The sequence below is a fragment of the Variovorax sp. CAN15 genome (genome assembly GCF_030462475.1).
Taxonomy (GTDB): domain Bacteria; phylum Pseudomonadota; class Gammaproteobacteria; order Burkholderiales; family Burkholderiaceae_C; genus Variovorax.
The window spans coordinates 57,672-401,761 of the sequence record NZ_JASMRZ010000001.1 but is presented as its reverse complement, the minus strand read 5'-3'; the positions used below and the strand labels follow the sequence as shown (position 1 = coordinate 401,761).

The window sequence follows — 344,090 nt, the reverse complement described above, 5'->3', positions numbered from 1 at the left end:
GGCTACAAGTTCAAGGCCGGCCCGCTGGACATGGACGTCGGCGCCCTCACCTACATCTACCCGGGCAACTCGTCGGGCAACACGACGGAGCTGTACGGCAGCGCGGGCTACACCGACGAGACCATCGGCTCGTTCACGCTGAAATACTCGCACACGGTGTCGAAGGACTACTTCGGCTACGCCGGCAACAAGGCCGGCTCGGGCCTGAAGGGCACGAACACGGGCTATCTGAACCTGTCGTACAGCAAGGAGATCGTGCCCAAGGTCACGCTGAAGGCGGCCATCGGCTACACGAACATGTCCAGCGACATCCGCAGCCTGGGCTACAAGAGCTACGTCGACTACAACGTCGGCGCGAGCTACGACTTCGGCAACGGCCTGTCGCTGACCGGCTCGATCCAGGGCGCCAACAAGAAGAACTCGTACCTCGCCGTGAGCAACCCGGGCGTGGACTACGGCTTCGGCACCTTCGGCACGACCTACTACTCGCCGAACAAGGCGCGCTTCATCCTCATGCTGACGAAGACGCTGTAAGCCATACAACAACGAGGTGCGGCCCAAGCTGCCGCGCCACTTCATTTCCATCCGAAGGAGAAAACTCATGAAGCTGGTCACAGCCATCATCAAACCGTTCAAGCTGGACGAAGTGCGCGAAGCGCTCTCGGCCATCGGCGTGCAGGGGATCACCGTCACCGAGGTGAAGGGTTTCGGCCGCCAGAAGGGCCACACGGAGCTCTACCGCGGTGCTGAATACGTGGTCGATTTCCTGCCCAAGGTCAAGATCGAAGCGGCCGTCTCCGACGACCTCGTCGATCGCGTGATCGAGGCGGTGGAGGGCGCGGCGCGCACCGGCAAGATCGGCGACGGCAAGATCTTCGTCTACAACCTCGAACAGGTCGTTCGCATCCGCACCGGCGAAACGGGCCGCGAAGCCCTCTGATCGAGTCCTGGCCCGAAAGAACAACGATTATGAAAAAACTGCTTGTCTCTCTTGCGCTCGGCTTGAGCGTGCTGGCTGCCGGTACCACCGGCTTCGCGCAGACTCCCGCCGCGGCCACGGCCGAGGCTCCGGCCGCGTCGGCACCCGCTGCCGCCGCGCCCGCCCCGGCTGCCGCGCCCGCCGCTGCCGCAGCCCCTGCCGCCGCCGATGCAGCTCCGGCTGCGCCCGCCGCGGCACCCGCTCCGAAGATCGATTCCGGCGACACCGCCTGGATGCTGACTTCGACCCTTCTCGTGATCCTGATGACCATCCCCGGCCTCGCGCTGTTCTATGGCGGCCTGGGCCGCTCGAAGAACATGCTGTCGGTGCTGATGCAGGTCTTCGTGATCTTCTCGCTGATCAGCATCCTGTGGGCCATCTACGGCTACAGCCTGGCCTTCTCGGGTGACGGCAACTTCTTCGGAGGATTCGACAAGATCTTCATGAAGGGCATCACGCAGGAGACCTTCGGCGCGCTGACCACCATTCCCGAATACGTGTTCGTCGCCTTCCAGGGCACCTTCGCGGCCATCACCGTGGCGCTGATCGTCGGCGCCTTCGCCGAACGCGCCAAGTTCTCGGCCGTGCTGCTGTTCTCGGTGCTGTGGTTCACCTTCAGCTACGTGCCGATCGCCCACATCGTGTGGGGCGGCGGCCTGCTGGGCAAGGACGGCGCGCTGGACTTCGCCGGCGGCACCGTGGTGCACATCAACGCCGGTGTGGCCGGCCTGGTCGGCGCCTACATGGTCGGCAAGCGCGTCGGCTACGGCAAGGAAGCGTTCACGCCTCACTCGCTCACGCTCACCATGGTCGGCGCTTCGCTGCTGTGGGTCGGCTGGTTCGGCTTCAACGCCGGCTCGGCTGGTGCAGCCAACGCCGTCGCCGGCCTGGCCTTCATCAACACGGTGCTCGCCACCGCCGCTGCGGCGCTGTCGTGGATCCTGGGCGAGAGCCTGCACAAGGGCAAGGCCTCGATGCTGGGTGCAGCATCCGGTGCCGTTGCCGGCCTGGTGGCCGTGACGCCCGCCGCCGGTTTCGTCGGCCCGATGGGTTCGATCGTTCTGGGCCTGCTGGCCGGCCTGGTCTGCCTGTGGGGTGTGGGCGGCCTCAAGCGCATGCTCGGCGCAGACGACGCGTTCGACGTGTTCGGCGTGCACGGCGTGGGCGGTATCCTGGGTGCCATCCTGACCGGCGTGTTCGCTGCCAAGGGCCTCGGCGGCACCGGCGGCGCGACGCCCGACACCTTCGCGATGGGCGCACAGGTCTGGATCCAGATCAAGAGCGTGCTGCTCACCGTCGTGTGGTCCGGCGTGGTTGCCTTCATCGCCTACAAGATCGCCGACCTGACCCTCGGCCTGCGTGTGTCGGAAGAAGAAGAGCGCGAAGGCCTCGACATCTCGTCGCACGGCGAAACCGCATACAACCGTTGATCTGCTTTGGCGGGCCTGCCTTCGGGCAGCCCCGCCACTGAATGAATGACCACCACCACTCACTAGAAGAAGAATTCTCCGTAACGAGTTTTTCAAGCGAGGTCTCCTTTGGATGTTCAGCCCGCCAGCGCTCACGCGCCAGCGGGCATTTTTTTGTCTGTGCCCTAGGGTGAGTCGACATTCAAACGGGGCCGCGAAGGACGAATGCCGGGTGCAGTGCAAGGCGCGGTGAGCGCCGCGTAGCTCTGCTACGCAAGCGAGGCGCAACGCCGCAATGCGCCCGGCATTCGTCCTTCCCTCCGGGTTGGCCCGCCTTGCACCCGCCTGCTTTGTCGGCCGGCTTGACCAGAGATGACTCTGGCCGGCGCCGCCCTTCGCGCATCCGGGTGCAAGGCGGGCCAACGCGGCCCCGTTTGAATGTCGACTCACCCTAGTGGGCGGGAGCACAATCGCGCCACCATGTGGACCTCCATCGAAGACAGCCTCTGCGAGCTCGGCGAATCGCCGTTCTGGCACCCCGAAGAACGATCGCTCTACTGGCTCGACATTCCCGGCCGTGCTGTGCTGCGCACGCGTGGCGAGATCGGTTCCCCGGGCGCGAAGGTCGAGCGCTGGCCCCTGCCCACCGAGCCTGGCTGCATGGCGCCCGCGCGCAGCGGCGGCCTCGTGATCGCGCTGCGCGACGGCATCTACCGCGCGCGCGAATGGGGCGGTGATCTTGTCGTGATGGCGCGGGTGGAGCACGACGTGCGCACCATGCGCTTCAACGACGGCAAGTGCGACCCGCTGGGCCGCTTCTGGGGCGGTTCGCTCAACGAGGCCAAGGACCGCGCCAACGCCGCGCTCTACTGCTTCGATGCGCGTCCTGGCACCGGCGTCTCGCCCACGCTCTCGCAGATGGCCAACGAGTCCACCACCGCCAACGGCCTGGCCTTCTCGCCCGATGCGCGCACCCTCTACTGGGCCGACACCGCCGCGCACGTGGTCTGCGCCTGGGACTGGGACGCCAAGGCCAACTCGCTCTCGCACGCCCGCGTGTTCCACCAGTTCGACGCCAAGCCCGAGGGCTGGACCGTCGATGCGCCGCAGGGCTACCGGGGCCGCCCCGACGGCGCCACCGTCGACGCGCAGGGCCACTACTGGGTGGCCATGTTCGAAGGCGCGCAGTTGCTGCGCTTCGCGCCCACGGGCGAGATCGTGGCCTCGGTGCCCGTGCCCGTGCAGTGCCCGACCATGCCCTGCTTCGGCGGCGACGACCTGAAGACGCTGTTCGTCACCAGCGGCCGCAAGGGCCGGCCCGCAGCCGAGATCGCGCAGCGGCCGGCATCGGGCACGGTGATCTCGATGCGCGTCGACACGCCCGGCCTTCCGGTCAACTTCTTCGAAGACTGAGCAGGAACGGAGCACCGGGCGCTACCTACGCATGGCCCTGCAGCACATCCCGCCGATCCAGTGCCTCCTGACCTTCGAGGCGGTCGCGCGCCTGCGCCATGCCGGCCGCGCGGCCGACGAGCTGTGCGTCACGCCCAGCGCGGTGAGCCACCGCATCCGGCAACTCGAATCGCACGTCGGCTTCAAGCTGTTCGGCCGTGGCGACTTCAGCCTCACGGCCGACGGCGCCGCCTATCTCGCGAACGTGCGCACGGGGCTCGCTGCCCTGCAGGCCACGCCGCTGGGCGGCAGTGCGGCGCAGCGTGCGACGCGCCTGCGTATCGCGGTCACGCCCACCTTCAGCCGGCAGTTCCTCATGCCGAGGCTGGAGCTCTTCCGCAACATCTACCCCGACATCGAGCTGGTGCTGCAGGTGTCGATCCCGCTGCTGGACGTGACGGCCGAGCAGGCCGACCTCGAAGTGCGCTACGGTCCCGGCGGGTATGCCGACTGCGAGCACCGGCTGCTGATCGGCGAGCAGGTGGTGCCCGCCTGCAGCCCGAGCTACCTCAACGAGTTCGGCCCCTTCACTGGTTTCCGCAGTGCAGCCGAGATTGCCGCCGCGCGGCTCATCCGAAGCCCGCTCGAGCCCTGGGGCACCTGGTTCGCGAGCTGCGGCATCGACCAGCCCGAGCCCGCCATCGGCTCGCAGTTCAATGACCTCGGGCTCATGTACGACGCGGCCGCCAGCGGGTTCGGCGTGGCGCTGGTGCGGCAGAAGCTGGGCGCGGAGTGGTTCGAATCGGGGCGGCTGGTGGCGCTGTCCGATCAGGCCGTGACTTCGCCGCACCGGCACTACATCTGCTGGCAGCCCGGCACGCTGGAGCGCTGGGAGTGCGCGGCCTTCGCCGACTGGCTGGAACAGAGCCTGCGCTGAACCGGACCGCGCTTTCGCGCGAAGTTCTTTCAAGCATCCGGCAAAAAACCATCAACCCCGGGCGGACGGAATGTCCGTAGAGTGCGGTAAACACGAGACATCCCGCGAGCAGCAAAGAAAGAGAAGAGGTCGCCGCATGAATGCGCCGCTCACCCCCACGCAACACGATTCGCTACAGAAAACGCAGCGCCAGGCGCAGATCGTGCGCGCGCTGCAGGCGCACCTGCCGGCTCACGCGCTGATCTGGCACGACGAAGACACCACCCCCTACGAGTGCGACGGCCTCACCGCCTACCGCGCCCGCCCGCTGGTGGTGGCCCTGCCCGAGACCGAGGCGCAGGTGGCCGCCGTGCTCAAGGCCTGCCACCAGCTCGGTGTGCCGGTGGTGGCGCGCGGCGCGGGCACCGGGCTCTCGGGCGGCGCCATGCCGCACACCATGGGCGTGACGCTGTCGCTCGCCCGGTTCAACCGCATCCTGAAGATCGACCCGGTGAGCCGCACAGCTATCGTGCAGTGCGGCGTGCGCAATCTGGCCATCAGCGAGGCGGCCGCGCCCTTCAACCTCTACTACGCGCCCGACCCGTCGAGCCAGATCGCCTGCACCATCGGCGGCAACGTCGCCGAGAACTCGGGCGGGGTGCACTGCCTCAAGTACGGCCTCACGCTGCACAACGTGCTGCGGGTGCGCGGCTTCACCGCCGAAGGCGAGCCCATCGAATTCGGCGGCGAGGCGCTCGATGCGCCGGGGCTCGACCTGCTCGCGCTGGTCATCGGCAGCGAGGGCATGCTGGCCGTGACCACCGAGGTCACGGTCAAGCTGGTGCCCAAGCCGCAGCTCGCGCGCTGCATCATGGCCAGCTTCGACGACGTGCGCAAAGCCGGCGACGCGGTGGCAGCGGTGATCGCGGCCGGCATCATCCCGGCCGGGCTGGAGATGATGGACAAGCCCATGACGGCMGCGGTCGAAGACTTCGTGCGCGCGGGCTACGACCTCGACGCCGCCGCCATCCTGCTGTGCGAGTCCGACGGCACGCCCGAGGAGGTGGAAGAAGAAATCGGCCGCATGACCGACGTGCTGCGCGGATGCGGCGCCACAGCCATCGCGTGCAGCAGCAGCGAGGAAGAGCGCATGAAGTTCTGGAGCGGGCGCAAGAACGCCTTCCCCGCCTCGGGCCGCATCAGCCCCGACTACATGTGCCTGGACTCCACCATCCCGCGCAAGCGCCTGGCCGACATCCTGCTGGCCATCCAGGAGATGGAGAAGAAATACAACCTGCGCTGCTGCAACGTCTTCCACGCGGGCGACGGCAACCTGCATCCGCTGGTGCTGTTCGACGCCAACGACCCCGACGAGCTGCACCGCTGCGAGCTCTTCGGCGCCGACATCCTGGAGACCAGCGTCGCGATGGGCGGAACCGTCTCCGGCGAGCACGGCGTGGGCGTGGAGAAGCTCAACAGCATGTGCGTGCAGTTCACCGCCGCCGAGAACGAACAGATGTTCGGCGTGAAGCGCGCCTTCGACCCCGAGGGCATGCTGAACCCCGGCAAGGTGATCCCGACGCTGCAGCGCTGCGCCGAGTACGGCAAGCAGGTGGTGCGCGGCGGCAGGCTGCCGCATCCGGATCTGCCGAGGTTCTGATGACGATGGACAACGCACTTCACCAAGTCGTCGAGCGCGTCCGCGCCGCCGCCTCCGACGCCACGCCGCTGCGCATCCGCGGCGGCGGCACCAAGGATTTCTATGGCGAGACACCGCAGGGCGAGCTGCTCGACATGCGCCCGCTCGCCGGCATCACGAGCTACGAGCCGAGCGAGCTGGTCGTCACCGTGCGCGCGGGTACGCCGCTGGCCGAGCTCGAAGCGGCACTCGCCGAGAAGGGCCAATGCCTGCCCTTCGAGCCGCCGAGCTTCGCAAGCGGCGGCACGGTGGGCGGCATGGTCGCGGCGGGGCTCAGCGGACCCGCGCGCGCCAGCGTGGGTTCGGTGCGCGACTACGTGCTCGGCGCCACGCTGGTCAACGGACGCGGCGAGGTGCTGACTTTCGGCGGGCAGGTGATGAAGAACGTCGCGGGCTATGACGTCTCGCGCGTGCTGGCGGGTTCGCTCGGAACGCTGGGCGTTATCGCGGAGGTCAGCCTCAAGGTGCTTCCCGTGCCGCCCGCCGAGGCCACGCTCGAATTCGCGTGCAGCCAGGCCGATGCGCTGCGGCTGCTCAACGAATGGGGCGGCCGGCCGCTGCCGCTGAACGCGAGCTGCTGGTTCGAATACGCCGGAGCGGGCGCGCTCTACCTGCGGCTGCGCGGTGCGGTCGCCGCCGTGGAAGCCGCGTGCGAGCACCTCGGCGGCGAGCGCAAGGACAACGCGCGCGCCGCGGCCGACTGGCAATCGCTGCGCGACCAGCAGCTGCCCTGGTTCGCCACCGGCGAGGGGCCCGACGCGCTCTGGCGCGTGTCGGTGCCGCAGACCGCGCCCGTGCTGTCGATCGACGGCGCGGCGCCGCTGATCGAATGGCACGGCGGCCAGCGCTGGTACAAGGCGCCGCCCTCTCAGGCTTCGCGCATCCGCGAGATCGCTCGGGCGGCCGGCGGTCACGCCACGCTGTTCCGGCTGCCGGGTTCGGGCATGCACGAAGGGCTGCCGCGCTTCGACGCGCTGAGCGCGCCGGTCGAACGCATCCAGCGCGCGCTGATGCGCGAGTTCGATCCGCACGGCATCTTCAACCGCGGCCGGCTGCTGCCTGCCCACTGAGAACAAGAACAGAAGACATGCAAACCGAACTCGCCCCCGAATTCAAAGGCACCGACGAAGGCCGCGAGGCCGAAGCCATCCTGCGCAAGTGCGTGCACTGCGGCTTCTGCACCGCCACCTGCCCGACCTACCAGCTGCTGGGCGACGAGCTCGACGGCCCGCGCGGACGCATCTACCTCATCAAGCAGGTGCTCGAAGGCAAGGAGCCCACGCGCAGCACGCAGCTGCACCTGGACCGCTGCCTCACCTGTCGCAACTGCGAGAGCACCTGCCCGAGCGGCGTGCAGTACGGCCACCTGGTCGACATCGGCCGCAGGATCGTCGACGTAAAAGTGCCGCGCCCCACGATGGAATCGGCACGGCGCTGGGTGCTGAAGGAAGGCCTGCCGTCGCCGCTCTTCGGCCCGGCGATGAAGCTGGGCCAGTCGGTGCGCGGTCTGCTGCCCGAGGCGCTGAAGGCCAAGGTGCCCGCGAAGCAGGAAGCCGGCGCATGGCCCATCGCCACGCATGCGCGCAAGGTGCTGATGCTCGCGGGCTGCGTGCAGCCGTCGATGATGCCCAACATCAACAGCGCCACCGCGCGCGTGCTCGACGCGGCCGGCATTCAGGCCGTCATCGCCCCCGAAGCCGCCTGCTGCGGCGCGGTGAAGTTCCACCTGAACGACCAGGAGGGCGGCAAGGCGCAGATGCGCGCCAACATCGACGCGTGGTGGCCCCTCGTGGAGCGCAACGAGGTCGAGGCCATCGTCATGAACGCCTCGGGCTGCGGCGTCACCGTGCGCGAGTACGGCCACATCCTGCAGCACGACGCGGCCTACGCGCTGAAGGCCGCGCGCATCAGCGAGCTCACGCGCGACCTGAGCGAGCTGCTGCCCGACCTCGTACCCTCGCTCAAGGCCCGCGTGAAGGCGCCCGAGGGCGTGGTGGCCTACCACCCGCCGTGCACGCTGCAGCATGGCCAGAAGCTGCGCGGCGGCGTCGAGACGCACCTGCGCGCGCTGGGCTTCGACATGCGCGTGGCGATGAACGAATCGCACCTGTGCTGTGGCTCGGCCGGCACTTATTCGGTGCTGCAGCCCGAGCTGGCCTACCCGCTGCGCGACCGCAAGCTGGGGCACCTGAAGCAGCTGCAGCCGGCGGTCATCGCCTCGGCCAACATCGGCTGCATCACCCACCTGCAAAGCGGTAGCGGCGACACGCCGGTGCGGCATTGGGTCGAGCTGCTGGACGCCGCGCTGCGGCAAAAGGCCTGAACGCAGGCGCCATCGGACAAGCAGGAGGGGGTTGGTCCGACTCGCGCCAAGCCGGTTCGGGGCGCATCATGGCCGCATCCAATCTGCAAGGAGCCAGTGCCATGCCCCGTGTTCTCGCACATTCAACTTCTTCCATTTCCGCCTCGCTGCGGCTCGCGCTGCTGGCCTGCGCCTGCGCGGCCGGCGCCACGGCCGCACAGGCACAAGGTGCCATGCCGCCCTGGCAGGGCGCAGGTCCGGCGCGCTATGTGTGCGGCGGCATAGGCTCAGACGAATCGACGGCCATGCGCGCCGCGATGAAGGAGCACCCGCTCGCGCTGCTGTTCGCGCGCGCCGACGGCGCCTACATGGCGAACGTCGACGTGACGATCAAGGGCGGCGACGCCGGCAATGCCGCCGCGCTGGCGTTCCGCGCGAGCGGTCCGGTCTGCCTGGTCGACGTGCCGAACGGACGCTATGTGATCGACGTTGCAGCACCCGGCGGCGCCACCAGGAGCCAGACGGTGACGGTGGGCGGCGGGCCGAAGACGGCCGACTTCAGGTTCTGAGCGGGCCGGAGAGAGAGCTGGCGCTCAGGCGGCCGCCAGTGCCGCCTCCACGTCGCGTTCGAGCGAAGCGGGCGTGTCCAGCGGCGCGTAGCGCTTGAGCACCGTGCCGTCGCGCCCGATGAGGAACTTCGTGAAGTTCCACTTGATGGCCGTGCTGCCAAGCAGGCCCGGTTTTTCCTTCGTGAGCCACTGGTAGAGCGGCGCCGCGTTGCTGCCGTTCACGTCGATCTTCTCCATCATCGGAAAGCTCACGCCGTAGTTCTTCGTGCAGAAGGCGCCGATCTCCTCGTTGGTGCCAGGGTCCTGCGCGCCGAACTGGTTCGAGGGAAAGCCCAGCACCGCGAGGCCCTGGCCGGCGTACTTCTCGTGCAGCGCCTCCAGCCCCGCGAACTGCGGCGTGAAGCCGCATTTGCTGGCGGTGTTGACGATCAGCAGCACCTTGCCCCTGAAGGTGGAGAGCTTCACCGGCTTGCCGTCGATCAGGTTGGCTTCGAAGTCGTAGACGCTGGTCATGCTGTGTCCTCATCAAGAAGGAGAAGAAGAGGCGCGATCATCGCCCCGCGCGGGCGTTCGCGCAAACGCCGCCCAGACGGCGCCCAGCACGATCAGCGCGCCGCCGATGAGGATGCGCGGGTCCATCCGGGCCGCGCCCAGCGCCACCGACGACACGCTTGCGAACAGCACTTCCGACAGCATGATCACCGAGGTCGCGGAGGCCGTGAGCCGCGCCGCGCCGTACTGCAGGCACACGTTGGCGAAGACGAAGGCCGTGCCCAGCAGCGCGGCCCAGCCGAGCCAGCCCGGCGAGGCACGCAGCGGCGAATCGAACACGCCCAGCGCGGTGCCGATCAGCGCCGCGACGCCGGCCACGAAGGTGCAGCCGCAGAACATCGCCAGCGCACGCGATTCGCCCGGCGCCTCGCGCAGGTGGCGCAGCGCGATGTTGGTGACTGCGAAGCCGAAGCCCGCGGCCACGCCCAGCCAGTCGGGCAAGCTTGAAGGTACGGGCCAGTCGGTGCCGGGCGCCTTCAGCACCACCGCCACGCCGGTGAGCGCGAGCGCGACCCGCGCCAGCGCGCCGCCGGTGGGCCGCTCGCCGAGCAGCAGCCAGGCCAGCAGCACGCTCCACAGCGGCATCAGGTAGAAAAGCAGCACCACGCGCACCACGTCGCCTTGCGTCACGGCCCAGTTGAAGCCCACGTTGGTGAAGCCGGCCGCCAGGCCCAGCGCCGCCAGCATCGGAAAGGCCGCGAAGCCCTTCCACGCATGCCGGCGCAGCAGGCCCATCACGACGGCGATGGCCAGGTAGATGAGGCAGGTGGTCCACAGCGGATGCAGCCCGTGGCCCGCGATCTGGCGGAAGGGGAACCAGGAGACGCCCCAGACGAAGGCGTTCAGTAGCAGGGCGAGTGCTGGCATTGGGACAAGAGTTCTTCAAGGGACACCGAGGAACCGGCTTTGCCGGGCCTGCGGTGCCGCCCCCGGCGAGGGGTGGCGTAGCGACACGAAGTGCGCGAAGCCTGGGGGAGTCAGTGGTGCTTGTCGCTGCGGGCGATTGCGAGCAGGTGCTCGACTTCTTCGGGATATTTCTTGACGTTGTTCTCGTGCCAGCGCTTGATGAGCCACATGCAGCCGGCCACCACGAGGCCGAACGCGCTGATGGCGCCGTAGGCCGAGAGTCCGAGGCCCGTGCACACGCTGTAGAAGCCGCCCAGCAGAAGAATGCAGGCCTGTTCGTTGAAGTTCTGCACCGCGATGGAGCGGCCCGCGCCCATCAGGTTGTGGCCCCGGTGCTGCAGCAGCGCGTTCATCGGCACCACCAGGAAGCCGCCCAGGCCGCCCAGCAGGATCAGGAAGGGCACCGCCAGCCACACGTTGCCGATGAAGTTCATGCAGATCACCATCAGCCCCATCGCGATGCCCATGGGGATCACGCGCGTTGCCATGTCCAGCCGCATGCGCATCGAGGCGACGATCGCACCCACCGCCGTGCCGATGGTCACGACGCCCGTCAGCGCCGAGGCCTGCGTGGTGTTGTAGCCCAGCGCCAGCGAGGCCCAGGCCAGCACGATGTACTTGAGGTTGCCGCCCGCGCCCCAGAAAAGGGTGGTGGTGGCCAGCGAGATCTGGCCAAGGCGGTCACGCCACAGGCGGGAGTTGCAGTGCCAGAAGTCGGGCAGCAGCGCCGCGACGTTGCGCATCAGGCCGTGCTCGGGGTTGCTGCGCAGCGGGCGCATCTCGACGCCGGTGTGCGGGATGCGCGTGTTGAACCAGGCCGCCAGCATGTAGACGAAGATCAGCACCGTGAGCGCGGCCTCGGCCGGCGTGTCGATGCCGGTGTCGATGAGCGGAAGGTCGAAGGCCAGCAGCTTGCTGGAGACCGCATGCCCCACCAGAGCCCCACCGAGCACGATGCCCAGCAGGATCGATGCGATGGTCAGCCCCTCGATCCAGCCGTTGGCCTTGACCAACTGCGACGCCGGCAGCAACTCAGTGAGGATGCCGTACTTGGCCGGCGAGTAGGCCGCCGCGCCCAGCCCCACGATCGAATACGACAGCAGGGGGTGCGAGCCGAAGAGCATCATCAGGCAGCCCAGCACCTTGATGGCATTGCTGATGAACATCACCTTGCCCTTGGGCAGGGCGTCGGCAAAGGCACCTACCAGGGGCGCGAGCACCACATAGAAGACGGCGAAGATCGGCACCAGCGCCGCGCGCTGCCATTCGGGCGCGCCCGAACTCCGCATGAGATCGACAGCAACAACGAAAAGCGCTTGGTCGGCCAGCGACGAAAAGAACTGGGCCGACATGATCGTGTAGAAACCGCGCTTCATCGATGGGCTGGCTGGCCAGAGACGTGGATGCGGTCTGCTGGCGGTAGTGAAAAAGTGTCGCGTAGAGGGCGAATGGGCGGTTATAGCACGGGGGTGCGACGCGCAATCCCGCATCCCCACCGTGTTCGACCCCATTCCCGAAGATGCTAAAACGTGGCCTGCATTGTCCTTGTGCCCCCACCGAGTTCTCCCTGGAAGCCCTTCATGCCGCGCCCGATCCTTGCCACCGTCCACACCGAAGCCCTGCGCCACAACCTCGAGCGTGCACGCCGCTCGGCCCTCGAAGCCCGCGTCTGGGCCGTCGTCAAGGCCAATGCCTATGGCCATGGCATCGAGCGGGTCTACGAGGGCCTGCGGGGTGCCGACGGCTTCGCGATGCTCGACCTGGCCGAGGCCGAGCGCGTGCGCGCCCTCGGCTGGCGCGGCCCGGTGCTGCTGCTGGAGGGCGTGTTCGAGGCCCGTGACCTGGAGCTGTGCTCGCGCCTCGACATCTGGCACACCGTGCACTGCGACGAGCAGATCGACATGCTCGCCGCCCACAAGACGCTCAAGCCGCAGCGCGTGTTCCTCAAGATGAACTCGGGCATGAACCGCCTGGGCTTCACGCCCGAGCGCTTCGGCGCCGCCTGGACCCGCCTCAACGCGCTCACCCAGGTCGACGAGATCTCCCTCATGACCCACTTCAGCGATGCCGACGGCAAGCGCGGCATCGACCACCAGCTGGAAGCCTTCGAGCGCGTCACCCGCGACCTGCCGGGCGAGCGCTCCATCGCCAACAGCGCGGCCACGCTGCGCCACGCCGACCGCACGCGCGGCGACTGGGTGCGTCCCGGCGTCATGCTCTATGGCGGCGCGCCCGACTACCCCGAGCACGACGCGGCCCACTGGCAGCTGCAGCCCACCATGACGCTGTCGAGCAGGCTGCTGTCGGTGCAGACCCTGAAGGCCGGCGACACCGTCGGCTACGGCTCCAACTTCACGGCCGAGGGGCCGATCACCATCGGCGTGGCGGCGGTCGGCTATGCCGACGGCTATCCGCGCCACTGCGGCACCGGCACACCGGTGCTGGTGAACGGCGTGCGCACCCGCATGGTCGGGCGCGTGAGCATGGACATGATCACCGTCGATCTCACCAACGTGCCCGACGCGAAGTTCGGCAGCGAGGTCACGCTGTGGGGCAAATCGGAGAAGACCGGCGCCGTGCTGCCCATCGACGAGGTCGCGCGGGCCGGCGGCACCATCGGCTACGAGCTGATGTGCGCGGTGGCGCAGCGCGTGCCATTCGCCGACATGGCGGACGCCGCCTGAACCGCTTGGGCCGCTTGAACAGCCCGAAGCCGTGAAGATCCTTTCCAACTGGCGCTTCGTGCGCCTTTGGGAAACGCAGGTCGAGCGCGAGCTGCACCGCAAATACAGCCTGCGCACGCACGGCATCCTGATCGGCAGCTTCACGCTCTTGCTCATGTGGGGCGTGTCGGCGCTGCAGATGCACCTGCTGCACGTCGATTCGCTCGCGGTGCGCTATTTCCTCACGCTGGGCGTGGGGTACCTGGGCTATCTGCTGGTGCTGCGCTGGTGGGCGAAGCGGCTGGTCGAGAAACGCGGGCTCGACCTCGACGTCGACGCACCGGACGTCGAGTTCGGCGGCGGACGAGGTGGCGGCTCGCATGGCCACACGAGCCTCGGCGAGGCCCCAGGCGACGGCGGCGGCGGCAGCGGCAGCGGCAGCGGCCTATCCGACATCGCCAGCGGCGCGCTCGACGTGGCCGGCGGCGCCGACGAGGGCGCGGTCGTCGTCATTCCGGTGATCGCCATCTTCCTGGTCTGCGCCGCCATCCTGTTCGGCGCGGGGTCGCTGGTGCTGCTGTACTTCAGCTGGGACGCGCTGCTGGCCGTGGCCATCGAGATCGCCTTCTCCTACGTGTCCGCCCGCGCCGCGGTGCGCGTGGCGCGCGAGGGCTGGCTCATGGCCGCCGTGCGGCTCACCTGGAAGCCGCTGCTGGGCGCGGTGATCTGCGCGGTGGCGCTGGGCGCGCTGCTCGATCACTTCATGCCGCAGGTCAATTCCTTGCCCGAGGCGGTGCGTGCCCTGATGAAGAAGCAGCACTGAGCGCTGCGTGCTGGGTCCGGAGCCGGAGACAATCCGCGCCGGGAGGAATTTCCGTTCACATGATCTCGAAGAAACAACAAAGGCGCGCAGCCTTGCGCGCATGCGGCATCGCGCTGGCGGTTGCCGGCTTCTCGGCACACGCCGAACCCGACGCGCCGGCATCGGCGATGCAACAACCCACGGAGGCCACCGCCGATGCGGCTGCCGTACCTGCAGCATCCGTCGCGGCGGCCGTGCCGGCGCAACCGCAGACACGCCTGCGCTTCAGGCTGGGCACGTACAAGCCCGGCATCGAACGGCTTCGCGTGGTTCGCCGTGAGAACACGATGAACAACATCGCGGGGCAGGTCGCCCTGAACATTGCACTTTCGGTCATCGCCGGCGGCGTGAGCGTTGGCGCGCAGGGTTTTTCGAAGGACGATCTCGGCGGCACCACGCTCGAGGCGCTCAAGGACGACCCGCTGGGCGCCAACCCCGCCATGAACGAGCTGAAGGATGCGCTCGGCAAGGTCGCCACCGACATCTACCGCAAGCGCGCCGAGGCCGCGTACGCGACGGCGCTGACCGACGGCTCCACGCCCGAGGAGATCGAGGATGCGCGCAAGGTGCAGGCGGAGGCCGACACGCCGCTGCTCCCGGGCCCCTGGCATCTGGTCTACGAGAACCTGACGGGTTCGGACGAGCTGTTCCGCCTGAAGTTCGGCGCCGAGCTCGGCCGCGCGGGCTTCATGCGCCCGCCGGCCGCGTGCTTCTATCAGTCGGAGCCGGTGGTCTGGGAGCAATGGCAGGCCGACAACTGGCAGCGGCTGCGCGAGGAGCGCGCGAAGGCCGTCGCGCGCTGCACCGAGACGCTGTCGGCCACGCCCGAAAAGTTCTGGTGAGCAGACCCTAGGCCGCGCGGAACGCCTGCGCAGCCGCCGGCTGCCGGTTCAACTGCCCCATCGCCAGCAGCTCGTCGTCGGCGCAGAGGATGGCGAAGGCCCGGTGCTTCTCCCCGAAGCTCATGACGGGGCCTGCGTGATGCAGCGCACGGTGGTTGAAGGCCACCACGTCGCCCGGGTCGACCTCGTAGCCCACGATGTCGAAAGCGCCGCGGTTGGATTCGATGTCGGGCAGCTCGGGCGCCAGTGCTTCGTCGGCCGTGGGGCCGATCCAGCCGCCGTGCCGGTAGCCGGTCTTCCACAGGTGGGAGCCGCGCACCACTTCCGGCGCGGTCTCGCGCGGCATGTGGTCCACGGGCATCCACAGGTGGACGATGCGGTGGCTGTCGGCCAGGCCACAGGACATGTCCTGGTGCCAGGGTGTCGCGGTCGCGGCGCTCACGTCCTTGTCGAAGAGCAGCTGGTCGCAGATCCAGCGCAGCCGCCGGGTCACGGTCAGCTGGCCGGCGATCTCGCTGGCGCCCGATTCGGACACCACGCGCTGCAGCAGGCCGTCGCGGCCCTGCTCGATGCCGTCGCGCGCCAGCTCTATCCAATCGGGCGAGACGATCCCGCGCAGGCACACGACGCCATCCCGCAGGAACCGGAGGCGCTCGTCGAAGCTCACGCCGCGAAGCAGTGGGTTGCTCATAAGGATCTCCTCGTCCGGCGCCGGCCCTGCGGGCTTCAGGCGCGTTGCTCCCCGTTTTCCCCGCTAGCCCCATTTGCCCCATTTACCCGCATCAGGAAGAACAGCCAGCCGACCATCAGCGCGGCCATGCAGGCGAAGCCCCAGGTCATGGCGTGGATGGTCTGGATGTAGGAGACGGGCCGTCCGGCCGCGAGCATCGCGATGGCGAACACCACCGCGCCGACCACCGAGCACAGCAGCAGGGCGCCGGGCTTCGAGGCGGCCCTGAAGCCGGTGCGCAGGCACATGGTGAGGCCGAAGATCGCGGGCGCGTAGAAGAAGGGCGAGAAGTCCATGCCCCTGTAGTTCGCGCCGAAGGCCAGCACCACGAGGTGCGGCCCCAGCAGGCCCAGCGCCACGCCCACGGCCTCGGCGACCGCGAAGCCGAGCAGCACGAAGCCGGTGAAGTCGCGCAACGACTTCCTCCTGCGCGCTGCGTCCGCCGACTTCCAGCTGGCCGCCAGCTGCGGCAGCAGGTAGTAGCCCAGCGCCGACAGCACGTACTGCATCGGCAGCAGGAAGGTGATGTAGATCTTGAGCAGGCCGCCCTGCTCGGCATCGGCCGAGGAGCCCAGCAGCAGGATGGCGCCGCCGGTCATGATCCAGCTCATGAACTGCGAGAGGCTGGCCTTCCAGCCGTAGGCCATCGATTCGCGCGTCGTCAGGCCCTGATCGTCCTTCGCGGCCGGCAGCGGGAGAACCGTGTGGCGCGTGTTCGCGAGCACCAGATAGAGAAACGGAAGCTGCAGCACGGAAACCAGCAGCAGCGCTTCCTTCCAGCTCGCGGGCCGCCCGGCATTCAGCACGACGACGTAGCCCACCGCGATCAGCGCGCCCGAGACGCAGAGCACGCCATAACGCCGCCCCGCGAGCAGCAGGCTGCGCGAGATCCAGAAGATCTCGTAGCCCACGATCAGCGCCACGCCCACCCACTGCAGCTGCCCCGGGAACGCGACGATCTGCCACGCCAGGAAGCCCAGCAGCGAGAACAGCACCACCAGCGCCCACGTCAGCCATGCGGTGGAGCGGTCGGTGTAGTAACGCCGGATGAGCAGGGGCTCGTGCACCATGGCCATGTGCAGGATGTACTGGAAGCTGATCACCGCAAGGAACGCGGAGGCCACGCCGAAGTCGGTGGGCGAGAGCAGGCGGGCCAGCGCGAAGCTGAGCAGCAACTGGCTCGCGCTGTAGATGCACTGGTCGGCAACGGCATAGATGGGACCGCCGAGGCGTTTCCTGAGTCCTGACAGTCGCTGCTTCATCCACCTATCCCGAGATGGAAAGCAGGACCGGACTGGAGGTCGCCTTCACGGTGAAGCCCTCGCCCGAACGGCTGCCGCAGCTGCCTTCGCGCATCTGCGGGAAGAAGTCGACGCGCGTGCACTTCGCGCCGGCGCCCGCGGGCACCGACACGCTCTGCTCCGCGCCCTGCGTCCAGACCACGTGCAGCGTCGATTCGCCGCGGCGCAGCACCAGCTGGCTCGCGCCGCGCGCGTCGTCGTAGGAAACCTTCCGCGAGTGCCTAGCGATCTTCAGGAACTCGGTGAGCGCCGAGTAGGCCTCCTTCTTCTCGCCGGCCTTCGACTTGATGCCGAAGTTGTCTTCCTTCGAGAAGTACGACTGGCCGCGGTCGCGCCACGAATAAAGGTTGAGCAGCTTGATGCCGGCCGCCGCGTTGATCAGGTACTCCCTGAAGATCAGCGAGGCCTGCGCGCCCTGGTTGCGCACGGGCATGTACGAGGCATAGCCCCATTCGGAGGCGACGATGCCCGTCTTGTTCAGCTGGCGCTTGTCGAGCTGCGCGCGCAGCTTCTGGTAGTCGGCCAGCGCCGTCTCGGGCACGGAGCGGTAGGGGTGGATGGAGATGTCCGTCAGGCAGTCGCTGCGCGCGGCCGAGACGAAGGCGTCTTCCAGCTCCGAGGGCACCTTGCCTCCACCCCCGCCGCCTCCCCCGCCGACGAAGGGCAGCTTCGCGAAGCCGAAGCCGACGATGATGTCCGGCCGGATCTGCCGCTGCGCGAGCCTCTCGCACAGCGCCGAGGTGGCCGCGCCGAAGTCGCGCACCAGCGCGGGCTGCAGGAAGGTCTTGTTGTCGGGCTCGTTCCACACTTCCCAGACGGCGACGTCGGCCGAGTGCGCCTTGATGAAGTCGGCCGCGAAGTCGGCGAAGCGGTCCTCCTTGCTGCTGCTCCTGTCGCCGCCGCGCATGTCTGCGGGCTCGTGGCCCCAGATCTCCTTGCCGCCGAACAGCGTGACGATGGCGTTGAGCCTGGCCTTGCGCACGCGCTGGATCAGCTTCGGATAGTCGGTGAGCGCCGGGTTCACGCTCCTGATCGGCGGCCGCACGCCGAAGCGCACGAACTCGAAGCCGGCGGCGCGGATCTCGTGCAGGTCGTCGTCGGTGATGGTCGCGGGGTCGATCTGCACGCTCAGCGAAACCGGGTATTCGGAACTCAGGGTGCCGATGCCTCGCGCCTGGGCCGGGCCGATCGACGCGGCCGCGAAGAGCAGGGCGCCCAGCAGGCTGGTGATGGTCTTCCTCATGGCAGTACCGACTCCTTGTACAGATCGACGATGGCGGTGTTCATGCGTTGCGAAGTGAACTTCTCCTCGAAGATCCTTCGCCCGGTCTGCCCCATCTGGCGCAGGGTCTCGATAGGCATGCGGTCGATCTCGCGCAGCATCTGGTCGATGTGCTCCAGCGCGAAGAGCCGGCCGCTGCGGTCGTTCTCGACGATGTCGACCAGGCCGCCGACGGCCGATGCGAACACCGCCTTGCTCCTGGCCATGGCCTCGACCGCGACCAGCCCGAAGCCTTCCCAGCGCGAGGGAACGACGATGGCGTCGCAGGACTGGTAGACCGCGTCGAGCGCGTCCTTCTCGAGCCAGCCCTTGAACTCGACGCGCTCGGGCTGCGCGAGCTGCAGGTCCTTGCGCACCGCGTCGCCGACCACTATCAGCCTGAAGTCGGGCCGCACGCGGGCGTAGGCGTCGAGCAGCAGGTCGATGCCCTTCTGGCGGTCGAGCCGGCCGACGAACAGGATGGTCCGCGGCGCGGGCTTGCCGGCGTCCGCGGGCGGCGGCGGCTCGGGCGCGGGGGCTGGCGCCGGGTTCACGGAATCGATGCCGTTGGGAATGCAGGTGCAGCGCCTGATGCCCGACTCGGCCGCGATCCGCACCTCGTGGCGGCTGATGCAGATGATGGCGTCGCTGCGCGAGGACAGCAGCCGCTCGATCCAGCGGTAAGCCGACTTCTTGTAGCTCGACGCCGCCTGGTCGAAGGCCCAGCCGTGCGAGCAGTAGACGATCTTCACCTCGCGCGGTATCTGGCCCAGCAGCGCCATCGAGCGCACGATGCCGCCGGCGATCGAGCTGTGCAGGTGCAGCACCGAGGGCCGCTCCGACTCGATGATCTTCTTCACCCGCTTCGCATAGCCCACCAGCGAGAGCGGGCTGCGCGCGGTGGGCACCACGTGCGCGCTCTCGGGGTTCAGCCAGTCGACCTGCCCCGGCAGGATGAACTTCACCTGGCTGATCTCCGGCGAGTTGCGCTGGAAGTTCGAGACGATCCGGAGATAGGTCTCCAGCCCGCCCTTGAGCGTTTCCGCGACGTGCAGGACTTTCATGGCTTCTTCGCTCCTCGCTGCTCAGATCATTGCGTGGGTGCCGGCGATGACTTCGGCCTGAAGCTCGTCCAGCCGGCGCGGGTCGTTGCGTTCCCGAAGCAGGTTCAGGACGGAGGCCTTCAGCTCGTCATGGCGCGGCGAGAGGCCGAACAGGAACTCGGTGCGGTTCGTGAGCCGGAAGAAGGACTCGACCTTCTTGTCCCAGTTCATGCCGATGGACGGGATGCTCAGGCTGTAGGCCACGATGTTCGCGTGCAGCCGGTGCGCCGCGATGCAGGAGCAGGCGCTGATCAGCGTGACCAGGTCGTCGGGGCGCTTCGGAACGGCGAAGGAGAAGTCGTCGGCCGCCGCGGTGCGCTCGGAGATCTCGGCGAGCACCCGGTTGTCCTCCGCCGCGCCGTTCGTGAAGTACAGCACCCGCGCGCCCTCGGCCCGCAATGCCTGCGCGAGCCCGGAGAAGAATTCGGCCGAACCGCCGGCGCGCTTGCCCCCGTATTCGGAGTTCATCACCAGCGCGTCGAGGCTGCTGACGCAGATGCCCACGTCCCACTTCTTCTCGGGCGAAAGCTCTTCCGAGAAGGCGCTCGCGCAGACCAGCGCCGGATCGGGCACCACGCTGATGCGGCTGCGCGGAATGCGGAAGTACGCGTGCAGGTTGTTGGCCGAATCCGCGTCGCGCGTGGCGTAGTAGACCGGCGCGGCGTTCTGGAAGAACTTGCCGACCAGCAGCTTGCCCCAGAACGACCACTTGGCGGTGACGCCCACCGAAACCACCGCCACCCTCTTGCCGCGCAGCAGCCTGCCCAGGAAGAAGAGTTTCGAGGGGAAGTTCAGCGCCACGTCGCAGAAGAGCTGACCGCCGCCGATCAGCACCAGGTCGGCATCGGCCACCGCCGCCTGCCACTGCCGGCGCCAGCTCAGCAGGTAGTTCTTCAGGCAGTAGGCGAAGACGATGGCGCTTCGCAGCAGCGAAGGCAGCTTCCGGAAGACGCCGAAGGCGCCGCCGCCACGCAGGTTGGATTCGTCGAAGCCAGCGCGCCCGGCGATGTCGAGGAACTCGACCTTCGCATCCGGGTATTTCATGGCCGCGATGTGGGCCAGCGAGGCCGCGATGACGCCGTCGCCCAGGTTGTCGCTGAACGGCACCGCGCAGATCAGGATCTTTTTCATCTTTGAATCAGCCTTTTATTTCCCGCGACCTTGATGGCGATCAGATAAAGCATCACGGAGGTCAGATGCCGGGTGAAACTGCCGAGGTCCGGTTCGAAAATCAATTGAACGAGGATGTGCGCGACGAAAAGGCTGCCGAAGAAACGGGGCTCGAATTGCGTCGGATCGCGCTTCGACCATCGCCGCGCCTTGTAGAGAATGAGCAGCATTGCCGCGATCATCAATTGCATGAACGCGTCGCTCGGTGTCTGGAAATAGAGCACGGGCGTGATCAGCACCGTTGCCGCGTACACGTAATTCACCAGAAAACCGGGGCCGGTGGCGGGCGAGGCGATATTGGTGAAGGCCGTGCGATTGTCGCTGCCGATCTGCTCCGCATAGGCATTGGACGTGTCGCGGGGCGATTGCAGCGTCTGCAGGATATTCGAGGGCGCCGCCATGATTGCGCCAGCGGCCAGAATTGCGGCCAGGAAATGGTATTTGAGCGGCCGCCGCCAGAGATAATGGACGGCGAAGAACGCGCCGACGATCAGCAAATAATAATTCCGGACGAAAACGCCATAGATTGCGTAAAGCCCGAGAAATGCGCCGACGGTGAGGAATTTCGATGTGCGGAAATAGATCGTCGTCACCGTGATGCACATGGTCATGATGAGCACCACCGTCTCCTTCGACGGCGCGAACATGTTCAACATGATGCAGGGCGCGATCAGCAGCAGTCTGGAGAAGAAATCGCCGGCCCGGCGGATATTGCGCGTCGCGAAGAAAAGAAAGATCGCGCTGCTGATGCAGGTGAATACGTCGAGATTGTCCGAGCCGATGATGCTGAAAAGCGCGGCCGTGACGGCGAACGAATTGTCCATTTCGTCCGTGCCGCCGTAATTCAGGATCTCGAGGATCTTCGCCGAGTCCACGCTCCATTTCTCGGGAAGCATTTCCCGGAAATACGCATAGATGATCACGTACACGAACACGATCAGCACTCCGGCAATGGAGTACTGGTTGAAGCGGCGCGTGCCTCTTCTTCCTGTTGTTGCCATGGGGGCCCGTGCGGGCGCGGCCGGAGCTGGAATGGCGTGGCTCATCCGCATGATGTGGATTCCAATCCGATCATTTCCAAAGCGAAGAAAGGTCCGTCCGGCCCTGCGGCGTGGACGATGTGAAAGGCGTACCCCGGCCAATGCGGCCGGAGCCGATCACCCGGGACCGGCGGAATTCACCGCGACCCGTGACCGGCGGCAACCACCCAGATGGTTCTGAAGAAGATGTCCACGTCCTTCCCGACGGAAAGGGTTTCGACATACCTCACGTCGAGCGCGACGCGTGCGTTGTAGGTCAGCTGGTTGCGCCCGCTGACCTGCCAGAGGCCGGTGATGCCGGGTCGCACCGCGCAGTAGTGCGACCAGCTGTGGCCGTAGAGCTCCTTCTGCTCCAGCATGCAGGGGCGGGGGCCGATCAGGCTCATGTCGCCCATCAGCACGTTCCAGAATTGCGGCAATTCGTCGAGGCTGGTCTTGCGGATGAATTTGCCGAAACGGGTGATGCGGGGGTCGTGGTCCAGTTTCTGGTATTCGTCCCACTGCCGGCGTGCCTCGGGGTTGTTCTTCAGGTGCTCTTCCAGCACCTGGGCCGAATTGGCGATCATCGAACGGAATTTGTAGAAGCGGAATACGCGTCCGTTCTTTCCGTAGCGCGGCTGGTAGTAAAGCACCGGCGCGCCCGAACTCGCGAAGACGCAGAGGCCGAGCAGCACGAAAAGCCAGCCGAAGGCGATGAAGAAGAAAAGCGCGGCACTGATGTCCACCGATCTTTTTGCGGCCTTCAGCAATGGCGAATGGTCGATTCCGGATTGCGAGCCGCCACGGGACATATCGCCGCCTGCGTCGGAAATATCCCAGCCTTGCGATACGAGCGATTCTTCGGGGTGGAGATTTCCCATCGGGGTTTTCCATCCGGATTTGAAGCGCGACAAGATTTCCCGTCGAAATGCTTTCATTTTTGACGCACCTTTCCTCATGCGGGCAAATGCCCGCAGATCCTCGGTTATGGCCTTGTGTTTTTGGCCGACACTACCCGCACAAATGCCTCTTTAGTGTCTGCGGTGCAGAAACTATTGCGCGGCCAAATGACTTGATGAAGGCAATACCAATGAATTAAATATCATTTGTAGTGCCTTTTCATTCTGAATGCTATCTGAGTATCTAATGAGTATTTAAATCGATGCGGGAAGTTGAAAGCTCACCGCATGATTTTGAATTTAACTCCAATTCAGACGGTCTAAGTTGAATCCCTGTTGGTATTGTATGTGTATTGCAACTGCTTGTAAGCGCCGTATTTGTAACCCCCGCTTCCGGCGTGGCGGCGGGTTAAATCAATAGCATTCAGAATTACGCCATTTACGCTTCTGCCCGCATGGGCGAGCCTTCTGACGGTTTCGTTCAATTCGCCGAGCTGGGTTTTCCCGGCGCGCGCCACCAGCAGCAGGGTGCTTGCGAGCGGCGCCACCGAGGCGGTGTCGGCGGCCACCAGCACCGGGGCGGTGTCGATGACCACCAGGTCGTACAGCGGCGAGAGCTTTTCCAGCACCTGCACGAAGGACTCGCTGGTGAGCAGCTCCGCCGGGTTCGGCGGCAGCACCCCCGTGGTGATGATGTCCAGGTTGGGCAGCACCGCAGGGCGGATGGCCTGCTCGAGGCTCAGCGTGCCGGCGATCAGCTCCGACAGCCCCGCGGATCGCGGGATCGAGAAGAACTGGCTGACCCGGCCCTTGCGCAGGTCGGCGTCGACCAGCAGCACCCGCTTTCCGGTCGCCGCGCTGATCGCCGCGAAGTTCACCGAGACGAAGGTCTTGCCCACGCCCGGCGTCGCGCCGGAGATGAGCAGGCGGTTGTTGGTCGCCTCCAGCATCGCGAACTGCAGCGCGGTGCGCAGGCTGCGCAGGCTTTCCACCGCCGGGTCTTCGGGCTGCAGGTGCGCGAGCACGTGCTTGCCGACCGCCTTGTTCTCGATGTTCCTGTCGATGGTGCGTTGCGCGGCGCTCAGCGGAACGCTGCTGTAGACGTTGAGGCCGGTGTGGCTCTCGATCTCGCCCGGATTGCGGATGCCGCCGAAGAAGGAACTCCGCGCGATCGCGGCGCCGAAGCCGGCCGCCAGCCCGAGGACCGCCGCCAGCACGATGACCAGCGGTTTCTTGGGCCACACCGGCTCTTCCGGAACGATGGCCTCGTCGAGCAGGCGCACATTGCCCACCTTGCCCTCCTTGGCCAGCCGCATCTGCAGCGAGCTGTTGAGCAGCGACACGTAGAGATCGGTGTTGACCTTGATGTCGCGCTGCATGCGCACCGTGTTCTGCTGCAGCTCGGGCATCTTGCGGATGCGCGCGTCGACGGTGGCCAGCGCGCTCTTCCACGCGGCGACCTGCGCATCGAGCGTCTGCACGCTCGGGTGCTCGTTCGTGAAGCGCGAGGTGAGCTCGCGCCGCTTCTGCTCGGCCTCCAGCAGCTTGGACTGCAGGTCGACCGTCTGGGCCAGCGCGTTCCTTGCCTCGTCGTCGAGGCTGACGGTGCCGTTCTGGTTGCGGTAGCGGTTGTAGATGTCTTCGGACTGCTCGAGCTGCTTCTTGAACTGGGGCAGTGCGCCGTCGAGGAAGCCCAGCGTCTTCTCGGCCTCGGCCGCCTTGCGCTCCATGTTCTGGCGCACGTAGAGCCGGCCGACCTCGTTGAGCAGCTGCGTCAGCTTCTCGGCATCCGGGCTCTTCCAGCTCACGTCGAGCACGCCCGACTGCTTGCCCTTCTCGACGACCTTGAGCGCGTCCTGCAGCGCCAGCAGCGTGAGCTGCGTGGAGGAACGCACCAGCACGAACTGCGCGCCCGGCCTGGCCTCGATGCTGGTGACCATCAGGCTCAGGCTGCCGTTGGGCATGCCCGGCACCTTGGCCTCCATCAGCGTGCCGATGCGGCCCTTCATCGGCGTGTCGATGTCGGGGTTGCTCAGCTCGTACTGGCCATCGGTGCCCAGCGTCAGCGTGAACTTCTTGTCCTCGAAATCGGAGGGCACGTCGAACCGGGGCACGAGGATCTTCTCGGTGCCCGTCACGTAGCCCGACAGGCCCATGAAGCCGGGATCGGACAGCCCGGTGGCGCGGCGCGCGAGCCAGGTGCCCACGAAGGGCGCGTAGCGCGGCCGCGCGCTGATGTAGAGCCTGGTGTTCTCCACCGCCTTGCCGAGGATGGCGCGCGAGCGGAGTATCTCGATCTCGCCCGCGGCCGGCGTCTTCACGCTCAGCAGCGAGGAGGCCGCGTCGCCGAGGAAGCTGCCGGCGGAATTGCCCGAGTCCTCCACCTGCACCGCGAGGTTGGCCTCGTAGACCGGCTTGCCGAGAAGGGCGTACGCCGTACCCAGCAGCACGGCCGCCACCGTGATGGCCGCGACCAGCCAGCGGTTGTCGATCAGGATGTCAAGGTACTCGGCCAGGTTGATGCCATCGCCATCCTCTTCCATGGCTTGCAGCGGCAGCGCGGCTTGCTGGGTTGCGTTCATGTCGGTTGCTGCTCGGGTTTCGTGATTTTCAGAATGCGCTCGATCCACGCGCGCGCGCCGGCATCGATCAGCGCCAGGGCGTGTTCGAACGCAGCCTCGTCTTTTCCGTAGGGGTCGGGCACGTCCTGCCCCTCGAACTCGGCGATGCGGAACACCTTGCCGCGCACGAAGGGATAGGTCGACTCGAGATGGCGGCGCTGCTCGCGGTCCATCACCAGGATCAGGTCGGCCTGCCGGCACAGCAGCTGGCTCACCTGCTGCGCGACGTGGCCCGAGATGTCGATGCCGCGCAGCTGCATGAGCCTGCGCGCGGTGGCGTCCGCCGGCCGGCCGACGAGCGCGCCGGTGCCCGCGGAGAACACGCGCAACTGCGGCAGTCCCGCTGCGAGCAGGCCTTGCGCCATCGGGCTTCGGCAGATGTTGCCGATGCAGACTGTCAGCACGGCTCTCATCGGTGGTTCATGTAGACACGGTCGCCGATGTCGAGCACCTGCGCCGCGGGAAGGATCAGGCTGGCCACGCGGTTCCAGCTGGCCAGCGGCACCGAGTCGATGTAGACCACGTCGCGCGGCTGCAGCGGAAAGCGGTCGGCCAGCGCGAGCGCGGCGGGGTTCTTCGCGTTCAGGTGGAAGACCGAGGGCGTGCTCTTCGCGTCATCGCTCTCGCCGTTGCGGTTGTTCCGCACGACGTAGATCTGCCCCGTGTTCGCCGTGCCCAGGTTCGCGCTGCCGGCCTCGCCCAGCGCCTCGTTGAGGCTGAGCCTGCCGTTGTGCATGTTCAGCGCCGAGGGCTTGAGTACCTCGCCCATCACGAACACCTTGCTCTCGTCGCGGTTGCGCACCTGCACCACGTCGCCGTTGTGAAGCGGGATGCGGCTCGCGCCCACGCCGATGTCCTGCAGCTTCGGCAGGTCGATGAGCGTGGTCCTGTCGCCGCGCGTGAGCGTGATGAAAGAGCGGTCGCCCGCGGCCGTGATCCCGCCCGCGCGGTTGAGCGCCTCGGCCAGCGTCATCGGCACGTCGGTGAAGATCTGCAGCCCCGGCGAATTCACCTCGCCTTCCACGAAGGCGCGGCGGCTTCTGAAGGACTGGATGCGTACCGTCACCTGCGGGTCCTTGATGTACCTGGCGATCTGCCTGGCGATCAGGTCGGAAGCCTCGATCTCGGTAAGGCCCTGCATCTTCACCCGCCCGATGTAGGGAAAGCTGATCTGCCCGGTGGCGTCGACGATGAAGCCGGGCGCCACGCTGATGCCGGTGGGGTCCACCTGCTGCGAGATCACCGCGCCGGCGTGCGGCAGCAGCTCCGGATGGTCGTAGACGATGACGCCCACCACGTCGCCCGGCCCGATGGTGTAAGGCGGCGCTTCGCCGAACAGTGCCTTCACGTCCGGCGGCACCGCCGTCGGACGCGCGTCGGACATGGCCCTGATGAGGCTGGGCGAGATCGGCACCAGCCCGCCCTCGGCCGGCATGCCGTCGGCGGACAGGGCAGGCGGCGGACTCTGGTCGGGCTCGTAGGCCGCCACCGAGCCGAAGCCCGGCGCGCAGCCCTGAAGCGCCAACGCCCCGGCGAGGGCGGCACTCCAACCCGTCAGGTACAGGTAGCGTGACAAATGGAACTCCATTGCGAACTTGGTAATTTCAAAAACTGCGATTGCATATGCAAACCCCGAGCCCGATTTCCGGCCGATTGCGCCGGTTAATTCCTTTTATTGACAGAAGGCTTATTCCGGGCAGTCGACGCTTTATCGGCAGGCCCGCGGAAAAGAAATTGTCGCTGCCTTCGCGAGCCCACTTTTTGGTGGAGTAGACGAAATAGTCGTGTCTTTTCGTGCCTCGACCACGTCCGCCACAGGGGTATGGTCCGGCACGTGCCCGAAGGGGCACTCTTCATTGGGAAAACAGGGGTGGAGTGCTCATTTCGCAGGCTTTGCCGCGAAACAAAAAATGCAACTTATTAATTACGTCAACCAGATGGGAGATTGTGGTTTCCGGTCCACAAAGTCAGGTTCCATAGGGTTTTTGATATTGCATCTAATTTTGTTAAAAAATGTGTCCTGGTAGGAGCCGGCTGACAAGCCGTGGGCTGGGAGCGTCAGTCCGCCTTCAGGAGGCATCGGACGGCGACCGCAAGGCATCGCTGTCGCGAGTGGCGCCAGAGCGGCCTCGCGGTAGGTTTTTCTGATTAATCCGGGATTTGAACGCCCCGTGCCGGGGCCAGAAGCACCAAGCGCGTGCAATGGTGTTCCAGAAAGCCAAGGAATGATTTCAGGCTAATTGGCCCGGTATTCCGTGCGGGTTTGTGATTTTGCGGCACGAAGCACCCGCTTGTAGTGCCTTTTTATTTATTCAATTCCGTCGCCCGGAATATGTTGCATATTTCGAGCATTGAAACAGCCTGCGATTTGCCGCGAAGCCGGAACAAGGCAGAAAAAAGAATTCAGCAGCGGCCAGGAACGGCTGATCGAGGCGCGAATCCGGGGAAAAATACTGTGCCGGATGCCGGCGAATTGAATGCGAATGTTTCTGTGCCGTGGGGCACGGCGGGCCCGTTGCAGGCCCGCGGCTGGCTTATTGCTCGCGGTCGTCGCCCGGGTGGCCGAGCTGTTTCTTGGCGGAGCGCACGCCCCGCACCACCAGGTAGAGAGCGCCGCCGGCAACCACCACGAAGCCGGCCACCGCGAGGCCGCCCATGCCGAAGGCCCACCACCAGAACAGGCCGCTGATGGGCAGCAGCACCAGCGCCACCAGCAGCTCGATGAAGATCAAACGCATCCGTCTCCCCTTGTTCTCGGACATGCAGGCAGCCTTGGTGGTGTGTAATAAATCGCTACGTGCATTTTTGAGTGGCGAGAGGATAGCCCAAGAAGAAAAGCGGGGGTACAGGGTTTGCGGCCCCGCAAACCCCACCCCCGATGTCTTCTTCAGTCTGCGGGCCGAACCTGTGCGCGGCCTGACCGGCCGGCGGCCGCGCCGTCAGGTCGGCTCAGTAGAGCCCGAGCTGCCGCGTCCGCAGCCGCGCCAGGCCCAGCAGCGCATCGGTGAAGGGCGTGGCCACCGCCGTCAGCTCGCCCAGCTCGCGCACCACCGTCACCAGCGCGTCGAGTTCCACCGAGCGCCCGGCCTCCACGTCCTGCAGCATGGAAGTCTTGAAAGCACCCAGCTTCTTGGTGATCTCGTGCCGGTCTTCCGGGCTCTGCGTGATCTCGATGCCGATGCGCCGGCCGATCTCCCTGGCCTCCAGCATCACCGCCGAGATGAAGCCGCGCACGTAGTCGTCGCCCATGATCAGGTCGGTGGTGCAGCCGGTGAGCGCGCTGATCGGGTTCACCGTCATGTTGCCCCACAGCTTGAACCACACGTCCTTCTGGATCTGCGGCGACAGCGTGGTGTCGATGCCGGCGCTCTTGAGCAGCGCCAGCAGCTTCTGCACGCGCGGCGTGGCCTCGCCCGAGGGCTCGCCGATGATCAGCCCGTTGCCGAAGTGGTGCCGCACCACGCCCGGCCCGTCGAGCGAGCAGCTCGCGTGCACCACGCAGCCGATCACGTTGCGCGACGGAATCGCGCGCGCGATGGCGCCATCGGGGTCCACCGCGGCGAGGCGGTGGCCGGTGATCTCGCCGCCGAAGCCGCCTTCCAGGAACCACCATGGCACGCCGTTCATCGCCACCAGCACGATGGTGTCGGCGCCGATCAGCGGCCCGATGCGCTCGGCCACGCCGGCCAGCGCGGGCGCCTTCACCGCGATGACCACCAGGTCCTGCACGCCTAGCGCCTCGGGGTCGGCCACCGCGTTGACCGGCACGCGCGTGCGCACCTCTGCGCCCGTGCTGCCTCGCATCAGCGACAGCCCGTCGCGCTGCAGTGCTTCCAGCGTGGCGCCGCGCGCCACCACATTCAGTCGCTCGCCCGCCTGAGCGAGGCCGACGCCTATCCATCCGCCGATCGCGCCGGCGCCGTAGATGCAGATCTTCATGGGTTCGGTCGCTTCGCTTCAGTTGCGGTAGGAGGGATCGATGCGGTCCACCTGCCGCACCAGCGCGTTGAACACGTCCTGCCCCGCGCCATGCTCGGGGCTGAACTGCAGCGCGTCGCGCGTGCAGCGCCGGGCGATCTCCTCGCTCACAGGAATGGCCTGGCCCATGGAGAAGGTCGCCATCTGGATCTCGCAGGCGCGCTGCAGCGTCCACAGGATCGCGAAGGTCTGCGGCAGCGTCTGTCCCCAGGCCAGCAGGCCGTGGTTGCGCAGGATCACCGCGTTGCGCTCGCCGATGCTCTTGAGCAGGCGTGGGCCCTCGTCGGCATGGATCGTGATGCCCTCGAAGTCGTGGTACGCCACCATGCCGTGCAGCTGCGCCGTATAGAAATTGGTCTGCTGCAGGCCGCCCTGCAGGCAGGCCACGGCCACGCCGGCCGTGGTGTGCGTGTGCATCACGCAGTGCGCGCCTTCCAGCCCGTCGTGGATGGCCGCATGCACCGTGAAGCCGGCCGGGTTCACCGGATAGCTCGAACCGTCGAGCACCTTGCCCTGCAGGTCGATCTTCACCAGGTTGCTGGCCGTGACCTCGCTGTAGTGCAGGCCGAAGGGATTGATGAGGAACTGCTTCTCGCCGCCCGTCACGCTGTCGGGCAGCCGTACCGTGATGTGGTTGTAGATCATCTCCGTCCAGCCCAGCATCGCGAACACGCGGTAGCAGGCCGCGAGCTGTTCGCGCGCGGCGCGCTCGTCGGGATGGATCGAGGGATGGACCAGCGCCGAAGCGGCCGGAGTGGCGAGTGTGTTCATGGCAGTTCCTTCATGTGTTTCAACCTTCCGCTGTGAAGCCGACTTCTTTCACGATCGGCGCCCACTTGGCGGTGTCCTTCTTCAGCAGTTCCGTCAGCTCGGCCGGCGTGGAAGACATCGCTTCCAGCCCGAAGGTGCCGAGGCCGTCGATCACGTCCTTCTGCGCGAGCGCGTTCTTCATCGCGGTGTTCAGCTTCGCCACCACCTCGGGCGATGCCTTGGCCGGCAGGAAGAAGGCGAACCACTCGCTGTGCGCCATGTCCTTCAGGCCCTGTTCGCCGAAGGTGGGCACCTCGGGCACGAAGCGGCTGCGCTTGGCGCCCGACACGCCCAGGATGCGCACCTTGCCCGTGGGCAGGTGCTGCGTGATGTCGCCGATGGGGCCCGACACCGCCGAGATGTTGCCGCCCAGCAGGTCGAGCATGGCCGGCTGCGTGCCCCGGTAGGCCGCGTGCTTGAGCTCGACGCCGCCCTTCTTGCCCAGCAGCGCACCGATGAAGTGCGGCGTGGAGCCCGCGGCCGGCGAACCGTAGTTGGCGCCGGCCGGGTTCGCCTTGGCCCATGCCAGGAACTCGGGCACGGTCTTCACGCTGGCCGGCACCGCCGGGCCCACCGCGAAGCCGAAGTCGAAGATGCAGGCCAGGCTCACCGGCGTGAGGTCGGTCATCGGGTCGTACGGCAGCTTCTTGTAGATGTGCGGGTAGATCGTGAGGATCGAGGTCGGCGTCTGCAGGATGGTGCCGCCGTCGGCCGGGCGGCCCTTCACGTAGCCCACGGCGATCTGGCCGCCCGCGCCGGTGCGGTTGTCGACGACCACGGTCTTGGCGTAGTCGCCGCCGAGCTTGGTCGCCAGGCGCCGGCAGGTGGTGTCGGAGGTGCCGCCAGCGGCGAATCCGGTGACGATGGTGGCGGTCTCGAGGTTGGTCGTCGACTGCGCGAAGACGTTCTGCCCGATGCTGGCCAGCAAGGCGGATGCGCTGGTGGTCTGCAGGATATGGCGGCGCGTGAAGCTCATGGTGTCTCTCTCCGGACGGTGGTTATGGAGGGGTCGATCAAGACTCGTCGCGCAGCCAGGTGACCGCGCCCGAGTGGGTCACGGCGCCCTGGTGGGCAGGGCGCACGGTGAGCGCGTATTTTTCCAGCAGGCCGCCGCGCGCGACCCCCGCGTTTACCTCACGTCCGGCAAGCCGCGACGCGATTTCCTCGGCCGTGAGATCGACCGTGATGGCGCGCGCTTCCGCCCGCGCGTCGATGGAAACCATGTCGCCGTCGCGCAGCGCCGCGATCGGGCCGCCGTCCGCCGCCTCGGGGCCGGCGTAGCCGATGCACAGGCCGCGCGTCGCGCCCGAGAAGCGCCCGTCGGTCAGCAGCGCCACCTTGTCGCCCATGCCCTGGCCGTAGAGCAGGGCGGTGATGCCCAGCATCTCGCGCATGCCGGGGCTGCCCTTGGGGCCTTCGTTGCGGATCACGAGCACGTCGCCCGCCTCGTAGCGGCGGTTCTGCACGGCGGTCTGCGCTTCTTCCTCGGAGTTGAAGACGCGCGCCGGGCCCCGGAACACCAGGCCCTTGAGCCCCGCCGTCTTGAGCAGCGCGCCGTCCGGGCAGAGGTTGCCCTTGAGCACCGCCAGCCCGCCATCGCGCGTGATCGGGTTGCCGGCCTCGCGCACCACGCGGCCGTCCGGCGCCAGGGCGCCGGCCAGTTCCTCGGCCATCGTGCGGCCGGTGAAGGTGAGCACGTCGCCGTGCAGGAAGCCCTGCTCCAGCAGCGTGCGCAGGATGACGCCCGCGCCGCCGATGTAGAACACGTCGCGCGCCAGGTACTTGCCGCCCGGGCGCAGGTCGGCGATGAGCGGTGTGCGGGCGAAGATCTCGGCCACGTCGTCCAGATGGAACCTGATGCCCGCCTCGTGCGCGATGGCCGGCAGGTGCAGCGCCGCATTCGTCGAGCCGCCCGTGGCCGAGACCACGGCGCAGGCGTTTTCCAGCGCCTTGCGCGTGACGATGTCGCGCGGCAACGGGCCGTCGCCCAATACCGCCTTCATCAGCGTCTTCGCGGCGCGGCGCATCAGCGGCGCCCGCTCGCTGAACACGGCAGGCACCATGCTGGAGCCGATCGGCGCCAGGCCCAGCGCTTCGGACACCATGCCCATGGTGTTGGCCGTGAACTGCCCGGCGCACGCACCGGCCGTGGGCAGGCAGGCACGGCTCATGGCGTCGAGCTCGTCGTGCGTGGCGGTGCCGGCCAGCACCTTGCCGATGGTCTCGTAGGTGTCGACCACGTTGAGGTCCTGCCCGTCGGGCCCCGGCATCTGGCCCGGCAGCGCCGAGCCGCCGTGCACGAACACGCTGGGCACGTTGCAGCGGACCATGCCCATCATCAGCCCCGGCAGGTTCTTGTCGCAGGCGCCGATGGCGAAGATGCCGTCCCACTGGTGGCCGCGCGTGGAGGCTTCCACGCTGTCGGCGATGAGTTCGCGCGAGATCAGCGAGAAGCGCATGCCCGAGTGCGCCATCGTCAGCCCGTCGCTGATCGACACCACCGGGCACTCGTGCGGCGTGCCGCCGCCGGCGTAGATGCCGGTCTTGGCGTGCTGCGCCTGCTCGCGCAGGTTGAGGTTGCACGGGCTCATCTCGCCGCCCGTGTGGAACACGCCGACGTGCGGGCGCGCGATGTCCTCGTCGTCCTGGCCCAGCGCATGCAGGAAGCTGCGCGTGGTCGCGCGGATCGTGCCCTCGCGGATGGTGGCGGAGCGAAAGCGCTTGGTCGGGTCGGTGGGCGTGGTCATTCGGCTGGCGTGGGCTGGCTGGGTTGTCGTCGGGGGGTCGTCAGAACATGCCGTTCTTGTTGGCGGCGGTATCGGGCACGGGCTGCACCACGTCCCAATGCTCGACGATCTTTCCGTTCTCCAGCTTGAAGATGTCGACGATGGCGCTGCCGCGCGTGCCCGGCTCGCGCACCGCGTTCACATGCAGGATCACGTAGTCGCCGTCGACGAAGCTGCGCTTGATGTCGCTGTGCGATTTGGGAAACTTCTCGCGCAGGAAGGCGATGAACTTGCGGAAACCCTCGGGGCCGTCGGCCGCCGTCGGGTTGTGCTGCACGTAGCGGTTGCCCACGTACTGCAGGGCTGCGTCGGCGTCTTTCTGGTTCAGGCCCTTCTCGTAGAAGGCCAGCACCGTCTGTCGGTTGGCTTCCTGCTGCGCACTGCTGGCGCCCGGCTTGCCGCCGCCCATGGGCGCGCAGGCGGCGAGAAGGAGGGTGGCTGACGCTGCAAGTGCGGCGAGGGTCGTGCGATGCATCCGGAGTGCTCCCTTGTGAAAAAACCTGAAGAAGATCAGTAGCCGTTCGGCGAGGCCGCGCCGGGCGCCGCCTTGTACTTGGCCAGCAGCTGCTTCGCCGCCGCCGCCAGCACGATGGTGTCCACCCCCACCGCCACGAACAGCGCACCGGCCGCGAGCCACTTGCGCGCCTGCTCCTCGGTGGTCGAGAGGATGCCCGGCGCCTTGCCGGCCTTCAGGATGCGCGCGATGGCATCGGCGATCACCGCTTGCACCTCGGGGTGGTTGGGCTGGCCCACGAAGCCCATCGATGCCGACAGGTCGGCCGGCCCGATGAACACGCCGTCCACGCCCGGCGTGGCCGCGATGGCGTCGAGGTTCTTCATCGCTTCCACCGTCTCGGCCTGCACCAGCAGGCAGGTCTGCGCGTTGGCCTCGTGCAGGTAGTTCGGGTAGGCCTGCCAGCGCGAGGCACGCGCGAGCGCGCTGCCCATGCCGCGGATGCCCTCGGGCGGATAGCGCATGCCCTGCACCAGCCGCGCGGCCTGCTCGGCGGTGTCGACCATGGGCACCAGCAGCGTCTGCGCGCCGATGTCCAGGTGCTGCTTGATCAGCGTGGTGTCGCCCACCGGAATGCGCACGACCGGATGCGAGCGCTCGGCTTCGGCCTGCGCCGACCATGCGCTGGAGATGCCCTGCAGCTGCGCGAGCACTGAGCGCACGTCGTTGGGCGCGTGCTCGCCGTCGACCAGCAGCCAGTCGTAGCCGGTGCCGGCCAGGATCTCGGCCGCGTAGCCGTCGGCCAGCCCGACCCACAGGCCGATCTGGGGCTTGCCGGCCGCAAGGGCCTGCTTGAAGGTGTTGATGGGTGTGTGCATTGCGTCTTTCTTTCAGGCAAGGCGAAACGAGATGGAGCCGAGAGGTCCGTAGTCGGCGTGGAAGGTGTCGCCGGGCACGGCCGTCGTCGGCCGCGTGAACGAGCCGCCCAGCACCACTTCGCCGGCCTCCAGGCATTCGTCCCAGGGCGCGAGCTTGTTGGCGAGCCAGGCCACGCCGTTGGCGGGGTGATTGAGCACGGCGGCGGCCACGCCCGATTCCTCGATCACGCCGTTCTTGAAGAGCAGCGCGCTCACCCAGCGCAGGTCCACCGCGTCCGGCTTCACCGGCCGGCCGCCCATCACGATGCCGGCGTTGGCCGCGTTGTCGGAGATGGTGTCGAACACCTTGCGCGGCGCCTTGGTGTGGCGGTCGAACTGCTCGATGCGCGCGTCGATGATTTCGATGGCGGGCACCACGTAGTCGGTGGCGGCCAGCACGTCGAACATCGTCACGTTCGGGCCCTGCAGCTTCCTGCCCAGCACGAAGGCCAGTTCCACCTCGATGCGCGGCGCGATGAAGCGCTTGAACGGGATGTCGCCGCCCTGCTCGAAGAACATGTCGTCCAGCAGCGTGCCGTAGTCGGGCTCGTCGATCTGGCTGGACTGCTGCATCGCGCGCGAGGTCAGGCCGATCTTGTGGCCCTTGACGGTACGGCCCTCGGCGATCTTGGTCTTCACCCACTCGCGCGAGATGGCGTAGCCGTCTTCAATCGTCATCTCGGGAAAGCGCTTGGAGAAGTGCTCGACCTGCACGCGCGACTTCTCGCTTTCGTGCAGTTCGGCGGCCAGTTGGGCGATGGTGGCTGGGGACAGCATGGGCGGAGGTCGTCTCAGGTCTTGTTGAACAGTGGGTGAAGGTTGCTGTGCTTGCCGTCGTACACCTGCCCCGGGCTTTCGTCGATCTGCAGCGTGATGCCGATGTGCCGCTTGTCGAAGATGGGCGCGAAATGCGCGCGCACATCAGCCAGAAGCTCGTCGCCGGCCTTCTTCTTCACCGCCTCGGAACGCCCCGCGGCCATGCGGATGTTGAGGTACACGAAGGCGTAGTCGGCCTTGCCGTCGGCCACCGCGTAGTGCGCGGCGGGGTAGGCCAGCACGCGCGTGCCGCCGATGGGAAACACCGGCTTGTCGGCCTCGTCGCGCTGCTTCAGCATGGTGTCGGCCAGCGTGCGGCACAGCGCCGACATGTCGGTCTCGGCCTCGATGTTGGGCGTGTACAGGATCACCAGGTGTGGCATGTCGTGGCTCCGTTCTTCTTCATGCCACCGACATCACGGCGGCCGTGCAGGTCACCGCGAAGATCGGGATGGCCTTCATGTGGAAGATCTCGCCCTTGCCGCGCGCGGCGGCGGCCACGCTCAGGAAGGTGCGGATCTCGAAGCCGCCCTGGCCTGCCTCGCGGTAGGTGGCCTCGTCGTTGTAGTCGTCCTGCGAGAGCAGTGCGTCGCGGTCGTTGGCGCACCAGCGGCGCATGAACTCGGCGTCCCACTCGGCGTTGACCTTGCCCGAGTCGGGCGTGGCCGGCCAGTGCGAGATGCCGCCCGTGCCCACCAGCGCGATGCGCTCGGGCACCTTGTCGCAGGCGCGGCGCAGCGCTTCGCCGAAAGCCCATGCTCGGTGCAGCGGCGTGAGCGGCGGGCCCTGGCAGTTGATGTTCACGGGGATGACCTTGGTGTCGAACTCCGGCGTGAGGAAATTGAGCGGCACCATGATGCCGTGGTCGAACTTCCACTCCTCCGCGTAGGCCACGTCCACCGTTTGCATCACCTCGCGGATCAGCCGCTGCGATAGCGCGGCGTCGCCGGGAATGCGGTGCTTCTCGATGCCCAGCCACTTCGGGTCTTCGATCGGACCCTCGTAGCTGTCGGCCATGCCGATCGCATAGGCCGGCATGTTGTTCATGAAGAAGTTCGCGAAGTGCTCGGCGGCGATCACGATCACCGCGTCGGGCTTCGTCGCGCGCATCGCCTCGCCGAATCGGTGGAACTGCGCGTGGAACTCGTCCTTCACGGCAGGGTCGGCGAGGTGCGCGCGGCCGGTGATGCCGGGGGCGTGGCTGCACACGCCTGCGAATACGAGACTCATCTCGATGCCCGCCCGGCCGCCCGAAGGGCATCGAGCGCCCCCTCGGGGGGCAGCGAACCACACAAGGTGGGGAGCGTGGGGGTCTTCATATTCCCGCCACTTTCTCGTCGGTTCCGGTTGTCATTGCGTAGATGCCCGCGCGCACGGGGCCGTACTTGCGCACGCCCTCGCGCATGGCTTCGAGGTAGTCGGCCCACGGAATGCCCAGCAGCGGCGCGAAGTGCATCAGCAGCTGCCCGTTGCAGCCGAGCACGTAGAGCTTGCCGATGTCGCCGGTGTCGATGGCCTCGCGTTCCTCCTCGGTGAAATCGTAGGCGCCCAGCAGCGCCGCGCGCGCCTCGCCGCCTTCGGCATAGCGGCGCTGCACCTCGGGCTCGCGGTTGAGCGCGAAGAGGAATTTCTGCATCGCATAGAGGCTCATGGTTCAGCCCTCGATCTGGATGTTGGCCTTGCGGATCACCTCGCCGTACTTCGCGATTTCGCTCTGGATGAAGGCCGCGAAGCGCTCCGGCGTGCCCGACAGCGACGCGATGCCTCCCTTCTGGAAGGCCTCGGTCACCGCGGGGCCCGCGAGCGCGCGGTTCACCTCGGCGTTCATGCGCGCAACGATGGCGTCGGGCGTGCCGGCGGGCGCCAGCAGGCCGTTCCACGAATTGGACTCGATGGGCACGCCCTGTTCGGCCAGTGTGGGTATGGCGGGCGCGTACTGCGAGCGCTGCGCGGTCGCCATGCCCAGCGCCAGCAGCTTGCCGTTCTGGATGTGGCCGCGGAACTCGGGCCAGTTGCCGAACATCATCGTCACCTGGCCGCCGAGCAGGTCGGTGAGCGCAGGGCCCTGGCCCTTGTAGGGCACGTGCACGATGTCCAGGCCCATCTGCAGCTTGAGCATCTCGCCGGAGAGATGCGCCGAGGTGCCGTTGCCGAAGGAGGCGAAGCTCAGCGTGCCGGGCTTGGCCTTGGCCGCGTTGCGCAGGTCGGCCAGCGTCTTCAGGCCGCTGTTGGGGTGGGTGGCGAGCACGTGCTCCGACATGCCCATGAGCGCGACCGGGCGCAGGTCTTTCTGCGTGTCGTAGGGAAGCTTGCGGATCAGCGTCTGGTTGGCCGTGAAGCTGTTGGCCACGCAGACGAAGGTGTAGCCGTCGGGCGCTGCCTTGGCAGCGGCATCGACGCCGATCACCGTGCCCGCGCCGGGCTTGTTGTCGACGATCACCGGCTGGCCCAGCGTCTTCGACAGCTCCGTGCCGACGAGGCGCGCGACGAAGTCGGTGGTGCCGCCTGGCGTGAAGGGCACGATCACGCGGATCGGCTTGTTGGGCCATGCCGCCTGCGCACGCGCCAGGGAGGGCAGGGCTGCGATTGCCGCGGCGCCTTGCAGCAACGCGCGACGCTGCATGCTCATGCCACGCCCCAACACGACTTTGGGACCGTGGCTCACGCCACGCCCCAGTGCGGAATGTGGTGCGAGCCCAGCGACACCGCCACGTTCTTCGGCTCGCAGAACACCTCGTAGCTCCAGGTGCCGCCTTCGCGGCCCGTGCCCGAGGCCTTGGTGCCGCCGAAGGGCTGGCGCAGGTCGCGCACGTTCTGGCTGTTGACGAAGCACATGCCGGCTTCCACGGCCGCGGCCACGCGGTGCGCCTTGCCGATGTTCTCGGTCCACACGTAGCTGCTCAGGCCGTACTGGATGTCGTTGGCCAGGCGAATGGCATCTGCCTCGTCCTTGAACGGAATCAGGCAGGCGACGGGGCCGAAGATCTCGTCCTGCGCAATCTTCATGCGGTTGCCCACGTCGGCGAACACGGTGGGCACCACGTAGTTGCCCTTCTTCACGCGATCGGGCAGGTTGGCCGGGCCTTCGAGGCCGCCGCACAGCAAAGTGGCGCCTTCCTTCGGGCCCAGCTCGATGTAGCTGCGCACCTTGGCCAGGTGGGCCTGCGAGATCATCGGGCCGACGATGGTCTTCTCGTCCAGCGGGTCGCCGACGGTGATGCGCTTCGCGCGCTCGGCGAATTTCGCGGCGAAGTCGGCGTAGATCGACTGCTGCACCAGGATGCGCGAGCCGGCCGTGCAGCGCTCGCCGTTGTTGCTGAAGATCATGAACACGGCCGCGTCGAGCGCGCGGTCGAGGTCGGCGTCCTCGAAGATCACGAAGGGGCTCTTGCCGCCGAGCTCCATGCTGAACTTCTTCAGGCCCGCGCTCTTCACGATGCGGTTGCCGGTGGCGGTGGAGCCGGTGAACGAGATGGCGCGCACGTCGGGGTGGCTCACCAGCGGCTCGCCGGCCTCCTTGCCGTAGCCGTGCACCAGGTTCAGCACGCCGGGCGGAATGCCGGCCTCCAGCGCCAGTTCCCCGAGGCGCGCGGCCGTCAGCGGCGAGAGCTCGCTCATCTTCAGCACGGCGGTGTTGCCGAAGGCCAGGCAGGGCGCGACCTTCCAGGTGGCCGTCATGAAGGGCACGTTCCACGGGCTGATGAGCGCGCACACGCCCACCGGGTGGAACAGCGTGTAGTTCAGGTGCGTGGGCGTGGGGTAGGTGTGGCCGTCCACGCGCGTGCACATCTCGGCGAAGTAGTAGAAGTTGTCGGCCGCGCGCGGCACCAGCTGCTTGCCGGTCTGCGCGATCACCTGGCCGCAGTCGTTGGTCTCGGTCTGCGCGATCTCGGGCACGTTCTTCGCGATCAGGTCGCCGAGCTTGCGGATCAGCTTCGCGCGCTCCGGCGCGGGCATGCCGGCCCATTTGGGGAAGGCTTCCTTGGCGGCGGCCACGGCCGAAGTCGCCTCGGCCTCGCCGCCCGAGGCGACTTCGGCCAGCACTTCCTGCGTGGCGGGGTTGACGGTCTCGAAGTAGTCGGTGCCGGCAACGCTCTTGCCGTTGATCAGGTGATCGACTCTCATGCTTTTCCTTGGATTGTCTCGATGGTGTTCATGAGCGCGCCGATGCGCTCGATCTCGGTGACGACGACGTCGCCCGGCTTGCAATCGACCACGCCGTCGGGCGTGCCGGTGAGGATCAGGTCGCCTGGCGAGAGCGTCATGAAGCGGCTGAAGTACTCGATGAGGAACGGCGCGTCGAAGATCATGTCGCGCGTGTTGCCCTCCTGCGTGACGGTGCCGTTCACCGTGGTGCGCAGCGCGAGCGCCATCGGGTCGTCGATGTCGGCGGCGTCCACGAACCACGGGCCCAGCGGCGTGCAGGTGTCGCGGTTCTTCACGCGCAGGTTGGGGCGGTACCAGTTCTCCAGGTAGTCGCGGATGGCGTAGTCGTTGGCCACCGTGTAGCCGCCGATGAAGTCGTAGGCGTCGTCGCGCTTCACGTTCTTCGCGGTCCTGCCGACCACGATGGCGAGCTCGCATTCGTAGTGCATGAACTGCACGCCGGCCGGGCGAAGCGTGTGCTGCCGGTGGCCGATGAGCGCGCTCTGGCCCTTGACGAACACCAGCGGCTCCTCGGGCGCCTTGAACTCGAGCTCCTTGGCGTGGTCGGCGTAGTTGAGGCCCAGCGCGAGGATGGTGCGCGGGCGCGTGACGGGGGCGAGCGGCGGCAGCCACACGAGCTGCTCCTGCGGCACGACGCGGCCGTCGTCCAGCCGCACCGCAGCGTCGGGACGGCCGTCGAACTCGTGGCTGGTGCCGGTGTGCTCGCGGCCTTCGAAGATGACGCGTGCGTGCTTCATGCCGTGGCTTCCTTCACCAGCGTGTTGCTCAGGGTCTCGAAACCCGGCGCGGAGATGTCGATGCGGTCGCCCGCGCGTGCCAGCGGACGGCCGGGGCCGCAGCCGAGCATCAGCACGTCGCCGTGCGCGAGCGTCATGAATTCGCCGACGTCGGCGAGCAGCTGCTGTGCCGGGCGCACGAGCTGCGAGAAGTCGAGCGACTGCCTGAGCTCGCCGTTGATGCGCACCTCGGCGCGGAAGTTCGCGGGGTCGGCCACTTCCTGAGCGTCGCGCAGCACGGGGCCGATGCCGAGGAAGCCGTCTACGCACTTGAACTTGACCGGCGGCCGGAAGAAGCTCGCGTGCGGGATCGACAGGTCGTTCATCAGCACGAAGCCTTCGACGTCGCCTTCGGCGCCGATCACCATGCCGATGCTCGCGCCGACTTCGATCTCCGGCACGTCGGCCGGCACCGTGATGGCGCTGCCATGCGGGCTCCAGGTGTTGGCCGTCTTCACGTAGAGAACAGGCGCCTTGGGCGGTGCTTTGTAGGGCGGCTGCGTCATCTGCGGCGCGAGCGCTTCGGCTTCGGCGCGGAAGTTCAGCAGGGTGCCGTACACCGTGCCCGTGGGCAGGAAATGGGGAGTGCTGCTCATGGCGAAGGTTGCTCCAGTGCGATGAGTTCGTCGAGCAGCCCGTAGAGCTGCGCGAGCCTGGCCTTGCCGAGGGACTTTTCCATCCAGTCGTAGTGGGCCTCGATGCTGCTGCCCAGCCGCTTCACCAGCTTCATGCCGTGCGGCGTGGCCTCGACCACGGTGCGGCGCTGGTCGGCCGGATCGCGCGCGCGGGTGATGAGGTTGTCGCGCTCCATGCGCGCGAGCACGCCGGTGAGGCTGGGCCCGAGGATGAAGGCCTCGCGCGCCACGCGGCCGGTGTCGACCGCGCCGTGCTCGCCCAGCACGCGCAGCACGCGCCATTGCTGGTCGGACAGCGCGTGCTCGCGCAGGCTGGGCCGGGTGTGGGCCATCACGGCTTCGCGTGCCTGCAGCAGAAGGCGCGGCAGGTTGCGATGAGTGAATGTGGTGCTCAAGGCTTGTCTCTTCCGAAATTACTTAACATGTTAAATGAATCGTCGCGGCTTTCCTAGCCGATTGCTCGATCGATCCGCAAACCTAGGGTATGCACGGATGAGCCGTGCGGCGGGCTTCAGCGCGCGGCGGGTGCTTCGCGGCGGCGCCGGTCGGCCTTGGGCAGGTCGGCCGCGGCCACCATTGCCTCGCCGCGCGCGTGCAGGCGCTGCAGCATGTCGTCGAGCAGCGCGGCCTCGGCGGTGTCCAGCGCGCCGAGCAGTTCGGTGTTGATCGCGCAGACCAGCGGATACAACTCCGCGTGGAGCTTCGTGCCCCGCGCGGTCAGGCGCAGGAGCACATGGCGCCTGTCGCCCGCGGGCTGCTCGCGCGAGACCAAGCCCTTCTCGACCAGCGAACTCACTGCGCGCGACGTGCGCGCCCGGTCGAGCTGCGCATGCTCGGCCAGCTGCGACGAGCCCAGCGCGCCGTGCCCCGCGAGCGTGGCGATGAGCCGCCATTCGCGCCGCGTGATGCCGAAGCGCCCCTCGCACAGCCGGATCACCATGCTGCCCGCGACCGACAGCAGCCGGCTGGTGCGGTAGAGCAGCAGGTCGTCGAGCGTGCGCGGCGGTGCGTGCAGAGGCATAGGGGTTTGCCCGGGCGATGATTGATTAGATGAACCAATTGTCGACGCTCTAAAGTGGCCGCGACCTGCCGTGCGCTGCGCAGGCGGGAAAGAACGGAGACAAAAGACAGATGACTACAGATTCCCGGCCCCTGCATCCATCGAGCCGACGCCGCGTACTGGCCGCGCTCGGCGGCATGGCCCTCGCGCCGCTCGCCGCCACGGTACAGGCTCAACAGCAGGCGATCGCGCGCGGCACACCCATCCGCGTGCTGATCGGCGTGCCCGCCGGCGGCACGCAGGACGTGCTCACGCGCGCCATCGCGCAGGAAGTGCGCGAGTCGCTCGGCCCGCTCATCGTGGACAACCGTTCCGGCGCCGCCGGGCGCATCGCGGTCGACGTGGTGAAGACCGCCGCGCCCGACGGCCACACGCTGCTGCTGGGCACCGCGAGCATGATGACCATGTTCCCCAGCGCCTACAGGAACCTGACCTACGACCCGGTGAAGGACTTCCAGCCCCTCATCAACGCGGCCCGCTTCGAACTCGCGCTGGTGGTGCACAAGGACGTGCCGGCCAACACGGTCGCCGAATTCATCGCCTGGGCCAGGAAGCAGCCCGGCGGCGTGAGCTTCGCGTCGTACGGCGCGGGCACGCCCTCGCACTTTCTCGGCGAGATGCTCAACCGCTCCGCGGGGCTGTCGATGGTGCACGTGCCCTACCGCGGCTCCACGCCGGCGCGCCAGGACGTGATGGGCGGCATCGTCCCCGCCTACTTCGATACCGTCGGTGGCGCGCTGCAGCTGCTGCCCACCGGCCGGGTGAAGGTGATCGCCACCAGCGGCGAGAAGCGCTCGCCGCTGATGCCCAGCCTGCCCACCTTCGTCGAGAGCGGCCTGAAGGATGTGGTGGCGACCGCCTGGTTCGCCTACTACGCGCCGCTGAAGACGCCCAAGCCGGTGCTCGACCAGCTGCGCGCCGAGTTCACGCGCGCGGTGAACTCGCGCGAGGTGCGCCAGCAGCTGCTGCAGAACGGCATGTACCCGGTCGGCGACGGCCCCGAGGCGCTGCTGAAGACCATGCGCGAGGACACCGCGCGATGGGCGGCGATCATGAAGGCGGTGAACTTCCAGGCCAACGACTGACGAGGTGTCGCGCCCGGCCACCTAAACTCGAAGGATGGCCAAGGACAAAACACTTTTCGTCTGCAGCGAATGCGGCGGCACCAGCCCGAAGTGGCTGGGCAAATGCCCCAGCTGCGGCGCATGGAACACGCTCGTCGAGCAGGTCGCGGGCGCGGGCAGCAGGCCCGCCAACAACCGCTTCGGCACCCAGTTCGCGTCGCTCGCGGGGGCATCGGAGCTCGCGACGCTTTCCGAGATCGAGGCGACCGATGTCGCGCGCACGCCCACCGGCATCGACGAGCTCGACCGCGTGCTGGGCGGCGGCATCGTCTCGGGCGGCGTCACGCTGATCGGCGGCGACCCGGGCATCGGCAAGTCGACGCTGCTGCTGCAGGCGGTCGATGCGCTGCAGCACGCAGGGCAGAACGCGCTCTACGTCACCGGCGAGGAAAGCGGCTCGCAGGTGGCGCTGCGCTCCAGGCGGCTGGGCCTGGACCACTCGCAGGTGCAGGTGCTGGCCGAGATCCAGCTCGAGAAGATCATTGCCACGCTCGACGCCACGCGCCCGGCCATCGCGGTGATCGACTCGATCCAGACCGTGTATTCCGACCAGCTCACCTCTGCCCCGGGCTCCGTGGCGCAGGTGCGCGAGTGCGCGGCGCACCTCACGCGCTTCGCCAAGACCAGCGGCACGGCGGTGGTGCTGGTGGGCCACGTCACGAAGGAGGGCGCGCTCGCGGGCCCTCGCGTGCTGGAGCACATGGTCGACACGGTGCTGTACTTCGAGGGCGACACGCATTCGAGCTTCCGCCTCGTGCGCGCCATCAAGAACCGCTTCGGCGCGGTCAACGAGATCGGCGTGTTCGCCATGACCGAGCGCGGCCTCAAGGGCGTGACCAACCCGAGTGCCATCTTCCTGAGCCAGCATGCCGAGCCCGTGCCCGGCAGCGTGGTGCTCGTCACGCTGGAAGGCACGCGGCCGATGCTGGTGGAAATCCAGGCGCTGGTCGACAACGGCGGCCCGAGCCCGCGCCGCCTCTCGGTGGGCCTGGACCGCGACCGCCTCGCGATGCTGCTGGCTGTGCTGCACCGCCATGCCGGCGTGGCCTGCATGGACCAGGACGTGTTCGTGAACGCGGTGGGCGGCGTTCGCATCAGCGAGCCCGCGGCCGACCTGGCCGTGATGCTGTCCATTACCTCCAGCCTGCGCGGCAAGCCGTTGCCCAAGGGCTTCATCGCTTTCGGCGAAGTGGGCCTGGCCGGCGAGGTGCGTCCCGCGCCGCGCGGGCAGGAGCGCCTGCGCGAGGCCGCCAAGCTGGGTTTCAGCGTGGCGGTGGTGCCCAAGGCGAACGCGCCGCGAAAGGGCGCGAAGGAAATCGAAGGGCTGACGATCCACGCGGTGGACCGCATCGAGGAGGCGATGGAGGTGGTCCGCCGCCTCGACTGAAGCTGGGGGAAAAAATGACCCGGCGCGCGCGGTGGCGCGCCGGGCCTACCCTCCCTATCCCCCGATGTGCATCGTGAACGCCGGTCCGCTGTTGAGCACGCATTGGCCGCTGCCCAGCGTGGCCGAGTTCATCGAATACTGGCAACTCAGGTTGCCGCCGCGGCTGCCGGTGGCGTTCGCCACACCGTTGGCGCGCGAGCCGGCGACCCGGGTTGCCTCTCCCTGAAACTGTTCGCCGCCGATCTGTGCGTTGAAGTGGCCGCGGCCGTTCATGTCGTTGGTCACCGTGCCGGAGACGACGCCGTAGCGCGAGGCCTCGGCGTTCGACGGGTACAGCCGCGCGTTGAAGGTCTGTGCGACCGGGCCCGGCGGGACGGCGTAGGCCTGCGAAGGCGGCGCCGAAGGAGCGGGTTGCCCGAGCGGCACGACGTAGCAGCCGCTGAGCGCGGCGGCCGTGAGCGTGGCGGCGAGGGTGAGACGAACGAATGTGACGGAGCGCGGAATGGTCATACGCTTTTCGGTGGCCCGGGCAGATGCCCGTGCGGCGAAATGTGCCCGCCGATGCGCCGGTACGGATCGCTTTTGAAGCCGAGTACCGTTTTTCGCCCCTTGCGGTAGTCGGGGTGGCTACTTCGGAGGGCGCGCACGGGCGGCGACAATGCGCGCCATGAATTTCAAGAACTTTCTGCTGCCTCTGGGCGCCATCGTCGTCATGGCGCTGGCCTGGCGCGCGGCCGGATGGGGCGGTGTCGCCCTGGCCGGCGGCGCGATCGTGATGTTCCTGCTGCTGCACTTCAACCGCGCCATGCAGGTGCTCAAGCGCGCGGCCGAGCGGCCGGTGGGCTACGTGGCCAGCGCGGTGATGCTCAACGCCAAGCTCAAGCCCGGCGTGACGCTGATGCACGTGATCGCGATGACCCGCGCCCTCGGCGAACTGCGCTCGCCCAAGGACGAGCAGCCCGAGCACTACCGCTGGACCGACGGCGGCAGCTCGTACGTCGATGCCGTGTTCAACGGCGGCAAGCTGCAGAGCTGGACCCTCACCCGCCCCGAAACGCCGGCTGACGACGAGGCCAACAACACGGCAGCCTAGACCGTGCTCCCCTTGCGCCGGGGCTGCCGCCACGGCGGATTGGCCTTCGCCTGGTGGCGCGCCTCCTTCGCGAATTCGGCGCATGCGTGCGTCATCAGGTCGGCCGAGCGGTAGACCAGGAACACGTCGAAGTCCGGCAGCTCGTCGGTGATCGGCAATTTCTCCAGCAGATGGGGCTGCAGCCGCAGCGGCCCCGCCCCGTGGAACACGAAGTCCGACCACATGCTGATCAGGTCGGTCTGCGTGGCCAGCTGCAGGCCCAGCAGGTTCGAGGCGCTCTGCACCATGCGCCTGGGTATCTCCAGCCCGTGCATGTTCATCATGCTCACCAGCGGGCTGCCCGCGTCGTCGATCGGGTCGAGCACCAGCCAGTCGGCGTCCACCAGCGGCTGCAGCCTGCGCACGCGCCGCAGCGGATGGCCGGCGCGCACCGACAGGTGCATGGCCACCGAGAAGAGCGGCTCCCACTGGAAGGCGTTGGTGCCCGGACCGTTGCAGGTGGAGACCAGGCCCAGGTCGAGCCGGCCCTCGCGCAATCCCTCGAAGATCTGCTGCGGCCGCAGCTCGAAGCCGCGCAGCGCCACGTTGGGAAAGCGCCTGCGGAACGATGCCATCGCATCGGGCAGCGGCCCGCTCGAGGCCACGGCGGTGAAGCCGATGTTGAGCTGCGCCTCGTCGTGCCCGCGTATCGCCTCGATGTCCTCCAGCGCGTGCCGCAACTCCTGCTCGACCACGCTCGCGCGCTTGACCAGCGCCGTGCCGTAGGCCGTGAGGCTCACGCCGCGCGTCGAGCGGGACATCAGCGTCACGCCGAGTTCGCGCTCCAGTTCCGAGATGGTCTTCGACAGCGCAGGCTGGGTGGTGTGAAGGCTGCGCGAGGCCTCGTGGATGCTGCCGTGCTGCGCCACGGCCAGCAGTACGCGCAACTGTTGCAGCTTCATCGTGGTGCGCCGCTCCCGGAAAGAGGCCTTTTGGGGGTTGTCCCGATGGTCTCCGGCGACTGTTTATGACGGGGATGCCGTTTGGTTATCAGCATGAAAATTTGTGATTCTTCGCCGCAGCGCTTTGCCTGAATACTCCGCCGCGAACGGGCCCGCAGTCGATGCACGCCCTCTCGCAACCTGTACGTGGAGTGACATTAGATGAGCGAAGCCGCATTGCCCGCAAGCCCGATCCTGGGTTCTTCTTCAACTGGCGCCACGGCACAAGGCAAGGGAAAGCAGAGCCAGTTCCGCCTGATCGCCGCCTGCTCGCTGGGCAACGCGCTGGAGATGTACGACTTCACCGTCTACAGCTTCTTCGCGCTGCTGATCGGCAAGCTGTTCTTCCCCTCCGACAGCCCCTACGGCTCGCTGCTGCTGGCGGTGGCCACCTTCGGCATCGGCTTCGTGATGCGCCCGCTGGGCGGCGTGATCATCGGCAACTACGCCGACCGCAGGGGCCGCAAGGCGGCGATGACGCTGACCATCGGCCTCATGGTGCTGGGCACGCTGTGCATCGCCTTCGCGCCCTCTTATGCGTCGGCCGGCGTCTTCGGCTCGCTGATGATCGTGCTGGGCCGGTTACTGCAGGGCTTCTCGCTCGGCGGCGAGGTGGGTGCCGCCACGTCGATGCTGATGGAGGCGGGCGGCGTGAAGGGCCGGGGCTTCCGCGTGAGCTGGCAGCTCGCGAGCCAGGGCGTTTCGGCGCTGCTGGGCGCGCTCACCGGCGCCGCGCTGTATGCCGTGCTGCCGCAGGCATCGCTGGAGAGCTGGGGCTGGCGCCTGCCGTTCCTGCTCGGGCTGCTGATCGCGCCGGTGGGGCTCTACATCCGCGCGCACCTGGAAGAGACGCACGTCGCCGAGAGCCACGAGTCCAGCCCCATCGGCCGGCTGCTGCGCGAGCACGGCGGGCTGGTGCTCAAGGGCATCCTGGCCACCACCGCCGGCACGGCCACGATGTACCTCGTGGTGTTCTTCATGCCCACCTACATGATCCGCGTGCTGCACATGCCGCCGTCGCTGTCGCTGCTGTCGGGCTGCGTCACGGGCATCACGCTGTTCGTGGTGTCGCTGGTGGCGGGGCGGCTGGCCGACAGGCTGCCCGATCGCAAGCCGCTGGTGGTCGGCTCGCTGCTCTTCAGCGTGATCGCGGTGTACCCGGTGTTCTGGCTCATCGGCCAATACCCGAGCGTGCCGCTGGTGCTGGCACTCTCGGCCCTGCTCACCGCGAGCGTGAACATCGGCACCACGCCCATGTTCCTGATGTTGCTGGAGATGCTGCCGGCCGGCGTGCGCGCCAGCGGCATCTCGGTGATCTACAGCGTGGGCGTGACGGTGTTCGGCGGCTCGTCGCAGTTCATCGTGACATGGCTGCTCGCGAAGACCGGCAACCCGATGTCGCCCGCTTTCTACATGATGGTCTGCGGCGTGCTGAGCCTTGGCGCGCTGCTGAGCCTGCGCGAGCGCAAGGCGGCATGAACTCCACGACGATCACAAGCAGGAAGCTCCCCGAATGACCCGCCAACTCAGCCCCCAGACCACGAAGCTCCTGTCGCGCCTGCTGCCTCAGGCCGACGTCGACACCCAGGCCTTCGTCGACATCCGCAGGCAGATCCACGCCAACCCCGAGCTCGGCTTCGAGGTCAACGCCACCAGCGAACTCGTCGCGAACCTGCTGCGCAGCTGGGGCTACGAGGTGCACACCGGCATTGGCCGTACCGGCATCGTGGCGCAGCTCAGGCTGGGCAGCGGCACGCGCCGCCTGGGCATTCGCGCCGACATGGACGCGCTGCCCATCACCGAGGCCACCGGCCTGCCGTATGCGAGCCGCAATGCGGGGCGCATGCACGCCTGCGGGCACGACGGCCACACGGCCATCCTGCTGGCGGCCGCCAAGGCGCTGGCGAAGGCGCGCGACTTCGACGGCACGCTGAATCTGATCTTCCAGCCCGATGAAGAAAACCTCTGCGGCGCGCGCGCGATGATCGAGGACGGCCTGTTCGAGCGTTTCCCCTGCGATGCGGTGTACGCGCTGCACAACGCGCCGGGCGTGCCGGTGGGCACCATGCTGGCGGTCGAGGGGCCGCTCACGCTGTCCTCCGACGTGGCCGACGTGACCATCAAGGGCGTGGGCGGGCACGGCGCCATGCCGCATCGCGCACGAGACCCGGTCGCGGCGGCGGCGGCCGTGGTGACGGCCCTGCAGACGGTGGTGGCGCGCAACGTGGCGCCGGACGACACGGCGGTGGTGTCGGTGGGCTTCATCCGCGGCGGCGCCACGCACAACGTGATTCCGCAGTCGGTGTCGCTGGGCCTGAACGTGCGCGCGGCACGGCCCGAGACGCGCGCGCTGGTCGAGCAGCGCATCCGCGAGATCGTGAGCCTCACCGCGCAGGCGCACGGCGTGGAGGCCGAGGTCGATTACCGCGCGCTGGTGCCGCCGGTGGTCAACACAGCGGCCGAGACGCAGCTCGCGGCACGGGTGTGCGCCGAGCTGGTGGGCGAGGAGAACGTCGTCACGCAGGCGCCCAAGGGTTTTGCCGGCAGCGAGGACTTCGCCTGGATGCTCTCCGAGCTGCCGGGCTGCTATCTGCTGCTCGGTAACGGGGAGGGCGAGTTCGGCGGCTGCATGGTGCACAACCCCGGCTACGACTTCAACGACGAAGTGCTGCCGTTGGGGGCCGCTTGCTGGGTCCGGTTGGCCCAGACCTACTTGGTCGCCTGAGCCGCCACGGCCTCAGAACGGCGCGTCTTCTTCCTCGGGTGCGTCGGCAGACACCGTCGTCGTGGGCGCGGTTGCAGCGGCAGGCTTCGGCGCTTCGTCCGGCGCTGCCGCCGAGAAGGCAGCTTCGCCACCCAGCGCATCGAGCAGCGCCGGCACCAACTGTCCCAGTTCGCCCGTGGCGATGGCCACGTCGGCGTCGAAGTTGTCTTCCTTCTTGCCGCCCGCCGCGCCATCGCCCGTGCCTTCGAGGAAGGCGATCTTGCGGATCAGCAGGCCGTGCGTGAGCTCGAAGGAGACGCGGTCGTCCCAGGTCAGCGCGAGGCGGGTGGGACGCTTGCCGTCGGTGATGTGCTGCTTCACCTCGTCGATGTCCAGCGGGTGCTTGGCGTAGCGCACCACGGCCTTGGAGTCGTCGCTGGCCTTGAGCTCGCACTCGCGGTCGATGGTGAAGCCGGCCGGCGGCTCCTGCGTGAGCAGCCAGTTGGCCATGGCGGCCGCGGGCTCGATCTGGGTGTTGATGAGCGCCACCGCGAAGCCGTCGAGCGACTTCACGAGGCTGGTGACCACTTCGTCGGCGCGCGAGGCGTTGCCGGTGTTGATCACCAGGCGGTTCTCGGCCTTGTCGATCCACACCGTCACGCGCGCGCTGCGGGTGAAGGCCATGGGCAGCAGCTCCAGGGTGATGTCTTCCTTGAGCTCCTTCTTTTCCTTCTTGCCGGGCTTGCGGCCGGTGGTGGCCTCGATGTGGGCGCAGCGCTCGTCGACCTTGCGGCGAACCACCGAGCCGGGCACCTGCTTGCTCTCGATCATGTATTCGACCAGCCACTGGCCGTCGATGGACTCCACCAGCGGGCCGTTGGCTTCGCCGCGGGGCTCGATCCAGCCGGCGGACTTTTCCTGCGAGGGGCCGCAGGGCTCGAAGCGCTGCTTGCCGAGCCCTTCTTCCGCCTCGGCCAGTGTCTGGGACCAGGCAGGTTCGATGCGATAGACGATGACGTTCTTGAATACGGACACGGAAACCCTTTTCCAACGGTTTGGACAGCCGGCCATTGTCGGGCACCCCGTTCCGGGCGCGGCCGTAAAATCGCAAGCTTTTGCGACTTCCCTTCCTGTCGCACCCCCACACCGATCCCAAAGGAATCAGGAAATGAGCTCGATCCCCCCCTCGCTGGACGACCGTGACGGCAAGATCTGGATGGACGGCGAACTCGTGGACTGGCGCGACGCCAAGATCCACGTGCTGAGCCACACGCTGCACTACGGCTGCGGCGCCTTCGAGGGCGTGCGCGCCTACAAGACGGCCGATGGCAGCACCGCGATCTTCCGCCTGGCCGAGCACACCGAGCGCCTGTTCAACAGCGCCAAGATCCTGCGCATGAAGATCCCTTTCACGCAGGAACAGCTCAACGAGGCCCAGAAGCAGGTGGTGCGCGAGAACAAGCTCGAGAGCTGCTACCTGCGCCCGCTGATCTGGATCGGCTCCGAGAAGCTGGGTGTGAGCCCCAAGGGCAACAAGGTGCACGCCATGGTCGCGGCCTGGTCCTGGGGCGCCTACCTGGGCGAAGAGGGCATGAAGCGCGGCATCCGCGTGAAGACTTCGAGCTACACCCGCCACCACGTCAACATCACGATGACGCAGGCCAAGACGGTGAGCAACTACACCAACTCGATCCTGGCCAACATGGAAGCGCTTGACGACGGCTACGACGAGGCGCTGCTGCTCGACGCGAGCGGCTTCGTGTCCGAAGGCGCGGGCGAGAACATCTTCGTGGTCAAGGGCGGCGTGGTCTACACGCCCGACCTGTCGGCCGGCGCGCTCAACGGCATCACCCGCAACACCATCCTGCACGTTTGCAAGGACCTGGGCCTGGAGCTGGTGCAAAAGCGCATCACGCGCGACGAGGTCTACATTGCCGACGAGGCCTTCTTCACCGGCACCGCCGCTGAAGTGACGCCCATCCGCGAACTCGACCGCGTCGAGATCGGCAACCGCGGCGACGGCGGCGCCCGTGGCCCGATCACCGAGAAGATTCAGTCTGCCTTCTTCGACATCGTGAACGGCAAGAACCCCAAGTACGCCCACTGGCTCACGAAAGTCTGAAAGAAACCATGTCCACCAATGCAGTCGTCGAACTCCTGGCCAAGGAGCTCAATCATCAGGGCGGCGTGTTCTGCCCCAGCCCCAAGGCCGACATGAAGCTCTGGAACAGCCACCCGAAGGTCTACCTCGACGTGGCGCGCACCGGCGAAGCCAAGTGCCCGTATTGCGGCACGGTGTACCGGCTGAAGGCCGGCGAGGCGGTGTCGGCGCGGCACTGAGCCGCCGGCAGCTGAACCGTCCGGCCCCGGCCGTCCGATGCCTCTTCAGGCTGCCGGGCGGGCGGGGCCTTTTTCCAGGCTCTCCAGGCCCTTGAGGCGCGAAGGCAGCATCCCGCGCCACGGATCCGGATCGTTCTTCTCCTGCGCGAGCCGCAGGTAGACCATCGAGATGAACAGCAGCGCAAGGCCGATCTGCGCGTCGCGCATGGCCGAATTCACGCTCGAGGCGATCAGCGCGATCAGCGTCGCGGCCAGTGCATAGCGCCCGGCGATGTCGGGCCGCCTCCATGCCTGCCAGACGGCGGCGACCATGATGACGAGCAGGCTCAGCAAGGCCGGCAGGCCGCCCTGGGCGCCGACCCACAGGAAGTCGTTGTGCGGCATGTTCGAGTCGGCCAGCAGCGCCGGGCCGCGCTTGTGCCACTGGTCGGTCCAGCCGCCGATGCCCCAGCCGGTGAACGGGCGGTCGGCGATCATGAGGCCGGTGTCGCGGTACATGTAGTAGCGGATGGCCCAGCTGCCCTTGAAGACCGCGCCGGCCTGCGCCTCCTCGATTTCCTGCACGCCCACCTCCACCTTGTGCTGCAGCTGCGGCAGCTGGTAGAGCCCCGCGCCGAGCACCACGGTGCCCAGCACCAGCGCGCCCACCAGCATCTTCAGGTGGTTGCGCCACTGGTGGATGCACACCACCGGAATCACCAGCAGCAGCGCGAGCACCGAGGTGCGCGAGGTCAGCGGCAGCGCCACCACCAGGCCCAGCCCGAGCATCAGCACGAAGGCGGGGATGGAGCGCAGCGGCCTGTGCACGGCGATCTGCGCGATGCCCCACACGGCGGCGGTGGAAGCCACCACGCTGAACAGCAGTGCGTTGCTGATCGACTTGTTGCCCACCTCCATCACCACCGCGCGCAGCGGCGACCAGATGGGAAAGCCGCCGACCGCGTAGAAGACGATGACCAGCACGATGTTCAGCGCCGCGACCAGCAGGAAGCCGCGCAGCGCCCAGACGGCTTCCTCGCGCGTGAGCGCCATCGCCATCAGCATCGTGAGGCCGATGCGGATGCCGTGGAACAGGTTGGAGCCGGTCTCGGGATAGTGCTGCCCGATGGCCAGCACGATGAAGGTCCACGCGAAGTAGGCCATCACCGGCCACCACAGCGGGTTGGCGCGCAGCCGCGCATAGCGCTCGCCCAGGCCGCCGGCCACCAGCATGGTGAGCAGCAGCAGGATGGCCGAAAGATAGGTGACGCCGACCGGCATGAACACCACCAGCCCCCAGAACATGGCCGCGGGCCGAACGATGTGCGATCTCTGCATAGGGGCGGGATTTTAGGTTGGCGCCCCGGGAGCCAACCTGACCACGGCCCCGCGCGGGCGAGGGTGGTCCTGTGCGTGCAGCTCAGTGGCTGCGCGCAGCCGCCGGCAGGCGGATCACGAAGCTCGCGCCGCCGCCTGGGCGGTCTTCGCAGCGCACGGTGCCGCCGTGCCGCTCGGCGATCGACTTCACCAGCGCCAGCCCCAGGCCCACGCCGCCGTTGCGCTCGCTCGCGCCCGGCAGGCGGTAGAAGGGCTCGAAGATGCGCTCGCGCAGCGCGGGCGGCACACCTGGGCCGCGATCATTCACGCGCACGGTGGCAAAGCCGTTGGCGCTGCCGAGTTCCACCGCGATTTCGCCAGCGCCGTAGCGGCGCGCGTTCTCCAGCAGGTTGCGGATCGCGCGGCGCAGCAGGCGCGACACGCCGGGCACCGTGAGGCTGGCGTTGTCGGTGCCTTCGGCCAGGTCGAGTTCGGCGTTGACCTGCGAGCATTCCTCGGCCGCCAGGCCGGTCAGGTCGACCGGCTCGATGGTGCCCATGTCGGCCTCGCTGGCATCGAGCCGGCTGGCCAGCAGGATCTCGTCGATGAGCTGGTCGAGCTCGCCGATGTTGCGTGAGATCTCCTCGCGCGCCGACTGGCTCGGGCGCTCGCCCATCAGCTCCAGGCCCATGCGGATGCGGGTGAGCGGCGAGCGCAGCTCGTGCGAGGCGTTGGCCAGCAGCGACTTGTGCGAACGCACCAGCTGTTCGATGCGCTCGGCCGACGCGTTGAATCGTTTGGATAGATCAGCCACTTCGTCCTGCCCTTCTTCTGTGACGCGCGCCGAGAGGTCGCCCTCGCCCCACCGCTGCACCCCGCGCTGCAGCGATTCCAGCCGCTGCGTGATGCGCCGCACGATCGGGTACACACCCAGCGCCACCGCCACGCCCACCAGCGCGATCATCCAGCCCAGCCCGAAGGGCGTGCGCCACGGCGCGAAGCCGCCGGTGCCGGTGGGCCGCTCGCGCGGCGCGACCCGCAGCGTGATGGACTTGCCGTCGCTGAGCGTCACGTCGAATTCCAGGCCCTGGCCCGGCACGCGCAGCGCGGTGCCCGCGCCGATCGCCTTGTCCTGCGCGTCCAGCACCACCACGTTGCGCGGCACCGGCGCCAGCCGCTCGCGCTCGGCCTCGGCGGCTTCGCGCACGATCCAGTTGGCCATCAGCGTGAGGATGACGACCCCGCCCACCACCGCGAGCCAGATGCGGACGTAGAGGTGGCGCGAATAGAGGCTGCGCAGCATCGGCGGTCAGCCTAGTCTTGCTGCTTGGCGAAGACGTAGCCCACGCCGCGCACGGTGAGGATGCGCTTCGGATTCTTCGCGTCGACCTCGATGGCGGCGCGGATGCGGCCCATGTGCACGTCGATGGAGCGGTCGAAGGCCTCGAGTTCGCGGCCGCGCACGGCTTCCATGATCTGGTCGCGCGTGAGCACGCGGCCCGCGCGCTCGGCCATCGCCGTCAGCAGGTCGAACTGGTAGGAGGTGAGGTCGGCCACCGCGCCGCCCACCGACACGGTGCGCGCGTTGCGGTCGATCTCCAGCGTGCCGAAGCGCATCACCGTGGAGGCCTCGGCCTCGGTGGCGTTCTCGGAGCGGCGGCGCAGCACGGCGCGGATGCGCGCCAGCAGTTCGCGCGGCTCGAAGGGCTTGGGCAGGTAGTCGTCGGCGCCGATCTCCAGGCCGATGATGCGGTCCATCGGGTCGCCCTTGGCCGTCAGCATCAGCACCGACACCTTCGACAGCGGACCGGGCAGCGCACGGATGCGGCGGCAGACTTCGAGCCCGTCGGTGTCCGGCAGCATCAGGTCGAGGATCACCAGGTCGGGCGCGTGCTGCTGCAGCTGCTCGAGCCCGGCGGCGCCGTCGCCGGCATGGTTGAACGCGAAGCCCGACTGCGTCAGGTATTCGCCCACCATCTGCGCCAGGCGGGCGTCGTCTTCGATCATCAGGAGTTGGGGGGTGCTCATGCGCTTCATGGTCGTCCACCGGGAGCAATAGGGCTTGAACGCTCCGTAAAGTTGGGTAAACCTCGGCAACCCCTGTCAACCGGCCGTGCTGCGAAAAGCATAGCGCCGGTTGCAGTGGCCGTGGGCCTCAGCCCCGCGCAGGCGACCGCAACTGCAGCCGCAGCGACAGGGACGCGGAAAGCGGCAGGTCGACCGGCTTGCCCGCGCCGTCGCCGCTGCCGTCATCGAGATGTGCCAGCGATTCGAAGAGGCCCAGCGACAGGGCCATGGGATTGATCTCGGCCAGCGACTTCGCCGCTTCCGAGCGCGGCGGCGTGGCCGCCGGCGCCTTGCCGTCCTCGCTGGCCAGCGACCAGTCGAGCACCGCCACGGTGCGCTCGCTGGGCTCGCTGGCGATCACCAGCGCCACCGCGAGCAGGCCGCGGCTGTCGGTGACCGAGGTCACGGCGCCCACCGACGGCGCGTCGTAGCCCACCAGCAGCACCGGCTCCTGGTCGCAGGCGGACTGCACCGCCGCCTCCAGCAGGCCCGAGGCGAAGCTGTGCTCGTAGGCAGACACGGCGTTGCTGGCCGCCATGCAGCCCGTGCCGATGGTCCAGTAGCCCACCGCCGCGTTGTGCACCGAGTTGTGGAACTTGGTGGGCGAGAGCATCTTCGGGTCGCTCGCGAGCGTGGTGCACATGTAGTCGTTGATCGACAGGTCGCCATGCGCCGAGGTGAACACGCAGGGCACGTCCGCCGCGTTGCGGCCCGAGCCCGCGAGGGCGGCTGCCGCCACTTCGAGCGCCAGCGCCACGGTGTCGGGCGCGCGGCGCCGCTCCGCCGGTGCCAGCACCTGCGGCGAGGGGCGCTTCACGGGCGGATCGGCCAGCGCGCCTTCGCCGCGGAAGGCCGCGCGCGCGGTGTCCCAGCCGGGCAGCGTGGGAGTCCAGAAGGCCGGGCCTTCGATGTAGAGGGTGGGGGGCTTGGATGCGGCCTTGTTCATGTCGTTCGTGCCGCCTTGCCGAAAACCAGCGAGCAATTGTTGCCGCCGAAGCCGAAGGAATTGCTCAGCGCGTAGCGCACTTCGCCGCGCGCGGGCTCCAGCCGGATCTGCGGGCCGAAGCCTTCGTCCAGCGTGTGCGTGTTGACCGTGCCCGGCATCAGGCCGCGCTCGATGGCCAGCAGGCTGATGACGGCCTCGACGATGCCCGCGGCGCCCAGCGTGTGGCCCATGAAGCCCTTGGTCGAGCTGGCGTGCGTGCGCGCCGGGAAGCGGCGCGCCACCAGCGCGCCCTCGACCTCGTCGTTCTTCTGGCTCGCGGTGCCGTGCATGTTGATGTAGTCGATGGCCTCGGGTGCGAGGCCGGCGCGTGCCAGCGCCTCGTCGAGCGCGCGCTCGGCGCCCAGGCCCTCCGGGTGGGGTGTCGACATGTGGTGCGCGTCGCTCGCCTCGCCGTAGCCCAGCAGGTGCAGCGGCGCGGCATCGGCGCCGGTCTGCACGCGTTCGACCAGCGCAAAGCCCGCGGCCTCCCCGAGGCTGATGCCCTTGCGCGCGGCGTCGAAGGGCCGGCATGGCTCGGTGGACACCAGTTCGAGCGAGTTGAAGCCGAACAGCACGCTGCCGCACAGCGTGTCGGCCCCGCCGACCACGGCCGCGTCGGCCAGGCCCAGCCGGATCAGCCGCTCGGCCGAGGCGAACACCTTGGCGCTGGACGAACAGGCGGTCGAGATGGTCTCGCTGGGGCCGGTGATGCCCAGCAGCTGCTGCGTGAACATGGCCAGCGAATGCGGCGTGTGCACCGCCGCGCGGCGCTGGTAGGGCGGGAACATGCCCTGCTCGTCGAGCTGGGTGTAGGCCAGCTCGGTCTCGCCGATGCTGGCGGTGGAGGTGCCCAGCACGAGCGCGACGCGCGATGCGCCGTACTTCTCGCGCGCCGCGGCCACGGCCTCGATGAAGCCGTCGGCCTGCAGGCCCATCCAGGCCAGCCGGTTGTTGCGGCAGTCCCATTGCGCGAACGATTCGGGGAGCCGGGCCTCCTCGACCCCGTCGACGCGGCCGATCCAGGTGGGCAGCGGCGCGTCGCCGAAGTCGTTGGCGCGCAGCCCGCTGCGCGACTGCGCGAGCGCGTCGGCCAGCGCTTCCTTGCCGACACCGACGGCGCAGGTGGCCGTGTAGGCGCTTATCTGAAGGGGAGGGATTCTGGACGGCACGATCTTGTAGGGGTGTTGGGCTGTCGGTCGGCGCGCGACGGGAAGGAGCGGATATTTGAAAGAAACGAATGTATACCGGTGCAGCCTAACAGCAGCGCGGGCGGCGCAGCGTCGGCCGTTTCCTATACGGCGGGGGCGCTATCGGCGCTCCTGGGGGCTCGCGGTCGCCGTCAGCCGCGAGGCCAGCGCCACCAGAACCAGCACCGGTGCACCCAGCAGGGCGGTGCCGACGAAGAAGCTGCTGTAGCCGTAGGCGTCCACGAAGACGCCCGAGTAGCCGGCCAGGAACTTCGGCAGCAGCAGCATCAGCGAGCTGAACAGGGCGTACTGCGTGGCCGAGTAGCTGATGTTGGTGAGGCTCGACAGGTAGGCGATGAAGGCCGCCGAGGCGATGCCGCCGGCGAGGTTGTCGGCGGAAACCACCGCGATCAGCGCCGTCAGGTCGTGCCCGCGCGTGGCCAGCCAGGCGAAGAGCAGGTTGCTGGCGGCGCTGAGCACGGCGCCCAGCATCAGCACGCGCATCACGCCCAGGCGCATGGACAGCACGCCGCCGACGAACGCGCCCGCCAGCGTCATGATCACGCCGTAGATCTTGCTGACCGAGGCCACCTCGTCCTTGGTGAAACCCATGTCCACGTAGAACGGGTTGGCCATGATGCCCATCACCACGTCGCTGATGCGGTAGATGGCGATGAGCGAAAGGATCAGCACGGCCTGCCATTTGTAGCGGCGGATGAAATCGGCGAAAGGCTCGACCAGCACGTTGCGCAGCCATTCGGCGGCGGTCCGGGCCTTGGGCATGGCGCCCGGCGCCGGCTCGGGCGACAGCAGCACCGTGACCACGCCCACAGCCATCGACGCCGCCATCACCAGATAAGCCGTCTTCCACGCCCCGTTCTGGTAGGCCGCCGCGCCCGTGGCCGCCGCGGCGGGCGCCACCTCGGCCCAGGCCGCGACCCACAGCACGCCGGCACCGGCCCAGATCATCGCGAGGCGGTAGCCCGTCTGGTAGGCGGCTGCCAGCGCGGCCTGCTTGCGCGCTTCTGCCGATTCGATGCGGAAGGCGTCGAGCGCGATGTCCTGCGTGGCCGAGCCGAAGGCCACCAGCAGGGCGCACCAGACCAGAGGCGGGAGTCCGTCGCGCGGGTCGTTGACCGCCATGCCCGCCAGCCCGGCGATGACCATGCACTGCGCCAGCAGCAGCCAGCCGCGCCGGCGCCCCAGCAGGGTGGTGAGCGGCGGCAGCGGCAGCCGGTCGACCAGCGGCGCCCAGACCCACTTGAAGCCGTAGGCCAGCCCGACCCAGCTCAGGTAGCCGATGGTGGTGCGGTCGATGCCCGCCTCGCGCTGCCGGAAGCTCAGCGTGCCGAGCACCAGCAGCAGCGGCAGCCCCGCCGAGAAGCCCAGCGCCAGCATGCGCAGGGTGGCGGGTTCGAGGTAGACCTTCAGCGCGTCGCGCCAGGGCGGTGAGGGGGGCGTGGGGTTTTCTGCGGGCGAGGCGGACATGTGCCCCGGATTGTCCATGAGCGACGGCCCGGGTTCCCGGGCTTGTTGTCTTCATTTGTTCCTATCATCCCGCTCCTATGTGCACACGATGCGATCACCCCCTTCTTCCCGCCGTTCCCGCTCCTTCCGTCGCTTCCGCGTGGAATCCGCGACGTGCCTTCCTGCTGGCGGCGGCCGGCGCGGTGCTTGCGAAGCCGGCCCTGGCGCAGGTCGACGTGGGCAAGGCCTCGGTCGCCCGGAACATCGTGCCGGTCGAGCAGATCGAGTCGGCCGGCGTGCAGCAGTACGGCCAGTTGCTCGAGCAGGCACGCGCCAAGGGCGCGCTCGCGGGCGAGAACAACCCGCAGCTGCAGCGGCTGCGGGCCATTGCCAAGCGGCTCATCCCGTTCGCCATGCCGTGGAACTCGCGCGCACGCGACTGGAAGTGGGAAGTCAACCTGATCGGCAGCAAGCAGATCAACGCCTTCTGCATGCCCGGCGGCAAGATCGCCTTCTTCACCGGCATCCTTGACCAGCTGAAGCTCACCGATGACGAAGTCGCGATGGTGATGGGCCACGAGATGGCCCATGCGCTGCGCGAGCACGCACGCGCCCGCATGGCCAAGAGCGCGGGCACGGGTGCGGCGCTCTCCATCGGTGCGCAGCTGCTCGGTTGGGGGCAGGTAGGCGACCTGGCGGCGCGTGCCGGCACACAGCTCATCACGCTCAAGTTCAGCCGCGGCGACGAGACAGAGGCCGATCTCGTGGGGCTCGAACTCGCGGCGCGCGCCGGCTATGACCCGAAGGCGTCTGTGTCGCTGTGGCAGAAGATGGCCACGGCGTCGAAGAGCCAGGGCGGCCTGAGCTTCCTTTCGACGCACCCGAGCGGGCCGGACCGCATCTCGAAGCTGGAAGCGAACCTGCCGAAGGTAGAGAAGCTCTACCGCGACGCAAGGAAGAGCTGACTTGCATGACTCCCTCTCCCCCTGGGGAGAGGGCGGGGGTGAGGGTGACGGCCTCTAGACAGAAGCCGCGCTTCATCTTCCGCACCTGCCCTCACCCCAACCCTCTCCCCGAGGGGAGAGGGAGCCAGCCCGGGAGGGATCCATAGCCCGAGGGAGAGGGCCAATCCCGACACGATTCCGATCCGCGCGCCCGGCGCTCGCGCTGGCATGCCGCTTGCATCTCAACTTGTACACATGTTTGGATGCCTGAAGATGGTGCATGAAGAAAACCCGAAAAGCGGAACGCCCGAAGCTGCCTGGATCGCCAGGTTCGCAGCGCCGCTGGCGCATGCGCAGGCCGGCGAAGCGCTGGGTTTCGCCCTGCCGATCGCGGGGCTGCGCTTCGCGGTCAAGGACAACATCGACGTTGCCGGCGTGCCCACCACCGCCGCCTGCCCGGCCTTCGAGCGCCTGCCCGATGTGCATGCGACCGTGGTGCAGCGCCTGCTCGAAGCCGGTGCATTGCTGGCCGGCAAGACCAATCTCGACCAGTTCGCCTGCGGCCTGAACGGCACCCGCTCTCCTTACGGCGAGGTGCCCAACTCGTTCGACGCGCGCTATGTATCTGGCGGCTCCAGCTCGGGCTCGGCCTACGTGGTGGCAACGGGCGAGGCCGACTTCGCCTTGGGCACCGACACCGCCGGCTCCGGCCGCGTGCCGGCCGGGCTCAACAACATCGTCGGTCTGAAGCCCTCGCGCGGCCTGCTGAGCGCCTTCGGCGTGGTGCCCGCCGCGCAGAGCGCCGACTGCGTTTCCATCTTCGCGCGCACCGTCGCCACCGCGGTCGACGTGCTGCTCGCAGCAGCTGGCCACGATGCGCGCGACCCGTATTCCCGAAACATCGACCTGCGCCGCGAGCAGTTGCCCGAGCGCTTCCGCTTCGGTGTGCCCGACAGGCTGAGCTTCTTCGGCGACGCCGCCGCAGAGCAGGCATTCGGCGACGCGGTCGCCCGGCTGCTCGCCATGGGCGGCACACCCGTCACCATCGCCTACGCACCGCTCGCGGAAGCGGCCGCCATGCTCTACGAAAGCGCACTCGTCGCCGAGCGCTACGCCGCCGTGCGCGAGTTCTTCGATGCGCATGCCGACGAAGTGATCGAGCCCGTGCGCGGCATCCTCGCCAGCGGCCAGGGCTACAGCGCCGCCGACCTGTTCGACGCACAGACGAAGCTGCGCGCCATCGCGCAKAAGGTCGAACCGATGTGGCGCGACATCGACCTGCTGCTCGTGCCCACCGCGCCCACGCACTACACGCGTGAGCAGATGCGCGCCGACCCCGTGGTGCTCAACCGCAACCTCGGCGCGTACACCAACTTCGTCAACCTGCTCGACTACGCCGCGCTCTCGGTGCCCAGCAGCCTGCGCGTGGACGGCCTGCCCTTCGGCATCACGCTGATCGGCCCCTGCGGCAGCGACCTCGCGCTGGCCGAACTGGGCCAGCGCTTTCACCACGCCACCGGGCTCGCGCAAGGCGCGACCGGCCAGCCGCTGCCGCCGCCGCGCGCCATACCGGGCCTCGCGGCGCCGGCCGCCGGCACGCTGCCCATCGCCGTCGTCGGCGCGCACCTCTCGGGCATGCCGCTCAACAGCCAGCTGACCGAGCGCGGCGCCACGTTGATGCACGCCACCACCACCTCGCCCGCCTACAGGCTGCACGCATTGCCCGGCACCGTGCCGCCCAAGCCCGGCCTGCGGCGCGTGGCCGAAAGCGAGGAGGGCGCCGCCATCGCGCTCGAAGTGTGGGCCGTGCCGTTGGCCCAGGTCGGCAGCTTTCTCGCGCTGGTCCCGCCACCGCTGGGCCTGGGCAGCGTCGAGCTGGCCGACGGCAGCTGGGTGAAGGGCTTCATCTGCGAAGGCCACGCACTGGCCGGCGCGCCGGACGTGAGCCGATACGGCGGCTGGCGCGCCTACGTCGCGAGCCGCGCCACCCCCACTTCCAACTGAACTGATCAGGAGTCCCGATCGATGAGCAACCCAGATAAGAAATCTTCCGCGTCGCGCCGGCAGCTGTTGCAGACAGCTGCCGCCGGCATCGCCGTGCTGGCCGCGCCTGCCATCGTGCGGGCGCAGGGCGCGGCAAAGCTGCGCATCGGCTTCTGGCCCGTGGCCGCGGGCCTGCCGTTCTTCGCGGCGGTCGACAAGGGCTACTTCAAGGAGGCCGGCCTCGACGTCGAGCCGCTGAAGTTCGCCGGCGCGCAGCAGGTGATGGAAGGCATGCTCGCCGGCCGGTGCGACGGCAGCGCCAACGGCACGGGCTCCGCCAACCTCGCCATCGGCGAGATCGCGCAGCCGGGCCTCTTCAAGATCTTCTGCACCAACCCGAGCAACGCGAAGTACGTGCTCGACGAATTCATCGTCGCCAAGGACAGCCCCGTCAAGTCGATGGCCGAACTGGCCGGCAAGAAGGTCGCTTCGGGCCCCGGCATCCAGAACGTCACGCTGTGCAAGACCATGCTCGAGCGTGCCGGCGCCAAGGGCGCGACCGTGAGCGAACTGCCCATCGGCCAGCACGTGGCCGCGCTGGTCGCGGGCCAGGTCGACGCCTGCTACACGCTGGAGCCCACCGGCACCGTGGGCCGCATGAACGGCACCACGCGCGTCGTCGAAGCCGGCGTGGTGGCCAGGTACATCCTCGGCGACCCGATGGCGCCGTGGCATGGCGGCGCGGCCAGCCTCACCAGCGAGTTCATCAGGAAGAACCCCGAGGTCGCGAAGAAGTACATCGCCGCCTACGCACGCGGCGTGGAGCTGGTGCGCACCAAGCCAGACGAGGCACGCCAGTTCATGAAGGGCTACACCGCCATCGAAGGCAAGCTCACGGCCGAAGTGCCGCTCGCGTCGTACATGCTCTACAACGAGTTCAAGCCCAGCGACGTCGCGTACTTCCAGAAGTTCTACGACCTGTTCACCGAGAAAGGCATCTTCGAGAAGAAGGTCGCGGTGGACGCTTTGCTCTACAAGGCCTGACATGAGGCTCGCCCCCAGCCTTCGCGCACTTCGTGTCGCTTCGTCAACCCCCTACCGGGGGCAACACCTGAGGCCCGGCAAAGCAGGTTCCTCGGTGTTCCTGAAAAAGCAATCCTGAAGGAGTTCCCAATGGGTGAAGCCAACGTCACCACGGCCGCGCCGTGGACCCCGCCGGCCAGTGCCGCTACTGCGGCGCCCAGGCCGCCGCTGCGCGACCGCATGCTGCCCTTCATAGGCCCGGTGGTGCTGTTCATCGTGTGGGACCTGGTGGTGCGGCTGGGTTTCATCAAGCCGATATTGCTGCCCACGCCCGCCGACACCATCGCCGCGCTCATCACCGGCCTGGCCGGCGGTCCGCTGCTCACAGACTTCGCCATGACCGTGTGGCGCACCGTGCAGGCCTTCGTCATCGCGGCGGCCATCGGCGTTCCGCTGGGCGTGCTGCTGGGCAGCAACGAGAAGGCGTACCGCAGCGTGGAGTTCCTGATCGACTTCTTCCGCTCCACGCCGTCGTCCGCGCTCATCCCGCTGTTCCTGCTGATCTTCGGCGTGAGCGACGTCAACAAGGTGGCCATCGCGGCCTTCGGCGCGCTGCTCATCGTGGTGTTCAACAGCGCCTACGGCGTGATGAACGCACGCAAGCAGCGCGTGATGGCGGCGCGCGTCATGGGCGCCTCGCGCTGGCAGATCTTCAAGGACGTGCTGGTGTGGGAAAGCCTGCAGCCCAGCTTCGTCGGCCTGCGCTCGGCGGTGTCGATGGCGCTGGTGATCGTCATCGTGGCCGAGATGTTCATCGGCTCCGACACGGGGCTCGGCCACCGCATCATCGACGCGCAGCAGGTGCTCAACGTGAAGAGCATGTACGCGGCGATTCTTGCGGCCGGTGCGCTGGGCTATGCGCTCAACATCCTCTTTCTCATCGCCGAACGCCGCATCGTGCACTGGAGCGGAAGGTAATGGACCACCCCCAGGCTTGCTCGCTGCGCGCAGCTGCCAACCCCCTGCGAGGGGGCGCTGCCTGCGGCCCGGCAAAGCCGGTTCCGTGGCAGCTCACGCAAAGACCCCAACAGGAGCGCCTCCATGCGAGCTTCAACTGACATCGTCGTCAACGGCCCGGTGTACGCCGACGTTCCGAAGCCGGCCTTCAGGCCCGGCCCGGCCGGCACGCACATCACCATCCGCGGCCTCACCAAGTATTTCGCGGGCTGGCCGCTGTACGAGAACTTCGACCTCGACATTCCCAAGCACGCGATCGTCTCGGTGTTCGGACCGAATGGCTGCGGCAAGTCCACGCTCATCAACATGATCGCGGGGCTCATTCCCATCGATTCGGGCGAGATCCTGTTCGACGGCAAGCGGCGCTCTGACACCAAGATCGGCTACGTGTTCCAGAACTACCGCGAAGCGATGTTCCCGTGGATGCGCACCATCGACAACATCGCCTACCCGCTGAAGCTCGAAGGGCGCAGCAAGGCCGAGGTCGACCGGCGCATGGAAGAACTGGTGGCCTCCTTCGACGTGAAGTTCGACCTGAAGCGCTTTCCGTACGAGCTCTCGGGCGGCCAGCAGCAGACCGCTTCGATCATGCGTGCGCTCGCGCCCGACCCCGAGGTGCTGTTCCTCGACGAACCTTTCTCCGCGCTCGACTTCGAGATGACGCTCTTCATCCGCGAGAAGCTGCAGGAGGTGTTCATGCAGACCGGCACCACCATGCTGCTGGTGTCGCACGACCTCGAAGAGGCGGTGTACCTCGCCGACGAGGTGCTGCTGTTGACCAAGCGGCCCACCAAGGTCGCTGAGATCCTGCGCTATGGCGATGCCCGCCCCCGAACGGTGGAGACGCTCAGTACCGAGAGCTTTGTCGCCATGAAGAAGCTCAGCCTGGACATCTTCCAGCGCGAAGTGCGCCGGTAAGACGTCGATTGAAAGAAGCGCCGCCATGCCCATGACGCCCGCACAGATCGAGAACTATGTCGACGCCGCCGCCGCGGCGCTCGGCCTGCCGCTGTCGCCCGCCCATCGCCCCGGCGTGCTGCGCTACTTCGCGCTCGCCGCCGATTTCGCCGCGCTGGTCGAGGCGGTGCCGCTATCGATGTCGGCCGAATCCGCCGTGCACTTCGCGCCGGTCGAGACCGAGGAGAAGCAGGCATGACCGCCGCCGAACTGCTGATGCGGGACGCGTGCGCCATGGCCGATGCGGTGAGCGCAGGCACCGTCAGCGCCGCCGCGCTGGTGCAAGCCAGCCTGGCGCGCGTGGACGCGACCGACGACCGGGTCAACGCTTTCACTTCGGTGCTGGCCGAGCGCGCGCTGCGCCGCGCCGCGCAGGTCGATGCATCGCTCGCCTCGGCGAACGGCGCGCGCACCCGTGAGCTGCCGCTGCTGGGCGTGCCCTTCGCGGTGAAGAACCTGTTCGACATCGCCGGCCTGCCGACGCTCGCCGGTTCCAAGATCGAGCACCAGACCGCGCCCGCACGCGCCGACGCCGCGCTGGTGCGCCGGCTGGAGCGCGCAGGCGCCGTGCTGGTCGGCGCGCTCAACATGGACGAGTACGCCTACGGCTTCACCACCGAGAACAGCCATGAAGGCCCCACGCGCAACCCGCACGACCTCACACGCATCGCGGGCGGTTCGTCGGGCGGCTCGGGTGCGGCCGTCGCGGCCGGGCAGGTGCCGCTCACGCTGGGCTCCGACACCAACGGCTCGATCCGCGTGCCGGCCTCGTTGTGCGGCGTGTTCGGCCTGAAACCTACATTCGGGCGGCTGCCGCGCACCGGTAGCTTCCCTTTCGTGTCCAGTCTGGACCACCTCGGGCCGTTCGCCCGCTCGGTGCGCGACCTGGCGCGGATGTACGACGCGATGCAGGGGCCCGAAGAAGCGGGCGCGCCGCGCGACCCCGGCTGCGCGCAACGCGCCGTCGAGCCGGTGTCGCCCTCGCTGGACCACGGCACACGCAGCTTGCGTGTCGGTGTGCTTGGCGGCTACTTTCGCGAGCGCGCGGGCGCCGAGGCATCGGCCGCCGTCGACCGCGTGGCCGAGGCGCTGGGCGCCATCGTCTCGCCAGGCAGCGTCGAGCTGCCGATGGTCGAGGCGGGGCGCGCCGCCGCGTTCCTCATCACCAACGCCGAAGGCGCGGCGCTGCACCTGCCCGACCTGCGCCGCCGCGCGCACGACTTCGAGCCGCTCTCGCGCGACCGCTTCCTCGCGGGCGCGCTGCTGCCGGCTGCCTGGGTGTCGCGCGCGCAGCGCGTACGGCGTGCCTATGCCGAAGCGGTGGCAAGGATGTTCGGCCGCTACGACATCCTGCTGGCGCCGGCCACGCCCAGCGCCGCCACCCCCATCGGCGCGGAGACCTTCGAGGTCAACGGCCACCCGCTGCCGGTGCGCCCGAACATGGGCCTGCTGACCCAGCCCTTCTCTTGCATCGGCCTGCCGGTGTGCTCGGTGCCGGTGTGGGGCGCGCATGCGAGCTTGCCGATCGGCGTGCAGGTGATCGGCGCGCCCTGGCGCGAAGACCTCGTGCTGCGCGTGGCCGCGGCGCTCGAAGCGGCCGGCGTGGCGCACGCGCCCGTCGCCGCTCTCAACCCGGAGAAGACCCGCGCATGAACGCGACTGACATCAACCTGCCCGACGTGCTGGCCGAAGTGAAGGCGGTCTTTGCGCGCTATGAAGAGGCGCTGGTCAACAACAAGGTCGAGGTACTCGACGAACTGTTCTGGAACAGCCCGACCACGCTGCGCTACGGCGCCACCGAGAACCTCTACGGCTACGACGAGATCCGTGCCTTTCGTGCCTCGCGCCCTTCGCAGGGGCTGGCGCGCGAGTTGCTGGTCACTGTGATCACCACCTACGGCCGCGACTTCGCCACCGCCAACTGTGAATTCCGCCGCGAGGGCGCCGGGCGCACCGGCCGCCAGAGCCAGACCTGGATGCGCACGCCCGAGGGCTGGCGCGTGGTTTCCGCGCACGTCAGCCTGCTGGGCTGAGGCCACGATTTTTTCCGCACCCACCCTCACTTTTTTCCAAGATCGGAGCACGTGATGACCAGCCAATTCAATCGCCGCGATTCCCTCAAGACCCTGGCCGCGCTGGGCGCTGCCGGATCGCTCGGAAGCTGGAGCGCCCTTGCCAGCGCGCAGGCCAAGCCCAAGCCGCTCACCATCGGCGTGATCTACGTCGGCGCGCGCGACGACTACGGCTACAACCAGGCACACGCCATGGCCGCCGCCGAGATCAAGAAGCTGCCCGGCATCAAGGTGGTGGAAGAAGAAAACGTGCCCGAGACCGCCGCCGTGCAGAAGACCATGGCCGGCATGATCTCGCAGGACGGCGCCGGGCTGCTGTTTCCCACGTCGTTCGGCTACTTCGATCCGCACATCCTCGCGGTGGCCCCCAAGTACCCCGACGTGCGCTTCTCGCACTGCGGCGGCCTCTGGACCGAAGGCAAGCACCCGAAGAACGTCGGCAGCTTCTTCGGCTACATCGACGAGTGCCAGTACCTCAACGGCGTGATCGCCGCGCACATGACGAAGAGCAACAAGATCGCCTTCGTCGCGGCCAAGCCCATTCCGCAGGTGCTGCGCAACATCAACGCCTTCACGCTGGGCGCGCGCTCCGTCAAGCCGAACATCACCTGCAGCGTGATCTTCACGGGCGACTGGTCGATGGCGGTGAAGGAGGCCGAAGCCACCAACAGCCTGGCCGACCAGGGCTGCGACGTGTTCACCATGCACGTGGACGGCCCCAAGGTGGTGGTCGAGACGGCGGCCAAGCGCGGCAAGATGGTCTGCGGCTACCACGCGAGCCAGGCCAAGCTGGCGCCCAATGCGTACCTCACCGGCGCCGAGTGGAACTGGCTCACCGCGTACAAGACCATCATCGACGCCGCCCAGGCCGGCAAGCCGCATCCCAACTTCCTGCGCGGCGGCCTGAAGGAGGGCTACGTGAAGATGTCCGCCTACGGCCCCATGGTGCCGGACGCCGCGAAGAAACAGGCCGACGAGATCAAGGCCAAGATGATCGCGGGCAGCTTCGACATCTTCAAGGACGGCATCAAGGACAACAAGGGTGCGGTCGTGGTGCCGGCGGGCAAGGTCCTGAAGCAGACCGACCTGGAGCTCGAGAAGATGAACTACCTCGTCGAAGGCGTGGTCGGCAGCATCGGATGACATCCCCCAGGCTTCGCGCACTTCGTGTCGCTTCGCTCATCTCCTTTGCAAGGGGGCGCCGTCAGCGGCCCGGCGAAGGCGGTTCCGCGACGGCCCTGATCTGAAAGCAGACTTCATCATGCGCAGTGTCCTCAAGGAGTTCTCCCTGCCGGTGTTCGCCATCGCGGCGGCGCTGCTGGTGTTCGGCCTGCTGGTGGCCTTCGCGGGCGTCGATCCGGTGGAGGTCTGGGCCACGCTGTTCAAGGGCGCGTTCGGCGACTGGTTCTCATGGCAGAACACGCTGCAGCGCGCCGCGCCGCTGATGCTCACCGCGCTGTGCGTGGCGCTGCCCGCGCGCGCGGGGCTCATCATCATCGGCGGCGAGGGCGCGCTGGTGCTGGGCGGGCTGGCCTGCGCGGCACTGGCGCATGCGGTGCCGCTGCCCGGCAACCTCATCGGCACGGCGGTCGTCTGCATCGCCGGTGCACTCGCCGGCGCCGTGTGGATCATGCTCGCGGGCTGGCTGCGCCAGTACCGCGGCATCAACGAGACCATCAGCAGCCTGCTGCTGGCCTACATCGCCATCGGCATCTTCAAGCACCTGGTCGAAGGGCCGCTGCGCGATCCGGCCAGTCTCAACAAACCCTCGACCTACGCGCTGGGCGACGGGCTGCTGATCGGCGGCATCGGCGGCTCCGATGTGCATTGGGGGCTGGCGATCGGCATCGTGGCCTGCCTGGGACTCGGCTGGTGGTTGCGCGCCACGGTCTCGGGGTTCTCGGTGCGCGTGGTGGGCGGCAATCCTCGCACCGCGCAGCTGGTCGGGTTGCCGGCCACGCGGCTCATTCTTTCGGCCTGCGGCTTGGGTGGCGCGTGCGCGGGACTCGCGGGCGCCATCGAAGTGGCGGCGGTGCACACCAATGCCAACGCCTCGTTGATCGCGGGGTACGGCTACGCGGGCATCCTCGTGTCCTTCATTGCACGGCACAACCCGGTGGCCATCGTGCCGGTGGCGATTTTGTTCGGCGGCTTCGGCGCGGCGGGCAGCCTGCTGCAGCGGCGGCTGGGCCTGCCCGATGCATCGGTGCTGGTGCTGCAGGGCATCGCCTTCGTGCTGATCCTCGCGAGCGAGGGGCTGCGCACGGTCAACTGGAAGAAGTTCGGCGACCGGATGCTGCCCGAAGCAAGGAGCTACACATGACGGCCGACCAGTGGATCGCGCTGGTCGCCGGCATCGTCGGCGGCGCATTGCGCGTGGGCGCCCCGTTCCTCTTCGTGAGCCTGGGCGAGTGCCTCACCGAGAAATCGGGCCGCATCAATCTCGGCCTCGAAGGCGTGCTGGTGCTGTCGGCCATGGCGGCCTTCGGCGGCGCCTATCTCACCGACTCCGCATGGCTCGGCGTGCTGATCGGCGCGATGGCCGGTGCGGCGCTCGCGCTGCTGCATGGCCTGCTGTGCTCGCTCGATCGCGTGAACGACGTGGCCACCGGCATCGCGCTGATGCTGCTCGGTACGGGGCTCGCGTTCTATCTGGGCAAGCCGCTCATCCAGCCGCAGGCGCCGCAGATCCCGGCTATTCCGCTGGGCTTCTGGAGCGACAACACGGTGGTGCGCTCGGCGCTGCAGCTCAACGCGCTGGTGCCTATCGGCGTGGCGCTCGCGGTGCTGCTGTGGTGGGGCTTCGCGCGCACGCGTGCCGGACTGCTGGTGCGCATGGCGGGCGATTCGGCACAGGCCACGCGCGCGCTGGGCTACTCGGTCTCGGGCCTGCGCATCGCGGCCACCACGGCGGGCGGCTTCATCGCGGGGCTGGGCGGCGCGTCGCTCACGCTTTTCTATCCGGGCAGCTGGAACGAAGGCATCTCCAGCGGCCAGGGCCTGATCGCGGTGGCGCTCGTGATCTTCGCGCGCTGGAGCCCGCTGCGCTGCGTGGGCGCGGCGCTGCTCTTCGGCGGCGCGGGCGCCATCGGGCCCGCGCTGCAATCCATCGGCATCGGCTGGGGCTATCACCTCTTCAACACCGTGCCGTATGTGCTCACGCTGGTGATTCTGGTGTTCACCTGCAAGCCGGGCAGCGCGGCCGCCGGAAGCCCCGGCGAACTCTCTTCCACAAGGAGCTGAACTTCATGAGCGGTCTAGGAGGCCTCAACAAATCGGCGCACGGCGTCGTCGTCGGCCTGGTGCAATTGCAGCTGCCGAGCGTGAAGACGCCGGCCGACCTCGCCGCGCAAACGCAGCGCATCTGCGAGATGGTGGGCAAGGCCCGCCGCAACCAGTCGACCATGGACCTCGTGGTGTTCCCGGAGTACGCGCTGCACGGGCTCTCGATGGACACCAGTCCCGAGATCATGTGCACGCTCGACGGCCCCGAGGTGGCGGCCTTCAAACAGGCCTGCATCGAACACCGCATCTGGGGCTGCTTCTCCATCATGGAAGCCAACCCCGGCGGCAACCCCTACAACAGCGGCCTGATCATCGACGACCACGGCGAGATCAGGCTCTACTACCGCAAGCTGCACCCTTGGGTGCCGGTCGAACCATGGGAGCCCGGCAACCTCGGCATTCCGGTGTGCGACGGACCCAACGGCAGCAGGCTGTCGCTCATCATCTGCCACGACGGCATGTTCCCCGAGATGGCGCGCGAGGCCGCATACAAGGGCGCGGACATCATCCTGCGCACGGCCGGCTACACCGCGCCGATCCGCCACGCGTGGAAGATCACCAACCAGGCCAATGCCTTCTGCAACCTCGCCTACACCGCGAGTGTGTGCCTGTGCGGCAGCGACGGCAGCTTCGACTCGATGGGCGAGGGCATGTTCTGCAACTTCGACGGCACGGTGCTGGCCGAGGGCGGCGGCCGCGTGGACGAGATCATCACCGCCGAACTGCGCCCCGACCTCGTGCGCGAGGCCCGCACCGGCTGGGGCGTGGAGAACAACATCTACCAGCTCTATCACCGCGGTTACGTCGCGGTGAAAGGCGGCGCACAGGACTGCCCCTACACCTACATGCACGACATGGCCGCCGGCACCTACAGGCTGCCGTGGAGCGCCGAGGTGAAGGTGACCGACGGCACGAGCTGCGGCTTCGCGCCGCCGCAGCGCAACTACGCGGGATGACGACCATGACCACCACCATCGCCAACACCACCGAGCGCCACGTGGCCGCCGAGCCCTATGCCTGGCCCTACAACGGCGCGCTGCGGCCGGACAACACCGCGCTCATCGTCATCGACATGCAGACCGACTTCTGCGGCAAGGGCGGTTACGTCGACGTGATGGGCTACGACCTGTCGCTGGTGCAGGCACCGATCAAGCCGATCGCGCGAACGCTGGCGGCGCTGCGGCCGCTGGGCTATCACATCATCCACACGCGCGAGGGCCACCGGCCCGACCTCGGCGACCTGCCGGCCAACAAGCGCTGGCGCTCGCGGCAGATCGGCGCGAACGGCGTGGGCATCGGCGACGACGGGCCGTGCGGGCGCATCCTGGTGCGCGGCGAGCCCGGCTGGGAAATCATTCCCGAGCTGGCGCCGCTGCCGGGCGAGGTGGTCATCGACAAGCCAGGCAAGGGCTCGTTCTACGCGACCGACCTGGAGCTGATCCTGCGCACGCGCGGCATCGAGAACATCATCCTCGCGGGCATCACCACCGACGTGTGCGTGCACACCACGATGCGCGACGCCAACGACCGCGGCTTCGAGTGCCTGCTGCTGTCGGACTGCACCGCGGCCACGGACTACGGCAACCACCTCGCGGCGCTGAAGATGATCACGATGCAGGGCGGCGTCTTCGGCGCGCACGCCACCTCGCAGGCGCTGCTGGCCGCGCTGGACTGACCGCGATGGGCGCCGCGTCTTCTTCCTCCCGTGCCATCGGAGGCCTGCCGGCGGGCAGCGGCGCGCTCGCGCTGGACACGTATCAACTCACCAAGCGCTTTGGCGACTTCACCGCGATGGACCGCGTGACGATGCGCGTCGAGCCCGGCACGGTGCATGCGCTGCTGGGCGAGAACGGTGCGGGCAAGAGCACGCTGGTGAAGTGCGTGGCGGGCTTCCAGCGCGCGGAGGAGGGCAGCATCCTCATCGACGGGCGCGAGCAGGACATCGCCAACCCCATCGTGGCGCGCGCGCTGGGCATCGGCATGGTCTACCAGCACTTCACGCTGGCGCCGGGCATGACGGTGGCCGAGAACCTGCTGCTGGCGGGCGGAAAGACGCCGGCGGTGATCGACTGGAAGAGCAAGCGCGCGGAGCTGGAGGCCTTCCTGGCGACCACGCCGTTCAGCCTCGACCTCGACGTGCGGCCTTCGGAGCTCGCGGCGGGCGAGAAGCAGAAGCTGGAGCTGCTCAAGCAGCTCTACCTGAAGCCGCGCCTGCTGATCCTCGACGAGCCGACCTCGGTGCTCACGCCGCAGGAGGCCGACGAGGTGCTGGGCCATGTGCGCGAGTTCGCGCGCAGCGGGCTGTGCACAGTGCTGATCATCACGCACAAGTTCCGCGAGGTGATGGCGTATGCGGACAACGTGACAGTGCTCAGGCGCGGCAAGGCGGTGCACCATTGCCGCGTGGCAGACACCACTCCGGCGCAGCTGGCGCAGGCCATGATGGGGGGCGAGCAGGCTGTTTCGCCGCAGCAGTCCGCCGTGACCAGGAAGCTTGTACCGGCTGGTGCACCTGTTGCATTGAAGGTCGAAGGGCTGAAGGCGCAGGGCGATCGCGGAACGCTGGCGCTGCACGAGCTGAGCCTGTCGGTGCGCGCCGGGGAGATCCTCGGCGTGGCCGGTGTCTCGGGCAACGGGCAGCGCGAACTGGTCGAAGCGCTGGTGGGGCAACGGCCGCGACTTGCAGGCAAGGTCGCGGTGATGGGGCAGCCCTACGCCGCGCGCCGCGCCGAGAACCGCGAGCTCAAGGTGCGCAGCCTGCCGGAGGAGCCGCTGCGCAACGCATGCGTCGGCGATCTCAGCGTCGCGGAGAACATGGCGCTGCGCGACTTCGACCAGCCGCCGCTGTCGCGTGCCGGCGTGCTGAGCTTTCCCTACTGGCGCAGCAGGGCGCGCGAGTGGATCGCCGAATACGGCGTGAAGACGCGGGGCGAGGGCGCGCCGATCCGCAGCCTCTCGGGCGGCAACGTGCAGCGCGCGGTGCTGGCGCGTGAGCTGGCGGGCGACATCAATGTGCTGATCGCGGCGAACCCGGTGTTCGGGCTGGACTTCGCGGCCGTCGCCGAGATCCATTCGCGCATCGTGCAGGTGCGTGAGAAGGGCGGGGCGGTGCTGCTCATCAGCGAGGACCTCGACGAGCTGCTGGAGCTGGCGGACCGCATCGTGGTGATGAGCGAAGGGCGGATCGTGTTCGAGACTTCGGCCGCCGGGGCCGAGCGACATGTGATTGGGGCGCACATGGGTGGTKGGCACCATGAGGTTGCGGCATGAGTGCGCTGCATGTTTCTTGGGCTCCGCCCGGCGGGCGGCACGGCGCGGTCGCCCCCACTGCGCCGGCCGCTTCGCGGCTTCCCTGCGGTGCTCGCGTTTCGCGGGGTCCCGCAGAACTCGCTTCGCTCAGACAGCTGCGAGCACTGATCCGCGAAACGCTGCGCTCCTTGGCAGCGCAGAGGGGGCGCCCACGCCGCACCGCCCGCCGGGCTCGGTGGTGGGGTGACTGCCGTCTTGGCCCGGGACATTCTTGAGAACCAGCATGCGCATAGAAGAAGCGAATCCCTTTCCGTACGAATTCGACGTGGTGAAGACCGCGCTGGTCCTCATCGATATGCAGCGCGACTTCATCGAGCCTGGTGGCTTCGGCGAGACGCTGGGCAACGATGTGTCCTTGCTCGAAGCCATCGTGCCCGCGACGAAGGCGGTGCTGCAGGCTTGGCGGCAGGCTGGCGGGCTCGTCGTGCACACGCGCGAGGCGCACAAGGCCGATCTTTCAGATTGCCCGCCGGCCAAGCGCAATCGCGGCAACCCCACGCTGCGCATCGGCGACGAAGGGCCGATGGGGCGCATCCTCGTGGCCGGCGAGCCCGGCAACCAGATCATCGATGCGCTCGCGCCCATCGACGGCGAGATCGTGATCGACAAGCCGGGCAAGGGCGCCTTCTACGCAACCGGCCTGCACGAGCTGCTGCAGGCGCGCGGCATCACCCACCTGCTGTTCGGCGGCGTCACCACTGAGGTCTGCGTGCAGACCAGCATGCGCGAAGCCAACGACCGAGGCTACGACTGCCTGCTGCTGGAGGACTGCACCGAAAGCTACTTTCCCGCGTTCAAGGCGGCCACGGTCGACATGGTGCGCGCGCAGGGCGGCATCGTCGGCTGGACGGCGCCGGGCGCGGCGCTGCTGGCGGCGCTGATGAATGGCCGCCCTTCTTGACGCATCGGCCTGCGACTACCATTCCAACGTGTCTACTGCCCGCACCCACTCTGAAACTTCTGTTGCCGCTCCCGATGCGGCCGTCTTCCGCACACGGGCCGACGAGGTCTACGCGCAGCTCAAGCGCGACGTGGCCGATTTCATCCTCGTGCCAGGCGACCGCTTCACCGAGAGCGAGATCAGCGACCGGCTCGGCGTATCGCGCACGCCGGTGCGGCAGGCGCTGTTCAGGCTGCAGCAGGAAGGATTCGTCGAAGTGCTGTTCCGCAGCGGCTGGCGCGTGCTGCCCTTCGACTTCGAACAGTTCGAGCAGCTCTACGACCTGCGCATGGTGCTGGAGACCACCGCCGTGCACCGCCTTTGCGAGACCGACCGCCACATCGACCGCCGCCTGCTCGAGACGCTGGCCGACATCTGGCTGGTGCCCGCGGCGCAGCGCAGCATCGACATGGCCCAGGTCGCGCAGTGGGACGAAGCCTTCCACTGCTCGCTGGTGGCGGCTGCCGGCAATGCCGAGATGGCCCGCGTGCACGGCGACGTGACCGACCGGATCCGCATCATCCGCCGCCTCGACTTCACCAAGCAGCCGCGCATCGACGCCACCTACGACGAGCACGCCAAGATCTTGAAGGCCGTGCGCGCGAACCGCGGCGACCAGGCCGCGATGCTGCTGCGGGCGCACATCGAGACCAGCCAGGCGGAGGTGCGCAAGATCACGCTGCACCAGGTGCACTTGGCGCGGCACGCGGGGAAGACGGCGCCGCGCTGAAGGAGTTGCGCCTTCCCCCGCTGGGGGAAGGCTGGGATGGGGGCACGCGGCCGTCGTCAAGGCAGCGAAGCGTGCATGAGCCGATTGCCCCCACCCCGACCCTCCCCCAGAGGGGGAGGGAGAAAGACAGACCAGGCTCAGTCGGCGGTGATGTTGCCGCGCTTCACCACGCCAGCCCACCGGTCCGCATCCTTCTTCAGCAGCGCGCCGAACTCCGCCGGCGTCGAGCTCGCCGGCACCATGCCCTGAGACTCGAAGGACTTCGCCACCTCGGGCTGCTTCAGCACCGCCGCGATCTCCTTGTTGAGCCGCGCCACCACCTCGGGCGGCGTGCCCTTGGGCGCGAGCACGCCGTACCACATGTCGACGTTGTCGGCGGTCACGCCGGCCTCTGCGAGCGTGGGCACTTCGGGCAGCTGAGGCAGGCGCTTGTTGCTGCCGGTCGCAATGGCCTTGAGCTTGCCGGCCTGGATGTGCTGCAGCGCCACGTGCACCGGGAGGAACATGTAGTCGATGCGCCCGCCGAGCAGGTCCGTCACCGCGCCGGCCGTGCCCTTGTAGGGCACATGCAGCATCTCGGTGCCCGTGCCCTGCATGAAGAGCGCCATCGACAGGTGGTGCGGCGTACCCACGCCCGGCGTGGCGTAGGTCAGCTTGCCGGGCGCCGCCTTGGCAGCGCTCACCATCTGCTGCACCGACGAGGCCTTCTGCACGTTCGGATTGGTCACCAGCAGCAGCGTGCCCCACGAGGTGAGCGACACCGGCGCGAAGTCGGCCACCGGGTCGTAGCTCAGCGAGCGGTAGAGGCTGCGGTTCATCACCAGCGTGTTGACCTGCACCAGCAGCGTGTAGCCGTCGGGCTTGGCACGTGCCACGCGCTCGCTGCCGATGTTGCCGCTGGCGCCCGCCACGTTCTCCACGACCACCGGCTGGCCCAGTCTGGCGGGCAGGCGTGCCGAGAGCTGGCGGGCGATCAGGTCGATGCCGGTGCCGGGGGTGTAGGGCACCACCAGCGTGATCGGCTGGTCGGGCCAGGCGAATGCGGTGGTGGCGGTGCCGGCGGCCATCAGCAGGGCGGCGAAGGTTTTCTTGATCAGCGAGCGCATGGGTTTTCAGTCTCCGGGTTCTTCTGTGGGTAGCCTGTTCAGTTCAAAGGAAGGAAGCGCGCGCCTTCAGGGCCGCGGGGTCGTAGCCGGCCACGCGCTTGTAGTTGTCCGAGATTGCCTGCAGTTCGGCGACCGGCACGACGTCGTCGACGCGCTCGAAGCGCTTGCCGCCCGAGCGCTCGAACACCTCGCGCAGGATGGCGTCGGGCGGGTTGCTGCGGTTGGTCAGCACCACGTCGGTGGTGTCCTTGACGCGCACGCGGTCGTAGTCGTCGAGCGCAGCGGTGCCGACGCCCTGCTTCTTCAGCGCGCCTGCGAGAAAGCGCGCGTCGATGATCGCCTGGCCCGCGCCGTTGGAGCCTCGCGGAACCATCGGGTGCGCGGCGTCGCCCAGCAGCGTGAGGCGGCCGTGCGTCCAGCGCGGCAGCGGGTCCTGGTCGACCATCGGGTACTCGAGGATGGTGTCGGAGGCGAGGATCAGCGCCGGCACGTCGAGCCAGTCGAAATGCCAGTCGGCAAAGGCCGGCAGGAAGTCTTCGAGGCGGCCCGCGCGGCTCCAGTCGCGCATGGCGGGTTGGGGCGCGTGGATCTCGGCCACCCAGTTCACGAGCTGGTTGCCCTCGGTGTCGATGTTGTCGCGGATCGGGTAGATCACCATCTTGCCGACCGACAGCCAGCCCGCGCGCACCATGCTGCCGCCCGAGAGAAAAGGCTTCCAGCGCGCGGTGCCGCGCCACATGTTCACGCCCGAGTAGCGCGGTGCGCCTTCGCCCGGATAGAGCTGCTTGCGCAGCGCCGAGTGGATGCCGTCGCAGCCCACCGCGACGGCGCCGCGCACCGGCGGCGCGCCGTCGGCGAAATGCACCGTGACGCCTTCCGCGTCCTGTTCCACGTGCGTGCAGCGGCGGCCGCACACCACGCTGTCGGGGCCCAGGCGCTTCAGCGTCTCTTCGTACAGCACGGTCTGCAGGTCGCCGCGGTGGATGGAGAACTGAGGCCAGTCGTAGCCCGCATGCTGGCCCGCCGCCTCGCGGAAGACCAGCTGGCCGTGCTCGGTGAAGAACACGGCTTCCTTCGTGCGCACGCCCACCTTGTCGAGGGCCTCCAGCAGGCCGAGCTCGGTGAGCTCGCGCACCGCGTGCGGCAGCAGGTTGATGCCCACGCCCAGCGGCTTGAGTTCGGGCACGGCTTCGTACACGCGGCAGGGAATGCCGGCCTGGTGCAGGCTCAGCGCGAGGGTCAGGCCGCCGATGCCGGCGCCCAGGATGATGACTTCGTTGCTCATGGTGGTCGTTCGTCTTGTTCCGGGCCGCATTAGGAACGCGGAACCATCATTTGTGAAATTTAGATGTGATATGGATTTATCATGAATCCATATGAATCTATCGACCCGTCAGCTGCGCGCCTTCCTGCAGGTGGCGCGCGTCGGCAACTTCACGCGCGCGGCCGAGCAGGCGCACATCACGCAGGCCGGGCTCAGCATCCTGATCCGCGAAATGGAAAAGCAGCTGGGCTGCCGCCTCTTCGACCGCACCACGCGCGTGGTGAGCCTCACGCCCGCGGGCCGGCGCCTGCTGCCGGTGGTCGAGCGCATGGTGACCGACCTCGACGACGTCGCGGCCGAGCTGGGCGCCGAGGGCGACGCGGCCCGCCAGACGCTGCGCATCGCGGCCACGCCGCTGGTGTCGTCGAACCTGCTGCCGCAGGTGTTCGCCAGCTTCCGCCTGGCCCATCCGCAGGTGAGCCTGCGCCTGTTCGACGCCGACCTGCGCGACGTGGAGGCGATGGTGGCGGCCGGCGAGGCCGACGTGGGCCTGGGCTTCTTCTTCAAGGCCGCGCCGGGTCTGGCGCGAGAGCCAGTAGGGCGCTTTCACCTGATGCGCGTGGAGGCTGGAGAGCCGCAGGCCGTAGGCACCGCTCCCTGGTCGGCACTGCGCGGCGCCGAACTCGTCGGCCTGCCGCCCGGCAATCCGATCCAGAAAGTCATCGACCAGCACCTCGCCGCCATCGGCCGCGCCGAAGCGCAGCGCACCGTCTTCAACTTCTTCGGCACGCTGATCTCGATGGTGGAAGCCGGCTTCGGCACGGCCGTGATGCCCACCTTCGCGCTCGCCGCCTGCCGCCGGCATCGCGTGCGCACCGACGTGCTGATCAAGCCGAAGGTGGGGCTGGACTTCTACCGCATCACCAAGCGCGGGGCGTACGAGACGGAGGCGATGCAGGCCTTCGTCGCGACGCTGGAGAAGGCGCTGCCGGAGTTGTCGCGCTGAGGAGCGCGGGCCGGCCTACAGCTTGAAGTCGTAGTCCACCGTGATCGGCGCATGGTCCGAAAACTTCACGGTTTTGTAGATTTGCTCGCTCCGCGCCAGCGCCGCGAACTTCGGCGTGGCCAGGTGATAGTCCAGCCGCCACCCCACGTTGTTCGCATAGGCCTGGCCGCGGTTGCTCCACCAGGTGTAGGCCTCGGCGGTGGTGTCGGGCTTGAGCATGCGATAGACGTCCACCAGGCCCGCGCCCTCGGCGCCGGCGTCGAGCAGCTTCGTCATCCAGGCGCGTTCCTCGGGCAGGAAGCCGCTGTTTTTCTGGTTGCCGCGCCAGTTCTTCAGGTCGATCTCCTTGTGGGCGATGTTGATGTCGCCGCACAGCACGAACTCGCGCTCCTTCTTCAGTGCCACGAGGTGCGGGAAGAAGCCCTTGAGGAAGCGGAACTTGGCTTCCTGGCGCTCCTCGCCCGAACTGCCGCTCGGAAAGTAGCAGCTGATGACGGAGAACTTGCGCTTGGGCGTGTCGAAGCGCAGTTCGAGGTACCGGCCCTCGGCATCGAACTCGGCGTCGCCCCAGCCCACCACCACCTGGCTCGGAGCGTGCTTGGTGTAGACGGCGGTGCCGGCGTAGCCTTTCTTCTCGGCGAAGTGGAAATGGCCCTTGAGGCCGGCCATTTCCTCGAACCGGCCCTCGATGTCGCTGGCCTGGACGCGGATCTCTTGCATGCAAATACAATCCGGCGCAAGTTCGGCCACCCAGTCGGCCACGCCTTTGGTAGCGGCCGAACGCAGGCCATTGAGATTGAGACTGGTCAGTTTGAACACAAGGAATTTCCGATGGCTGTAGATGGTGAGAAAAGCAGCGCGGTTGCACAGGACTTCGTCCAGTTCGCCCTGGATGCCGGCGTGCTGCGCTTTGGTGAATTCAAGACCAAAGCCGGTCGAATGAGTCCTTACTTCTTCAATTCTGGGCTCTTCGATGACGGCGGCAAGATCGCCCGGCTCGCGGGATTCTATGCAGACCGGCTGATCGAGAGCGGCCTCGAGTTCGACATGATCTTCGGCCCCGCCTACAAGGGCATTCCGCTGGGCGCCACGGTGGCCGCCGAGCTGGCCCGCCGGGGCCGCAACTATCCCTTTGCCTACAACCGCAAGGAAGCCAAGGCACACGGCGAAGGCGGCAACCTCGTGGGCGCGCCGCTCAAGGGCCGCGTGCTGATCGTCGATGACGTGATGTCCGCCGGCACCGCGGTGCGCGAGTCGATCGCCGCCATCGAGGCCGCGGGCGCCACGCCGCATGCCGTGGCCATCGCGCTCGACCGGCAGGAAAAAGCCACCGAGAACGGCGTGGACGTGGACCACAGCGCCGTGCAGTACGTGCGCAACCAGCTCGGCCTGTCGGTGATCGCCATCGCCACGCTGGACGACCTGCTGAGCTACCTCTCGGGCGGTGCCGCCGCCGACCTCGGCGCGCACCGCGAACGCGTGCTGGCCTACCGCGCACGCTACGGCGCCAGCTGAAGAAACAAGGCCGCCGAATGCACCACGCACGCGACGATCACGACAGACCGTTCCGCCTGCTGGCGGCGGCACCCCTTTTCATCGTGGCGCTCTCGTTCTGCGGCGCCCTGCAAGCGCAACCGCAGAAAGTGGAAGGCGCCTCCGCCGGCATCTATACCTGCACCGATGCCCGGGGCCGAACGCTGACGGCCGACCGGCCGATCGCCGAGTGCAGCGACCGCGAGCAGCGTGAACTGAACCCGAGCGGCTCGGTGCGCCGCAAGCTCGAGCCGACCTACACCGCGCGCGAGCAGCAGGAGCGCGAGGACCGCGCCCGCGAGGCCGCCATCGTGGCCGCGCGCCAGACCGACGAGCGGCGCCGCGAGCGCGCGCTGCTGGTGCGCTACCCGAACCTCGCCACGCATGACCGCGAGCGCAGCGAAGCGCTGGCCCAGATCGATGCCGTGACCCAGGCCGCGAAGAAGCGCATTGCGGAACTGGGCGAAGACCGAAAGAAGATCGACGAGGAGCTGGAGTTCTACAAGCAGGACGTCAGCAAGGCGCCAGGCGCGATACGCCGCAAGCTCGACGACAACACGCAGAGTGTGGCGGTGCAGAACCGTTTCATTTCGGAGCAGGAAGAAGAGAAGAAGCGGGTGAATGCGCGCTTTGACGAAGAGCGCGCGCGCCTGAAGGCGCTCTGGTCGCCGCAGAACGGCGGAAACCCAAAGTAACCCCCCAGGCTGCGCGGCACTTCGTGCCGCTTCGTCAACCCCCTGCCGGGGGCAACATCGGTGGCCCGGCAAAGCCGGTTCCACGGTGTTCTCCGAAGGGGTGAGGGAGGGCCCCGGTCAGGCTAGCTTGGCCTTCAGCAGCTCGGTGACTTGCGCCGGATTGGCCTTGCCGCCGCTGGCCTTCATGACCTGACCCACGAGGGCGTTGAGCGCCTTTTCCTTGCCGCCGCGATATTCCTCGACGTTCTTCGCATTCTTCGCGATCACCTCGTCGAGGATCTTGTCGAGCGCGCCGGTGTCGTTCATCGGCTTCAGGTCTTTCGCCTCGATGATCGCGTCGACATCGCTGCCTTCGCCGGTCCACAGGGCTTCGAACACCTGGCGTGCGGCGTTGTTGGGCAGCGTGCCGTCCACGATGCGCTTCACGAGCTGTGCCAGCTGCTGCGCCTTCACCGGCGCGGCCTCGATGCCGATCTCGGCGGCGTTCAGGCGGCGCGCCATCTCGCCGGTGATCCAGTTGCTCGCGAGCTTGGGCGTGGCGCCCGCGTTCACGGCTTCGTCGAAGTAGCCGGCGAGCGCGGCGCTCTGAGTGAGCTGCGCGGCGTCGTATTCCGACAGGCCGTGGTCGCGCACGTAGCGCTCGGCCATCGCGCGCGGCAGCTCGGGCATTGCGGCCTTCACGCGCTCGATCCAGTCGCTGGCGATGACCAGCGGCGGCAGGTCGGGGTCGGGAAAGTAGCGGTAGTCGGCCGAGTCTTCCTTGGCGCGCATGGCGCGCGTTTCGCCGGTGCCTTCATTGAACAGCACGGTCGCCTGCTCGATCTTTCGGCCGTCCTCGATCTCGTCGATCTGCCAGCGGATCTCGTAGTCGATCGCCTGCTGCATGTGTTTGAAGCTGTTCAGGTTCTTGATCTCGCGGCGCGTGCCGAGCTTCTCGCCGGGGCGGCGCACCGACACGTTGGCGTCGCAGCGGAAGCTGCCTTCCTGCATGTTGCCGTCGCAGATGCTGATCCAGGTGACGATCTTGTGCAGCTCCTTCGCGTAGGCCACGGCCTCGGCGGTGGAGCGCATGTCGGGTTCGGTCACGATCTCCAGCAGCGGCGTGCCGGCGCGGTTCAGGTCGATGCCGCTCTGGCCGACGAAATCTTCATGCAGCGACTTGCCCGCGTCTTCCTCGAGGTGGGCGCGCACCAGGCGCACCGTCTTCTGCTCTTCGCCCACGAAGAACGACACCGCGCCGCCCTGCACCACGGGAATCTCGAACTGGCTGATCTGGTAGCCCTTGGGCAGGTCGGGATAGAAGTAGTTCTTGCGCGCGAACACGCTGCGCGGCGCGATGTGCGAGCCCAGCGCCAGGCCGAGCTTGATGGCGCGCTCGACCGCGCCCTTGTTCATCACGGGCAGCGTGCCGGGCAGCGCGAGGTCGACCGCGCAGGCCTGCGTGTTGGGCTCTGCGCCGAAGGCGGTGGAGGCGCGGCTGAAGATCTTGCTCGCGGTGGAGAGCTGTGCGTGCGTCTCGAAGCCGATGATGACTTCATAGCCGCGCACCAGCGGGCCGGTCGGGCGGCCCTGTTGTTGTGCTTCGAAGGTGTTCACTGTCTCGCTCATTTCAGAAGCCCTCCGGCGTGCGCGAATGCCAGTCGGTGGCCTGCTGGAAGCGGTGCGCTGCGTTCAGCAGCTTCGCCTCGCCGAAGTAGTTGCCGATCAGCTGCAGGCCCACGGGCATGCCGCCGTCGAAGCCTGCGGGCACGCTCATGCCGGGCAGGCCGGCCAGCGATGCGGGCAGCGTGAAGATGTCGGCGAGGTAGTCGGCCACGGGGTCGTCGCCGTGCTCGCCGATCTTCCAGGCGATGGTGGGCGCGGCGGGGCCGACGATCACGTCGCACTGCTTGAAGGCCTGCTGGAAGTCGTCGGCGATCATGCGGCGCACCTTCTGCGCCCGGAGGTAATAGGCGTCGTAGTAGCCCTCCGAAAGGACATAGGTGCCGATCATGATGCGGCGCTTGACCTCGTCGCCGAAGCCTTCGGCGCGGGTGCGTTCGTACATCTGGGTCAGCGCGCTTCTTTCTCGTTCGTCGTTCGGATCGTAGGAGGCCTTCGTGCGGTGGCCGAACTTCACGCCGTCGAAGCGGCTCAGGTTGCTCGAGGCCTCGGCTGCGGCAATGATGTAGTACACGGGGATCGATAGTTCGGTGCGCGGCAGCGTCACCTCGACGCGCTTGGCGCCGAGCTTCTCGTACTGAGCGAGCGCGGCATCAATGGCCGCGCGCACGCCGGGCGCCACGCCTTCGCCGAAGAACTCCTTCGGCACGCCGATGCGCAGGCCTTCGAGCGAGTCGTTCAGCGAGCGGCCGAAGTTCTCGGCGGGCTTGTCGAGCGAGGTGGAGTCGCGGTCGAGGTCGGGGCCGCAGAAGGCCGACAGCAGCAGTGCGCAGTCTTCGGCCGAGCGGGCCATCGGGCCGGCCTGGTCGAGGCTCGATGCGAAGGCCACCATGCCGTAGCGCGAGGCGCGGCCGTAGGTGGGCTTGATGCCGGTGATGCCGCAGAACGAGGCGGGCTGGCGGATCGAGCCGCCGGTGTCGGTGCCGGTGGCCGCGGGCGCGAGGCGTGCCGCCACGGCGGCCGCGCTGGCGCCGGACGAGCCGCCCGGAATGCGTTCGAGGTTCCACGGGTTGCGCACCGGCACGGCCTTGTCGTGGCCCACGGCGGGTACCGCGACGTTCTCGTTGGCCGAGCCCATGGCGAACTCGTCGCAGCTCAGCTTGCCCAGCGTGACCGCGCCGGCCTCGGCCAGGCGGCGAACCACGGTGGCGTCGAAGGGCGAGCGGTAGCCTGCGAGCATCTTCGAGCCGGCGGTGGTGGCGAAGTCGGTGGTGACGAAGATGTCCTTGTGCGCAATGGGCACGCCGGCCAGCGCGGGGGCGTCGCCCTTGGCGATCAGCGCGTCGGCGGCGCGGGCCTGGGCCAGCGTGGCTTCCTCGTTCACGTCGACGAAGGTGCCCAGCGACTCATGCGCTTTCATGCGGCCCAGGAAGGCCTGCGAGGCCTCGACGGCCGAAACCTTGCGCTCGGCCAGCGCCTTCGCCAGCTCGACAACGCTCAATTGGTGCAATTCACCGCTGCTGCTCATCATTCGATTACCTTGGGCACGAGAAACAGGCCGGCTTCGACGGCCGGGGCGCTCTTCTGGTTGGCTTCGCGGTTATTGGGTTCGCTCACCACGTCGTCGCGCAGCCGCAGCGTGATGTCTTCGAGGGCGGCCACCGGATGGGCCAGCGGCTCGACGCCGGCGGTGTCGACGGAACGCATACGTTCGACTAAGTCGAAAAAGCCGTTGATCTGGCTGAGCATGCGCTCGCTTTCATCGGGAGCCAGCTGGAGCCTCGCCAGCGAGGCGATGCGCTCAATATCGGAAGCGGAGAGTGACATAGGTCGGAACGGCCCAAAAAAGCGGGTGTATTCGCACGCCGGAGCCGGTGCTAATACGGGAATCAGAGGGGATTCGGGTATTATCCCGCCTTTGCCGCAACCCCCGCGAACGCGCCGGCTTTTGCGCCAAAAACGATCAATTCACCCCGTCAAACGACCCAAAAAATAGAGCGACGACCTGCCGACGCGCAGGCCGTGCTCAGAGGATTCCGCACATGTTTGGAGCTTTCCGTCGGTACTTTTCCACCGACCTTGCGATCGACCTCGGCACCGCCAACACCCTGATATTCGCCCGCAACAAGGGCATCGTGCTCGACGAGCCCTCGGTCGTCGCCATCCGCCACGAAGGCGGCCCGCATGGCAAGAAGGTGATCCAGGCCGTCGGCCGCGAAGCCAAGGCCATGCTGGGCAAGGTGCCCGGCAACATCGAGGCGATCCGCCCGATGAAGGACGGCGTGATCGCCGACTTCGTGATCACCGAGCAGATGATCAAGCAGTTCATCAAGATGGTGCACCCGCGCACGCTGCTCACGCCGAGCCCGCGCATCATCATCTGCGTGCCCTGCGGCTCCACCCAGGTCGAGCGCCGCGCCATCAAGGACGCGGCCGAAGCTGCGGGCGCCACCTCCGTCTACCTCATCGAGGAACCCATGGCCGCGGCCATCGGCGCCGGCCTGCCGGTCAGCGAAGCCTCTGGCTCGATGGTGGTGGACATCGGCGGCGGCACCACCGAAGTGGGCGTCATCAGCCTGGGCGGCATGGTCTACAAGGGCTCCGTGCGCGTGGGCGGCGACCGCTTCGACGAAGCCATCATCAACTACATCCGCCGCAACTACGGCATGCTGATCGGCGAGCCGACGGCCGAAGTCATCAAGAAGAACATCGGTTCGGCCTTCCCGGGCTCCGAAGTCAAGGAAATGGAAGTCAAGGGCCGCAACCTGTCCGAAGGCGTGCCGCGCAGCTTCACCATCAGCAGCAACGAAGTGCTGGAAGCCCTGACCGATCCGCTCAACAACATCGTCTCGGCCGTGAAGAACGCGCTGGAGCAGACGCCGCCCGAGCTGGGCGCCGACATTGCCGAGCGCGGCATGATGCTGACCGGTGGCGGCGCGCTGCTGCGCGATCTCGACCGCCTGCTGGCCGAGGAAACCGGCCTGCCGGTGCTGGTCGCCGAAGATCCGCTGACCTGCGTGGTGCGAGGCTGCGGCATCGCTCTCGAGCGCATGGACCGCCTGGGCAGCATCTTCACGAGCGAATAACCGAGGTACACCCCCAGGCTTCGCGCACTTCGTGTCGCTGCGCCAACCCTCTTGCAGGGGGCAATACCAGCGGCCCGGCAAAGCCGGTTCCGCGGTATTCGTGGCAATGGATCGTGTGTTAATTTCCTGCGTTGCAAGTCGCGCAAGGCGCGGTGAAAACTAGGCCGAATTCATGCCCCTGGGCACGCTCGATCGCACAGCGCCACCCCTGTTCAACCAGGGCCAGTCGGCACTCAGCAAGCTGATCTTCTTCGGCGCGCTCGCCCTGTTCCTCATGGTGGCCGACGCGCGCTTCCACATCGTGCAGCCGATCCGCGCGGCCATCGGGGCCGTGCTCTATCCGGTGCAGTGGGTGGCGCTGAAGCCGGTGCAGGCGGTGCTGGGCGGCGGTCGCTATTTCGAAGACCTGCAGACCGCCCAGCGCAACGAAGACGACGCCCGCAAGGCACTGATGATGCAGGCCGAGCGCGCCGCCCAGGCCGACACGCTGGCCCAGGACAACGCCCGCCTGCGCGAGCTGCTCGAGCTGCGCCAGACCACCGCAACGCCGGGCCGCGCGGCCGAGGTGCTCTACGACGCGGCCGATCCCTACACCCGCAAGATCGTCATCGACCAGGGCATGGCCCAGGGCGTGCAGCCCGGCTCGCCGGTGATCGACGCGCGCGGCGTGCTCGGGCAGGTCACGCAGGTGCTGCCCTTCACGAGCGAGGTCACGCTGGTGATCGACCGCGACCTTTCCATTCCCGTGCAGAACACCCGCACCGGCGTGCGCAGCGTGGCCTTCGGCGACGCCTCGGCCCACGGCGGCGGTCTGGAGCTGCGCTTCATGGCCGCCAACGCCGACCTGCAGGAGGGCGATCTGCTCTCCACCAGCGGCGTCGACGGCATCTACCCCGCCGGCCTGCCGGTGGCGAAGATCGATCGCATCGAGCGGCGCGCCGACTCCGCCTTCGCCCGCATCTACTGCGTGCCGCTGGCCCACGTGACGGCCGCGCGCTACGTGCTGGTGCTCGAACCCACCGGCACGCCCGCCGCGCCGCCACCGGCGCAGCCCGCCGTCACACAGCGCAAGCGCCCCGAGGGCAAGCCGGGCGCGGGCAAGAACGAGAAGAAGCCGGGAGCGCGCCCATGATCAAGCGTCCAGGCCAGCAGCAGCTGCTGCTGCCCGTCAGCCCGGTCTTCATGTGGAGCAGCCTCGTGGTGGCGCTGCTCGTCAACATGATTCCCATCGGCCGCGCGGTCTGGATGCCCGACCTGCTCGCGCTCGTGATCGTGTTCTGGGGCGTGCACCAGCCCGCGCGTGTGGGCATCGGCGCGGCCTTCGTGTTCGGCCTTTGCATGGACGTGCACCAGTCGTCGATGCTGGGCCAGCATGCGCTGTCCTACACCACGCTGGGCTTCTTCGCGATCACCATCCACCGGCGCCTGCTCTGGTATCCGGTGGCGTCGCAGGCGCTGCAGGTGCTGCCGCTCTTCGCGCTGTCGCAGCTGATCGAGGTGGTCACGCGGATGATCGGCGGCGGCGTGTTCCCGGGCTGGACGGTGCTGGCCTCGCCGGCCATCGAGGCCGCCCTCTGGCCATTGGCCACCGCGCTGCTGCTGGCCCCCCAGCGCCGAACGCCGGAACCGGACGAGAACAGGCCGCTATGAGCTCTCCCCCAGGCTCCGCGCACTTCGTGTCGCTTCGCCAACCCCCTCGCCGGGGGCAACACCAGCGGCCGGGCAAAGCCCGTTCCGCGGTGTCCCCCAGTCAATCCGTCCTGCTTTCGTGCGGCATTCGGCTCCCATTTGCCATCGCACCTGCGCGCGCCTAAGCTCCCATCGCCATGACCGAAATCCGCAACGTCGCCGCCGACCTCGCGCGCTTCAAGCGCCGCGTGATCGTCATCGGGCTGGCGGTGCTCTTCGCGTTCGGGCTGCTGTGCGCGCGGCTGGTCTACCTGCAGGTCACGCGCCACGAAGACCTGGCCGAGCAGGCCGAGAGCAACCGCACGGCGGTGGTGCCGGTGGTGCCCAACCGGGGGCTCATTCTCGATCGCAACGGCATCGTGCTGGCCTCCAACTACTCGGCCTACACGCTGGAGATCACGCCCTCCAAGGTCAACGACGTCGAGGAAACCATCGACAGCCTCACGCAGGTGCTCGAGGTCTCGCCGCGCGACCGCCGCCGCTTCAAGCGCCTGCGAGAGGACTCGCGCAGCTTCGACTCCATCCCGATCCGCACCCGCCTGAGCGACGAGGAAGTCGCCCGTTTCGCCGCCCAGCGCTACCGCTTCCCCGGCGTGGAAATCAAGGCGCGCCTCTTCCGCAATTACCCGCAGGGCGAGCTGGCCTCGCACGTGCTCGGCTACATCGGCCGCATCAACCAGCGCGAGAAGACCGCGATGGAAGACTGGGACGAGGAAGACCAGGCCAACTACAAGGGCACGGACTACATCGGCAAGCTGGGCATCGAGCAGAGCTACGAGAAGACGCTGCACGGCCAGACCGGCGTGGAGCAGATGGAAACCTCCGCCGGCGGCCGTGCCGTGCGTCGACTGGCCAGCCACCCTGCCACGCCAGGCAACACGGTGATGCTGTCGCTCGACATCAAGCTGCAGAAGCTGGTGGAGGACATGTACGGCKACCGTCGCGGCGCGCTGGTGGCCATCGACCCCAAGACCGGCGAGATCCTCGCCTTCGTGAGCAAGCCCACCTTCGACCCGAACCTCTTCGTCGAAGGCATCGACAACGAAAGCTGGGCGGCGCTCACCGAATCCATCGACAAGCCGCTGCTGAACCGCGCGCTGCGCGGCACCTACCCGCCGGGCTCCACCTACAAGCCCTTCATGGCGCTGGCGGCGCTGCAGACCGGCAAGCGCGGCCCCAGCGTGGTGGTGAACGACCCCGGCTACTTCAACTTCGGCGGCCACCGCTTCGGCAGCCCCGAGGGCAACCTGGGCGGCGTCGACATGCGCCGCTCGATCCAGCTGTCGAGCAACATCTACTACTACTCGCTGGCCAACGAGATGGGCGTGGACATGATCCATGACTTCATGAAGCCGCTGGGCTTCGGCCAGATCACCGGCATCGACCTGGGCGGCGAGGTGCGCGGCGTGCTGCCGAGCACCGAGTGGAAGCGCAACACCTACAAGCGGCCCGAGCAGAAGAAGTGGTATGCGGGCGAGACCATCTCGCTGGGCATCGGCCAGGGCTACAACAACTTCACCATGCTGCAGCTGGCGCAGGCCACGGCCATCGTGGCCGACGGCGGCCTCAAGCACAAGCCGCACCTCGTGCTGGCCACGCGCAACACGGTGAGCGGGCAGGTGGTGCCGCTGCCGCAGCCGCCGCCGGAAAACCTAGGCTTCTCGGCCGCCAACATCGCGGTGATCCGCGAGGGCCTGACCAGCGTGGTCACGAGCGGCACGGCGCGCGGCGTGTTCGCGGGCGCGGCCTACCAGGCGGCCGGCAAGACCGGCACGGCGCAGGCGGTGACGCAGGCGCAGAACACCAAGTACAACGCGCGCGCGCTCGAAGAGCACCAGCGCGACCACGCCCTCTTCATGGCGTTCGCGCCTGTGAACGACCCGAAGATCGCCGTCGCGGTGATCGTGGAAAACGCCGGCTGGGGCGCGGGTGCCGCGGCGCCCATCGCGCGCCGGGTGTTCGACTACTGGCTGGCGAACCAGTACCCGAGCGAGGCGGACATGGCCGCCATCAAGATCGGCAAGGCGACCGCGCCGATCGGCAAGCCGCGCGTGGCGAGCGAGGTGGCCTGGCCGGCCGCTGCCACGCCCGCTACCGCGCCCTGACCCGGTATTGCCCCCTCTCCCCCTGGGGAGAGGGTTGGGGTGAGGGCATTGGCATCGAACTCAAAGCCGCGCTTCGTCAGAGGCACAGAGCCCTCACCCTGGCCCTCTCTCAGACGGAGAGGGGAAAAGACAGGCTCAGACCACCGTTCCGCTGACCTCGCCCAGCCCGATCCGCACCGCACCCGCGCGCTCGCAGTAGCCGCGGATCACCAGCGTGTCGCCGTCTTCCAGGAAGGTGCGCTTCTCGCCGTTGGGCAGCGTGATCGGCTGCTTGCCGCCCAGCGTCAGTTCGATCAGCGAGCCGGCCTCGTCGGGCTTGGGGCCCGAGAGCGTGCCCGAACCCAGCATGTCGCCCGGCTGCAGGTTGCAGCCATTCACCGTGTGGTGCGCGACCAGCTGCGCGGCCGTCCAGTAGGCCGCCTCGGTGGTGTTGCCGCGCGTCAGGCGCACGGGCGCCACGCCCTCGGCGCGCATCTTCGCGGTCTGCAGCAGCACTTCGAGCGTGATGTCGAGCGCGCCGCTTTCGCGGTTCGATGCCGAGTCGAGGTACGGCAGCGGCTGCGGGTCGCCGGCGGGGCGCTCGAACTTCGAGCGGAAGGGCGCCAGCGCTTCCATCGTCACCAGCCAGGGCGACAGCGTGCTGGCGAAGTTCTTCGACAGGAAGGGGCCGAGCGGCTGGTATTCCCAGGCCTGCAGGTCGCGCGCGGACCAGTCGTTGAGCAGCGTCACGCCGAACAGGTGCTCCTCGGCGTCGGCGATGGCGATGGGCTCGCCCTGCGCGTTGCCACGGCCGATGAAGAAGCCCAGCTCCAGCTCGTAATCCAGCCGCTTCGACGGGCCGAAGCTCGGCTCGGCCGCGTCGGGCGCCTTGGTCTGGCCGTGCGGGCGCTTGAAGACCTGGCCGCTCACGCCGATGGACGAGGCGCGGCCGTGGTAGCCGATGGGCACCCACTTGTAGTTGGGCATCAGCGGCTGGTCGGGGCGGAACAGCTTGCCGATGGTGGTGGCGTGGTGGATGCCCGTGTAGAAATCGGTGTAGTCGCCGATGCGGCAGGGCACCGTCATCTCGGCCCTGGCCTGCGGCAGCAGCGCCTTCGACCACGCGGCCTGCTTGTCGCTGCCTTCGGCCAGACCGGCGGAGATGGCGGCGCGCAACGCCTGGCGCTCCTTCGTGGCGGCGTTCATCAGCACGTTCATGTCGTCGGTGTCGACGAGACCGGCGGCGCGCAGGTCCAGCACCTGGTCGCCGATGGCGACGCCGATGCGGAAGGCTTCGCTGCTGCCGGCGGCGCGGAAGCGGCCGAAGGGCAGGTTCTGGATCGGGAAGTCGGTGCCGGCCTCGTTGGCCGATGCGACCCAGCTGCGCAGCTTCGGGTCATGGGTGGCGTTCAGTGCGGTCATGAGGATGTCTTTCGAGCAAGTTTTCTGAAGGGTCCGGTCTTTTCGGGAAACACCGCGGAACCGGCTTCGCCGGGCCGCAGGTGTTGCCCCCGGAAGGGGGTTGGCGGCCACACGAAGTGGGCAAGCCTGGGGGAGAGCCTTACTCCGCGGACATGCCAGCCTTCTTGGCGACGTCGCCCAGGCGCTTGTATTCGGTATCGCTCAGCTTCGCGAGCTCCTGCGGCGTCGAGCCGCGCGGCGAGAAGCCGGCCTGCGCCAGCTTGGCCTTCACGTCGGGCATGGCAAGCGCTTCGACAAAAGCTTCGTTCAGCGCCTTGACGACCGGCGCCGGCAGGTTGGCCGGGCCGTACACGCCGAACCACGGCTCCAGCGCGTAGCCCTTCAGGCCCGCCTCGGCCAGGGTCGGCACGTCTGGCAGCGAGGGCGAGCGCGCCGGGCCCGCCACCGCCAGCGCGCGCAGCTTGCCGGCCTGGATGTGCGGCAGCGAGGCCGGCAGGTTGTCGAACATCACGCCGATGTTGTTGCCCAGCATGTCGGTGATGGCCGGACCGCTGCCCTTGTAGGCGACGTGCACGAGCTCGGTGCCGGTCATCTGCGCGAACATCACGCCCGCCAGGTTCATCGAGGTGCCGGCGCCCGCGGTGGCGTAGGGCAGGCCGGGGTTCTTCTTGGCGGCGGCGATCAGGTCGGGCACGGTCTTGATGGCCGAGGCAGCCGGCACTTCGAGCACGATGGTCGAGGTGCCCAGCAGGCTGATGGCGGTGAAGTCCTTGCGCGGATCGAAGGCCATCGACTTGTAGATGTGCGGGTTCAGCGCATTGGTCGAGATCGCGCCGAAGCCGATGGTGTAGCCGTCGGGCGCGGCCTTGGCCACGGCGTCCATGCCGATGTTGCCGCCCGCGCCGCCGCGGTTGTCGACGAGCACCGGCTGGCCCAGCTTCTCCGACACCTTCTGGCCCACGGTGCGCGCCACCAGGTCGGTGGTGCCGCCGGGGGTGTAGGGCACGATGAAGCGGATGGGCTTGGTCGGGTAGTCCGCGGCGTGCGCGAACTGTGCCGTGAACTGAGCCGCAAATGGCATCGCGAGCAGTGCGACGGCCGCTGCGCGGCGCGAGAGGGTGAATGCTTTCTTCATGCTTTGAATTGATCTTTCAGGCCGGCCCAGCAGTCGGCGTAGTCCGTGTCGAGCGCAGGGCTCTTGAGCGCGAAGTTCGTCGGCACGAAGCGATAGCGGCTCTCGAACATGAAGGCCAGCGTGTTGTCCAGCTTGTGCGGCTTCAGATCGGCATTCGTGGCCTTGTCGAAGGCTTCCTCGTCGGGGCCGTGCGGCACCATGCAGTTGTGCAGGCTCGCGCCGCCGGGCTTGAAGCCGCCCGGCTTGGCGTCGTATTCGCCCAGCACCAGGCCCATGAACTCGCTCATCAGGTTGCGGTGGAACCACGGCGGACGGAAGGTGTTCTCCATCACCATCCAGCGCGGCGGGAAGATCACGAAGTCGCAGTTGGCGGTGCCGGGCGTGTCGCTGGGCGAGGTCAGCACGGTGAAGATCGACGGATCGGGATGGTCGAAGCTGATCGAGCCGATCACCATGAAGTGCGCCGTGTCGTACTTCACCGGCGACAGGTTGCCGTGCCAGGCGACCACGTTGAAGGGCGACTGCTTCATCGGCGCCTGCCAGAAGCGGCCGCCGAACTTCTTGACGATCTCGTAGCCGCCTTCCTCGGTCTCGAAGGCTGCCACCGGCGCCTGGAAGTCGCGCGCGTTGGCCAGGCCGTTCGAGCCGATGGGGCCCAGCTCGGGCAGGCGGAAGTGCGCGCCGTAGTTCTCGCACACGTAGCCGCGCGAGAGCCCATCGGGCAACGCGACCTTGAAGGCCATGCCGCGCGGCAGCACCGCGATCTCGCCGGGCTTCACGTCGAGCACGCCCAGCTCGGTGGTGATGACCAGGCGGCCCTGCTGCGGCACCACCAGCATCTCGCCGTCGGCATTGACGAAGGCGCGGCGCTCCATCGAGCGGCCGGCCAGGTACATCAGCGAACCGATGCCGACCTGCGACTCGGCGTCGCCGTTGGCCGCGATGGTGCGCATGCCGTCGACGAAGTCGGCCTTGGCCGCCGCTTCGTCCAGCGGCTGCGGGTGCCAGCGCAGCGGCTCGGGCGGCAGCGCGACCTCGCGGTCGGCGCCGGTGCTCCACAGCGGCTGCGCGTACGGCTGGTAGCGGCCCGACACCACCGAGGGCTGGCGGCGATACAGCCAGGTGCGGCGGTTCTCGTGGCGCGGCGCGGTGAAGGCGGTGCCGGAGATCAGCTCGGTGTAGAGGTCGAAGGGCCCGCGCTGCGGGTTGTTGCGGCCCTGCGGCAGCGCGCCGGGCACGGCCTCGGAGGCGTATTCGTTGCCGAAGCCGCTTTGATAGCGGCGCTCGGTGGTAGAGGTTGCGGCGGTCATGTGGTCCTCATGGATGGCTTGAATGGGGCGTTACTTCGCTGCCGCGAGCGCTTCGCGCAGCACGGCGAGCGAGCCGATGTGGTTGGCCAGCACCAGCACGAGGCGCGCGTTGTACGCGTTGCTCTCGTCGGTGCTCAGGCCCTGGTGCGCGTCGATCAGCGCTTCGTAGAAATCGTCGGGCGCCTCGAGGTGCGCTTCGGTGATCAGCTTTGGGGTGGATGCGGTCATTGCGTTGGTCCCGTCAGTGTTTGCCGAGCGCGCGGTCGATGGCGCTGCGCACCTGCGCCGCCGACGGGGCGCGCCAGCGCGCGCACACGTGCTGGTCGGGGCGCAGCAGGTACACGGTGCCGGGGCGGGCGTCGTAGCGCTGCGCGGCGAGCTCGCTGCCCCGGGCGCCGTCTTCCATGCGCACCACGTGCAGCGGCCGGTCGCTGGCCCGCAACTCGGCCAGGCTGCGCTCGGCCGCCTCGCCCTGGCCGAACACCAGCGCGGTGAACTGCGCGACATGGCATTCGCGCAGCAGCCAGCCGGTGCTGCCGTCGGCGTGCACCACGGGCGCGTCGGCTGCCGCGGCACCCGGTACCATCGCGCCCGAGAAGGCGTCGGTGTCGGGCGTGTTCAGCGGCGAGTCGCGCAGCACCGAGGGCACCGACAGCCGGCCGCTGTTGACCAGCGTGCGCGCGAAGGCGTGGCGCTTCGTCAGCTCCAGCACCGCGTCGCGGAAGAGCCGGCTCACCTCGCTCTTGGGCGTGATGAAGTCGGTGGCACGGGTGGAGTTGCGGATGTTCTCGTCGGCGGCGTATTCGCGCTCGCTGGCGTAGCTGTCGAGCAGCGTGTCGGGCGCGTCGCCCTGCACCACGGCCGCGAGTTTCCAGGCGAGGTTGTCCGCATCCTGCACGCCCGAATTGGCGCCGCGCGCGCCGAACGGCGACACGCCGTGCGCCGAGTCGCCCGCGAACAGCACGCGGCCGTGGCGGAAGTGCTCCATGCGCTGGCAGGCGAAGGTGTAGACGCTGGCCCAGCCGATCCGGAACTGCACGCCCTCGAAGCCGATGCTGTCGAGCAGCGCGCGCACGCGCGGCGTGATGTTCTCGGGCTTGCGCTCTTCCACCGGATCGGCGTCCCAGCCGAGCTGGAAGTCCACGCGCCACATGCCGTCGGCCTGCTTGTGCAGCAGCACGCTCTGGCCGGGGTGGAACGAGGGGTCGAACCAGAAGCGCCGCTCGGTGGGCAGGTCGGCGTCCATCGTGATGTCTGCGATCAGGAAGCGGTCGCGGAACACGCGGCCCTTGGCCTCCAGGCCCAGCATCTGGCGCATGTTGGAGCGCGAGCCGTCGCAGGCTACGACATGGTCGGCCTGCAGCCGGTAGTTGCCCTCGGGCGTTTCCACCGTCAGCACCGCGCCGTCGTCGCCCTGCTCGATGCCCGTGACCTTGTTGTTCCAGCGCAGGTCGATCAGCGGCAGCGCAGCCACGCGCTCGACGAGGTAGCCCTCGACGTAGTACTGCTGCAGGTTGATGAAGGCCGGGCGCTCGTGGCCGGGCTCGGGCAGCAGGTCGAAGCTGTAGACCTGCTCGTCGTGGAAGAACACCTTGCCCACGTTCCACGACACGCCCTTGTCGACCATGCGGTCGCCGCAGCCCAGGCGGTCGAACACTTCCAGCGTGCGCTTGGCGAAGCAGATCGCGCGCGATCCGCTGGACAGGGTGTTGTCGTTGTCCAGCAGCACCACGGGCACCTGCCGCAGCGCGAGGTCGATGGCCAGAGTGAGGCCCACCGGGCCGGCGCCGACGATCACGACGGGGTGTTGCGCCGGTGCCGCCGCGTCCTGGTCGGCGTGGCGCTTGTAGTCGAAGCGCAGGCTTTGATAGTCGATCACGTACTTGTCTCCGTGTCCTTTGTCCTTGTCTCGCTCCTTCCCCCGCTGGGGGAAGGTCGGGATGGGGGCTCGACGGCGCTCGAAACTGGCGCTCTGCCTGCCCCCACCCCAGCCCTCCCCCAGCGGGGAAGGGAGCAATGCGGGATCAGCCTTCGAGGGCCTTCCACATCTCGACGTCGCGCTCGGCCGTCCAGATGCGCGGGTCGGCATGGCCCGAGGCCTCGTCGTAGGCGCGGCTCACGTCGAAGGGCATGCAGTGGTCGAAGATCACCCACTGGCTGTACTTGGGCTGCAGCTTCGCGTAGGTCTCCTTGTAGACCGCGTTCAGGTCGCGCCCGGCCTTCACGCCTTCCTGCACGCTGGCGTAGACGTCGGAGATGAAGTTGCGCGTGCCCGTCAGGCCCTCGGACACGGCTTCCGGCGTGGTCAGCGCGGCGCCGCGGCCCGGCACCAGCGCCACGGGCTTGAGCGCGGCGATGTTGTCCAGCGTCTGCGGCCAGTCCTTGAAGTAGGCGTCTCCGGCGTACGGGGTGGCGCCGAACTCGACCAGGTCGCCCGACAGCAGCGTGCGTTCCTGCGGCAGCCAGACGACGGTGTCGCCCTTGGTGTGGCCGCGGCCGAGCTGGATCAGCTGCACTTCCAGCTTGCCCAGCCACAGCGTCATCTTGCCGGTGAAGGTCATGGTGGGCCAGGTCAGGCCCGGCGGCACCGTCTCGACGTTCTGGAACAGGCGCGGGAAGCGGCCGATCTCGCTGGCCTTGTCCTGCTCGCCGCGCTCGACGATCAGGTCCCGCGTGTCCTGGCTGGCCAGGATGTGCTCGGCGCCGTAGCCTGCCGCGCCCAGCACGCGCACGGCGTGGTAGTGCGTGAGCACCACGTACTTGATGGGCTTGTCGGTCACCTCGCGGATGCGGCGCACCACGTCGGCCGCCATGGCGGGCGTGGCCTGGGTGTCGGCCACCAGCACGCAGTCGTCGCCGATGACGATGCCGGTGTTGGGGTCGCCTTCGGCGGTGTAGGCCCAGGCATGTTCCGAGATCTGGCTGAAGGTGATCTTCTTCTCTTCCATGTCGGCCTGGCTGGCGAATTTCTTGGCTTGGCTCATCGGGGTGTCTCCGTCGGTGGGGTGGAATTTGGAATTCGTCTAAGTCGAACGAATTCGCGGTTAACGAATTTCCGCAGTGTAAGCCGGCGATCAGTTAATGTCTAATCCCTTCTTCATGAACGAACAACCGGACGCCAAAGGCAGCCATGGCCACTGACACCGACCGCGCCCAGCGCGGCATCCAGAGCATCGAGGTCGGCGGCCAGTTGCTGCGGGCGCTGGTGCACCACGGCCGGCCCATGGCGCTGAAGGACCTGGCCCGGGAAGCCGACATGACGGCCGCCAAGGCGCACCCGTACATGGTCAGCTTCGGGCGCCTGGGCCTCATCGAGCAGGACCGCGCCAGCGGCCACTATCTGCTCGGCCCGCTTGCCTTGCAACTGGGCCTCATCAGCCTGCAGCAGGCCGACCCCGTGCACATCGCCACCCCGCTGATCGGCCAGCTTGCGCAGCAGACCGGCCACACCGTGGCGCTGGCCGTATGGGGCGCGCGCGGGGCGACCATCGTGCGCACGGCCGAGTCGCCGTCGCCGGTGCACGTGAACATGCGGCACGGCACGGTGTTCTCGCTGACCAACACCGCCTCGGGCCGGGTGTTCGCCACCTACCTCGACGCCGGGGTGGTGCGCAGCCTGCTCGAGGAAGAGCGCCAGCGCCAGAAGCAGCGCAAGAGCGGCGAACCCACGCCGCCGGCCGGCATGCCGCCGGTGCAGCCGCTGCCTTCGTGGAGCGACTTCGAGCGCCAGCTGAAAGAAGTGCGCGACCACGGCATCAGCCGCTCCGACGGCGAGGTCATCGAAGGCGTCAGCGCCATGGCCGCGCCCGTCTTCGACCACACTGGCGCCATCGTGCTGGCCGTCACCGCCATCGGCCCGGCCGGCATTTTCGACACCGCGTGGGACGGCGAGATCGCCCGTGCGCTCAAGGCTTGCGCGGACACCGTGTCGCAGCGCCTGGGCGCCACCGCTGCTCTCCCCCCAGCGAGCCCCGCCAGACCAGAGCGATGACGCACGTCACACCAGATATCGCTTCTTCCGTCAGCGCAGCCACCAGGCTGCTGAGCAATGCCCGGCGCATCGTCGTCTTCTCCGGCGCCGGCCTGTCGCGCGCCTCGGGCATCCCGACCTACCGCGACGCCGACGGCCTGTGGAAGAACCAGAACGCGCTGCAGTTCTCGCATGCCGAAGACCTTCAGCGTGACCCCTCGGGCTTCACGAAATTCTGGGCGCAGCGCCAGTCGGTGATCGAGTCGGCCCAGCCCAACCCGGGCCACACCGCGCTCGCGCTGCTGCAGCGGCTGCGCCCCGCCACGCGGCTGGTCACGCAGAACGTCGACGGGCTGCTCACGCTGGCCGGCGGCCAGGATGTGCTGGAGCTGCACGGCTCGCTGCGCCGCTGGCGCTGCGACCGCTGCGGCAACCGCAGCGGCCCCTGGCCCTTCCACCGCTGCCTGCGCTGCGGCTCGCACGCGCGGCCCGACGTGGTGATGTTCGGCGAGATGCTGAATGCCGGCGTGCTGCTCGACGCGCAGGTGGCGGCGCAGGAGTGCGATCTGTTCGTGGTGGTGGGCAGCACCACCATCGTCTACCCGGCCGCCGAGCTGCCGCAGACCGCGCTCGCGCACGGCGCGCGGCTCATCACGCTGAACCTGGAGCCGCTGCCGCACCTGGACGACGCGGCGTCCGTGGTGCTGCGCGGTACTTCAGAGGAACTGCTGCCGCAGCTGATGGCGGGGCTGTCGGGCCGGCGAGCCTGAAGAAGGCTCAGCCTTTCCGGCCCCCCAGCAGCACCAGCGCCCCGCCCACCACGATCACCGCCACGCCGGCCCACACCGGCAGGTTGACCGTTTCCTTCTCCTTCACCGAGAACTCCAGCGGCCCGAGCTTGGCCTGGTGGGTTTCCTTGGTGAAGCTGAAGCTGCCCAGGGCCAATGCGGCGATGCCGGCCACGATCAGCAGGATGCCGACGATGCGGGTTGCGTTCATGGGACGAGGCTCCTTCCTTCCGTGTGATGCGGGAGATTACTGCCGCGGCTGTTGCTGCTGCAACTGATCGACCCACTGCACCACCTCGGCCACGGCCGCATCGCTGGCCGCGATCAGCGCTTTCACGCCGCCGGGTGCGTCGGCGCTGGGCGCGGGGCGGCGCACGGTGAAAAGGCGCTGGCCCAGCACCCGGTCGCCGCCCGTGGCGCTGCGCACGAGCGTGGCGCGCAGGCGCACCAGGCCCACGCTGGCGCTTGCCGATTCGAAGTAGTGGCTGAATTCGTCCAGCGAGATGCGCAGCGTGTCCGGCGCCTGGCCCCGGCTGCGCGAGATGGTGGCGGCCTCTTCGGGGCCGAGCACCATGCGGCGCTCCGACAGCGTGTCGCGCAGCCGCTGGCGCAGCAGCTGCGAAGGCGGCAGGCTCCAGCGCGACTGGCCGTAGGGCCGCAGCTCGTTGGCATCGGCATAGCCCAGCCGGTAGAGGATCTGCGTGCCATCGAGGCGGGAATTGCTCTCGAACTCGGCCAGCGACAACGTCGGGAGCGTGGCCGCCGCGGGTGCCGCGGCAGGCATCGCCGGGCCGGGGCCGAAGTCGTAGAGCGTGGCGCGCGCGGGCTTGTCGGGCAGCGCGCCGCAGCCGGCGGCCAGCAGCAGGGCGCAGCCGAGCGCGAGGGCGGCAGGGGTCTTGCGAATGGCGTTCATGGTCGGTGATCCTCGCTCCGTCGGAATCAGGGCCGCGACGCGGCCGGCGCCTGGAAGCCCGGCTCGCCAGGGCCCGCCGCCGCGCCGCCGTTGCCGAAGAGCAGCGATTGCGGGTTGTCGTTGATGCTGTCCGCCGCGCGGCCCAGCCGGCGCACCGCGTGCGAGGTGTCGTCGGCCACGCGGTTCACGCGCGGAAGCGTGGCGGCGTTGAACGAATCCACCGCCTGCGCCAGCGCCTTGGTGCCGTCGCTCAGCCGCTCGACCGGGCCGTCGGGCGCGTTCAGCCGGCCCACGGTGGTGTTGAAGTTGTTGGCCACGCGCGAGACGTCGCCGGCGGCCTTCTTCACCGAGGCCAGCGTGTCGGGCATCTTCGCGAGCGCCGGGTTCAGGCCGGTCTTCACGGTGCTGTCGAGCGTCTTGAGCAGCGTGTTGGCGCTGGCCGAGGCGGCCGCGATGTTCTCCAGCGCATCGGCCGCGCGCTTCTGGTTGGGGTCGCTCAGCAGCTGGTTGGCGCGCTTGGTCACTTCCTCGACCTGGTTGATGATGGCTTCGCCGCGGTCCTGCAGCTGCGCCAGCATCGAGGGCTTGAGCGGGATGCGCGGCGGGTCGTCGTTGTTCGGCTTGAGCGCGACGGTCGATTCGCCCTTGTCGTCCAGCGCGATGAAGGCCAGGCCGGTCACGCCCTGGTAGCTCAGCGTGGCGAAGCTGGAGGTGGTGAGCGGCACGCGCTCGTCGACCGAGATGCGCACCCGCACGTTGCCCTTGATCTTCGGGTCGAAGTCGATCGACGCCACTTTGCCCACCGCGATGCCGCGGTAGCGCACCATGGCCTGCGGCTGCAGGCCGCTGACCGCGTCGCGGGTGGAGAGCTCGTAGATGTTGCGCACGGTGTTGTCGCGCGTGAACCAGACCACCAGCGCGACGAGCGCGGCGATCAGTCCGAGCACGAAGGCGCCGGCGGCGAGGGCGTGGGCCTTGTTTTCCATGGTGGCTACCTACCTTTCAGCGGCCTGCCCGGAGGCAGGCTTCGCGGGGGATTGTCCGGCTGGCTTGTCATGCAGCGCTTCGAGGGCGCGCTGGCCGCGCCCGCCGAGGAAGTATTCGTGGATGAAGGGATGCGGATACGCGATGACCTCGCGCGCCGCGCCGGTGACGATCACCTTCTGGTCGGCCAGCACCGCGATGCGGGTGCTCAGGTCGAACAGCGTGTCCAGGTCGTGCGTGACCATCACCACCGTGAGGCCCAGCTCGCGGTGCAGGCCGCGCAGCAGGTCGCAGAAGCTGTCGGAGGCTTCGGGGTCGAGGCCGGCGGTGGGTTCGTCCAGCAGCAGCAGCGGCGGGTCCATGATGAGCGCGCGCGCCAGCGCCACGCGCTTGATCATGCCGCCCGACAGGTCGGCAGGGCTCTTGTTGGCATGCTGCGGGCCCAGGCCCACCATCTGCAGCTTCACCAGCGCCGCGTGGCGGATGAGCTCGTCGGGCAGCAGCTTCAGCTCGCGCAGCGGAAAGGCTATGTTCTCCAGCACGCTGAAGGCCGAGAACAGCGCGCCGTGCTGGAACAGCATGCCCACGTTGGCCGCGCCCGAGGCGCTGAGCTCGCCGGGCTCCTGGCCCAGCACTTCCACGTGGCCGCGCGTGGGCTTCTCCAGCCCGAGGATCTGGCGCAGCAGCACCGTCTTGCCCGTGCCCGATCCGCCCACCAGCGAGAACACCTCGCCGCGATCGATGTGCAGCTGCAGGTCGCGGTGCACCACCTGCTCGCCGTCGGCGCTGTGGAACACGGTCCACAGGCCGTGGATGTCCACCACGGTGGGATCGGTGTCGGGGCGCACGGGCATGCTCATGGTTCACGCCCTCATGCTCTGAAGCCGATGCCCTTGAAGAGCACGGCAAAAAGCGCGTCGACCAGGATCACGGCGGTGATCGAGGTGACGACCGACTGCGTGGTGCCGCGCCCGAGGCTCTCGGTGTTGGGCTTGACCTTCATGCCGAAGTGGCAGCCGATCAGCGCGATCAGGATGCCGAACACCGCCGACTTGGCCATGGCCAGCCACAGGTTCGAGATCGGCACCGCGCGCGGCAGGGCCGAGAGGAAGTAGGCCGGCGAGATGTCGAGCGCCGCGTCGGCCGCCAGCATGCCGCCCGCGAGCGCCGCCATCGAGGTCCACAGGCTGATCAGCGGCATCGCGATGGCCAGCGCCAGCACGCGCGGCATCACCAGGCGGAAGCCGTGCGGGATGCCCATCACGCGCATCGCGTCGAGCTCCTCGGTCACGCGCATCACGCCGATCTGCGCCGTGATGGCCGAGCCCGAGCGCCCGGCGATCAGCACCGCCGCCAGCACCGGCCCCAGTTCGCGGATCAGCGAGAGCCCGAGGATGTTCACCACGAAGGTCTCGGCGCCGTACTGGCGCAGCTGCTGCGAGATCAGGTAGGCCAGCACCACGCCGATGAGCAGGCCGACCAGCGCCGTGATGTGCAGCGCCGTCGCGCCGAACTGATACAGGTGCCCGGAAAAATCGCGCCACGGCCCGCGATGCGGCGCGCGCACCAGCCGGCCGAGGTCCAGCGCGAGCTGGCCGATCAGCGCGATGAAGTCGCGAACCACGTACATGAGGCGCGGCCCGTAGTGCGAGAACGCGCGGATCCGGTCGTTCAGCGTGGGCCTGGGTTCATCCGGCGTGTCGACGGTGTATTGCGCTACCTGGTCGAGCACGGCCTTGTGCTGCGGCGACAGCTCGATGGTGGCCGGCCATTCGTGGCGCCAGTGATCCCACAGGAGTTGCGCGCCGACGTGGTCGAGCTGCTCGATGGGCCGCAGGTCCCAGGCGCGGTCGTCGGCGGGCGGGGCTGCCTTCAGGCTCTGGTCCAGCGCCTGCCAGGCCGGCTTGGACGACATCGCCAGCGTGGTCCAGCGGCCGCTGGCCACCGTCCATTGGCGGCCTTCCTGCTCGCGCTGCGCGACGCGGGGCCACGCGCTGTCGGCGGCGCGGGCGTCGGCAGACGATGGGGCGGGGGACATGGCTGGAGGAAGAATGAATGAGGCGGGCGAGCGGGAAAGTTAACAAAACCCGGTTCAAGTGCGCGCATCGTAACCGCGTGCATCCGCTGTCGAGGCGGGCCAGACCCTTCGTTTGCGTAGGGCACCGCGCCGTTTCTTCAGGTTTTGTTCAGGGCGCGAAGCCATCGGACAGGGCCGCGCGCAGCCACCCCACGAAAGCCGTCACCGCCTGCGGCACGTGCGTGGCGTAGGGCCGTATCGCATACAGGCGCTCGCCGAAGGCGCCCACCGAGCGCCATTGCGGCAGCACCTGCTGCAGCTTGCCCGACTGCAGCGCCGCCTGCGCGCTGAAATCGGGCACCAGCGCGATGCCCAGCCCGCTGAGCGCCGCGTCGCGCAGCGCCTCGCTGTTGTTGGCGACCAGCGGCCCCGAGACCGGCACCGTGATGCGCGGCGCCGATGCCTTCGCCTCGAAGTGCCAGGTCGGCGTTTCCTGCGCGCGCGGGTAGTGCAGGCAGTCGTGGCCCGCCAGCGCCTGCGGCTCGCGCGGCGTGCCGCGGCGGCGCAGGTAGGCGCGGCTGGCCACCAGCACCGAGCGGGTTTCGCACAGCGTCCAGGCCACGTGCGTGTCGGGCGGCGCGGCCGTGTGGCGGATCGCGAGGTCGAAGCCTTCCATCGCCAGCGAGCTGAGGCGGTCCGACAGGTCGAGTTCGATGCGCACCTCGGGCTGCGCGCGCAGGAAGTCGGCCAGCCGGGGCACCAGCTGCTGGCGCGCGAAGGCCACCGGCGCCGTGACCCGCACCAACCCGCGCGGCACGCCCGCGAGGTCGCGCACGCCGGCGAAGCTGTGGGCGATCTGCTCGAAGGGGCCGCGCATGTCCTCCACCAGCCGCTGGCCTGCCTCGGTGAGCCGCACGCTGCGCGTGGTGCGCTGCACCAATGGCGCGCCGGCCGCGCGCTCGAGCTCGGCGATGCGCTGGCTCATGGCCGCCTTGCTCACGCCCAGGCGCAGCGCGGCGGCGGTGAAGCTGCCCTGCTGCGCCAGCACCGTGAGCCAGTGCAGGTGCGTCCAGAGCGACTCGATATTTTGGGGTTTCATGCCTGCATTGTTCGCCAACGTGAACAATAAGTTCAAGCTTCGCGACTAGGCGGGGAACAACGCGCTGCCTAAACTGGCCGCACTCTTCCTCCGGATTCAGCCTCTTTCAGGGTTCTCCCCCATGTCCACTTCCGCTACTTCCATCGACCACTTCATCGCCGGCAAGCCCGCCGCCAACACCTCCGGCCGCACGCAGGACGTGACCAACCCCGCCACCGGCGCCGTCACCGGCAAGGTCGGCCTGGCCAATGCGGACCAGGTCTCGGCCGCCGTTGCAGCCGCTCAGGCCGCCTTTCCGGCCTGGGCCGACACGCCGCCGATCCGCCGCGCGCGCGTGATGTTCAAGTTCCTGCAGTTGCTCAACGAGCACAAGGACGAGCTGGCCCACATGATCACCGCCGAGCACGGCAAGGTCTTCACCGACGCGCAGGGCGAAGTCAGCCGCGGCATCGACATCGTCGAGTTCGCCTGCGGCATTCCTCAGCTGCTCAAGGGCGACTTCACCGACCAGGTGAGCACCGGCATCGACAACTGGACGCTGCGCCAGCCCCTGGGCGTGGTCGCCGGCATCACGCCCTTCAACTTCCCGGTGATGGTGCCGATGTGGATGTTCCCGGTGGCCATCGCCGCGGGCAACACCTTCATCCTCAAGCCCAGCCCGACCGACCCGACGCCCTCGCTGCGCATCGCCGAGTTGCTGAAGGAAGCCGGCCTGCCCGACGGCGTGTTCAACGTCGTGCAGGGCGACAAGGCCGCGGTCGACGCGCTGCTGGAGCACCCCGACGTCAAGGCCATCAGCTTCGTCGGCTCCACGCCCATCGCCAACTACATCTACGAGACCGGCGCACGCCACGGCAAGCGCGTGCAGGCCCTGGGCGGCGCGAAGAACCACATGGTGGTGCTGCCCGACGCCGACATCGACCAGACGGTCGACGCGCTGATCGGCGCGGGCTACGGCTCGGCCGGCGAGCGCTGCATGGCCATCAGCGTGGCGGTGCTGGTGGGCGACGTGGCCGACAAGATCATCCCCAAGCTCATCGAGCGCACCAAGACGCTGCAGGTGTTGAACGGCGAGAACCTCGCGGCCGAGATGGGCCCGATCGTCACCCGTGCCGCGCACGAGCGCATCACCGGCTACATCGACCTGGGCGAGAAGGAAGGCGCGAAGCTGCTGGTGGACGGCCGCAAGTTCGATGGCAACAAGGCGGGCGAAGGCTGCGGCGACGGCTTCTGGATGGGCGGCACGCTGTTCGACCACGTCACGCCCGAGATGCGCATCTACAAGGAAGAGATCTTCGGCCCGGTGCTCAGTTGCGTGCGCGTGGCCAACTTCAAGGACGCGATCGACCTGGTCAACGCGCACGAGTTCGGCAACGGCGTGAGCTGCTTCACGCGCGACGGCAACGTGGCGCGCGAATTCAGCCGCCGCATCCAGGTGGGCATGGTCGGCATCAACGTGCCGATCCCGGTGCCCATGGCCTGGCACGGCTTCGGCGGCTGGAAGCGTTCGCTCTTCGGCGACATGCACGCCTACGGCGAAGAGGGCGTGCGCTTCTACACGAAGCAGAAGTCGGTGATGCAGCGCTGGCCCGAGAGCATCGGCAAGGGCGCCGAGTTCGTCATGCCGACGGCAAAGTAAGCTCACCCCCGACTCTCGCGCACTTCGTGTCGCTCGCATCCCCCCTTCAGGGGGCGCTCCCGGCGGCCCGGCGGAGCCGGTTCCGCGGGAGCACTGGTACTGACGGATAACTGCCAACGGCGCGGTGGGCGCCGTTGGCAAACAAGAACGAGCAGAAGGAGACAACCAATTGAGCGAGACCACCTTCGACTACATCGTCATCGGCGCCGGCACGGCGGGCTCGCTCATGGCGAACCGCCTGAGCGCCGACAAGAGCAGGCGCGTGCTGCTCATCGAGGCGGGCCGCAAGGACGACTACCACTGGATCCACATTCCGGTCGGCTACCTGTACTGCATCGGCAATCCGCGCACCGACTGGCTCTACAGCACCGAGCCCGACGCGGGCCTCAACGGCCGGGTGCTGCGCTATCCGCGCGGCAAGACGCTGGGCGGCTGCTCCAGTATCAACGGCATGATCTACATGCGCGGCCAGTCGCGCGACTACGAGCACTGGGCCGACCTCACCGGCGACGACGGCTGGCGCTGGCAGAACGTGCTGCCGGCCTTCAGGAAGCACGAGGACCACTACCTGGGCGCCGACGAGATGCACGGCGCGGGCGGCGAGTGGCGCGTCGAGAAGCAGCGGCTGCGCTGGGACATCCTCGACGCCTTTGCCGAAGCGGCGGTGCAGGCCGGCGTGCCGCACTCCAGCGACTTCAACCGCGGCAACAACGAGGGCGTGGGCTACTTCCAGGTCAACCAGAAGAACGGCTGGCGCTGGAACACCGCCAAGGCCTTCCTGCGCCCGACCTGCTACGGCAGGCCCAACTTCGAGCTCTGGACCGGTGCGCAGGTCTCGCGCCTGCTCTTCGAGACGCAGGCCGACGGCACGCGCCGCTGCACCGGCGCCGAGGTGTGGAACGGCACCGAGAAGGTCACCACGCGCGCCACGCGCGAGGTGGTGCTGAGCGCCGGCGCCATCGGCTCGCCGCAGATCCTGCAGCTCTCGGGCGTGGGCCCGGCCGAACTGCTGCGGCAGCACGGCGTCGACGTGGTGCTCGACGCGCCCGGCGTCGGCGCCAACCTGCAGGACCACCTGCAGATCCGCGCGGTCTACAAGATCTCGGGCGCGCCCACGCTCAACGTGATGGCTTCGTCGATGATCGGCAAGGCGAAGATCGGCCTCGAATACGTGCTCAAGCGCAGCGGCCCGATGAGCATGGCGCCCTCGCAGCTCGGCGCCTTCACGCGCAGCTCGCCCGATCGCGAATGGCCCAACCTGCAGTACCACGTGCAGCCGCTGTCGCTGGACGCCTTCGGCGATCCGCTGCACAGCTTTCCGGCCTTCACCGCGAGCGTGTGCAACCTCAACCCGACGAGCAGGGGCTCGGTGCGCATCCGCAGCAACCGCTTCGAGGACGCTCCGGCCATCGCGCCCAACTACCTGAGCACCGACGAGGACCGCAAGGTGGCCGCCGAGTCGCTGCGCGTCACGCGCCGCATCGCCGAGCAGCCGGCGCTCGCCAGGTACAAGCCCGAGGAATGGAAGCCCGGCGTGCAGTACCAGACCGACGAGGACCTGGCTCGCCTGGCCGGCGACATCGCCACCACCATCTTCCATCCGGTGGGCACCACCAGGATGGGCGCCGACAACGACCCGGCGGCGGTGCTCGATTCGCGCCTGCGCGTGCGCGGCGTGCAGGGCCTGCGCGTGGTGGATGCGGGCGCGATGCCCACCATCACCAGCGGCAACACCAACAGCCCGACGCTCATGATGGCCGAGAAGGCCGCGGGCTGGATCGTCGAGGACAACCGCTGAGCGGAGCGCGTTTCAGCGGCGCGGCGCGGGCGGCTTGTCCGCCATCGCACGGCGGCGTGCGGCCGGCGCATTGCCCGCCATGCGCGCCTTCGCGCCCTCCAGCATGAGATCGACGCCGATCTCGAACAGCGCGTCGGGCCCGGCCCGGCGGTAGTTGGCGAAAGCCTCGGCCAGCAGCGGGCGCGAGGCCGCTGCGGCGTCGAGCGCCTGCTGCTGCTCGGCCGCGTCGGGCGGCGTCGCCTGCTGTTCCAGCACGCAGCCCACGGTGTAGCGGCCCAGCGCGATCAGCAGCGTCATCGCCTGCGGCGCCGGCAGGCCCAGGCGGACCACCGAAGCGAGTTGCTCCTCGACCATGTCGAGGTCGGCCGGATCGGGCTCGGAGCCCGCGTGCAGCCGCGCGCCGTCGCGACGCGCCAGCAGCGCGCGTCGGAAGCTGCGCGCGTTCTCGCGCAGGAAGGCATCCCAGGTCTCGCCGGGCTCAGGCAACTTGCGCTCGTGGACGCGGCGCAGGATCTCGCCGTTCATCGCGTCGAGCAGGGCGCGCTTGTTCCTGAAGTGCCAGTACAGCGCGGGCTGCTGCACGCCCAGCCGCTCGGCCAGCAGCCGTGTGCTGAGCTTGTCCATTCCAACCTCGTCGAGCAGCGCGAGGGCTGTCTCGAGGATCACTTCGCGGTCCAGTTTCATTCTTCCGATGTGCGTGCTTGCGTGCAGATGCCGACCGGGGAGGGTACTTCACAGCCCAGAATTTATCGCTGATAATTCCTTATCAATGATAAATTCAAACGCCCTTCCAACTCCGCTCGCGAGCGGCAGCCGCCATGCGCATGCCGTGATCCTCGCGATCGTCACGCTCGACGCGATCGGCATCAGCCTGGTCATGCCGATCGTGCCCAGCCTGCTGCGCGAGGTCGGCCATACCGGCGACCTCGGCTGGCGCTTCGGCGCTTTCCTCTCGCTCTACGCGCTGATGCAGTTCCTCTGTGCGCCGGTGCTCGGTGCGCTCAGCGACCGCTTCGGCCGCCGCCCGGTGCTGCTGGTCTCGGTGGCTGGCGCCGCCATCGACGCGCTCTTCATGGCCTTCGCGCCTTCGCTGTGGATGCTCTTCGTCGGCCGCGCGATCGCCGGCATGACGGGCGCGAACATGGCGGTGGCCTCCGCCGCCATCGCCGACCTCACGCCCGAGAGCCAGCGCGCACGCTGGTTCGGCCGCATGGGCGCCTGCTTCGGCATCGGCTTCATCGCGGGGCCGGCGCTCGGCGGCGTGCTCGGCGACCACGGCGTGCGGCTGCCCTTCATCGCCGCCGCGGTGCTCAACGGCCTGACCTTTCTCGCGGCCCTGCTGCTGCTGCGCGAGTCACGCCCGGCGAAGCTCGCCACGCAGCCGTTCGACCGTGGCGTGCTGCATCCGCTCGCGCCGCTGCGCTGGGCGAAGAGCTTTCCCGCGCTGCTGCCCATCCTCGGCGTGTTCACGGTGCTGATGCTGGTGGGCGAGGTCGCCGGCACCACCTGGGTGCTCTACGGCGAGGACAAGTTCTCGTGGAACGGCACCATGGTCGGCGTTTCGCTCGCGGTCTTCGGCCTGATCCAGGCGCTGATGCAGGGCTTCGTGGCGGGCCCGCTGGTCGAACGCTGGGGCGAGCGCGCGGCCATCGCCATCGGCACCGCGGCCGACTGCACTGCCTATGCGCTGATGGCCTTCGCCACGCAGGGCTGGATGGCGCTCGCGCTGCTGCCGCTGTTGTGCACGGGCGGCATCGGCGCGCCCGCGCTGCAGTCGATGCTCTCGGCGCGCGTGGGCGAGGCCGGGCAGGGCCGGCTGCAGGGCGTGCTCGCGAGCCTCTCGAGTCTGGCCTCGGTGTTCGGGCCGCTGCTCATCAGCCAGCTCTACTTCGCCTTCCGCCTGCGCTTTACGGGCATCGCGTGGCTGGTGGGCGCCGCGGTCTACCTGCTGTGCATGCCGGTGCTGCTGCGCAAGACTCCCAAGCCATAGCTTCGGTTTGACTTCGGTCTGACGCCAGAAACACCGAGGAACCGGCTTTGCCGGGCCTCAGGTGTTGCCCCCGGTAGGGGGAAGGCGCGCGCGACACGAAGTGCGCGCAGCCTGGGGGCGAGCTTTATTTCTCGATAGTTTTGTTCCAGCGCGCGTTCCACGCCGGGCGGTTCGCGTTGATGCTTTCCCAGTCGATGGTCACGGCGGTCTTCATCCACTTGTTGATGTCCGCCACCTGGGCTACGCCGTCGCCAACCACCGGCGCCTTCGGGTTGGTGGGAATCTGCGCGCCGTACTGCAGCACGTTGGCCTGCGCCAGCGGGCTCAGCAGGAACTCGGCGAGCTTCTGCGACAGCTCGGGCTCGCTGTTGTTGGCGATCACGCACTGGCCCACCATGAGCACCACCGCGCCTTCCTTGGGCGGCGCGTATTCCACCGGAATGCCCTTGCTCTTCATCGCGGCCACGGCCGTGGGCGTGAGCGGGAAGATCGCGGCCTCGCCGGTCTGCACCATCTCGGAGAGCTTGGCCGAACTGGGGATGTACTCCAGCACGTTCGGCCCGATGGTGGTGGGCCAGGCCTTGAAGCCGGGCTCCACGTTCTTGTCGTTGCCGCCCTGGATGCGGTTGAACATCAGGAAGCCGTGCAGCCCGAAGGAAGACGACGACACCGACTGGAACACCACCTTGCCCTTGTACTTCGCATCGGCCAGGTCCATCCACGACGTGGGCGGTGCCCAGCCCTTCTCCTTGAACATCTTCGCGTTGTAGGCCAGGCCCGTCATGCCCAGGCTCACGCCGCTGGCCATGTCGTCCTTGAAGCGCGCGGCCGGGTAGATCTCGCTGAGCGACTGGCTGGGCTTCTGCTTCTCGCACAGGCCCATGCCGATGGCGCGCACCATCACGCCGTCGTCGAGGAACATGACGTGCATCTGCGGCTTGTCCTTGTTGGCCTGCGCCTTGGCGAGGATGTCGGAGGAGGTGCCCGGCACCACCACCACCTTCGCGCCGTAGGCCTTCTCGAAGGCCGGGAACACGTACTGCGTGTACGCCTTCTCCATGGTGCCGCCGTTCATGCCGATGTAGAGGGTCTTGGTCTGCGCGCCGGCGATGCCGGCGGCCGCGAGCAGCGCGGCCAGGAGCGGAAGGGTTCTGATCGATGACTTCGGGGACATGGCGATGCTCTCCATTCAGGTTCAGGTGGGGGAAACGGGGGAAACGGTGAGGGACTCTTGCGCTTGCGTTTTTTCTTCGTCGAAGCGCCCGATGGCGAAGGCGTCGATGGGCGTTTCGGTACGCCCGTCGCGCGCGAGGTCGGCCAGCACTTCGCCGGCGGCCGGGCCGATCTGGAAGCCGGCGCCCGCGAAGCCGAAGCCGTGGAACAGGCCGGGCGTGGTGAGGCTGGGCCCGAGCACCGGTTCGCGGTCGGGCAGGTAGCCCTCGGTGCCGCCCCAGGTGCGGATGATGTGCGCGTGGCGCAGCACCGGCAGCAGCTCCACCGCCTGAACCGCGAGCGCGGCGATGCCGTCGCGCTCGGCGCGCGAGCGTTCGGCATCCAGCGTGATGCCCGAGCCGCCGCCCAGCACGAGGTTGCCGCGCGCCACCTGCCGGCAGTAGATGCCGCCGCCTTCCACGCCCAGGCTCCACTTCATGAAGTGCGGCACCGGCTCGGTCACGGCCATCAGCGGGCTGCGCGCGTACATCGGCGGCGTCTCGCCGAACTGGCTGGCGATGGCGCCGGCCCACGCGCCCGCGCAGTTCAGCAGCACCGGCGCCTGCACTTCCAGCGCATTGCCGCTGCGCACCATGAACGTGGCGCCGTCGTGCGCCACCTCGTCGACCTTGTGCCGCTCGAATACCTGCGCGCCCGCGCGCCGTGCCGCCAGCGCGAAGGCCGGCGACACCAGGCGCGGATTGGCCTGCCCGTCTTCCGCGCACAGCGAGCCGCCCACCGCGCGCGTGCCCAGCCAGGGGCACTGCTCGCGAAGCCGCGCGCTGGAGATCAGCTCCAGGCCCAGGTCGAAGTCGCTGCTCAGTGCGCGGTAGCGCTCCAGCGAGGCCATGTCCGATTCGCTGCGCGCGATCTTGAAATGGCCCGAGCGGATGTATTCGCCGTCCGTGCCCAGCAGTTCGGCCAGCCCGCCCCAGATGCGGTGCGCGCGCTGCGCCAGCGGCAGCTGGCTCACCGGGCGTCCCTGGCGGCGCACGCCGCCGTAGTTCACGCCGCTGGAACGCGAGCCGCAGAGGTCGCGCTCCAGCAGCACCACGCCAAGGCCCATGCGGCGCAGGGCCAGCGCGGCCGAGGAGCCGACGATGCCGCCGCCGACGATGGCGACGTCGGTGCGAAGCTTTCTGATCGAACTCATGGCGCGCCGCTCCCTTCCGCCGGTGCGGCAGGCACCAGCCGCAGCGGAATCGGCTTGATCGGCGCCTGCCCGCGCAGCCGGCCCACCTGCTGCAGCGGCTGCCGCGTCGCATGCGCAAGGATCTCGGCGGCCGCCGCGCCGCACATGCGGCCCTGGCAGCGGCCCATGCCGACACGCGACAGCGCCTTCAGGCGGTTCATCTCGTCGGCGCCGGTGTTGGCGATGGTCTGGCGCAGCGTGCCGGCGGTGACGTTCTCGCAGCGGCAGATGACAAGGTCGACGCTCGCGTTCTCCGCCCAGTCCTGCGGAACGGGAAAGGCGCGCTCGAGGCCGCGGCGAAAGCCGGCGAGCCTGTCGAGCTTGCGTTCAAGCCCGGATGCGCGCGCCGTGTCGATGGCGATGCCGGCGTCCTGCAGCAGCGCCAGCGCCGCGCGCTCGCCCGCCCACTCGGCCGCGTCCGCACCCATGATGCCGGCGCCGTCGCCCGCGAGGTACACGCCCTGCACGCTGGAGCGCCCCGCCGCGTCGCGCACCGGCAGGTGCGCGCGGTGCAGCGGCGCGTAGTCGAAGCGGCAGCCGAGCAGGTCGGCCAGCTGTGTCTCGGAGCGCAGCGCGTAGCCGAAGCCGACTGCGTCGCAGTCCAGCGTGCGCTCCTTGTCTCCGTCATGCCAGGCCACGCCGGTGACGCGGCCCTGCGCCTCGTCGCCGAGCACGCGCAGCGGACGCACGCCGCCATGCAGCGCAACGCCGTGCGCGCGCAGCCAGCCCATGTAGTACATGCCCTTGGCGAGCACGACGGGCTGCGCCAGCATCGCGGGCGCGGCGGCGATCTGGTCGGCCAGGCGCGCCGTGTCGAGCACCGCCGCCACGTCCACGCCGGCCTTCGCATATTGATAGGCCACCAGGTACAGCAGCGGCCCGGTGCCCATGAACACCACGCGCCGCCCGATGGCGCAGCCCTGGTACTTGAGCGCCACCTGCGCGCCGCCCAGCGTGTAGACGCCGGGCAGCGTCCAGCCCGGCAGCGGCAGCACGCGGTCGGTGGCGCCCGTCGCGACGATCAGGTGGCTGTAGGGCACACGGCGGTTGCCGCGCGTGGGGTTGTGCATCACGTCCAGCACCTGGTCCTGCGCGTTCCAGGCGAGGCTGTCGGAGTGATGCTCGATGCGGCCCCGCAGTGCGTCGAAGGCCGTGTGCACCGCGTCGGCGCGCTTCGATTCGAAGCCGTAGAGCGTCCGCTTGTCGCGAGCGGCCAGGGTGGGAGGAGGGCGGCGGTAGATCTGGCCGCCGGCGCGCGAGGCCTCGTCGATCACCACCGGCTTCAGGCCGTGCGCCACCAGCGTCTGCGCGGCGCGCACGCCGGCCGGGCCCGCGCCGACGATCACCGGGCGGACTTCGCTCGTTGCTGTCGGTGTTGCGGTCATGCGCCGTCCCTTCCGGTGACCAGCGCCATGCCCGGCGCGATGAAGGTCGAGCAGGCGCGAAAGCGCTCGCCCTCGTCGGTGGAGATCCAGCAGTCCTGGCAGGCGCCCATCATGCAGAAGCCCGCGCGCGGCAGGCCGCTGAACTCGTTGCGGCGCAGCTGGCCGCATTGCGTGAGCACGGCGGTCAGCACGGTGTCGCCGGCCAGGGCGCTCGCGGGTTCGCCGTCGAGGGTGAAAGGCACGCTCTCGCGGCCGGCCGTCTCGGCCACCCGGTGCAGCAATGCGGGAGTCTTCATGGTCATCTATCTGCGTCCCACCAGCACGCGGTCGAGTCCGTAGACGCGGTCGAGCACCACCATCGCGAAGGCCGTCACCGCCACCATCAGCGCCGACACGGCGGCCATCAGCGGGTCGATGGACTCCGTCGCATACATGTACATGCGCACCGGCAGCGTCACCGTGCTCGGCGAGGTGACGAAGATGGACATCGTCACTTCGTCGAAGCTGTTGATGAAGGACAGCATCCAGCCGCCGGTGACGCCCGGCAGGATCATCGGCAGCGTGATGCGCCGGAACACCGTGGCCTGGCTCGCGCCCAGCGAGAGCGCGGCCTGCTCGGCGCTGCGGTCGAAGCCCACCAGCGCCGCCACCACCAGCCGCAGCGTGTAGGGCGTGACGATGAGCGCGTGCGCCAGCACCAGCCAGGCGAAGCTGCCCGCGCCGCCCACCAGCGAGAACAGGCGAAGCAGCGCCACGCCCAGCACCAGGTGCGGCACGATCAGCGGCGAGAGGAACAGGCCGTTGAGGAAGTCGCGCCCCGGAAACTCGTAGCGCGTGATCGCCATGCCGGCCGGCACCGCGAGCAGCGTCGCGATGGTGGCCGAGCTCAGCGCGAGCCACAGGCTGTTCCAGAACGACTGCATGAAGTCGGGGTGCGCGAACACCGCCTCGAACCAGCGCAGCGAGAAATGCGTGGTCGGGATGGTCAGCGTGTTCTCGGGCGTGAACGCCACGATGCACACCACCGCCAGCGGCGCCAGCATGAAGACGATGACCAGCGCGTTGAACGCGAGGGCGATGGGGCCGTTTCTGCTCATGGCGCCTCCTGCCGGGCCGCCCCAAGGGAGGCGCGCGCCCCCTCGGGGGGCAGCGAATACACGAAGTGATGGAGCGTGGGGGCCATGTTCACCCCAGCGCTTTCTTGTAGCGGCCTTCTACCAGCCGGTTGTAGCTGAGCATCACCGCGAGGTTGGCCACCAGCAGCACCAGCGCCACCGCAGCGCCCAGCGGCCAGTTGAGCTCGCTCAGGTATTCGTCGTAGACGATGGTCGCGACCATCTTCAGCCGGCGTCCGCCCAGCAGACCCGGAATGGCGAAGGAGCTCGCCGCCAGCCCGAACACGATCAGGCTGCCCGAGAGAATGCCCGGCATCACCTGCGGCAGCACGATGCGCCGCAGCGTGGTGAAGGGCGTGGCGTTGAGCGACAGGGCGGCGTTCTCCACGCCCGGGTCCAGCTTCTGCAGCGATGTCCACACCGGGATCACCATGAAGGGCAGCATCACGTGCACCAGCGCGATGACCACGGCAGCGCTGGTGTAGAGGATCTTCACCGGCCCGATGCCCACGAGTTGCAGCAGCGCGTTCACCGCGCCCTCGGGGCCCAGCAGCATGCTCCAGCCGAAGGCCCGCACCACCACCGACACCAGCAGCGGCGCCAGCACCACCAGCAGCAGCACCGAGCGCCACGGGTTGCGCATTCGGCTCAGCACATAGGCCTCGGGCGCGCCGACGAGCACGCAGATCAGCGTGACCAGCGCCGAGACCCAGAAGGTGCGCCAGAAGATGCCGAGGTAGTACGAATCGGAGAACACCAGCGCGTAGTGCGCGAGCGTGAATTCGCCCGACTTGGGGCCGGTGGCCGGGTCGTACACGTTGAACGACAGCACGGCGGTGAGCCCGAGCGGCACCACCAGAAGAACCGTGAACAGCAGCAGCGCCGGGCCGGAGAGCCACCATGGCGTGGCCTTGCTCTTCGAGCTGCTCATGCCGCGACAGCCTTTTCATCGGCCGGCAGCAGCCGCATGCAGTGCGCCGGCCAGTCGATACCGGTGCGGCTGCCTTCCGCGAGCGCCTCGCGCCCGTCGTTGGGGCTCAGCACCATGAGATCGCCGACCGGAGTCGCCACGCGGTAGAGCCACTGGCTGCCCAGGAAGAAACGCTCCTGCACCTCGCCGTCGATGCGGCCGCTGCCCGGCGGCACCAGCTGCAGCTTCTCGGGCCGCACGCTCAGCAGCGCGCCCGCGTTCACGTCGAAGCCGGTGTCGTCCACGTCGAGCGAGAGCGCGCCGACTTCGACACAGGTGCGCCCCGGGCCGCTGCCCGACACGCGGCAGTCCAGCAGGTTGGCCTTGCCCACGAAGGTGGAGATGAAGCGCGTGCCGGGATGCTCGTACACGCGCTGCGGATGGTCGATCTGCGTGGCACGGCCGGCTTCCATCACCACCACGCGGTCGCTGATCGACATGGCCTCGCTCTGGTCGTGCGTGACCATCACCGTGGTAGTGCCGACCTTGCGCTGGATCTGGCGCAGCTCGAACTGCATCTCCTCGCGCAGCTTGGCGTCGAGGTTGGACAAGGGTTCGTCCAGCAGCAGCACCGGCGGCTCGATGACGAGTGCGCGCGCCAGCGCCACGCGCTGCCGCTGGCCGCCCGAGAGCTCGCGCGGGTAGCGCCCCGCGTGCGCTTCGAGATGCACCAGCGCCAGCGCCTGCTTCACCCGTTCGGTGCGCTCGCCCTTCGGCATCTTGCGCATCTCCAGGCCGAAGCTCACGTTGTCGGCCACCGTCATGTGCGGGAAGAGGGCGTAGGTCTGGAACACGATGCCCAGCCCGCGCGTGTTGGCCTTGGCGTGCGTGATGTCCTTGCCCGCGAGTTCGATGCGGCCGCTGCTCACCGCCTCGAAGCCCGCGATCATCTGGAGGGTGGTCGTCTTGCCGCAGCCCGAAGGACCGAGCAGCGAGACGAACTCGCCCTTTTCCACCGAGAGATTCATGTCCGACACCGCGCGGGTGGCGCCATAGAACTTGGTCACGTCGGTGAGCCGCAGGAATGACATGGAACGGGCCTTTCTGAGGGGCGAAGGAAATGGCTTCGGGCACCTTGCTTCGGCTTGGTGCAGGCCATGGACAGCTTGCTGCTTTCAATTCACTCTATTGCAACGATTGCGCCAGATCGCCTCGGGTATTCCATTAATCAGAATATTTCTTTAAATTATTCCGTTCAATGGAATATGATGGCCGCAACTGTTGCATCGGATTCCACAGGAGGAAGGTATGGAGAGCACTTCGGCGAACGCCCCGGCCGGCGCAGGGGCGGGCGCGGCGGCCAGCGGCGGCGTGCCGCGCGTCTTTTCGGTGATCCGCGCGCTCGCAGCGGTGCAGGCCGAGGGCGGCCGCGTGACCCAGATCGCACGTTCCGTGGGCCTCACCCAGGCCACCACGCACCGGCTGCTGCAGTCGCTCATGGCCGAAGGCATGGTCGAGCAGGACGAGCGCAGCAAGCTCTACCGCCTGAGCATCGATTTCTTCGCGCTCGCCGCCAGCGCGGGCAACCCCGGCGACCTGCGCTCCATCTGCCGGCCGGTGCTGCTGAGGCTGTGCGCGAGCCTGGGCGACAGCATCTTCCTGTTGGCGCGCAGCGGCTTCGACGCGGTGTGCCTGGACCGCAGCGAAGGCCCGTTTCCCATCCGCTCCTTCACCGGTGACATCGGCGGGCGCATCGCGCTGGGCGTGGGGCAGGGCGCGCTCGCGATCCTCGCCTTCCTGCCGGAGGCCGAGCGCGAGGAGGTGATCCGATTCAATCTCTCTCGCGTGCGCGAATACGGCGTGTACGACGAGGTCTACCTGCGCACCGAGATCGAGCGCGTGCGTCAGGCCGGCTACGCGGGCCGCAACACCGGCCTGCTCGAAGGCATGGCCGGCGTGGCCGTACCCATCCTCGACCGCGAAGGCCGCGCGGTGGCGGCGCTGAGCGTGGGCACCATCGCCGACCGGCTCAATGCCGACCGCATGCCGACGGTGGTGGAGCTGCTGAAACGCGAGGCGGCGGCGATCGGGCCGAGGATCAACCCCTTCGATGCGACGCTGAGGCGGCCGGCCCAGAGTCTGGCGGGGTCGCCTGCGGGGCAGAAGATTCCGTTGCCCGAAGCGCCCGGACCGGGCTGAGCAAGGAGCCGACCATGAACAACCCCTCGATCCTCTACCCCGTCTTCGCCCTCGCCGCCCTCACCGGCCTGGTGCTGCTGCTCATCCCCTTCACGCGCGTGCGCGCCGTGCTGCGCCGCGAAGTGCGGGCGGCGGATTTCAGGCTGGGCGAGTCGGCGGCGGTGCCGGACGCGGTGCGCATCCCCAACCGCAACTACATGAACCTGCTGGAACTGCCGATGCTGTTCTATGTGGTTTGCCTGATCTTCTACGTGGCGGCGCAGCCGACGCCCGCGGCGGTCTGGCTGGCTTGGGGTTACGTCGGGCTGCGGGTGCTGCACAGCGTGGTGCACCTGACCTACAACCACGTGCTGCACCGGCTGGGCGTGTTCGCTGCGAGCAACGTGGTGCTGGTGAGCTTGTGGGTGCTGGCTGCCGCCCGGCTTGTGCGCTAGGCGCACATAAAAGCGGCGAGATCCTTCCTGAAACGCACCAGGTCCTTCGATATTTTCATTTGGCGATCGCGCTCGATTCGCTGATATTGGCCGGGTCAGGCGTCGTCGCCTCTTTCTTTTCTCCCTTCTTCCCACCTGCCCCCGGACCGCACCCATGCCCGAAGCCCAGACCTCCCTTCCCGTCGCCACCGAAGTCGAACAGCTGCTGCAGCGCCTGGGCGTGCCCCGCGCGGCCCACACCGGCGGCGAGCTGACGGTGCGTTCGCCCGTCAGCGGCGAGGTGGTGGCGCAGGTGCCGCAGACCTCGCCGGCCGAGGCGACGGCGGTGATCGGCCGCGCGCACGAGGCCTTCAAGACCTGGCGCAACGTGCCGGCGCCGCGCCGTGGCGAGCTGGTTCGGCTGCTGGGCGAGGAGCTGCGCGCCGCCAAGGCCGACCTGGGCCGCCTCGTGACGCTGGAGGCCGGCAAGATCCCATCCGAGGGCGCGGGCGAGGTGCAGGAAATGATCGACATCTGCGACTTCGCGGTCGGCCTCTCGCGCCAGATCTACGGCCTCACCCTGGCCACCGAGCGCGCCGAGCACCGAATGATGGAAACCTGGCATCCGCTGGGCGTGTGCGGCGTGATCTCGGCCTTCAACTTCCCGGTGGCCGTGTGGTCGTGGAACGCGGCGCTGGCGCTGGTGTGCGGCGATCCGGTGGTGTGGAAGCCCTCCGAAAAAACGCCGCTGACCGCGCTGGCCGTGCATGCCATCGCGCAGCGCGCCATCGAGCGCTTCGGCGACGCGCCCGAGGGCCTGCTGGGCCTGCTGCTGGGCCAGCGCGACATCGGCGAGGTGCTGGTGGACGATCACCGCGTGCCCGTTCTCTCGGCCACCGGCTCGACCGCCATGGGCCGGCAGGTGGGGCCGAAGCTGGCCGCGCGCTTCGCCCGCGCCATCCTCGAACTCGGCGGCAACAACGCCGCCATCGTCACGCCCTCGGCCGACCTCGACCTCGCGCTGCGCGGCATCGCCTTCGCGGCCATGGGCACGGCCGGCCAGCGCTGCACCACGCTGCGCCGCCTGTTCGTGCACGAGAGCGTCTATGACGCGCTGGTGCCCAAGCTCGCCAAGGTCTACGGCAACGTGCAGGTGGGCGATCCGCGCGAGGCCGGCACGCTGGTCGGTCCGCTGATCGACCGCGCCGCCTTCGACGGCATGCAGAAGGCGCTCGGCGAAAGCCGCGAGGCCGGCGCGACGGTGCATGGCGGCCAGCGCGTGGACGGCATCGGCACGAAGGACGCGTACTACGTGCGCCCGGCGCTGGTCGAGCTGAAGTCGCATGACGGCCCGGCGCTGCGCGAGACCTTCGCGCCCATCCTGTACGTGGTGCGCTACAGCACGCTCGACGAGGCCATCGAGCAGCACAACGCGGTGGGCGCGGGCCTGTCGTCGTCGATCTTCACGCTGAACATGCGCGAGGCCGAGCGCTTCATGTCGAGCGCGGGTTCCGACTGCGGCATCGCCAACGTCAACATCGGCCCGAGCGGTGCCGAGATCGGCGGCGCCTTCGGCGGCGAGAAGGAAACCGGCGGCGGCCGCGAAGCCGGCTCCGACAGCTGGAAGGCGTACATGCGCCGCGCCACCAACACCATCAACTACTCGACCGCCCTGCCGCTCGCACAGGGCGTGACCTTCGACATCGGCGACTAGGACTCTCCCCCAGGGCCGTGCGCACTTGCGTGTCGCCACGCCAGCTCCCGAAGAACACCAGCCCGAACCCGGCGATGAGCGCGCGACCGAGCTGCTCGTCGCCGAGCCCGACGACCAGCCGCCGGAGGCCCACGCCCAGTGACAGCAGACACCGCCACATCCATTGCCCCGAGCGGGTTCCGGCCCGCGCAGCGCGTGCGCGCCATTGGCGTCTCTGAAATCCTGCGCATCACCGACCACGCCAACGCGCTCAAGCGCGCGGGCCGTCCGGTGATCGTGCTGGGCGCGGGCGAGCCCGACTTCGACACGCCGCAGAACGTGCGCGATGCGGCCGTGCGCGCCATCGGCCGGGGCGACACGCGCTACACCGTGCTCGACGGCAGCCCGGCGATGAAGGCGGCGGTGCAGCTCAAGTTCAAGCGCGACAACGCGCTCGACTTCGCGCTCGACGAGATCAGCGTGAGCGCCGGTGCCAAGCAGGTGATCTTCAACGCGCTGATGGCCAGCCTGGATGCGGGCGACGAAGTCATCCTGCCCGCGCCGTACTGGACTTCGTATGCCGACATCGTGCAGATCTGCGGCGGCATGCCGGTGCCGGTGGCCTGCACCGAGGCGAACGGCTTCAGGCTCGACGCCGCGCAGCTGGAGGCGGCCATCACGCCGCGCACGCGCTGGCTCTTCCTGAACTCGCCCTCGAACCCGAGCGGCGCGGCCTACGGCGCGGCGCAGCTCGAGCCGCTGTGCGATGTGCTGCTGCGCCATCCGCAGGTCTGGGTGCTGGCGGACGACATCTACGAACACATCCTCTACGACGGACTGGCCTTCGCCACGCCGGTGGCGGTGGAGCGGCGCCTGCGCGAGCGCACGCTGACGGTGAACGGCGTGTCCAAGGCCTATGCGATGACCGGCTGGCGCGTGGGCTACGGCGCGGGGCCGCGCGCCCTGATTGCAGCCATGGCGGTGGTGCAGAGCCAGACCACATCGTGCCCCTCGTCGATCAGCCAGGCAGCAGCCATCGAGGCGCTGACCGGGCCGCAGGACATCGTGGCCGAGCGCTGTGCCGACTTCCAGGCGCGGCGCGACTTCGTGGTCGCCGCGCTGAACCGCGCGCCGGGGCTGCGCTGCCGCGTGCCCGAGGGCGCGTTCTACACATTCGCGAGCTGCGCCGGCGTGCTCGGGCGGCGCACGCGCGGCGGCGCGCCGCTGCGCAGCGACAGCGACTTCTGCCGCTACCTGCTGCAGGACTTCGAGGTGGCGGTGGTGCCGGGCAGCGTGTTCGGGCTGGCGCCGTACTTCCGCATCTCGTATGCGACCTCGATGGCGCAGCTGGAAGAGGCATGCAAGCGCATCCAGGCTGCGTGCGAGGCGCTCGAATGACCCCGAATTTCTCCCTCTCCCGCTGGGGGAGGGCAGGGGTGGGGGCTCGCGGCGCATCCATTGCCGCTGGCTTTTCCATCGCCGCTTGCCCCCATCCCAACCTTCCCCCAAAGGGGGAAGGAGCGATTGCCTCGATGGCGCGGCTGCTCGACGGATGCCATCGCATCCAGGCTGCGTGCGAGGCGCCCGAATGACCCCGCATTTCTCCCTCCACCGCTGGGGGAGGGCTGGGGTGGGGGCAGGCGGCGCATCCATTGCCGTCGGCTCATCCATCGCCGCTTGCCCCCATCCCAACCTTCCCCCAGAGGGGGAAGGAGCGATACCGAACATCTTCAGCCCATTGGATACAGCATGACTTCCACCCCCCGCACCGGCGGCCAGATCCTGGTCGACCAGCTCGTCACCCACGGCGTCGAGCAGCTCTTCTGCGTGCCCGGCGAGAGCTTTCTCGCCGTACTCGACGCGCTGCACGACGCATCCATCGACGTGACCGTGTGCCGCCAGGAAGGCGGCGCAACCATGATGGCCGAGGCGCAGGGCAAGCTCACCGGCAGGCCGGGCGTGTGCTTCGTCACGCGCGGGCCCGGCGCCACCAATGCGTCGGCGGGCGTGCACATCGCGCACCAGGATTCGACGCCGCTCCTGCTCTTCGTCGGACAGGTCGCGCGCGACGCGATGGGCCGCGAGGCCTTCCAGGAGCTGGATTACGGCGCGGTGTTCGGCACCATGGCCAAGTGGGTGGTGCAGATCGACGACCCGGCGCGCGTGCCCGAGCTGGTCTCGCGCGCCTTCCATGTCGCGACCTCGGGCCGCCCCGGTCCGGTGGTGATCGCGCTGCCGGAAGACATGCTGACCGAGGCCGCGACGGTGGCCGACGCGCAGCCCTACGCCGTCACCGAAACCCATCCCGGCGCGGCGCAGCTCGCCGAACTGCAGCAACGCCTGTCGCAGGCGCAGCGGCCGGTGGTCATCGTGGGCGGCAGCCGCTGGTCTGAACAGGCGGCGCGGCAGTTCGCGGACTTCGCGGCGGCGTTCTCGCTGCCCGTGTACTGCTCGTTCCGCCGCCAGATGCTGATGTCGGCCGATCACCCCTGCTACGCGGGCGACCTCGGGCTGGGCGTCAATCCGAAGATGCTGGAGCGCATCCGCAATGCCGACCTGATCCTTCTGGTTGGCGGGCGCCTGTCGGAGGTGCCTTCGCAGGGCTACGAGCTGCTGTCCATTCCGCAGCCGAAGCAGGCGCTGGTGCACGTGCATGCCGACGCCGACGAACTCGGCAGGCTGTATCGACCGGCGCTGGGCATCCATGCCACGCCGCGGGCATTCGCCGAGGCTGTGTCCACGTTGCGACCCGCGCAGGCTCCAGCCTGGGCGGCGGAAACGAAGATCGCGCGCGAAGACTTCCTGCGCTGGAGCGACCCGTCGCCCATCCGCATTCCGGGCGCGCTGCAGATGGGCGAGGTCATGCAGCACCTGCGCGAGGTGCTGCCGGCCGACACCATCTTCTGCAACGGCGCGGGCAACTTCGCAACCTGGGTGCACCGCTTCTGGCCGTTCCGCGCGTATGCCAGCCAGCTTGCGCCCACCAGCGGCTCGATGGGCTACGGCCTGCCGGCCGGCGTCGGCGCCAAGCGCCTGTGGCCGCAGCGCGAGGTGGTGGTGTTCGCGGGCGACGGCGACTTCATGATGCACGGCCAGGAGTTCGCCACCGCCGTGCAGTACGGCCTGCCGATCATCGTGGTGCTGCTGGACAACGCCATGTACGGCACCATCCGCATGCACCAGGAAAAGCACTACCCCGGCCGCATCAGCGCCACGCAGCTGAAGAACCCGGACTTCCGCGGTTATGCCGAAGTATTCGGCGGGCACGGCGAGCGCGTGGAGAGCACCGGAGAGTTCGGCCCCGCGCTGGCCCGCGCGCGCGCCAGCGGCAAGCCGGCGATCCTGCACTGCCTGCTCGACCCGGAGGCCATCACGCCGGGCAGCACGCTGCAGTCGATCCGAAAGGCCGCACTGGGGAACTGAGCACTCCCCCAGGCTGCGCACACTTCGTGTCGCTTCGCCAACCCCCTCGTCGGGGGCGACACCTGCGGCCCGGCGAAGCCGGTTCCGCGACGACCAGGTTCTCCCCCAAGCTTCGCGCACTTCGTGTCGCTTCGCCATCCCCCTTCCGGGGGCGACACCTGCGGCCCGGCGAAGCCGGTTCCGCGGTGTCCCGCGACTTGGCTGTGTATCAGCGCAGGCCGCCGACGTACCGGGGCGGCGGCGTGGGCGGCTGGCCGTCGGGCTGGCGTGCCGCCAGGCGCGCGGCGCGGGCCAGCGGCTCCATCGCCTGCTCCAGGCGGGTGGCCAGCAGGTAGAGCTCCTCGTCCTTGGTGTCGGCCGCGTGCGCGCGGGTCATGCGCACGATCTCGGCGGCGTACTCGGCGTTGGTCGCCATCCATTCGGTGTCGGTCACGCGGCCGTGCTTTCGCCGCAGTGCCACGTGAAGGCGGGCGGCAAGGGCGATGCGTTCGCTTTCGGACATGGATGGCGACATGGCTTGTTTCCTCCGTCGGTGGGTCAACTGCTCCCGAGATGTTCCCTGTGCTGTGCAAGATCGAGGCCCAGCAACTCGCTGTCGGCATCGACGCGCAGGCCGACGATGACGTGCACCAGGAACAGCACCACGGCCGTCCCCGTTGCGCTGAAGATGGCCACGCTGCCGACCGCGATCGCCTGCGTCAGCACGTCGCCGGTGGCGCCGGAGACGCGCGGATCGGCGAAAACGCCGGTCAGCAGTGCACCCACGATGCCACCGATGCCGTGCACGCCGAACACGTCGAGCGAGTCGTCCGCACCCAGCAGGTGCTTCAGGCCGGTGGCGCCCCAGTAGCAGGCCAGCCCCGCGATGGCGCCGATGGCCAGCGCGGCCGGCGGCGTGACGAAGCCGGCCGCGGGCGTGATGGCCACCAGCCCGGCCACCAGGCCCGAGCACAGGCCCAGCAGAGAGGGGCTGCGGCGCACGATCCATTCGCCGACCATCCAGCTCATGGCGCCGGCTGCGGCCGCGATGTGCGTCACCAGCATGGCCAGGCCCGCGCGCCCGTCGGCCGCCACCGCCGAGCCCGCATTGAAGCCGAACCAGCCCACCCACAGCAGGCCCGCGCCGGTCATGGTGAGCGCCAGGCTGTAGGGCTCGAAGGCCTCCCGTCCGTAGCCCTTGCGCGGGCCGAGGGCGTAGGCGCACACGAGCCCGGCGATGCCGGCGTTGACGTGCACCACCGAGCCGCCGGCGAAGTCGAGTGCGCCCATCTGGGCGAGCCAGCCGCCCGGCTCCCACACCCAGTGCGCGATGGGCGCGTACACCAGCACGCTCCACAGCAGCGCGAACCACAGGATCGCCGAGAAGCGCATGCGTTCGACGAAGGCGCCGAGCACCAGCGCGGTGGTGATGATCGCGAAGGTGAGCTGGAACATCGCGTAGACCGTCTCTGGCACGTTGGGCGCCACGTGGCTCACGGCGAGCTGGCCGGCCTCCTTCAGATAGTCGAAGCCCGAGAACCAGAGTCGGCCGGTGCCGCCGAGCCAGGGCCAGCCCTCGGTGAAGGCGAGCGAATAGCCGGCCGTGAACCAGGTCAGCGAGACGGCAGCGGCGATCGCCACCACCGCCGCCATGGTGGCCAGCACGTTCTTGCGGCGCACCATGCCGGCATAGAAGAGGGCGATGCCGGGCAGCGTCATCAGCAGCACCAGCGCGGTCGAGGTCATCATCCACGCGGTGTCTGCCGCGCTGATGGAGGCTTGCGGTGCCAGGGCCATGGCTGTTCTTCTTCTTCAAGTGATGGACCACCGGGCCGCGTGCACAAGTCGTGCCACGTCGTTAACTATCAGAAACACTTTGGTTTGCAAATCGGGCTTCCCGCGTAAGGCAAAGCGGGTAATTCCCTATGCACTGAGGCGGTGCGTGCCCCTAAAGTCTGCGCACTCGCGAACGGGCCCTGCTCGTATGCCGAGGGTCCGAGGAGACAATCCCCCCTAGCAACAATAAAAATCTTCAAAGGCTCCGTACGAGATGCCTGGTTCGACTTTGGAAGGCGCCGCTGGTCGGCGCCTTTTTATTTGCGCGAACGCCTGAAGCGCCGGCCTCTGCAGCTACTTTTTCGATAGCACCGGGGTGAGACAATCCACCCCCTATGGAAATGCTGGTGGTGACGGGCGCCTCTTTGCTCGCGGGTTTTGTCGATTCGATCGTGGGCGGAGGCGGGCTCATCCTTGTGCCTGCGCTGTTCGCCGTTTTCCCGGGCGCACCGCCCGCGACCCTGCTGGGCACCAACAAGAGTGCGTCCATCTGGGGCACGGCCGCCGCCGCGGCCCAGTTCAGCCAGCGGGTGCAGATGCGCTGGGGCGCCCTGTGGCCGGCCGCGCTGCTCGGCTTTGCCGGCTCGATGCTGGGCGCCTGGGGCGTCACCATGTTCCCGGGCGATTTCCTGCGCAAGGCGCTGCCGCTCATCCTGCTGGGCGTGCTGCTCTACACGCTCGCGCGCAAGGACATGGGCCGCATGCACGCGCCGCGCTTCTCCGGCCGGGCGGAGACGCTGGCGGCCTGCGCCATCGGCCTGTCGATCGGCCTGTACGACGGCTTCTTCGGGCCGGGCGCGGGCAGCTTCCTCGTGTTCCTCTTCGTGCGCTGGATGGGCTACGACTTCCTCAACGCATCCGCCTCGGCCAAGATCATCAACACGCTGACCAACGCCGCCGCGCTGATCCTGCTGGCGGCCAAGGGCCACGTCTGGTGGCACTACGGGCTGGTGATGGCGGTGGCCAACGTGGCCGGCAGCGTGCTGGGTACGCGGGTTGCGCTGAAGCACGGCGCGGGCTTCGTGCGGGTGGTGTTCATCGTGGTGGTGAGCGCGCTCATACTGAAGACCGCCTACGACGCATTCCTGAAATAGCGCAACACGAAAGTCGCCCGATGTCCTCTGTCCAAGATCCCGTCGGGCGGCCCGTTCCCGTCAGCTTCTGGCAGGCCTTCGCGTACTGGCTCAAGCTGGGCTTCATCAGCTTCGGCGGTCCGGCCGGGCAGATCGCGCTGATGCACCAGGAGCTGGTGGAGCGCAGGCGCTGGATCTCGGAGAAGCGATTCCTCCACGCCCTCAACTACTGCATGCTGCTGCCCGGCCCCGAGGCCCAGCAGCTCGCCACCTACATCGGCTGGCTCATGCACCGCACCTGGGGCGGCATCGCTGCGGGGGTGCTGTTCGTGCTGCCCTCGCTCTTCATCCTGGTCGCGCTGTCGTGGGTCTACATGGCCTACGGGCAGGTGCCGGCGGTGGCGGGGCTGCTGTACGGCGTGAAGCCGGCGGTCACGGCCATCGTGCTGTTCGCGGCCTGGCGCATCGGCTCGCGGGTGCTGAAGAACGCATGGCTCTGGGCGATCGCGGCGGCGGCCTTCGTGGCGATCTTCGCGCTGGGCGCGCCCTTTCCGCTGATCGTGCTGGTGGCCGGGGCCGTCGGCTATTTCGGCAGCCGGGTGGCGCCGGAGCGCTTCGCGCCCGGCGGCGGGCATGGCGCGGCAGCGGCGGCCATCGGCCCGGCGCTCATCGACGACGACACGCCGGCACCCGCGCACGCGCGCTTCGGCTGGGGCCGCTTCTGGCGCGTGCTGGGCGTGTTCCTCGCGCTGTGGCTGGGCGCCATCGGCGCGCTCACCGCGTTCTACGGCTGGCACGGCACCCTCACGCAGATGGGCTGGTTCTTCACCAAGGCCGCGCTGCTGACCTTCGGCGGTGCGTACGCGGTGCTGCCCTACGTGTTCCAGGGCGCGGTCGACCACTACGGCTGGCTGGGCGCCACGCAGATGATCGACGGCCTCGCGCTCGGCGAGACCACGCCGGGGCCGCTGATCATGGTGGTGTCCTTCGTGGGCTTCGTCGGCGGCTGGAATCAGGCGCTCTTCGGCGGCAATTCGCTCTTCGTCGCGGGCGCGGTGGCGGCGACGGTGGTGAGCTTCTTCACCTTCCTGCCGTCCTTCCTGTTCATCCTGCTCGGCGGCCCGTTCATCGAATCCACGCACGGCAACCTGAAGCTCACCGCGCCGCTCACGGCCATCACGGCGGCGGTGGTGGGCGTGATCGTCAACCTGGCGGTGTTCTTCGCCTGGCACGTCCTGTGGCCCAAGGGAGCGGGCGGCGGCTTCGACGCGGCATCGGCGGCGATCGGGCTGATCGCCGCCGTGGCGCTGTTCCGCTTCAAGGCCGGTGTGATCCCGGTGGTGCTTGGGTCAGCCTTGCTTGGGCTGGCGTGGCAGCTGTTGCTGCTGCCTTTGCTCGCGCGTTGAGGCTCAGTCCTCTACGAACGCCTCTTCGCGCTTGGCCTTGATGGCCGGCAGCAGCACGATGCCCAGCAGCAGCACCGCCGCGACCAGCAGCCCCGCCGACAGCGGCCGCGTGACGAACACGCTCCACGCGCCGCGCGACAGCAGCAGCGCCCGGCGCAGGTTCTCTTCCATCATCGGCCCGAGGATGAAGCCCAGCAGCAGCGGCGCGGGCTCGGTGCGCAGCTTGATGAAGAGGTAGCCGATGAAGCCGAAGGCCGCCACCATCCACACGTCGAAGGTGTTGTTGTTGGTCGAGTACACGCCGATCGCGCAGAACAGCACGATCGCCGGAAACAGGAACCTGTAGGGCACCGTCAGCAGCTTGATCCACATGCCGATCAGCGGCAGGTTCAGGATGATGAGCATCGCGTTGCCGATCCACATCGAGGCGATCAGGCCCCAGAACAGCTCGGGGTTGCTGGTCATCACCTGCGGGCCGGGCTGGATGTTGTGGATCGTCATCGCGCCCACCATCAGCGCCATCACCGCATTGGGCGGAATGCCCAGCGTCAGCAGCGGGATGAAGGAGGTCTGCGCGCCGGCATTGTTGGCCGACTCGGGCGATGCCACGCCGCGGATGTTGCCCTTGCCGAAGGGCACTTCGCCGGGGCGCATGCGGATCTTCTTCTCGAGCGCGTAGGAGGCGAACGAGGCCAGCAGCGCGCCGCCGCCGGGCAGGATGCCCAGCGCCGAGCCGAGGGCCGTGCCACGCAGCACGGCGGGCAGCATGCGCTTGAAGTCGTCCTTGGTGGGCCACAGGCCCTTGACCTTGTGCGTGAACACCTCGCGCTCGTCGTCGGGCTGCGAGAGGTTGCCGATGATCTCGCCGTAGCCGAACACGCCCATGGCGATGACCACGAAGCCGATGCCGTCGGTGAGCTCCGGAATGTCGAAGCTGTAGCGCGCCACGCCCGAGTTGACGTCGGTGCCCACGATGCCCAGCAGCAGGCCCAGCACGATCATCGCCACCGCCTTCAGCAGCGAGCCCGAGGCCAGCACCACAGCGCCGATCAGGCCCAGCACCATCAGCGAGAAATACTCGGCGGGGCCGAACTTGAAGGCCAGCTCKGTCAGCGGCGGCGCGAAGGCGGCCAGGATCAGCGTGCCCACGCAGCCCGCGAAGAACGAGCCCAGGCCGGCGGCGGCGAGCGCCGGGCCCGCGCGGCCCTGCCTCGCCATCTGGTAGCCGTCGATGCAGGTGACCACCGAGGACGATTCGCCCGGCAGGTTCACCAGGATGGCCGTGGTGGAGCCGCCGTACTGCGCGCCGTAGTAGATGCCCGCCAGCATGATCAGCGCCGACACGGGCGGCAGCGCGTACGTGGCCGGCAGCAGCATCGCGATGGTCGCGACCGGGCCGATGCCGGGCAGCACGCCGATCAGCGTGCCCAGGATGCAGCCGATCAGGCAATACAGCAGGTTGGTGAAGGTGAACGCGACGCCGAAGCCGGTCGCGAGGTTGTTGAAGAGTTCCATGGCGGTGTGCTCCTCAGCCCGAGATGAAGGTGGGCCACACCTGGATCTGCAGCTTGAGCGCCCAGATGAACGCCACGTAGCTGCCGGCCGCCAGGATGGTCGCGAGGATCAGCACGTCGCGCAGCCTGAACTGCTCGCCCGCCATGCTGGAGATGATGGTGAGCGCATAGATCGCGATGATCATGCCCATGGCCGGCAGACCGATGCTGGGCAGCCCGCCCAGCAGCACGCCGAAGGCCAGGTTCGCGCCGAGCACGAAGGCCAGCGGCTTCCAGGCCCACTTGCCGATCGGGTCGCCGTCGGTGGTCTCGACCACCATCGCCTGGAACATGATGACCGCGCCCAGCACCGCCAGCAGGATGCCCAGCATGAGCGGGAAGTAGCCCGGCCCCATGCGCGCGCCGTCGCCGATGGTGTAGCTGGTCGCGCCTATGGCGAAGGCGCCTCCCACGGTGGTGAACATGACTCCTGAAAAGAAGTCCGCCTGGCTCTTCATGCGCATGTCTCGCTCCTCTTGTTTTAGGGGGAACGAGGGTCGATCTGGGGGGCTGACCATGGGCTGACCAGCGTGGTACGGACAAGTGCGTATCGCGGTGCAAGGGTTCTCCCCGGGGCCCTGGTCCGCTCGGGCTCCGGAGTGTTCGGCCAATAAAAAAAGCTCCCGAAGGAGCTTTTCATTCAGAGGCCCGAAGGCCGTGGAGGGAGGGCTCAGTAGCCGCCGCGGCCACCGCCGCCGTAGCCACCACCGCCGCCGCCATAGCCGCCGCCGCCACTGCGGTCACCGCCGCCGTAGCCGCCGCCACCACTGCGGCCGCCGCCACCGTAGCCGCCGCCACCACCGCCGCCGTAGCCGCCGCCACCGGTGCGGGGGGGACGGGCTTCCATCGGACGGGCTTCGTTCACCGTCAGGGCGCGGCCCTGCAGCGAGTGGCCATTCATGGCTTCGATGGCTGCGAGTGCTTCTGCATCCGAACCCATTTCGACGAAGCCGAAGCCCTTCGAACGGCCGGTGTCACGTTCCATCATGACCTTGGCGCTGACGATGGCGCCGAATTCGCCGAAAGCTTGTTCCAGGTCGTTGTCACGCACGGAGTAGGCGAGGTTGCCTACGTAGAGTTTCTTGCCCATTGAGGGACTCCTAATTCAAACCAAAAAGACAAAGCGATGGAGTCCCAGAATCACAACAAACAATAACTGCGCTGTGGCGCGAAACTGACCGATCACCAAATTACGTGCACGGGAGCCGAAGGCCCACTGACACGTAGCAGGGATTATCCGGCCCGATTCGCAAAAATTTCGGGTAAATCGCGTGTTATCGGGTAACTCCGGGGCCTGACGGGCGGTTTCGCAACGGTTTCAGCAGGCCGGAAAGCCCGTTGTGGTCTATTTCATGCATCAGCGCCAGCAATTTTCCGATTTCTCCCGAGGGAAAACCCTCGCGTGCGAACCAGCTCAGGTAATTTCCGGGCAGATCCGCGATCAGCGTGCCCTTGTGCTTGCCGAAGGGCATTTCGAGTGTTACCAGTCGTTGCAGGTCTTCGGGGTTCATCGCGTGTTCAGCCTCCTGCCCGCTTGACCGTATGGCCCAGCCTGGCGAGCGCGGCGATCACCGTCTCGCGGTGGTCGCCCTGGATCTCGATCGTGCCGTCCTTCACCGTGCCGCCCGTGCCGCACGCGGCCTTGAGCTGCTTGCCCAGCGCCAGCAGCGCCGCCGCGTCGAGCGCCACCCCCTTGATGAGCGTCACGCCCTTGCCCTTTCGTCCCTTGGTCTCGTGCGACACGCGCACAATGCCGTCGGTGGCCGGCGTGCTGCGCGCCTTTTCGAGCTCCTTGCAGCGGCAACGGGCCACGGGCTCGCCGCAACCGGCGCACATGCGCCCGCCTCCGTCGGTGGAATACACCAGGGTGCTGCCGCCGGACTGATTGGCGCGCTGCTGTTTCATCGTCGACATCCGATACGCCTCTTTCTGCTTCCGTTCTGTCTTTCTCTTTCTTGCCCGCCGCGCTCACACACATGCCATTCGATTCACTGGGCCTGGCCCCCGCGCTCGTGCAGGCTGCCGCCCGAAGCGGCTTCAACACGCCGACCGCCATACAGGCCGCGGCCATTCCCGCGATTCTGCAAGGCCGCGACGTGCGGGGTTCGGCGCAGACCGGCTCCGGCAAGACCGCCGCATTTTCCCTGCCCCTGCTGCAACGTCTGGCCGAGCCACGACAGCAAGGCCCGCGCCGCATGCGCGCGCTCGTGCTGGTGCCCACGCGCGAGCTCGCGGCCCAGGTCGGCGGCACCATGTACGAACTGGCCCAGGACCTGCCCGAACGCCTGAAGATCGTCACCGTCTTCGGCGGCGTGTCGATCAACCCGCAGATGATGAACCTGCGCGGCGGTGCCGACATCGTCGTCGCCACGCCGGGCCGGCTGCTCGACCTGGTGGAGCACAACGCGCTGAGGCTCGATGCGGTCGCCATGCTCGTGCTCGACGAGGCCGACCGTTTGTTCGACCTCGGCTTCGCCGAAGAGCTGGGCCGCATCCTCGAACTGCTGCCGAAGCGGCGCCAGAACCTGTTTTTCTCGGCCACGTTTCCGCCGGCCATCCAGGCGCTGGCCGACCGCATGCTGCAAGACCCCGCCATCGTCGACGTGCAGGGCGAGCCGGGCACCGCGCCCGACATCGTGCAGCGCGTGATCGAGGTCGACGCCAGCCGCCGCACGCAACTGCTGCGCCATCTGCTCAAGCAGCATGAGAACGAGTGGGACCGCGCGCTGGTCTTCGTCGCCACGCAGCACGCGGCGCAGACCGTGGCAGAGAAGCTCTACCGCAACGGCATCTACGCCGTGCCCTTCCACGGCGACATCGCGCAGGGCACGCGCAGCGACATCCTTTCGCAGTTCAAGCAGAGCCGCTGGGACGTGGTGATCGCCACCGACCTCGCCGCGCGCGGGCTCGACATCGCGCAACTGCCCGTGGTCATCAACTACGACCTTCCGCGCTCGCCGACCGACTACATCCATCGCATCGGCCGCACGGGCCGCGCGGGCGAGAGCGGCCTGGCGATCAGCTTCGTGAGCGCGGCCACCGAGGCGCACTTCCGGCTGATCGAGAAGCGCAACGGGCTGAAGCTGCCGCGCGAGCGCGTCGAAGGTTTCGAGCCGGTGGAGGTGGCGCCGCCGGTGGTCGATGCCTCGGGAACGGGGGGCATCAAGGGGAAGCGGCCGAGCAAGAAGGACAAGCTTCGCGCGGCGGCTGCGCTCGCGGCGACGCGGGGAGATGCCCCCGAAACGAACGGCTGACCGCTGCCGATTTCTGCCTTTGCGTGCAGCAGCACGCTATGCCGTTTGCTTGCCCATGAAGCTCGCCAGCAGGTCCACCGGCAGCGGGAACACGATGGTGGTGTTCTTGTCCGCGCCGATGACGGTGAGCGTCTCCAGGTAGCGCAGCTGGATGGCCTGCGGCTCCTGCGCCAGCACGCGCGCGGCCTGGAAGAGCTTCTGCGAGGCCTGCAGCTCGCCTTCGGCGTGGATCACCTTGGCGCGGCGCTCGCGCTCCGCCTCGGCCTGCCGCGCGATGGCGCGCACCATCGACTCGGTGAGGTCGATCTGCTTGATCTCCACGTTCGACACCTTGATGCCCCACGAGGCCGTCTGCACGTCGAGCGACTCGCGCACGTCGATGTTGAGCTGCTCGCGCTCGGCCAGCATGTCGTCGAGCTGGTGCTTGCCGAGCACCGAGCGCAGGGTGGTCTGGGCGAGCTGGCTGGTGGCGTTGAAAAAATCCTTGACCTGGACGATGGCCTTCTCGGCGTCAACGATGCGGAAGTAGACGACCGCGCTGACCTTCACCGACACGTTGTCGCGCGAGATCACGTCCTGCGTGGGCACTTCGAGCACCACGGTTCGCAGGTCGACGCGCACCACCTGCTGGATGGCCGGTATCACGAACACCAGCCCGGGGCCCGCGACCTTCGAGAAACGCCCGAGGGTAAAGACGATGCCGCGTTCGTACTCCCGGAAGATCCATATCGCGGAAAAGAGCAGCACCGCCAGCAGAACCAGGATGACGGCGCCGATACCTGAGGTGAGAGAGAGCATGTCGGTCTCCTGCGACCCAGCGAAAGCGCTGGATGGTTGGACACCGGGCGCGCGGCGGCGTTCCCTCCCACGCCCCACGCCTTCGGAAGGCTACCTACCAGCCCATCTGTTTCGCCGCCAGCTCCTTCATGATCTCCTCGGCCCCGCCGCCGATCATCATCACCTTGACCTCCCGGTAGATGCGCTCGCTGACCGTGCCGCGCATGAAGCCCATGCCGCCGAGGATCTGCACCGCCTGGTCGGCGCAGAACTGCATGGTCTGCGTGGCGTGGTTCTTCAGCATGCAGATCTGCGCCACCCATTCTGGGGCGTTGTGTTGGCCGGCCGCCTCCAGCGCATCGCCTTGCGCCGACACCGCCTCGATCCATGCCTCGGTGGAGGCGATGCGCATCTGCATGTCGACCAGCTTGTGGCGCACCGCCTGGTGCTCGATGAGCGCGGCGCCGAAGGCCTTTCGCTCGCGCGCCCAGGCCAGCGCCTCGTCGAGGCATGCCTGCGAAAAGCCCAGCGCGCCCGCGGCGAGGCCGATGCGCTCGCCGTTGAAGTTGCCCATGATCATGCGGAAGCCCGCGCCCTCGTCGCCCAGCAGGTAGCGCGCGGACACGCGCACGTTGTTGAAGTGCAGCGTGGCGGTGTCGGAGCACAGCCAACCCATCTTCGACAGCCGTGTGCGCGTGAGGCCGACCGCGTCGCCCGGCACCAGCAGCATCGAGATGCCGCCCGCGCCACGTCCCTCGCCGGTGCGCACGGCCACGGTGATCCAGTCGGCGCGCATGCCCGAGGTGATGAAGGTCTTTTCGCCGTTGACGATGTAGTGGTCTCCATCGCGGCGTGCCGTGGTGCGCAGCGCCGCCACGTCGGAGCCGCCGCCGGGCTCGGTGATGGCCAGCGCCGCGATCTTCTCGCCGCGTAGCACCGCCGGCACCACCTCGCGGCGCACTGCGTCGCTCGCGTGCAGCACCACCGGCGGCAGGCCGATGTTGTGAGAGAACAGGCTTGCGAGCACGCCGCCGCTCTTGCCATGGCGCGCGAGCGCGACCCACGCCGGCAGCTTGAGCGAATACGAGGCGGGCGTGCCGCCGAGTTCTTCCGGATAGCCCAGCCCGAGAAGCCCCAGTTCGGCGGCGCGTGCGTACAGCGCGCGCGGAAACTCGCCCGCGTCGTCCCAGGCCTGCACGTTCGGCGCGATCTCGGTTTCTGCGAAGCGCCGCACCGTGTCGGCGAGCGCGGCGCGGTCGGCTTGCAGCTCGGCGTCCATGCGATCGGTTTCCTGCTCAGCCGCGCTGCGGGCGCTTGGCGATGCCCATGGTCTTGGCGAGGATGCCCAGCATCACTTCGTCCGCGCCGCCGCCGATGGAGCCCAGCCGGCCGTCGCGGTACAGGCGCGAGACGCGGTTCTCCAGCGTGAAGCCCATGCCGCCCCAGAACTGCAGGCAGGTGTCTGCCACCTGCCGTGTGAGGCGGCCGGTCTTGAGCTTGGCCATCGACGCGAGCTCGAGCACGTCCTCGCCCTGCACATGCAGGTCGCAGGCGCGGTAGGTGAGGGCGCGCAGCGCCTCCACCTCGGTCTTGAGTTCGGCCAGCTTGAACTGCACCCACTGCTGGTCGGCCAGCGTGGAGCCGAACATCTGGCGCTGCTGCGCCCATTCGATGGTCTGCGCGATGCAGTCCTCCATCGGTTCCAGCGAACTGGCCGCCGCCCACAGCCGCTCTTCCTGGAACTGCTGCATCTGGTAGACGAAGCCCTGCCCCTCTTCGCCGATGCGGTAGCGCTGCGGCACGCGCACGTTGTCGAAGTAGATGAGCCCGGTGTCGCTCGAATTCATGCCGATCTTGCGCAGCTTCTTCGCCTTCTCGATGCCGGGGCTGTCCATCGGCACCATCACGAGCGACTTGTTGCGGTGCACCGGGCCGTCGCCGGTGTTGACCAGCATGCACATCCAGTCGGCCTGCAGGCTGTTGGTGATCCACATCTTCTGGCCGCTGATGAGGTAGTCGTCGCCGTCCTTGCGCGCGTAGCTCTTCAGGCCCGCCACGTCGCTGCCCGCGCCGGGCTCGCTCACGCCGATGCAGCCGACCGTGTCGCCCGCGATGGCCGGCGCCAGGAACTCGCGGCGCAGCTCGTCGCTGCCGAAGCGCGCGAGGGCAGGGGTGCACATGTCGGTCTGCACGCCGATGGCCATCGGCACGCCGCCGCAGCTGATATGGCCCAGCGCCTCGGCCATGGCCATTGCGTACGAGTAGTCCAGGCCCGCGCCGCCGAAGGCCTCGGGCTTGTTCAGGCCCAGCATGCCGAGGTTGCCGAGCTTCTTGAAGACCTCGTGCGCGGGAAAGATCTCGGCCTCTTCCCACTCGTCCACGCGCGGGTTGATCTCATCGTCGATGAAGCGGCGCAGGGTCTTCTGGATCTCGAGGTGTTCGTGGCTGTACTGCATGAGGTGGTCTCCGGTCTTTCTTTCTCTTCTCGTTTCTTCACTTGTCCTGGAACACGCGCGGCTGCTGCGCGAGGTGGAAGCCGTCGAAGGGCTTCACCGCGCGGCGCTGCCGTGCCTGCGCGTCCGGCAGCGCCATCGGCCAGCCCATGCGCACCTGCGGCCGCGCGCCGTCCACGCGCAGCACGCTGCCGCTGATGAAGCTCGCGGCCGGGCCCAGCAGGAAGACGATGGCGGCGGAGGTCTCGGCCTCGTTGCCGAAGCGGCCGGCCGGCACGGTCTTGCGCATGGCGCGAAGCATGTCGCCAGCCTCGGGCGGGTAGTGGTCCATGCCGCTGGAGGCGATGTAGCCCGGCGCCACCGCGTTCACGCGCACGCCGCTCGCGGCCCATTCGAGCGCGGCGGTTTCGGTGAAGCTCACCATGCCCGCGCGCGCCGCGCCGCTGTGGCCCATGTTGGGCATGGAGCCCCACATGTCGGCCACGATGTTGACGATGGCGCCCCCGTTGGCCTGCATGCTCTGCAGGTAACACTCGCGCGCGACCAGGAACCCGCCCGTGAGGTTGGTGTGGATCACCGCCTCCCAGCCCTTGGCCGAGATCGCATGCAGCGGCGTGATGTACTGGCCGCCCGCGTTGTTGACCAGCCCGTCGATGCGGCCGTGCGCGGCGACGATGCTCGCGACTGCCGTGCGCACCGCGTCTTCGTCGCGGATGTCGAAGGCCTGCGTGGAGGCCTTGCCGCCAGCGGCATCGATCTCGGCGCGCACCGCGTCGAGCTTCTCGGGCTTGCGGCCGACCAGCACCACCTGCGCGCCCAGCGCCGCGAGCTCGTGCGCGGTGCAGCGGCCGATGCCGGAGCCGCCGCCGGTGACGACGACGACCTGGCCGTCGAAGAGCCCAGGGGCGAAGACGGAGCGGTAGTGGGAGGAAGAAGGTGCGTTCATGTGGATGGCTTTCGGGAAGACGTGAGCGCTGTCTCTGTCATGCATCGGCGACCTGTGCGACCACATGGCGCGCCGCCACCTGCGCACCCACCGCGACATGCAGGGCGACCTTGCCCGCGCGCGGCGCGCAGTGCACGTGCTCCATCTTCATCGCTTCGAGCGTGACCAGCGGCTGGCCCGCGGCGACTGCCTCGCCCTCGGCCACCAGCAGCGCGATCACGCGGCCGTTCATGGATGCGCGCAGCAGGCCATCGCTGCCACCGTCATCGGCGCGGGTGGCGGCGACGTGTGTGAGGTTGTCGAGCCGGTGGGCCTGTCCGTCGTGGTGGAAGAACACGCGGTGGTCGTGCCGCGCGACGAATGCCTGAACGGACAGTCCGTTGCACGAGAAGCGCAGGCTGCCGTCGCCGGGCAATGCGAGCAGCGCGAGCTGCACCGGCTCTCTGCCGTCCAGCGCGACGTCGAAGCGGGCGGCGCCGCGTGGCGTCACGCGTGCGGCGTGCACCGTGCCGTCGAGCTCGAAGCGCAGGGAGTTTGGAAGCGTGTGCGCCAGCGGCGAGGGCCAGCCGCGTTCGCCGAGCTGCAGCAGCAGCGCGGCGAGTAGCGCTGCGCGGTCGCGGCCCGCTTCGTCGGCGGCGAGCAGTTCGTCGATGTGGTCGGCCACGAATGCGGTCGTCGCCGCACCTTTCGCGAAGACTTCGTGCGACAGCGTGCGCTGCAGCAGCTGCTGGTTGGTCGGTATGCCGAGCGCGACGGTGTCCTGCAGTCCGGCAAGGAGCCTCTGTCTTGCGTCCTCGCGCGTGCGTCCGCTCGCCACCAGCTTGGCGATCATCGAGTCGTAGAAGGGCGGCACCTCGGCGCCGTCGCGCAGGGCGTGCTCGGTGCGCAGCGCGGCGGAAGGACGCCATGCCGCGAGCGTGCCGCTCTGCGGCATGAAGCCCTGCTGCGGATCTTCGGCGCACAGGCGCACTTCGATCGCGTAGCCGGTCATACGCACGTCCTGCTGGGAGATCGGCAGGGGCTCGCCGGCCGCGACGCGCAGCTGCAGTTCGACCAGGTCGAGGCCCGTCACCATCTCGGTCACCGGGTGCTCCACCTGCAGGCGCGTGTTCATTTCCATGAACCAGTACCGGCCCTCGGCATCGAGCAGGAATTCGAGCGTGCCCGCGCCTTCATAGGCGATGGCTTTCGCCGCCGCCACGGCCGTGGCACCCATGCGTTCGCGCAGCGCTTCGGAGACGGCAGGCGAGGGCGCTTCCTCGACCACCTTCTGGTGCCGGCGCTGCACCGAGCAGTCGCGCTCGCCGAGGTGGATGGCGTTGCCGTGCCGGTCGGCGAAAACCTGCACCTCGACATGGCGCGGCGCGACGATGGCGCGCTCCAGGATCACGGTGGCGTCGCCGAATGCGTTGAGCGCTTCCGACTGTGCGCTGCGCAGTTGCGCGGCGAAGTCGGCGGCCGATGCCGCGAGCCGCATGCCGCGCCCGCCGCCGCCGGCCGTGGCCTTGATCATCACTGGCCAGCCGATGCGCGCGGCCTCGGCGGCCAGCGTCTTTTCGCTCTGGTCCTCGCCCTGGTAGCCCGGAATGCAGGGCACTCCGGCCGCCTGCATCAGCCGCTTGGCGCCGGCCTTGTCGCCCATGGCGCGGATGGCTTCGGGCGAGGGGCCGATGAAGACCAGCCCGGCGTCGCGGCAGGCCTGCGCGAAGGCCGCGTTCTCGGCGAGGAAGCCGTAGCCCGGATGCACCGCGTCGGCGCCGCTGGCGCGCGCGGCCTCTACGATCGCGGCGATGTTCAGGTAGCTCTGGGCGGGCAGGGGCTCGCCGATGCACACAGCCTCGTCGGCGAAGCGCACGTGCTCCGAGCCGGCATCGGCGGTGGAGTACACGGCCACGGTGCGATAGCCCATGGCGCGCGCCGTGCGCATCACGCGCACCGCGATCTCGCCGCGGTTGGCGACCAGTACCTTGCGGAATCCGGCGGTGGTGCTGCTGCCTTTGCTCATGGCCGTGCCACCCCGAACTGCATGGGTTGGGTCACGCGGGTGTCGGCGTCGCGGCATACCGAGAGAACCTCGGCCAGCACGGCGCGGGTGTCGCGCGGGTCGATCACGCCGTCGTCCAGCAGCAGGGCGCTGGTGGTGAACACGCTCATCTGCCGGTCGAATCGCTCGACGACCTGCTGCTGCATCGCGTCGATCTTCGCCTGGTCGACCGCGCCCTTTCGCGCCATGCCGGCCTCCATCACGATGGCCATGGTCTTCGCCGCCTGCTCGCCGCCCATCACGGCGGTGCGCGCGTTGGGCCAGCTGAAGCAGAAGCGCGGCGCGAAGCCCCGGCCGCACATGCCGTAGTTGCCCGCGCCGTACGAGGCGCCGCACAGCAGCGTGACCTGCGGCACCGTGGCGTTGGAAACCGCCTGGATCATCTTCGCGCCGTGCTTGATGATGCCGGCCTCCTCATGCGCGCGGCCCACCATGTAGCCGGTGATGTTCTGCAGGTAGACGATGGGCGTGCGCGTCTGGCAGCAGGCCTGGATGAAGTGCGTGGCCTTGGTGGCGCCGTCGGAATCGATGGGGCCGTTGTTGGTGATGATGCCCACGGCATGCCCTTCGAGCCGGATGTGGCCGCAGACGGTGGCGCTGCCGTAGTGCTCGCTGAATTCCAGGAACTCGGAGCCGTCGGCGATGCGCGCGATGACCTCGCGCATGTCCACCGGCCGCCTGCCGTCGCTGGGCATGATGCCGAGAAGCTCCTCGGCGTCATGGCGCGGCGGCGCGAATTGGCGCGGCGCCTCGTCGCGCGCCCAGTCGATGCCGCCGAGGATCGAGCGCGCGATGCGGATGGCGTCGCGGTCGTCCTCCGCGAGGTAGTCGCCCAGGCCCGAGATGTGCGTGTGCATCACGGCACCGCCCAGTTCTTCTTCCGTGGCGATCTCGCCGGTGGCGGCCTTCAGCAGCGGCGGCCCCGCGAGGAAGGCGCGGGTGCGGTCGCGCACCATCACGATGTAGTCTGAAAGACCGGTCTGGTAGGCGCCGCCCGCGGTCGAGGAGCCGTGCGTCACCGTCACCACGGGCAGCCCGGCGGCCGACAGCCGCGCGAGGTTGCGGAAGATGTTGCCGCCGCGCACGAAGTCCTGCACGCGGTAGTGCATGAGGTTGGCACCGGCGCTTTCCACCAGCTGCACGTAGGGCAGCCTGTTCTCCAACGCGATTTCCTGCACGCGCAGCTGCTTGTCGAGGCCCATGGGCTGCAGCGCCCCGGCGTCGATGCCGGAGTCGGAGGCGTTGACCATGCAGCGCACGCCCGAGACGTAGCCGATGCCGGAGATCAGGCCGCCGCCGGGCACGCTCTTCGAGAGATCGGGGTTGTCCTGCCCGAGGCCGGCCAGCGAGGCCAGCGGCAGGAAGGGGGCGCCGGTGTCCAGAAGCAGCGCGATGCGCTCGCGCGGCAGCAGCTGCCCGCGCCTGGCGAAACGCTCGGCCGAGGCCCCGGAGGCCGCGACGGAGCGGGCCTCGTGCTCGCGCACCTGGCCGAGCAGCGCCAGCATGCTGGACCGGTTGGCCTGGAAGGTGTCGCCGGCCGTTTGCAGCCGGGATTCGATGACTGGCATGTGAGAGTCCGTGCAGATCGTTTTTTCGCTCTGCACCGACTCTAGGATGCGGGCGCCGCGCCCGCTTGCGCTTACTAGCTGGCGCGGACCCGGCGGGCGGCGACCGGTGCGTCGAGGCTGCTGCCGGTGACCACCCAGTAGATGAAGATCAGCACCGCGCCGGCCGTGCCGAACACCGTCAGGCCCATGTAGCTGCCGCCGATGGCCAGCGCGTCGACCGGCGCGGCGGCGGTGCAGACCATGCTGGCCGCGCTCATGCCCACGTAGTGCATGGTGCAGACCGCCACGCCCATCACGGCGGCGGCCGCGACCTTGTGCGTGAACTTGCGCAGGTTGAAGGCCAGCCACAGGGCCGCCGCGGCGGCGGTGACTGCGATCAGCACCGACAGCGCCACCGTCGTCAGGTCGAAGTTCATCGAGGCGCGCATGTTCATCGCGAACATGCCCATGTAGTGCATCACGCACACGCCGATGCCCGCCAGCAGGCTGCCGCCGAGCCAGCCCGACCGGCTGAACTTGCGCCGCCCGCCGGCCATGTACAGCGCGATGCCCGAAATCAGGATGGCCGCCACCAGCGACACCACCGTCAGCGGCATGTTGTACGAAATGGCAACCGGCAGCCGGTACGCCAGCATGCCGATGAAGTGCATCGACCAGATGCCGATGCCGCCCAGCGCCACGGCCGCGCAGGCCACGACGGCGAGGTTGGGCTTGCCGTCCGGGCCGACCATCCGCCCGGCGCAGATCAGGGCCACCAGCGAGCCCGCGAAGGAAATGAGGAAGGAGAGCGCCACCATGCCCGGGGAGTACTCGGGCGACAGGATCTGGCCTACGACGAGCGGAGTCATGCGAAGTCCCTTTCAGGTCAAAAGAGCGCCTCGCGGACCTCCCGCCGCCGGATGCGGACGGGACGCCACAAGACGTCCCGCGCAGTCTGTAATGTTTGTTTGTAAAAGTAAACTGAAATTTACACTTATTGTTACCCTACCTTACAGGGCTAATCCGATATATCGAATTGTTGCGATCGGCGGCCATGTAGACGGTGCCGTCGCGGCCCACCGCCACGCCTGTCACCACGTAGGGCGGAGGCAGTCCGGGGCCGGGCGCGAGGCCGATCGGCAGGTTCTCGGCGACGGTGCGGCGGCTGCCGTCGGGTGCGATTTCCACCAGCCGGCGCGCCGCGCTCTCGGCCACGATGAAGCTGCCCCAGGGCGTCTGCGCCAGGCCCTCGGGCAGGGCCAGCCCCTCGGCCACGGCGCGCAGCGGGGCGCTGGCGTCCAGCGGAATGCGCAGCAGCCGGCCGGCCGCCTCGGTTACATAGAGCGCGCCGTCCTGCCCGACGATCATCTGCACCGGGCCGTTCAGGCCGCTGGCGAGCACTGACTTTTGCGCGAACTTCGGCCCGCTGGCGCGCGTGATGCTGCCGGTGGCGATCTCGGCGTAGATCACGCTGCCGTCCGGCATGGGGATGGCGTCGAACGGCGCCTTCAGGCCGTGGATGGTCTCGACCGTCTTCAGCGTCTGGCGGTCGACCAGCTGCACCGTGCCGGTGAACCACGAGCTCAGTGCGAACAGCTTCGGCGACAGGCCGACCGCGAAGGGGTAGTCCAGGTCCGGGTCGCGCTGCATGCGGAACACGTCGCGCACCTCGCCCGTGCGCACGTCGACATGGCGGAAGCCGAAGACGTCGGCCACCCAGAGGTCGTTGCCGTCGATCTTCATGCTCGCCGGCACCGCCACCTTGCCGCTGGTAAGCGTGCGCAACTCGCCGGTGGCGGGGTTGAAGGCCTGCACCTCGTTGTTCGCCATGTTCGAGACGTAGATCGTTCCGTCGGGCGTGTCCTTGGCGATGGCCAGGTTGTCGAGCGAGGGCCGCAGCTGCTTCGCGACCGTCTTGCGGCCTGTGGCCAGCTCCACCCGCACCAGCTCGCCGCTGCGCGCGTCGACCACCCAGAGGTTGCCCTTGCCGTCGAGGTTGGCGGCCGCCGGAATCTTGAAGCCGTCGGCGATCACGGTCATGTTGCCGTTGGCCGGATCGATCTTCACCACCTGGCCCTTGAACCACAGCGGCCCGTAGAGCATGCCGTCGGGCCCCACCTCGAAGCCGTTGAAGCCGCCCATGTCCTTCCTGATGAGTCGCGGCGGCTTCTGGCCCTCGCGGTCGATCTCCCACAGCGCGTCGCCCAGGAACACCTGCGAGGCGTAGAGCTTGCCGTTGCGGCGGTCGAAGTCCAGCGAGTTGATGCCCGGCAGGTCCTTGGCCAGCACGCGCATCGGCGCCGTGTCGCTCTCGCGGTAGCGCAGCATGCCCATGAGGTAGTTGGTCCAGGCGAGCTCGCCCTTCGGGCCCACGGCGATGTCGTCGGCCTGGCCTTCGGGCGCGTCGATGAACACCTTCGCCGCGCCAGTGTTGCGGTCGACCTCCCACATCGTGTTGCCCAGCACCGAGCCCGCGAGCAGCCTGCCCTTGGCGTCGACGGCCAGCCCGTGCACGCCCGCGAAGGCCGAGGGCGCGACCAGCGCTTCGGGCGGTCCCCAGGATGCGGGCCGCGTGGCCGATGGCGGCGCGAGGCTGCCGCAGGCGCCCAGCAGGGTGAGGGTGGCGGTCAGCGCGAGGGCGCCGAGACTGCTTCGACGGTGCATGGTGAGTGTCTCCTCTTGTTGATGCGCGAAGCAGTCTAGGAGCGCCCTGAGGCCGTGGAGTCCCGCCGGGGACACGATGCGGACTTTCGTCCGCTGTGGATTACCCGAGCTTGCTCAGCCGCGTGTCAACCGCGCAGCAGCTGCGTCGCCGTGTGGATCAACAGCCCCACCAGCCCGCCCACCAACGTGCCGTTGATGCGGATGAACTGCAGGTCTCGCCCGATGTGGCGCTCGAGCTCGACCGTCATCTCCTGCGCGTTCCACTCGCCCACGCGCTCCTCGATGTAGCGGCGGATGTCCTCGCGGTAGCGCTCGATGGCCAGCGGCGCGGCCGCCTCGATCTGCTCGTTGATCCAGCGGCGGATGGCCTCGTCGCCCTGCAGCCGCGCGCCCAGCGCGCCGGCCATCGATGCGATGCGCCGGCGGATGGTCGAGTCGTTGCGGCCCAGATCGTCGTGCAGCCATGCGAGCAGTTCGCCCCACAGCCCGTGCAGGTAGTCGCCCAGGGCAGGGTGCGCGACCAGTTCCGCGCGGATCTGCTCGCCGCGCTGCTGGAACTCCGGGTCCAGCTTCAGGCGCACCACGAAGTCGTCGACGAAGTGGTCGAAGCGCCTGCGCATCGGGTGGTCGGGCTCGGCCGCGAGCTCACCGATGGTGCGCGCCACCGCCGCGACGATCTTGCGCGTGGCCAGCTTGGCCGCCACCTGGTCGAGGCCCACGTAGCGCAGCGTCTTGATCTCGCGCGCGATCGCGTCGGTGATGTGCGCCTGCACCTCCTCGCCTTCGAGCAGGCCGGCCACCTGCTGCAGCACGTCGTCGAGCAGCGCCTGGTGGCGTCCGCCGGCGGTGAGCGCGTCCAGTGCCTGGCCCATCAGGCGCGAGAGGTCGATCTTGCCGAGGCCGGATGCGGCGGCGCGGCCCATGAAGTCGCGCACGCGCTCGTCGTCGAAGGCCGAGAGCCCGTAGCGCGTGGCGGCCACGCCCCATTCGCCGAGCTTCTCGCCGCTGGCGGGCCGCGCCAGCCAGTCGGCGATGCGCCCGGCCGCGTCGAACTGGCGCAGCTTGCCGAGCACCTGGGCGGTGCTCAGGAAGTTGTCGCAGATGAAGCCCGCCAGCTTGGCGCCGATGCGGTCCTTGTTGCTCGGAATGATGGCCGTGTGCGGAATCGGCAGGCCCAGTGGATGGCGGAACAGCGCCACCACCGCGAACCAGTCGGCGATGGCGCCCACCATCGCGGCCTCGGCGAAGGCGGCCACGTAGCCCCAGGCCGGATGCCGCGCATGCAGCACGCTCGCCAGCGCATAGAGCAGCGCGGCGCCGCACAGCAGGCCGAGCGCGACGCGCCTCATGCGCCGCGACGAGTCGATGTTGCCGGCGCTCTCAGCCAATGCTCGGCGTGGAGGCCAGGCGCTCCATGAACAGCTCGCAGCGCGCGAGCTGTTCGAGGCTCACGTACTCGTCGGGCTGGTGCGCCTGCTCGATGCTGCCGGGGCCGCACACCACGGTGGGGATGCCGGCGTTCTTGAAAAGACCCGCTTCGGTGCCGAATGCCACCAGCGTGGTGCGTTCCTCGCCCGAGAGGCGCTGCGCCAGCTTGGTGATGGGGTTGTCGGCCGCGCCGAGGAAGCTCGGGATCTCGCAGATGGTCTCGAAGCTGAAGCCGGTGTCGGGCGCCACCTTCTTCATCGCGGGTTCGAGGCTGCCCGCGTAGGCGACCACCTCGGCCTGCATCTTCCCGGCGTCGGCGGTGGGCAGGTCGCGGAACTCGTAGCGGAACTCGGCGTCGCGCGGCACCACGTTGTCGGCGATGCCGCCGTGGAACTGGCCCACGCTCGCGGTGCTGAAGGGAACGTCGAAGCCCTCGTAGCGGGGCTCGCTGCGTTCGAAGCCCTCGGCCATGTCGCGCACCTTGCCGATCACGCGCGCCGCCATCTCGATGGCGTTGACCGACTTCGGCGTGAGCGAGGAGTGCGCCTCCTTGCCGCGCACGCAGCACTTGTAGCGGTACACGCCCTTGTGCGCGATGGCGGGCACCATGCTGGTAGGTTCGCCCACGATGCAGGCGATGGGCTTGATGCCCGCGTCGCGCATGTCGGCGATGAGTTCCTTCACGCCGAAGCAGCCGATCTCTTCCTCGTAGCTGAAGGCGAAGTGCACCGCGAAGGGCGAGTCGCTCTCCAGGAAGCGCTTCGCGTTCGACAGCGCGATGGCGATGAAGCTCTTCATGTCGGCCGAGCCGCGCCCGTAGAGGCGCTCGTCCTGCACCACGGCCGACAGCGGATCGACGCTCCAGTCCTGGCCGTCCCAGGGCACCGTGTCGGTGTGGCCCGAGACGATCACCCCGGCCGGCTTGCCCTCGCCCAGCGTGGCGAAGAGGTTCGCCTTGGTGCGTTCGGCGTTGTAGGTGATGCGGCTCTTCACGCCCAAGCCCGCGAGGTGGCTCTGCGCGAAGTCGATCAGTTGGAGGTTGCTGTTGGCGCTGATGGTGTTCATGCGCACCAGCGTCTGGGCCATCAGCAGGCTTTGGGGGGAAAGCGTAAGGGGCATGCAACACATTCTCCCGGAAGTCGGCGCCGCGCGCGCACGGATGCCGTAGCTGTCACGCGAAACGGGTACCTTGCGCCTCTTCATTCCGGACGGAGAACCCTCGACCATGCGCACCTCTTCCCTTCAGATCGCCCTGACCGCCACCGCAGCCCTCGCACTGGCAGCCTGCAGCAGCACCGGACCTTCCGGTGGCACCAGCAAGCTGCTCACGCTGGACGGCAACCCGCCGCTGGTCATCGCCCACCGCGGCGCCTCGGGCTATCTGCCGGAAGAGACCCTCGAAGCCTATGCCCGCGCCATCGAGCTCGGCGCCGACGTGATCGAGATGGACCTGATCTCCACCAAGGACGGCGTGCTCATCGCCCGCCACGACCCCAACCTCGCCATCAGCACCGACGTGGCCAGGCACCCTCGCTTCGCCTCGCGCAAGAAGACCATCAAGGTCGACGGCGAAACCCAGACCGGCTGGTTCAGCAACGACTTCACGCTGGCCGAGATCAAGACCCTGGGCGCCATCTCCACCGACGCCGAGCGCCCGCAGCAATTCAACGGCAAGTACAAGGTGCCGACCTTCCAGGAGATCATCGACTTCGCCAAGGCCAAGTCGAAGGAAACCGGCCGCACCATCGCCATCTACCCCGAGACCAAGAACCCGACCTACTTCCGCGAGCTCGGCCTGCCGATGGAGGACAAGGTCATCGCCGCCATCAACGCGGCTGGCTGGAACAGCAAGACGGCGCCCATCTACGTGCAGTCCTTCGAGCCGGGCAGCCTCAAGTACATGAAGAGCAAGGGCCTGAACACCAGGCTCATCCAGCTCATCGACGGCGACAGCGTCGACCTGAAGACCGGCGCCGTGACCTTCGCCGTGCCCAGCGACCGCCCCTACGACTGGACCAAGGCCGGCGACAAGCGCAACTTCGACGCCATGGTCACGCCCGCGGGCCTGGCCGAGATCAAGACGTACGCCGACGGCATCGGCCCCTGGAAGCGCTACATCGTGAGCATCAAGGGCACCATCGGTGCGGACGGCAAGCCGGTGGACGTCAACAAGGACGGCAAAATCAACGACGCCGATGCCACCTCTATGGCGCCCACCTCGCTGATCGCCGACGCCCACAAGGCGGGCCTGTTCGTGCACCCCTTCACCTTCCGCAACGAGTCGCGCCGCCTGGCCTCCGACTACAACAAGGACGGCAAGAACGAATACGGCGTGTACTACAAGCTCGGCGTGGACGGCGTGTTCACCGACTTCACCGACACCGCGCTGGCCGCGCGCGCCGAATACCTCAAGAGCATCGGACGCTGATCGATCGGGTTATCGTCCGCGCATGACCACCGACGACACCTCCTCGCCCGACCTGTCCCCGCGCGACCTCGAACTGCTTCGCATGGCCATCCGCCTGTCGGACGAATCGAAGGCGCGCGGGCGCCATCCCTTCGCCGCGCTGGTGGCGAACGAGCGCGGCGAGGTCGTCGTCACCGCGGGCAACAACTCGATGCCGCCCGAGGGCGACCCCACCCAGCACGCCGAGTTGGTGGCCGCCGCGCAGGCCGCGAAGCTGCTCAGCCCCGAGGAGCTCGCGCGCTGCACGCTCTTCACCAGCGCCGAGCCCTGCTGCATGTGCGCGGGCGCGATCTACTGGACCAACATCGGGCGCGTGGTCTACGCGCTTTCCGAACACGCGCTTTTGGGCCTGACCGGCGACCATCCCGAGAACCCGACCTTTTCGCTTCCGTGCCGCGAAGTCTTCGCGCGCGGGCAGCGGCGCGTCGAGGTGGTCGGGCCGCTGCTCGAGCAGGAAGCCGCGGCGCCGCACGTGGGCTTCTGGACGGGCGGGCACTGAGCAAAGGCCCCGGCAGCCCCCTGGGGCTGCGTGTTTCCCGAGGTGCCCTGAAATGCCAGAGTGGATAGACTGGCGTTTTGAGACGGTCCATCCCCCATGAAACTCATCGACTCGATCGTCACGCAGGCGGCCGGCATCGCCGCCGTCCGACGTGACCTCCACGCCCACCCCGAACTCTGCTTCGAAGAAGTCCGCACCGCCGACGTGGTGGCAGGCAAGCTCACCGAATGGGGCATTCCCATCCACCGCGGCCTGGGCACCACCGGCGTGGTGGGCATCGTCAAGAACGGCACCAGCAACCGCGCCGTCGGCCTGCGCGCCGACATGGACGCGCTGCCCGTCACCGAGCTCAACACCTTCGCCCACGCCAGCAAGCACCACGGCAAGATGCACGCCTGCGGCCACGACGGCCACACGGCCATGCTGCTCGCGGCCGCGCAGCACCTGGCGAAGCACCGCAACTTCGACGGCACCGTCTACCTGATCTTCCAGCCCGCCGAAGAAGGCGGCGGCGGTGCCCGCGAGATGATCAAGGAAGGGCTCTTCGAGAAATTCCCGATGGATGCCGTCTTCGGCATGCACAACTGGCCCGGCATGAAGGCCGGCCAGTTCGCGGTGAGCCCCGGCCCCGTGATGGCCTCGGGCAACAAGTTCTTCGTCAACGTGGTGGGCAAGGGCGGCCACGCGGCGCTGCCGCAGACCGGCGTCGACCCGGTCCCGATCGCCTGCGAGATCGTGCAGGCCTTCCAGACCATCCTCACGCGCAAGATGAAGCCGACCGATTCGGCCGTGATCTCCGTCACCACCATCCATGCGGGTGAAGCCAACAACGTGATCCCCGACAACTGCGAGCTGTCGGGCACGGTGCGCACCTTCTCCCTCGAGGTGCTCGACATGATCGAGGCGCGCATGAAGCAGATCTGCGACCACATCTGCGCCGCGCACGACGCGACCTGCGAGTTCCGCTTCGAGCGCTACTACCCGCCCACCATCAACACCGAGGCCGAGGCCGACTTCGCGCGCCGCGTGATGGCCGAGGTCGTGGGCCCCGAGAACGTGCTGAAGCAGGAAGCCGCCATGACCTCCGAAGACTTCGCCTTCATGCTGCAGGCCAAGCCCGGCGCCTACGCCTTCATCGGCAACGGCGACGGCGCGCACCGCGACGTGCACCATGGCGAGGGCCCCTGCACGCTGCACAACGCGAGCTACGACTTCAACGACGATCTGATCCCGCTGGGCGCGACCTGCTGGGTGCAGATCGCGGAGCAGTTCCTCAAGCCCGGCGGCAGCGCCGCCTGATCTGCCGTCGCCTGATTCACGCCTGATTCACCGAGAGAGGTCCCGCGCCACATGATCGGAATCGCCGAAGCCTTTTCGCCGCGCTATTCGCAGGCGCGCCAGAAATTCCTGCAGGGCTGCGTGAGCGCCGGCCTCACGGTCGAGCCGCATGCGCATCCGCTCAAGGGGCGCGAGGGCGAGGAGCTCTCGATGGACGTGGCGCTCGACGGCAAGGCCGATGCGTCGAACCTGCTGATCGTCAGCAGCGCCTGCCACGGCGTCGAAGGCCACTGCGGCAGCGGCGTGCAGGTGTTCGCGCTGCACGACGCCGAGTGGCGCGAGAAGGCGAAGGCGCAGGGCGTGGCGGTGCTGTACGTGCATGCGCTCAATCCGCACGGCTTCTCGTACGGCCGGCGTGTGACCCACGAGAACGTCGACCTCAACCGCAACTTCATCGACTTCTCCAAGCCGGTGCCGGTCAACGAACCCTATGCCAAGCTGCACGGGCTGCTGCTGCCCGACACCTGGCCGCCCACGCCCGAGAACCAGGCGGCTGTCGGCAAATGGATAGAGAAGCACGGCGCCACCGCTTATCAAGCGGCCGTGACCAGCGGCCAGTACCAGTTCGACGACGGGCTGTTCTACGGCGGCAAGGCGCCGACCTGGAGCAACAAGACCATCCGCGAGGTGCTGCGCCGGCATGCGGGCGGCGCCAGGCGCATCGCGTGGATCGACCTGCACACCGGGCTGGGCCCCAACGGCCTGGGCGAACGCATCTTCGCGGGCCGCGACGACAAGGCCGCCTATGCGCGCGCCAATGCGTGGTGGGGCACGCCCGCCGCGCCCGTCACCTCCATCTACGACGGTTCGTCGACCTCGGCGCTGCTGCGCGGGCTGATGTGGGATTCGGTGTACGAGGAGTGCCCGCAGGCCGAGTACACCGGCATCGCGCTCGAGTACGGCACGCTGCCCATCCTCGAGGTGACCGGTGCCCTGCGCGCCGACCACTGGCTGCACAAGCACCCCGAGGCGCCGGCCGACCTGGCCGACGGCATCCGCGCGCGCATGCTGGAGGCGTTCTACACGGACACCGACGCCTGGCGCGGGCAGATCGTCAGCCAGGCACGCCAGGCCATGTTCCAGGCCGTGGACGGCCTGACGGCCTGACCCACCCCCAGGCTTCGCGCACTTCGTGTCGCTACGCCAACCCCCTCAAGGGGGCAATACCTGCGGCCCGGCAAAGCCGGTTCCGCGGTATTCCACGAAAGAAGTTCAGGTCCTGACGCGGCCGTCGCCTGTCAGCATCGACAGCTCGACGAACTTCGAGCCCACGTGGTTCCTGGCCGAGAACGACACCTCGAAGCCGCCGAACTGCTGGCGGTCGATGCTTTCCAGGCCCGCGATCAGGCTGTCGCGCGTTGGCTTGCCAGGCGCCTTGCGCAGGCCTTCCACCAGCACCTTCGCGGCGAGGTAGCCCTCCAGGCTCGAGAAGTTGGCGCTGGCGCCATTGACCTTGCGCACGGCTTCGGTGAACTCGCGCGCCAGCGCGTTGGCCTGGTTGTAGGGCGAGGGCACCACCTGCGTGACCATCACGCCGGCCGCGTCCTTGCCCAGCTCGTCCGCCAGCGCCTGCGTGCCGACGAAGGACATGTTGAAGAAGGTGCCGCCGTAGCCCGCCTTGCGAGCCTCGCGGATGAACGCCGCGCAGGCCTTGTACGCGCCCACCTGCACCACTGCGTCGGGCCGCGCCGCGACGATGGTCTTGACCGCCTGCGCCACGTCGGCCGAGTTGCGCTCCACCGTGGCCAGCGCGACCGGCTTGAGCTGCTGTTCGCCGAGCGCCAGCGTCACGCCATCGAGGCCGGCCTTGCCGTAGGCATCGTTCTGGTAGAAGACCGCGATCTTCTTCAGGCCCAGGTGGGTGAGCTGCTTCACCATCAGCGCCGTCTCGTCGTTGTACGAGGCGCGCAGGTGGAACACGTTCTTCTGGAAGGGCTCGCGCAGCGACATCGCGCCGGTGAAGGGGGCCACGAAGGGCACCTTGTCCTTCACCGCCAGCGGCAGCGCGGCCAGGCTGGTCGGGGTGCCGATGTAGCCGAAGAGCGCGAAGACGTCTTCCTCGATCAGCTTCTGGGTGTTGGCCGCGCAGCGGTCGGGCTCGTAGCCGTCGTCCAGGTTCTTGATGACCACGTTGCGGCGGCCCGGCTGGGCGTTGTACTGGTCGAGGAACAGCTTGGCGCCCTGGTGGAACTGGATGCCCAGCTGCGCTGCCGGGCCGGTGAACGGCGCCGACTGGCCCAGCACCAGCGGCGTGTCCTGCGCCCGGGCGATGCCGAAGCCGCCCAGCGTGGCGGCCGCGCCCGCGGCCAGAGAAAAACGACGTCGATTCAACAACATGATGAAAACCCACTCCAGCGCTCTGAATCGCGCACAAATTAGACTTGCCCGATGGCCCACGCACCGGATACCTTGCTCGAAGAAGCGCCCTCCCAGCCCGCAACGACCACCGTGCTGGGCGCATGCCCGCACGACTGCCCGGACACCTGCGCGCTGGTCACCACCGTCAGGGACGGCGTTGCCGTGAAGCTGCAGGGCAACCCCGCCCATTCGCACACGGGCGGGGTGCTGTGCACCAAGGTGTCGCGCTACATCGAGCGCAACGACCATGCCGAGCGGCTGGTACAGCCCCTGAAGCGCGTCGGCCCCAAGGGAAGTGGCCAGTTCGAGCCGGTGAGCTGGGACGCCGCCCTGGACGACATCGCCGCGAATCTTCGAGTATTACAGGGAAAACCCGAAGCTATTGTCCCCTATAGCTATGCGGGCACCATGGGCCTGGTGCAGGGCGAGTCGATGGACAGGCGCTTCTTCCACAAGCTGGGAGCCAGCCTGCTGGACCGCACGATCTGCTCCATGGCCGGCGGCGAGGCCATGGTCTACACACTGGGCGCCAAGGTCGGCATGCGCATCGAATTCTTCGCCGAGGCGAAGCTCATCCTGATCTGGGGCAGCAATTCCATCGCCAGCAACCTGCATTTCTGGCGCCATGCCCAGGCCGCCAGGCGCGCCGGCGCGCGGCTGGTGTGCATCGACCCGCGCAAGACCGAGACCGCCGACAAGTGCGACGAGCACATCGCGCTGCTGCCCGGCACCGACGCCGCGCTGGCGCTGGCGCTGATGCACGAGCTGATCGTGAACGACTGGCTCGACCACGACTACATCGCCAAGCACACGCTGGGCTGGGAGCAGCTGCGCGAGCGCGCGCTGCAATGGCCGCCGTCGCGCGCGGCGCAGGTCTGCGGCATTCCTGAAGAGCAGATCGTCTCGCTCGCAAAGGCCTACGGCACCACCAGGCCGGCCGCCATCCGCCTGAACTACGGCATGCAGCGCGTGCGCGGCGGCGGCAACGCGGCACGCGCCGTCGCCTGCCTGCCGGCGCTGGTGGGCGCCTGGCGCGACCGCGCGGGCGGCCTGCTGCTGAGCAGCTCGGGCCATTACCCGGTGGACCGCGCCGCGCTGCAGCGTCCCGACCTGCTGGCCGGACGCAAGCCGCGCACCATCAACATGAGCACCATCGGCGACGCGCTGCTCGACACCGCCAACCCGGTAAAGGCCATCGTGGTCTACAACAGCAACCCGGTGGCGGTGGCGCCCGAGTCGGCCAAGGTGGCGGCGGGCTTCGCGCGCGAAGACCTCTTCACCGTGGTGCTGGAGCAGTTCCGCACCGACACCGCCGACTACGCCGACTACCTTCTGCCCGCCACCACGCAGCTGGAGCACTGGGACATCCACTGCAGCTACGGCCACACCGACGTGCTGCTGAACCGCCCGGCCGTGGCGCCGCGCGGCGAGGCCCGCAGCAACGCCTGGGTGTTCCGCGAGCTGGCGCGCCGCATGGGCTTCGACGAGCCCTGCTTCTCCGATTCGGACGAGACGCTGTGCCGCACCGCCTTCGCCGAGCGCAGCATCGACTTCTCCGAGCTGATGGCGCAGGGCTTCAGCAGCCTGAAGCTGCCCGAAGCGCCGTTCGCCGAAGGCGGCTTCCCCACGCCCTCGGGCCGCTGCGAATTCTTCAGCGAGCGCCTGCAGGCCATGGGCATGGACGGCCTGCCCGAGCACGTGCCCAACTGGGAGCCCGCCGGCAGCTCGACCGAATTCCCGCTGGCCATGATCTCGCCGCCGGCGCGCAACTTCCTCAACTCGACCTTCGTCAACGTGACGAGCCTGCGCGCCATCGAGGTCGAGCCGCTGCTCGAAATCCACGAGGCCGACGCCGCCGCGCGCGGCATCGAGGATGGCGCCACGGTGCGCGTGTTCAACAAGCGCGGCGAGCACCGCTGCCGCGCCGAAATCTCGCGCCGCGCACGCCAGGGCGTGGTGCACGGCATGGGCATCTGGTGGCGCAAGTTCGGCATGGACGGCACCAACGTCAACGAGCTCACCAGCCAGCGCCTGACCGACATCGGCCGCGGGCCGACCTTCTACGACTGCCTGGTCGAAGTAGAGAAGGTGTGAGGCCCCTTCGCGTTCTTCCGGCCCTCGCACTGGCCGGCTCGCTCTTCCTGCTCACCGGCTGCGCCGACCTCGGCTACTACTGGCAATCCGCCAGCGGCCACATCGGCATCATGCGGGCTGCCAAGCCGGTGCCCGAATGGCTGGCCGACCCGTCGGTGTCGGCGGCGCTGAAGGCAAAGCTCGAACTCACGCAGCGCATCCGCCGCTTCGCCTCCAGCGAGCTCGGCCTGCCAGACAACGCCAGCTACAAGTCGTACGCCGACCTGCATCGTGCCGCCGCGGTATGGAACGTGGTGGCGGCCCCGCACTATTCGCTCACGCTCAAGAGCTGGTGCTTCCCGGTGGCGGGCTGCGTGGGCTATCGCGGCTACTACAGCGAGGAAGCGGCCAAGGCGGAAGCCGAGGAACAGAAGAAGCTGGACCTGGAAGTGGCCGTGTATCCGGTGCCCGCGTATTCCACGCTGGGCTGGATGAACTGGGCCGGCGGCGATCCGCTGCTGTCCACCTTCATCGGCTACCCCGAGGGCGAGCTGGCGCGCATCGTGTTCCACGAGCTCGCGCACCAGGTGCTCTACGTGGCCGGCGACACGGTGTTCAACGAGTCCTACGCCACGGCGGTCGAGCGCATCGGCGGCGCGATGTGGCTGCAGCGCGAGGCCGGCGACGCCGCGCGGCGCGAGTACGCGCAGTTCGACGCGCAACGCCAGGAATTCCGCGCGCTGGCGCTCGACACCCGCCGCGCCTTGACGAAGGTGTACGAATCGCCCGAAGCCAAGGCCAGGGACTGGACCAAGGTGGAAGCCATGAAGCAGGCCGCCATGGCCGACTTCCGCGAGCGCTACGCGAAGCTGAAGGCGGGCTGGACCGGCCCGCGCCAGAATGCCTACGACGCCTGGGTGGCGCGCGCCAACAACGCAGCCTTCGGTGCGCAGGGCGCGTACGACGACCTCGTGCCCAGCTTCGAGAAACTCTTCGAGCGCGAGGACCGCGACTGGCCGCGCTTCTATGCCGAGGTGCGGCGCATCGCCGCATTGCCGACCATGGAAGAACGCCGCGTCGCCCTGCAGGCAGCGACGGGTATCCTCCAGACCCAGACCAGCCCTGAACACGACAAGACCGGAGATCGCGGTGCCTGACATCCACATCGAACGCAACCACACACTGGGCATCGCGCGCGCGCGCGTCGTCGCGCGCAAGTGGATCCAGCAGGCCGAGCAGGAGTTCGGCCTCGAATGCGTCTACACGCAGGGCGATGGCTGCGACACCGCCACCTTCACGCGCGCCGGCATCGACGGCACCGTCGAAGTCACGGACACCACCTTCAAGCTCGAGGCGACGCTGGGCTTCCTGTTCAGCAGCTTCAGCGAAATGATCGAGGCCAAGATCACGCGCAACCTCGACGCGATGCTCGATGCGTCTCCCCGCGGCGGCACGCGCCTGGCCTGAGCGTCCGCGCGCGAGCCGCGCCGATGCGGCGGCCGGAGAAATCGAAGTTGCCTGTCATTTCAGGCGCTGCATCGCATCGCGCAGCGCCGGATAGAGCGATTTGTAGATCTCGAAGCGCTCGCGGTATACGGTCTGCGCGCGGGGCTCGGGCCGGGCCCGCTCCACCAGCGTGACCCAGCCGCGCTCGGCGGTGGCCGCATCGACCAGCCCGGCGCCGAGCGCCGCGAGCATGGCCGCGCCCAGCGCCGCCTCCACTTCCTGCTCGATCGTGAACACCGGGTAGCCCGTGATGTCCGCCACGATCTGCATCCAGAGGTCGGAGTGCGCAGCGCCGCCGACCACGATCAGGCGCTCGTCCAGCGGCTGGCCGCTGCGGCGCCCGGCCTCGATGTTGTGCTGCAGCGCGAAGCTCACGCCCTCGAGCACCGCGCGGTAAAGATGCGCGCGGCTGTGCGCGAGCGAAAGGCCGATGAAGGCGCCCTTGGCCTGCGCGTCCCAGATCGGGCTGCGCTCGCCCATCAGGTAGGGCAGGAACACCAGGCCCTCGGCGCCGGGCGGCACCTCGACCGCCTTGCGCTCGATCAGCGCATGCGCGTCCTCGCCGGTGCGCGCCGCTTCCGCGATCTCCGCCTGGCAGAAGGCTTCGCGGAACCAGGTGACCGCGGCGCCCGCGGTGATCGCGCCGCCGAACACATAGCTGCGGTCCGCGCCGCGGTAGACGTGCGGCATGGTGATGAGCCGGTGCCGAGCATCCACCGTGGGGCTCACGAAGCCCCAGCACATGCTGGTGCCGATCATCGCGACGTGGTCGCCGCTGCCGGTCACGCCCGCGCAGAAGGTGGCCACCGCCGCATCGACGCCGCCCGCCATCAGCGGCATGCCCTCGGCGAGGCCCAGCTTCGCGGCCCATTCGGCGTTCAGCCCGCCGACCGCGTCGCTCGACTCGACCAGGCGCGGCGGCATCATGCGCGCCGGGATGCCGAGCATCTCCATCGCCTCTTGCGACCACTGCCGGCGCGCCGCGTCGTACACGCCGCCGATGTTGCCGGCCGAGCTGTGGTCGACGGCGAGTTCGCCAGTCAGCCGCCAGTTGATGTAGCTGTTGGGCGGCAGGAAGTGGCGCGTCTTCGCCCACACCTCGGGCAGGTGCTCGCGCACCCACAGGATCTTGGTGAAGCCGTAATAGCTGTCCACGCCGTTGCCGGTGATGGCCTGCAGCCGCTGCACGTCGACGTTGGCGTTCACCGCATCGACCTCGGCGGTGGCGCGGCGGTCCATCCAGATCAGGCAGGGGTGCAGCGGACGCATGGCCTCGTCGACCGGGATGCCCGCGCCGCCGTAGAGGCTGCTCACGCACATCGCCGCGATGTCGGAGGGCGCGGCGCCGCTTTTCGCCACGCAGGCGCGCACGCTCTGGCACACCGCGTCGAACCACACCTCGCAGTCCTGCTGCGCCCACAACGGCTTCGGCGTCTCCGGCTGGTAGGCCACGCTGTGCTGCGAATGCACCTTGCCGTCGATGCCGACGAGCAGGCACTTGGTGCTCTGCGTGCCGATGTCGACGCCGATCACGTATTTCATGGTGTCCTCTGGCTTGGGTTGTCTCTCGGGATCGGGGGCTGCGGCCCGGGCAGCACCTGGATGGAATCCGGCGAGTTTGCCAGTGCGAAGGCGCGCTTCCGCCCGGCCTGCGGAAAGTCGTGCGTGACGAGGTCCCTTCGACATGACCGGTCCACGCGCCGGCGCGGCACACTCGGGCGCATGACGACGACCGCTTCAACCACCACCGCATCCGCTTCGCCGGCCGGCCCGCTGGCCGGCCTCAAGGTCATCGAGCTCGGGCAGCTCATCGCCGGGCCTTTCGCCGCGCGCACGCTGGCCGACTTCGGTGCCGAGGTCATCAAGATCGAGCCGCCGGGCGCGGGCGATCCGCTGCGCACCTGGCGGCTGCTGAAGGACGGCACCTCCGTCTGGTGGCAGGTGCAGTCGCGCAACAAGCGCTCGCTGGCGCTGGACCTGCGCGAGGCCGAGGCGCAGGCCATCGTGCGGCAGCTCGCGGCGGAGGCCGACGTGCTGATCGAGAACTTCCGCCCCGGCGCGATGGAAGGCTGGGGCCTGGGCCCCGACGAACTGCTGGCCGCCAACCCCGCGCTGGTGATGCTGCGCATCAGCGGCTACGGCCAGACCGGTCCGTACCGCGACCGCCCCGGCTTCGGCGTGGTGGCCGAGGCGATGGGCGGGCTGCGCCACCTCACGGGCGAGCCGGGCAGGGTGCCGGTGCGCGTTGGCGTTTCGATAGGCGACACGCTGGCCTCGCTGCACGGCGTGATCGGCGTGCTGATGGCGATGCAGCACCGGCATGCGACGGTGAGCGCGGAATTTCCGAAGGGGCGCGGGCAGGTGGTCGACGTGGCGCTGTACGAGGCGGTCTTCAACTGCATGGAAAGCCTGCTGCCCGAGTACGGCGCCTTCGGCGCGGTGCGCGAGGCCGCCGGCAGCGCCTTGCCCGGCATCGCGCCGACCAACGCCTACCGCTGCGCGGACGGCGGCTACGCCATCGTGGCGGGCAACGGCGACAGCATCTTCCGCCGGCTCATGGAATGCATCGGCCGGCCCGACCTGGCCGCCGACCCGGCGCTGGCCGGCAACACCGGCCGCGTGGCGCAGGTGGAAATGCTGGACGCCGCCATCGGCGACTGGGCCGCGCAGCGCACCGTGGGCGAGGTGCTGGCCGCGCTCGACGCGGCGCACGTGCCGGCCGGACGCATCTACACCATCGCCGACATCGCGGCCGATCCGCACTACGCCGCGCGCGGCATGCTGCAGCAGGTGCGCATGTCCGACGGCAGCGATCTCGCGGTGCCGGGCTTCGTGCCCAAGCTGTCGCTCACGCCGGCCAGCCACCGGCGCAACGCGCCGGCGTTGGGGGCGGACACCGACGCGGTGCTGAAGGAGATCGGGTTGAGCGCGGGGCAGATCGCGGCGCTGCGCGAGCGCGGGATCGTGGGGCAATCTTCGTAAAGCAACGACACGAAGTGTCGCGAAGCCTGGGGGAGAGCCTAGTTCCGCAGCGATTCGATCAGGTCGATGTATTTCTGCTTGGCCTCGTCGGCGCTCAGGCCTTTCTGGGCGGTCCACGCATCCCACTTGGCGCGGGCGACGACATCGCTGAAGCTGGGCTTCTTGGCGGTGTTGTCGCCTTCGGTGGCCTGCTTGAACAGGGCGTAGATCTTCAGCAGCGTCGGGTTGTCGGGGCGCTCGGCGAGCAGCTTGGAATTGGCCTGGGCGGCTTCGAACAGGGCGTTGAGGTCGGACATGTCGGTCTAGGGATGTAAAGCGGAAAGCCCGCATCTTAAATCGCGCGGTACACGGTCGTACCGATGCGGTTGACGAGCACGGGCTCAGTCCCGCAATCCTGCCCGGGCCAGTTCCACGTCCAGCCGCTCCCGCGCGTCCGCCGGCTTGAGCGCTGCCGCCTTCTCGTAGAGCCGCGTCGCCTCGCCCATGCGCGATTCGCCATGCAGCATCAACTGCGCGCGTGCGTACTCCATCATCCCGGCGGCCGAGTGGGGATGCAGCTCCAGGCCGCGCTCGAACAGCTCGACCGAGGTTTCGGAACGCACGCCGTAGGTCATGCGTCCGACCAGCGCGCCGACCTTGTCGATCACCTCGGCATGGAAGGAGGCCAGCGCGAGGTGCGCGTCCGCGTGCCGGGGCTGCAGCTCGATCACGCGTTCCAGCGCGCCCTTGAGCTTGCTGCCCAGGCCTTGCGCCAGCGCGCGCGCCACGCTGATGCCCTGGCTGTAGCGGCCCAGCGCGTACGACTGCCAGTACAGCGCCTGGCAGTTGTCGGGCTCGGCGTCGACCTGCGCGCCCGCGCGCTCGATCACCTGGCGGAACATCGCGAGCCGCACCGATTCGCGCGGCTCCAGGTAGTTGGCATAGATCGCGGTCGCCTGGTTGGCCAGCGCCATGCCCGCGGCGCCCTGCTCCAGCCCGATGGCGGCGGCGCGCTCGAAATCGCCGCTGTGGTAAAGCGCCCAGCCCTCGGCGAGCGCCGAACCCTCGGTCGGCAGAGGCAGCTCGTGGCCGGCGTGCAGGCGCGGCCAGTGTGAAAGCACGCTGCGCGCGTCGTAGCGGGGCGAGTCGGCCCAGGGCAGGGGAGTCCAGGGTTCGGTGCCGGTATTGGTGTTGGGTGCGCCGGCGGACATCAGCGAGAGCGGTTTGAAATCGTGGTGGGGCATGTTCTAGACCGCCATATCGACAGGGGAAGCCGCGGCGCCGGTCCCGTTGTTGCCGGGGTCCTCGCCGTTGTAGGCATTGCCGAGCGCCAGCAGATGCAGCCGCTGTTCACGTCCGAGGTAGGGCGCGAGCAGGTGCAGGGAGTGCAGGCCGCCGCGCATCAGCGCGCCCTGCGCATGCGCGGGCTCCAGCGCCTCGCGCGGGTTGCGCACGTACTCGTAGCTCAGCCAGTAGGTCAGCACCACCACCATGCTCTGCGCGAGCGTGTCGACCTCGTGCACGTCGATCTCCAGGTGGCCGGCGCGGCTCAGGCCGGCGATGAGCTGGCGGATCGCGCGCGCCTTGTTCTTCAGCACCAGCTGGAACTGGGTCTCCAGCTTGCGATTCTTGCTGAGCAGATCGTTGAGGTCGCGATAGAGGAAGCGGTAGCGCCAGATCAGCTCGAACAGGCTGTGCATGAAGAACCAGGCGTCCTCCACGTCGTGCACGCCCTCGCTGGCGTGCAGCAGCTCGTCGAGCTCGGCTTCATAGGCCTCGTAGAGCTTGTTGATCAGCTCTTCCTTGGCCGGATAGTGGTAGTAGAGGTTGCCGGGGCTGATGTTGAGTTCGCCCGCCACCAGCGTGGTCGAGACGTTCGGCTCCCCGAAGCGGTTGAACAGGTCCAATGCGGCTTCGAGGATGCGTTGCGCTGTGCGGCGTGGCGCCTTCTTTGCCATCGGTGCCCCCGGATGTCTCGTTCGTATCTCTTGGGGACACTCTAGCGTATGTGCACCGCACCATGAAGGCACGGGACATGTTTTGCGGCGCAGGCTTTCTTGTGCACCGCCGCAATCGCAGCCGCCCGACGGGCGGCCTGCACGGGGTCAGCCGGCCTTGCTGCGGCGCAAGGTTTTCTTGGCGGCGGGAGCGGCCGCCTTGCGCGCCGTGGTCTTGCGCGCCGCGGTGGCGGTGCCTTGTTGCGCCTTCTTCAGCTGATCCTCGAGCGCCTCGACGCGCGCCTGCAGGGCGGCCATGTCGGCCGCGCTGGGCGCGCCCAGCTTCTCCATCGCGCGTGCCACGCGCTCCTCGAAGATGTTCTCCAGCTTGCCCCACTGGCCGGCGGCCTTGGTGCCGAACTCGCTGGCGAAGCCGGCCATGCGCTGCTGGGCCTGGGCCAGGGTTTCCTCGGCGGCCTGCTGGGTCTTCTTCTGCATGCCGGCACCGTCCTTGACCAGCGCCTCGAAGGCCTTGCTGCCTTCCTGCTGCATCTTGGCGAAGGCACCGAGGCCGGCGAGCCAGATCTGCTGGGCGGAATCCTTGATGCGGTCGGCGGCCTTGCCGTTGCTGTCGTCGTCCTGGGTAGCCATGCGGTTTCTTCCTTTGGGTGCAAACAATCGCCTGACTCTAGCTGCCCGGCGGCCTCTTCATTAGAGCTTCGCCTCTATGGGGCGAAGCTCCGGCAGTGGCTCAGACCGAGGAGCCGGCCGCGCGGCTGGCATCCAGGTGCGTCTTGGCGCGCTCGGCCAGCGCCATTTCGCCGGGGGTGCCGGGCACGTAGGGCACGACCGGCAGCGGACGGCCGTGCGAATCGACCGAGACGAACACGATCAGGCATTCGGTGGTCTTTTCCATCGCGCCGCCCTTCATGTCGCCGCTTCGCACCTCGACCGAGATGTTCATGCTGGTATTGCCGGTGTAGGCGAGGCGGGCCTCCACCTCGACGAGGTCGCCGATCATGATCGGCCGGTGGAAGCGGATGCTGCCGATGAAGGCGGTGACGCAGTAGCGCTTGGCCCAGCTGGTCGCGCAGGCATAGCCCGCCTCGTCGATCCACTTCATGACGGTGCCGCCGTGGACCTTGCCGCCGAAATTGACCGTGCTGGGCTCGGCGAGAAAACGCAGGGTGATCGAGGACATGGGAGGGCGCCTTTGGTGAATGTTGGCTGTGACTATGGAGTGGGGAGCCGCGATTATGCGAGCGGGCACCCGCGTGCGGACGCCGCCGGTCGTGCCGGCGCGCACGCTCAGCTGCCGCTGAAAAGCTGCGCCAGCGTGCGCCGCAGCCAGGCATTGCCCGGGTCGGCATGGAAGCGCTCGTGCCAGTGCTGCTTCACCGCGTAGTCCGACAGCGCGAAGGGCGGCTCCAGCAGCTTCACCGGCTCCTGCGTGGCCAGCACCTTGCCGAGGATGCGCGGCACCACCACGATCAACTCGGTCTGAGCCACGATGCGCGCCACGCTCAGGAAGCTCGACAGCCGCACCACCACGTTGCGCTTCAGCCCCAGCCGCGCGAGCGTGGTGTCGACGATGGCGTGCCCTGTGCCCGAGGTCGACACCACCGCATGCGCCTCGGCCTCGAAGCGCCTGCGCGTGAGCTTCGTGCCGATGCGCGGATGGTTCCTGGCCGCCAGGCAGACGAAGTTCTGCATGAAGAGCGTCTGCTGGTAGAAGCCCGCGTCCAGCTGCGGCATGAAGCCGACGGCCAGGTCGACCTCGCCGTCCTGCAGCCGGCGGCCGCTGATGGTGGAGATGATCTCCGTCTCGATGTGCACCCCCGGCGCCGCTTGCCGCAGGTGGTCGAGCAGGCCGGGCAGCAGCACCACCTCGCTGATGTCGGTCATGCAGATGCGGAAGCGCCGCTGCGCCTGCGCCGGATCGAAGCTGCTGCGGTTGCCCTGCGCCTGCGCGATCTGGGCCAGCGCCTCGCGCAGGTTCGGGTAGATGCGCTCGGCATGCGGCGTGGGCTGCATGCCCTGGGCGGTGCGGGTGAACAGGCGGTCGTCGAAGTGCGCACGCAGCTTGTTCAGCGCGGTGCTGGCCGCGGCCTGCGCCATGCCCAGCCGCTCGGCCGCCTTCGAGACATTGCCGGTCTTGTAGACCTCGTCGAACACGGCGAGCCATTCGAGATCGAGTTTCGACATGCGGGCCTCCTGCTTACGGCGAAAGGCACCATTATCGAAATTTCGAATTCCGTGTATTGGCTGTCGGTCTTGAGGAAATAGTGGTGCGGGCCAACAATGCCGCCAACGGAGACACCCGCCCCATGAAACCCGCCCCCTCGAACGCGGCCGAGCGCCACGACTACTACGACCGCATCCGCCCGCTGCACCTCACGCCGCTGTGGGAATCGCTGCACGCCCTGGTGCCGCGCGAGCCGCAGACGCCCTGCGTGCCCGCGCTGTGGCGCTACGACGAGATCCGCCCGCTGCTGATGGAGTCGGCCGACCTCATCACCGCCGAGGAGGCCGTGCGCCGCGTGCTGGTGCTGGAGAACCCGGCGCTGCCCGGCAACTCGTCGATCACGCAGTCGCTCTACGCCGGGCTGCAGCTCATCATGCCGGGCGAGGTCGCGCCCTCGCACCGCCACGTGCAGTCGGCGCTGCGCTTCATCGTCGACGGCAAGGGCGCCTACACCACGGTGGGCGGCGAGCGCACCACCATGTACCCGGGCGACTTCATCATCACGCCCTCGTGGGCCTGGCACGACCATGGCAACGAAGGCATCGGCGGCAGCGTGGAGCCGGTGGTGTGGCTGGACGGCCTCGACATCCCGATGCTGCGCTTCTTCGACGCCGGCTTCGCCGAGAACGACGACTCCAGGGTGCAGCACGTCTCGCGCCCCGAGGGCAACAGCCTCGCGCGCTTCGGCCACAACATGGTGCCGGTGCGGCACGACCACGCATCGGCCACCTCGCCGATCTTCAACTACCCCTATGCGCGCAGCCGCGAGGCTCTGGCGCAGCTGCAGAAGCAGGAAGCGCCCGACGCCTGGCTGGGCCACAAGCTGCGCTACATCAACCCGCTGACCGGCGGCTCGCCGATGCCGACCATCGCCACCAACCTGCAGCTGCTGCCCAAGGGCTTCGCAGGCAAGGCGCATCGCGCCACCGACGGCGCGGTGTACAGCGTGGTCGAGGGCCACGGCACGGCCGAGATCGCCGGCCAGCACTTCACTTTCGGCCCGCGCGACACCTTCGTCGTGCCCTCATGGGCGACGCTGAAGCTCTCGTCGCCGAACGAAGACGCGGTGCTCTTCAGCTTCTCCGACCGCCCCGTGCAGCAGGCCATGGGCATCCTGCGCGAAGCCTTCCTCGAAGACGCCTGATCCGGTTTCTCTTCTTCTTCTTCTAGTTTGACCGTTTGCCGCGATGAGCGGCAGGAGTTCCCCATGTCCTTCGTCTTCACGCCTCCCTCCATCGTCGGCATTCCCGTCGTCGGTTCCGACCAGCAGTTCCCGGTGCGCCGCGTCTACTGCGTGGGCCGCAACTACGCCGCCCATGCGCGCGAGATGGGCTTCGACCCCGACCGCGAGCCGCCTTTCTTCTTCTGCAAGCCCAACGACGACGCCTCGGTGGTGCCGGTGGCCGACGGCAAGGGGGTCTCGATTCCCTATCCGCCGCTCACCAGCAACTACCACTACGAAGCCGAGCTGGTGGTCGCCATCGGCAAGGGCGGTGCCAACATTCCGGTCGAGCAGGCCGCGAGCCACATCCACAGCTATGCCGTGGGCCTGGACATGACCCGCCGCGACCTGCAGATGAAGATGCGCGAGCAGGGCCGGCCGTGGGAGATCGGCAAGGCCTTCGACTTCTCCGCGCCCATCGCGCCGCTGCGCACGCTGGCCGACGTGGGCGAGATCAACGCCGGCGCCATCGTGCTGGAGGTCGACGGCGAGGTGCGCCAGAAGAGCGACATCACGCACCTGATCTGGTCGGTGAACGAAGTCATCGCCAACCTCTCGACCCTCTTCACGCTGCAGCCCGGCGACCTGATCTTCACCGGCACGCCAGAGGGCGTGGGCGCGGTGAAGCAGGGCCAGGCCATCAAGGTGAGCATCGAGCGCCTGCCGTCGCTCACTGTCCATATCGAGTGATTGCCTCGACCTGAAAGCGCAGGCCTGCCATGACCCTTTCGAAGAACCCTCCCACCGTGCTGCTGGTCGGCGGCGGCATCGGCGGCATGGCCGCCGCGCTGGCGCTCGCGCGCCTGGGCGTTTCCATCGACCTGCTCGAACAGAGCGCCACCATCGGCGAGATCGGCGCCGGCCTGCAGCTCGGCCCCAATGCCTTCGCGGCGCTCGACGCGCTGGGCGTGGGCGAGGCGGTGCGACGGGGCTCGGTCTTCACCGACCGGCTGGTGATGATGGACGCCGTCGACTGTGGCGAAGTGGCCTCGGTGCCGGTCGGCGAAGCCTTCCGCGCGCGCTTCAGGAATCCTTACGCGGTGAGCCATCGCGCCGACCTGCACGGCGCGATTCACGAGGCGGTGAAGCAGCATCCGCTGATCCGCTTCCACACCTCGGCGCAGGTGGAGTCGATCGACCTGGGCGGCCAGGGCGTCACCGCCGTCACGCGCGACGGCCGCAGCTTCAAGGCCGACGCCATCGTCGGCTGCGACGGCGTGAAGTCGGTGGTGCGCGGCAAGCTCATCGGCGACGCGCCGCGCGTCTCGGGCCACGTGGTGTACCGCGCCGTGGTGCCGGCGGCCGACATGCCCGCCGACCTGCGCTGGAACGCGCCCGTGGTCTGGGCCGGCCCCAACTGCCACCTGGTGCACTACCCGCTGCGCCACGGCGAGCAATACAACCTGGTCGTCACCTTCCACAGCCGCGAGAAGGAAGAGTGGGGCGTCACCGACGGCAGCAAGGAAGAAGTGCTCTCGTACTTCGAGGGCGTGCACGCGCGCCCGCGCCAGCTGCTCGATCGCCCGACCTCGTGGCGCCGCTGGAGCACCGCCGACCGCGACCCGGTCGAGCGCTGGAGCGAAGGCGCGGCCACGCTGCTGGGCGACGCGGCGCATCCCATGATGCAGTACCTCGCGCAGGGCGCGTGCATGGCGCTGGAAGACGCCGTGACGCTCGGCGAGGCGGTGAAGGCCTGCGGCTTCGACATGCCCGCCGCCTTCAAGCTCTATGAGGCGGCGCGCGTCGCCCGCACGGCGCGCGTGGTGCTGTCGGTGCGCGAGATGGGGCGGCTCTATCACGCCAAGGGCGTGGAGCGCCTGGTGCGCAACAGCCTGTGGCCGGGCCGCACGCCCGAGCGCTTCTACGACGCGGTCGAATGGCTCTATGCCTGGCGGCCCGAGCGCTGCCTGGACGACGCGCCCGAGTCGCTGCGGCCTTCGCCCTCGGCCGTCACCGAAGCCGCGGCCGTGCTTTCGCGGCACTGAGGCCGTTTTCTTTCCGCATTCACAACCATCGAGGCGACCATTCAGGTCCACGCCCAGGAGACAAGAAAGATGAACTTTTCGCGCGCACTGCTGACTGGCCTGCTGGCCCTGACGGCCACCACCGGGGCACTGGCCCAGGCTTCCGACTACCCGAGCAAGCCCGTGACCCTGGTCACGCCCTTCGCCGCCGGCAGCGGCCCCGACGCGGTGCTGCGCCTCGTCTCCGACAAGCTATCGCGCCTGTGGAACCAGCGCGTGGTCATCGACAACCGGCCCGGCGGCGGCGGCTTCATCGCCATCGACCAGGCCCGCCGCGGCGCACCCGACGGCTACACGCTGCTGCAGCTCGACAGCGAGCACATCGCCGCGCTGCCGCACCTGTACAAGTCGCGCAACTTCGTGACGCTGCAGCATTTCGATCCGGTGGCCTCGCTGTTCCGCACGCCCTTCTTCGTGGCCGTGGGGACCGACTCGAAGTGGAAGAACATGGCCGACCTGATCGCCGCCGCCAAGGCCAACCCCGACGGCATCGTCTATGGCTCGTGGGGCGTGGGCAGCCCCGGCCACCTTGGCGCGCAGCAGCTCGAGGCGCTCACCGGCATCCACATGCGCCACGCGCCGTACCGCGAGGTGTCGCAGCTGTATTCCAACGTGGGCACCGGCGACGTGCCGTGGGCCTTCGCGAGCATTCCGTCGAGCCAGGGCATCTACAAGGCCGGCAAGCTGCGCTACATCGCGGTGGCGGCCGCCAAGCGCATTCCTCAGATGCCAGACGTGCCGACCATGGCCGAATCGGGCGGGCCGGCCTCGCTGGAGGTCAATTCCTTCGTGTCGCTGCTCGCGCCCAAGGGCGTGCCGGCGGCCATCAAGGCGAAGATCAATGCCGACGTGGCCAAGGTCATCGCCGATCCAGAGATCCGCGCCCGCTTCGACACCTTCGCCTTCGAGCCGCTGGCCTGGTCGCCGGAGGAAATCGAGCGCAATGCCGAGGCCAAGTCGAAGGTTTACGGCGAGCTGGTGCGCAGGGGCAACATCAGCCTCGAATAGAGAGGGCGCGCCGGGCTTCGGCCTTGCCCGGTGTCTTGCCCGGCAGTTAAGCTGGCCCTCCTCGGTTTTTGACGACTTTTTCACACTTTTTCTCCATGCACGCCACAAAGAGAGCCCTCCTGATCGCCTGCGGCCTGGCCGCCACCGCCATGCTGCCGCTGAGCGCCAACGCCGACAACGCCGCCTGGCCGACCAAGCCGATCCGCCTGCTGGTGGGCTTCCCCGGCGGCTCCACGCCCGACATCGCCGCGCGCACCATCGCCGAGCCGCTGTCGAAGGCGCTGGGCCAGCCGATCGTGGTGGACAACAAGGCCGGCGCGTCGGGCAACATCGCGGCCGACCAGGTCGCCAAGGCCACCGACGACCACACGCTGGGCATCGTCATCAACGGCAACCTCACGTCGTCGAAGATGCTGTACCCCAAGCTGCCGTACGACCCGGTCAAGGACTTCACGTACCTCTCGCTGATCGCGACCGCCCCGCTGGTGCTGGTGGCGCAGAACAACCTGCCCTCGGGCGCCGCCTTCTTCGACGCAGGCCGCAAGGCCGGCGACAAGTGGAACTACGGCTCGGTGGGCATCGGCTCGGTCGGCCACCTGGGCATGGAGCTGCTCAAGACCCGCGTGCCCGGCTTCAAGCCCGAGCACGTGCCCTACCAGGGCAACCCGCAGGTCATCACCGCGATGCTGGGCGACCAGGTGCAGATGGGCCTGATCCCGCCGGGCGTGGCCATGCCGCAGATCAGGGCCGGCAAGCTCAAGGCCATCGGCCTCACGGGCGGGCGCAGCGCGCTGGTGCCCGAGATCCCGCCGCTGTCCGAAGCCGGCGTGAAGGACTTCAACCTCGAAGTGTGGGTGGCGCTGCTGGGCCCGTCCAACCTGTCGAAGGTGGCGCAGGCGCGCATCAGCCGCGAACTCGAGATCGTGATGAAGAGCCCCGAGGTGCGCCGCAAGCTCTTCGAGCAGGGCTGGCAGGCCGTGGGCACCTCGCCGGACGGCATGCGCACGCGCGTCAATGAAGAGGCCGCGATCATGACCAAGATCATCTCGGCACGCGGCATCAAGTTGCAGTGAGCGCACCCCCAGGCTTCGCGCACTTCGTGTCGCTTCGCCAACCCCCTTGCAGGGGGCAACACCGACGGACCGGCAAAGCTGGATCCGTGGTGTTTCCCGAACAGACATCCATGGACCTATTCGAATGACTTCCACATTGCATGAACCGGCGCGCGCGCTGCCGGTGTTCGGCGAATACGACGTGGTGGTGGTCGGTGGCGGCCCCGCCGGCATCGCGGCGGCGGTGAGCGCCGCGCGCCACGGTGCGAACACGCTGCTGGTGGAGCGCTACGGCTTTCTCGGCGGCATGGGCACGGCCGGCGGCGTCACCAACTTCGCGGGCCTGTACGGCAAGCGCAAGGGCGAGATGACGCAGCTGGTGCGCGGCGTGGTCGACGAACTCATCGACCGCATCGCCGGCTTCAACGGCATGAACCAGCCGCAGAACGGCATGGGCGGGCGCATCTGCGTGCGCTCGTACGACACCTCGGCCTACAAGCTGGCCGCCGACCAGATGCTGGACGAAGCGGGCGTGAAGCTGCTGTTCCATGCGCTGGCCGCCGCGGTCGTGCTCGACGGCAAGCGCATCGCGGCGCTGGTGGTCGAGACCAAGTCGGGCCGCCAGGCGATCCGCGCCAATGCCTTCATCGACGCCAGCGGCGACGCCGACGTGGCCGCCTTCGCGGGCGTGCCCTTCGAGGTGGGCGACGGCCACGGCAGCGGGCTCTTTCCGACCACCATGTTCCGCATCGGCCAGGTGGATGCGCCGGCCGCGCTGGAGGCGGTGGGCGAGTTCAAGGCCATCAACGACTTCATGGCGCGCGCCGAGCAGCAGAAGCCGGGCGTCTACAAGTTCCCGCGCGAGGGCGCGATCCTGCGGCCCAACAAGGACCCGCGCGAGTGGCGTGCCAACGTCACACAGATCCGCAACTCCGAGGGCCGCGCGATGAACGGCGTCGACGCGCGCGAGCTCAGCGAGGGCGAGCTCACGGGCCGCCGCCAGATCGCCGCGTACTTCGAGTTCCTGAAGGCCGAGGTGCCGGGCTTCGCGCAGTCGGCCATCGTCGAGATCGCGCCGCAGGTCGGCATCCGCGAGACGCGGCGCATCCAGGGGCTGTATGCGCTCGGGCGCGAGGACATCCTGGGCTCGGCGAAGTTCGACGACAACATCGGCCTGAACGCCTGGCCGATGGAGATGCACGCCGACGGCCGCATCGAGTGGGCCTTCCCGCGCGACGAGGACAACGCCTACAACCACCTGCCCTGGCGCATGCTGGTGCCGCGGACGCTCGACAACTTGCTGGTGGCCGGGCGCTGCGCGTCGATGACGCACGAGGGCCAGTCGGCCGCGCGCGCCAGCGGCGGCTGCTTCGTCATGGGGCAGGCCGCGGGCACGGCGGCGGCGTCGCTGGGCGCGGGCAACTTCGCGGCGGTCGACATCCCGGCGCTGCAGAAAAAGCTGGCCGCCGACGGCGTCGACCTCGACCGCTGAGCGCCGGGGCGCGCTAGAGTCCGGGGCTGGATGAACTCGACCCCGGACGAAACGTGAACCTCCCTTCGCAGCCGGCCATCACACGCCGCGTCCTCCTGGCCCTTTCGTGCGTTGCGTCCTGCATCGTGCTCTGGGGCTGCGCCAGCACGCCGGAGCGCGAGCCGGTCCACGGCAAGGAGGCGATGGTGAGCTTCCTCGCGAGCAAGGATGGCCGCAAGCTGGTCATCGTCGGCGAGAAGCACCACTACGTGTTCGACGGCGACCCGTCGGTGGCCTCGATGCTGCGCTGGGATGGTCATACGAAGATCTCGCCCGCGCTCGTCGGCGAATTCAAGGTGGCGCGCAACCAGAGCTTCGAGGGCCAGTACGTGCTGATGGCCTTCGACGCCGACCTCACGCCCGACGACCAGGCCTTCCTCACCCGCACCGGCTTCGCGAGGACCGACATGAAGTACGGTGACCGCACCGGCCCGGCCCTGCGCTACTTCGGCACCGTCAGGGGCAAGCGCTACGAGGCCGGCGTGCTGAAGGAAGGCGAGGGCGTCGACTTCTCGCGCACCCACTACCTGAACTACGTCGAGCAGGAAACCGCCACCGGCCCCGCCGACAAGGCCGCGCCCACGCCGGTGGGCCGCGCCGCCGACGGCTCGCTGGTGCTGGGCGGGGCGCCGCTGGCCGTGGTGCAGGGCGGCACGGACTACAGCTGCCGCGCTCGGCTCATGGATGTCTGCTTCTTCAAATAGCAGCCGCTGACAGGCCCGCGACAGCCGGCGGGCGCGGGCTTTGCTATGGTCGAGGGTTGCTTTCCGACTGCTTTCCCCTCCGATGACCACCGATCCCGCCACCGCCTCCCGCCTCGTCGACGAACTCGTCTCGCTCATGCAGCTCGAGCCACTGGGCGGCGACCGCTTCCTGGCCCAGAGCGAGGACATCGGCACGCCGGCCGTGTTCGGCGGCCAGGTGCTGGGCCAGTCGCTGATGGCCGCGAGCCTCACGGTGGGCGCCGAGCGCCCCGTGCATTCGATGCACGCCTACTTCCTGCTGCCGGGCGAGCATGCGCCCATCGAGTACAGCGTCGACCGCGTGCGCGACGGCCGCAGCTTCACCACCCGCCACGTGGTGGCGCGCCAGCAGGAGCGCATCATTTTCGAGATGTCGGCCTCGTTCCAGACCGTGGACGAGGGCGTCGAGCACCAGTTCGACATGCCCGAGGTGGCCGGCCCCGAGGGCCTCATCAGCGAGCTCGACCAGCGCATCGCCCTCGGCGACCGCCTGCCCGAGCCCTGGCGCACCAAGGCGATCCAGCCGCACGGCATCGAGTACCGCCGCGTCGACCCCGAGGACCTGATGACGCCGCTGCCGCGCCCGACCTCGGCGCAGAGCGCCATCTGGATGCGCGCCATCGCACCGCTGCCCGACGACCCGATGGTGCACCGCGCGCTGCTGGCCTACGCCTCCGACCACGGCCTGCTGCGCGCCGCGATGCTGCCGCACGGCCTGAGCTTCATGAGCGGCCAGGTGCGCCCCGCGAGCCTCGACCATGCGATGTGGTTCCACCGCGATTTCCGCATGGACGACTGGCTGCTGTACGTGCTCGACTCGCCCAGCGCGGGCGGCGCGCGCGGCCTGTGCCGCGGCAGCCTCTATGCGCGCGACGGCCGGCTCGTGGCCTCGGCCGCGCAAGAGGGCATGCTGCGCATCAGGAAGCCGGCGGCTCGCGCATAGTGCGTTCTGGCGACTCAGCCGAAACAAGGTCACCATCATGAAAATCTTCTTCTCCCCCGCTTCCCCCTTCGTGCGCAAGTGCATGGTCGTGGCGCACGAGCTCGGCGTAGCCGACCGCATCGAGAAGCTGCCCAGCGCGGCCGGCCCGGTGAAGCGCGATGCCACCATCATCCCGAAGAACCCGCTCGGCCAGGTGCCCACCTTCATCACCGACGACGGCCAGGTTCTGTTCGACAGCCGCGTGATCTGCGAGTACCTCAACGCCGCGCAGTCGGGCAAGCTGTTTCCGGCCGATGGCAAGGAGCGCTGGGCCCGCCTCACCGAACTCGCCCTTGCTGACGGCATGACCGGCGCCGCGCTGCTCGCACGCTACGAGACCGTGCTGCGCCCCGAAGAGCTGCGCTGGTCCGACTGGACCGACGGCCAGCTCGCCAAGGTACGCACCGGCCTCGAATGGCTGGAGACCGCCGCGCCTTCGTTCGGCGACCGCGTCGACATCGGCACCATCGCCTTCGGCTGCGCGCTGGGCTACATGGACTTCCGCTTTCCCTCGGTGGACTGGCGCGCCGAAGCGCCGAACAGTGCGAAGTGGTTCAAGGTGTTCAACCAGCGGGCTTCGATGCAGGCGACCTTGCCGACAGCCTGATCTTCGTTTCAATCGCGGGAGCGGAGCACCCGGAGTCATTCGTACGCACTCCCGGCGCACCCGCAAGTCCCCGTCTGGCGGGAGACTGGATTCCTTGGCTAAATGCGTTCTCTCGCATGAACCAAGGAATCACGAATGTCTTCTGAAGACCAGAAAAGAGTAGCCATCGTCACCGCCGGCGGCAGCGGCATGGGCGCCGCCGCGGCGCGCAAGCTCGCTGACGACGGCTTCCGCGTGGCCATCCTCTCGTCGTCGGGCAAGGGCGAGGCGCTGGCCGCCGAGCTCGGCGGCATCGGCGTGACGGGCTCGAACCAGTCGAACGACGACCTGAAGCGGCTGGTCGACAAGGTCGTGGCGCAGTGGGGCCGCGTCGACGTGCTGGTCAACAGCGCAGGCCACGGGCCGCGCGCGCCCATCCTCGACATCACCGACGAAGACTGGCATCGCGGCATGGACGTGTACCTGCTGAGCGCGGTGCGTCCCGCTCGGCTGGTCGCGCCGCTGATGGTGCAGCAGGGCGGCGGGGCCATCATCAACATCTCCACTTTCGCGGCCTTCGAGCCCGACCCTGTGTTTCCCACCTCGGGCGTGTTCCGCGCGGGCCTCGCGGCCTTCACCAAGCTCTTCGCCGACACCTACGCCGCGAAGAACGTGCGCATGAACAACGTGCTGCCCGGCTTCATCGACAGCCTGCCGGAGAAGGCCGAGTTCCGTTCGCGCATTCCGATGGGCCGCTACGGCAAGAGCGCGGAGATCGCGGCCGTCATCGGCTTTCTCGCCTCGGAAGGCGCGGGCTACATCACGGGCCAGAACCTGCGGGTGGACGGCGGTATCACGCGCTCGGTGTAGCGGCCCGAGGCACAAGGCGGCGCCGGGCGCCGCCTCGTGCTCGTGGCCGGTCAGGCCGATCAGCCGAAGGGATTTGCCGTCGCGAACCACAGGCCGATGCCGGTGGCGATGATGAACGCGCCGTCGGTCACGCCCGCCACCAGGAAGAACTTGGTCTGCAGCGTGTCGACCAGTTCGGGCTGGCGCGCTGTGCTCTCGAGGAACTTCTGGCCGACCAGCCCGATGCCCAGGCACGAGCCGAGGGCTGCGACGCCGATCAGCAGGGCCACCGCGAGGGGAAGGATGTTGAAGCCGGTCATGGGATGTTTTCTCCTGGTTGGTTGGTGAATCGAGCCACTGATTGCCTGCTCGATGCACGTACTTTCCCAGAGCGCCCGCGCACGGTCCATGACGTGGGAGGTCATGGCTGACGCGCAGCGGATGCGGCGTCACAAAGAAAAAAGCCGCCCGTGAAAACGGGCGGCTCCTTCGCGGAACACCGCGGAACCGGCTTGGCCGGGCCGCAGGTGTTGCCCCCGGAAGGGGGAAGGCGCGCGCGACACGAAGTGCGCGAAGCCTGGGGGTTTACTGAAGTTGTGTCCAGTTCTGGTTGTTGCCCCCGTTGCAGGTCCAGGTGATCAGCGCGGTGTCCTGCGCGGTCGCGTTGTTCGGCACGTCCAGGCACGAGCCCGAGGCCCGGTTGCGCAGGGTCGAACCGACCAGGCTCCACTGTGTGGTGTTGCCGGCCGAGCAGGCCAGCTGCACCACCGCGGCGTTGGTCGTCGCGGTGCCGCTCTGCGCCAGGCACAGGCCGCTGTGCTCGACCTTGAACTGCACGAAGCCGTCGTTGGTCTGCGTCATGGTGAAGCGCTCGTTGCCGTCATTGCCGCAGGGCCACTGCACCACCGTCGCGCCGCTGGCGGTGGAGGCGCCCTTGACGTTCACGCACAGGTTGCTGTGGTTCGAGCGGATGCGCGAGACCACCGGCGTCGGGTCGTTGTCGAGCGAACGCACGTATTCGCGCAGCGCCACCACGTCGTTGGACGGCAGGCTGGAGGCGTTGCCGTGGCCGCTCGTGAGAACGTCCTGCAGCGTGGCCGCCTGGCCGTTGTGGAAGAACGCGGTGGTGTTCCAGGTGCCCAGCAGCGTCGGCGTGTCGAAGCCCACGCCCGCCAGCGGCTGGTTCAGGCCCTTGCCCGAGGAGGCCTGGATGGTGCCCACGTCGTGCCGCAGGCCGTCGCGGAAGGTGGCGCCGGTGTGGCAGGTCGCGCACTGGGCCGTGTTGAACACGGTCTGGCCGCGCGCCGCGTCCACGCTGAGGCTGCCGTCCGCCGCGCGTGCCGGACTGCGCATGAACTTGTTCAGCGAAGTCAGGTAGGCCGCCAGGTCGTCGAGCTGCACGCTCTTTCCGGCCTTGGGCGCGCCCAGCGGGTCGGAGGTGGCTGCGAAGTCCGCGTTGGTCAGGAAGCCGGTGCCGCCGAACTCGTTGCGGATGTCGTTCTCGAAGTCCTGCAGCTCGTCGAAGTTGGCCGTCCAGTGCAGCTTGCCGTGGCCCATGCCGCGCCGGCCCTGCAGGCTGATGGTGCGGCGCAGGCCCTCGCCGCGCTGGGTGAAGTCCCACACCATGCCGTCGTCGCCGCCGTCCGCGTGGCAGCTCGCGCAGGAGATGTAGTTGTCCTTGCTCATGCGGCGGTCGGAGGCGTTGTAGAACACCTGCTTGCCGCGCAGCGCCGCCGCCGACATGGGTTCCGCGGCCACCGTCGACACCGTCTGCAGGAAGACCGGCACATTGGTCTGCGACGACAGCACCGAAGCCACGTCGTGCACCGTCACCGAGCGCGCCAGGAAGTTGTTGACGAACAGGCGCTTGCGCACCGCGTCGAGGTACAGGCCGTGCGGCGCGCTGCTGGCGTTGATCTCGCCTCGCACCGCGCGGCTGTACGGATCGACGATCGCGACGCGGTTGCCTTCCATCTGCGCGACGAACAGGTAGTCGCCCGAGGGTGAGAAGAGCGCCGCGCGCGCCGGTGCCCGGTCGTCGAAGTCGATCTGCTCGCCGAACTCCTCCGCCGCCGTCTGCAGGTTGACCTGCGACAGGATGGAGCGCACCGTCTGGTCGTGCACCAGGTTGTTGCCGTCGCGGAATTTGCCGCGCACGATGTTGTCCTTCTTCGAGGGCAGCACGGCGCGGGCGCCGTCGGGCGAGATCACCACCTGGCTCAGGTAGTTGGCCACGCCGCGCGCGCGGTTCTCGGTATCGATCGTGGTGGTGTCCACCGGCAGCGCGATCGTGCTCATAGCGCTCATGCTCTGCAGGTTCACCTTGTGCAGCTGGCCGCCCGTCATCTTCGACTTGAAGCGCGTGACGTAGGCCACCTGCGAGCCGGATTCGACCGCGATGCCGCGCAGCGCGCCGTCGAGCGCGACCGCGCCGGTGGTCGTGCCGTTGCTCGGGTTGAAGCTCATCAGCACCGACTTGCTCTCCATCGTCAGCAGGCCCTTGGTGCCGTCGGGCGTGAAGGCCACGCCGTAGGGGCCGCTGCCGTAGGCCAGCGGCACGGTGGCCGAGAGGCTGCCGTCGGCGGCGTTGAGCACCACCAGCTTGTCCTCGCCCTGCACCGCGACCCAGATGCGCCCGTCGGGGCCGACGGCCAGCGTCTTCGGTTCGTCGCCCACGCGCACTTCCCAGCGCTTGACCAGGCTCTGCGAGTCGAGGGCGGCGACCGTGCCGCTGTCGGGGTTGACCGAGTACACCGAGTTGGCGTCGCCCGCGATGTTGGTGGTGTGCGTGGGCGCATTCGCCGTCACCGGCATGATCACCGTGAGGTTGTAGGTGTAGAAAGTCTCGCGGCCGTTGGCGTCCTTCACCGTCAGCGTCACCGTGAAGTGGCCGGGGCGCGTGTAGGTGTAGGTGTAGTTCGACTGGTTCGAGTAGGCCGTCTGCGTGCCGTCGCCGAAGTTCCAGCGGTACTGCGCGCCGCTGCTGCCCAGCGTGGCCGGGTTGAACACCAGCTGGCCGTTGACCAGCTTCGGCCCGCCGCCGATGCCCGGATCGCCGATGATGGCCTGGCTGCGCAGCGTGCTCACGTCGGTGTCGCTGAGGACACGGCCATAGACGCGCACTTCCGCCAGCGTGCCCTTGAAGAGCGCTGCGTTGCCCTGGATCTGGCCGAGTACGGCGAACTTGTTCGACAGGCCCTTGTTGCCGGTGGGGCCGGTGGAGGAGGTCTTCACGCCGTCCACGTAGAGGGCCTGCGCGCCGGAGGCGGCGTCGCGCGTCATCACCACGTGGTGCCAGTTGCCGTCGTTCACCGCCGCGGTGGAGGCGGTGCCGGCGTCGTTGCCCACCGAGAGCTTGATGCGCCCGCCGTTGTCGAGCCAGCCCCAGAAGACATCGTCGGCACCTGAGGGCTGGTCGCGCCCGAAGATGCCGGGCGCGGTCCAGGAGTTGGCGCCGCCGGCCTGCGTGGTCTTCATGTAGAAGCTCACCGTGGCGCTGCCGCCGAGCACGGTGGCCACGCTGTCGCTCTTGAGCGTCACGCCGGCCGTGCGGTTCGCGAAGTTCAGGCCGATGCTCTCGAAGGCGTCGCCCGTGGCGGGCGTGCCGTTGTTGTTGCCGATCTGGTCGGAGAGATTGCCTGCCAGCGTCCAGTAGTGCATCAGGCCGATCTCGGCGGCGTTGCCGGTGTGGAACACCGACTTGTAGTCCGCGCCGATGGCGTTGCCCGCATAGTCCTTCACGCCGTTGGCCGGCAGGAACACCTCGTAGCTGGTGCCCGGCTGCAGCGGCTGCGCCGGGTGGAAGTTGATGATGCCTAGCTGCACGCTGTAGGTGCCCGCCAGCGTGTTGCCGCCCACCGGACGCACGATGAAGGTGTTGGAGTTCACGCTCTCGGGCAGGATGCTGTCGCTCATGCCCAGGCCGATGCGCGAGGTCAGCGCCTGCTGCTTCGCGTTGCTGGCGGGCGAGACCTGCCTCACTTCGGGCTTGGTGGTGTCGGGGTCGACCTGGTGCACGACGAAGCCGCTGCCCGAGCCGTGGTCGTTGCCCACGAAGATCAGGTTGCCGAAGGCCGCGACCTGGCCGTTGTCGGAGTGCGAGAAGTTCGGGTCGTCCTCGCGCAGGATGCTGCCGCGGCCCACCTCGACGTGGTTCAGCGGATTGCTCACGTCGACCTTGTGGATGTACGTCTGCGCGCCCTGGATGACGTAGTTGTCCTGCGTGGCGCAATAGAGCTGCTCGTCGATGACGAGGCGGTTGTCCTCGGCCAGGAAGTGCGAGCGGTCGCTCAGGTCGTAGCTGTACATCTTCGCGCCGCCGCCGCGCGCCGAGGCGTGCAGGGTCTTGCCGTCGAAGCAGGTGGCGTAATAGTTGGGGTTGGAGCCCACCGCGTCCAGCACCTTGGGGTTCAGCGGATCGGAGATGTCCAGGCTGGAGAAGCCCGCGGTGTTGTCCATCGAGCTCAGCACCATGTGGTTGCCGATGGTGAAGATCGGCCCGACGCGGAAGCCGCCGAGTTCGCCCGTGGGCACCGGATTGGGCTTGTTCGCGCCGCGGTTCGCCACCACCGCGTTGGCGGGGTCAGAGGCGTCGACGATGAAGATGCCGCGGCCCGCCGAGGCCACGTACACGTAGGGCGCCTGCCACCACAGCTGCCAGGCCACGTTCTCGTAGTCGCCGCCGTTGACGCCGGGCAGCGCCAGTTTCTTCACCTGCTTGATGTCGTTGACGTCGGTGAAATCCCAGAACTCGATGCCGTTGATGCTGGGCAGCGTCACGTAGGTCTTGCCTCCGATCTTCGCGGTGCCGAAGGAGTGCGTCTCGCGGAACTCCTGCGTGCGGCCCTCGGGCTCGTAGATCTTCTTCACCAGCTTGATCTGGCGGGGGTTCGAGATGTCGTACACAAGGAAGCCGCCCGGGCCCAGGCCGCTGTCCGGCGCGAAGGAGGTCAGGAAGTAGCCGTTGACCATGATGCCCGCGTTCATGCCGTAGTCCTTGCGGCCCGGGTAGGTGGCGGGAACCTCGCGCGACTCGTAGGCGCTGCTGTGCGCCGGGTCCAGCGGGTGCGCCGCGCTGGTGATCATCGACACGGGCTTGAACAGCTCGGCCGATGTGTAGGTGAGATTGCCCAGGCCCGGCCCCTGCAGCGGCAGCGGGTCGGCCACGGCTTCGGCCATTGCCGTCGCCATGTTGTTCAGGGTCGTCATCGGACTGACCCCGGTGATTGCCGCGTGCGTTAGCAGCGTGACGAACGGCAGCAGGAACGCCATCAAGTAATACCGGATTTTCATCGTCGCCTCCAGGTTGTTTGAAGTCCGCAGGGGAACCGTTTTCTTCTTGGCCAACTAACTCCGTGTTGCTCTTGTCGCTTTGTCTCTTCCTTGCCCGCCTGCGCAGGCGCGATGCAAAACGCGCGCGCAGGACGCACCCCGGCGGGCGACGCATCCGCCGCCCGCCGTGAGCTCTCTTCCTTCTTTCTTCCTCCTAAGGAGGGCGCGTCTTCGTCATGTCATTTCGCGCCACCCGATTCGTAGATGTCCCATGCCTCCTTGGCGCTGGCGCCGCGGTGGATCATGGCCATCAGCGCGTCCACCACCGCCGACGGATTGCCGTGCTGGTAGACGTTGCGTCCGTACACCATGCCGACGGCGCCTTCGTCCATCAGCACGCGCGAGCGCGCGAACACCTGCTGCAGGTCTTCGCGGCCGCCGCCGCGCACGAGCACGGGGCAGCGCGCGGCCTGCACCACGCGGTGGAAGTCCGCGGGGTCGGTGGTGGGGTCCGCCTTGATGATGTCGGCGCCCATGTCGCGCGCCAGGCGCACCAGCGTGACGATCTTCTCGGCGTCGCCGTCCACCGAGTAGCGGCTGCCGGCGGAGGGCGCCTGCATCACCAGCGGCTCGATCATCAGCGGCATGCCGTAGCGGTCGCAGTCGGCGCGCACGCGGGCGATGTTCTGCACGCACTGGCGGAACAGGTCGGGCTCGTCGGGCAGCATGAAGAGGTTGACCACCACGCAGGCGGCGTCGCGCTGCACGGCCGGCAGCACCGGGTCGTGCTCGTTCTGCAGCACGGCCCACATCACGCGGTGCCGCGTGGCGTTGTAGGGGTTGCCCATGTCGATGCGCATCACCAGGGCAGGCTTGTCGCGGCCCGGGCGGTCCTGCAGCAGGTCGGACTGGCCATAGTTGAGCTGGATCGCGTCAGGGCCGGCGGCCAGCAGGCGTTCCATCACCGAGGGCATGTCTTCCAGCCCCTCGAGGAAGCTGGGCTCGTTGCACACGCCGTGGTCGAGCGCGATGTCCAGGCAGCGCCCGTTGTTGAGCAGCCGGTTCAGGCGTGCGGTCTTGTCCTTCGACATACGAAAGAAATCCTTGCTTGTTGGTGTGTGACGGAAAAAGAAGAGGGCTCAGCCGAGCGAGCCCAGGTGCCTGCTTGCCGCGCCGTCGATGAGCCGCAGCGCCTCGTCGTGCAGGCGCACCGAACCCGCGCCCGCGTTCTCGATGGCCTGCTTGCTCGCGCGTGCGCCGCACAGCGCCACCGACACGCTGCCGCGCGCCAGCGTCCAGGCGATCATCAGCTGGCCGAAGGAGCACTCGAGCTGCCTGCGCAGCGGCTCCAGCTCCTCGAAGAAGGCCTTGAGCTTCGCGCGGTTCTGCGCGCTGAAGCGCGGGTTGGCGGCGCGCTGGTCGTCGCCGGTGAACTTGCGTTCGGGGTCGATGGGGCCGGCGAGCAGGCCCAGCGCGAGCGAGGAGTAACCCAGCACCGCTACGTTGTGTTCGGTGCAAAGCGGCACCAGCGTCTGCTCGATCTCGCGGTCGATCAGGCTGTAGCGTTCCTGGGCCGCGTCGACAGGACCGTACCGCAGGTACTCGGCCAGCGTCTCGGGGCTCACGTTGCTCACGCCGATGGCGCGGATCTTTCCCTGCTTCTTGAGCTCGAGCAGCGCGTCCATGGTTTCGGCCACGGGCGTGGTGGCGTCCTGCCAGTGCGTGATGTAGAGATCGATGTAGTCGGTCTGCAGGCGCTTCAGGCTCTCTTCGGCTTCATGAATGATCGACTCGCGCCCGAGGTAGCGGTACACCGGATGGCCGTCTTCTTCGAAGAAGTGCGTTCCCTGTTGGGTGTGCCACACCAGCCCGCACTTGGTGGCGATCACCGCCTCGTGGCGGCGGCCCTTGAGCGCGGTACCGACGATGCTCTCGGAGCGGCCCAGGCCGTAGGCGGGCGCGGTGTCGATCAGGTTCACGCCCGCGTCCAGCGAGGCCTGGATCGCGAGCACGGCGGCCGCGTTGTCGCCGCCGCCCCACATCCATCCGCCCATGGCCCACGTGCCCAGGCCGATGGCCGAGCACTCGATGCCCGAGGGGCCGAGAACGGTCTTCTTCATGTTCGATGCGTTGATGGTGCTGCTGTTGCTCATCGCTTGGTCTTTCTCGTGTTCATGAGGTGGTCGATGGTCACGGCCGCGAGCAGGATCAGGCCCTTGATCACGTCCTGCCAGTAAGGCGACACGTCCAGCAGGATCAGCGAGCTGGTCACCACCGACAGCAGCGCCAGGCCCAGCACCGCGCCGAGCACCGTGCCCGAGCCGCCCTTGAGGCTGGCGCCGCCGATCACCGCGGCGGCGATCACGTTGAGCTCCATGCCCACGCCGAAGGTGGGCGTGGCGGCACCGAAGCGCGCGGTGTAGATCACGCCCGCAAGGCCCGCCGAGGCCGCGCACAGCACCGTGACCCAGAACTTGACGTGGCCCACGCGGATGCCGGAATAGAGCGCCGCCTTCTCGTTGCTGCCGGTGTAGAACACGCGGCGCAGGAGGGAGGAGCGGCGCAGCACGAAGTCGCTCACCACCACGATGGCCAGGAAGATCAGGATCACCGCCGGAACGCCGAAGAGCGTGCCCTGGCCGATGAACTTGAACTCGGCCGGCAGCGAGAACAGCGACTGCGGCGTGCCCTGCGTGAGCGCCAGGCACAGGCCGCGCACGATCACCATGAAGGCCAGCGAGGCGATGAAGTGGTTCAGGCCGATGCGCGTGACGCAGCCGCCGATCATCGCGCCGATGCCGGCGCTTGCGGCAATGGCGATGAGCCCCGCCGTCCACGGGTCGAAGCCCATGAGGAAGAGCTTGCCGGTGACCACCATCGCGAAGCACACCACCGAGCCCACCGACAGGTCGATGCCGCCCACGATCAGCAGGATGGTCATGCCCACCACCACGATGCCCTCGATGGAGAACGACAGCAGCATCGCGCGCACGTTGTCCCATGTGAGGAAGTAGGGCGACGCGAAGCTCATGCCCACGCACAGCGCGGCGATGATGATCAACAGGCCCAGCTCGCGCATGCTGGCGAGTCTGCTGGCGGGTTTCACGGGGTCTCCTTTGCCTCCTCCCTCGGTCGTCTGTCGTGGCGCGAGGCCGGCGGCTCCCGCGTCCAGTTGTGCTGGGTAGTTCATGCTGTCGTTTCCTCTTCGCAAAGTCCCGAGGCCAGCCGCAGCAGGGCCTCTTCCGTCATGTCCTTGTCTTGCACCTCGCCGGCGAGCCGGCCGTCGCGAATCACCAGCGCGCGGTCGCACAGGCCGATGATCTCGGGCAGCTCCGAGGAGATCACGATCACGCCCACGCCCTGGCCGGCCAGGTCGCGCAGGATGTGGTGGATCTCCGACTTGGCGCCCACGTCCACGCCGCGCGTGGGCTCGTCCATCAGCAGCACCGACGGGTTGGTGGCCAGCAGCTTGGCGATGGCCACCTTCTGCTGGTTGCCGCCGGAGAGGCTGGCCACGTCGATGTCCACGCCGTCCGATTTGAGCTTGAGCCGCGCCCCGAGGCTCACCGCCAGCTTGTGTTCGGCCGCGCGCTGCAGCAGGCCGAAGCGCGAGCTGACGCGCGCGAGCGCCATCGAGGCGATGTTCTGCGCGATCGGCAGGTCGAGGTACACGCCCGCCGCCTTGCGGTCTTCGCTGAGGTAGGCGATGCCTTCGCGCAGCGCGTCGCTGTACTTGCGGATGGTGAGCGGCCTGCCGCGCAGGCGCACGCTGCCGCCGCGCGCCGTGCGCAGGCCGCAGATGGTCTCGGCGAGTTCGCTGCGGCCGGCGCCCATGAGGCCCGCGATGCCGAGGATCTCGCCGCGCTTCAGCCTGAACGACACGCCGTGCACGCGCTCGCCGTCGGAAATGTCCGTCACCTCGAGCACGTGCTCGCCCGATGCCGGCTCTTCCTGCTTGGGCGGGTAGTAGTTGCCCAGGTCGCGCCCGACCATGCGGCGCACCAGGCCGTCGGCGTCGAGTTCGGCCAGCGGGCCTGTGTGCACGTGGCGGCCGTCGCGCAGCACGGTGACGCTGTCGCAGTGCGCGAAGATCTCCGCCATGCGGTGGCTGATGTAGATGATGCCGATGCCCTGCGCCTTGAGGTCGTGCAGCACCCTGAAGAGCGCGGCCGATTCGTTGTCGGTGAGCGCGGCGGTGGGCTCGTCGAGGATCAGCACCTTGCAGTCGAGCGTGAGCGCCTTCGCGATCTCGATGAGCTGCTGCGTGGAGATGCTCAGGTCCTTCACCAGCGCGGCGGGGTCCACGTCCTGCCCCAGGCGCTGGAGCACCTTGGCTGCGCGTTCGTTGAGGCTCGCGTAGTTCATCCACGCGCTCCTGCCGGCGTTGATCTCCGGCATGAAGATGTTCTCGGCCACCGTGGCGTCGCCGCACAGGGCGATCTCCTGGTGGACCAGGCCGATGCCCAGGCGCATCGCGTGCGCGGGGCCGTCGATGGCCACCACCTGGCCGTCGAGCGCGATCGTGCCCTCGTCCGGCTGGTGGATGCCGTCGATGATGTTCATCAGCGTGGACTTGCCCGCGCCGTTCTCGCCGCAAAGGGCGTGGATCTCGCCGCGGCGCAGCGAGAAGTCCACGCCCGAGAGTGCGCGCGAAGCGCCGAAGCGCTTGCTGATGCCGCGCAGTTCGAGCAATGCGCCCACTGCGGTCACTCGCCGATTCCCTTGGTGCCGCGGCGGGCGAGGTACTTGTCCCAGTAGAAGTCGTCGGCGTTGGCCTTGCTGACCACCGACAGGCCGTTGTCCAGGAAGGGCACGGCCATCGGGTTGGTGCCGTTGCGCTTGGCGTCGTTCATCGGGTCGATGAGCGTGGGGTTCTTGGCCAGGAACAGCATCATCATGCCCATGTAGCCCTGCATGCCCTGGTTGGGGTTGATGGCGCCGAACACGTCGCCCGACTTGATCATGTCGAGGATCTTGGCGTTGACGTCGCAGCACATCACCTTGATGTTCTTCTTGGTCTCCACCTTGGCCTGCGCCGCGCCCAGGGCCGAGTTGGCCTCGGGCATGAAGAGGGCGCCCAGGTTCGGGTTGGCCTGCGCGAGGCTCAGCACCGCCTGGTAGGCCTTGTTCGGGTCCTGGTTGCTGGCCGCGCGGCCCACCAGCTTCATGCCGGGGTGCTTGGCCTTCATGCGGTTGACGAAGGCGGTGATGCGGCGGTCGTGGTTGTCCTGGCCGGGGTTTTCCAGCACCGCGTATTCGCCCTTGCCGCCCAGCGAGGCGGCGATGGCGTCGGCCGCCTGGTTGCCTTCGCGGTCGTTGTCGGAGGTGACGAAGGAGGTGCGCTTGGAGTTGGGCGAGTCGGCCGCGAAGGTGACGACCGGGATGCCCATCGCCGCGGCGCGGTTGATCGGCTCGATGAAMGGGTCGGGGTTCATCGGGTGCAGCAGGATGCCCGCGGGCTTGCGCGCCAGTTCCTGCTCGAAGGACGCGAGCTGCTTGTTCACGTCGTACTCCGGCGTGCCGGTGTAGCGGGTGCGAACGCCCAGCGTGCGGCCGAGCTGCTTCATCATTTCGTAGACCGGAAACCAGTACTCGACCCCCGACACCATCACGTTCATCACGTAGACGTCGCTGGGGTTGCCGCGCAGCCCGCCGCCGGCCGCGGGGGCTGCTGCCTGCTGCTGCGCGAATGCGCTGGCGCCGGCCAGGCCGATGCCGGCTGCCGCGGCGGACTTCAGGAAATTACGCCTCATTTTTTGTCTCCTCACGTTGGGTGGGCTCAGCTTGCGATGCTGCTTTTCAGGGCAGCGCTTTGATGCTCTGCGTCACGACAGTTGTTATGACAGGCTAGAATGTACGCGCTGCCCGTTTGACGGGATAACTAGGGGAAACGCTACTGGCAACGCGCTTTTATTCCGCCGAAGCTGTTATGACATGAAGCCAAACATACTGATCGGCATCGACATGGGGTCGAGCAGCCTGAAAGCCCTGGCCCTCGAAGCCGGGAGCGGCCGCTCCATCGCCCTGTCCCGAATGCCACTGCCGCACGACCGGCTGCCTGGAGGGGGATGCGAAGTGGCCGCCACGGCGATCCGCGCGGCCCTGACCCACGTGCTGCGCGACGTCGCCCACCAGCTCGGCGCCCGCGTGGCCGAGGTCCGCGCCATCGGCTGCACGGGCCACGGCGCGGGGCTCTATGCGCTCGATGCGCGCAACGAACTCGTCGGCGGGCGGGCCGTGGCGTCGACCGACCAGCGCGCCGATGCGCGTGCGCGTTCGCTCTCACTGGGCCATGGCGACGCTCTGTTCGCGGATGTCGGCTGCAGGCCGTGGCCGGGGCAGCCCACCGCGATCGCGGCCGAGCTGCTGGGCACCGATGTCGTGCAGCGCGGGGCGGTGCGCCGGCTGCTGTTCGCGAAGGACTATCTCGGCTTTTTGCTGACAGGCGAGATCGCGACCGATGCCAGCGATGCAAGCACTGCCGGGTTGGTGTCGATCGCAACGGGCACGTGGTCGCAGGCGGCCTTCGATGCATCGGGCATCGCGGACCTCGGGCCGCATGTCTTCGGGCCGCTGGTGCCGAGCGGCGAGGTCATCGGCAAGCTGCGGCCTTCTGAAGCCGCGCTGTGCGGCCTGCCTGCCGGCATCCCCGTGGCGATGGGCGCCATCGACCTGCTCGCCTCGATGACCGCGATCTGCGCGCAAGAGCGTGCCCGCGCGGTGTCGGTCTTCGGCACCTGGTGCGTGAACGCGGTGATCGGCCCTGTGATCGAGCCCAAGCCCGATGTTGCCGCCGTCGTGAACTTCGGCCGCGAGGACAAGCGGCTCTACATGGAGAACAGCCCGTCGTCGATGGCCAACATCGCATGGCTGGCTGGCGTGCTGGGGCTGCCCGATTCTCGCGCTGTGGTCGACCTGGCGATGTCGGTGCCGCTGGGTGCGGGCGGCCTGCGCTTCCTGCCTTTCGTCAACGGCGGTGGCGGCGTGACGGCTGGCTTCGTCGGGCTCAAGAGCCACCACACGCGCGGCGACATGGCGCGCGCGGTCGTCGATTCGGTCGCCGCGCTGCACGCGCGGCACACCGCGCGCCTTGCAGCCTGCGGCCTGCCCGTGTCCGCATCGACCGTGCTCGGCGGCGGTGCGAGCGACACGCGCCTCGTGCGCCTGCTCGCCGGCTTCCTGGCTCACCCGGTCGAACGCTGCGCCGACGACGAAACCGGCGCGCGCGGCGCAGCCATCTACGCCGCCATGTCGCAAGGCATCGACCACGCCGCGCAGGGCAGCGCCTTGCTCGCGCCCTGCGACACGGTCGCACCCGATGCCGCCGAGGCACGCGCCCATGCCGATTTCAACGCCGGCTTCAACGAACTGATCGACACCATGTCTCCTGTGTTTTCCCATCTGTCGGGAGCTGCGAAATGAGCGCCTGGCAACTGCCTTTCGTGCGTCCGGCTTCGCTGGCGGATCGCCACTTCTCGACCGTCATCGTCGGCGCCGGCATCAACGGCGTGGGCGTGTTCCGCGACCTGTGCCTGCAGCGCGTGGACTGCCTCATCGTTGACAAGGGCGACTTCAGCGCGGGCGCCAGCAGCGCGCCCTCGCGCATGATCCACGGCGGCCTGCGCTACCTGGAGAACGGCAGCTTCTCGCTGGTGGCCGAGGCCACGCGCGAGCGCAACCTCCTGCTGCGCAACGCACCGCACCTGGTGCAGCCGCTGAAGACGGTGGTGCCGCTGTCCAGCTTCTTCGGCGGGCTCATGAGCAGCGCGCTCAAGTTCTTCGGCCGCACGCCGCCGCAGCGAACGCGCGGCCTGCTTGCGGTGGCTGCGGGCCTTCGCCTGTACGACCTGCTGGGCCGCCGCCAGCGAGTGATGCCCAACCACCGCATCAGCCGCGTGCCGCCGAATGACCGCAGCCTGTTCCGCGCGGCGGTGCGCTGGACGGCCACCTTCTTCGATGCGTGGATCAGCCACCCCGAGTGGCTCATCCTCGAACTCATCGGCGATGCCTGCCGCGACCAGCCGCGCTCGGCCGCCGCCAACTACTGCCGCGTGATGGGCTGCGCGGGCAACATCATCACGCTGCGCGACGAGATCACCGGTGCGCTGGTGCGCGTGACGGCCGACACCGTGGTGAATGCCAGCGGCGCGTGGCTGGACCGCAGCACCGCCGTGCTCGGCGGCGCCGGCCCGCGCGTGATGGGCACCAAGGGCTCGCACCTGGTTCTCGACCATCCCGCGCTGCGCGACGCGCTGGAAGGCCGCATGGCGTACTTCGAGGCGGTGGACGGACGCGTGTGCATCGTCTATCCCTTCCTCGACCGCGTGCTCGTGGGCTCCACCGACATCCCGGTGGACGACCCCGACAAGATCGTGACCGAGCCAGAGGAGGTCGATTACCTGCTCGACGTGCTGGCCGAGGTGTTCCCCAACCTGCGCTTCGGCCGCGGCGACGTGGTCTACACCTACGTCGGCGTGCGGCCTCTCGCGCGCTCCGATGCCGACAAGCCGGGGCAGATCTCGCGCGACCACTCGGTGGTGCTCGATCCGCCCACCGCCACGCGCGACATTCCGGTGGTCGGCCTCGTCGGCGGCAAGTGGACCACCTTCCGCGCGCTCGCCGAAGAAGCCACCAACGAAGTGCTGCGGCAGCTGGGCCGCCCGCGCACCGCATCGACCGAGCTGCTGCCCATCGGCGGCGGTGCCGAGCTGCCGGCCGATGCGCAGGCGGTGGAGCGTTTTGTCGATCGACTGGTCGGAGCCTCGGGCATGAGCCGCACGCGCGCGCAGGTGCTTCTGAAGCGCTACGGATCGAAGGCGCTGCCGCTGGCGCAGCGCCTCGCCGCATCGGGCGACATGCCGCTGCGCCATGCGCCCGGCTACTCCGTGGCCGAGCTTTCGTACCTTTGCCTCGAAACCGGCGTGGTGCATCTGGACGACCTCGTGATCCGCCGCACGCTGCTGGCCATCCGCGGGTTCGTCACCGATGCCGCGCTGGCCGAGATGGCGGGCATCGCGGCCGAGGCGCTGGGCTGGGACGCAGCGCAGCAGCACGCAGAGCTGCATGCCTGTGCCACCGCCCTGCGCGAGCGCCACGGCGTGCGGCTTTCGCCGGTGGCCGCGGATGCGCCTGCATCTTTCGATGCATCATTGATGACTCCTCAGGCCCTGGGCCAACCCTCGACGTGAACTCTCCGACCGAAATTTCGACCGTGCTCGACCGCGACTCCGAGTCCCCGCTGTGGGCCCAGTTCCGCGACGCGCTTCGCATGCAGATCCTGCAGGGCGTGCTGCCCATCGGCGCCAAGCTGCCGTCCGAGGCCGAGCTGGGCGAGCAGTTCGGCATCTCGCGCATCGTGGTGCGCGAGGCGCTGGCCGACCTGGTGCGCAACAACCTCATCTACAAGATCAAGGGCCGCGGCGCCTTCGTGTCGGCACGAGAGCGCGATGAAGACTTCGTCTCCACCGTGCTCGGCTTCTCCGACGAGATGGAGCGCAAGGGCCGCTCGGTGCGCACGCAGATCCTCACGCAGGAGCTGCGCGCACCCACCGAGCAGGAAGCCGCGTCGCTCGGCCTGACCGACGACACGCAGGTGGTGGCGCTCAAGCGCCTGCGCAGCGTGGACGGCGAGCTGCGCCTGCTGGTGGAAACCGTGGTGCCGGCCGACCTCGCGCCGGGCCTGCACCGCACGCGGCTGGACGACCGCTCGCTCTACGACGTGCTGCGCCGCCAGTACGGGCTGCGGCTTGTGCGCGCCGAACGCTGGATCGACGCCGTGCTGCCCGATGCCGACACCTGCGAGCTGCTCAACCTGCCGCAGCCGGAGCCGCTGCTGCGCATCGAGTCGATTGCCTATGGCGCCAATGGCAGGCCGCTGGAGCACTACCGCGCGCTGCACCGCTGCAAGACCAGCCGCCTGCACGTGCAGACGACGACCTGAAAAGAAGAAGGCCTGCTCAGGCCTTCGCCGCGTTGCGCGAGGGCCAGAGCACCGAGGCGATGGCGACCACCATCAGCACCATCGCCACCCAGTCCTGCCAGTGCACGACTTCGCCCAGCCACACCGCGCCGCTGAACACGCCGAGCACCGGAATGAACATCACGCTCAGCGTCGACGCAATGGGCGGCAGGCCGCGCGCGAGGTAGAACCACGCGGCGTGCGCGAAGCCGAAGATCAGCACCGCGTTGTAGCCGATGGAAGCCCACGTCACGCCGTTGGGCCAGTAGAGCTGGTCGCGCTCGAACAGCAGCGACAGCACCGTCATCACCACCGCGGTCATCGCCGTCATCCAGAACGAGAGCGTCAGCGTCGGCAGGCCGATGCGCGTGTGGCGCAGCAGTTGCGTGCCCAGCGCCCACGTGGCGGCGGCCACCAGTGCCAGCGCCACGTAGCCGGGACGGCCCGAGAGGTTCGTGAGCTCGTGCCACAGCAGGAGCCCCACGCCGATCGCACAGGCGCCCACGCCCAGCCACGCGCGCCGCGTGAGCGCGGCCGAGAACAGCAGCGCGCCGATGACGGCGGAGAACACCGGCATCGTGTAGCCCAGGATCGCCGCGCGTCCGCCCGAGAGCGCCTTCACCGCGAGGATGATGCAGGCGTGCCAGACGAACATGTTGGTGGCGCCCAGCCACACCAGCTCGGGCCAGGCGCTGCGCGGCACGCGGAACGGCACCTTGAGCCACACCAGCGCGACGGCCAGCACCGGCAGTCCCAGCCAGATCGAGATCGCGCGGAAGCCCAGCGGCGGATAGTCGGCCACGCCGAGCTTCATCACCGGCCAGTTGAAACCCCAGGCGAGGGTCAGAAGAACGAGGATGACGAACTGGCGCGGCGTGAAGGAAGGCATGGGTCGCGATTGTGGCGCGGTGCGTGCATTCGTGCCTGCGATGGTTCGATGCATGGACGTGCCGCTACAAGGAAACGGCTTCGGAATCTAGAATGCCCTGATGGAAGCGCAAGAGTTGCTGATAGCGTTGCACGATGACTCGGCTGGATATGAGATCTCGCCGGACAGAGTGCCCCTGTCCGTGCTACGCAGCTTTGCAAAAGACGTGGATGAGTTTCTGCGGGGGGATGACAACGGCGTCGATACCAGTGCACTCGACGTCTCAGTCGAGAAGGGTTCGTTTGCCATTCGGACGGCCCCCACAGCCAATCCCATGCTGTTGAGCGACCTGCGAAAGCTTGCCTACAGTCAGGAGATGGATGACATCGGCCCGAAGCGCCGAGCGGTGATCGAGCGATGGCAGAAGAATGCACGCGGCAGCCGTCGCTGGCGCGTGAGCATTGGTGCGGATTTCCTGCCCGTCGCCATTGTGATCAGCGCCGAGTCCGATTTCCACGCCGACGATGCGGACCAGTGGGTGCGTGTCGAACGCTATGTACGTGGCGAGATCGAAGACATGGGAGGGCAGTCGAAACCGAATGCCCATATTCGCCTTCCGGACGGCAAGACATTGCTTGTTGATGCAGCGCGTGAAATGCTGCGCGACGAAAAGATCAATCGGCTTTACAAGCCGGCGATGGTGCGGATCGTTGCCGAATACAACGTCAGGACGCGCGAGTATCGAGGTGCCAGATTGCTGGAGTTCGTCGAGCATGAAAGCCGGTTCGACGAAAAGGATCTCGAGCGCCTGACCCAGCGAGGAGCCAAGGCTTGGCGTGACGTGCCCGACGCGGGGACATGGATCGACGAGCTTCGTGGAGGCAAGGAGTGAGCGCGATCCTGCTTGATACGAGCTACCTGATCTCGCTGGCTGATCCGGCGCGTGCTCACCATAAAGCTGCGGTCAGCTATCTGCGGGAAGCCTTGAAACGCGGTGTGCCACTGTACCTTTCGGCAATTGCGGCATCGGAATTTCAGGTCAAGCAGGCGGTCACCGATCTGCCTTTGCGCAATTTCGAGGTGCTCCCGTTCAACATCGACCACGCCATGACTGCTGGATTGCTCATGCGCGATCTCCAGAGAGACAGCGGCGATGACCGAAGCGCCGTCAAGGACGATATCAAGCTGATCGCTCAGGCAATCTGCGAATCGCTGACGCACATCCTCACCGAGGACGCACAAACGTTGGTGAAGTACTTGCGCAGGTTGAACGAGGCCGGCGCCAGCGTCGTCAAGCCGATCCTTTTGGCAGACGGCTTCGACTCGGCCTGGTTCGAAAACGGTCAGCGAGGTTTGTTGGGGGATTGACGATTGGGCACGATTGAGCTCGCTCTCTCGATCAGCTTGCCAGCAATCGCTTCAGATACCGCCCCGTATGGCTCGCCTCGTTCGCCGCGATGTCCTCCGGCGTGCCCTGGCCCACCACCGTGCCGCCGCCGGCGCCGCCTTCGGGGCCCATGTCGATGAGCCAGTCGGCGGTCTTGATGACGTCGAGGTTGTGCTCGATGACGACGATGGTGTTGCCCGCGTCGCGCAGCTGGTGCAGCACCTTCAGCAGCAGCTCGATGTCGGCGAAGTGCAGGCCGGTGGTCGGCTCGTCGAGGATGTAGAGCGTGCGGCCGGTGTCGCGCTTGCTGAGCTCGAGCGCCAGCTTCACGCGCTGCGCCTCGCCGCCCGAGAGCGTGGTGGCCGACTGGCCCAGCTTGATGTAGCTCAGGCCCACGTCGAGCAGGGTGCGCAGCTTGCGCTCGATGGTGGGCACGGCCTTCAGGAAATCGTGCGCGGCCTCGACCGTCATCTCCAGGATCTGCGCGATGTTCTTGCCCTTGTAGAGCACTTCCAGCGTCTCGCGGTTGTAGCGCTGGCCGTGGCAGACCTCGCAGGGCACGTACACGTCGGGCAGGAAGTGCATTTCGACCTTGACCACGCCGTCGCCCTGGCAGGCCTCGCAGCGCCCGCCCGCCACGTTGAAGCTGAAGCGGCCCGGGCCGTAGCCGCGCTCGCGCGCGGTGTTGGTCTCGGCCATGAGTTCGCGGATGGGCGTGAACAGGCCCGTGTAGGTGGCCGGGTTGCTGCGCGGCGTGCGGCCGATGGGGCTCTGGTCGACGTTGATGACCTTGTCGAAGTACTCGATGCCTTCCACCGATTCGTGCGCGGCCGGCTCCTCGTGCGCGCGGTAGAGCGTGCGCGCCACCGCCGAGTAGAGCGTGTCGTTCACCAGCGTGGACTTGCCCGAGCCCGACACGCCCGTCACGCAGGTCAGCAGGCCCACGGGGAAGGCGACGCTCACGTTCTTCAGGTTGTTGCCGGTGGCGCCGACCACGCGGATTTCCTGCAGGTCGGTCTGCGTGGCGAGATGCGCCGCTTCGCGCGCGGCGCGGCGCTCGGCGGCGGGGCTGGGCGGAAAGCGCGGGGGCTTCTTTCCTTCGTGGAAGGCGGGCTGCTTCGTCGCCGGCAGCCAGGCGGTGCGGTGTTTCGGCACTTCGATTTTTCGAACGCCCGAGAGGTACTGGCCGGTGAGCGAATCGGGGTTGGACGAAACCTCGGTGTAGGTGCCCTGCGCCATCACGCGCCCGCCGTGCACGCCGGCGCCGGGGCCCATGTCGATCACGTGGTCGGCGGCGTGGATCATGTCCTCGTCGTGCTCGACCACGATCACGCTGTTGCCGATGTCGCGCAGATGCTTCAGCGTGCCGATGAGCCGGTCGTTGTCGCGCTGGTGCAAGCCGATGCTGGGCTCGTCGAGCACGTACATCACGCCCGTGAGGCCCGAGCCGATCTGCGACGCGAGGCGGATGCGCTGCGCCTCGCCGCCCGAGAGCGTCTCGGCGCTGCGGTCCAGGCTCAGGTAGTTCAGGCCCACGTCGTTGAGGAATTTCAGGCGCAGGCCGATCTCGCGCACCACCTTGTCGGCGATCTCGGCCCTGGCGCCGCGCAGCTTGAGCTTCTGGAACCAGTCGAGCGAATCGCGCAGCGTGAGGCGGCTGAGTTCGAAGATTGCCATGCGCGGGCGCTCGGCGCCGTTGTCGGACGTGCTCTCGTCGACCAGGAACACGTTGCGCGCCTCGGGGCGAAGGCGCGAGCCGCCGCAGTCGGGGCAGGGCTGCAGGTTGCGGAAGCGCGCGAGGTCCTCGCGCACCATCACCGAGTCGGTCTCGCGGTAGCGCCGCGTCATGTTCGGGATGATCCCCTCGAAGGGATGCTTCTTCGTGAGCTTCTTGCCCGCGAAGTTGCCCGACTCCATCGTGTAGTTGAACTTGATCTCTTCCGCCGCCGAGCCGTGCAGCAGCACCTGCTGCACCGAGGCGGGCAGCGATTCGAAGGGCGCGTCGACGTCGAACTTGTAGTGCTTGGCGACGCTCTCGATCATGCTGAAGTAGTAGCCGTTGCGGCGGTCCCAGCCCTTGATGGCGCCGCTGGCCAGCGACAGCGAGGGAAAGGCCACCACCCGCGCCGGGTCGAACACCTCGCGGTTGCCCAGGCCGTCGCAGGTCGGGCACGCGCCCACGGGTGAGTTGAACGAGAACAGGCGCGGCTCCAGCTCCGACAGCGAGTAGTGGCAGATCGGGCAGGCGAACTTGGCGTTGAACAGGTGCTCCTTGTCGGGAGTGCCCGCAGCGCCATCGGCGCTGCCTTCCGGTCTTGTGCCCAGCTCCAGCGCGATGGCACGGCTCTCGGCAAGGCGCAGCGCGGCCTCGAAGCTCTCGGCCAGGCGCTGCTGCATGTCGGGGCGCGCGCGAAGGCGGTCGATGACGACGTCGATGTCGTGCTTCTCGGTCTTCTTGAGCTTGGGCAGGTCGTTGTATTCGTAGATCTGGCCGTCGACGCGGAAGCGCACGTAGCCCGCGGCCTGCATCTCGGCGAAGAGCTCGAGGAACTCGCCCTTCTTCTCGCGCGCCACGGGCGCCAGGATCATCAGGCGCGGCTCGTCGGGCAGTGCCAGCACCGCATCGACCATCTGCGACACCGTCTGCGCCTGCAGCGGCAGGTGGTGCTCGGGGCAGTAGGGCGTGCCGGCGCGCGCGAACAGCAGGCGCAGGTAGTCGTGGATCTCGGTCACCGTGCCCACGGTGGAGCGCGGGTTGTGGCTGGTGGCCTTCTGCTCGATGCTGATCGCGGGCGAGAGGCCCTCGATCACGTCGACGTCGGGCTTGTCCATGAGCTGCAGGAACTGCCGCGCATAGGCCGACAGGCTCTCGACGTAGCGCCGCTGCCCTTCGGCATACAGCGTGTCGAAGGCCAGGCTCGACTTGCCCGAGCCCGACAAACCGGTGATGACCACCAGCTTGTTGCGCGGGATGTCGAGATCGACGTTCTTCAGGTTGTGCGTGCGCGCGCCGCGGATGCTGATGCGCTGCTGCGCCAGCACTGCGCCGAGGTAGGTGTTGCGTTCGAGTTCAGCGTCGCGAGCGCTTTCCGCGTCGGCTGCGGTGAGGGCTTTGGCTTTTGGATTCAAGGGAGGCGATCGTCCGAGGGCAACCGGACATGATAGACCGCCGACGATTTCATGGCGAGCCGGAGGGAACCGGTGGTTCGGACTTCGGGGTTTCTGCAGGCGGCGGGTGCACCGCTTCGGTGCCGCCGGAGGTGCTGATCGCCCGGCCCACCATGTGCTCGGCCAGCGTGTCGTACAGCGGCCGGCTGATCATGCGCGAGACCAGGCTGGCCAGCATGGCAGCGGCCATCAGGCTCAGCACCATCGAGTGGCCGTCGACCATTTCCATCACGATGATGAAGGCGGTGAGCGGCGCCTGCGTCACCGCCGCGAGGAAGCCGGCCATGCCCATGGCGATGAGCGCCGGCCCGTGCTCGCTGCTTGCGAACCGGGCCACCGCGTCGCCGATGCCCGCGCCGATCGACAGAGCCGGCGCAAAGATGCCCCCAGGCACGCCGCACCACGCCGTGAGCCAGGTGGCGACGAACTTGAGCACGGTGTAGAGCGGCGTGAGCTCGTCGTGCCCCTGCAGCATCTGCTTGACCGCCTCCGAGCCCGCGCCGAAGGTGACGCCGCCCGTGACCAGCCCGATGACGGCCACCGCCAGTCCGCCGATGGCCGCGAAGCGCACCGGAAAGCGCGCCCGCCAGCGGTTGAGGCGCCCGGCGGTGCTGGTGAGCGACGCGATCAGCAGCCGCGCGAAGAGGCCGCCCGCGGCGCCGCTCAGCAGCGTGACCAGCAGGCCGGGCCCGAGCACGTCCCAGCCCAGTCGGGGCACGCGGATCACGCCGAAATAGCTGGCGTTGCCGAAGGCCGACACCGCCACCAGGCCCGCCAGCACGATGGCCGTGATGATCAGCCCGCTGGAGCGCGCCTCCAGCCGGCCCGAGAGTTCCTCGATGGCGAACACCACGCCCGCCAGCGGCGCGTTGAAGGCCGCCGCGATACCGGCCGCGCCGCCGGCCACCAGCAGCGCCCGCCCGTCGATGGCCGTGTTGGGCGACAGCCAGCGCCGCGCATGCTGCATCACACCCGCCGCCACCTGCACCGAAGGCCCCTCGCGCCCGATCGACAGGCCGGCCGCGAAGCCCGCCACGCCCAGCCCGATCTTGGCGACCGTCAGCCGCAGCGAGGCGAACACGAAGCGCCGCTCGCCGGGCAGGGCAGGGKGCAGCGCGGCCTTGATCTGCGGAATGCCCGAGCCCGCCGCGCCGGGAAAGAATCGCAGCGTGAACCAGACGATGCCGGCCGTGATCAGCGGCGTGGTCAGAAGCACCGCCCAGGGCCACGCTCGGTAGAAGCGGTGGAACTGGCTGAAGACCCAGTCGCTGGCCAGCGTGAATCCCACCACGAAGAGGCCCGCCGCGATGGCGTAGCCCAGCACGATCGCGCGGTCGAGCCAGACGCGCCCGCTGGACAGCTCGGCGCGCAGATGCTCGAAAAAGTCAGGTTCCCGGTTCATCGCTAGGGCCCATTCTGGCACCACGCGGGAATGAGGCCGGTCGCCTTGGGGCACAATCGAGGGTTCTTCTCAACCTTCTCCTCCATCTACTTATCAGGGGCAGTGAATATGGCATCGGTCAACAAAGTCATCGTCGTCGGCAATCTGGGGCGCGACCCCGAGATGCGTACATTCCCGAGCGGCGACCAGGTCGCGAACGTCACCGTGGCCACCACCGATCGCTGGAAGGACAAGCAAAGCGGCGAAATGCGCGAGGCCACCGAGTGGCACCGCATCGTCTTCAACGGCCGCCTGGCCGAAATCGCCGGCCAGTACCTGCGCAAGGGCTCGCAGGTCTATGTCGAAGGCAGCCTGCGCACGCGCAAGTGGACCGACAAGGACGGCATCGAAAAGTACACCACCGAAATCCGCGCCGACCAGATGCAGATGCTGGGCAGCCGCCAGGGCCAGGGTGGTCCGTCGGGTCCTGGCGATGACGACGGTGGCTACGGCGGTGGTGGCGGCTACTCGCAAGGCGGCGGTGGTGGTGGCGGTGGCGGCTACGCCCCGCGCGCACCCGCGGCCGCACCGCGCGCGCCGGCGCCGGCTCCGCGCCAGGCGCCGGCCAAGTCGTCGTCGGGCTTCGACGACATGGATGACGACATTCCGTTCTGAAGCCGGTCTTTCCGGTTCGTGATTGAAGGGCCTGCTCTTTCGAGGGCAGGCCCTTCGCACTTATTGCGGCCTGCCCAGCGTCGCCAGCCTCTTCCTGGCCGCCTGCAGAAGCCCGCCGCGTTCGACGGGCAGTGCCGCCTTGGTGTCCCCGAGCGCGACGATCTCGTGCACGGTGCTTGCGGAAAGCTTCGGGGCCAGCGGATCGCGCGGCGACATCCCGTTGAGCCGGGCAAGCGGAATGACGTGCACCTTCAGATGCCGTCCCATGGACTTCGACAGCTTCTGGCAGGCCGCCGCCATGGCGGCCTCGTCGGGCACCAGCTGGCCGTGCGCTACCAGCAGCTCGATGGTGCCTTGCGCGTCCTCGCCAAGCACGAAGGCGCGCACGACGGAGTCCTTGAACCTGGAGCGCAGCATGGAGCGGATCGGCTCCGCCGCGGCGAAGGATCGCAGCGCGATGCTGCGCAACTGGTCGTGGAAGACGAAGGAGCGGTCGATCTGGATGGTCTCGGGCTGCTCGGCCTTCGCGGCCTGGCGCTTCACGATGCCGCTGCCGACCAGATGCCCGACGGTGGCCGTGGCTTCAGGTTCCGCCAGCCTGGCGCGCCGCGCGAGTTCGGCGGTCGGGAACTGCTCATCGGCCGGCGCCGCATACAAGACCGTGAGCAGCTTCTGTACTTCGGGAGAAAAAAGAAAATCCGCGGCGCTCATCCTTGCCTTGTTGCTGCTGACACGAAGCCCGCATTATCCGAGCCGCACTCCGCCGCAGCCTAGGCGTCGGCGCACGACGGCGACCGCGCCCGCGCGTGTTCGCGCAGGCCGCGCAGGTTCACCGCCATGCCCGTGCTCTGCTGCTGCTCATGCAGCCACTGCACGACGCGCTCGGCGCGCCTCACGCCGATGCCCCGCACCGGATACCACCAGGTCAGGCCGGCATCGTTGATGCGTTGCGTCAGCTGTTCCAGCGTGCCGAAGCCGGCTTGCGCGAGCCTTTCGGACAGCAGCGGGTCGAACCAGGCGGCGACGCTGTCGTGCGCCTTGGGCGCATCTGCGCGAGATTGAAGAAGGGTGTCCATGGTGTCTCCGGGCGCGGAACGGGAAGAGCGGTGGCCCGCGATGATTCCGCGCGTGTTGTGGATCGGATCGGCTGTGCTTTGCATGGGGCATGCCAGTGCGCCCGCGCGTTGATCCACAAGAGATTTCCCGATCCGCCGATCGGGCGATGTAGTCGATCCAGACAAATGTCGTGTCTGATTTTCAAACACATGTCTGACGACCGATCAGGGTTTGCCAGACCCGCGAGCCCGTTGCCCGAGCCGCTGCGGCTGCGCGAGGCATAGTAGCCAGCATGGACCTGCGCACCCTCCGCTATTTCATCGCCGTGCTCGAAGCCGGCAGCCTTTCCCGCGCGGCCGGGGCGCTCTACGTGGCGCAGCCGGCGCTCACGGCGCAGATCAAGAAGCTGGAAAGCGAACTCGGCGTGCAGCTCTTCGAGCGCTCGCATGCCGGCGTCACGCCCACCTCGGCCGGGCTGCGGCTCTACGAAGATGCCCGCCGCCTGCTGAGCGACGCGGACGCCATGCGCGAGCGCATCCAGCGCCTGCCGCAGGGCCCCGAGGGCTCGGTCACGCTGGCCATTCCCTTCCTGCTCGCCTCGCTGCTGATGGGGCCGGTGCTGGCCGCGCTCAAGGAGTCGCACCCGCGCGTGCGCGTCTTCGTGCTCGACGGCCTGAGCCTGACGGTGTGCAAGGCCGTGCTCGAGCGGCGCGCCGACGTGGGCATCCTTGTCGACACGCCGCCTCTCGAAGGCCTGCGCTGCAGGCCGATGGCGCAGGAGGGCATGTACTTCTGCGGACGCGACACCGATGGCAGCGTCGCCCGGCTGCTGCATGCGGCGCCCGCGGGCCGGCGGCGCTCCGCGAAGGCGGACGCCGGGGCCGTGGCGTCTGCTTATCCGCTGATCGACCTTGCCGACGCCGCGGCGCAGCCGCTGGTGCTGCAGTCGCGCCGATTCGCGATCCGGCAGGCGGTGGAGGCCGCGGCGAATGCGCGCGGTGTGCCGCTGAACATCGTCCACGAGCACGACTCCGCGCGCGTGATCCGCTCGCTCTATCTCCACGGCGCCGGCTTCACCTTCGTGCCGGCCTGCGCGCTGAACGACAGCCCGGCGCCGCGCGAAGGCTGGCTGGTCGCGCGCGTGGTGAACCCGGAGCTCTCGCGCGCATACACGCTGGTCACTGCCGAGCGGCCGCTCGATGCCGTCACGCAGGTGGTGGTGGATGCGCTGACATCCGAGGCGCAGAGCCTGATCAGGCAGCGCAAATGGATGGCCGAGTGGATGATGCGCGGCTGAGCGCACGCCAAAGCACGCCGGGCCATCAATTCCGTTGATGGCCGCGGATCAGCAAACAGTATTTCTCCTGCGGCACCGCTTCTGGAACAGTGCCGTGAACCGCAAAGGGCGGCACCCAGGAGACAAGCATCAATCCCCCATCCATTTCCCCAAGGCGCATGGTCGCCAATGTCGGCGCACTCGTGGCGCGCAGCGCGCGTGCCAACGGCCGGCGCGTCGCGGTGACGAGCCCCGCGCGCACCCTCAGCTACGCCGAACTGGAACGGCGCAGCAACCGGCTCGCCAATGCGCTGCTGGGCCTCGGCCTGTCGCGCGGCGACCGCGTGGGCATCTACCTGGCCAACTGCGCAGAGATCGTCGAGATCGAGATCGCCTGCTACAAGGCCGGCCTGGTGAAGGCGCCGTTCAACTCGCGCCTCTCGCCGAGCGAGGTGGGCGAGATCGCCGCCAACAGCGAGGCCGCGATCATCGTCACCACCCGCGAGCGCGCCGAGAGCTTCCGGGCGCACATCCGCGGCGAGATGCCCCGCCTGCTGCTGATCGACGGCGACGCCGCCACCGGCTACGAGACCGCGCTGGCCCGCGCCAGCGACGCCTTCACGCCGGTGGAGGTGCATGCCGACGAGCTCGCGGTGCTGCACTACACCTCGGGCTCATCGGGCGTGCTGAAGGCCGCGATGCAGACCTTCGGCAACCGGCTCGCGCAGCTGCGCAAGTTCCTGATCCGCTCCGAGGGTATGCACGAAGGGCACATCCTCGGCCTGGTGGGGCCGGTCACGCACGCCTCGGGCATGCAGATCGTGCCGGCGCTGTGCAGCGGCGTGACGATCCGCCTGTTCTCGGGCTTCGAGCCTGCGCGCTTCATCGCCGACATGCGCGCCGACCGCGTGACGCACACCTTCATGGTGCCGACCATGATCAACATGCTGCTGGGCGAACTCGAAGGGCAGTACCGCCCGCTGCCCGACCTGCAGCGCCTGGGCTATGGCGCAGCGCCGATGGCGCCGGCGCGCATCCTCAAGGCCATGGACGTGTTCGGCCCCGTGCTCTCGCAAGGCTACGGCGCGGGCGAGACCACCTCGGGCGTGTGCGCGCTGACCACGCACGACCACCTCCATGCCCGCGCGGCGCGGCCCGAGCGCCTGGCTTCGTGCGGGCGTCCATTGCTCGAATGCGATGTCCGCATCCTCGACGACGAGGGCCAGCCCGTGGCCACCGGCGAGATCGGCGAGATCGTGGTCGGCGGCGAGGACATCTTCGCCGGCTACTGGCGCGCGCCAGAGCTCACGGCCGAGGTGCTGAAGAACGGCCGCTACCACACGGGCGACCTCGCGCGCATGGACGAGGAGGGCTACGTCTACATCGTCGACCGCAAGAAGGACATGGTCATCAGCGGCGGCTTCAACGTCTATCCCTCCGAGGTCGAGGCGGTGCTGTTCCAGCACGACGCGGTGCAGGAAGCCTGCGTGTTCGCGATTCCCGACGACAAGTGGGGCGAGTCGGTGGCGGCGCACGTGGTGCTCAAGCCCGGCCGCGCGGCGGAAGGCACGGCCATCGACGCCTTCTGCGGCGAGCGGCTGGCCGGCTTCAAGCGCCCGCGCCGCATCGAGTTCGTGGACGCGCTGCCGAAGAACCCCAACGGCAAGGTGATGCGCAAGGCCGTGCAGGCGCCGTACTGGGCAGGCCAGGAGAGATTGGTGAACTGAGATGGATGCGACCACGACCACACCCGCCACCCACATGGCACCGATCTTCGCGGGCCCCTTCGAGGGCTCGGAGCGCGCAGCCGAGGTCATCGGGCGCGTGCAGGCTTTTCTCGACGGCGAGCTGGCCGACCTCGCGCGCGAGCACGACGTCGACAGCGAGCGCGGCGCACCCCGCGAGCTGCTGCAGCGCGTGTGGAAGCGTTCGCGCGAACTTGGCTTCTACGGCATGACGCTGCCCGAGAAGATGGGCGGCATGGGCCTGTCGGTGCTCGACCACGCGCTCATCAAGGAAGCGATCTACGCCACCGGCTCGCCCTTCGCGCCGCACGTGTTCGGCGAGCTGAGCGGCCCGCCGCGCGTGGGTGCGCTGGCACGCTTCGCAACGCCGTGGCAGATGAAGAACTTCATCGTGCCCGTGGCCGAGGCCGAGAAGGCCATCTGCTTCGCATTGACGGAAGAGCAGGCCGGCTCCGACGCGGGTGCCGTGCAGACCCACGCGGTGCGCGACGGCGACGACTACATCGTCAACGGCCGCAAGCGCTTCATCTCCGGCGCGCCTTTTGCCGACTTCGCTGTGCTGGTGGCTTCCACCGCCACCGATCCGGCGCAGCGCGAGGTGTCGGCCTTCTTCGTCGACCTGAAGGCGCCGGGCGTGCGCGTGGAGTCGGGCTACAAGACCATGGCCGGGCAGTCGGGCACGGGCAACATCGTGTTCGAGAACGCCCGCGTGCCGGCCGCCAACCTGATCGGCGAGCAGGGCCGGGGCCTGGCGCTGGCGCTGGGCCGCATCACCGTCAACCGGCTGCTGCACTGCCCGGCGATGGTGGGGCTGGCGCAGGTGGCGCTGCGCGATGCGCGCGACTACGCGCTGCAGCGCAGGCAGTTCGGCCGCGCCATCGGACAGTTCCAGGCCATCCAGCACATGCTGGCCGACATGGCGACCGAACTGGCGGCGGCGCGCGCGCTGATGATCAACACCGCGCGCCAGATCGACGCCGGCTCGGACGCACGCGCCGAGGCCTCGATGGCCAAGCTGTTCTGCTCCGAGACCGCCTTCCGCGTGGCCGACCGCGCGGTGCAGATCCACGGCGGCGAAGGCATCGTGCAGGGCCGCCGCGTGGAGTTCCTCTTCCGCCTGCTGCGCATGTACCGCGTGCTCACCGGCACCAGTGAGATCCAGCGCAACACCATCGCCAAGGAGCTGCTGGCATCCGAGCCTGGTTGAGAACACCTTCCTCATTCCGAAGCGAAGAAGCAATCAAAGAGACAAGAGACAGGAGACAAGACAATGACCGATCCGCACCGTCGCAAGGTGCTGGGGCAAGCCCTGGCCGCCTTGCTGCTGCCCCTTGGCACAGGCCTCGCGCGAGCCGAGGAGGCCTACCCCAGCCGTCCCATCAAGTGGGTGCTGCCCTACCTGGCCGGCACCGGCCCCGACATCACCGCGCGCATCCTCGCAGAGGCCGTGGCGCCGGTCATCGGCCAGCCGGTGGTGATCGAGAACAAGGCCGGCGCGGCCGGCAACATCGGCGCGCGCATCGTCGCCAAGGCGCCGGCGGACGGCTACACCTGGATCTACTCGGCCGCGCCCATGGCCGCCAACATGCGCATGTACCGCAACCCGGGCTACGACGCGCTGAAGGACTTCCGCCACGTGATGCGGCTGTCCAGCTCCGACGTGGTGCTGGTCGTCAACGCCAGTTCCGACATCCACACCGTGGCCGGCCTCGTGGCCAAGGCCAAGGCGCATCCGGGGCAGCTGGCCTATGCCTCGGGCGGCGTGGGCACGCCCTCGCACCTGGGCGTGGAGATGCTGCTGTCGGCCGAGAGCGTCACCGCGCTGCATGCGCCGTACAAGGGCGCTTCCGAGCTGGTCAACGCAGTGCTGGGCGACCAGGTCGCGTTCGGCATGCCGATCTTCGCCGTGGCGTATCCGCAGATCCTGGCCGGCAAGCTGCGCCCGCTGGCAGTGGCCGGTACTGGGCGCAATCCGATGCTCCCGCAGGTGCCCACGCTGGCCGAGCTGGGCGTGAAGGGGGCCGAACTCACCTCGTGGGGCGGCATCTCGGTTCCGGCCGGTACGCCCGACGCGATCGTGCAGCGCATCCGCGCCGCCTTCGAGAAGGCGCTCGCGCAGCCCAGGGTGGTGGCTGCGCTGCAGGAGCAGGGCGGCAGGGTCGACATGCAGGACGGTCCGGCCTACACGAGCGGCTTCACCAGGGAAATCACGTTCACCGAAGCCATGATGAAGAAGGTCGGGCTGGAGCCTCTCTGAGGTCTTTCGTCGAATCCGTTCGACGGGAGATTCCCTGCACGGAACCTGACTTCGGTGAGAAAAGTATCAGAAGTGTTACATTTGTCGCCGTTTTACGGGCCGTCCTGCATCGATCGGCATTGCATTTCCATCCACAGGACAGCCGTTCCGGGCGGAGCGGCATCGACCGCGCACATCCGCCGCGGCTGGCGGTGCCTCCGCGAAGCAATCACGATCACGGAGTTCCGGGCACCATGCACCTGCGGCTTTTTCTCTCGTCTCGGCGCGCGCCGCGCTTCGGGCTTTCTTCGATCCGCGCCTGGTTCGTGGTGCTGCTGACGGGCGCGGCCCTGCTGCTGGCGGCATGCGGCGGCGGCTCCGGCGGCGGCATTTCCTTCGTCGGGGTCGGGCCCGGCGTCACCCCGCCCGACACGCCGGCCGTCCAGCCGCCCTCCGGCTTCAGCTACGCCATGACCTCGGCGGTCTACCAACTCGGACAGCCCATCGTGCCCAACAGGCCCAGTGCCAGCGGCGGCACGATCGAGCGCTACACCGTCGAGCCGGCGCTGCCCGCGGGGCTCGCCATCGACCGCACCACCGGCATCATCAGCGGCACGCCCACGGTGCTTGTCGCCTCCGCCGTGTACACGGTCACGGCCGGCAATGCCGGCGGCACCGCCACGGCACGCGTGGTGATCGAGGTCCGGCAGACGCCGGCCGCGCCGGCGGGCCTGAGCTACAGGGACCTCGCGCCGGTCTACACCGTGGGCCAGGGGATTGTTCCCAACGCGCCGAACAGCGGCGGCGGGCCGATCACCGTCTATGGCGTCGCGCCGGCTCTGCCCGCGGGGCTTTTGCTCGACGCGGCCACCGGTGTGATCAGCGGCACGCCGACCACGACCGCCGCTGCGGCGGACTACCTGATCACCGGTACCAACGCCGCAGGATCGGCCACCGTAACGCTGCGGCTGACCGTGCAGCCGGCCCTGGCGGCTCCCGCGAGCGTGAGCTACGACACGCCCGCCGCCCTCTACGTGACCACCGAGCCGATCACGCCCAACGCGGCGCAGGTCACGGGCGGCCCGGCTTCGTCGTTCACGATCGCGCCGGCATTGCCTGCCGGCCTGAGCATCAACTCGGAGACAGGTGTCATCACCGGCACGCCGGGGGCGATCCAGTCGCAGGCGACTTACACCGTCACCGCGAGCAACGCGGCAGGTTCCGCGCAGACGCAACTGAAGATCTCCGTCACCGCGCGCGGCAGCTGGTCGGCGGCCGCGCCCATTCCCCTGGCGCGGCACTATTCCGCAGCTGTGAAGCTGAACGACGGCAAGGTGCTGGTCGTCGGCGGCATATCGGCGGGCGGCAGCTATGCCAGTCAGGCGGACCTCTACGACCCGACCCACGATACCTGGACGACCGCGGCGCCGATGCTGGCGGCCCGTGCCGATCCCTCGGCCACGGTGCTGGCCGACGGCCGGGTGCTGGTCGTGGGCGGGGACAGCTCGATCAATTCGAACCTGGCGAGCGCCGAGCTCTACGACCCCGCCGCCAATACCTGGACGGCGGCCGGCAGCATGAGCGTCGAGCGCACACGGCACTCGGCCACGCTGCTGCCCGACGGCAGGGTGCTGGTGATCGGCGGGTACAAGAAGGGCGGCTCCACCCAGTTCCTGCAGACGGCCGAGTTCTACGACCCCTTGAGCGGCAGCTGGTCGCTCGCGGCCACCCCGATGTCCGTTCCGCGCGCGCAGCACGGCGCCCAGCTCGTGGCCGGCGGCAACGCGGTGCTCCTGATCGGCGGCGTCGGGGTGGTCGGCAGCATCACGCAGCTGACCTCCGCCGAGCTGTTCCCGGTCAGCGGCAGCGGAAGCCCCACCACGGTGGCGGGCGCCGTTCCCGCCGGCAACGTCTACGTCTCCGCACTCCTCGCGGACGGCAGCGTGCTGGCGCTGGCGGACACCACCACCACCGCGCTGCGCTTCGCACCCGCGGGCACGACCTTCACCACGAGCACCATCGCGAGCAGCGAACGTCGCATCCTGCCCACCATGACCGTCCTCGCCGACGGGCGCGTGCTGGTGGCCGGCGGCGTCGGCCTCGGCACGGCGGAGATCTACAACCCCGACGTCGACACCTGGACCGCCGCGGCATCGATGTCCACCACGCGCGCCCGGGCGACGGCAGTCCTGCTGAACGACGGCAGCGTGCTGGCCATCGCGGGCGATGCCGGCGCCGGCAGCGAGCTCTCCTCGGTCGAGCGCTACACGCCCTGACAACGCTCCGCCGGCGGGCGGGGCCATGACTTTGGGCACTTACGGCGACCCGCAGGCGGCACATAGCATGCCGGGATGACAGAGACCGACAGGCCCTCATCCCCGGCACCGGAGACGCCGCAGGACCTCGCCCGCCCCCGCGCCATCCTGGTCGTGGACGATCACGACCTGGTGAGGATGGGCGTCTGCGCGCTGCTGGAGGCCAACACTTCGGCGATGCCCATCGAGGTGCTCGAGGCCGGCGATCTGGCCGAGGCGATGGCCGTCTACGAGGCCAACCAGGACGCCATCGAGCTGGTGCTGCTCGACCTCGCCCTGCCCGACACGCAGGGCCTCAGCGGCCTCATGGCGTTTCGCGAGCGCCATCCGGTCGCGCGCGTCGTGGTGCTTTCGGGCACGGGCACCACCTCGCTCGCCCAGGACACGCTCGCGCAGGGAGCGATGACGCTGGGCGCCTTCGCGTACCTGCCGAAGTCCGCCACGCTGCGCGAGGTAGTGAGCTTCATCCGCGCCTGCGGCCTGCTCGGCGGCGACGCGGTGAACTACCAGCCTCCCGTGCCGCCTGCCCCGGCGGAGGCGGTGGCGCCTTCTTCGAATCATGCGCGGCACAAGCTCACCAAGCGGCAGCTGCAGGTTCTCAACTGGCTGCTGGAGGGCAAGAGCAACCATGAGATCGCCGTGCTCGCCGAGATCAGCGAAGGCACGGTCAAGAACTATGTCGCGGGCATCCTTCTGCAGTTCGGCATGCGCTCGCGCTCGCAGCTGATCAGCAGCCTGCGCTGAGCCGGATCCTGCGCAGGCAGGCAACGGGGCTCGATGAAGACCCCGAAGGGAGACAAGGGACATGAAGAGGAACGATCCGGCCCCGGGGCATCTGCCCCTCGACGCCACCCTCGAGATGCGCGTGCTGCGCGAGCACGTCGCCTCGCTGTACGCGGGCCACACCACGGCCATCGTCGCGCACATGGGCTTCGCCATCGGCATCGGGTGCTTCGGCTACTTCTTCGTCGACCCGGCCTTCAGGCTGCTGATCGTGGCGCTCATCGCGGCGATCGTGCTGGTGGACCTGTACGCCTTGCGCGCCTCGCGCTGGACGCCGGAGGCGGCGCTGGACGAAAGCCCCCGCTGGGCCCGGAAGTACACCCGCATCGTCACCGCCGTCAGCACCGTGACCGCGCCCAGCAGCCTCTTCCTCGTGAGCATCCAGGATTCGATGCTGACCACCTTCGTCACGGTGGTCATCATGGGCAGCTGGACTCGCGCCGTGCAGGCCCGCTGGCCGCTGCGCCCCGCGATGTTCGGCTATGGCATTCCGATGATGAGCGGGCTCATCATCTCGCTGGCGTGGTACGGGGGCGCGCTCAACTGGTTTCTGGCCGGCTTCGCCTTCGTCAACCTGGTGCTGACGCTGAGCGAGGGCGTCAAGCAGAACAAGCGGCTGACGGCCACGCTGATCCTGCAGTTCGAGAACGAAGCCCTCGCGGCCCAGCTGCGCGAGCAGATCGCCGCCACCGAGCGCGCCAGCGCCGAGAAGACCCACTTCCTGGCCGCCGCCAGCCACGACCTGCGCCAGCCCATGCATGCCATCGCGCTCTTCGGCGCGGCACTGGGCAACACGCTGCGCCACCGGCCCGAGGTGAGGAACGTCGAGCGGCTGATGCGCGCGGTCAATGCGCTGGGCGCGTCGCTGGACACCATGCTCGACATCTCCCGCCTCGACGCCGGCGTGGTGCAGCCCGTGCCGCACGCGCTGGCGCTCGACGAGCTGCTCCTGCCGCTGCACAACACCTTCTCCGTGCAGGCCGAGCGCAAGCGGCTGCAGCTGCGCGTGCGCGCCAGCGGCCTGTGGGTGCGCAGCGACCCGCAGCTGCTGTACCGCATGCTCTCCAACCTCGTCGACAACGCGCTGAAGTACACCCGCCAGGGCGGCGTGACGGTGGTTGCGCGCAGGCGCGGAGGGCAGGTGTGGATCGAGGTGCGCGACACCGGCATCGGCATTGCCCCCGAACAGGCGGAGCGGATCTTCGAAGAGTTCTACCAGGTGAACAACCCGGGGCGCGACCGCTCGCGCGGCCTGGGCATCGGTCTTTCGATCGTGCGGCGCCTCGGCCGCCTGCTCGATCACCAGGTCGAGCTGCGCTCCCGCCCCGGACGCGGCACATGTTTTCGTCTCACCGTGCCACTGGCCGAGCCGTCGGAAGCATCGCAGGAAAGCCTTCCGCTGCAGGAGCTCGAATCGCCCGTGCGCCACTTCTTCCAGGTACCGGAGCTCGGCGGGCGCGTGCTGCTGATCGACGACGAGGAAGACATCCGCGAAGCGATGACCGAGCTCATGCGCGCCTACGGCATCGACGTGGTGGCGGTGGCCGACGAGGCCGAGGCCGTGGAAATGCTCATGCAGCCCGACGCGGATGTGAACCCCATTGCATTGCTGATGTGCGACTACCGCCTGGGCGAGGGCGCCGACGGGCTGCAGGTCGGGCTGCGGCTGCGCGAGCGCTTCCGGCTCGATGCGCCCTTGCTGCTGGTCACCGGCGAGACTGCGCCGGAGCGTCTGCAGCGCGTGCGCGAGTGTGGCGTGCCCGTGCTGTTCAAGCCGGTCAGCGCGGCCACGCTGATGCAGGCCATCGTCGAGCTCGTGCATGTGGATGCGCGCGTGGAAGGCGCCTGAGTTCGCCACGAAGCCGGCGGACTGACCGGCACTGGCATTCCTGGGCGCGCCTCTGGCTGCCTCAGCTGCTCTGGCGCACGACCAGCTCGAAGCCCAGGTCCATCGTCCGCTCGGCCACCGTCTCCCCGCGCATCAGCGCCAGCAGCATCGCGGCCGCGCGCTCGCCGATCTCGCGGCGCGGGGTGCGCACGGTGGTCAGCGGCGGCAGCATCTGGTCGCTGCCGCCAAGATCGTTGAAGCCGGCGATCGCCACGCGCCCTGGCACTTCGACGCCGGTGCGCAGCGCGGCGAGCAGCCCGCCCTGGGCGAGGTCGTCGTTGCAATAGAAGATGGCGTCCACGTCCGGGTGGCGTGCCAGCAGGTCCTCGAACTGGCGGCCGCCCAGCGCCATGGAGGTCGGCCCCGGCACCAGCAGTTCGAGCGCCGGGTCGTGGCAGCCCGCCGCGCGCAGCGCCTCGCGATAGCCTTCCAGGCGCAGCATCACGCGCGGATCGAGCTGGCCGGCGGCGTACGCGATGCGCCGGCGGCCGCCCTGCAGCAGGTGCTGGACGATGGCGCGTCCCGCGTCCCGCTGCGAGAACCCCACGCTGTGGACACCGGGCTCGTCCGAGGTTTCCATCAGATACACGCAGGGTGCGTTGCTGCGCTGGAGCATCTGCATGGCCGCGGGGCCGCGGTCGAAGCCCGTCAGCAGCACACCCGCCGGCCGCTGCGACAGGTAGCTGCGCAGCAGCGCCTCTTCCTGTGCCGGGTCGTAGTGCGTCACGCCGATGAGCGACTGGAAGCCGTGCGGCGACAGCGCGTCCTGCACCGCTTCGAGCAGCTCCACGAAGAGCTGGTTGGTCAGCGAAGGAATCAGCACCGCCACGTGGGAGCTGCGCGCCGAGGCCAGCGCGCGCGCCGCCACGTTGGGCACGTAGCCGAGCTGGTCGACCGCCGCCTGCACGCGGGCCTGCAGCTCCGGCGCCACGTTGCGCGCGCCGCGCAGCGCCCGCGACACGGTGATCGGACTCACCCCGCAGGCGCGTGCCACGTCGTCGAGGGTGACCTGGCTGGAAGAGCGGGAGCGCGGGCGGTCGGGGGTGTCGGCCATGGTCGGGCGTCTCTCAGGGTTAATACCAATCCGGATTGGATAGCGCTGTCCTAGGATAGCGCTATCCCGGCCCCTGACCGATTCGGAAAAACCCGATCGCCCACCAGAGCCGGCTTTTTTTGAATCGCGCAGGATAGCGCTATCCCAAAGCTGTCCAGCCCACCGGGCCACCGCCTTGCCCTGTTGTTCGCAAAGGCCCGGATTCAGGAGACAACCCATGTTCGGAATGAGCCAAGAGATCTTCCTGCTCGTCGACGCCCTGGTGGCGATCCTCGGGCTGATCCTTCTGATCACGCGCTGGCGCGTGCACCCCTTCATTGCGCTGACGCTGGCCGCGGGCTTCCTTGGCCTGACCTCCCGCATGCCGGTGGACAAGGTGATGAAGTCCTTCCAGGACGGCTTCGGCGGCGTGCTGGGCTTCGTGGGCATCGTGCTCGGCCTGGGCACCATGCTCGGCAAGATGATGGCGGAGTCCGGCGGCGCCGATCGCATCGCGCGCACGCTGATCGACGCCTTCGGCCGCGAGCGCGTGCACTGGGCGATGATGTTCGCGGCCTTCCTGGTCGGCATCCCGCTGTTCTTCGAGATCGGCTTCGTGCTGCTGATCCCGCTGGTGTTCATCGTGGCGCGGCGCACCGGCGTGTCGCTCATCCGCATCGGCATCCCGCTGCTGGCGGGCCTGTCGGTGGTGCACGGCCTGGTGCCGCCGCATCCGGGGCCGCTGCTGGCCATCGGCGTGTTCAATGCCGACATCGGCAAGACCATCTTCTACGGCCTGATCGTCGGCCTGCCCACCGCGATGATCGCGGGCCCGATCTTCGGCAAGTTCATCTCGAAGTACGTCCCGGGCGAGGCCTCGCCCGAGCTCATGGAGCAGCTGGCGCGCGAGCCCGAGGCGCGCGAGCTGCCCGGCTTCGGCATCACGCTCGTCACCGTGCTGCTGCCGGTGGCGCTGATGCTGCTGAAGACCTTCGCCGACCTCGCGTTCGACGAGAAGAACGTCGTGCGCCAGTGGATGGACTTCATCGGCCATCCCATCACCGCGCTGCTGGCGGCGCTGCTGCTGTCGCTCTACACCTTCGGCACCGCGCGCGGCTTCACCTCGAAGCAGATCATGAAGTTCGTCGACGACAGCCTCGCGCCCACCGCGGCCATCGTGCTGATCATCGGCGCGGGCGGCGGCTTCAAGCAGATGCTGGTGGCCAGCGGGGTGGGCAACGCGATCGGGCAGATGGCGCTGCATGCGCAGGTCTCGCCGATCCTGCTGGCCTGGCTGGTGGCGGGGCTGATCCGCATCGCCACCGGCTCGGCCACGGTCGCCACCATCACCGGCGCGGGCATCGTCGCGCCGCTGGCGACCATGGTGCCGGGCGTGAATCGCGAACTGCTGGTGCTGGCCACCGGCGCGGGCTCGCTGATCCTCTCGCACGTCAACGATGCGGGCTTCTGGCTGGTGAAGCAATACTTCAACATGACGGTGGCCGAGACCTTCAAGACCTGGACAGTGATGGAAACGCTGATCTCGGTCGTGGCCATCGTCTTCATCATGCTGCTGAACATGGTCGTCTGAGGAGAAAAGACATGGGCCGCATCGTCATCGGCGTCGACATCGGAACCACCAGCACGAAGGCCGTTGCCTTCACGCCCGCCGGTCGCGTGCTGGCGCACGACACGGTCGAATATCCGCTGCTGCAGCCCGAAGCCGGGGCCGCCGAGCAGGACCCGGGGCAGATCTTCGAGGCGGTGCTCTCGGTCATCGCCAGCTGCATGAAGCAGAGCAAGGCCGCGCCCGCCGACGTGCTCGCGGTGTCCTTCAGCGCAGCGATGCACAGCCTGATCCTGGTCGACGACGCGGGCGCGCCGCTGACGCACAGCATCACCTGGGCCGACCACCGGGCGTCGGCGTGGGCCGTGCGAATCCGCGACGAATGGGACGGCCTCGCGATCTACCGCCGCACGGGCACCCCGATCCATCCGATGTCGCCGCTCGCCAAGCTGGTGTGGCTGCGCCATGAGCGCGCCGACCTGTTCGCGCGTGCCGCGCGCTTCGTCGGCATCAAGGAGTACGTGTTCTTCCGGCTCTTCGGCCAGTGGCAGGTCGACCATTCGATCGCCTCTGCCACCGGGCTCTTCGACATCGAACGACTCGACTGGGACGAAGCCGCGCTCGCGCTTGCCGGCGTGCGCGCCGAACAGCTCTCGCGCCCGGTGCCGACCACCTGGCACATCGAGGGTCTCGCCCCCGACGTGGCCGCGCGGCTGGGCCTGGCGCGCGACACGCCCTTCGTCATCGGCGCGAACGACGGGGTGCTTTCCAACCTCGGCGTGAACGCCATCGCTCCCGGCGAGGTGGCCGTGACCATCGGCACCAGCGGCGCGATGCGCACCGTGGTCGACCACCCCATGACCGACCCCGAGGGCCGCACCTTCTGCTACGCGCTCGCCGAGCGGCGCTGGGTGGTGGGCGGCCCGGTGAACAACGGCGGCATCATCCTGCGCTGGGTGCGCGACGAGTTCGCCTCGGCCGAGGCCGAGACCGCCAAGCGCCTGGGCATCGACACCTACGAAGTGCTCACGCGCATCGCCGAGCGGGTCTCGGCCGGCTCCGAAGGGCTGGTGTTCCATCCCTTCCTCACCGGCGAGCGCGCGCCCTACTGGAACGCCGACCTGCGCGGCTCCTTCTTCGGGCTGGGCATCCACCATCGCAAGGAGCACATGATCCGCGCGGTGCTCGAGGGCGTGATCTTCAACCTGCACAGCATCCTGCCGGCGGTCGAATCCATCGCCGGGCGCAGTGCCCGCATCAAGGCCACCGGCGGCTTCGCGCGCTCGGGCATGTGGCGCCAGATGATGGCCGACGTGTTCGAGCGCGAGGTGGTCGTGCCCGAGAGCTTCGAGAGCTCCTGCCTCGGCGCCGCGGTGCTCGGGCTCTACGCGCTGGGCCATGTCGATTCGCTCGACGCGGTCGCGGGCATGGTCGGCGCCACCCATCGCCACACGCCCAACGCCAAGAACGCCGCGCTCTACCGGCAGCTGCTGCCGGTGTACCTCTCGCTGCCGCGCAAGCTCGGCGAGGAATACAGGCTGCTCGCCGCGTTCCAGCGGCAGACGGCGGTGCCGCCGCCGGCGCGGCGAAGCTGACGGCCCGCCGGTCGTCGTTGTCCATCGGAGATTTGCTGGAGGAAAACCTGTCTTGCTGAACACGATGACACCCGCATGCGTTCCCCACGCGCACCTGCATGCCACAGCCACGCGGACCCTGTCGCCAGCGCGGCGGCATGGCTCCCGCGGCATCGAGGCAGCCGCATGGCACGTGCCGGCGCCGCCCGCGCCAACCCGCGCAGGTGAAACGGACGACATCCGCGCCACGGTCCGATGCGAGCCGGCCTCCGGGCACTCGGCCTGCGCGAGCGCAACGCACTGCATGCACGACCACGAGCTGCACCTGATCGGCACCATGCCGGCGCGCCTGCGCATCGGCAGCGGCGCGGACGAAGAGATGCACTGCTTCGCACCCGGCACCGTCGTGCTGCTCGGTCCGCGGCTGCCGCGCAGCCTCGCGTTCGAGCATCGCGCGCCGCCGGGTGGAGGCGCTTCCGGCGGATTGGTGCTGCGCTTCGGGGACGAGCCGCTGAGGCGCGGCATGGCGCTGTTCCCGGAACTCGCCGACGCTGAGCCGCTGCTGGTCCGGGCGCGGCTGGGTGTGCAGTTCGTCGGCCTGGAAGCAGGCACGCTCTCGCGCCTGCGCCGCATCGAAGCGCTGAACGGGCTCGCGCGCTTTGCCGAATTCGCCGCGCTGCTGAACGAACTCGCGCAGTGGGGCGACTACCGCGTGCTCTCCGGCGTAGCCCTGGCCGGCGAAAGTCTCGGCGAGGATGCCCGCGCGCTGCGCATGCACAAGGCGATCGACCACATTCGCGACAACTACGCAGAAGACCTGTCCCTGGCCGAGGTGGGCGCGATCGTGGGCATGCGCGAGAACGCCTTCTCCCGCTGCTTCCGCCGCACCACCGGGCAGACCTTCACCGACTTCGTGATCGGCCTGCGCGTGGACAGGGCCTGCCGTCTGCTGGCATCGACGCGCCAGCATGTGAGCAGCATCTGCTACGAGGTGGGCTTCAACAACGTCTCGAACTTCAACAGGCACTTCCGGCGGATCGAGGGAATGACGCCGGGAGAATTTCGCGCCCGCCAGCCGCGAACCGCCGGCTGAAGCCCGGCCGGCAACCTCTCGCCGCGCTCAGCTTTCGCCTGCGTGGCCCTGGTGCTGCGGCAGGTCGTCGGTGATGGTGAACCAAGGCGCCTTCGAGCCCACGAAGATGTGCGCGCCCGGGCGGATGGAGGGCGCGTCGACCAGCGTGCCCAGCGTGACGTGCACGTACTGCCCGTCGCGCACCACCGAGCACAGCAGCGAACCGCATTTCGCGCAGTGCAGGTCGCCCGCGTCGGGCTTGCCGTAGACCGTGAGGCCGTCCTCGCCCTGTGTGATGGCGAACTTGCTTCGCTCGATGCCCGCGAAGGGCTTGAAGGCCGAGCCGGTCGCGCGCCGGCAGTCGGCACAGTGGCAGTTGAGCGAATAGATGAATTCGTCCGCCACCGCGTAGTGAACGGCGCCGCACAGGCACCTGCCGGACAGCATGTGCGGCATGGGGCTCAGCCCGCCAGCCCCACGTACACGTTCTGCACGTCGTCGTTCGCGTCGATGGCCGCGAGGAAGGTTTCGACTTCCTCCAGCGCTTCGGCGCTCAGGCTCGCCGGATCGACGGGGTTCTTGGGCTTGTAGCCCAGCTTGGCCGACAGCACGGTGAAGCCTTGCGCGGGCAGGGCGCGGCTCACGAGGTCGAGGTCGGTGGGGTCGGTGAGGAAGACGGCGGGGTGGTCCTCGCCGGCCGGTTCGAAGTCCTGCGCGCCGGCCTCGATGGCTGCCACTTCGGGGTCGGCGTCGGGCCTCGCGGGTTCGGCCTCGATCATGCCGACGTGGTCGAAGTCCCACGACACCGAGCCCGAGGTGCCGAGCTGGCCCTTGCGGAACAGCACGCGCATTTCAGGCGCGGTGCGGTTCACGTTGTCGGTGAGGCATTCGACCATCACAGCCACGCGGTGCGGCGCGAAGCCTTCGTAGATGACGTGCTCGTAGTGGACGGACTCGCCCGTCAGGCCGGCGCCTTTCTTGATGGCGCGGTCGAGCGTGTCCTTGGGCATCGAGACCTTGCGGGCCTGCTCCACCACCAGCCGCAGCCGCGCGTTGGAGGCCGGGTCGGCGCCGCCGCGCGCGGCCACCAGGATTTCCTTGACGAGCTTGCCGAACAGCCGGCCCTTGGCGTTGGCGGCGATGTCCTTGTGCTTGGCTTTCCACTGGGCGCCCATGTCGTTTCCTTGAATGAATATGTATTGCTTGCGGCCTTGTCTGGCTCTTTCGAAGAAAGAAGGGCTGGATGACCGGGAGGGGCGACTACTGTAGCCTTCTTCCCATGAGCGCTCCACAAGACACCTCCCGCGCCACGCCCTTCGAGGCGGGCAACGGCAACGAGACCGCCACCTGGGCCGAATGCATCGGCTTCTACGAGCGGCTGGCCAGGGACTTTCCCGGCGTGCTGCGCTGGGGCGAGATCGGTATCTCGGACACCGGCGTTCCGATCCACGCAGGCGTGGTCACCGCCGATGGCGTGTTCGACCGCGAGACGCTCAAGCGGCAGGGCCGGCCGGTGTTCTTCAACAACAACGGCATCCATCCCGGCGAGCCGGAGGGCATCGACACCTGCATGGCGCTGGTGCGCGACTTCTGCACGCAGCCCGACAGGCTTGCGGCGCTGGGCAGCATGGTGTTCCTCTTCATCCCGGTCTACAACGTGGACGGCTGCATCGACCGGCAGAGCACTTCGCGCGTCAACCAGCTCGGGCCCGAATCCTTCGGCTTCCGGGGCAACGGCCGGCACCTGGACCTGAACCGCGACTTCATCAAGTGCGACTGCCTCGCGGCGCAGGTGTTCAACCGCTTCTTCACCGCCTGGGACCCGGACGTGATGGTCGACACCCACACCTCCAACGGCGCGGACTACAGCTACACCATGACGCTGATCCCGACCCAGCCCGACAAGCTCGGCGGCGGGCTCGGCGCCTACCTGCGCGAGAACATGCTGCCCGCGATCTACGGCGGCATGGAGCGGCGCGGCTGGCCCACCTGCCCGTACATGAACCTGCTGGCCGAAACGCCCGACGACGGCATCGAGGACTTCCTCGACACACCGCGCTTTTCCACCGGCTACGCCGCGCTGCACCACACCATCGGCTTCATGCCCGAGACCCACATGCTCAAGCCCTTCGCCGACCGCGTGGCCTCGATGCGCGCGCTGGTCGAGACGGTGCTGGAGTTCAGCATCGCGAACGCGGCGCACATCCAGGAGCTGCGCCGCGAAGCGAAGGCCGAAGCCGCACGGCAGGCGCGCTGGCCGCTGACATGGCGCAACGACCGCAGCCGTCCAGCCAGCCTGCGCTTCAAGGGTTACCGTGCAGTGCGCATGCCCAGCCTGCTGGGCAGCTACGAGCGCCTGGCCTACGACCGCAGCCAGCCGTGGGAAAAGGACATCGTCCATTTCGACCGCTGCATCGAGGAAGCGTCGGTCGCCGCGCCCCGCGCCTACCTTGTGCCGCAGGCATGGCGCGAGGCGATAGAGCGGCTGGAGTGGAACGGCGTCGAGCTGAAGCGGCTCGCGCAAGACCAGCTCTTCGACGCGGCGCGCGTGTACCGCATCCGCGATGTGACTTCGCGCCCCGGTGCCTACGAAGGCCACATGTTCCACGATGAGGTGCTGCTGTCCGAAGGCACCGAGCCCTTCCAGGCGCGCGCGGGGGACGTTCTCGTTTCGCTGGACCAGCCGCGCGCCCGCTACGTGGTCGAGACGCTGGAGCCGCTGGCGCACGACAGCTTCTTCCGCTGGGGCTTCTTCAACAGCGTGCTGGAGAAGAAGGAGAACTTCTCGGACTACGTCTTCGAAGACACGGCGTCGCGCATGCTGGAGGAAGAGCCCGGGCTGAGGCAGCGCTTCGAGCAGTGGAAGGCCGGGAACCCCGCACTGCTGTCCGACCCGAAGGCGGTGCTGGGCTTCATCTTCACACACGGGCGGCGCCATGCGGAGGCAGGGTGGCGGCGCTATCCGGTGGTCGCGCTGATGCGATAGCAGCGGCTCAGTCCGCAGGCCGGAACCCCGGCAGCGCATGCATGCGCCGCCGCAGCGCTTCGACGAAGGCCGTGACGCGCGCCGGCCGGTACAGCCCCGGCGGCGGCGCGACGTGGACGCCGATGCCCGCGCCGTTGAGGATCGCGCGGTAGCTCGCGAGCAGGCTGTCGGTGCGGATGGGCGTGGCCGGCGTTCTACGTGGGCTACGGCGTGAAATGAAATAGCAGCTTTTTCCAAGCCGGCGCGGCGCGCCTTTCCTAAGCTGCAGTCATTCCTCAATCAACTTGCCGAACGGATGACCATGCGAGCCAGCGACGCGCAGCAAAAGACAGAGACATTCCACCAACTGCACGAGGGCCCCGCGCCGCTGGTGCTCGTCAACGCATGGGACGCGGCCAGCGCCCGAGTCGTGGAGCGCGCCGGGGCCAAGGCCATCGGCACCACCAGCGCGGGCATGGCCTGGTCGCTGGGCTACGCGGACGGCGAGCGCATGCCGGTTGGCGAACTGCTCGCGGCCTGCGCGCGCATCTGCCGCGTGGCGGGCGTGCCGGTGAGCGTGGACATCGAGAGCGGCTTCGGCGACAGCGCGCGGGCGGTGCGCGAAGTCGTGGCCGAACTGATCGGCATGGGCGCGGCCGGCATCAACATCGAGGACGGCACCCGGCCCGGCACGCGCGAGCTGGCGCCGCCCGAGGTGCTCGGCGAGCGCATCGCCGCCGTCCGCGAGCTGGATGCGCGTTTCTTCGTCAATGCGCGCACCGACGTGTACTTCGTGCCATGGGACGACCCGGTGGCGCGCTTCGAGGAGGCGCTGCGCCGGGCGAGGCTGTACGCGGCTGCGGGCGCGGACGGCATCTTCGTGCCGGGCATGTCCGACCCTGACGAGATCGCGCGGCTGTCGGGCGCGCTGGACCTGCCGCTGAACGTGTACGCGGGCTATGCGGGTGCGCCGTCGGCCGATGCCTTCGCGAAGGCCGGCGCGCGGCGCATCAGCCTTGGCTGCGGGCCGCTGCAGTCGGCACTGGGGCTGGTGAGCCGCATCGCCGCCGAGGCCTTCGGGCAGGGCCGCTTCGGCACGATGGGCGAGGGGATGCTGTCGGTCGGCGAGCTCAACGCGCTCTTTCCCGTCACGGCCTGAGCCCCCCGTGCCGCCAGGGCGGCTTCGGGTACAGTGGGCGCCCCTTGCCGCAGCCCAGCCCGTCCGAAACCGCTTCTTCGCACAGCATCCGCCTCGATGCGGTGACGCTGGTGCGCGGCAGCCACCAGGTCTTCGAGGGGCTGACGCTCAGCCTTCAGGAGGCGCGTATCGGCCTTGTCGGTGACAACGGCGCGGGCAAGAGCAGCCTGTTCCGCCTCATCAGCGGGCTCGACCAGCCCGAGCGGGGGCGAGTGGTGGTGCACGGCTGCGACACGCAGACCGACCGCGGCCAGCTCGCGAAGCACGTCGGGCTGATGTTCCAGAACCCCGACGACCAGATCATCTTTCCGACCGTGGCCGAGGAGCTGGCCTTCAGCCTCACGGCGCGCGGCGAGACGCGTCAAGCGGCACGCCGGCAGGCGCGCGATTTCCTCGCGCGGCGCGGGCTCGAAGCCTGGGCCGGGCGCGCGGTGAGCGAGCTGAGCCAGGGCCAGCGCCAGCAGGTGTGCCTGCTGGCATTGCAGATCAGCGAGCCCGCCACGCTGCTGCTCGACGAGCCCTTCGCCAGCCTCGACCTGCTGAGCCAGGCGCGCCTGGCCGCACAGCTGGAAGAGAGTGACCACCAGATCCTCGTGTCCACGCACCTGCTGGAGCATGTCTACGACTTCGAGCGCGTGCTGTGGCTGGAACAGGGCAAGGTGCGCGCCGACGGGCCGGGCCGCGAGATCTGCGAGGCCTATGCGGAGAACGTGCGCCAGCGTGCGGCGCTGGAGCGGGGCCGTCGCGATGCGTAGCCTCTATTCGGAACAGCAGACCTGGCTGCATGCGATCGCGGCCTGGGTGAAGCTCGCGGTGCTTTCGGTGTGCGGAACGCTGCTGGTGCTGGTCGAGCGGCCTGTCTATCTGGCGGTGGCCTGCGCGGCGGTGCTGCTGGCATTTGCCTCGCTCGGGCGGCCGGCGTGGCGGCGCGTGCGGATGCTGCTCGGCGTGGCCATCGCGGGCGGGCTGATCGTCGGCTTCCACTGGGCGATGGGCACCACCCTGCTTGGCGTGGCGAGTGCGCTGCGCCTGGCCAGCGCGGCCACGCTCGCGCTGATGCTCACGCTGACCACGCGCTTCGAGGACCTGCTGGCGGTGCTCGAAGCGGTGCTGCATCCGCTGCAGCGCCTGGGCGTGCCCACGGAGCGGATCGCGCTCGGCCTTGGCCTGATGCTGCGCTTCGCCGAAAATTTCTATGTGCAGTGGCAGCGCCTCGATGACGCCTACCGCGCGCGCTCGGGCCATGGCGGCGGGCTGCGGCTGCTGGCGCCGCTGACCATCCGCACGCTGCAGACGGCGGAGCGCGTGGCCGATGCGCTGGCCGCGCGGCTGGGACGCTGACCTTTTTTTGTTTTCTTCTTCTTCTTCTCGATTGCCATCGCCATGACCACCACTTCAGGCTCCCTCGCTTCCTCCCGTTCGCTGGCGTACATCGCGCTGTTCGCGGCGCTGATGGCGGTGTTCGGCCTGATCCCCAAGATCGACCTGCCCTTCGGCGTGCCGATCACGCTGCAGTCGCTGGGCGTGATGCTCGCGGGCAGCCTGCTCGGGCCGCGCCGGGGCTTCCTGGCCATCGCGCTGTTCCTGCTGGCGGTGGCGCTGGGCCTGCCGCTGCTGCCCGGCGGCCGTGGCGGCTTGAGCGTGTTCGTGGCGCCGGCCGGCGGCTTCCTGTTCGGCTGGATGTTCGGCGCCTTCGCCTGCGGCCTGCTGATGCGCCTGGCCGTGCGTCGCATCGGCGGCGCGACGGGCCCTGCGTTGCTGGCGGCGGCGTTTCTCTCGGCGCTGGCCGGCGGGATCGGTGTGGTCTACGCCTTCGGCATCGTCGGGCTCTCGCTGATCGCGCACATGTCGCTGTCGCAGGCTGCGCTGGCGATGCTGGTGTTCATTCCGGGCGACCTCATCAAGTGCGGCATCTGCGCGATGCTCGTGCAGACGGTGATGCGCGGCATGCCGGGCTGGCGGCTGGACCGCGACTGAGCTCTTTCAGGCCCCGCCGCCGMGCGTGAAGACGGTGGCCGAGAGGTAGTCCTTGCGCGGGCCCTGCACCACGTGGCGGATGGTGAAGGAGCCGTCGGGCAGGAAGCGGTAGCTGCTGTCGTAGGTGTCGGGCGCGCACAGGTGCCTGGCCGAACCGGCGAGCGCATCGCCGTCGTGCACGATGGCGATGGCATGGAACAGGCGCGGCGGCGTCTCGGCGAAATGCACCTCGAAGCCGCCTGGGGTGCGTTCGAAGATGTATTCGCGGTGCCCGTCGAACTCCTTGCCGTCGGCCAGGCGGATGCGGCCTTCCTCGCGGTACTTCAGCATTCCCTCGGCTTCCAGCGGCGTGAACCTGGCGACGCCGCTCATGGTGGCCTGGCCCTCGATGGTGCGCTGCAGGCGCCATTCGCCCGCCAGCCGGTCGAACACGGCGTCGGGGCTTCCCCAGAGGGACGGATACGGTGAAAGGGCGGCGGCCGGTTCGCTCATGCGGGGGACTCTACGACAGGCGGTGATCTGCTTGCTTGGCGGTCGATTGTTTCCATGGTGTGAACACCGCGGTTCCATTGTCTAAGGGTTTTTACTTAGATAACGGCGCACAATTCTTCCCATGGACCAGCCCTTCAGCTGATCCAGACCAAGAAACAAGAACCGAACCAATTGAAGGACACATCCAAATGACCGCCTCGAAGCTCCTCTCCGCCGTTTCCCTCGCCCTGCTGGCCGCCGCCGGCGTTGCCCACGCCGAAACCTACGAGGGTGTGCACCCGCTTACAGCGGCCGCCAGCCGCGCCGACGTCGCCGGCCAGGCCGTGGTCGCCGCGCACAGCGCCAACCCGTACGCCACCGGTGCCAGCGCCGGCCCGGCCCAAGCGATCGTCTCGACGGCCAGCCGCTCCGCCGTTCGCGCCGAAGCCGTGGCCGCCGCCCGCAGCGGTGACCCGTATGCCGAAGGCGCTTCGTCCGGCGTGGCCCCGATCGTGGCCAGCTCGGTGGATCGCGCCGCGGTTCGCGCCGCAGCCCGCGCTGCCGCCCACGGCGACGCACTGCCGCTGTAATCCGCTGCAGAGCTGAAGACAGACAGAAGGCCGGGCCATGCGGAATGCATGGCCCGGCCTTTTTGCGTCTGCCCGGATCAGCGTGCGGGCAGCAGCCGCAGTGCGGCGATAAGGACGGGCACGCCGGTGTCGTCAGCCGCGTCGCGCAGCTCGACCGACCACTGTGGGGCATCGAACCCGACGTCCGCGCGCAGTTCGCAGACATAGAGCACCCGTCCGTCGCGCGTCTCCTCGCACGAGGCGATGGCTTCGCAGCAGCATTCGCCAGCCGCATCGACGGTGCGGTGCAGCATCAGGCGCATGGCGATGCGCTCCGGCGCCACCGTGCGCTCGCCTTCCCGCGCAGCCGGTACCGTCGCGCGCAGGCGCAGCGCCAGCGGCTCGCCGGGGCGGAAGCCTTCTCCGCGCTCCAGCGACATGTTCTCCAGCGCCACCCGCACCCGGCGGCGCTCGCGCAGCCGGATGACGACGGCCATCACCGCTAGCACCGAGAAGACGCCGAAGAACGGCAGCCCCACCAGCATCCAGAGCCAATGCCAGGCGCCGGCCAATGACCAGCGCATCGCCTGCAGGCCGAACACCGCCATGAAGACCAGCACCGCGAGCGCGACCAGCCATGCAAGCCAGTCGGCCGCCGGCTTCGGCACGCGCTCCATGGCCTGCGGCATGGCGGAGGTCCACGCTCCGGGCAAGGGTTCCTCGAAGGGCGGGACTGGAAGGTGTTGCTGGGGCATGAAGAGCCGCCGAGCATAGCCAGCCGCATCGCAGGCCGTCCGGCCGGGCCGCCTTCGCCTTTCGGCGCATTGCCTTGCCCGGAGGCATCCTTCATGATGGTGCGGTGCGAAAGGGTGGCCCAGGACATCATGCTTTCGCATTACTGCGCCATGGTGGTGCGCCCGGGTGAAAATACCAGCACGCTTCCGCCAGGAAAAAAGAAAGCATGACCCGCTGCCGCCGAGGCGACAGCACAACACGCATGGCACTCACTCTCGACCCAGAAGACACGCGCGGACGCATCCACGACCTGGTGTGGAGCGGCTTTTATCCCGATGCCGATGTCGAGTGGATGATCACCGACGAGTACCTCGACCCCGACGAGCTTACCTACGAGGACCGCGCCTGGGTCAAGGCCGAGGCCGCCCGCGCATGCGCCGCCAAGCGCGCCGCCGAAGCCGAATGGCCCGAGCAGACCGAGTACGACCGGCTCGAGGCCGTGTTCGCCCAGTTGCGCGGCGAGAAAATCATCGCGCTGCACCGCGCGGGCAACACGCTCGCCGACGGCCACGACGACGTGCGCGAGCAATGGCGTGCCGCGGGCCGCATGGAATCCGGCATCCGGGGCTGCTGCTTCTATCACGCGCAGGATCTCGAACGGGCGGTGCGCACCGGCCGCCTGCACCTGGCCTTCAGCGGCGGGATGATTCCCGAGATCGAGCAGCGCGAAGCCAACACCATGGCCGTGGGCCGCCGCATCGTCGAGCTGCTGCGCGCGGCCGGCTTCGGCGTGCAGTGGAGCGGCAACATCGACGAGCGCATCGAAGCCGACCTCGGCCAATGGCGCAAGCGAGGCCCCTCCGCGTGAGCGTGCAGGCCTGGCAGCCGCCGCGCCGCATCGACGCGATCGACTTCTGGCTGCGCTCGCGGCTCCTGGCCGCCGCCCACGCACTGTGCGAGACGCTGCGGCCCTCGGCCCGCCGGTGGACCGAAGGCGGCAATGCGCTGGCCGATGCGCCCGTGCTCGCCCACTACCGCACACCCTTGTGGACCGACGGCCGCTCCGACGAGTTTCCGCTCGTGGCCGGCAAGGTGCAGAACCTGCGCATCGCGCGCCGCGCCTTCGATGCCGTCGAAGTGCCGGCCGGCGAGGTGTTGAGCTTCTGGCGGCAGCTGGGCAGGCCCGCCGCATGGCGCGGCTTCGTGCAGGGCCGCGAGCTGCGCGGCGGCTGCGTGGTGCCGACGCTGGCCGGCGGGCTGTGCCAGTTGTCGAATGCGCTGGCGACAGCGGCGTCGCGCGCGGGCTTCGAGCTGGTGGAGCGGCACGGGCACACGGCGCGCATCGAGCAGGCCGGCGCGGCCGACGGTGACGCGGTCGATGCGACGGTGTTCTGGAACTACGTCGATCTCAAGCTGCGCGCAAAGCATGCGTGGCGGCTCGAAGTGGAATTGACCGATAGCGAACTGGTGTTGCGCATCCGCGCGCGTTCTCCGCTGGCGGCACCGGCCGCTCCTGTGGTGCTGCGCCGAACGAATGACGCAGGCGCGGTATTGCCGCTGGCGCGCGGTTGCCTGAGCTGCGAACAGATCAGGTGCTTTCGTCATCGTCCGCAGGTCGACGTCGGACCCAAGGGCCGCGCCGCCGTGCTGGTCGATGGCTGGACGCCGGAGTTCGCCCGCTACCTGCGCGAGAAGCATCCACACGCGCAGCGCCTGCAGCCGGCGCCGCTGCGGCTTGCGTTCTGGCGTCTGCCCGCGACGGGCTGGCACCGTGAGACGGGGGTGCCCGCGCAGACACTGTGGGCCGTGAGCCTGCGCCGCGCGCTGTGGCAGCGACTCTGGGCGCGGCATGCAGGCCGGAGGCAGGCGAGCCTGATCGACGGCCAACGCTGGCTCGCGCAAGCCTTGGCAAGCCGCCTGACGCCGGAGCACACCGAACTGGTGGTCGAGCAGGCACTGCTGCCGCACCTGCAGCGCATCGGTGCGCTCGACGGGCGCCGCGTTGCCGTGCTGGCCAGCACGTTGCCGATGGCCGAAATCGAACAGCGGCTCGATGCCGCGGCCCGGCACTGGCCCGGTGACGGAACGCTGCGCGACTTCCGCGCAGATCCGTCGCTGGTGCGCGCCGAGACGCTGGCGCTCGCACGTGCGACTGCCATGGTCACGCCGCATGCGGAGGTCGCACGGCAGCTTGCGAAGTCGGCACCGCAAGCAGCATTGACGCAGCTCGACTGGATGCTGCCCTCGGTCAAAGCCATTGCGACCATCGAACGCAAGGGATCGCCACTTGTCGTGTTCGCCGCAAGCGCACTGGCACGCAAGGGCGCGCGCGAACTTGCCGCGGCGCTGCAAGGCTGGCCGTACCGGCTGCGCGTGCTGGGCTCGCCTTCGGATGACGCGCAGCTCTGGCGCGGCATCGCGCACGTCGAACACATGAACTGGCAAGGCGACTGGCTGGCCGGCGCCAGCGTCGTCGTGCTGCCCGCGCACGTCGAGCACGCACCACGCGCGGTGCTGCGCGCTGTGGCAGCCGGGGTGCCCGTGGTGGCCTCGACCGCATGCGGCCTCGCAGGCTTGACCGGCGTGCGCGAGGTAGCACCGGGCGACGTCGAGGCCCTGCGCGCCGCGTTGCAGGCTGCCTGCATTGCCTGAACGGAGAGGACGGATGGCATCGATCGAACAGGCCCGCGCGGCGCTGGCTTCCCATGGCGCGCTGGCGCCGCAATCCGCCGCCGAGCATTGGCGCGGAGAGATCCCGCTGCCGGCCGCCATCGAAACCTTCTACGCACAGGTTGGCCCGCTTGGCGAGTGGATCAACGACCGCGTGGGCCATGCGGGGCTCACGGTTTCGACCGCTGGTAACCCCTTCGGCATTCCGGCGCTCGCGCGCCTGTGGGATCTGCAGGCCGGCTACCGCTGGCACGGCATCACCGGCGAGCGCATTGCCGACTGGCCCGATCACTGGCTGGTGGTGGCCGACCAGGGCGCGGACCCCTTCATCTTCGACCTGACCACAGGCGCGATACAGTTCGCCCGGCATGGCGAGGGTATGTGGAAAGACGATGCGCCGATCTTTGCCGACATCCTCGTGATGGCAGCGTGCCTCGGCACTATCGGCCAAGTGTGGGACGAGGCGGGCGAGGACATCTTCATGGACGACGATTCCGTCAACCGGGTGCACCGCGTGCGCCTGATCGAGCGGCTCACTCCGCTGATTGGCGCCAGCGAGGCCGGCGACATCGCGGACCTGTTCGACTGGTAGTCAGCTGGCGCGGCGCAGGAAAAAACAACACGGGAGCAGCACTTCAATGACCATCGACCTCCAGACGCTCAAGTGCGGCGAATGCGGCAGCAGCGTGCTCAAGCGCACCGGCCTCAACGAATACACCTGCGAGCACTGCGGTTCCGTCACGCTGGTGGAAGACAACGTCTCCGACCGGCTGGAGCGCGTGCTCAACCAGGTGAAGAACGAGGCCGGCCGACGCCTCGCGGCCGAAGAGGCGCGCAGGCAGGCGCTCATGATGCGCAAGGTCGGCATCGGGGTGGCCATCGCGGTGGGCGCGGCGGTGCTCTTCGGCGTGGTGGGCGCCTTCCTCGGGGGCCGCAATGCCGACACGCGCGGCGCTGCGCAGCGTGTGGCGGCCACTGCCGACCGCACCATTCCCGTCGACGGACTCAAGCTCGACGAGCCGCGGCAGGTGCTCGTGGGCAGCGGAAGCTCGGCCAGCCCCAAGCTGCTGGTGGTGGCGCGCAACGAGACGGGCAAGCCGCTGTCGCGCGCAGGCATCCGCGCCGTGTACTACGACGGCGAGAGCAAGCTCGACGAACGCGGCGAGACGCTTCCGGTGGCCGTGCTCGAGCCCGGCGAGAGCGCTCCCCTGCTGATCGACATGCCCAGCGGCAAGAACGTCACGCGCCAGGAGTTGCGCGTGCAGAAGCTGGCCGGGCCCTACAGCGCGGTGAAGGGGCCGCGCATGGCGTTCTCGCGCGTGCGGCTGGTGCAGCAGGGCGACCGGGTGCGGCTGGTGGGGCGCATCGTCAACGACCGCAAGGACGCTACCGTGCTCGGCGGCTTCGAGGTGCTGGCCACGCTGTACGACGACGCGGGGCAGGTGATCGGCTTCGGCCATGGCTACGGGCAGGCCAACGAGATCCAGCCCGGCGGGCGGACCTCGGTGGATGTGAGCATCGCGCGCTTCGGCCGCGCGGCGGCCATCGCGGCGTGGGACTACCGCATCGGCTACAGCATCGTCGAGGCCTCGGGCGGACGCACGCCGGTGCTGAACGCCGACCGCGTGATCCGCACCGCGGGCGGCCCGGAAGGCTTCAACCCCGAACTGCGCCTGGGCACCGAAGACCTGCTGGCCGACGACAGCGAGCGCTTCGACGACAAGCAGCTCGAGCTGCTGCCGCTGGTGGACGGGCGCAACAACATCCAGCAGCGGCTCTTCCTGGGCGAGCTGGTCAACCGCAGCACCGATGCCGTCGTGCTCGCGCCGGGCGGCGTGATCTCGCGCTTCAGCGGCAGCAAGGCGCATGGCACTACAACGATCTCGGGGCTGGCCTACCTGTACCCCGGCGAGCGCTTTCCGATCTACCTGGAGCCGCAGGACATGGAGCGCTTCACCGACACGCGCATCGAGTGGAAGCCGATGCGCCGCGCCGCCTTGCCGGGCCCGCGCAAGCCGCTGGAGGTGAAGGTGACGGGCACCAAGGCCGAGATCGGCAGCGTCCTGCTCAACTTCAGCCAGCGCTTCTCCTACAAGTACGTGGTGGTCAGCGGCAGCGTGAAGAACCCGGGCACGAGCATCGTCGGCAAGGTGAAGTTGTGGGTGAGCCTGCGCGACCGCAACGGGCAGCTCACGGGCTTCAAGCTCGTGGACAACCTGCCGGCCATCGCGCCGGGCGAGAGCGTGCCCTTCCAGGCGAGCGTGGAGCAGAACGGCCGCGACTTCGCGAGCGTGACCACGCTATACCAAACCGAATAGCCCCTGAGGCGACGGAAATGGGCGGTTCGCGCCATGATCGCGCCCATGATTCCGTTCTCCATCCTCGACCTTTCCCCGATCACCGAGGGCAGCGATGCCGCGCAGTCGTTCCGCAACTCGCTCTCGCTGGCGCAGCACGGCGAGAAGCTGGGCTACACGCGCTACTGGCTGGCCGAGCACCACGGAATGCCGGGCATCGCGAGCGCGGCCACCGCCGTGCTGCTGGCCTACGTGGGGGCGGGCACATCCACCATCCGCATCGGCGCCGGCGGCGTGATGCTGCCGAACCACTCGCCGCTGGTGATTGCCGAGCAGTTCGGCACGCTCGAATCGCTCTACCCGGGGCGTGTGGACCTCGGCCTGGGGCGTGCGCCGGGCTCCGACCAGCGCACCGCGCGGGCGCTGCGGCGCAACCTGGAGTCGGACGCCGACCAGTTCCCGCAGGACGTGATCGAGCTGATGGACTTCATGTCGAAGACGCCGCAGCAGCCGGTGCGAGCCGTGCCCGGCGCGGGGCTCGAGGTGCCGGTGTGGATCCTCGGTTCCAGCACCTTCGGCGCGCAACTCGCCGCGCATCTGGGGCTGCCCTACGCATTCGCTTCGCACTTCGCGCCCCAGCAGATCATGCAGGCCATCCAGATCTACCGCGAGACCTTCAAGCCATCTGCCCAGCTGCAGAAGCCGTACGTGATGCTGGGCTTCAACGTGTTCGCGGCCGATACCGATGAAGAGGCCGAGTTCCGCGCCACCTCGTGGCAGCAGGCCTTCGTGAACCTGCGCAGCGGGCGGCCGGGGCGCCTGCCGCCGCCAGTGCAAAACTATCGGCAGAAGGTCGGCCCGGCGGAGAACGCGCTGCTCGACTCGGTGCTGTCGTGCTCGGCGGTCGGCTCGGTCGAGACGGTGAAGAAGGGCGTGGAAGCCTTCGTCGCGCGCACCGGCGCCGACGAACTCATGATCACCTCGCAGGTGTTCGACCATGTCGCCCGGCTGCGCTCGTACGAGCTGCTGGCCGAGGCGTTTCGCTAGGCTCGCCCCCAGGCTTCGCGCACTTCGTGTCGCGCGCGCCTTCCCCCTACCGGGGGCAACACCTGAGGCCCGGCAAAGCCGGTTCCTCGGTGTTCCACGAAAAAGCGGGGCGCGGCTGCTACGCCGCCCGCTTGCGGGCTTCCTCGTCGACGAGGTCTTTCTTCGAGAGCTTGCCCACCGGCGTCTTGGGCAGCTCGGCGCGGATCTCCAGCGCGCCGATCATCTCGTGCTTGCCCAGGCGGTTCTTCAAGAATGACTTGAGCGCGTCGAGCGTCAGTTCGGGCGCGCCTTCTTTCAGCTTCACGAAGGCTTTCGGCGACTGGCCGCGGTACTCGTCGGGAATGCCGATCACGCAGACCTCGGCCACCGAGGGGTGCTCGTACACCGCTTCTTCCAGCACGCGCGGATAGACGTTGTAGCCGCCGCACAGCAGCATGTCCTTGGTACGGTCGACGATGTAGAGGTAGCCGTCGGAATCCATCTTCGCCACGTCGCCGCTGCGGAAGTAGCCGTCGGGCGTCATCGAATCGGCCGTGGCCTCGGGGTTGTTCCAGTAGCCCTTCATCACGTTGGGGCCCTTGATGCAGAGCTCGCCCGCTTCGCCGAAGGCGGCGACGTCCTTCGAGGGATCGTCCAGGCTCACGAGCTTGATGCGCACCTGCGGCAGCGGCATGCCGCAGGAGCCCGCCTTGCGCAGGCCGCGCGCGGGCGTGAAGGTGCCCACGGGCGAGGTCTCGGTCATGCCCCAGCCCTCGTTGAGGTGGCAGCCGGTGAGCTCGAAGAAGCGCTGCTCCACCTCCACCGGCAGCGGCGCGCCGCCCGAGCCGCAGAACTTGAGCGAGCGCAGGTCCATCTCCCCGGCCTTGGGGTGCGAGAGGATCGCGGTGTACATCGTCGGCACGCCGGGGAACACGCTGATGCGGCTGGCGGCGAGCTCGTTCATCACCGCGTCGACGTCGAAGCGCGTGTGCAGCACCAGCGCCGCGCCCAGGCGCACGCCGAGCAGCATCGCGGCGCTGAGCGCGAAGATGTGGAAGAGCGGCAGCACCACCAGGAAGCGCTCCTTGCCTTCCTCCAGGATGGGCGGCTCGCCCCGGGTCGATTCGTAGTACTGCGCCGAGGCGGAAGTCAGGTTGGCGTGGGTGAGCATCGCCCCCTTGGGCAGGCCGGTGGTGCCGCCGGTGTACTGCAGCACCACGATCTCTTCGGCGAGGTCGCCCAGCGGATAGGTCTTGTGCGTGCCTTCGCTTTTCAGCAGATCGGTGAAGCGCACATGCCGGTCGTCCACGGGCACGGGGGCGATCTGGCCGGCGCCCTGCAGCTGGGCCTGCACCTTGTCGCCCATGGCGCCGTAGTCGCCGAGGCTGCCGACCACCAGCGTCTTCAGGCGCGAGTTGTCGAGCAGGCGCGCCATCTGCGGGTAGAGGTTGACGAGGTCGAGCGTGACGAGGATGTCGGTCCGGCTGTCCTCGATCTTGTGGGCCAGCACGCGTTCGGCGTCCAGCGGCGAGTAGTTGACCACCGTGCCGCCGGCCTTCAGCACCGCGAAGAAGGCGATCGGGTAGTGCGGCGTGTTCGGCAGGTAGAGGCCGACGTGCACGCCGGGCTTCACGCCCAGGTCCTGCAGGCCCTTGGCGGCACGCTCGACGGCGGCTCCGAGCTCGCGATAAGTGATGACTTGGCCCATGAACTCCACGGCGGAACGATCGGGCCAGCGCTCGACGGCTTCGTCGAGCATCTGCTGAACCGGCTTCACGGGCAGTTCGGCGTCCCAGCGCATGCCCTCGGGGTAGGCGCGTGTCCAGGGGAGGGTGTCGCCGGCATTCGCGGCGGTGGAAGGTGTGGCCATGCGTCTTGTCTCCGCTTGCGGTTGTCTCGTGAATGGCGTGGCGGGTCTTGCTGCCGCCTTCGTCCGGAATCACTTTAGCGCCGGCCCTCCCGTCGATGGCCTTCGGGCTGACAAACCGGCGACACGGGTTTTCCCGATTTCCCACACGCCGCAGGCCCCTTGCGCGGGGCTGGGACAATAGGGGGCTTATGGCAAAGCATCGGATCGTTGTGGGACTCAGCGGCGGAGTGGACTCCGCGGTGACGGCGCACCTGCTCAAACAGCAGGGGCACGAGGTGGTCGGCATCTTCATGAAGAACTGGGAAGACGACGACGACAGCGAATATTGCTCGTCCAACATCGACTTCGTGGACGCCGCCAGCGTGGCCGACGTGCTGGGCATCGAGATCGAGCACGTCAATTTCGCGGCCGACTACAAGGATCGCGTGTTCGCCGAGTTCCTGCGCGAGTACAAGGCCGGCCGCACGCCCAACCCCGACGTGCTGTGCAACGCCGAGATCAAGTTCAAGGCCTTCCTCGACCACGCCATGCGGCTGGGCGCCGAGAAGATCGCCACCGGGCACTACGCCCGCGTGCGGCTGAACGAGGCCACCGGCGGGCACGAACTGCTCAAGGGGCTCGATCCGTCGAAGGACCAGAGCTACTTTCTGCACCGCCTGAACCAGGCGCAGTTGTCGAAGACGCTGTTCCCCGTGGGCGAGCTGCACAAGACCGAGGTGCGCCGCATCGCCGAGGAAATCGGCCTGCCCAACGCGAAGAAGAAGGATTCGACCGGCATCTGCTTCATCGGCGAGCGGCCGTTCCGCGAGTTCCTGAACCGTTACATCTCCAAGGAGCCGGGCCCGATCAAGGACGACCGCGGCCGCAAGCTGGGCGAGCACCAGGGGCTGAGCTTCTACACGCTCGGACAGCGGCAGGGGCTGGGCATCGGCGGCGTGAAGGAAAAGGGCGCACAGCGCGGCTCGGGCGACCATTCGCCGTGGTTCGTGGCGCGCAAGGATGTCGAGAAGAACACGCTGTGGGTGGTGCAGGGGCATGACCATCCGTGGCTGCTGTCGTCGGAACTGAAGGCGGACGACGCGAGCTGGATCGCCGGTGAGGCGCCGGTGCCGGGCGCCTATGGCTCGAAGGCACGTTATCGGCAGGCCGATGCGGCCTGCGAGATGGACGCGGTGGAGGGTGGGGCGAACCCTGCCGTCTTCGGGCTGCGCTTCGGCGACGCGCAATGGGCGGTGACGCCGGGGCAGTCGGCGGTGCTCTATGACGGCGAGCGCTGTCTGGGCGGCGGCGTCATCGTCTGACGAAGCTTTTCGATTCAGGGCGCTGATCGCACCGAGTCGTCGACGTAAACCACGTCGAGCGGGTGCCGCTTGCCGGCCAAGTGGTCTTCCACGCACTGGAGCAGCAGCGGGCTGCGGTGCCGCGCCACGCTCGCGCGGATCTCGTCGACCGTCATCCAGACGGTGCGCACGATGCCTTCGTCGAGCGGGCGGCCTTCCTCGAACTTGCCCAGCATGCCAGTGAAGGCGAAGCGCATGTAGGTGGTGTCTTCGCCGCGCTCCGCCAGTGGACGCGAGCGGGCCATATAGATGCCGATGAGCGCAGTTGGCGTGAAATGATGGGCGGTTTCTTCCAGGGTCTCGCGCGCGCAGCCTTCAGCCGGTGACTCGCCAGGGTCGAGATGGCCAGCTGGCGTGTTGAGGCGGAGGCCGTCGGGGGTCTGCTCCTCGACCAGCAGGAAATGCCCTTCGCGCTCGATCACCGCAGCGACGGTGACATTGGGCTTCCAGCGCGGAGTTGTCATCTTTTGGGTCTCTTACTTCAGTACATAGCCGCTGAAGCGCCAGACGCGGTCCTGGTCCAGGTGGAAGCTGACGAGTTCGCGCACCGTGCCGTCGGGCTTGTTCGAGAAGCGGGTTTCGTACTCGACGCTGATGTACTGGCCGGCGGTGTCGGCGTCGGGGTCGGCGACGACCTGCCGGTTGACCGCCACCCAGGTGCGCATCTGGGGTGCCCCGATGGGCGCCCGGCTTCGGCTGACCTGGCTGGTGAAGTCGGCGCGGGTGACGCGCTTGCGGGTGGCGGGCGTGGCGCCGTCCCACAGCTCACCGATGCGGCCCTGGTCGATCATCTGGATCGCCAGCATGCCGCCGCGCACCATGTCGCTGGCTTCGACTTCTTCCGCGGCAGCGGCTGGACCCAGCCAGCTCAAGAGCAATGTGATGGCAAGCAGCAGCCGGATCATCGGATTCATTCGTCTCGTTCCTTGGTGCGGTGCGCGCATGTCGCAAGCCGTTGGAGAGACTACTGTAGCTCGCCCGGAATTCCGGACTCAGCGCGCGCCGACTACTCCGGGCAACAGCAGCGCATCGGCATCGATGGTTTCGAGCCGGTAGCCCAGGCCGTAGATGGCCAGCAGCAGGAAGCCGTTGGCCGGACGCAGGTCCAGCTTGGTCCGCAGGCGCGAGATGTGGGTGTCGAGCGAGCGCGAGAGCGCCTCGATGCCGAGGCCCCAGACAGCCTCGTGCAGATGCTCCCGCGACAGCAGCCTGCCGAGGTTCTGGAACAGGAAGAGCGCGAGTTCGTATTCACGATTCTTCAGTTCTACCTGTACGCCGCGCACCTTGAGCACGCGCGAGGGCGGATAGAAGTGATAGGGGCCGAAGATCAGCTCGGTTTCGTGCTGGGCCGGGTAGGAGCGGCGCAGCAGCGCATTGACGCGGGCCTCGAGCTCGCCCGCGCGGGCGGGCCTGGCCATGAAGTCGTCGGCACCGGCGTTGAGGCCCTCGACCATGTCGGCCTCGCCGGGTTTGTCGGCGACGAAAAGAATGGGGAGCCGGCTGTTGAGATCCCCGCGGATGGTTGCGACCACCTCGGGACCCTTCATGTCAGGGAGATTCCAGCCGAGTATCAGCAGGTCGAAGGTCTGGCGGCGCATGGCCTGCAGCAGCGCCTTTCCCTCCGTGTATGGATGGCACTCGTGTTCGAGCGCCGTCATCGTTCGATGGATCTGCTTGAATTGATCTACACCGTCGTCGAGTACCGCGATTCGCATTCCAGCCCCTTTTTTCCTCCCTTCGTCAGCTTCCGTGAACTGGCGATTGATTGAGGGGAAGTGTATCTATCTGCGACTAAGGTAAAGTTTTTGAGATTGCAACTAATGCACGCAATTCACCTGTTTCTGAAGGCCTGTTAACGAAATTGAGTGCAGTTGGATACAAATGGAGATTTTGCTCAGCGAGCGTCCGCCGAACCGGCGTCGGTGTCCTTGCCATGGCAATCCGCTCGGCGCGGAGGGCAAAAGTATTCCATCTGTTCTCGCCGGACTCTAGCGAATACCCGAATTAGCTATCAATTGGATAGCTGAAGTTATAGTATCCATAAGCTCTTCAACGCTTTGTGATGAAAACGACAGAGCGCTCCGGCGACAGTGATCGGCTGTAATCTTGCTGTAAGCTGCCGGCACATTCCCCCTGTGCCCCTTGCTCTGAGGAGATCTCTATGCTGATAGGCGTGCCCGCCGAGACACTGGCAGGCGAAACCCGCGTGGCTGTTACACCCGAGACGGTGAAGAAACTGGTTGCCTCAGGGCACACCGTACGGGTGCAGGCGGGGGCGGGCGTGGCCGCCAGCGTCACCGACGGCGCCTACCAGACCGCGGGGGCCGAGATCACCGATCAGGCGGGCGCCTTCTGCGCCGACATGGTCCTCAAGGTGCGCACGCCCACCGATGCGGAAACCGCGCTGCTCAAATCGGGCGCCGTCGTCATCGGCATGCTCAACCCCTTCGACGCGGCCGGCCTGCAGCGCCTGGCCGCCGCCGGCGTCACCGGCTTCGCGCTCGAGGCAGCCCCCCGCACCACCCGCGCCCAGAGCATGGACGTGCTCAGCTCGCAGGCCAACATCGCCGGCTACAAGGCCGTGATGATCGCGGCGGACAAGTACCAGCGCTTCTTCCCCATGCTCATGACCGCGGCCGGCACCGTGAAGGCCGCACGCGTCGTCATCCTGGGCGTGGGCGTCGCGGGCCTGCAGGCCATCGCCACCGCCAAGCGGCTGGGCGCGGTCATCGAGGCGTCCGACGTGCGCCCCAGCGTCAAGGAGCAGATCGAGTCGCTGGGCGGCAAGTTCATCGACGTGCCCTACGAGACCCAGGAAGAGAAAGACGCGGCCGAGGGCGTCGGCGGCTATGCCCGCCCGATGCCCGCGAGCTGGCTCACGCGCCAGCAGGCCGAGGTCGCCAAGCGCGTGGCGCTGGCGGACGTGGTCATCAGCACCGCGCTCATTCCAGGACGTGCCGCACCCACCCTCATCACGGAGGACATGGTCAAGTCCATGAAGCCGGGCTCCGTCATCGTGGACATCGCGGCCGGCAAAGGGCCCGAGGGTGTAGGCGGCAACTGCCCGCTGTCCGAGGCCGACAGGACCGTCGTGAAGCACGGCGTGACCATCGTGGGCGAGACCAACCTCGCCGCGCTGGTGGCGGCCGACGCCTCGGCGCTGTATGCACGCAACGTGCTCGACTTCCTCAAGCTCATCGTCACCAAGGAGGGCGCGCTGAAGATCGACCTCGAGGACGACATCGTCGCCGCCTGCCGCGTCACCCACGACGGCCAGGTCACGAAGAAATAACGAAACAAGCAACGCCCGTCGAGGAGAAGAACATGGACATCGTCTCTCACACAGTCATCAACCTGATCATCTTCGTGCTGGCCATCTACGTGGGCTACCACGTCGTGTGGACCGTCACGCCCGCGCTGCACACGCCGCTGATGGCCGTGACCAACGCCATCTCGGCCATCGTGATCGTGGGTGCCATGCTGGCGGCCGCGCTCACCGACACGCCCCTGGGCAAGACCATGGGCGTGCTGGCCGTGGCGCTGGCCGCGGTGAACGTCTTCGGCGGCTTCCTCGTCACGAGGCGCATGCTGGAGATGTTCAAGAAGAAGGACAGGAAGGCCGCACCGAAGGCTGAAGAGGGAGCCGCCAAGTGAGCATGAACCTCGTCACGCTGCTGTACCTCGTCGCCAGCATCTGCTTCATCCAGGCCCTGAAGGGCCTGAGCCATCCCACCACCTCCATCCGCGGCAACATCTTCGGCATGACCGGCATGGCCATTGCCGTGCTGACCACCGGGGCGCTGATCTACAAGCTCGCCAGCGGCAATCTCGGCGGCCTGGGCTACGTGCTGGTTGCGCTGGTGCTCGGCGGCGGCCTGGGCGCCTACATGGCCAACAAGGTCGAGATGACCAAGATGCCCGAGCTGGTCGCCTTCATGCACAGCATGATCGGCCTGGCGGCGGTGTTCATCGCGGTGGCCGCCGTGGCCGAGCCGCATGCCTTCGGCATCGCGCTCAAGGGCGACCCGATTCCGGGCGGTAACCGGCTGGAACTCTTCCTGGGGGCGGCCATTGGCGCCATCACCTTCAGCGGCTCCGTCATCGCCTTCGGCAAGCTCTCGGGCAAGTACAAGTTCCGCCTGTTCCAGGGCGCGCCCGTGCAGTTCGCGGGCCAGCACATGCTCAACCTCGTGCTGGGCCTGGCGACCATCGGCTTGGGGCTGCTGTTCGTTTTCACCGAAAGCTGGCCGGCCTTCTTCGCGATGCTGGCGCTGGCCTTCGTGATGGGCGTGCTCATCATCATCCCGATCGGCGGGGCGGACATGCCGGTGGTGGTGTCGATGCTCAACAGCTACTCGGGCTGGGCGGCCGCGGGCATCGGCTTCAGCCTGAACAACGCGATGCTGATCGTGGCGGGCTCGCTGGTGGGCTCCTCGGGCGCCATCCTGAGCTACATCATGTGCAAGGCCATGAACCGCTCGTTCTTCAACGTGATCCTGGGCGGCTTCGGCGGCGAGGCCGCCACCACCGGCGGCGCGGCCAAGGAGCAGCGGCCGGTGAAGACCGGCAGCGCCGACGACGCGGCCTTCGTGCTCGGCAATGCCGAGACGGTGGTGATCGTGCCGGGCTATGGCCTCGCGGTGGCGCGTGCCCAGCACGCGGTGAAGGAGCTCGCGCAGAAGCTCGTGGAGAAGGGCATCACCGTGAAGTACGCCATCCACCCGGTGGCGGGCCGCATGCCCGGCCACATGAACGTGCTGCTGGCCGAGGCCGAGGTGCCCTACGACCAGGTGTTCGAGATGGAGGACATCAACGGTGAGTTCGGCCAGGCCGACGTGGCGATCATCCTGGGCGCCAACGACGTGGTGAACCCGGCTGCCCACACCAAGGGCAGCCCGATCTACGGCATGCCGATCCTGGAGGCCTACAAGGCCAAGACCGTCATCGTGAACAAGCGATCCATGGCCGCGGGCTACGCCGGCCTGGACAACGAACTCTTCTACATGGACAAGACAATGATGGTCTTTGGCGATGCCAAAAAAGTAGTGGAAGATATGGGCAAGGCCATCGAATAGGCCGAAGGTCCCCGTCCGCTCAGCGGATGAGCTCTTCGCGGCGCCACTTCGTGCGCCGTTTTCGTTTTCAACAGTCCGACTCCCGGAGGAGACAAATCCAATGACCGATCGTCCCTGGCTCAGCAGCTATCCGCAGGGTGTGCCTGCCGATATCGATGCCTCGCAGTACCCCTCGCTGGTCGCGCTCATGGAGGAAAGCTTCACCAAGTACGCCGACCGCACGGCCTACAGCTTCATGGGCAAGGACATCAGCTACGGCGAGACCGACAGGCAGAGCAAGTCCTTTGCCGGCTACCTGCAGAGCCTGGGCCTCGCCAAGGGCGACCGCGTCGCGGTGATGATGCCCAACTGCCCGCAGTACCCGATCGCGGTCGCGGGCATCCTGCGCGCGGGCCTCATCCTGGTCAACGTCAATCCGCTGTACACGCCGCGCGAGCTGGAGCACCAGCTCAAGGACTCCGGCGCGAAGGCCATCGTCATCATGGAGAACTTCGGCACCACACTGCAGCAATGCATCGCGGCCACGCCGGTCAAGCACATCGTGCTGGCCTCCATGGGCGACCGCCTCGGCTTTCTGAAGGGTGCGCTCGTCAACTACGTGGTGCGCAGCGTCAAGAAGATGGTGCCTGCCTTCAGCCTGCCGGGCGCGGTGCGTTTCAACGACGCGCTCGACAAGGGCGCGGGTGCTCCGCCCAAGCCCGTGGCCATCGGCCCCGACGACGTGGCGGTGCTGCAGTACACCGGCGGCACCACCGGCGTGTCGAAGGGCGCGGTGCTCCTGCATCGCAACGTGATCGCCAACGTGCTGCAGTCCGAAGCGTGGAACGAGCCGGTCATGAACAAGGTGCCGGCCAACGAGCAGCCCACCGGCGTGTGCGCGCTGCCGCTGTATCACATCTTCGCGTTCACGGTCGGCATGATGCTGAGCATGCGCACGGGCGGCAAGCTGATCCTGATCCCGAATCCGCGCGACATTCCCGGCGTGCTGAAGGAGCTGTCGAAGCACACCATCCACAGCTTCCCGGCCGTCAACACGCTCTTCAACGGGCTGGCGAACCACCCCGACTTCAACACCGTCAACTGGAAGAACCTGAAGGTCTCGGTCGGCGGCGGCATGGCGGTGCAGGCCGCGGTGGCGAAGCTCTGGCTCGAGAAGACCGGCTGCCCGATCTGCGAGGGCTACGGCCTGTCCGAGACCTCGCCCTCTGCCACCTGCAACCCGACCAACAGCACGGCCTACACCGGCACCATCGGCTTGCCGCTGCCGAGCACCTGGCTCAAGCTGCTCGACGACGACGGCAACGAGGTGCCCGTCGGCGAACGCGGCGAGATCGCCATCAAGGGCCCGCAGGTGATGGCCGGCTACTGGCAGCGCCCCGACGAGACCGCGAAGGTCATGACGGCCGACGGCTACTTCAAGAGCGGCGACATCGGCGTGGTCGACGAGCGCGGCTACTTCAAGGTGGTCGACCGCAAGAAGGACATGATCCTGGTGTCGGGCTTCAATGTGTACCCGAACGAGATCGAGGACGTGGTCGCACTGATTCCGGGCGTGCTCGAATGCGCGGCGGTCGGGGTGCCCGACGACAAGACCGGCGAGGCCGTGAAGCTCGTGATCGTCAAGAAAGACCCTTCGCTCACGGAGGCGCAGGTGCGCGAATACTGCAGAGCAAACCTTACGGGTTACAAGCAGCCGCGCATCGTAGAGTTTCGTACCGACATGCCGAAGACGCCGGTCGGGAAAATCCTTCGCCGCGAACTGCGCGACGCGAAGAAGTAGGCACAGAAGTAAGGGTTCGGCCCGGGTGGGGCCGAGGCATCGATCTTGCATATTCGCGGGTCGATGCTCAGGTTTGCCTTTACCCGTTTGAGTCTGTTGGTGCCGACCTTCTTCGGCATGACACTGCTCGCTTTCTTCCTCATCCGGCTGGTGCCGGGCGACCCCATCGAGACGATGGCCGGCGAGCGCGGCATCGACCCCGCGCGCCATGCCGAACTTCGCACCGCCTACGGCTTCGACAAGCCGGTGATCGTGCAGTACGGCATCTACATCGCCCGCGTGCTGCACGGCGATCTCGGCAAGTCGATCATCACGCAGGACACGGTGATGAGCGAGTTCCTCTCGCTCTTTCCGGCGACCGTCGAGCTTGCGGTGTGCGCCATTCTTTTCGCGCTGCTGCTCGGGCTTCCGGCCGGCATCCTCGCGGCGGTGCGGCGCAACTCCATCTTCGATCATGGCGTGATGGCCACTTCGCTCACCGGCTACTCGATGCCGATCTTCTGGTGGGGGCTGCTGCTGATCCTGTTCTTTTCGGTGCAGCTCGGATGGACGCCCGTGTCAGGGCGCATCGCGGTGCAGTACTACATCGAGCCGGAGACAGGCTTCCTGCTGATCGACTCGCTGCGCGCCGGCGACACCGGCGCATTCTGGTCGGCGCTGCATCACCTGATACTGCCGGCCGTCGTGCTCGGCACCGTGCCGCTCGCGGTGATCGCGCGCATGACGCGTTCGGCCATGCTCGAGGTGCTCGGCGAGGACTACATCCGCACCGCGCGCGCCAAGGGTCTTTCGCGCTTTCGCGTGGTCGGGTTGCACGCGTTGCGCAATGCGCTCATTCCGGTGGTGACGGTGATCGGCCTGCAGGTGGGCGTGCTGTTCACGGGCGCGATCCTCACCGAAACCATCTTCTCCTGGCCCGGCGTCGGCAAGTGGCTCATCGAGGCCATCGGCCGGCGCGACTACCCGGTGCTGCAGGGCGGCATGCTGCTGCTCGGCGGCATCGTGATGCTGGTCAACCTTCTCGTAGACGTGGCGTACGGCGTCATCAACCCGCGGATCAGGAAATGACCCTCAGGCTGCGTGCACTTCGTGCCGCTAGGCCAACCCCCTTGCAGGGGGCAACACCAGCGGCCCGGCAGAGCCGGTTGCGCGGCGTTCCGGAAATAGGCCGCGCGTGCAGTCAGCGCGTGCAGGGAAACTGATTTCGTGATGACACAGACAATTGCTTCCGGTGCGGGCACCGCACCCCCCGGCCCCTGGCGCGAGTTCTGGACGGCCTTCTCGGCCAACCGGGGCGCGGTCATCGGGCTCGCCACCATCGTCTTGCTGCTCCTGGTCGCGCTGTTCGCGCCGTGGATCGCGCCGCACGCACCGAACGAGACCAACAGCGCCGTCTTCCTGCAGCCGCCGGCGTGGCAGAAGGGCGGCTCCATGAGCAACCTGCTGGGCACCGACGCCATCGGCCGCGACATTCTTTCGCGGCTCATGTACGGCGCGCGGCTGTCGCTTTCGATCGGCGTCGCGGTGGTGGCGCTTTCTGTGGTCGCGGGCGTGGTGCTCGGGCTCATCGCGGGCTTCTTCCGCGGCGTGCTCGAGATCGCGATCATGCGGCTGATGGACATCGTGCTCACGCTGCCCAGCCTGCTGCTGGCCATCGTGATCGTCGCGATCCTCGGGCCGGGGCTCGTCAATGCGATGCTCGCCGTGGCCATCGTGGTGCTGCCGCACTACGTGCGCATCACGCGCGCCGCCGTCATCGCCGAGGTCTCGCGCGACTACGTGACCGCCGCGCGCGTGAGCGGCGCCGGCACGCTGCGGCTGATGTTCCGCGAGGTGTTGCCCAACTGCGCCGCGCCGCTGATCGTGCAGGCCTCGCTCGGCATCTCCACCGCCATCCTCGATGCGGCGGCGCTCGGCTTCCTCGGGCTCGGTGCACAGCCGCCTTCGCCCGAGTGGGGAACCATGCTGGCCGATGCGCGGGAGTTCGTGCTGCGCGCGTGGTGGGTCGTCACCTTCCCGGGCATGGCGATCCTCGCGGCGGTGCTGGCTTTCAATCTTCTGGGTGACGGGCTGCGCGATGCGCTCGATCCGAAGCTCAAGCGCTGAAGCAAAGGAAGGAAGAAAAGATGCCTTTGCTTGACATCAAGGATCTGCACGTCGAGTTTCCCACTCAAGGCGGCGTGCTGCATGCGGTCGACGGCGTGAGCCTCACGCTCGAGGAAGGCGAGGTGCTCGGTATCGTCGGCGAATCGGGCTCGGGCAAGAGCGTCACGATGATGGCGCTGATGGGCCTCGTCGGCTTCCCAGGCCGCGTGCGAGCCGATCACATGCGCTTCGCGGGCAAGGACCTGCTCGGCATTTCCGACAAGGCGCGCCGCGCGCTGGTCGGCAAGGAAGTCGCGATGATCTTCCAGGAGCCGACCACCAGCCTCAACCCCTGCTTCACCGTCGGCTTCCAGCTGATGGAGACGCTGCGGCTGCACCTGAAGCTCGACAAGCGCGAAGCGAAGAAGCGCGCGACCGAGCTGCTGGAGCAGGTGGGCATCCCGGCCGCGTCGTCGCGCCTGGGCAGCTATCCGCACCAGCTCTCGGGCGGCATGAACCAGCGCGTGATGATCGCGATGGCCATCGCCTGCAACCCGCGCCTGCTGATCGCCGACGAGCCCACCACCGCGCTCGACGTGACCATCCAGGCGCAGATCCTCGACCTGCTGCGCGACCTGCAGAAGGAGCGCGGCATGGCGCTGGTGCTCATCACGCACAACATGGGCGTGGTCAGCGAGATGGCGCAGCGCATTGCCGTGATGTACGCGGGGCAGGTGATGGAGCACCAGCGCGTCGACCGCCTCTTCGCGTCGCCGCAGCATCCCTACACCGAGGCGCTGCTCGCGGCGCTGCCCGAGCGCGCCGCGCCCGAGGGGCGCCTTGCCACCATCAGCGGCGTGGTGCCCGGCGTGCACGACCGACCCGCCGGCTGCCTGTTCGCGCCGCGCTGCGGCTACGTTACCGAGCGCGCCTGCCAGGTGCGGCCGGCGCTGCGCGAGTCGAACGGGGCCGAGGTGCGCTGCCACTTTCCGCTCGGTGATCAGGGCCGCGCGCAAGCCATCGCGAGCGATCCGCCGAAGCAGCGGGCGGCGGAGGTCGCGGCATGAGCGAGGCCTCGACCAACGCATCGGCCACCGAAGTGGTCGTCGAGGCGAAGAACCTCCAGCGCACCTACGACATCCGCCGCGGGCTGTTCCGCGCGCCTTCGCACTTGCGCGCGGTGGGAGACATCTCCTTCCGAATCGAGCGCGGCCGCACGCTGGCAGTGGTCGGCGAATCGGGCTGCGGCAAGTCGACGCTGGCGCGCATGGTTGCGCTGATCGAGAAGCCGACGGCGGGCCAGCTCACGCTGGTCGGCGCGGACGCGGTGAGTCCGCCGCCGGAGCGCAGGCGCGAGCTGCGCAAGGCCGTGCAGCTGGTGTTCCAGAACCCGTACGGCTCGCTCAATCCGCGCAAGAAGATCGCGACGGTGCTCGAAGACCCGCTGGCCATCAACACCGCCTTGAGCAAGCAGGAGCGTGCCGCGAAGGCGCGCGACATGCTCGCGCGCGTGGGCCTGCGGCCCGAGTACGCCAACCGCTATCCGCACATGTTCTCCGGCGGCCAGCGCCAGCGCATCGCCATCGCGCGCGCGCTGATGCTGAGCCCGCGCCTGCTGGTGGCCGACGAGCCGGTGTCGGCGCTCGACGTGTCGATACAGGCGCAGGTGCTGAACCTGCTGGCCGACCTGCAGGCCGAGCTGGGCCTGGCGTATCTCTTCATCTCGCACGACCTCGGCGTGGTGCGGCACATCGCGCACGACGTGCTCGTGATGTACCTCGGCCATGCGGTGGAGCAGGGGCCGAAATCGCGCATCTTCTCGCGGCCGCTGCATCCGTACACGCAGGCGCTCCTGGCTTCCACGCCGGGGCTCAGCAGCCAGCGCATCGTGCTCAAGGGCGAGCTGCCGTCGCCGCTGAATCCGCCTTCGGGCTGCGTGTTCAGCACGCGCTGCCCGCACGTGGAGCAGCGCTGCCGCGAGGAGCGGCCGCTGCTGCGCGTGCTCGACGAGCGGCAGGTGGCCTGCCATTTCTCGGAGAAGTTCCTCGAAGGCGCGCCGCTGGTGCGCGCCGACGTTCCGCCCGCCGCCTCCATCGCGATGGCGACGAATCCCTAGCGTTCCCTCAGTTCCCGTGTCGTTCTCGCAGTTCTTTCAACCGTGTATCAAGGAGTCCACATGAAGACCCAGCCCACCGTTTCGCGCCGCTCACGAAGCCTGGCGCTCCTGGCACCTGCAGCGCTCGCAGCCCTTACCCTGGCCTGCGGCGCGGTGTCCGCCAAGACGCTGGTTTATTGCTCGGAGGGCAGCCCCGAGAATTTCTATCCGGGGATGAACACCACCGGCACCTCGTTCGACGTGACCACGCAGGTCTACAACACCATCGTCGAGTTCGAGCGCGGCGGCACCAAGGTCGTGCCGGGCCTGGCCGAGAAGTGGGACATCTCCGCCGACGGCACGGTGTACACCTTCCACCTGCGCAAGGGCGTGAAGTGGCACAACACGAGCAAGAGCTTCAAGCCCACGCGCGACTTCAACGCCGACGACTTCATCTTCATGCTGGAGCGGCAGTGGAAGGAGAGCGATCCCTTCTTCAAGGTCACAAGCCAGAACCACTCCTACTTCAACGACATGGGCATGCCCAAGCTGCTGAAGACGGTGGACCGCATCGACGACTACACAGTGAAGATCGTGCTGAACCAGCCCGAGGCACCTTTCCTCGCGAACCTGGCGATGCAGTACGCGGGCATCCAGTCGAAGGAATACGCCATTGCCATGCTGAAGGCGGGCACGCCCGAGAAGGTCGACCAGGACCCGATCGGCACCGGCCCCTTCTACCTCGTGCAGTACCAGAAGGACGCGATCATCCGCTTCAAGGCCTTCCCGCAGTACTGGGGCGGCAAGGCGAAGATCGACGACCTCGTGTTCGCGATCACGCCCGATGCCTCGGTGCGCTGGGCCAAGCTGCAGAAAGGCGAGTGCCATGTCATGCCGTACCCGAACCCGGCCGACCTCGACGCGATCCGCAAGGACCCGAACGTGCAGCTGCTGGAGCAGCCGGGCCTGAACGTGGGCTACCTCTCGTACAACACGACGAAGAAGCCCTTCGACGACGTGCGCGTGCGCAAGGCCATCAACATGGCGATCAACAAGAAGGCCATCATCGACGGCGTGTACCTCTCGACCGGCGTGGCCGCGAAGAACCCGATCCCGCCGACCATGTGGTCCTACAACGACGCAGTGAAGGACGACCCGTACGACCCCGAAGCCGCCAGGAAGCTGCTGGCGCAGGCCGGCTACCCCGACGGCTTCTCGACCGACCTGTGGGCCATGCCGGTGCAGCGCCCGTACAACCCGAACGCCAAGCGCATCGCCGAGCTGATGCAGGCCGACCTCGCCAAGATCAACGTCAAGGCCGAGATCAAGAGCTTCGAGTGGGGCGAGTACCGCAAGCGCCTGCAGGCCGGCGAGCACCAGATGGGCATGCTGGGCTGGACCGGCGACAACGGCGACCCGGACAACTTCCTCTACACGCTGCTGGGCTGCGCCTCGGCGAAATCGGCCAGCGGCAGCAACATCTCGAAGTTCTGCTACCAGCCGTATGAAGACCTCGTGGTGAAGGCCAAGAGCGCGACCAAGCAGTCCGAGCGCGACGCGCTCTACAAGAAGGCCCAGCTGATCTTCAAGGAGCAGGCGCCGTGGTTCACCATCGCGCATGCGGTGCAGCTGAAGCCGGTGCGCAAGGAAGTCGTCGACTTCAAGCTGAGCCCGTTCGGTCGCCACACCTTCTACGGTGTGGATATCAAGTAAACCCCCAGGCTTCGCGCACTTCGTGTCGCTACGCCAACCCCCTTGCAGGGGGCAACACCAGAGGCCCGGCAAAGCCGGTTCCTCGGTGTTCTTGAAAGAGAAATGTCTTGAACTCTGTGTCGCTTGCGCCCATCGCCATCGTCGCTGCGATGCACGAGGAGCTGGGCGCGCTGCTCGCGCTGATGCCCGACGAGCAGCGCGTGCGCGTCGCGGGCCGCGACTTCTGGGTGGGCCATCTGCATGGCCGGCCGGTGGTCGCGGTGCTGTCGCGCATCGGCAAGGTCGCGGCGGCGATCACGGCCACGGTGCTGCTGGAGCGCTTCGGTGCGCGGGCCATCGTGTTCACGGGCGTCGCGGGCGGGCTTGCGCCTGGCGTGAACGTCGGCGACGTGGTGGTTGCGACCCAGCTGCTGCAGCACGACCTCGATGCCTCGCCGATCTTTCCGAAATACGAAGTGCCGCTGATGGGCCTGTCGCGCTTCGCGGCCGATGAGGCCATCGGCGATGCGCTTGCGACGGTCGCGCGGGAGACGCTGCGCGACCCGGTGGCGCTTGTGGGGAGGGAGGCCATCGCCGAGTTCGGCCTTCATTCGCCGAAGGTGCATCGCGGCCTGCTGGTGAGCGGCGACCGTTTTGTCTCGACCACCGCCGAGAGCGCGGCGCTTCAGCGCGCCTTGCCCGATGCGCTCGCGGTCGAGATGGAGGGCGCCTCCGTGGCGCAGGTGTGTCACGACTACGGCGTGCCTTTCGCGGCCATGCGCACGATCTCCGATCGCGCCGACGATGCCGCGCACGGCGACTTCTCGCGCTTCGTCGCCGCGGTGGCGTGCCGCTACAGCCTCGCTCTGGTGGACGCGTGGCTGGCTTCGCTGCCGGCCGAGACCAGCTGAGTTCAGCTGAGCGAGGGCGTGCGGCGGCGCGGAATGTCGCGCAGCAGTGGCGGGATCGACAGCGCCAGCAGCAGTGCCGCCAGCGGCACCACGCAGATGAAGCCCACGTACTTGAAGCCCAGCGCGCCCGCCGCACCGCCGAGCACGAACATGCCGACCAGCCCGCCGGCGCGGCGCAGGCGGCTGCGGTCGTGCCGCACGGGCAGGACATGCGCCGGCGCTGACTTCGAGCGGCGGTTCCAGTAGAGCATCTTGCCGATCTCGATGCCCATGTCGGTGATGTTGCCGGTCATGTGCGTGGTGCGGATGCTGCCGCCCGAGGTCTTGGAGGCCACCGCGTTCTGCAGGCCCATGATGAAGGACAGCAGCAGCACGGTGAGCGGCACCGCGAACGGCGTGGCCCAGGTCAGAGTGATCGCGCCCATGAGCCCGAAGGGAAACATCAGCGCCGCCTCGAGCATCAGCGGCAGCGCGTACACGCCATGCATGCGGTGCTGGCGGGCCCAGTTGACGAGCACCGCGCACACGGCGGCGCCGGTGAGGAAAGCGAGGATCGCGCCCAGCGCGTTCAGCAGCAGCTTGACGTTGCCCAGCACCATGCCGTCGGCCAACTGCGAGGCGAAGCCGGTCATGTGCGAGGTGTACATGTGCAGCACAAGGAAGCCGCCCGCGTTGATGGCGCCGGCATTGAAGGCCAGCAGGAAGCCCAGCGCGGTGTTGGTCGACGGCGCTCGGTGGCGGTTGGTGAGAAAGCGAATTCTGCGCAAGGTGGCTCTCCGGTCGGCGCTTGGGGCCAGAGCCACTCTAGCACCGGGGCCGCCCCGGAAGGCTCTGCTACTTGAGCCAGCCGCGCCGGCGGAAGTACCACATCGGCACCAGCGCGCTGGCCGCCATGAGCACGATGGCGTAGGGATAGCCCATGGCCCAGTCGAGCTCGGGCATGAACTTGAAGTTCATGCCGTAGATGCTGGCGATGAGCGTCGGCGGCAGCAGCGCCACGCTGGCCACCGAGAAGATCTTGATGGTCTTGTTCTGGTTGATGTTGATGAAACCGACGGTCGCATCCATCAGGAAGTTGATCTTGTCGAACAGGAAAGCCGTGTGGTTGTCCAGCGACTCGATGTCGCGCAGGATCTGGCGGGCTTCCTCGAACTGCTCGGCGTTGAGCATCTTGCTGCGCATCATGAAGCTGACGGCGCGGCGCGTGTCCATCACGTTGCGGCGGATGCGCCCGTTCAGGTCTTCCTGCCGCGCGATGGCGCCGAGCACCTCGCCGGCCAGCTCGTCGCTGACGTTGCCCGACAGCACCTTCTTGCTGGCGGCCTCGAGTTCGTCGTAGATGTTCTCCAGCGAGTCGGCCGAGTATTCGGCGTCGGCGTCGAAGAGCTTGAGCATGACTTCCTTGGCGTCCTCGATCAGCCCCGGCGCGCGGCGCGCGCGCATGCGCAGCAGGCGGAACACGGGCACGTCCTCGTCGTGGATCGAGAACAGCACGCCGCGGCTGCGCAGGTCGGTGTTGTGCTGGTTGAGTATGAAGGCCACGCGCACGGCGCGCGGGGCTTCGTCGTCGTCGATCAGGAAGTCGGAGCGGATGTGCAGCTCGCCGTTGTCTTCCTCGTAGAAGCGGGCCGATTCCTCGATGTCCTCGTCCATCGCATCCTCGGGGATGGACAGCCCGTAGTACTGCTTGATCCAGCGCTTCTCCTCGAGCGTGGGCGACTCGAGGTCGACCCAGATCGGCTGGAACCTGGAGAGCTCTTCGAGAGCCTCGATTTCTTCCTGGACGAGGCGGCCGTTGGCGAGCGTGAAGATGTTGAGCATGAGGCTCACTCCCTGGATTGACTGACTGGACGATGGGCGAGGGAGGGGGCGCTTTCAATTCCCTGGCCCGACGTGCGCAGGAAGCGCGAGCAAGGCGTCAGCGAAAGGGAGTTGAAAGCTGCCGAGACGGGGCGGTTTCCATGGGAAATATCTCCGGTTGCAGCGAGGCGCGATTATGTCACCGGCCACATGTCGGCGAGGTGGCTGGACTGGACGGGCATACAGTAAAGTCACGGACCATGCAGAGCACTGCGCTTCCCGCTTTTTCCGCCGCGCCGAAGACCCAGGCCGAACGCCTGGCGCAGGCGCTGGCCTCGCTCAACGAGGCGCAGCGCGCGGCGGTGGAGCACGGCGTGGGTGCTGCAGTTGCCGTGGCGGACGAGCGGCCGCTGCTCGTCATCGCCGGCGCCGGCTCGGGCAAGACCAGCACGCTGGCGCATCGGGTGGCGAACCTCATCGCCGGCGGCGTCGATGCGCAGCGCCTGCTGCTGCTGACCTTCTCGCGCCGCGCCGCGCAGGAAATGGAGCGCCGCGCGGGCCGGGTGCTGGCGCAGGTGCTGGGGCTGAAGTCGGAGGCGCCGCCGGCGCTGCCGTGGGCCGGCACCTTCCACGGTATCGGTGCGCGGCTGCTGCGCGAGTACGCGCCCCAGATCGGCCTCGACGAGAACTTCACCATTCACGACCGCGGCGACGCCGAGGACCTGATGGGGCTGGTGCGGCACGAGCTGGGGCTTTCCTCCACCGTCAACCGCTTTCCGCGCAAGGGCACCTGCCTGTCGATCTACTCGCGCTGCGTGAACACCCGCGCGCCGCTGGCCGACGTGCTGAAGGAGGCCTTTCCCTGGTGCGGCGAGTGGGAGGCCGAGCTGAAGAGGTTGTTCGGCGCGTATGTCGAGGCCAAGCAGCGGCAGAACGTCCTCGACTACGACGACCTGCTGCTCTACTGGGCCGAGATGGCAGCCGAGCCTTCGCTGGCCGCACACATCGGCGCGCGCTTCGACCACGTGCTGGTCGACGAGTACCAGGACACCAACCTGCTGCAGGCGGCGATCCTGCTGGCGCTCAAGCCCGACGGGCGCGGCGTGACGGTGGTGGGGGACGACGCGCAATCGATCTATTCCTTCCGCGGCGCGACGGTGCGCAACATCCTCGACTTTCCCTCGCAGTTCACGCAGCCCGCGCGCGTGCTCACGCTGGAGCGCAACTACCGCTCGACGCAGCCGATCCTCGACGTGTCGAACCGCGTCATCGCGCAGGCCGCCGAGCGGCATGCCAAGACGCTGTGGACCGACAAGCCCTCGGCCGGCAAGCCGCTCCTGGTGCTCGTGCCCGACGAGGCGGGGCAGGCGCGCTGGGTGGCCGACAAGGTTCTGGTGCACCGCGAGGGCGGGCTGGCGCTGAAGTCGCAGGCGGTGCTGTTCCGCACTTCGACGCACAGCGCGGCGCTCGAACTCGAGCTGGCGCGGCGCAACATCCCGTTCGTGAAGTTCGGCGGGCTCAAGTTCCTGGAGGCCTCGCATGTGAAGGACCTGCTCGCGGTTTTGCGCTTCGCGCAGAACCCGCGCGGGCGCATGGCGGGCTTCCGCGTGACGCAGCTCATCCCCGGCATCGGGCCCGCCACGAGTGCGCGCCTGCTCGACGCGATGGAGCAGGCGGCCGACCCCGCCCAGGCGGTGCGCGATTTCGTGCCGCCTTCCGCCGCACGCGCGCAATGGGCCGACTTCGCGAAGGCCTACGAGGCACTGCGCGCGCCCACGCTGAAGTGGCCGGCCGACGTCGAGCTGGCGATGGACTGGTATCTGCCGCATCTGGAGCGCCTGTACGAGGACACCTCCGGCGTGCGGCGCGCCGACGTGGAGCAGCTCGCGCGGCTCGCGGCCGGGTACGCCTCGCGCGAACGCTTCCTCACCGAGCTCACGCTCGATCCGCCCGAAGCCACCAGCGACCGCCCGGGGCCGCCGCTGCTGGACGAGGACTACCTGATCCTCTCGACCATCCATTCGGCCAAGGGGCAGGAATGGAATTCGGTGCACGTGCTCAACGTGGTCGACGGCTGCCTGCCGGCCGACGTGGCGCAGAGCGCGCACGAACTGGAGGAAGAGCGCCGCCTGCTCTACGTGGCGATGACCCGGGCGCGCGACCATCTGCACCTGCTGGTGCCGCAGCGCTTTCACATCACGCAGCAGGCGGCGCGCGGCGACCGGCACCTGTATGCGAACCGCACGCGCTTCATCGCCGATGCCGACCTCGAAGGCTTCGAGCAGCAGACCTGGCCGCCTCCGCCGGAGCGCCCGCCGGCCGTGCCGCCGCCCAGCTCGGTGATCGACCTGCGCAACAGGATGCGGGCGACCTGGCGCTGACCGGCCCAGGCGGGCGCAGGCCCTTCCGCCGGCATGGTCACCAGCCTGCCGATGCTGAAACACTTGTTCCCGAATCGCGGCATCGCCTGCCCCGCGCGCGGCAGCCGCTATCGATTCCCTAGCGTGTGGAAAGCTGCTCACGAAGCCGAAAAACCCCGGACAACTCAGGTATTGCAATACCGTGACAGCTTGGGCATAGTGAATCGACCTTCCCCTCTTTCTCCTCTTCTTTCCCTCCCCCTTTCTCCCTCCCAACTCCCTCAGAGAACTCCCGTTTCGTTTCGCCGGCCAAACCGCATCCCGCGGGGCGGTCATTTCCCCAACCGTCAATTCCAGGAGGTCATTCATGAATTTGACGATCAGCGGTCATCACCTCGACGTCACACCTGCCTTGCGCACCTACGTCACGAGCAAGCTGGACCGGGTCATCCGACACTTCGACCAGGTGGTCGATGTGAAGGTGATCCTCACGGTGGAGAAGCAGAAGGAAAAGGAACGCCGCCAAAGGGCGGAATGCAACATCCACGTCAAGGGCAATGACATGTTCGCGGAGTCGAGCCACGCTGATCTCTACGCTGCGGTCGATGAACTGGTCGACAAACTCGACCGCCAGGTGGTGCGCCACAAGGACCGCCTGCAGGACCACCATCACGCGGCGCCCAAACGCGTGATGTAAGGAGCCCCGGGCTCGCATCGCAAGGCCGCCTTCGGGCGGCTTTTTGTTTTCCGACTGTCGCGGTCGGGCTTTTGGCAGTCGCCCAGAGGGGACCGAGAGGCCTCTGGGCAACATGTAGACAGAAAGTAAATAGGGGGACTGGGGGTTTTTACCAAGCGGGTGCATAATCGCCCCCGCTCTCCACCCACCATGAATCGACTCGCGTCCATCCTGCCGCCCGCTCAAGTGCTTGTGAGCGTTGACGCTACCAGCAAGAAACGTGCTTTCGAAGAAGCCGGCCTGCTGTTCGAAAGCCTTCACGGTCTGGGCCGTGCCCTCATCACCGACAGCCTCTTCGCGCGCGAGCGCCTCGGCTCCACCGGACTGGGCCACGGCGTCGCCATTCCGCATGGCCGCATCAAGGGCCTCAAGTCGCCGATGGCCGCCGTGTTCCAGCTGGCCAACCCGATCGGCTTCGACGCCCCCGACGAGCAACCCGTCGCCTTGCTGATCTTCCTGCTGGTTCCCGAAGCGGCCACGCAGAAGCATCTCGAAATCCTCTCCGAAATCGCCGAGCTGCTGAGCGACGCCAGCCTGCGCGAACAGATCAAGTCCAGCACCGACGCCACGGCCTTGCACGACCTGATCGCCGGCTGGCAATCCACTCAAGTCGCCTGAGCGCATGCGTCGGCGCGCGCGGCTGCTGATAAGCTGCGCGGCTCCTTCTTCCCTCATTCCAACGCAAAGCCGGCGCCCGCGCGCCGTCTCCTGAACGCATGAAGCCGACCGTCATCAGCGCCGATGCCATGTTCGAGGAGTTCCGTGGCTCGCTCCGCTGGGAATGGCTCGCGGGGCTGGGCGCGTCGGAGCGCCAGTTCGACGCGGAGGTCATCAGCCGCGCGCAGTCGGCGGCGGACCTCGTCGGCTATCTCAACTACATCCACCCGTACCGCGTGCAGATCCTCGGCGCCCGCGAGGTGGCCTACCTGACGCGCGGCAGCGAGGAAGACTGCGCCCGGCGCATTGCCCGCATCGTCACGCTGGAGCCGCCGATGCTGGTGCTGGCCGACGGCCAGGCCGCGCCCGACGAGCTGCTGTCGATCTGCGAGCGCGCCCAACTGCCGCTCTTCGCCACGCGCGAGTCGTCGGCATTCGTGATCGACCTGCTGCGCGCCTACCTGTCCAAGCACTTTGCCGAGCGCACATCGATGCACGGCGTTTTCATGGACATCCTGGGCATGGGGGTGATGATCACGGGCGAGTCGGGCCTGGGCAAGAGCGAGCTGGGGCTGGAGCTGATCTCTCGCGGCAACGGCCTGGTGGCCGACGACGCGGTCGACCTCTACCGCATCAACCAGAACACCATCGAGGGCCGTTGCCCCGACCTGCTGCTGAACCTGCTGGAAGTGCGCGGCATCGGCCTGCTGGACATCCGCGCCATCTTCGGCGAGACGGCGGTGCGCCGGAAGATGCGGCTCAAGCTCATCGTGCACCTGGTGCGGCGCGACAGCTTCGAGCGCGACTACGAGCGCATGCCCTCGGCGCCGCTCACGCAGGACGTGCTGGGCATCCCGGTGCGCAAGGTCATCATCCAGGTGGTTGCTGGCCGCAACATTGCCGTGCTGGTGGAAGCCGCGGTGCGCAATTCGATCCTGCAGCTGCGCGGCATCGACACTTATGCCGACTTCGTGGCGCGGCACCACAAGGCGATGGAAAGCTCGCGCGACGGGGATTGACTGACCAGGGAATGCGGCTGCCGCCTGGCCGCGCCTCCCCCTCGGGGGTGGAGCTATACGCAGCGAAGCGAAGTGAAAAGCCGGGGGTCAACGTTTCTTCGCGCAGTCTCCGCACAAACCGTAGAGAGACATGGCGTGGTCCTGCAGGATCCAGCCCTTGTCCTTGGCGATCATCTGCTGGCGGCGCTCGATCTCGGCGTCGTAGAACTCCTCGACCTTGCCGCAGGAGGTACAGATCAGGTGGTCGTGGTGCGTGCCTTCGTTCAGCTCGTAGACCGCCTTGCCGCTTTCGAAGTGGCTGCGCTCCAGGATGCCGGCCTGCTCGAACTGGGTGAGCACCCGGTAGACGGTGGCCAGTCCGATGTCGGAGTGTTCGTTCAGCAGCACGCGGAACACGTCTTCCGCCGTCATGTGCCGCTGGCTGCCGGTCTGGAAGATCTCCAGGATCTTCAGGCGCGGCAGGGTGGCCTTGAGGCCGGTGTTCTTGAGTTCGTCGATGTTGGCCATGTTGGTTCCTGAGCCCCTGGCGGGGCTGCGGCAAAAGGCCCCGAAAAGGCCAGCCGCTACAATGGCCGATCATATCGCTACCCCTTTTCCCTCCCATGCCTGCCTTCTTCCAACGCCGGCCCTGGCTGCTGGCCGCCGCCGTCGCGGCAACGCTCGGCCTCGGTGCCTGCAGCGGTTTCACCGAGCGCACGCGTGGCGCGCTGGCCGCCGTAACCCCCTACAAAGTCGAGGTGGTTCAGGGCAATTTCGTGTCGAAGGAACAGGTTGCGGCGCTCAAGCCGGGCATGTCCCGCCAGCAGGTGCGTGAGATCCTGGGAACCTCGCTGCTGAACGACGTCTTCCATGCCAACCGCTGGGACTACGTCTTCACCATCCGCCGCCAGGGCGTCGATCCGCAGGAACGCCGACTGACCGTGTTCTTCAACGGTGAACTCATGGACCGCTTCGAGGGCGACGAGATGCCCAGCGAGGAAGAATTCGTCGCCACGCTCGACACCCGGAAGAAATCCGGCAAGGTGCCCACGCTCGAGGCCTCGGAAGAAGATCTCAAGAAATACGCACCCAAGGACGGCGAGAAAAAAGCCGATGCCGACAAGGCCGCGTCGTCGGCATCCCTGCCGCCGCTGCCGGCCGCCTACCCCCCGCTCGAAGCCGCGCGCTGAGCGCTTGCTGGGGCATCGGCGGCAGCGGACGGTGCCGCCGGGCCGGTCCGTGTGGTGCCGATCGATGTTTCCGACCGCCTCGGGCCGTTTCGAAAATCCTCGAAGACTGACTGAATCCGCGTGACCGAACCCACCTCCACTCCCGCCACCCATTCCGCCTCCGCGCCGCGCCGCGTCGCCATCGCCGGGGCTTCAGGCCGCATGGGCCACATGCTGATCGAGGCCGTGCGCAACGCGCCCGACCTGCGTCTGGCCGGCGCCCTCGACATCGCCGGCAGCCCGGCCCTGGGCTCCGATGCCGGCGCCTTCCTGGGCTTCGACAGCGGCGTGTCCATCGTGTCCGACCTGCGCGAAGGCCTGAAGGACGCGCAGGTGCTCATCGACTTCACCCGCCCCGAAGGCACGCTCGCGCACCTCGCTGTGTGCCGCGAGCTGGGCGTGCAGGCCGTCATCGGCACCACCGGCTTCAGCGACGCGCAGAAGGCCGAGATCGCCGAGATCGCCAAGGACATCGCCATCATGATGGCGCCCAACATGAGCGTGGGCGTCAACGTCACCTTCAAGCTGCTCGAGATGGCGGCCAAGGCCATGGCGACGGGCTACGACATCGAGATCATCGAGGCGCACCACCGCCACAAGGTCGACGCCCCCTCGGGTACCGCGCTCAAGATGGGCGAGGTCATCGCCGATGCGCTGGGCCGCGACCTCAAGGACTGCGCCGTGTACGCCCGCGAAGGCATCACCGGCGAGCGCGACCCGTCCACCATCGGTTTCTCGGCCATCCGCGGCGGCGACATCGTGGGCGACCACACCGTGCTGTTCGCCGGCACCGGCGAGCGCATCGAGATCACCCACAAGTCGTCCAGCCGCGTCACCTACGCGCAGGGCAGCCTGCGCGCGGTGCGCTTCCTGGCCGGGCAGCGCGCGGGCCTGTTCGACATGTACGACGTGCTCGGTCTTCGCTGACCGCGCAACAGGCAAGGACCGCCGATGAGCGTGCTCGAACTGCTGGCCCACGGTGACGGCGTCAGCCGTTCGGTGGCCGCGCTGCTGCTGGCGATGTCGATCGCAAGCTGGGTCATCATCCTCTGGAAGGCATGGCTGCTGCGCGGCGGCACGCGCGACGTGCTGCGCAGCATCGCGGCGTTCTGGCAGTCGTCCACGCTGGCCGATGCCGAGCAGAAGCTCAAGGCCTTCGACCGCGCGACGCTGGTGTCGCCCGCCGTCTCGGCCATCCGTAGCGTGGCCGCGGGCGAGCCGGCCGGCACGCTGGGCGCCACGGTCGACCGCAACCAGCGCCTCACGCGCGTGCTGCGCGATGCCCTGCATGGCGCGCTGCGCCGGCTGCAGGCGGGGCAGATCCTGCTGGCCACGGTCGGCGCCACGGCGCCCTTCGTCGGGCTGCTGGGCACGGTCTGGGGCATCTACGGCGCTCTGACCGGCATTGCCGGCCAGACCGGCGGCTTCACCATCGACAAGGTGGCGGGCCCGGTCGGCGAGGCGCTCATCATGACGGCCTTCGGCCTGGCCGTGGCCATTCCGGCCGTGCTGGCCTACAACGTCTTCGGCCGCGTCATCGGCCGCATCGAGGCCGAGCTCGAAGGCTTCGCGCACGACCTGCTGGGCAGCTTCGGCGCCCCGCCGGCACCCGCCGCGGCTCCGCCCGCGCGGCCGATGCCGGTCTAGGCCGGATACGGCGAGTCAGACCATGGCCTTCGGTCGCACACCACTGGGCAGCGCCACCGGCGGCGGACGCGCGATGGGCGGCGGCGCGCAGCGGCCGCTGTCCGACATCAACGTCACGCCGCTGGTCGACGTGATGCTGGTGCTGCTGGTGATCTTCATCATCACCGCGCCGCTGATGGCCAGCTCGATCAAGCTCGACCTGCCGCAGACCGACGCCGGCCAGCCCAACGACGCACCCAAGTTCGTGAGCCTGTCGGTCGATGCGTCGGGCAAGGTCTTCCTCAACGACAAGGCCGTGACCGACGAGGAACTGGCTCAGCAGCTCGAGAAGGCCGCCGCCGACAGCAAGGACACCGAGGTGCAGTTGCGTGCGGACCAGACCGTGCCTTATGGCAAGGTGGTGGCGCTGATGGGCATCGCGAACAAGGCGGGGCTCAGCCGCATCGGGTTCGTGACCGAAGCCGAGCCGGCGCAGCAAAAACCGCGTTGATTTTTCTTGCTCCTTCCCCCGCTGGGGGAAGGCTGGGATGGGGGCACGCGCCCAACGAGCGCTGGAGTGTGGGAGAGGCCGTCGTGCCCCCACCCCAGCCCTCCCCCAGCGGGGGAGGGAGAAACGCGGGCACGCTCAGCCCAGCACCACCGGTTTGGTGTGCCAGATCTCGTGCGCATACTGCGCGATCGTGCGGTCCGACGAGAACACCCCCATCCCCGCCACGTTGAGGATCGCCATCCGCGTCCACGCGTCCGGGTCGCGGTACAGCGCGTCGACCTCCGCCTGCTTCGCCACGTAGCTCGCGTAGTCGGCCAGCAGCAGGTAGTGGTCGCCCCAGTTCACCAGCGCGTCGTAGATGCCCTGGTAACGCGAGGGCTCGCCCGGCGAGAAGGCGCCGTCGCGGATCGCGTCGAGCACGCGCTTGAGCTCGGCGTTGCCTTCATAGATGTCGCGCGGCTGGTAGCCCCGGGCGCGGATGTCGGCCACCTCGGGCGTGGTGTTGCCGAAGATGAAGATGTTCTCCGGCCCAACGCTCTCGCGCATCTCGACGTTCGCGCCGTCCAGCGTGCCGATGGTGAGCGCGCCGTTGAGCGCGAACTTCATGTTGCCGGTGCCCGATGCCTCGGTGCCCGCCGTTGAGATCTGCTCCGACAGGTCGGCCGCCGGCATGATGATCTCGGCCAGGCTCACGCTGTAGTTCGGCAGGAACACCACCTTCAGCAGCTTGCCCACGCGCGCGTCGGCGTTGATGGTGGCGGCCACGTCGTTGATCAGCCTGATGACCAGCTTGGCCATTGCGTATGCCGACGCCGCCTTGCCCGCGAACACCACCACGCGCGGAACGATGTCCAGCGGCGTGCCCGCGGCCTGCGCGTCGAGGATGCGGTGGTAGCGCGTCACCACGTGCAGCACGTTGAGCAGCTGCCGCTTGTATTCGTGGATGCGCTTGACCTGCACGTCGAACATCGCGTCCGTGTCGATGTCGATCTTCAGGTGCTGCTCGACCCAGTTGGCCAGCCGTAGCTTGTTCTCGCGCTTGGCATGGCGGAAGGCGCGCACGAAGGCCGGCTGCGCGGCCATGGGCCGGAGCGCCTCCAGCTGCGAGAGGTCGCGCCGCCAGCCCTTGCCGATGCGCTGGTCGAGCAGCGCCGCCAGCGGCGGGTTGGCCTGCGCGAGCCAGCGCCGGGGCGTGACGCCGTTGGTCTTGTTGTTGAAGCGCTCGGGAAAGATCTTCGCGAAGTCCGAGAAGATCGACTGCTTCATCAGCTCCGAGTGCAGCCCCGACACGCCGTTGACCGAATGGCTCGCCAGCACCGCGACGTAGGCCATGCGCACGCGGCGCTCGCCGGCCTCGTCGACCAGCGAAAGGCGGCGCATCAGCTCCACGTCGTTGCCCACCTTCTGCGTCACCGTGGCGAGGAACTTCGCGTTGATGTCGTAGATGATCTGCAGGTGCCTCGGCAGGATGCGCCCGAGCATTTCCACCGGCCAGGTCTCCAGCGCCTCGTGCATCAGCGTGTGGTTGGTGTAGCTGAACACCTTCTGCGTGTGCGCCCAGGCCACGTCCCACGAGAGGCCGTGCTCGTCGAGCAGCAGGCGCATGAGCTCGGGCACCGCCAGCACCGGGTGCGTGTCGTTCAGGTGGATGCTGACTTTTTCCGAAAGCTGGTCGAATGTCTTGTGGTTGCGCAGGTAGCGGCGCAGCAGGTCCTGGACGCTGGCGCTGCAGAAGAAGTACTCCTGGTGCAGGCGCAGCTCGCGGCCCGAGGGCGTGGAGTCGTCGGGGTAGAGAACGCGCGAGACGTTCTCCGAGTGGTTCTTGCTCTCCACCGCCTGCATGTAGTTGCCGCGGTTGAAGGCCGAGAGGTCGATCTCCTCGGTGGCACGCGCCGACCACAGCCGCAGCGTGTTGGTGGCCTGCGTGCCGTAGCCCGGAATGATGGTGTCGTAGGCCACCGCCAGCACGTCGTGCGTGTCGACCCAGTCGGCCGCGCCGCTCGGAACGCTGGCGCCCTCGCGCTTCTGCACATGGCCGCCGAAGCGCACGCGGTAGTTCACCTCGGGCCGCTGGAACTCCCACGGATTGCCGCGCGTGAGCCAGTAGTCGGGCGTTTCCACCTGCTGGCCGTCGACGATGCGCTGGCGGAACATGCCGTATTCGTAGCGGATGCCGTAGCCCATGCCAGGCACGCCGAGCGTGGCCATCGAGTCGAGAAAGCAGGCCGCGAGCCGCCCGAGGCCGCCGTTGCCCAGCGCCGCGTCGGGCTCGCGCTCCGACAGGGCCGCCATGTCCACGCCGAAGTCGGCCAGCGCCTCGCGCACCGTGTCGTACAGGTCCACCGCCAGCAGCGCATTGGTGAAGGTGCGCCCGATCAGGAACTCCATCGACAGGTAGTAGACGCGCTTGAGGTCCTGCGCGTAGTTGGCGCGCGTGGTCGTCATCCAGCGCTCGACCAGCTGGTCGCGCACCGCCTGCGAGGTGGCGTTGAGCCAGTCGTCCTGGCTGGCCGCGACCGGGTCCTTGCCGACCGCATAGATCAGCTTGTTGGCCACGGCGCGCTTGAAGGCCGCGACGTCGCGGTCGGGGTGGTCGTATGCGAAGTCCTTGATGGTCATGGGGCGCTCCCGGAAGGTGGTTATTTCATGCTTTGCCGGTACACGTCGATGTACTGCGCCGCGGCGGTGGCCCAGTCGGCCGGCCGGCGCATGGCGTTGCCGCGCACGCGGCGCCAGTCGGGCGCGCGCTCGTAGAGCGCGAAGGCGCGGCGCAGCGCGCGTTCGTAGTCGGCGGCTTCGAAGCGGTCGAACACGAAGCCGGTGGCCTCGCCGCTGGCCAGGTCTTCCAGCGAGCTGTCGACCACCGTGTCGGCCAGCCCGCCGACGCGGCGCACCAGCGGCAGGCTGCCGTACTTGAGGCCATACATCTGCGTGAGGCCGCAGGGCTCGAAGAGCGAAGGCACCAGCGTCACGTCGCCGGCGCCGAAGAGCTGGTGCGCCAGCGTCTCGTTGTAGCCGATGGTCACGGCCACCGACTGCGGCGCGGCCGCCGCGCGCTGGCGGAAGCCTTCCTCCAGCCAGGCCTCGCCGCTGCCCAGCAGCGCGAGCTGGCCGCCCTGGGCGAGCATCGCGTCGAGCCCGCCGAGCACCAGGTGCAGGCCCTTCTGCTCGGTGAGCCGGCTCACGACGATGAAAAGCGGCGCATCCGGCCGTTCGGCCAGCCCCAGCTGGTGCTGCAGCACCGACTTGCAGCGCGCCTTGCCGGCCATGTGGCGGCCTTCGGGCGTGTGATAGCCCTGCACCAGCGCGGCGTCGCCGGCCGGGTTCCAGACCTGGTCGTCGACCGCGTTGAGGATGCCGCTCAACGCCGCGCTGCGCTGGCGCAGCAGGCCGTCGAGCCCGCAGCCCTGCTCGGGCGTCTGGATTTCGAGCGCATAGGTCGGGCTCACGGTGGTGAGCCGGTCGGCGAAGTACAGGCCGCCCTTCATGAACGAGACCTGTCCGTGGTATTCGAGCCCGTTCATCTGGAACGCGGCGCCCGGCAGGCCGAGCTCCGTGAAGTGCCAGGGCGCGAAGATGCCCTGGTAGGCCAGGTTGTGCACGGTGAAGACGCTGCCCACGTGCGGGGCGCCCGATTGCCGTGCGAAGTGCAGGTAGGCCGGCGCGAGCGCGGCATGCCAGTCGTGCGCGTGCACGACCTCGGGCTGCCATGCCGGGTCCAGCCCCTGCGCCAGCCGTGCTGCGGCCCAGCCGAGCAGCGCGAAGCGGCGGTGGTTGTCGCCGTAGGGCTGGCGCGAGGTGTCCTCGTAGGGGTTGCCGGGCCGGTCGTAGAGCGCCGGCGCGTCGATCACGTAGGCCGGGATGCCCGGTGCGCCGTCGATGTGCCCCAGCCGCAGCCTGAAGCGCTCGCCCCAGGGGGCGTCGAAGCCGGCCACGGGCGCGAGGTCGCGCACGCCGGCCACGATGGCCGGGAAACCCGGCAGCAGCACGCGCGCGTCCTGGCCGGCCGCCATGAGCGCCAGGGGCAGGGCGCCGGCGATGTCCGCCAGGCCGCCGGTCTTGAGGAGGGGGAAGAGTTCGGCGCTGACCTGGAGGATTCGCATCGTGGGTGGATCAGGCCGAAGCCAGGCGTTTGAGCATCTCGCGCGTGACGAGCACCACGCCGCTTTCCGTGCGCTCGAAGCGCGCGGCGTCCGCCTCGGCATCTTCGCCGATCACCATGTCCTCCGGTATGACGCATGCGCGATCGATCACCACGCGGCTCAGCCTCGCGCCCCGGCCGACCTCCACGTCGGGCAGCAGCACGGCCTCGTTGATTTCGCAGAAGGAGTGGATGCGCACGCCCGAGAACAGCACCGAGCTGCTGACCTTGGAGCCCGAGACGATGCAGCCGCCCGAGACGATGGTGTTGACCGTCATGCCGTGCTGGCCGTTGCGGTCGAGCACGAACTTGGCCGGCGGCAGCTGCCGCTGGTAGGTCCAGATGGGCCAGTCCGTGTCATAGATGTCGAGCTCCGGGGTGATGGAGGCCAGGTCGAGGTTGGCTGCCCAGAATGCATCAATCGTGCCCACGTCGCGCCAGTAGGTCTTGGCCTCGGGCCCGCGCGAGGCCCGCGTGACGCACGACATGCCGAACGGGTGGGCCAGTGCGCGGCCCTGGGCCACGGCGCGGGGAATGATGTCCTTGCCGAAGTCGTGGCTCGAATCGGGGTTGACGCTGTCTTCCTCCAGCAGCTGGTAGAGGTACTCGGAGTCGAACACGTAGATGCCCATGCTCGCCAGCGCGATGTCGGGCTTGCCGGGCATCGCGGGCGGATCGGCGGGCTTCTCGAGGAAGTCGGTGATCTGGCGGCCGTCGTCCACGGCCATCACGCCGAAGGCCGTGGCCTCCATGCGCGGCACCTCGATGCAGCCGACCGTGCAGCCCAGGCCGTGCTCGGCGTGGTCCTTCACCATCAGCGAGTAGTCCATCTTGTAGATGTGGTCGCCGGCCAGCACCACCACGTAGTCGTGCTTGGTGGAGCGGGTCTGGATGATGTCCAGGTTCTGGAACACCGCGTCGGCCGTGCCGCGGTACCAGTGCTCGTCGCCCACGCGCTGCTGCGCGGGCAGCACGTCGACCATCTCGTTGAGCTCCGCGCGAAGGAAGCTCCAGCCGCGCTGCAGGTGGCGCATGAGCGAGTGCGACTTGTACTGCGTGACCACCGCCATGCGCCGGATGCCCGAGTTCAGGCAGTTCGACAGCGCGAAGTCGATGATGCGGAACTTGCCGCCGAAGTACACGGCCGGCTTGGCACGCCGGTCGGTCAGCTGCCTGAGGCGGGAGCCGCGTCCGCCGGCCAGCACCAGGGCGATGGTGCGGCGCACCAGTTGATGGGCCTGCAGCTCCTGTTGCGGTAGCTGCGCTTGCGGTGTGAGGTTGTCCATCCTGAGTCTCCGTTTTGTTGGTCGTTCGCCTGGCCGGAATACGCCGTCAGAGTTTCTGCATCGAGCCTAGCACCGCGCTGCACGGCTGGCTCCTACGTTCTTGCAATCCCGATGCTCGAAAAAGGCACTTGCACCGTGGCTTCCAGCGCCTCGGGGCCATCGCCCGGGTCGGCCGCCGGATCGGTGCTCAGGCAGAGGCGCCACGTGCCCGGGGGCAGCGTGAACGGCACGGCTTGCGGGCCCGCGTTCACCATCACCAGCCATGAGCTTTCCGTAGCCTCTTCATGGTCGAAGAGGATTGCAAGGGCCGTGCCCGTGCCGTTCCAGTCGGTGGGCGTCATCGGCTGGCCATCGGGGCGCAGCCAGTGGATGCCCGGCGATGCGCCCGGGGGCGATTCGGCCGGCCACCAGCGCGTGCTGCGCAGGGCAGGGGCCTCGCGGCGCAGCGCGGCGAGGCGCGCGATGAAGGCGCTCAGGCGCGCCGCGTCGCTGCCTGGGGCGGAGGTGCCTATCCATGCGAGCCAGGTGGTGTCGTTGTCCTGGCAATAGGCGTTGTTGTTGCCCCTCTGGCTGTGGCCGAGCTCGTCGCCCGCCAGCAGCATCGGCGTGCCCTGGGACAGCATCAGCGTGGCGAGCAGCGCGCGCTGCAGCCGGGTGCGCAGGGCCAGCACGGCGGGGTCGTCGCTCGGACCCTCGACACCGCAGTTGTTGCTGAGGTTGTGGCCATGGCCGTCGCGGTTGTTCTCGCCGTTGGCGAGGTTGTGGCGCTCGTCGTAGCTCACCAGGTCGCGCAGCGTGAAGCCGTCGTGTGCGGTGATGAAGTTGACGCTCGCCGTCGGCGCGCGGCCATGGTGCTCGAACTGGGTGCTGGAGGCCGCGAAGCGATGAGCGAAGTCGCCAAGGCCGGCCTTGTCGCCGTGGCCCTGCCGAAGCCAGAAGCCGCGCTGCGTGTCGCGGTAGCGGTCGTTCCATTCGAGCCAGCCGGGCGGGAACTCGCCGAGCCGGTAGCCGCCGGGGCCGATGTCCCAGGGCTCGGCGATGAGCAGCGCGCGCGAAAGCACCGGGTCTTGCGCGATCGCCGCGAAGAAGGGCGCGCGCGCATCGAAGCCGCGCTGCGCGTCGGCGCGCCCAAGCACAGGCGCGAGATCGAAGCGGAAGCCGTCGACGCCCATCTCGCAGGCCCAGAAGCGCAGGCTGTCCATCACCAGCTGCAGCACGCGCGGCTCGCCGAGGTTCAGGCAGTTGCCCGTGCCGGCCCAGTTCTCGTAGAGGGAGCAGTCGTCGGCGCGCAGGTGGTAGTAGAGCGCGTTGTCGATGCCGCGCATCGAAAGCGTCGGGCCTAGCTCGTCGCTCTCGGCGCTGTGGTTGTAGACCACGTCGATCACCAGCTCCATGCCGCGCGCGTGGATCGCGTCGGCCATCGCGCGGAACTCGCTGGCGGGCGTGGTGCCGGGGCGGCCGCTCCAGTAGCGGGCTTCTGGGGCGAACCAGCCGATGGTGTTGTAGCCCCAGTAGTTGGTCAGGCCCATGCGCAGCAGGCGGGGCTCGTCGGCCCTGTGCTGGACGGGCATGAGGCTGAGGGTGGTGATGCCGAGCTGCTGGAGGTGGTCGAGCACCGCGGGCTCGGCGAGGCCGGCGTAGGTGCCGCGCAGCGGTGCGGGGACTGCGGGGTTGAGTTTCGTCTGGCCTTTGACGTGGAGTTCGTAGAGGACGCGGTCGCCTGTTGTGATGCGGGAGTGGCCGGGAGGGGCAGGGTCTGGTGGTGGTGCGACTCGGGCTTTGAGGGCGACTGCTGCGTTGTCTCGGGTGTCTCTTTTGTCCAGGTTCGCCGGGTCGTGGCCGAGGAAGAGGTCGCTGCCGTCGTAGGTGCCTGCGATTTCGCGGGCGTAGGGATCCAGCAGCAGCTTTGCCGGGTTGAAGCGCTGGCCTGCTTTGGGGTTCCAGGGGCCGTGGACTCGGTAGGCGTAGACGAGGCCTGGTTTGCCGCTGGGGAGGTGGCCGTGCCAGATGCCGTCTGTGCTTGCTGGCAGGCGGAGGCGTTGTTGTTCGTTTTTGCCTGTGGAGTCGAAGATGCAGAGGTCTACGGCTTCTGCGGAGGGGGCTGCCAGCGCGAAGTTGACGCCTTGTTGGGAAGGCGTGGCACCCAAGGGGAAGGGCTTGCCTGGGCTCAGCATCTTGTTTGCTCTTCGTGGGGGGTGCTTCCCGGGGCCGGGTCTCGGCCCGGCGGCCGACCTACTTTTCTTTGCTTCGCCAAAGAAAAGTAGGCAAAAGAAAGGCGACCCCACTGTCTGCGACCCCTTCGCTGCGCTACGGGGCAACCTGCGGTGCTCGCGTTTCGCGGGGTCTCGCAGAACTCGCTTCGCTCAAACAGCTGCGAGCCCTTGTCCGCGAAACGCTGCGCTCCTCGGCGCAGCCAGAGGGGAGGGTATACGCTCGGGCCTTTGCTTCGCTCGGCCACCAAGGCACGGCAGGCGCTTCGCGCCTGCCGTGCTTGGAATGGGGCGGAGGGGGTGTTGGGGTTGCGTGCGCTGTTGGTGTCGTCGGAATTGGTTCTGGCCTTGAATCCCCGGCCGAGCGAAGCGAAGGCCAGTTCAGGCTGTTCAAAAAAGCCGAGCGCAGCGATGGCGCGGATCGATCCCTTCTGGCTGCGCCGAGGAGCGCAGACGTAGGAGGGATCAGGGCCGCAGCTGTTTGAGCGAAGCGAGTTCTGCGGACCCCCTCCTACGTCGAGCACCGCAGGTTGCCCGTAGCGAAGCGAAGGGACGCAGACAGTAGGGTCGCCTTTCTTTTGCCTACGTTTCTTTGGCGAAGCAAAGAAAAGTAGGTCGGCCGCCGGGCCGAGACCCGGCCCCGGAAAGCAGCCCAATCCAAAGATCAAACCAGCACCCACATCAAGGTCCCCAAAGGAGGCAAGTCAATCGAAATCGAATCCGACTTCTCATGCCAGGGCACAGGCGAACTCTCCACCACCCCGTTCCCCACGCCACTCCCCCCATAAACCAAACCATCCGTATTGATGACTTCGCGATAGGACCCAGCACAAGGCACCCCCAACCGATACCCAACCCGAGGCACAGGCGTGAAGTTGCAAACCACCACAACAAACTCCCCACCCCGCCCCCGCCGCACAAAAGCAAACACCGACTGATCCGAGTCGTCATGCACAACCCACTCGAACCCCTGCGCCTCATGGTCGAGCTCATGCAGCGCAGGAAAGTGGCGGTACACGTTGTTCAGATCCCGCACCAGCCTGCGCACCCCCTGATGCGACGCATGCTCCAGCAGATGCCAATCCAGGCTGCGATCCGCATTCCACTCCGCGTACTGCGCAAACTCCCCACCCATGAAGAGCAGCTTCTTCCCCGGATAAGCCCAGAGGTACCCGTACAGGTTGCGCAAGCCCGCGAACTTCTGCCACTCGTCACCGGGCATGCGTCCGATCATCGAGCCCTTGCCATGCACCACTTCGTCATGCGAAAGCGGCAGCACGAAGTTCTCGCTGTGCGCGTACATCAGGCCAAAAGTGATCTGCCGGTGGTGGTGCTTGCGGTAGACCGGATCGGTGCTGGCATACGCCAGCGTGTCGTTCATCCACCCCATGTTCCACTTGTAGTGGAAGCCGAGCCCGCCGTCCTCGGGCGGCCGGGTCACGCCGGGAAAGCTGGTCGACTCCTCGGCGATGGTCACCGCGCCGGGCCGCTCGACGCCGACCACGCGGTTCATGCGGCGAAGGAATTCGATGGCTTCCAGGTTCTCGCGTCCGCCGAGCGAATTGGGAATCCACTCACCCGACTTGCGGCTGTAGTCGCGGTAGAGCATGGAGGCCACGGCGTCCACGCGCAGGCCGTCCACGCCGTAGCGCTCCAGCCAGTACAGCGCATTGCCCACGAGGTAGTTGCGGACCTCCGTGCGGGCGTAGTTGAAGATCAGCGTCTGCCAGTCGTTGTGGAAGCCTTCGCGCGGGTCGGCGTATTCATACAGCGCTGTGCCGTCGAAGCGGCCCAGGCCGTGGGCATCGGTCGGGAAGTGCGCGGGCACCCAGTCGAGGATCACGCCCAGCCCCGCCGCGTGCGCGGCCTCGACGAAATGGCGGAAGTCGCCCGGCGTGCCGAAGCGGGAGGTGGGCGCGTAAAGGCCGATGGGCTGGTAGCCCCACGAGCCGTCGAAGGGGTGCTCGCTCACGGGCAGCAGCTCGATGTGCGTGAAGCCCATGTCGCGCGCGTACGGCACCAGCGTGTCGGCGAGCTCGCGGTAGTCCAGCCACTCGTGACCGTCGTTCTTGCGGCGCCACGAGCCCAGGTGCACTTCATAGATGCTGATGGGCGCGTCGCGGCCGTTGGCGGCGGCGCGGCCTTCGGGCATCTTCACCGGCGCGGGCAGGGGCTGCACCACGCAGGCGGTGTCGGGGCGCAGCTGCGCGGAGAAGGCGAAGGGGTCGGCCTTGCGCAGCACCTCGCCCTGCGCGGACAGGATCTCGAACTCGTAGCTGTCGCCCACGGACACGTGCGGCGCGAAGATCTCCCACACGCCGCATTCGCGGCGCAGCCGCATCATGTGGCGCCGGCCGTCCCAGTTGTTGAAGCTGCCGACCACCGATACGCGCCTTGCATTCGGCGCCCAGACCGCGAAGGCCACGCCCTTCACGCCGTCGATCTCGCGCAGGTGCGCGCCCAGCCGCTCCCATGGCCGCAGATGCGTGCCCTCGGCCAGCAGCCACACGTCGGTTTCGCCGAGCACGAACGGAAAGCGGTAGGGGTCTTCCAGCCGCGAGGTGTGAGTGTCCCAGTCGACCTGGAAGGAGTAGCCCATGCGCGCCTCGGCGGCCGGAACGAGTCCGCTGAACAGGTCGGACTCGGGATGGCGCGTGAGTATCGACAGCGGCCAGCCGGTGCGCGAATGCACCACCGCCACGTGCTGGGCGCCGGGCAGCAGCGCGCGCACGACCAGCCCGTCGGGCGTCTCGTGCGGACCCAGCACGGCGAACGGGTCGCCGTGCTCGGCGCGCATCAGCGCGTGGATTTCAGGCTCCGGGAGGGGCTTCAGGGGCATGTAGGAGGGGCTCAGCTTCGTTCTTCGTCGGCAGGCACGCCGAAGAAGACGCCGTACGGCGCCAACCGGAGCATGCGCTCTCCGTCTGAGGTGTGGATGACGGATGTCTCCGCCAGCGGCTGTCCGACAACAGGAGCAATGCCGTGCGGCAGCGGCATCGATGCCGGTTCGCAGCCGAAGTTGAAGATCGCCTGCATCGACGAAGCGCCGTCGCCGTGCCGCTCGAAGTGCAGCAAGGGCTCCGGCGCATCGACGAAACGGATGCCGCCGGTGCGCAGCAGCGGCTGGGTGCGCCGCCAGCTCAGCAGGGCGCGGCTGAAGGCCAGCATCGAGCCGGGGTCGGCGTCCTGGCGCTCGACGGCCAGCGGCAGGTGCGGGCCATACATCGGCAGCCAGGGCGTACCGGTGGTGAAGCCGCCGTTGGGCGCCTCGCCGGTCCACGGCATCGGCGTGCGGCAGCCGTCGCGGCCCTTGAACTCGGGCCAGAAGGCGCGGCCGTACGGGTCCTGCAGCAGTTCGAAGGGCACCTCGGCCTCGGGCAGGCCCAGTTCCTCGCCCTGGTAGATGCTGGCGCTGCCGCGCAGCGAGAGCAGCAGCGCGAGCCAGAGCCGGTCGCGGCGGGTGTCGGGCGCGCCGCCGTCGCTCCAGCGGGTCGCGACGCGCGGGACGTCGTGGTTCGACACCGCCCAGCAGCCCCAGCCGCCGGTGAGCGCGAGCGCGCTGTCGAGCGCCTCGACCTGGTGGCGCAGGTGCGCGGGGCTGTGGTCGGCCGTCAGGAGGCTGAAGCTGTAGGCCAGGTGCAGGCGCTTGCCGAGTTCGGTGTACTGGGCCATGACCGGCGGCGCGTTCTCGTCGCCGACCTCGCCCAGCGCCACCGCGCCGTACTCGTCGAGCAGCCGGCGCAGTCCTTCGAGGAACGCCAGGTTCTCGTGCTGGCTCTTGTCGTACAGGTGCTGCTGCATCGCGTACGGGTTGTCGGCGCGCACCGTGCTGACCTCGCCGATGGAAGCCGGCGTGGCCGGCGGGTTGTCGCGCAGCAGCGCGTCGTGGAACTGGTGGTTGCAGGCGTCGAATCGGAAACCGTCGACGCCGCGCTCGCACCAGAAGCGAACCTCGCCCAGCAGCGCCTCCTGCACTTCGGCGCAGTGGAAGTTCAGGTCGGGCTGCTCGGACAGGAAGCTGTGCAGGTAGTACTGGCGCCGCCGAGAGTCCCATTGCCAGGCCGGGCCGCCGAACACCGACAGCCAATTGTTCGGCGGTGTGCCGTCGGGCTTCGGGTCGGCCCACACGTACCAGTCGGCCTTGGGGTTGTCGCGCGAAGACCGGCTTTCGGCGAACCAGGCGTGCCGGTCGGAGGTGTGCGAGAGCACCTGGTCGATGATGAGCTTCAGGCCCAGCTCGTGCATCCGCGCCAGCATGGCGTCGAAGTCGGCCAGTGTGCCGAAGAGCGGATCGACCGCGCGGTAGTCGGACACGTCGTAACCGAAGTCCTTCATCGGCGAGCGGAAGAAAGGGGAGACCCAGATGGCGTCGACGCCGAGGCTGGCCACGTGCTCCAGCCGGGACGTGATGCCCGGCAGGTCGCCGATGCCGTCGCCGTCGCTGTCCATGAAGCTGCGCGGGTAGATCTGGTAGATCACCGCGCCGCGCCACCATTCGCTGTCGCTGCCGTCGGTTTTGCTGCTGGCCATGCCGGTCCCTGTGGTCTGAAATCATTGTGGCATGCGAATTCCGGGCCAGTGATACGGGCTTGCGGGGCGGTGCCGGGCAGTGGTTCACGGCGCGAAGGACCGTGAAGCTTTCTACACTGGGCGCCGTTCCCGGTTTTCAACATGACGATTCCAGCAGATCCCGTTTCCCCCTCTTCCTCCCTGGCCGCGCTCGAGGCCCGGCTCGCCCAGGACCTCTCCTACCTCGGCTGGCCCGCCCGCAACTGGATGCCGCCGCGGCAGGCCGCCGATGGCGAAGCCATGATCGACGTGGCCATCATCGGCGGCGGACAGGCCGGGCTGGCCGCCTCGGTGGCGCTGGCGCAGCTGGGCATCCGCGCCGTGGTGTTCGACCGCTCGCCCGCCGGCAGCGAGGGCCCGTGGGCCACCACGGCCCGCATGGAGACGCTGCGCTCGCCCAAGGAACTCACCGGCCCCGCGCTGGGCCTGCCCGCGCTGACCTTCCGAGCGTGGTTCGAGGCCCAGTTCGGGCTGGAAGCCTGGGCTGCGATGGACAAGATTCCGCGCCTGCAGTGGATGGACTACCTCGTCTGGTACCGCCGCGTGATGGGCGTGGACGTGCGCAACGGCATGGCGGTGACGGCCATCCGCCCCCTGCCCGACGCCACCGGCGTGCGCCTCGACCTGCGCTCGCCCGAAGGCGAACGCAGCAGCGTGCTGGCGCGCCGCCTGGTGCTGGCCACCGGGCGCGACGGCCTCGGCGGCCCGGCCGTGCCGGCCTTCGTGAACGCCCTGCCGCGTTCGAAGTGGGCGCATTCCTCCGACGAGATGGATTACGGCAAGCTCAAGGGCCTGCGCGTGGGCGTGATCGGCGCGGGTTCCTCGGCCATGGACAGCGCCGCCACCGCGCTGGAAGCCGGCGCGCACAGCGTCGAACTGCTGATCCGCCGCACCGACCTGCCGCGCGTCAACAAGGGCAAGGGCGCGGGCGTGCCGGGGCTCACGCAGGGGCACTACGACCTGCCGGACGAGCTCAAGTGGCGCATCCGCCACTACATCAACGTGCTGAACGTACCGCCGCCGCACGGCAGCACGCTGCGGGTGTCGCGCCACGCCAATGCGTTCTTCAACTTCGGCTGCCCGGTGCTGTCGGTCGAGCCGAAGGGCGACTCGATGGTGGTGTCGACGCCCAAAGGCGATTTCGAATTCGACTTCCTGATCGTCTCGACCGGCTTCAAGGTCGACTGGCCCGCCCGCCCCGAGTTCGCCGCCATTGCACCCCACGTGCGCACCTGGAAGGACCGCTTCACGCCTGCCCCCGGCGACGAAGACCAGGAACTGGCCGACTCGCCCGACCTCGGCCCGGCCTTCGAGTTCAAGGAGCGCGCGCCCGGCGAGTGCCCGGGGCTCGCACGCATCCATTGCTTCTGCTACCCGGCGGCGCTCTCGCACGGCACGGTGTCGGGCGACATTCCGGCCATCAGCGACGGCGCCAGGCGGCTGGCCAGTGGCATCGCCAGCCTGTTCTACCGCGAGGACTTCGACCAGCACTGGGCCTACCTCCAGGAGTTCGCCGAGCCGGAGCTTTTCGGCGACGAATGGACCCCTGCGCTGCCGCCCAAAGAAAGAAACTGAGAAGAAACCGAACCATGACAAGCACACCCGTTTCCGATGTGATCGACGCCGTCGTCCCCCTGACGCCGGACCAACCCAACTGGGCGCTGCGCCGCCAGCGCGAAAAGGTGCTCGCCGCGACGCAGGGCAGCTACGACGCGATGTTTTCCCCTTCCGTCGAGGGCATCTCGGTGACCGAGCGGCTGCTGGTGGCGCTGCATGCCTGCCGCGTGTCGAAGGCCGACAGCCTGGCGGTGCACTACCGCGACCGGCTCGTGGCCGAAGGAGCCGACGCCGCCGTGGTCGCGGCGGTGGATGCCGGCAAGCCCGTCGCCGACGCCCGCCTGCAGGCCATGCTGGCCTTCACCGGCAAGCTGATCGAGCGCCCCATCGAGGGCGACAAGGCTGCCGTTCAGTCGCTGGCCGCGAGCGGCCTGTCGACCCCAGCCATCGTGGCGATGAGCCAGTTGATCGCCTTCCTCTCATACCAGATCCGCGTCGCCGCGGGGCTGAGGGCGCTGGCCGCCGCCACGGAGGTGTCGGCATGAGCGCTCCGATCCGCATCAAGGGCTTCACCAACGAAGTGCTCAAGTGGAAGCCGTGGCTGGACACGGTGGACGTCGACACCGCCACGCCCGAGCAACTGGCGGCGCTGGACGAGATGAGCCCGCAGGCGCGCACCTCGCCCTACTTCCTGGTGCTGGCGCACCAGCCCGAGATTCTTCTGCAGCGCTCCATTGCCTTCAACGCGATCATGTTCGCGCCGGGCGGCATGCCGCGCGCCGAGCGCGAGCTGGGCGCCACGGTGGAATCGCGCGTCAACGGCTGCGTGTACTGCGCCTCGGTGCATGCCCAGCGCTTCGAGCAGCTGGCCAGGCGCAACGACGTGATCTCGCAGGTGTTCGAGGAGCCCGCGGGCGCCGGTACCACGGAACGCGAGAAGGCGATCGTCGATTTCTCGATCCGCCTGGGCGCCGAGCCCGACAAGGTCACGGCCGACGATGTTCGCAAGCTCAAGGACGTGGGGCTGGGCGAGCTGGAAATCCTCGACCTGATCCACTCGGTCGCCATCTTCGCCTGGGCCAACCGGCTGATGCTCAACCTCGGGGAACCGGTGTTCCCCGAAGCCGACACCTCCGACGCTTCATAGGCGGGAGAGCAGGCCGGCGACGGTTTCGTCCGCCAGGCCCAGTGGCCCGACCAGGTCGTTCTCGCGGCGGTAGTCGATGCTGTTGACCAGCGATGCCGCGTCCACGATGGTGCGGGTCGCGGGTGTCGGCACGCCCGCGATGGCGCCCAGCGCCTCGACGAAGGCCAGGCCGTAGGGCATGTCTTCGCTCACATAGCGCGTGTCCGTCTGCGTGGGGCCGGGCGGACCGCCGCGCTTGGCGTGCAGTTCGGCGGCGATGTCGGCGAGCTTCTCGGAGGTGGTTCCGAAGGAGCGCGCGAAGTGCGCCTCGATGGGGCCGACCTCGATGCCGAAGGCGGCCGCCACGGCGCGGCGCTCCGCATCGAGCGCCTCGATCGCGCGCGACACGCCGGGTGTCATGCAGTGGTACTGCGGCCAGTTCTCGGCGCGCTCGATGCGCGTCCAGTTGAAGACCGTGAGCGGCCCGTGCGACTGCGGGTTGACGTTGGCCAGGGCGCTGGCGAGCGCGCTGCCCTGGGCGGAGAAGCCTTCGCCGAAGAGATCGGCGCACAGCGCGAGGGCCTCGTCGATCCGGCCGGCGGGCAGGGCGGAGACGCCGACCGCCTTGCGCCGCGTCATCACGCGGACCTGCGTGCCGGACTCGCGGCGCGCGGTCAGCACCGTGGTGCCGAAGCTGGCGACTGTGAGCTGCTGCAAGCCCGCGCGCACCGCGGCCTCGTGCAGGTAGAGCGAGGACAGCGAGGCCATCGAGCTGACGATCACCGTCTGGCCGTCGCGCAGGAAGGGCAGCAGCGCGTCCATCACGCGCCTGTGGCCGTTGACGGGAAGGGTGATCAGCAGCAGGTCGGAGGCCGCGCAGAGCCCGGCCGCGTCGTCGGCGACCTCGACGCTCACCGAGAACGACTCGATGCCGCTAGCCTCCAGCGGCTGCGTGCGCAGCGCCTCCGCCCCCCGGCCACCCGGCGACCACACGGTGACGCCATGGCCCGCCCGCCGCAGCCACGCCGCGCTGGCCAGAGCGATCGCCCCGGCCCCGGCAATGCCGACGCGATACCGCTTCGCCGCGACCGTCACAGGCGCATCCCCATTCGGGAACACCGTGGAACCGGCTCCGCCGGGCCACCGGTGTTGCCCCCGGCGAGGGGGATGGCGAAGCGACACGAAGTGCGCGAAGCCTGGGGGAGAACCAATTCAGTCAACCTTGATTCCGCCCTGCTTGATGACCTTGGCCCAGCGCTGGCTGTCTTCCGTGACCACCTTGCCCAGTGCCGCCGGGCCGCCGCAGGTGTTGACCGCGCCCAGCTGGGCAAAGCGCTGCTTCGTCTCCGGCAGGTTGCACACCTCGACCAGCGCGGTCGATAGCTTCTCGACGCTCGCCGCCGGCATGCGCGCCGGCGCCATCACGCCGACCCAGACCGGCACTTCCATGCCCGGCAGGCCGGTGGCCTCGCCGATGGTCGGGGCCGAGCCCATGCTGGGCAGGGCCGCGCGCGAGAAGGTGCCCAGCACGCGGGCCTTGCCGCTGGCGACCATGGGCTCGATCGAGGCCACGCTGGTCACGATGGTCGCCACCTGCCCGCCGAGCAGGTCGGTGAGGGCCGGCGCGGCGCCCCGGTAGGGCACGTGCAGCAGGTTCACGCCGCCGGCCTGCGCCAGCAGCGCACCGGTCAGGTGCGAGACGGTGCCGTTGCCGGTGGAGGCGTAGGTGACCTGGCCGGGCCTGGCCTTGGCGTCGCGCAGCACGTCGGCCACCGTCCTGTAGGGGCTTTCGGCGCGTACCGAGAGCGTCATGGGGGTGTCGGCCACCAGGGCCACCGGTACCAGCTCGTGGACCGGGTCGTAGGGGAGCTTGGCCTGCAGGTGGGGGGCGATGGTGACCGCGCCGCCGGTGGCCAGGAGCACGGTGGCCCCGTCGGTCGCCTTGGCCACCGCGTCGGCGGCCACGATGCCACCGGCGCCGGCCTTGTTGTCGATGATGACCGGCTGGCCGAGCCTGTCGGTGAGCTTGGCGCCCAGGTAGCGGGCGATGACGTCCTGTGCGCCGCCGGTGGCGAAGGGCACGACGATGCGCAGGGGCTTGTCGTTCTGCTGCGCTCGCAGTGGCAGGGCGGCGAGGCTGGCGACGGCGGCGAAGGCCAGGGCGAGGTGTTTCAGGCGCAGTTTCATGGTGTGTTTTAGTCCGCGGCGTGTAACGGGGGCATGCATTTTTCGCGAAACACCGCGGAACCGGCTTCGCCGGGCCGCGGGTGTTGCCCCCGGAAGGGGGTTGGCGAAGCGACACGAAGTGCGCGCAGCCTGGGGGCGAGTCTAGTCCGGCGCGATAATCCCGCGTTCCCGGCCGCTTCCGAGCCGGGCTCTTGCCGAACCGCCATGAATCCCAGCTACAAACCCAGCGACGTCGAGTCCGCTGCCCAGGCGCAATGGAGCGCCGCCGATGCCTACCGCGTCACCGAGGACGCGAGCCGCAAGAAGTACTACGCCTGCTCGATGCTGCCGTACCCCAGCGGCAAACTGCACATGGGCCACGTGCGCAACTACACGATCAACGACATGCTCACGCGCTACCTGCGCATGAGCGGCTACAACGTGCTGATGCCCATGGGCTGGGACGCCTTCGGCCTGCCGGCCGAGAACGCGGCGCTGAAGAACGGCGTGCCGCCGGCCAGGTGGACCTACGAGAACATCGCCTACATGAAGGGCCAGCTCCAGGCCATGGGCCTGGCCATCGACTGGAGCCGCGAGATCGCCACTTGCGACCCGAGCTACTACAAGTGGAACCAGTGGCTGTTCCTGAAGATGCTCGAAAAGGGCATTGCCTACCGCAAGACCCAGGTCGTGAACTGGGACCCGGTCGACCAGACCGTGCTGGCCAACGAGCAGGTGATCGACGGCAAGGGCTGGCGCACCGGCGCCACGGTCGAGCGCCGCGAGATTCCGGGCTACTACCTGAAGATCAGCGACTACGCCGAGGAACTGCTCGAACACACCCAGCACAAGCTGCCGGGCTGGCCCGAGCGCGTCAAGCTGATGCAGGAAAACTGGATCGGCAAGAGCGAGGGCGTTCGCTTCGCCTTCACGCACGACATCAAGGGCGCCGACGGCAAGCTGATCCAGGACGGCCGCATGTACGTGTTCACCACGCGCGCCGACACCATCATGGGCGTGACCTTCTGCGCCGTGGCGCCCGAGCATCCGCTGGCCGCCCACGCCGCCACGCTCGACCCCAAGGTCGCTGCCTTCATCGAGGAATGCAAGAGCGGTGGCACCACCGAGGCCGAGCTGGCCACGCAGGAGAAGAAGGGCGTGCCCACCGGCCTCACGGTGAGGCACCCGATCACCGAGGAGCAGGTGCCCGTGTGGGTCGGCAACTACGTGCTGATCGGCTACGGCGACGGTGCCGTGATGGGCGTGCCCGCGCATGACGAGCGCGACTTCGCCTTCGCCAACAAGTACGGCATCGAGATCATCCAGGTGGTGCTGGTCGACGACGAGCCGCATTTCGACTATCACAAGTGGCAGGACTGGTACGCCGACAAGCAGCGCGGCGTGACCATCAACTCCGACAACTTCAGCGGCATGAGCTACAAGGAGGCCGTGGCCGCCGTGGCGCATGCACTGGGCCAGAAGGGCTTGGGCGAACTGCAGACCACCTGGCGCCTGCGCGACTGGGGCGTGAGCCGCCAGCGCTACTGGGGCACGCCGATCCCGATCATCCATTGCGAAGAACACGGCGCGGTGCCGGTCCCCGAAAAAGACCTGCCCGTGGTGCTTCCGACCGACTGCGTGCCGGACGGCTCGGGCAACCCGCTGCACAAGCACGAGGGCTTCCATGCCGGCGTGGTCTGCCCCGTCTGCGGCAAGCCCGCGCGGCGCGAGACCGACACCATGGACACCTTCGTCGACTCGTCGTGGTACTTCATGCGCTACTGCGACCCGAAGAACGACGAAGCCATGGTGGCCGGTGGCGCCGACTACTGGATGCCGATGGACCAGTACATCGGCGGCATCGAGCACGCGATTCTTCACCTGCTGTATGCGCGCTTCTGGACCAAGGTGATGCGCGACCTCGGCCTGCTGAAGGCCGACGAGCCCTTCAGCAAGCTGCTGACGCAGGGGATGGTGCTCAACCACATCTTCTACTCGCGCAACGAGAAGGGTGGCAAGGACTACTTCCCGCCTTCCGAAGTCACGCCCGTGCTCGACGCGCAGGGCCGCATCGTCGGCGGCACCATGGCCGACGGCACGAAGGTCGAGTACGGCGGCGTCGGCAAGATGGGCAAGAGCGAGCGCAACGGCGTCGACCCGCAGGACCTGATCGAGAAGTACGGCGCCGATACCGCCCGCCTGTACACCATGTTCACCGCGCCGCCCGAGGCCACGCTCGAGTGGAACGACGCGGCCGTCGAGGGCAGCTACCGCTTCCTGCGCCGCGTGTGGAATTTCGGCGTGGCGCAGGCCGACGTGGCGCCCGTCGCACTCGCCGGCCAGACCTTCGGCAAGAACGCCCAGGCGCTGCGCCGCGAGGTGCATACCGTGCTGCGCCAGGTCGACTACGACTACCAGCGCATGCAATACAACACGGTGGTGTCGGGCGCGATGAAGCTGCTCAACGCGCTGGAAGGCTTCAAGCCCGACGGCAGCGCGGGCGACGCCGCCGCGCTGCGCGAGGGCTTCGGCATCCTGCTGCGCTGCCTCTATCCGGCCACGCCGCACATCGCCCAGCAGCTTTGGAACGAGCTCGGCTACGACAAGGACCTGGGCGGCCTGCTCGACGCGCCCTGGCCCACGGTCGACGCGGGCGCGCTGGTGCAGGACGAGATCGAGCTCATGCTGCAGGTCAACGGCAAGCTGCGCGGCAAGCTCAGCGTGCCGGCCGGCGCCTCGAAGGACGAGATCGAGAAGCTCGCGCTGGCCTGCGACGACTTCGCCGCCTTCGCCGAGGGCGCGCCGGCCAAACGGGTGATCGTGGTGCCGGGCCGCCTGGTCAACGTGGTCATCTGAAACGCCGGACGAACGGCTCAATCAACCAAGCAAGCATGAACACTCGCAATGTCTCGCCGCCGCGCCGCGGCCTCCTCCTCGGGCTGGCGGCGGCTGGCGTCTCGCTGGGCCTGGCCGGCTGCGGCTTCAAGCTGCGCGAGGCGCCCGTCTTCGCGTTCAAGTCGCTGTCGGTGTCGGGCAACTCGGCCATGATCAACCAGATCCGGCGCGAGCTGCGGGCCACGGGCACCGTGACCGTGCTGCCGCCGGAGGATGCGTCCAAGGCGGACGTCATCCTGGAGGTACTGGGCGAGGACCGCAACCGCATCGTGATCTCGACCAACTCGGCGGGCCTCGTGCGCGAGCTGCAGCTACAGCTGAAGGTGCGCTTCCGGCTGCGCACGCCGGCCGGCAAGGACCTGCTGACGGCCGGCGACGTCTCGCAGACGCGCGACCTGAGCTTCAACGAGACCAACGCCCTGGCCAAGGAAGGCGAAGCCGACCTGCTGTTCCGCGATATGCAGTCGGACATCGCGCAGCAGCTCATGCGCCGGCTGGCGGCGGTCAAGCAGATCTGAGCGCGGCTCCTCCTTCGCTTTCATGCAACTTGCCAGCGCCCAGCTAGCGGCCCATCTGCAGAAGGGCCTGAAGCCGCTCTACACGATCCATGGCGACGAGCCGCTGCTCGCGCAGGAGGCGGCCGACGCCATCCGCACCGCCGCGCGCGCGCAGGGCTACACCGAGCGCAGCTCTTACACCGTGGCCGGCGCGCACTTCGACTGGAGCGCGGTGCTCGCGGCCGGCGGCTCGCTCTCGCTGTTCGCCGACAAGCAGATCGTCGAGATCCGCATTCCATCGGGCAAGCCCGGCAAGGACGGCAGCACGGCCCTGCAGCAGCTGGCCGAGTCCGCACCGGGCAACGACAGCACGCTCACGCTGGTGATGCTGCCGCGGCTGGACAAGGCCACGCGCACCGGCGCCTGGTTCTCGGCGCTGGAGAACAACGGTGCGAGCATCCAGGTCGACCCCATCGAGCGCAACGCGCTGCCGCAGTGGATCGCGCAGCGCCTCGGCCAGCAGGGCCAGCGCGTGATGCCCGGCGACGAAGGCCAGCGCACGCTGCAGTTCTTCGCCGACCGCGTGGAAGGCAACCTGCTGGCCGCGCACCAGGAGATCCAGAAGCTCGCGCTGCTGCATCCGGCGGGCGAGCTGAGCTGGGAGCAGGTGGAAGGCGCGGTCAACAACGTGGCGCGCTACGACGTGTTCAAGCTCTCCGAGGCGGTGCTGGCCGGCAATCCGCAGCGCGTGGCGCGCATGCTCGACGGGCTGCAGGCCGAGGGCGAGGCCGAAGTACTGGTGCACTACGCGATCGCCGAGGACATCCGCGCCCTCAAGCGCGTGAAGGACGCCATGGCCGCCGGCCGACCGCTGCCGATGGCGCTGCGCGAGAACCGTATCTGGGGCCCGCGCGAGCGCGCCTTCGAGCGCGTGCTGCCGCGCCTGGACGACCGCATGCTGGCTCGCCTGCTGCGCGCCGCGCATATGGTGGACGGCATCGTCAAGGGCTTGAAGCAGCCCGACTGGCCCGCCAGCGGCTGGCAGGCGCTGCAGCGGCTGGCGCTGATGCTGTGCCGCGCCTGCGGCAGCGCGGGCGGCGCCCCTCGGCGCGCCTGACCCGACCGGACTGCTGACGGCTCCAGCCGCCAAAAGGCCCGCGCCGGCCGGGCCACGGATCGGCATGGGAAAATAGCCCGATGAACGCGTTCAACGTAAGCGAACACATGCAGACCCTGGGTCTGCAAGCCAAGACCGCCGCATTCCTCATGGCCCGTGCCGATGCGGCCAGCAAGAACAAGGCCCTGAAAGCACTGGCGCGCCGCCTGCGCGAAGCCGGTCCGGCGCTCGCCGTGGCCAACCAGAAAGACCTGGAACGCGCCACGGCCGCCGGCCTCTCGGCACCGATGGTCGACCGCCTGAAGCTCACGCCCAAGGTCATCGAGACCGTCGCCCAGGGTTGCGAGCAGCTCGCCGGCATGGCCGACGTGATCGGCGAGATCATCGGCATGAAGCAGCAGCCCAGCGGCATCCGCGTGGGGCAGATGCGCGTGCCGATCGGCGTGTTCGGCATGATCTACGAGAGCCGGCCCAACGTGACCATCGAGGCCGCGAGCCTGGCCATCAAGAGCGGCAACGCAGCCATCCTGCGCGGCGGCTCGGAGGCCATCGACTCGAACAAGGCGCTGGCGGTGCTGGTGTCCGAGGCGCTCGGCGAGGCCGGCCTGCCGGTCGAGGCGGTGCAGCTGGTGCAGACCACCGACCGCGAGGCCGTCGGCCAGCTGATCGCCATGCCGGAGTTCGTCGACGTGATCATTCCGCGCGGCGGCAAGGGCCTGATCGAGCGCATCAGCCGCGACGCCAAGGTGCCGGTCATCAAGCACCTGGACGGCAACTGCCATGTCTACGTGGACGACACGGCGGAGTTCGAGATGGCGCTGCGCATCGTCGACAACGCCAAGACCCAGAAATACAGCCCCTGCAATGCCGCCGAAGGCCTGCTGGTGTCGGCTTCGGTCGCTGAAGACTTCCTGCCCGAGATAGCCGCCATCTTCGCGGCCAAGGGCGTGGAAATGCGGTGCGACCCGGCGGCAGCGGCCATCCTGCGCGAGAGCGAGGCGCTGGGTGCGGCCAGTCCGGCGGCGAAGATCGTCGATGCGGTCGAGTCCGACTGGTCCGAGGAATACCTCGCCGCGGTCATCAGCATCAAGGTGGTGGCCGGCGTGGACGAGGCCATCGCCCACATCAACCGCTACTCGAGCCACCACACCGACGCCATCGTCACGCGCGACCACGTGCATGCGCAGCGCTTCCTGCGCGAGGTCGATTCGGCCAGCGTGATGGTCAATGCGAGCACACGCTTCGCGGATGGCTTCGAATTCGGGCTGGGTGCCGAAATCGGCATCAGCACCGACAAGTTCCATGCGCGCGGCCCGGTGGGCATCGAAGGACTGACCTCGCTCAAGTACGTGGTGCTGGGGCAGGGCGAAGTCCGGACCTGATCCGGTCCGATGCGTCCGCGCGCGGTCTTGTCATTGGGGCGACCAGCCCCAAATCCTACAATTCCACTCCACCTTTAAGCACAAAACCAACAAGGCCGCTGCATGGTTCCGCATCTAGTCACCGCCCTGACCGGCCCGATCAACGAACTGGAGCAGCGTGTGCTCGACTCGATGCCCGCCATCGAGCGCTGGTTCCGGCTCGAGTGGATGGAGCACACGCCGCCGTTCTACAGCGCCGTCGACATCCGCAACGCCGGCTTCAAGCTGGCCCCGGTCGACACCAACCTGTTCCCGGGGGGCTGGAACAATCTCACCAAGGAGATGCTGCCGCTGGCGGTGCAGGCCGCGCAGGCGGCCATCGAGAAGATCTGTCCGGAGGCGCGCAACCTGCTCGTCATTCCGGAAAATCATTCCAAGAACACCTTTTACCTCGCCAACGTCGCGCAACTTGTGCGCATCTTCCACATGGCGGGGCTCAACGTGCGCATCGGGTCGATCGATCCGGCCATCAAGTCGCCCAAGAAGATCGAACTGCCCAACGGCGAGACCGTGACTCTGGAGCCGGTGGTGCGCAGCAAGCGGCGCCTGGGGCTCAAGAACTTCGATCCGTGCACAATTCTCCTAAACAATGAGCTTTCTGCGGGAACTCCCGGCATCCTCGAGGATTTGCACGAGCAGTACCTGCTGCCTCCGCTGCACGCGGGGTGGTCGGTGCGGCGCAAGAGCAACCATCTGCACAGCTATGAAGAGCTGTCCAAGCGCTTCGGCAAGCTGCTGGGCATCGATCCGTGGCTCATCAATCCGATCTATGCGCGCGCCGAGGGCGTGGACGTGGCCGAGGGCCGCGGCATCGATGTGCTCACCAGTCACGTCGACGCGGTGCTGACCAAGGTGCGCCGCAAGTACAAGGAATACGGCATCAACGAAAAGCCCTTCGTGGTCGTCAAGGGCGGCCACAGCGGAAGCGGCAGCCCCAGCCCCGGCGTGGTGACGGTGCGCGATGCCAAGGACGTGGAAGCGCTGATTGGCAAGTCGCGCGGCGGCAGTGCCACTGCAAGTGCCCCGGCATCTAAGAACGGCGCCGGCCGCGACCTGCGCGAGCCTACGGAGCTGATCGTCCAGGAAGGCGTGCTTACGAACGAGCGCGTGCACAACGGCGTGGCCGAACCGGTGGTCTACATGATGGACCGCTACGTGGTCGGCGGCTTCTACCGGGTGCACGCCGAGCGCGCCGCCGACGAGAACCTGAAGCTGCCGGGTGCGAGCTTCGTGCCCCTGGCCTTCTCTGAAAGTGCGCACTTGCCGCAGCCGGGCGCCAAGCCTGGCGCCAGTGCGCCCAACCGCTTCTACATGTATGGCGTGGTCGGCCGGCTGGCCATGGTGGCTGCCAGCTACGAGATGGAAGCGACCGATCCGGACGCTGAAATCTACGAGTGATTGGCCGGGGGCTGCTTGCCTCGGCTTGCACCGGGCGCAAGCGGCGGCAAAATAGCGGCCCCACAGCAACGGAAACAAAAGGGCGGGAGGGTGACTGGGGTGTACTAAAGTTCGCCCCTTTCGTGCCCGGCGTGTCTGACGCGTCGATATCAGCAGCCTGTCCTTTTTCCCATCGACTTCGTGTCAGCCCCCAAAAATCTCTCAGCCGGCCTGATCGTCGGCGCCATCGGCGTCGTCTATGGCGACATCGGCACCAGCGTGCTGTACGCCGTCAAGGAAGTGTTCGGCCACGGCCACGTGCCTTTCACCGTCGAGAACGTCTACGGCATCCTGTCGATGTTCTTCTGGACGCTCACCGTCATCGTCTCCATCAAGTACGTCGTGCTCGTGCTGCGGGCCGACAACGAAGGCGAGGGCGGCCTGGTCGCCATGCTGGCCCTGGCGTCGCGCGCCGTGCACGACAAGCCCAGGCTGCGCCACTTGCTGCTGGTGGTCGGCATCTTCGGCACTTCGCTCTTCTACGGCGACGGGGTCATCACCCCCGCCATCTCGGTGCTCTCGGCGGTCGAGGGCCTGGAGGTGGTGTCGCCGCACTTCACGCACTACGTCATTCCGCTAACGCTGGTCGTGCTGTTCTGCCTCTTCGTGGTGCAGAAGCGCGGCACGGCGGGCATCGGCAAGTTCTTCGGGCCGGTCACGCTGACCTGGTTCATCGCGATCGCGGTGCTCGGCGTGTCGCAGATCCTGCACCACCCCGAGATCCTGAAGGCGCTGAATCCGTTCTATGCGCTGAAGTTCATGTGGGACAACCCGGGCACCAGCTTCATCCTGCTGGGCGCGACCGTGCTGTGCGTGACCGGGGCCGAGGCCCTGTACGCCGACCTCGGCCACTTCGGCAAGAGCCCGATCCGCATCGCGTGGTTCTCGGTGGTGATGCCGGCGCTCACGCTCAACTACTTCGGCCAGGGCGCGCTGCTGCTGGAGAACCCGGAGGCGGTGAAGAACCCCTTCTTCATGATGGCGCCCGAGTGGGCGCTCATTCCGCTGGTGCTGCTGGCCACGGCCGCCACCGTGATCGCGTCGCAGGCCCTCATCACCGGCGCCTTCAGCGTCACGCGCCAGGTGATCCAGCTGGGCTACCTGCCGCGCCTGAACATTGAGCACACCAGCGTGCGCACGGCGGGCCAGATCTACATCCCGCTGGTCAACTGGGGCCTGTTCGTGGCCATCGTGCTGGCGGTGGTCATGTTCCGCTCGTCGAGCAGCCTGGCCGCGGCCTACGGCATCGCCGTGACCACCGACATGCTGATCACCACGGTGCTGACCTTCTTCGTGATCCGTTATGCATGGAAGCTTCCCCTGGCGCTGTGCATCGCATCGACGGCGGTCTTCTTCGTGGTCGACTTCCTGTTCTTCGCGTCGAACCTGCTCAAGCTCTTCGAGGGCGGCTGGTTCCCGCTGCTGATCGGCGGCTTCGTCTTCATGCTGATGATCACCTGGAAGGAGGGCCGCCGCCTGATGGGCGAGGCGCAGCATGCCGACGCCATCGACCTGAAGTCCTTCCTCGACTCGGTGTTCGTGAGCCCGCCCGTGCGCGTCGATGGCACCGCGGTGTTCCTCACGGCCGAGCCGGGTGTGGTGCCCAACGCGCTGCTGCACAACCTCAAGCACAACAAGGTGCTGCACGAGCAGAACATGTTCGTCACCGTGCGCAACCACGAGGTACCGTGGATCCCGATGGACAAGCGCATCGAGATCGAGCCGCTGGGCCACCACTGCTGGCAGATCATCGTCCACTACGGCTTCAAGAACGACATCGACCTGCCGCGCGCGCTCGAGAACGCACGCATGCGCGGCTGCCAGCTCGAGCAGATGACGACCAGCTACTTCCTGTCGCGCGACGTCGTCATTCCCACGCTGGGCAGCGGCATGGCGCCGTGGCGCGAGAAGCTGTTCGCGCAGATGCACCACAACGCGAGCGGCGCGGCGGCCTTCCTGGGGCTGCCGAACAACGCGGTGGTGGAGCTGGGGTCGAAGATCGAGATCTGAGCCCGGGCGCGGCTCAGCCGAACTCCCCCGGCCGCTCCTTCTCCAGCCCCGCCACATGCGCAGCGATAGCGCCCGGCGTGGTGAACCAGATCTCGCCCCGGTCGCGCGCCTGCGCCAGCCGGGTCAGCGCGGTGCGCAGGTGCCTCAGCCGGTAGGGCTGCCCCACGATGTACGGATGCAGCGCCAGCCCCATCACCAGCGGCTGCGCGCGCGACTGATCGAGCATTTCCTCGAAGTTGTCGACCACCATGGCGCTGAAATCCTTCGCGTCCATCAGGCGGCCGACGATCATCGGGATGTCGTTGAGCTCCTGCGGGTACGGCACCGACCACAGCGAGCCGCCGCCGCGCGTGCGCATGCGCAGTGGTTGGTCGTCGTGGCACCAGTTGAGCGTGTAGTCGTAGCCGGTCTCGGCGAGCAGGTCGGGCGTGAGGGCGCTTTCGGAGATCCACGGCGACAGCCAACCCGCTGGCGCCTGCCCGCTTTCGCGCAGCATGCGCTCGCGGCAGCGCTGCAGCAGGGCGCGCTCGTGCGCCTCGTCGAGCACGCCCTGGCGTTCGGCATTGCTGTGGCCGTGGCCGATCAGTTCGTCGCCGCGCGCCACCAGCGCCTGGACCAGCTCGGGGCAGTGGTCGTACAGCGCGGTGTTGACGAGCGCCCCGGTGGGCAGCGCGAGCGCGTCGAACAGTTCCAGGCAACGCCACGCGCCGACACGGTTGCCGTACTCGCGCCAGCCGTGATTGAGCACGTCGGGCTGCGGCGAGGCCGGGCCGATGCACGCGCCCAGCCCGTCGCCGAAGGCGAAATGCTCGACGTTGAAGCCGATGTACACCGCCAGCCGCGCGCCGTTCGGCCACGCGTAATCGGGACGCCGCGTGATGGGCCGGTAGTCGAAGCGGTCGTGCGTGGGGAGCCGGTCGGGCCAGCGCGTGCTCATGCCGGCGGCCTCACAGCACGGCGAGGCCGGCGCGCACCAGCAGCCATTCGGCGCTGTCGTTCCAGACGTCCATCTGCACGATCAGGCCGCGCCGCACCACGTAGCGGTCGACATAGCGGTTGCCCTCGAAGGCCGTGCCGTCCGGCCACGCGCCGTAGAGCGTGCCCAGGCTGTAGACCACCGTTTCCTCGGGCGTACCGCCGGCCACCGTTTCGGTGCGCTCGATCTTCTTCTTCACCCAGGCATAGCGCCTGGCGTTGAAAGCCGAGGTGTCGGCAGGCGCGTGCATCGGGCGGTTGCCGGTGAAGCGGATGCGGATGTCGGGCGCGGTGAACCGCGAGGCCGACTGCGGGTCCGGAATCATCACCAGGCGCAGGAATTCGTCGACCACGGCGGCGGGATCGGGCGCGGGGTCGCCCTGCGAGATGGTTGTGTCCACGAGGTTCTCCGGGAGTTGTCGGAGATGGAGACACGCAATTCCCGTGCCGGATGGTTGACTTTAATTAGACGAAATTGTTAACCATCCAGTGACCGCAGGCTCCCGGCACAATCCCCCGACGCACGCTGGGCGGGCCAGACCGGCTGCTGCGGGCTGAAGAGAAAAGGCCCCCACCGGCAAGGACATCGCCGCTTCCGGCAACATCGCGCCCCGTACCAACGCAATGCCAACGCCAATGGCCGCCGCGCCCCGGCAACGCAAGAAAGAACGCCTGATGAAAAACATCCTCTTCGTCGCCGATCCGCTCGATCACTTCAAGATCTACAAGGACACGACCTTTTCGATGATGCGCGAGGCGCAGCGCCGCGGTTACCGCATCGCGGCCTGCCTGCCGCAGGACATCCAGTGGAAGTCGGGCGGCGTGGTCACGGCCACGGTTCAGCAGATCACGCTGACCGGCGACGCGAAGGACTGGTACAGCGTCGACATCACCGAAGCCAAGGCGCTGAAGGATTTCGACGCCGTGCTGATGCGCAAGGACCCGCCCTTCGACGCTGAATACATCTACGCCACGCACCTGCTGGAGCAGGCCGAGCGCGAGGGGGCCCAGGTGATCAACAAGCCGCGCGCGCTGCGCGACCACCCCGAGAAGCTCGCGATCATGGAGTTTCCGCAGTTCGTCACGCCCACGCTGGTGACGCGCAGCGCGCAGGCGGTGCGCGACTTCCACGCGGAGCACGGCGACATCATCCTCAAGCCGCTCGACGGCATGGGCGGCATGGGCATCTTCCGCGTGAAGCAGGACGCGCTGAACCTGGGCTCCATCGTCGAGACGCTCAACAAGGACGGCGCCGAGACCATCATGGTGCAGCGCTTCGTGCCGGAGGTCTCTCAGGGTGACAAGCGCATCCTCATCATCGCGGGCGAGCCCGCACCCTTCGTGCTGGCGCGCATTCCCCAAGGCACCGAGGTGCGCGGCAACCTGGCGGCCGGTGGCAAGGGCGTGGCCCAGCCGCTCACGCCGCGCAACCGCGAGATCGCCGAGACCATCGGCCGCGTGCTCGCGCCGCGCGGGTTGCTGCTGATCGGGCTCGACGTGATCGGCGACTCGGTGACGGAGATCAACGTGACCAGTCCGACCTGCTTCCAGGAGATCACCGAACAGACCGGCTTCGACGTGCCGGCGATGTTCATCGACGCGCTCGAAGCGACCCTGCGCGCGCAGGGCCGCTGACCGCCGGCCTGGCGGCCCGGGTCAGAAGTCGATCGTGCCGCTCACCGCGAAGGTGCGCGGCGCACCTAGCACCAGGTAGTTGCTGCCCTGCGTGCCGCCCACCGACGCCCAGTACGACTTGTTGAACAGGTTGTCGATGCGCGCGCGCAGCGTGAGCAGGCGGCCGTTGCCCAGGTCGACCAGGTAGCGCGCGCCCACGTCGAAGCGCGTCCACGACGGCACCGACTGCGTATTGGTGGCGTTGGCGTACTGCTTCGAGGTGTAGAGCATGCGGGCGTTCAGAGACAGGTTGCGCACGCCGGGCACGTCCCATTCGGCGCCGAGGTTGGCCTGCTGCCTGGCCACGCCGATTGCGGTCAGGCCGTCGGTGGCGCCGCCTTGCGTGTTCCTCTGCTTGGCGTCGAGCAGCGTCAGGCCGCCGAGCAGGCGCAGGCCCTTGGCGGGCTGGCCGAATACCGAGAACTCCAGGCCCTGGTTGCGCTGCTTGCCGTAGAGGCCGTAGGTCTGGCCCGAGTAGTAATACGTGGGCTGGTCGGTGGTGAAGAACGCGGCGCTCGCGCCGAGCGTGCCGCCGTCGTACTTGACGCCGATTTCCTTCTGCTTGGCCTGGTAGGGCGCGAAGATTTCGCCGGCGTTGGTGACGGGACGGTTGTTCACCGTGGTGCCCGCGACATTGCCCTTGACCAGGCCTTCGATGTAGTTGGCGTAGGCCGAGACAGTCGGCGTGATCTTGAACACGACGCCGGCCACCGGCGTGGTCTTGCTCTTGTCGTAGGTGCTCGTCTGCTTGAGCGTGGTGTAGGCGTAGCTGGTCTGCTCGATGGTCTGGCGGCGCGCGCCGAGGGTGACGAGCAGGCGGTCGTCCATGAACGACATGGTGTCGGCAATGGCCACGCTTGAGGTGTCGATGCGGTCGGTCAGACGCGGGTCTTCCAGCGTGTTGCCGGTGAAGGAGTTGGCAACGGGGTACGGCGACGCGTAGGGCGTGTAGATGTTGTCGCGCACGCTGCTCGCCGAGATGGCGTAGGCGTTGTCGCGGTCGTTGCTGTACTTGGCCGCCGACACCACCACGGTGTGCTTCACCGGCCCGGTCGCGAAGTTGCCGCGCACGCCGATCTCGGCCGTGCCGATGCGGTCCTTGCGCGTGTTGCTGAAGCGCGTGTTGCTGGTGTTGCCGAAGGCGTCGGCGAGCGTGGGGTTCGACAGCACGTTGTCCTCGTCGCTGCGGCGCACGCCGCCGGCGGCCCATGCCGTGATGTTGTCGGTGATGTCGACCTCGCCGCGGAAAGTGGCGAACTTGTCCTTCTCCTTGGAATAGGTCCAGGGCTGGGCGAAGTTGGTGCGGGCGTCTGGCGCGCGCGGGATCGGCAGCGTGGCCGAGGGCGTCAGGCTCGGGCGGCCGTCCTTCAGGTCGTAGTCCTGGTAGCCGAAGTCGGCCGACAGGCGCACGTTGCGGTTGTGCCAGTCGAGGCCGACGGCGAAGGCGCTGAGCTGCTGGCTCTCGTTCTTCACGCCCGTGCCGCCTTCGCGGCGTACCGCGTTCACGCGCACGCCCAGGCTGTCGTCCGGGCCGAAGCGGCGCGCCAGGTCGAGGTTGACGTAGCCCTGTCCGCCGGTCTGCACGCCGAAGCCGACGCGGGTGAGCGGCTCGTTGGGCGCGCGCTTGGGCAGCAGGTTGATCGCGCCGCCGATGCCGCTGCCGCCGGGAGCCGCGCCGTTCAGGAAGGTGTTGGCGCCGCGGAAGACTTCAACGCGCTCGAAGAATTCAGAGGCGATGTACTGGCGCGGCAGCATGCCGTACAGGCCGTTGTAGGCCACGTCGTCGGAATACACGGGGAAGCCGCGCACCACGTACAGCTCCTGGAAGTTGCCGAAGCCGCGTGCCTGGCGCACCGAGGGGTCGTTGAGCAGCACGTCGGCCACGCTCTTGGCCTGCTGGTCCTGGATCAGCTCGTTGGTGTAGTTGGTGCTGGAAAAGGGCGTGCTCATCATGTCCTGGTTGCCCAGGATGCCGACCCGCCCGCCGCGCGACACCTGCCCGCCGGCGTAGGGCTTGGTCAGGCCCTCGGCCGAGGCGTCGGCGCTGGCCTCGACGGTCACCGTGGACAGCGTGCCGCCGCTCGAAACCACCGGGGCCGCGGGTTCCGATGCGGTGGTCTGCTGGGCCAGGGCCGCAGCGGCATTCAGCGCGAGCAGTGTTGCGGCCACGGTCGGCCGGAGATGGAAGAAGGAAGCGGGCATGGGCGGTCCAAATATGCAAATGAGAACCGTTATTGTTTGCGACTACAGGCCAGCCCGTCGATACTTTCTTGCGATGTTGCGAAAAAGTGTCAGTCAAAAGACTGACTTCGGCCTCAGCCTCCGACGCGCTGCCCGTCCACAAACACCTGCTTTACTTCCTGACGCGCCGCCTTCAATGCTGGGCGCTGGACTCATGCCGCGCGCGACATCGCTTCCTGCAGCGCCTCGGCCGTTCCCCAGTGCTGGAGGAACTCGATCTCGTCGGCCTTGCTCAGCTTGCCTTGTGCCCGGTAGACCAGGGCGGTCATCACCGCGCCTGTTTGCGCGGGCTTGTCTTCCGGCTCGCCAATGCCCGAGTCACTTTGCCATTCCTTCGGGAATGCGGGCCACGAACAGGTGACTTGGCTGAGCATGTGATAGGCGGTCTCCATCACTCCTGGGCGTTGCTCCAGCCTGTACTGGCTGACGCTGGGCTTGCCGCAATAGGTCGTGTGCTCTTGCCCTACTCGCTCAGGAATGCCCTCCTGGCCGGGACCGTATTCCATGTAGCGACGGATGTACTCCCACAGTGGCGCCGCTTCCTGCTGCATTAGCAGCGTGGGGCCAACGAAGATGGCGTCTTCGCCCTTGGCGTGTGGGTCGTCGGCATCGAAAGGCGGGTGGTAGAGGATGAGCGAGTAGTACGCGGCCTGGCCAGGCGCTCCATTCTTTCTGGCAAGCAAGTCATAGCCGTCCATGTCGACGATGGCGCGCAGGCGGTCCCAGTCGAACACGGCGTTGCCACCGCAACCTCGTGGCCTCAAGAGGTAGACCTTGCGCGTCACCCGGTTGAAGCGGATACGGCCCCGTGCATAGGTGAAGAAGCAGGTGCGTACGCCCATGATGTCGAACCACAGCCAAAGCAAGACACAGCAGCCGACGGATAAGGGGAAAAGCAGCAGCCAGCCGAGCCATATATCAGCCGGAGTAGCTGCATTTTTGCTTGCTCCCCAAAACAGCAGAACCTTATCGAAAACGACTGGGTGGAGCGTGAAGCCGTAGAACCCCCAGAAGATCAACAGGCACGGAAACAGAATAAAGACGGTTCCTATACCTGCTTTCCACTGCCGCTCCCACCCAGAGTTACACAAATCCAAGTAGGTTTCGTTCTGCGCGTAGAGGCATCGACTTGGCAAGGCTGCATCACTGAATTCGATACGACTGCCGGGCTTCAACAGTCTCTTGCTGCCGTCGGCTTGCACACACCTGCGACCTTCCGCAACTGAACGCGTACGCGCGCGGTGATAGACGTGTTCATTCGGGAACATCTTGTACCTCCTAGCGCGACGATTGCAATTCAGCCTGCACGTTGGCGAACTTTTGCAAAGTTTCTTGGAGATTGGCGTGAATCGGAATTTTCTTCTTGTTCAGTGGGCAATCCGTCAACCAGTTGATCCATTCATCTTCCTTGAGAAAAGAAATTGCGACGACAGAAGCGACGACCAACACAGCACCAATTAGACCAAGCACCGCACCAAGACTCGCTGCTACTATTCCCATGATCGAAATGTCAAAGGCAACAACAGCGGTGCTCGCAATAGTGAATACAGAGCCCAAGATGCTCGCAATCTGCGCATTCCTTAGCCCTCCCTGTCCCCTTTGATCAGAAATCCCCGCATCAACCCCATCAAACCAAACAGAAACCATAGCCGCAGGCAACAAGAACTTGAATGCCGTTTTCTGAAGACTTCTAAGCTGCCTGAGATTCAACGTGTCCAACCCGATCTCAAGAACCTTTTCCTTGTACACGTTGATCCCTCTGATGCCCTTGAAGACCGTTTCTTCATACGCCTTGGCGCGCCAATCCGCGATCGAGCCGATGCTCTGCAAGACATTGCCTGCCATTTCCGCCGCGGTGCGTCCGTCGGGGTTGACGATGAGCTGCCCGCCCTTCAACAAGCTGGCGCCATAGTCAAAAACACCTCCCAACATTGCCGCCCGTGAGCCGGGCGCCGCGCCTATCGCTCGAGCCATCGCCGCTTCACCGGACTTGCCCTTTTGAGCCGTGGACAGTTTGGTCAACTTCTCGGCCCGCCCGAGCATCTGCGCCCGCCTCACGTCATTCGCGCGCAATTGCAAACGCTCGGCTTCGTTTTCTACCGTGCGTCCCAATGTGCTGATGCCCGTCAGGGCCATGTAGCGGACCAATTGCGCTTCCTTGCGGGGCACGGGCAGTGCGGCAAGGCCCGCAACCATCTTGACGCTCATCAGAGTCATCACATGCGCGGGCCAGGCCAGTTTGCGCAGCCTGCCGCTTTCGCCGATGGCGGGAAACGCTTCCATGAACGCAAGAGCTTTGTCGCCGAGTCCGACGCGCCCGGCGAGCAGTTTGAGCTTGACCGCCAGGCTCTCCAGCAGTGGAGCGCTGGGGTCGGGTGCCGGCAGCGTTGCCGGCTGTCCCGTCTGTCCTTCTGTTTCCAACGCCTGCCGAAGCGAGGCCAGGTGCGCGAGGTTGTTGAAACACAGTGTGCGCGACAATGCGTTGTCGCCCCAGAGGTCCAACTGCTCCAGCCATCTGCGGCCCCAATCGTTGCTTTCGGTGCCCGCCAGGCACTGAGCCAGTTGGAGGCTCAGGTTCGCTCCGCCCCCAGGTCGATCCACGCGCGTGTCCTTGCCGCTGTAGCGGCCCATTACCTTGAAGAGAGATGGACTGACCAGCCAACGGCCCTGATCCTCTCCAAGCCTGGAGCGGAGGGCCTCGACCTTGTCGCGCACAGTCTTGTGTACGGTATCGACAAAACGCGTGGCCGTCGCTTCATCGAAAAGCCGAGTGAAGTGCGCATCCATCTGCTGAGTGACAGTTGCCTCTTGCTGAGCTCTGTTGCGGTCCCTGTTGGCATTTCGCGCGGCCAGTGCCGCTGCGCGCGCCTCGGGATCTCTTGGCAACGGCGTATGAAAACCCTTGGATTCTTCATAGCCGGTGCTGATCGCTAGAAAAGCTCCTTTCTTGACAAGATTCCGCAAGCCTTGTGCGCTCACCGCCGTCTGGAGAACCCATTCATTGGTCACTCCCTTGGCAAACCCGCTGGCTTGTTCGATCTGCCAGTGGCTGTACGGAGCATGGGCCTCCGATTGCAGGTGTCCAAGTTCTTGCGCGATGCCCACGGCATCCTCGCACGCCACCACCGCGCCTTTGTGGCGTTGCAGAAACTCGGCCATCTTCCTCAACCTCTTGCCATGAGCGTTGTCGTAGGTCGGGCCGATGCGTTTTCGGGTGTCGTAGGCCACATCGTCGAGCCCGGTGAATTCACCCGTGACCGTCATTCCTGGCATTCGGACCTCCACCTGCTCGTCATAGTCGCCCCAGCCCCGCTCCTGCGCATTGCTGCCCATCAGCCCGTACATCTGCGGCTCGCAGGCATCGCGAACCGCCTCGGCGCTCAGTGCGCTGAACTCCACCACCTGCCCATTCAACTGCCCGGGCTGCAGCGTGTCCTTCTGGCTCGTGCTGCCGCTCGCCCATCCCGCAACGTCGAAGCCTTGCATGTACTCGCCCAGGTTCGGCTCGATCACTTTCTTGAGGTGTTCGTAGTCGATCGGGTCCGGGTGGAACATGTAGTCGAGCCTGGTGACGTTTTTCGCATCGCGCACCCACACCATCGAGTTGTTGGCCCCTCGAAGCTCCATCTCGCACGCCGGGTGAGGCTCTGCCGTCTGGGGCAGCGTCACCGGAAACTCGCCCAGGTAGCCATGCGGATGCACGATGTAGCCCTGCCATTCAGGGGGAACGCCCTTGCGCTCGATGCGCACGTAGATGTAGCCCGCACGCAGCATGCGCACGTTGTACAGCGCCGCCTGCATCGGGATGCCTCCGGGGCGGGCTTGCAACTGGCCCATGGGTTGCAGCGGCTTGAGGGCGTCCATGCTTTTGGTTTGAGCGCTGTAGGCCGCCGCATAGCGGACAAACAGAATGGGCAGGCCTTTGCGGTCGCAGTTCTTGCAAGGTGTGGCGCAGGGCATCAGGAGTTTCTTTCTTTTCTTATCTCGAGGACACGGCATCGGCGTATGCGGTGCCAAAACGTAGATCCGGCTGGCGGCGCAACGTGTCCATGACCCGGGCGAGCAGAGCGGCTTCGCTTGGCGATTGCCAGAAGGCCTCGCGCTTCGTGTCTTGGGTCGGATGTGCTCGCCAGGTGAGGTCGACGAAATCTTCCAGGTCGTCGCCGCCCAGGCTCAGGCTCCGGCCTTGGGCCAGCAGGCGGCTCATCGCGGCACCGTCGGGTTGCCGGTCGACGCGCACGCCATTGCCGGCCAGCCGCGCCCAGACGCGATGGCCTGCCGGCGACGAATGCGCGGCCCACCATTGGGGCAGGTCGAAGCTCAGACGGCCGAGTGCCGATGACGACAGCGGTTCGGTGTCGCCAGCGGGATTGGCGAACGCCTGGAACCACTCGGGCTCGCGAGATGTGGCCGAAACGTCCTGCTGCACCAGGTCGACCAAGGCCCATGGCCCCCACGGCTGCTCCAGCGTCCACCAGCGCCGCACGGGGCCGAGCCACTGTCGCCGCTGTGCATCGGACAGCACGGGCCATGCACGCTGCAGCACGCGCGGGTCTTGATAGCGCAAAAGGCGCGCGCTGCCATCGGCGGGTGACAGTTGATCGCCCAGCACCGCCCAATGACTGGCAATGGCCACGGCGATTGAGTCGCTGAAGAGAACGCCGCACAGGGGCTGCTGCATCTGGCGCTGCTCGGCCTGCACCCAGGCTTGCGCGAGCCACCCGGGCAGATCGCTGGCGGCCAGGCGCGCGAGCATCGGGTCCGTGGATGAATCGGCCCAATGCTGCGGCAACTGCAACAGACAGGGTGCATCCTCCTCGCGGTGCTTGAAGTGGGGGTCGGGCACCGTCACACGGTCCTCGGCCATGGCGGGGTGGTGTTCCCCGATGGCGGCGGTCAACGCGCCGGCATGCCAGTTTTCGAGGACGAGGTAGGCTCGCAAGGGGCGTCCTCCGGCAGCGTCGAGCGCTCGAGCCTCCGTGTTGAATGCCGATCGGAGATGGCGCACCAGCGCAATGCAGCGCGGGTCCGGGGGGATTTGTTCGGAAAGCGTCATGGGATCAGCGTGCCAACGAGCCCGCGCCTTCGTGGCCTGCGCTGCTTTCCCTGCGCTTGCAGTCCGATTCGCTGTGCGGCTTGATCCGCAGGCTGCTCGGCCCCACCAGGCTGTGCGTTGCGGCATGTTCGCGCCAGATGCCCAGCGTGCCGTGTTCGATGCCGTCCGCGTTCCAGCGGGTGTAGCTGGAGCCGCCGTTGATGAGCACTTCGTCCCTGGCGGTGATCGTGATCCTGCCGGCCTCCAGCTTGATGTTCATCTTGGCCAGCACGTTGATACTGGCCTTCAGTGCCGCGATGTCGATGTCATTTTTCGCGGCGGTCATGCGGATGCCGGCCTTGCGGGCGAACAGGCGCACAGCCTCCTTTGCACTGACAAGCAGGCTCTTGCCTGCGCTGATGCTGGCATGCCCGCCGCTGGTGATGGCGGCATGCTCGCCACTCACGATGTGCGTGGTGCCGGCGGCCGTGGCCTGGATGCCCGCCGGGCTGGCCAGCGTCAGGTGCGGCTCCTGAAACTCCGGGAAGAGACCGCTCGTCGGATCGCCGCCCCTGCCCTCGATACGGTCGTTCTGTTCCTTGAGGCTCTTCGTAACCTCGTCCTGGTCGCCGCTGTCGTGCGCCCTGATTTCCTTCGCGGCCAAGCCGAGGCTTGCGTGCAGAGCGTGTGCGTGTGCGAGCCTGGCAGTGGTCTCTCGCATGTCGGTGATATGGGCCTGCGCATCGAAGCGGGATTCAGTGCTCAGCAGCAGGCCGTTCGCGGCGCGCATCACGCCGTGGCCGTCGGTGCGTAATTCGAAGCCTTGGCCTCGCGTGTCCTTACGGCCTGAAACGTCCTCGATGCGCGCGATGTGCCCCAGGCTCAGGCTGGAGCTCTGATGGTCGCTCTTGAGTTGTGCCTGGATCTTTCCTGCAAAGTCGTCGAGCACCATGTGGTTGCTGCGCCCGCCACCGAGTTCGCGGCTGCGGATGCCGGTGAGGTGCTGCTGGTTGGGAAGGGCCCAGGCCGGCATTTCGTCGGCGTTGTGCACGCGGCCGGTGACGATGGGTTGGTCGGGGTCGCCATTGAGGAAATTGACGATGACCTCCTGGCCGATGCGAGGCAGTGCGGACATGCCGAAGTCCGCGCCCGCCCAGGCCGTGGACACGCGCACCCAGCAACTGGAATGCTCATTGCTCTCGCCGATGCGATCCCAGAAGAACTGCACCTTGATGCGGCCGTACCGGTCGGTCCAGGCTTCCTCATTGGCCGGCCCCACCACGACGGCGGTCTGAGGACCGCGCGTGCGCGGCTTGGGCGTCGTGCGTCGCGGGCGCCATGCGGAATCCGCGGGCTGTGCATCGAAGGCGAAGCGCTGTACCGAGCCCTCGGCGCCGTTCTTTCCCTCACTGGCCTGGATGCTCTCTTGCAGGTGGTAGCCGACGCCGAGCAGCAGGTATTGCCGGTTCTGGTCGTCGCGCGGGTGGCCGGCAAGTCGAAAGGTATAGCCCGGCGCCAGTCCACGCAAGTTGGAGCGGCCCCTGGCCCGGCTGCGCTCGCTCAGTTGCTCCTCCATGCGGATGTGCGCGTAGTCCTCGCCATCTCTGTAGTGAGTGAAACCTCCGGGCCATTCGTATACCTCGTGGCTGTCGTGATCATGGCCGGACGGGATTTGCCGTTGGCTCGTCAGCTCGGCCCTCGGCTTTTCAAAGTCGTAGTCGTCGGCGTAGTGGCGACCGGAGCGGATCTCCTCGGCCTGTTCCCATGCATGGATGCGCTCGCTGGCCTCCCGGCCTCCCGACATGCCCGACTGTTCATGGGGGTGGTAACGCACCGTCTCGCCGCCGGGCAGCGGGGCGTGCGAGCTGCCGATGTCGTCTGCGAACACGAGTACGTGCTGTGCGGCTTCGTGCCGGAAGTAGTAATAGATGCCTTCGTGCTCGCATAGGCGCGAGACGAAAGCGAAGTCGCTCTCGTTGTACTGAACGCAGTAGTTCCAGGTGCGGTAGCTGCGGCTGAGCTTCTGTTCGACCGGATGGCCATAGCGGCCGAGCACGGCATTCAGGATGTCGGGAACGGTCTGCTCCTGAAAGATGCGCGAGTCGCTTCGGCGAGTGGCAAGCCATAGCCACGGACGCAACCGCATCCTGTAGAACGACTGTCGCGCGTCTTCCTGTGAAAGACCGAGGCGCGTGACGATGCCGGCAAGGTAGCGCGGGGCGCCGCTTTCGGTTTGCATCGAGACGGTGGCGACCTGGCCCAGCAGCGCCTTGGGGTCGATGGCGTTGCTGTCGCCCAGCAGGTCGACCTCGAACACGTAAGGCTGGCTGAGCGCTTCCCGCCCGACCAGGCGATGAAACTGCAGCGCTGCGCCCAGGGGCGTCTGGATCGTGACGCGGCGGCTCATGGCAGCCGCAGGCGGGCGGACGCCTTTTCGAAATTGAACATTGAACTCCCTGAATTTGCCTGCCGCTGCGGACGAGGCCAGGCTTTTTCGGGATTATGTAAATCGATGTATCGAGCAAGAAAGCCCTCGAAGCAGCATCCGAAAGGGCGGTTGCAGAAAGCGTGAACGAGTGCAGCCTGTTGACGCTTTCGGCCAACGATTGGTTAACTAGTGGAAACCCAGCGCCATCCCGACAAAGGTATCGCCCGCGCCGCGAAACGGCGCCAGTTCAGAACTGCGTCAGCTGCCCGTCCACGAACACCTGCAGCTCGCCCGGGGCGAACTGCGTCCACGCCTCGTTGGTGGTGAGCGGTGCGGTCACCACCACGGCCACGCGGTCGTTGGGCGTGGTGTGCTGCGCGAAGTCGATTTCCAGGTCTTCGTCCGACAGCTGCGCCGTCACGAAGGGGTGGCGGCGTTCCACGTACCAGAGGTTGGTCGAGGCATGTGCCCACAGCGCCTGCCCGTTGGACAGCATGAAGTTGAAGGTGCCGTGGCTGGCCAGCTGCGGCGCCAGTTCGCGCAGTGTGAGCGTCAGCTCCTCGATGCTCGGCACGCCCGCGTGCGACTTGGCCAGCTCCTGCATGATCCAGCAGAAGGCGTGCTCGCTGTCGGTGTTGCCCACCGGATGGAAGTTGCCGTGCAGGCGCGGACGGAATTCCTTCAGGTCGCCGTTGTGGGCGAACACCCAGTAGCGCCCCCACAACTCGCGCACGAAGGGGTGGCAGTTCTGCAGGTTGACCTCGCCCTGCGTCGCCTTGCGGATGTGCGCGATGACGTTGCGGCTCTGTATGGGGTAGCGCCGGATCAGCTCCGCCACCGGCGAATCGCAGGCAGGCTGGTGGTCGACGAAGTGCCGCAGCCCGCGGTCTTCGAAGAACGCGATGCCCCAGCCGTCGGCATGGTGGTCGGTGCGGCCGCCGCGCTGCGCGAACCCCGTGAAGCTGAAGGTCACGTCGGTCGGCGTGTTGCAGTTCATCCCTAGCAATTGGCACATGGCTGCGATTAGACCGCGATTCGCGCGGCCGATGCCACGGCCGGCTACCTGGCCCTGCTGCCAGGCTGTGCCGCGCTACCGCAGGAACCGGCCTTCCTTCGTCACCCGCACCATCTCGATGAAGCGCGAGCCGGTGTTGCTGGCGCCGGTGAAGTCGATCTCCATGTTGCTCACGCGCAGCTTCATGGCCTTGAGCGTGGCATGCAGCTTCGCGCGAGTCAGGTCGCGGCCGGTGCGGCGCAGCGCCTCGATCATCACCATCGCGTTCACGTAGCCCTCGTAGCTGAGGTAGCCGATGTCCACCCTGGCGCGCTCGGCGAGCTGGCGGTATTCCTTCGCGCCGGCGTCGACCTCGCTCCAGGGGTAGGGCACGATTTGCGAAATGGCGAGGCCGCTGGTCTTGTCGCCCACCAGCCTGGCCGTGACGTCGCCGGGCACGATCGACATGCCGTAGAACATCTGGCGCCCGCCGGCCGTCCAGGCGGCCTTCATCACCTCGCCGCCGATGCCGCCGCCCAGGTACATGATCACCGCCTGCGCCTTGCTGTCGGCCAGCGCCTTGCCGGCGGCCTCGTTGGTGCTGCCGTCGCCCTTCACGGCCACCGCCGCCTCCGGCTTGAGCTTCAGCGCCGTCAGTGCCTCGCCGACCAGCTTGGCGACTTCGGCGCCGCCGGGGTTGTCGAGGTACGCCACCGCGATGCGCGTGACGCCGATGGTCGTCAGGTGCTGCACCAGCGCTTGCGCCTCGCGAGCGAAGGTGGCGCGCACGAAGTAGCCCGAGCCGCCGACCTTCTCGCGCGCCGAGTCGGACACCGCATAGCCGCCCACCAGCGGCGCGCCGCTCTGGTTGAGCACATTGGCGGCCGCCGCCGTGGTGCCGGAGCCCACGCAGCCGAAGAAAGCGAAGGCGCGGTGCTCGCCCAGCAGCTTCTCGTAGTTGGCGACGGCCTTCTCGGGCACCAGCTCGTCGTCGAGCGACACCAGCCTGATCTTGCGGCCCGAAAGCCCGCCCTGCGCATTGACGGCGTCGAAGGCCAGCCCCGCGCCGGCCATCACCACCTTGATCGGCACGCCCAGCGGGCCGCTCAGGATGCCGGTGTGGCCGAGAACGATCTCGGTGTCGGTGACGCCGCTCTCGGCGGCCAGGGCGGATGAAAGCGGGCCGAAGCCGGCCACGGCCACGGCCGCGGCAGCGGTGGCGATGAAGTGTCTGCGGTGCATGGGGCCTGATCTCGATACAACTTATAACAATTGAATGCGAAAGGCCTGCATTCCGCCTCCGGGGTTTACCCCGTCTTGCGTGACGCGTCCGAGGGACCCTGGCGCAGCTGCCATGCGGCGCACACGGCCAGCGCGCAAAGGCCGGCCAGCATCGCGAACACCTCGTCGAAGGCCGCGAGCCGCGCCGGGCTGGTCATCGGGTTGGCCAGCGAATCGCCGTGCGCCGCGAGGCGCCACTCCAGCACGATGGCGCACAGGCTCACGCCCGCCGCGCCGCCGAGCATGCGCACGAAGTTGATCGCGCTTGCGCCCTGCGGGATCAGCGGCTTGGCCAGCGGCCGCATCGAGCCCAGATTGAGAGAGGGCAGGATGAAGCCCAGCCCGATGCGCCCGATGATCGCGAAGGCCACCAGCAGCCACAGCGCGCTGTCGAGCCGCAGCACCATCATCAGCGCGAAGGAGGCCGCCAGCAGCGCGAGGCCGATGGTCACCAGCACCCAGGTCGGGCGCCTGTCGGCCAGCCGGCCCACGCCGGCGATGGTGAGCGCCAGCACGATGCCCGCCGGCAGCAGGATGGTGCCCACGTGCGAGGCCGACAGGTGAAGCCCCACCTGCATGTACACGGGCAGCAGATAGGTGGAGCCGAACAGCGCCGTGCCGTAGATGAAGGCGACCACGCTGCCCATCGCGAACTGCCGGTAGCGAAAGAGCGCGAGGTTCATCAGCGGCGTGCCGCCCGAGGCCGCGAGCCGCCGCTGCCACCACACGAAGACGCCGAAGGAGGCCAGCGCGCCCGCCAGCAGCAGCACCGCCTGCAGCGGTGAATCGCCGCGTAGCGCCACCAGCCCGTTGAGCAGGCACAGCGTGCCGACAGTGCCCAGCGCCAGTCCGCGTGCGTCGAGTCCGTCGCCGCGCGTGGCCGCCACGCCGCCGGGCGCGGTCTTGGGCACGAACTTGTAGGCCAGCCACAGCGATGCGAGGCAGAACGGCACCACCATGAAGAAGATCGAGCGCCAGCCGAACAGGTCGACCAGCACGCCGCCGATGCTCGGCCCGATGGCCGGCGCCAGCACCACGCCCATGCCGAAGATGCCGCTTGCGCGCCCCTGCTCGTGCGGTTCGAAGGCGCGCAGGATGATGATGGCCGGAATGGGCTGCACCACGCCCGCCGCCAGCCCCTCGGCCACCCGCGCGGAAAGCACCAGCGAGAAGTCGTTGGCGACCCCGCCCACGATGCCGCCCGCCAGCAGCAGGAGCATCGTGCCCACGTAGGTGCGGCGGTAGCCGTAGCGCGACAGCAGCCACGGCGTGGTGAGCATCGACACCGTCATCGCCACCATGAAGCCCGAGCTCACCCACTGCGCGCGCTCCTGGCCGAGCGAGAAGTGGTGGCTCATGCCGGGAATCGCCACGTTGACGATGGTCGAGGACATGATCGACGCCATCGTCCCCACCATCACCGACAGCAGCAGGTACCAGCGGTAGCGTTCGCCATAGCGCTGGCGCAGCGTGCCGATGGAGGGCGGGGCCGGCGTGCTCGCGGCTTCTTGGGTCTGTGGGGAGTTCATGGGGCGGCGGAATGTCTCGGGTCCGTCGTCCTACAAGCATATCGGTCTTTGCACCGCCGGGACTGCGCGGAGCGGCCGCACAATGCTTCCGCTGTCCCCTCCGCGTCAAGAAGATCAAGACAAGAACATGGACTCTTCACCCGACGAACAAGCCAATGCCCAGCAGGCTGCCATCGAGCCCGAGGGTGCGCCTACGCTTGCGGCCGAACTGGCCTCGCCGACCGTCAGCCGCGCCTATCGCTGCCAGTGCGGCCGCCCCGTGTTCCTGCGCAACAGCGAATGCCTGGCCTGCCACACGCCGCTGGGCTATGTGATCGACCGGCTCGGCGTCATGCCGCTCGCACCGGCATTGGGCGAGGGCGCGCAGCCCGACACCTTCACCGTGTTCGGCGATCCGCACGGCAACACCTACCGCCGCTGCGCGAACCTCATGACCCCGGCCTCCTGCAGCTGGATGGTGCGAGCCTCGCGCGACGGCGAACAACTGCCCGCCGACACCCAGGGCCTTGCGCCGGGCTACTGCCTGGCCTGCAGCGTCACGCGCACCATCCCCGATCTCTCGCTGGAGAGCAACGGAGAACTCTGGCGCAAGCTCGAAACCGCCAAGCGCCGGCTCATATCGCAGTTGCTCGCGCTCGGCCTGCCGGTGGTGAGCCGCCATGTCGATCCCGTGCACGGCCTGACCTTCGACTTCCTCAGCAACATGCCGGGCGGCCCGCACGTGATGACCGGCCACCAGCACGGCGTGATCACCCTCAACGCAGAGGAGGCCGAGGACACGGTGCGCGAACGCATCCGCGCCGAGATGCGCGAGCCCTACCGCACGCTGCTGGGCCACTTCCGCCACGAGATCGGCCATTACTACTGGGACCTGCTGGTGCAGCCCACGCAGTGGATCGACGACTTCCGAGCGCTTTTCGGCGACGAGCGCGCCGACTACGCCGCCGCGCTGCAGACGCACTACGAGCAGGGCCCGCCGCCCGACTGGGCCGACCGCTTCGTGAGCAGCTACGCAAGCACGCACCCGTGGGAAGACTGGGCCGAGACCTGGGCCCACTACCTGCACATGGCCGACACGGCAGACACCGCGATGAGCTTCGGCGTCGACGCGACCAACGTCGAGCTCACGAGCGACCTCTTCACCCCTGCCGACCTGTGGCAGCCCGACGATCCCGACGCCGGCAGGTTCCTCGACTTCATCAACGGCTGGGTGCTGCTCACCAATGTGCTCAACGAGCTGTCGCGCAGCATGGGGCAGCCCGACTACTACCCCTTCGTGCTGCCGCGCGTGGCAGTGGGCAAGCTGCAGTTCATCCACCGCGTGATCACGCATCAGCGCCCGGGCGACGCGCCGTCGATGGTGGTGGCTGGCGATGTGGCCGACCCTGCACCCGGGCAGGTGCAATCACAGACGCAATCGCAAAGCTCCGGTCAGCCCTGAGGCGGCGACTCGCCCGTCGCGCAGCGCATGCAGATGCACGCCAGCCCGCGCATGTCTTCCGGCAGGTTGGTGAGAGGCGCCTTGCTGAAGTCGACCTGCATGCACCAGCAGGGCGGCTGCGCCTGGCCTGTCTCGCGCTCGATCTCCATCGCGCAGCGGTTCGGCTCGCCGCACAGCGGGCAGCGCGTGGCGTCGATCAGGCCGGCCGGGGCCTCCACCGTGGTGGCCATCATGAAATCTCGAAAGGCGGCAGCTTCTTCGCCACGATGCCGTTGCGCAGCGTCGCGTACACCGGCAGGCCGCCGCTGTAGGCCGGGTAGTCCTCGCCCTCGATCAGCGGCAGCAGGTAGCGGCGGCACTTCTCGGTGATGCCGTAGCCGTCGTCCGAGATGAAGTCGCGCGGCATCGGCTTCTCGACGTTGGCGACCGATTCGAGCGGCGCGCTGCCGAGGCGGTAGGCGTAGGGCACGTCGGAGATGCGCTCGATGGTCGGCATCACCGCGTTGCGGCCCTCCAGCGCGAGCTCGACCGCGCGCTGTCCCAGTTCGTAGGCCTGCCGCACGTCGGTGGCCGATGCGATGTGGCGTGCGGCACGCTGCAGGTAGTCGGCCACGGCCCAGTGGAACTTGTGGCCCAGCGCTTCCTTGACCATCTGCGCCACCACCGGCGCGGCACCGCCGAGCTGCGCATGGCCGAAGGCGTCGCGCGTGCCCTGTTCGGCAAGGAATGTTCCGTCGGGGTGGTGGCAGCCTTCGGACACCACCACCGAGCAGTAGCCATGCTGCTTCACCAGCTCGTCGACGCGCGCGAGAAAGCGCGGCTTGTCGAACTCGATCTCGGGGAACAGCACCACCACCGGAATGCCCTGGTCAGCGGCGAGTCCGCCGGCCGCCGCGATCCAGCCCGCGTGCCGGCCCATCACCTCGAGCACGAACACCTTGGTGGAGGTGGCCGCCATCGAGCGCACGTCGAACGAAGCCTCGATGGTCGACACAGCCACGTACTTCGCGACCGAGCCGAAGCCCGGGCAGCAGTCGGTCAGCGGCAGGTCGTTGTCGATGGTCTTGGGCACGTGGATGGCCTGCAGCGCATAGCCCATCGACTGCGAGAGCTGGCTCACCTTGAAGCAGGTGTCGGCCGAATCGCCGCCGCCGTTGTAGAAGAAGTAGCCGATGCCGTGCGCCTTGAACACCTCGATCAGCCGCTCGTACTCGCGGCGGTTCTTCTCCAGCGACTTGAGCTTGTAGCGGCATGAGCCGAAGGCGCCCGAGGGCGTGGTGCGCAGCGCCGCGATGGCCTCGGCCGAATCGGCGCCGGTGTCGATCAGCTCCTCGGCCAGCGCGCCGATGATGCCGTTGCGCCCGGCGTAGAGCTTGCCGATGCGCTCGGGGTGCCGGCGCGCCGTCTCGATCACGCCGCACGCCGAGGCGTTGATGACCGAGGTGACGCCGCCCGACTGGGCGTAGAAGGCGTTGGGGATGGACATGCGCGGGATTGTCCTGCAGCCCTCCGGCGGGCGCCAGTACCGCGGCGTGTCGGGATGTCAGCGGTTTTCGAAGATTGGCGGGCGCTTCTGCAGGAAGGCGCTCACGCCCTCGCGGAAGCTGGGCCGGTCGATCAGCTCGCGCTGGCGCTCGCTCTCGTAGTGCAGCTGTTCCTTCAGCGTGTGGTGCTCCGAGGCCTCGAAGGCTTCGCGTGCTTCGAGCACCGCGTGCGCCGGCAGGCGGGCCAGGCGCTGCGCGATGCTCTTTGCTTCTTCGTGCAACTGCTCGTCGTCCACGCAGGCCCAGATCAGGCCCCACTGCACCGCGCGGCCCGCGCCCACGCGCTCGTCGAGCAATGCCATGCCCATGGCGCGCGCACGGCCCGCGCGGCGCGGGATGGCCCAGGTGCAGCCCAGGTCCGGCACGATGCCGAGCTTCGGCAAGAAGGGCAGGTAGAAGTAGGCGCTGCGCGCCGCGATGGTCACGTCGGCCGCGAGCGCCAGGCCCACGCCCGCGCCGGCAGCCGGGCCATTCACCGCAGCGACCACCGGCACCGGCAGCGTGCGCAGCGTCTCGATCAGCGGGTTGCTCAGGCTCTGCATCCACTCGGCGGTCTGTGTGCCGAGCGACTTGCCCTCTTCGGGCGGCGCCATCGCACTCAGGTCGGCGCCCACGCAGAAGGCCTTGCCGGCGCCGGTGAGGATCACGGCGCGCACCGACCGGTCGTCGCGGATACGCTCCAGCGCGTCGCGCAGCTCGATCTGCAGATCGCGCGCAATGGGGTTGAGCTTGGCGGGCAGGTTCAGCGTCAGCGTGGCGATGCCGTCGGCCTGCTCCTGAAGGATGAAGGGCTGTGGGGTGGTGTCGGAACTCATGGCATCGATGGTTCGATGCGCGTGGGGGCCGGTCAAGCCGGGGACAACCCGTGGAGGCGAAGTCGCCATGGCGACCATGCGCCGGCATCGCGCGAACGCAGCGGCATCGCGGCCGGCTGCGCGTCGGACACGGTGATGCACGACGACTCCAGCGCCGACACCAGCACGCGCCGGTGGTCGGTGCTCTCGAAGCGTTCGCCGGGCTCCAGCACGATGTCGCGCGTGTCGCTGTCGATCGTCACCCACACCGAGCCACTGCGGCATTCGATGCCCACGCCTGCGCCGTCGGGCACGGCAAAGACCGAGCGCTTCGGCAGGCTGACGTGGAAGCGGGAAGTGCTGGACGAGAAGGTCACGGCGGGAGAAGAAGACGAGGCGGCGGTCGAGGAGGCGGAAGAGGTGCTCATGGCAAGCTCCATTGCATTCACTATGCGAATGAATATAGTGAGCCGAAGCCCTCCTTGCACACGGTCATTCGGAACTCATTGCATGCGCTCAGAGAATGCGAAAGCCCCCAGCACGACCGGCGGCGAGCTTCCCCCGCTCGAACTGCTGCGCAGCTTCGAGGCGGCCGCGCGCCGGCTGAGCTTCACGCTGGCGGCCGGCGAGCTGCACCTCACGCAGTCGGCCGTGAGCCGACAGATCCAGCAGCTGGAAGCCAGCCTGGGCGTGCTGCTGTTCGAGCGGCGTCACCGCGCGCTGTCGCTCACCGAGGCTGGCGGCGTGCTGCAGCGCGCCGTCACCGACAGCCTGGAGCGCCTGCGCGACGCCACCGCGCGGGTGCGCGCGAGCTCGGCGCCGCGCCAGGTGGCGATCACCACCACGCCGGGCTTCGCTTCGATCTGGCTCATTCCGAAGCTGGCGCGCTTCACCGGCAGCCATCCGCAGGTCGACGTGCGCGTGTCGGCCACGCTGGACGTGCTCGACCTGGAAAGCAGCCGCATCGACCTCGCGGTGCGCTTCGCGCCCATCGGCCGTGGCGCGGGGCCGGCGCTGTTCGAGGAGTCGGTGATTCCGCTGTGCTCGCCCCGGCTCGCGGCATCGCTGCGCGCGCTCTCGGATTTCCCGAAGCTCACGCTGCTGACCGTGGAGTACCCGGACCACAGCGAAGCGCCCACCGCCGACTGGGAGCCTTGGCTCAAGGTGATGGGGCTGCAAGATCTGCGCATGAAGAGCACGCTGCGCTTCACGCAATACGCCGATGCCGTGTCCGCCGCGGTGGCGGGGCAGGGCGTGGTGATCGGCCGGCTGCCGCTGCTGGGCGAACTGGTGCGCGACGGCCGGCTCGTGGCGCCGCTGGGCGAGGGCGCCGCCTCGCATCGCGGCTACTTCATCGAGATGTCCAGACGCGCCGCGGGCAACCGCGATGCGCAGGACTTCGCGCAATGGCTGCGCGAGGAGGCCGAGGCCGCGCAGCGCAGCAGCTGACCCGGACGATCAGCCCGGCAGCAGCACCTTGTTCACGACGTGGATCACGCCGTTGGACTGGTACACGTTGGCGATCGTCACCATCGCCGTGCCGCCCTTGGCGTCGGTCACCATCACGTTGCCGCCGCTCATCGTCGCGGTGAGCATGCCGCCGCTCGCGGTCTTCAGCATGGCCTTGCCGCCGCCCGCGTTGATCGCGCTCTTGAGCGCCGCGCCGTCGAGCTTGCCGGGCACCACGTGGTAGGTCAGCACCTTGGTCAGCGTGGCCTTGTTCTCGGGCTTGAGCAGCGTGTCGACGGTGCCTGCGGGCAGCGCCGCGAAGGCCGCGTTGGTGGGCGCGAATACGGTGAAGGGGCCGGGGCTCTTCAGCGTGTCGACGAGGCCCGCTGCCTTCACTGCGGCAACCAGCGTGGTGTGGTCCTTCGAATTCACCGCGTTGTCGACGATGTCCTTCGTGGGGTACATCGGGGCGCCGCCGACCATCGGGTTCGACATGCCGCTGCTGCTGTTGCCGCTCATGCCCATGCCGCCCGCGCAGGCTGCGAGGAGGACGGACACACTGGCTGCGATCACGAGTTTCTTCATTGAAGTCTCCTGGAAAGGTGATGGGATGGTTCTCGAGGCTCTCTGTGGAAACCGCCAACAGCTCGGAGGCGCGATGCGCTTGATCCTGATACGTTGCCCGCGCGCGATTGGATTCACTTGCCTCGTCACGTAGGCTTTGCACCACACAAGATGCACGCGGCGCTTGCGCATCGCATGCGCGATCGACAAAATCCGCCCTTCGTTTTTTCGGCAACAGTTTTTTGCTCCCACCGTGCCCGGTGACGATCAACCTCCCGGGCGCCATACCAATCCAATGAACCGTTTCCTGAACACCTGACCCGCACACCGACCGCCCCGGCCGATGTGCATCCACGCATCCGCCGAGGCCCATCGACAAAGGCCCCGCGCAGCCATTCGCCGGGGCCTTCTTGTTTTTCGGAGTGTGTGCACATGAGTGCTCAACGAAGGGCCCGTGACGACGACAAGCGTCTGGGTCGGTTCTATTTTTCGGTGCCGAACGCGGCACCTCGCAATCCCGTGGTGGCCGCTCTGGCGCGCCGCGAAGCAAGCCAGAAGGCGGGGCGCCACCTGCGCACCCACAGCGCTGAACGGCGCGCGCAGAAGGTGGCGTTGCAGAAGGCAGCGCGCAACATCGTGCAGGAGGACTGACCATGCGTGAAGACATGGACAAGGTCATCGTCGAACGGCCGCGCCGCGGTGGCGGCGTGCAGGGCGATGGACGCAAGTGGCGCAACAGCAAGGAGCGCGGCTCGCGACTGGGCATGAAGCAGGGCTACGAATACCCCAAGGGGCTCAACGAGAACCTCGCGCCGCTCAAGCGCTGGCTGCACAAGCAGGTGCACCGGCCCTGGGACAAGGTGTATTCGGAGCTTTGCAGCACCATCGATCGACGCAGCGTCGTGCAGGCGCATATCTTCGAGCACATCGACGACTTCGTCGAACGCGATGCGGTGATGCACGGCGGGCAGGTGCTGGTGCGTGCGGGGTGGTGGGGCCGCGGTGAGCGCGTGCCGCTGGAGGAGGCTTCGCGGGTCAAGCTTTTCGTGCACCCCGCCACCGGCATCCTTTTGCCCAACCGCCGGTTTTCACAGGCTCGACGGCGTGAGCGCGGCGGCACGAAGGCAGAGCTGTCGTTCGTCGTGATCGACGAACTCACGCAATGGCACCGCGTGAACGGCGACTGGTTCGAGATCACCTTGGCAGCCACGCCGCCCATGAAGGCCCCGGGTGTCTGGGACAAGCGTTTCGACGTGCTGCGGCGCTGCTTCGTCAGGACCACGTGTGCGTGGGGCCGGCCGGAGTTCGGCGTGTCGAGCAACCGGGCCATGTACGGGCGCGACGACGTCTATGCCGCAACCAAGCGCCAGCTCAGCCGCAAGGAGATCCGCGCGCGCCTGGGCGAAGACATCTGAAGCCATTCGTCAGGTAGAGGCAAAGTCGCATCGCGCATGATGCAGGCGCCGCGCCATCCCCGATGAAAGAAAGCACGATGAATCTCACCGCCTCCAACTGGTTCCTCTGGGCCGCCCTCTCGGCCGTCTTCGCCGCGCTGACGGCCATCCTCGCCAAGCTGGGCCTGGCCGGCGTCGATTCCGACATGGCGACGCTGGTGCGCACCGTGGTCATCTTCGCGGTGCTGCTGGTCTTCGTGAACGCCACCGGCAAGTGGACGAACCCGCTGCTGCTGTCGCCGCGCACCTGGCTTTTTCTCGTGCTCTCGGGGCTCGCGACGGGCGCGTCCTGGGTCTGCTACTTCCGTGCGCTCAAGGTGGGCGACGCCTCGCGCGTAGCCCCGGTCGACAAGCTCAGCGTGGTGCTGGTGGTGCTCTTCGCGGTGATGTTCCTCGGCGAGCGTCCTTCCGGCCGCGAGTGGGCCGGCGTGGCGATGATCGCGGGCGGCGTGCTGATGCTGGCGATCAAGCGCTGAGCTGCGCCGAGGCGGCCCGCGCAGGCGCGCGCGGCAGCAGGAAGAACGCCAGGTTGCCCGCGGCCAGCATGCCCGCCACCGTGAGGAACACCGCGCGAAACGGCTCCACCCCGTTCGCCACGGCCCACGACGCGGCCACGCCGGTGGTCCACTGCATCAGCGAGACGCCGAGGAACATCGCCATGTTCATCAGCGCCATCGCGCGCCCCGTCATGGCTGCCGGGTAGGCGTTCTTGGTGTACGCGTACTGCAGCACGCTGTAGCCCGACAGCAGGCCGTAGATGATCGGCAGGCCTATGTCCACCAGAGGCGAATGCGTGAAAGCCATCGCGCCGAACATCAGCGCACCGGCGAAGGCGCATCCCATCATCCAGTGCGTGCGGCGCACGCCGCCCGGGTCCATGCGGCCGAAGAGCGTGGGGCTGATCATGCCGGCGACCGTCATCACCAGCGCGACGTTGCCGCTGGCCACCAGCGAGAGGCCGTGGCGGTCATGCAGCACCGGGCCGAGCCACAGCCCGCGCAGCGTGATGAAGGCCGCGTACGACACGCAAGCGAAGCACAGCAAGCCCAGCGTGTGCGGCATCGCGAACAGCGGCAGCAGCTCGCGAACGGCCTTGCGCAGCGACTGGCGCTCCATCTGTTCCGGGGGCGCAATATCCACCGCCCGCGCGGGCTCGCGCACACGCCAGAAGATGATCAGCCACGACAGCACCGCGAACGCCCCCAGCACCGCATAGCCCACGCGCCACGACGAAGCCTCGATCAGCAGCGCCAGCGGCGTGCCCGTGAAAAGGATGCCCATCCCCGCCAGGCTCATCACCAGCCCCGACATCGCGGTGAAGCGCGAGGCATCGAAGTGCCGCGCGATGAACACCGTGCAGGCCAGGAAGGCCGGCGCGCAGCCCACGCCGATCAGCGCCTGCCCCAGCAGCAGCGCATGGAAATTCGGCGCCATCGCGCAAAGCACCGCACCCGCGATGGCCAGCGGAAAGGCCGTCAGCACCGTGCGGCGCACGCCGAACATGTCGATCGAAACGCCCATCGCGAGCTGCATGATCCCGAACATGAAGTGGAAGGTGCCCGCCCAGGAGCCCAGCTGCTGCGGCGTGAGCCCGAAGTGGCTGGTGAGCGGCGTGGCCATCATGGCGCCGACGGTGCGGAAGGCCTGGCTCAGGGCGAAGGCGGTGGCCAGGGCCACGAGCATGGCGGCCGCGGAGGAGGTCCAGCGCGGCGGAGGCGGCGATGCCGCGTTCGTGTTCATCGGGGAAGAGGGGCGGGAGGCGAAAGAGGAGCGCCGTCGATGCTAACGGCAGGCCGCCCATCATGCAGAACGGCGCCCTCGGGCGCCGTTCGTCGCGTTCGTCAGGCCCGGCGCGATGTCGGGCCGGGGAAGGCGATCAGGCCTCGCCCTTCACCTTCAACCGCCATGCATGCAGCAGCGGCTCCGTATACCCGCTCGGCTGCTCGATGCCCTTGAACACCAGGTCCTGCGCCGCCTTGTAGGCCGCCGAGGTGGTGAAGTTGCCGGCCATCGGCTTGTAGAGAGGGTCGCCCGCGTTCTGCTCGTCGACCACCTTGGCCATGCGCTGGAAGGTCTCGTCGACCTGGGCCTTGGTGACCACGCCGTGCAGCAGCCAGTTGGCGATGTGCTGGCTGGAGATGCGCAGCGTGGCGCGGTCTTCCATCAGGCCGACGTTGTGGATGTCGGGCACCTTGGAGCAGCCCACGCCCTGGTCGATCCAGCGCACCACGTAGCCGAGGATGCCCTGCACGTTGTTGTCGATCTCCTGCTGGCGCTCTTCGGCGCTCCACTTGGCTTCGGCCGCGATCGGCACCTGCAGCAGGGCATTGAGGATGTTGTCGCGCTCGGCGTCGGCGTCGATCTTTTCCAGCTCCTGCTGCACCGCGGTCACGCTGACCTGGTGGTAGTGCAGCGCATGCAGCGTGGCGGCGGTGGGCGAGGGCACCCAGGCGGTGTTGGCGCCGGCCTTGGGGTGCGCGATCTTCTGCTCGAGCATGGCGGCCATCAGGTCGGGCATGGCCCACATGCCCTTGCCGATCTGCGCCTTGCCGCGCAGGCCGCACGACAGGCCGACCAGCACGTTGTTCTTTTCGTAGGCGCCGATCCATGCGCTGGACTTCATGTCGCCCTTGCGGATCATCGGGCCGCCCTGCATGGCGGTGTGCATCTCGTCGCCGGTGCGGTCGAGAAAACCGGTGTTGATGAAGGCCACGCGCGCGGCCGCTTCGGCGATGCAGGCCTTGAGGTTCACGCTGGTGCGGCGCTCCTCGTCCATGATGCCCAGCTTCACGGTGTTGGCGGGCAGGCCGAGCAACTGTTCGACTCGGCCGAACAGCTCGCTGGCGAAAGCCACTTCGGCCGGGCCGTGCATCTTCGGCTTGACGATGTAGATGCTGCCGGTGCGCGAGTTGCCCTTGCGCTTGAGGTCGATGGTGGCGATGGTGGTGGTGACGACCGCGTCGAGGATGCCTTCCGGAATCTCCTTGCCGCCTTCGTAGAGCACGGCCGGATTGGTCATCAGGTGGCCCACGTTGCGCAGGAACATGAGCGAGCGGCCGTGCAGCTTGACGGGCTTGCCGTCGGCGCCGGTGTATTCGCGGTCGGGGTTCAGGCCGCGCGTGAAGGTCTTGCCGCCCTTGGCGACTTCTTCCGTGAGCGTGCCTTCGACGATGCCCAGCCAGTTCGAGTACGCCACCACCTTGTCGGCGGCGTCGACCACGGCCACCGAGTCTTCCAGGTCGAGAATGGTCGAGAGCGCGGCTTCGAGCACCAGGTCGCTCACGCCGGCGGCGTCGCTCTTGCCGATGGGCGTGGAGCGGTCGATGCGGATGTCGAGGTGGATGCCGTTGTGCTTGAGCAGCACCGACGACGGCGCGGCCGCGTCGCCTTGGTAGCCGATGAACTGCGAGGCGTCGGCCAGACCTGTGCTGCTGCTTTGCAGCGCGACGACGAGCTTGCCGTCCTTCACGCTGTAGCCGGTGGCGTTCTTGTGCGAGCCGTTCTGCAGCGGCGCGGCCTGGTCGAGCACGTTGCGCGCGAACTCGATGACCTTGGCGCCGCGCACCGGGTTGTAGCCCTTGCCTTTTTCAGCGCCGCCGGTCTCGGGAATGGCGTCGGTGCCGTAGAGCGCGTCGTACAGCGAGCCCCAGCGCGCGTTGGCGGCGTTGAGCGCATAGCGTGCATTGAGGATCGGCACCACCAGCTGCGGGCCGGCCTGCAGCGCGAGTTCGGAGTCGACGTTCGCGGTCGTGGCCTTCACGCCCTTGGGCTGGGGCAGCAGGTAGCCGATCTTCTCGAGGAAGGCGCGGTACGCCGGCATGTCGGCGATGGGGCCGGGGTTCTTCCTGTGCCAGGCGTCGAGCTCGCTTTGCAGGCGGTCGCGCTCGGCGAGCAGGGCGATGTTCTTCGGCGCGAGGTCGTGGACGATGGCGTCGAAGCCCTTCCAGAAGACGTCGCTGGCCACGCCGCTGGCGGGGAGGACCTTGTCCTCGATGAAGCGATGCAGCTCGGTCGCGACCTGGAGTCCGTGGGCGGTGGTGCGGGCGGTCATGGGGTTTCTCCTTGAGAAAAATGCAATCCTGGGACGAACTTTATTCGATACTTTGCTGGCGAGTAAGAGCCGCAAGCGGGATTTATCCGTGACAAAAATGGAGGTAATCGACGGGCTGCACCCAGGAGCGCAAAGGGTAGGCACTGATAAGAATGCCGAAAGCGCCGGATATATTTAACTTCTTAAATAAATACGCCATTTCCAGCACGTCCGCTCCCATGATCCTCCTGGCCTCCAACGAAAACCCCCTGGGCATGCCCGACTCGGCCCGCCGCGCCGCCGCCGCCGCGCTCGAAGGCGCCGGCAACTACCCCGACAGCAATGGCACCGCGCTGAAGAACGCGCTGGCCGCCCGGCTCGACGTGCCGGCCGACTGGCTCACGCTGGGCAGCGGATCCAGCGAAATCCTCGAACTCGCGGCCCAGGTGAGCCTGAAGCCGGGCGAGGGCGTCGTCTATTCGCAGTACGGCTTCATCGTCTACGCACAGGCCACGGCGCACGCCCATGCGCACGCAACTGTCGTGCCCTCGCGCGGTTTCGGCCACGACCTCGATGCCATGCGCGCCGCCATTGGCGAACACACGAAGCTGGTGTTCGTCGCCAACCCGAACAACCCGACCGGCACCTTCATCGACGCCGCACCGCTGCTGGCCTTCCTGCAGTCGGTGCCCGCGCACGTCACGGTACTGCTGGACGAGGCCTATACCGAATACCTCTCGCCCGCGCAGCGCTACAACAGCATCGAATGGGTGCGGCGCCTGCCCAACCTGATCGTGGCGCGCACTTTCTCCAAGGCCTTCGGGCTGGCGGGGCTGCGCATCGGCTACGGCGTGTCGCAGCCGGCGCTCACGTCGCGCATGAACGCGCAGCGCCCGCGCTTCAACGTGACGACCCCGGCGCAGGCCGCCGCCGTGGCCGCGCTGGGCGACGCGGATTTCCTCGCGCGCACCTACGAGCTCAACACCGCAGGCCGCGACCAGCTCGCGGCCGGCTTCAAGGAACTGGGCCTCGAATACGTTCCCTCGTCCGGCAACTTCCTGATGGTGCGGGTCGGCGACGCGCAGGCCGTGCACGCGCGGCTGCTGGCCGCCGGCATCGAGGTCTCGCTGCTCGGACCCTACGGCCTGCCCGAGTGGCTGCGCGTCAGCATCGGGCTGCCCGAGCAGAACCGCGCGGTGCTGGCCGCGCTGCGTTGACCGGTCGCTTGCTCAGACCTGCCCGCTGAGCTCCTTCGCTGCCGCACGCACCGGCTCGATGTAGCCCTCGTCGTAGCGGTGCGTGGGCATGGTGAGCGTGACCGCGGCCGCGAGGCTGCCGTCGGCATGGAACACCGGCGCCGAGATGCCGGCCAGCTCGGCAGTGCGGTCGCCCACCAGCGCGCACCAGCCCTGCGCGCGGATGGTGTCGTAGAGCTTGCGTTCCTTCGCGCCGCGCGGCAGCTCGGCTTCGGGGCCGAAGGCGATCAGCACGCGCGCACCCGCGCCGCGGTCGTTGGGCAGGATGTCGCCGGCGCGCACGTGGTCGCGCACCACGTGAGAAGAATCGACGCGGAACTGGCACAGCCGCACCCAGCTGTCGCCCTGCGGCTGCCGCACGTGGTACGCCGCGCTCTCGCCGGTGGCCGCGACCAGCGCGCGCAGCACCGGCAGCACGATGCGGTCGAGCGACTGCGAGGCCGCGTAGAGGCCGTGCAGCCGCGCGATCTCCATGCCCAGCGCGTAGCGGCCGTCGTCCTGGCGGCGGATCAGCCGCGCGTGCTCCAGCGAGGCCAGCAGCCGCAGCACGGTGCTCTTGTAGAGCTGCGTGCGCTCGGCGAACTGCGCGAGCGACAGCGCCTCGTCGCCCGGCTGGAAGGCCGAGAGCAGGCTCAGCGCGCGGTCGACCGCGGCCGCGCCGCCGGGGGCGGCATTGAGGTCTGAGACGGATTCGGTCTGGGCTTTGCGGGGCATGGCAGGAACGAGCAGGGAAGGCGGCAGCTTGACAGTCGTGTCGGATCGACGGTCTAATTCTATTTAACGGAATATAGTTCTGTAAGACAGAACAGTCAAGCACCAGGAGACGGAACCAGATGACAACCCCCGACGTCCTCATCAGCGAGGTCGGCCCGCGCGACGGCCTGCAGTCGGTCAAGGCCACCATGCCTACCGCCGATAAGCTGCGCTGGATCGATGCGCTCTACGCCGCCGGCGTGCGCGAGATCGAGGTTGCCTCCTTCGTGCCCGCGAAGCTGCTGCCGCAGATGGCCGATGCCGCCGAGGTGGTGCGCCACGCGATCACGCTGCCGGGCCTGGCGGTGATGGCGCTGGTGCCCAACCGCAAGGGCGCGCAGGCCGCGCTCGAGGCCGGCGCGCACAAGCTCACCATGCCGGTGTCGGCCAGCGTGGCGCATTCGCTGGCCAACGTGCGCAAGACGCCCACCGAAATGGTCGAGGAGGTGCGCGCCATTTCCGACCTGCGCCGCGAGATTGCGCCGCAGGCGAAGCTCGAAGCCGGCATCTCCACCGCCTTCGGCTGCACGCTGCAGGGCCTGGTGCCCGAGGACGACGTGATCCGCCTCGCCGCGCAGTGCATCGAAGCCGGCGCCGACGAATCGGGCCTGTCCGACACCGTGGGCTATGCCAACCCCGCGCAGGTGCGCCGCCTCTTCAAGCGCCTGCGCGCGGAGATCGGCAAGCACGCGGGCGCGGCCCACATGCACAACACGCGCGGCCTCGGCCTCGCCAACTGCCTTGCTGCGTGGGACGAGGGCGTGCGTACCTTCGACGCGTCGCTGGGCGGCCTCGGCGGCTGCCCCTACGCGCCGGGCGCCTCGGGCAACGCTGTCACCGAAGATCTGGTCTTCATGTTCGAGGCCATGGGCGTGCGCACCGGCATTGACATCCAGAAACTCATCGCGGCGCGCGCGCCGCTCATGGCCGGCCTGCCCGGCGAACCGGTGTACGGCATGACGCCCGAAGCCGGTCTGCCGAAAGGCTTTGTCCAGGAATCCATCGCTCATGTCTGAAGCCAATCCATCGTCGAATCCGTTGCCCTACGCGGGCGTGCGCGTCGTCGAGTTCACCCACATGGTCATGGGCCCGACCTGCGGCCTGCTGCTGGCCGACCTCGGCGCCGAGGTCATCAAGGTCGAGCCCATCGAGGGCGACAGCACGCGCCGCCTGCTGGGGTCGGGCTCGGGCTTCTTCCCGACCTTCAACCGCAACAAGAAGAGCATCGCGCTCGACCTCAAGAAGCCCGAGGGCGTGGAGGCCGCGCTGCGCCTCATCGCCACCGCCGACATCGTGAGCGAGAACTTCAAGCCCGGCACCATGAAAAAGCTGGGGCTCGACTACGACACGCTGGCCAAGCTCAACCCGCGCCTCATCTACGTGAGCCACAAGGGCTTCCTGCCCGGGCCCTACGACCACCGCACCGCGCTCGACGAGGTGGTGCAGATGATGGGCGGCCTCGCCTACATGACAGGCCGCTCGGGCGACCCGCTGCGTGCGGGCACCAGCGTGAACGACATCATGGGCGGCATGTTCGGCGCCATCGGCGCGATGGCTGCGCTGCGCCAGCGCGACATCACCGGCAAGGGCTGCGAGGTGCAGTCGGCGCTGTTCGAGAACAACGTGTTCCTGGTCGCGCAGCACATGATGCAATTCGCGGCCACCGGCAAGGCGGCCGACCCGATGCCCAGCCGCATCTCGGCCTGGGCGGTGTACGACGTGTTCACCGTGAAGGACGGCGAGCAGATCTTCCTGGCGGCCGTGAGCGACAAGCAGTGGGCCATCTTCTGCAAGGCCTTCGGCCTGGAGGACATGCTGGCCGACCCGCGCCTGAAGACCAACAACGACCGCGTGCTGGCGCGCGAATGGATGATGCCCATCCTTCGCTCGCACCTCGCCAACCACAGCGCGGCCGAACTCGCCGCGGTGTTCGAGAAGAACGAGCTGCCCTTCGCGCCCATCACCAAGCCGCAGGCGCTGTTCGACGATCCGCACCTCAACGCCACCGGCGGCCTCGCGCCGGTGCGCATGAACGACGGCAGCATGGCGAAGGTGCCGCTCATGCCGTTCACGCTCGACGGCGAACGCCCGCGCATCCGGCTGCAGCCGCCGCACATCGGCGAGCACAGCCGCGAGCTGCTGAAAGAAGTGGGCTACAGCGACGAGGAAATCGCCGCGCTCGAAACACAACACATCACCCTCGGAGACTGACCTCATGTTTTTCAATGCACGGCGCGCCTTGCTGGCGTGCGCCGCGGCCGCCGCATGGCTGAACGCCGCCCCCGCCCTCGCCGACACCGCCTGGCCCGACAAGCCGGTGCGGCTCATCGTTCCCTACACGCCCGGCGGCGCCACCGACATCGTGGCGCGGCTGGTCGCGCAGAAACTGGCCGACGACAGCAAGTGGACCTTCATCGTCGACAACCGCGCGGGCGGCAACGGCAACATCGGCATGGACGTGGTGGCCAAGGCCAGGCCCGACGGCTACACCATCGGCCTGGGCCAGACCGCCAACCTCGCGATCAACCCGACGCTGTTCCCCAAGATGCCCTACGACGCACTGAAGGACCTGGCGCCGGTGGCGGTGGTGGCATCGCAGCCTGTGGTGCTGGTGGTGCGCGCCGACGCGCCCTTCAAGTCGCTGGCCGACCTGGTCGCCGCCGCCAAGGCCAAGCCCGGTGAGATCCGCCAGGCGCTCGCGGGCACCGGCACGCTGGGCCACATGGCCGGCGAGGTGCTCGCCAGGCGCGCGGGCTTCAAGGTGCTCAACGTGCCGTACAAGGGCGCGGCGCCCGCCATCACCGACCTGCTCGGCGGCCAGACCGACTACATGTTCGCCACGCCGCAGGGCGCGCTGTCGATGGTGAAGGGTGGCCGGCTGCGCGCGCTGGCCGTCACCTCGGCCAAGCGCCTGCCGGTGATGCCCGACGTGCCAACCGTGGCCGAGAGCTACAAGGGCTTCGAGGCGGTGGACTGGAAGGCGCTGGTGGCGCCGGCCGGCACCAGCCCCGAGATCGTGAAGAAGCTCAGCGCCGCCGTAGACAAGGCGCTGGCCAGGCCCGCCACCATCTCGCAGCTGCTGGCCGAGGGCAGCACGCCCGTGGGCGGCACGCCGGAGCAGGCGGCGCAGTACATCAAGGCCGAGCACGCGCGCTGGGGTGCGGCGGTGCGCGACGTGGGCGTGCGGCCCGAATAGGTGCCGTCCGGGTGGCGGGCGATATAGTTCCCGCCCCATGGACCGCCTGAAGCAACTCGAATCCTTCGTCTCGGTCGCGACCCGCGGCAGCCTCACGGCCGCCGCCAAGGCCGAGGGCGTGGCGCCCGCGATCATGGGGCGCCGGCTCGATGCGCTGGAAGAGCGGCTGGGCGTCAAGCTGCTGGTTCGCACCACGCGGCGCATCACCCTCACGCACGAAGGCAGCTCCTTCCTCGAAGACTGCCAGCGCCTGCTTGCCGAGTTCGCCAACGCCGAGGCCAGCGTGAGCGCCGGCGGCCTCAAGGCCAGCGGCCATCTGCGCGTGACGGCGCCGGCCGGCTTCGGCCGCCGCCACGTCGCGCCGCTGGTGCCGCGCTTCCATGCGCTGCACCCCGAGGTGACGATCTCGCTGAACCTCAGCGACCGCGTGGTCGACGTCACCGGCGAGAGCTTCGACTGCGCGGTGCGCGTGGGTGATCTGCCCGATTCGTCGCTGGTGAGCGTGCGGCTGGCCGACAACCGCCGCCGCTGCGTGGCCACGCCCGAGTTCGTACGCCGCCACGGCAAGCCCAGGCACCCGGGCGAGCTCTCTCGCTTTGCCTGCCTCACGCTGTCGAGCGACGCCTCGCAGACGCGCGGCTGGGCCTTTCGCGTCGCCAACGAGGAGGGCAGCCAGGAGCTGATCCACCTGCGCCCGAGCGGCCCGCTCGACTGTTCCGACGGCCAGGTGCTGCACGACTGGTGCCTCGCGGGCCACGGCATCGCGTGGCGCAGCACCTGGGAGGTCGAGGCCGAGATCGACGCCGGCCTGCTGGTGCCGCTGCTCGACGAGTTCGCCGCGCCGCCCAACGGCATCTACGCGGTGTTCGCGGGCGCCAAGCACATGCCGCTGCGGGTGCGACTGTGGCTTGATTTCCTCAAGGAGCAATACGGCAACCCGGATTTCTGGGGTGGGAGGGCCTGAGGCGCACCGGTGGCGTCACAATCTGTTTGCATTTGAAATTCCGTTGATACGCTCACCACGCCGACAGCGTTGAGGTCTTTCGCGAACACCGAGGAACCGGCTTTGCAGGGCCTCAGGTGTTGCCCCCGGCAGGGGGTTGGCGAAGCGACACGAAGTGCGCAGCCTGGGGGCGAGCCATCCTGAAAGCTCCACCGATGACGCTAGAAGCCATCCTTGCGTACCTTCACCTGCTCGCCATCCTCACGATGGTCGTCTTCATCTCCAGCGAGGCCGCGCTGTGCCGCGTGCAGTGGCTCAACGCGGCAGTGGTCGAGCGGCTGGCCAAGGTCGACATGGTCTACGGCATCGCCGCCATCGCGGTGCTCGCCACCGGCATCGCGCGCACCTGGTGGGGCGTGAAGGGCACGGCCTGGTACTGGACCAACCCGCTGCTGCACGTGAAGCTGGGGCTGTTCATCATCGTGGGCGTGGTGTCGATCTTTCCGACGCTGACCTACTTCCGCTGGCGCAAGACGCTGCGCGCCACCGGCAAGCTGCCGCCCGAGACCGAGATCCTCAAGACGCGCAAGCTGGTGATGGTGCAGGCGCACCTGATCGCGCTGATCCCGCTGGTGGCGGTGTTCCTGGCGCGCGGCTTCGGCAAGTAGCCGGGGGATCGGCCGCGCAAAGCAAAAGGCCCGCTTCGCGGGCCTTTCTTCATGGCTTTGCAGCCAGTGCGGCGCCGGTCAGGCCTTCGCCGCGTCAGCGGTGCACTTCTTGACGAAGCTGTTCTTGGCGGCGCCGGCCAGCGGCTTGCCGTTCTTGTCCACGGCCTTGGCCGCGCATGCGGGACCTGCGGCTGCCTTGGCTTCCTTCTCGCACTTCTTGATGGAGCTGGCCTTGGCGGCGCCGGCGAGGGCCTTGCCGTTCTTGTCCACGGCCTTGGCTTCGCAGCTTGCGCCGGCTGCAGGGGCGGCAGCGGCGGGGGCTGCGGCCGGCGCGGCGGCCTTGTCCTGGGCCTGTGCTGCGCCGAAGGAAAGGCAGGCACCGAGTGCAAGCAGGGAAAGGAGCTTCTTCATGGTGATATGTCCTCGCTAGGTTGAGTGGTGACAGGTTCCCCGCCTCGGGGCCGACCATCGTAACGGGCCAGGTCAACGATCGGATGACGATCGTCAACTGCGCCGGGGTTTGCCCCCGGTAAAATTTCCGGATGCTATTGGTCAAACAGGAGCTGCTCGCGGCGCTCGCGAACACGCTCGAATCCCTCTCTCCCGGCGCCGGCTCCAAGGCCGCGTTCGAGTCGCCCAAGGTGGCCGCGCACGGCGATTTCGCCTGCACGGCAGCGATGCAGCTCGCCAAGCCGCTGGGGCGCAAGCCCCGCGAACTCGGCGAGGAACTGAGCGCCGCGCTGCTCGCCACCCCCGCGTTCGCCCAGTGGGTCGACGCCATCGAGATTGCCGGGCCCGGCTTCCTCAACATCCGCCTGAAGACGGCCGCCAGGCAGCAGATCGTGCGCGAGGTGCTGTCGGCCGGGAATACTTTCGGCCAACAGCCCGCCACCGGCGAGAAGGTGCTGGTCGAGTTCGTCTCGGCCAACCCGACCGGCCCGCTGCACGTCGGCCACGGCCGCCAGGCGGCGCTGGGCGACGCCATCTGCAACCTGCGCGCCTCGCAGGGCGAGAGCGTGTGGCGCGAGTACTACTACAACGACGCCGGCGTGCAGATCCAGACCCTGGCCAACAGCACGCAGCTGCGCGCGCGCGGCTTCAAGCCCGGCGACGCCGAATGGCCCAGCGGCGAGAAGGCGCCTGCATACAACGGCGACTACATCGCCGACATCGCGGCCGACTTCAAGGCGAAGAAGACCGTCAAGTCGGAGGACCGCGAAGTCACCGCCAGCGGCGACATCGAGGACATCGACGCCATCCGCGAGTTCGCCGTGGCCTACCTGCGCCGCGAGCAGGACCTGGACCTGCAGGCCTTCCGCGTGCGCTTCGACCAGTACTACCTGGAGTCCAGCCTCTACACCAGCGGCCGCGTCGAGGCGGCGGTGCGCCAGCTCGTGGCCGCCGGCAAGACCTACGAGCAGGACGGCGCGCTGTGGCTGAAGTCGACCGACTACGGCGACGACAAGGACCGCGTGATGAAGAAGCAGGACGGCACGTACACGTATTTCGTGCCCGACGTCGCCTATCACATCGCCAAGTGGGAGCGCGGCTTCCACAAGGTCATCAATATCCAGGGCACCGACCACCACGGCACCATCGCGCGCGTGCGCGCCGGCCTGCAGGCCGCGGGCGAAGGCATTCCCGAGGGCTATCCCGACTACGTGCTGCACACCATGGTGCGCGTGATGAAGGGCGGGGAAGAGGTCAAGATCAGCAAGCGCGCCGGCAGCTACGTCACGCTGCGCGACCTGATCGAGTGGACCAGCACCGACGCGGTGCGCTTCTTCCTGCTGAGCCGCAAGCCCGATACCGAGTACACCTTCGACGTCGACCTCGCGGTGACGAAGAACAACGACAACCCGGTCTACTACGTGCAGTACGCCCACGCGCGCATCTGCTCGGTGCTGGCCGGCTGGGGCGGCGACGCCGCTTCGCTGAAGGAGGTCGACCTGTCGCCGCTGGAAAGCCCGGCCGCCCAGGCGCTGATGCTGCTGCTGGCCAAGTACCCGGCCATGCTGACGGCCGCGTCGAAGGATTTCGCCCCGCACGACGTCACCTTCTACCTGCGTGAACTGGCCGCCAGCTATCACAGCTACTACGACGCCGAGCGCATCCTGGTCGACGACGAGAAGGTGAAGCTGGCCCGCCTGGCGCTGGTCGCCGCCACCGCGCAGGTGCTGCACAATGGCCTCGCGATTCTCGGCGTCAGTGCGCCGAGCAAGATGTGAACCCTCTCACCATGAAGAAGACAAGAAGACAACGCGGCAACATCGTCATCGGCCTGATCATCGGGCTGGTGCTCGGCCTGGGCGTCGCGCTGGGTATCGCGGTCTACGTGACCAAGGTGCCGATCCCGTTCGTGACCAAGACGCAGCGCGGCGGTGCCGAGCAGGACGAGGCCGAAGCCCGCAAGAACCGCGACTGGGACCCGAACGCGCCGCTGGCCGGCAAGGCCGGCGCTCCCAAGCCGGCGCAGCCGGCGGCCCCGGCCGGCCCGGTCAACCCCATCACCGGTGAGCCCGCCACCGGCAATACCGCCGCCGCTTCGCCCAGCACCGCGCCGCCGGTGCCCGTGGTGGTGGCTCCCAAGCCGCCGCGCACCGCGCCGGTGCCGGCCGAGGCCAACGCCCTGCCGCCGTCGAACGATCCGCTGGGCGACCTGGCCCGGGCCCGATCGGGCAGCATCTCGGGCTCCGGCAGCACGGCCACCGCTTCGGCGGCGCCGAGCAGCGCCAACAAAAGTAGCGCGGGCGGCAGCTCGGGCCCCGATCCCTTCATGTATTTCGTGCAGGCCGGTGCCTTCCGAACCACCGAGGACGCCGAGGCGCAGCGCGCCAAGCTGTCTCTGATGGGCGTCGAGGCCAAGGTCACCGAGCGCGAGCAGGCGGGCCGTACCGTCTATCGCGTGCGCGCCGGCCCGTTCAACAAGAAGGACGACGCCGACCGCCTGAAGGAACGGCTGGACGGCGGCGGCATGGATTCGGCGCTCGTCCGCGTTCAGCGCTGATCCCATAGCCGGAATAGCCCTCAAGCCCCGCCGGGCGGCTTTTGCCGCCACCATTCGTCGCCTTTCACAGCTTCGGGCGCGCCATCGAGCAGGGGAGTGGAACTCCCCGCCGCGCGCCGGCTCAGTCTGCCGTACCAACTGGAGAACCCTTTCAAATGAAACGTCGTGACTTTTCGCTGGCCGCCACCTCGCTCGGGCTGATGTCCCTGGGTGTCCACACGGCCCACGCCCAGGCGCGCGCGCCCAAGGCCGGCTCCGAGTACCTGGTGCTCGACAAGCGCGTGCCGGTCGACGCACCCGCCGGCAAGGTCGAGGTGGTCGAGTTCTTCTCTTACAACTGCCCGCACTGCAACGACTTCGAGCCGGCGCTGGAAGCCTGGCTCAAGACGCTCCCGAAGGAAGTCTCCTTCCGCCGCATCCCCGTTCCCTTCGTGGGCAACGACGTCGAGGCCAAGCAGCGCCTGTACTACACGCTCGAAGCCATGGGCAAGGTCGACGAGTACCAGCCGAAGGTGTTCAACGCGATCCACGCGCAGCGCCAGAACGTGAACGGCGACGCCAACATCATCGCCTGGGCCACCGCCAACGGCCTGGACGCCACCAAGTTCAAGGAAACATTCACCTCGTTCGGCGTGGCCAGCAAGGCCAAGCGCGCCTCGCAGCTGACCGACGCTTACAAGGTGGCCGGCGTCCCCGCGATGGCCGTGGCCGGCCGCTGGTATGTCGATGGCGAAACCGCCGGCAACATGACCAAAGTGCTTCAGGTCGTGAACTATCTCATTGGCGAAGCGAAGAAGGGCTGAAGCCCGAAAAGCTGAACCGTGCCGCGCCGTTGCGCGGTGTTTCTGGTAGAAAACCAGAAGGAAAGTCAAGCCCGCTTAGGCGGGCTTTTTCACCTGTGCGTGCGGGGCAGAAGCACTCAGCCGCATACAATGCCGAGCAAGTTTCGTGCCTCTATGACATTGCACTCTTACCCCACAACCCCCTTCCTGCGTCGCATCGGCCGCCTGGCCGCCGGCGCGCTGTTGCTGGCAGGCCTCGCCTCGGGAGCGGTGGCCGAAACCGCCGACCGCTCCAAGCCGATGAACATCGAGTCCGACTCGATGCGCTACGACGACCTGAAGCAGACCAGCGTGTTCACCGGCAACGTTTTGGTGACAAAGGGCACGATCATCATCCGTGGCGCACGGCTGGACGTGCGCCAGGACGCCGAGGGCTACCAGTACGGCGTGGTCACCGCGGCGCCGGGCAAGCGGGCTTACTACAAGCAGAAGCGCAACGCGCCCGACGAGTGGATCGAGGGCGAGTCGGAAGTCATCGAGTACGACAGCCGCGCCGACAACGTCAAGTTCATCCGCAACGCCGTCATGCGCCGCCTGCTGGGCGCCACGCCCAACGACGAGAGCCAGGGCGCGCTGATCGTCTACGACCAGAGCAACGACACCTACACCGTCAACGGCTCCACCGTGCCGCCGAACACCGCCGTGAACGCCTCGGCGCCGGGCGGACGCGTCAGGACCATCCTTACCCCCAAGGCCGCCGCCGCCCCGGCTGCCGGCGCCTCGGCTCCGGCCGGCGGCGCGAAGGCGCCCCCGCCGGCTCCCACCCCGGCACCCGGCGCCGGCCTGCGCCCGAGCACCACGCTCAGTGACCAGGGAGACACGCGCAAGTGATCGAATCCGCAGGAACCCAGGACGCCAGCGGCGCGCCGGGCAGCCGCCTGGTCGCGCGCGGCCTGAAGAAGAGCTACGGCAGCCGCACGGTCGTGAAGGACGTCTCGCTCGACGTGCAGAAGGGCGAGGTCGTCGGGCTGCTCGGGCCGAACGGCGCCGGCAAGACCACCTCGTTCTACATGATCGTGGGGCTGGTGCGCGCCGATGCCGGAGACATCACCATCGACGGCGAGCCCATCGCCCACATGCCGATCCACCGCCGCGCCCGCATGGGCCTGAGCTACCTGCCGCAGGAAGCCTCCATCTTCCGCAAGCTCACGGTCGAGGAGAACGTGCGCGCCGTGCTCGAGCTCCAGAGCGAGCCCGATGCCAAAGGCAGGATGGTGGCGCTGTCCAAGGAGCACATCGAGGAGCGCCTGACCGACCTGCTGGCTGACCTGCGCGTCGACCATCTTCGCGATTCGCCGGCGATGGCACTGTCGGGCGGCGAGCGCCGCCGCGTCGAGATCGCGCGCGCGCTGGCCACGCAGCCGCGCTTCATCCTGCTGGACGAGCCCTTCGCCGGCATCGACCCGATCGCGGTGATCGAGATCCAGCGCATCATCAGCTTCCTGAAGGAGCGCGGCATCGGCGTGCTCATCACCGACCACAACGTGCGTGAAACGCTGGGCATCTGCGATCACGCTTTCATCATCAGCGACGGGCACGTGCTGGCACAAGGCACACCCTCGGAGATCGTCGACAACGCCGAAGTACGCAGGGTGTACCTGGGCGAGCACTTCCGCATGTAAGGGCGGGAGCGGTTCCCATGAAGCAAGGGCTATCCCTTCGCGTCTCGCAGCATCTGGCGTTGACGCCACAGCTGCAGCAGTCGATCAGGCTGCTGCAGCTCTCCACGCTCGAGCTGAGCCAGGAGGTGGAGCAGATGCTCGACGAGAACCCGTTCCTCGAGCGCACGGCTGAAGAAGCGGCGCGCGAGGAATTCGGGCTCGACACGGCCGATGCCCCGGTGCCGCGCGACGACGGCGGCGATAGTGGTGACGGCGAGAGCGACTTCGCTTCGCCCGCTGCCGGCACGTCCACTGCTGCCACCGAAACCAGCACCACCACCACGGCCGACTCCGACGGCCCCGCCGCCGAGATCTCCGAGCGCGAGCCCGACTGGGAAGGCGACGGCACTGTCGACATGGCGCCCGACGACAGCGAATGGGGCGGCGACGCGCCCGCGCGCCAGAACAACGCCGGCGACGACGAGCGCGCGGACGCCACCGAGCTCGCGCGCAGCCAGGAGTCGCTGCAGTCCTTCCTGCACCGCCAGGCGCTGAGCCTGCGGCTCAACGAGAGCGACTGCGCCGCGCTGCGCTTTCTCATCGAATCGCTCAACGACGACGGCTACCTCGAAGACTCGCTGCCCGCGCTGGCCTCGGGCCTGGCCGGCGACGACAACGACGAGTTCGACGACCTCGTGCACCACTTCCAGGTGGCGCTCGGCCTGCTGCAGAGCCTGGAGCCCACCGGCGTCGGCGCGCGCGACCTCGGCGAGTGCCTGAGCATCCAGCTGCGCGCCATGGCCAGTGACGACGAAACCGAGGAGGAAGAACTGGTCCGCAAGACGGCGCTGGCCATCTGCAAGCAGCCCATGGAGCTGCTCGCGCGCCGCGACTTCAAGCGACTGGCCACGCTCACCCGCAGCAGCGAGGAGCTGGTGCGCTCGGCGCTGCAGGTCATCGCGCGGCTGGAGCCCAAGCCGGGCCGCAGCTTCGTCGACGTGGAACGCAACATCATCATTCCCGACGTCATCGTCACCAAGACCGGGCGCGGCACCAACGTGAAGTTCCGCGTCATGCTCAATCCCGAGGTCATGCCGCGCCTGCGCGTGCACGACATCTACGCCGGCGCGCTCAAGTCGCACAAGGGCGAGGGCAGCCAGGCGCTGTCGCAGCGGCTGCAGGAGGCGCGCTGGTTCATCAAGAACATCCAGCAGCGCTTCGACACCATCCTGCGCGTGAGCAACGCCATCGTCGAGCGGCAGAAGAGCTACTTCGTGCACGGCGAGCTCGCCATGCGCCCGCTGGTGCTGCGCGAGATCGCCGACGAACTGGGCCTGCACGAATCCACCATCTCGCGCGTGACCACCGCCAAGTACATGGCCACGCCCTTCGGCACGGTCGAGCTCAAGTACTTCTTCGGCTCGGCGCTGGGCACCGAGACCGGCGGCAACGCGTCGAGCACCGCGGTGCGCGCGCTGATCAAGCAGTTCGTCGGCTCGGAGAGCGTGAAGAAGCCGCTGTCGGACAGCCAGATCTCCGAGATGCTGAAGGAGCAGGGCATCGAGTGCGCGCGCCGCACTGTCGCCAAGTACCGCGAAGCATTGCGCATTGCCCCCGCCAACCTGCGCAAGGCACTCTAGAAAGAAGCCGATGAGCCATGGCCTGATGTCGCGCTGTGGGCATTGGGTCTTCGCCATGGCGGCGGTGCTGCTGTTCGCCGGCTGCGCCAGCCTGCCCGACGAGGCCCCGCGCCCATCCACCAGGACCATCGCCGTCTCGGCCGACACCGCCCTCGGCAGGATCGCGCTGGCCTCGCAGCCCGACCCCGACCTCAGCGGCTTTCGCCTGATGCCCGGCGGCGACTTCGCCTTCGACACCCGCATCCAGCTCGCGCGACGCGCCCAGCGCACGCTCGACGTGCAGTACTACCAGATCGAGAACGACGAGACCGGCCGCTACCTGCTGCGCACGCTGCGCGACGCCGCCCAGCGCGGCGTGCGCGTGCGGCTGCTGATGGACGATCTCTACACCTCCGGCGAGGACGAGCTGCTGCTGGGCCTCGCCGCCACGCCCAACGTGGAGCTGCGCCTGTTCAACCCTTTCCCGGCGGGGCGCGGCAGCCTGCTGAAGCGCTTCACCGCCTCGCTCTTCGACTTCAGCCGCGTCAACCGCCGCATGCACAACAAGTTGTTCATCGCCGACGGCGCGATGGCGGTGGCGGGTGGGCGCAACATCGGCAACCAGTACTTCAGGCGCACCTCGGGCGAGAACTTCATCGATCTCGACACCTTCGTCACCGGCGCGCTGGTTCCCCGGCTGGGCAGCCTGTTCGACCAGTACTGGAACAGCATCTACGTGCGGCGGATCCAGTCCGTGGTGGCCAGCGACCTGCCGCGCGAGGAACTGCGCAGGCGCTTCGAGCTGGCCACCGGCCCCGACACAACGCCCCCGCCGCCGAAGCCCGCGCCCAACGACCTGCTGGGCTACAGCCCGATGGCCGAAGACCTGGACGCCGGCAAGCTCGGCCTGATCTGGACCACCGCCGAGGCCTACGCCGATTCGCCCGAGCGCGTGATCGGCAAGACCGCCTCCTACGGCGGCGTGCCGCTGCTGGACGTCGACAGCGTGCGCTACAACGTGGTCGAGCAGATGCGCCGCGCGCGCTCGGAGGTGACCATCGTCTCGCCCTACCTGATCCCGGGCGCCTCGGGCTTGGAGGTGATGCGCGAGATCCGCGGCCGCAACGTGAAGATCAGCGTGGTCACCAACTCGCTGGCCGCCACCGACGAGCCGCTGGTGCACACCGCCTACCGCCGCTACCGGCCCGACATGCTCAAGCTCGGCGCCGACCTCTACGAGCTGAGCACCAAGCGCACGCGCAGCAGCGTGCGCCTGGGCCTCTTCGGTACTTCGGTGGGCCGGCTGCACGCCAAGTCGGCGGTGATCGACCAGCGCATTCTTTTCGTCGGCTCGATGAATTTCGACCCGCGCTCGGAAACGCACAACACCGAGATCGGACTTTTCATCCGCAGCCCCGAGATGGCCCGGCAGGCGCTGAAGCTCATCGACGTGCTCAAGCAGCAGGGCGCCTACAGGCTGCGCTTTGCCGAGGGCAGCGACCAGTCGCGCATCGAATGGGTCAGCGACGACGCCGGCAAGATCACTGTGCTGACCGAGGAGCCCGACTCCGGCTTCTGGGACCGGACCATGCTGGAGATCCTGGCGCCGCTGACGCCGGAGAGCCTGCTGTAGCTCTGCAGCCTCAGGTGCCGCGAACGGCCGACCACACGAGCCGCAGCCCCAGCAGCCCCATCACGCCACCGGCGGCACGGTCGATCCAGGCCTTGTAGCGCAGGTAGGCTGAGCGCGGCGCCGCAGAGGACAGCGCCAGCGCCACGATCGAATACCAGCCTGTCTCTATGCAGAAGATGACCGCCGGCACCGCCAGCGCGAGCACCAGCGGCACCTCGCGCGGCAGGAAGGCCGCGAAGATGCTCGCGTAGACCACGGCCGTCTTCGGGTTGCTGACCTGCGTGGCAAGGCCCAGCAGGAAGGTGCGCCTGCCCCGGCCTTGCAGGCGTTGCGGTGAATCACCGGCCTCCTGCATCACGGCCAGCGGCTGCCGCGCGCCGCGCCAGATGCGCAAACCCAGGTAGACGAGGTACGCGCCGCCCAGCCCCTTGATCGCCAGGTACAGCGCCGGCACCGCAAGGAATGCCGCCTGCAGCCCCGCCAGCGCGGCGATCGCGAAGACCAGCCCGCCGGCCCCCATGCCCAGCGCGGCAGCCAGGCCGTCGGCGCGCGAGGTCACGGCCGTGCGCGCCACCATGACGAAGCTCGGGCCCGGGCTCATCGCGCCGACGGTCATGGCGCCGGCGATGCCGAGCAGGGCGAGGGTGGTGTCGATCATGGTGTCGCCTTCGGTGTCACTGCACGTTGACCGCTTCGACCTGCACCAGCAGCCTCACCTTGTTCTCGAAGCCGAAGTTCAGGCCCCAGGTGATGCCCCAGTCGCTGCGCTCCACGGTGGTCTCGAAGTCGCCGCCGCACACCTGGCGGTTGATCAGCGGGCTCAGGTAGCAGTTGAAGCGCACGGCCTTCAGCGTCACGGGGCGGGTCTGGCCCATCAGCGTGAGCTTGCCGGGCACGTCGACCACCTTGTCGCCGGAGAAGTCGATGCGCTCGGCCACGAAGCGGCCGGTCGGAAACTCGGCCACGTTGAAGAAGTCCTTGCTCTGCACGTGGCGGTTGAGCAGGTCGACGCCGGTGTTGATGGAGCTGATGTCCATCGTGATGTCGACCTTGCCGCTGGCGCCCGTGCCGTCGATCTGCACCGAGCCGTCCTTGGTACTGAAGCGGCCGCGGTTGGTGGTGGTGCCGTAGTGGCCCATTTCGTACATCACGAAGGTGTGGGTCGGGTCGATCACGTAGTTGGCGTTCTTCGCCGGCCCGCCGGCGGGCTTGGCGGCAATGGCCGGGGCGAATTCCGAGGGCAGTTGCCGTTGCTGCGCCGTGGCGCTGCCGGTGAATGCGGCGGCCGTCAGGGCCGCGGCGAGAACAAGCTTTTTCATGGCGTGGGCTGCATGGAGCATGAAAGAGAAAACCGGGTAGAACGAAGGAGGTGGCTCATGGCGCGGCGAGCCCTGCCAGCGTGAACCTGAAGCGCACCTGCACATCGTTGCCGACCACCGAGGTGTCGGTCCACTCGCCGTCGCCCACCTTGTAGTCGAGCCGCTGGATCGTAAAGCTTCCGGAGGCCACGGAGTAGTTGCCGCCGCCGGCTGCCGACGCGATGCTGACGGGCACCGTCACCTGCTTCGTCGTGCCCTTGATGGTGAGCTTGCCCGCCATCTCGAATTTGCCTTCGCCCAGTGCCTTGATGGCACCCGACTGGAAACTGGCCTGCGGAAAGTGCGCAGCGTCGAACCATGGCTGCCTGGGCAGCTCGGCGTCGCTCATCGGCACGCCGAAGCCGGCGCTGGCCGTGTCGATCTGCAGCGCGACGCTGCCGCCCTCGGGCTTCTTCGGGTCGAAGGCCACCTGCGCGTCGAACTTCCTGAAGCTGCCTTCAACCGGCACGCCCATCTGCTTGGTGACGAACACGATCTGGCTCTTGTCGGCGACGAGCTTCGCGGCCGGCGGCTCCGCGCCAGCCGGCAGCGCCATGGCCATGGCCACGGCCACGGCCAGCAGCGGGCCGGCCAGCGGAAGTTTTTTCATCATCAAGCGGATTCCTTGCGCGGCGCGGGCCACATGCGTTTCAGAAGGCCGTCACGGTCGATCCAGTGGTGCTTGAGCACCGCCGCCACGTGCAGCAGCGTGACGCCCGCCAGCACGAAGGCGCAGTTGCGGTGCAAAGGCTGCAGCACCGCCTCGGCGAATGCATGGTCGACCGGCACGAAATCGGGCAGCTGCAGCACGCCGAACCACCCGACGGGCATGCCCATGGCGGAGCTGTAGGCCCAGCCGGACAGCGGAACCGCGAAGAACAGCAGGTACATCAGCGTGTGGCTGACGCGGTAGCTCGCCAGTTGCAGGCGCGACATGCCCGCGGGCAGCACCGGCGGGCGGTGCCCCAGCCGCCACAGCAGGCGCAGCGCCGACAGCGCGAGGATGGTCACTCCCGCCCACTTGTGCCAGCTGTAGATCTTCAGCCGCAGGGGCGAGAACGGCAGCCCTGTCATGTAGAGCCCCACGCCGAAGGAGACGACGATCAGCATGGCGAGCAGCCAGTGCAGCGCGATGGCCAACGGGTCGTAGCGCGGGCTGCGTGAGCCGGCGGCAAAAGAGGTGGAAGGCGTGTCGGTGGACATCGGAAGCAGGGGCGGCGGCCTGTGCGCGGAGCATATCCCGTAAGCGATGGCAGCACGGCCCGTGCCAGCTCGATCTCCGGCGCCGGTGTCAGCTGCGAGCCCGATGCTGCGCCCCCAGCAGCAACAGGCGCAGTTCTTCCGGCTGCACCGGCTTGCGCAGTGCGTGCCAGCCGCGCTCGGTGGCCAGCCGCTGCGTTGCCTCGTTGATGTCGGCGGAGATCAGCGCGATCGCCAGCGAAGGCTTCTGGCGCTGCAGCCTCTCGGCCAGCGCGATGCCGTCGAGCGCGCCGGGCAGGCGGATATCGCACAGCGCCGCGTCGAGCGCGCGCAGGTCCGCCAGCGCCAGCGCCTCGGCCGCGCTGGCGTAGACGCGCGGCTCCACCTCCCACTGCCGCAGCAGCGCGGAAAGGCTGTCGGCCACCACCGCGTTGTCTTCCACCACCAGCACGGCAAGGCCTGGGAGCAGCCTGCGCGTTGAGTCGGCTGCGTCGCCTTTAACTTCCGGTGAAGCGGCTGGCGGAGCGGCCACTGCCACCCCCTCGGGCGCGGCGGGCAGCTCGAAGCCGAACACCGAGCCCCGCCCGGGCGCCGAACGCAGTGTCACCTCGATGTCCAGGTGCGCCGCCAGCCGCCGCACGATCGCCAGCCCGAGGCCGTGGCCGCGCTGCAGGTTGCGTTCGACGTTGCCGATCTGCTCGAAGTCGTCGAACACGCGCTGCTGCGCCTCGGGCGCGATGCCGATGCCGCCGTCGCGCACTTCCACCCGCCAGGCGCGGCCGGCGCTGCGCCGGCGCGGGCGCACCGCCAGCAGCACCCGTCCGCGCGGCGTGAACTTGACGGCGTTGTCGACCAGGTTGGCGAGCACGCGGCGCAGCGAGACGGTGTCGCTCCAGGCAATGGCGTCCGGCGGGCAGCGCACCAGCACCCGGCCGTTGCCCGCCTGCCGCGCCAGTTCGTGCAGCAGGGGCGCCAGCGCCACACTGGTCGGGCGCAGCGGATCGACGGCGGCCTCTATGCGGCCGATTTCCAGCAGCTGGTTGGTCAACCCCTCCAGTGCCTGCTGGGCGCGCGCCAGCGAGCCCACTGTGTGCTGCACCGCCTCCATACCCGCGCCATCGTTCAGCTGCTGGCGCAGCACCTCGGCCTGCAGGCCGATGGCCATCACCGGCTGGCGCAGGTCGTGGTTGGCGGCCGAGAAGAAGCGAAGCCGCTCGGCCTGCGCCTGCTCCGAAGCGCGCAGGCCGGCGAGAGCCTGTTCGCGCAGGCGGTGCTCGTTGAGCCGCAGGCCGATGTTCTCCTCGAGCTGGCGCGAGCGTTCGGCCACCAGCTTCCACATCATCGCGATGAGGCCGATGCCGATCACGGCCACCGCCGCCATCACCGGCGCGCCCAGCCAGAGGCCGACGACGATGATCGGCGCCAGCAGCAGCGTGATCGCGAGCTGCGTGGCCGGCGTGTAGAACGACACCGAGAAGGCCGACGACAGCGTCATGCCCATGATGATCAGGCCCAGCAGCAGCTGCAGGTCGGCCCGGGCCGGGTCGAACAGCAGCACGCCGGCCAGCCCGTGCGCCAGCTCCCAGATGGCGGTGCGCAGCGTGTGCTTGCGCTGGGCCTCGCGCAGGCTGGCGGGCGTGAAGGGCTCGGGCAGCTGCTGCGGGAAGAGGCCGCGCATCACCGTGACCCCGGTGATCAGCGCGATCCACACCAGTGCGCGCTCCAGCGAAACCTGCCAGGCGAAGAGCGCCGCCACGCCGCAGTTGAGCAGGTACTGCGCCAGCAGCACCGGCCCGATCGGGCGGATCGACAGCCGCAGCACCTCGCACTGGATCGCGAAGCGGTCGCTGCTGTCGGCAACGGCCGGTGCGGGCGGTGATGCGGGGGTGGGGTTCATCGGCGAATCGACTATATAGAGGAAGGTTCGCGTCGCGGCGACAATGGAGTCCCCTAGTCGGGCTTCCCGATGGCCTACTTTCCGTGAACGATCTCTCCTTTTTCCTGCCTTGCGCCGCCGGCGTCGAGGAATTCCTTGCCCAGGAGGTGCACGCCCTGACCGGCCGCGCCGGGCAAGACCTGCTCACCCTGCGCGGCGGCGTGCGCGTGCGCGCCGACTGGCGCGACGGCCTGAAGCTCAACCTGCACAGCCGCCTCGCGCAGCGCGTGCTGGTCGAGCTGGCCCACGCGCCCTACCGCAGCGAGAACGACCTCTACGCCATCGCCAGTGGCGTGGCCTGGGAGATCTGGTTCACCCCGAAGCAGACTTTCAAGATCGAGACCACCGCCCAGCACAGCCCGCTGCAGAGCCTGAACTTCGCCACCCTGCGCATCAAGGACGCCATTGCCGACCGCTTCCGCGCCAAGGCCAACGGCGTGCGCCCGAGCATCGAGACCCAGTGGCCCGACTGCCGCGTGTTCGCCCACCTGACCACCGACACCTGCACGCTCTACATCGACACCAGCGGCGAGCCGCTCTTCAAGCGCGGCTGGCGCCAGGACAAGGGCGATGCCCCGCTGAAGGAAACCCTGGCCGCCGCCATGCTGGCCGCCAGCGGCTGGTGGAACCCCGAAACCGGCGAGGTGTCGGACCAACCCCTGTACGACCCTTGCTGCGGCAGCGGCACCATCGCCATCGAGGCGGCGCAGATCGCGCGCGGCATCGCGGCCGGTTCGCTGCGGCGCTTCGGCTTCGAGAAGCTGCTGCCCTTCCAGGCGCACGTGTGGTCGGCGATCAGGCAGGAGGCCGAGGACGCCGGGGGGGCCGTGGCGGATGCGGGCGTCCGCGTTTTCGGCTCCGACGTGTCGCACCGCATGGTCGATTTCGCCCAGCGCAATGCCGAGCGCGCCGGCGTGGCGCAGGCCGTGGAGTTCCGCGGCGGCGACGCGCTGCAGCGCATGCCGCCGGTCGAGGGCGGCGGCGTGATCATGCTCAACCCGCCGTACGGCGAGCGCATTGCCGTGGGCGGCGTGGCCGGCGCGGGCCGCCCCGGCGCGCGCGAGACGGCGCAGTCTTCCGAAGAGGATGGCAGCGACTTCTTCCCGCAGCTCGCCGCCCATTGGAAGAAGAGCTACGCCGGCTGGACCGCCTGGGTGCTCACGCCCGACCTGAAACTGCCGAAGCTGATGCGCCTGAAGGAATCGCGCCGCGTGCCGATGTGGAACGGGCCGATCGAATGCCGGCTGTTCCGCTTCGACATGGTCGCGGGCTCAGCGCGCAGGTAGCGCGGGCTGCTCGCCCTCGGGCCTGGGCTGCTGCTGCGGTTCCTTGGGCTCCTTCGGCCGCACGGCGCAGGCCGCGTTGATCGTCCGGGTGACAAGAACGAGCGCGCCGGCCAGGGTCATGGGACGCACGTCGCCGTCCTCGAAATGCCGCACCGCGATCGGCTCGCCGACAAAGTTCGGATGCCCGTAGTAGGTGGCGCTCACATAGCGCGCGCTGCGGGTCTCGCAGTCCACCTCGGCCTGGGCCCGGAAAGAGCGGTACTTGATGCCCTCGCGGCCCGTGCGGTCCTGCGGCAGGCTCATGCGAAGACTCACCTGGCGCTTCGACCCGTCGGCCTCGACGCTGGTCGGATCGACCTGCACGTAGCTGCCGGCCTCGTCGCCGGGCGTGCCCGCTAGCGTCAGCCACTCGGCCCGCACGCCCGCGGACGCGAGCAGGGCGAAGCAGAGCAGCGGAAGGCGTTTCATGAAAGAAGGGGTGCGAGGAAAGGCTACGAGCGGCGAAAAGCCCGATTGTCGTCGGCCAGCCTAACGGGGGGCTGACCGCGGCATCGCATGGTGCAACATCGGTGCAATTCCCCGCACATTCCATGACATTGACAGAACCCGCCACCGGCCTCGTCGTCATCGACACCAACATCGCGCTCGACCTGCTGGTCTTCGAAGACCCCGCCTGGGGCGCGCTGACCGAGCGGCTCGCCGCCGGCGAACTGAGCTGGCTGGCCACCGCCGCCATGCGCACCGAGCTGCAGCGCGTGCTGGGCTATCCGCTGATCGCCAGGCGCATGGCCCAGCGCGAACTGCAGGTGCCCGCGGTGCTCGCCGACTTCGATGCACGCGTGCGCATGCTCGAAGGCACGCCGCCGCGCGCGCCCTGCGTGTGCAGCGACCCCGACGACCAGGTCTTCATCGACCTGGCCGTGGCGCACAAGGCACTGCTGCTGAGCAAGGACCGGGCGGTGCTGTCGATGAAGAAGCGGCTGGCGCTGCGCGGGGTGGTGGTGCAGGCGGCGTTCGGGGGGTAGGGCGACGTCGGTTTCTGGCGTCAGGAATCAATTGACAACCTTTCCATCACCGAATTTGCTGGAAGAGGCTCTACATTTTTCAGAAGGGCGAGGGGGTGCGGTGATGGCATCGCAGGCTTCCGCTTGCCTCGACCAACTGGAAATCATGCAGCCATCCTTCGCGACCCTCTGGGCGAACCATCCGACGATCAAGGGAGACGACGCCTTGCTGGACAAGGACGTCTACAAGGATCAATGTGCCATCAACGTTGGAGCGGCATTCATCCGCTCCAGCCTGAGCCTCGGCAGCTTTCCGGGCGTCTACTCGTGGCAGAAGGACAGCCCGAAGTACCCGATCAGGGCCCAGGAACTGGCGAACTGGCTGGACTCGGGCAAGGCCGGCCTGATGTCTCGCACCGAGAAATACCCGGGCAAGGAAGGGTTCGAGAAAATCGCGGGGCGCACCGGGATCGTGTTCATCCAGAACTACTGGGGCGAGGGGCGGCAGGGTGACCACATCGATCTCTGGAATGGATCCCGTATGACGAAGCGGTCTTCGTGGTTCCTTATTCAGTGGCACATCTCATGGGAAGGAGCGTTGACCGACATGCGCCAAGCACAAGCCATATGGTTCTGGCCTGTCTTATGAAACTACTTGCTCGAGTGCTCTGCATCGTGGCCGGCGCGCTGGCGCTCAGCTTTCTCGTTGCGGTATGCGTGCTCATCCCTGCAGGGCAATGGTACGAAGTGAACCGGGCTCGGAGTTTCGACGAGCTGTCTGATGCCTATGCACTCTCGCTTGCGGTTCAGGCGATTGCCGCCGCCATTGGCGGCTGGCTCGGCGATCGACTGTTTCGCAAGTGGCGTAAGAGACGGTCTGACCGCGTATAGAGCCCCTGCCAAGCGGCGCCAGCGCAACCCCTATGACTCCGGGATATCACTCGAAAATTCTGCTTCGCTTCATCGGGATCGCGCTGGGCGGACTTGCCCTCGGCTTCGTCGTGACCAAGGGGCTCATCGCACCCATTGGCCATTGGTACGAAATGAACAGGGCTCAAAGTGAGAGCGATCTGACGCGAGCCTTCGCAATTGCCCTTGCAATACAAGTCCTTTGTGTCGTCGCCGGTGGCTGGCTCGGCAACCGGCTGTTCTGCAGATGGCGGCAGAAGCGCCTCGACCGCCGCTAGTGCTGCACCCCATTGCCAGGCTGCAGATGCCACCGCCCCAGCAACCGCGCCACCGCCCGCACGCGCTGCGTGTCGCGTCCCCAGCGCCGGCTGGCCGGCAGCTTCTGTGCCCACCTCATGCGCCTGGCCGCGTTGGCGATGCGCTCGCGCACCTCTTCGCCCACGCCGGCCAGGGCCGCGTGCCAGTGCTGGCCGGCGGCCTGGGGCGCGGCGGCTTCCAGCATCATGGCGGTGGAGTGCAGGTAGCTGAGCCAATCGCGGGCTTGGCATTCGGCCAGGGTCATGACCTCGGCCGGGTCGTCCTCGAAGTCGATGTAGCCGATCACGCCGTCGGGGCACTGCACGAGGTTGCGGTCGAAGGCCTGGCTCAGGTGCTGGCCGCATACGTGCACGGCGGCGATGGCGGCGAGGCCCTCGCGCCATACCGACAGCAGCGCGGCGGGACCGGCGGCGGCGGCCTGGTCGAGCCGCTCCTGCAGCACGACGGTCGCGCGGCCGCTTTCGCCCAGGTCGGAAATCAGCAGGCCGTCGGGCTGCTGCGCGAGCACCACCGGCACGCGCAGGCCGGCGGCGGCCAGCTGCTTGAGCCGGCGCGCCTCGGTGGCGATGGCCGTCTCGCCGCCCGGGTTGGGCACGGGCTTGATGACGTCCAGGCCCGCCATGCGCGCGACCGCCGCCATCACGCGATAGCCCCACTTGCCGTGCCGCGGCCCGGCCTTCTTGAGCCACACGCGCTCGCTGCCGAAGCGATGGCTGGCCACATTCTTCTGCTGCTGCGGCAGGGTGGCGCGCAGGAACTCGGCGTAATCGCCGGGCGCGGGCTGGTTGCGGGAAATCGCGTCAAGGGGCGCGGGCGCCGAAGCTGCGCCCTTGCGCGATTGCGGGCGCCGGCTGGCGCCTCTACTCAGTGGGTTCATGCGGCCATTGCGAAGCCCTCCACCAGCCCTTTCGGGCCCTGTGTGACGGGCTGGAAACTCCCTGCACTGGCCAGCGGCCAGTAGGTACGGAAGACATTGTGCTGCTCGTCGAGCGGGCCGAGCAAGGCGCCCGGCTGCACCTGCATCACCAGGTTGCTCAACAGGCGCACCTCGGTGTCGGAGATGCGGCGCACGATGTGGTGCGCGGTGATCTGCTGCGGATGGTCGAGGCCCGCGGCCTGCACCAGCTCCTGCAGCGCGTGCAGCGTGCTGCGGTGGAAGTTGTGCACCCGCTCGGCCTTGGTCGGCACCACCAGCGCCTGCTGGCGCAGCGGGTCTTGGGTGGTCACGCCCGTGGGGCAGTGGCCGGTGTGGCAGCTCTGGGCCTGGATGCAGCCCAGGGCCATCATGAAGCCGCGCGCGGCGTTGCACCAGTCGGCGCCCAGCGCCATCATGCGGGCCACGTCGAAGGCGGTGATGACCTTGGCGGCGCAGCCGATCTTGATACGGTGGCGCAGGTTCACGCCCACCAGCGTGTTGTGCACCAGCAGCAGGCCTTCCTGCAGCGGCGCGCCGACGTGGTCGCTGAACTCGACCGGCGCCGCGCCGGTGCCGCCCTCGGCGCCGTCGACCACGATGAAGTCGGGCGTGATGCCGGTGGCCTGCATCGCCTTGACGATGCCGAACCATTCCCAGGGATGGCCCAGGCAGAACTTGAAGCCGGTGGGCTTGCCTCCAGACAGCTCGCGCAGCCGGGCGACGAAATGCATCATCTCGGTGGGCGTGGAAAAAGCGCTGTGCGAGGCCGGCGAGATGCAGTCCACCCCCACCGGCACGCCGCGCGCGGCCGCGATCTCGGGCGTGACCTTGGGGGCAGGCAGCACGCCGCCGTGGCCGGGCTTGGCGCCCTGGCTCAGCTTGATCTCGATCATCTTCACCTGCGGGTCGCGCGCGTTGGCGGTGAAGCGCTCCTCGCTGAAGCTGCCGTCGTCGTTGCGGCAGCCGAAGTAGCCCGAGCCGATCTCCCAGATCAGGTCGCCGCCGTGCACGCGGTGATGCTGCGAGATCGAGCCTTCGCCGGTGTCGTGCGCGAAGCCGCCCATCCTGGCGCCCTTGTTGAGCGCGAGGATGGCGTTGGCCGACAGGGCGCCGAAGCTCATGGCGGAAATGTTGAAGACGCTGGCGCTGTACGGCTGCGTGCAGACCTGGGCAGCATTCGCGCCGGCCGGCTGCGGCGTGCCGCCGATCACGATGCGGAAGTCGTGGCCGGCCAGCCTGGTCGGCCGCATGGAGTGGTTGATCCACTCGTAGCCCGCGATGGTCACGTCCATCTGCGTGCCGAAGGGGCGGTTGTCGGGTTCGCCCTTGGCGCGCTGGTACACCAGCGAGCGCTGGGCGCGCGAGAAGGGCGCGGCCTCGGAGTCGCTCTCGATGAAGTACTGCCGCATCTCGGGGCGGATGAATTCCAGCAGGAAGCGCAGGTGGCCGATCACCGGATAGTTGCGCAGGATGGCGTGCCGGGCCTGTCGCAGGTCGTGCACGCCGGTACCTGTGAGTACCGCAAAGACGACGACGCCGATCCAGGCCAGCCAGAGATGCGGGGAGAGCAGCACGAAGGCCAGGGACGCCACCAGGCCGGCCACGCACAGTGCGAAAGCGCTGTAGCGCGCCGGAAACGGAATAATCGTGGGCATAGAAGAAATAGTCTCGACCGTGGCCTGCTGCATCATAGAGGGCTGCCCCGAACTTGCCATGACGACCATTCCCGACCCCATTTCGCCCCTTGAGAGCACCCCCGCAGCCCGCGCCCCCCTCGGTCCCGACGATTTCGACGCCCTCGACCAGGCCCTCGACGCCATGCGCGAGCACGACGAGGAAATCCCCCAGTGGGAGTTCTGCGAAGGCTTCATGGCCGCCCTGATCTGCACCCGCCGGCCCATCATGCCCTCCGAATACTGGCCCGTCCTGCTGGGCGACAACTTCTCTTCCGCCCAGCACATGGAGTTCGTCTGGAACTGGAAGCGCCGCTGGATCGAGATCGAGGAGGGCCTCGACGCCCCCGTCGAAACCCTCGACGACGAACGCAGCTGGCAGCCCGAGGTGCTCGACACCCGAGGCGCCATCGCCTCGCTGCCCGAGGAAGAGCGCGCCGAAGTGGCCGGCGAGGCCATTCCCTCCTTCGCCCAGGTCTGGGCGCTGGGCTTCATGTACGCCGTGGAGAACTGGCCCGAGGACTGGGCCGAGCCGCGCGACAAGGACGCCGCGCGCATGCTGAACGACGCGCTCGACAACATCGTCGCCCTCACCGAGGACGACACCGGCAAGCCCACGCTGTCGATGTACAGCGACGAAGCGCCGCCCAGCGTGAGCCAGCAGCGGCTCGACGACTTCGGCGCCGCCATCTGGGCGGTGTACGACCTGCGCCAGCTCTGGAAGAGCCTCGGACCGAAGGCCGAAACGATCCGCAAGGAAGCGACCCCCGGCCGCAACGACCCTTGCCCGTGCGGCAGCGGCAAGAAATACAAGAAGTGCCACGGTGCGTAACTGGGCTCACCCCCAGGCTTCGCGCACTTCGTGTCGCTGCGCCAACCCCCTTGCAGGGGGCAATACCTGCGGCCCGGCGAAGCCGGTTCCGCGGTATTCCTGAATGAAATCCGATGCGCCGCTTCCGGCCGTCGAGCCGCTCACGCCGCGCGCGGCCTGGGCGATGGTCCTGGCGCTGTGCGCCGGGGTCGCGCTGAGCCAGGCCTTCCGTACGGTGGGCGCCATCATGGCGAGTCCGCTCCAGGCCGATTTCCATCTTTCTGCACAGGCCCTCGGGATCTTCTCGGGGGCTTTTCATTTTGCGTTCGGCGCGATGCAGCTCTTCATGGGCATCGGCATCGACCTGCACGGCGTGCGCCGCACGGTGCTGGTGGCCTTTCCGGTCGCGATCGCGGGCGCGCTGCTGTCGGCGGTGTCGTCCAGTTACCTGGTGCTGGTGGCGGGGCAGGCGCTGATCGGCGTGGGCTGCGCGCCGGCCTTCCTGGTGTGCACGGTGTTCATCGCGCGGCACTTTCCGCCGGCGCGCTTCGCGACCGTGTCGGGCATGGTGCTGGCGGTTGGCGGCATCGGCATGCTGGCCACCGGCACGCCGCTGGCGTGGCTGGTGCAGGCGTATTCATGGCGCGCGGGCTTCCTGGTGCTGGCCGTGGCGGCGGCGCTGGCGTGGCTCGCGATCTGGTTCTGGGTGCACGAGCCCGCCACGGCCTCGGCGGGCAAGCGCGAGTCGGTTCCCGAAGCGATCCGCCAGTTCGGCGCGCTCTTCGCCATGCCGCACACGCTGGGCATCATGGTGCTGGGCGCGGTCACCTATGCCGCCTTCATCTCGCTGCGCGGCCTCTGGCTGGGCCCGCTGATGATGGAGCGCCACGGCTACTCGCTGGTGCAGAGCGGCAACGTGGCGCTGGCGGTGTCGGTGATCTCGCTCGTCGGCGCGCCGCTCTTCGGCCGGCTCGACCGCAGCGACGCCGTCTCGCGCCGACGCTGGATCGTGGTCTGCGGCCTGGGCTACGCAGGCCTCTTCGCGCTCATCGCGGTGCTGCACTCGGCCTGGCTCGACATCGCCGGCATGGTGCTGATCGGTGTGCTCTCGGGCTTCATCGTCTGGCAGTACGCCGACGTGCGCGGCGCCTACCCCGCCACGCTCACCGGCCGCGCGATGGCGGTGTTCACCATGGCGATGTTCCTCGGCGTGGCGCTGATGCAGTGGGGCACCGGCGTGGCCGCATCGATTGCAGCGGCGCATGGCGCCGATCCGCTCACGGCCGTGCTGGGCACGATCGCCGTGCTGCTGGTCGCCGGCATCGCGGCCTTCGCCTGGTTGCCCGCGCCGAAGGCCGACCCCGTCAGATTTTGAAGGCTCGCTGGATATCGGGCCGAACCAGGTCGGCGTACTCGCGGTGCTTGCGGATGTACCCCGCGATGAACTGGCACACCGGAATCACATGCAGCCCCTTGGCGCGCGCCTCGCCGAGCACGTGCTTCGCGATGCCCGAGCCCACGCCCTTGCCCTCGAACTCGGGCAGCACCTCGGTGTGGGTGAACATGATCGCGTCGGTCAGCAGGTTGTATTCGGCATAGCCGGCCAGCTTGCCGTCGAGTGTGGCCTCGTAGCGGTGCTGCGCTTCGTTGTTGGAAAGGACGAGGGCGTTGTCGTTGATGCTCATGGCTGTCGTGCGAGAAAGGTCTTGAGGTTGGCTGCGGCGGTGGCGCGCACCTTCTTGCGCAGCATGGGCGACCAGCCGAGCAGCAGGCCCGGTGTGCCGAGCGCCTGGCGCGACCAGGTCCAGAACGGGAAGCTGTCGCGGTGCGTGACGATCAGCCCTTCGGGCGTGAAGGTGAAGCGCGAATCGACGCTGTTGTCGACGATGCGATTGGTGGCGCTGAAGCGGTAGTGCGCGTCCCAGTGGGCGCTGCCGGTGCCGTCGTCGTTCGCCTTCACGTCGCGCCATGTCAGCTTCCACACGTCGGCGCCCTTGGCCCTGGTGCCGCCGGCCAGCATGCGCCACATGCCGCCCACCTCGCGGCGCCCGCGCAGCGAGAAGGCCTCGTCGTCGAACACGGCGTCGGGCGCGTAGCAGGCTTCCATGGCGGGGGCGTCCAGCCGGGCGAAGGCGCTGTAGAAGCGCTCGATGGTCTGTGCGTTGGTGGCTGCGGTCATGGGAGGCTCATGGTTGTTCGGTTTCTCGGGGCGGTCGGCGGAGCTTAAGCCATTGTTAACTGTTGGCGCCCTTTCGATAATCCGCGCGATGGATGAGCGCAGAAACTTCGTGCGGTTGCTGGGAGGCGGCGTCGTCATGGCGGCGGGTGCGGCCGCGCTGGCGACCTGGTGGCTGAACTCGGAAGTGCCGCCGGCCGCTCTGGAGATATGGAACGGCCCCGGCGACGAGCCCGACCTGCGCAAGCGCTCCATCGCCTACGCCGTCACCGCCCCCACCGCCTACAACCGGCAGCCCTGGCTGGTCGACCTGGGCGAGCCCGACGCCATCGTGGTGTATTGCGACCGCGAGCGCGTGCAGCCCGAGACCGACCCCTTCGGCCGGCAGGTGGTCATCGGCCACGGCGCCTTCATCGAACTGCTGGTGATGGCGCTCGCGCAGCACGGCGTGCAGGCCAGCGTGCAGCTGTGGCCGCAGGGCGAACTCAGCGGCGAGCCGCTGCGCTGGCCGCACATTCCGGTGGCGCGGCTGCGGCTGGCGGGAGGGGGCGTGCCCGATCCGCTGTTCGCGCAGGTGCTGCGGCGGCGCACGCCCAAGCAGCGCTTCGACCTCATGCGGCCGGTGTCCGCGGACATCCTGCAGGGCCTTGCTTCGATGGTGCCCCGGGGCGGCATGGTCAGTTCGGCCGGCACGGTGGACATGGCGCGCGTGCTGCCATTGCGCAAGCTCTGCGCCGCGGCGGCACGGGTGGAGCTCACCACGCCCGGCACCGCGATGGAAAACCTGCGGCTGCTGCGCGTCGGCCCGCAGGAGATCCTCGCGCACCGCGACGGCCTCTCGCTCAACGACCCGGCGTTGCGCGTGGCCGTGGCCCTGGGCCAGTTCGATCGCCGCGCGCCAGCGCCCGAGGACAGCCTGGCCTTCGGCCGCACGCTGCAACTCTTCGAGGACCAGGCCAACACCGCGATGGGCTTTCTCTGGCTCAGCACGCGCGGCAACAGCCGCACCGAGCAGATCGCCACCGGCCGCGCCTACGTGCGCCAGCAGCTGCGCGCCACCGACCTGGGCCTGGGCATGCACCCGATGAGCCAGCCGCTGGAGGAGTTCGCCGAGATGGCGCCGCACCATGCCGCCGCGCACGACTTGCTGCTGGGCACCGCGCCGCCGCGCGACCGGCGCAGCCCCACCGTGCAGATGATGTGCCGGCTCGGCTATCCGATGGCGCCGGTGCCGCCCGCGCCGCGCCGGCCGCTGGCCGACTTCATGACCGCCTGAACCGCGGACTCGGAGCGGGCTCAGTGCGCGAGCAGCAGCTCGACCAGCGTCTGCAGGGAGTGATGCACCGTGGCCGCGCGCACCGTGGCGCGGTCGCCGTCGAAGCGGCGGCGCTCGGTGCGCACCTCGCCGTCCACCGACCAGCCGAACCACACCGTGCCCACCGGCTTCTCGGGCGTGCCGCCCGTGGGCCCGGCCACGCCGGTCACGGCCAGCGCCACGCGCGAGGGCGGCGAGTGTTCGATCGCGCCCGTGGCCATGGCGCGCGCCACCGGCTCGCTGACTGCGCCGTGCGCGGCGATCGTGCTCGCATCCACGCCCAGCAGCTCGGTCTTGGCCTCGTTGGAATAGGTGATGAAGCCGCGCTCGAACCACGCGCTCGAGCCCGCGAGCTCGGTGCAGGCGGCGCCTATCAGCCCGCCCGTGCAGCTCTCGGCGGTGGCCAGCATCCAGCCCTTTTTCTGCAGCAGCTCGGCCAGCACCACGACCAGTTCGGGCGTGTCGTGATCCGCGAGGGCTTTCTTCAGTTGCATGGGAGGGGAAGAAGGAAAGAAGAGGAATTCATGGCGCTCACCACGCGCGCCACAGCGCGATGACCAGCAGCGTGCAGAAGGCCGCCACCAGGTCGTCGAGGATGATGCCGAAGCCCGCGCGCCACCAGCCCACCTCCGTCGAGTCGCGCTGCTTGAAGAGCGAATCGGCCCAGGCCACCGGTCCGGGCTTGGCGGCATCGAAGAAGCGGAAGAGCGCGAAGGCGACAGTCTGCGCGAGCAAGCCGGCAGGCGTGACCAGCCACAGCACGATCCAGAAGGCGACCACCTCGTCCCACACCACGGGGCTGGGGTCGGCCACGTTCATGTCGCGTGCGGTCACGGTGCAGGCCCACCAGCCGATGGGCAGCGAGGCCGCGATGATCCAGCCGATGGTGGCCGGCGTGAACCACAGCTGCATCACCGAGAACGCCACCCAGGCCCACAGCGTGCCAACCGTCCCAGGCGCGAAGCGCGGGAGTCCGGAGCCGAAACCCAGCGCGATGAAGTGCGCGGGGTGGGACAGAAGGAAGCGCAGCGTGGCGCGGCGCATCGGTGGTCGGGGCATGGCGCCGGAGGTCGTGGTGGACGAGGAGGACGAAGAAGAAGTATTGGAGGAAGCGGCTTGCATCGGGAAAGGAGTGTCGCGCATCCGGCGACTGGGCGGTTCGGCGGTGTTCTATTTATCAAAGCAATAACTTGTTTAATTGTCGGATGGCGCCTAGTATCCGGGCTCGTTCCGCTTCTTCAGGCCTCCGGCCCGCGCCCCATGTCTTCGGCTTCTTCCTCCTCTTCCGCAGCCCCGCATCCCCCGCCTTCCACCGCCGCCGCCTGGAGCGAGCTCTTCAGCGGCCGCAATGGCTGGCGCGCGCTGGCGCTCACGGGCGGTGTCGCGCTGCATGCGGTCAACGTGCACATCGTGACCACCGTGCTGCCCTCCGTGGTGCGCGAGATCGGCGGCCTCGACTGGTATGCCTGGAGCACCACGCTCTTCGTGATCGGCTCGATCCTCGGCGCCACGCTGTCGGTGCGGCTGCTCGCGGTGCTCGGCCCGCGCGGCGCCTGCCTGGCGGCGCTGGCGGTGTTCAGCGCCGGCTCGATCGGCTGCGCGCTCGCGCCTGCCATGCCGTGGATGCTGGCGGGCCGCACGGTGCAGGGGCTCGGCGGCGGGTTGCTCGCGGCGCTGAGCTACGGGCTGATCCAGCTGGTGTTCGAGCAGCGGCTGTGGCCGCGCGCGGTGGCGCTGGTGTCGGGCATGTGGGGCGTGGCCACGCTGTGCGGGCCGGCGGTGGGCGGGCTCTTCGCGCAGGCCGGGCACTGGCGCTGGGCCTTCTGGTTCCTGCTGCCGGTGGCAGCGGCGCAGGCGCTGCTGGTGCTCGTGCAGCTGCGGCCCTCGATGGGCGTGAAGCACGAACGGCCCGCCGCCGCGCCGCGCGTGCCGGCATTGCAGATCGGCCTGCTCGCGGCCTCGGTGCTGGCGATCGCGGCCAGCGGCCTCGTGCCCGACCTGCGCTGGCAAGCCGCCGGCGTGGCGGCGGGGCTGGCCATCGGCTTCGCCGCCACGCGTATCGACAGCCGCGCCGCCGTGCATGTGCTGCCGCGCGGCGCCTATGCCCTGAGCGCGCCGCTGGGCGCCATCTATGCCAGCGTGGCGCTGCTGCTGATCGGCAGCACCACCGAAATCTTCGTGCCGTACTTCCTGCAGCTGCTGCACGGCCACTCGCCGCTGGCGGCGGGCTATCTCACGGCCGCGATGGCGGGCGGCTGGAGCGCGGGCTCGCTGCTGTCCTCGGGCCGCATCGGCGCGGGCGCCGACCGCATGCTGCGCGCTGGCCCCGTGGCCTGCACGCTGGGGCTGCTGGCGCTCGCATGGCTGCTGCCTGTGCCGGGCGCGATGAACGCCGGCTTCGAGACCTTGCTGATCGCCCTCGCGCTGGCGGCCGTGGGGCTCGGCGTGGGCATCGGCTGGCCGCACCTGATCACGCGCGTGATGTCGCTGGCGCCGAAGGGCGAGCAGGGGCTGGCCTCGGCCTCGATCACCACCGTGCAGCTCTACGGCATGGCCGTGGGCGCGGCGGTGGCGGGGCTGGTGGCGAATGCGGCGGGGCTCAGCGTGCCGGGCGGTGTGGAGGGAGCGAGATCGGCGGCCGTGTGGCTGTTCACGGGATTCGCGTTCGCACCGGCCATCGCGGCATGGCTTGCGTACCGCGTCGTCGCGCGGCGCGGCGGCTGGTGAGCCGGCGGGAGGCTCAGGCCACCACGCCTTCCCAGGCCAGCGCCTTGCGGCGCGCCCGGATGCGCTGGCCCTCGCCGCGCAGCGTGCCCACAAGGTCGTAGACCTCGGACGGCAGGTGCGCGCCGCGCCAGGCCACGTGCTGGTCGGCGCGGCACAGCACGAGGCGATGGGTGTAGACCTTGGGCACTTCTTCCGTCTCGATGTCGAGCACGGTGAGCGGCATGCTGTAGGCGGCCGCCGCACGCTCCAGCGGACGTACGTCCACGCTGCGGTCGAAGCGCAGCATGGTGTAGCCGGGGCCGAATGCGTCGTAGACCGAACGGCCGTCCGCGAGCCGGAAATGCGGCGCGCGGCAGCCGGGCACGGTGGAGGGCGTGAACTCGCCCATGGAGTAGGGCGGCGCCGTGTGCTCGCCGTCCGCCACGATGATCGGGGAGCCGCTGTAGAAGTAGCCGAAGTTCAGCCCGCCGCAGCAGAACTGCTGCACGTTGAGCTCGTAGGCCTCATGGCCGATCTCGGCGCGCAGCGCGTCGCCCGCGGGGCCGGGCTCTTCGATGTTCTGCGGCACGGCGCGGCGCGCGCGGATCATCTTCTGCGCATGGTTCATCGCGAAGTTCGATACCTGCTCGGTGATCGGCAGGCGCTCGGCCTCGTAGGCATCGAGCATGGCCTCGTCGCCCCAGCCCTGCACCACGGCGCCCAGCAGCCACGACAGGTTGAGGGCATCGGCGATGCCCGCGTTCATGCCGTAGCCCGCGTAGGGCACCCACAGGTGCGCCGCGTCGCCCGCGAGGAACACGCGGCCCTCGCGGAAGCGGTTGGCCACGAGGCGGCGGCCGATCCAGTCTTCCTTGCTGATGATCTCGTACTCGAAATCGGGGCCCACGCCGAGGATGTTGCGCAGCGACTGGTCGCGGTCCACCGAATCGAACTCCGGCTCCTCCGCGTTCAGGTGGTTGTGCACCAGCCAGGTCTCGTGCCCGTCGATGGCGAACATCGTGCCGCAGCGGCGCGGGTTCATCGCGTAGTAAGACCACGCCGGCTTGCCCGGAATGAGCGCGCGCAGCCCCGGCGCGCGGATGAAGGTCGACTGCACGCGCTGGATCACCGCGGTGCCCTCGAGCTTCGCGCCGATCTGCTTGCGCACCGCCGACGAGCCACCGTCGCAGCCCACCATGTAGCGGCAACGGATGCTGCGGGTGACGCCGCTTTCCATGTCGGTGGCGATCGCGGCCACGCCGGTGTCGTCCTGCGTGAAGCCCGCGAACCGCGTGCGGTTGAGCAACCGCACGCCCGGCAGCGAGGCCGTGTGCTTCAGCAGGATGGGCTCCAGGTAGAGCTGGTTGATGCGGTGCGGCGGCTCCGGCGTGGGCCACCATGCATCGGGGCCTTCGGTCTCGGTGTAGCGGTCGCGCCGGCACGGGATCGGAATGCGCGTGAGCTCCGTGCCGGTGACAGTGGTGCGGAACGCCACGTCGTTCGGATAGTCGGCCGGCAGCCCCGCGTCGCGCAGCTTCTGCGCCACGCCCAGGCGGCGGAACTGCTCCATGGTGCGAGAGGACACGTGATTGCACTTCACGTTCGGCGGCTCGGCGAAGCGGCGCGTCTCGCAGATCACGACCGAGACGCCGCGCGATGCGAGGTCCATGGCCAGCGTGAGGCCCACGGGACCGGCGCCGACGATCATCACGTCGGCCTGCAATTCGTCGGTCGCTGCTGCTGCTTCTGCTGGTGTGTGGCTGGGAGCGGTCATGTTCTGGCGGGGAGAGCTGTCGTCGCAGGTCAGTCGAGCCGGATGCGGGCGGTCTGGATCACCTGCGCCCACTTCTTCGTCTCGGATCGGATGTACGCCTCGAAGGCTTCGGGCGAGGTCGGCGAAGGTTCGGCGCCGAGGTTGCGCATCGTGGCCTTGATCTGCTCGTCGCCCAGCGCCGCGTTGATCTCGGCATTCAGCCGCGCGACGATGGGCGCCGGCGTGCCGGCGGGCGCGACCACGCCGAACCAGCCGGTGGAGTCGTAGCCGGGCAGGCCGGCCTCGGCCACCGTGGGCACCTCGGGCAGCATCGGCACGCGCTGCGCGCTGGTCACGGAGAAGGCGATCAGCTTGCCGGCCTTGATCTGCTGCAGCGAGGCGGGCAGGTCGACCAGCGCGAGTGGAATCTGTCCCGCAATGGCATCGAGCGCCGCCGGGCCCGAGCCGCGGTAGGGCACCTCGACGAACTTCACGTCGGCCATCTGCGCGAAGAGCGCCGCCGAAAGATGCATGGCGGTGCCGTTGCCGCCATGGCCGATCGACAGCGTGCCGGGGCTCGCCTTCGCCAGCGCGATCAGCTCGCGCTGCGTGCGCGCCGCGATCGACGGGTGTCCCACGATCACGAAGGGCGTGGCCGCGACCATGCCCACGGGCTTGAAGTCCTTCACCGGATCGAAGGGCATCTGCGCATAGAGGCTCACGTTGGCCGCCAGCGCGCCCGCAGCGCCCAGCCCCAGCGTGTAGCCGTCGGCCGGCGCCTTGGCCACCAGCGAGAGCCCCACGTTGCCGCCCGCGCCCGGCTTGTTGTCGATCACCACCGGCTGGCCCAGCTTGTCGTTGAGGCGCGGCACCAGCAGGCGCATTACCGCGTCGGCGCTGCCGCCGGGCGGGAAGGTCACGACGAGGCGGATGGGCCTGTTCGGGAAGTCGCCAGCGGCCTGCGGCGGCGACGCAAGCGCCTGCGCGAAGCTCCTGCCGCCGGTCAGTGCCGCACCCGCCGCGGTGAGCAGCAGCCGTCGGCGGAGCGCACTCTTCCCGGGTGCAAGAGGTGCAGCGGCCATCGGGTCTCCTTGGATGTAATGCGTCTTTCGGACGATTGAACGATGGCCGGATTCATTCGTAAATCAAGAAATTTCTAATGAAATATCATATTTGCTGATGAATGCGAACTTCAGTCCTACGATCCGCCAGCTGCGCGCGTTCCTCGCGGTGTACCAGCTGAAGAAGCTCAGCGCGGCGGCGCAGCGGCTGTTCGTCACGCAGTCGGCGGTGAGCATGCTGATCCGCCAGCTCGAGGAGGGGCTGGACACGCGCTTGTTCGACCGCACCACGCGTTCGCTGAAGGCCACGGCGGCGGCCGAGCAGATGATGGTGACGGTCGAGCGCATCCTGCGCGACGTGGATTCGCTGTCGAACGACTTCCGCGAACTCGCCACGCTCGAGCGCGGCCGCGTCACGCTCGCCATCACGCCCACGCTCGCCGCCTTCCTGCTGCCCGACGCGATGCGCTCGTTCAACGAGCAGCATCCCGGCGTGCGCGTGCTGGTGAACGACTGCGCGCCCGACCAGTTCATCTCGCGCATCATCGGCGAGCATGTGGACTTCGGCATCGGCACGCCCGAGCGGCCCGGCGCCGAGGTCGAGGTGCAGCGCCTCATGCGCGACCACCTCGCCCTGGTCTGCCGCGAAGACCATCCGCTGGCCAAGGCCCGCGTGGTGCGCTGGAGCGACCTGGCGGGCCATCCCCTCATCACCGTGCGCCCGGGCTACGGCGTGCGGCCGCTCATCGACGGCACCGCCGCCGAGGCGGGCGTGGCGCTCGACGTGGTCAACGAGGTGTCGTTCCTCTCCACGGCGCTCTGGATGACGGCCGTGGGCATGGGCGCGTCGATCATGCCCTCGGCCTTCGCGCGCGCGCAGGCCGACCCGTCGCTGGTCATCAAGGTGCTGAGCTCGCCGCGCGTGGCGCGCGACATCTCCATCGTCACCAAGCGCGGCCACTCGCTCTCGGCCGCCGCGCGCGCCTTCATCGACGCGCTGAAGCGCTCCCTATAATTTTTTCCGCACAACAACGGAGGGCCTTGGCCATGAGAACTTTCATTCGACGTCTCGGGGCCATGTCGCTCCTCGTCGCCTTCAGCCTCGCGCTGGTGGCCTGCGGCAACAAGGAGGCCGAGCAGCGCAAGGCCTTCATCTCCTTCCTGCAGACCCGCGTGCTCGACAAGCCCGGTCTGCGCGTGCCGGTGCCCACGGCCGAAGAGAAGGCTTCGTTCGGCGACTACGCGCAGCACTACGCGGTGATCACCGATTTCAACGAGGGCATGAACAAGTCGGTGAGCCAGCCCATGACGCAGATCATGGCCAAGGGCGCGCTGCGTTCCATTGCCGACCTGCCCGCGCGCCGCGACGATCTCAAGGCTGCAAAGGATGGCCTCACCGGCCTGCGCACCGCGCTCGACCAGCAGTCCGCCAAGGCCGACGCCGCGCACGCGCAGCTCAAGCAGCCCGACGACCTGAAGCAGGTCTACGACAAGGCCTACGAGAAGACCGTGACCACGCCGTCCGCCACCTTCAAGGAAGTGTTCCCCGCGCTCGACACCGTGTTCGACAGCGCGCTGGCCATCGGCGACTTCATGGAGAAGAACAAGTCGAAGATCCAGGTCTCGGGCAGCAGCGTCGCGGTGACAGACCCGGTGGTGCAGGCCGAGCTCAACAAGATGCTGCAGCAGCTCAACGGCCAGTCGGCCGCCATCAATGCCGCCCAGCAGAAGATGCAGGCGGTGGTCAGGGGCTCCTGACCGCAGCCGCGTGGCCGCGCGGCGGCCTGGCTTCAGACGAAGTGGTCGAACGAGCCGAAGCGCTGTGACACCGGCGCGCCGGTGGCGTCGACGATGCGCAGGCCGGCGTCGGCCTCGATGCGGCCGATGCGCGTGACGCGCGTGGCGCTGCTCAGGCCGGCCTGCATGACCGCCTCGCGTGCCGGGGCGGGCGCGGTGAACACCAGCTCGTAGTCGTCGCCGCCCGAGAGCGCGCAGGTGCGCAGCGCTTCGCGGCCCAGGCTGCCGGTGTCGACGGAGATCAGCGCGGTGGCCGCGTCGGCGTCGAGCGTGGCGCCCACGGTGCTGGAGGCGAGGATGTGGCCCAGGTCGCCGATCAGCCCGTCGCTCACGTCCACCGCCGAGGTGGCGATGCCGCGCAGGGCCTGCCCGAGCGCCACGCGCGGCGTGGGCTGTTCCATGCGTTCGCGCGCCGATTCGAAGGCCTCGGCGCGCAGCGAGACCGTGCCGCGGAACACTTCGAGCGCCAGCCGCGCATCGCCAAGCGTGCCGCTCACCCAGATGTCGTCGCCCGCGCGCGCGCCCGAACGCAGCAGCGCCGCGCCGGCCGGCACTTCGCCGAAGACCGTGATGCAGATGTTGAGCGGGCCGCGCGTGGTGTCGCCGCCCACCAGCTCGCAGCCGTGGGCATCGGCCAGCGCGAGCAGGCCGCGCGAGAAGCCTTCGAGCCAGGGCTCGTCCACGCCGGGCAGCGCAAGCGCCAGCGTGAAGGCCAGCGGCTTCGCGCCGCAGGCCGCCAGGTCGCTGAGGTTCACCGCCAGAGCCTTGTGGCCCAGCCGGGCCGGATCGACGGTTGAAAGAAAGTGCCGCCCCTCGACCAGCATGTCGGAAGAAACGGCCAGCTGCATGCCTGCAGCCGGCGCGAGCAGTGCGCAGTCGTCGCCCACGCCCAGCGGGGAGCGCGTGGCGGGGCGCTTGAAATAGCGTGCGATCAGGTCGAATTCACCCATGGGGGTGAGAGCATAAGGGCTGCGCCACTGGATGCCGTTCCCGGTGCGGCAGGCGCAGCGCCTGGAGCAGCCGCGCGCCAGCGTCCGCGAGAACATCCTCGTTGTGAATCTCGATGGCGGCCAGCCCCGGCGGAATGCGGAAATCGAGCGCGCGCCGCACGCGTGCCTCCACCATCTCGGCGGATTCGCGGCCGCGCGCAGTCAAGCGGCGGCGCAGCGTCTCGACGCTGGCCGTGACATGCACGACCGTCATCTTCGGAAAGCGCCGCGCGGCCTCCGGCAGGTAGGCGCGCGATCCGTTGACGATGACGGTGCCGCCATCGCTCGGCGGCGTCAGCTCGGTGTGGCGCACGCCGTAGCACAGCCCGTTGGCTTCCCACTCGAGCCCGAAGATGCCGGCTTCGCGCAGCCGCTGGAAGCCGCGCCGGTCGATGCTGTCGTGCTGTTCGCCGCCTGCAGCCGCAGGGCGCGTGATGGTGCGGCGCGCGAAGGCGACGGGTGCATCGTGCGGGAGATGGTTCTTCAGCCAGCCGAGCAGGCTGTCCTTGCCGGCACCGGAAGGCCCGGCCACGTAAACGAGGCGGCCGGTCATCGGCCCAGCTCCATCTGCGCGAGGCATACGAAGTCGGCGCCGGGCGAGGGTTCGGCGAAGAGGCTGACGGCCTCGAAGCGCAAGGGCGCCGATGACGACAGCAGTGGCGCGAAGTGCTGCCGTGCCGCCGCCTGCAAGGCCGCCACCATGCCCGGCTCGACGCCGCGCAGCGAGCCGGTCAGCGACATGTGGAAGCGGAAGCGGTCCATCACGAACGGGTAGCCCCAGCGCAGCAGCAGCGCGTCTTCCTCGGGTGTGAGCCCGGCCGCGCGGCGGCGCTGGAGTTCCGAAGGCGGGAGAGGCTCGGCAAAAGGGTGCAGCTGCATCACGCAGGCATCGGCTGCCGCGCGCAGCGATGCGTCGGGGCGGGTGGGCACGAGTGCGAGGAAATCGCCGAGCAGCGCGACTTCCAGCGCGGGCATATCGAAGGGCTGCAGCGTGCGGCAGAGCGCCTGCATGCCGGCGCGAAGGTCCGCCTCGCTGAACTGAGGCTTCAGCACCAAGGGCGCCGCGAGCGTGGCGTGCCAGCCGTAGCGCCGGGGTGCGGCGGTGAGCTTCTGCTGCAGCTCGCCAGGTACTCCTTCGATGGCGGGCAGCGGCCATGTGCGTCCGCTTGCGGCGCATCGACCGAGCCAGCGACTGCCGGCCTCCCACCACGCGCTTTCGACCGGCGGTGCGAAGTAGGCGGCGTAGCGATGGTGCTCACTCATCGTGGGTCACCGTCAGCGAGATGCGGTCCCCGGCGAACCAGGTGCGGGCGTATTCGATGGGCACCGCGGCGGTGTCGATGTTGACGCTCTCGACGAAGAGCACCGGCCGGCTAACCGGCTGGCGCAGATGGGCCGCCACCACGGGCTCGGGCATCTGCGCAGCGATGCGGCTGTCGCGCCGCGTGTAGTCGTCCACGCCGTGGGCCTCGAAAGCTGCGGTGATGGAGCCGGTCTCGCGCACCACCTCCTCGAGCGTCGCGAAGCGCGGCAGCGGGAAGAAGCGCTCGCTGAAATGCAGCGGCTGCCCTTCGGCATCGCCGATCACGTTCAGGCACAGCAGCGTGCTGCGCGCCGCCACGTCCAGCGCGCGTGCCTGCGCGGCGGTGGCGCGTACCGTGCTCGCGGCCACCACGCTCAGCGCGCCGCGCAGGCCGGCCAGCGCCATGCGCTGGTGGTGGCGCGGGCGTTTGACCAGCGCGAGGTCCATCGCGAATTCCTCGACATAGGTGCCGCTGCCCTGCGTCACGCGCAGCAGGCCCTGGCTCGTGAGGTCCGCCAGCGAGCGGCGGATGGTGTGGCGGTTGACGCCGTATTGCTCGGCCAGCGCGTGCTCGGGAGGAAGGCGCTGCCCCGGGGGATAGACGCCGCGCGCGATCGCATCGGCGATGTCGGCTGCGATGCGGGTCCAGAAGCTGTCGCGTGCGGGTCGGGCTGGAAGCGATGCGGAAGAACTTGTCGTGCTTGTCATGAAGTCGTCTTGAGCGCTCTCTAAGCTCGCGCCGGTTGTCGAATTTGTCTATACAACTTTGAGAG

General features: G+C 68.3%; 317 protein-coding genes. 158 read left to right on the top strand and 159 right to left on the bottom strand.

The genetic code is table 11. The features are described 5' to 3' along the window. From QMO14_RS01805 to QMO14_RS01765, 9 genes are all read left to right on the top strand, one after another. A partial coding sequence (locus tag QMO14_RS01805) for a TorF family putative porin (RefSeq protein ID WP_367618142.1) occupies positions 1-534 on the top strand: 534 nt, incomplete at its 5' end. A 67-nt stretch (positions 535-601) separates the two neighbouring features. Further along, the gene (gene glnK / locus QMO14_RS01800) at positions 602-940 is read left to right on the top strand and encodes a P-II family nitrogen regulator (protein WP_007833403.1); all 339 of its coding nucleotides are present in this window, start codon (positions 602-604) and stop codon (positions 938-940) included. 29 nt (positions 941-969) lie between these two features. Further along, positions 970-2,409 carry an ammonium transporter gene (locus QMO14_RS01795; RefSeq protein WP_301503891.1) on the top strand — a complete coding sequence of 480 codons (1,440 nt, stop codon included), beginning with the start codon at positions 970-972 and terminating at the stop codon, positions 2,407-2,409. Positions 2,410-2,868: 459 nt separating this feature from the next. Next, a complete protein-coding gene (locus QMO14_RS01790) occupies positions 2,869-3,801 on the top strand; it encodes an SMP-30/gluconolactonase/LRE family protein (protein ID WP_301503890.1) in 933 nt (310 codons plus the stop codon). Positions 3,802-3,832: 31 nt separating this feature from the next. Further along, positions 3,833-4,717, top strand: a complete 885-nt coding sequence (locus QMO14_RS01785) for a LysR substrate-binding domain-containing protein (protein ID WP_301503889.1) — start codon at positions 3,833-3,835, stop codon at positions 4,715-4,717. Between the two features lie 136 nt (positions 4,718-4,853). Continuing rightward, on the top strand, positions 4,854-6,356 hold the full coding sequence (locus tag QMO14_RS01780; RefSeq protein ID WP_301503888.1) for an FAD-linked oxidase C-terminal domain-containing protein: 1,503 nt from the start codon (positions 4,854-4,856) through the stop codon (positions 6,354-6,356). Positions 6,357-6,361: 5 nt separating this feature from the next. Beyond that, positions 6,362-7,465 (top strand): glycolate oxidase subunit GlcE, encoded by a 1,104-nt coding sequence (gene glcE, locus QMO14_RS01775; RefSeq protein ID WP_301503887.1) that lies wholly within the window; start codon positions 6,362-6,364, stop codon positions 7,463-7,465. 17 nt (positions 7,466-7,482) lie between these two features. Next, positions 7,483-8,718, top strand: coding sequence for a glycolate oxidase subunit GlcF (gene glcF, locus QMO14_RS01770; protein WP_301503886.1), 1,236 nt, complete (start codon positions 7,483-7,485; stop codon positions 8,716-8,718). A gap of 101 nt (positions 8,719-8,819) precedes the next feature. Beyond that, on the top strand, positions 8,820-9,266 hold the full coding sequence (locus QMO14_RS01765; protein ID WP_301503885.1) for a carboxypeptidase-like regulatory domain-containing protein: 447 nt from the start codon (positions 8,820-8,822) through the stop codon (positions 9,264-9,266). Positions 9,267-9,290: 24 nt separating this feature from the next. Here the strand turns inward: QMO14_RS01765 and QMO14_RS01760 are convergent, their stop codons facing one another. From QMO14_RS01760 to lplT, 3 genes are all read right to left on the bottom strand, one after another. Continuing rightward, entirely contained in the window at positions 9,291-9,779 is a 489-nt protein-coding gene (locus tag QMO14_RS01760) for a glutathione peroxidase (protein WP_301503884.1), read from the bottom strand. Between the two features lie 12 nt (positions 9,780-9,791). Then, entirely contained in the window at positions 9,792-10,685 is an 894-nt protein-coding gene (locus QMO14_RS01755) for a DMT family transporter (RefSeq protein WP_301503883.1), read from the bottom strand. Between the two features lie 110 nt (positions 10,686-10,795). Next, positions 10,796-12,100, bottom strand: a complete 1,305-nt coding sequence (gene lplT, locus QMO14_RS01750; RefSeq protein WP_301503882.1) for a lysophospholipid transporter LplT — start codon at positions 12,098-12,100, stop codon at positions 10,796-10,798. A gap of 204 nt (positions 12,101-12,304) precedes the next feature. Between lplT and alr the strand changes: the two genes are divergently transcribed. Genes alr through QMO14_RS01735 form a run of 3 tightly spaced genes read left to right on the top strand, consistent with a single transcriptional unit; the run spans position 12,305 to position 15,091 of the window. Then, on the top strand, positions 12,305-13,408 hold the full coding sequence (alr, locus tag QMO14_RS01745) for an alanine racemase (RefSeq protein WP_301503881.1): 1,104 nt from the start codon (positions 12,305-12,307) through the stop codon (positions 13,406-13,408). Between the two features lie 31 nt (positions 13,409-13,439). Next, complete coding sequence (locus QMO14_RS01740; protein WP_301503880.1) at positions 13,440-14,210, top strand: hypothetical protein; 771 nt, start codon at positions 13,440-13,442, stop codon at positions 14,208-14,210. 59 nt (positions 14,211-14,269) lie between these two features. Beyond that, the gene (locus tag QMO14_RS01735) at positions 14,270-15,091 is read left to right on the top strand and encodes a hypothetical protein (RefSeq protein ID WP_301503879.1); all 822 of its coding nucleotides are present in this window, start codon (positions 14,270-14,272) and stop codon (positions 15,089-15,091) included. Positions 15,092-15,098: 7 nt separating this feature from the next. On the opposite strand, the gene QMO14_RS01730 is transcribed toward QMO14_RS01735, so the two are convergent. The 27 genes from QMO14_RS01730 to QMO14_RS01600 all read right to left on the bottom strand — a co-directional run bounded on the left by QMO14_RS01730 (position 15,099) and on the right by QMO14_RS01600 (position 41,555). Next, entirely contained in the window at positions 15,099-15,782 is a 684-nt protein-coding gene (locus QMO14_RS01730) for a phytanoyl-CoA dioxygenase family protein (RefSeq protein WP_301503878.1), read from the bottom strand. Positions 15,783-15,817: 35 nt separating this feature from the next. After that, the gene (locus tag QMO14_RS01725; protein ID WP_301503877.1) at positions 15,818-17,083 is read right to left on the bottom strand and encodes a lipopolysaccharide biosynthesis protein; all 1,266 of its coding nucleotides are present in this window, start codon (positions 17,081-17,083) and stop codon (positions 15,818-15,820) included. A gap of 4 nt (positions 17,084-17,087) precedes the next feature. Next, complete coding sequence (locus QMO14_RS01720; protein WP_301503876.1) at positions 17,088-18,365, bottom strand: hypothetical protein; 1,278 nt, start codon at positions 18,363-18,365, stop codon at positions 17,088-17,090. Beyond that, entirely contained in the window at positions 18,362-19,447 is a 1,086-nt protein-coding gene (locus QMO14_RS01715) for a glycosyltransferase (protein ID WP_301503875.1), read from the bottom strand. The genes QMO14_RS01720 and QMO14_RS01715 overlap by 4 nt, the downstream gene beginning before the upstream one ends. Before the next feature lie 21 nt (positions 19,448-19,468). Continuing rightward, positions 19,469-20,617, bottom strand: coding sequence for a polysaccharide pyruvyl transferase family protein (locus QMO14_RS01710; RefSeq protein WP_301503874.1), 1,149 nt, complete (start codon positions 20,615-20,617; stop codon positions 19,469-19,471). Beyond that, positions 20,614-21,708, bottom strand: coding sequence for a hypothetical protein (locus QMO14_RS01705; protein WP_301503873.1), 1,095 nt, complete (start codon positions 21,706-21,708; stop codon positions 20,614-20,616). The genes QMO14_RS01710 and QMO14_RS01705 overlap by 4 nt, the downstream gene beginning before the upstream one ends. Positions 21,709-21,833: 125 nt before the next feature. Next, positions 21,834-22,613, bottom strand: coding sequence for a sugar transferase (locus QMO14_RS01700; RefSeq protein ID WP_301503872.1), 780 nt, complete (start codon positions 22,611-22,613; stop codon positions 21,834-21,836). Between the two features lie 281 nt (positions 22,614-22,894). Continuing rightward, positions 22,895-25,156 carry a polysaccharide biosynthesis tyrosine autokinase gene (locus QMO14_RS01695; protein ID WP_301503871.1) on the bottom strand — a complete coding sequence of 754 codons (2,262 nt, stop codon included), beginning with the start codon at positions 25,154-25,156 and terminating at the stop codon, positions 22,895-22,897. Further along, a complete protein-coding gene (locus QMO14_RS01690; RefSeq protein ID WP_301503870.1) occupies positions 25,153-25,608 on the bottom strand; it encodes a low molecular weight protein-tyrosine-phosphatase in 456 nt (151 codons plus the stop codon). The genes QMO14_RS01695 and QMO14_RS01690 overlap by 4 nt, the downstream gene beginning before the upstream one ends. Further along, positions 25,605-26,783, bottom strand: coding sequence for a polysaccharide biosynthesis/export family protein (locus tag QMO14_RS01685; RefSeq protein WP_301503869.1), 1,179 nt, complete (start codon positions 26,781-26,783; stop codon positions 25,605-25,607). Before QMO14_RS01685 ends, QMO14_RS01690 begins: the two co-directional genes overlap by 4 nt. A 946-nt stretch (positions 26,784-27,729) precedes the next feature. After that, positions 27,730-27,933: a hypothetical protein gene (locus tag QMO14_RS01680; protein WP_301503868.1), complete on the bottom strand. Its 204-nt coding sequence runs from the start codon at positions 27,931-27,933 to the stop codon at positions 27,730-27,732. Positions 27,934-28,144: 211 nt separating this feature from the next. Further along, entirely contained in the window at positions 28,145-29,134 is a 990-nt protein-coding gene (locus QMO14_RS01675) for a 2-dehydropantoate 2-reductase (RefSeq protein ID WP_301503867.1), read from the bottom strand. 18 nt (positions 29,135-29,152) lie between these two features. Then, positions 29,153-29,944 (bottom strand): class II aldolase/adducin family protein, encoded by a 792-nt coding sequence (locus QMO14_RS01670; RefSeq protein WP_301503866.1) that lies wholly within the window; start codon positions 29,942-29,944, stop codon positions 29,153-29,155. A gap of 19 nt (positions 29,945-29,963) precedes the next feature. Further along, a complete protein-coding gene (locus QMO14_RS01665) occupies positions 29,964-30,959 on the bottom strand; it encodes a Bug family tripartite tricarboxylate transporter substrate binding protein (protein ID WP_301503865.1) in 996 nt (331 codons plus the stop codon). 37 nt (positions 30,960-30,996) lie between these two features. After that, on the bottom strand, positions 30,997-32,730 hold the full coding sequence (gene ilvD, locus QMO14_RS01660; RefSeq protein ID WP_301503864.1) for a dihydroxy-acid dehydratase: 1,734 nt from the start codon (positions 32,728-32,730) through the stop codon (positions 30,997-30,999). A gap of 40 nt (positions 32,731-32,770) precedes the next feature. Next, on the bottom strand, positions 32,771-33,244 hold the full coding sequence (locus QMO14_RS01655; RefSeq protein WP_301503863.1) for a nuclear transport factor 2 family protein: 474 nt from the start codon (positions 33,242-33,244) through the stop codon (positions 32,771-32,773). A gap of 35 nt (positions 33,245-33,279) precedes the next feature. Next, positions 33,280-34,101, bottom strand: a complete 822-nt coding sequence (gene hpaI / locus QMO14_RS01650; protein ID WP_301503862.1) for a 4-hydroxy-2-oxoheptanedioate aldolase — start codon at positions 34,099-34,101, stop codon at positions 33,280-33,282. Positions 34,102-34,113: 12 nt separating this feature from the next. Next, the gene (gene hpaH / locus QMO14_RS01645; protein WP_301503861.1) at positions 34,114-34,917 is read right to left on the bottom strand and encodes a 2-oxo-hept-4-ene-1,7-dioate hydratase; all 804 of its coding nucleotides are present in this window, start codon (positions 34,915-34,917) and stop codon (positions 34,114-34,116) included. 14 nt (positions 34,918-34,931) lie between these two features. After that, the gene (locus QMO14_RS01640; RefSeq protein ID WP_301503860.1) at positions 34,932-35,339 is read right to left on the bottom strand and encodes a 5-carboxymethyl-2-hydroxymuconate Delta-isomerase; all 408 of its coding nucleotides are present in this window, start codon (positions 35,337-35,339) and stop codon (positions 34,932-34,934) included. Between the two features lie 19 nt (positions 35,340-35,358). Further along, positions 35,359-36,186 carry an extradiol ring-cleavage dioxygenase gene (locus QMO14_RS01635; RefSeq protein ID WP_301503859.1) on the bottom strand — a complete coding sequence of 276 codons (828 nt, stop codon included), beginning with the start codon at positions 36,184-36,186 and terminating at the stop codon, positions 35,359-35,361. An 85-nt stretch (positions 36,187-36,271) separates the two neighbouring features. Beyond that, on the bottom strand, positions 36,272-36,607 hold the full coding sequence (locus tag QMO14_RS01630) for an aromatic ring-opening dioxygenase subunit LigA (protein ID WP_301503858.1): 336 nt from the start codon (positions 36,605-36,607) through the stop codon (positions 36,272-36,274). A 3-nt stretch (positions 36,608-36,610) separates the two neighbouring features. Next, positions 36,611-37,579: a tripartite tricarboxylate transporter substrate binding protein gene (locus QMO14_RS01625; RefSeq protein WP_301503900.1), complete on the bottom strand. Its 969-nt coding sequence runs from the start codon at positions 37,577-37,579 to the stop codon at positions 36,611-36,613. Between the two features lie 38 nt (positions 37,580-37,617). Next, entirely contained in the window at positions 37,618-39,081 is a 1,464-nt protein-coding gene (hpaE, locus tag QMO14_RS01620; RefSeq protein ID WP_301503857.1) for a 5-carboxymethyl-2-hydroxymuconate semialdehyde dehydrogenase, read from the bottom strand. Next, positions 39,078-39,860, bottom strand: a complete 783-nt coding sequence (locus QMO14_RS01615; protein ID WP_301503856.1) for a fumarylacetoacetate hydrolase family protein — start codon at positions 39,858-39,860, stop codon at positions 39,078-39,080. The genes hpaE and QMO14_RS01615 overlap by 4 nt, the downstream gene beginning before the upstream one ends. After that, positions 39,857-40,495, bottom strand: a complete 639-nt coding sequence (locus QMO14_RS01610; RefSeq protein ID WP_301503855.1) for a fumarylacetoacetate hydrolase family protein — start codon at positions 40,493-40,495, stop codon at positions 39,857-39,859. Before QMO14_RS01610 ends, QMO14_RS01615 begins: the two co-directional genes overlap by 4 nt. Further along, a complete protein-coding gene (gene hpaR / locus QMO14_RS01605) occupies positions 40,492-40,929 on the bottom strand; it encodes a homoprotocatechuate degradation operon regulator HpaR (RefSeq protein ID WP_301503854.1) in 438 nt (145 codons plus the stop codon). The genes QMO14_RS01610 and hpaR overlap by 4 nt, the downstream gene beginning before the upstream one ends. A gap of 116 nt (positions 40,930-41,045) precedes the next feature. Further along, positions 41,046-41,555, bottom strand: a complete 510-nt coding sequence (locus QMO14_RS01600; protein WP_301503853.1) for a MarR family winged helix-turn-helix transcriptional regulator — start codon at positions 41,553-41,555, stop codon at positions 41,046-41,048. Between the two features lie 110 nt (positions 41,556-41,665). On the opposite strand from QMO14_RS01600, the gene QMO14_RS01595 reads away from it, so the two are divergent. Together QMO14_RS01595 and radA are read left to right on the top strand one after the other, a co-directional pair. After that, positions 41,666-42,679, top strand: a complete 1,014-nt coding sequence (locus QMO14_RS01595) for a tripartite tricarboxylate transporter substrate binding protein (protein ID WP_301503852.1) — start codon at positions 41,666-41,668, stop codon at positions 42,677-42,679. Positions 42,680-42,713: 34 nt separating this feature from the next. Then, positions 42,714-44,105 carry a DNA repair protein RadA gene (gene radA, locus QMO14_RS01590; protein ID WP_301503851.1) on the top strand — a complete coding sequence of 464 codons (1,392 nt, stop codon included), beginning with the start codon at positions 42,714-42,716 and terminating at the stop codon, positions 44,103-44,105. Positions 44,106-44,159: 54 nt separating this feature from the next. On the opposite strand, the gene QMO14_RS01585 is transcribed toward radA, so the two are convergent. Beyond that, positions 44,160-44,615, bottom strand: coding sequence for a hypothetical protein (locus QMO14_RS01585; protein ID WP_301503850.1), 456 nt, complete (start codon positions 44,613-44,615; stop codon positions 44,160-44,162). Between the two features lie 148 nt (positions 44,616-44,763). Between QMO14_RS01585 and QMO14_RS01580 the strand changes: the two genes are divergently transcribed. Then, positions 44,764-45,198 (top strand): glycerate kinase, encoded by a 435-nt coding sequence (locus QMO14_RS01580; protein WP_301503849.1) that lies wholly within the window; start codon positions 44,764-44,766, stop codon positions 45,196-45,198. Here QMO14_RS01580 and QMO14_RS01575 read toward each other — a convergent pair. Continuing rightward, positions 45,195-46,139, bottom strand: a complete 945-nt coding sequence (locus QMO14_RS01575; protein WP_301503848.1) for a LysR family transcriptional regulator — start codon at positions 46,137-46,139, stop codon at positions 45,195-45,197. The genes QMO14_RS01580 and QMO14_RS01575 overlap by 4 nt on opposite strands. Positions 46,140-46,340: 201 nt before the next feature. Between QMO14_RS01575 and QMO14_RS01570 the strand changes: the two genes are divergently transcribed. Continuing rightward, entirely contained in the window at positions 46,341-47,657 is a 1,317-nt protein-coding gene (locus tag QMO14_RS01570; RefSeq protein ID WP_301503847.1) for an MFS transporter, read from the top strand. Between the two features lie 34 nt (positions 47,658-47,691). Further along, positions 47,692-48,903, top strand: a complete 1,212-nt coding sequence (locus QMO14_RS01565) for a M20 aminoacylase family protein (RefSeq protein ID WP_301503846.1) — start codon at positions 47,692-47,694, stop codon at positions 48,901-48,903. A gap of 12 nt (positions 48,904-48,915) precedes the next feature. Here QMO14_RS01565 and QMO14_RS01560 read toward each other — a convergent pair whose 3' ends face one another. Continuing rightward, positions 48,916-49,917, bottom strand: coding sequence for a recombination-associated protein RdgC (locus QMO14_RS01560; RefSeq protein ID WP_301503845.1), 1,002 nt, complete (start codon positions 49,915-49,917; stop codon positions 48,916-48,918). Positions 49,918-50,050: 133 nt separating this feature from the next. Here QMO14_RS01560 and QMO14_RS01555 point away from each other — a divergent pair, with 133 nt between their 5' ends. After that, positions 50,051-51,004: a branched-chain amino acid transaminase gene (locus QMO14_RS01555; protein WP_301503844.1), complete on the top strand. Its 954-nt coding sequence runs from the start codon at positions 50,051-50,053 to the stop codon at positions 51,002-51,004. An 8-nt stretch (positions 51,005-51,012) separates the two neighbouring features. Continuing rightward, positions 51,013-51,222: a zinc-finger domain-containing protein gene (locus tag QMO14_RS01550; RefSeq protein ID WP_013538728.1), complete on the top strand. Its 210-nt coding sequence runs from the start codon at positions 51,013-51,015 to the stop codon at positions 51,220-51,222. Between the two features lie 45 nt (positions 51,223-51,267). Here QMO14_RS01550 and QMO14_RS01545 read toward each other — a convergent pair whose 3' ends face one another. The 6 genes from QMO14_RS01545 to QMO14_RS01520 all read right to left on the bottom strand — a co-directional run bounded on the left by QMO14_RS01545 (position 51,268) and on the right by QMO14_RS01520 (position 58,245). After that, positions 51,268-52,539 (bottom strand): O-antigen ligase, encoded by a 1,272-nt coding sequence (locus tag QMO14_RS01545; protein ID WP_301503843.1) that lies wholly within the window; start codon positions 52,537-52,539, stop codon positions 51,268-51,270. A gap of 82 nt (positions 52,540-52,621) precedes the next feature. Continuing rightward, positions 52,622-53,821 carry an ATP-binding protein gene (locus QMO14_RS01540; protein ID WP_301503842.1) on the bottom strand — a complete coding sequence of 400 codons (1,200 nt, stop codon included), beginning with the start codon at positions 53,819-53,821 and terminating at the stop codon, positions 52,622-52,624. Positions 53,822-53,832: 11 nt separating this feature from the next. Next, the gene (locus tag QMO14_RS01535; RefSeq protein WP_301503841.1) at positions 53,833-54,555 is read right to left on the bottom strand and encodes a response regulator; all 723 of its coding nucleotides are present in this window, start codon (positions 54,553-54,555) and stop codon (positions 53,833-53,835) included. Between the two features lie 118 nt (positions 54,556-54,673). After that, the gene (locus QMO14_RS01530) at positions 54,674-55,531 is read right to left on the bottom strand and encodes a beta-ketoacyl synthase chain length factor (RefSeq protein WP_301503840.1); all 858 of its coding nucleotides are present in this window, start codon (positions 55,529-55,531) and stop codon (positions 54,674-54,676) included. After that, positions 55,528-56,739: a beta-ketoacyl-[acyl-carrier-protein] synthase family protein gene (locus tag QMO14_RS01525; RefSeq protein ID WP_301503839.1), complete on the bottom strand. Its 1,212-nt coding sequence runs from the start codon at positions 56,737-56,739 to the stop codon at positions 55,528-55,530. The genes QMO14_RS01530 and QMO14_RS01525 overlap by 4 nt, the downstream gene beginning before the upstream one ends. 138 nt (positions 56,740-56,877) lie before the next feature. Next, a complete protein-coding gene (locus tag QMO14_RS01520; protein ID WP_301503838.1) occupies positions 56,878-58,245 on the bottom strand; it encodes an AmpG family muropeptide MFS transporter in 1,368 nt (455 codons plus the stop codon). Between the two features lie 77 nt (positions 58,246-58,322). On the opposite strand from QMO14_RS01520, the gene QMO14_RS01515 reads away from it, so the two are divergent. The 16 genes from QMO14_RS01515 (at position 58,323) to QMO14_RS01440 (ending at position 74,484) form a co-directional block, all read left to right on the top strand. Further along, on the top strand, positions 58,323-59,189 hold the full coding sequence (locus QMO14_RS01515; protein ID WP_301503837.1) for a M48 family metallopeptidase: 867 nt from the start codon (positions 58,323-58,325) through the stop codon (positions 59,187-59,189). A gap of 252 nt (positions 59,190-59,441) precedes the next feature. Beyond that, entirely contained in the window at positions 59,442-61,172 is a 1,731-nt protein-coding gene (atzF, locus tag QMO14_RS01510; protein ID WP_301503836.1) for an allophanate hydrolase, read from the top strand. 21 nt (positions 61,173-61,193) lie between these two features. Continuing rightward, on the top strand, positions 61,194-62,195 hold the full coding sequence (locus QMO14_RS01505; RefSeq protein WP_301503835.1) for an ABC transporter substrate-binding protein: 1,002 nt from the start codon (positions 61,194-61,196) through the stop codon (positions 62,193-62,195). 129 nt (positions 62,196-62,324) lie between these two features. Further along, a complete protein-coding gene (locus QMO14_RS01500; RefSeq protein ID WP_301503834.1) occupies positions 62,325-63,152 on the top strand; it encodes an ABC transporter permease in 828 nt (275 codons plus the stop codon). Positions 63,153-63,275: 123 nt separating this feature from the next. Beyond that, a complete protein-coding gene (locus tag QMO14_RS01495; RefSeq protein WP_301503833.1) occupies positions 63,276-64,109 on the top strand; it encodes an ABC transporter ATP-binding protein in 834 nt (277 codons plus the stop codon). 25 nt (positions 64,110-64,134) lie between these two features. After that, positions 64,135-64,347, top strand: a complete 213-nt coding sequence (locus QMO14_RS01490; protein WP_301503832.1) for an AtzG-like protein — start codon at positions 64,135-64,137, stop codon at positions 64,345-64,347. Next, positions 64,344-65,801, top strand: a complete 1,458-nt coding sequence (locus tag QMO14_RS01485; protein WP_301503831.1) for an AtzE family amidohydrolase — start codon at positions 64,344-64,346, stop codon at positions 65,799-65,801. The genes QMO14_RS01490 and QMO14_RS01485 overlap by 4 nt, the downstream gene beginning before the upstream one ends. Beyond that, complete coding sequence (gene hpxZ / locus QMO14_RS01480) at positions 65,798-66,181, top strand: oxalurate catabolism protein HpxZ (RefSeq protein ID WP_301503830.1); 384 nt, start codon at positions 65,798-65,800, stop codon at positions 66,179-66,181. Before QMO14_RS01485 ends, hpxZ begins: the two co-directional genes overlap by 4 nt. Positions 66,182-66,235: 54 nt before the next feature. Next, entirely contained in the window at positions 66,236-67,363 is a 1,128-nt protein-coding gene (locus QMO14_RS01475; RefSeq protein ID WP_301503829.1) for a BMP family ABC transporter substrate-binding protein, read from the top strand. A gap of 118 nt (positions 67,364-67,481) precedes the next feature. Continuing rightward, positions 67,482-68,543: an ABC transporter permease gene (locus QMO14_RS01470; protein ID WP_301503828.1), complete on the top strand. Its 1,062-nt coding sequence runs from the start codon at positions 67,482-67,484 to the stop codon at positions 68,541-68,543. Then, positions 68,540-69,463: an ABC transporter permease gene (locus QMO14_RS01465; protein WP_301503827.1), complete on the top strand. Its 924-nt coding sequence runs from the start codon at positions 68,540-68,542 to the stop codon at positions 69,461-69,463. The genes QMO14_RS01470 and QMO14_RS01465 overlap by 4 nt, the downstream gene beginning before the upstream one ends. Positions 69,464-69,468: 5 nt before the next feature. After that, positions 69,469-70,461 (top strand): formamidase, encoded by a 993-nt coding sequence (locus QMO14_RS01460; protein ID WP_301503826.1) that lies wholly within the window; start codon positions 69,469-69,471, stop codon positions 70,459-70,461. A 5-nt stretch (positions 70,462-70,466) separates the two neighbouring features. After that, complete coding sequence (locus tag QMO14_RS01455) at positions 70,467-71,180, top strand: cysteine hydrolase family protein (protein ID WP_301503825.1); 714 nt, start codon at positions 70,467-70,469, stop codon at positions 71,178-71,180. Positions 71,181-71,185: 5 nt separating this feature from the next. Then, positions 71,186-72,775, top strand: a complete 1,590-nt coding sequence (locus QMO14_RS01450) for an ABC transporter ATP-binding protein (RefSeq protein ID WP_301503824.1) — start codon at positions 71,186-71,188, stop codon at positions 72,773-72,775. Positions 72,776-73,037: 262 nt separating this feature from the next. Further along, the gene (locus QMO14_RS01445) at positions 73,038-73,715 is read left to right on the top strand and encodes a cysteine hydrolase family protein (protein WP_301503823.1); all 678 of its coding nucleotides are present in this window, start codon (positions 73,038-73,040) and stop codon (positions 73,713-73,715) included. A 28-nt stretch (positions 73,716-73,743) separates the two neighbouring features. After that, complete coding sequence (locus tag QMO14_RS01440; protein WP_301503822.1) at positions 73,744-74,484, top strand: GntR family transcriptional regulator; 741 nt, start codon at positions 73,744-73,746, stop codon at positions 74,482-74,484. A 137-nt stretch (positions 74,485-74,621) separates the two neighbouring features. Here the strand turns inward: QMO14_RS01440 and QMO14_RS01435 are convergent, their stop codons facing one another. Together QMO14_RS01435 and QMO14_RS01430 are read right to left on the bottom strand one after the other, a co-directional pair. Next, positions 74,622-75,590, bottom strand: a complete 969-nt coding sequence (locus QMO14_RS01435; protein ID WP_301503821.1) for a tripartite tricarboxylate transporter substrate binding protein — start codon at positions 75,588-75,590, stop codon at positions 74,622-74,624. Positions 75,591-75,633: 43 nt separating this feature from the next. Further along, a complete protein-coding gene (locus QMO14_RS01430; RefSeq protein WP_301503820.1) occupies positions 75,634-76,875 on the bottom strand; it encodes a flavin-dependent oxidoreductase in 1,242 nt (413 codons plus the stop codon). Between the two features lie 91 nt (positions 76,876-76,966). On the opposite strand from QMO14_RS01430, the gene QMO14_RS01425 reads away from it, so the two are divergent. Further along, on the top strand, positions 76,967-77,860 hold the full coding sequence (locus QMO14_RS01425; protein ID WP_301503819.1) for a LysR family transcriptional regulator: 894 nt from the start codon (positions 76,967-76,969) through the stop codon (positions 77,858-77,860). A 15-nt stretch (positions 77,861-77,875) separates the two neighbouring features. Here QMO14_RS01425 and QMO14_RS01420 read toward each other — a convergent pair whose 3' ends face one another. Beyond that, positions 77,876-78,679 (bottom strand): exodeoxyribonuclease III, encoded by an 804-nt coding sequence (locus QMO14_RS01420; RefSeq protein ID WP_301503818.1) that lies wholly within the window; start codon positions 78,677-78,679, stop codon positions 77,876-77,878. A 12-nt stretch (positions 78,680-78,691) separates the two neighbouring features. Here QMO14_RS01420 and pyrE point away from each other — a divergent pair, with 12 nt between their 5' ends. Both pyrE and QMO14_RS01410 read left to right on the top strand, forming a co-directional pair. After that, on the top strand, positions 78,692-79,375 hold the full coding sequence (pyrE, locus tag QMO14_RS01415; RefSeq protein WP_301503817.1) for an orotate phosphoribosyltransferase: 684 nt from the start codon (positions 78,692-78,694) through the stop codon (positions 79,373-79,375). A gap of 17 nt (positions 79,376-79,392) precedes the next feature. Then, complete coding sequence (locus QMO14_RS01410) at positions 79,393-80,088, top strand: DUF4124 domain-containing protein (RefSeq protein WP_301503816.1); 696 nt, start codon at positions 79,393-79,395, stop codon at positions 80,086-80,088. A gap of 117 nt (positions 80,089-80,205) precedes the next feature. Here QMO14_RS01410 and gatB read toward each other — a convergent pair whose 3' ends face one another. Genes gatB through gatC form a run of 3 tightly spaced genes read right to left on the bottom strand, consistent with a single transcriptional unit; the run spans position 80,206 to position 83,517 of the window. Then, on the bottom strand, positions 80,206-81,696 hold the full coding sequence (gatB, locus tag QMO14_RS01405) for an Asp-tRNA(Asn)/Glu-tRNA(Gln) amidotransferase subunit GatB (protein ID WP_301503815.1): 1,491 nt from the start codon (positions 81,694-81,696) through the stop codon (positions 80,206-80,208). A gap of 1 nt (position 81,697) precedes the next feature. Beyond that, positions 81,698-83,218, bottom strand: coding sequence for an Asp-tRNA(Asn)/Glu-tRNA(Gln) amidotransferase subunit GatA (gatA, locus tag QMO14_RS01400; protein WP_301503814.1), 1,521 nt, complete (start codon positions 83,216-83,218; stop codon positions 81,698-81,700). Next, positions 83,218-83,517, bottom strand: a complete 300-nt coding sequence (gene gatC, locus QMO14_RS01395; protein WP_301503813.1) for an Asp-tRNA(Asn)/Glu-tRNA(Gln) amidotransferase subunit GatC — start codon at positions 83,515-83,517, stop codon at positions 83,218-83,220. The genes gatA and gatC overlap by 1 nt, the downstream gene beginning before the upstream one ends. Positions 83,518-83,732: 215 nt before the next feature. On the opposite strand from gatC, the gene QMO14_RS01390 reads away from it, so the two are divergent. The 4 genes from QMO14_RS01390 to mrdA all read left to right on the top strand — a co-directional run bounded on the left by QMO14_RS01390 (position 83,733) and on the right by mrdA (position 88,570). Then, positions 83,733-84,776, top strand: coding sequence for a rod shape-determining protein (locus tag QMO14_RS01390; RefSeq protein WP_007833435.1), 1,044 nt, complete (start codon positions 83,733-83,735; stop codon positions 84,774-84,776). 172 nt (positions 84,777-84,948) lie between these two features. Then, the gene (mreC, locus tag QMO14_RS01385) at positions 84,949-85,908 is read left to right on the top strand and encodes a rod shape-determining protein MreC (protein WP_301503812.1); all 960 of its coding nucleotides are present in this window, start codon (positions 84,949-84,951) and stop codon (positions 85,906-85,908) included. Beyond that, on the top strand, positions 85,905-86,426 hold the full coding sequence (gene mreD, locus QMO14_RS01380) for a rod shape-determining protein MreD (protein WP_301503811.1): 522 nt from the start codon (positions 85,905-85,907) through the stop codon (positions 86,424-86,426). The genes mreC and mreD overlap by 4 nt, the downstream gene beginning before the upstream one ends. 176 nt (positions 86,427-86,602) lie before the next feature. After that, positions 86,603-88,570: a penicillin-binding protein 2 gene (gene mrdA / locus QMO14_RS01375; protein ID WP_301503810.1), complete on the top strand. Its 1,968-nt coding sequence runs from the start codon at positions 86,603-86,605 to the stop codon at positions 88,568-88,570. Between the two features lie 135 nt (positions 88,571-88,705). On the opposite strand, the gene fahA is transcribed toward mrdA, so the two are convergent. From fahA to QMO14_RS01345, 6 genes are all read right to left on the bottom strand, one after another. Continuing rightward, positions 88,706-89,971 (bottom strand): fumarylacetoacetase, encoded by a 1,266-nt coding sequence (fahA, locus tag QMO14_RS01370; RefSeq protein WP_301503809.1) that lies wholly within the window; start codon positions 89,969-89,971, stop codon positions 88,706-88,708. Between the two features lie 139 nt (positions 89,972-90,110). Next, positions 90,111-91,106 carry a tripartite tricarboxylate transporter substrate binding protein gene (locus QMO14_RS01365; RefSeq protein WP_301503808.1) on the bottom strand — a complete coding sequence of 332 codons (996 nt, stop codon included), beginning with the start codon at positions 91,104-91,106 and terminating at the stop codon, positions 90,111-90,113. Continuing rightward, on the bottom strand, positions 91,103-92,416 hold the full coding sequence (gene hmgA / locus QMO14_RS01360) for a homogentisate 1,2-dioxygenase (protein ID WP_301503807.1): 1,314 nt from the start codon (positions 92,414-92,416) through the stop codon (positions 91,103-91,105). Before hmgA ends, QMO14_RS01365 begins: the two co-directional genes overlap by 4 nt. Before the next feature lie 30 nt (positions 92,417-92,446). After that, positions 92,447-92,644, bottom strand: coding sequence for a DUF2783 domain-containing protein (locus QMO14_RS01355; RefSeq protein WP_126022388.1), 198 nt, complete (start codon positions 92,642-92,644; stop codon positions 92,447-92,449). Positions 92,645-92,657: 13 nt separating this feature from the next. Then, positions 92,658-94,295, bottom strand: coding sequence for an FAD-dependent oxidoreductase (locus tag QMO14_RS01350; RefSeq protein ID WP_301503806.1), 1,638 nt, complete (start codon positions 94,293-94,295; stop codon positions 92,658-92,660). 145 nt (positions 94,296-94,440) lie between these two features. After that, on the bottom strand, positions 94,441-95,400 hold the full coding sequence (locus tag QMO14_RS01345) for an MBL fold metallo-hydrolase (RefSeq protein ID WP_301503805.1): 960 nt from the start codon (positions 95,398-95,400) through the stop codon (positions 94,441-94,443). Between the two features lie 146 nt (positions 95,401-95,546). Here QMO14_RS01345 and QMO14_RS01340 point away from each other — a divergent pair, with 146 nt between their 5' ends. Continuing rightward, positions 95,547-96,407: an IclR family transcriptional regulator gene (locus QMO14_RS01340; RefSeq protein ID WP_301503804.1), complete on the top strand. Its 861-nt coding sequence runs from the start codon at positions 95,547-95,549 to the stop codon at positions 96,405-96,407. Further along, positions 96,404-97,156 (top strand): NAD-dependent deacylase, encoded by a 753-nt coding sequence (locus QMO14_RS01335; RefSeq protein ID WP_301503803.1) that lies wholly within the window; start codon positions 96,404-96,406, stop codon positions 97,154-97,156. Before QMO14_RS01340 ends, QMO14_RS01335 begins: the two co-directional genes overlap by 4 nt. Positions 97,157-97,163: 7 nt before the next feature. Here QMO14_RS01335 and QMO14_RS01330 read toward each other — a convergent pair whose 3' ends face one another. The 6 genes from QMO14_RS01330 to QMO14_RS01305 all read right to left on the bottom strand — a co-directional run bounded on the left by QMO14_RS01330 (position 97,164) and on the right by QMO14_RS01305 (position 102,187). Further along, positions 97,164-97,385: a hypothetical protein gene (locus QMO14_RS01330; RefSeq protein WP_019655424.1), complete on the bottom strand. Its 222-nt coding sequence runs from the start codon at positions 97,383-97,385 to the stop codon at positions 97,164-97,166. A 36-nt stretch (positions 97,386-97,421) separates the two neighbouring features. Then, a complete protein-coding gene (locus QMO14_RS01325) occupies positions 97,422-98,087 on the bottom strand; it encodes an ABC-type transport auxiliary lipoprotein family protein (RefSeq protein ID WP_301503802.1) in 666 nt (221 codons plus the stop codon). Positions 98,088-98,113: 26 nt separating this feature from the next. After that, entirely contained in the window at positions 98,114-99,073 is a 960-nt protein-coding gene (locus QMO14_RS01320; protein WP_301503801.1) for an MlaD family protein, read from the bottom strand. A 9-nt stretch (positions 99,074-99,082) separates the two neighbouring features. Continuing rightward, the gene (locus tag QMO14_RS01315) at positions 99,083-99,931 is read right to left on the bottom strand and encodes an ABC transporter ATP-binding protein (RefSeq protein ID WP_301503800.1); all 849 of its coding nucleotides are present in this window, start codon (positions 99,929-99,931) and stop codon (positions 99,083-99,085) included. An 11-nt stretch (positions 99,932-99,942) separates the two neighbouring features. After that, positions 99,943-101,109 (bottom strand): ABC transporter permease, encoded by a 1,167-nt coding sequence (locus QMO14_RS01310; protein WP_301503799.1) that lies wholly within the window; start codon positions 101,107-101,109, stop codon positions 99,943-99,945. Between the two features lie 148 nt (positions 101,110-101,257). Continuing rightward, positions 101,258-102,187 carry a LysR family transcriptional regulator gene (locus QMO14_RS01305; protein ID WP_301503798.1) on the bottom strand — a complete coding sequence of 310 codons (930 nt, stop codon included), beginning with the start codon at positions 102,185-102,187 and terminating at the stop codon, positions 101,258-101,260. Between the two features lie 121 nt (positions 102,188-102,308). Between QMO14_RS01305 and QMO14_RS01300 the strand changes: the two genes are divergently transcribed. Both QMO14_RS01300 and QMO14_RS01295 read left to right on the top strand, forming a co-directional pair. Next, positions 102,309-103,826, top strand: coding sequence for a CoA-acylating methylmalonate-semialdehyde dehydrogenase (locus QMO14_RS01300; RefSeq protein ID WP_301503797.1), 1,518 nt, complete (start codon positions 102,309-102,311; stop codon positions 103,824-103,826). Between the two features lie 169 nt (positions 103,827-103,995). Then, a complete protein-coding gene (locus QMO14_RS01295) occupies positions 103,996-105,624 on the top strand; it encodes a GMC family oxidoreductase (RefSeq protein ID WP_301503796.1) in 1,629 nt (542 codons plus the stop codon). Positions 105,625-105,636: 12 nt separating this feature from the next. Here the strand turns inward: QMO14_RS01295 and tetR are convergent, their stop codons facing one another. Then, positions 105,637-106,308, bottom strand: a complete 672-nt coding sequence (gene tetR, locus QMO14_RS01290) for a tetracycline resistance transcriptional repressor TetR (protein ID WP_301503795.1) — start codon at positions 106,306-106,308, stop codon at positions 105,637-105,639. Positions 106,309-106,393: 85 nt separating this feature from the next. Here tetR and tet point away from each other — a divergent pair, with 85 nt between their 5' ends. Further along, positions 106,394-107,614 carry a Tet(A)/Tet(B)/Tet(C) family tetracycline efflux MFS transporter gene (tet, locus tag QMO14_RS01285; protein ID WP_301503794.1) on the top strand — a complete coding sequence of 407 codons (1,221 nt, stop codon included), beginning with the start codon at positions 106,394-106,396 and terminating at the stop codon, positions 107,612-107,614. 124 nt (positions 107,615-107,738) lie between these two features. Here tet and QMO14_RS01280 read toward each other — a convergent pair whose 3' ends face one another. From QMO14_RS01280 to QMO14_RS01250, 7 genes are all read right to left on the bottom strand, one after another. Next, the gene (locus tag QMO14_RS01280) at positions 107,739-108,788 is read right to left on the bottom strand and encodes an ABC transporter substrate-binding protein (RefSeq protein ID WP_301503793.1); all 1,050 of its coding nucleotides are present in this window, start codon (positions 108,786-108,788) and stop codon (positions 107,739-107,741) included. Positions 108,789-108,809: 21 nt separating this feature from the next. Further along, on the bottom strand, positions 108,810-109,979 hold the full coding sequence (locus QMO14_RS01275; protein WP_301503792.1) for an FAD-binding oxidoreductase: 1,170 nt from the start codon (positions 109,977-109,979) through the stop codon (positions 108,810-108,812). Then, positions 109,976-111,403 (bottom strand): NAD(P)/FAD-dependent oxidoreductase, encoded by a 1,428-nt coding sequence (locus QMO14_RS01270; RefSeq protein WP_301503791.1) that lies wholly within the window; start codon positions 111,401-111,403, stop codon positions 109,976-109,978. The genes QMO14_RS01275 and QMO14_RS01270 overlap by 4 nt, the downstream gene beginning before the upstream one ends. Further along, positions 111,400-111,705 (bottom strand): (2Fe-2S)-binding protein, encoded by a 306-nt coding sequence (locus QMO14_RS01265; protein WP_301503790.1) that lies wholly within the window; start codon positions 111,703-111,705, stop codon positions 111,400-111,402. The genes QMO14_RS01270 and QMO14_RS01265 overlap by 4 nt, the downstream gene beginning before the upstream one ends. Continuing rightward, entirely contained in the window at positions 111,706-112,500 is a 795-nt protein-coding gene (locus QMO14_RS01260) for an ABC transporter permease (RefSeq protein WP_301503789.1), read from the bottom strand. An 88-nt stretch (positions 112,501-112,588) separates the two neighbouring features. Further along, on the bottom strand, positions 112,589-113,449 hold the full coding sequence (locus tag QMO14_RS01255; protein WP_301503788.1) for an ABC transporter permease: 861 nt from the start codon (positions 113,447-113,449) through the stop codon (positions 112,589-112,591). Further along, a complete protein-coding gene (locus QMO14_RS01250; protein WP_301503787.1) occupies positions 113,446-114,519 on the bottom strand; it encodes an ABC transporter ATP-binding protein in 1,074 nt (357 codons plus the stop codon). Before QMO14_RS01250 ends, QMO14_RS01255 begins: the two co-directional genes overlap by 4 nt. Before the next feature lie 217 nt (positions 114,520-114,736). Here QMO14_RS01250 and QMO14_RS01245 point away from each other — a divergent pair, with 217 nt between their 5' ends. The 5 genes from QMO14_RS01245 to QMO14_RS01225 all read left to right on the top strand — a co-directional run bounded on the left by QMO14_RS01245 (position 114,737) and on the right by QMO14_RS01225 (position 121,156). Beyond that, entirely contained in the window at positions 114,737-115,627 is an 891-nt protein-coding gene (locus QMO14_RS01245; protein ID WP_301503786.1) for an IclR family transcriptional regulator, read from the top strand. Between the two features lie 14 nt (positions 115,628-115,641). After that, entirely contained in the window at positions 115,642-116,061 is a 420-nt protein-coding gene (locus QMO14_RS01240; protein ID WP_301503785.1) for an MAPEG family protein, read from the top strand. Between the two features lie 154 nt (positions 116,062-116,215). After that, complete coding sequence (locus QMO14_RS01235; RefSeq protein WP_301503784.1) at positions 116,216-117,754, top strand: aldehyde dehydrogenase family protein; 1,539 nt, start codon at positions 116,216-116,218, stop codon at positions 117,752-117,754. A gap of 138 nt (positions 117,755-117,892) precedes the next feature. After that, on the top strand, positions 117,893-119,131 hold the full coding sequence (locus tag QMO14_RS01230; protein WP_301503783.1) for a pyridoxal phosphate-dependent aminotransferase: 1,239 nt from the start codon (positions 117,893-117,895) through the stop codon (positions 119,129-119,131). A 351-nt stretch (positions 119,132-119,482) separates the two neighbouring features. Then, on the top strand, positions 119,483-121,156 hold the full coding sequence (locus QMO14_RS01225) for a thiamine pyrophosphate-binding protein (protein WP_301503782.1): 1,674 nt from the start codon (positions 119,483-119,485) through the stop codon (positions 121,154-121,156). A 208-nt stretch (positions 121,157-121,364) separates the two neighbouring features. Here QMO14_RS01225 and QMO14_RS01220 read toward each other — a convergent pair whose 3' ends face one another. Continuing rightward, a complete protein-coding gene (locus QMO14_RS01220; protein WP_019655447.1) occupies positions 121,365-121,670 on the bottom strand; it encodes a hypothetical protein in 306 nt (101 codons plus the stop codon). Between the two features lie 23 nt (positions 121,671-121,693). After that, positions 121,694-122,932, bottom strand: a complete 1,239-nt coding sequence (locus QMO14_RS01215; RefSeq protein ID WP_301503781.1) for an ammonium transporter — start codon at positions 122,930-122,932, stop codon at positions 121,694-121,696. 374 nt (positions 122,933-123,306) lie between these two features. Here QMO14_RS01215 and QMO14_RS01210 point away from each other — a divergent pair, with 374 nt between their 5' ends. Together QMO14_RS01210 and chrA are read left to right on the top strand one after the other, a co-directional pair. Continuing rightward, positions 123,307-124,065, top strand: a complete 759-nt coding sequence (locus QMO14_RS01210) for a TSUP family transporter (protein WP_301503780.1) — start codon at positions 123,307-123,309, stop codon at positions 124,063-124,065. A gap of 20 nt (positions 124,066-124,085) precedes the next feature. Next, a complete protein-coding gene (gene chrA, locus QMO14_RS01205; RefSeq protein WP_301503779.1) occupies positions 124,086-125,450 on the top strand; it encodes a chromate efflux transporter in 1,365 nt (454 codons plus the stop codon). Between the two features lie 3 nt (positions 125,451-125,453). On the opposite strand, the gene QMO14_RS01200 is transcribed toward chrA, so the two are convergent. The 5 genes from QMO14_RS01200 to QMO14_RS01180 form a co-directional block, all read right to left on the bottom strand. Next, positions 125,454-126,965, bottom strand: coding sequence for a tripartite tricarboxylate transporter permease (locus QMO14_RS01200; RefSeq protein ID WP_301503778.1), 1,512 nt, complete (start codon positions 126,963-126,965; stop codon positions 125,454-125,456). Between the two features lie 13 nt (positions 126,966-126,978). Further along, positions 126,979-127,467, bottom strand: a complete 489-nt coding sequence (locus QMO14_RS01195) for a tripartite tricarboxylate transporter TctB family protein (protein ID WP_301503777.1) — start codon at positions 127,465-127,467, stop codon at positions 126,979-126,981. A gap of 206 nt (positions 127,468-127,673) precedes the next feature. Next, on the bottom strand, positions 127,674-128,093 hold the full coding sequence (locus QMO14_RS01190; protein WP_301503776.1) for an RNA-binding protein: 420 nt from the start codon (positions 128,091-128,093) through the stop codon (positions 127,674-127,676). A gap of 184 nt (positions 128,094-128,277) precedes the next feature. Next, positions 128,278-128,514, bottom strand: a complete 237-nt coding sequence (locus QMO14_RS01185) for a DUF3820 family protein (RefSeq protein WP_301503775.1) — start codon at positions 128,512-128,514, stop codon at positions 128,278-128,280. Positions 128,515-128,521: 7 nt separating this feature from the next. Continuing rightward, complete coding sequence (locus QMO14_RS01180) at positions 128,522-128,917, bottom strand: translation initiation factor Sui1 (protein WP_301503774.1); 396 nt, start codon at positions 128,915-128,917, stop codon at positions 128,522-128,524. A 62-nt stretch (positions 128,918-128,979) separates the two neighbouring features. On the opposite strand from QMO14_RS01180, the gene QMO14_RS01175 reads away from it, so the two are divergent. Next, complete coding sequence (locus tag QMO14_RS01175) at positions 128,980-130,257, top strand: DEAD/DEAH box helicase (protein ID WP_301503773.1); 1,278 nt, start codon at positions 128,980-128,982, stop codon at positions 130,255-130,257. A 36-nt stretch (positions 130,258-130,293) separates the two neighbouring features. Here the strand turns inward: QMO14_RS01175 and QMO14_RS01170 are convergent, their stop codons facing one another. From QMO14_RS01170 to argE, 10 genes are all read right to left on the bottom strand, one after another. Further along, positions 130,294-131,055, bottom strand: a complete 762-nt coding sequence (locus QMO14_RS01170; RefSeq protein ID WP_301503772.1) for a slipin family protein — start codon at positions 131,053-131,055, stop codon at positions 130,294-130,296. A 94-nt stretch (positions 131,056-131,149) separates the two neighbouring features. Then, positions 131,150-132,313, bottom strand: a complete 1,164-nt coding sequence (locus QMO14_RS01165; protein ID WP_301503771.1) for an acyl-CoA dehydrogenase family protein — start codon at positions 132,311-132,313, stop codon at positions 131,150-131,152. A 16-nt stretch (positions 132,314-132,329) separates the two neighbouring features. Then, positions 132,330-133,490 carry an acyl-CoA dehydrogenase family protein gene (locus QMO14_RS01160; protein ID WP_301503770.1) on the bottom strand — a complete coding sequence of 387 codons (1,161 nt, stop codon included), beginning with the start codon at positions 133,488-133,490 and terminating at the stop codon, positions 132,330-132,332. Positions 133,491-133,527: 37 nt separating this feature from the next. After that, positions 133,528-134,433 carry an SDR family oxidoreductase gene (locus QMO14_RS01155; RefSeq protein ID WP_301503769.1) on the bottom strand — a complete coding sequence of 302 codons (906 nt, stop codon included), beginning with the start codon at positions 134,431-134,433 and terminating at the stop codon, positions 133,528-133,530. Positions 134,434-134,470: 37 nt separating this feature from the next. Then, positions 134,471-136,438 carry an acetyl-CoA carboxylase biotin carboxylase subunit gene (locus QMO14_RS01150; protein ID WP_301503768.1) on the bottom strand — a complete coding sequence of 656 codons (1,968 nt, stop codon included), beginning with the start codon at positions 136,436-136,438 and terminating at the stop codon, positions 134,471-134,473. After that, the gene (locus tag QMO14_RS01145; RefSeq protein WP_301503767.1) at positions 136,435-138,045 is read right to left on the bottom strand and encodes an acyl-CoA carboxylase subunit beta; all 1,611 of its coding nucleotides are present in this window, start codon (positions 138,043-138,045) and stop codon (positions 136,435-136,437) included. Before QMO14_RS01145 ends, QMO14_RS01150 begins: the two co-directional genes overlap by 4 nt. A gap of 74 nt (positions 138,046-138,119) precedes the next feature. After that, complete coding sequence (locus QMO14_RS01140; RefSeq protein ID WP_301503766.1) at positions 138,120-138,893, bottom strand: MHYT domain-containing protein; 774 nt, start codon at positions 138,891-138,893, stop codon at positions 138,120-138,122. Positions 138,894-139,029: 136 nt separating this feature from the next. Continuing rightward, a complete protein-coding gene (locus QMO14_RS01135; protein WP_301503765.1) occupies positions 139,030-140,688 on the bottom strand; it encodes a hypothetical protein in 1,659 nt (552 codons plus the stop codon). A gap of 125 nt (positions 140,689-140,813) precedes the next feature. Beyond that, a complete protein-coding gene (locus QMO14_RS01130) occupies positions 140,814-142,076 on the bottom strand; it encodes a DUF445 domain-containing protein (RefSeq protein ID WP_301503764.1) in 1,263 nt (420 codons plus the stop codon). Then, on the bottom strand, positions 142,069-143,235 hold the full coding sequence (gene argE, locus QMO14_RS01125; protein WP_301503763.1) for an acetylornithine deacetylase: 1,167 nt from the start codon (positions 143,233-143,235) through the stop codon (positions 142,069-142,071). Before argE ends, QMO14_RS01130 begins: the two co-directional genes overlap by 8 nt. 106 nt (positions 143,236-143,341) lie before the next feature. On the opposite strand from argE, the gene QMO14_RS01120 reads away from it, so the two are divergent. The 4 genes from QMO14_RS01120 to QMO14_RS01105 all read left to right on the top strand — a co-directional run bounded on the left by QMO14_RS01120 (position 143,342) and on the right by QMO14_RS01105 (position 147,527). Continuing rightward, entirely contained in the window at positions 143,342-144,544 is a 1,203-nt protein-coding gene (locus QMO14_RS01120) for a glycerophosphodiester phosphodiesterase (protein ID WP_301503762.1), read from the top strand. Between the two features lie 22 nt (positions 144,545-144,566). Then, positions 144,567-145,082: a nucleoside deaminase gene (locus tag QMO14_RS01115; protein ID WP_301503761.1), complete on the top strand. Its 516-nt coding sequence runs from the start codon at positions 144,567-144,569 to the stop codon at positions 145,080-145,082. A gap of 96 nt (positions 145,083-145,178) precedes the next feature. Continuing rightward, positions 145,179-146,381, top strand: coding sequence for a M20 aminoacylase family protein (locus QMO14_RS01110; RefSeq protein WP_301503760.1), 1,203 nt, complete (start codon positions 145,179-145,181; stop codon positions 146,379-146,381). Between the two features lie 51 nt (positions 146,382-146,432). After that, positions 146,433-147,527: a M14 family metallopeptidase gene (locus QMO14_RS01105; RefSeq protein WP_301503759.1), complete on the top strand. Its 1,095-nt coding sequence runs from the start codon at positions 146,433-146,435 to the stop codon at positions 147,525-147,527. Positions 147,528-147,632: 105 nt separating this feature from the next. On the opposite strand, the gene QMO14_RS01100 is transcribed toward QMO14_RS01105, so the two are convergent. Next, positions 147,633-148,757 (bottom strand): ABC transporter substrate-binding protein, encoded by a 1,125-nt coding sequence (locus QMO14_RS01100; RefSeq protein ID WP_301503758.1) that lies wholly within the window; start codon positions 148,755-148,757, stop codon positions 147,633-147,635. A 51-nt stretch (positions 148,758-148,808) separates the two neighbouring features. Between QMO14_RS01100 and QMO14_RS01095 the strand changes: the two genes are divergently transcribed. The 3 genes from QMO14_RS01095 to QMO14_RS01085 are packed head-to-tail and all read left to right on the top strand — an operon-like array spanning position 148,809 to position 152,318. Continuing rightward, positions 148,809-150,872: a molybdopterin-dependent oxidoreductase gene (locus QMO14_RS01095; RefSeq protein WP_301503757.1), complete on the top strand. Its 2,064-nt coding sequence runs from the start codon at positions 148,809-148,811 to the stop codon at positions 150,870-150,872. Then, entirely contained in the window at positions 150,869-152,008 is a 1,140-nt protein-coding gene (locus QMO14_RS01090) for an aminopeptidase (protein ID WP_301503756.1), read from the top strand. Before QMO14_RS01095 ends, QMO14_RS01090 begins: the two co-directional genes overlap by 4 nt. Further along, complete coding sequence (locus QMO14_RS01085; protein ID WP_301503755.1) at positions 152,001-152,318, top strand: polyhydroxyalkanoic acid system family protein; 318 nt, start codon at positions 152,001-152,003, stop codon at positions 152,316-152,318. Before QMO14_RS01090 ends, QMO14_RS01085 begins: the two co-directional genes overlap by 8 nt. Positions 152,319-152,372: 54 nt before the next feature. Here QMO14_RS01085 and QMO14_RS01080 read toward each other — a convergent pair whose 3' ends face one another. After that, positions 152,373-153,899 (bottom strand): FGGY-family carbohydrate kinase, encoded by a 1,527-nt coding sequence (locus QMO14_RS01080; RefSeq protein ID WP_301503754.1) that lies wholly within the window; start codon positions 153,897-153,899, stop codon positions 152,373-152,375. A gap of 180 nt (positions 153,900-154,079) precedes the next feature. On the opposite strand from QMO14_RS01080, the gene QMO14_RS01075 reads away from it, so the two are divergent. Further along, positions 154,080-155,339 carry a CaiB/BaiF CoA-transferase family protein gene (locus tag QMO14_RS01075; protein WP_301503753.1) on the top strand — a complete coding sequence of 420 codons (1,260 nt, stop codon included), beginning with the start codon at positions 154,080-154,082 and terminating at the stop codon, positions 155,337-155,339. Positions 155,340-155,377: 38 nt separating this feature from the next. Here QMO14_RS01075 and QMO14_RS01070 read toward each other — a convergent pair whose 3' ends face one another. The 6 genes from QMO14_RS01070 to QMO14_RS01045 form a co-directional block, all read right to left on the bottom strand. Next, positions 155,378-155,635 (bottom strand): acyl-CoA-binding protein, encoded by a 258-nt coding sequence (locus QMO14_RS01070; protein WP_301503752.1) that lies wholly within the window; start codon positions 155,633-155,635, stop codon positions 155,378-155,380. 84 nt (positions 155,636-155,719) lie between these two features. Further along, positions 155,720-156,562: a hypothetical protein gene (locus tag QMO14_RS01065; RefSeq protein WP_301503751.1), complete on the bottom strand. Its 843-nt coding sequence runs from the start codon at positions 156,560-156,562 to the stop codon at positions 155,720-155,722. A gap of 3 nt (positions 156,563-156,565) precedes the next feature. Further along, positions 156,566-157,276 (bottom strand): TetR/AcrR family transcriptional regulator, encoded by a 711-nt coding sequence (locus tag QMO14_RS01060; RefSeq protein ID WP_301503750.1) that lies wholly within the window; start codon positions 157,274-157,276, stop codon positions 156,566-156,568. 147 nt (positions 157,277-157,423) lie between these two features. Next, entirely contained in the window at positions 157,424-157,906 is a 483-nt protein-coding gene (locus tag QMO14_RS01055) for a phasin family protein (RefSeq protein ID WP_301503749.1), read from the bottom strand. Between the two features lie 100 nt (positions 157,907-158,006). Further along, positions 158,007-158,456 (bottom strand): acyl-CoA thioesterase, encoded by a 450-nt coding sequence (locus QMO14_RS01050; RefSeq protein WP_301503748.1) that lies wholly within the window; start codon positions 158,454-158,456, stop codon positions 158,007-158,009. A gap of 107 nt (positions 158,457-158,563) precedes the next feature. Beyond that, positions 158,564-159,460, bottom strand: coding sequence for a LysR family transcriptional regulator (locus QMO14_RS01045; protein ID WP_301503747.1), 897 nt, complete (start codon positions 159,458-159,460; stop codon positions 158,564-158,566). 122 nt (positions 159,461-159,582) lie between these two features. Between QMO14_RS01045 and gtdA the strand changes: the two genes are divergently transcribed. From gtdA to QMO14_RS00995, 10 genes are all read left to right on the top strand, one after another. Continuing rightward, entirely contained in the window at positions 159,583-160,644 is a 1,062-nt protein-coding gene (gene gtdA / locus QMO14_RS01040; protein WP_301503746.1) for a gentisate 1,2-dioxygenase, read from the top strand. 63 nt (positions 160,645-160,707) lie between these two features. Beyond that, the gene (locus QMO14_RS01035; protein ID WP_301503745.1) at positions 160,708-161,412 is read left to right on the top strand and encodes a fumarylacetoacetate hydrolase family protein; all 705 of its coding nucleotides are present in this window, start codon (positions 160,708-160,710) and stop codon (positions 161,410-161,412) included. A 29-nt stretch (positions 161,413-161,441) separates the two neighbouring features. Next, on the top strand, positions 161,442-162,707 hold the full coding sequence (locus QMO14_RS01030; RefSeq protein ID WP_301503744.1) for a 3-hydroxybenzoate 6-monooxygenase: 1,266 nt from the start codon (positions 161,442-161,444) through the stop codon (positions 162,705-162,707). 69 nt (positions 162,708-162,776) lie between these two features. Next, a complete protein-coding gene (locus QMO14_RS01025) occupies positions 162,777-163,754 on the top strand; it encodes a tripartite tricarboxylate transporter substrate binding protein (RefSeq protein WP_301503743.1) in 978 nt (325 codons plus the stop codon). Positions 163,755-163,849: 95 nt separating this feature from the next. Further along, entirely contained in the window at positions 163,850-164,827 is a 978-nt protein-coding gene (locus QMO14_RS01020; RefSeq protein ID WP_301503742.1) for a tripartite tricarboxylate transporter substrate binding protein, read from the top strand. A gap of 124 nt (positions 164,828-164,951) precedes the next feature. Then, the gene (locus tag QMO14_RS01015) at positions 164,952-166,298 is read left to right on the top strand and encodes an FAD-dependent oxidoreductase (protein ID WP_301503741.1); all 1,347 of its coding nucleotides are present in this window, start codon (positions 164,952-164,954) and stop codon (positions 166,296-166,298) included. Positions 166,299-166,351: 53 nt separating this feature from the next. Beyond that, positions 166,352-167,041 carry a hypothetical protein gene (locus QMO14_RS01010; protein ID WP_301503740.1) on the top strand — a complete coding sequence of 230 codons (690 nt, stop codon included), beginning with the start codon at positions 166,352-166,354 and terminating at the stop codon, positions 167,039-167,041. 82 nt (positions 167,042-167,123) lie between these two features. Then, positions 167,124-168,023, top strand: coding sequence for an acyl-CoA thioesterase II (locus QMO14_RS01005; protein ID WP_301503739.1), 900 nt, complete (start codon positions 167,124-167,126; stop codon positions 168,021-168,023). 37 nt (positions 168,024-168,060) lie between these two features. Continuing rightward, a complete protein-coding gene (locus tag QMO14_RS01000) occupies positions 168,061-168,669 on the top strand; it encodes a glutathione S-transferase (RefSeq protein WP_301503738.1) in 609 nt (202 codons plus the stop codon). Between the two features lie 135 nt (positions 168,670-168,804). Further along, positions 168,805-169,518 (top strand): SDR family oxidoreductase, encoded by a 714-nt coding sequence (locus QMO14_RS00995; RefSeq protein ID WP_301503737.1) that lies wholly within the window; start codon positions 168,805-168,807, stop codon positions 169,516-169,518. Between the two features lie 59 nt (positions 169,519-169,577). On the opposite strand, the gene atpE is transcribed toward QMO14_RS00995, so the two are convergent. The 7 genes from atpE to QMO14_RS00960 all read right to left on the bottom strand — a co-directional run bounded on the left by atpE (position 169,578) and on the right by QMO14_RS00960 (position 180,521). Further along, positions 169,578-169,817 carry a F0F1 ATP synthase subunit C gene (gene atpE / locus QMO14_RS00990; RefSeq protein ID WP_012745530.1) on the bottom strand — a complete coding sequence of 80 codons (240 nt, stop codon included), beginning with the start codon at positions 169,815-169,817 and terminating at the stop codon, positions 169,578-169,580. Positions 169,818-170,082: 265 nt separating this feature from the next. Continuing rightward, positions 170,083-174,789 (bottom strand): RICIN domain-containing protein, encoded by a 4,707-nt coding sequence (locus QMO14_RS00985; protein WP_301503736.1) that lies wholly within the window; start codon positions 174,787-174,789, stop codon positions 170,083-170,085. 218 nt (positions 174,790-175,007) lie between these two features. Beyond that, the gene (locus QMO14_RS00980) at positions 175,008-175,859 is read right to left on the bottom strand and encodes a class I fructose-bisphosphate aldolase (protein WP_301503735.1); all 852 of its coding nucleotides are present in this window, start codon (positions 175,857-175,859) and stop codon (positions 175,008-175,010) included. 48 nt (positions 175,860-175,907) lie between these two features. Continuing rightward, positions 175,908-176,921: an aldo/keto reductase gene (locus tag QMO14_RS00975; protein WP_301503734.1), complete on the bottom strand. Its 1,014-nt coding sequence runs from the start codon at positions 176,919-176,921 to the stop codon at positions 175,908-175,910. Further along, positions 176,918-177,958, bottom strand: coding sequence for an ABC transporter permease (locus QMO14_RS00970; protein WP_301503733.1), 1,041 nt, complete (start codon positions 177,956-177,958; stop codon positions 176,918-176,920). The genes QMO14_RS00975 and QMO14_RS00970 overlap by 4 nt, the downstream gene beginning before the upstream one ends. Further along, complete coding sequence (locus tag QMO14_RS00965) at positions 177,955-179,478, bottom strand: sugar ABC transporter ATP-binding protein (protein ID WP_301503732.1); 1,524 nt, start codon at positions 179,476-179,478, stop codon at positions 177,955-177,957. The genes QMO14_RS00970 and QMO14_RS00965 overlap by 4 nt, the downstream gene beginning before the upstream one ends. Next, positions 179,475-180,521 carry a substrate-binding domain-containing protein gene (locus QMO14_RS00960; protein WP_301503731.1) on the bottom strand — a complete coding sequence of 349 codons (1,047 nt, stop codon included), beginning with the start codon at positions 180,519-180,521 and terminating at the stop codon, positions 179,475-179,477. The genes QMO14_RS00965 and QMO14_RS00960 overlap by 4 nt, the downstream gene beginning before the upstream one ends. Before the next feature lie 181 nt (positions 180,522-180,702). Here QMO14_RS00960 and QMO14_RS00955 point away from each other — a divergent pair, with 181 nt between their 5' ends. The 3 genes from QMO14_RS00955 to QMO14_RS00945 are packed head-to-tail and all read left to right on the top strand — an operon-like array spanning position 180,703 to position 184,708. Continuing rightward, a complete protein-coding gene (locus QMO14_RS00955) occupies positions 180,703-182,190 on the top strand; it encodes an FGGY family carbohydrate kinase (RefSeq protein ID WP_301503730.1) in 1,488 nt (495 codons plus the stop codon). Further along, positions 182,187-183,956: a glycerol-3-phosphate dehydrogenase/oxidase gene (locus QMO14_RS00950; RefSeq protein ID WP_301503729.1), complete on the top strand. Its 1,770-nt coding sequence runs from the start codon at positions 182,187-182,189 to the stop codon at positions 183,954-183,956. The genes QMO14_RS00955 and QMO14_RS00950 overlap by 4 nt, the downstream gene beginning before the upstream one ends. Continuing rightward, entirely contained in the window at positions 183,953-184,708 is a 756-nt protein-coding gene (locus QMO14_RS00945; protein ID WP_126022303.1) for a GntR family transcriptional regulator, read from the top strand. The genes QMO14_RS00950 and QMO14_RS00945 overlap by 4 nt, the downstream gene beginning before the upstream one ends. A gap of 16 nt (positions 184,709-184,724) precedes the next feature. On the opposite strand, the gene QMO14_RS00940 is transcribed toward QMO14_RS00945, so the two are convergent. Then, complete coding sequence (locus QMO14_RS00940; RefSeq protein ID WP_301503728.1) at positions 184,725-185,615, bottom strand: DMT family transporter; 891 nt, start codon at positions 185,613-185,615, stop codon at positions 184,725-184,727. Positions 185,616-185,715: 100 nt separating this feature from the next. Here QMO14_RS00940 and QMO14_RS00935 point away from each other — a divergent pair, with 100 nt between their 5' ends. Together QMO14_RS00935 and QMO14_RS00930 are read left to right on the top strand one after the other, a co-directional pair. Then, the gene (locus QMO14_RS00935) at positions 185,716-186,486 is read left to right on the top strand and encodes a hypothetical protein (protein WP_301503727.1); all 771 of its coding nucleotides are present in this window, start codon (positions 185,716-185,718) and stop codon (positions 186,484-186,486) included. Further along, a complete protein-coding gene (locus QMO14_RS00930) occupies positions 186,483-186,962 on the top strand; it encodes a PIN domain-containing protein (protein WP_301503726.1) in 480 nt (159 codons plus the stop codon). The genes QMO14_RS00935 and QMO14_RS00930 overlap by 4 nt, the downstream gene beginning before the upstream one ends. Positions 186,963-186,993: 31 nt before the next feature. Here QMO14_RS00930 and uvrA read toward each other — a convergent pair whose 3' ends face one another. Then, positions 186,994-190,023, bottom strand: a complete 3,030-nt coding sequence (gene uvrA / locus QMO14_RS00925) for an excinuclease ABC subunit UvrA (RefSeq protein ID WP_301503899.1) — start codon at positions 190,021-190,023, stop codon at positions 186,994-186,996. Positions 190,024-190,159: 136 nt separating this feature from the next. Then, positions 190,160-191,551, bottom strand: coding sequence for a chloride channel protein (locus tag QMO14_RS00920; RefSeq protein WP_301503725.1), 1,392 nt, complete (start codon positions 191,549-191,551; stop codon positions 190,160-190,162). 108 nt (positions 191,552-191,659) lie between these two features. Between QMO14_RS00920 and ssb the strand changes: the two genes are divergently transcribed. Further along, positions 191,660-192,205 (top strand): single-stranded DNA-binding protein, encoded by a 546-nt coding sequence (gene ssb / locus QMO14_RS00915; protein ID WP_301503724.1) that lies wholly within the window; start codon positions 191,660-191,662, stop codon positions 192,203-192,205. Between the two features lie 60 nt (positions 192,206-192,265). On the opposite strand, the gene QMO14_RS00910 is transcribed toward ssb, so the two are convergent. Next, the gene (locus QMO14_RS00910; RefSeq protein ID WP_301503723.1) at positions 192,266-192,916 is read right to left on the bottom strand and encodes a hypothetical protein; all 651 of its coding nucleotides are present in this window, start codon (positions 192,914-192,916) and stop codon (positions 192,266-192,268) included. A gap of 59 nt (positions 192,917-192,975) precedes the next feature. Then, positions 192,976-193,281 (bottom strand): phage integrase family protein, encoded by a 306-nt coding sequence (locus tag QMO14_RS00905; protein ID WP_301503722.1) that lies wholly within the window; start codon positions 193,279-193,281, stop codon positions 192,976-192,978. A gap of 272 nt (positions 193,282-193,553) precedes the next feature. Here QMO14_RS00905 and QMO14_RS00900 point away from each other — a divergent pair, with 272 nt between their 5' ends. The 7 genes from QMO14_RS00900 to QMO14_RS00870 all read left to right on the top strand — a co-directional run bounded on the left by QMO14_RS00900 (position 193,554) and on the right by QMO14_RS00870 (position 203,465). Further along, entirely contained in the window at positions 193,554-194,558 is a 1,005-nt protein-coding gene (locus tag QMO14_RS00900; protein ID WP_301503721.1) for a LysR family transcriptional regulator, read from the top strand. 158 nt (positions 194,559-194,716) lie between these two features. After that, positions 194,717-196,264, top strand: coding sequence for an AMP-binding protein (locus QMO14_RS00895; protein ID WP_301503720.1), 1,548 nt, complete (start codon positions 194,717-194,719; stop codon positions 196,262-196,264). Between the two features lies 1 nt (position 196,265). Beyond that, positions 196,266-197,489, top strand: a complete 1,224-nt coding sequence (locus tag QMO14_RS00890) for an acyl-CoA dehydrogenase family protein (protein ID WP_301503719.1) — start codon at positions 196,266-196,268, stop codon at positions 197,487-197,489. Between the two features lie 63 nt (positions 197,490-197,552). Then, positions 197,553-198,539 carry a tripartite tricarboxylate transporter substrate binding protein gene (locus QMO14_RS00885; protein WP_301503718.1) on the top strand — a complete coding sequence of 329 codons (987 nt, stop codon included), beginning with the start codon at positions 197,553-197,555 and terminating at the stop codon, positions 198,537-198,539. 233 nt (positions 198,540-198,772) lie between these two features. Next, positions 198,773-200,794: a putative Ig domain-containing protein gene (locus tag QMO14_RS00880; RefSeq protein WP_301503717.1), complete on the top strand. Its 2,022-nt coding sequence runs from the start codon at positions 198,773-198,775 to the stop codon at positions 200,792-200,794. Between the two features lie 75 nt (positions 200,795-200,869). Continuing rightward, positions 200,870-201,577, top strand: a complete 708-nt coding sequence (locus tag QMO14_RS00875; protein WP_301503716.1) for a response regulator transcription factor — start codon at positions 200,870-200,872, stop codon at positions 201,575-201,577. A 61-nt stretch (positions 201,578-201,638) separates the two neighbouring features. Beyond that, positions 201,639-203,465, top strand: a complete 1,827-nt coding sequence (locus QMO14_RS00870) for a hybrid sensor histidine kinase/response regulator (protein ID WP_301503715.1) — start codon at positions 201,639-201,641, stop codon at positions 203,463-203,465. 61 nt (positions 203,466-203,526) lie between these two features. Here QMO14_RS00870 and QMO14_RS00865 read toward each other — a convergent pair whose 3' ends face one another. Further along, positions 203,527-204,558, bottom strand: a complete 1,032-nt coding sequence (locus QMO14_RS00865; RefSeq protein WP_301503714.1) for a LacI family DNA-binding transcriptional regulator — start codon at positions 204,556-204,558, stop codon at positions 203,527-203,529. 217 nt (positions 204,559-204,775) lie between these two features. On the opposite strand from QMO14_RS00865, the gene QMO14_RS00860 reads away from it, so the two are divergent. The 3 genes from QMO14_RS00860 to QMO14_RS00850 all read left to right on the top strand — a co-directional run bounded on the left by QMO14_RS00860 (position 204,776) and on the right by QMO14_RS00850 (position 208,771). Next, positions 204,776-206,128: a GntP family permease gene (locus tag QMO14_RS00860; protein WP_301503713.1), complete on the top strand. Its 1,353-nt coding sequence runs from the start codon at positions 204,776-204,778 to the stop codon at positions 206,126-206,128. Positions 206,129-206,139: 11 nt separating this feature from the next. Continuing rightward, the gene (gene gntK / locus QMO14_RS00855; protein WP_301503712.1) at positions 206,140-207,699 is read left to right on the top strand and encodes a gluconokinase; all 1,560 of its coding nucleotides are present in this window, start codon (positions 206,140-206,142) and stop codon (positions 207,697-207,699) included. Positions 207,700-207,763: 64 nt separating this feature from the next. Continuing rightward, complete coding sequence (locus QMO14_RS00850) at positions 207,764-208,771, top strand: AraC family transcriptional regulator (RefSeq protein ID WP_301503711.1); 1,008 nt, start codon at positions 207,764-207,766, stop codon at positions 208,769-208,771. A 27-nt stretch (positions 208,772-208,798) separates the two neighbouring features. Here the strand turns inward: QMO14_RS00850 and QMO14_RS00845 are convergent, their stop codons facing one another. Continuing rightward, positions 208,799-209,197 (bottom strand): GFA family protein, encoded by a 399-nt coding sequence (locus QMO14_RS00845; RefSeq protein ID WP_301503710.1) that lies wholly within the window; start codon positions 209,195-209,197, stop codon positions 208,799-208,801. 14 nt (positions 209,198-209,211) lie between these two features. Continuing rightward, the gene (locus tag QMO14_RS00840) at positions 209,212-209,925 is read right to left on the bottom strand and encodes a YebC/PmpR family DNA-binding transcriptional regulator (protein ID WP_301503709.1); all 714 of its coding nucleotides are present in this window, start codon (positions 209,923-209,925) and stop codon (positions 209,212-209,214) included. Positions 209,926-210,029: 104 nt separating this feature from the next. On the opposite strand from QMO14_RS00840, the gene QMO14_RS00835 reads away from it, so the two are divergent. The 5 genes from QMO14_RS00835 to QMO14_RS00815 all read left to right on the top strand — a co-directional run bounded on the left by QMO14_RS00835 (position 210,030) and on the right by QMO14_RS00815 (position 214,890). Further along, on the top strand, positions 210,030-211,736 hold the full coding sequence (locus QMO14_RS00835; RefSeq protein WP_301503708.1) for a M14 family zinc carboxypeptidase: 1,707 nt from the start codon (positions 210,030-210,032) through the stop codon (positions 211,734-211,736). Positions 211,737-212,037: 301 nt separating this feature from the next. After that, entirely contained in the window at positions 212,038-212,874 is an 837-nt protein-coding gene (locus QMO14_RS00830) for an isocitrate lyase/phosphoenolpyruvate mutase family protein (protein ID WP_301503707.1), read from the top strand. 44 nt (positions 212,875-212,918) lie between these two features. Next, positions 212,919-213,668 carry an energy-coupling factor ABC transporter ATP-binding protein gene (locus QMO14_RS00825; RefSeq protein ID WP_301503706.1) on the top strand — a complete coding sequence of 250 codons (750 nt, stop codon included), beginning with the start codon at positions 212,919-212,921 and terminating at the stop codon, positions 213,666-213,668. Next, positions 213,661-214,254: an energy-coupling factor transporter transmembrane protein EcfT gene (locus tag QMO14_RS00820; RefSeq protein WP_301503705.1), complete on the top strand. Its 594-nt coding sequence runs from the start codon at positions 213,661-213,663 to the stop codon at positions 214,252-214,254. Before QMO14_RS00825 ends, QMO14_RS00820 begins: the two co-directional genes overlap by 8 nt. Before the next feature lie 42 nt (positions 214,255-214,296). Beyond that, positions 214,297-214,890 carry a biotin transporter BioY gene (locus QMO14_RS00815; protein WP_301503704.1) on the top strand — a complete coding sequence of 198 codons (594 nt, stop codon included), beginning with the start codon at positions 214,297-214,299 and terminating at the stop codon, positions 214,888-214,890. 6 nt (positions 214,891-214,896) lie between these two features. Here QMO14_RS00815 and QMO14_RS00810 read toward each other — a convergent pair whose 3' ends face one another. Next, on the bottom strand, positions 214,897-215,382 hold the full coding sequence (locus tag QMO14_RS00810) for a DUF6314 family protein (protein ID WP_301503703.1): 486 nt from the start codon (positions 215,380-215,382) through the stop codon (positions 214,897-214,899). 188 nt (positions 215,383-215,570) lie between these two features. On the opposite strand from QMO14_RS00810, the gene QMO14_RS00805 reads away from it, so the two are divergent. Further along, complete coding sequence (locus tag QMO14_RS00805) at positions 215,571-215,951, top strand: helicase SNF2 (RefSeq protein WP_301503702.1); 381 nt, start codon at positions 215,571-215,573, stop codon at positions 215,949-215,951. A gap of 77 nt (positions 215,952-216,028) precedes the next feature. On the opposite strand, the gene QMO14_RS00800 is transcribed toward QMO14_RS00805, so the two are convergent. After that, positions 216,029-216,685: a hypothetical protein gene (locus tag QMO14_RS00800; RefSeq protein ID WP_301503701.1), complete on the bottom strand. Its 657-nt coding sequence runs from the start codon at positions 216,683-216,685 to the stop codon at positions 216,029-216,031. A 242-nt stretch (positions 216,686-216,927) separates the two neighbouring features. On the opposite strand from QMO14_RS00800, the gene QMO14_RS00795 reads away from it, so the two are divergent. The 5 genes from QMO14_RS00795 to QMO14_RS00775 are packed head-to-tail and all read left to right on the top strand — an operon-like array spanning position 216,928 to position 222,679. Continuing rightward, positions 216,928-217,533, top strand: coding sequence for a hypothetical protein (locus QMO14_RS00795; RefSeq protein WP_301503700.1), 606 nt, complete (start codon positions 216,928-216,930; stop codon positions 217,531-217,533). Further along, a complete protein-coding gene (locus QMO14_RS00790; protein WP_301503699.1) occupies positions 217,530-219,317 on the top strand; it encodes a VanW family protein in 1,788 nt (595 codons plus the stop codon). Before QMO14_RS00795 ends, QMO14_RS00790 begins: the two co-directional genes overlap by 4 nt. A 13-nt stretch (positions 219,318-219,330) precedes the next feature. Next, positions 219,331-219,927, top strand: coding sequence for a hypothetical protein (locus QMO14_RS00785; protein WP_301503698.1), 597 nt, complete (start codon positions 219,331-219,333; stop codon positions 219,925-219,927). Positions 219,928-219,973: 46 nt separating this feature from the next. Beyond that, entirely contained in the window at positions 219,974-221,653 is a 1,680-nt protein-coding gene (locus QMO14_RS00780) for an FxLYD domain-containing protein (RefSeq protein ID WP_301503697.1), read from the top strand. Positions 221,654-221,698: 45 nt separating this feature from the next. Continuing rightward, complete coding sequence (locus QMO14_RS00775) at positions 221,699-222,679, top strand: LLM class flavin-dependent oxidoreductase (RefSeq protein ID WP_301503898.1); 981 nt, start codon at positions 221,699-221,701, stop codon at positions 222,677-222,679. Positions 222,680-222,797: 118 nt separating this feature from the next. Here QMO14_RS00775 and QMO14_RS00770 read toward each other — a convergent pair whose 3' ends face one another. Further along, a complete protein-coding gene (locus QMO14_RS00770) occupies positions 222,798-224,528 on the bottom strand; it encodes a long-chain fatty acid--CoA ligase (protein WP_301503696.1) in 1,731 nt (576 codons plus the stop codon). 188 nt (positions 224,529-224,716) lie between these two features. Here QMO14_RS00770 and mnmA point away from each other — a divergent pair, with 188 nt between their 5' ends. Further along, positions 224,717-225,829 carry a tRNA 2-thiouridine(34) synthase MnmA gene (gene mnmA, locus QMO14_RS00765; protein WP_301503695.1) on the top strand — a complete coding sequence of 371 codons (1,113 nt, stop codon included), beginning with the start codon at positions 224,717-224,719 and terminating at the stop codon, positions 225,827-225,829. Between the two features lie 14 nt (positions 225,830-225,843). Here mnmA and QMO14_RS00760 read toward each other — a convergent pair whose 3' ends face one another. The 3 genes from QMO14_RS00760 to QMO14_RS00750 all read right to left on the bottom strand — a co-directional run bounded on the left by QMO14_RS00760 (position 225,844) and on the right by QMO14_RS00750 (position 227,583). After that, on the bottom strand, positions 225,844-226,332 hold the full coding sequence (locus QMO14_RS00760) for an NUDIX hydrolase (protein ID WP_301503694.1): 489 nt from the start codon (positions 226,330-226,332) through the stop codon (positions 225,844-225,846). Between the two features lie 12 nt (positions 226,333-226,344). After that, positions 226,345-226,782, bottom strand: coding sequence for a DUF4019 domain-containing protein (locus QMO14_RS00755; protein WP_301503693.1), 438 nt, complete (start codon positions 226,780-226,782; stop codon positions 226,345-226,347). A 78-nt stretch (positions 226,783-226,860) separates the two neighbouring features. Beyond that, complete coding sequence (locus QMO14_RS00750; protein ID WP_301503692.1) at positions 226,861-227,583, bottom strand: response regulator transcription factor; 723 nt, start codon at positions 227,581-227,583, stop codon at positions 226,861-226,863. Between the two features lie 446 nt (positions 227,584-228,029). Here QMO14_RS00750 and QMO14_RS00745 point away from each other — a divergent pair, with 446 nt between their 5' ends. From QMO14_RS00745 to QMO14_RS00700, 10 genes are all read left to right on the top strand, one after another. Beyond that, on the top strand, positions 228,030-229,160 hold the full coding sequence (locus tag QMO14_RS00745) for a Re/Si-specific NAD(P)(+) transhydrogenase subunit alpha (RefSeq protein WP_301503691.1): 1,131 nt from the start codon (positions 228,030-228,032) through the stop codon (positions 229,158-229,160). A 32-nt stretch (positions 229,161-229,192) separates the two neighbouring features. Continuing rightward, entirely contained in the window at positions 229,193-229,522 is a 330-nt protein-coding gene (locus QMO14_RS00740; RefSeq protein WP_301503690.1) for an NAD(P) transhydrogenase subunit alpha, read from the top strand. Further along, positions 229,519-230,943: an NAD(P)(+) transhydrogenase (Re/Si-specific) subunit beta gene (locus QMO14_RS00735; RefSeq protein ID WP_301503689.1), complete on the top strand. Its 1,425-nt coding sequence runs from the start codon at positions 229,519-229,521 to the stop codon at positions 230,941-230,943. Before QMO14_RS00740 ends, QMO14_RS00735 begins: the two co-directional genes overlap by 4 nt. 100 nt (positions 230,944-231,043) lie before the next feature. After that, positions 231,044-232,723, top strand: a complete 1,680-nt coding sequence (locus tag QMO14_RS00730) for a long-chain-fatty-acid--CoA ligase (protein WP_301503688.1) — start codon at positions 231,044-231,046, stop codon at positions 232,721-232,723. Between the two features lie 63 nt (positions 232,724-232,786). Then, a complete protein-coding gene (locus QMO14_RS00725; protein ID WP_301503687.1) occupies positions 232,787-233,791 on the top strand; it encodes an ABC transporter permease subunit in 1,005 nt (334 codons plus the stop codon). Between the two features lie 141 nt (positions 233,792-233,932). Then, a complete protein-coding gene (locus tag QMO14_RS00720; protein ID WP_301503686.1) occupies positions 233,933-234,829 on the top strand; it encodes an ABC transporter permease subunit in 897 nt (298 codons plus the stop codon). A gap of 20 nt (positions 234,830-234,849) precedes the next feature. Further along, positions 234,850-235,875 (top strand): ABC transporter ATP-binding protein, encoded by a 1,026-nt coding sequence (locus QMO14_RS00715; RefSeq protein ID WP_301503685.1) that lies wholly within the window; start codon positions 234,850-234,852, stop codon positions 235,873-235,875. Continuing rightward, entirely contained in the window at positions 235,872-236,924 is a 1,053-nt protein-coding gene (locus QMO14_RS00710; RefSeq protein ID WP_301503684.1) for a dipeptide ABC transporter ATP-binding protein, read from the top strand. The genes QMO14_RS00715 and QMO14_RS00710 overlap by 4 nt, the downstream gene beginning before the upstream one ends. Positions 236,925-236,984: 60 nt before the next feature. Further along, on the top strand, positions 236,985-238,616 hold the full coding sequence (locus QMO14_RS00705) for an ABC transporter substrate-binding protein (RefSeq protein ID WP_301503683.1): 1,632 nt from the start codon (positions 236,985-236,987) through the stop codon (positions 238,614-238,616). A 107-nt stretch (positions 238,617-238,723) separates the two neighbouring features. Then, complete coding sequence (locus QMO14_RS00700; protein ID WP_301503682.1) at positions 238,724-239,506, top strand: 5'-methylthioadenosine/adenosylhomocysteine nucleosidase; 783 nt, start codon at positions 238,724-238,726, stop codon at positions 239,504-239,506. A gap of 2 nt (positions 239,507-239,508) precedes the next feature. On the opposite strand, the gene QMO14_RS00695 is transcribed toward QMO14_RS00700, so the two are convergent. Continuing rightward, positions 239,509-240,273, bottom strand: a complete 765-nt coding sequence (locus QMO14_RS00695) for a YoaK family protein (RefSeq protein WP_301503681.1) — start codon at positions 240,271-240,273, stop codon at positions 239,509-239,511. A gap of 67 nt (positions 240,274-240,340) precedes the next feature. Continuing rightward, positions 240,341-241,327: a magnesium/cobalt transporter CorA gene (gene corA, locus QMO14_RS00690; protein WP_057593823.1), complete on the bottom strand. Its 987-nt coding sequence runs from the start codon at positions 241,325-241,327 to the stop codon at positions 240,341-240,343. Positions 241,328-241,566: 239 nt separating this feature from the next. On the opposite strand from corA, the gene QMO14_RS00685 reads away from it, so the two are divergent. From QMO14_RS00685 to hprK, 4 genes are all read left to right on the top strand, one after another. Continuing rightward, complete coding sequence (locus QMO14_RS00685; protein WP_301503680.1) at positions 241,567-243,687, top strand: ATP-dependent helicase; 2,121 nt, start codon at positions 241,567-241,569, stop codon at positions 243,685-243,687. 346 nt (positions 243,688-244,033) lie between these two features. Next, on the top strand, positions 244,034-244,363 hold the full coding sequence (raiA, locus tag QMO14_RS00680) for a ribosome-associated translation inhibitor RaiA (protein ID WP_125948955.1): 330 nt from the start codon (positions 244,034-244,036) through the stop codon (positions 244,361-244,363). Between the two features lie 189 nt (positions 244,364-244,552). Beyond that, positions 244,553-245,020 (top strand): PTS sugar transporter subunit IIA, encoded by a 468-nt coding sequence (locus tag QMO14_RS00675; protein ID WP_019655574.1) that lies wholly within the window; start codon positions 244,553-244,555, stop codon positions 245,018-245,020. Between the two features lie 98 nt (positions 245,021-245,118). After that, positions 245,119-246,078: an HPr(Ser) kinase/phosphatase gene (gene hprK / locus QMO14_RS00670; RefSeq protein ID WP_126022249.1), complete on the top strand. Its 960-nt coding sequence runs from the start codon at positions 245,119-245,121 to the stop codon at positions 246,076-246,078. A gap of 87 nt (positions 246,079-246,165) precedes the next feature. On the opposite strand, the gene fur is transcribed toward hprK, so the two are convergent. Further along, entirely contained in the window at positions 246,166-246,585 is a 420-nt protein-coding gene (gene fur, locus QMO14_RS00665) for a ferric iron uptake transcriptional regulator (protein WP_019655576.1), read from the bottom strand. A gap of 95 nt (positions 246,586-246,680) precedes the next feature. On the opposite strand from fur, the gene QMO14_RS00660 reads away from it, so the two are divergent. From QMO14_RS00660 to QMO14_RS00645, 4 genes are all read left to right on the top strand, one after another. Then, a complete protein-coding gene (locus QMO14_RS00660) occupies positions 246,681-247,247 on the top strand; it encodes an outer membrane protein assembly factor BamE (RefSeq protein WP_301503679.1) in 567 nt (188 codons plus the stop codon). 120 nt (positions 247,248-247,367) lie between these two features. Further along, the gene (gene dapB / locus QMO14_RS00655; protein ID WP_301503678.1) at positions 247,368-248,213 is read left to right on the top strand and encodes a 4-hydroxy-tetrahydrodipicolinate reductase; all 846 of its coding nucleotides are present in this window, start codon (positions 247,368-247,370) and stop codon (positions 248,211-248,213) included. A gap of 24 nt (positions 248,214-248,237) precedes the next feature. Continuing rightward, positions 248,238-248,933, top strand: coding sequence for a MotA/TolQ/ExbB proton channel family protein (locus QMO14_RS00650; protein ID WP_301503677.1), 696 nt, complete (start codon positions 248,238-248,240; stop codon positions 248,931-248,933). A 22-nt stretch (positions 248,934-248,955) separates the two neighbouring features. Further along, positions 248,956-249,423 carry a biopolymer transporter ExbD gene (locus QMO14_RS00645; RefSeq protein ID WP_301503676.1) on the top strand — a complete coding sequence of 156 codons (468 nt, stop codon included), beginning with the start codon at positions 248,956-248,958 and terminating at the stop codon, positions 249,421-249,423. Positions 249,424-249,558: 135 nt separating this feature from the next. On the opposite strand, the gene QMO14_RS00640 is transcribed toward QMO14_RS00645, so the two are convergent. The 6 genes from QMO14_RS00640 to QMO14_RS00615 all read right to left on the bottom strand — a co-directional run bounded on the left by QMO14_RS00640 (position 249,559) and on the right by QMO14_RS00615 (position 261,590). Then, complete coding sequence (locus QMO14_RS00640; RefSeq protein WP_301503675.1) at positions 249,559-252,042, bottom strand: glycogen/starch/alpha-glucan phosphorylase; 2,484 nt, start codon at positions 252,040-252,042, stop codon at positions 249,559-249,561. Positions 252,043-252,062: 20 nt separating this feature from the next. Further along, the gene (gene glgA / locus QMO14_RS00635; RefSeq protein ID WP_301503674.1) at positions 252,063-253,526 is read right to left on the bottom strand and encodes a glycogen synthase GlgA; all 1,464 of its coding nucleotides are present in this window, start codon (positions 253,524-253,526) and stop codon (positions 252,063-252,065) included. Between the two features lie 10 nt (positions 253,527-253,536). Beyond that, positions 253,537-254,850, bottom strand: coding sequence for a glucose-1-phosphate adenylyltransferase (glgC, locus tag QMO14_RS00630; RefSeq protein WP_301503673.1), 1,314 nt, complete (start codon positions 254,848-254,850; stop codon positions 253,537-253,539). A 92-nt stretch (positions 254,851-254,942) separates the two neighbouring features. Continuing rightward, positions 254,943-257,024: a glycogen debranching protein GlgX gene (gene glgX, locus QMO14_RS00625; protein WP_301503672.1), complete on the bottom strand. Its 2,082-nt coding sequence runs from the start codon at positions 257,022-257,024 to the stop codon at positions 254,943-254,945. Positions 257,025-257,724: 700 nt separating this feature from the next. Continuing rightward, positions 257,725-259,899 carry a 1,4-alpha-glucan branching protein GlgB gene (glgB, locus tag QMO14_RS00620; RefSeq protein WP_301503671.1) on the bottom strand — a complete coding sequence of 725 codons (2,175 nt, stop codon included), beginning with the start codon at positions 259,897-259,899 and terminating at the stop codon, positions 257,725-257,727. Between the two features lie 11 nt (positions 259,900-259,910). Continuing rightward, positions 259,911-261,590 (bottom strand): alpha-amylase family glycosyl hydrolase, encoded by a 1,680-nt coding sequence (locus QMO14_RS00615; protein WP_301503670.1) that lies wholly within the window; start codon positions 261,588-261,590, stop codon positions 259,911-259,913. Between the two features lie 141 nt (positions 261,591-261,731). On the opposite strand from QMO14_RS00615, the gene QMO14_RS00610 reads away from it, so the two are divergent. Genes QMO14_RS00610 through QMO14_RS00600 form a run of 3 tightly spaced genes read left to right on the top strand, consistent with a single transcriptional unit; the run spans position 261,732 to position 264,333 of the window. Continuing rightward, positions 261,732-263,204: an NAD(P)-binding domain-containing protein gene (locus QMO14_RS00610; protein WP_301503669.1), complete on the top strand. Its 1,473-nt coding sequence runs from the start codon at positions 261,732-261,734 to the stop codon at positions 263,202-263,204. Positions 263,205-263,218: 14 nt separating this feature from the next. After that, positions 263,219-263,731, top strand: a complete 513-nt coding sequence (locus QMO14_RS00605; RefSeq protein WP_301503668.1) for a CMD domain-containing protein — start codon at positions 263,219-263,221, stop codon at positions 263,729-263,731. Continuing rightward, positions 263,728-264,333 (top strand): peroxidase-related enzyme, encoded by a 606-nt coding sequence (locus QMO14_RS00600; RefSeq protein ID WP_301503667.1) that lies wholly within the window; start codon positions 263,728-263,730, stop codon positions 264,331-264,333. Before QMO14_RS00605 ends, QMO14_RS00600 begins: the two co-directional genes overlap by 4 nt. Here the strand turns inward: QMO14_RS00600 and QMO14_RS00595 are convergent. Next, positions 264,328-265,431, bottom strand: coding sequence for an NAD/NADP-dependent octopine/nopaline dehydrogenase family protein (locus QMO14_RS00595; protein ID WP_301503666.1), 1,104 nt, complete (start codon positions 265,429-265,431; stop codon positions 264,328-264,330). The genes QMO14_RS00600 and QMO14_RS00595 overlap by 6 nt on opposite strands. Before the next feature lie 93 nt (positions 265,432-265,524). Continuing rightward, entirely contained in the window at positions 265,525-266,499 is a 975-nt protein-coding gene (locus tag QMO14_RS00590; protein WP_301503665.1) for a tripartite tricarboxylate transporter substrate binding protein, read from the bottom strand. 204 nt (positions 266,500-266,703) lie between these two features. Here QMO14_RS00590 and leuS point away from each other — a divergent pair, with 204 nt between their 5' ends. The 6 genes from leuS (at position 266,704) to QMO14_RS00560 (ending at position 275,855) form a co-directional block, all read left to right on the top strand. Then, positions 266,704-269,334, top strand: a complete 2,631-nt coding sequence (gene leuS, locus QMO14_RS00585) for a leucine--tRNA ligase (protein ID WP_301503664.1) — start codon at positions 266,704-266,706, stop codon at positions 269,332-269,334. Positions 269,335-269,369: 35 nt separating this feature from the next. Further along, complete coding sequence (gene lptE / locus QMO14_RS00580; RefSeq protein ID WP_301503663.1) at positions 269,370-269,891, top strand: LPS assembly lipoprotein LptE; 522 nt, start codon at positions 269,370-269,372, stop codon at positions 269,889-269,891. Between the two features lie 22 nt (positions 269,892-269,913). Continuing rightward, on the top strand, positions 269,914-270,987 hold the full coding sequence (gene holA, locus QMO14_RS00575; RefSeq protein WP_301503662.1) for a DNA polymerase III subunit delta: 1,074 nt from the start codon (positions 269,914-269,916) through the stop codon (positions 270,985-270,987). 80 nt (positions 270,988-271,067) lie between these two features. Then, positions 271,068-272,369, top strand: a complete 1,302-nt coding sequence (locus tag QMO14_RS00570; protein WP_301503661.1) for a glutamate-5-semialdehyde dehydrogenase — start codon at positions 271,068-271,070, stop codon at positions 272,367-272,369. A 102-nt stretch (positions 272,370-272,471) separates the two neighbouring features. Then, the gene (gene gshA, locus QMO14_RS00565; protein WP_301503660.1) at positions 272,472-273,806 is read left to right on the top strand and encodes a glutamate--cysteine ligase; all 1,335 of its coding nucleotides are present in this window, start codon (positions 272,472-272,474) and stop codon (positions 273,804-273,806) included. A 180-nt stretch (positions 273,807-273,986) separates the two neighbouring features. Continuing rightward, on the top strand, positions 273,987-275,855 hold the full coding sequence (locus QMO14_RS00560; RefSeq protein WP_301503659.1) for a potassium transporter Kup: 1,869 nt from the start codon (positions 273,987-273,989) through the stop codon (positions 275,853-275,855). Between the two features lie 13 nt (positions 275,856-275,868). Here the strand turns inward: QMO14_RS00560 and QMO14_RS00555 are convergent, their stop codons facing one another. Continuing rightward, entirely contained in the window at positions 275,869-276,792 is a 924-nt protein-coding gene (locus tag QMO14_RS00555) for a polysaccharide deacetylase family protein (RefSeq protein WP_301503658.1), read from the bottom strand. A gap of 10 nt (positions 276,793-276,802) precedes the next feature. Next, positions 276,803-277,231: a nuclear transport factor 2 family protein gene (locus tag QMO14_RS00550; protein WP_301503657.1), complete on the bottom strand. Its 429-nt coding sequence runs from the start codon at positions 277,229-277,231 to the stop codon at positions 276,803-276,805. Positions 277,232-277,505: 274 nt separating this feature from the next. On the opposite strand from QMO14_RS00550, the gene gshB reads away from it, so the two are divergent. Further along, on the top strand, positions 277,506-278,465 hold the full coding sequence (gshB, locus tag QMO14_RS00545) for a glutathione synthase (RefSeq protein WP_301503656.1): 960 nt from the start codon (positions 277,506-277,508) through the stop codon (positions 278,463-278,465). Between the two features lie 21 nt (positions 278,466-278,486). On the opposite strand, the gene QMO14_RS00540 is transcribed toward gshB, so the two are convergent. The 8 genes from QMO14_RS00540 to QMO14_RS00505 all read right to left on the bottom strand — a co-directional run bounded on the left by QMO14_RS00540 (position 278,487) and on the right by QMO14_RS00505 (position 292,012). Beyond that, positions 278,487-280,706: a TonB-dependent siderophore receptor gene (locus tag QMO14_RS00540; RefSeq protein ID WP_301503655.1), complete on the bottom strand. Its 2,220-nt coding sequence runs from the start codon at positions 280,704-280,706 to the stop codon at positions 278,487-278,489. A 191-nt stretch (positions 280,707-280,897) separates the two neighbouring features. Further along, on the bottom strand, positions 280,898-282,013 hold the full coding sequence (locus tag QMO14_RS00535; RefSeq protein ID WP_301503654.1) for a DUF6708 domain-containing protein: 1,116 nt from the start codon (positions 282,011-282,013) through the stop codon (positions 280,898-280,900). Positions 282,014-282,023: 10 nt separating this feature from the next. Beyond that, the gene (locus QMO14_RS00530) at positions 282,024-284,705 is read right to left on the bottom strand and encodes a T6SS effector BTH_I2691 family protein (RefSeq protein WP_301503653.1); all 2,682 of its coding nucleotides are present in this window, start codon (positions 284,703-284,705) and stop codon (positions 282,024-282,026) included. Positions 284,706-284,724: 19 nt separating this feature from the next. Then, positions 284,725-285,687 carry a DUF4123 domain-containing protein gene (locus QMO14_RS00525; protein WP_301503652.1) on the bottom strand — a complete coding sequence of 321 codons (963 nt, stop codon included), beginning with the start codon at positions 285,685-285,687 and terminating at the stop codon, positions 284,725-284,727. A 118-nt stretch (positions 285,688-285,805) separates the two neighbouring features. Beyond that, positions 285,806-288,187, bottom strand: coding sequence for a type VI secretion system Vgr family protein (locus QMO14_RS00520; protein WP_301503651.1), 2,382 nt, complete (start codon positions 288,185-288,187; stop codon positions 285,806-285,808). A 268-nt stretch (positions 288,188-288,455) separates the two neighbouring features. Then, the gene (locus QMO14_RS00515) at positions 288,456-289,223 is read right to left on the bottom strand and encodes a class II glutamine amidotransferase (protein WP_301503650.1); all 768 of its coding nucleotides are present in this window, start codon (positions 289,221-289,223) and stop codon (positions 288,456-288,458) included. 75 nt (positions 289,224-289,298) lie between these two features. Then, positions 289,299-290,444: an ABC transporter substrate-binding protein gene (locus QMO14_RS00510; RefSeq protein ID WP_301503649.1), complete on the bottom strand. Its 1,146-nt coding sequence runs from the start codon at positions 290,442-290,444 to the stop codon at positions 289,299-289,301. A 65-nt stretch (positions 290,445-290,509) separates the two neighbouring features. After that, the gene (locus QMO14_RS00505) at positions 290,510-292,012 is read right to left on the bottom strand and encodes a DHA2 family efflux MFS transporter permease subunit (protein ID WP_301503648.1); all 1,503 of its coding nucleotides are present in this window, start codon (positions 292,010-292,012) and stop codon (positions 290,510-290,512) included. A 127-nt stretch (positions 292,013-292,139) separates the two neighbouring features. Here QMO14_RS00505 and QMO14_RS00500 point away from each other — a divergent pair, with 127 nt between their 5' ends. After that, on the top strand, positions 292,140-293,453 hold the full coding sequence (locus QMO14_RS00500; protein ID WP_301503647.1) for a putative zinc-binding metallopeptidase: 1,314 nt from the start codon (positions 292,140-292,142) through the stop codon (positions 293,451-293,453). Here QMO14_RS00500 and QMO14_RS00495 read toward each other — a convergent pair. From QMO14_RS00495 to QMO14_RS00480, 4 genes are read right to left on the bottom strand one after another with little or no spacing between them, the layout of a single operon-like run. Then, entirely contained in the window at positions 293,444-293,686 is a 243-nt protein-coding gene (locus QMO14_RS00495) for a cysteine-rich CWC family protein (RefSeq protein WP_301503646.1), read from the bottom strand. The genes QMO14_RS00500 and QMO14_RS00495 overlap by 10 nt on opposite strands. Next, complete coding sequence (locus QMO14_RS00490; RefSeq protein WP_301503645.1) at positions 293,683-294,939, bottom strand: 6-phosphofructokinase; 1,257 nt, start codon at positions 294,937-294,939, stop codon at positions 293,683-293,685. Before QMO14_RS00490 ends, QMO14_RS00495 begins: the two co-directional genes overlap by 4 nt. A gap of 57 nt (positions 294,940-294,996) precedes the next feature. Further along, positions 294,997-295,812 (bottom strand): enoyl-CoA hydratase-related protein, encoded by an 816-nt coding sequence (locus QMO14_RS00485; protein ID WP_301503644.1) that lies wholly within the window; start codon positions 295,810-295,812, stop codon positions 294,997-294,999. Positions 295,813-295,844: 32 nt separating this feature from the next. Then, positions 295,845-296,219, bottom strand: a complete 375-nt coding sequence (locus QMO14_RS00480; protein WP_301503643.1) for a DUF2917 domain-containing protein — start codon at positions 296,217-296,219, stop codon at positions 295,845-295,847. A gap of 82 nt (positions 296,220-296,301) precedes the next feature. Between QMO14_RS00480 and QMO14_RS00475 the strand changes: the two genes are divergently transcribed. Further along, positions 296,302-297,240: a LysR substrate-binding domain-containing protein gene (locus QMO14_RS00475; RefSeq protein WP_301503642.1), complete on the top strand. Its 939-nt coding sequence runs from the start codon at positions 296,302-296,304 to the stop codon at positions 297,238-297,240. Between the two features lie 9 nt (positions 297,241-297,249). On the opposite strand, the gene QMO14_RS00470 is transcribed toward QMO14_RS00475, so the two are convergent. Continuing rightward, on the bottom strand, positions 297,250-297,765 hold the full coding sequence (locus tag QMO14_RS00470; protein ID WP_301503897.1) for a fasciclin domain-containing protein: 516 nt from the start codon (positions 297,763-297,765) through the stop codon (positions 297,250-297,252). A gap of 471 nt (positions 297,766-298,236) precedes the next feature. Between QMO14_RS00470 and QMO14_RS00465 the strand changes: the two genes are divergently transcribed. The 3 genes from QMO14_RS00465 to QMO14_RS00455 all read left to right on the top strand — a co-directional run bounded on the left by QMO14_RS00465 (position 298,237) and on the right by QMO14_RS00455 (position 299,734). Beyond that, on the top strand, positions 298,237-298,455 hold the full coding sequence (locus QMO14_RS00465) for a hypothetical protein (protein ID WP_126183986.1): 219 nt from the start codon (positions 298,237-298,239) through the stop codon (positions 298,453-298,455). A gap of 2 nt (positions 298,456-298,457) precedes the next feature. Continuing rightward, positions 298,458-299,219, top strand: coding sequence for a hypothetical protein (locus QMO14_RS00460; protein ID WP_301503641.1), 762 nt, complete (start codon positions 298,458-298,460; stop codon positions 299,217-299,219). A 77-nt stretch (positions 299,220-299,296) separates the two neighbouring features. Continuing rightward, the gene (locus tag QMO14_RS00455; protein ID WP_301503640.1) at positions 299,297-299,734 is read left to right on the top strand and encodes an EamA family transporter; all 438 of its coding nucleotides are present in this window, start codon (positions 299,297-299,299) and stop codon (positions 299,732-299,734) included. Here QMO14_RS00455 and QMO14_RS00450 read toward each other — a convergent pair. Together QMO14_RS00450 and QMO14_RS00445 are read right to left on the bottom strand one after the other, a co-directional pair. Next, a complete protein-coding gene (locus tag QMO14_RS00450; protein ID WP_301503639.1) occupies positions 299,724-300,998 on the bottom strand; it encodes an MFS transporter in 1,275 nt (424 codons plus the stop codon). The two genes, QMO14_RS00455 and QMO14_RS00450, sit on opposite strands and share 11 nt — an antisense overlap. A gap of 136 nt (positions 300,999-301,134) precedes the next feature. Beyond that, positions 301,135-303,309 carry a malate synthase G gene (locus QMO14_RS00445; RefSeq protein WP_301503638.1) on the bottom strand — a complete coding sequence of 725 codons (2,175 nt, stop codon included), beginning with the start codon at positions 303,307-303,309 and terminating at the stop codon, positions 301,135-301,137. Between the two features lie 152 nt (positions 303,310-303,461). Between QMO14_RS00445 and hisC the strand changes: the two genes are divergently transcribed. Beyond that, positions 303,462-304,505, top strand: coding sequence for a histidinol-phosphate transaminase (gene hisC / locus QMO14_RS00440; protein WP_301503637.1), 1,044 nt, complete (start codon positions 303,462-303,464; stop codon positions 304,503-304,505). Positions 304,506-304,517: 12 nt separating this feature from the next. Here the strand turns inward: hisC and QMO14_RS00435 are convergent, their stop codons facing one another. Further along, positions 304,518-305,258 (bottom strand): IclR family transcriptional regulator, encoded by a 741-nt coding sequence (locus tag QMO14_RS00435; RefSeq protein WP_301503636.1) that lies wholly within the window; start codon positions 305,256-305,258, stop codon positions 304,518-304,520. A gap of 119 nt (positions 305,259-305,377) precedes the next feature. Here QMO14_RS00435 and QMO14_RS00430 point away from each other — a divergent pair, with 119 nt between their 5' ends. The 5 genes from QMO14_RS00430 to QMO14_RS00410 all read left to right on the top strand — a co-directional run bounded on the left by QMO14_RS00430 (position 305,378) and on the right by QMO14_RS00410 (position 310,104). Next, complete coding sequence (locus tag QMO14_RS00430) at positions 305,378-306,313, top strand: hydroxymethylglutaryl-CoA lyase (protein ID WP_301503635.1); 936 nt, start codon at positions 305,378-305,380, stop codon at positions 306,311-306,313. Then, positions 306,306-307,508, top strand: coding sequence for a CaiB/BaiF CoA-transferase family protein (locus QMO14_RS00425; RefSeq protein ID WP_301503634.1), 1,203 nt, complete (start codon positions 306,306-306,308; stop codon positions 307,506-307,508). The genes QMO14_RS00430 and QMO14_RS00425 overlap by 8 nt, the downstream gene beginning before the upstream one ends. Positions 307,509-307,512: 4 nt before the next feature. Next, positions 307,513-308,493: a tripartite tricarboxylate transporter substrate binding protein gene (locus QMO14_RS00420; protein WP_301503633.1), complete on the top strand. Its 981-nt coding sequence runs from the start codon at positions 307,513-307,515 to the stop codon at positions 308,491-308,493. 37 nt (positions 308,494-308,530) lie between these two features. Beyond that, positions 308,531-309,457: a LysR family transcriptional regulator gene (locus tag QMO14_RS00415; protein WP_301503632.1), complete on the top strand. Its 927-nt coding sequence runs from the start codon at positions 308,531-308,533 to the stop codon at positions 309,455-309,457. Between the two features lie 194 nt (positions 309,458-309,651). Continuing rightward, positions 309,652-310,104 (top strand): DUF2214 family protein, encoded by a 453-nt coding sequence (locus QMO14_RS00410; RefSeq protein ID WP_301503631.1) that lies wholly within the window; start codon positions 309,652-309,654, stop codon positions 310,102-310,104. 78 nt (positions 310,105-310,182) lie between these two features. On the opposite strand, the gene QMO14_RS00405 is transcribed toward QMO14_RS00410, so the two are convergent. After that, the gene (locus QMO14_RS00405) at positions 310,183-310,515 is read right to left on the bottom strand and encodes a hypothetical protein (protein WP_301503630.1); all 333 of its coding nucleotides are present in this window, start codon (positions 310,513-310,515) and stop codon (positions 310,183-310,185) included. 131 nt (positions 310,516-310,646) lie between these two features. Here QMO14_RS00405 and argS point away from each other — a divergent pair, with 131 nt between their 5' ends. The 7 genes from argS (at position 310,647) to QMO14_RS00370 (ending at position 318,806) form a co-directional block, all read left to right on the top strand. Further along, a complete protein-coding gene (gene argS, locus QMO14_RS00400) occupies positions 310,647-312,332 on the top strand; it encodes an arginine--tRNA ligase (protein ID WP_301503629.1) in 1,686 nt (561 codons plus the stop codon). An 11-nt stretch (positions 312,333-312,343) separates the two neighbouring features. Continuing rightward, positions 312,344-313,111 carry an SPOR domain-containing protein gene (locus tag QMO14_RS00395; protein WP_301503628.1) on the top strand — a complete coding sequence of 256 codons (768 nt, stop codon included), beginning with the start codon at positions 312,344-312,346 and terminating at the stop codon, positions 313,109-313,111. Positions 313,112-313,266: 155 nt separating this feature from the next. Further along, positions 313,267-313,914, top strand: coding sequence for a thiol:disulfide interchange protein DsbA/DsbL (locus tag QMO14_RS00390; protein ID WP_301503627.1), 648 nt, complete (start codon positions 313,267-313,269; stop codon positions 313,912-313,914). A 153-nt stretch (positions 313,915-314,067) separates the two neighbouring features. Further along, the gene (lptA, locus tag QMO14_RS00385) at positions 314,068-314,784 is read left to right on the top strand and encodes a lipopolysaccharide transport periplasmic protein LptA (protein WP_301503626.1); all 717 of its coding nucleotides are present in this window, start codon (positions 314,068-314,070) and stop codon (positions 314,782-314,784) included. Next, complete coding sequence (lptB, locus tag QMO14_RS00380; protein ID WP_301503625.1) at positions 314,781-315,575, top strand: LPS export ABC transporter ATP-binding protein; 795 nt, start codon at positions 314,781-314,783, stop codon at positions 315,573-315,575. Before lptA ends, lptB begins: the two co-directional genes overlap by 4 nt. A gap of 17 nt (positions 315,576-315,592) precedes the next feature. After that, on the top strand, positions 315,593-317,194 hold the full coding sequence (gene rpoN / locus QMO14_RS00375) for an RNA polymerase factor sigma-54 (RefSeq protein WP_301503624.1): 1,602 nt from the start codon (positions 315,593-315,595) through the stop codon (positions 317,192-317,194). 10 nt (positions 317,195-317,204) lie between these two features. Then, positions 317,205-318,806 carry a phospholipase D family protein gene (locus tag QMO14_RS00370; RefSeq protein ID WP_301503623.1) on the top strand — a complete coding sequence of 534 codons (1,602 nt, stop codon included), beginning with the start codon at positions 317,205-317,207 and terminating at the stop codon, positions 318,804-318,806. A 10-nt stretch (positions 318,807-318,816) separates the two neighbouring features. On the opposite strand, the gene QMO14_RS00365 is transcribed toward QMO14_RS00370, so the two are convergent. The 5 genes from QMO14_RS00365 to QMO14_RS00345 all read right to left on the bottom strand — a co-directional run bounded on the left by QMO14_RS00365 (position 318,817) and on the right by QMO14_RS00345 (position 323,261). Further along, a complete protein-coding gene (locus tag QMO14_RS00365; protein WP_301503622.1) occupies positions 318,817-319,464 on the bottom strand; it encodes a LysE family translocator in 648 nt (215 codons plus the stop codon). A gap of 16 nt (positions 319,465-319,480) precedes the next feature. Beyond that, positions 319,481-320,125 (bottom strand): YceI family protein, encoded by a 645-nt coding sequence (locus QMO14_RS00360; protein WP_301503621.1) that lies wholly within the window; start codon positions 320,123-320,125, stop codon positions 319,481-319,483. Between the two features lie 55 nt (positions 320,126-320,180). Then, the gene (locus QMO14_RS00355) at positions 320,181-320,774 is read right to left on the bottom strand and encodes a YceI family protein (protein WP_301503896.1); all 594 of its coding nucleotides are present in this window, start codon (positions 320,772-320,774) and stop codon (positions 320,181-320,183) included. Positions 320,775-320,776: 2 nt separating this feature from the next. Then, a complete protein-coding gene (locus QMO14_RS00350) occupies positions 320,777-321,367 on the bottom strand; it encodes a cytochrome b (RefSeq protein WP_301503620.1) in 591 nt (196 codons plus the stop codon). Positions 321,368-321,455: 88 nt separating this feature from the next. Then, positions 321,456-323,261 (bottom strand): hybrid sensor histidine kinase/response regulator, encoded by a 1,806-nt coding sequence (locus QMO14_RS00345; protein ID WP_301503619.1) that lies wholly within the window; start codon positions 323,259-323,261, stop codon positions 321,456-321,458. Between the two features lie 83 nt (positions 323,262-323,344). Between QMO14_RS00345 and QMO14_RS00340 the strand changes: the two genes are divergently transcribed. Beyond that, positions 323,345-324,586 (top strand): class I SAM-dependent RNA methyltransferase, encoded by a 1,242-nt coding sequence (locus tag QMO14_RS00340; protein WP_301503618.1) that lies wholly within the window; start codon positions 323,345-323,347, stop codon positions 324,584-324,586. Here QMO14_RS00340 and QMO14_RS00335 read toward each other — a convergent pair. After that, positions 324,572-325,054, bottom strand: coding sequence for a surface-adhesin E family protein (locus tag QMO14_RS00335; RefSeq protein ID WP_301503617.1), 483 nt, complete (start codon positions 325,052-325,054; stop codon positions 324,572-324,574). The two genes, QMO14_RS00340 and QMO14_RS00335, sit on opposite strands and share 15 nt — an antisense overlap. A 122-nt stretch (positions 325,055-325,176) precedes the next feature. Here QMO14_RS00335 and QMO14_RS00330 point away from each other — a divergent pair, with 122 nt between their 5' ends. The 4 genes from QMO14_RS00330 to QMO14_RS00315 are packed head-to-tail and all read left to right on the top strand — an operon-like array spanning position 325,177 to position 326,777. After that, positions 325,177-325,611 carry a putative toxin-antitoxin system toxin component, PIN family gene (locus tag QMO14_RS00330; RefSeq protein WP_301503616.1) on the top strand — a complete coding sequence of 145 codons (435 nt, stop codon included), beginning with the start codon at positions 325,177-325,179 and terminating at the stop codon, positions 325,609-325,611. 31 nt (positions 325,612-325,642) lie between these two features. Beyond that, positions 325,643-326,239 (top strand): type VI secretion system amidase effector protein Tae4, encoded by a 597-nt coding sequence (locus tag QMO14_RS00325; protein WP_301503615.1) that lies wholly within the window; start codon positions 325,643-325,645, stop codon positions 326,237-326,239. After that, positions 326,236-326,481 (top strand): hypothetical protein, encoded by a 246-nt coding sequence (locus QMO14_RS00320; RefSeq protein WP_301503614.1) that lies wholly within the window; start codon positions 326,236-326,238, stop codon positions 326,479-326,481. The genes QMO14_RS00325 and QMO14_RS00320 overlap by 4 nt, the downstream gene beginning before the upstream one ends. 32 nt (positions 326,482-326,513) lie before the next feature. Further along, positions 326,514-326,777 (top strand): hypothetical protein, encoded by a 264-nt coding sequence (locus QMO14_RS00315; protein ID WP_301503613.1) that lies wholly within the window; start codon positions 326,514-326,516, stop codon positions 326,775-326,777. Here the strand turns inward: QMO14_RS00315 and QMO14_RS00310 are convergent. Continuing rightward, complete coding sequence (locus QMO14_RS00310) at positions 326,774-327,694, bottom strand: hypothetical protein (protein ID WP_301503612.1); 921 nt, start codon at positions 327,692-327,694, stop codon at positions 326,774-326,776. The two genes, QMO14_RS00315 and QMO14_RS00310, sit on opposite strands and share 4 nt — an antisense overlap. Beyond that, entirely contained in the window at positions 327,691-329,388 is a 1,698-nt protein-coding gene (locus QMO14_RS00305; RefSeq protein ID WP_301503611.1) for an FMN-binding glutamate synthase family protein, read from the bottom strand. The genes QMO14_RS00310 and QMO14_RS00305 overlap by 4 nt, the downstream gene beginning before the upstream one ends. A 58-nt stretch (positions 329,389-329,446) precedes the next feature. Here QMO14_RS00305 and QMO14_RS00300 point away from each other — a divergent pair, with 58 nt between their 5' ends. Continuing rightward, a complete protein-coding gene (locus QMO14_RS00300) occupies positions 329,447-330,238 on the top strand; it encodes a UPF0149 family protein (RefSeq protein WP_301503610.1) in 792 nt (263 codons plus the stop codon). A gap of 103 nt (positions 330,239-330,341) precedes the next feature. Then, positions 330,342-331,592: a nitrate/nitrite transporter gene (locus tag QMO14_RS00295; protein ID WP_301503609.1), complete on the top strand. Its 1,251-nt coding sequence runs from the start codon at positions 330,342-330,344 to the stop codon at positions 331,590-331,592. On the opposite strand, the gene QMO14_RS00290 is transcribed toward QMO14_RS00295, so the two are convergent. After that, positions 331,582-331,902 carry a GNAT family N-acetyltransferase gene (locus QMO14_RS00290; RefSeq protein ID WP_301503608.1) on the bottom strand — a complete coding sequence of 107 codons (321 nt, stop codon included), beginning with the start codon at positions 331,900-331,902 and terminating at the stop codon, positions 331,582-331,584. The genes QMO14_RS00295 and QMO14_RS00290 overlap by 11 nt on opposite strands. After that, complete coding sequence (locus QMO14_RS00285; RefSeq protein ID WP_301503607.1) at positions 331,899-332,396, bottom strand: nuclear transport factor 2 family protein; 498 nt, start codon at positions 332,394-332,396, stop codon at positions 331,899-331,901. Before QMO14_RS00285 ends, QMO14_RS00290 begins: the two co-directional genes overlap by 4 nt. Positions 332,397-332,484: 88 nt before the next feature. Between QMO14_RS00285 and QMO14_RS00280 the strand changes: the two genes are divergently transcribed. Beyond that, a complete protein-coding gene (locus tag QMO14_RS00280) occupies positions 332,485-333,669 on the top strand; it encodes a twin-arginine translocation pathway signal protein (protein ID WP_301503606.1) in 1,185 nt (394 codons plus the stop codon). Between the two features lie 20 nt (positions 333,670-333,689). Here QMO14_RS00280 and QMO14_RS00275 read toward each other — a convergent pair whose 3' ends face one another. Together QMO14_RS00275 and QMO14_RS00270 are read right to left on the bottom strand one after the other, a co-directional pair. Further along, positions 333,690-334,202, bottom strand: a complete 513-nt coding sequence (locus QMO14_RS00275; RefSeq protein ID WP_301503605.1) for a CinA family protein — start codon at positions 334,200-334,202, stop codon at positions 333,690-333,692. A 37-nt stretch (positions 334,203-334,239) separates the two neighbouring features. After that, entirely contained in the window at positions 334,240-334,767 is a 528-nt protein-coding gene (locus QMO14_RS00270; RefSeq protein ID WP_301503895.1) for a phosphatidylglycerophosphatase A, read from the bottom strand. A gap of 201 nt (positions 334,768-334,968) precedes the next feature. Here QMO14_RS00270 and QMO14_RS00265 point away from each other — a divergent pair, with 201 nt between their 5' ends. Next, positions 334,969-336,435, top strand: coding sequence for an MFS transporter (locus tag QMO14_RS00265; protein WP_301503604.1), 1,467 nt, complete (start codon positions 334,969-334,971; stop codon positions 336,433-336,435). Positions 336,436-336,448: 13 nt separating this feature from the next. On the opposite strand, the gene QMO14_RS00260 is transcribed toward QMO14_RS00265, so the two are convergent. Next, positions 336,449-338,188 carry an FAD-dependent oxidoreductase gene (locus tag QMO14_RS00260; RefSeq protein ID WP_301503603.1) on the bottom strand — a complete coding sequence of 580 codons (1,740 nt, stop codon included), beginning with the start codon at positions 338,186-338,188 and terminating at the stop codon, positions 336,449-336,451. A gap of 29 nt (positions 338,189-338,217) precedes the next feature. After that, complete coding sequence (locus QMO14_RS00255) at positions 338,218-339,249, bottom strand: tripartite tricarboxylate transporter substrate binding protein (RefSeq protein WP_301503602.1); 1,032 nt, start codon at positions 339,247-339,249, stop codon at positions 338,218-338,220. A gap of 97 nt (positions 339,250-339,346) precedes the next feature. Here QMO14_RS00255 and QMO14_RS00250 point away from each other — a divergent pair, with 97 nt between their 5' ends. Further along, positions 339,347-340,243 (top strand): LysR family transcriptional regulator, encoded by an 897-nt coding sequence (locus QMO14_RS00250; RefSeq protein ID WP_301503601.1) that lies wholly within the window; start codon positions 339,347-339,349, stop codon positions 340,241-340,243. A 32-nt stretch (positions 340,244-340,275) separates the two neighbouring features. Next, positions 340,276-340,986, top strand: a complete 711-nt coding sequence (locus tag QMO14_RS00245; RefSeq protein WP_301503600.1) for a DUF3053 domain-containing protein — start codon at positions 340,276-340,278, stop codon at positions 340,984-340,986. Positions 340,987-341,018: 32 nt separating this feature from the next. Here the strand turns inward: QMO14_RS00245 and thiL are convergent, their stop codons facing one another. The 4 genes from thiL to phnF are packed head-to-tail and all read right to left on the bottom strand — an operon-like array spanning position 341,019 to position 344,025. Further along, positions 341,019-341,975, bottom strand: coding sequence for a thiamine-phosphate kinase (gene thiL, locus QMO14_RS00240; protein ID WP_301503599.1), 957 nt, complete (start codon positions 341,973-341,975; stop codon positions 341,019-341,021). After that, positions 341,968-342,567: a phosphonate metabolism protein/1,5-bisphosphokinase (PRPP-forming) PhnN gene (gene phnN, locus QMO14_RS00235; protein ID WP_301503598.1), complete on the bottom strand. Its 600-nt coding sequence runs from the start codon at positions 342,565-342,567 to the stop codon at positions 341,968-341,970. The genes thiL and phnN overlap by 8 nt, the downstream gene beginning before the upstream one ends. Further along, positions 342,564-343,277, bottom strand: a complete 714-nt coding sequence (locus tag QMO14_RS00230) for a DUF1045 domain-containing protein (protein WP_301503597.1) — start codon at positions 343,275-343,277, stop codon at positions 342,564-342,566. Before QMO14_RS00230 ends, phnN begins: the two co-directional genes overlap by 4 nt. Then, a complete protein-coding gene (gene phnF / locus QMO14_RS00225; RefSeq protein ID WP_301503596.1) occupies positions 343,270-344,025 on the bottom strand; it encodes a phosphonate metabolism transcriptional regulator PhnF in 756 nt (251 codons plus the stop codon). Before phnF ends, QMO14_RS00230 begins: the two co-directional genes overlap by 8 nt. Positions 344,026-344,090 lie beyond the last annotated feature (65 nt).

What these genes read in the sequence shown, in the direction of transcription:
- glnK (WP_007833403.1), top strand. Translation starts at nt 602, where the DNA reads ATGAAGCTGGTCACAGCCATCATCAAACCGTTCAAGCTGGACGAAGTG.
- QMO14_RS01795 (WP_301503891.1), top strand. Translation starts at nt 970, where the DNA reads ATGAAAAAACTGCTTGTCTCTCTTGCGCTCGGCTTGAGCGTGCTGGCT.
- QMO14_RS01790 (WP_301503890.1), top strand. Translation starts at nt 2,869, where the DNA reads ATGTGGACCTCCATCGAAGACAGCCTCTGCGAGCTCGGCGAATCGCCG.
- QMO14_RS01785 (WP_301503889.1), top strand. Translation starts at nt 3,833, where the DNA reads ATGGCCCTGCAGCACATCCCGCCGATCCAGTGCCTCCTGACCTTCGAG.
- glcE (WP_301503887.1), top strand. Translation starts at nt 6,362, where the DNA reads ATGGACAACGCACTTCACCAAGTCGTCGAGCGCGTCCGCGCCGCCGCC.
- glcF (WP_301503886.1), top strand. Translation starts at nt 7,483, where the DNA reads ATGCAAACCGAACTCGCCCCCGAATTCAAAGGCACCGACGAAGGCCGC.
- QMO14_RS01765 (WP_301503885.1), top strand. Translation starts at nt 8,820, where the DNA reads ATGCCCCGTGTTCTCGCACATTCAACTTCTTCCATTTCCGCCTCGCTG.
- QMO14_RS01760 (WP_301503884.1), bottom strand. Translation starts at nt 9,779, where the DNA reads ATGACCAGCGTCTACGACTTCGAAGCCAACCTGATCGACGGCAAGCCG.
- QMO14_RS01755 (WP_301503883.1), bottom strand. Translation starts at nt 10,685, where the DNA reads ATGCCAGCACTCGCCCTGCTACTGAACGCCTTCGTCTGGGGCGTCTCC.
- lplT (WP_301503882.1), bottom strand. Translation starts at nt 12,100, where the DNA reads ATGAAGCGCGGTTTCTACACGATCATGTCGGCCCAGTTCTTTTCGTCG.
- alr (WP_301503881.1), top strand. Translation starts at nt 12,305, where the DNA reads ATGCCGCGCCCGATCCTTGCCACCGTCCACACCGAAGCCCTGCGCCAC.
- QMO14_RS01735 (WP_301503879.1), top strand. Translation starts at nt 14,270, where the DNA reads ATGATCTCGAAGAAACAACAAAGGCGCGCAGCCTTGCGCGCATGCGGC.
- QMO14_RS01730 (WP_301503878.1), bottom strand. Translation starts at nt 15,782, where the DNA reads ATGAGCAACCCACTGCTTCGCGGCGTGAGCTTCGACGAGCGCCTCCGG.
- QMO14_RS01725 (WP_301503877.1), bottom strand. Translation starts at nt 17,083, where the DNA reads ATGAAGCAGCGACTGTCAGGACTCAGGAAACGCCTCGGCGGTCCCATC.
- QMO14_RS01720 (WP_301503876.1), bottom strand. Translation starts at nt 18,365, where the DNA reads ATGAGGAAGACCATCACCAGCCTGCTGGGCGCCCTGCTCTTCGCGGCC.
- QMO14_RS01715 (WP_301503875.1), bottom strand. Translation starts at nt 19,447, where the DNA reads ATGAAAGTCCTGCACGTCGCGGAAACGCTCAAGGGCGGGCTGGAGACC.
- QMO14_RS01710 (WP_301503874.1), bottom strand. Translation starts at nt 20,617, where the DNA reads ATGAAAAAGATCCTGATCTGCGCGGTGCCGTTCAGCGACAACCTGGGC.
- QMO14_RS01705 (WP_301503873.1), bottom strand. Translation starts at nt 21,708, where the DNA reads ATGCGGATGAGCCACGCCATTCCAGCTCCGGCCGCGCCCGCACGGGCC.
- QMO14_RS01700 (WP_301503872.1), bottom strand. Translation starts at nt 22,613, where the DNA reads ATGAAAGCATTTCGACGGGAAATCTTGTCGCGCTTCAAATCCGGATGG.
- QMO14_RS01695 (WP_301503871.1), bottom strand. Translation starts at nt 25,156, where the DNA reads ATGAACGCAACCCAGCAAGCCGCGCTGCCGCTGCAAGCCATGGAAGAG.
- QMO14_RS01690 (WP_301503870.1), bottom strand. Translation starts at nt 25,608, where the DNA reads ATGAGAGCCGTGCTGACAGTCTGCATCGGCAACATCTGCCGAAGCCCG.
- QMO14_RS01685 (WP_301503869.1), bottom strand. Translation starts at nt 26,783, where the DNA reads ATGGAGTTCCATTTGTCACGCTACCTGTACCTGACGGGTTGGAGTGCC.
- QMO14_RS01680 (WP_301503868.1), bottom strand. Translation starts at nt 27,933, where the DNA reads ATGCGTTTGATCTTCATCGAGCTGCTGGTGGCGCTGGTGCTGCTGCCC.
- QMO14_RS01675 (WP_301503867.1), bottom strand. Translation starts at nt 29,134, where the DNA reads ATGAAGATCTGCATCTACGGCGCCGGCGCGATCGGCGGATGGATAGGC.
- QMO14_RS01670 (WP_301503866.1), bottom strand. Translation starts at nt 29,944, where the DNA reads ATGAACACACTCGCCACTCCGGCCGCTTCGGCGCTGGTCCATCCCTCG.
- QMO14_RS01665 (WP_301503865.1), bottom strand. Translation starts at nt 30,959, where the DNA reads ATGAGCTTCACGCGCCGCCATATCCTGCAGACCACCAGCGCATCCGCC.
- ilvD (WP_301503864.1), bottom strand. Translation starts at nt 32,730, where the DNA reads ATGACCACGCCCACCGACCCGACCAAGCGCTTTCGCTCCGCCACCATC.
- QMO14_RS01655 (WP_301503863.1), bottom strand. Translation starts at nt 33,244, where the DNA reads ATGCATCGCACGACCCTCGCCGCACTTGCAGCGTCAGCCACCCTCCTT.
- hpaI (WP_301503862.1), bottom strand. Translation starts at nt 34,101, where the DNA reads ATGCACACACCCATCAACACCTTCAAGCAGGCCCTTGCGGCCGGCAAG.
- hpaH (WP_301503861.1), bottom strand. Translation starts at nt 34,917, where the DNA reads ATGCTGTCCCCAGCCACCATCGCCCAACTGGCCGCCGAACTGCACGAA.
- QMO14_RS01640 (WP_301503860.1), bottom strand. Translation starts at nt 35,339, where the DNA reads ATGCCACACCTGGTGATCCTGTACACGCCCAACATCGAGGCCGAGACC.
- QMO14_RS01635 (WP_301503859.1), bottom strand. Translation starts at nt 36,186, where the DNA reads ATGAGTCTCGTATTCGCAGGCGTGTGCAGCCACGCCCCCGGCATCACC.
- QMO14_RS01630 (WP_301503858.1), bottom strand. Translation starts at nt 36,607, where the DNA reads ATGAGCCTCTATGCGATGCAGAAATTCCTCTTCGCGCTCAACCGCGAG.
- QMO14_RS01625 (WP_301503900.1), bottom strand. Translation starts at nt 37,579, where the DNA reads ATGCAGCGTCGCGCGTTGCTGCAAGGCGCCGCGGCAATCGCAGCCCTG.
- hpaE (WP_301503857.1), bottom strand. Translation starts at nt 39,081, where the DNA reads ATGAGAGTCGATCACCTGATCAACGGCAAGAGCGTTGCCGGCACCGAC.
- QMO14_RS01615 (WP_301503856.1), bottom strand. Translation starts at nt 39,860, where the DNA reads ATGAAGCACGCACGCGTCATCTTCGAAGGCCGCGAGCACACCGGCACC.
- QMO14_RS01610 (WP_301503855.1), bottom strand. Translation starts at nt 40,495, where the DNA reads ATGAGCAGCACTCCCCATTTCCTGCCCACGGGCACGGTGTACGGCACC.
- QMO14_RS01600 (WP_301503853.1), bottom strand. Translation starts at nt 41,555, where the DNA reads ATGCCTCTGCACGCACCGCCGCGCACGCTCGACGACCTGCTGCTCTAC.
- QMO14_RS01595 (WP_301503852.1), top strand. Translation starts at nt 41,666, where the DNA reads ATGACTACAGATTCCCGGCCCCTGCATCCATCGAGCCGACGCCGCGTA.
- radA (WP_301503851.1), top strand. Translation starts at nt 42,714, where the DNA reads ATGGCCAAGGACAAAACACTTTTCGTCTGCAGCGAATGCGGCGGCACC.
- QMO14_RS01585 (WP_301503850.1), bottom strand. Translation starts at nt 44,615, where the DNA reads ATGACCATTCCGCGCTCCGTCACATTCGTTCGTCTCACCCTCGCCGCC.
- QMO14_RS01580 (WP_301503849.1), top strand. Translation starts at nt 44,764, where the DNA reads ATGCGCGCCATGAATTTCAAGAACTTTCTGCTGCCTCTGGGCGCCATC.
- QMO14_RS01575 (WP_301503848.1), bottom strand. Translation starts at nt 46,139, where the DNA reads ATGAAGCTGCAACAGTTGCGCGTACTGCTGGCCGTGGCGCAGCACGGC.
- QMO14_RS01570 (WP_301503847.1), top strand. Translation starts at nt 46,341, where the DNA reads ATGAGCGAAGCCGCATTGCCCGCAAGCCCGATCCTGGGTTCTTCTTCA.
- QMO14_RS01565 (WP_301503846.1), top strand. Translation starts at nt 47,692, where the DNA reads ATGACCCGCCAACTCAGCCCCCAGACCACGAAGCTCCTGTCGCGCCTG.
- QMO14_RS01555 (WP_301503844.1), top strand. Translation starts at nt 50,051, where the DNA reads ATGAGCTCGATCCCCCCCTCGCTGGACGACCGTGACGGCAAGATCTGG.
- QMO14_RS01550 (WP_013538728.1), top strand. Translation starts at nt 51,013, where the DNA reads ATGTCCACCAATGCAGTCGTCGAACTCCTGGCCAAGGAGCTCAATCAT.
- QMO14_RS01545 (WP_301503843.1), bottom strand. Translation starts at nt 52,539, where the DNA reads ATGCAGAGATCGCACATCGTTCGGCCCGCGGCCATGTTCTGGGGGCTG.
- QMO14_RS01540 (WP_301503842.1), bottom strand. Translation starts at nt 53,821, where the DNA reads ATGCTGCGCAGCCTCTATTCGCGCCACCTCTACGTCCGCATCTGGCTC.
- QMO14_RS01535 (WP_301503841.1), bottom strand. Translation starts at nt 54,555, where the DNA reads ATGAAGCGCATGAGCACCCCCCAACTCCTGATGATCGAAGACGACGCC.
- QMO14_RS01530 (WP_301503840.1), bottom strand. Translation starts at nt 55,531, where the DNA reads ATGAACAAGGCCGCATCCAAGCCCCCCACCCTCTACATCGAAGGCCCG.
- QMO14_RS01520 (WP_301503838.1), bottom strand. Translation starts at nt 58,245, where the DNA reads ATGTCCGCCTCGCCCGCAGAAAACCCCACGCCCCCCTCACCGCCCTGG.
- QMO14_RS01515 (WP_301503837.1), top strand. Translation starts at nt 58,323, where the DNA reads ATGTGCACACGATGCGATCACCCCCTTCTTCCCGCCGTTCCCGCTCCT.
- QMO14_RS01505 (WP_301503835.1), top strand. Translation starts at nt 61,194, where the DNA reads ATGAGCAACCCAGATAAGAAATCTTCCGCGTCGCGCCGGCAGCTGTTG.
- QMO14_RS01500 (WP_301503834.1), top strand. Translation starts at nt 62,325, where the DNA reads ATGGGTGAAGCCAACGTCACCACGGCCGCGCCGTGGACCCCGCCGGCC.
- QMO14_RS01495 (WP_301503833.1), top strand. Translation starts at nt 63,276, where the DNA reads ATGCGAGCTTCAACTGACATCGTCGTCAACGGCCCGGTGTACGCCGAC.
- QMO14_RS01490 (WP_301503832.1), top strand. Translation starts at nt 64,135, where the DNA reads ATGCCCATGACGCCCGCACAGATCGAGAACTATGTCGACGCCGCCGCC.
- QMO14_RS01485 (WP_301503831.1), top strand. Translation starts at nt 64,344, where the DNA reads ATGACCGCCGCCGAACTGCTGATGCGGGACGCGTGCGCCATGGCCGAT.
- hpxZ (WP_301503830.1), top strand. Translation starts at nt 65,798, where the DNA reads ATGAACGCGACTGACATCAACCTGCCCGACGTGCTGGCCGAAGTGAAG.
- QMO14_RS01475 (WP_301503829.1), top strand. Translation starts at nt 66,236, where the DNA reads ATGACCAGCCAATTCAATCGCCGCGATTCCCTCAAGACCCTGGCCGCG.
- QMO14_RS01470 (WP_301503828.1), top strand. Translation starts at nt 67,482, where the DNA reads ATGCGCAGTGTCCTCAAGGAGTTCTCCCTGCCGGTGTTCGCCATCGCG.
- QMO14_RS01465 (WP_301503827.1), top strand. Translation starts at nt 68,540, where the DNA reads ATGACGGCCGACCAGTGGATCGCGCTGGTCGCCGGCATCGTCGGCGGC.
- QMO14_RS01460 (WP_301503826.1), top strand. Translation starts at nt 69,469, where the DNA reads ATGAGCGGTCTAGGAGGCCTCAACAAATCGGCGCACGGCGTCGTCGTC.
- QMO14_RS01455 (WP_301503825.1), top strand. Translation starts at nt 70,467, where the DNA reads ATGACCACCACCATCGCCAACACCACCGAGCGCCACGTGGCCGCCGAG.
- QMO14_RS01445 (WP_301503823.1), top strand. Translation starts at nt 73,038, where the DNA reads ATGCGCATAGAAGAAGCGAATCCCTTTCCGTACGAATTCGACGTGGTG.
- QMO14_RS01435 (WP_301503821.1), bottom strand. Translation starts at nt 75,590, where the DNA reads ATGCGCTCGCTGATCAAGAAAACCTTCGCCGCCCTGCTGATGGCCGCC.
- QMO14_RS01430 (WP_301503820.1), bottom strand. Translation starts at nt 76,875, where the DNA reads ATGAGCAACGAAGTCATCATCCTGGGCGCCGGCATCGGCGGCCTGACC.
- QMO14_RS01425 (WP_301503819.1), top strand. Translation starts at nt 76,967, where the DNA reads ATGAATCTATCGACCCGTCAGCTGCGCGCCTTCCTGCAGGTGGCGCGC.
- pyrE (WP_301503817.1), top strand. Translation starts at nt 78,692, where the DNA reads ATGGCTGTAGATGGTGAGAAAAGCAGCGCGGTTGCACAGGACTTCGTC.
- QMO14_RS01410 (WP_301503816.1), top strand. Translation starts at nt 79,393, where the DNA reads ATGCACCACGCACGCGACGATCACGACAGACCGTTCCGCCTGCTGGCG.
- gatB (WP_301503815.1), bottom strand. Translation starts at nt 81,696, where the DNA reads ATGAGCGAGACAGTGAACACCTTCGAAGCACAACAACAGGGCCGCCCG.
- gatA (WP_301503814.1), bottom strand. Translation starts at nt 83,218, where the DNA reads ATGAGCAGCAGCGGTGAATTGCACCAATTGAGCGTTGTCGAGCTGGCG.
- gatC (WP_301503813.1), bottom strand. Translation starts at nt 83,517, where the DNA reads ATGTCACTCTCCGCTTCCGATATTGAGCGCATCGCCTCGCTGGCGAGG.
- QMO14_RS01390 (WP_007833435.1), top strand. Translation starts at nt 83,733, where the DNA reads ATGTTTGGAGCTTTCCGTCGGTACTTTTCCACCGACCTTGCGATCGAC.
- mreC (WP_301503812.1), top strand. Translation starts at nt 84,949, where the DNA reads ATGCCCCTGGGCACGCTCGATCGCACAGCGCCACCCCTGTTCAACCAG.
- mreD (WP_301503811.1), top strand. Translation starts at nt 85,905, where the DNA reads ATGATCAAGCGTCCAGGCCAGCAGCAGCTGCTGCTGCCCGTCAGCCCG.
- fahA (WP_301503809.1), bottom strand. Translation starts at nt 89,971, where the DNA reads ATGACCGCACTGAACGCCACCCATGACCCGAAGCTGCGCAGCTGGGTC.
- QMO14_RS01365 (WP_301503808.1), bottom strand. Translation starts at nt 91,106, where the DNA reads ATGAAGAAAGCATTCACCCTCTCGCGCCGCGCAGCGGCCGTCGCACTG.
- hmgA (WP_301503807.1), bottom strand. Translation starts at nt 92,416, where the DNA reads ATGACCGCCGCAACCTCTACCACCGAGCGCCGCTATCAAAGCGGCTTC.
- QMO14_RS01355 (WP_126022388.1), bottom strand. Translation starts at nt 92,644, where the DNA reads ATGACCGCATCCACCCCAAAGCTGATCACCGAAGCGCACCTCGAGGCG.
- QMO14_RS01345 (WP_301503805.1), bottom strand. Translation starts at nt 95,400, where the DNA reads ATGAGCCAAGCCAAGAAATTCGCCAGCCAGGCCGACATGGAAGAGAAG.
- QMO14_RS01340 (WP_301503804.1), top strand. Translation starts at nt 95,547, where the DNA reads ATGGCCACTGACACCGACCGCGCCCAGCGCGGCATCCAGAGCATCGAG.
- QMO14_RS01335 (WP_301503803.1), top strand. Translation starts at nt 96,404, where the DNA reads ATGACGCACGTCACACCAGATATCGCTTCTTCCGTCAGCGCAGCCACC.
- QMO14_RS01330 (WP_019655424.1), bottom strand. Translation starts at nt 97,385, where the DNA reads ATGAACGCAACCCGCATCGTCGGCATCCTGCTGATCGTGGCCGGCATC.
- QMO14_RS01325 (WP_301503802.1), bottom strand. Translation starts at nt 98,087, where the DNA reads ATGAACGCCATTCGCAAGACCCCTGCCGCCCTCGCGCTCGGCTGCGCC.
- QMO14_RS01320 (WP_301503801.1), bottom strand. Translation starts at nt 99,073, where the DNA reads ATGGAAAACAAGGCCCACGCCCTCGCCGCCGGCGCCTTCGTGCTCGGA.
- QMO14_RS01315 (WP_301503800.1), bottom strand. Translation starts at nt 99,931, where the DNA reads ATGAGCATGCCCGTGCGCCCCGACACCGATCCCACCGTGGTGGACATC.
- QMO14_RS01310 (WP_301503799.1), bottom strand. Translation starts at nt 101,109, where the DNA reads ATGTCCCCCGCCCCATCGTCTGCCGACGCCCGCGCCGCCGACAGCGCG.
- QMO14_RS01305 (WP_301503798.1), bottom strand. Translation starts at nt 102,187, where the DNA reads ATGAAACCCCAAAATATCGAGTCGCTCTGGACGCACCTGCACTGGCTC.
- QMO14_RS01300 (WP_301503797.1), top strand. Translation starts at nt 102,309, where the DNA reads ATGTCCACTTCCGCTACTTCCATCGACCACTTCATCGCCGGCAAGCCC.
- tetR (WP_301503795.1), bottom strand. Translation starts at nt 106,308, where the DNA reads ATGAAACTGGACCGCGAAGTGATCCTCGAGACAGCCCTCGCGCTGCTC.
- tet (WP_301503794.1), top strand. Translation starts at nt 106,394, where the DNA reads ATGATAAATTCAAACGCCCTTCCAACTCCGCTCGCGAGCGGCAGCCGC.
- QMO14_RS01280 (WP_301503793.1), bottom strand. Translation starts at nt 108,788, where the DNA reads ATGTCCCCGAAGTCATCGATCAGAACCCTTCCGCTCCTGGCCGCGCTG.
- QMO14_RS01275 (WP_301503792.1), bottom strand. Translation starts at nt 109,979, where the DNA reads ATGAGTTCGATCAGAAAGCTTCGCACCGACGTCGCCATCGTCGGCGGC.
- QMO14_RS01270 (WP_301503791.1), bottom strand. Translation starts at nt 111,403, where the DNA reads ATGACCGCAACACCGACAGCAACGAGCGAAGTCCGCCCGGTGATCGTC.
- QMO14_RS01265 (WP_301503790.1), bottom strand. Translation starts at nt 111,705, where the DNA reads ATGACCATGAAGACTCCCGCATTGCTGCACCGGGTGGCCGAGACGGCC.
- QMO14_RS01260 (WP_301503789.1), bottom strand. Translation starts at nt 112,500, where the DNA reads ATGAGCAGAAACGGCCCCATCGCCCTCGCGTTCAACGCGCTGGTCATC.
- QMO14_RS01255 (WP_301503788.1), bottom strand. Translation starts at nt 113,449, where the DNA reads ATGAGCAGCTCGAAGAGCAAGGCCACGCCATGGTGGCTCTCCGGCCCG.
- QMO14_RS01250 (WP_301503787.1), bottom strand. Translation starts at nt 114,519, where the DNA reads ATGTCATTCCTGCGGCTCACCGACGTGACCAAGTTCTATGGCGCCACC.
- QMO14_RS01245 (WP_301503786.1), top strand. Translation starts at nt 114,737, where the DNA reads ATGGAGAGCACTTCGGCGAACGCCCCGGCCGGCGCAGGGGCGGGCGCG.
- QMO14_RS01240 (WP_301503785.1), top strand. Translation starts at nt 115,642, where the DNA reads ATGAACAACCCCTCGATCCTCTACCCCGTCTTCGCCCTCGCCGCCCTC.
- QMO14_RS01235 (WP_301503784.1), top strand. Translation starts at nt 116,216, where the DNA reads ATGCCCGAAGCCCAGACCTCCCTTCCCGTCGCCACCGAAGTCGAACAG.
- QMO14_RS01225 (WP_301503782.1), top strand. Translation starts at nt 119,483, where the DNA reads ATGACTTCCACCCCCCGCACCGGCGGCCAGATCCTGGTCGACCAGCTC.
- QMO14_RS01220 (WP_019655447.1), bottom strand. Translation starts at nt 121,670, where the DNA reads ATGTCGCCATCCATGTCCGAAAGCGAACGCATCGCCCTTGCCGCCCGC.
- QMO14_RS01215 (WP_301503781.1), bottom strand. Translation starts at nt 122,932, where the DNA reads ATGGCCCTGGCACCGCAAGCCTCCATCAGCGCGGCAGACACCGCGTGG.
- QMO14_RS01210 (WP_301503780.1), top strand. Translation starts at nt 123,307, where the DNA reads ATGGAAATGCTGGTGGTGACGGGCGCCTCTTTGCTCGCGGGTTTTGTC.
- chrA (WP_301503779.1), top strand. Translation starts at nt 124,086, where the DNA reads ATGTCCTCTGTCCAAGATCCCGTCGGGCGGCCCGTTCCCGTCAGCTTC.
- QMO14_RS01195 (WP_301503777.1), bottom strand. Translation starts at nt 127,467, where the DNA reads ATGCGCATGAAGAGCCAGGCGGACTTCTTTTCAGGAGTCATGTTCACC.
- QMO14_RS01190 (WP_301503776.1), bottom strand. Translation starts at nt 128,093, where the DNA reads ATGGGCAAGAAACTCTACGTAGGCAACCTCGCCTACTCCGTGCGTGAC.
- QMO14_RS01185 (WP_301503775.1), bottom strand. Translation starts at nt 128,514, where the DNA reads ATGAACCCCGAAGACCTGCAACGACTGGTAACACTCGAAATGCCCTTC.
- QMO14_RS01180 (WP_301503774.1), bottom strand. Translation starts at nt 128,917, where the DNA reads ATGTCGACGATGAAACAGCAGCGCGCCAATCAGTCCGGCGGCAGCACC.
- QMO14_RS01175 (WP_301503773.1), top strand. Translation starts at nt 128,980, where the DNA reads ATGCCATTCGATTCACTGGGCCTGGCCCCCGCGCTCGTGCAGGCTGCC.
- QMO14_RS01170 (WP_301503772.1), bottom strand. Translation starts at nt 131,055, where the DNA reads ATGCTCTCTCTCACCTCAGGTATCGGCGCCGTCATCCTGGTTCTGCTG.
- QMO14_RS01165 (WP_301503771.1), bottom strand. Translation starts at nt 132,313, where the DNA reads ATGGACGCCGAGCTGCAAGCCGACCGCGCCGCGCTCGCCGACACGGTG.
- QMO14_RS01160 (WP_301503770.1), bottom strand. Translation starts at nt 133,490, where the DNA reads ATGCAGTACAGCCACGAACACCTCGAGATCCAGAAGACCCTGCGCCGC.
- QMO14_RS01155 (WP_301503769.1), bottom strand. Translation starts at nt 134,433, where the DNA reads ATGAACGCACCTTCTTCCTCCCACTACCGCTCCGTCTTCGCCCCTGGG.
- QMO14_RS01150 (WP_301503768.1), bottom strand. Translation starts at nt 136,438, where the DNA reads ATGAGCAAAGGCAGCAGCACCACCGCCGGATTCCGCAAGGTACTGGTC.
- QMO14_RS01145 (WP_301503767.1), bottom strand. Translation starts at nt 138,045, where the DNA reads ATGCCAGTCATCGAATCCCGGCTGCAAACGGCCGGCGACACCTTCCAG.
- QMO14_RS01140 (WP_301503766.1), bottom strand. Translation starts at nt 138,893, where the DNA reads ATGACTCCGCTCGTCGTAGGCCAGATCCTGTCGCCCGAGTACTCCCCG.
- QMO14_RS01135 (WP_301503765.1), bottom strand. Translation starts at nt 140,688, where the DNA reads ATGCACCGTCGAAGCAGTCTCGGCGCCCTCGCGCTGACCGCCACCCTC.
- argE (WP_301503763.1), bottom strand. Translation starts at nt 143,235, where the DNA reads ATGCCCCTTACGCTTTCCCCCCAAAGCCTGCTGATGGCCCAGACGCTG.
- QMO14_RS01120 (WP_301503762.1), top strand. Translation starts at nt 143,342, where the DNA reads ATGCGCACCTCTTCCCTTCAGATCGCCCTGACCGCCACCGCAGCCCTC.
- QMO14_RS01115 (WP_301503761.1), top strand. Translation starts at nt 144,567, where the DNA reads ATGACCACCGACGACACCTCCTCGCCCGACCTGTCCCCGCGCGACCTC.
- QMO14_RS01110 (WP_301503760.1), top strand. Translation starts at nt 145,179, where the DNA reads ATGAAACTCATCGACTCGATCGTCACGCAGGCGGCCGGCATCGCCGCC.
- QMO14_RS01105 (WP_301503759.1), top strand. Translation starts at nt 146,433, where the DNA reads ATGATCGGAATCGCCGAAGCCTTTTCGCCGCGCTATTCGCAGGCGCGC.
- QMO14_RS01100 (WP_301503758.1), bottom strand. Translation starts at nt 148,757, where the DNA reads ATGTTGTTGAATCGACGTCGTTTTTCTCTGGCCGCGGGCGCGGCCGCC.
- QMO14_RS01095 (WP_301503757.1), top strand. Translation starts at nt 148,809, where the DNA reads ATGGCCCACGCACCGGATACCTTGCTCGAAGAAGCGCCCTCCCAGCCC.
- QMO14_RS01080 (WP_301503754.1), bottom strand. Translation starts at nt 153,899, where the DNA reads ATGAAATACGTGATCGGCGTCGACATCGGCACGCAGAGCACCAAGTGC.
- QMO14_RS01075 (WP_301503753.1), top strand. Translation starts at nt 154,080, where the DNA reads ATGACGACGACCGCTTCAACCACCACCGCATCCGCTTCGCCGGCCGGC.
- QMO14_RS01070 (WP_301503752.1), bottom strand. Translation starts at nt 155,635, where the DNA reads ATGTCCGACCTCAACGCCCTGTTCGAAGCCGCCCAGGCCAATTCCAAG.
- QMO14_RS01065 (WP_301503751.1), bottom strand. Translation starts at nt 156,562, where the DNA reads ATGCCCCACCACGATTTCAAACCGCTCTCGCTGATGTCCGCCGGCGCA.
- QMO14_RS01060 (WP_301503750.1), bottom strand. Translation starts at nt 157,276, where the DNA reads ATGGCAAAGAAGGCGCCACGCCGCACAGCGCAACGCATCCTCGAAGCC.
- QMO14_RS01055 (WP_301503749.1), bottom strand. Translation starts at nt 157,906, where the DNA reads ATGGCTACCCAGGACGACGACAGCAACGGCAAGGCCGCCGACCGCATC.
- QMO14_RS01050 (WP_301503748.1), bottom strand. Translation starts at nt 158,456, where the DNA reads ATGTCCTCGATCACCCTGCGTTTTCTCGCCGAGCCCAGCACGGTCAAT.
- QMO14_RS01045 (WP_301503747.1), bottom strand. Translation starts at nt 159,460, where the DNA reads ATGTCGAAACTCGATCTCGAATGGCTCGCCGTGTTCGACGAGGTCTAC.
- gtdA (WP_301503746.1), top strand. Translation starts at nt 159,583, where the DNA reads ATGAAACCCGCCCCCTCGAACGCGGCCGAGCGCCACGACTACTACGAC.
- QMO14_RS01035 (WP_301503745.1), top strand. Translation starts at nt 160,708, where the DNA reads ATGTCCTTCGTCTTCACGCCTCCCTCCATCGTCGGCATTCCCGTCGTC.
- QMO14_RS01030 (WP_301503744.1), top strand. Translation starts at nt 161,442, where the DNA reads ATGACCCTTTCGAAGAACCCTCCCACCGTGCTGCTGGTCGGCGGCGGC.
- QMO14_RS01025 (WP_301503743.1), top strand. Translation starts at nt 162,777, where the DNA reads ATGAACTTTTCGCGCGCACTGCTGACTGGCCTGCTGGCCCTGACGGCC.
- QMO14_RS01020 (WP_301503742.1), top strand. Translation starts at nt 163,850, where the DNA reads ATGCACGCCACAAAGAGAGCCCTCCTGATCGCCTGCGGCCTGGCCGCC.
- QMO14_RS01015 (WP_301503741.1), top strand. Translation starts at nt 164,952, where the DNA reads ATGACTTCCACATTGCATGAACCGGCGCGCGCGCTGCCGGTGTTCGGC.
- QMO14_RS01005 (WP_301503739.1), top strand. Translation starts at nt 167,124, where the DNA reads ATGACCACCGATCCCGCCACCGCCTCCCGCCTCGTCGACGAACTCGTC.
- QMO14_RS01000 (WP_301503738.1), top strand. Translation starts at nt 168,061, where the DNA reads ATGAAAATCTTCTTCTCCCCCGCTTCCCCCTTCGTGCGCAAGTGCATG.
- QMO14_RS00995 (WP_301503737.1), top strand. Translation starts at nt 168,805, where the DNA reads ATGTCTTCTGAAGACCAGAAAAGAGTAGCCATCGTCACCGCCGGCGGC.
- atpE (WP_012745530.1), bottom strand. Translation starts at nt 169,817, where the DNA reads ATGACCGGCTTCAACATCCTTCCCCTCGCGGTGGCCCTGCTGATCGGC.
- QMO14_RS00985 (WP_301503736.1), bottom strand. Translation starts at nt 174,789, where the DNA reads ATGAAAATCCGGTATTACTTGATGGCGTTCCTGCTGCCGTTCGTCACG.
- QMO14_RS00980 (WP_301503735.1), bottom strand. Translation starts at nt 175,859, where the DNA reads ATGTCGAAGGACAAGACCGCACGCCTGAACCGGCTGCTCAACAACGGG.
- QMO14_RS00975 (WP_301503734.1), bottom strand. Translation starts at nt 176,921, where the DNA reads ATGAGCAACAGCAGCACCATCAACGCATCGAACATGAAGAAGACCGTT.
- QMO14_RS00970 (WP_301503733.1), bottom strand. Translation starts at nt 177,958, where the DNA reads ATGAACTACCCAGCACAACTGGACGCGGGAGCCGCCGGCCTCGCGCCA.
- QMO14_RS00955 (WP_301503730.1), top strand. Translation starts at nt 180,703, where the DNA reads ATGAAGCCAAACATACTGATCGGCATCGACATGGGGTCGAGCAGCCTG.
- QMO14_RS00950 (WP_301503729.1), top strand. Translation starts at nt 182,187, where the DNA reads ATGAGCGCCTGGCAACTGCCTTTCGTGCGTCCGGCTTCGCTGGCGGAT.
- QMO14_RS00940 (WP_301503728.1), bottom strand. Translation starts at nt 185,615, where the DNA reads ATGCCTTCCTTCACGCCGCGCCAGTTCGTCATCCTCGTTCTTCTGACC.
- QMO14_RS00935 (WP_301503727.1), top strand. Translation starts at nt 185,716, where the DNA reads ATGGAAGCGCAAGAGTTGCTGATAGCGTTGCACGATGACTCGGCTGGA.
- ssb (WP_301503724.1), top strand. Translation starts at nt 191,660, where the DNA reads ATGGCATCGGTCAACAAAGTCATCGTCGTCGGCAATCTGGGGCGCGAC.
- QMO14_RS00910 (WP_301503723.1), bottom strand. Translation starts at nt 192,916, where the DNA reads ATGAGCGCCGCGGATTTTCTTTTTTCTCCCGAAGTACAGAAGCTGCTC.
- QMO14_RS00905 (WP_301503722.1), bottom strand. Translation starts at nt 193,281, where the DNA reads ATGGACACCCTTCTTCAATCTCGCGCAGATGCGCCCAAGGCGCACGAC.
- QMO14_RS00900 (WP_301503721.1), top strand. Translation starts at nt 193,554, where the DNA reads ATGGACCTGCGCACCCTCCGCTATTTCATCGCCGTGCTCGAAGCCGGC.
- QMO14_RS00895 (WP_301503720.1), top strand. Translation starts at nt 194,717, where the DNA reads ATGGTCGCCAATGTCGGCGCACTCGTGGCGCGCAGCGCGCGTGCCAAC.
- QMO14_RS00890 (WP_301503719.1), top strand. Translation starts at nt 196,266, where the DNA reads ATGGATGCGACCACGACCACACCCGCCACCCACATGGCACCGATCTTC.
- QMO14_RS00885 (WP_301503718.1), top strand. Translation starts at nt 197,553, where the DNA reads ATGACCGATCCGCACCGTCGCAAGGTGCTGGGGCAAGCCCTGGCCGCC.
- QMO14_RS00880 (WP_301503717.1), top strand. Translation starts at nt 198,773, where the DNA reads ATGCACCTGCGGCTTTTTCTCTCGTCTCGGCGCGCGCCGCGCTTCGGG.
- QMO14_RS00875 (WP_301503716.1), top strand. Translation starts at nt 200,870, where the DNA reads ATGACAGAGACCGACAGGCCCTCATCCCCGGCACCGGAGACGCCGCAG.
- QMO14_RS00870 (WP_301503715.1), top strand. Translation starts at nt 201,639, where the DNA reads ATGAAGAGGAACGATCCGGCCCCGGGGCATCTGCCCCTCGACGCCACC.
- QMO14_RS00865 (WP_301503714.1), bottom strand. Translation starts at nt 204,558, where the DNA reads ATGGCCGACACCCCCGACCGCCCGCGCTCCCGCTCTTCCAGCCAGGTC.
- QMO14_RS00860 (WP_301503713.1), top strand. Translation starts at nt 204,776, where the DNA reads ATGTTCGGAATGAGCCAAGAGATCTTCCTGCTCGTCGACGCCCTGGTG.
- gntK (WP_301503712.1), top strand. Translation starts at nt 206,140, where the DNA reads ATGGGCCGCATCGTCATCGGCGTCGACATCGGAACCACCAGCACGAAG.
- QMO14_RS00850 (WP_301503711.1), top strand. Translation starts at nt 207,764, where the DNA reads ATGACACCCGCATGCGTTCCCCACGCGCACCTGCATGCCACAGCCACG.
- QMO14_RS00845 (WP_301503710.1), bottom strand. Translation starts at nt 209,197, where the DNA reads ATGCTGTCCGGCAGGTGCCTGTGCGGCGCCGTTCACTACGCGGTGGCG.
- QMO14_RS00840 (WP_301503709.1), bottom strand. Translation starts at nt 209,925, where the DNA reads ATGGGCGCCCAGTGGAAAGCCAAGCACAAGGACATCGCCGCCAACGCC.
- QMO14_RS00835 (WP_301503708.1), top strand. Translation starts at nt 210,030, where the DNA reads ATGAGCGCTCCACAAGACACCTCCCGCGCCACGCCCTTCGAGGCGGGC.
- QMO14_RS00830 (WP_301503707.1), top strand. Translation starts at nt 212,038, where the DNA reads ATGCGAGCCAGCGACGCGCAGCAAAAGACAGAGACATTCCACCAACTG.
- QMO14_RS00820 (WP_301503705.1), top strand. Translation starts at nt 213,661, where the DNA reads ATGCGTAGCCTCTATTCGGAACAGCAGACCTGGCTGCATGCGATCGCG.
- QMO14_RS00815 (WP_301503704.1), top strand. Translation starts at nt 214,297, where the DNA reads ATGACCACCACTTCAGGCTCCCTCGCTTCCTCCCGTTCGCTGGCGTAC.
- QMO14_RS00805 (WP_301503702.1), top strand. Translation starts at nt 215,571, where the DNA reads ATGACCGCCTCGAAGCTCCTCTCCGCCGTTTCCCTCGCCCTGCTGGCC.
- QMO14_RS00800 (WP_301503701.1), bottom strand. Translation starts at nt 216,685, where the DNA reads ATGCCCCAGCAACACCTTCCAGTCCCGCCCTTCGAGGAACCCTTGCCC.
- QMO14_RS00795 (WP_301503700.1), top strand. Translation starts at nt 216,928, where the DNA reads ATGGCACTCACTCTCGACCCAGAAGACACGCGCGGACGCATCCACGAC.
- QMO14_RS00785 (WP_301503698.1), top strand. Translation starts at nt 219,331, where the DNA reads ATGGCATCGATCGAACAGGCCCGCGCGGCGCTGGCTTCCCATGGCGCG.
- QMO14_RS00780 (WP_301503697.1), top strand. Translation starts at nt 219,974, where the DNA reads ATGACCATCGACCTCCAGACGCTCAAGTGCGGCGAATGCGGCAGCAGC.
- QMO14_RS00775 (WP_301503898.1), top strand. Translation starts at nt 221,699, where the DNA reads ATGATTCCGTTCTCCATCCTCGACCTTTCCCCGATCACCGAGGGCAGC.
- QMO14_RS00770 (WP_301503696.1), bottom strand. Translation starts at nt 224,528, where the DNA reads ATGGCCACACCTTCCACCGCCGCGAATGCCGGCGACACCCTCCCCTGG.
- mnmA (WP_301503695.1), top strand. Translation starts at nt 224,717, where the DNA reads ATGGCAAAGCATCGGATCGTTGTGGGACTCAGCGGCGGAGTGGACTCC.
- QMO14_RS00760 (WP_301503694.1), bottom strand. Translation starts at nt 226,332, where the DNA reads ATGACAACTCCGCGCTGGAAGCCCAATGTCACCGTCGCTGCGGTGATC.
- QMO14_RS00755 (WP_301503693.1), bottom strand. Translation starts at nt 226,782, where the DNA reads ATGAATCCGATGATCCGGCTGCTGCTTGCCATCACATTGCTCTTGAGC.
- QMO14_RS00750 (WP_301503692.1), bottom strand. Translation starts at nt 227,583, where the DNA reads ATGCGAATCGCGGTACTCGACGACGGTGTAGATCAATTCAAGCAGATC.
- QMO14_RS00745 (WP_301503691.1), top strand. Translation starts at nt 228,030, where the DNA reads ATGCTGATAGGCGTGCCCGCCGAGACACTGGCAGGCGAAACCCGCGTG.
- QMO14_RS00740 (WP_301503690.1), top strand. Translation starts at nt 229,193, where the DNA reads ATGGACATCGTCTCTCACACAGTCATCAACCTGATCATCTTCGTGCTG.
- QMO14_RS00730 (WP_301503688.1), top strand. Translation starts at nt 231,044, where the DNA reads ATGACCGATCGTCCCTGGCTCAGCAGCTATCCGCAGGGTGTGCCTGCC.
- QMO14_RS00725 (WP_301503687.1), top strand. Translation starts at nt 232,787, where the DNA reads ATGCTCAGGTTTGCCTTTACCCGTTTGAGTCTGTTGGTGCCGACCTTC.
- QMO14_RS00720 (WP_301503686.1), top strand. Translation starts at nt 233,933, where the DNA reads ATGACACAGACAATTGCTTCCGGTGCGGGCACCGCACCCCCCGGCCCC.
- QMO14_RS00715 (WP_301503685.1), top strand. Translation starts at nt 234,850, where the DNA reads ATGCCTTTGCTTGACATCAAGGATCTGCACGTCGAGTTTCCCACTCAA.
- QMO14_RS00710 (WP_301503684.1), top strand. Translation starts at nt 235,872, where the DNA reads ATGAGCGAGGCCTCGACCAACGCATCGGCCACCGAAGTGGTCGTCGAG.
- QMO14_RS00705 (WP_301503683.1), top strand. Translation starts at nt 236,985, where the DNA reads ATGAAGACCCAGCCCACCGTTTCGCGCCGCTCACGAAGCCTGGCGCTC.
- corA (WP_057593823.1), bottom strand. Translation starts at nt 241,327, where the DNA reads ATGCTCAACATCTTCACGCTCGCCAACGGCCGCCTCGTCCAGGAAGAA.
- QMO14_RS00685 (WP_301503680.1), top strand. Translation starts at nt 241,567, where the DNA reads ATGCAGAGCACTGCGCTTCCCGCTTTTTCCGCCGCGCCGAAGACCCAG.
- raiA (WP_125948955.1), top strand. Translation starts at nt 244,034, where the DNA reads ATGAATTTGACGATCAGCGGTCATCACCTCGACGTCACACCTGCCTTG.
- QMO14_RS00675 (WP_019655574.1), top strand. Translation starts at nt 244,553, where the DNA reads ATGAATCGACTCGCGTCCATCCTGCCGCCCGCTCAAGTGCTTGTGAGC.
- hprK (WP_126022249.1), top strand. Translation starts at nt 245,119, where the DNA reads ATGAAGCCGACCGTCATCAGCGCCGATGCCATGTTCGAGGAGTTCCGT.
- fur (WP_019655576.1), bottom strand. Translation starts at nt 246,585, where the DNA reads ATGGCCAACATCGACGAACTCAAGAACACCGGCCTCAAGGCCACCCTG.
- QMO14_RS00660 (WP_301503679.1), top strand. Translation starts at nt 246,681, where the DNA reads ATGCCTGCCTTCTTCCAACGCCGGCCCTGGCTGCTGGCCGCCGCCGTC.
- QMO14_RS00650 (WP_301503677.1), top strand. Translation starts at nt 248,238, where the DNA reads ATGAGCGTGCTCGAACTGCTGGCCCACGGTGACGGCGTCAGCCGTTCG.
- QMO14_RS00645 (WP_301503676.1), top strand. Translation starts at nt 248,956, where the DNA reads ATGGCCTTCGGTCGCACACCACTGGGCAGCGCCACCGGCGGCGGACGC.
- QMO14_RS00640 (WP_301503675.1), bottom strand. Translation starts at nt 252,042, where the DNA reads ATGACCATCAAGGACTTCGCATACGACCACCCCGACCGCGACGTCGCG.
- glgA (WP_301503674.1), bottom strand. Translation starts at nt 253,526, where the DNA reads ATGCGAATCCTCCAGGTCAGCGCCGAACTCTTCCCCCTCCTCAAGACC.
- glgC (WP_301503673.1), bottom strand. Translation starts at nt 254,850, where the DNA reads ATGGACAACCTCACACCGCAAGCGCAGCTACCGCAACAGGAGCTGCAG.
- glgX (WP_301503672.1), bottom strand. Translation starts at nt 257,024, where the DNA reads ATGCTGAGCCCAGGCAAGCCCTTCCCCTTGGGTGCCACGCCTTCCCAA.
- glgB (WP_301503671.1), bottom strand. Translation starts at nt 259,899, where the DNA reads ATGCCCCTGAAGCCCCTCCCGGAGCCTGAAATCCACGCGCTGATGCGC.
- QMO14_RS00615 (WP_301503670.1), bottom strand. Translation starts at nt 261,590, where the DNA reads ATGGCCAGCAGCAAAACCGACGGCAGCGACAGCGAATGGTGGCGCGGC.
- QMO14_RS00610 (WP_301503669.1), top strand. Translation starts at nt 261,732, where the DNA reads ATGACGATTCCAGCAGATCCCGTTTCCCCCTCTTCCTCCCTGGCCGCG.
- QMO14_RS00605 (WP_301503668.1), top strand. Translation starts at nt 263,219, where the DNA reads ATGACAAGCACACCCGTTTCCGATGTGATCGACGCCGTCGTCCCCCTG.
- QMO14_RS00600 (WP_301503667.1), top strand. Translation starts at nt 263,728, where the DNA reads ATGAGCGCTCCGATCCGCATCAAGGGCTTCACCAACGAAGTGCTCAAG.
- QMO14_RS00590 (WP_301503665.1), bottom strand. Translation starts at nt 266,499, where the DNA reads ATGAAACTGCGCCTGAAACACCTCGCCCTGGCCTTCGCCGCCGTCGCC.
- leuS (WP_301503664.1), top strand. Translation starts at nt 266,704, where the DNA reads ATGAATCCCAGCTACAAACCCAGCGACGTCGAGTCCGCTGCCCAGGCG.
- lptE (WP_301503663.1), top strand. Translation starts at nt 269,370, where the DNA reads ATGAACACTCGCAATGTCTCGCCGCCGCGCCGCGGCCTCCTCCTCGGG.
- holA (WP_301503662.1), top strand. Translation starts at nt 269,914, where the DNA reads ATGCAACTTGCCAGCGCCCAGCTAGCGGCCCATCTGCAGAAGGGCCTG.
- QMO14_RS00570 (WP_301503661.1), top strand. Translation starts at nt 271,068, where the DNA reads ATGAACGCGTTCAACGTAAGCGAACACATGCAGACCCTGGGTCTGCAA.
- gshA (WP_301503660.1), top strand. Translation starts at nt 272,472, where the DNA reads ATGGTTCCGCATCTAGTCACCGCCCTGACCGGCCCGATCAACGAACTG.
- QMO14_RS00555 (WP_301503658.1), bottom strand. Translation starts at nt 276,792, where the DNA reads ATGAGCACGCGCTGGCCCGACCGGCTCCCCACGCACGACCGCTTCGAC.
- gshB (WP_301503656.1), top strand. Translation starts at nt 277,506, where the DNA reads ATGAAAAACATCCTCTTCGTCGCCGATCCGCTCGATCACTTCAAGATC.
- QMO14_RS00540 (WP_301503655.1), bottom strand. Translation starts at nt 280,706, where the DNA reads ATGCCCGCTTCCTTCTTCCATCTCCGGCCGACCGTGGCCGCAACACTG.
- QMO14_RS00535 (WP_301503654.1), bottom strand. Translation starts at nt 282,013, where the DNA reads ATGTTCCCGAATGAACACGTCTATCACCGCGCGCGTACGCGTTCAGTT.
- QMO14_RS00530 (WP_301503653.1), bottom strand. Translation starts at nt 284,705, where the DNA reads ATGCCCTGCGCCACACCTTGCAAGAACTGCGACCGCAAAGGCCTGCCC.
- QMO14_RS00520 (WP_301503651.1), bottom strand. Translation starts at nt 288,187, where the DNA reads ATGAGCCGCCGCGTCACGATCCAGACGCCCCTGGGCGCAGCGCTGCAG.
- QMO14_RS00515 (WP_301503650.1), bottom strand. Translation starts at nt 289,223, where the DNA reads ATGTGCCAATTGCTAGGGATGAACTGCAACACGCCGACCGACGTGACC.
- QMO14_RS00510 (WP_301503649.1), bottom strand. Translation starts at nt 290,444, where the DNA reads ATGCACCGCAGACACTTCATCGCCACCGCTGCCGCGGCCGTGGCCGTG.
- QMO14_RS00505 (WP_301503648.1), bottom strand. Translation starts at nt 292,012, where the DNA reads ATGAACTCCCCACAGACCCAAGAAGCCGCGAGCACGCCGGCCCCGCCC.
- QMO14_RS00500 (WP_301503647.1), top strand. Translation starts at nt 292,140, where the DNA reads ATGGACTCTTCACCCGACGAACAAGCCAATGCCCAGCAGGCTGCCATC.
- QMO14_RS00495 (WP_301503646.1), bottom strand. Translation starts at nt 293,686, where the DNA reads ATGATGGCCACCACGGTGGAGGCCCCGGCCGGCCTGATCGACGCCACG.
- QMO14_RS00490 (WP_301503645.1), bottom strand. Translation starts at nt 294,939, where the DNA reads ATGTCCATCCCCAACGCCTTCTACGCCCAGTCGGGCGGCGTCACCTCG.
- QMO14_RS00485 (WP_301503644.1), bottom strand. Translation starts at nt 295,812, where the DNA reads ATGAGTTCCGACACCACCCCACAGCCCTTCATCCTTCAGGAGCAGGCC.
- QMO14_RS00480 (WP_301503643.1), bottom strand. Translation starts at nt 296,219, where the DNA reads ATGAGCACCTCTTCCGCCTCCTCGACCGCCGCCTCGTCTTCTTCTCCC.
- QMO14_RS00475 (WP_301503642.1), top strand. Translation starts at nt 296,302, where the DNA reads ATGCGCTCAGAGAATGCGAAAGCCCCCAGCACGACCGGCGGCGAGCTT.
- QMO14_RS00470 (WP_301503897.1), bottom strand. Translation starts at nt 297,765, where the DNA reads ATGGGCATGAGCGGCAACAGCAGCAGCGGCATGTCGAACCCGATGGTC.
- QMO14_RS00465 (WP_126183986.1), top strand. Translation starts at nt 298,237, where the DNA reads ATGAGTGCTCAACGAAGGGCCCGTGACGACGACAAGCGTCTGGGTCGG.
- QMO14_RS00460 (WP_301503641.1), top strand. Translation starts at nt 298,458, where the DNA reads ATGCGTGAAGACATGGACAAGGTCATCGTCGAACGGCCGCGCCGCGGT.
- QMO14_RS00455 (WP_301503640.1), top strand. Translation starts at nt 299,297, where the DNA reads ATGAATCTCACCGCCTCCAACTGGTTCCTCTGGGCCGCCCTCTCGGCC.
- QMO14_RS00450 (WP_301503639.1), bottom strand. Translation starts at nt 300,998, where the DNA reads ATGAACACGAACGCGGCATCGCCGCCTCCGCCGCGCTGGACCTCCTCC.
- QMO14_RS00445 (WP_301503638.1), bottom strand. Translation starts at nt 303,309, where the DNA reads ATGACCGCCCGCACCACCGCCCACGGACTCCAGGTCGCGACCGAGCTG.
- hisC (WP_301503637.1), top strand. Translation starts at nt 303,462, where the DNA reads ATGCCGAAAGCGCCGGATATATTTAACTTCTTAAATAAATACGCCATT.
- QMO14_RS00435 (WP_301503636.1), bottom strand. Translation starts at nt 305,258, where the DNA reads ATGCCCCGCAAAGCCCAGACCGAATCCGTCTCAGACCTCAATGCCGCC.
- QMO14_RS00430 (WP_301503635.1), top strand. Translation starts at nt 305,378, where the DNA reads ATGACAACCCCCGACGTCCTCATCAGCGAGGTCGGCCCGCGCGACGGC.
- QMO14_RS00425 (WP_301503634.1), top strand. Translation starts at nt 306,306, where the DNA reads ATGTCTGAAGCCAATCCATCGTCGAATCCGTTGCCCTACGCGGGCGTG.
- QMO14_RS00420 (WP_301503633.1), top strand. Translation starts at nt 307,513, where the DNA reads ATGTTTTTCAATGCACGGCGCGCCTTGCTGGCGTGCGCCGCGGCCGCC.
- QMO14_RS00415 (WP_301503632.1), top strand. Translation starts at nt 308,531, where the DNA reads ATGGACCGCCTGAAGCAACTCGAATCCTTCGTCTCGGTCGCGACCCGC.
- QMO14_RS00410 (WP_301503631.1), top strand. Translation starts at nt 309,652, where the DNA reads ATGACGCTAGAAGCCATCCTTGCGTACCTTCACCTGCTCGCCATCCTC.
- QMO14_RS00405 (WP_301503630.1), bottom strand. Translation starts at nt 310,515, where the DNA reads ATGAAGAAGCTCCTTTCCCTGCTTGCACTCGGTGCCTGCCTTTCCTTC.
- argS (WP_301503629.1), top strand. Translation starts at nt 310,647, where the DNA reads ATGCTATTGGTCAAACAGGAGCTGCTCGCGGCGCTCGCGAACACGCTC.
- QMO14_RS00395 (WP_301503628.1), top strand. Translation starts at nt 312,344, where the DNA reads ATGAAGAAGACAAGAAGACAACGCGGCAACATCGTCATCGGCCTGATC.
- QMO14_RS00390 (WP_301503627.1), top strand. Translation starts at nt 313,267, where the DNA reads ATGAAACGTCGTGACTTTTCGCTGGCCGCCACCTCGCTCGGGCTGATG.
- lptA (WP_301503626.1), top strand. Translation starts at nt 314,068, where the DNA reads ATGACATTGCACTCTTACCCCACAACCCCCTTCCTGCGTCGCATCGGC.
- rpoN (WP_301503624.1), top strand. Translation starts at nt 315,593, where the DNA reads ATGAAGCAAGGGCTATCCCTTCGCGTCTCGCAGCATCTGGCGTTGACG.
- QMO14_RS00370 (WP_301503623.1), top strand. Translation starts at nt 317,205, where the DNA reads ATGAGCCATGGCCTGATGTCGCGCTGTGGGCATTGGGTCTTCGCCATG.
- QMO14_RS00365 (WP_301503622.1), bottom strand. Translation starts at nt 319,464, where the DNA reads ATGATCGACACCACCCTCGCCCTGCTCGGCATCGCCGGCGCCATGACC.
- QMO14_RS00360 (WP_301503621.1), bottom strand. Translation starts at nt 320,125, where the DNA reads ATGAAAAAGCTTGTTCTCGCCGCGGCCCTGACGGCCGCCGCATTCACC.
- QMO14_RS00355 (WP_301503896.1), bottom strand. Translation starts at nt 320,774, where the DNA reads ATGAAAAAACTTCCGCTGGCCGGCCCGCTGCTGGCCGTGGCCGTGGCC.
- QMO14_RS00350 (WP_301503620.1), bottom strand. Translation starts at nt 321,367, where the DNA reads ATGTCCACCGACACGCCTTCCACCTCTTTTGCCGCCGGCTCACGCAGC.
- QMO14_RS00345 (WP_301503619.1), bottom strand. Translation starts at nt 323,261, where the DNA reads ATGAACCCCACCCCCGCATCACCGCCCGCACCGGCCGTTGCCGACAGC.
- QMO14_RS00335 (WP_301503617.1), bottom strand. Translation starts at nt 325,054, where the DNA reads ATGAAACGCCTTCCGCTGCTCTGCTTCGCCCTGCTCGCGTCCGCGGGC.
- QMO14_RS00330 (WP_301503616.1), top strand. Translation starts at nt 325,177, where the DNA reads ATGACATTGACAGAACCCGCCACCGGCCTCGTCGTCATCGACACCAAC.
- QMO14_RS00320 (WP_301503614.1), top strand. Translation starts at nt 326,236, where the DNA reads ATGAAACTACTTGCTCGAGTGCTCTGCATCGTGGCCGGCGCGCTGGCG.
- QMO14_RS00315 (WP_301503613.1), top strand. Translation starts at nt 326,514, where the DNA reads ATGACTCCGGGATATCACTCGAAAATTCTGCTTCGCTTCATCGGGATC.
- QMO14_RS00310 (WP_301503612.1), bottom strand. Translation starts at nt 327,694, where the DNA reads ATGAACCCACTGAGTAGAGGCGCCAGCCGGCGCCCGCAATCGCGCAAG.
- QMO14_RS00305 (WP_301503611.1), bottom strand. Translation starts at nt 329,388, where the DNA reads ATGCCCACGATTATTCCGTTTCCGGCGCGCTACAGCGCTTTCGCACTG.
- QMO14_RS00300 (WP_301503610.1), top strand. Translation starts at nt 329,447, where the DNA reads ATGACGACCATTCCCGACCCCATTTCGCCCCTTGAGAGCACCCCCGCA.
- QMO14_RS00295 (WP_301503609.1), top strand. Translation starts at nt 330,342, where the DNA reads ATGAAATCCGATGCGCCGCTTCCGGCCGTCGAGCCGCTCACGCCGCGC.
- QMO14_RS00290 (WP_301503608.1), bottom strand. Translation starts at nt 331,902, where the DNA reads ATGAGCATCAACGACAACGCCCTCGTCCTTTCCAACAACGAAGCGCAG.
- QMO14_RS00285 (WP_301503607.1), bottom strand. Translation starts at nt 332,396, where the DNA reads ATGACCGCAGCCACCAACGCACAGACCATCGAGCGCTTCTACAGCGCC.
- QMO14_RS00280 (WP_301503606.1), top strand. Translation starts at nt 332,485, where the DNA reads ATGGATGAGCGCAGAAACTTCGTGCGGTTGCTGGGAGGCGGCGTCGTC.
- QMO14_RS00275 (WP_301503605.1), bottom strand. Translation starts at nt 334,202, where the DNA reads ATGCAACTGAAGAAAGCCCTCGCGGATCACGACACGCCCGAACTGGTC.
- QMO14_RS00270 (WP_301503895.1), bottom strand. Translation starts at nt 334,767, where the DNA reads ATGCCCCGACCACCGATGCGCCGCGCCACGCTGCGCTTCCTTCTGTCC.
- QMO14_RS00265 (WP_301503604.1), top strand. Translation starts at nt 334,969, where the DNA reads ATGTCTTCGGCTTCTTCCTCCTCTTCCGCAGCCCCGCATCCCCCGCCT.
- QMO14_RS00260 (WP_301503603.1), bottom strand. Translation starts at nt 338,188, where the DNA reads ATGACCGCTCCCAGCCACACACCAGCAGAAGCAGCAGCAGCGACCGAC.
- QMO14_RS00255 (WP_301503602.1), bottom strand. Translation starts at nt 339,249, where the DNA reads ATGGCCGCTGCACCTCTTGCACCCGGGAAGAGTGCGCTCCGCCGACGG.
- QMO14_RS00250 (WP_301503601.1), top strand. Translation starts at nt 339,347, where the DNA reads ATGAATGCGAACTTCAGTCCTACGATCCGCCAGCTGCGCGCGTTCCTC.
- QMO14_RS00245 (WP_301503600.1), top strand. Translation starts at nt 340,276, where the DNA reads ATGAGAACTTTCATTCGACGTCTCGGGGCCATGTCGCTCCTCGTCGCC.
- thiL (WP_301503599.1), bottom strand. Translation starts at nt 341,975, where the DNA reads ATGGGTGAATTCGACCTGATCGCACGCTATTTCAAGCGCCCCGCCACG.
- phnN (WP_301503598.1), bottom strand. Translation starts at nt 342,567, where the DNA reads ATGACCGGCCGCCTCGTTTACGTGGCCGGGCCTTCCGGTGCCGGCAAG.
- QMO14_RS00230 (WP_301503597.1), bottom strand. Translation starts at nt 343,277, where the DNA reads ATGAGTGAGCACCATCGCTACGCCGCCTACTTCGCACCGCCGGTCGAA.
- phnF (WP_301503596.1), bottom strand. Translation starts at nt 344,025, where the DNA reads ATGACAAGCACGACAAGTTCTTCCGCATCGCTTCCAGCCCGACCCGCA.